The sequence below is a fragment of the Paenibacillus sp. FSL H7-0323 genome (genome assembly GCF_038002725.1).
In the GTDB taxonomy this organism is placed as follows: Bacteria; Bacillota; Bacilli; order Paenibacillales; family Paenibacillaceae; genus Paenibacillus_AQ; species Paenibacillus_AQ odorifer.
On sequence record NZ_JBBODB010000001.1, the window covers coordinates 5593701 to 6055073 of the forward strand.

Here is a 461373-nt window from a genome sequence, read left to right on the forward strand (position 1 = left end):
AATCCACACCCCCAACGGCATCAACCAGCTTGATGAATCCTTGGAAGTCCGTGTAGACATAATATTGAATTGGGATACCGAGCAGATCGCTGACGGTCTGCATCGCAGTATTAGGTCCATAAATAATCGCTGTATTAATACGTTTCTCGCCATGATCTGGAATCGGAACGTACGTATCTCTCAGTATTGAAAATACACTGATTTTCTTCTTCACAGGGTCAAGAGAAGCGACGAGCATTGTATCTGAACGGGGGATTTCCCCTTTCTTCACACCTCGGGCATCTACACCCATTAATAGGATATTAACAGGCTCTGTACCTTCCCACTTAGGAGGCTCAGGGGTATCGACATCAACGGTCTCTGCATTTTGAAAAGGGGAATCTTCAGTATTCGACATGCTACCAAGCTCATTGTAAATGGTTGTAATGTAGAAAATGGCCCCACCGATAATAAGGAGGAGTATAATGGCCAGCGTCCAAAGCAGCGGTTTCTTTTTTGACTTACCAGTCTTTGCGTGCCTTTTCTTTCTAGGTGGCATTTCTCGTTCTTCCTTTCGCATTCACGTTGACTACATTATAATTTCTTTTGGGGATACGTGCAATTTAGGAATAATTCCCCAATCTTAAGAAGGAGTGGATATATCTTGATCGAAGTAGCTATTGGACAAAAAGTACCCAATTTCACCCTTCCCTCTTCCAATGGGCATGAGGTTAGTTTGAGTGATTTCTTGGGCCGAAAGGTCATCTTATATTTTTACCCTAAAAATATGACACCAGCCTGCACGCAGGAGGCCTGCGAATTTCGTGATGCTTTTGATCAAATCACGGCGGTGGGTGCGGTTGTTCTGGGCATTAGTCCGGACTCTTTGGCATCACACGCTAAATTTACAGAGAAGCATAGTTTGCCCTTTCCACTGCTGTCTGATGAGGATCATAAGGTAAGTGAAATGTTCGGCGTATGGCAGCTCAAGAAACTTTACGGCAAAGAATTTATGGGAATTGTGCGATCTACTTTTCTGATTGATGAGCAGGGGATATTAGTGGAAGAATGGCGGAAGGTAAGGGTAAAAGGGCATGTCGCAAACACGATAGCAGGAATAAGCGAATCATAAATTTTACTAATTACTTTTTATAGATGTCTATTACATTTTTAACAGCTTATATAAGGTGTTGTCATGATATAGTTTCCTCATAATTGCTTCAAATTTGGAGCAAGAAGAGGTGGTGGAGTGATAATGCTGCATATTGGGCTTGATATCGGATCAACTACTGCTAAATTAGTTGTCATAGAGCGGGACATCATTGTTTATCAAGACTATGTAAGACATTATAGCGATATTAAAAAAGCGGCCCTCTCTCTTCTGTCTGATGTACGCGACAGATTCCCAGAGAGGGGAGCTAGGCTTACTGTAAGCGGTTCCTCGGGGTTGTCTTTATCCAAATTAGGTGGAGTTCCCTTTATTCAGGAGGTGATTGCCTGTACGAAGGCGATCAGTGCGCTGATCCCGGAATGTGACACGGCGATTGAACTGGGTGGAGAGGACGCTAAGATAATATATCTTCGGGGCGGCATTGAGCAGCGTATGAATACAGCCTGCGCGGGCGGAACGGGAGCGTTCATCGATCAGATGGCAGCGCTGCTGCAGACCGATCCGGCAGGCTTAAATGTTTTGGCGGAGAAGCATGAGCGAATCTATCCCATAGCTTCACGCTGTGGTGTCTTTGCCAAAAGCGATGTACAGCCGCTGCTTAATGAAGGAGCACGCCGGGAGGATGTGGCGGCTTCGATCTTTCAGAGTATCGTTAATCAGACGATTAGCGGTCTTGCTTGTGGACGTCCGATTCGAGGACGGGTGGCTTTTCTTGGCGGCCCGCTGACCTTCCTGCCTGCCTTGCGGCAGCGTTTTGCGGAAACGCTGGAGCTGGCGGAGGAGGATATCCTGTTCCCGGAACGCTCACAGTATTTCGTGGCGATTGGAGCTGCGCTCTCCGAAGCTGATCCAGTCGTATTGCCACTTTCAAGCTGGATCACGCGAATTGCGGCGGTTGATTTTACTGCGGATCGAGCTGCGGATGCTGAATTGCCTCCGCTTTTTGAGAATGCCGCTGAGCTTGCAGAATTTCGGCTTCGTCACGGCAAAGCCTCTGCAGCGAGATCAGATTTAGCCTTATATCGTGGACCTTGTTATCTAGGAATTGATGCCGGCTCAACCACAACTAAACTCGTGTTAACCGGTTCGGCTGACGAAATTCTCTATACCTTTTATGGCAGCAACAAAGGCAACCCGCTGCATTCGGTCAGCGATGCACTGAAGGAGATCTACCGGGTTCTGCCTCAAGGCTGCCATATCGCAGGATCATATGTGACAGGGTACGGTGAGGGGTTAATCAAGGCCGCTCTGCGGACAGATGGCGGAGAAGTAGAGACTGTTGCACACTATAAGGCAGCTTCCAAGTTCATGCCAGAAGTAGATTTCATACTGGATATCGGTGGGCAGGACATGAAGTGCATCAAAATCCGTGGCGGTGCTATCGACAGCCTTATGCTCAATGAAGCTTGTTCAGCCGGTTGTGGCTCTTTTCTGGAGAGCTTTGCCTCTGCCCTCGGACTTGGGATCGAGGAATTTGCCAAAACTGCACTCGAAGCGACTCAGCCTGTTAATTTGGGCTCGCGCTGCACGGTGTTCATGAACTCTAAGGTCAAGCAGGTTCAGAAGGAGGGCGCATCATTAGCGGATTTATCGGCGGGTCTTGCCTACTCTGTGATCAAGAATGCTCTGCAAAAGGTAATTAAAATCCGCAATCCGGAGGACTTAGGGCGAAATATCATCGTTCAGGGAGGTACCTTCTATAATGAAGCTGTATTGCGCGCCTTTGAGTCCTTGACGGGGCGGACGGTGGTTAGACCGGATATAGCTGGCGTAATGGGAGCTTACGGCTGTGCACTGATTGCGCGTGAGCAAGCAGGGGTTAACGGATCCAGTACGCTGCTTGGAGCAGAGGAGCTTGCCAGCTTTAAATATGAGGTCTCCTCAGGCCGCTGTGGCCGCTGTGGGAATAACTGTGCGCTGACGATCAGTCGTTTTCCGGATAAGAGCTTTTATGTGACCGGCAATCGCTGCGAACGCGGCGCAGGAGTCAAAAAAGAGAAAAATGTCCTGCCGAATCTGATGCAGTATAAATATGAACGGTTTTTTGAGTACGAGAGTTTACCGGAAACAGGGGCATGGCGGGGGACCGTCGGGATTCCGCGTACCATGAATATGTTTGAGAATTACCCGTTCTGGCACACTTTTTTCACCAAACTGGGCTATCGGGTGATTCTCTCCCCTAAATCAAGCAAGAAGCTCTTCGAAAGCGGCATGGATACGATTCCTTCAGAATCGATATGTTATCCTGCGAAAATGGCCCATGGACATGTGCAAAGCCTGATCGGTAAAGGTGTCGATTTTATTTTTTATCCAGCGGTGGTGTATGAGAAAAAAGAAGATGAAGCTGCGGATAACCACTTCAATTGTCCAGTAGTCGCCTCTTATCCCGAAGTCATTCGCAACAATATGGATGGGTTAAAGGACAATGGAATCAAGCTTGTCAGTCCATTCCTGACCTTCGATGATATTTCTGCGCTGACCAAAGGGCTGGTGAAGACATTTACCAGCATTCCGCGAGAAGAGATTGCGTCCGCGGTGCAAGCGGGACTTACAGAGGCTGATAACGCCAAAGGTGATGTGCGTACCAAAGGGGAAGAGACCCTTGTGTACCTAGCTGATACTGGAACCAAAGGAATCCTGCTCTGTGGACATCCTTATCATGCCGATCCTGAGATTAATCACGGGATAGCGGATATGATAACCGGGATGGGACTCGCCGTGCTGACAGAAGATTCTGTCTGCCATCTGGACCACAGCGAAGGGGATGTGGCTGTTGTTAATCAGTGGACCTACCATGCCCGGATGTACCGTGCAGCCCGCCTTGCTGCAGTCCGCTCGGATCTGGAGCTTGTTCAATTGACTTCCTTCGGCTGTGGGATCGATGCGATCACTTGTGATGCCGTACAGGATATTATGGAAAGACATAACAAGGTATATACATTGATCAAAATCGATGAGATCAGCAATCTTGGTGCAGCGCGCATTCGGCTTCGTTCATTGCTGGCGGCAATGCGTGAGCGTGAAAAAGGTAAGGTAGTGCCGCAAAAGCCGCCAAAAGTGCAGGCTAATGTGTTATTTACAAAGGAAATGAAAGAGACCTATACCATTCTTGCACCACAGATGTCGCCTATTCATTTTGAATTGTTTGAGCAGGTGTTTCGCGATGCCGGATACCGCCTGAAGATACTTGAGACGACCGGACCCGAAGAGACAGAAGAAGGTCTGAGATACGTTAATAATGATGCGTGTTATCCGGCAATTGTGACGATTGGCCAGATTCTGTCGGCGCTGAAAAGTGGGGAATACGATCCGGATCGTACTGCTGTGATTATGTCACAGACGGGTGGCGGCTGCCGGGCTACGAATTATATTTCTTTGCTGCGCAAAGCCTTAAAGGATTCAGACCTTGAACAAATTCCGGTGATTTCACTCAATGCTTCAGGGATGGAGAATCAGCCGGGTTTCCGTATCAGTCTTAAGCTGGCGAATCGGTTGATAGCTGCCGCTTGTTACGGTGATCTTATGATGCGGATGTTAAATCACTTTAGGCCGCATGAGGTTGTTCCAGGAAGTGCGGAAGTTCTATTCCGCAAAGGGATGGAGCGTTGCAAGGCAAGCTTATCCAACTTTTCATTCCGAGAATACAAACGCCTGATTCGTGAGATTGTTGCAGAGTTCTGCAAGCTGCCCGTTACAGGTATTACTAAACCAAGAGTAGGCATTGTCGGTGAGATCCTGATCAAATTCCATCCGGATGCCAATAACCGCATTATAGAGATGATCGAGGCAGAGGGCGGGGAAGCGGTAATGCCGGACTTCCTGGATTTCATTTTCTATTGTGTATATAATCCGATCTACAAAGCTGAGCAATTCGGCAAAAGCAAACGGCTCGGCTATATCAATCCCATGCTGATCTCTTATCTGGAAATTTACCGTAAGCCGATTAAGGTTGCCCTTGAGGATGCGGGGCTGGCTAAAGGACGGGAGAATATTTATGGTCTTGCCGAGAAGGCCAGCCGACTGGTGTCCGTAGGGAATCAGATGGGTGAGGGCTGGTTTTTAACCGCAGAAATGATGGATTTGATGGATAATGGTGTGAACAACATCGCCTGTATTCAACCGTTCGCGTGCCTGCCCAACCATATCACCGGGCGTGGGATGATTAAAGGCCTTAAGGAATTATATCCGGGTGCAAATATCGTGGCGATTGACTATGATGCTGGAGTTAGCGTAGTCAACCAAGCGAATCGGATTAAGCTGATGATGTCAATTGCCAGCAGCCAGGAAGAGACTAAGCCATCTAATTTAAAACTGCAGGATAAGCCTCAGCAGCAGACTTTACCTGAAAGTTCATACAGCTTAACCTGAGCATTGTTCAGACGAAAAAGCGGGCCAAGGATCTACCTTGGTTCGCTTTTTTTATGCTTTGTGCACTTATGTATGATTTTCATGTTTTTCCTGCAATATAAAATTACCTTTCAGAAAGTTACAGCAAAATATTGACCGAAATTTAGTTAAGGTGTAAAATAGTACGCATGCGAACTATTAGATGGTCTAACTAATTAATTCTTTGGAGGTGAAGATTTGGAAGATAAGGAGCAGCAATTAGATGATATTTTCTCCTCTTTTCGCCGGATTAGCCATGCATTCCAGCAGCTGCTGTGGAAGGATGCCGAAGAGCTGGACATCACACCAACACAGTTGATGGTTCTCCGCAAAATATCTGCAAATCCCGATATTGGCATTACAGATCTTGCCGAGCTATTACATTTGGGGAACAGTGCAGCGAGCGGCGTAGTGGACCGGATGGTGAAAGCCGATTTGATCACAAGACAGCGCTCTGAGGTAGATCGGCGTATATACAACTTGGCGATTACTGAAAAGGGCAGAGAGATCAGGGAAAGAAGTAAGCAATCGCTCAGAAGACACTTACTTCCACTATCCAATATACCTGCCGAGGATGCAGGCGAATTACTTAGGATTCATACCGAAATCATTCAGATCTTAGAGCAGGGGAGAGACAAACAGAATTTATGAGTACAATTACAGGTAACGCTGCAGCGGCAACTAAGGGAATACGTAGAGGACCGATTATTGCAGCGCTCTTAATAGGTGCATTTGTCGCACTTTTGAACCAAACACTTCTTAATGTGGCATTGCCGAGCATAATGGACGATCTAAAAATCGCAACGAATACGGCACAGTGGCTAACAACGGGATTTATGCTCGTGAACGGTGTGCTGATACCGATTAGTGCGTTTCTGGTGGAAAAGTTTACGACCCGCCAGCTATTCATCACCGCGATGTCACTTTTTTCGTTAGGTACACTTGTCTGTGGAATCGGAACAGGCTTTGAAATGATCATGGTCGGCAGAGTCATTCAGGCGGTTGGCGCAGGGATTTTGATGCCGTTAATGAATATTGTGTTTCTTCGCATCTTCCCAATTGAAGAGCGGGGAAAAGCGATGGGGCTAATGGCGGTAGCCATGATTTTTGCTCCAGCTGTAGGTCCAACGTTGTCAGGGTGGGTAGTTCAGAACTATTCTTGGCGCGTATTGTTCTTTATCGTTCTTCCGCTGGCTATTCTTTCTACCTTGCTAGGTATGAAAACAATGCAAAATGTAGGGCAAACAACTTCTCCGAAGCTGGATAAAACGGGTGTTATCCTGTCTACCATTGGTTTTGGGGGATTGTTGTACGGCTTCAGTGATGCTGGAACCGATGGTTGGGGAAGTGCAACAGTCATTACCTGCCTCATTGTGGGTGTGATTGCACTGGCTTTATTCGTATGGAGAGAGCTTAAGGCTGAGACACCACTGCTTGAGTTCCGGATTTTCAGATACAATATGTATTCACTCACGACATTAATCAATATCATCATTACGATGGCTTTATATTCGGGTATGATTTTGCTGCCGATTTATTTGCAGACGATCCGTGGCTTTACGCCAATGGAGTCTGGTCTTATGCTGTTGCCGGGAGCCATTCTAATGGGAATTATGTCTCCAATCACGGGGATTATATTTGATAAAATCGGGGCAAGATGGCTGTCTGTGGTAGGCCTGATTATTACAGTAATTACGACCTGGCAATTCAGCCAGCTTACAGACAGTACGACGTATACGCATATGATTATTACTTACACGGTTCGGATGTTAGGCATGTCGATGTTATCGATGCCGATTGTAACGGCTGGACTTAACCAGCTTCCACAGCGTTTAAGCTCGCATGGTACAGCAATGTCGAATACGTTGCGGACGGTCGGAGGCGCGCTGGGAATGGCGTTGTTCGTCAGTCTAATGACCAATAAGACGAAGAGCACAATCACTGATACGCTTATGAGCGGAACGGTTTCGTTAAACGATAAAGCAGCGATGCTTAAGCTTACGCAAGAGGCTACAATTAGCGGGGTTACGCATGCCTTTAACATTGCTACCTGGATCACTGTAGTTGCTTTGGTATTGGCTTTCTTTATTAAAAAGACTTCACCGCAGCCAGACTTCCTGAAGACGGAAGAAGTGCAGCCACAGCAGGACAATCAATAAAAAACTGGGTTAACAAAGAATGGAAAAAGGAGCGTCCTACGAACTGTTATGGTTCCGTAGGGCGCTTCTTTTGTTGTGATGCTATTAGTTAGCTGGAGACACAGCTGCAGGATCGCTCCAACGTTTCAGATGTGGCAGCTGCTCCGCGAGAAGTTTACGGGCAACATTCTCATCCATTCCTTCTTCGACCATATAGCCTGTACAAATGTCAGCCATTTCTTGCAACGTGATGTTAGGCTGTTTGAATGCGCCATTCTCATAGCAGTACACGCAGTAATCTTCGATCTTGTTGCCATTCTGGTCCGTTCCAAGCAATTCCGCCGTAGGCATTGGCATCCCACAGCTTTGACAAATTTTAAGATCTCCTTGCTCTACATGTTCATGTCCCATATTTAACACTCCTTTAAAGGTATGCAAGCTCTCGAGCGCCCGCTTTAAGTTCAGTATAGAACAATAAACCTGACGACATTCCGTCAGGTTTATTGTTAGGTTGTATATTTTGCTGCTATGCCTGCTGCAAGCTGCCCCAACTTTTGCCGAATATGCGGTGGCTCTAAGATTTCTACATGCATCCCGAAGCTTAGCAGGAAACCATACAGCCATCCATCCTCAGGATAGTTGAGGGTAACCTTGTAACCTCCATTACCGTCGGGCAGTAGCTCGGTAGAATCAAACCGCTCTTCCGCTAGATGTTTGCTTTCAGCTTTAAACTGCAAAACGATGGGTGTTGCTGTTGTTACGGTTGATCTCTGATACTCGTTGCTCCAAGGCAGCTCGCTTGCATCCACATCTTTTGCAATAAAAACTTGGGTATTCTTAACGAGCTCTTTCATGCGCAACAGCTTAAATAGACGGAAATCCTGACGATTGAGACAAAATCCATATAAGTACCATGCTTGCCCCTTTAGCACTAAAGTATAGGGCTCTACCGAACGCTGGCTTGTCTGACCCGCAGCATCCACATAATCAAAGTTTACGGTCACGCTTTCCTCAAGTGCTTCTTTTAGAGTGGCAAGCTTTTCTTCCAGAATACGTTGAAGACCCCATGGGGAGAAGTCGATGATGAGCTGAGTCGTTTTGCTGCGGAAGGCGGCGGATTGGGAGGGCGGGATTACGCTGCTGATTTTTTCCATGAGCAGAGTATGTTCATTTCCTCCATAAGACGAGACGCTCTGCAGAGCCGTGAAAATATCCGCCAGCTCACGATCCGTCAAAACATTGCGGTCCAGCCGGTATCCTTCCATAAGCCCGATCCCACCGTTCGCTCCCTGATAGGTGACGATAGGAATTCCGGCCCCATTAATGCTTTCAATATCACGATAAATGGTGCGCACAGATACCTCGAACATATCGGCTAGCTCCTTCGCCTGAATTAGGCGGCGGTTCATTAGCAGGATAACGATAGACAGCAATCGATCTATTTTCAAAAGACAATTCCTTCTTTCCCGGAGATTTCCGTGAAGTAATGCTGTATTTCATCTTAGCAAATCCTTGAAAATAAAGCATTGTCATAAATTAATGATTCGATTAATATCTAATTAGATATATGTATAAATAGATGAAATGAGGTTTATTTTATGAATAATCACTCAGCTGTTGCGATGTTTAGGAGTCATAAGGGATATTCACGATTGTTCACAGCCGGCTTGATCAATGGAATTGGTGATCGTTTTACTAGCGTTGCAGTACTAGCGCTGGTTCTGCAGTTGACGGGATCAGGCATGGCGGTAGGGATTTCGTTAGGTGTGAGACTGTTTCCTTATTTATTTCTGGCCCCGCTTGGAGGCATACTTAGCAGCAAAATTCCACGCAAATATATCATGATAGCTACAGATATGCTGAGGGTCCCAGTAGCCTTAGCCTTTTTATGGGTGGATGGGGAGGAGAAGCTGTGGTTGTTATATATGGCAAGTTTTTTGCTGGCAGCGGGTGAAGCCATTTACAGCCCTGTTCGTAGGTCCACTATCCCCTTGCTCGTCACCAAAGATTCTCTGCTGACCGTCAACGGACTAGAGCAGTTAATGAGCGGCTGCGTGCTGATCCTTGGAGCGTTCAGTGGAGGGGTGGTGTCGATGTGGTTTGGTCCGGAGGCAGCGTTCATTATGAATGCAGTGTCTTTTTTAATCGCAGCGATGTTAATTTACGGTATCGATTTTCCACAACATTCGGAAATGGCGACGGTGGCTAAGAAGGCTACATATTCTCCTGAGGGGGACTTAGAAAAATCCGATAAAGAAGCACAATACGGTCGGCTGTGTGCTCTGGGAATGGTAATTGGCGGAAGCTTAACGTTGCAGGTCATTTTCGGTTATGAGCTGTTGGTGCCGTTGCTAAATGGTCTGGATAATGTACTGATCAGTGTCTATGCGATACAGGTATTTCACGCGGGGGATATTGGAGTGGGGGCATTTTATGCGGCGCTTGGCATCGGTCTTAGCCTTAGTTTTTTTACCTCACGTTATTTAAAAAAGGGGCTGCTGATTGTAGCCATCGGAGGGCTTTTACTAGAAGGTGTGTTACTCATGGGCATCAGTGTCAGCAATCATTTTGCGGCAGCATTTATGTTATACATCCTGCTGTCATTTGCCGGGGGGACGGGGAATGCCTGTCTGGATACGCTCGTTATGCAGGAAACCCCATCTGCTATGCAGCCCTTTGTGTTTGGACTCCTGTCTGCAGTAGGAAATACGCTGCTGGGATTATCTATGTTGTTCGCCGGGTGGCTATTAGAAGGGGTGGAACCAAGAATGGTAGGGTTTGCTGGGGGAGCGGGATTTGCCATAGTTGCGCTTTTACTCGCAGGATACGCGGGGGTACGCAGCAAGAAAAAACGTACTTAAAAAGGGCGGTGGCTTCACCGTCCCTTGGAAGTTTTTTTAACCTGAGTCTGTAGCTTTATGGCAGCTTTGCGCGGGAACAGGCGGATGCTTATCTTTTTGCGATAGCGATACAGGATTACAAGGGCAGCTATAGCTACACCGCCAGAGATAATCCATAGTGCATATAACTCGAATAAATGGAAAATACCCATCCACTGCGGACCAAATACCCGTCCTATGCCAAGAAACAGCACTACCCAGAATAACGCTCCACTATAAGCGTAGAGGGCGAATTTACGGAAGGGCAGCGCAACTATACCAGCAAAATAGCCGGTAAAGTGACGAACGCCTGGAATAAAATATCCGATGGAAATAAGGATACTGCCGTATTTCTCGAACCATTTTTGCGTTTTATCCAGCTTGGCAGGGGAGAACAGCAACCACTTTCCGTATCGCTGGATGAAGGGCATTCCGGCTTTTAAGCCGACAAAATAGGTGAGGGTCATCCCGGCTGTGGTCCCAGCAAACGCCACTAGAATCAACGTTATGAAATCAAGTCTTCCCGTATAGGAAAGAAAACCTGCAAAAGCCATGGTAGTTTCTCCGGGAAACGGCAAGGCAACGAATTCGAGCAGCAATCCAAAAAACAATACGCTATATCCATATTTGCTGAATAATTCTTGTATAAAGTTCAGCATTTCCATAAGATTCTCACTCTCCAAGGGGCAGTTGCCTTATTCTATTTTGAAGCTTGTCTTCATACAATCTACCAAATGGCTTTTGAGCCAATAGAATGCTGGAGGTAGAGAAGATGAAAGGTAACAAAAACACTCACGGCCGCCGAAACTTGATAAGCGGATTGCTTGTTATGGTTGTAATCGTCATCGTAATGCTGGGATGGAACGCAGGGGAGAGTGTAGATTCTTGGAGGAATCGTTCATTACAGTCCGCAAGTGCGGAGTCTGTCTCTGTTAAGAATAATCTCCCGTTAGTGGCGATGCAAGAATTGCCTCCTAAAGCAGAGTCCATTGTGACTGCTTCTCCAGAAGTTAAATTGAATTCCAGTACGGCACAAGTATCCAAGGTGTCGACAACATATTCAGCAATTACGGCCGCAAAGAAAGCTTCAAAAACGGTCTATATTACATTTGACGACGGACCGAGTGACAATACCTTCAACGTTCTAAAAATTTTACAGCAGCAAGGTGTGAAGGCGACCTTTTTTGTCCTTGGTAATCAAGCGAAAAGCCATCCAGAGCTAATTAATGCCATATGGGAACAAGGACATGCTATTGGCAATCATACCTATAATCATAATTACCATGATTTATATAGTGGATTCACTGAATTTTGGAGCCAGATTAAAAAGACCGAAGAAATTGTTCGGGGCATTACAGGGGTTCGCCCACAACTTATCCGCGCCCCGGGCGGAACCTTTGATCACTTTGATAATACCTACTTCAATTTGTTGAAGCAAGCCGGTTATATCGTTACGGATTGGACGGTGGACAGCGGGGATTCTAAACGCAAAGGGGTACCGGCGTCAGAAATCTTAAAAGAGTCAACTGCAGATCTGAAGTCCTCTCGGGTTATTCTTCTGCTGCATGATGGCGGCGGCCATCAGGAGAGTGTTAAAGCACTGCCTGATATTATTGCGCGTTATAAGGCTGCTGGGTACAGCTTTGGCCTTTTAGATGAGACGGTGGGGCCTGTACAATTCAGAGTCTCCTCAAAAGCAAATAGCTTGGGCAGAGTGAAACCTTCGGAAGCTTGGATCACCTCGAATATCATACCGAATGCAGAGCTGTTTGCGCCCGGCAAACCTTTGGTGCTGGAGGTTGGAAAGCTGGAGACGAAGCTGGCGCCAGGTGAATATGCTCTGCAAAAAGGGAAATATATGGTGCCACTTCGCGCTGTGATCGAACGGCTGGGAGGGCAGATTAATTGGGATGCGGGCAGTCGCAGTGGGAAGATTGCCTGGAACGGCAAAGATATCATCGCGGATGTGGCGAACAAGGAACTCCTGTTAAATCTTCCCGATCATGTTCAAAAGATAAACGGTGCCAGTGTGGAGATGATTGGCGGTTCTATCTGGGTATCGCTGCGTGAGCTGCTGGAGACAGCCGATCATCCTCCTTTAAATATAAGCGTGACGGAAGGTGAGCGCCGGGTAATAGCCTTCTGAGATTTAGCGCTCAGGCAGTTTTTTTAAAAGAAAAAAACAATGTCTGGGCACCCTTTTTCATGGGAAGAATAGATAGTAATAAGTTCCTCAGCTGGGAACAAGTCTAGACCCAAAGGAAGGGTGTTCGTTCCATTGTCCTCTTCAAAAAAAGTAGAACACAAATTAAATAACAAGACTGAAAGAGTTAGAAGCTATCCGCGTAGCCGTAGTGCGTTGGCTGAATGGCTGCGGATGCTGACTGTGGCTGGAATTATAGGTGTTTTATATGCATGGCGCGGAGGCGCATCACTCTTATTTCTGCTGATCGCTGTAGGCGTTATCATGGTTGGCGGACTGATTGTTCAACTTTCAGGTCCACGGGCGATAAAGATTGAACGGACAATCACTCCAGTAAAACCGATAGCTGGAAGTACACTGCTTGTGAAGGTACGGGTGAATTTCTCTGCCCGGCTTCCACTGCCATGGCTGACTATCGCTGATTTTTGGAGGGATAGAGGACATCACAAGCTACTGTTTCCGGGATTCAGACGCTCTTTTGAATACACCTACCTTCTTGAGAATATGCCGCGGGGACATCATCATTTGCAGGGCTGTAGAGTAACTTGGGGAGATTTGCCCGGCTGGTTCACAGGCCGATCTGAGCCTGCTGAAGAGCATAGCGTTAAAGTGCTGCCAGCCCCCCTATATTATGGCGGAGCAGTCCCGGATAGCGGCTTTATTAGCGGTAATTCGCTCTATTCCAGAAGGGGAAGAAGCAGCAATGATGAGACCATGGAATCGCGGGAATATGAGCCCGGTGATCCGCTTAGCCGAATTCATTGGAAGAACAGCGCCCGGCTAGGAAATCTGCAGAGCAAAGTTCCAGAGCGTGAAAAGGCAAGAATGAGCTGTATCGTGTTGGCTAATGATCCCAAAAGCTATGAGATTCCAGCCAATGCACTTACACCTCGTGGCAGTCGGGAGGAGCAGCCTCCGGTATTTGAGAAGGCGGTGTCAACGGCGATGGGGCTGATGCTCTTTGCTGAGCAGTCAGGTGCTTATGTCCAGTTATTTAGCGGAGGCTGGCCGGAAGGAATGGCTAGGCATGAAGGACTGGGTAAAATCCCAGGGAGAGTGCTGGATATTCTAACTGATATTTCTCCGAATGGAACAAGAACCCTGTCCGAGCTGTTGGAGGATGCTTCTAGAGGCTGGATTCCGGGAATGACCGTTGCTATAGTGACCGGAAGATTAGAGGAACAATCCGCTAAGGTTATCGCTAAATTCTTAGTGCAAGGTGTAAAAGTTGAGCTCTATTATGCTTGGGATCAGCCAGCTCCGCTGCCTGCTGAGGTAATGCTGCAGGAGATCCGCCAGCCTGTGCGGGGAACGGTCGGGGATAGTCTGGGTCGTCTGGGAGCACGGATGTTTTGTCTGGATGATGCATTGCCAGCTTACAGGCTCAGGGAGGTAGAGTACCATGAATCATCCGGAAAACCAACGCTACGGTAAGCGGATACCGGGTGACACAAGCTTCTCTATGAATGAGCACAGTGGGAAGGAACCAAAGCAGCTCCATTTGGAAAAACTGGAGAACAGTCATGCCGGTAAACAGAGAAAGATACCTCTGTATTATCGCATGCTGTTCTCTTTGGCTATTTTGGGGCTGTTTTTAGAATGGCTGCTCCCTTTATATAGAACGACTTCATTGGAAGATACTGCTAGATTGCTGCAGATTCTGATGATTTCTGCTGCCGTGCTGTTGATGTGGGGAATCCTTCAGATTCCCGGGTGGCTATTGCTAAGTATCCAATGTTTGATGATCGGCACAGCTTGGCTATATCTATGCAGCGAGAGCGTAGGGACAGGATGGCTGGGCATTTATGCAGTAGAAATTCCAAATGATCTGATTTTGCTCTTTTCCGGGCATGTTTCTCAGCTAAGCGAGATCAGCAGACTTTTGATTTTGATTGTTGGCTGGGGGCTGCTGGTATCTTCGGTGCAGCAGCTTGCACTTTTCAGAGGTAGTACGCTGCTGTTTACAGCGGTGACCCTCATTTATCTATTAGTTCTGGATATTGGCTTTGGCGTTAATACGACAACGGATGTTGTAATATCAGTCGGGCTTATTGTATGGATGCAAGCAATGAGTGGTTTGCTCCGTCTGCGGGAACGGGTGGGCAGCATTCACCTGCCGTATGCCCGATGGGGAGTTTTGGCATTAGCAACTGCTATATTCGTCATGATGACAGCATGGTTTGGTGGGCAGGTATATGAAGTACGACCGCCTAACCAAACTACACTCCAGTCAACCTTTGAAAAGCTGCAGGAATGGGCTTCGGGCCATATGCCGGAAGATAATGAGGCTATACCTGCAGGAACAACAGGGTATAGTACAAATGATGGAGAACTGGGTGCTCCATTATCACGCAATACCGAGCCAGTCTTCACAGCATTGACCAGCCAGCGTACCTATTGGCGCGGGGAGAGCATTGCCTATTATGACGGTCGCCGTTGGATCAGAGGTGGTGAGGAGTTTACTCCGCTTAACTTGTCCAGCCTGCCTCAGATTCCGGCGACGGTAACCACCACTAATGGGGGGCGGACTTTGCAACAGCGGATACAATTTGCCAGCCCCTCTTCCGGCGGAATTCCTGTATTCAATGCGGGCACCCTAACAGATGTTGAGACAGTTCAACTATCCAATGGCAGCCAGCTTGGTTATGTTCTGGCGAATAAGGACAGGGATACCTTTCGTCTGCCAGATTCGGTGGGGTCAACTCGGATCACTGAGTATATAGTTGATTCTATACTTCCCGAGAGTAATCCAGTACTACTGCGCGGTTTGGGTGACGCTGATCCACAAGAAATAAAGAATAAATACTTGCAGCTGCCTGATTTATTACCTGAGCGAGTGAAAGCTCTGGCAGAGAAGCTCACAGCTTCCTCGGGCAACCGATATGACTCCGCAACCGCCATTCGGGATTATTTGCAAAACGGGTATTCTTACACGCTGGATACCATGGTTCCGCCAGCTGGGGCTGATTTTGTGGATCATTTCCTGTTTGAGACCAAACAGGGTTACTGTGTGCATTTTGCCACAGCGATGACCGTATTGCTGCGAAGCACAGGTATTCCAGCGCGGTATGTTCAAGGCTACGGACCTGGAACCCAGCAGGAGGAAGCCATGCCGGCGAAGTATTTAGTCACCCAAGGGGATGCGCATGCTTGGGTAGAGGTTTATTTTGCCGGCGCAGGTTGGGTTCCTTTCGATCCGACGCCCGGGTCCTGCGCTTGCGGCTGGCTTCCCTGCGTAAGCACGGCCTGCGGCCGCAGCAGTCGCGCCGCAAGCAACGCGCAGCGCGGAACTGCCCGCTCTGCCGCTGGCGGGCGGGCCCTTTTCAGCGCCGCTCGCTGCCGCGGCGCTGCTTCCCGCCGCCGCTTGGCGCTGGCGGCGCAGCCTGGCTCTGCTGCTGGCCGCGCGTCGCGGCAGCAGCTTGAGCCGGGAGAGGCAGCTGCGCGCGGCCTCTCTGGCTTGGCACGGGCTGGTGGAGCGGTTTGGACCGCCGCCGCCCGGCGTTACTGGCAGGGAGTATGTGGACTCCCTGCGGATTTACGATGCCGGACTAGATGTAGCCGTCCGGCAGTTTGTCCGCCAGTGGGAGACCCTGGCGTACGCGCCAGCTTCGGCCTCCACAGCCGTGATCTCTGCCCGCGACAATCCCGTAGACTCCGCTCCCGCCCTTGGCGGCGAACCTGCGGCTTCTGATGCGGCCGCGTTTATTCGCGAATGTCTGCTCATTACCTTCCGTTTAACATAAACGGCTAATAACGCTTAGATCCGCTATCTAATTTATGCCATAGCAAGGAAGGTTCTGCATGAAGTTTTATCACTCTCTGATTATGAGAGGCGTGTCCTCCTTTCCTTGACGATGAGAATTAACCATGAGTATAATGAATCCAATAATCAAGGGAGGCACGTAATGAACAAGCCAAATGAAATTATCGTCGTTCTCGATTTTGGGGGACAATACAACCAACTTATCGCGCGCAGAATTCGGGACCTGGGAGTATACAGCGAACTTTTGCCGTACAATACGCCAGTTGACAAGATTAAAGCACTTTCGCCTAAAGGAATTGTCTTCTCCGGCGGACCTAGCAGTGTATACGCTGAAGATGCACCACACGTAGATCCGGCTATTTATGATCTAGGAGTGCCGATCTTCGGTATTTGTTATGGTATGCAGCTGATGGCTCATCAGCTTGATGGTAAAGTAGAACGTTCGGCTAAACGGGAATATGGTAAAGCTGATGTTGACTTTGCAGAAGGAACTGCTTTAGTTGCAGGATTGGAGAACCGCCAGACTGTATGGATGAGCCACGGTGACCATGTAGTTGAGCTTCCAACAGGCTTCAAGCTGGATGCAGGTACAGAAAGTGCTCCAATTGCAGCAATGAGCAACGCGGAGCGCAAACTGTTCGCTGTGCAATTCCACCCAGAAGTACGTCACTCCGTTCAAGGTAACGAGATGATCTCGAACTTCTTATACCAAGTTTGTGGTTGCGACGGCAAATGGACAATGGAATCGTTTATCGATGAAGCCGTTCAAGATATTCGCAATCAAGTCGGAGATAAAAAAGTACTCTGCGCTCTTAGTGGCGGAGTGGATTCTTCCGTTGTGGCTATGCTTATCCACCGTGCAATCGGAGATCAATTGACCTGTATGTTTATTGACCACGGCCTTCTGCGTAAAGGTGAAGCAGAAAGCGTTATGGAGACTTTCGTAGGCAAATTCGATATTCATGTAGTGAAAATCGATGCACGCGATCGCTTCATGAGCAAACTTGCAGGTGTTGAAGACCCTGAGCAAAAACGTAAAATCATTGGTAACGAGTTTATCTACTGCTTCGACGAAGAGTCAGCTAAGCTCGGAGATTTTTCATTCCTTGCACAAGGTACGCTTTATACGGATATCGTTGAGAGTGGAACAGCTACAGCGCAAACCATTAAATCCCACCACAATGTGGGCGGCCTGCCAGAAGATATGAAATTCAGCTTGATCGAGCCGCTAAACACCTTGTTTAAGGACGAAGTTCGTAAACTCGGTGAAGAGCTTGGCATGCCACGTGCGATCGTATGGCGTCAGCCTTTCCCAGGTCCAGGTCTTGCTATTCGTGTCTTGGGTGAAGTAACAGAGGACAAGCTTACCATCGTTCGTGATTCTGACTACATTCTGCAAGAAGAAATTGCTAAAGCGGGATTAGACCGTGAAATTTGGCAATACTTCACTGCCCTGCCTAACATGAAGAGTGTCGGAGTTATGGGTGATGCTCGTACGTATTCCTACACAGTAGGTGTTCGTGCAGTAACTTCCATCGATGGCATGACCGCTGACTGGGCACGTATCCCATGGGATGTTCTTGAGAAAATCTCTGTACGTATTGTCAACGAAGTTGAGAATGTAAACCGGGTAGTGTATGACATTACTTCGAAACCACCTGCAACGATTGAGTGGGAATAGTATATAGCAATAACAAACCTGCAGCTCCTTATTTATTAAGGGACTGCAGGTTTTTTTTATTAACCGTGAAGCTTGTGACGGACCCTATATAGCAACTTTAGAGAATGTGATAAACTGGGAAAAATAAACTTACAGGAGCCATTAGAATGGGATTCTCACTTATTGGAACACTAATAGCTATGGTTATTCTTGCCCCAAGTTTACTGATGATTAAGTTTCCGCCCGATCATGTTCCCAGCGGTTTAAAAGATGCCGGCATCGTCTACACTCTTTTGGAGAGAGTAGGGCAGTTGGGGTGTATAGCCATTCTTGCGATTTCAAAGGATAACTTTGAAAATGTAGAATTCGGGATCTGGGCTGCACTTATCTTTGTGTTTATCACGATTTATTACGGTTTATGGATTCGTTATATGGTTAAGGGACAGCAATTCAGATTATTATGGGCTCCATTATTGTTTCTTCCGATTCCCATGGCAGTTCTCCCTGTTTGTGCATTTGGATTTGCGGCTATATGGGGCAGATCTTTCTGGTTGGGTATTGCAGTGATTTGTTTAGCTATAGGGCATTTTGCTAATTCTTGGCATAGCTATCAGTATTCCAAAGGCCAATAAGCTAGGGAACATCGAAATTGTTTTATAGGGAAAAATACCCATTTGATAAGTCTTTTGATAGTTAATAAGCTGCATGATTTAAAGGATTTTGGGGTTGAAGTTAAAGATAAAAATGTATGAATTACGAACAATAGAAAAAATAAAGTCGAAAATGTTCGCTTTTTTCATTGACAACTTATGTGATGTCCACCTAAAATGATAAAGCACAACAACATAATTCTTTCGTATATTTCCGGGAATAGGCCTGGAAGTTTCTACGAGGTCACCGTAATGACCTGGCTACGATTAAGAAGAGCTGAGCAACCCGTATTGTCCTGAATCTAGGGCTATAGTCATGGGTGCTACTCTTTTTTTCGAGCCGGTGTCGATCAGATACCGGCTTTTTGTTGCTGTCAGCCACAACATACCTTAGGGGGAGAACAATTTGAATCGGTTTTTCAAGTTGAAAGAGAACGGCACTACAGTACGTACAGAGATAATGGCCGGCTTGACTACGTTCATGGCCATGGCTTACATCCTGTCGGTTAATCCGAGCACATTAACAGCATTTGGCCGCATCGATATGGGCTGGTACTCTGTATTTCTAGCGACTGCGCTGGCAGCAGGTATTTTCACCATTGCAATGGGCGTGTTTATAAACTTTCCAGTAGCATTGGCACCAGGTATGGGACTTAATGCATACTTTGCTTCCGTAATTTTGTCTTCTGCAACCTCAGAACATCCATTCACTTGGCAAATGGGTCTGACCGCAGTATTTATTTCCGGTTTGATCTTCATCCTGCTCACGGTTACCCGAGTACGGCAGATCTTACTGACAGCCATTCCTGACAGCTTGAAGCATGCCATTACCGTAGGTATCGGGATGTTCATTACAATCCTTGGGCTTAAGAACAGTGGTTTGATGACGATTGGTGTCGAAGCTGGTAAAGATATTTCCGCCAATACATTCACAGATGTCCTATCCTTTGAAACAATCATTCATATGGGTAGTCTAGAGAACACTGATGTACAGTTGGTAATTATCGGATTGCTTCTTATTTCCATCCTGATGGTACTGCAAGTTAAAGGTGCGATTTTATTCGGTATCTTGGGTACAACCCTCGCGGGTATACTGATGGGTGTAGTTGATTTTGGCTCTTTGTCCAGTCCGACAACCCCTTGGGTGCCTGACCTGACGCAATTGAACTTTTTCGAATTTGACTGGGACGGTATCCTGCACACCGGTATTGTTTCAGCAATCGCAACATTCACTTTTGTAGAATTGTTCGATACATTTGGTACACTTGTAGGTACTGCTCAACGCGCTGGTATTATGGACAACCCTGAAGAAGGTAACAAACGTGTAGGTAATGCAATGTTTGTCGATGCCATCGCTGTAGCTGGTGGTGCGGCATTGGGTACTTCCACTACTACTGCTTTTGTAGAAAGCGCGGCAGGTGTTGCTGAAGGTGGACGTACAGGTCTTACAGCTGTAACAACGGGTGTGTGCTTCTTGCTTGCGTTATTCCTTGCACCAATAGTGGCTCTGATCCCTGGATCTGCTACAGCCGCAGCATTGATTGTCGTAGGTGTGCTCATGGCACAATCGATTCGCGAAATTGATTTTCAAGATATGGTTGTTGCGATTCCAGCGTTCCTTACTCTAGTAATCATGCCTTTCACTTATAATATTGCTAATGGTATTTCCTTTGGTATCGTAACTTATGTAATCCTTGCTTGTGTAGCTAACCTTGCTGGCAAGAAAAAATACGATATTCACTGGATGATGTGGGTACTTGCTATTCTGATTATTCTCCGTTATGTATTTCTTGGTAGTGCGGGCTAACTCATATATAGCATACAGATGTGCATTCAACGGCTCCTTCATAACTGAGGGGGCCCTTTTTTTATATTTTTGTTGGCACTTAACCATTCAGGCTAGTCTATGTTTCTAGCTTTTCATCATCTATGATTTAGATTATATTGTTGAAGAGGTGATGTTCAGGACGAGGCAGCCTTGGCGTTAGAGTCCAATTTGTTCCCTCCTTGATCCTGATCTCTGTTTATTTTGTACTGAAAATACTTCAAACCCCTAGATGGTCCTATGGTCTTACCATTTTGTTAGTTCTCTCGCTTTATGCTGATAGAATGGCCTGTTTTTTTGCTCCGGTATTTGCTTTAGCCACTGCGATTCTTCTATTCTATATAAGAGTCTATATAAGAGCCTTGAAGCTTAGGGCGATCCTATGGAATGGAATATTGTGGATGGAAGGGTCTGCGATCCAGATAAGGTTAACATACCCTATATTTATATGCTCTTTTATGAGAAAATCAATCCAAATGATTTCTTAGCAACGGTGAAATACACTAATTCGGGAGTTGTTTTTCAGAAGGGATATGCTTTTGGCTGGACTAAGATGAATATAGGACGAGGTGAGGTTGGGACGATGATCAAGAGTACACGTGCGGCCGTAATGACTGTATTGATGCTGTTATTGTTTGTGCTTCCTGTAACAAGCATTTATGCAGAGGGGAATCTATTGCAGAACCCTGGCTTTGAGGAGGGGGGAGATGATGCGCCTTCTAACTGGACTAAGGATATGTGGATTTCAGGAGACAACTCAGCTCTACTTTCAATCCAATCGGAGGAAGTTCATTCCGGCAGCAAGGCGGCAGTCATTGAGAATATCGAGCCCAATCATTCGAAATGGGTGCAGACGATTGAGGCTACGCCGAATAGTTATTATAAAATCTCTGGATGGATCAAAGTAGTAAGTACAGCAGGGGAGGGAATGGGCGCCAACATTCTTGCCGTTGGAGTAGGCGGGGGGTATCCCAGCGTAACTGATACGGCAGGTGAATGGCACTATCTTGAATATATCGGCCAGACAGGACCGGAGCAGAAGTCATTTGGTATAGGCGCAAGTTTGGGCGGCTACTCTAGCTTGATTCAAGGTAAGGCTTATTTTGATGATTTTGCTGTAGAAAAATTAGACGCGGCTCCCGAAGGGGCTAACGTTATTTCGCTGGATAGTTCAGCGGTTAGTCCAGATGCCGGCGACAAAAAGGCAGACACTCCACATAAAGTATCTCCAACTAAGATGTTGCTGATTTCAGCGCTGTTTAGCGTGTTTTTTGCAGTGCTTTATACTAAGGCATTCCGTAGTGAGAAGCTTATGAAGCAGCCTGAGAATATTTATTCCAAATGGCTGAGCATTGCCATCGGAATTGCTTTTATCCTGAGGGTGTGGATTGGTCTTACCGCGCAAGGTTATCAGAATGATATGAATACCTTTATTTCTTGGGGACAGCGTATGGTGGATTTAGGTCCTGGCAAATTTTATGAAGAAGGTTATTTTGCCGATTATCCTCCTGGATATTTGTACATATTGTACGTGCTTAGCGCCATTCGTGGCGTTTTAGGATTCACTCAGGGCTCAGGTGGAGAGAATTTGCTCTTCAAGCTCCCTGCGATCCTTTCTGATTTGGTGCTCGGCTACTTCATTTATCAAATGTCACGCAAAAAACTCGGCACAGGAATAGCTTTCGGCTTAATGTTGTTGTTTCTGTTTAACCCAGCGGTACTTATTAATTCAGCGGCTTGGGGACAAGCAGATTCATTCTTTTTGATCTTCCTGCTGCTCAGTATCCATGGCGCTGCGAACAAAAAGTTTGTCCGCTCCGCAATTTTGTTTGCCTTAGCGACGCTAATTAAACCGCAAGCGTTGATATTCACGCCGGTATTGTTGTTTGCTTTTTATCATCACCGCGCTTGGAAGCAGCTTGGATTCGGAGCTTTGTATGGATTAGGGATCTTCGGATTGCTTGCGGCACCGTTTTTCTGGAATAACGGAGGATTGGTAGGGGTTATTGATCTTTACAAGAGTACGTTATCTTCCTATCCGTATTCTTCAGTGAATGCATTTAATCTGTATGCACTGACTGATCCGATGTGGTCATCCCTTGATCTAACCTGGCTTGGCATTCCATACCGTGTATGGGGCTTCATATTTATTTTAGTGGCTGTAGCTGTTGCGGCATTTTATTCCTTTAAAAAGGATCGCTTGGACCTGACCAAATCCTATTTTATCGGGATGGTGCTTATAGTAGTGGTCTTTGTGCTTGGCACCAAAATGCATGAACGTTATATGTTCCCTGCTCTTATTCTTTGTTTGTTTACTTATATAGAAAGTCGGGACCGCCGCTTTTTATCGCTATTTCTCGGATTCAGCTTAACGCAATACATCAATGTGGCGTACACCTTATCCCACCTGAATGCAGATGTTAGCCCGGGTGCAGACGGAATCGTATTAGTGACTGCTATAGCTAATCTAGCATTGCTGCTTTATATGCTGAATATCGGATACGATGTGTATGTCCGCAAGGGAATAAAACCTCTTCCAGCACCAATTACACCGGAAGAACAGTATGAAGAAGATTTGAGAGTTGTCGGGCAAATTAAACCGCATCAGAAGGGAGGGCGATTTAACGATGAAGTTTAAGCGTATAGATTGGATATGCATAATAGCTATCACGGCCGTTTACGCAGCGCTTGCTTTATATAATCTTGGCTCTACTAAATCTCCAGAGACCTTATGGGAGCCTGCTGCCAGTGGTGAAAGCTTCTATGTAGATTTGGGGCAGAGTAAACCATTGGAACGGGTCAATATCTTTGGTGGCGTGGGCACGGGTAAGTTCAAGCTGGAATTCAGCGACAATCCTGAGGTCTGGAGCAGTCCGATGGATGTCAGTGAGGATGTTGGGAATGTCTTCATCTGGAAAAGCCAACCCCTGAACGTTACTGCGAGATATGTGAAGTTTACAGTTACCTCTCCAGGGTTCACTTTGAACGAAATGGCCTTTTATGAGCAGGGGGGAGAAAGAATCCCCCTTCCTATTGCCGGTGTGACACCGGATGCTAACGCTGTACCTAAAAGAGGAGCAGCGGCCAATCTTTTTGACGAGCAGGCGCTCATTCCGGAATATTCTAACTTTATGAATAGTACTTATTTTGACGAGATCTATCATGCGCGAACAGCTTATGAATATACACACGGGATAGTGCCTTACGAGAATACGCATCCACCGCTTGGCAAGCTTTTGATTGCCATAGGTATGGAGCTGTTCGGAGTCAATCCATTCGGCTGGCGTATTATCGGAACCTTGTTCGGAGTTGCCATGTTACCTCTTATATATGTAATGGCGCTGCGTTTGTTTAAGAAAAGCAAATACGCCTCCCTCGCGGCAGGATTGTTTGCACTGGATTTCATGCATTTCACACAGACAAGAATCTCCACGATTGACGTATACGGAGTATTCTTCATTATGTTGATGTTCTATTTTATGCAGCGGTATTACACAATGAATTTCTACAAGCAGCCTTTAAGAAAAACATTAATTCCGTTATTCTGGTCTGGCTTATTCTTCGGAATCGGCGTAGCTTCGAAATGGATTGTGCTCTATGGAGGAGCAGGGCTGGCCATTATGCTGGCTATCTCCCTTTTTGAACGCTACAGAGAATACCAAGCCTCCGGACGCCTGCTGGCAGAGGGGAAGATTAAAGACAAGGAATTGCTGGGCACCTGTCGTGAAGCAGTAGATTCTTTTTGGAAAAAGACTATTATTACGTTGGCTAGTTGTATCGGGTTCTTTGTAATTATTCCAGTAATTATTTATAGCTTATCTTTTGTGCCGGGGTTATCTGCATCAGCAGAGGGCTTCACTATAAAAGGTTTGATTGATTCCCAAAAGAATATGTACAACTACCACAGCCAGCTTGTAGCTACACATCCTTTTGCTTCCTCATGGTGGCAATGGCCGTTTATGAAGAGACCGGTCTGGTTCTTTAGCGGCGGTGAAGGTTTGCCGGAAGGTCAGGTCAGCAGTATAGTGACTATGGGGAATCCGCTTATCTGGTGGACGGGTATTTTTGCGATGTTGGCAACACTGTGGATTACGCTGAAACGTAAAGATAAGAATCTCTACATGATTTGGATTGCCTTCTTCTCGCAATATGTTCCGTGGATGCTTGTCCCAAGAGAAACATTTATTTACCATTATTTTGCTATGGTTCCATTTATGATTCTTGGTATTGTATATATAATGAAGTTGCTGGATAGTAAATTCCCTGAGGCCCGTTACGTACAGTATGTCTATGTAGCCGTTGCTTTGCTGCTCTTTATCGCTTTCTACCCGGTACTGTCAGGGATGCAGGTCAGTGGAGATTACGTGAAAGATATGCTGCGTTGGTTCCCAACTTGGGTTTTCTAGGATTTAATAAAAATCTATAAAATAAGTTTATGCATGCAGCGTTATTATGAAGTGTAGATGGATGTAACGCTCCAAAAAGCTTGTAGGAGGAATAAAGGTGAAAGCCAGATATAGTGTGATTGTACCCATGTTCAATGAGGAGCAAGTAATTAGCCATACTTATGAACGTTTGAAAAAAGTAATGGACGAGTGCGGCGATACTTATGAGCTGGTCTTCGTCAATGACGGCAGTCGTGATCGTTCCGCCCAGATGATTCGGGAGATCTGTGAACGAGACGAGCATGTCAAGCTGATTGACTTCTCGCGTAATTTCGGACATCAGGTAGCGATTACAGCTGGCATGGACTATGCCGAAGGTCAAGCGGTTGTTGTTATTGACGCTGATCTTCAGGATCCTCCGGAGGTCATTCTGCAAATGATCGAGAAGTGGAAAGAGGGCTACGACGTTGTATATGCGAAACGCCTGAAGCGCCACGGAGAAACGATGTTCAAAAAGGTCACCGCGAAGCTTTTTTACCGCCTGCTCAGCAGTATGACAAGTGTAGATATTCCTACGGATACAGGCGATTTCCGTCTTATTGACCGTAAGGTATGTGATGTCCTGCGGGGACTTAAAGAAAAGAACCGCTATGTCAGAGGTTTGGTGAGCTGGGTTGGCTTCAAGCAGACTATGGTGGAATATGAAAGGGAAGAACGTTTTGCTGGAGAAACCAAATATCCGCTGAAGAAAATGATTCGTTTTGCGTTAGATGGCATCACCTCTTTTTCACATAAGCCGCTTAAGATTGCTACGTATATTGGATTCTTTCTTTCATTTTCTAGCTTTCTCTATTTATTTTTCGTCTTGTTCCAAAGGATATTTTTCACCTCCTGGACGGTTCCGGGCTGGGCTTCCATTGTAGGTGTCAATCTGCTCTTTAACGGTATTGTTCTGATGCTGTTGGGTGTGATTGGGGAGTATATCGGACGGATTTATGACGAGTCTAAAGATAGACCGCTATATATTGTTAGTGAGACTAAAGGCTACCAGAACGAAGAACAACTGGACCGCCGGAAGGACCACAATGATGTCAGATAAGAACTTGCGCGCTGCATTCATACAGTTCCTCAAATTTAATGCCGTAGGTTTGCTCAATACGCTTATTGATTTTGTGATTTTTACATTGTTGAATTCACTAGGGATGGTATACGCATTGGCGCAGGTGATCTCCTATAGTGCAGGCACGGCGAATAGCTTTATTTTGAATAAAAAAGTAACCTTTCGTGATCGCAACCGGGGGAATAAAGAAGGCTTCGACCGCGTGCAGCTGGTCAAGTTTATCGTGCTGAATCTGGTAGTGCTCGGAATATCACTGCTGCTAATGCATCTGTTGACAGACAAACTAGGTATTCAAGTCTTGATCTCGAAGGTGCTGGTTACCTTTATCACGGTGATCATCAATTTCTTTGGAAGTCGTAAATGGGTATTTTAAACATTAATTTCAGGCAGAAGGAGTTGCTATGCTTAAAGGCAAGTAGCTGTTTCTGCTTGATTTGTATATAACCATAGAAACAATATACGGAGGTGAATAACATTGCGTAAATTCTCCTATCTACTCATACTGGCTGGGATACTTATTATGTTATATCCGACAGCTAACGAATGGTACAACGACAGGCAGCAGGAGAAGTTATTAGAAACGGCTGAACTAAGCACTGCCGATAGTACTCCCCAGTCAGATCTGAGGAGCAGGTATGCTGAAGTTACTCAGCTGTTAGCAGAGGAATCGGTTCTGGATGCCCAGGCACAGCCCCAACTCCAAGAGACAGAAAAGCCTGAACCGGAGATTGAAGTCGGTGGCAAAGTAATCGCACTAATTGAAATCGATAAGATTGATTTGAAGCTGCCTGTATTAGAAGGGGCTACAAAAGCTAATATGAAACATGCTGCAGCCCATATGAAAGAAACGGCACCCCTTGGAGAGATCGGGAATGCTGCAATCGCGGCGCATCGGGCTCGAACTACGGGTCGTTTGTTTAACAGATTGAATGAGGTTGTTGTGGGGGATGTTATCACGGTAAAGACTAGTGATCAGGTGTTTAACTATGAGGTATACGATATTTCTGTTGTAGATCCGAGTGATGTCTCCGTTCTTGACGGGAATGACAAGGATAAGATTCTTACTCTGATTACATGTGATCCGCTAGTGAATCCAACGCATCGTCTGATTGTTCATGCCAAATTAACAAAAGGAGAATAGTGAATGACAAGAAAACACAAATACCGGGAGATATTTATAAAATAATGGGTAATCTAGTAAATTAGGTCTTGTTCACAATTATAAATATGATAGTATTATACTATGAAAGCTAAACACGATAACGGCAAACCTTCCGAAAGGTAGGGACGCAAAGCTAAAGGGCCTTTTCCCGAAAGGATGGCAGCCAGCTACCGAATGAAGAGGCTTTTTTTGTTTGTTTCAAATGGATTCTATCAATTATATCTAGTAAAGCTAGAACAGATAGAGCTTATACGATAACGGCAAACCTATCGAAAGGTAGGGACGCAAAGCTAAAGGGCCTTCCCGAAAGGATGGCAGCCAGCTACCGAAAGGAGTTTTATCCGTGAAAAAGGTTTATTTTATGCTGGTGGCGTTGTTCGTCCTAATGACTTCAGTTCCGGTAAGTACAGCTCAAGCTGCAAGTGCAGATGCCAGCTGGTTGATTACATCCAAAGTGGCTCAAGGTGTTATTGGTATTAACTATGATATTCCGAAAGATAAAAGAATCAAACTCATGATCACCAAAGATAACAGCAGCTATACATATAACTTGTATGCTTCTGGACAAGCTGAGGACTTCCCTTTGCAACAAGGAAATGGGACTTATAAGGTTTCTGTTCTGGAGAACACAACCGGTAATAAATACAAAGCATTATATTCCGAAGTAGTAGACGTAACCATGAGTGACTCGAATTCCGTATATTTGGGCTCCGTACAGAATGTGAAATGGAGTTCTTCTGATAAAGCGATTGTCAAAGCTAAACAATTAGTACAAGGCAAAACAACAGACGAAGAGAAAGTTAAAGCGATCTATAACTATGTAGTTGCGAATGTACAATATGATTACTCTCTTGCTAATAGTGTAACTACTGATTATATTCCAAGCATCGATAAGACATTGACTACTAAAAAAGGGATTTGCTATGATTACGCTTCTCTTTTTGCCGCAATGCTGCGGAGTGTAGATGTTCCTGCTAAGTTGGTAATGGGGAATACAAGCTACGTTACGCAATATCATGCATGGAACGAAGTGTTGCTTAATGGGAAGTGGGTTACCATTGATACTACAGTGGATGCAGGACTTGCAAAGAGTGATAAGAAAACCGATTTAATTAAAGCCTCAAGCAAATATACTGCGGCAAAATACTATTAAGTTCGTCGCTAGAAACATAACTCTATTAAATAAACAACTAGCTTAATTATTAAGCTAGTTGTTTATTTTTATATTAGGGGTTGCTTTTCTATTAATAGTTGGGGTATTATAGGTAAGCGTTGTTAGACAGCGTACAGGCGATATAGACGAGGCTGATAAAAAGCTTCGAAAAATAAAGCTTGCATTTCTGAAAACAACATGATATATTATAAGAGTTGCTGCTGAGACATTAAACGGCGCCAACGAGAACTTGATCTTTGAAAACTGAACAACGAGTGAGTGGGAAATCACGTAAGTGAAATCCAAAATTAGAGAATTAATTTTCTCGTCAGATGTTTCAAAATGAGCATATCGCTCTTTTCAATACTAATTGGAGAGTTTGATCCTGGCTCAGGACGAACGCTGGCGGCGTGCCTAATACATGCAAGTCGAGCGGAGTTGTTTTGAAAGCTTGCTTTCAAAACAACTTAGCGGCGGACGGGTGAGTAACACGTAGGCAACCTGCCCTTCAGACTGGGATAACTACCGGAAACGGTAGCTAATACCGGATAATTTCTTTTTTCTCCTGAGAGAAGAATGAAAGACGGAGCAATCTGTCACTGAGGGATGGGCCTGCGGCGCATTAGCTAGTTGGTGGGGTAACGGCCCACCAAGGCGACGATGCGTAGCCGACCTGAGAGGGTGAACGGCCACACTGGGACTGAGACACGGCCCAGACTCCTACGGGAGGCAGCAGTAGGGAATCTTCCGCAATGGGCGAAAGCCTGACGGAGCAACGCCGCGTGAGTGATGAAGGTTTTCGGATCGTAAAGCTCTGTTGCCAGGGAAGAACGTCCGGTAGAGTAACTGCTACCGGAGTGACGGTACCTGAGAAGAAAGCCCCGGCTAACTACGTGCCAGCAGCCGCGGTAATACGTAGGGGGCAAGCGTTGTCCGGAATTATTGGGCGTAAAGCGCGCGCAGGCGGCTATTTAAGTCTGGTGTTTAAACCTTGGGCTCAACCTGAGGTCGCACTGGAAACTGGGTGGCTTGAGTACAGAAGAGGAAAGTGGAATTCCACGTGTAGCGGTGAAATGCGTAGATATGTGGAGGAACACCAGTGGCGAAGGCGACTTTCTGGGCTGTAACTGACGCTGAGGCGCGAAAGCGTGGGGAGCAAACAGGATTAGATACCCTGGTAGTCCACGCCGTAAACGATGAGTGCTAGGTGTTAGGGGTTTCGATACCCTTGGTGCCGAAGTTAACACAGTAAGCACTCCGCCTGGGGAGTACGGTCGCAAGACTGAAACTCAAAGGAATTGACGGGGACCCGCACAAGCAGTGGAGTATGTGGTTTAATTCGAAGCAACGCGAAGAACCTTACCAGGTCTTGACATCCCTCTGAATCCATTAGAGATAGTGGCGGCCTTCGGGACAGAGGAGACAGGTGGTGCATGGTTGTCGTCAGCTCGTGTCGTGAGATGTTGGGTTAAGTCCCGCAACGAGCGCAACCCTTAACTTTAGTTGCCAGCAGGTAATGCTGGGCACTCTAGAGTGACTGCTTATGACAAACCGGAGGAAGGTGGGGATGACGTCAAATCATCATGCCCCTTATGACCTGGGCTACACACGTACTACAATGGTAGGTACAACGGGAAGCGAAGCCGCGAGGTGGAGCCAATCCCATCAAAGCCGGTCTCAGTTCGGATTGCAGGCTGCAACTCGCCTGCATGAAGTCGGAATTGCTAGTAATCGCGGATCAGCATGCCGCGGTGAATACGTTCCCGGGTCTTGTACACACCGCCCGTCACACCACGAGAGTTTACAACACCCGAAGTCGGTGGGGTAACCCGCAAGGGAGCCAGCCGCCGAAGGTGGGGTAGATGATTGGGGTGAAGTCGTAACAAGGTAGCCGTATCGGAAGGTGCGGCTGGATCACCTCCTTTCTATGGAGAATCGTTCTCTGCAATGAGAACATTCAAATCGGAAGCTAAGCTTCCAAAACTCAGGTTTAGGCCTGTTACTCACTCGTTGCTCAGTTTTGAGAGTTTAAGCTCTCAAGTAAGACTTGATCCTTGAAAACTGGATACCGAAACGAATTTGCGTTTTAGAACATCTTTTAGCAACTTGTGTAAACAAGTAAATGTTATTAGTGAGATTTTTCTTCGGAAGAATCAAGGTTAAGCTAATAAGAGCACACGGAGGATGCCTAGGCGCCAGGAGCCGACGAAGGACGTGGCGAACAACGAAACTGCCTCGGGGAGCTGTAAGCAAGCTTTGATCCGGGGGTGTCCGAATGGGGAAACCCAGCTGTGGTAATTCGCAGTTACTCATACCTGAATACATAGGGTATGTAGAGGCAGACCAGGGGAACTGAAACATCTAAGTACCCTGAGGAAGAGAAAACAATAGTGATTCCGTCAGTAGCGGCGAGCGAACGCGGAACAGCCTAAACCTAAGAGCTTGCTCTTAGGGGTTGTGGGACGTCTCACATGGAGTTACAAAGGAATATGGTAGGTGAAGAGGTCTGGAAAGGCCCGCGATAGAGGTAAAAGCCCTGTAGCCCAAACTGTGTTCTCTCCGAGACGGATCCCGAGTAGTGCGGGGCACGTGAAACCCCGTATGAATCCAGCAGGACCATCTGCTAAGGCTAAATACTACCTGGCGACCGATAGTGAAACAGTACCGTGAGGGAAAGGTGAAAAGCACCCCGGAAGGGGAGTGAAATAGAACCTGAAACCGTGTGCTTACAAAAAGTCAGAGCCCTATTAATGGGTGATGGCGTGCCTTTTGTAGAATGAACCGGCGAGTTACGTTTAACATGCAAGGTTAAGCCGAGAAGGTGGAGCCGCAGCGAAAGCGAGTCTGAATAGGGCGAATTAGTATGTGGACGTAGACCCGAAACCGTGTGATCTACCCCTGTCCAGGGTGAAGGTGCGGTAACACGCACTGGAGGCCCGAACCCACGTACGTTGAAAAGTGCGGGGATGAGGTGGGGGTAGCGGAGAAATTCCAATCGAACTCGGAGATAGCTGGTTCTCCCCGAAATAGCTTTAGGGCTAGCCTCGGTATAAGAGTAGTGGAGGTAGAGCACTGATTGGGTGCGGGGTCCGCAAGGATTACCAAGCTCAGTCAAACTCCGAATGCCATATACTTATTGCCGGGAGTCAGACAGTGAGTGCTAAGATCCATTGTCAAAAGGGAAACAGCCCAGACCATCAGCTAAGGTCCCCAAGTGTGTGTTAAGTGGGAAAGGATGTGGAGTTGCACAGACAACCAGGATGTTGGCTTAGAAGCAGCCACCATTGAAAGAGTGCGTAATAGCTCACTGGTCGAGTGACTCTGCGCCGAAAATGTAACGGGGCTAAACACACCACCGAAGCTATGGCTAGATACTATGTATCTGGGGTAGGGGAGCGTTGTGTAGGGGTTGAAGGTGTACTGAAAAGAGCGCTGGACACTACACAAGTGAGAATGCCGTATGAGTAACGAAAAGATCAGTGAGAATCTGATCCGCCGAAAGCCCAAGGTTTCCTGAGGAAGGCTCGTCCGCTCAGGGTAAGTCGGGACCTAAGGCGAGGCCGAAAGGCGTAGTCGAAGGACAACAGTTTGAAATTACTGTACCACCGTAATCCGCTATGAGCGATGGGGTGACGCAGGAGGGTAGTGACGCGGACTGATGGATGTCCGTCTAAGCAGTGAGGCTGATGTGTAGGCAAATCCGCACATCGATAAGGCTGGGCTGTGATGGGGAGCGAAAATTGTAGTAGCGAAGGTCATGATCTCACACTGCCAAGAAAAGCCTCTAGCCAGGAGAAGGTGCCCGTACCGCAAACCGACACAGGTAGGCGAGAAGAGAATTCTAAGGCGCGCGGAAGAACTCTCGTTAAGGAACTCGGCAAAATGACCCCGTAACTTCGGGAGAAGGGGTGCCCCGGTAGTGTGAATAGCACGAGGGGGCCGCAGTGAAAAGGCCCAAGCGACTGTTTAGCAAAAACACAGGTCTGTGCGAAGCCGCAAGGCGAAGTATACGGGCTGACGCCTGCCCGGTGCTGGAAGGTTAAGGGGAGTGGTTAGGGGTAACCCGAAGCTATGAACCGAAGCCCCAGTAAACGGCGGCCGTAACTATAACGGTCCTAAGGTAGCGAAATTCCTTGTCAGGTAAATTCTGACCCGCACGAATGGCGTAACGACTTGGGCGCTGTCTCAACGAGAGATCCGGTGAAATTTTAATACCTGTGAAGATGCAGGTTACCCGCGACAAGACGGAAAGACCCCATGGAGCTTTACTGCAGCTTGATATTGAATTTGGGTACGATCTGTACAGGATAGGTGGGAGCCGTAGAAATCGGAGCGCAAGCTTCGGTGGAGGCGCCGTTGGGATACCACCCTGATCGTATCTAGGTTCTAACCTAGTACCCTTACCGGGTACGGGGACCGTGTCAGGCGGGCAGTTTGACTGGGGCGGTCGCCTCCTAAAGAGTAACGGAGGCGTTCCAAGGTTCCCTCAGAATGGTTGGAAATCATTCGCAGAGTGCAAAGGCATAAGGGAGCTTGACTGCGAGACCTACAAGTCGAGCAGGGACGAAAGTCGGACTTAGTGATCCGGTGGTACCGCATGGAAGGGCCATCGCTCAACGGATAAAAGCTACCCTGGGGATAACAGGCTTATCTCCCCCAAGAGTCCACATCGACGGGGAGGTTTGGCACCTCGATGTCGGCTCATCGCATCCTGGGGCTGAAGTAGGTCCCAAGGGTTGGGCTGTTCGCCCATTAAAGCGGTACGCGAGCTGGGTTCAGAACGTCGTGAGACAGTTCGGTCCCTATCTGTCGTGGGCGCAGGAAATTTGAGAGGAGCTGTCCTTAGTACGAGAGGACCGGGATGGACGTACCGCTGGTGCACCAGTTGTTCCGCCAGGAGCATGGCTGGGTAGCTACGTACGGACGGGATAAGCGCTGAAAGCATCTAAGCGTGAAGCCCCCTCAAGATGAGATTTCCCAATTAGTAAGACCCCTTGAAGACGACGAGGTAGATAGGTTGGAGGTGGAAGTGCAGCAATGCATGGAGCTGACCAATACTAATCGGTCGAGGGCTTATCCTATACGTAGAATGCAGATTCGTTTCGGATTCAGTTTTCAGGCATCAAGCCTGAAATACGCTTAGAAATTCATTGTCACTTCTGGTGATGAACTGAATTTCACGCGGCAGCGTCTGTTTCACAGACGCATGTTTGGTGGCGATAGCGGAGGGGTTCCACGCGTACCCATCCCGAACACGACCGTTAAGCCCTCCAGCGCCGATGGTACTTGGACCGAAGGGTCCTGGGAGAGTAGGACGTTGCCAAGCACACGAAGCCATTGTTGATTTATCAACAATGGCTTTTTTGTTCCCTTTATCACTTAATTTAAATAATGTGGATAAGTTATGGGGAATTAACGGAATTATAAAAGTTACTAACATGTGGATGAAATAATAAAATATATTCAAAAATGAAAGTAGTCCCCAATTTATGTGGATAGAGCAGTGGTATATGTGGATACTTCAAGTAAATGCAAGGATATTTTGCATGGCAGGAGGATAAACAATGGACAACAGTAGCAATCTTGTGTGGATAGAAGATTTTTCTGTACATGCGAGCGACACGGATTATCGTTCGCAGGGTAAGTTATCCTTTATTCTGGATATCATGCAATGTGCGGCAGACTTCGCAGTGGGTAATTTGGGGATAAGTGTGGAAGAAATTCTGAATGCAGGAATGGGCTGGATGATGATTACGTTAGATCTTGATTTTAAACGTATTCCCCGCCCGAATGATGTGCTCAGCGTACATACCTGGAGTAAAGGCACTAAAGGGGCACTGTGGCAACGGGATTATCGTATTTTCGATGCAGATCATATAGAAATCGCCACAGCACGATCCATATGGGCTTTAGTAGATATTGAGAAGAGAAAGATACTTAGACCGAATGCCCTTCCAGTACAGGTTAAGCACTATAATGGCGATTCAGTAGGCGATATGCCTGTTAAGGTAACGATCCCTTCTGATATTACTATGGAAGAAGCTTATCGGTATCAGGTAAGATATAGTGGGCTGGACAGCAACGGACATTTGAATAATGCCCGATACGGGGATTTATGTTGTGATGCGCTCACTTTAGCGGAATGGGATAATGCAGAGTTCACACGCTTCCGGATTACTTATCTACAAGAAGCTAAGTTTGGGGATGAACTGACTATTTTACGTTCAGCTGTAACGGATGATGGTATATATGTACGCGGTCAGAATAGTGATACTGTATATTTTGAAGCATGTATAGCGTTAAAAAGTGTCCAATAGTACGAATAAGTAAGTAATTTATAAATATGGAATATTATTATAAAAGCGATTTCTCCGAACATCAATCGGGGCAATCGCTTTTTTTATTGAAAACGGATGATGTTTCTAACATATTTGGAAAATTTTTTTGAGCCTGTCACAATTAAAGGGATCACATTCGTTATATAGTTGTAGTCAATAACAAGGAGGTGATTCTTTGGAACGTCGCAGCCCCGGGGTCCAAGTGAATCAAACAATAATTGAAGAGGCTATCGATCAGGTTCTTGCGGGTAACCGCGAAGCCTATAGAACTATAATACAAGCCTATGAAAGAAAGATTTATACGTATTGCTATTATATTTTGAGAAGTCATGAAGAAGCAGAGGATGCTGTGCAAGATATATTTGTAAAAGTGTATCAGGAACTCAGACGTTATGAGAAACGAGTCTCTTTTAGTGCATGGCTGTATAAAGTGGCCTATCATCATTGTCTGGATCAGGTTCGCAAACGCAAGCGAAGAAACCGTCTGTTGTCGCTATATAAAGAGCAGCAGCCCAAAGCCTATTATAATCCTAACGATGAGGAGCCATTGCAGAAGTTATTTATGGATGACCTGACAGCCGAAGAGAGTAATCTCCTGATTCTTAAGGTGGTTGAGCAGTACAGCTTTGAAGAAATGGGTCAGATTATGGATTGTAATTCAGCTACTTTACGCAAGAAATTTGAACGTCTACGCAAAAAGTTAGTCCGGCAAAGAATGAATGAAGGAGGCAGCCCTCATGGAGAAATGGCAAGATCGAACTGAAAGTCAGAAGATGGAGCACATTCGTCAAACATTCCAAAATCATGAAATGCCGGTAGACAGTTTCAGCGATTCAATTATGAAGCGAATAGGAGACGAGGGAATGGAAAAACGAGCGTCAAGAAAGAATGGAAATAAGTTTCTGAAAAAATCATTGGTGGCTGCCTCGGCAGCAGCAGTGTTGGGTGCGGGGATAATCGGTAGCGGATTTGTATCCCCGGTCATGGCTGAAACATTGAAGCAGATTCCTGTTGTAGGAAGTATTTTTAAGGGGATTGACGATAAAGGTCTAAATGCTGCTGAGGAAAAAGGATTATCTACTGCCCCTAACCAAAGCGTTACCCATGATGGAGTGACCTTAAAGGTTACCGATGCCTATTATGACGGCTCGCGGTTGGCTTTTGCGATTGAACGGGAAGGCATTGATAATGATAAGATGATGGCTGAGATGATTATTGAACCGATTGAGTTCGATCCATCGCTAACAGAACAACATGCGAAAGTGACAATGAACCAGTCCGAAAAAGGGTTGTTGGGTTCAGCAGAAGTGAAATTGCCGAATGGGAAAAAACTGGAGAGCCAAATGTCATCTTTTGGTGATGTTGAGGGAAAAAAGAATGCTATTTTATACGATTACAGAAATCTAAATAATATAGAGGCTTTGGGGGATGAATTTGAATTAAGCATCAGTGTGCCGGTTACACAAATTGCAGAGCCTTTTGTAATCAAGGTGCCGGTGAAAAAAGTAACGGAAGGAATTATCAAGCTTGATCTGAACCAAACAAAAGAGGCAGAAGAATTCAGTTATACGATTACCAAGCTGGAATTAACTCCAGCCACAAGCAGATTACAGCTCAGCGAAGAAGGTAAAGCGCCAACTGTGAAAGAAAAGGATGGATACACAACCTCTGAAATGTTCTATGAAATCGTTGATGAACTAGGTAATGCGTTCTCATCGGGTGGTTCATTTAACTTGCCAGCTATAGTCTATCCTTTGGTAGACAAAGATTTCATACCGTTCGCGCAAACACCAAAGACAATTACAGTTAAGCCGTTTACTTACTCCATTGATGAAAATCATAAAGCATTAAGGGATGAAGAAGGAAAACAAGTTAAACATTATTATCCGGAGCTTGAACAAACGATTCAGGTGGAGCAAAAGTAACTATTAATCCCATAAGCAAAAAGAAGCCCGTGTCTGCATAGCAGATACGGGCTTTTTGTTAAAAAATGAGAATTTATAAGCTGAAAAACTATAATATCTTTATATTTCTAAGAGTAACGGTTGTCATCTATAAAAGACGACAACGTAGTCTCTTCTTGTAAAAATTCTAATGGAATGTAGATTTCACTCACCGAGTTTTCGTTATCTGGTCCAAGGTACAATTAACCATAATATTCCAATTCAAATGGAATGGACATCCTGTATTCTGTTTTCGGCAGCCAGATTCCGTAGATATATTTATAGGTAGAAGGGATATCACAAGAGCGGCCTTTATGGATGAATTTCAGATAACGTATGGGTGGTAAGATCTGAAGGGGGAAAGTCTGATTGTGGTCTGCTTTTATAGGACTAAGTTCGCAGGCACACATGATCGAAAACCCATTACTCTCATAGTCATCTGGCCAGAAGCCAAGCTGATAATATTTTTCAGGCTGTATTCTATCCGATATAGTGGCTACCTTATTGAAAAGCAAAGGCCAAGTATCAGAAATGACGGAGAAATCTAGGTCTACTTTAACTACGGGTCCTTGAAGTATAATTTCTCCGAAATCAACGAGCTGGGGGGAGAGATCACTATCAGAAAGGACTTGAAGTAGATCCTGTTCATATAGTCTAGGGAGCAAAGGGAGTTTCGTTTCAGTAAGTCTTTTTCGAACAAGAGAGGGAGTCGTGTGCAGCATTCTTTTGAAGGCACGGGTAAAGGTCTCATAGTTACTAAAGTTATAGTCTAAGGAGATGTCCTGGAGTGAACGTTCTGGCATTCGATGAATGTCTAAGGCTGCTTCAGTGATTTTGCGTCTGGCTATATAGTCTCCGGGTGCTATCCCAGTGACTGTTTGAAATAGACGGGTGAAATGATAAAGGGAGTATCCCATTTCTTTGGAGAGGACAGCTACAGGAAGAATCGTGGTTAAGCGATCCTCAATGAGATCTAAGGCTTGAATGATTAGTTGGCGATTGTTCAAGAGATGTCCTCCCATAACAGTTAATAGAAATGGTGTCTAGCACGATTACTTCAATGATTTGCTGTCCAGTCGCCCCAAGCAGCAGCCCAATCGGGAACAGTCACTTCCATTACGCGATCTGCACTAGGAAAATAGGCTTTGATGTCGAGAACCGGTGTGCCCGGATAGGCATCAAGCCCGGCCACCTCTACTATTCCAGAGTCTACATCGACAGACAGGATTGCTGCTACACTTAGCCCAATCGGATTAGGGCGAATAGGGGAACGGGAAGCGAATACTCCAGTTAAGGTCGCATCATAAGGAGGCTGAATCTGTGTAGTCTGCCGGAAATGATCCTCTGCAAACTCATGCAGCCACCAAAGTACTTGGCAATGACTAAACTGAGATAAACCTTTAAGCGCTGGTCTGAATTCCGGGTTGATTTCAAGCCGCAAATTATGTGCTGTACCTCTAACCGATCCTATAGATAATATATTATAGCTTTCTTGTTCATTCATTGACTATGACTCCTTTCGGGTATCAGATATGATCTAGTGTATAACAGAGGCATACGGTAAAGCCTGACGATATTTGCTAACATTCATTTAATGCTATAATGAAATTTGATGTGGAAAGGGGAGCATTATGAAGACACTAGTATTGGCGGAGAAGCCGTCTGTTGCACGCGAGATTGCACGGGTCATGGGATGCAATAATAAACAGAAGAGTTATATTGAAGGTCCAAAATATGTGGTTACCTGGGCGCTGGGTCATTTGGTCGGCCTGGCAGAGCCAGAGGATTATAATAAAAAGTTTGCAACTTGGGCCTTGGAGGATCTGCCGATTTTGCCGGAGAAGACCAAGCTGAAGGTGCTGCGGGAGACCAACCAGCAATATAAAGCTGTCCAGCACCTAATGAAGCGTCAGGACATTGAGGAGCTTATTGTTGCTACAGATGCTGCTCGTGAAGGGGAGCTGCTGGCTCGTTGGATTATGAATATGGCAGGGTGGAAAAAGCCATTCCGGCGGTTATGGATATCCTCGCAGACTGATAAGGCAATTAAAGAGGGATTTGCAAAACTCCGTCCGGGCCGGGAATTTGATCGGTTGTATGAATCTGCACGTTGCCGCGCAGAGGCGGATTGGATGATTGGACTGAATGTCACAAGAGCTTTGACCTGTAAGTTCGGTTCGCCGCTCTCAGCAGGACGGGTACAAACGCCGACATTAGGGATGATCATGGATCGTGAACAGGAGATTACGGGTTTCCGTTCCGTCGATTTTGAGACGCTGACTGCTGATTTTGGGGATTTCCAAGCGGCATGGCGGGCCAGTAACGGTGATGGTCGAATATTCGAAAAGGATAAGACAGCCAGCTTAAAGGATAAGCTTACAGGACGCAGCGGCCGTATTATTAAGGTACAGAAGAGTGAGAAAAGTGAACCTCATCCACTGGCTTATGATCTGACTGAACTGCAGCGTGATGCGAACCGGAAGTTCGGCTTCTCCGCGAAGCAGACCTCCAGTGTGCTGCAGCGGTTATATGAGCAGCATAAACTTGTCACATACCCGCGTACGGACAGTCGTTACTTAACTTCAGATATGACGGGCACACTCAAGGAAAGACTGGATAGTGTTGCGGTCGGTCCATATGCAGCGTTAGCACGTCCATTGCTGCGCAAGCAGCTGCCGATTACGAAGCGAATCGTGGATGATAGTAAAGTCAGTGATCACCACGCTATTATTCCTACAGAACAGACCGTATTGTTAAATGGTCTGAGTACTGAGGAACGTAAGTTGTATGATCTGATTGTGCGGCGTTTTATAAGCTTGTTCTATCCGCCAGCTCGTTATGATGCGGTAGCTGTAACCGTCAATGTGGAAGGCGAAAGCTTCCATGTCAAAGGGACGACAGTAAAAGATGCCGGCTGGCGCGAAGTATACGGCGGGGATATGAGTAGTGATGACGAGGAGGAATCTGCGGACGAGCCGGCAGCGGGCAGTGTAAAGCTGCCTGAGCTGCGCGAAGGGGCTGCTGTCACGATTGGCCGCTGTATGGTGCGTGCTGGCCGAACACAGCCACCGAAGCGTTATAATGAAGCTTCGCTGTTGACGCAAATGGAGAAGCACGGCCTCGGAACCCCGGCTACACGCGCGGATATTATTGAGAAGCTGGTAAGCTCCGATACGATTGAGCGGCAAGGTAATCTCCTGCATCCGACAGGAAAAGGTAAGCAGTTAATCGAGCTGGTATCCACTCAGCTACGAACCCCGGATCTAACCGCACGTTGGGAAGCTGAGCTGGAGAAAATAGCGCGTGGTCAAGGCAAACCGGAGCTCTTTTTACAAGGTATCCGCAGTATGGCACAGGAATTGGTAACAGGTGTGAAAACTAGCGGAGCAGAATATAAGCCGCATAATGTCTCTAACAGCCACTGTCCGGAATGCGGTACAAGACTTCTCGAGAAGAAGAGCAAACGAGGGAAGCTGCTGGTGTGTCCTGCAGATAACTGTGGTTACACCCGTGCAGGTGAGAAAAGACTATCGAATCGCCGCTGCCCACAGTGCCATAAGAAAATGGAGCTTAAAGAGGGTAAAGCAGGCATGTTCGTACAATGTCTAGGCTGTGGAATCACAGAGACCTTAGATAAGGATCACAAGCATGTTAATAAACGTGAACAGCAAAAGCTGGTGCAGCAATACAGCAAGCAGGAAAGCATTGGTTCTAACCTTGGGGAACTGCTGAAAGCAGCGCTTGAAGGACAAAAGAAGGATAAGTAGTAGGAATCATCGGATGGTTAGCTTCAATTAAAACGAATGATTAGAATAATGAAGGCTGCTGAGTGTGCTCAGTAGTCTTTTTTTTATCCTAGTAAGTTTATGTGGTCTACGGATAGGCTTTGAATTAGAATGGTAAGCAAATGAGTGGAGCAGGTGATTAGGTGGCAGCTGAGCAGCAGGCGAATCCGTTGAAAGCGGCAGATCGCCCACAGGGGCAAGGAAGCAGCAGGTTTTTCTTTTTGGTTATTGTATTTATGTTTTGGTTCTCTTCTTATATTTATGTGCCGGTGCTTTCACCATATGTTGAGCATTTGGGAGCATCGTATTTTATGGTGGGCATGGTGCTTGGGATATATGGGTTAATGCAGATCCTATTCCGTATACCCATTGGCATCGGTTCAGATTATTTAAATAGGCGGCGGCCGTTTATCTATCTGGGATTGATTGCGAGTGGAGTCAGCTGTTTTCTTTTTATGTGGGGAGCACAGCCGGGTTGGGCGTTGGCAGCACGTGCGGTATCCGGGATAGCAGCATCGGCATGGGTTGTGTACTCTGTGATGTTCGCAGGATATTTTCCAAAAGAGGAAGCTGGAAAAGCGATGGGCATGCTGCAATTCACTACAGTAATCGCCCAATTGACCAGCATGATGATCAGCGGCTATATGGTAGAGCATTGGGGCTGGAATGCCCCCTTCCTGATTGGTGGAATTGTAGCTATTGCGGCACTAATACTTGCGCTTCGGTTACCGGAACAAAAGCAGGAAAAACGGCAAAATGCCATACAGATCAAGGAGCTGGCTGGTGTCGTAAAGGAACCTTTGCTGGTAAAAGTATCACTGTTGTCTGTGCTGGCGCACTGTGTGCTATTTATAACGATGTTCGGATATACTCCGAACCAGGCGCTGAATATCGGAGCAAGCAAAGAAAGCTTGGGCTGGCTTACACTCGCTTTTATGATTCCGCATGCCATCGCAACGCTCTACGGCTCACGTCTGTTTGGAGGGCTGCTGGGTGATAGAGGGAAGCTTATGCTAGGCTTTGCGGGAAGCGCACTGTTTACGCTGCTCATTCCTTCTATGCCGACGTTAGCGGCGCTTTGTCTGACTCAGGTGGGGAATGGTTTTATGCAGGGACTTATTTTTCCGCTGCTGTTGAGTAAATCCGTATCAGAAATAGATCCTTTTAAACGGGCTACAGCTATGGGCTTCTATCAGGCCGTTTATGCGATAGGGATGTCAGCAGGGCCATTCGTAGCAGGTTGGATGAGCTCTGTATATGGCTTGACCGGAGGATTCTGGTTAGGTGGAATTGCGGCGGTGTTGGCTACAATTTTATCCTGGGTATGGATGAAGGATACGAAGCAGAAGCAGCTAAAAGAAACTTAACAGACTTGGCAGAGCGTGTAAGGATGATTGGTTTTTTGTGCAAAAGGGGAATATAATAGAGATAGGAAGCAAGGAGGAGGAGCCCGGGAGAATGGTCAAGGTTGTAATGTTGTGGTTTGTGGTAATTAATATAATCGGGTATGTAGTGATGTCCGAGGACAAGAACAAAGCCCGCAAAAGGCGGGAACGTGTACCTGAGAAAACACTTTTTCTGCTGGCAGCCATGGGCGGCGCACTAGGTGTGCTGATTGCCATGTACCGTAAGCGCCACAAGACGCGTCATACATCCTTCAGGATCGGAATTCCGCTTCTGCTGCTGCTGAATATCTTTTTGTACAGCTATTTTTTAAGATAATAGTCTTTAGGATTACAAACTAGAAAAAGAGGTGGCGTACATGTTATTCTCTAAAATTTTGCTAGCCTATGACGGTTCAAAGGCTTCTAATCAAGCATTGGAGCGCGCAATTGAACTCGCTAAAGTCACACCAGGTTCTATATTGCATGTCGTACACGCATTTGAATTCCCAAGATTTTTTATCGGAGAAGCTCTTGCACCACTACCAGCTTCAGTAAATAAAGAATATTATGATTTGGCGGTGCAGACTACAGAAGAAGTGAAGGGACGTCTTGAGGCTGAAGGCCTGAATGCTGAGGTTGAGCTTTTACAAGGATCTCCTGCGGAAGTGATTTTGAAATATGCTAAGGAAAATGCTATAGACATCATAGTTATCGGCAGCCGCGGGCTTGGCGGTATACGTGAATTTGTTCTGGGCAGTGTCAGCCATAATGTAGTACAAAGCGCTCGTATTCCAGTGCTGGTTGTAAAATAATATAGAGTTCAAAGGGACGCTGATAGCGTTCCTTTTTTTCAATTTAAGGAAGTACAGGTCGTATTCTGGAGCTTAAACATCATAGAGCATTAGAGTTAGGAGTGTACGGAAAGAAGTCTTTCTTCACAAAATATAAGGTTATTGAGAATTCAAATCCGCCCAAAAGCGAACATTTATTATGGTGATTTTACCAATGTTCGTGTTTGAGTTGACATCATGTGTAGGGGATTGTTAAACTGATGTCATGAAGAGCTCGTATAAAACCGGGAATATGGCCCGGAAGTTTCTACCCGGGAACCGTAAATTACCGGACTACGAGGAAATAGGATGCTAGAATGCGATAATGCAGTCCAGATAATGGAGTGATGCATTGTGCAGCTTTCCGCGCTTAATGCCAGTTTGGTGAGAGGCAAGCGGGAGTGTTTTTTCCTAATTCCTTTACTAGTCCGATCCTCCCGCAGCAAAATGCGTCTGGACATCGGGCTTTTTTAATATAAGGAATAAGTTACACGTAATACATCAACCTTATATTATTAAGGAAAACGATAGTCATCCCTGAAGGACGAGAATGTAGTCTCTGCTTGTTCGGATTTACAAGATAAAGATATCTCATACTAGTGATTGGAAGGTAGGTCGAATCATGTCTGTGCAGGTAGCTGTCATCATGGGTAGTAAGTCGGATTGGGATACGATGGAGCACGCTTGTGGGGTGCTGGAAGAGCTGGGTTTGTCTTATGAGAAGAAGGTAGTATCCGCGCACCGTACACCGGACTTGATGTTCCGCTATGCGGAGGAAGCCGCAGGCCGCGGTATTCGCGTGATTATTGCAGGAGCAGGCGGCGCCGCGCATTTGCCGGGTATGGTGGCTGCAAAGACAATCCTGCCAGTGATTGGAGTGCCCGTGCAGTCGAAAGCACTTAATGGGCTGGACTCGCTGCTCTCCATCGTGCAGATGCCTGGAGGCATACCGGTAGCAACGGTAGCTATTGGTAAAGCAGGCGCTGTAAATGCGGGCCTGCTGGCCGCACAGATCATCGGAGCGTTCGACCCTGAAGTGCAGCAGCGTGTGCAGCTGCGTCGGGATGCGATCCGCGATGAAGTATTGGAAAGCAGCGACAGCTTATGAGGCCGGAGGAGCTGAAGCTGCAGGAGGCTGGCGGCGCAGCTTCGCCAGCTGCACAAGCGTCCGGTGCGGACACCGTCCGGACGCTGCTGCCCGGCTCGACCGTCGGCGTGCTCGGCGGTGGGCAGCTCGGGCGCATGATGGCGCTGGCCGGCAGCGCCATGGGGTACCGCTTCGTGGCGCTGGATCCTGCGCCGGATGCGCCTAGCGGTCAAGTTACGCCGCAGATTACGGCGGCGTATAACGACCGGGACGCGGCGCGGGAGCTGGCCCGCCGCGCGGACGTCATCACGTACGAGTTCGAGAACGTCGACGCGGGCGTAGCAGCGCTGCTGGCGGAAGAATCGTACGTGCCGCAGGGCAGCGCGCTGCTGTATACCACGCAGCATCGGCTGCGCGAAAAAGCCGCCATCGAGGCGGCGGGCGTTCCGGTCGCCCCGTACCGGAAGGTGGACAGCCTTGCGGAGCTAAAAGAGGCGGCGGCTGAACTTGGACTACCTTGTGTGCTCAAGACAGCCACAGGCGGTTATGACGGCAAGGGTCAAGCTGTGATTCGTCAGGAAGAAGAGCTGGAAGAAGCTTTCCGGCAGGTTGCACCCGGTGAGGTGATTCCGGAGCTAGTGCTTGAGAAGTTTGTAGCTTTTCAATGCGAAATATCCGTTGTTGCTGCACGTAGTGCATCTGGGGAGGTCAAAAGCTTCCCGCCTTCTGAGAACATTCATGTAAACAATATTTTGCATCTGTCCATTGTGCCTGCAAGAGTGTCAGCGGACATTCAGCGCAGAGCTTGCGAGCTGGCTGAGACTTTAATCGCAGGGCTGAATGCGGTTGGACTGCTTGCCGTGGAAATGTTCGTCACAGCGGACGGTGAATTGTTCGTCAATGAGCTGGCACCAAGACCGCATAATTCCGGCCATTACACCATGGATGCTTGCGTGACCTCACAGTTCGAGCAGCATGTCCGGGCGATTTGTAATCTGCCGCTGGGCGATACAACGCTTTTGACACCTGTAGTTATGGTAAATGTATTAGGTCAGCATTTGGATGGTGCGATTAAAGCGACCTGTACACATGAGGAAAAAGATAATAAGCTGGGTATTGTACCTAAGCTTCATATATATGGCAAGACTGAGAGTAAGACTGGTCGTAAGATGGGTCATATCAATCTGCTGTGCAAGGATACCGGAGACGGCCTATCCTGGGTGGAGCAATCTAAACTTTGGAGGAACTAAAGAATATGATCGAACGTTACAGCAGACCCGAGATGCGGGCCATTTGGACTGAGGAGAATAAATTCAAAGCGTGGCTGGAAGTGGAAATTTGCGCTTGTGAAGCATGGGCGGAGCTGGGAGTCATCCCACATGAAGACGCTGCTAAGCTGCGTAAGGATGCTAAATTCGACATCGCACGTATTGATGAAATCGAACAGGAAACACGTCATGACGTAATCGCCTTTACTCGTGCGGTTTCCGAAAGCCTTGGCGCAGAACGCAAATGGGTACACTACGGCCTTACTTCCACAGATGTGGTGGATACAGCACTGGGTTACTTGTTGCGTCAAGCGAATGAGATTCTAGAGAAGGATATTATTAACTTCATTGAGATCCTTAAAGATAAAGCTATTGCTTATAAAGATACACCGATGATGGGCCGTACACATGGGGTTCATGCTGAGCCAACTACTTTTGGTCTGAAAATGGCATTGTGGTACGAAGAAATGAAACGTAACCTGGAGCGTTTCCGCCATGCTGCGAACGGTGTGCAATTTGGCAAAATCTCCGGAGCCGTTGGTACGTATGCCAACATCGATCCATTCGTAGAAGAATTTGTCTGCCGTAAGCTGGGTACAAGCCCTGCACCGATCTCGACACAAACTCTACAGCGCGACCGTCACGCTGAATATATGGCAGCTCTTGCTCTGGTAGCAACCTCGCTAGACAAATTCGCTACCGAAATCCGCGCTCTGCAAAAGAGTGAGATTCGCGAAGTAGAAGAAGCTTTTGCCAAAGGTCAAAAGGGTTCATCTGCTATGCCGCATAAACGGAATCCTATTGGCTGCGAGAATATTTCCGGTCTGTCCCGCGTGATTCGCGGACATATGGTTACAGCTTACGAGAACGTGCCGCTCTGGCATGAACGCGATATCTCGCACTCTTCAGTGGAGCGTATCATCCTTCCGGATGCAACAATGCTATTGAACTACATGCTGAACCGTTTCGGAAACATCGTGAAGAACCTGACTGTATTCCCAGAGAATATGAAGCGTAATATGAACCGTACCTTCGGCGTTCCTTTCTCTGGCCGGATCTTAACCAAGCTGATTGATAAAGGCTTCAGCCGCGAGCAAGCGTACGATACCGTCCAACCACGTGCGATGCAAGCTTGGGAAGAGCAAAAGCAGTTCCGTGATATCGTGGAAGCTACACCTGAAATCACTAATGTCCTCACCCCAGAAGAGATTGAAGATGCATTTAACCCTTCTTGGCACCTTAAGCATGTGGATACCATCTTCCGCAAGCTAGAACTTATCTAAGAAAAGATAAGTTAGTGGTGAACTAAGGAGCTAGGAATAGTACGAGCGGTTAAGGTTGTGCAGAATTGAAATGCAACTGGTCGATAAGGAACGGAGAGAAATTTTGGAACTGTAGAAGCGTTAGCGTTCGCCTTTATCCTCGGATTTCTACCGCAGCAGCGGTTCAATCAGGAAATCTGAGGATAACAGCGATCGGAAGTCCAAACATTCCTCGGAGTTACGCCTTTGAGACCAGATAGTTATTAGGGAGATCATTAGTTCAAGGGAGGAAAGGTCATGACATCATCGGCCGTATCCACAGCCGTGGAACTCATCAATGCGCCGCTGCTCTACAAAGGGAAGGTTCGTGAGCTATACGATTTAGGGGAAAATGTACTGATCGTAGTTACAGATCGGATATCTGCTTTTGACTATGTGCTGGACCCGGCAGTCCCTGAAAAGGGCAATGTGCTTAACCGTCTGAGCGCGTTCTGGTTCGGACAGACTAAAGAGCTGATGGAGAATCATGTCGTTCATATCGATGTGGATCTGCTCGGCGACGTAGTTAAGGACAAAGAGGCTCTCAGAAACCGTGTCATGGTGGTACGCAAAGCTGAGCGTATTGATATCGAATGCGTAGTGCGTGGATGCATCACTGGCGGCGGCTGGAGACAGTATCAAGAAACCGGCAAGGTAAATGGTATTGAACTTCCTGCTAACCTCCGCAAAAACGCGCTGCTGGCAGAACCGATTTTTACTCCTGCGGCTAAAAATGATGTAGGTCACGATGAGGATATTCCGTTTGAGAAAATGCAGGAATTAATCGGAGCTGATCTGGCGCTTGAGCTGCAGGAAAAGAGCTTAAAGCTGTTCGCTTTTGCTAGAGAGTATTGTGCTGAGCGTGGGATCATTCTTGCGGACTGCAAATTCGAATTCGGCTTGTTGGACGGTAAGGTGATTCTGATCGATGAGATTTTTACACCGGATGCTTCCCGCTTCTGGGCTAAGGATAAATACGCGCTTGATATTGAAATTGATAGTATGGATAAAGAGCCTGTTCGTACGTATCTATCTGCATCTTCCTGGGACAAGAATAGTAAACCTGATCCGCTCCCACTGGAAGTAGTAGAAGAAACTACACGGCGTTATCTGGACATTTATCATCGTCTTACTGGCAAGTCTTTATAGTTCAACATAGTGTGTGCACTCATGGGAATAAATTCAGTATATATTTTTGAAGCTAAATGTACTCATTGTAGAATTTCAGTTTCAGAGGGTATGCTCATTAAAATTTAGGAGGAACTACAAGCATATGTTAAAAGCGACGGTATATGTCACCATAAAGAAAAGCGTTCTTGATCCACAAGGGGTAGCAGTACAAGGAGCACTTCATTCGGTAGGCTTCCAAGAAGTTGAAAGCTTGCGTATCGGGAAATATATGGAGCTGACTTTGGATACGGATAACCGTGCTGAAGCGGAAGTTCGTCTCAAGGAAATGTGCGAAAAGCTACTTGCCAACACGGTGATCGAGGATTACCGCTACGAATTGGAGGACTAAACGACATGAAATTTGCTGTACTTGTCTTCCCAGGCTCCAACTGTGATATTGATTGCTACAAGGCGGTAGAGGACAGTCTCGGCGAACCAGTCGATTATGTGTGGCATACAGCGACGGATTTATCGGCGTATGATTGCATTTTGGTTCCAGGCGGATTCTCATATGGTGATTACTTGCGCTGTGGCGCGATTTCGAGATTTGCTCCTGTTATGGCGGAAGTTGCTAAAGCAGCAGAGCAAGGGAAATATGTGCTAGGCATTTGCAATGGGTTCCAAATTCTTACTGAGGCTGGTTTGCTGCCAGGTGCGCTTCGCCGCAACATGTCGATGAAGTTCCGCTGTCACGATACAGTGCTTAAGGTTGTTAATAATGAAACCCCATTTACTATTGACTATGCTAAAGATGAAGAAATCATCATCCCAATCGCACACGGTGAAGGAAACTACTACTGTGATGACGAGACTTTGGCAGAGCTGAAAGCTAACAATCAGATCGTGTTTACCTATAGCGATAATCCTAACGGCTCCGTAGCCGATATTGCGGGTGTTAGTAACGTACAAGGGAATGTGGTTGGCATGATGCCTCACCCTGAGCGCGCGGCTAATAGTTTACTTGGTTCAGAAGACGGCAAAAGAATGTTTACATCCATACTGAAGACTTGGAGGGATCGTCATGACGCAGCAAGTATCCGTTAAGGAACCGACCGCAGAACAGATTGCGGAGCAGAAAATTTACAGCCAGTTCGGTGTGTCGGACAGCGAATATGAGCTGATCAAGTCTTTTATGGGACGTTTGCCGAACTACACTGAAATCGGCGTATTCAGCGTAATGTGGTCCGAGCACTGTGCCTATAAGAACTCCAAACCCCTCCTGAAACGTTTCCCAATTTCCGGACCACGTGTCCTGATGGGACCTGGCGAGGGTGCAGGGATTGTAGATATCGGTGACAACCAAGCGGTTGTTTTCAAAATCGAAAGTCATAACCACCCTTCAGCGGTAGAACCTTTCCAAGGTGCGGCAACGGGTGTCGGCGGGATTATTCGTGATATTTTCTCCATGGGCTCCAGACCTATCGCAATCCTCAATTCACTACGTTTCGGGAAGCTGGAAAGTGATCGAGTGAAGTATTTGTTCGAACATGTAGTGTCTGGTATTGCTGGTTATGGTAACTGTATCGGGATTCCAACGGTTGGCGGCGAAATCATGTTTGATGATAGCTATGACGGCAATCCGCTAGTTAACGCAATGTGTGTGGGTCTGATCGATCATGACAAAATCCAACGTGGTGTAGCTAAGGGCGTAGGCAACCCTGTCTTCTATGTAGGCCCTCCTACAGGACGTGATGGAATTCATGGTGCTACTTTTGCATCGGTAGAGCTTAGTGAGGAATCAGAAGCTAAACGTACCGCTGTACAAGTCGGCGATCCATTTATGGAAAAGCTCGTTATGGAATCTTGTCTAGAACTGATCGACAGCGGCATCGTTATCGGGATTCAGGATATGGGCGCAGCGGGTCTTACCTGCTCTAGTGCGGAGATGGCAAGTAAAGCAGGCAATGGTCTGGAGCTGTATCTTGATCAGGTGCCACAACGTGAAGAGGGCATGACACCTTACGAAATGATGCTTTCAGAATCACAAGAACGGATGTTGTTCGTCGTTGAGCCGAAGGATGAGGCCCAGGCACAAGAGATTTTTGACCGCTGGGGTGTTATCTGCTGTAAAGTCGGTAAAGTTACGGATGATGGCCGCTTGAAATTGTATCATCACGGCGAGGTTGTTGGTGACATGCCAGTAACGGCGCTCGTGGATGAGTGTCCAGTATATAACAAACCTTCTGAGGTTCCTGCTTATTATATTGCGAATGAAAAGGTAGATACCCTTCGTTATGAGGAAGTTACGGATCTGGGCGGTGCATTGCGTACAGTACTTGGATCACCAACCGTAGCAAGTAAAGCATGGGTATACAATCAATACGATTACATGGTGCGGACGAGCACAGCTGTACGTCCTGGATCTGACGCGGCTGTAGTTACCATTCATGGTACTCGTAAAGGACTTGCGATGACTACAGACTGTAATGGCCGTTATGTTCATCTTGATCCTGAAGTGGGTGGACGTATTGCAGTCAGCGAAGCGGCACGTAACATCGTTTGTTCCGGTGCTGAACCGCTGGCTATTACGGATAATCTGAACTTTGGAAATCCTGAGAAGCCTGATGTGTTCTGGCAAATGGAGCGTGCGGTTGATGGTATGGCTGAAGCATGTCGTGTGCTGGATACTCCGGTGATCGGTGGTAATGTCAGTCTTTATAACGAAAATACTACGGGTTCCATCTATCCAACGCCGGTTGTCGGCATGGTTGGTTTAGTAGCGGACACGGATCATATTACGACTCAAGGGTTCAAGCAAGAAGGAGATTCCATTCTTCTGCTGGGAGTGACCAAGGCTGAGCTGGGCGGCAGTGAATTCCAATATGCTGTTCATGGTGTGACCGAAGGTCGTCCTCCGGCTTTGGATTTGGCTACTGAGAAAAAACTGCTGAATGCAGTCCTTACCTCAATTCGTGGCGGTCTGGTGCGTTCCGCACATGACTTGTCCGAAGGTGGACTTGCCGTAGCGCTTGCAGAGAGCTGTATCAGCGGCGGAATCGGAGCGAACGTTGAGCTTTCAGCTAATGGTCTTAGATCTGATGTAGCATTGTTCAGCGAAAGCCAATCACGCATTGTGCTGACAGCAGCTCCTGAACGTGCCGAAGAGCTGAAAGCAGCGATTGCAGCCAGCGGTGTTCCCGTGGAGATCATCGGAACTGTAGGTGGAGACAGACTGCGCGTAAATCTGGACGGCGTGTCCGCACTAGATGAAGCTGTAGCAGAATTGAAATTCGTTTGGGAGGATGCTATTCCATGTCTTATGAAATAAAGACCGGGAAAGAGCAGGAGACTCCTATCCTGTGGACTGGTGACTTTTACAATGAAGGAACGGGCTCGGGAGATGTTTTTGACACATTAAAAGAAGAATGCGGCGTTTTCGGGGTCTTCGGACACCCGGAAGCGGCGTCCATGTCTTATTACGGCTTACACGCCTTACAACACCGTGGAGAAGAAAGTGCGGGAATCTGCGTAGCAGACGGTCGCGATTTCAACTATCACCGCGGGATGGGGTTAGTAAAAGAAGTATTCGACAAGGACAAAATTGCCTCATTGGTTGGAGACATGTCCATTGGGCATGTACGTTATTCCACTAGTGGAGACAGTCGCTTAACCAATGCGCAGCCACTGGTATTTAAATATCGTGACGGCGATTTGGCAATTGCTACGAACGGCAACATAGTAAATGAACCGTTGATCCGCAAACAACTGGAGCAAAGCGGATCGATCTTTCAAACTACGAGTGATACAGAAGTGCTGGCGCATTTAATTGCCCGTTCGCCAAAGGATTTTGTTGAAGCGGCAAAAGATGCGCTGCAGCAGCTCGTTGGCGGGTTTGCTTTTCTGCTTATGACAAATGATAAGTTAATTGTCGCTTCAGATTCCCATGGCTTGCGTCCGCTAGTGATGGGACGGATTGGTGAAGCTTATATTTTTGCTTCCGAGTCCTGCGCATTAGAGGTCATTGGGGCACAGCTGGTTCGAGATATTGAGCCGGGTGAACTGCTAGTCCTCGACAAAAACGGTCTCTTGGAGGACCGTTTTACCGAACCCAAACGTAAAGCGCTGTGTGCGATGGAGTATATTTACTTCTCACGCCCAGACAGTGATATGAACGGCTCTAACCTGCACTCCGCCCGTAAGCGGATGGGTAGCCGCATGGCACTGGAAGCTTTTGTCGATGCTGATCTTGTAACCGGGGTGCCGGATTCCAGTATTTCAGCAGCCATCGGGTATGCCGAGCAAACGGGAATTCCTTATGAGCTTGGGCTCATTAAGAATAAGTACACTGGACGGACCTTCATCCAGCCGAGCCAAGAACTGCGTGAGCAAGGTGTGAAGATGAAGCTGAGCGCCGTGCGCAGCGTAGTTGATGGCAAACGTGTCGTTATGATCGATGATTCTATCGTTCGTGGCACGACCTCACGCCGAATCGTCAATCTGCTTCGGGAAGCGGGAGCTGTTGAAGTGCATGTGCGGATTACTTCGCCACCGTTCAAGAATCCTTGCTTCTACGGCATTGATACACCAGACCGCCGCGACCTCATCGCGTCCTACAAGACCATTGAGGAAATGTGCGAAGAGATCAACGCCGATTCCTTGGCATTTTTGTCGCCGGAAGGCTTAATCTCTTCCATTGGTGGACACAACAAAGACGACTACAAAGGCGGACTTTGCCTTTCTTGCTTTGATAATGATTACCCGACGCAGGTGGATTTTGGCGGGGCAGAGAAAGATGGCTGCTCGTGTTGACATCCCCCTAAGTCCCCCTTTCAAAGGGGGATTCCGAAGGGCTCTGCCCTCCGGCCACCCGAAAGCTCGGCGGTAGGAGTTGGGTTATAACTTGCTAAGAAGACTTGGGTACGAGTGCTCGCTTTGTCCCTGTGTGCTGCGCACGGACGGGACACGCTTTACGGCGCTCCGCCCCCCCGCTGCATCCGCCGCCGGGACTGGCTCGCCAAGCTTCCCTCTGTTTGCTTCGCAAATACGAGGGCCGCTTGTCTCGCTAAGGTGGCGCTCGGTTGCACCCTAAGCGCCAAGAGCAGCTCCCCAAGCTCGTCCCTGTTTGCTACGCAAATGCGCTACTCGCTTGTTTCGCTAGAAGAGGTTGCATGGCGCAGCTCATGCACCGAGGTCTTGAGGTCCGTGTGCAAGGCGCGCACTGCGGCTTGCAGTAGGGACAAAGCGGTGGTTGGAGGGAGTTATGGAGAGGAAGTTTGGAACTGTAGAAGCGTAGCGTTCGCCCGAAAGCTTTCCGAAGGAAAGCTCGCTTCGTAAGCATACGCTTATGGTTGGATTTCTACCGCGAAGAGCGGTTCGAATCAGGAAATCCAACCATAACAGCGATCGGAAGTCCAAACATTCCTCGCAATAACTCCCCTACAACCACCCAAAAGCCGAATGCGCCCAAACGCGCTCTAAACTATTAAAAGATGAGGTGTCCAATAGTGTCGGAAGCTTATAAAAACGCCGGAGTGGATATTGCGGCTGGTAATGAAGCGGTAGAACGCATGAAAAAGCACGTAAAACGTACTTACCGTCCAGAAGTAATGACGGATCTTGGTGGGTTCGGAGCGCTGTTTGGCCTCAATAAAGATAAATATGAAGAGCCAGTGCTTGTATCGGGAACCGATGGTGTAGGCACAAAGCTCAAAATCGCGTTCGCGGCAGATCGCCATGACACGATTGGCATCGATGCTGTAGCTATGTGCGTGAACGACATTGTAGTGCAAGGCGCAGAGCCACTCTTTTTCCTCGACTATCTGGCTTGCGACAAAGTGGTGCCGGAGAAAATCGAGGCTATCGTAGCCGGAATCGCTGAAGGCTGTCACCAAGCGGGTTGTGCACTGATTGGCGGCGAAACGGCTGAGATGCCGGGTATGTATTCAGCAGGTGAATATGATATTGCTGGATTCACAGTGGGCGTAGCTGACAAAGCGAAGCTGGTAACAGGCGCTAACATCGCTGCTGGAGACACAGTGATTGGTCTGGCTTCCAGTGGTGTGCACAGCAATGGCTTCTCGCTGGTGCGTAAGCTTTTGCTTGAGCAAGAGGGTTATGGCCTGAATGACGTGCTTCCTGAGCTTGGTGCTCCGCTGGCGGATGTACTCCTTGCACCAACTAAGATTTATGTGAAGCCTTTGCTGGCACTGCTGGAGCAGCTTCCGGTAAAAGGTATGGCTCACATTACGGGTGGCGGATTCATCGAGAATATCCCACGCGTATTGCCTGATAATGTAGATGTGGAGATCAATTACGGATCGTGGCCGATTCTGCCAATCTTCGGGTTGATGCAGAACAAAGGTAACGTAAGCAACCGTGATATGTTCACTACTTTTAATATGGGAATTGGTCTTGTTCTGGTAGTTAGCGCTGCTGATGGAGAACGCGCTCTTGAACTGCTTAAAGCTAGCGGAGAAGAGGCGTATATCATTGGTAAAGTAACAGAAGGGGAACGCAAAGTAACCTTTACTGGAGCTGAAGTGTGATGCAATCAAGTCGAATCGCTGTTTTTGCTTCGGGGCAGGGCAGCAATTTTGCAGCACTGATCGAGGCACAGAAAGCAGGTTTGCTTGGAGACGGCAGGATTGAATTACTTGTCTCGGACAAGCCGGAAGCGCCTGTAGCACAACGTGCGGAGGATGCGGGAATTCCCGCCCTCCTGCTACGGCCAAAAGACTTCGCCAGCCGTGAGCTCTACGAAGCAGAGATTGTAGCAGAGCTTCAGCGAAGGGAAATCGGGCTGGTTGTGTTGGCAGGGTATATGCGCCTCATTACACCAGTGCTTTTAACGCCGTATGCGGGTCGGATTATTAACATTCACCCATCGCTGCTGCCTGCTTTTGCTGGAAAGGATGCGATCGGACAAGCGCTGGATTATGGTGTGAAGCTGACGGGAGTCACTGTGCATTTTGTCGATGGAGGTATGGATACCGGGCCAGTTATTGCTCAGCGTAGCGTAGTTGTGTTGGATAACGACACGGCAGATTCATTGGCGGAACGGATTCATAAGGTTGAGTATGAGTTGTATCCTGAAGTGGTTGGCGCTTTTGCCAGCGGGAAAGTGGAACTGAGTGGAAGAAAGACGATTATCCGCGAAAAGTAAGCCACACTGTAGCCATTCGAAGTTTTGGATCGACATTTGGTGACAGGCGGAGAGATTTCAGGGTATTTCTCGGGAAATATTGCATAAGCGGCATTATGTGTCGTGTAGTAGGTAATAGAGTCAGATTCTTTCTTATAGTAATTTCCCAAGCTTTTAGATGTCATCACATTAAATCGCACGTACAACCCGAAGGAGGACTATTCAAAGTGAGTATCAAAAGAGCGCTAGTTAGCGTATCGGATAAACAAGGTATCGTGGATTTTTGCCGCGAGTTGTCTGCATTAGGCGTAGAGATTATTTCCACAGGTGGAACAAGCATGCTTTTGGCTAAGGAAGGTGTTCCAGTCATCGGTATTTCCGATGTTACAGGATTCCCGGAAATCATGGATGGACGTGTCAAAACCTTGCACCCGGCTGTACACAGCGGATTGCTAGCGGTTCGTGACAATGAGGAACACACGCGTCAAATGAAAGAGCTTGGTCTGGACTACATTGATCTGGTAGTAGTAAATTTGTATCCGTTCGCGGAAACCATTGCTAAACCGGATGTATCGTATGAAGAAGCCATCGAGAATATCGATATCGGCGGACCGACGATGCTGCGTTCTGCGGCGAAGAACCATGCTTTTGTAAGTGTAGTGGTAGATGCTAACGACTATGCTACAGTGCTTGAAGAGGTTCGCGCAGGTGGAGATACAACGCTGGAAACACGCAAACGTCTTGCGGCAAAAGTGTTCCGTCATACGGCGGCTTACGATGCCTTAATTTCCGATTATTTGGCTAATGTTACTGGCGAACCGCTTCCTGAGCGCTACACCGTGACTTATGAGAAAATTCAGGATCTGCGCTATGGCGAGAATCCGCATCAAAAAGCGGCTTTCTATCGCAAGCCTTTGGCTGCGGGGGATACTCTTACAGCAGCTGAGCAATTGCATGGCAAAGAATTATCCTACAACAATATCAACGATGCTAACGCAGCGCTGCAAATCGTGAAAGAATTTGAAGAACCTGCTGTCGTAGCCATTAAACATATGAATCCTTGTGGTGTAGGTGTCGGTGAAAGTGTATACGAAGCTTATCAAAAAGCTTACAACGCAGACCCAACCTCTATCTTTGGCGGAATTGTAGCCGCTAACCGGATTATCGACGTGGACACTGCTACTCTGCTAAAAGAGATTTTCCTCGAAATCGTATTGGCGCCAGGCTTTACGGAAGAAGCACTGGAAATCCTTACGAAGAAAAAGAACCTGCGTTTGCTCAAAATCGGCAATCTTAGCACGGCTAGCGCGCGTAAGAGCAGCTTCGTAGTCACCTCTATTGATGGAGGAATGGTTGTACAGGAGAGCGATGTGCATTCTGTGAACCCGGATGATCTACAAGTTGTTACGGACCGTAAGCCAACCGAAGAAGAATTGAAACAGCTGTTGTTCGGCTGGAAGGTAGTTAAGCATGTGAAATCTAATGCGATTGTATTAGCGGCGGATGATATGACAGTTGGCGTAGGTGCAGGGCAAATGAACCGCGTTGGCGCGGCAAAAATTGCGATTGAACAAGCTGGCGAGAAGTCCAAAGGATCAGTCCTTGCCTCTGACGCCTTCTTCCCAATGGGAGATACACTTGAAATGGCAGCTAAAGCAGGCATTACCGCAGTTATTCAGCCAGGCGGCTCCATTAAAGACGAAGAATCGATCAAGGTCGCGAATGAGTATGGAATTGCTATGGTCTTCACAGGCGTCCGTCATTTCAAACACTAGAACGCTGGGAGGATTTTATTCTAATGGATATTTTAGTGGTTGGCGGCGGCGGCCGGGAGCATGCGATTATTTGGAGCCTGTCCCAAAGCCCCAAGGTTGGTAAAATCTATTGCGCACCCGGCAATGCCGGGATCGCGCAGCTAGCAGAATCTGTGCCTATCGGTGTGTTCGAGTTCGATCGTCTGACGGCTTTTGCCAAAGAGAAGGAAGTTGGCCTTGTCGTAATCGGACCGGATGATCCGTTAGCAGGGGGCATTGTGGATGCTTTTGAAGCACAGGCTATTCCTGTGTTTGGTCCACGTAAGAATGCAGCTGAGATCGAAGGCAGCAAAACCTTTATGAAGGATCTTTTGCACAAATATAATATTCCGACAGCAGCCTATGAAAAATTTGATGGCTATGAAGCTGCACTGGCTTACTTACGCGAGCAACCGCTGCCGATCGTAATCAAGGCAGATGGGCTTGCCGCAGGAAAAGGCGTGACCGTTGCCTATTCACGGGAAGAGGCAGAGCAGGCACTAGCTGATATTATGGTAACCAAAGTGTTTGGTGAGGCTGGCGCTCAGGTTGTCATTGAAGAGTTCCTAGCGGGTCAGGAAATGTCGATTTTGGCTTTTGTTGATGGAGAGACAGTTCGTCCGATGGCTGCCGCTCAGGATCATAAGCCCGCTTACGATGGAGATAAAGGCCCTAATACCGGTGGAATGGGTACCTATTCGCCACTGCCGCATATCGACGAGGCGATTATCCAAGAAGCGATTGAGACCATCATTAAGCCAACAGCCAAGGCTATGGTAGCTGAAGGCCGTTCTTTCAGCGGCGTTTTGTTCGCAGGGCTGATGATTTCTCCAGAAGGTAAACCAAAGACCATCGAATTTAATGCCCGGTTTGGGGATCCGGAGACACAGGTCGTGCTGCCTAGATTGAAGAGCGACTTGTTAGAAATCTTTTTGGCAGTAACCGAGGGCAGACTTGCGGATATCGACATTGAATGGAGCGACGAAGCAGCGGTGTGCGTGGTTCTCGCTTCTGGAGGATATCCAGGCTCTTATCCTAAGGGAGTGCCGATCGAAGGGCTTGAGGACAGCCAAGGAGGGCTGATCTTCCATGCCGGTACAGCACGGGGGGCAGATGGCAGCTGGGTAACGAACGGCGGACGGGTCTTAGGCGTGGTAGGCCTGGGTGCTACGATTGCCGAAGCTCGTTCAGCAGCCTATGCTAGGGCTGAAGGAATCTCTTTTTCCGGGAAACAGAATCGCAGCGACATCGCTATGAAGGCTCTGGTATAAGGATAAAGCACTGTATCTAGCAATTTTTTGCGCTTTAAGTCCTAAAAAAGGACTGACAAGTGATAGAAGAAGTGCTATAATACTACACGTACGGGGGAAAATGTGCGGATATATACAGATAAGGGCCTTTCCGATCATGGGAAGGCCCTTTTAAATCGGAGTCCTTCAGACTTTGTGCAGTAACCTTATAAAGGATGCCTCGTGCCTGAAAATGTTGATACTTATAGTGCATACTAGCGATACGCTTATGGCGAATGGCTACTCACAGATTTAAGGGGGAATTCGTTTTGAGTAAGATTGGAAGAAATGATATGTGTCCTTGCGGAAGCGGGAAAAAATATAAGAAATGCTGCCTAGGGAAAGAAACTTCTGCAGTGGAATCCATCATGCGACTGGTAACAACGGAAGAATCCGCTGCTACTGTGGCTGTGGCCGAGAAACCAGAAGCGGCAGCAATTCCTGAAGCTAAGCTTACCCTAACTACGCTCAAAAAAAAGGTGTCACGTGATCTGAAATGGGAGCATCCGGCGCATGAACAATTGGCTCTGCATCTTATTGAGACCATGAGAGACAGCTATGACCGGGAGCTAATCTGGGAAGGTCTGGTTCTATGGAATGGTTATTCCCGTCACATCAAGCCTGCTGTGAAGAAAATGGGCTCCTTCTGTGCAGCTATCGAGTTTATCTTGTCTGAGGAATATGGATTCCTTCAAACTCAAGCTGATCTAGCGATCAAACATGAGGTTACTGCACCTACCATCTCCAGAAAAGTTAAAGAGATGCTTAATTATATCGAACAGTACGGCATGGGCGGGGCAGAGGAAGAATTACTTTTGCTCAACGTTTCAGGTACTCCGAAGGATCAGGAACAGGCTTTGCTGCAAAAAGCAATGGAAACTAAAGCATCCAATCGCCGGATCCAGCTAGCAGAAGCGGCATTGGAAGTTTATTCGGACAGTCCGGACGCCTATCTCATTTTGGCTGAGGAAGCCGAGAATGAAGCAGATGCCCGTGCTTATCTGAAAGCAGGGATGGAAGCGGGTGCGCGTGAGCTTGGAGAAGCCTTTTTCACTGAGAACAAAGGACATTTCTGGGGTCTTTACGAGACACGTTCGTACATTCGAATCTGCAAAAGCTACGCTGACTCCTGCTGGTTTAGCGGAAATGCAGAAGAAGCACAAAAGACGCTGGAGCACATTCTAGAATTGAACCCAGAAGATAACACAGGGGCACGTTACCTTCTAACGGCAACGTACCTTTACACCAATAAGCTTAAGAAGACCGAGAAGGTACTGGAGAAGTTCGGCAAGGATGCAGCAGCAACAGTAGCATATGACCGTATGGTTTTAGAATATAAGAAGAACGGGATTACTTCCCAGCTCAAAATGCTTTACCGCGTGGCGAAGAATGTGAACAAGCATGTGCCAGATTATCTGTTAGGTATCAAAAGATTGCCGCATAACCTGCCTGATTTTGTAGGCGTGGGTGACGCTAACGAGGCTATCGAATATGTTATTGTACATTCACGTTTGTGGACAAGCTTACCAGACCTGGTGAAGTGGATGCTGAAGCAACAGGACTAGTAGGTTTCATAGCGTAGGGATAGCAAATATTAGTAAGAGACTATAGGGTTCCTTTAGTCTCTTTTTCTTTATCACTGATTAGGATGCTTGAAAAAATGTCCTCGGGAGAGTATGTTACAAGAAGTAGAATAACAGATAGATAGTGAGGCGAGAGGGTTATGAGAGAAGAGGAAGACCGAATCGTAGGAATGGAAGATATTGTGCGGGCTCATCACGTACTGCGTGAAGTCATAATCCGGACACCCCTACAACGTGATGCTGTGCTGTCAGCCAAGTATGATTGTGATGTGTATTTGAAGCGCGAGGATTTGCAGATTGTACGTTCTTTCAAAATCCGCGGAGCTTATAATATGATTCGTAGTTTGTCAGCAGAAGATAGAGCAAAAGGGATTGTCTGTGCGAGTGCGGGCAACCATGCACAAGGCGTAGCCTATTCCTGTAAAGCGCTTGGAATTAAAGGCAAGGTCTATATGCCAAGCACTACGCCTAACCAGAAGGTTAAGCAGGTTCGGCGGTTCGGCGGTGAGTTTGTTGAGGTCATTCTGAAGGGCGATACCTTTGATGACGCTTATGATGAAGCACTGCAAGCTTGTATAGATCATGGGATGACGTTGATCCATCCCTTTGATGAGCCACGAATCATTGCGGGCAACGGCACCATTGCAATGGAAGTGATGGAGAGTCTGGACAACCCTGCAGACTTTATGTTCGTAACCATTGGTGGAGGCGGCCTGGCAGCGGGCATAGCCACCTATGTGAAGACAGTTAGTCCTTCTACCAAGTTGATTGGTGTGGAGCCACTCGGAGCAGCTTCTATGACGGAAGCGATCAAGCTGGGAGAAGTGGTGACTCTAAAGGAAATTAACAAGTTCGTGGACGGAGCGGCTGTAAAACGTGTTGGCGGATTGACGTACGATATTTGTTCCCGTCATCTGGATGACATCGTGATGGTGCCTGAAGGTAAAGCTTGTACCACGATTCTGGAACTATATAACGAGAATGCCATAGTGGTTGAGCCAGCAGGTTCGCTGCCTATCGCAGCGCTTGATCAATATCGTGATCAAATCCGCGGCAAAACAGTTGTCTGTATCATAAGCGGCGGCAACAACGATATTGACCGGATGCAGGAGATCAAAGAGCGTTCATTGATTTACGAAGGCTTAAAACACTATTTCATGGTGAACTTCCCGCAACGTGCAGGTGCGCTGCGTGAGTTCTTGGGCGAAATCCTTGGACCTCACGATGATATTACCCGTTTCGAGTATATCAAGAAGCATGATAAAGAAAATGGTCCCGCGCTTGTGGGCATTGAATTATTGTCAACGGATGCCTACGAACCTCTCATCGAACGGATGCAGCAGAAGGGCGTCGATTATGTAGAGATCAATAAGGATTCTAATCTCTTTAACATCCTTATTTAATTCTCGCATCCACTTCATATCACGTTAATGAACATAAATAAGCCCGTCCCTATTCATTTCAGGGACGGGCTTTTGTGATTTCTTTATTAGAGAGGTAACGAAGTCTTACGATATTGCTCGACCTCATCGGTCAATTTATAGCTATTGTCTTTCATTAATTTCATGAAGCTATCCAGCTTTTGTAGAAATGGGCTGTTGTCATTATTTTTGGTCAGAATACTGGAGTAAGCCTTTTGCGCCTCCAAATCCATTTCCAGATTGTCATAATGGAAGAGAGGAGTGTTATTCTGGCCGTAAAACGTATTATTCACATACATAGTATACAAGGCTTTTACAGCAGAAATTCGGTTTGATTTCGGATGATTTTGAATGAATTGCTCTTGAGATAAAGCTCTGGCTGCTACCTCAGTCCAGGCGATAACTAGCCCATTGTCCTTGGAAGAGGGCAGGTCCGATTCGGTGGCCATAATGGTAATATAAGCGCTGATATCATTGGTGACGTATAGCTTGTACTTGCGGTAAGCCCTATAATCGATCACCGGGAAAAAAGTACCCTCTGCTGTCTCCAGCTTATATCCGCTTTCGCTGGCACTTTTCAGCAGTGTACGTAGCTGGAGATCATCAGTAATAGCGGCAAGAGAAGACATGCTGGCGCCTGCTTTATAAATGGCGGTGAGCTTCCGCTGGACAGCATTGGTACTGAATTTACTTTCCCAGGCTTGCAGCGCAGCTTTATGCAGATTCTCAAGCTTCAGCGTCAGCATTGTTGCACGATACGAACCTACCGCATACATATTGGAGTTCAAATATTTTATGGCTTCGGGTAACTTGTCAGAGGTAGATAACAGCGGTAACGCAGCTTTATAGACAGCCTCTGCATGATTATTGCTAGCTGCTTGGGTTATTGCCTTAGCGCCTTCCCCAGGAGGGCTGGTAGCACCTTCGGCGTGAATAGCACTGGGCACTATGCCTAGCCCAAAGGCTATAGCTAGAACGGAGTAGAGAATATAATGCTTCTTAATCATGGAAGTTTCCCCCTATCTATCGGATGGAATAAAGTATTTCAGCCTAGATCTTTATTTTTTGAAAAATATAAACTTCAGTCCCAACCCCCCAATGATGCACAGAATTAAGCTTACCCACGGGGATATTGTAATGACCGGAAATAACCGATCGAGGAACATACCGATAAATACAGCAGCTACTGCGATGCCAATATAGATGCCAAGGCTTTTTATATCAAAAGGTTTGGCACTGGGGGCATCGCTTTCCGACAAGGAAGACATCCATTTCATAATGAGTTCAATTAAGATAATGGAGCCTACTCCCACAGCGAGCAGGGTGAAAAGGCTGATCTGTCCGAACATTCCAGGTGAATCGTCAGTCCATTGGAAGAAGAGTCCACCGATTGCCAATATCCCAAAAAGACAGGTCAGAGCTGCGCAGGGAATCATCAAGTAATAGTTCCATTTACTGCGCACCGGGCGCCCGGGAACACTGTCTATGATTTCTTTAAAATAATCGTGCGGATTCTCGCCGAATACCTGCTTGGCATTTTTCCCTTTACGTTGTTCCTTCAACAGCAGCTTGGCCGCATCCAGCAAAAGTTCTTCTCCGCGCAGGGGTTCAATTCGACTGGCCCGCACCGCAAGAATCATATCTTCTAAATAGGAGCGATTGAAGGGCGTCAACTGCTCACGCAGGGCGTTATTTTCCTTAATCATATCTTTCACTTTCATAATTTGGATGTAAACCTCCAGTGTTGTTAATCGGTATAGTCTTTAACCTAGAGTATACGTTTGCATGACAGGTCTACGCAAGGACAACCATTTCTATGGCGATATGCATAATCCTTTTAGAAGAGTGAACACTGATAATGTTGTTGCTTGATCAATATAGCATTGGGAAAGGTTGGGAGCTTTATGGAACATGATAATAAGAAAGAACAGGGAAGATCCATGGGCAACGGTTTCGAGCCTACGCCCAATAATTCAATGGGGGATTGGGGCGGCTCCGATGGATTCAGCATGTGGGATTCCGCAGAAGATGCTCCCGAGGGCTTGCTTAAGGATTGGGAAGGCAGCCATGAAACCCATGAGATGTTTAACGACAGCTACGATTGATTAACAACCCTGGTCATTCATCTCGAAAAAACAACAGAGCAGCGATCCTCCGATACTGGGATCGCTGCTCTGTTGTTTTTTGGTGGGGTTCTGAAACCCCGGAACCCAAACCCAAACCCAAACCCAAACCCAAACCCAAACCCAAACCCAAACCCAAACCCAAACCTCAAGCACCCCCAGACCCCCGGTTGTCGTAGCATCCATCTTTCGGACTCAGATGACGTTATTAGCCAAATTATCGCCTTTTCAGTACAGTTTCGGACCCCAGTGACGCTATTGCTCGAAAAGTAGCTCTTATTTGCTGTTTTACAGGGTGATAGCGACTATGGGGTCCGATAGAATTCAAAAAGTGTGCTAAATCTGCGAATAGGGTCTTCTGAGTCCGCTGGAGCTACTGAGTCCGCTGGAGCTACTGAGTCCGAAGGAGCTACTGAGTCCGCTGGAGCTACTGAGTCCGCTGGAGCTACTGAGTCCGAAGGAGCTACTGAGTCCGAAGGAGCTACTGAGTCCGATGAAGCTACTGAGTCCGAAGGAGCTACTGAGTCCGATGTAGTTTCTGAGTCCGAAGTAGCCGCTGAGTCCGATGAAGCTACTGAACTAGAGGGAGCTGCTGAATCCCGGATTGGCGGTTTCAATCCACTCGACGTGGGAGCCCTAGAGTCATGTTCATATCTTACGGGACACCCTGATTGTCGCGCAGACTCTAATTCCCAAATACTCCGTGCGTTTATTAAGAATTGTCCCCTTGCTGTTGACAATATGAACGAAATCTTTATAATTAGATTATAATTCATACTAAATTAATCGGAATTCTAATAAATTAAAATAAATTAAATTATAAATATAAATATAATTATAGGAGGATGCGGCAATGGAACGGAATATTGTAATCCGGCATAACGGAGAAGAATTGACGGCGAGCATACATTACCCGATTAAAGAGAAGGGAACCTCTTCGCGTTGCAAGGATAGACTGCCATTAGCCGTGATCTGCCACGGATTTGTGGGGAATCGGATTGGCGTAGACCGGATTTTTGTGAAGGCGGCTCGTGAGCTGGCACAAGAGGGATATATGGTTATTCGTTTTGATTATGTGGGCTGCGGCGAGAGCAGCGGGAATTATGGCGGCGAAGACATGGAATCGATGATCACTCAGACTAGAGCGGTGCTTGATTACGGAATTAGCTCTGCTGATGTGGACCCACAGCGCGTGACGCTGATTGGCCATAGCCTCGGTGGCGCGGTGGCGCTGCTGACAAGTATTCGCGATCGCCGCGTGAAGAATCTCGTGTTATGGGCCTCTGTTGGTTATCCTTTCAATGATATTGTGAAAATTGTAGGGCGGGAGGCGTATGATCGTGCTGTGAAGAATGGATCAGCCGATTATGTGGGCTACTCGTTTACGCCGGTATATTTTAATTCTTTGGCGGCTTTTCAGCCCTTCCAAGAAGCGAGCAAATTTAGCGGCGATGTACTCGTCATTCATGGCACCTCTGATGATGTCATTCCGGTGGATTACGCTTTTCTTTACCAGAAGCTGTTCTGGACACGTCCCGAAGGACGTTGCGATAAAGAGATCATTTTTCAAGGGGATCACACCTTTTCTTCTGGACCGGCGCAGCAGCAGCTGCTTAAGCGGACTATAGAATGGATGAACGAACAAGAGCATCTGCAGACAGAGTGGCAGAATTGGATGATTTAGGAGAAGGTTTTTATTCGCATTAACTTGCAATAAGCGGTAAAATAAAGATGCACACCATATACTGGGTTATGGAGGTTGGCATCCTATGAAATTACCGTCATTTTTTATTGCGCACGGTTCTCCGCTCCTCGCACTGGAGGATAACGAGTATACCCGTTTTCTGGAGCGGCTTGGTCAAGAACTTGAAGCGCCACGCGGTATAGTAGTTTTCTCAGCGCATTGGGATAGCCCTGAACAGCTACTTACCGTTGATGAACTGCACGAGACACAGCATGACTTCTACGGATTCCCTGAAGAAGTTTACACGCTGACCTATCCGGCCCCGGGCGATCCGGCCCTAACAAGACGGATTTCTGAGCTCTTCAAGGATAACAATCTATCACATCAGCCCGTTCTGGGGCGAGGACTCGATCATGGAGTCTGGGTGATACTGAAAAAAATGTTCCCGAACGCCGACATTCCGGTAGTTGCTTTATCCGTCGATTCCCTGCGCTCTCCCAAGGAGCAGTACAATATCGGGCGGATGTTAGCACCGCTTCGTGACGAAGGCATACTGCTGATTGGAAGCGGTGGACTTGTTCACAACTTGCGGATGCTAAGTGAAAGTGAGCAGCCTGAGGATTGGGCACTTGAATTCGATGCCTGGATTGCCAAGGGACTAGAAGCCTGGGATTTGCCTTCACTTTTTGCGTATGAGAAAAAAGCTCCACATGTACGCGATGCGGTTCCTTCTTATGGAAGAGAGCATTTTGCACCTCTCTTTTACGCGATGGGAACAGCGGATGGCAGCAGGAAGGCAGAGCGGATTTTTCAGGCTTATCAGTATGGGACATTAAGTCTTAATTGCTGGAAGCTAGACTAACTGAATGAATAAGAGACCCGCAGGGTGCAGCCCCAATGGCTGTACCCTTTTTTTAATATAAGAATTTATCTATTCCATGCTATAAAATTTCCTTATGCTCGCTATGAAAAAAGGGAGAAGGTGATCAAGACAAATGGGACTGACTGTGATTAAATGGAAGGAATCAGTGAGTTTCATAAAACGTTTAGGAGGAACTACAAGCTTATGAAAGTAAATTGCTCTTCTTCCCGTCTGTTATCTGCCATTGTATTGACCACCCTATTGCTCTCCGCTTGCGGAACACAGAGTGCAAATAATGAGATCACCCCGACACAGCAGCCTACCGCAGAGCCCACGCCTATCGAAACGATTCAACCCTCACCTACTATTGATCCCGCTGCTGAGCTCGTATCCGGATTAACAGGTCTTCCAGTTTCTGAAGACAGTCTTCCACGTCCCTTGGCCGTAATGATAAATAATGCTCCTGCCGCCCGGCCGCAATCGGGGGTTAGTGAAGCAGATATTTTGTATGAGATTCTTGCCGAAGGTGGCATCACACGTTTGATTGGTATTTTTCAGAGCCATACAGGTGTGGTGAAAATCGGACCGATTCGCAGCATCCGCCCCTATCTGCTGGATATTGGCGAGAGCTACGGTGGTGTGACGGTGCATGCCGGAGGGAGTCCGGCGGCTTATGCCATTTTGCAAAAAGAGAAAAAAGAAGATATGGACGAGATCGGCCGTGCCGGAGCTTATTTTTGGCGGGATAAAGCGCGAAAAGCACCACATAACCTGTACAGCAACGCAGCCAAACTGCGGGAAGGTGCCGAGAAGCTTGGGTTTGCGCAAAGTGTGAAGGTGCCCGGGTATCTTTTTAACAATCCAGATTACATACCGGCGGACGGAGAGAAAGCCGCTGAATTTAGCATAAACTATCTGCTCAAAAGTTATAAAGTTGACTATAAATATGATCCTAAACGTCAGACCTATCAGCGTTATGTGAATGACAAACCTCATTTGGATCTAAATAACGATAATCCGGTGGAAGCGGCCAATGTGATGGTTATAGGAGCCGATCACAAAGTGCTTGATGATGTCGGAAGACTTCAGATTGATGTGGAGCTTGGCGGGGAAGCGTTGCTTTTTCAGCGGGGACAGGTCACCAAAGGCAGATGGTCGCGTGAACCAGAGGATGTGATCCGCTTTGTGAGGGATGGAAAAGAAGAGCTGATGTATCAAGGAATTACCCATATTTTGGTGGTCCCTAATGCGCCTTCATTTAGCAGTCATGTGGTATATGGCGGGGCGGATGGTACAACATAAGAAAGTCGGAATATCCAGTGTTATACAGATTTGTGTTCGGAATAATGGGTATGTGTTAATAGAGTGTAAAAAAGTTCATTTCTATAGCTTCTATACCTTGTACGGATATGATAAGATAACAAGGGTTGTCATTCATTTTCATGCTTTTTACATATGAATGGCTCTGTATTCACGGTAATTTTATGTAAAGGGGTTTAAAACAATGAAGTTGAGAAAAAAGGACATATTCTTTGAGACGCTGGAAAATATGGCCGATACTATTGTCCAAGCTGCAGATTATTTTGCTCAGAATATCACTGATCTCCGGAATAATGTCGATAATTTCGCTGCAGAGATGAAAAAGTACGAATCCCAATGTGATACTTACACGCACACCGTCATCAAAGAATTGAACAAGACGTTTATTACGCCGCTTGAACGTGACGACATTATGGACTTGATCACAAGCATGGATGATGTCATCGATGGTCTGGAGGCATCCGCCTCACGTTTCTATATGTACAACCTTCTTGACCCGGATGAATACATTGTACAATTCGCCGAAATCCTTCGTCAGTGTGCTTATGAAATCCAAAAAGCGGTTCATTTGCTCTCCCAGAAGAAATTGTTGGCGATCCGTGAATATACAATCCGTCTGAATGACCTTGAGAATCAAGGGGACGAAGTGCTGCGTATTTGTACTAAGGTCCTGTTCGAAACTGTAAAAGACCCGATTGAGCTGATTAAACGCAAGGAACTGTATGAGCGGCTCGAGACCACTACAGACAAATGTGAAGATGTAGCCAACATGTTGGAATCGATCATCATGCGCAACTCATAAGGGGTACTAGAATATGGAAACATCTATATGGATTCTTGGAATTGTTATATTTCTCGCGCTTGCGTTTGACTTTATCAATGGATTCCATGATACGGCCAACGCAATTGCTACCTCTGTCTCAACACGTGCCTTAAAACCGCGAACAGCAATTATTATGGCAGCACTGATGAACTTTGTTGGGGCCTTGATGTTTACAGGTGTGGCCAAAAAAATCGGCGGAAGTATCACCGACCCGACCTTGCTTGAAAATGGGTTGGATATCATAATAGCCACGCTGATTGCTTCGATTATTTGGAATTTGATTACTTGGTGGCTCGGAATTCCATCCTCATCGTCTCATGCACTGATCGGCGCTTTAGCGGGTGCAGTATACGTGGGGGCAGGCTCAGCACACATCAATTGGGGCGGGTTTGTGGAAATTGTCGAAGGACTGATTTTCTCCCCAATCATTGCGTTTGTTATTGGTTATATTATCATGACCATCCTGAAATGGATCTTTGCTAAGCGTAGTCCACATACGGTCAACAAGGGCTTCCGCTCTATGCAGGTCCTTACGGCAGCGTTACAGTCGTTCACACATGGTACGAATGATGCGCAAAAAGCGATGGGGATCATTACTTTTGCACTCGTTACCTCAGGACGTCAAGAAACTATGGATGTTATCCCTTTGTGGGTTAAGATAGCTGCAGCTACGGCTATGGCGCTCGGTACCTCCATCGGTGGTTGGAAGATTATTAAGACTATGGGTACGAAGATTTTCAAAATCGAACCTATTAACGGTTTCGCGGCTGATATTTCCGCGGCATCTGTTATTTTCTCAGCAACGCTGCTGCATTTGCCAGTAAGCTCAACGCATGCGATCACATCAGCGATCCTTGGGGTAGGCTCTGCCAAACGTTTCTCTGCAGTGAAATGGGGAGTAGCCGGACGTATTGTGGTCACTTGGTTCATCACGATTCCAATCAGTGCGGTATTAGCAGGTCTGATTTTCAAAATCATTTTTTAAACACCCTTTAATAAAGATGTCAGTTAGCCATTGGGCTGCGGACATCTTTTTTTGTTGTTTGGACATGAGGATGGGTGAAGAATGTACGGTATAAATCCCGTAGAAATGACGAAGTTTAGCGCTGGAGGGGGAATGTACGGTATAAATCCCGTAGAAATGACGAAGTTTGGCGCTGGAGGGGGAATGTACGGTACAAATCCCGTAGAAGTGACGAAGTTTGGCGTTGGAGGGGGAATGTACGGTATAAATCCCGTAGAAATGACGAAGTCTGGCGTTGGAGGGGGAATGTACGGTATAAATCCCGTAGAAATGACGAAGTCTGGCTATGGATGGGGATTGTGCGGTATAAATCACGCTGAATTTACGAAATTCGGGGTGGTGACAAAAAGAAGAGCATAATTGCCCTAGAATTAGGGACACTTCGTCGAAGAAGCAGAAATAAGGGCATAAATGCCTTAGAATGACGGAACCTGACTTGTATGAGGTTGGACCAGCCCCGCGTAACACATTTCAAGGGAACCCAGCGCGCCTAAATCCAGTTCATCGTAAAGTAACCTAGATCCAACAAACTCAACGCAGCCCAATTTACCTAATTTCAGCAGAATCCAGCGCACCGAAGTCCAGCCCTGCACAAAGTAACCTAGCCCCAATTAACTCAACGCAGCCCAATTTACCTCATTTCAGCAGAATCGAGCACATCGAAGTCCAGCCCTGCACAAAGTAACCTAACACAAATTAACTCAACAGCCTAACGTAATACATTTCAACGGAATCCAGTGCACCTTAACCCAACCCAACCCAACCCAACCCAACCCAACCCAACCCAACCCAACCCAACCCAACCCAACCCAACCCAACCCAACCCAACCCTTACCTTTCTCCCTGCTTTTCTGCCGTCGAAGAATATCGCCTTATTTCCATTATCCCGCCCGCACTCAACTTGAACTTTACAGTCAAGAATTGCATCCCTATCCCACGGTCACTACCAGCCCAAAGTAAAACATATGTTACTTACGGTAATGAACGAGAGGCGTTGAACTCAAACTTTTGCGAAATCAAGGTCAGTCTGCTTACGATCGAAGGGTTGTTTACCATCCCTAATGAGCACTTTTTCACCAACTAATTAGTAAAAATAGCGATAGTAATTCACGGCTATGAATTCATCTCACTCATAAACCCGATACCGACAGCGGAGAATAAGGATAGCTCGCCCCCCGCACAACCAACCTTACACAAATGAATCGAGCATTAACGAACGACGAAGCACCAAATGTATCTTAGTCTAGCTTGAGGGGTGCTGCTGGCTATGTTTTTTGCTTTTTGGAAGAGTTGTCTTCTTGCTGTACAATAGAGGCGTGGAAGAAGATGAAGCGGAGGAACATTTATGATACGTACACTTGTTGTCACACATAAAGGTGAGGTGCTGACAGAGATCCCTCTGCAAAATATCCGGCTGGAGGATTATGCTTGGATATGGGCAGATTTTGCTACGCCTACGCCAGAAGAAACGCTTTTGCTGGATCAATATTTTCATTTTCACCCCTTAGCGATAGAGGACTGTATGCATGTGTTGCAGCGGCCGAAGCTGGATCATTATGAGAATGTGCAGTTTTTTGTGCTGCATGCGCTGAATGAGCGGACGTTGGATGCTGAGGAGGTTGACCTATTTTTAAGCGCGAACTTTCTTGTCTCCTATCACCATCAGGAAAAAGCAGAGATGAATGAAGCGTGGGAACAGGTGAAGAGCGAAATACATAGTCGAAAAGGCTGGTCGGGTGGGCCGATGGCAGCTGCATATACGGTGATGGACAAGCTGGTGGATAAATATTTTCCATGTCTCTACAGTTTAGAGGACGAGCTTGCGGATCTGGAGAGCAGCGGCAGCAGTGAGTCGGTGGAGGAATTGATGAGCCAGGTGTTTGGCGTGCGCGGAAGACTCCTCAAAATGCGGCGGACGATTGTGCCGATGCGCGACTTGATGTACCGGATCGTGAATTCACAGCATGTCCAGAGCAATGGCGAGGAACGGATTTATTTTGGCGATATTTATGACCATCTGCTAAAACTCTCCGATATGATTGAGGCTGATCGGGAAATGACAGCGGATTTGCGTGACAGCTACATTTCACTCAATTCCAACCGGATGAATTCGATTATGAAAACACTAACGGTAATCACCACCGTATTCATGCCGCTGACGCTTATCGCCGGGATCTACGGGATGAACTTTGTGAAGATGCCTGAACTAGAGTGGAAGTATGGTTATTTTGGTGTGTTGCTGTTTATGCTGGTAGTTGGTTTTGGGATGTTCCGATGGTTTCGACGGAGTGGCTGGTTTAAGTAAAAATAGAGCAGAAGCGCTAACAGCAAATCTCTTTTCTGCGAGAATTGCTGTTTTTCTGATACATAGCTAGAAAACGTCACCGCTATTTGCGGCGACGTTTTCCGGTGGAAGAAGTAGAGCGCCGGCGAGTAGTTGTAGTAGATTTGCGACGGGGTGAGGTGGAGCGCTTTTTTTTGCGGCGATTAGGACTGTACAGGGCGGCATCCTCTTCGGCGGCTAGTGCGCCTGCTGCGCCTTTGTTTTTACCGAAGCTACCCATGAACAGCTTAACCATTGGAGCCATCTGCTGGAAGCCGGACATCACCTTTTGTACTTTACCCATAGAGTTTACGATCCCGTCAATGCCGCCCATACGATCGATGATGCCTTTGATTTGCTCCATATTCCCACCAATTCCGCCACCGCCGCCTAAGCCGCTGAGCAGTCCGGCAAGCCCGCCGCTTGCCTTTGTTGCAGCTTCAGCTGCAGGGAGCGCTAGCGCAGTTTCGGTGGCAGCTTCTGCTCCTAAAGCAGGAAGGATTCCGGTCTCACCTGGGAGAGCTGAGGGCGCATATGAACTGAGGCCGGGGTAGGCAGAGGCATTATACGAATCGCTCAGTGAACGCTGATTCCGGCGGGAATGATTATAGTAATGATCAGGCATAATATCACATTCCTTTGTTAGTGGTCTGCTATACTGTATGTCATGGGCGAACATACGGTATAGACGAATGCCCGGGTAATAGGGATAGGAGCGGAAAAGGGCGTATGCCTATAAACAGGTTAAAGTAGTGAAGAAACCGTGTACGAGCTTGATTTTCGGCGCTTTTGTAGTACTATAGTGTAGGCGATAATTCTTATGTAGAGAAAAATACTTGTATTGGGGTACATAAATGGTGTGCGCGTGGGGTGGACGTTTGTCCATCATTTTCGTTCTTTACAGCGTGAAATCGTTAATGCTTGAAAAATGCGCTCCAGTGCAATATAGTAAAGGCAGGATAGTGACATTAGGTTGATGTTTCCGGAGCTAGTTTTGTACGGAGCTTAATCAGAGAAACTAATGCTGATAGAACTTTTAGGGGATGAAAAATTGATGCAACTTAAGAAGTTAAATGATAAAAGTATAGACCAATTATTTGAAGCCATTTTAACATTAAAGAATATGGAAGAATGTTATGTTTTCTTTGATGATTTGTGCACCGTGAACGAGATTCAATCGCTGTCGCAACGACTGGAAGTAGCACGTATGCTCGGCAAAGGTTCGACCTACAATCAGATCGAAGCAGAGACAGGAGCAAGTACAGCTACTATTTCCCGTGTAAAACGTTGCCTGAACTACGGAAATGATGGTTATAAATTAACGCTGGAACGTTTGGGACGCTAATTTATGGTACCGGGCGTACTTATTATCAGTCACGGCTCCCGCGACGAGGTTTGGGTGTCGATTGTGGAAGAGGCCGTAAGCGAATTATCGCTAGATGAAGAGATGCCAGTGGTGGTCTCTTTTTTAGAGCTGGTAGAGGGCCGTCTGATTCAAGATGGAATAAATGAACTGGAACATGCAGGGGTCACAGATATAATTGTGATCCCATTGTTCGTTTCCTCGGGAAGCACACATGTCGATGAAATAGAATATGCACTTGGGGCTAAACCTGAGCCTGAACGTGAGACCGACTTAGAGCCGTTCCACGTGAAGGCTAAGGTTCACTATGGTTATCCTGTCGACGATGACCCGGACATCGCTGTGATGATCTGGGACAAGCTCCGTAAGCTGTCTACGGAACCTGAACGTGAGACGATTCTGCTAGTGGGTCACGGCAGCATTTATGATGGCTTCCGCCAGCGTTGGCAGCAGGGCATCTCTTCACTGGCAGGACGTGTACGTGAGGTGAGCGGCGTAGCGGCGGCCGATTATGGTCTGCTGAATCCGGACAGTGTAAGAAGCAAAGTGGAGTATTGGCAGGAGCAGGGTCACGAGGTATTGGTGGCGCCGCTTTTTTTGAGTGAAGGTTATTTCACTAAACATGTGGTTCCGAACAGACTTAAAGGGTTAACTTATAAGTATTCTGGCCAGACGCTTTTGCCGCACCCGCTTCTTCCGCATTGGATTGAGAGACAGGTAGAGACACTCCTCGGACAGATTCGAAAAAAGAGTTAAAAAGCTTCCTTTTTAGCCCACTTAATCATGAAAAATAGTGCCCATTTCCGTGGATAATACGGGATTTGCTGCATAGACATATATATAGTTGTTTTTGCCTAATAAGGGGTCGTGAATTGTTGTATAATGGAATATTTACGATAAATGTCCTCTGACATTGATTGTAGTGGTCCGAATTAGGTATAATCAATTAGGTTATTCTATTATAAAAAAACAGGTGGCGTTCCGGTAATGAAAACTGCGAGATTGATTTATAATCCCACTTCTGGACGGGAAGAAATGAAGAAGCGGCTCGCCGACATTTTGGACCGGCTGGATACGGGTGGCATTGAAGCCTCCTGCCATGCAACGACCGGAGAAGGCGATGCTATGTTAGCTGCTGCGGATGCAGTAGAGCGCGGTTATGATCTAATCATAGCAGCCGGTGGGGATGGCACTTTAAATGAGGTTATCAATGGTATGGCGGAGAAACCTAATCTCCCCCCGCTTGGCGTATTGCCACTTGGGACTACCAATGATTTTGCACGTGCGATGGGGATCCCGAAGAATTGGGAAGATTCCGTTGATTTGATCCTTCGTCAAGAGTCGCGTCCGATTGATATCGGTAAAGCCAATGATCGTTATTTCATTAATATAGCAGGCGGTGGCAGTCTAACCGAACTGACCTATGAAGTTCCAAGTAAGCTGAAGACCATGATAGGGCAGCTTGCGTACTATTTAAAAGGTATTGAAAAAATGGTCAGCCTATCTCCTCAGGAACTAATCATTCGTGCCAATGGGCAGGAGGTTATTCATGATGAGTTCATGCTGTTCCTGATTGCAAATACGAATTCTGTTGGCGGCTTTGAAAAGCTTGCTCCCGGCGCTCGAATCGATGACGGTCTGTTAGATGTTATTGCGGTTAAAAAATGCAACCTGGCAGAGTTTGTCCGTTTGGTTAGATTGGCCCTTCGTGGCGAGCATTTGCAGGATAAAAAGGTTGTGTATTTCCGTACGGATGCAATGGATGTAATCTCTCCAGGGCATGTCCAATTGAACTTGGATGGAGAACTTGGCGGAGAGCTGCCGGGTCGTTTTCGGATTTTGCCGCAGCATCTGCGGATTTTTGCTCAGAATAATTAGGGTTGTTTGAAAGTAAGAGTGGGATTATACAGCGATGATAATGAAAGAAGTGAACAATAAATAATGAGTAAACACCGCAGTGGACGCAGCACCAGCCGCCCAGCCGGCAAGGCGCCTGTCGCCGGACTGCCTGTGAATAAAAATGATGAGGTTATGCTCGATATTATCGGCATGACCCATGAAGGTGAAGGGGTAGGCCGCGTAGAAGGCTTTACCCTTTTTGTGCAGGGAGCCCTTCCCGGAGAGAAAGTCCGGGCAAGGGTGCTCAAGACCAAAAAGCAGTATGGCTACGCCAAACTGCTGAATATAGTAGAAGCGAGCAGCGCCCGCATCGCGGCGCCTTGCGAGATCTATGACCAATGCGGCGGCTGCCAGCTGCAGCATATGGACTACACTGCTCAGCTGGCGTGGAAACGGCAGCTGGTGGTGGACAACCTGGAGCGGATTGGGAAGCTTCGGGTGAGTGGTGGCGGGGATAGCGGAAAGAGCAAAGAGAATGAAGCTGTTGAGAGTCAGACGGACAGTGCCAACTATGGCGGCATTGCAGATGGTACGACTGATGGCGCTGGAGTAGCTCATACAGATGGCATCCTTGTCCGCCCGACACTCGGCATGGACGAGCCTTGGCGTTACCGCAACAAGGCTCAGGTACCAATTGGTGTAACCGAAGGCGGTCTTGTAGGAGGCTTCTATGCACGCGGAAGTCACCGTATCATCGATATGGAAACCTGCTTAATCCAGCATGAGGATAATGATGACGTTGTGCGCAAGGTGAAAGACATCGGCAGAGAACTTGGCATCTCTGCTTATAGTGAAGAAACCGGTCGTGGCCTGCTGCGCCATGTCGTCGTGAAGAAAGCTTTCCGTACCGGTGAAATGATGGTTGTCCTCGTAACCAACGGCCGCGACATCCCGCATCTGGACGCCTGGCTCGGCAGCATCCGCGAACAGCTGCCAGATGTAGTCAGCATCTGCCAGAACGTCAACACTCAGCGTACGAATGTCATCTTCGGTGGCGAAACCCGCGTCCTGTGGGGCAGAGACGTCATCTATGACTACATCGGCGATGTACAGTTCGCTATCTCAGCGCGTTCGTTCTATCAAGTGAACCCGGCACAGACTGAGGTGTTGTACGGTAAAACCGTTGAATATGCCGGACTGACTGGCAATGAAACGGTTATCGATGCCTATTGCGGCATCGGTACGATCTCCCTCTTCCTGGCACAGCATGCGGCTAAGGTATACGGTGTCGAGATTGTACCGGAAGCTATTGAGGATGCCCGGGCGAATGCGAAGTTAAATGAGATGAAGAATGTAGTGTTCGAGGTTGGTGCCTCTGAAGATGTCATTCCGAATTGGAAAGAGCAAGGGATTACGGCGGATGTTATCGTTGTCGATCCACCGCGTAAGGGTTGCGATCCGCGGTTGTTAGAGACGATTCTGGCTATGAAGCCGGAGCGTGTGGTGTATGTGTCGTGTAATCCATCGACACTGGCAAGAGACTTGCGGGTGCTCGAAGATGGCGGATACAAGACAGTGGAGGTAACTCCGGTGGACATGTTCCCGCATACGGTGCATGTGGAGTCGGTGGCGGTGTTGGTGAAGAGTGGAACAGTGAGTTAAGATCCTTTTATTTACTTGGATTTTCAATAGGGTACAGATTAAAAACATTGGTGGCACAGATGGTGGAGATCAGACTTGATGTAAAATTGATGTGAAAATCTATCGAATACCAGCCTAAATGAAAAGAAGAAACCAGGTAACTCCTGTTTGTCTTCTTTTTTGTACTTGTTCGGAATCAGATGCAAATATTGATTTAGTGTAGCTGTTCAAAGAATAAAAAGTATTAGGCCGGCTCCAATATAAAAATCAATGGCAGTCTTGAACTGGTAAATAAAGTCCTTGACTGCCGCTGTTTTATTGAGCTAACGTTTCCCATTAGCGGAATTAGCAGGAAAAAAAGTTCAGTTTGGATAATATCCCTTTACAATAATGTACCTAACTAACACTGAACCTGTATCCCTACAGTCGCATCCTACTGTAAAGGTGTAGAACTCTCTTCTGCTCTTGTTTCCGCTTTTAATTCAAAATGTTCTGTATTGGGAGCCTTGATGGTATCCCGTAAAGCCGTGATTAGATACTTTAAATAAACAAGACGATCCCCCTTTTCATTATCGAAGGCTTGAAATGCTTTCTGCTTACTATCATATTCATCTGTAAGAGACTCATACATTAACCCGTGTTTGCAGGCCTTCTCCATTCTAGACCCTAAAGGTTTTGCTATCTTTCTCACAAACTTCATTCGTGCTTTTGCAGCTTGGGCATCTGATTTTTTATTAATGTATTCTTTGTGCAATAATCCATATTCACGTTCTAATTCAGGCAACCACTCTTCATAAACCTTTTTCTTATCGATATGAACATCTAATTCCTTTAATTCCTCTGATACTTTAGGGATCCAATTATTAAAGACTATTCCCTTGTTCATCTGCCCCACAGCTCCTTTACGTGTTGATTGCTAGTATACTCTTAAATCTAGTTGAGTGGATGGAATTACTACCGGGTAAATGTGCTCTGCCTCCATTACTGATGCTAAGGCTACAATATCATACCCCTCAGATAAAATCTGTCACCTTCTGGGGGAAGTAAACAGCTTGGCGGATGAGCTTGGGATCATTCAGGAGTTGCACCAGCAACTCCCCAATGTAAACCACACAGTTATCTAGGCTCTCCTTCTCGACGTCGCCAAGCTCGGGAAGTCAGCCCCAAAATGAATCATCTGAATCCCGTATGCTGATATCATCAACGTCTGTCGAACATAGCCGCATTACGAATAAGAGGGCCACCGTAAACCTACGGGGCCCACATATTGGTCATGATATACGTAAATATCTTGTCCTAGTACAAATGTCTATCTGTCACCATAGCGTTTAAGATACGCTTCCCTCGTTGCAAGTGAGACCACCATGTCCCCATGGCATAATTTGCATCCATCACCATTATAGCCGACAGTTCCTCTCCCGTGACAATGCGGACACTCAACCTCATCCAACTCATCCTGGTTAAACTCCTCATACTCCTGCCGGGTCACAACAGTATCCCCATTACAGTAGGAACATACGCTGTTCCCCCAACCTATAGTCCCATTACCAGCGCACCGCGGGCAGATCACTTGATCCACTAGATCAGGGTCATACCTTTCTACATCTTCGCTGGTTACTAAACAAGACCCGCTGCAATAACCACAGGGGGTGGAGTTATGCCCCAGAGTTCCATTTCCCCCGCAGTGAGGACAATTTTGTTGATCAAATTCATCTTCGTCGTACTCGGCTGCCAACTCTTTGCTAACGCTCTGTGACCCCTTACAATATAAGCAAATATCGCCATTCCAGCCATAGGTTCCTTTTCCGTGACACCTAGGGCATTCGACATCATCAAAATCATTCGGATCGTATTCTTCCGCTTTCTCTTCTGTTACAACACAAGATCCGCCGCAATACCTGCATAGATCTCCGACAAGGCCGGTTTGTCCCTTTCCCTTACAATGAGGGCATTCTACCTCATCGATCAGTCCAGGGTTATACTCGGTCGCTTGTTTTGTGGTTACATAACACGATCCGCGGCAGTACGCACAAAAATCACCGACAAGCCCTGTTAATCCTCTACCATGACAACGCGGACATATTACCTCGTCGATCTCAATAATAATGTCATTCGTTTTTTTCGCAACATTCGCTATCATTTGCGATATCTCACGTTTATCTGTTTTAGCATAAACGCCTTGGATTAGTTTACTGATAGCAGGCATATTATTCAAAATGACTTTATCGATTCCATCAACGGGTTGATCTTTGCGAGCCTGCTCTTGGGCTTTGTCCATAAATTCAGGCAACTTCTTCAGAAAGTTTTCCGCCTCAGTTACCACGATTTCATTTAGTGCCCCAGGATCAGCAGTAACCTTCTCATGGAGTTCCTTTATGATTTTGAGTGTTGCAGCTACGGTTTGGGTCAGGTTTTCTTCTTGCCGCATCATCCGCCGACGATTTTTCCGCTTAAGCATTTTTGCTGCACGGACTTCTTCGAGAGTAACATTATTGCCTATTTTATACCCATAATCATACGCAGAATGATGGTTCGGACAGAGGAGAATTAAGTTTTCTGGGCTGTTGTTATAGGTGTCCGCCACAGCTTCGATATGTGCGACTTCGCCATTCTGGAGATGTCCACAAATCGCACAGGTATAAGAGGATTCCTCTTTGATATCTTTGATAATTGATGTAGGAATATTAGGTCTTCCACCACTAGGAGGCCGCGGCCATGGTTGATTTAAATAGACCCGAAAGTTTTGTAACTCGTCGGTATCAATCAACTCTGCACCGTCAGCCATTATGTGGGTTCTGAGCCTAACGGTCTGTCCTGGTTTCGGACATTTACTTACAAATGATTTCAATAATTCCATGCTGATCCCTATTTTGACTGCAGCTTCGATTTTATGAATAAGGGCCACAAGATCACTCCAATGTGATTGTTTATTTACAATAAGTAATTATATACCAGAAAGATAAAAAAGGCATCGGGCAAGGGAGGGGGAGAACTATGCTTTATTGAACATGACGCAGACACTTCCGTCCGGCCTTCCAGGAATATGGCTCCCTTGAAAAGCATTGGTCGTACACGATCGCTGGGCGAAGTAGAGTGCGACCTTCAGTTGGCCACCAATCAAGATGAATATTTATTGGAATCCCAAAACGAATCTGTATATTGATTGGCATCTCAAGTTTCATAAATAATGCCGGTCGGCATAGAAACCATCGCTTCTTCGTGTCAGTTTAATTTTGCCGGCATTCACAAACTGTAAAATAGCTTAATAAGGCCACCGATTCATCCCGTGGCGGCCTCATGATGCCGTTTAATACGACAATACGGTCACTACGCTACAGAAATATATGTTACTCATGATAATAAAACCGTTTTTCGTATATTTTATTAAAAAATCGGTTTTAATAATAGAATATGCGTGCTATACTAAGAATATGGATTGAAAGGTGGGACTATGATGCAACCAATAATAAGGATTAATCGGGTGCAAATTGATAATATCAAGAATGTTCGTTCTGGCGAATTTACAGGTAATCAAATGTATGATAAAATCGCCAGCCATTTGCCCGAACGAATATCAGAAGATGATTTGAAAGATCAAAATTTCAAAAACTTTTTTGACCTTCAACTTGATCAATACGTGAATGACGATTATACAAATGCAGATATTATGGGGTTCTACGGACAAAATGGATCAGGAAAGACAGCTGTATTTGAATCTATTAGAATTTTGGGATGTTTATTGGGTAGAGAACCCTCATTGCCAAGCAAAACGGAAAATTTGATCCTTGATGGACAACCATCTTGTACATTAACCTTCGAATTTGCAGCAGTTGCTGCTTATAAGACATTTCTCATTAAATATGAAGTAGAACTCGCTTACGGCGATGAAGAGATGAAGGTAGTTCGGGAAAACTTATTATATAAAGAGAATATGCATAAGGTCAGATACAAGAATCTCTTGAATTATCGGGATAAAGATTTATACCGTGGACAAAAAACTTTATTAACAAGCAAAAGTCAGAAAGCCATTGAAAGTAAAATCATAGCTATCCATTCTGAAAAGTCGGTACTCTTTCATAAGGAAATGCAAAAACACTATAGCCAGATACTAAGCTCCGAAGAATATATGATCTTGCGGCTAATAACGGAAAACTTTGCGGAGAAGCTAGTCGTAATCCCTAACATTCAGCACGGCAAATTTAGTTCAAAGTATTTTATGCCTTTCTCAGAGCGCATTGCGGAGTATAACTTTAATGTCCTTCGTCCGTTTCTTGTGCCACTTGATATTCTTGATGAACTGAAGAAGGCTGTAGCATTAAAAAATACCGTGTTTGGTTGCTTGATACCTGGTGCCGAAGTAGTTGTAAACGAATTACATAGCGAGACATTTGATAATGGCGAAGCTGGTAAAAGAATTGAATTGCTGATTAAAAAGGATGGTCGATCGTTACCGCTGCGAGCGGAGTCGGCAGGGACTTTGAAAATCTTTGCTATCACAAGTGCGCTGATTGCATTTAACATTAATCCAAATGCATGTGTCGTTATAGACGAATTTGACTCGGGGGTATTTGAATTCCTACTGGGGGAAATTCTCAGTATCTTTAGCGAGACAGGCAAAGGGCAGCTGATCTTTACGTCCCACAATCTTCGTGCACTCGAAGTGCTACCTGTTCAGAATATTTGGTTCACAACAACAAACTCCGAGAAAAGGTATATTCAGATGAAGTATACTAGTTCAACGAACAACATTCGAAGAAAGTACTATGAGGCGATCCAATTAGGCGGTTTGAGTGAATCTGTGTATACCCAAACCGATAAGTCTACAATCAAGAAAGCTTTCCGGAAGGTGGGGCGATTGTTTGAGTAAGAAGAAAACAAAAGCTCTCGTCCTAATTGTCGAGGGTTCGACTGATGAAACCTTGTTCTCCGCATTATTACAAGATCATTTTGAAGCGAAGGGAATCAAGATTTTTCCGTACCGAACAGACATATTTGTTCCGCAGCGAACGGATGATCCTAATAAAGATATTCGAGAAAAGATACGGGATTTTGTAATAAGGGAATTAGAACGGCAACAGATTAGTCAAACGCATGTTCTCGGTATCATTCATATTGGGGATACGGATGGAACCTTCATACCTGATAACAATATCATCGTGAGCAGCCAGGCTTCGTCTACCAGAAAAACACAGTATTCTGATACGCACATCCACGTTGTTGATGATGGGCAAATGGGGAATATTAGGACGAGAAACCGACAGAAAGCTGAGAATCATCGGAGAATGATCTGCATTGATAAAATCACAATCTCGAGAAAGGAAATCCCTTACATGCATTTCTTCATGTCATGTGATACGGATCATCTTATTTTCAACCTCCGTAATTTGAGCCTGAAGGATAAAGAAGTCCTGATGGACGAATTCACTGATAAAAATGATTCAGATGCAATTAAAACTCTCTTAGAAAAACATATGGATATTTGCCCTAACGGGCTTGACCCGTTCAGATACACTTGGGATCAGATCCAACTCGGGGTTAACTCTTTAGTTAGAAAAACTAATACGCCTTTATTATTCAGTTTTATCGAACGATTGCTGTTGTCTGATGAGCAAACTACCGATGCAATACAAAAGGTATAAGCTGTAGCCGACCATAGATAGGTAAGTCAATGAAGAAGAGAGTGGAGACAGCCATGAAAGCTGTACCACTCCTTTTTTGCTATCCGGAAATTCTCAGAGATAGTAGTTTATGTTGGCCGCTTCAAAAAGTAGATAAGGAACCGGGTAATATGGACTGCTTAAGTCAAAGTCGAAGTATTCAGAAAAAAAGTATTATTTTCTTAAGATTACTCGTTAATCCAGAAAGAAAAGAAGACGCCAGGAAATTTCCTGTGCGTCTTCTTTACTGTCCTTGTGCAGCAGCAGATGTGAAAAACGATTCGAATTTATCAGCTGCAGCTTGGTCAGCAGTACGGAGAGCGTGTCCATAAATATTCATGGTTGTGGCGATGCTCCCATGTCCAAGTTGCTCTGAGATAATCTTAGCATGAACGCCTTGGTTAATCAGAATCGTGGCTGAGGTATGCCGGAGATCATGAAACCGAATGTACCGAAAGCCATTTTTCTTTATGAACTGTCGAAACCAAAGGTAGGGACGCTCATGATGGAAAGGTTGCCCATCGGGATGTGAGAACATAAAAAACCAATCTCCGCTATACCATGAATTGCCAACATCATTTCGTTCTTGCATTCTATAAGCGTAATATTCTTTTAGCTCCTTTAACATGGAGCTTGGTAGTGCTACTTTTCGAATGGATTTTTTTGTTTTAGGAGATTTGACGATGATTTCACCTTTAAGAGCGTGAATCATAGATTGTGAAACATCTAACATCCCGTTGTTGAAATCAAGATGCTTCCATTCCAGTCCGAGTAATTCGCCCCGCCGTAGTCCGGTTGTAAGAGCTAAGGTAATCATGACCCTCCAGTGATACGGCTCACATTGCAACGCTCGAAGCATTTGTTCTACCTCTGCTTCATTGTAAGGGACGTTCTCTTTTGAAGTGACTTTTGGTTTTTGCACATCGATAACTGGATTTCGCTTAATAATTCTCCATTCCACTGCACGTTTGAGTATGTTTTTTAAGATACGGTGCTGAATTTCGATCGTACCAGATGCTAAGCCTCCTGTTTTTTTATCTCCACGGCTACCTTCCTTTTCGAGTTGATTCAGAAAGTTCAAAATGTGAAGTGGTTTGATTTCCTCAAGCCTTAGATGCTGAAAGTACGGAAGAATTCGGGTTTTAAGATTAGAGTCATATGTGTATAACGTCTTGTATCCCAGATGCTTTACAGCATACTTATCTCTCCATTCTTCTACGAACGCCCCAAATGTTAGTTTCTGAGGTGATACATATTCATCCGCTTCAACTTCCATCCTAAATTTAGCATATTCGCTTTCCACTTCTCGTTTTGTTCGGCAATGAACAGTTTTCGTGAAACGAACATATTTTCCTCTAGCGTCTTTACCAGCATTAACTGTTAGGAACCATGAATTATCACCACGTTTTTGGATATTAGCCAACTCAAAACACCTTCTACAATGGATTTTTTATATTAGTTATTATGTCCATTCATGAAGAAGTGAGACCTTACCTTAATGGATTAAATTGATTGATATCATCTTAGGTATCCTCAAGAATCTTAGTTAAATCATTCAGAGGTGGTACATAACGCAACGTTGTTCCTACATTTTTATGGCGCAACTGATGCTGGATATCGATGATGCTCATGCCACCTGTCTGCATCAAATATCCCGCTGTTCGTCTAAGATCATGTGGTCGAATATGCCTGCTAAGGCCTGCATCATGAGTTAAATCTGATAGTATCCGTTTAATCTTATCAACGGTCAGTATTTTTCCTTGTTGATGGAATAGGTATTCATCCCCCTGATTTGCATATTTAAGATATTCAGGATGTTGGATGTAACGTTCAAGATCTACGGTGAGATCCTGAGGGAGGGCGACAGGTCGTTTCTCGGTTTTTTGTGCATCAAAAACGTGGACAATCCGTGTATCCAATTGTACCCGTTTCCGCTTTAGGAAACGGACCTCTGAGAGTCGAAGACCCGTGATCAGCATGAACCAGAGAAACACAAACTCTTGCCGGTAGAACGGGCTTCTATGCAAAGCAGCTTGAAGAAGGGCGAGGCACTCTGCTTTCGACAAGGCAGTGTTTTGAATGGGAGACTCAAATTTTGGCCTAGGATATCCAATTAGGGGGTTCTGTTGAATCAGATCCGCTTCATACAGGAATTCAAAAAAACATCTCATCACGGTAATGGTCGCTGCTAAATTCATGTTTGTCATATGTTCATGTTGTTTTAAGTCTTTAAAAAAACGGTCAAAGACCTGTCGTTGAATGGGGAGAAATCTGCCGGGGTGCTCGCGACTGGCATGAAATCGATCAAAATCAAGTTCTCCTTCAAAACCATTTTGAAGTAAGAAGACTTCGAATTTCTTAAGTGCACTTATATATTTATACTTGGTTGAATTTCTTAACGTGAATTGGTTGCTCCAGATCTGAAAGTAAGCGGACTGAAGTAAAAAAGCCATAAGGATCGCCTCCTGTTCAAAAGAGATCGCTTGCTTTAAGCTGAGCGAGGGGATGCTGGTCGATTGCTTTGACCAGCATACTATCAAACAATTTTAAATAAACCTCTGTGGAACTAAGCCACGAATGCCTCATGAGTTCCTTAATCGTGTATAGATTTACGCCGGATTCAAGTAGATAGAGAGCAAAGGAATGCCGTAAAGAGTGTACGGAAAGCTGATAAGGTTTTTTGTTGGATTCGGGTATAGATGTTGCTTGATCAATCAAGGCAGCAAACATCTTCTGAACCGTGCTTTCGTGTAGAGGGGATTTTCCTCTGTCATCCGAAAAAATATATCGTTCTAGATAATCTTGCGCGTCTTTCACGCCATGGTAGCGAAACTTCACGTATGTACTCAGTATTTCAAGGGATGATTTGGTTATTTTGCTAGGCTGTTTATATCCCTTTTTTCCTTTTCCTCGTACAAGGATCTCCTGCCGGGATGAAACAATATCACCAATCTGTAGATGTAACAATTCGCTCAACCGAATACCCGAACCTAAAAATGTCCATAAAATGGTGAAATTTCGATGTGATTCGCGGCCAAGTCTTACAAGGCATAGTAGCTCATCCAACTGTTCTTTGGCAAACGCACGTGGCTCACGGTTTTGATCTATTTCTATTGAGAGAGTTCGTTTGAGTTTTCGAATATCCTGTTTGAAGAAATGGGCAAAAACCTCTCCTAGAAAACTTCTTAAAAAGGCGGATTTTTTGCTGCGTGTATTCAGTTTTTGAACGGGGGCTAAATATTCATTCAAAAAGGCAGCAGAAGAAATCTCTTTGATGTTTGGGTGGGTTCCTTTTAAGCGTTCGCAATACCGTAAAAACAAGTTCATTTCATAGCGATATGCTTGTTGTGAGTTTTTTGCTAAGCTTTGAAACGCATCACTCTCGTAATAATGGAGAACCGCATCATCCAGCAGAACCATTTCCTTCATTTTTATCACTTCTGCATTGTTTTGGGGAGATAGGCGCTGCAACATGCGTTTAAACGTATCTGGTCCATATTGATCCGCTAGCTGGATTAGGGTTTCTTCAAAAGCAATATCATTAGCTATCGTATCATCAAATATAGGCATACCCTAACTCCTTCTTATTCGTATTTGAGTAGATCAATTTGACTAATCATGTGTTGGTCTCGGTGTGCCATATGCATATACAACCCTACGGTATCCAGCAAGCGTACACGAGCCAATTCTTTTATCGCTTGCGGTAGGACGCCTTTGAATGCAAGACGCGTAATAAAAATATGACGAAAGATATGAACACCGCCAGGAAACAGCCAACCCGTGATCATTGTATAAAGATTGAAATATTCATATAATTCGTGCTTAATCGTAGAGATTTTTTGTCCCATGAGGTAGGTTGTGCTCGGCTGGGTATGAAGCTCTCTTAAAAGGGAATAGAGTTTTCCAACGAGCGGTAAGATGTGACTCTTCTTGCCTTTGCTGTGGATAACAATCGTTCGTGTTCCTAAATTAACATCACTCCATTTGATTTGTGCCACCTCAGATAATCGTAATCCCAGATGGAACATCAATCGGTACCCAATCTCTTCACGGACAGGATTTCTTGCGTACTGCGCCACCACATAAAAGAATGCTTCGATTTGCTGATCCGTTGGAAGTTCACGCGGGCTGTATCGTGGTGCCTTAACGGAACGGAAGCGCTGTAGAGGTGGCTGATAGCCAAATCTTCGATGCAAAAAATGATAGAACGAGCGAATGGAATATATGCTATGTGCAAATGAGATTTGGGTGTTAACTCCGTCACTCACGAGCCTTAATTTGTAGGTACGGTACATCAGCAAATGTTCATTTTGAATTTGAAAGACTGAAATCGTGTCAGGGGTAGTTCTCTTAAACATCTCGACATTTGCACATAGCCAAACAAAGAGCTGCTTTACATGGGTGGCTGTATTCCGAATATGTTTATGAGATAACCCTTTTTCTTCCATGTCCATTTGGAAGCTGAGGATTCTCGGATGCATGTTTTGCTGCTTGTTTGATGCTTTAAAGAACGGGAAGTCTTTATCTAGCGTTCCGTTTTGATTGGATTTTCGCATTAGAAAGTGGAAAAGAGATGGGGTTTTATCCTTAGGTAAATTTTCAAAAACCTGATGAAGAGACTTCGGATCAAGTAAGTGTCTATCCTGTATTTGGGAAGGTTCGATCCCATACAGCTTCGCAATGTGAAGCAGCAGATTTCGAGTGAGTTGAAATTTCTTGAAAAAGATATAAGGTGTATTGTGCATACCACGACTTAAATATTCTCGTAATAAGCTTTGAGATATTTCAGGCTGCACTCTGTTATCCCATATCCATTGATTGATTCCTTTCGCGCCTAGATAGGCGTAGCCCTCAATATGTTGAATTTCAGTTTCAGGTATCAGTTGTTGTGCATACAGCATATTTTCCACCTTCTCACGCGTGATTTTTCTAATATCATGATCGTCACTGAGGGTGGGAAACATACCCTGAACGTCAAGAATCTTTTCGGCAAAAGAAAAATTCTGCCGAAAAGATTCTTGGGTCTCGTCATTTTTCGAATGCTCGTTCTTAGTGATCAAATGGCTGTCGTAATCCATTATTTAAGCCTCCATGTTTTATCTTTACCTTTAGGATGGCCGTGTTTGAGATGGATTTTAAAATTTCTCAGTCTAAATGAGAAAGCCGCCTCCGGATGGAGACGGCTTAGTGGGGCTACCTAAGTGGATAGTGAACTGTAGCATCCCTAAATCCCTTTAATTCTGTAATGATTCCTTTAAAGTCTTGCTCCCGTCCCACTTTTGGCATCATGATCCAAAGGGATCTCATTTTTGATCTAAATGGTACATAGGTTGTTATCACATCGTTAGCAAATGGAAATGCGTTAAGGATACGTCTCTGTAAAGCTTTGTCCATTACGGGCTCATGGTGGAGATGGAACTCAAAGTAATCCATTTCGGGATAAGTGGTAACCCAGCGTCCGGTCACAGGAGGCGTTTCTAGTGGAAATACCTCCTGGGGGTTTAAAATGACAAAACCCGCAATACTTTTTACTAGGGTTTTCTCCTTAGAAAGATCCTTAATGTGTATCTTTTTTGAAACTCCGGGGTCGAAGTACTCTGCTGGTGAAGAATATGAAAATTCCTCTGGGTCATTTTTGTTAACCAATTGCCAAGGATGATTGAGCAAAATGGAAAGTTTGAATGGTCTGGGCCAATGTGGCATGCCGGATGAATTAAATAAGTTATGTGCGGCACCAGCTCTTGTAGCAGAATACCCAAGAGCTTCTGCTACGTCAGGCTCTGAAAGATTAAATAATTTTCTGCAAAGCGTGCGTCTAAAATACAGGTCTGGATCATTCATAAGTAAATGCCAAAGTTCAAAGGAGTTTTGCAACGCCAGCACATCCACATAATCCAATCGACATAACTTGCGTTTTGTTGATTTTAGTTTTGCATGTAGCTGTTTTAAATCACTTGCATTCTTCAGCTTATTCGTTATCGTAAAATATTCATTTACAAGGGAACGAATATGACTTTGATAGACGCCATCATATCTGATGGTAGTGTTCATAGCATCACCACTAACCATATTAATGCATATTGGTGAGTATTATAGAAACTCTCAGTTGAACTGAGAAATTTGAACCAATGTATTGAATGGGGAAAACTGATATTAAGACACCTCCGAGGTACTGTTGTTGAAAAGCTTCTTGATGTTGATTGGAGGAATAATGATTCTGTAGTATATCGGGATTTGCTTGATAATTTACATCTGTAAGTCCCAGGTATAACTTAGGCATGCTGGAGTGAGTTAATAACTGATGCTTAACATTACTGAAACCGCAATTAGATAAACAAAGATGTTAAAACTCCAAAGTAAAGGCATACCGGCAATAATATATCCATACAAAATCATATCAAGTTGGGATTTTGTATTCTTAAAGCTCAAATCAAATGCATCAATCACTGTGATTATCACTTTATGTAAATTGTTGGAATAAACAATGCTATTGGAGGTGAACTTTATGAGCGAATATGAATTATTACGAATTCAATTATTAAAAACACTAGTACAAATGGAAGAAAAGCTACTAGTCTGTGTCGAGAAGGAAAAGTTTCAATCTCACACTACTGTTGAAAGTAGAGACGAGAATTTAATCTTTCGCCAAAATAATCCTCAGCAGCAAGCTGTACTGTCTGTATCGGAGTTATCTGATTATCTTGGTGTTTCAACAGACTGTATCTATACAATGGTACGTGAAAATCAAATTCCCTTTATAAGAGTACGAAGAAGAATATTATTTAACAGAGATTCAATCAATTCATGGATTCACACTAACACCCCATATCCTGAATAACGGTTCTACGTTAATTAGCTAAATTGCTTCATAAAGATATTTAATCAGAAAAAAACCACCACAAACTATCCCATCCGATACGGATGAAATAGACTGTGGTGGTTTATTATTTTAACAGTACAGTAAGATTAACATTCAATACAAGCGGTAAATAATTACTGGTTATATTGTGGTAGCATGGACTGAACGTTGGGTTTGTTCTAGATAATTTATGGTATTCATCGGAGTAATGTTCACCAAATTCATTTTTATCCTCGTCTGACATTCCTTTGGATTGCTGTTCGATCCACTGATTAAATCCATCGAATTGGTGCTGCAACTGCACTTCCATTCTTTCAGAGTAAGTTCTTAAATCATCGAATTCGATTGAAACTAAGACATGATGAATATTGCGTTTACGATAAAGTGGCATATATGATGGCCGCCTTTCTAATTATATAAATTAAGTATTTCAATTATAATCACTTTTGAAATAGCTGTTTCAAAAAGAGACCAATATCTAAATATGTATGAGCTCTTAGAAACTAAGATATTGAAGAGTCTGTAATTATAGAATTCAACACTAACATTATAAAAGCAGCAAATGATTTTTCCTACTTTCGGGCAAATTGCCGACTATACACAAAATGTAATCGCTTGTAATTAGTGAAATAAATCCAATAAAATGATGAGGAAATTGTAGGATTAAAAAGGAAATGAAGGGAATATGAGTATCGTTGTCGAACTATTGAACTATAACTTCTAGACCAAAGGAAGTGAATGAACCATTGTCATCGAATCTAGTAAAGCAGAAAAATGATGATACAAAAACTAAGTTAGGCGACATATATCATTACTATGTTGTTCTTTCGTATTGTCTTGACCTACAAGAGAGTGAAACGATTCTAGTCGAGAAATATGGAGACATATCCATTGTATCAGAAGAAGATTCAAAGAATTTAGAGGTCAAGCGACATCAGGGTGAGCATGTTCTTAATGACCGACATATAGATTTTTGGAAAACTCTGCTCAACTGGGTGAAATATCATCACAATATGCGTGATTTCAAAAAATTGATATTATATACTACCTCTAATTTCAAAGAAAACAGCAAACTAAAATCATGGAATCTAGTTAAAGCACATGAGAGATTAAAAATCATATCAGAGATTGGTCATCAAAAAAACAAAGCTGAAGAAGGCTTTCGTTCCATTTATGAAGCCGTTTTTCATTATGATGTTGAAATAATATTAACAATAATTGAAAAGATTGAGCTATATACCAGCCAAACGGATATTGTTGAAATAGAGAGAAAAATAATGAAGAATAGCTTTTTTAAAAGTGTAAATAAAAGTGACAGGAAATCATTTGTTGATAGCTTAATGGGTCATATCTTAACCTGTCCCGTTGATAAGCCGCATAAATGGGAAATTACATGTGAAGATTTTGAATCGCTTGCTTGCGAAATTCGAAATAGATATACGACTTCAGCTGGTGGATTGCGTTTGCCGCCTGATATAGGAGACACACCGCATGATGAAGAAAGATACAAGGATAAAAGATTTGTTCGAGAGATTAAAGAAATCAAATACGATACAAAAGTTCCAAGTGCGATATTACATTATTGGCAAGCGCAAGAAAGCATCATCTATTCGTCGATGAATAATCCTACGTTTAATGTTGACTTGAAAGAATTTCAAAGGGATATAAGAGGGAATTTAGAGGAATTTAAATCTTCTTTTCAAGATGATTGTGATGAAACGGATCCACAAGATATTATTTTAAAATCAAAACGGCTTTATAATAAAGCGATGGAAATGCCGGTTAATAATTTCTATTCAATAAATCCTAATCGACCTTATTTTCAAAAGGGAATAATCCATAAAGTGGTCGAAGAAAGAGGCTTTTCATGGAATATAATCAAGTCGTAACAGATGAGGAGTACGAAAATGTTGACCATATTGAAAATATAACATTAAACCCATTCTTTATGAGTAGGATTATTCATGCTTTTATTATGGGCTTTGAAAAATCAGTAGTTCCTTTCAATGTTCTATATATCGTCTTGCCAATTATCTACTATCGTCCGTCTAGAAATTTGTTAATAACAGCCCAGAGTAGGAGTTCATTAAGGTCTTTGTTTGTAGATAATGTTGAAAGAGCTGCAGCTTTAGGTGGCCTTCAAGAGAGAGTATTCTATTTTTATTCATTAACAAATCAAGCATTAATCATTGCTACAAATGAAGGAAGAGTACGACTGAATTCAGAAGGAATGATACAACTTTCTCAAAAAATTGATTATAGAGACATCTTGAATAAGAATGTCAAAGATTTTATCAGGGCTGCACATTACTTGGGATTAATATGTTCGAAAATGGAAGTTTCGAATATATATCGTCTGTTGGGGGTAACGCTACGATGAATGTTTTTATCAAATCTATTTTAGCCTTCAATCTGGAAGGCGATAAGAGACATGTAGATTTAACGGATGGTTTGAATATTATTACAGGTGAATCTAAAAGTGGGAAAAGTGCCTTGTTAGAAATAATTGATTATTGTCTTGGAAGTTCAAAATCTACTGTTCCAAAAGGAGAAGTTACAAAATTCGGATATTTGTTTGCGCTTGTTTTAAAGTTTCCGAAATATCATTTGATTGTAGGTAGGAAGCGGTTCGATGATGACGGTAAAAAACAAATGTACTTGTATCGTACCTCCCAAGATATATTACCGAAGGAAATTTCCTTGGAACTGTTTACCGATGAATATATATTGAATTTGGAACAAGCAAAAATTGAATTAGGTAAAGAATTTGGAATCTCAGTAATGAATTCAACTGAGAATGTTGATGCAAATAAAAGTGAACCAAGACCTACCGTCAGAAACATGACTTCCTATATGCTTCAACACCAAAATTTAGTAGCTAGTAAGTTTGCTTTGTTCTACCGTTTTGAGGATTCACAAAAACGTGAACAAACAATTAAACAATTTCCTGTTTTTGCTGGATGGGTAGATCAGCGATATTATAATTATCGCTTAGAATTGGACGAACTTTTAAAACAACAGAAACGGAATGAAAAGATCCAACAATCTTACAGTAAATCAACTGAGAAAATTAGATTGGATTTATTAAATACATTCAAACGTTATTACATGTTAGTAGGGAGAACACTGGATAACGATATCTCATTGAATAGGTTATTGAATTTAAGAAGGAACTTGCCTGACTTCACAAGAGAAAGTTATTTGTCAGAGGAAATGGAACGCCGATATGATGATTTAAAAAAACAGCGCGAAGAACTGAAGCAGCATAGATATGACATGGAAATGAGCATTAATAATCTGGATATGAGTCATGGTCATGGACAAAACTATTCATCCAATTTGAAATCACTTAAAGCCATTTTGAATCATTCGTTAAATCAAAATGACTCTTATGAGTGTCCTTTATGTGGACAAGGTGTTCAATCTTTGTCACAGAGAATGGTGTCTATCAAGGATTCGAAAAAGTGGCTAGTCGAAGAACTGGCAAGTGTCAGGGGGATGGGCAATGAGTTTCATTTACAAATTCATAATTTGAATATGGAAAAAGAAAAACTAAATGAAGAAATACGAAGACTTGGAGGGGAAATTAGTAAAATTGAAGGAATTACAGATAGATGGAGAAATTCAAAAAAATTAGACCATGAGGTAGTTTATGCAAGAGCTGAAATTGATATTGAGTGTAAGCGAGTAGAAGAGCAACTCATAAACCTCAAGAAAAATGATGATGAGATAGATATTAGAATTAATGAACTGAATAAGTTAATTAATGGATACAATTTACATTCTTATTATTCACAAGCGACTACATTCTTCAAAACTAATATCAGTAGAATTATAGAAAAGATGGATTTTGAGGAAGAATTTAGACCGGTAGATATGAATTTTCGCTTAGAAACGTTCGATTTGTATCATCACGATAAAGAAAATAAAACTTGGGTTTATCTGAGCGAGATGGGTAGCGGGGCCAATTGGCTCGCTTGTCATGTAAGTCTTTTTTTAAGTATATTACACTTCTTTGCTGTACAGGAGCATTCAGCAATACCATCGATACTTTTTCTTGACCAGCCAAGCCAAGTTTATTTTCCTGAGAAAATGTATATTGAGGCAAAGGAAAAATCCAATGATGTTCAAAAGGTAGAGCAGATTTACAAGACCATCTTGGAAGAAATAGATCTGATTGAAGAAACAGTTTATTTTAAGCCTCAAGTTATTGTTACTGACCACGTTGGAGAGTTGGATATTGAAGGCTATAACTTTAAAGATTATCTCCGCAAGAACTGGAGAGGCAAAGAAAATAAGTTTATCTAAGGTGGGGAATAATTCTAATTAAAGGGATTATAGGGGCCTCATAGAATGACCGAGATCCGAAATATGATATCCACGAATGGTTGCCAGAGCACGAGAAAATTGAGCGGAAATCGTGATTTATAGCAAGAATTTATTTTATCGGGCAACGGTGGAATGCGGGTTTAAGGGCTATTTTTTAGCAGTAGTTTATTTATACTGAACAGAAAGACTATAGTTGAGATGTACTGGCGGATACAGCAAAGGGTGGGGAGAAATCCTTACTCTTTTTACATATATATGGAAATTAAAGTATGTATTTAATGCTATTATTTTGAGGTATATGGCAAAATATGTCGAGAGAATAGATTGGATATTGTAATTAGCAGCTCATTTATACTGAGGGTTTTTAGAAATCAGCTATTTGTAGTTATTATTCTGGATAGTTGGGACTGAGATTAGAATGATTACTCCTGAAGTGAATGGAAGTACTAAGTAAGATAAGTTTGTTCCGATTACTTTGGACTTAAAGAGATTGGTGATTATTCACTCACAGATTTCATGAACTATCGGTTGGCTCTAGTAACGGTCGGTTTTAATTCGCCTTTATTAAAATAGGAATAATTTTGCACCTCGTTCCATAACTAGTATGGTTTTGAGGTAGGGCATGCTAATTTAGTTATAGTTAATTGGAAGAATGGTCAGACATACTAGTTTGGTTTCAAATTTTTGAATTGATTATATATGATAAAAACAAAAAAATCATAATGCTAATAAGGAATGATTAACTAAATGAGTAATGAACTTTATTATAAATCGGTAAAAGAAATATTATATTTCCATTTTATTGTTCCTTCCTATCAAAGAGGCTACCGCTGGGGGAGTAACCAGGTCGCACAACTTATTGATGATATCTATAAAGAGCAAGGTAAGAAGTATTACCTTCAGCCTCTTGTTATTAGTAATGTTACTAGCTCTGAGCTGGTATGGAATGTTATAGATGGGCAACAGCGTCTAACAACAATATTTATTATAATAGGGGCTTTAAATTATTTGATCTCAAAAGACCCGGATATCACCATTCAGGATTTAAACCTAACGATGACTTTAAGATATGAGAGTCGTACAAGTAGTGCTATATTTCTGAGTTTTTTAACTGATTATAAAAACTTAGCTGATCTGCCAATGGAGGGCTTGAATCAAGAGAGTTTATGGGAAGCGTTTAAACTGTATAAAATAGAAGAAATTGTAGAGAAAAATTTGGATTTCGAATACATGCTCGATGCATTTTGCACATCCGTCAATAAAGTAAATGAATTATTGAAAAAAGATTCTCCCAATCTGAATGATTTAAAACAGCGACTGTTGAATGAGTGTGAATTCATTTGGTACCCAATCAATACAAATGAGAATGATAAGAGAAATTCGGAAATAACACAATTTTCAAAGATTAACATGGGGAAAATAGAACTGACAGACGCAGAGCTTATAAAAGCAGAAATAATGAATCCTACCCGATTTAACAATGAACTTGAAAGAAGCAAGGTCAAAGAAAAGCAGTTTGCCATTTCGGAAGTATGGTATTTTATAGAAAATGAATTGCGAAAACCGGACTTTTGGGCTTTTCTCCCTCATGAAGACCAGTATAGTATTAAAAATCATAGTAGAACTAGAATCGATGTTTTATTTGAGTATTTATTATTGGAAAATGAATTAGAGCTTAGGGGGGAAGTTGATGGTTATATAGAAAAATTAAGTTCATCATATAAATATCCGTTATTTGCAAGAGTGCAGAAGCTTCTAGATAATGATGAAACCTGGGGTGAAATCAGAGATATTTTTGAACAATTGAAAGAGTTGTATGAAAGTGACGGAAGAACTCAAATAGAAGATGATAAAAGTAAGAATAAAACAGGGAAGGGTGCTAGTATATACAATTTACTTAGTTTTATTACCCTTTATCAACAAAAAAAAGGCGAGAACAAAAGCTTTTTTTATCTGAAAAGTTATGAAACATTTTATGAATTATTAAAAAAAGACCGGGATGAACGTATTCCTTATATTAAAAATAAAATTAGAGAAATGATGTACGGAGAAGAAAATATTGAAGATAAGATAAAATCGATCAGATATGGCAAAGGTGACGAATTGCGTGAAATATTGCTGCTATATAATTTGATAATTTTATCTAAATCAACAGGAATTGGTAATCGTTATAATTTTCTTGAGCATAATAATATCAACCGTGAGTGGACTAGAGAGCATATATTTCCTCAAAATACTAGAATTTCCACAAAAAATACACTAAAGGCACAAAAGGATCTTTTACGTCTATTCACCAATAATTTGGATGTAAATAGAAATATTGTATTAAAGAACGAAATGATCTTTAAGTATATCAATTATTTATACGGGAAAGAGAAACATTCCCATTCTCCATTTGAACTTGATAACTCTGGAATAATTAATTGGACTAAAGACAAGGAAGCAATTAAATTATTTTTAAAACAAAAACACGATGAGGACGGATACGAAAAAGAATTTGCCGAAAAAATAAAGCTGATTCAAAAATCCATAGATTTATTATCGAAAATCAGGGTTTTGGAAAAAAACAAAGGATTAATATACCGAGAAAACCAAGAATCCATAATTGAACATATAACAATTAATAAAGATATATTTAAAAAAATTGAGGTGGAGAAGATTATCTCAATATTTGAAAAAGATCGTGAAATTTGCATTAGAGTGTTAAAGGAATTACTACCGAATATACAATTTCCTGATTTTATTACAGGGTACATAGATAAATATATGGATGGATCTTTATTTATATTGAATTCTAAAGTTTATGAGGATGGTCAAGAAGGAACTATTAATTTTAATGGAACATTTAAAAGCATATATGAAGCTATCATCGATAAAATAGAAAACATAAATAATATAGGAACATGTGCACATTATCTTTCTTGGCTGAAGGAAATACTCACCCGAGTAAACCAGTCAATTGAAGCCGAGGTAAGTCGCTTTTTTAAAGATGAGTTTAATGGTTTGATGTCTGATAATTCAATTGGAAATATGGCATTGTTAGATAATATGGTTAATGGAAGTGAAAGTGTCGGCAATAAACCATTTAACGAAAAAAAAGAAGCAATCTTTAAAAAAATGAAGTCGGGAGAATTTATCCCTTTGGCAACTATTTTAGCCTTTACAGATGTATACGCAAAAAAACGATCTACAGATGAATACTGGATGTTTGAGAGTAGATATGAATATGTACTTGATATTATTGCGACAATTAAAGATTTTCTAGACTTTAAAAAGGATGGGAAGGGTAAAAGGAATGTTAATAGAGTATAAAGATGTATTACCCATACCCAAACAAGAATATTCCTTATATAAGTTATTAGAGGAATATAATATATGTATACCTGCCATTCAACGTGATTATGTTCAGGGACTGGATGAGGTAAGTATAAAAAGCAAAAGATTAAGAATGATCCAAGATGTTAAAGAAAGCTTACAGTCGAGAAAAAAACTGAGTCTGAATATTGTATATGGTTTGCATGAAGATGAAGACGAAGGTGCGAATACCATATTTTATCCTATTGATGGTCAACAGAGGCTTACGTTCTTATATTTACTGCATTGGTATTTGGCACTAAACTCAGCAGAGGGAGAATTTGAGCGCTTTTGCGAGCTGAAGTCTTTTTACTATGAGACAAGAAATTATGCGAATGAATTTTTCAGCTTTTTGAGAATTAAGGAAAATAAAGAAATGTGGCTAAATATTTTTAAAAGCCGTGATCGCCATAAACGTACACTGTTAGAGCAAATTAAATTGAAAGCGTGGTTTAAGTCGCAGTGGCTTACAGATACTACGGTAATTTCTATTATCAATGTATTTAGTGATTTTATAGACAATCCTGAAACAAAAATTGATACTTCTAAGGCCGAGGAATATTATGATCAATTAAAAACTAGTACTGTAATTTGTTTTGATTTTCTTTCTGAATTTGCTAGAGATGCGGAAAATACTGCTTCTACCAATTATATTCGATTAAATGCCAGGGGAAAGCAACTGGATGAATTTGAAAATGTAAAAGCAATTTTATCTTTGTTAGAGAACAAATTTGGAGAAGAAATTAAAGAAAATCAAAAATTTGTATACCAATATGATCAGAAGTATATTGATATTTTCTATAAGGAATGCTCAGAAGAGAAAAAATTAGAGGAAAAAACAAAACAAATTAATGATAAGACCCTCAAACTGTTGATGAATACATATATTCTCCTGCGGTCTATTAGAGGTGAAGCCAAGGATGAACATATAACATTTGATGTTTATTATTCCATCATATATTCCGAATCCCAAAAAGATGATATATCGGAATTTTGGAGAGAATATTTTGAGTTTTTAAATATTTTGCTAACAACAATAGCTGGTGATGGTGGAATTCAAAAGCGCATGATATTATTCTGGGAACAAATATATGAGTCTAAGACAAATGATTCTGATAACCTGGTATCTAGCTTGCGGTATGTTTATTATTATTTCAAATCACAACAGCAATATGCCAACATAAATAAGCTTGAACAATTAGATTATGTACTTCTTAATCTGAAATATAAGGAGTGGAAAAAGGCCGGGTTTCAAACAATTGAATTAATGGCTCAGTATAGTGCAGAATATCCAGATGTATTCGAATTCTTTGCTCAAGAAACGCCAGATAAAGTGATTGCAAAGTTGAAAGTGCATAAGGATAATTGTGGGACTACTGATGTAAATGATATAAAAGTCAGATTTAAAGAGCAGTGTATTAAAGCAAGAATTATTATGAGGCTGAATGAAGATTACCAGCTGTTTGCATCATTAGAAGAAAAATCGGGTGAACGGCAAATTCAATATTTATTAAGTATATCTGATATGTGGGTAAATGAAATTACGAAAGAGAAGATAGATGGTTTATTGAGATATATGGAGGTGGCAGATAGATTTCTTTGCAGTAAGTCAAAACAAGAACAGCTACTTTGGAAAAAGCTCTTCGCTGTAGCGAGTTACTGGGATGAAAATAATAATAATTTATTGACCTCCAATATGATAAATCAACAAATAAGTGCCAAGAATGAGTCAGGAAAACGAAATATTCATTATTGGAAAGATAATTATTATTTCATAAATGATGATATGGAAGATAAAAATAAGGAAGGTCATAAGCTAAATGAGGAAAAAAATAAGCTTGTAAAAAGAGCATATGATATTTGGATAGCCAATGGTTTATCAGACGACCAACAGAGAAAAGGTTGGTTAAAGAATCAATTTGCAGATTCGGAATATGAAGCAAGTTGGTTAAAGTATGCAGTTGATAGAAATCGTTCGGAGCTATTGGATAACACTGTTTCGTATGACGAAGTACAGGGAAAAGTTTATATTGATATTAAGCATAACTATAGAAATCCCAAATGGAAATATAATTTCTTCTCAACAGTTTATATGTATGATTTTATAGATAATAATTCAAAATACAAATATGATAGTTATAGTTCCTATGTCTGGGACTATTACGGGAGACCCTTTTCTGCAACAAAATATGAGAATGGTGTTCTATTGGGATCAGATTTAAATATTATTAATCAGTTTGGTTTGCGGTTATTATGGAGTGGAGATGAATTAAAATATTTATCTTACCAATTTGGTGGACAAATAGGACGAGTAAGAGGTGTCTTTGGTTATATGCACGCCATTGATCTTCCATATGAACCTAATTCTAGTATCACGATTACTCATAAGGAAGTGGTAATTACAGAGTTTTCTCATGGGAATCAGTATAAGCAATACAGATATAATCTTAATAATTCCGGTGAAATATCCGATATCGAAGTTAAAATACAGGATTTCGAAACGAAAGTTAACGAATATAAAAATATAGATGATGCCGATTATGCGATCTGGGATAAACGTAGCTACACATACAACTATGAGGATGTATTTAGACATAAATACAAAAATAGTAGTATATCGCAAATTAATAAAGAAAGCTTTGTTGATGATGAAAGGCTCCATTATATTGAATGCAAATATCTTCTCAACTAATTCAAATTAAACCCAGAGTGAGGCATCATCAGATGATGTGAACGGATAACCCGTAGTGATGTCCTGTCAGTGCAAACTAATAAATAGACAACTTTATATTTATAGACACTTAAAAAACATACACCTTTCAAACCAACTACTGGACAGCTTGTCAGTCAGAATCAGGAGAGCATACGCAGTCAAATGGTGGACATTATGGTTTAGTAGTAACATTAGTGTTCATATATTCCGTAGTTAGAGTCCATGACAAAAATAATTTGTAATATGGTCTAATACCGCGGAAAGTCTAGAAGAAGAATATTGATGTAAAACTGATGTAAAACATCAACAAAAACGATTGGAATGAAACCATCCAGAGCGGAGAATGAATGAAAAAAATCCCGTAATATCAAGGTTTCTGTAGGTTGTAACAGATCTCATCCCAGGATAATATGTTCCCGCATACGGTGCATGTGGAGTCGGTGGCTTTGTTGGTGAGGGATGTAACAGAAGAATGTAAATGAAAACAAGGCGAAGTCGAGAGCGCAGCTGCAGCAAGAGTATGCAATGACCAGTCATATTCGCCCGGAAACTTCGGACACTGAAGTATTACGAAACGCCGAGCAGAGGATAATATCATAAAATATATTTGTAAAAATTTTGGCGAGTAACATAGAACGTCTATTTTTTGTGGACGAGCACGGGGAATTAAATTTTATCAGGGATTTCCCTGAATATTAATATCCGATTATATATTGGATTCATTGGTTGGCTATATGCTTTTCCATTATATCTGGCCATTAATTAGAAGCGTTCGCCAACCACATATCTGCATAATAAAGCTCTTACGAAGTAGGTCTATGCCTATTATCCGTGAGGGCTCTTTCTCATTTATTAATGATCCTGCAAAAAGTCAGCCCCATATGGAACCTTCGAGGGTACCATATGGGGCTCTTTTTGTTTCCGCAAATTGCGGAAGCATGGCGCAGGGACAAGTTCCTGCGCTTTTTCACATTCAGTTAAAGGAGAGAAATGCAATGAAAGCAAAAACAGAGTGGAATAATATTTCTTTTTCGGAACGATAAAAGAGCAGCGAGTTAGACGAGCGTAGCCCCTAGGCTCCACCATAAAAAAATCGTGAAGATCATCGTGGTCACACTTTTGATCACAGTGCTTATTTTTTTCATGCCGATGACACGAATACATAGCAAACCGCCCTGTTCGCAATGTTGCGAACAGGGCGGTTTGCTATGTCATAGAGGGCAGCTTGAAAGTTAGAGTCAACCTGCACTTTACAAACTATCTTGTACATTTTTAAGGATAACTTATTAGTAGAGCAGTTACACAAAAAATAAGATTACTCTGCTACAACTTGTTTGCCTGCAATCCGGCCGAATGTGAAGATATCAGCGATGGCATTACCGCCAAGACGGTTTGTACCATGAATGACCCCTGTTACTTCACCTGCAGCGAACAACCCAGGGATGACTTCGCCTTTTTCATTCAAAACGCGAGTCTTCTCGTCGATCACCAAGCCGCCCATTGTATGGTGAACGGAGGGTACAGCTTTTTCGATGTAGTAAGGGCCTTTTTCAAGAGATTTCAATCCACCGCGATGTTTGAAATCAAGGTCTTTACCTGTTTTCGCATAATCATTTACTTTATTAATCGTTTCTTTCAAAGTGTTCACGTCAATTTTAAAGAAATCAGCGGCCTCTTCAATCGTATCGGCTTTAAAGAGCAAGCCTTGTTTAACGAGTTGATCGTATTCGTCTTGATGAACTTCTATCGTTTTACCGATATCCTCAATGCCTTGATTCCATAATTGATACGTATATCCACCCGTTTGGGCAAGAATTGCTTTAGAAATAACGTCACGACGTTCTAATTCCTCAACGAAGCGCTTGCCTTCTTGGTTAATCAGGATCGCACCATCGAAGCGGGAGTCTGCAACCAGAGAAATAACACCTGTCTCAGGATTACAGATTGGATACGTTTGAATACTCTCCATGTTTGTCAGTTTGGCGCCAATCGTTTCTGCCATAACGATACCATCACCTGTAGATCCTGGTGTATCGGTAGTCATATATTTTTCATCCATTGTAGGGTTATACTTCTTACGCATCTCTACATTGGATCCAAAACCACCGGTAGCGATGATGACGCCTTTGTTCGCATGGAATGTGATTTTGTCGCCAGTACCCGAAGTCGCAGTTACACCTGTTACTTTGCCGCTTTCGTCCTTCAGCAAGGTTTCGGCTTTCATATTCGTTTTGATCGTGATTTGATCAGCGTCTGTTTTGGCTTTTAACTTAGTAATCAATTCAACACCTGTATGACCTACAGGAATCAACGCACGTTTTCTGGAATGGCCACCAAATTGGAACAGATGATCAGGTAAGAACTCTACCTTGATATCATCGCGCAGCCATTCGGCAGATGCTAGAGCATTGTCGGCAAGAATACGAACCATCTTTGGATCCCCGAGGTTGTCTCCGCCTTTCATCGTATCATTATAGAACAAGTCAGCCGTGTCATCTGTGATGCCAAGAGCACGTTCAACCCAGTTGTCAGGCGCATTCATCTCACCACCGGAAATCAATGTGTTGCCGCCAACAGCTGGCATTTTCTCGAGCAGAACTACATTAGCTCCAGCGCTCTTCGCTTCGATAGCCGCACTAAAGCCAGCACCCCCGGCACCGATGACGACAACATCATAGGTTTGCTCGGCTTCTTCTTTGTCTTTGCTTCCACTGACTGCAGCGCCAGCGACAAGGGTAAGTCCAGACTTCGTAATGGCATCTTGAATGGCTTCGAGATATCCTTTGCTTGTAACTGTAGATCCGCTAATGGCATCAACTTTTGCGCTGTTAGTTGCCATGACCTCTTGCTTGAGCTGCGTATAAACAGGTTCTGCAAGTACTTCATTTTCCTTATGCTCTGTTACTTTAATGTCAGTGATCTTGTTATCTAATAAGGAGACTTGTACTTTAATATCGCCATGTTTACCTTGCCCAACTCCTTCAAAGACTTGAACTCCGTTTGCATCTGCAGCGGGCTCTGCATCTTTACTGCCGCAAGCAGCAAGCGTGAACATAAGACTGAGGACTAGTAGAATAGATAACAGCTTTTTCGTGTGAGTTCGCATAATATCTCCTTCATTCTGTTGTGGATTGGTTACATACACTAGGGAGAGGAAGATTTGCTGGGCAAATCCTTTATCTCTGGCCTAGACATGAATGTTATTTCATGTGAAAATATGCACAAGACCTATTATAGATTTAGTACAGCATTATGTATTTGCACAGATTAGTGTTTTTTTGTCTTTTTCGGGCATGTAAGAAACGGATATTGTGAAGGGCTATGATTACAATGAAATCAATTCACTTAAAAATTACGTTAATCGCAGGAGGCTGCTTCTTGCTGCTGTTCGTTGCATTGCTTGTAACAATATATTTGGAGATGAACCATACGGTTGTCCCTTTGAATAAGAACTTAACGCAGCAAGTGGTTACTGCACGCAGCGACCAGATTGATTATTGGTTTAATCAGCGCATTGGAGAGATAGACATGCTTGCTTCTCTAGCTTCGGACCATCATTGGACACGAGATGAATTGCTGCAAGAGTTCGATAAGTTCGAGGCGAAGAAGCAAGTAGAGTACGAATCCATACGCGTGGTGGATATTCACGGAAATTCCTGGTCAGCAAGGGATAAGCCTTTTTCGATACTAAACCGACCCTACTATCGAAAACTGCTGAATTCAGATTCCAATTATGTGGTGAGCAATCCGATCGTGTCCAAAGCGAATGCAGCCGAAATCGTCGTTATTCTCTATCGCGTGAATCCATCGGTGAATGATGAGGTAGCTTATATTGCCGCAGCCGTCTCCGTCAAGAAGATGAAGGAGATTGCTCAAGATGTAATGCTATATGACCAGTCAGGCCAGCTTATCGTCGATTGCAGAGAGCTGGGTGAAGGAGATGGAGCAGAGGATGCAGCAGATAAGAAGAACATGAGTGTATTTGAGGCTCCAATTCAAAATGTGGAAGGCTGGAAGTTAGTACTCAAAGTACCGAATTCAAGTCTATCGTTAGCGGTGATCAAAACCCAACGGACTGCATTGCTGGTAGGCATTCTTATCGGTAGTGCGTTTATCGTCTTTCTGCTGCTGCTTGCTTCTTCCATTATTCGTCCAATTCAGTCGCTTCGCCAGGTAATGGAAAATGTGCAGAACGGCAACCAAACCATACGTGCAGATGTTACGCGCTCGGATGAGATCGGCGATCTTGGACGAAGCTTCAATGACATGCTTGTTCAATTATACGCTGTGGAGCAGGACCGAAAGGAGATGGAACTCAGACTGATTCATGAGCAGATCAAGCCGCACTTTTTATACAACACATTGGATACGATCCAGTGGATGGCAACGGAACATGGAGCAGACAATGTGGTGGAGATGGTGGAAGCGCTTAGCGCGTATTTCCGATTAGGGCTTGGAACAGGCAGTCCCTACATTCTGCTTGATCAGGAGTTGTACCATGTCGAGAGTTATCTTCATATTCAAGGTGTGCGATATGAGGAGATTCTGGACTACGAGCTTCGATATGATGAAAAGCTTGCTCAGTGCCAAGTCGTTCGCTTCATGCTGCAGCCTTTGGTGGAAAATGCGATTTATCACGGGATTAAGCCACTTGGGGATCAAAAGTGCAAAATTTCGATTACAGCATATCAACAGGCCGATGATTTGGTCATTAAGGTTGAAAATAATGGGGTTATGATTCCGGAAGAGAAGCTTGAGCAGATAAATCAAGCCCTTCTTGATGATGCATATGATCGTTCTGCCACAGGCTTTGGGCTATACAGTGTAAACCATCGCATTCGACTAGCTTACGGGGTGCCATATGGCCTTGCAGTGAAGAGCGAAGATGGGATTACCGTTATGGTCATTCGAATACCTTTGGACGGGGAGTGGAATGAAGATGTGGAAGATTGTCATCGTCGATGATGAAACGATCATTCGCAAAGGCTTGCGACAATACATTGAGGAGAGTCCGTATCTTTTTGAGGTTGCAGGAGAAGCGAAAAGTGCAAACGAAGCATTGAATATGGTGGAGGAAGCCCCACCACATGTATGTCTTGTGGACATCAACATGCCGAATATGAATGGGCTCGATCTGATGAATATATTGCGCGAACGCTGCCCGTCGGTTCTGGTTGTCATCATCAGCGGGTACGATAACTTTGAATATGCGCGTCAAGCCGTGCAACTGCAAGCATTCGATTATGTATTGAAACCTGTGCCGAAGAGTGATCTGAACAAGCTGCTTCATCGGATCGATGAGCATCTTCAGGTAAAATATCCTTTGCATTCACATGAAGACAGGGTGGATAAGGAGCGGGAGCTTCCCGGGTATACAGGGGATGGAACAGTGCTTATCCAAAAAGTGACCGAGTATATTGACAGTCATTATCAGGATCCGGAGCTGTCTATTACTCGAGTAGCAGCACTATTTCATATCAACCAAACCTATCTTAGTAAGCGTATGAAGCAAGAAATCGGTGCTTCATTCCTTGACTATGTCACCGAGCTTCGGATATCGAAGGCGAAGGAGATTCTGGATGACGTAATGCCGAATATCAAAATCGGGGATCTGGCCGTGAAGGTAGGGTATAAGAGCCAGTACTATTTTAGTCGTGTGTTTAAAAATAGAGTCGGCTCAAGCCCCTTAGAGTACAAAAAGCATCCGTTCGGTTATGGATAGGAGGGCCATTCTCGTCCCTCTGCAGCACGCCATAGATGTTATGCTCGGAGTTGCCTTCTATCAAAACGGTTGGGTTTTAAACATGAGCGAGAAGATGAAGTTAAAGCATCCAATAGTGAAATATTTTTATGAACTAAGGCGTCAAGAGCAGATAAACTGTCTGGAAGTGTCTTAGGGCTCCTCATATAAGTTTGTTCACATTGTCCACCCACGCATGTGGAGAGTGTCGCTCTACTGGTAAGGAAGGATACAGTGCTATGAAATCCTTATATTTATTGGACTTTACGGACAAGTATGAGAAAAAATGTTGTTAAAGAGATGGCATCATTGCCGTCTCTTTTTTGTTTCACTTTTTTAGCATTGCTCTGACTCTGGTTCCCGCTGCCGCATCCTACGATCACAAGCATGAAAGACTGCACGAAAATTAGTGTTGATGCTTATGTTTAACCCCTCTCTGCTCTGCTAGGTGACAGGCATCATAGACGTACCTGCGTGATGTTGCTACGATGTTCCATGGAAATTAAGTGAAAGTGATCACAAGAAATTACAGAAGGAGTCATTTATCGTGAAAAGAATCGTAACCCTAAGCACCCGCAAACTGATGGATACCGCAAAACACGGCGGATGCGGCGCATGCCAGACCTCTTGCCAGTCCGCTTGTAAAACTTCCTGCGGCGTTGCAAACCAGAAGTGTGAAAATGCAATGAACAGATAGGATTCGGAATTTTACCGCCCATTGCTCTGCTGATGGGCGGCTATTTTTAAGAAATGGATACTATCCCTAAAGGATGGCGAAGCCGTTTCTACTTGTGTGCAAAAGGAGCTTGATTAGTAAGTATGATTCATCAATATAAACTAAACGGATACAATATCGTGCTCGATACCTATAGTGGCTCGGTGCATGTTGTTGATGACCTAGCATATGAAATTATAGCGGATTATGAGAAAACTTCTGTCGATCAAATCGTGACAACAATGTTGGATAAATATAAAGATGATTCCAGCATTTCCGAGAGCGACATTCGAGAAACCATCGTGGATATCGAGGCGCTTATAAATGATGGACAGCTTTTTACAAAAGATGAGTATGAGAACCTCTCGCTCGATTTAAAAAAACGAAAAACTTATGTCAAGGCACTCTGCCTCAATGTTGCGCATACCTGTAATTTGTCATGTGACTATTGCTTCGCTAGTCAGGGGAAATACAACGGAGATCGAGCAATCATGAGCTATGAGGTTGGACAAAAAGCTATCGATTATCTGCTTGAAAACTCAGGTCATCATCGAAACCTGGACATTGACTTTTTCGGCGGGGAACCACTTTTAGCCTGGAAAGTGGTTAAACAGATCGTAGCTTATGCAAGAAGCAAAGAACAAGAATACAAAAAGAAGTTCCGCTTCACCTTCACGACGAACGGGATGTTGCTGAACGATGAGGTCACTGAGTTTTTAAATCAGGAAATGTACAATGTCGTATTAAGCCTGGATGGAAGAAAAGAGGTTCATGACCGGCTTCGCCAAACGGTTAACGGAAAAGGCAGCTATGATCATATTCTTCCGAAGTTTCAGGAATTCGTTCGTAAGCGCGGAGACCAAGAGTACTATGTACGAGGAACCTATACGCGTAATAATGTCGATTTCACCAACGATATATTTCATATCGCAGACCTTGGTTTTGACAAGATCTCGATGGAACCAGTCATCTGTGATCCAAAGGAACCTTATGCACTTACCGAGGAGGACCTGCCGGAGATCTACAACCAGTACGAAATTCTCGCCAAGGAAATGATTGGACGTGATGAGCAGGGCAAGGGGGTTACCTTTTATCACTACATGCTTGACCTCTCGGAAGGACCTTGCATCCAGAAGAGAATTACTGGCTGTGGTTCAGGAACCGAATATCTTGCTGTCACCCCCTGGGGAGAGCTTTTTCCTTGTCACCAGTTCGTCGGGGATGAAGAATACAGCATGGGAAACCTCTGGGATGGCATCACAAAACCTGAGCTGCAATGTCAATTCCAAGAGAGCAACTGCTACTCGAAGCCGGAATGCAAGGACTGCTGGGCTAAACTCTACTGCAGCGGTGGTTGTCCTGCCAATGCACTGCACGCGACGGGTTCCCTGGTCGGAACCTATGATTTCAGCTGTGACGTCTTCCGCAAAAGAGTCGAATGTTCCATGATGGTGAAGGTGGATGAATCTATTAGAGCGATGGAAGAGCAATCTAGCTAGTTAACGTAACGGATGAATAAACTATAACCGAGAAATAGACACTTTTAAATAAAGTGCCTTTCTCGGTTTTTGTATGAATTTAGAGAAGGAGGACCGTAAAACAAGAAAGGGATCGGTTTCTGTAAAGGGCAGATCACTAATCGTTTTTTAATCTGAATCTATGGAATAAATTCTGTGCGTTGCTCGATAAATTTGGAAGCAAGGAGCAGGGCGGGGCTAAAGAAGTGAAGAGATTGAGGATCGGATGTATGGAGAAGGGGCAAACCCGGAGCCAACAAGCCTGTCCTCTGTTTTGTTATAGAAAGTGGAATTACATGTCCCAGAGCAAATTGAAGCAATAACTGGAGGGGGTTCTCAGTCATGCGCTAGAGGGAATTGGATAAAATGTGAAAAATATATGCCCAGTTGTAATACTTTCACCATGTTCATTACTCCCAAAATAAGCAAATATAGATACAGAAGCTGATACGATAATGCAGCCGTTTAAAAAATCATCGAGCTGTTCTGATTGTTATTGAAGGAATTATAGGAAGAGGTGTTGTGAACGATGGTTATTTTCTTCGATAGAGCTAAACGGCCGCTTTGGGAGGGCAGGCCCTCCATTTACTCCCATATTCAGGTACAAGGAGAATCCGTGGACGGATCGCTGCCGGATGACGAAGAATTCTGGTCCGGTGATAAACTCAGATGGGTAGCGGGCGGTTTGGATGGAGCTTTTGGACATCATGCCGGACCTGCTAAGATGACGGATGAGGCAAGAGAGCTGGTTCGCCTGCTGGCGAAGCAATCCAGAAAGCCTAAGAATTCAACAAGAAAAGCCCTATATGCTAAGCTTGTGAAGACAGATATAGGAGGAATGATGGATGTCGTTCTGGATGAGGTACGCAAGCAGCCCGGGATACAGCCGGACTCCGTATTCCATGAAGCGAAATGGTTAGCGGAGAATGCGGCGCACCGAAATGTCGTCAAATTCGGGATTGCCTTACTGGGCCTTTTTCAAAACGAGCAAGTTAAGGATTTGCTTCTAACGTTGGGGAGACATGAGGAATTTACGCTTTATGCCGTGGTTGCGATTCATAATGGAATGGAAGACAGCAATCAAGTTCTATTTGAATTGGCTCAACAGGTTCATGGATGGGGGAAAATACATATCGTCGAGAGACTTGACCCTGCTAGTCAGGAGATAAAAGATTGGCTGCTGCGGCAAGGATGCCACAACAACGTCATGAACGAATATTTAGCCTGTATTTGTGCTAGAAATGGTGGCTTGAGGGAGGCACTTTCTGCTGACCAGGTAGATAGTGCATTATTGGATGGGGCAGCCGATATCATTGAAGCGCTATTGAATGGCGGGCCTGCTGAGGACATGGATGATTATGAGCATGCTCCACAGGTGTTATTTGATTACGTGAGGCTCACTGGGAAGATAGGAGGAACTGCAAAGCATCTGTCAGCTATATTTAGCATTTACGATTTCCTGGCTGAGGATGAGGAGAAATGGACCGAACGGATGTCTGCGGGCTGGAGCGAGCAGTTAAGAAGCGATATCAGCGATGCTTGCCAATCGATTATGGCTAACATCAAGTGGATGAGTATCGTTATGGATGCTGTTAACAGCGGTGATTCGCCGGACCGTTACTATGGCGTAGCTTGTGCTGAAAAGCTTGGCATTGATATTTGGGACACTCTCTACAATCAGCTTGCAGCCAACCCGCTACAGGATTTCTATTACTATCAGCTCATGAAATCGAATGATCCAAACCGAATTCATAAGTTCGTTCAATTCGCCATCGAACACCTTCCTTTGCAACAAATCGCAACTGGACCAGGGAATGAGATGGGATTCGGCGAAGAATATGCAGCACATAGGAAATTGGGAGCTATCTTGCAGAGCCTGGACCGGTTCGAGGGGATAGGGGCAGAGTTGATCCTCACTGGCCTGAATAGTCCAGTGACCTCCAACCGGAACATAGCGATTAAGACATTGGAGAGCTGGGACGTTTCATCATGGGGGGAGAAGCTGGTTCACGCAGTCTCTAATTTATCAGTAGTCGAGCCTGACGACTCGGTAAAAGAACGGCTAGACCAACTCCGTGAGGCAAAGGGGTTGTAAGTATGAGGAATATTCATGATGGAGGAGCTGAATGGTTGTATGGCTTATATAAAAAGAACGTACTATTGTATTGAATATTCTGGCTTTGGTGGACAGAAGAGTTGGTGAGAAGCGGTTTTTGAGCATGGCTGAGAAGATAGTGTTGAAGCAACCGGTTGTGTGATGTTTTTATGAGTTGCGGGGTGGGACGTTAAGCAATAAGAGTGAAGTTAAGGACGTGGTATGCTTTCACGCCCTTTTTATTTTAGAGTGAGTATGTTAAACGAAATTGAATAGACGATGTGTTTTTCTTATTTTCGGTAATACAACTTTAACCTACTGTGGAATTCAGATTAAATTAAACACAAGGCGATTATGTCAGCCAATAGATTGTAAATACCCCTTTAGTTCCTCCCATCCCCCGGTTTCATCATTAGATTTGATGCGGATCAACTTGAATTCAGTGTATGAACATAAATCATCTTTCATTTTGTCATTCAAAATTGTTTTTGGATCCCGGCGATGATAACTTCCGTCGTATTCAATAGAGCAGAGCGGCTGCAAAGATTCCCTTTCGTAAATAACAAAGTCCATGTGACTCGAAAAGTAGAAGTTTTTTAAAGAATAGTCTAATGGTAGATTGATTGATAATACATCTTTTATGGGGACTTTAGGAAAGACAAGCAAAGGCATACCGCCAAGGAATATTAGCAGTTTATTATAAATCATCCGCTCACCTTCATGCATGAGCTTAATACGGTTTTCTTGCCGGATAATCTGGTTAAATGCAATGGATAATTCAATTGAGGGGCGATGAAAATTGCTTGCTTCAATTGTATAAATATAACGGCTCAATTTCGTTAAATAACCTTGCCCGTTATCAATTTGTGCAAGATTTCCGACAAGCATGAAATAATCAAGTGCACGGGTAAGGGCTACATTAATTAACCGGTAGCTGTTCTGTACAAAGTTAATCTGAAAAGATGTTGAACCTTGTGAAATCACTGTGCTGAAAATAATAGCCTTACATTCACCGCCTTGAAACGTATGAACAGTTCCTATTTTTATATTAGGTTTTCCGCTGAACATTTTTATGAGATGTTCTTTCTGAGCTGAGAAAGGTGTTACGATACCGATCTGATCAATGCCATTTTGTTCAAGTTTATTCACGATTGTATGGATTTCATTTAATTCATGATGATTGATCGTTCCTGATACAGAACCGTATACATTAGTAGAATATATTCCGGCTGTATAGGGGTGTCTCTCTGGTTCATGACGCATCATCCGTAAGCGGTTATGGTAAAATTGCTGATTGCTGAAGGACGCAATGGATGGAATGCAGCGATAGTGGTAGTTGAGGAGGTGTGTACCCCCTTCGCTTAGTTGGCACGCCTGTTCAGCTCTTTCGAATGCAGAATTATTCAGATAACAATAAGGTTCAGGGTCTATTCCTGGCGCATGTGTTTCAAACAAGTTTCTGCTAAAAGTATCCTCAATCGAAACAATATGACTCAATTGATTGGTATCCCCGAATAAACAGGCCTTACGTGCAGACTGGAGCAAGCAAAAAATACTTGGAATCGAACACTGGGATGATTCATCTATGATAGCAAGATCTAAGGACATTCCGGCTGGAATACAGTTGCGTGCAGATAGACTGCTAACGAGGAGTACAGGGAACAGTTTAAGGAAAGAAGGAAAAGCAGACGAGCTGTTTCTAATATTTCCTTTCTCACGCAGCTCTTGAATAAGCCCTTTGATTTTTTGGAGCTCTTTCATATCTTTGAGAACAGGACTGGCACTGTGAAGCCACTGGTACTGCAAAAGGTGCAGGTCAATTTCATTTTTCTTCTTATATAAATTCTTCAGGTCAACTGAGGCATCCTGTTGTTGTTTCTTTATCGAAGCCAGCTCTTCTACAAGTTGAGAGCAGCGTAATTCAAGGTTGATAACTTTGATAATCTCCTCACAGAAGGCCAGGGATTGAACCGGGGTGCTGCTGTCAATATGCTCCCAGAGCTGTATTGCACCAATGGACCTTAGCTGCTTTTTCATACGGAATTTCAAATAGGTATGTATTCTTCCGGCTATGTATGAACGAAACCTTCTGAATATATCATTGCCGTACAGTTGCAGCGGTTTATCTAACAGTTCACGTAAACGAAACTCTATTTTTTCATTGGCGATTGAAATGGACTTTAAATCATTTTTCATAGGGATCAAGTGATTCAGACGTAATCTGTCATTTAGAACATTAATTAGGTCTTGAAGCTGATTAATTGTGCTGGTCATATCAATAATTTGGTTCTCTATTTGTTCAGCACGAGTTATTTCATCCATTAAGGCTTGGCTCTTATTTTTATAATCTGAGTAAGTCTCTGCAGAAAGCACATTATATTGATTGTTGTTCACTATCTCTATCATACGGTCTAAAGCAGACTGAAGCGGTACTGCAGCTTCTTTGTTTTTTGCAATATTTCCTAAACGGACGTAGCCAAAGAAATACTTGCTTATTCCGTTAGCATCGAGTTTCTCCACAATATTATCTACGGCCTGGTTATTTGTACTTGCAATGACACAAGTTTCTTGATGATTGACCTGATTGGCGATTAAGTTCAGAATAGTCTGTGTTTTGCCGGTGCCTGGAGGTCCTTTAACAATATTAATCGTATGATTTATATCATGCAGAACAGTATTTTGAGGGAGATTACCAGGTACAATATGAATTAGCATTTGATCGTCAGACATATTTGGTACAGCATAGCTATGGTTTAGATAACTCTTTAAAACGGGACTCGGTTCAAACTTATCGTTCAAGATCCCCTGAATCTCTTGTGAGATATGGTAATTACTAAAGTCAGAATTCTTTGCCTGGAATACAGTATAGGCTGTTACGATTCTTGTTTCTTCGAGATCTGCAATCTCAAGCAGTTGTGTAATCATAGTATTGTCATCCAAAAAACAGGTAGGATTTGAGGAGAATTGTTCTTTTAGGTTAGTGAGGATGTTTAGAGACTGCTTATCAGCCAATGATTTATACACTTCCTGATGAAATCCGCATTGATCAGCTTTATAAAGATTATGATCTGATAGGAATGTTGAATTACTCCACAGAATTAATGGGAGATAAATAAAGCCGCCTTTCTTATTTACTCTCAATAGAGGGTAGCCAAACATAATTGTTTGATCGTCTTTTAAATCATGGCTTAGTTTTTCATACCGTTCAACGACAAACTCTATGTTTAATGGATCTATTTGAGCCTGGTTTAGATCGGAAGGTTTGAGTTGGGTTGAATAATAGCTTTCATATTTTAAGCATTCTAAATAATACTGGAGCAGGTTCTTGGTAATCATTTAGTTCTCCTTATGGGAAATAAAGTATGTATATTTATATTATCCTATAAAAGTAATGAATTTGATATGGGGTAATCAACATACAGATTAGGAGTTGCGTGTACTACAGGTGATTTTAGAGATAATTGGCGGGAGTTGCCCAGTACGTTATTCTGATAATCTGATGATACCTGTGCCGATATAAAAAGCTGGTGAGTAGCGGGAACAGGATAGTGGAAATTATTCCGATAAAGACCTTCCTGGATTATATTATAGGTGAGGTGAGCTTAGCTTAGCGTAAGCGATTGAAATACAATAATGGGCGTTACTCCTAAAATGTGCAGTTATCTTTTTTGGTACTTTGATAGTAATACAACAGGTGGAAAAGCTTTATAGAACAGCGTAACTTATTCATGCTGGTTAACGCTGTTCTATTTTGTTATTATAAATATACGAACATTAGTTTTTATTAAGGTTAAAATTTGATTGAGGCAGGGTAACAATAATGAATAAAGCACCAACTATTTTTTCATTTTTTTCGGGAGCGGGATTTTTGGATCTTGGCTTTGAAAAAAGTGGATTTAATGTTGCATTTGTGAACGAATATCATCCGCCATTTATGGAGACATATCAGTATTCCCGTAATCACATGGGGATGTCACAGCCGGAGTACGGGTATCACTTAGGAGATATCACCGAGTTTGAGCGTAATCCTAAAAGTGAGCTCTTGTCAAAATTGATTAACCAAACCAAAAGTGAGGATCGGCTTGTTGGATTCATTGGCGGACCTCCATGCCCCGACTTTTCAGTAGGCGGTAAGAACAAAGGGCATGAAGGGGAGAATGGGAAGCTGTCTGCAACTTATATTGACTTAATTTGTAAACAATCCCCTGACTTTTTTTTATTTGAGAATGTTAAAGGGTTATGGCGTACCAAAAAACATAGGGCTTTCTATGAACTGATGAAAGATAAGCTACATTCCCACGACTATGTTACAACTGAACGGTTAATTAATTCCATTGAATATGGTGCACCTCAACTCAGGGAACGTATTATATTAATCGGCTTTAAGAAAAGCTTGTTGAATAAGCTCGGGATTGAGTTAGAAGCAGGTCAGACACTCACTGATGTGTTCCCATGGGAAGATCATCTTAAGTATCACATTGAAGAAATTAATGCAATGCCATGGCCGGGAATGGAACCGTTCGCTGAGAATGGAAAACGTGAAAGACCAGCCGGCATCAGTGAAGAATTAACCGTTGATTTCTGGTTTGAGAAAAATGATGTCGGGAATCATCCTAATGCCCACCAGCATTTTACCCCACAGGCTGGATTGGCCAGGTTTTTAACCATTCCGGAAGGGGATGATTTGAAGAAGTCTTATAAGCGGCTGCATAGATGGAGACCTTCTCCGACTGTGGCTTACGGTAATAATGAAGTACACCTTCATCCCTATAAAGCCCGCAGATTATCTGTTGCTGAAGCATTGGCACTGCAAAGTTTACCAAAGGAATTTCAATTACCTCAAAACATCACGTTATCCAACGCATTCAAAACAGTAGGTAATGGGGTTCCTTATGAAGCATCTAAAGGAATTGCTGTAACTATTCTGGATTTTTTGAAGGTGGGAGAGTATGGAGAAGCTAACCGCAGCTAATCTTGTACATGAAATTGGTATGTTACCAAGGGATGGTATTTTTAATTATATTAATAGCAAAACACCAACTTTGGTTAAGATCATTAATATTGTAAGACCGCAAGGGCCGATTAAAATTCAAAGAATTAGGCCTAACAAAGGTGAAACTTGGGAAAAGGCGAAAGTTCAGTCTATATCTGTTCCAATGATTTGGAGACTAGCTAATGCCTTAATGCCAGATCATCCGATAAATGTAGACAGGATATTTGGCGGCAGCTACAATACCCGGTCTGCTCTAGAAGCTCTACTGGTGCATACACCGCAATTTTATTATTGTTATCCTGGACGCATAGAGAGTATTAGTTCAAAAAATAAGATCAAACCTGGTCATAAACACTTGATGTGGTGTCCGGATCACCCTCATGCTCCCAATATGCTGGTAAAAGCAGAAGTTGAGATGGTTATCTCGGAGGTACCAAGTACTGAGATTGTTTATGATGCTCTAGTTCTTCCGGATGAATATCATAGTCCCGGACTAGACATAGAACTGAAACGCAGACACTCCCAAATGCAAATTGCACTTATAGAAATCGGGCAGCACCTTGGCTTTAAAACATGGGTTGCCCAGAACGATAAAGGAATAATATATAAAAATCAGAAGCTTGGTGAAATGGAAGGCGTAATTGGATCATTGAGAAGAGAAGAAAATTTGATGTCGTCTTTTAATGAAGCTCAAAAAGCGGCTTTACTTATTGATTGTATCTGGTTTAAAAATGGCAGACTAATGCCAGCGGTAATGGAAGTTGAGCATAGTACAGGCGTGACGAGCGGCTTAACCCGTATGAAGGGGTTACAGGATGCACTTCCGCCGTTTCCTACCCGTTATGTTATCATTGCACCGGACGAGGACAGGGAGAAGGTTTTTAGAGAAGCATCACGCCCGCAGTTCCAGTCACTAAATGCAAGGTTCTTTCCTTACAGCGCAGTTGAAGAGATGTATGCCCTTTTTAAACGGCGTAATATTAAAGGTGTTACAGAAGAATTCCTGGATAGTTACATGGAGCCAATTCTGGTCCAGTTAGCTTGATATTGAACAAGCAATGTAAATACTCAGTAAAGTTTTCCCGGGTTTAAGTTTGGATCCATATCCATCATGATGGAAGTGATATTATGGCTGACAAAATAAGCAAGGAAAAACGAAGTGAAAATATGAGGGCAATCCGCTCTGTGTCAATGCTGGAAAATTTGGTTACAAGAGCAGTTTGGGCAAAAGGGTTACGCTTCAGGAAAAATGTTAAAGGTATGCCTGGGAAACCGGATATTGTTATAAAAAAGTATAAAACAGTTATTTTCATAGACTCGTGTTTTTGGCATAACTGTCCTATACATGGAACGATACCTAAGAGCAATACTGAGTTCTGGATTGAAAAACTTATGAAGAATAAACAAAGGGATATTAATATTAGTAACTATTACACTGGAGAAGGCTGGAGTATTCTTCGTGTGTGGGAACATGAAATCAGATCTGATTTTAACACGGCTATAGAAAAAATTACAGACTTTATAAACTTGGCTAAATCAAAGGAGTCCTTTCTGTAGGGACTCTTTTTTATTTATAAAAGAACATGAATTTTAATGTCGATAGAGAACTTATGTTCCTGTATAATCGAATTATTAATAATATCTATTTCATGTATTTAACATGTATTAATAGTAATTAGAGGGAAAACCCGAAAAAATGTCGAAGAATAAATATGGGATTTATGAAAGGGAGCACAAGAATATGCGGATAGATTTTACAATCATGAAACCGGAAATTCCGGTGTTATCCTTTTTTAGCGGTGCAGGCTTTTTAGACATCGGCTTCATGCAAGCTGGCTTTAAGACTGTCTGGTCTAATGAATATGACCGCAATTTTGTGAAGGGATTCGAATATGGTCTTAGCTCTATGACGGGACAACATCACAGAATAATAAATAATACATCAATTATCGGAATTGGGCCCAATCAAATTATGCGGGAAGCATTTCATAATACTGCAGTTCCTGATATTTTTGGAATAATAGGCGGTCCACCTTGCCCGGATTTTTCAATAGGAGGAAAGAACAAAGGGCGTACCGGAGAGAATGGTGTTCTTTCTAAGATCTATGTTGATAAAATAATGGATCTTCAGCCAACCTTTTTTTTATTTGAAAATGTGAAAGGGCTCTTTAAGACAGCAAGGCACCGTGAATTTTTCGATGATTTGAGAAGGCAGTTTTCGGAACACTATATGACTGATGTACGTATTTTGAATGCTCTGGATTTTGGAGTACCGCAGGACAGGGAACGTGTATTTATGGTGGGGTTAAAAAAGAAATGGTTAAAGAAAAAACTCGGTGTCAGAAATATTCCCAAGGATTATGAGTGGTTTCAATGGCCCGAGGATAAACATTTTGCAGGTGCAAAACAGCGGTTTGCATGGCCGCGGGAAGTGCCGTTTGGAATTACTCCTGAGAAGCCTGCCGATATTCCGGAACAATTAATGGTGGGGCCAATTATATGTGATCTGGATGAAACGGCTCTTTTGCCCAATGGTCTTGAAGGCCTAAGGCCTATGAGCGATAAATATCATGTTATACGTGAAGGTGACGTATCACGGAAAAGTTTTAAACGGCTGCACCGCTGGCGCTATAGCCCCACTGCAGCTTATGGGCATAATGAGGTTCATTTGCATCCGACACAACCGAGAAGGCTGACAGTCCGGGAAGCTCTCCGGATTCAAAGTGTTCCTGATACGTACATATTGCCTGCGGAAATGCCTCTAACATATAAGTTCAAAACAATTAGTAACGGTGTACCTGTAAAACTGGCTCATGCAATGGCGGTTGCGATCAGAAGAATGATAGAGGAGGAACCTAGATGACGCCAACAGTTAAGTTTTTTGATTTTACACCAGATCCCAAAGTGCTGATAGCTCTGACTCATACCCCAATGCTTCCATTAGATGCATTATGCGAATTAATTGATAATGCGATAGATTCGTTTCAGGCTGCCAGACTCACAGGTATAAGGATAGAAAATCCTCTAATTTCCATTGAGCTGCCAAGAAATTCAGATCTTAATAAAAATACCGGAATAATACGTATCCGTGACAACGGACCGGGCATGACGGCTGAAATGGCTGAAAAGTCAATCAGGGCGGGATTCTCAGGTAATAATTCATATGATAGTCTCGGGTTATTTGGTATGGGTTTTAATATTTCTACAGGTAAGTTCGGCAGAGTAACCAGGCTGCTGACAGTCCGGGAAAATGAAGAGCAGGCTATAGAGGTAGTAATTGATCTTGAAAGTATTAATCAGTCTAAAAATTATCAGCTGCCTGTAAATCCCGTTGATAAACCAAGGGGAATTAGTCACGGGACAGTTATTGAAATAAGCCAATGGTGGCCTGAGGGAAATGCAAACAGCCAGTTTGTCAAACGTCTCATTCATTACGGACTTCCAAAAGTGCGTTCTGAGCTCGGCCGGCGCTATGCCACAGTTTTATCCAAGCGGGAAATCAGAATAATGGTAAACGGAGAACCCTGCGAAGCATTTGAGCATTGTGTCTGGGGCTCTAACAGATATGTTGAACGGAAAGGGCATGGACAGATTCATGCCAGATATGACTTCGACCATATTATTGGGGTGCAGAGAAGATGCGGTAATTGTACAGCTTTAATTCCGGATGAAATGATTGAATGTCCATCATGTAAAACTTCAAACATCCGGAGTGTTGAGGAAAAGGTGAAAGGCTGGGTTGGTATCCAAAGATTCGACGACAGCACTGAATACGGAATTGATTTAATCAGGAATGGCAGGGCGATCCGGATAGCTGAAAAAACAGCTTTTTTTGAATTTGTAGATGAATTTAAGAAAACAATTATGGATTATCCTATTGACGGGCCATTCGGAAGAATATCAGGTGAAGTACATCTAAACCATGTCCCGGTAGACTTTCTAAAACAGGATTTTCAGCGCAGCAGCTCTGAATGGCAACGTGCCATCTCTTATTTAAGAGGGGAGAGCTCATTGCAGCCTAGTCAGCCGGGTGCGGATCAAAACAAAAGCTATATCTACAAACTGTATCAGGGGTACCGCAGAGTCAGAAAGCCGGGGAAGGCCGACTTATATATGGGATATTGGGATAGGGATTCCAATGAACCTAAGCGTATATCAAGGGATGTAGAAAAAGAATATTATCAAAAATTCTTAGAGAAATTGCCCGGATACTATGATGATTCAGAATGGTGGAAGCTGGTAGAACAAGCTGATTCCCCGCCGCTTGAAGAATTGGTTGATTGTCCGGAATGCAGCGCGCAGAATCTGAAGGAACATGATACATGCAATGTTTGCGGCTACATATTAATAGGGAAGCCATGTATTAATCCGGATTGTAAACATGAGATCCCCAAGTCAGCGTATTCTTGCCCGGAGTGTGGCATGTCCCAGGTGCCAAAAATTGAAGAACCATGGACCTGCCATGTTTGCGGTACCAAAAACAGGGCTGCTGAAAAGAGCTGTACATCATGCAGTGAGAAGAAAGGCACTGAGAATACTCTTTCAAAGGAATTCCTCTCACAGAATGCCAACAAATCTGATGATTTATCTATACCAGGCTGTTCAATTATGCTGGCTGACGGTGTTTATAGTTCACCTGTGAATGTAAATGTTTTTATTACTCAATTACCGATAAAGTCAAATCAGCAAACTGACGGGATTCCGCTGATTGTTTTTAAGGAAGAAGAAATAGATGTCTACCTGGACAAAACCCACAAATTGTTTAAATCGTTCCAGATCCGGCCTGAACAGATGATAGCTGCTGAAGTTGCACTTTACATTTATGATATGAACCGGAGACTTTCCGGAAAACAATATCACGGAAGACACGCCCTCTCAACAATTGAATGGCAGATTCTAAACAGCCGATGGTCTGATAAACTTGAGGATAGCCCGGACAAAATCCGGGAAGAAGTTTATAGATTCTTTACCCAGTTAAAAGAGAAACTTCCGGAGCTTTTAAAAGAAACAGCCACCGATATATTTGACGAGATGGACGAAGAACAGAAAAGAGCAATGGTTGATAACATGCTTAATCAAAATGCTGATATCAGCCGGCTTGGAGAGATGAAGGAGAACGGTTTATTTCTATTGTATATTGATGAGGCAGTTATTACTGATATTTTTAAAAAGTATTCGCATGTATTTTTCGATGGAGGGATATGGGAAGTTGCATACTCAAGTCCGGCGGAATTAAACGATACAATATTACACAAAGCGCAAATAAGGATCAGGAATATTTATCTTAACTGTTTAAATGATATGGTGAACTATATTAAATATCGTTCAACTGAGACAGGAATCTCTCAAAAAACAAGACTGTCATTGGAGTTTCTCCAGCAAAAGGTGATAAAGTGAGTACTTTCATCAGTGATATAATTTTAAAGTCCGGCACATGGCAGGCATTTGAAAGAGTAGTCTCACGTTTACTGGCACATGAAGGATTTGAAGGCATAAGGCTAGTGGGCCAATCCGGTGACCGCGGGGCTGATGTTCTAGCGCACCGGGCTGGTAAACGGTGGCTGTTCCAAATGAAACACTGGAAAAACAGGGTTGGTGTTGATGTTGCTGACCAGACGCTGGAGGCTATGAGAATTTACAGAGCTCAGGTTCCAGTAATTGTAGCTTTAAACGGATTTGATGAAAGGCTGAAGGAGCATCAAAGAACTCTGATGAGCAGAGGAATTCCGCTACAGCTGTGGGATACAAAGGCGCTTATCACCAGGGCGGAAAAACTTCCGGAAATGCCCGTACTTAACAGAAATCCGCGTGAGTATCAGGAGGAGGCCATTCGATCTGCAATACAAACATTTAACGAAAAGAATAAAAAGGCCCTGATTGTGATGGCTACAGGACTAGGTAAGACTTTTGTTGCATGTGAATCTGTCAGGCGGATTAACGCAATATCTCCACTGAAATTTCTTGTAATAGCCCATACGAATGAGCTTGTTTATCAGATAGAGAAAGCTTTCTGGCCGTTTCTGTCTAAGGAACAGGAAACAACGGTATGGAACGGATATGAGCAGCCTGGCGAAGAGCGTCTTGAAAAAAGTAATGCCGTTTTCGCATGTTTAAATACAGTTGCTGATTATGTCCAGAGAGGGAAAGAACTGCCGTTTTTTGATCTCATTATTATAGATGAATGCCACCATGTTGGGGGACAAATGTATAACGCCGTATTACAAGAGACTCTGGCTGGTACGGATTGCGGACCATTTCTTCTGGGGTTGACAGCAACACCGTGGCGTCCGGATGATGTTGATCTTTCAGAATATTTTGGTGAACCTCTTGTTAGTGTGGATATTGTTACCGGTTTACGTAACGGCTTTTTATCTGATGTCGATTACAGAATGTATACTGACAATATAAACTGGGAATCTCTAGGAGAGTTAAAAGGAAGGAAATTTTCGCCGCGGCATATTAACAGGACTCTGTTTATCACTGAGTGGGACGATGCTGTTGTATTTGAGCTGAAAAGGGTGTGGCAGGAACAAAGTAAACCAAGGGCAATTGTTTTCTGCGGTACGATAGATCATGCAGCTACAATGAGAGACCGTATTAATTCACTCGGTTTCTGTAACGCGTCGGCAATATATTCACAGACTACTGCCGGCCGTTCAATGGATTCTGCAGAACGTAACCGTATACTCTGCGACTTTCAAGACGGTGTAATTGATGTTTTATGTGCAGTTGATATTTTAAACGAGGGTGTTGACGTGCCGGATGTGAACATTATTGTATTTCAGAGAGTGACCCACAGCCGGAGAATATTTATTCAGCAGCTGGGCAGAGGTTTAAGGTTGTCAAAAAATAAGGAGAAAGTTATTGTTCTTGATTTCGTATCTGATATACGCAGATTTGCAGCAGGCATTAATTTGAAAGATGGCCTCGCTGAAGATGGGCCGGCTCCGGGGAATCCGGTAAGAATTAGCCTGCCGCATAAAGTGACATTCAGAAAAGCAGGCGGTGAGGACCCGCAAACGGAGTCCTTTTTAAGACAATGGCTTGAGGATGTGGCTGCGGTAGAAGGAGCGGGCGAGGATACAAGCATACTTAAATTTCCGCCGGAATTACGGGGAGGACGAAAATGACATTTGATGAAGTCATCAATGATATTGAGAAGATGATCGGGTTAGAACTGGAAAGTATTAAGGCTGGTGCTAACATTACGCTTACCGGGATAGACAAAAGAGCTAAGAGGATCGAATTAATGACCTCGGCGGGCAAACTTAAAACAAGGCCCTTTAGTGAACTTGAAAAAATATGGAATAAACTCTGTTCTTCACCAGCTGCTCATGTAGATAGTGTTCTTGGAGGCTCCGGATCAAGCCGAAACCAGCCCGAGACTGTGATAGCTAACCTGCCGTATGTTGAATGGTTTTTTATAGATGGTAAAAAGCATCTGGCTTTAGTAAAGGAGCCGGCGCATGGTTACGGGACGCTTTTAAAGATGGATGAATTAGCTGCAATTGAAATAAAAGATAAATTATTGAACGTAGCAAATACTGCATGCGAAGTGGTTGTTATTACTGAAGACATTAGGGAAACTGCTTATGCTTATGAGAAGGTTACAGGAATACCATTATACCCGGTTTCTCCCGGCGTTTATGAGCAATATAAAGATAAAGTCAGATTTATTATTGTGTCCAAAAGCAATTTGGATAATCAAGTTAAGCCGGGAACTTATATAGTGGTTTCTGGGGGGGACAACATGAGTTCTGTGCCGAAAATACATTTAGACGGGCGGGAATTTCAAGTGTTTTCTGAGAGCGGGATTGAGGTTTTCATTTCATTATAATCATTATAACTAGCATTTAGACGCGAAATACACCCGGATTTAGGGTGTATTTTTATTATGGCTTTAGCCAGTTGAGTGCGTGAAACGCGCGAAACAAAAAACCACCCGCTATGCGGGTGGAGGGAACGAGGGTTTGACCACCAAGACCATTCCGATAGAATTGAGATGTTCAGGCTCAATGAAAAGGAATGGTCAAAGATGGCAAACAAGAGCTATAGTCTAGCTCACACGAAGTGGATGTGCAAATACCATATCGTGTTCACCCCGAAGTATAGACGGAAAGAAATTTATAATCAAGTGAGGAAAGATCTAATCGAAATTTTCATACGTCTATGTAAGTACAAGGGAGTTGAAATTCTAGAGGGCCACATGATGCCCGATCATGTTCACATGCTGGTGCGATCCCACCGAAAATTGCGGTCTCAACATTCATGGGATATTTAAAGGGAAAAAGTTCGCTCATGATATTCGAAAAGCATGCCCAGTTCAAGTATAAATACGGAAATCGGAAATTTTGGGCAGAAGGATACTATGTAAGCACTGTAGGTCTGAATGAGGCCACCGTAGCCTAATATATACGTGAACAAGAAGCACATGACCCATGACCAAGCCATAGATAAGCTGAGTGTAAAAGAGTACGAAGATCCATTTAGCGACAAAAGGAACAAAAAGAAATAAACCCGTTTAACGGGTAAGTGAAATGATAAATTACACTGAGCCTGAACAGAACTGCTGTCAGGCTAGCGTCTTTAGGCGCAGTTTGGCAACAAGGGGTTATACCCCAAGAGCAAACCACCCGTTGGACGGGTGGTCCTGATTTATCGACAAAAAAGGAAGGTATTTGATTTGATTATGTAGAAATAAAGGAGTAATTATCTAAAAGTATGAAGGAAGAGTCTTATGTATCAGGTATCGATAAATGGAGTTCGGCGCCATCGGAATCCTGGTCGGCGATTCCCAAAAGTGGTTCTGCTTGCCCTAGTTCATGAATCTACAAGACGGCGTCCAAACCATTCTGGGCTGGAAAAAGTCCAAATGCGAAGTATAAACACCTTCCCATGTCGTTCAGATGATTGAACAGGGCTTCGAAGCCGCGAAAGGTTTCGGTCAAGCGCTGCTGCTTTTGGATCGATACTTCTTGTCGGTTCCGGCCTTGGAACGGCCGAATGCGTGCCATCTTGCTTCCGAAACCCGCATGCACCTGGTGACCAAAGCCAAATCAACGTGGTTGCCTACGAACGTCCCCCTGCAAAAAAACGAGACGAAACCGACAACTAAAAAAGGAAAGTCAGTCAAATTAAAGGGGATATTCGTGACTCGAGCGGCCGATTCAGTTTCTGTGCATGGATCTGTTTTGGGGCCAGCGCTTGTATCAGGAATTACGTTTCGTGCTGGTGGTACATGAGGGCCACTGCTCCGTTTTGGTCAGTACGGATTTGGGCCTAACAGCTACCGACATATCATCCGATTGTACAGCTATCGCTTCAAAACCGATGTGCGTTTCGGGAAATGAAGCAGGTCACCCATGACTTCGGTTACCGCTTCTGGAGCAAGTCGATGCTGAAGCTGAACCGATATTTGAGAAAAGAGGAAACGCATCCCCTCGAAGCGGTAACGAACGAACAAGACCGTCAGCGCATCCAGAAAACTATTCAAGCTATCGAGGGATTCGTGATGTGCATTGCAATGGAACTCCTACAACTTGTCTCCTTGCAGTTTTCAGGCCGGATGTCGGTGCTGTTTTTCCGTTATCTGCGAACGCCCTCCCATGCCGTGTGCGATTCACTGGTTTCATAACGCTGTAGAACTTCTTACTGTTAATTACAATAATATTCGAATCTACTTTTATTGTGTTTTCCCAGGTGGATTTTAGGAGGAAATAATTTAGTTTTATCGAATATAATCCATTAAATGTAAAAAAAACTACAGAAAGGGCGACGACGATAGGAACTATTAAGCATCTATGAAATCACTCGCTCTTTTGATTATGTATGATAAGTTGTACTCCTCTCTAAGATAATCCAAGGAAATGTGAGAGGTGGAGGGAAATGGAGCTAGAGATGTATTATAAAGAAGATACTGGTGGCTGGTTTCTAATTCCAGATTGGTCTACTTTTTTTATTAATCTTGGGAAAGAACTTGCTTTGAGAAATACGGGTAATAAAAGGTGGACTGCTGCCTTGACATTGCCAGCGAAGGAATATATCGCTTCTTTTATTGGTGTTGGAATTTTGTCTTCAGTATTCATAAAGAGTTCTGCTGATGATTTACTAGAAGATCATTTTCAAAATATATCTTCGCTTGAGAAATATACTCCTGTATGGTACAGGAAAAATAAGCGGATATTAAAAGCGGTTTTTCTAGGTGTTGCTGATTTTCAAGGAGAGCAAAGACTGCTCATACAAACACAATCAACAAAAGCAGGTGGCTTAACGGAGTATATATCAAAGAAAAATGCATTGGAAATACAACTAAATCCGAATGAAAAACAACGTTTACCTAATAACCAAAAGGGACGGTTTATGACTGTAGAATCTCGCTTAACTGATGCTGTTTTTGGAGTGCACTCGCAAGCTTTACTCAAGCAGCCTAAAACCAGAATTTGTTTTGTAGGTGGAAAGGAACAGCTTGAGAGTGAGATTACAACAAGAATGTTTGCAATTTATGAAGATAATCAAATGATTAAAGGTTCATTAAATGATTTACTGCGGGTTAGACAGTTTCAGCACAGCGTTGACCCGTATCAATCACAATTTGTTTCCTCACTTGCGAGAAAAAATGAAACTGACTTAAATCTGACCTCTACTTCTATAGTTATATACTCAGGCTCCAATGGTTTTTTAAATTGGAAAGAAGATTTTCAGTATACGAACTCCATTGTAGTTCTTGACCGTTCCGAGCCTCAATTTGAGTTTGCAGTTGAGGAAATCAACAATAAATATATTCAAAGTAATAGGACCCCCTTTTTAAAATTGGACCTTGAGGCAATGCCCGGCGGTATTGAATTGTTGTATTGGGAGGAGACAAGATGATTACTCTATCCAGAGTGAACAAATTATTTGAGCTGGCAAGTAATTATAACTTGCGATTTCATGAAGTGTCTTCAAAACCGCTTGCTGAATATTCTTTATCGTTAAAAAAGCTTGAGTATAAAATTCTAAATCAGGATGAGGGCGACATTCTTCTGAATGATTTACTAACACATTTTCGTAAATTCAGATTTATACAATCTGCTAGTCCTCTTCCTTTCTCCGCGCACAGCGAATTGATAAATAGTAAGGATTTGAACAGGTTGTCACGACAATGTCAGCTGATGTACCAGGATTTAAAAAAGGATATTGATACCGTGCTGGAGACTTATGAAGCATTACGTAACTCTCCGGAGAAACCTGTATTGGATTTTTTACGTGAAAATTTTAAAGATAAATGTTCCACTGGTTTGGTTTTAAAAACTGCCAGTGACTTGAACGCAATAGAAGAAGTATTAAAGCGTACTTTTTTATGGGACAAGTCTTTTTCAGTGGTTACGCCTTCAAAATTAAAAAAGAGCTTTTTTTTTGACAGACTTATTATTTTGGGGCCAACCTACTGGTATCCAGATTATCTATTTCACTGCCCGCGCTCCTCGAGTATTGAAATTATTCTGTATGACTGGCAGTCATACCACACACCGAGAATGGAATATTTCACAAAATCCCATTCCCCAATTTCATCCTTGCTACAGGGATGCAATATACACATGAGAAATACAAGTGATATTGATTACCGGGAATTAATAGAAATCAGTGATCAAATTATTGATTACAAAAAAATCGAAAAAAGTTTAGCGAACAGGCCTGCCCTTACCGCAACGGAATATGTCGGTGCGAAATTGATTGGTTTGGCAGATGCTAAAGGCATATTTTTTGAGGATCATTCAATAAAAAATATATGGACGATATCAATGCAGTCAAAGGAACCGATATTAAAATGTTCTGTTAATGAATTGGATACAGACAGTTACTTACTTATAAGAACTGGTACTGGGCGTGATTATATACAAATCAAAGCTGATGAATTTATCGGAAACCGTGCTGAAAAAATACGTCACCGTCATTATGTCTGGAAAAAAAGGTTGCGCAAATATACGGCTAAATACCCAGCAGAAAAAATCTGTTTCTACCTCCGGAAGCATGGGGGAACCCGGGTAAATAAGATTAACCTTAGAAACTGGGCTTCAGACGATAATATTAAGCCGAGGGAATATAATGATTTTTTAGCCCTTATGAAACTTGTGAAATTTGAAGAGCATGCAGAAAAGTTGTGGAAGGAAGCAGAAGACTTATTTCGTGCGCATCATAGGGCTGGAATGGTTATACGAAAATTACTGATTCAAGAAATTAAGAAATCGAACCTTGGGAAATTGGAACTTGAACAAAAAATGACGTTTCATTTGCCAGATTCTGAAGATGCAACATTTACGGCATATAAGATTGAATACATAAGTCAAAATGTTTTCCAGGTTGAGCCTCACCAGTTAAGAGCATTAATTGATTTCAACCATTTGGGGGGACAGTAAAGATGAATAAGACTTTACTTGCAAATTTAAAAAATCGTGAGGCACTCTATGACAGTTTGAAAAACGAATTTATCGGTCCTTGCGTATCAGATAAAAGCATAACACTGAATAGCAGTAAAACTGTCTTCTTCGATAAAGCCGATGATTTGTATAAGCCGTATAAAGATCAAAATACAGGAGAAGAAATTTTGCAACAATCACCATCACGCCGTTACGGGACAGCGGTCTTATACCCGCTGAAAACCGAGAAAGAGGACTTTATAGAAGAAAAAGAAAATGATCCTAACCATACTGAACCTCTTATTATTGGAGATGCCTCGAAGGATTTGGAGAGCATTGATAGTCGTAATACGGTTGATGAAGACGATACAGATCTGGATATGGTTTCAGCAAATGCCTACCAGCAAAGCAGCATGGCTGTTAGTTTTAAAGCGGATTTTCCACATGGCAGCGAATTGGTTGTCCATGTAAATGGGGGAAGATATCATCCACTTTCCGTTAAGTTAAAAGGGGGGGATGAAGGAAAGACGCATAGATGGTGGGTGCGTGTTCCGGTCCATTTTGTTGTGAAGATAAAAGCAGAAAAACTATTAGGTCCAGAAGAGATATTGGAACACGGAGAAACTACAAATGTAACTAATATGGAAGGGTTAGATATTCAAGCAAATATACTTTCACGCCCGCTCAAAGATACTGAAAGACTTATTACGGTTAGCCTGATCAACCGGACTGAAGCGTTTGGGCATATTCCTTTAGACAGCAGTTGTCTTTTTCAATCTTCATTTAAAGTTGAAATTATTTCTCCAGACTTTCGCCCGTTAATTTTGCCCTATCCTGAAATGGCGGATCTGGATGCTTTGGATGAAGAAGAGCTTTCCATTACTTTATTGTACCGGAAAACTAAAACATATGCTGTTGGTCATGGATGTTCAGCTGATTGGAGCGAAGTTATAAACGACAAAGCCGCTTTTGTACTAACCAGTTTTTTACCATCTTATGAAACAAAAAGTATGACACCAGATATAACAAGAGATGACGGGACAGATATAGTAGTATCCATGAGAGATTTGGCGGGCATAGATCCGACAAATAATGGCATGAATCAATTGGAGGAAATTGTCCGCCTTTATGAGAAATGGATAAAAAAACGTTGGGAAGAAGCAAAAAAACTAGACTCAACATTGACTCCTGCAGCTGAAAGGAATTTGCAGGAATGTGACAAATGTGTAAAGCGAATGAAACAGGGGCTGGAGTACTTAAAAGATCCAATTGTATTGAGTGCCTTCCGGTTAGCCAATGAAGCAATGCTCTTGCAACAAGTGACAGGGGGAGTGATCCGGGAAGCTGAGTTAGCAGATGAGGCTATTTCTTTCTCCTCTCCTTACAGGACACCAGATTTGACCGTAATCCCGGAGAGTAGAGGTAAATGGCGTGCTTTTCAGATTGCATTTATCCTGATGACAATGGAATCGGCTGCTGAGTCTGATTGCCCAGAGCGTGAAACGGTGGAACTCATTTTCTTTCCCACAGGTGGCGGCAAAACAGAAGCCTATTTGGGGTTGTCCGCATTTTCCATCTTTATGCGAAGGTTAAAGAACAAAACTGATTCAGGTGTACATGTACTGATGCGCTACACATTGCGTTTGCTTACGGCTGATCAATTCCAGAGGGCTTCTAGATTAATTTGTGCTATGGAATCAATTCGGCGTCGGCATCAAGAACAATTAGGCAGTGATGAGTTTTCTATCGGCATTTGGCTTGGCGGTGATACAACACCAAATAACCATGTAATTGCAAAAAAACAATTAATGGAGTTGAGAAGCGGTAAGAGCAATGTCAATCCCTTTTTGGTTAACTCTTGTCCTTGGTGCGGTGCAAAAATGGGGAAACTTCGGTTGAAGGAAATTAAGTCTGTTGCTGCAAAAGGAAAAAAAACAAACACTAAAACTAGATCGCAGCCCAATTTCAGTGTACATGGGTACAGGCTGGCGGATGGCAAGGTGGAGATTCATTGTACGGATAATAAATGCCTGTTTAGTGAAAAGTTACCCGTTTACGTTGTAGATGAAGACATTTATGATAAACGACCTACATTTATTATCGGCACTGTAGATAAGTTTGCTCAACTCGCCTGGAACTCCCGGCCGCGTTCTATTTTTGGAATAGGGGGAGATGGAACTAGGAACAGTTCTCCTCCGGGCTTGATTATACAAGATGAACTGCATCTAATATCGGGTCCTTTGGGTTCTATGTCCGGGATATTTGAAGTTCTGATAGAAGAATTGTGTACCGATTACCGGACAGGCAATGGAGTAAAACCGAAAATTGTTTGTTCAACTGCTACGATACGGAGGTACCGAAAACAGATTCAAGATATTTACGACCGTACGAATGTTGCATTATTCCCGGCATCGGGACTAGATGCAGATGATTCATTCTTTGCAACTTATGCACGCGATAAAGAAGGAAAGTTATTACCTGGACGAAAATATGTAGGATTGAATGCACCCGGTCTTGGTTCTATGCAGACAGTACAGGTACGTTCATTAACATCCCTTCTGCAATCCCCCATGAAAATGGACGAAAAAGAAAGAGATCCATGGTGGACGCTGCTTATCTTTTTTAACAGTTTGAGGGAGCTTGGCACGACAGTATCGTTGCTTCAATCGGACATACCTAACCATTTAAAAGTAATTAAAAACCGAGAAAATCTGGATTTTAAAGAATTAAGGCATTTGAATAAAATTAAGGAGCTTACCTCACGGTTATCTAGTGACGAAGTTGCCTCGGCAATCAATGAACTTAAAATACAAAAAGGTGGAGGGACTGTGACAGACGTTTGCCTAGCCTCAAACATCATTGAGGTTGGTGTTGACATTGACCGTCTTTCATTAATGGCTGTTATAGGCCAACCTAAAACCACAGCTCAATATATCCAAGTTACAGGACGTGTAGGTCGTCGTTGGTATGAAAGGCCGGGGCTGGTCGTAACTTTGTACAGCGCATCAAAACCCAGAGACCGCTCTCACTTTGAGAAATTCCGGAGTTACCATGAAAAATTGTATGCCCAGGTGGAGCCAACGAGCGTCACGCCTTTTTCCCCTACAGTAGTAGACCGGATGCTACACGCTGTTATGGTAGGTTATGTACGTCAGTTTGGCCATTTGAATGAGGTTGATTCTCCTTCTCCAGTGCCAGAAGAACTTTTGTCTCAGCTATGGAAAAGAATCTGTAAACGAGTTAAATCAATTGACCAGGAAGAAATGAATAACGTTCAGAAGGTTTTTGAACGCCGTATATCACAATGGAAAACATTGCGCCCGTCCGAATGGTCCAAAAAGAGTACTTCTGATGAGTATCCGTTGCTTTATTCAGTCGGTTCTTATGTGGACCCAACAACAAAAAGAATATCCTGGGCTACACCGAATTCCATGCGGAACGTGGATTCTTCATGTTTGGGTGAAATCAGCACGTTATACGTTCTTCAAGATATAGAGGAGTTGGAATCATGAAGTATCCGATACGCAGGGCCCAATTAATCTCACCGTTCGGTCCTGGAGCAATGTCAATTTCTAAGAATGGAATCTCTTCTGTATGCAGCGGACTGGATCATTGGTTTAAAGATCGACATGGGAAAATGGATTCTACAGATTTGTCCCAGTATAAAATTAAAGAGTGGCGTTTAGAACGGTTGCTAGGCGTGGATCATTTCCGGCTACCGCCAGACTTTCGGACAAGAAGTAGCGGTGATGAGGATATGAATATGTTCTTAACCGTACCTTTCCTGCGCTTTCCAAAATGGCATTATTGCACTTTTTGCGGTCAAATGCATGAATTTCAATATTATGAAAAAAAGAATGAATTGTGTAAAGGTTGTGAACAGAAAGGGTATAAAAACTACTTGGTACAAGCTCCATTCATTGCTATATGTGAAAGAGGCCATTTGCAAGACTTCCCTTGGAGGGAGTGGGTCCATAAACAAAAGACCCCTTCATGCAAAAAAACAATGTACTTGGTAAGCACGGGAGGAGGGGCGCTCACCTCTATGCAAGTAAGGTGTGAATGCGGAGTTGAGCCTCGAATGCTGTACGGTATAACGTCTGCAAACGACGAAGGTAAAACAGAATTAAGTGAATCATTATGTGAAGATGGAACAGTTTTCTTATGCCAGGGTAAGCGTCCGTGGCTTGGTACTGATGAAGGGGTAGATTGTACCTGCCATCTTAGGGCCTCTTTGAGAAGTGCCTCTAATGTTTATTTTGCACAAGTACGCAGTGCCATTTACATTCCTGGAAACAGCAATAAACAAATATCTGAATTACTATCATATTTTGAACACCACCAGGTTTTAAGTATTATAAATTTAGCCAAACGAGCAAGTTTGAGCTTAGATGAAACAGTCCAACAGTTAAAAGGGCAATTTCTGGTTGAACTAAATGGATATTCTGATTCTGATATCCGCCGGGCATTACTTGTGAGAGAGTCACGAGATGAAGGTCCAGGTAGTGAAGAGGAACTGCCTAATGACATGGAAGCAGTCCTTCGGCAAGAGGAGTATGAAGTATTAAATGGGGAAATAAATCAGGAAGAATTAAAAATTAAACCTGTTCCCGTCGGGTTATACAAAAATAACTTATTCGAGATATCAAAGTATTTTTCGAATATTCACTTAGTAGAAAAATTAAAAGAAACACGCGTTTTAACCGGATTTACCCGAGTTTTCAACGACCAGCAAAATGATATTGAGGATTTAAAATCTATGCTCTGGCGCAAACAACCGGAGGATAAAAATGACGAATGGCTACCGGGCTATGTGGTATTTGGGGAAGGGATTTTCTTTAATTTCAATGAGGAGATTGTAAGGGAATGGGAAGGAAGAATACAAGTATCTGAAAGAACCAAACCCTTAAGTTTACGATATAGGCATTTAGTAGCTAACCGCCGAACCAAGGAGAAAAAAATAACACCGCGCTTCATTATGGCCCATACTTTTGCGCATTTACTTATCAATCAGCTCGTGTTCGAATGTGGATACAGCTCGTCTTCGTTAAGGGAACGACTGTATGTTTCCGACAATGAATCTAATCCGATGTGTGGTGTTCTTATTTATACAGCTGCAGGTGATTCCGATGGAACCATGGGTGGATTGGTACGAATGGGTAAGCCTGGTTATCTGGAAGCAGTTATTCGTAAAGCGTTTAGTAATGCGGGATGGTGCTCTGCCGATCCTGTTTGTACTGAAATCGGCTTGCAAGGGCCAGATTCATGTAATTTAGCCGCTTGCCACAGCTGTTCGTTGATACCAGAAACAGCTTGCGAAGAATTTAATCGCTTTTTAGATAGAGGGTTGATTGTTCCCTTGCAAGGAGTAGATCCGACAACGGCTTTTTTTAATTTAAAATAGCTAAATGCATGAGGGGAAGACCCTTCTTTTTTTTCTTTGGTGGGTGAATAAGCGAATAAATTTTGTTGGAAAGTTGTAGGAAGCTAAATGAATATTCAGCTTATTAACATGCCGTGCTACTACTAATACTATCTCGTAACATTTTAATGTGTTCATTAGTTTATTTTAATTTAATTCGATATTAACATTAAAATAACATTTTCATCGCATACAATTTGGCTATAGGTAATATCGGAATGAAGCACTGAAAAGATTCTCCAAGTTACAAAAATTTTATTAGAGTGCGAGTTTTAGTCATTTGAAAAGACAAGCTAATAAAATAGCTCTGCCAGAAAGGTGAGGATGCAATGCATAATATGAAGAGGAGAAGCGTAAGTTGAATGAACTAGGGCAGCGGTCACTGGAGCAGGGAATTCCATTAAACACTAATGAGGCGGTTACAGATCAAAGTCTTAGAGTAGATGAACTTATTAATCAGATGAATCAAGAAAGGAACAAATTTTCATATGCGTTTAGTTTAAACTTCTGTCTTGGAGGAGATGTGGTGAGTTTTCCCGCATGGTTTATACAAACGATACAAGGTCGCTTGGATGAGGTGAGCGCAGTGATAGAACATCAATCCGAGCCTAGAATAGCTTTTAAGGAAGAGCGCGAAGCTTTTCAAGCGTTGTTTGCCTCCATGGATATTATACGTAAGCCTGAGTTTGAGTATTGGGAGGATAAGCTTTCATTAAAGCAATCCGTTCTACATGAACGTCTATATCTACAAGGGCTCAAGGATGGAATGCAGCTTGCTAATGCGTATGCTGATCCTTCTGTTCTCTCAGATTAAGACGGAATCGAAGGTATACGTTGACTTTAATGTTGGGGCTGTCCATGCGACAGTCCTTTTTTCTTGTGTGTATTTTTGGAGGTAATCCTTCCCATATTGTCGAATTACCATACATATTGTAAATCCAGATGATATGAGGTTTGGCTATGTTTAAAGCTCTAATGTCTCTCTTCAAAAAATCAGACTCCAAGCCGTCACAGGCTATGCATAAGGTAAACACTCCAAAGCTAAAAGTGGCCTCCACACGAATTGGAGAGTTAGGCGAGTATAAAATCAATATCCAACTTGACCAGCTGCCAAAGGAGTGTAAATCGTTAAGCGATCTATTGCTCCCTAATCCGAAATCTAGAACTGGTTACGCTCAGATTGATCATATCGTTATTTCTCCGTATTGCATATTTGTCATTGAAACGAAAAACTACAATGGAGAAATTAAAGGTAAACAGATGGATCAACAATGGTCAGTGAGCAACCGTTACAAGATGTATAATCCGCTGAAGCAAAATTACGGACATATCAAGTCCGTTGAAAGTCTTCTTAAGGGTCTGCCTAAATTGAAATCTGTATCGATTATCTCATTTACTATGAGATGTCGCTTTAGCATAGATCCAGAGCTCCGCCAAATTCAGTCTAACGAGCTAGTCGTTTATGATGTAGAGTTGAGTGGATTTATCTCCAGAAAACTGCTCCGTTTAAAGTTGGAAAATCCTGAACCGTTATTTTCTCAAGTACAAGTTCAATCTATTTATGACCAACTGAGCCAAGCTAATATTACAGACCTAGCGATCCGAAAGCTTCATGTAGAGAAAATTACTTCGAATACTAAAAATCGTTAACGACCTTGGAGGACTCCATGCCATTACCAGATACAATCAAACAGATTTTCAAGCGTAAACAAAAATCATATAAGATGGTCCTAATCCTATCTTTAATCGAAGAGCTACGAGGCTCTCATCGGGAGCATGTATCGTTTGATCGCATTAAGGAACGGTTTCTTAACTATTTCGTCACTGAGCAAGATAGAGGAAACCGGGTAGATCATCCTCCAGGACGGGAAAGCTGGGCAGAGGTTACTCCGAGCCAACTTAAGGATATTATTAGTAGTCCAGTTAATGCGCTATCAAGTATTATTTTCTTTAACACACAAGATAACTCAATGGGTTTTCAAAGCACTATTATTAGTCAGCTAGGTGAAGAAGGATTAGTTGAACTTAAAGAGTTAGCACAACAAGAATTAGAAAACTATAACACAGCATTAAAAGAATTCTCTATAAAGCAATATTTAGACGAAATTATGGATAGGTATGTTCTGGCTAAAAAAGATAGCTCAGCCAGCCATCCTTTAGGTTTCCTGTTACGTCAGGCAATCCCTAATGAGTTGAAAGCCTTGCCGTTCCTATCAGAAGATTATTATATTATTGAAGGTTCTATTGGAAAAGGAAGATGGGCTGCCATCCCTTGGCTAGCAATTTTGGACAAGCGTGTCACGCAAACTATTCAACGCGGAGAATATGTCGTTTATCTTTTTGCAGAAGATATGAGTACTGTGTATTTAACACTCGCTCAAGGAGTGACGGCTCCAATAAGAGAAAAAGGCCGTAAAGAAGCATACGTGTATCTTCGCGCAAAAACGAAAGAAGTTCGAGAGTTCATACCGCTTGAAAACATGAATAAGGATGAAAATATTCATCTAATGGGTCGAGAACTGGGAAACGATTATCAAGCATCGACGATTGCCTATGTGAAGTATGAGCGTGGAAAAGTTCCGTCTGACGAACAATTAGTAAGAGATCTTCAAAATGTAATGGAAAACTACCGTTTGTATGTGGAAAGGCGTGTGCTTAACGAAACGGCAAGCACCTTGGAGGTAGAACCAGTGACAGAGTATATGGAATTGGTACCTGAGCCAATTAACGACGTCGAAATCCCCTCTATCCTCCACCAAATCCAATCCCACATCCGCCGTAAAGGTTTCTTCTTCCCTGAGCACCTTATTGAGAACTTTTACCTCTCGCTAAAGACTAAGCCTTTTGTCATTCTGGCGGGGATATCGGGCACGGGGAAGACTCGGTTGGTAAAGCTGTTTGCAGAAGCTCTTGGTGCAACGGGGATTAACGGTCAGTTTACCTTGATCCCAGTGCGGCCAGATTGGAGTGATCCTGCGGATCTGTTGGGGTACAAGGATCTTTCGGGCAGGTTCAAACCGGGTCCGCTCACGGAAGTATTAGTAGAGGCGCGGAAACCGGAGAATCAGTATAAACCTTATTTTATCTGCATGGATGAGATGAATCTGGCGCGGGTAGAGCATTATTTCAGTGACCTGCTAAGTGTGCTGGAAACACAGGACTGGCAGGAGGGAAAGATCCAGACACAGGATCTCATATCTTCTACCATGCTGGATACGTCTGAGGATCAAGTGAAGTTTGGCAGCCTAGGTGTCCCGGAGAATGTGTTCTTGATCGGGACTGTGAACATGGACGAAACGACACATCCTTTTAGCAAAAAGGTACTGGACCGAGCTAACACACTGGAGTTCAATTACATCAATCTGCAGCAGTACCCGGACATGAGTGAGCAGGAAGAGACGGACCCCGCTGATCTTGCCGAACTGAATCATCTTTTTCTGCGCTCCGATTATTTGCAGCTAGTGGATGCCTATGATGCCAATAAAGAGCTAGTTGTCCGGACGACAGAGAGATTGGTTAAGATCAATGCTCTGCTTGAGGATGTCCATGCTCATGTAGGTTTCCGGGTACGCGATGCGATTTGCTTCTATATGATCTATAACGAACGGTACAAGCTGATGAATGAGGAAGAAGCTTTTGACTGGCAACTGCTGCAAAAGATACTGCCGCGCATTCAAGGGAGCCATTCTTCGGTTCGCCGGGTATTGTTGAACTTGATGAAAGGGGCTCTTGGTACAGGATCTGGTGTGACGGTAAATATTGAAGATCTTATGGACAATGATGCTTCTCCACTCTACCTGAGATGGGCTGCTGGACAAACTCCCCCTACAGCCAAACATCCACAAAGTGCGCGTAAATTGGCTTTTATGCTTAGGAGGCTGGAAGAAGATGGATTCACCTCATACTGGCTCTCTTAATCAGGCGGTAGAATTGCTCCGTGTAGAAACGGAGCTTTTTACGCTTTTTCTTCAAGGAAGGCCATATCATCCTACTGTGGAGACCTTGCAGCTTCATCGTTCTTCTAGTCAGGAGTGGGTAAATGCTCAGTTTGGGATTACATGCTCCGAACGGCTTGGTAATGTTCAGATTAAAGTGTTTTCTCCTGAAGCTCACGGGATGGTGGACTGGCAGCCGGGGGAGTCGGTCTTTCCTTGTTTTTATGAGACACAGTCGTATGAGCTGGTGATTCAGAGGAAGACCGCTGCTAACCTCTCTTTTTATCATGACAATGTGCTGCTTCGGCAGGCAATTAAGCCCCTAGGGGAGTCTATTCTTGCGGGTGTGCTGAACTTTGGGAATGAGGTCGGTTTGACGGAATGGGAGATCCGCAGTTCGGGACAGGCTTTGCTGCGGGTAGAGATGGAGATCTTTCCCTCTAAAATGGATTACAAGCTGGATTACCAGAATATTTTAAATGAAGTGAATGAGCAGATTTATAATTTGGCCTTTGATTTTTTGCGCAAAACCTACCAACTAACAGGCTTGCGGGAGACGCAGCATCAGAGCTTGACGGAGTTTTTTACCATACTTCAGCATGTATTTAGACAGCTTCTGGATGCGGTTGAGCGGATTAACAAGAATCCCCATTACGCTCTGCTTCAGGACTGCCGACTAGTGGATGCCAATCGGGTCAAAAAGGCAGGAAGAGAGAACATCCGCGAGCTCGCGAAGCATCCCGAACGATTAAGAGAAGACATGAACCATGGATTCTTGACCATCGGCAGCCGAAATTACACAGCCACACATTTAATGGAGACACGAAGACGCCTCGCCTATGATACTAATGAGAATAGGTTCATCCGCTGGATGCTGGAACGCATTCATGGAAAGCTGAAAGAGCTCAAGGGTCGCTGGAAGATTAAAAACCGAACCCCAGATCCATTACTTATAAAAAGGTTAGACACCATGCTTACTCAACTAGAGCGGGTGCTCAAGATGGATTTTTTGCGTGAGGTTGGAGTACTGAGGCAGATGTCCGTTACACTGGTGCTGCAGATGGCCCCTGGATACCGCGAGGTCTATCGCTGTTATCTCATGCTGCTCAAAGGCTTGTCGATCCAAGGTGATCTGCTGCGCCTGTCTATGAAGGATGTCGCGCAGCTCTATGAATACTGGTGCTTCCTCAAGTTGAATCAGCTTCTGGGTCAGAAGTATAAGCTGGTGAAGCAGGATATTATTAAGGTGAATCGGAATGGTATTTTTGTTACACTTGACCGCTCGCAGAGCGCTAAGATGGTGTACGAGAATCCAGTTAACGGAGAGCAGTTCATCCTGTATTATAATGCGATTCCTAGCTCGGATAAGGCACCGACGCTCAATCAGCGTCCGGATAATGTGCTGACACTGAAGAAGAAGGATGCTGGCAAAATCAAAGAGTATAAGTATGTTTTTGATGCGAAATACCGATTAAATCCGGCTTATGAAGGGACTTCCTATCACCGCACTTATAGGCAGCCTGGTCCTGAAGAGGATGACATCAACACCATGCACCGTTATCGGGATGCCATTGTGTATCAGGAGAAGGGATCGGAAGAATATGAGCGAAGCATGTTTGGCGCCTATGTGTTATTCCCCTACCCGGATGAGGAGCGGTATAAGACCCACCGATTCTACAAAAGCATCGAGCTATTGAATATTGGTGCTTTGCCATTCCTACCGAATTCTACAAGCCTAGTGGAGCGATTCTTGGATGAGATTATTCAGGATAGTCCGGAAAAAGCTTACGAGCGTTCCACCCGTCCACGCGGCACGAAAGAATACTATACCAACCAACTCGCGGGCAAAAATGTGCTTGTTGGTTCTGTCCGGGGACCCGAACAAGTGGAGGTGGCGCTGGGGAAAGCTTTTTATCATATGCCGTTAAGGAATCTTGCAAATCAGAAGATCCTAACGCAAATTGAATACGTAGCGATGTGCCAATCCCGCAAAAAGTTCATTGATCCTGCAAAAACGGGGATTCACTGGGTAGGGAAAGTAGCGGATTGGAAGGTGCTGCGGCGTAATGAGATTAAAGAGGTTCCTTGTCGCCCGGGTACTGAAGAAGATCTGTATGTACGATTTACGGTTGAGGAATGGAAAGCAATTACGTCTCCTATCATGCTAGGTGGTCAAAGAATACAAACGGTGCTCTATACGAGTAAATATATTCTGGATCGTGCCTTGGAAATCGCGGAGCTTCGCTTAGAAACGGAGGGAGATCTTCGTGAATGGCGTGAGAAACGCCGAAGGGGCAGAGTGAAGGTGAAGTTGGATCATGACCAGTATGTGGACTTGGGAAAGGTTGTTGAAGTTCGGAATATTTAAGGTTAGTGAACATGAAGTAAGGTTTGTTTAGTTAATTCCATAATTATGAATTTATTGTTGACAACCCCAGCGGATTAAAATATAGTAATCCCATCAGATTAATACAAATTATTGATGTTTAAATTTTAGTGATTGTGAGTACGAAACGGAATATGCTGACTGGTTCCACCAGAGGCTCAGGGGACAAACGCTAGTCGTTGTCATCTGAGCCTTTTTGGCGAACAATCACTTTCCCGTAATAATAACTAAAAGAGGTGAAGTCAATGGCTGCTGCTGAAAAAATCAGATTTGAGAGTGTCACCAAAACGTTCAGTGTCCGAGATTCTAAGCAAAAGGAGGGAACGCAGCAATTCACAGCGGTAAAAGAGTTGGACTTTTCCGTAAGAAAAGGTGAATTCATAACGATAGTGGGGCCAAGCGGGTGCGGTAAGTCAACTTTGCTTGATTTGATTAGTGGTTTATCATCCCCCACACAGGGTCGCATTTTAATAGATGGTCACACAATAACTGGTCCAGGCCTTGATCGAGGTATTGTCTTTCAGCAGTATGCTTTATTTCCGTGGAAGACCGCGCGTGGCAATATTGAATTTGGGTTAGAAGCAAAGGGGATTCCGAAGCATGAACGTAGCGAACAGGTTGGGCATTTTCTTTCGTTAGTTGGGCTTAGTGATTTCGGAGACCGTTATCCACATGAGCTTTCCGGGGGGATGAAGCAGCGTGTAGCCATTGCCAGAAGTCTTGCCTTTAACCCAGATGTCTTGTTAATGGATGAGCCTTTTGCCGCACTGGACGCCCAAACACGTGAATCTCTGCAAAGTGAGCTTTTACGGATTTGGCAGAAGACCCAAAAAACCATCATTTTTATTACGCATGGCATTGATGAAGCCGTTTATCTTGGGGAGCGGGTAGTCGTCCTGACACCAGGACCCGGGACGGTGAGGAAGATTGTAGATATTCCGCTAACATCACGATTGGAAGATGCGGATATTCGCTCACATCCTGATTTTGTGAAGGCTCGACATGAGGTATGGGGTTATTTGCATGAACCTGAATACAAAGGTGCATATATTTAATCTATAAAGGGGGGGATTCCCATCGAATCCGTTAAGTCTGTTCATTCAACGTTACAGCTAAAGAAACGAAATCCTATTTCTTTTTCCGGCGTGCTTAAGGTGTTCAAACAGTCCATTGTCTTAGTCTTATTGTTCTTACTATGGGAAGTCGCACCACGGACCGGCTTAGTTGACGCAGCATTTTTCCCGCCTATTTCTGAGGTAATCACCGCCTTATGGAATTTGATAGCTTCAGGTGAGCTATTCACTCATTTCTTAGCGAGTATCATTCGCTCGTTCAGTGGATTTGCATTAGCGTTAGTGATTGCGATCCCGTTAGGTTTATTAATTGGCTGGTATCCCTTAGCTAGGGAGCTATTAAATCCAGTGTTGGAATTGTTCCGAAATACAGCTGCGCTCGCTTTACTTCCGGTATTTATGCTGCTGTTAGGGATTGGTGAAACCTCTAAGATTACAATCGTCTTATTTGCTTGCACATGGCCTATTCTTCTAAACACGATTGCTGCTGTAGGTAACGTCGATCCCTTACTTATTAAAGCGGCTAAATCCATGAATATTAAGTCGTTCAAATTATTTCTGAAGGTCATTTTTCCGGCATCCGTGCCAACTATTTTTACAGGGATTCGAATGGCAGGAACAGGGGCGATATTAGTATTGATTGCGGCAGAAATGGTAGGTGCAAAAGAAGGCTTAGGCTATTTAATCACTTATTCTCAATATAACTTTCAGATCCCTCAAATGTACGCCGGTATATTAACCATTGCTTTGTTGGGTTTGCTAATCAACCAAGGCTTGACCATGCTCGAGCGTAAATTTTCTAAATGGAAGCAACCGGTGAATGAATAGAATGGGGATTATGAAGTGATATTTTTTATGAATAATACCAACTAAACAAATTGAATTAATTGTACTTAAAACAATCTAAAAAGGAAGAGTGGCGGAGGGAAGTTTGGAACTGTAGCTCAGAAAAATACAATTCATTTGGAAAGGGAGAAGCGAGATGAACAAAACAGTAGCACTGCTTATACTTGTAGGCTTGGTTAGTGGTATTTTATCTGGCTGCTCAGAGGGGAAGTCCTCCGCCAAAAGTGGAGAAGATCAGATCCTGCAATATCAGTCTGCACCTGGAAGTGTGTCTTTCCCAGAGCTGGCCGCCGATTTAGGTTACCTAGGAGATTTGAAGTTAGAGTCTATAGGTGACAGCGTGGGTGGTCCGGAAAGTATTCAATTAACCGCGACGAAACAAATTGACTTTGGTGCAGCATTCAATGGAGCCATTATTAAATCCTACGCCAAGAATGTAAAAATAAAGTCCGTCATTGGCTCCTACGGCAGTGATAAAAATACGTATGTAGGTGCATATGCCCTCGAGGGGGGAGCTATAAAGTCGGCTAAAGATTTTATTGGTAAAAAAGTAGGGGTGAATATTCTCGGTGCCCATTCGGAATTCGTCATTAAAGATTATTTACGCCAAGGCAACTTGACCGAAAAGGAAATTGAACAAGTAACCTTAGTGACAGTTCCAAGTTCTAGTGCAGAACAGATTCTGCGAAATCATCAGATCGATGTGGTTATGTTAAGCGGGATTGCCCGGGATCGGGCTTTAACAACAGGTGGGGTCGCAGAAATTTTTAAGGATATTGATGTGTTTGGCACAGAGTTTACTGCGGGTGATTATTTCTTTACAGATCAGTATATCAAGGAGAATCCGAATACCGTCAGGCAATTTGTAGATGGAGTTGCAAAAGCCATTGAATGGGCCCGAACGACACCTAGGGAGGAAGTAATTAAACGATTCGAGGAAATTATTAATAAGCGTGAACGAAAGGAAACCACAGATAATCTTAAGTTTTGGAAGAGTACGGGCATCTCTGAAAAAGGCGGCGTGATTACACCTTCGGAATACGATGTCTGGATTGATTGGCTTGTGGCAAATGGGGAGCTAAAGGAAGGCCAAGTGAAGCCGGAAGAGTTATATACGAACGAATTTAATCCTTTTGCTAAATAATTTTTTATATGAGTTGAATCTACAACAATCTAAAAAGGGAGAGTGGCAGAGGGGAAGTTTGGAACTGTAGGAGCGTGAGCATCCGCCTTTGTGTACGGATTTCCTTAATAGAAAATCAAACAATAGGAGTGGTTAACATGACAAAAAAACAAATGAAATTAGGGGCATTCATTAATCTACCCGGTCATCATGTAGCAAGCTGGCGTCATCCTTCTTCAGGGGCAAGTCGGGCATTTGATTTGGAGTATTTAACGGAGATTGCACAAACGGCTGAGCGCGGCAAGTTCGATATGATATTTTTTGCAGATGTATTAGGTCAAAAGCTGTCCGGAAATGCACAATCATCATTAAAGCTAGATCCCGTTATTATTATCTCCGCACTTGCAGCAGTGACTAAGAATATCGGGCTAACGGCCACGTTGACTACTACCTATAACGATCCATACCATGTAGCGCGTAAATTCGCAGCGATTGATCATTTGTCCAAGGGGCGTGCCGCCTGGAATGTAGTAACATCAGCCAATGAGGGTGAAGCTCTCCTGTTTGGTAAGGATAAACATTTGCAGCATGCGTCCCGCTATGAACGTGCTGAGGAATTTGTGGAGGTTGTCAAACAACTCTGGTTGTCTATTGAGTCTGAGGCGCTGGTCATCGACAAGGAGCAAGGTCGGTATTTAGATGTAGAAAAGGTACATCCTGTTGATCATCAGGGAGCTTGGTTTAAGGTACAGGGTTCACTGGATTCCTCAACTACACCACAAGGGCATCCCGTGATTGTTCAAGCTGGATCATCGGAATCTGGAAAAGAGTTAGCTGCGAAGACCGCAGAAGTTATTTTTACAGCATGGCAGACGCTTGAAGAAGCGCAAACCTTTTATCGTGATGTGAAAGGGCGGTTGGCTAAATATGGACGTAAACCGGAGGACTTGAAGATCATGCCGGGTGTGTTTATTACTGTAGCGAAAACAGAGGAAGAAGCTTTGTTGAAGCAGCAGCAATTAAACAGCTATATTTTACCTGAAGTAGGATTATCGTATTTGTCGTCTTTCACTAACATTGATCTGTCAGGGTATGATGTCGAAGAACCACTTCCGGAATTCAGTTCAATTGAAGATGACACCAATCCGCGGATCCGCTACAACATTATTCGTGATATCGCCAAACGTGAGAATCTGCAATCTATTCGTGCAATCTATGAGCGCATCGCTGGAGCACGCGGACACCGGGAAATCGTTGGAACCCCTGAACAAATCGTAGATCAATTAGAAGAATGGTTCTTAAACGATGGTGCAGATGGATTTAATGTGATGCCTCCCCATTTCCCGGAGGGCTTTAACGATATTGTTGAATTAGTGATTCCTGAATTACAGCGTAGAGGCTTATTCCGTACTGAATATGAGAGTTATACGCTTCGAGGAAATTTAGGGCTATCTGTACCTGTTGTAACAACACTTGAAAAAGCACTAACAAGTGCGAGTATAGGAGGGAATGTGTAATGAGCAAAGCAGTCATTATTAATGGAGGAAATACTAGAAAATCTCGATTAACTGCTATTCATCAGCAGGTTGAAAGATTTCTAACGCAAGAGGGGATTTGGCATCATTCGATCTATGTACATGAGTTACCAGCGGACGATTTGCTTACGGCCAATTTCGCCAGTGAGGCGATTCTGCGGGCCAATGCGCTAGTGGAAGAAGCGGATATTGTCGCCGTATTAACGCCTATCTATAAAGCCTCCTATACGGGAATCTTGAAGACCTATTTAGATCTCCTTCCGCAAAAAGCGCTGGTTGGTAAGCGAATTGTACCTATTGCTATTGGGGGTTCGTTAGGCCATCTTCTAGCGATTGAATATGCATTAAAACCCGTCTTATCTGTACTGGGTGCTACTGAGATTTTAAATACGGTTTATTTCTTGGATCGGCAAATTGAACGTTTAGAAGCTGATGGGTATCGTATTGATGAGGAAGCGGAGCAGCGGCTAACCGTGGAATTACTAAAGCTTGCACCTGCAAAAATAACTAATTAGACTAGGGAGAACAGGAAGTTAGGGGTTAACGTTAACGCAGCCTTTCGGGGTTGCGTTTTTTGTGTTGTGATTGTTAATCTCATGAACCAACGTTGAAAAAGGTCCCTAGTCTCCATTTGGTGAACTATAAGTTGTATGATGGTTTTTTGCCATTCCACGATTACATCAAAACATTTGTTAATGGTTTGGGCGTTTCTCCGTATTAACATATGTAAGTTTCTTCACAACAAATTGCGCAATTTGTTTAGCTTTTCGATGAAGGTGAGGTGGAAGGAGGGTGGAGATGGAGGTTATCCAGGGTAAAGTGGAGCGTTACATGAATACCGAAAGATCACGTGAAGCTATCATGTCCAAAGAGGAATTTACCCGGATGTATGATACGTACTACCAACGTGTTTACAAATATATCTGTTATCGGATTAATAACCACCACGCGGCAGAGGACATATGCAGTCAGGTGTTTGAGACTGTGATGTGTAAGTATTATAGTTTTTCACAAGAAAAATCCAATTTTGAGGTGTGGCTGTTTGCCATTGTAAGAAATGCTGTGACGGATTACTTTCGGGCGCAGAAGAAAAGAAGCTATACCTCACTGGATTCGTTGCTGGAACTTATATTTCCCAAGCCGTCTCCTGAGGAGCTGGCGATCCGTGAGGATAATAATCAAGCACTGTTCAAGGCGCTCTCCAAGCTGCGTGAGAAGGAACGAAATATCATTGCAATGAAATATGGGGCTGGGCTGAAAAATTCCGAAATTGCACAGATCATGGGAGTTAGTGAGTCCAATATCGGTGTCGTAGTATATAGAAGCTTGAAAAAACTGCATATTTCCTTAAAGGCAGGAGGGTTCAAAAATGAATAAGAAAGATGATCTCACCAAATTCAGCAAAACCATAGAACTGCTTGAGAATGCCGAACAGGGCAGCACTACCGCCAAAGAAAGAATCTATAACCGCTTGATATACAAATTGGACCATGGGGCTCTTAGCCCCCAATCAGAGATAAAGGACGGGATAACGATGAAAAAAAGCAGCTGGAGAAATGCAATAGTGATTGGCAGTGCAGTAATTTGTCTGGGTGGAGCATTCTCTGCAACCTCCTATGCACAGGATATGTTCCAATCGATCATGGCAAAGTTTGAAGTGGGAAATCTAGAAATCACGCAATACGATAAGGAAATCCCTTCGGCTGCACAGTCAATGACTCCATCTGAAGATGCCCAAGGTGGGGAGAATGCGGTCATTGAATTGCCGGTTGCAGCTAAGTTGAGCCTAGATGAAGCACGTGCAGCACTTGGCATGAACTTCCCGGCACCCGACTGGATGGGAGACTATGAGTTTGTGAATTGTGTTCTTCAGGGGACCAGCATGGTTGAAGTACAGTATAATTCTGGAGAGAACGCTGTGAATTTTCTAATCTCCAAGGGCGGGGACAATGGGATCAGCACTACGGAAGAAGTGAAGACAGAAGTAATTAACGGGACTAAGGTTTATTATGCAAATGGAATTGTGATATGGGAAGAGGATGGCTATACAGTAGAGTTGTATTCCCAAGTAGATTTTGACCAAGCTACACTAGGGAAAATCATTGATAGTTTTAACATTGGTGCGCCTGTTCAGCCTTTAGAGCAAGGTCAAGTGAAGGAGAACTTGCAAAAGAATGGAGCAGCGGTTGCAGCTCCGGCTCCGGCTGTAGATTCGGAATAAAAGACTTACTCCGGGCAGCAGCAGCCTATAGTTACACACAGAAGACGCGAGGGGATTAGTCCCCTGAGCGTCTTCTTTTTTGAGCACACTTTTATAGAACATTCCCCAACCATTGCCACCCCCCAAAAACAAAAGTATAATTGATAATGATTATCAATTAATGAATGAATAAAGAGTTAAGTGCATTTATATAAGCAGTAAAGAGGTGACAGAATGCAAAAACAATCGCAAAAGACGGATTTAAGCGAGGTTAGAAAATATATAGAAGAGAATTTCACGAAGCACTTGTCTTTAGCACATTTAGCTAATCTTTCTGGACTTAGTTCCAGTTATTTTTCCTCGGCGTTTAAACAGGAATATATACAAAGTCCAATGGAGTTTGTTACCCAGCTGCGGATTCAAAAGGCTAAACAATTATTGCAAAAGGAAGACGTTCGCTTGAAGTTTATAGCAGAAGCGGTTGGATATAGTGATGAGTTTTATTTTAGCCGAGTGTTCAAAAAGGTTGAAGGGATCTCGCCAACGATGTATTCCAGCCAGCAAAAATCACATATCGGTGTTGTAACTGGGAACATGATGGGGTATTTACATGCGGCAGGAGTCATTCCGTTTGCTGCACCCTTAAGTGCAAAGTGGACACCGTACTACTATAATTTGTGGGCGCAAGAAATCGAGCATAAGGTAACCTTGACACAAAACAAAAATTATTGCAGCCCCAATGAGCTATTGCATTTGCCAATTGATCTTCTTATTTCTCCCAAAGATTTGTCGTCAGAGCTGGTAAAACGGATAGAGGATCATTTTCCAATCTATTGGCTGGATGATAAGCAAGATTGTTTAGTAGCCTTAACTGAACTTGCTGCCCGACTAAATAAACAAGAAGAAGCGAAACAGTGGATCACACAGTATAGGGCAAGATTGGAAGACGTTCGGCGCAGGTTAGACTGGACCTCTACACCACCTAAAGTTCTAGTTATACGTATCTATCAGCAGCAAATCTTTGCTTATTGTAATACAGGCATTCAGCATCTTTTATTTCAGGATTTGGGAGCGGAATCTAGTTATGAGCAGCCCGGTCTATATAATACTGAGATTACTTTTGATGAATTAGGTAAATTGAAGGTAGATAAGCTGTTTACTATTATCTGCCCCGATGATGAGTCACGAGCAACATGGCATCATTTGCAGAGAGAGGTTGGGTTCAGACAGTTAGAGGCTATTAAGCAGCAACAAATCTATGTTATTCACTCCGATCCTTGGTTTGAATATTCGCCTGTAGCTTTAAAGCGGATGCTAGAGGAACTTGCAGTAATGATGATACCTTGAAAATGTACATGTCTAATCATAAGATGTTACATGGTCAATGCGTCCTATCTCTTATACACTCAATACTGAGAATGATTATTATTGAGAATATAGGAAAGAGGGAAGGTCTATCATGAAGGGGTTTAATACAAAAACAATAAGTTATGTTGTAATGGTTGGTTTATTATCCATTCTACTGACAGCTTGCGGCGGCAATAATACAGCTGATCAGCAAGCAACAGATACTCCAGTAACAACCAGTGAAGCGAGTGCAACTGCAACGGAGGAACCCGCTGTACAAGAACCGGAAGTAGCGGCTAGAGAAGCGTTTGTAGTAACTGACCAAGTAGGCAATACAGTAAACATTCCGGGGACTGTACAAAAGGTGTATGCCCCTGGTCTAGAGGATTACTTAGTTACCCTTGGTGTAACCCCAGTAGCCCAATGGTCCACGGGTGAAAGACCGCAGCAGTATCTACAGGATACGTTAAGTGGCGTACAAGAAATCAGCTTCGCTAATGGTGTTCCCTCTCCAGAATCTGTAGTAGATTTGGAGCCGGAATTAATTATATTCCCCACTGCTTTTTATGCACAAAATGGTGTTTATGAAAACTACTCGCAAATTGCTCCAACGTACGTGTTTAAGAATGCACTCGGCAATGTAGTGGAGGCCACAGAAACGATTGCGAAATTGCTAGGTTTAGAGGATAAAGCAACAGAAGCTATTGCTGCTTACGATACAAAGCTAGAAGCAACTAAAGCACAGTTAGCCAGCGTTTCTGCCGGTAAAAAAGCAATTTATATTAATGCGAATGCCCGTGCAATCTTTTTAGTGGGTAACTTCCATTACGGGGGTTATGTGCTGAGTGAGCTAGGCTTTGCTCAAAGTGCTCTTGTAGAAGGAGAAATGTCCGCTGATATTTCGCTGGAAATGTTGTCTGATTTAGACGCTGATTATATCTTTATTAACGATAATGATGGTCTGGGAGATGCTTTCCTGGCAGACATTAAAGCTAGTCCTTTATGGAAGGCGCTGCCTGCAGTTCAAGCAGGTAAAGTGTTCGAGGTGGATGGCGATCACTGGAGATCCAGTGGATTAATTGCTTATCAAAAAACGATGGACGATATTGTAGCGTTCCTGCTGCCATGATTATCAAACCGTACGTAAAACCAAACTATGAAACGATGTTGATCACGAGTAAAGCTAATCATAAGGACTATGAAATTTTTATTGCCAAACCTTTGGATGAGCCTGCAAAAGATGGCTACGGTGTCATTTATGTTCTTGACGGCAATGGGCTTTTTGAAACCGCTGCTGAAATCACCCGATTGCTGACGCGTAAGCCTAAAGGCTATCCACCCGCGATTGTTGTTGGCATTGGTTATCCTGGGGGTGAGGCGTTTGATACCGTGCGTCGAACCTATGATTTAACCATGCCAGCCGAGCTCGCGAATTTACCGAAACGTCCCAACGGGGAGCCTTGGCCTGAATTTGGCGGGGCAGATGAGCTGCTAGCTTTTTTTGAAAAAGAGTTAATGCCAGCCATTGCCCAGCGGTTCGTTATCAATAAGCAGAAGCAAGCATTGTTTGGTCATTCCTTTGGCGGATTATTTGTTCTGCATGCGTTGTTTACACAACCCACCTTGTTCTCACATTATATTGCAAGCAGTGCTTCCATCTGGTGGAATGATTACGCACTTTTAAAGGAATATGAGAATTTTAAAGCTGATTTACACAGCAATACGCTAAGTCAGTTACCTAAAACGCTTATGATTGCCGGTGGAGAAGAGCTGGATTATATGGTCAAGGATAGCTTGGATTTATGTAACAGCATGATGGCCTTACACCTTCCAAGCTTCGAAGTAAGCTGGGCATTGCTTGAGCAAGAGGAGCATGTGAGCGTAATCTCGGGTGCGATTAGTCGGTCCGTCAAATTTTTGCTTACCACATCCTCTGACTTAAGTTAGATAGAAATCATATTCGTTTGCATCTGAGCTGGCCCTTGGCTGGCTCTTTTTGTAAAGTGAAGGGAAAGGGTTGGAAACATTGGCCGCAAATGTTCAGAAATCATCACTAGCAGGAGAAAAAAAGTTCTCCTTTTTATTATTGCTAATCTTCATGCTCCTCCTATTAATTGGCGTATTAGTGCTTGCTATGGCCCTTGGCGCGAAAAAAATACCCTTCGCAGATGTATTCATGTCGATCATCGCTTTTGATGATAAGGCGTCTACTCATCAGGTGATCCAGTCGATTCGTTTACCCCGGGTACTTGCCGCTATGGCAACAGGCGCTGGATTTGCAGTAAGTGGAGCGATTATTCAAGGGATTAGTCGCAATCCTTTAGCCGATTCGGGGATTCTTGGATTAAATGCTGGGGCAGGGGTCACGTTAGTTATTGCTATGGTTTTCCTGCCGACGATTTCATTCACAGGTACACTTTGGCTCTGTATTCTAGGTGCGGGATTGGGAGCGGGTTTAGTCTTTAGTGTGGGTTTATTAAGTAAACGAGGCATGACGCCTATTCGGCTTGTATTGGCGGGTGCTGCCATCTCTGCTATGCTAACTGCCCTAAGTGAAGGAATAAGTATCTTTTTTTCAGTGGCTCAGCAGGTGGCTTTTTGGTATGGAGGAGGTTTAAGTGGCATTAGCATGGCCCATCTACAGCAAATGTTGCCGTGGATGCTTCTTGCGCTATTACTTGCCATCGTAATTTCAAAGTCGATTACTATACTTTCTGTAGGGGATGAGACAGCGGAAGGGTTAGGCGTTAATATAAAACTTATCAAAAATCTTTCGCTTTTAGCCGCATTTATGTTAGCTGGGATTTCATGTGCTTTAGCCGGATCTGTAAGCTTTGTGGGCTTAATTGCTCCTCATTTGGTACGTTACATAGTGGGTGTGGATTATCGTTATATTATTCCATTATCCGCAATTCTGGGAGCCACCCTTGTTGTGCTTGCTGATTTAGTGGCACGAATCGTAAATGCCCCTTATGAAATCCCTGTAGGTGCTGTAATTGCGGTTATTGGTGTTCCGTTCTTTCTATATTTGGCTCGTAAAGAAAGGCGGGAGCTATAGTGAAGCTAAGATGGAAGTTTATAATTATAGCAATCATTTTACTGCTAGGCTTTATATATAGTGTATCTACTGGTCAAAGCAGCTTAAGCTTACAAGAGTTATGGCAAAGCGTATTAGGAAATGGAACACCGAGGCAGGAGCTTGTACTTTTTCAGTTCCGTATTCCACGTATGATCTTGGGTTTTCTAGTAGGTGGCGCGTTGGCAATAGCAGGAATGCTGCTGCAAGCCATAAGCCGAAATGCGTTAGCAGACCCGGGTATACTGGGGATAAATGCTGGTGCTGGATTATCCATGATGTTATTTTTACTCTTACAAAATAGCTCAACCGGCTTACATACTTATGTTCAGCCACTGTATGCTTTATTGGGCGGATTTATCGTTGTCGCTCTATTATTTATGCTTTCTTATGATCGCAATCAAGGCATTATTCCCATTCGATTAATTTATACTGGTATTGCTGTTGCGGCTGCGATTAGTGCATTTATGATTGTGTTAACCTTCGTACTAGATCCTTCGCAATATCAGATGATTAAGGTGTGGCTGGCAGGGAACATAGGGAATAGTAATTGGAGTCACGTGTATGCTATGCTGCCTTGGTTACTTCTTATTGTGCCTTTATTAATTCGGAATCATCTTATATTGGATGTACTAAGGCTTAACGATCCTGTAGTCATTAGTTTAGGGGTATCTCTAAATAAGTATCGTGTTTGGTTTTTAGTGTGTAGTGTCTTATTGGCGGCACCAGCGGTTGCTGTCAGTGGGAGCATTGGATTTGTAGGACTAGTAGTTCCACATTTAGTTAGACGACTCTTTCGTGGCCATAAAATAATGATTCCCGCATGCTTATTAATCGGTGGCGGATTAGTTGTTATTGCAGATGCGCTTGGTAAAATGGTAGTAGCCAATACTGAAATACCAGCAGGAGTAATCGTGGCTTTAATCGGTGCTCCATACTTTTTATATTTATTGATTAAAAGTGAATAACTGAAAAAAGCTATTGTGTGATTGGTGCTGGAAATAAAAAAAGAATGCCTTGATTATGCTATAATCCAAGGCATTCTTTTTTATATCGTTTTCGTTTTCAGCTTTTCTAAAAGAACTTTCCACCAATGTATAGATTGCTCAAGTTGAGAAGCGTAGTAGCTTTCCATGAAATCTACACTTTCACGAGTGGAGCTATCTACATCTATTTGCTGGTAGATTTGATTTAATTGATCTTTTTTTATAAGTGACTGTTCAATTTTCTTCTCGATAATCGGGATCACTTTATCAGTCTCTACAAAACGAAGATTCACAAGAGCGACAATCATATCTGAAATAGATTCTGCATCTTCTATTACCTTATAAATTTTGAGCGGGAGCTGCTTGCGCCCTTTATCGGTAATGGAAAACACCTGTTTGTCTGGACGATGTTCTTCTTTGATAATCTCTACCTGTTCAACTAAGCCCTGTTTCGTAAGAGATTCAAAGTGATAATACAGTTTGCTTTCAGATAGATTGAGCAATTTATCAAAAGGAATAGGGGTGGATAGTTCTTTTTTTAATTTATAAGGATAATTATTTTCATCCATTAACTTACTTAAGATATAAATTTGAATTGACATCACAGAACCCACTCCTAATTGTTGGCTAAACTCTATCTTACCAAACCTAGGCGGTTATTTCAGCTGTATTTTTAACTTCAACGGGCAGTATAGTTTCTTTAGTTACAGGTACAGGTTTATGAACAAACCGGACGATTACAATGTTAATCATCATAGCCCCGGCAAATACGCCTGCTAATCCCCATAAGAAGGGGGCTGGACTAATAGAACCAAACATTTGTGCCAAATAAGCTTGCACAGAATAATACATCGGGGTGATGCGGCCGAACCAATCGTATGGTGTATACATCATATCACGAGGCATGGTAGCACCATTGGCGATGGTTTGCATGAGCAGGATTGGAATATTTAAGACCATACCGCCTTCGCCAACTAGGAAGACCATAATCGCACACACGTTAAATGCAGCCATATACATTAGAATTTGCTGAGCAGCAACTGGTAACAGTAAAGATAGGTCTACATCTGCAACAGAGAAGGCAATGGTTAAAGCAACGACTGTTGATAATACAGCGATTAATAAAGCTGTCAATTGAACGAACATAAACAGTTTTGTCTTGCTTGCTTTCCCGCGGTTCGCTTTAAAAGAAGCAACTAATTGCATGGAGGCAATCATTGCCCCAACATAACCAGCCATAGTTAAGAACATAGGTAACATGTTGTTGTGCATGCCGTCCGGAACATCATTGATGACAACATAATTCCCGACATAACTATTTTCAATTTGTGTAGCCATTGCGGTGGCTTGTTCTTCTGGTACGTTAAAGTTCATTAACACACCTTTTGCGGTTTGCTCTGAGAAGTTCGCGCTTAATTGTTTGTTAATTTCTCCTACAACGGAAGACATGGCTGAAGATACCATGGTGGCAGAAGCTTCGTTGACTGTGAAATCAATACTTGCGGATACCTTACCGCTTTGAACGTTAGCTGAAAATTCTTCTGGAATATGGACAACTAGAGCTAACTTATTATGTTCTAATTCATCCATCGCTTTTTTATTCGATACATCGGTTTTTATCGTTTTGAATGGTAAACTCTCCGAGAACTGACTCGAAATCTGAGCCCCATATTGACCTGCATCATCATTGACAATAGCAATTTTTAAATCATCCATGTTCCCTGGAAGTGCTGTATACCCTGGTAAGAAAATACCAAGCATCGCAATGGCATAGAACACACCCATAAAAATAGAACCAATGGCCCCTTTGGACTTCAAAAACTGTGAAAACTTCAACTGTATTCCTTCTTTCTTCTAAATAACACTTTTATTTTAGTACTCCAATTAAAGTACTTTTAACTGAGTGAAATTTATAGTACGATAATTCATTATAAATGTCAAATTTAAGATACAATGGGTAAGTAGTGAATGATTAAAAAAATGAATAACTGAAGGGACTTCGAATATGAACAAGGTTATTGTAATTGGTGCAGGCATATTAGGGGCTTCAGCAGCTTATCAGCTAAGTAAGTTAGGTGCTGAGGTCATCATTATAGATCGTAAGGATGTTGGACAAGCAACGGATGCAGCAGCAGGGATTATTTGTCCATGGTTGTCTCAACGCAGAAACAAAGCATGGTATCGTCTTGCTAAAGCGGGAGCAAGCTTTTATCCGGCACTTATTCAAGAGTTGGAAGAGGCTGGAGAAACCGAGACTGGATACGCAAAAGTTGGAGCGATATGTATCCATGAGGATTTGAAAAAGTTACTCGCGATGAAAGAAAGAGCGGAGCTGCGCAGAGAGGACGCCCCTGAAATAGGGGAACTTACGATGCTGACGGATCTTGAAGCGCAAGAGAAGTTTCCCTTATTGTCGGAAGGTTATCATGCGCTTCATGTATCCGGTGCAGCAAGAGTGAACGGACGTGAATTACGTGATGCTTTGCTAAGGGCTGCTCAGCGTAATGGTGCGCAAATGATTGAGGGCGATGCTATTTTAGAACATGATGAACATGAAATTAAAGGGGTTAGTGTAGGAGAACAGACATTCACAGCGGATGAAGTGATTGTGTGCGCAGGGGCTTGGTCTAACGCTTTGCTTCATCCGCTTGGGATCATGCTTCAGGTGCGTTATCAAAAAGCTCAAATTATGCATTTGAAGCTTGCTCAACAAGCGAGTACAGAGCAATGGCCTGTGGTAATGCCGCCTACAGATCAATATATACTCGCATTTGCGGATCAAAATATCGTGGTAGGTGCTACTCACGAAAATGATGTCGTAGGTTATGATACTGCTGTAACCGTAGGAGGAATGCAAGAAATTTTAAATAAAGGTCTTCAAACGGCCTCCGGTCTTGCAGATTGTAGCCTAAATGAGATAAGAGTAGGCTTCCGTCCATTTACAGCAGATTTTCTTCCCGTGTTAGGCAGGGTTCAAGGATGGAATAAACTAATTGTTGCTAATGGGCTAGGGTCATCGGGATTAACGATGGGCCCCTTTCTTGGTGAGCAGCTAGCCAAGCTAGCCATGGATCAACAGGTAGATATTCCGCTTGAAGACTATGCATTAGAGCATACGATAAGTTTGGAACTGTAGGAACGTAGTGTCCGCCTTTGTCACCGGATTTCAACCATGAAACATGGTAATAATCGAGAAATCTGGTGACAACAGCGGCCGGAAGTCCAAACATTCACCGGAGTCACGACCTTACCTTAATAGAAAAATCTTAAGTTCAACTAGTATAGCGAAGCTTTTTTTTATCCTTTATACTGAAAAGACCAATTAATCTTCCTAGGAGTTGTCTAACGAATCATGATAAAGAAAGAAGTCGCGCATATACGCAAGCAATTTAAGCTGGATCACGATTTAATGAGTATTTACGATATTCTCAACGTGTATATTATGAAGGAAAGCAACGAGATCTATCATTGGGAGCGCCAGCCATTTGGAATGGTGGACAGAGAGAAGCAGGAGCTGTATATGGGCAATTTCAAAAAACTCCTGACCGGTGAACTGGATCAGAAATTGTTCGAGTTGAAGTTTCAAGCGGAAGCGGAGGAGCCAGCGCAGGTGATGCTTCATCAAGCTTTGGTGACAGGGGATCCAGATGAATGGCAGGACCTGATGCTACTGTTGGTGGACAGAATGATGGCGGATACTCATTATGAACGGGATACGGTGATCACTTTCGTTCGAGGACAGTATTTCCGCCCGACTAAAGATAGAAACGATGAAGCCGAGGAAAGTGAGAAAAACGAATTATTCGCGCATCCTTTTATCCTATGCAGCGTGAATTCCACGGAGAAACAACGGAAGGCTCTCTTGTTTGATTACGTGGAGCGGGAGTTCAAGTACAATGTCATTGTAGATCCGATCGTCAAGTTAAGCACACCGGAGCAAGGTTTCTTTTACCCAAGCGTGACGGACAATTATTCCGATGTGAACCGCATTCTGTATTGTACGGGGAAATCGAACTTTCCAGATCCGCATTTTGTCGGAGAGGTCTTGAATGCCGAAAGATCCAATACGGCCCTGGAAGAGAGAGCTATATTCGAAGACATCGTGAAGGAAGTGGCGGGCGAACAGCTTGATGCAACCACTCTCGCACAGGTGTACGAGGAGATCCATCAGGTCATCGAAACCAACGACGATAAGGAAGAACCTCCAAAGCTCGATTATAGAGACCTGGAACGTGTACTAACGGTAAGTGGCGTTGAGAACGTGACAATGGAAAAAGTGGAACGGGCGTTTGAAACGATCGTTGACGATAAGCATTATGAGATGAAGGCGAGCAGCGTAATGCCGAAATTCACTACCAAATCGATTAAGATCGATACAAAGGTAGCTACGATTTCGGTCAGCCCGCAGGATTTAAAATATGTGAAGCAAGTGAATTATCATGGGAGACGCTGCATTTTGATTGAGGTTGACGAAGATGCCGTGATCGAAGGCTTCACCCTTACTACAGAGAATCTTTAGACTGCTTCAACAATGCTATGGGCTATCCTTAAAGTCTTTGAACAAGACTAAGGATAGCCCAATTTGTTTTGTATCAAATACGGTGATTAAAGATATATTCGATATATTCTTTTGCGCTAGTATTAATTTCTTCATCGCTGGCTTGGAATGAAGCTCCAAAAACAGCAAAGTACGGTAGGGCTTCTGCGCCTACATGTTTGGCACTGGCGTTAAAGGGTGCGATCACTTCGTCTACGGTAAAAGAAACAGAGCCCTCTGGTTGATAATTTTCTTTTTTATCACCGATGGACAGGGCCAGCCCTAACTTTTTCCCGTTAAGCTTGTTCCCGTTTGATCCATAAGCCCATCCGTAAGCCAACACATCGTCAAACCATTTTTTCAATAGCGGCGGATAACTGTACCAATACAACGGGAATTGAAAGATCACATGGTCATAAGCTTCCATTAGATTCTGCTCTCTAGAAACATCAATATTCCAGTCAGGATACTCTTTATAAATCTCATGAAGGGTAATATCGTTGGGATATAACAGCAGTTCTTCTTTCCAGCGCTGGTTGACCCTCGAATTCTCAAGGTTCGGATGCGCCAAAATCACTAGTGTTTTCATGATGAATCTCCATTCTCAGGCCTATATTATATATGAATATTATTATTATCTTGCAGGTTGTAAAAAAAGAAAATACACACAATAAAGTAAGATGGTTACTTCGAGGTGTGTACTGGACTCCGAAAAAAATATATGCAACAATGAAGTTTTGAGTAAGCTTAATTTGATCAGCATGAACGAGGTGTTATTCTATGAAACAATATCATTTAGGGATAGAGGCAACACTAGAAATCATCGGCGGAAAGTGGAAAGCTTTGATCATTTGCTTTTTGATGTCCGGTGCCAAAAGAACAAGTGAATTACAGCGTAATATTCAAGGCATCTCACAAAAGGTTCTGATCCAGCAGCTTCGTGAACTTGAGAGGGATGGGCTTGTCAAAAGATTCGTGTACCAGCAGATGCCGCCAAAAGTTGAATACAGCCTCACGGAATATGGCGTTACAGCCAATAAGATCGTGGATGTTATGTGTGCTTGGGGGAAAGAAAATATAAAAATAAGACAAAGACGAGGAGAAGAGATCGTCTTGTTGGAGGATACATGTCCTGGAGCAAATTAAAGCAACAACTGGAGAGTTTTCTCTGTCCCGCGTTATCCGGCAAGGTTGAATATCGCGCAAGCAGCTACCGTTATTTACCTGATAAATCAGGGAGCTGTTATATTTCGGTAGATAAAAAGAACGTACTCAATATGAATGATAGAACTAACTCAATCAGATGGTATCAGACGGAGCAGGAGATTAAGAATGATTCAGAACTCCAAATTCCAATCCACCCTGAAGACATTGAAGCGGTTAGAAAAGATAGTAAAGGGAACATCCCGGAGGATCGTCTAATAGTCATTGCAAGAAGCAGAAAAATATCAGAAGTTGCAAAGGAGCTTTTGTCTGCACAGACAACATTAAGTAAATCGAATTTTATCGTTATAGCTAATAAGTTTCTATCTACTTCTATAGAGGAAAGCATAGAGAGCGATGATATCTTATTGAATATTCTGGCTTTAGTGGATAGACGGGTTGGGAAAAAGCGGATTTTAAACATGAGCGAGAAGATGCAGTTAAAGCATCCGATTGTGCAATATTTTTATGAACTACGGCGTAGTACATTGTGAATATAACTAAACTCTCCCTTGCTCAATGGCACCTGCTTCATCCATTATAAATAGGTAATCATCTCCCCCATAGAGCGTATCTTTACCTGTATCCATAAAGGAGAGAAAATAGGATGGAACTCAAAAAAATAAATGACTCTATTTATTATTTGGAAAGTGTCCGAGAAACAGACAGACCTGTTTTGGGATATGTTGTAGGTGACAGCTTTTCAATTATGATTGATTGTGGTAATTCAAAATCGCATTTAGATGCCTTTATAAAGTGTTTAGATGATAACAATCTGCCACGTCCCAAATATGCTTTGATCACGCACTGGCATTGGGATCATACCTTTGGTATGCATGCTTTTGACGGGGAAACTATAGTCTCTTCAGCAACGAATGAGGCACTAAAGCGCCTGAAAGAATGGGAATGGGATGAAGAAGCTGTTGTAAAACGCTTAGTGACCAAAGAAGAAATAGAATTCGCCTATAACTGTATGAAAAAAGAATATGATACGTTTGATAAGATTAAGGTTAGCACAGGAAATATTATGTTCGAGAATGCTTTAACGCTGGATTTAGGGGGCACCACTTGCCAGATTATAAAGGTAGGAGGGCCACATGAAGACGATTCTTGTGTTGTATATATAAAAGAAGCGGGAGTATTATTCGCAGGCGATGCACATAGCGGGGATTATTATCATGGAGAAGGTAAAATTGATCCGATAAAAATGAAAGAATATATTGAGCTTTTATCGACTCTTTCATTTACTACGTATATCCCGGGGCACGACGCCCCTATGAGCAAGGAACAAATCATTCCCTTGTTAAATAGATTTTGTGAGGTCAAGTAAGGGCTAGCCTTATCACATAACAGCTTATTTTATTAGGTGAATTGTTAGGTATGAATTCGGTAGTGTACCGGACGCATGCCTTTTTGTTGTGCCTGATGGGGCAGTTCATAGAGGGGGCTTATTTGCGTTTATTGGGAAGCAGGGTTACGATTAACCATAAGCAGCCTTGCTTCAGACCCCTTCCGAGCTATTAGAAATCTTAGACGAATTATACATCGATGGCTGGGGACTTGTACAGAAAGGGAAACAGAAATGGATAAGAAAATAAGCGTAGAGAATCTAAAACTGACACCACAAAATGATACTTATTATATTGCTTGGAGTATCGGAGTCGATAAGAAGTATAAAAAGCATATGAAAAAAGAAATAAAGAGCCAACTCACAGACGTTCTAGGATCCATGACTCAAAATAATGCTGTGGAGGATATTTCAGTTTACAGTCATAACAAAACAGCCGAAAAACATGGAGAATTCATTATATGGGATTATCTTATCCTAATGCAGATCAAGGAAAAAGAAGATGCCGAATTCATTTTACCTAACTTAAAAAATGTGAATATACCTTTCGTGCTCGAAACAATCCGTATGGAGTTACTTGTAACCACACCAAACAGCACGTACCCTACACCAGGGGAAGGCGCGCGAAAACGGCATGTAAAGCCATTTTATGCAATTGAATATGTCGATGTTCAGCCTAATCATTTAGATGAATTCCGAGACATAATGATTAACAATAATGGACCGGCAATGAAGTACATAATGGAGGAAGCGAGATGGTGTCATAATTTTTATGCATTAGAAACGCTGACTGTCTTCTATCATCATTCAAGTTATCCTACTTGGAACCAGATTCATGTCATAGGTTTGTATTTGGAATCAATTTTTCTATATAAAAAAGATTTCTCAAAAGGGCTGGCACTGACCCACAGCATTTCATTTGAAGAAAACTTTGCGCAGTTAAAGAAGATAAGAACCATGTTATATAAAACAATCGGGAGAAAGATGATCTAGAATAGATCAATGGATCAATGGATCATACCCACCCCGTAAACTCCAATATAGACGCTTTAGCGGATTGTGCTTCGGATTGTGCGCCTTTACGCCATTGTTTAGGTGACTCACCCATAAGCTTGGAGAAACATCGGTTGAAGCTGGATATGGACTGAAAACCGACTTGCTCAGAGATGGAGAGAATGGAATCATCCGTACTTTTTAACTGCTTGCAGGCCTCTTCAATACGGGTACTGTTTAGGAAGTCGAGAGGTGCGGACCCCATAATCTCATGGAATTTCCTGCGGAAATGAGTGGTACTTAGGTGGCACAGATCAGCTAAAAAATCGATGGTAATCGGCATCATGTAGTTTGTAGTGATGTATTCCAGAACGGGTGAGATGACAAAATCGCCCTTCAGGCTATGCTCTGTGTCTTGATTAACCAAGGGTTCATACCGGGAATGAATTCTTAGGAGTTCTATATAAAGCGATAACAATAAGCCGTAGGCACTTTCTTGATAGTAAGGATTTTTTTGTTTCAATTCCTCCACGACCGATGTCGCAAGGGTATAAACCTTGGGATGTTCCTCTTTATTCAAAATACAGTTTGTTCCCTTTATAGCCCACAGATTCGGCTCAAAGTTGCTGTAAGCGCTCTTGAAGGATTGCTGAAAAAGATCCTCAGGCGAAAAAAAGATATAAGACCACAGACTGGCTTCATTCGGCGAACTATAAGTTGTATGAGGGAGATACCTAGGGATGAAGGTCACATCTCCGGCTTTAAAAGGCACAGATTCTCCTTTGATCTCCATGATGCCGCTATCCGAATGGCAAATGCCAATCTCCAAATGATTATGGAAATGCAGATGTTCACTTTTAATATCAGAAATCTTCCAACGTTCACCACTTAACAGCAAGATAGGAAAGTTTATCGGTAAGCTGTAGTGGCGGTATTCAATGACGGGCTTCTTTTTTCTGGGCATATTCTCAATACTCCCATTCTTATTACGTAGGTTGAGTAGATTATAGGTTAACGTTATATCAAATTCAACTATATAAAGAGAACTTGATATTATACAATTTGGGAAAAAAGTGGCGGAGGAGAAGTTTGGAACTGTAGGAGCGTTAGCGTCCGCCTTTGTCTGCAGATTTCCACCGCGAAGAGCGGTATAAAATCAAGAAATTCTTACGACAACAGCGGCCGGAAGTCCAAATATTCTCTGTAGTCACGGCTAATTCCAAGATATAGCGAACAAAAGTTAATGGTTGAAATTGCACAGTTTAGTTATGAATATGCTTAGAATCAGACCATTTTACTACTTACAATAGAGTTAGTAAAGCGTTTACAATATGGACGGACAGCTCTCAAGCGCCTTTGGGGGCGTGTGCGAAAGAGAGGAGAAACAAGATGCTTCAATTAACTTATGACAGAGAAGAGATTTTAAGGGTCATCGACAAAGTGGTCAGAAAAACAATGGCGATGGATTTAACATGGGACTGGCCTTGTGGTGTGGCTTATTATGGGGTAACCAGAGCTTATGAAACTACAGGAAATAAAGAGTATTTGGATATGCTTGTCCAGTGGGCAGATGAATATATCGAGCTGGGTCTGCCGGATTGGACGGTAAATACCTGTGCCATGGGCCATATGCTGATCACTTTGTATGAGGAAACAGGCAATCAGAAATATTGGGATATTGTGATGAGCAAAGTAGATTATCTGCAGAACAATGCGCTTAGATTCGGAGATCATGTGTTGCAGCATACCGTCTCTATTTCTAATGATTTTCCAGAACAGGCATGGGCGGATACCTTGTTTATGGCGGCATTTTTCCTGCTCCGTGTAGGAAGCAAATTAAAGGATCAGGAAATGATTCAAGATGCCTTGAATCAATATTATTGGCATATCAAATACCTGCAAGATCCTAGCAGCGGGTTTTGGTACCATGGCTACAATAATGTGAAGCAGGATCACATGTCTGGACTATTCTGGGGCAGAGCGAATGCTTGGGGCGCATACACCATGTCGCAAGTTAAAAAGCTTTTGAAAGAATGGTATCTGTATCCGCAGTGTATGGACGTGGAGTGTTCGCTGCGCGATCAGCTGGCCGCACTCAAGCTGGTGCAAACGGAGAACGGCCTGTGGCGGACAGTACTCGATGACGAGGAGTCTTATGAAGAAGTATCCGCGTCTTGCGGTATTGCGGCTGCTATGATCAATAACGGCAATCCGCTGCATACCAAATATGTGCAAAAGGCCCTGAAAGGTATTTTGAACAATATCAGCGAAGATGGACGGGTACTGGGTGTCTCTGGCGGAACAGCGGTTATGAAGGATCGGGAAGGATACCGCAATATTCCAAAAGACTGGATTCAAGGCTGGGGGCAAGGCTTAGCATTAGCTTTTCTATCCGATATGCTTAAATAGGAGGGATCCAAGTTGTCCAAACAAACAACGGGGGCCTTTACACTGCCGGGAGAATCCGGTTATGAGGCATTGACCCTGGAATTAGCTGAACGTTGGGGTGCCGATGTCATCCGTGACAGTGACGGCACACAGTTGTCCGATGAGATTATCAACGCAGGATACGGCATTTATTCTACAATCTGCATCATCAGAGATCATAACGAATGGGCGTCCCAGAATTCAGACAAGCTGCAGCAGAGCTTTTTAATAACAAATCCGAAGGTAGCGGTACAAGATTATTTATCCATCTATCTGATGGAGGATTTTTTTGCTGAACAATTCCGAGTGAATGATTCCAAAGAGGCGTTTAAGTACTGGCAGGTTTTTGACCGAACGACGGGCGAAGAGGTTCCAAGAGAACTGTGGAATTATGAGCGGGAATCGGGAAATGTAGTCATTACTGGAATAACGCCTTGGCATAAATACACAGTCAGCTTCATGGTCTACCGGATTTGGGAAGAGATCTCCATGTACAATCACACCACGAATCACTGGGAAAAAGAGCATCTGATGCAGATTGATCCCATCTATGTAGAAACGCAAAAATATTTACTCCATTGGATTGAAGATTGGTGTCGTAAGCATAAGGAAACAACAGTGGTTCGGTTCACCTCCCTCTTTTATAATTTCGCCTGGATCTGGGGCAGTGATGAGCGCAATCGCCATTTGTTCTCGGACTGGGGTTCATATGATTTTACGGTAAGCTCAAGGGCGCTTGATCTGTTTGCCAAGAAATATGGGTATTCGCTCACGGCCGAGGATTTTGTGAATGGTGGGAAATATCGGGTCAGTCATATCCCGGCGCAGCAGCGGAAGCTGGACTATATGGCATTTATCAATGATTTTGTCATCGAATTTGGTAAGCAATTAATTGATATTGTGCATAAGCACGATAAGCTGGCGTATGTCTTCTATGATGATAGTTGGGTTGGCATGGAGCCTTACAATGACCGTTTTGAGGAGTTTGGTTTTGACGGGATGATTAAATGTGTGTTCTCAGGGTATGAGGCAAGGCTTTGCTCTGGTGTAAAAGTAGATACCCATGAGATTCGGCTGCATCCCTATTTATTTCCGGTTGGATTGGGAGGGCTTCCTACGTTTATGGAGGGAGGTAACCCTACGCTCGATGCCAAAAAGTATTGGATTAATATCCGGCGCGCCTTGCTCAGAGAGCCTATAGATCGGATTGGACTGGGCGGATATTTGCATCTTGTAGAGCCTTATCCGGATTTTTGTGATTATATCGAAAAGATCGCGGATGAATTCAGAGAAATTAAAGAGCTGCATCATAAAGGCAAACCGTATCACATTAAGACGAAGGTAGCCATTTTGCACGCTTGGGGCAAATTGAGATCGTGGACCTTGTCCGGGCATTTCCATGAAACGTATATGCATGATTTGATTCATATCAATGAGGCTTTGTCCGGATTGCCGGTTGAGGTGCAGTTCATTGATTTTGAAGATATCCGTAAGGGAGTATTACATGAGTGTGATGTAGTGATCAATGCCGGCTCGGCAGGTTCAGCATGGAGTGGTGGAGAATACTGGAGTGACCATAAGTGCGTGGACTTACTGACAGAATGGGTTTATGAGGGTGGTACTTTTATAGGTATCAATCAGCCTTCGGCGCTTGATGGTTATGACAGCTTTTTCAGAATGGCACATGTGCTTGGTCTGGATGAGGATACAGGCTCCAAGGTAGCTCATGGAAGATGGACATTTGAGGCTAGAGATGAGCAAGGTTTAGTGCCTGAAGGAGCCAGCATAACACCTAAAAATAACATCTATCTTACGGATGGCTCAGCAGCGGTATTGTGTGAAAAGAGTGGGATGATAACATTGTCCACCCATGCCTTTGGTAAAGGAAAGGGGATCTACCTGCCTTCTTTCACCTTAAGCTTTGAAAATACAAGATTGCTATTAAATGTGATTCGTTATGCCGGGAATGAGTTAAAGGAAACAAAGTACATTACGGATAATTTATATACAGAGTGTGCTTATTATCCAGAAAGTAAAATACTCGTCGTGATTAACAATAGCGACCAGCTTCAAAAAACTACGATTGATACGGAATATGGACAACAAACCCTGGAATTAGATCCGTTTGATACTATTATCCAAACTATTGGCGATTAATCCCATTAAAAAAGCTCAAGCCAGCGGCTAACTTGCCGATGCTTGAGCTTTTTGCTGTGAGGCCTATAGTATCTGTTATCTACTTATTTTGCTTTTATGAATTCAGCAGATTTGATCCCGGCTTGACGACCAAAAATAATGATTTCTGCAACAGAGTTGCCGCCAATCCGGTTTTGTCCGTGTAAGCCGCCTGTAACTTCGCCTGCCGCAAACAGACCAGGGATAGCTTCACCATCTTTATTTAGAACCTCTGTGTTCGTATTGATCTTCACGCCACCCATGGTGTAGTGAATCCCAGGAGCAATTTTAATAGCGTAGAAAGGACCAGTGGACAGGTCATTGTCCATTCCTGTAGTTCTGCCAAATTCGGCATCCTTTTTATTCTTAACGGCGCTGTTCCAAGTATCAAGCGTTGTTGCCAGCTTATCCTCTGGAACACCGATTTCTTTGGCCAAAGCTTCGATGGAATCCGCCTGAATCACGAAGCCCATTTTGTCATATTGTTCAACAGCCTTCACACGGGATTTAACACCGGAATCAAAGACCAGCGTAGCTGCTTTTTCAGGTAGTGTATTGATGGAAGCTGTTACTTTATCACGGGTATCCAATTCATTGGTGAACCGTGTACCTTCACTGGAAACAAGGATAGCGCCTTCCCCACGAACAGCTTCGCCGATGAGGTAGGATTTTTCTTGCTGCACAGTCGGGTGAACTTGGATTTGATCCATATCGACGGTTGTGCCGCCGAGTTTCTCAATCATCTTGATGCCGTCTCCGGTACTGCCGATTTGGTTAGTAGTAACGTAGCCTTCCAAGTCAGGTCTTACTTCGGAGATCAAATCCATATTGGCACCGAATCCGCCAGTGGTTACAACGACAGCATCTGCCGTAATTGTTTTTTCCTCTGTTTGGTTAAAGAGGACCTTGACGCCATTTACTTTGCCATCTTTTTCAGTGATTTCTTTGACATCAGCATTCACGAAAAGTGGGATTTCTTTCTCTTGTACGTTTTTTACTAAACCTTTGACAAGGTATTGACCCACAGCAGAGCCATCTTCAGGACGGTGTGTACGTTTTTCGTTCATGCCGCCTGTAATGGTGATATTGTTCAAGCGGATTCCGATGGAATCCAGCCAATCGATCGCACTCGCGGAATTATCAACGAAGAAACGAAGCATTTCTTTGTCGTTAGTGTCATGGCCACCTTTTAATGATTCTTCATAAAATAAATCATTGCTGTCTTCAATGTTTTGTTCTTTTTGGAATTTCGTTTCAGAAGCGTTCATTCCCGAAGAGGATTTGGTTGTGTTCCCGCCGGCAACCGGCATTTTTTCCAAAATAACAGGGTTCATGCCTTTCTCTTTGGCCTCAAGCGCCGCGGACATTCCCGCACCACCCGCACCGACAATGATGATATCATATTTATCTTTTAATTGATCAAATGGTGTGTAGCTTGCTTCAGATGCCCCGGAGACGGCTTCAACTTCTTTTTTCTCGTTGTTATTACTCTTGCTCTCGTTCACCTTGTCGTTTCCATTACCGCAACCTGCGGTAACGAGCATGACAGAGAGGACGAGACTCAGAGCACCAGCTGCTTTCTTTTTCATTGTTAACCCTCCACTTTTATATTTCTCTATTAAGATGTACCAAAAGAACCCGACAAAAAAGAAAGGAAGTATCAGAGGGAGTTGGAAGTGGAGAAGCGCGCGCGTCGCTGTTATTCTCCTAACTTCAAATCTTCTACGGTTACGTCCACAGTTTCCATCGTTATTCTCTTTAGTTCATCTTCTTATTAAGTATACCATCAATCATGACTATTAGTGAAAGTTTTCACAAATTATACAAGTCGTCTATTCTAACATAGGGTAACGAAATATTGAGCGGATTAGGCGGAAAATGGACCATAAACCATATAACTAGAAGATTTGACGTGAGATTTTCTCACTGTAGAAGTGGTAACTGTCACGGATTAGTAAAGCGGTTTTTGTTCTTCTGGATTTTTAAATGGTAAAATGAGAGTATTGCCTACTAGTCAATCTGGAAAGACTAACATGAGACATAGAAACAAATTCTAATTAATAGGTGAGAATATGGAATTTAATAATGTAATAAAAGAAAAAGTAAAAGAAGATAACTATAAAGTGTTTGCTTTACTAAGCCGCTATTTGAATAATACCCCCGACTTTATTAACAAAGAAGAAATTGAAGAAATCGTAAACTGTGGTGTATCTTATGAATACGCTTTTGGTTTAATGCTGGCTGCTGCTTTTGGGATGGATACGGTTGATAATGTTGATGATAAGGAATTGTTCAACCAATATTTTAGCAATATGCTTCATAAGCTTGATGCAAATGAATATTATGACAATCCATATTATAAAAATATCAAGATACCAACTATAAAGATTAATAATAGTGAATTAAAATATGAAAAATATAAACCTTTTGAAGGTTTTGTTTGCAATGATATCATCCGGACAGAAGAGGGAAGACAAATTCCTCAGGTTGGTTTTTTTCAAACTGAATTCATGTTCCCGGCTGTCTTGGAGAATGAAAGAATATGGATGACGATCACACCAAATGAAATAGAAACAATGAAAGAAGCTGTTGATAAAGCGTTTGGGAATGTTCTTACATTTGGGCTTGGACTTGGCTATTATGCTTATATGGTTTCTGAAAAAGTTAATGTTGAAAGCATAACGGTTGTTGAAAAAAATCAAGATGTCATTGATTTATTTAATAAATATGTACTGCCACAATTCAGTAATGCTCACAAGATCAGGCTTATCCAAGCAGATGCTTTCGAATATGCAGAACAACATATGTCTAAGGAAAAATATGATTTTGTATTTACGGATTTATGGCATGATGTTTCTGATGGAATGGACATGTATTTAAAAATGAAAAAGTTTGAAAAGAAAAGCCCGGATACTGTATTTATGTACTGGATAGAACAATCTATTTTATGTTATTTGTAATTTTGAGTTGCGTTAATCTGTTGTAGCTGACTCCGAAAGGAAGAACCCATTTTTGAAAACTCCTATATCTATCATAAATTGGCTAGAGCACAACGAAATCATAAACGACTTATTAAATCAGGAAGACAGCTTAACTGCGCATACAATGGATCAAGGATTTGAAGCTGAGGTCATGAGGATTAATTCTGATCAAGAGAGCTATGTACTGAAAACATGGAATAAGGAATCCAGACCGGATGTCCAGTTTCAATATCGTTTATTGGATGTTCTATCCGAACGAGGAGTAGCCGTCTCTAAACCAGTGGGCTGGGGAATCAATCCGGAGGGACATAAGGTGTTGTTAACAAGTTTTGACGGAACCCCTATTCATAAAATGAATACCAGGAAAATGAAGGAACTCGCAAGCCTATTAGCAAAAATACATAAAATTCGCGTTGAAGAGATTGGAAATATACAACTGCCAAAATACGATTTCATCGGCTATTTTTTCCCTGAAGCCAAAGAACAATCTGATATTTATAATGTGTTGACTGCTCTTGTTGAGCAAACTCCAATGAAGCAAGACTGTATCATTCATGGGGATTTTCATATCGGAAATATAGTGGAGGATAAAGAGCGATATACCATAATCGATTGGACGAACGGCCAGTTGGGAGACTCTAGATATGATTTTGCCTGGTCACTTATTCTGCTGAAAATATATATCTCTGAGCGTTATGCTGATGTGTTCCGAACTGCTTATCTATTGGAAAATGATATGGATCAGGAAGAACTTGAGATCTTTGAAGCCTGGGCATGTCTACGGTGGATTTTGCTGAATAGAAGAGGTGGCACACCGAAAGGGCCTAATACAACGAAGAGAGTGAAAGGCTTAATCGCTAATAATCGGTTTTTAAAAAAGATGGATAGTAAATTGTTCTGATGTACGCAAGGATGGATGGATTTTCTGGGAGATTGGAAATGTAATGTAACACCGTACATTATTACGTTATTAAATTATTTGTGGTATATTAAAGGTAGAAAAGACGTAAAATGCAAAGAGAGCCGTGCTGTAACACGACTCCCAAGGCAATAGCCGCTTTTAAGGGCGGTAGGCTTCAGCAAATAGGACACGACAGATAGACCGCATGCCTTTGTGAGTGGGCGGTCTATTTGCGTTTATTGGACAGCAGCGCTACGATAAGCGAACCAAAGGTTAGCATAAGCATCATTGCTTCAAACACTGTCACAAGGCATCCCTCCCTTCGGTGAGAGGTAGCCGACCGACCCTTTAAGCCTATTCTATTTGCTCCACCAGTATAGCATAATCGTTTGAAAGAGAATTAAGACTCTTGTCATAATACTCCCTAGGATTGGAGTAGTTTTCCATTTCCTCTCTTTGTCTCCGCAACTCTCTCCATTTTGAAACTTCCGTATCACATTTGCGATTTTTTGATTCCCAATTGTAGGACGTACCTCTCTTTCTAAATCTCTTCTTTGCGAATTCCCAAACATCCGATTTTCATTGGATTTTCAGTTTGGGTGTTTATAATGCTTTTTATGAATCGGGGCAGCGGATTGTAAAGGGCTTTCGATTGCGCAAAGGAGGTTTTCCATGATAAGAGGAATTCAAAAAACATTGTATCTCATACTTGCATTCTTTATCGGTCTTTTTATCGCATCCTCCTTTTTTATTAGGGCGAAATATAATTATTTCGTATATGGGGACACGCCAATTTTGGAGAGACAACAGCTGGGTCTTTTTATTCTAGTGATCGCAGTGGTGCTGGCATTAAGCGTTATTTTGTATAAAATGTGCCTGAAGCTTAATAAGTACAGTTGGAAAATAGTCATTCCAGCCACACTGCTGTTTTCTTTTGCAATCCAGATGGTGATTATCTTTCTGTTTCCACGCTTGCCGACGGATGATTCACAGACAGTCCTTTCATTGGCACTCGACATGCTGTACAGGAATGATTATTCGTCGTTTGACACGAACGGCTATCTGCATATGTTTCCGTTTAATTTTTCGATCGTTTTATATTTAAAGACGTTGTTGTTGATCTTTCCGGATAATTATCTGGTAATCAAAATATTTAATATTCTGTTTACACTCTTAACCTCATTAATGATTTACATGCTGTATAAAGAGCTCAATTATAAGTCCAAGGATAAGGATTATGGCATCCTCGTGTTTGCTGCAACCTATATCCCTTCATTGTTTATGAGTAATTTTATCTATAACGATGTGATCGCTACCGCCTTTCTGACAAGTGCTTTATATTTTGCCATAAGATTTATTAAAAGAAGGTCCATTAAGGATATTCTCTTCGCAGCTCTCTTACTGGCAATAGGTAACTATTTCCGCAGTATCGGTGTTATTTTTCTGATTACCGTGGTGGCGGGTCTTTTATTTAACATACGTTCTATCGGGGTGAAAAAGGTTTTTAGCGCTTTGGTTATCACGGCCATATTGTTTAATGTTCCCGGCTGGACGCAAAATGCTGTGCTGCAGGCGACGAATGTTGTAGATGAACCGATGAACGAAAATTCCGCACCTGTCTACATGTGGCTGAATATGGGGATCAATCTGGAGACGTTTGGGTTCTGGGACAACCGGGAGAGCTACACTATCTATCAGCAGGATGCAAATTATAATAAGGCAGAAAGTACGGAGTTATTTAAAGAAGAAATCAGTAATAAACTCTCCGAGGCGGGCCTAAGTGACTTAGTGAAGATGTATTATAAAAAAATCGTTTGGACCTGGACGGAAGGAACCTACCAGATGGAACGATATGGGCTCGGAAATGACGGGTCATCCAGTAACGGGGGAAGAATGGGCTTTGTCATGGACCGTTATAGCTACACTAATGCTGCTACGGATTTGTTTAAGGCAGACTCCAATTATAGAAGTGGAATGTTGTGGCTGCTGTATGTCCTGAATTTTCTGATGTATGTATTTATACTCGTTCGCTTAATGGGTGGAATAAGAGCCAAAAGATTCGAAGAGACCTCTTTGATTCTTGTGGTGCTGGGCTTTATCGGATTCTATCTTTTATGGGAGATCAAGTCCCGGTATATTTACCCGGTGTATCCGCTGCTAATCGTATTATCCTACATGGGTTTTAAGGACGTATACGATTATATGTTAAAAAGATGTTTTCCACGTTAACTATGTTCGCTCGGAAAGAGGGGATTCAAAGATGCGGACCAAGCGGTATTTCGCTTTGCTCATAGCAGTGCTAAGTTGTTCCATGGTGCTCGTCTCCTGCGATGCTATTACCGCACAGAAGATAACGAGTACTGACTCCGGGTCAAGAGCGAACGGGGGACAGGGCTTCACCGGCGGACGGGGGAAAGATGGGGGCGGATCTCCCGGCATGAATGGTGGGTCAAGGAGAAACGGCAACCCAGATACAGATGGCGGTGGCGCACAAGGTGGGCGGCAGTGAACAAATTTCATGAACTTGCCCCAAGCCTACGAAGATTAAGTGTGATAGGATAAGGTTACATTTAAATTCCCCGCGGGGGTAAGAAAAGGGAGCACCATGAGAATCATTATATCGCCTGCCAAGAAGATGAAGATGGATACGGATTTCTTGGATTGCCGCCAGATGCCGCAATTCATAAGCGAGTCGCAGACTCTTCTGGCCTTATTACAAAAGTTGAATTATGAAGAAGCCAAATCGTTATGGAAATGCAATGATGCCATCGCCACGCTGAATGTGGAGCGGATTCGGGATATGGATGTAACACGGAATCTTACACCGGCTATTTTTTCTTATGAGGGTATCCAGTACCAGTACATGGCACCAGGGGTACTTCAAATGGAGGAGTTGGAATATCTTCAGCAGCATTTACGGATATTGTCCGGATTCTATGGAATCGTCCGGCCATTTGACGGCGTTGTGCCGTACAGGCTGGAGATGCAGGCAAAGCTTAGCGGACCTGGTTTCAAGTCTATCTACGAGTTCTGGAACAGGAAGCTGGCAGATCAGCTGTTTTCGGAGACTGACATCATTCTGAATCTGGCCTCTAAGGAATACAGCAAGTGCATCTCCCCTTACATTGGCGGGAATGTTCGAATGGTTAGTTGTGTATTCGGGCAGGAGATCGGCGGTAAGGTAGTAGAGAGAGCGACCCTGGTCAAGATGGCCAGAGGTGAAATGGTACGCTTCATGGCTGAGCGGCAAATCAGCTGTGTGGAGGATATCAAAGGCTTCGACGGATTTGATTTCAGCTTTGCTGATGAGCTGTCGGATGAGCGTACGTATGTGTTTATTCAGAAAAAGAATGACTAGAGCAAGCAGTACATGATGGGTAATTCTGAAGGGGGTTGAATAACCTGCTTCAGGGTTACCTTTATTTTTTGGTCAACGAAACCAGATGCTGAATTCTAGTTTTTTTAAAGGGGATAGATTAGGGCATAGAGAATAAAGTTCGGGGGGAATAAGAATAGGTTAACGAGGAGGACTTATGATTTTCAAAAGAGATCCATTGGATAAACAGAGCTTACTTAAAGAATTGGATTCGCTAGGTTATTCCGACAGAATCAAGAAAGTAGCAATCCTAGGCCGTGATCATCTCGGATCTGTCCAGTACTCCCAATTACTAGCCTCTTTGCTGGAGGATGGCGTTTATGAAGCACGACTTGCCTTAATCGGTGCCATTGCAACACAAGATGCTGCTATTATTCTATCAGCACTGCGGCATCCCAAGGCAAGTATCAGAAATACGGCTGCGGGTCTTTTGGCAAAGGTGGCTTCGGATGCTGATATTGAACGTGAGCTCCCCCATTTATCCCATGATTGCCGCCGCAAGCTGTTGCATAGTATTTCACAGATTAACCGTCAGGAATTAGCAGAACGCTTATTGCCTGTAGTGTATGCCCGATGGGGAGCGGAGGAAGCCGCGATTATATTGCAGGCCTGTTATTCGGCTACGGTAAGTAAATGGCTTGCTGATATCGGGTATGCCATAAAAGACTGGAAGAAATTATCCAGCCGGCATCTTAACGTAGTAGCAGAATACTTTGCAACAACACTGGAAAGCACACCACTCAGGGAAAAAGGCTATGTCTGGTGGAGATTCTCATCAGCTCTGGAGATCCTATGCAATCTAAAGGCAGACTTGGTGCTGGAGTGTGCGCTGAATCATGGACCTATGGGCATCATACATCCTGCGTTAAAAGAACAGCTTGGCACGCTTGTACGCCAAAATCCTAATAAGGTATATCAGCTGTTAACACGAACGGAGTCGCGGAGCGATCTGATTTCTTATGGTATTCCTGAAGCTGTTCTTAAAAGGAAAAAATATTTATCCATGGATCAATGGATGGAGATAGCGAAACTACTCGCAGATCACCCTATGCACATAGCAAAGCTGCTTCATAATATTGCACCTTCTAACCGCAAAGTCATTTTCGATGCTGTGTATGAAGAAGATAAACGTAATGAACGTATTTTTCCGGAAAGATTACTGTATGTATTACCGCATGTCTTGCGTGACAAGGAAGCCACCCGGATGCTTGGCCTTCGTGAAATCAATGATGACCGGGAGAGAACAATCAGATTTACAGCTTGCCGTTCTATTCTTCATTCAAGAGCGGGACTTGAACAAGCAACACAGGTATCCAGTGCAGACGAACGTGCCACGGCGCTTATGCAGCTGATCAGAAGTACCGTTCTGTCGAGACAGGGTATGAATGAAACTTTGGTGTACCTGGGCCGGATTAAAAATGATCAGGATCCTGTCCGGGGCGCTGTGTTTAAAGAGCTATCGGAAAGTCCTGCGTCTGTGTTCACGGATGCCCATGTACAAGAGCTTACTTTGCTTGTTGATAGTGTTATAGAGGCCAGAGATACTTCATATGGTACAAAATTTTCCGTTCAACAACTGGCGTTTGCTATTCTCCGGCATAACGCATTACATCCTCATGGTGAGCTGTTTAAGTTTTCTTTAAAAACGATTCAGAAATTGGCCAAGCAGAATGGGCAGCTTTCCCTTCCATCCTTGGAGAAGAATTTACCCCGGGGAGTAGAAGAGATTATCTTCGACGAAATTTATACATTAGCTGTACAGGCCAACAAAAGAGAAGACTACAATCTGGTGTTAAGCCTAGCTAGCTCATTCGGTAAAAGAGGTTACGGCATCATAAAACTTCAGAATCTGTTAAAGGAAGCAACGAAGGCAAAGGCGGATTCTACAGCCATACAAGCGGCCAGATACTGGCTTGCGCCTCGTACAACGCGTGATGCCAGAGTTAAGGAATTATTAGTTTTAGATAAATCGTATATTACGATCCATGAAGTGTTCCAGCATCTGCATCTGAAGCGTCAGGAATGGCTCGATCCTTTTATTTCAGGAGCTGTCATTAAGGGCAAGTTCCTATCAGGCAAAACTATCTATCTTGTGCCGGCCGCGGATGGATTCTACAGATGGCTGCCACGTCAGCAACAAGCTTTAAGTGCCTTATTAGAAAAAATTGCATACGATGCCAAACGTAATCTTTGGGAGCGTGCAAGCGTTATTAAGATCATGGCAAGCATGCCTGATCTCGGTTCGGATAGGTTACTTGGGCTTATGCAGGATAAGGAAGTAACTGTAGTAGAAGCTGCACTTCATGCCTTTTCGCTTATGGAAGAACCGGAGAAGGCACTTCCCGTTCTGCTGGAGAATCTGGATGGGGACCGGGCCCGTGTAGCCATGTACTCGATACCCAGATGCATCCGCAGGGTGAATCCGGTGTTACTGGTTACCATGCTGAAAGAGCTTCTGAATCGGGATAAGCTGAAGATCACTGTCAGAAAAGAAGCCATCCGCTTACTGGGCGCTTATAGAAGCGATGACAGCCTTCCGCTATTAATGAATGAGTTCGAGAAACCCAATGCACACAAGGATGTAATCATAGCCATAGGGCATGCTGCGAAACAGCTTTTAGATGATGAACGCGCTTGGGATATGTTAAGTACAATGGCTTCTTCATCAGAAAGTGACATTGCAGGAAGTTTATTATCTCAACAGCCTAATGCTCTTCCGCTAGACTTTAGACCACGTTATCTAGGATTAATCCTTGAAATCGCAAGGCACCAAGATGCGTATATTGGCAGATATGCTTTCATTTCTATGATGCGGTGGACAAATGGAAATGAAGGGATTGTTGCAGCTGCCACCGCTCAGTCTATTACGGATTTGGAAGACAGCACTAGATGGGAAACTGCTATGAACACGCTGGTAGAAACCTGTCGCGATGGTAAGATCAATGAGGTTGTAGTTGGTGTATGTCAGAGACTGGTTAGTGCAGCGATAAGGGATGAATGGAACGCCACTGCCAAAAGAGATTTGCCTCATCGGCAACGTCTACTGAAATTAGTCAACCAGCTGATAGCGTTGCCAAAAATCACCCGGATGCACCTTATCCCTTTGTATACGGACCTGATTGACTGTCTGGCATCTGAGGAGACCTTACAGCAAACTGTGATGAAATTGTATATAGCAGCAATAGACTGGAATAACGTGGAGGAATCCGCCAATTATCTGAATCGGATCGTTACCACTATTTCAAATCAACCCCAGCTATTAAGCGATGTCTATAAGCAGGTCGCGTATAATTTAGAAGTGAGCACGGGATACTGGAGTCCGGAAATTTTATTGGAAATTGTAGATGTTCTAGGGTCTGAGAGCCGTTATGAATCTCAGTATATTGGACTTTCGTTGCTTGAAGTTGCCGGAAGTGCTCTATTGTGGAGTCCAGAGCCTGCAGAGCGTCTGCGGTTGTACAGAAATCACACGAACCTTGCGGTTCGCTCACTTGCGCTAAATATTTGGACGGCGATAGATTAGTTTTTGATATTTTTTTGAAAATATAAAGCATCAAAAAAGCTCAGGCTGCAAATCGGCCTGAGCTCTTTTGGTGTTTATTCAATTAAGCTTCCATCTTCTGTGCTGTGTAGAGGCGGTAGTAAAGGCCCCGTTGTGCGATAAGCTCATCATGTGAGCCGCTTTCCGCGATGCCTTTGTTAGATACGTACATAATACGATCGCAGTTTTTTACAGTGGAGAGGCGATGCGCGATAATGAACGAGGTGCGTCCCTTAAGCAGTTCATTTAGCCCTTTTTGCAATAAGCGCTCAGTCTTCGCATCAATGGAAGAAGTGGCTTCATCCAAGATGAGAATGCGCGGATCTGCCAAAAGTGTTCTTGCGAACGAAATGAGCTGCCGCTGTCCTTGAGACAGCTTGGAGCCACGTTCATTGACCTCTGTCATGTAGCCTTGATCGAATTCACGGATGAATTCGTCGGCGCAAACGGCCTTTGCAGCGGCGATTACTTCTTCTTCGGTTGCATCCAGTCGGCCGTACCGAATATTGTCCAGAATAGTACCGGAGAAGATGAAGCTATCCTGTAACATAATCCCCATCTGGCTGCGAAGAGATTTTAACGTCACCTGTGAGATATCCTGGCCGTCGATCAGAATCTGACCACTGGAAATGTTATAAAAGCGTGAGATCAGATTGACGACGGTTGTTTTGCCCGCACCTGTGGGTCCTACCAGCGCGATGCTTTCTCCCGCTTTGACCTTGAAGGAGATATTCTCCAGAATATTAAGCCCCGGGTCATAGGCGAAAGTTACATCGTCGAAGGTCACATGGCCCTGTACAGATGGCAGTGTTTTGGCATCCGGGATATCACTGACGGTAACCGGTTCATCCAGCGTTTCGAAGATACGCTCAAGATAGGCAACGGCGTTGATGAAGTTATTGTACAGGTTCGAAAGATTCAGAATCGGCTGCCAGAAGCGGGCAGCGTAGCTGCTCATCGCCAGAATGACACCGAGGGTCATGTCTTGAGGACTCAGTGTTAGTAGGCCTACAAGGAAAATCAATGATGTAACGATTGTAGACAAGTTGTCTACAGAGAACGGAATAAGTAAGTTGTAACGTTGAGCCTTCATCCATTCTTTACGGAAATTACCCGCGAGACGTGTGAAGATTCCTTCGTTACGTTGTTCCCGGGAGAACATTTGTGTCACACCAATACCGCTGATGCTCTCTTGCAGATAGGCGTTCAGGTTAGAGCTTTTGTTGGACACTGCTTGCCATGCCCGGCGTTGCCGGGTTTTGATCAGCAGCATGATGCCAAGGAAGACTGGCAGTCCGGCAAGGATGACAAATGAGAGTCGTACATCGACAGCGAACATGAAGGCTGCGATAAAGAGCAAATTCACGATTTCTAGAATAAAGTTGATAATCCCGTTGGACAGCACATCTGAAACGGCGTTGACGTAATTTACGACCCGGATAAGGATCTTGCCCTGTGGGCGGTCGTCATAATATTTGAAAGGCAATTCTTGCAGATGCTTAAACAAATCCGTTCGGATGTCAAAAATAATATCCTGCCCAACACTCGTCATGATGCGCGAGCGTATCGTAGCCAGATAAACGCTGACCACGATGGTCACAAGCATCAGTGCAGCCCAACCCAGCAGTGCAAGCTTCTCTTTTGCCGGAATGGTCACGTCGATGACATGTTGCATGATCAGCGGAGCCGACAGTGAAATGGCTGCTGAAAGTGCACTGAGCACGAACGCAACAATCATTGGCGTTTTCTTTCGTTTAATATATACCATCGCACGCCGGAAGTGTTTTATATTAAACGGCGATTCAAGATTTTCATCGACGTCAAATTTATTCCTTGCCACTTGCGGTCACCTGCCTTCCAATACCCTCGTTCTGCAGTTTAAACACTTCGTAATAGTAACCACGTTTCGCTAGCAGTTCAGTGTGAGTCCCTTCCTCAACTAGCTTCCCGCCATCCAGAATAAGAATACGGTCGGCTTGCGAGGTAGTAGATACACGCTGCGCAATAATAATTTTCGTACAAGGATAGTCCAGTTCACGTAGACTTTTTTGGATATGCTCCTCCGTCTCAAGGTCGACCGCAGAGGTCGTATCATCGAGAATCAGGATAGGACGGTGTACCGCCAAAGCACGCGCTAAGGCAATACGCTGCTTTTGCCCCCCCGATAGTCCGACTCCGCGTTCCCCGACAACGGTATCATAACCTTCAGGCATTTTGGTAATGAAGTCGTGTGCGGCTGCGAGCTCTGCATAACCCATTGCATCTTCTTCCGGAAGATCAGGATCGCCATAGGCGATGTTTCCATCAATGGTATCAGAGAACAAGAGTACATCTTGGGTCGCCATGCCGATATTTCCACGAAGTTCATCAAGCTCCAGCTGCCGAACATCAACACCGTCTACGAGTACGCGCCCTTCAGCTACATCGTAGAAGCGAGGGATGAGGTTGATGATTGTTGTTTTGCCTGATCCTGTCGCGCCCATGATTGCTACAGTTTCACCGGGTTCAACGGTAAAGCTAATATCGTCCAGCACGATAGCGCTATCATATTTGAAGCGGACATGATCGAATTCAATACGGCCTTCATAACGGCGTTTGTCAGTGACAGTATGCTCATTAACAATATTTGGCCGGGCATAATAGATATCTACGATTTTGGACAAGCTCGCAAAAAAGCGCTGAATGTCGTTGATAATGATACCGATGTTGCGCATAGGGTTCGATATAGCCCAAATAAGCGAAGAGAAGGCCATAAACTCACCGAAGGTGATCCGGCCGTTCATAAGGAACAAACCACCAACCAACATAAGGATTACGTTGAAGCCCTGAGCGAAGGATTCCAGATAAGGAAAATAATCAAGCCATACAAGGGCGGCCTTTTTGTTCGCTGTAGAATAGTTGACATTCTTCTCTGTGAATTTTTCGACCTCGAATTCCTCACGGGCAAAAGCCTTGACCACACGGTTGCCTGAGATATTCTCCTGTGTAGTCGTGTTAAGCTGGGACAGCCGTTCACGCAAGTCAATATACATAGGACGGACGCGTTTAGCGAATATGTAAGCCACGATAAAAATGGGCGGTGACAGGATAAGCATCCACAGCGTCAGTTCCGCATCTATGGTGAAAAAATAGATAACGGCGGCAAGGAAGATCGTTAGCGATTCAATGATCGTCTTAAAAATCCAGGCCATAGAGTGACGGACCATGTCCAGATCGCCTGTCATCTTGGTCATGAGATCGCCGGTACGATTATGATCGTAGTATTTTCTGTCCTGTCCCTGAATTTTGTTGTACAAATAAATGCGGACATTGTACATCATATTTTGCGAGGATATCTCGTACTGCATGGTCGTGAAATATGCGAGACCTGTGCGCAGTAGAGAAAATCCGATCATGCCCAGACAGAGCATAATCAATAATTGCCGTTCTTGTGTAAGATTCTGCAGGGCGTTGTCACCAGCTATAAACGTATCGACAATGCGCTGACTGATGTACGGATTCACGATTGTAAGACTTGAGCCCACCACCGAAAGGCAGAGTGCCAGAATATATCGCGTCCGGTTTCCCTCTAGGTTCTGCCATAGCCATTTCAGTTCGAACATCTGATCACCTGTTTCTGATTGTTCTTGTTCTTTCACTCTTGCCTGAAAAGAGTAAATAAAACAAAGTGATTATAACATTATCAAATGACTAAGTATCGTTTACGGTAAAATTTCCTTGTTACATTATTGTTACAAAAAAATGAACTTATTAATGATGTGAATTTCACCTTGTGTAATGAGGGTTTGCCATTCGGGCTTGGGCGTTCTAATTATGATAAACTGAGACAATGTAGAGTAATTAGACTTAGTTCGGATAGGGACAGGAGGAAGAGGAATGAGTTTTGTTGCTGTAAAAGGGGAGTACAAGCGTTACAAGATGGGCGAGAATGTAATTGTCGCGAATGACGGGATTGATTTTGAGATAAAAAAAGGTGAATTTGCCGTGATCGTCGGCCCAAGTGGTGCGGGTAAATCTACGGTGCTTAATATTCTGGGTGGAATGGATTCCGCCGATGAAGGTCAGGTCATTGTGGATGGCATTGATATCGCCAAGTTTAGTGCCAAGGAGCTGACAGGCTACCGCCGAAATGACGTAGGTTTTGTATTTCAGTTCTATAATCTAGTGCCTAATCTGACCACACTTGAAAATGTTGAGCTTGCTTCGCAGATTTCCCCGCGTGCATTAGATGCACGTAAGGTGCTGGAGGATGTGGGTCTGGGCGCGCGGTTAGATAATTTCCCTGCTCAGTTGTCCGGTGGTGAGCAACAACGTGTCGCTATCGCCAGAGCGTTGGCTAAACAACCGAAGTTGCTGCTCTGCGACGAGCCGACAGGGGCGCTTGATTATAACACAGGCAAGCAGGTGCTGAAGCTGCTGCAGGATACTTGTCGTAACACCGGGACAACGGTCATCGTAATTACACATAATCTGGCGATCGCTCCGATGGCTGACAGGGTTATAGAGATTAACAACGCTAAGGTACGGAAGATGGTGATCAATCCTTCGCCGGTATCCGTTGACGATATTGAATGGTAAGGAGAAGGCATCTATGAAAAAGCGAGCATTGTGGAAAGATATTTTTCGTGAAATTGGGCATACCAAAGCCCGGTTTATTTCGATTTTTGCAATTATTATGTTAGGCGTCAGCTTTTTTGCCGGAATCAAGGCCACTGGGCCAGATATGCTGAATACAGCTGGAACCTTTTACAAAGAGCAGCGCTTGATGGATCTGAAGGTGCAGACTAACTACGGCCTGACCGAAGACAACATCGGGTTACTCAGAAATGTACAGGGGATCGATGAGATTCAGCCGAGCTATAGTGCAGATGTATTCATAGGTGATAATGCCTTAATACTTAAAGTCAATTCTTACAACACGGATAAACCACTTAATCAATACCGTATAATTGAAGGCCATCTACCGGAGCATTCCGGTGAAATCGTGCTGGACGATAAGCTAGCGGAAGAATATGCGTTGGGTGACAAGGTATCTTTCAGTGGAAACGGTACGGATGCGGAGCTGTCGAACAGCTTCGAGACACTGGAGTATACCGTAGTTGGCTTTGTTAGAAGTCCACAGTTTATTGAGCAAAGTACCCGGGGCACCAGTGGGATCGGTAAAGGTACGGCGGATGCGTTCGCCGCGATCCCGGAGTCAGATTTCAAGCTTCCGGTGTATACGGAAGCCTTTCTGTCCTTTAAGGATACAGCCGGGGTGAAGGCTTATTCGCCGGAGTATGAAGATCTGATCGAACAGCATACCCATGCTGTAGAGCAGGCGATGTCTGGCGTGCCGGAAGCACGGCTTGCTGAGCTGCGGGCGGAAGGCGAGAAAGAGCTTTCTGGTGGCCGCGCAAAGGTGGCCGCCGCCGAGCAGCAGCTTGCGGATTTGCAGCGCCAGCCGGAGGAAGTGCAGCAGGAACAGGCTGCAAGTATGAAGGCAATTGCTGCCGGACTTGTTTCTGCCAAGGAGGAATTGGCGGCAGGGGAGCAAAAGCTTGCAGAGCTGGAGCAGCTTAAGGTCTACGTTACTGACCGAAGCGCTAATCCGGGATATGCCGAATATAAAGATAACGCTGATCGGTTGTCGGCGATTGCCAGTGCGTTTCCTGTGTTCTTTTTCCTGATTGCTGCGCTGGTCAGCTTGACGACCATGACACGGATGGTTGAGGAGCATCGCCTGCAGATCGGGACACTGAAAGCACTCGGTTATGGCAACCGCGACATTATGGCTAAATTCCTGGTCTACGGTACACTTGCCAGTCTGGCGGCTTCAATTGCGGGTCTTGCGGTTGGTTTTACCCTGTTTCCGGGTATTATCTACGATGCGTATAGTGCAATCTATAATTTACCGGATATCACGAAGAACTTCTATCTTTCGTATTCGATCATATCCGTTATCGTAGCGTTAATATGTACTACGTTGACGGCGTGGATTGCCTCACGGGTAGAACTGCGCAGCAATGCTTCCGTATTGATGCGTCCGAAGGCACCAAAGAGTGGCCAGCGTATTTTACTGGAGCGGATCACTTTTATATGGAAGAGATTGAGCTTTGTCCAAAAGGTTACCGCACGGAATCTATTCCGCTATAAGCAGCGGATGTTCATGACTGTATTCGGCGTGGCTGGCTGTACAGCGCTGATCCTGACGGGATTTGGTCTCAAGGATTCAATTGGCAGCATCGCCGGGTCGCAGTTCGGCACGATTATGAAATATGATGCACTTGTGGCGCTGCATGAAGATGTGTCTGCCGATGTGCTAAAAGCCTACGACCAACTAATCACTGGTGAATCTGCAGTAACTGGGACGCTGAGTGTGGCGCAAGAACGGATGACCGCACATGCTATTGGTGTAAATGACCAAGAGGTTCATCTGTTCGTTCCTACCTCTGTTAACTCTTTATCCGATTTCGTGGAGTTGCGTGATCGAAAAAGTGGAGAAGGGCGGATGCTTACGGATGATGGGGCTATTATCTCAGAGAAGCTGGCTAAGCTGTATGGGCTGGAGTCTGGTGATAAATTGACCGTGGTGGACAAAGATAATGAAACATTCGAGATTGAGGTCGCAGCGATTACAGAGAATTATGTAATGCACTATGTTTATATGACACCGGCATATTATGCTTCTGTGTTCGGAGAAAAACCGCTATTCAACACAGAACTGCTGAACTACACCGCACACGATAAAACATGGGAAGACAAATTTGGTGAGAAGCTGACGGCTAATGAGGGCGTCGCTGCCATCAGCTTTTCCAGCAGTGTAGGCTCCGCCTTCGATGAGACTATGAAGAGTATGGACGTTGTAACCTTGGTGCTCATTGTTTCAGCGGCGGCATTGGCTTTTGTCGTCCTCTACAATTTGACCAATATCAATGTGTCCGAGCGGATCCGGGAGCTGTCAACCATTAAGGTACTGGGCTTCTACGACAAGGAAGTAACCATGTATATTTACCGCGAAAATATGCTGCTTAGCCTACTCGGTATTGTGGCTGGATCGGGTCTCGGCATAGTGCTGCATAGCTTCGTCCTGAAGACGGCCGAGCTGGATGCGACGATGTTCGCTCCGATCATCAAGTGGCCAAGTTATATTTATGCGGCGCTCCTAACCCTATTGTTCTCCGGTATAGTCATGGCGTTCATGCATATTAAGCTCAAACGAATCCATATGATAGAGGCTTTGAAGTCGGTGGAATAGCATCTAAAAATGCCAGAGCTGCGGCTTTTTCTATGGAATAGCTTCACTGGAGTCCGAAACTATGCCTCAAAGGCGGTAAATGAGCAAATAGTGTCCTCTGGGTCCGTAAGCAACAGGGGATGGTTAGGAACCGACGCTATCGTTCGCTATCGTTCGCAATCGTTCGCAATCGATGCCATCCGATGATTTCTGACGATATTGTTTGCTATCTGAATCTATGCCTGACGCTATCGGACGCTATCGGACCCAGATGACCTTAAACGCCGGATTATCCGCCATTTGGGATGTTATCGGACTCCATAGCAGCTATTGGCATAAAAAACGCCAGAAATGCGGCTCTTTCTATAGAATAGCGACACTGGAGTCCGAAACTATGCCTCAAAGGGGGTAAATGAACAAATAGCGTCATCTGGGTCCGGAAGCAACAGGGGATGGTTAAGACCCGAAGATATCAGATGCCATCCGACGGTTTCTGACGATATTGTACGCTATCGGACCCAGATGGCCTTAAACGACGGATTATCCGTCATTTGGAATGTTATCGGACTTCACAGCAGCTATTAGCATAAAAAACGCCAGAAATGCGGCTCTTTCTATGTAATAGCGACACTGGAGTCCGAAACTATGCCTCAAAGGCAATAAATATGCCAATAGTGTCATCTGAGTCCGAAAGCAACAGAGAGCATTGATTTGGCGATGTGCACGAGGGTATATGCGTAGATTTAGAAGTAGTTGCAGAAGTAGAAGTAGAAGTAGAAGTAGAAGTAGAAGTAGAAGTAGAAGTAGAAGTAGAAGTAGAAGTAGAAGTAGAAGTAGAAGTAGAAGTAGAAGTAGAAGTAGAAGTAGAAGTAGAAGTAGAAGTAGAAGTAGAAGTAGAAGTAGAAGTAGAAGTAGAAGTAGAAGTAGAAGTAGAAGTAGAAGTAGAAGTAGAAGTAGAAGTAGAAGTAGAAGTAGAAGTAGAAGTAGAAGTAGAAGTAGAAGTAGAAGTAGAAGTAGAAGTAGAAGTAGAAGTAGAAGTAGAAGTAGAAGTAGAAGTAGAAGTAGAAGTAGAAGTAGAAGTAGAAGCAGAAGCAGAAGCAGAAGTAGAAGTAGGGGTAGAGCTAGAATTAGATGAAGATACAGCTGAACCGAATACTCGGAGCCGTTTCGCCTAGCTCCTCCTATCTACGCCTAGCTCCTCCTATCCGCTCCTAGCTTCGCCAACCTAAACTGCAGACAACTAAACAACAGAGCAGCGTTCTCAAACGAGAGAATCGCTGCTCTGTTGTCTTTTTACAATATTAAAATGCATTGAACTGTCTCCTGCATAGGAAAAAGCTACTTAAGCGACATGTGCAGGATAGGAAAAGGATTACCTTGTTCGTCGAGTGCTGAACGCTCAAAAACCTGAAATCCCATATGCTCATAGAAACCTAAAGCTTGGGGATTTTGCTCATTCACATCCACGAGGTGTACGGCGAGTTTCTGCATGACATAAGCTACTAGCGCTTTTCCAACCCCTTTTCCCATTGCAGCAGGTTCTACGAACAGCATTTCAATCTTTTTATTCTGAACCCCTATGAAGCCAAGCAACTGTTCCTCATCATCTGTAAAAGCAAACAAATCGCTTATGCCCTCAAGCGCCTGCGTGACCAGCGGCCGCAAAGCATCGATCTCCTGCTCGGATAGAAAAAGATGAGTATGCCGCACGGATGATTCCCAAATGTTCAGTAGACGGTTTAACAATTCTTCATTTCTTGTTGTTAAGATTTTTATTGAGTCCATATCTTTCCCTCACGATTCAACCTAATTCGAAGAAGAAGCTGCAGCCGCAGCTGATGCAGCCGCTGCCCCGGCAAGAGCAGCCTGTTGCGCAATTACAATATTGGTAATGTTGGTAGAAAGCATCGAAGTTAATACGCCGTTTTGCACATCCTCCACAGATCTGAAGGCTACCAGTGCAGAAGACAAGAGCAGTAATTCCTGCTTGCCAATAGACCAGTTCCCGAAGCCCTTTTTTGTACGCAAAAATTCGTAAGTCTCCGAGACATCAGTAACGATGTCCTCCTTGTTGCAAGGGAGCAGGGATAACACGCCCAGTGAGGAGAGGGTATATTCCTTGTCTAGCCGGATACCCTGTGCACGAAATGCATCTCTTAATGCCAATACACGGTCCGCTGCTTGAGGGGCTTCTTCCCCAAGAACCAATACCTGGGTCAGGGCTTGCACACTGTTGCCTGACATAAACTCGGGCTTAAGCGTTACATAGAGCTGCTCCATGCGGTCCACGCCACTCTCAACATCGATATCGGAAAGACCAAGCATCGCGGAGAAGATATAATCGTCCTGTCCGGTAAGGAAACGATGTTTTGCCTTCATACTATCGTAAAATAGCTTTGCCCGTTCTACCGTACGCTGATATTGATCCGATGTTGCATTAGCAGCGATTTGATAGGCAGCAACGACGAGATAATCAGAGGCTCTGAATTTGGCTTCCTTCATTAAATCATACACGGCAAGTGTGTTTGCAAGCAGAGTTTCCTTCTCGCCAGAAAGAGAGAGCAGGGCAGCGATGCTGATCACCGAAGTCCCTCTAAATTGAGAGAAAATCCCGGTACTCTCCTTAATTAGCTCATAGCTGGCACGGATGGCTTCGTCATCTGCAACTTTGTCTTCTACAGCATACAATAGTGCCGCTAACCGATTAACCATTGCATTTTGCCATGAGAAAGCTTTTTTGATCCTCTGAGCGTTGTCTGCGAACAATTCAAGCCTAGCTGGATATTGCTCCTTCATTGGATACACCTCTTATCTCTACTTTTAATTCATAACATTACGAAAATCCTGTGTTGTAGATTCATTTTACTATAAAAAATAAATCGGATGCCCACGAAAGCGGCTTACTAATAGGCTAGAGGTTGTTCAGGTGACCCAATGATTGAGTTTACTATGAGGATGTTATAATAATTATAAGATGGATCGGCAGGGGTTTAAATGACAACAAAGGAGAAGAGCGACGATGACTGAGAGAATACCTGAAATCGTATTGAACGATGGAGTGAAGGTGCCTGCGATTGGTTTTGGTACCTACGCGTTAAACGGAACTGAGGGAGCACAAAACATCACTAAGGCGATTGATGTTGGCTATCGTCTGATCGACACTGCGTTTAATTATGAGAACGAAGGTGCTGTGGGCCAGGCTGTTCGGCAAAGTTCTGTGCCTAGGGAAGAGCTACTCATTACTTCCAAACTGCCAGGACGCCATCACTCTTATAAAGAAGCGTTGTCTACTATACAGGAGTCTTTATTCAGAGCGGGATTGGATTACTATGATTTCTATCTCATCCACTGGCCTAACCCTAGAGTGAATTTATATGTTGAGGCCTGGCAGGCGATGATCGAGGCACGTAAGCAAGGTTTGATTCGCTCCATCGGTGTATGTAACTTTTTGCCGGAGCATATTGAACGTTTGATACAAGAAACTGGTGTAGCGCCGAGTATGAATCAGATTGAGCTGCATCCTCATTTTAATCAGGAAGAGCAACGTGCATGGAACAAAGAGCATGGGGGAGTGATTGAATCGTGGAGTCCATTGGGACGGGCTAGCAGTGTACTGGAAAATGAGGAAATAGCGGAAATAGGCAAGGTTCATAATAAATCGATATCTCAGGTTATCTTACGTTGGCATATACAGCTTGGGGCTATTCCCATTCCAAAGGCTTCTTCTCTAGAGCATCAGCGTGATAATCTGAATATTTTTGATTTTGAATTATCGGAAGCGGAGATGACCGTTATTTCCGCATTAACCTCGCCAACAGGTCGCATAGCTAATCAAGATCCCGCATCGTATGAAGAATTTTAATAAATTTAACTAAAACACGCCATTTATTGGCGTGTTTTTTTATATTAGGCTCTTACTAGCGCTTTGGCATACTGTTTGCCAGACGAGAGTAGGTTGTCGCTCAGTTCAGGATCTTTAACCGTCCGTGCAAGAACAAGGGATCCAACCATAGTACTGAACAGTGCACTACCTTTGGACGCGTCAATTCCCGCCAGATTAGAGATAAAAGCAATCATCCGTTCCAGTTCCTGCGTGAATACCTGCCGAACTTCTTCTGAGGAACGGGATATTTCGCTAGAAAGGGCAGGAATAATGCAGCCCATCTCCATTTTGTCGCGGTGATACGGACTTAAATAATAATCAATGACAGCATTGATTTTGGGGTTCTGCTCTTCCTGGTCAGCGACCTTCTGCAGAAGGGCGATGGTATCGCTGATGGCATACCGGCAGGCTTCCGCGACAAGCTGTTCTTTGTTGTCAAAATGGGAATAAAACCCGCCATGAGTTAATCCGGCCCCCTTCATAATGAACGGAACGCTTACATCGTGAATACCGTTGGTGCGAAAAGCCTGAGCAGCACTTTCAACGATTTTATTTCGAACTTTTATTTTATGACCTTTGGGATACGGCATTGTAATCACTCCACAGCTTCATAGTTCTACTTTTAAAATATTATAGGCGTCATAATAAAGCCTGTCAATTTAGCGATTCTGAGAAAGTTAGCTTGTGAAAGGTGAGGCAAGGTTATTGACTGTTTTAAAATATGATGGTAATAATATATTACGATCATCATATTTTAAAAAAGTTCAACAGGAGGTATCAGGAGATGAGTAAGCTTGAAGCCGTAGAAACATTGGTCATTGGATCAGGTCCGGGAGGTTATGTGGCGGCGCTGCGATCTGCACAGCTTGGGATGAAAACAGCGATTGTTGAACGCAACCAGCTTGGCGGAGTCTGCACGCATGTTGGATGTATCCCATCCAAAGCATTAATTGCTGAATCACATCGCTATGATTTGCTCAGTCCTTTTAATTTTGCAGATGCGTCAGCATCTTTTAAAAATGCTCAGGATTTTAAACAAGGAGTTGTGAATAAGCAGGCAGGTGGAGTCAGTTATTTATTAAAGACTGCTGGGGTGAGCATTTTCGAAGGAGAGGCTAGCTTGGTTGATGAACATACAGTTATCATCAGTCAGTCTGGACAGGAGCAAACCTTATCCTTTAAAAACGCTATCCTGGCTACAGGATCTCGTCCGATTGAGCTGCCAGCCTTTCCTGTTGGCGGACGTATTTTGTCTTCCACAGAAGCGCTGTCGCTCCCTGAGATTCCAACTAGCCTAGTAGTTATAGGTGGGGGCTATATTGGTGTCGAGCTGGGGCAGATGTATGCCAAATTCGGAACAAAGGTAACGATTCTGGAAGGGGGAGAACAAGTGCTGCCTGGATTTGAGGCGGAGCTTGTGAGCCCTGTTGGAAAGCAGCTGAAAGCCGATGGCATGAAGATTATTACCGGAGCGACAGCTGTGAACGTAGTGGAGAGTGCAGATACCATTACACTGCATTATTTAAAAAATCAGGAACAGCAGCATGTTACAGCGGAATATGTGTTAGTTACTGTGGGCAGAAAACCAAATACAGACGGCAATTTAGGACTAGATCGCATAGGCTTGCCAGTGACGAATAAGGGATTGATTGCGACGGACGAACAGTGCAGAACGGCTATCCCGCATATTTTTGCAATTGGAGATATTACGGCAGGCCCGACTCTCGCTCATAAGGCATCGTACGAAGCAAAGATTGCGGCAGAGGCCATTGCAGGTCTCTCCTCCGAAGTTGATTATCGAGCCATCCCGCTCGTTGTTTTTTCGCACCCAGAGCTGGCCAGTGTCGGCTTAAGTGAAACAGAAGCAAAGGCAAAAGGCATTTCGCTGGTTATTGGCAAATCCTCCTTTGGGATTAACGGGAGAGCCTTGGCCTTGAGGGAGACGGAAGGTTTCGTCAAGCTTGTAGCGGACCTAAATTCAGGAGTCGTAGTGGGTGCACAAATCGTTGGAGTAGAGGCATCCACACTCGTGTCGGAGCTTGCTCTTGCTATTGAGATGGGAGCCACCGTGGAGGACTTGGCGATGACCATTCACCCTCATCCCACTTTGGGAGAAGTAATTATGGAGGCTGCTGAAAATGCAGTTAAAAAAATGGTGATGAAAGAGAGTGGAAAATGAAGATAAAAGCAGGGCTATATATAGGAATTGCGATTGTGCTGATTGTTGGAGGGGCGCTTCTTGCTGTAAAAGGAAAGGATGCAGTCAGTCAGGCTGAGAGCAGGAAACAAGGGATTCTGGATGCGGAGCAAAAGACAATATTTTATCAGAATAGTCCAGGATCAATTGTCGAGGTCGGTGTGGCTGCAGGTGATTCTATAAAACAGGGAGAGGTGCTGTTTAAGGTTAAATCTGCTGAAGGAGAAACAGATGTAGTTGCGCCGGAGGACGGATCAGTCAACAAGATTATTGTAAAGCCGGGGGATCTAGTCCAGCTAGGAATGCCAATGGCGGTTTTGCAAAAAAACAGCTTTTATACAGATCTCTACATACAAGAAAGTGAAATCCAAAAGCTAGAGGTGAATCAAAGTATTGGCGTTCATTTTCCATATTTGGAGCACCCAACGGAGGTGACAGGTGTAATTACATCTATCGCAGCCGCGTCTCAATTTGCGAGCTTACGTATGTCACGTGAAAAAGGGCAAGCCGATTTAAGCATGTTTCTTGTCCGTGTAACTATGGATGGGAATGCTGATTTGCTTCCGGGGATGACAGCGGAGGTGAAGCTCGATGAAGTCACTGATTGACGAATGGAAGTACGTGGCGGGTAGTAAGTATTTACGCCTGATTTTTATAGGTCCGCTTATTGCGGCCCTGTTTTTTGGCTTAATGTTCTCGAAGAACCAAATCAGCGAATCGCATGTTATTGTCATTGATGAGGATCACAGTTCGTATTCGCGACAGCTGATCTCAAAGATAAATGCCTCTCCATATATGAACGTAACAAATGTGTACTCCAACCGCCTGAACCCAGAGACGTTACTGGCAAATGAGCAGGCTGTAGCGGTCATCATGCTTCCCAAAGAGTTGGGGCAACATCAGCAGCAGGGGATATCAACAAATATTGGCATCTTAATGGATAATACAATGCCATCAGGGTTAACCAGTATCCGGACTGCGATTCAGGAAGTGATCCAGACGGAAAATGTGACTCTTTCTATGACCCGGCTCCTCCAAAAGGGGATGGATGCCGAAACCTCTAAAGGGCTTGCTTCTCCGTTATCTCTCCAGCAGCGGATGTTATTTAACCCGACCACAAGTTATGTGGGTTTTATGGTCGTTGGATTTGTGAATATTGTGGTGCTGATGATTACAACAAGCGCAGCGGGTTCAATTGTCCCTCGGTTGCGACAGGAGGGGAAACTCTTTGCAAACGGGAAGTCTCCTTGGCAGATTTGGGTTCGCAGTGTACCTTACGCTGTTTTGACCACTATTTCGCTGCTCCTATGTTACGGCTTATTAAAGCAGGTGGGGGGAATGCGCTTTGAAGCGGAGCCTTATCTGTTTATTATTCCGCTGTTTGTATATGCCTTTGCCTTGTCGCTTATGGGCCTGTTGATTGGTTATACTGCCAAAGACGTATCCAAAGTTAATTTACGAACCAATTTCGTGTTGTATCCGTCGTTTCTTGCTACTGGAATCCAGCTGAGTCCACTTGCCTTTCCAGAGTTCTTTCAAATTTCCGCATGGGTATTACCTATGAACTGGCTTAATCGCCTCATACGTGGAATGGCTTTTCGGGATGGGGCGCTAACAGCCTACAGTCAGGAGCTGGGGGCGCTGCTGATTATTATCGGCGTTGTATCCTTATTCATTGGATTGCTGGTGCTTAGGGAGATGAAGAAACCAGAGATTCAGTTCTCAGAATCAGTCAGCGCTTGAGTAATTTGATCTAGTCTAGTTTAGTCCAGTCGTGCAAACCGTTGTTCTGTTTTATCAAGATGTTTCACCCGCTCTTCTAAGCTGCGATCTGACATCCCGGCATAATTATACCAACGAAGATTCTTACGTATTCTCATTTTGCGAAAGGTGCCTCTGAATAGAATTTTGGTGATGGGGTTGCCAAAAATCCAGCGATAAAAGAAGTCGGGCGTGTTCATTACGGTCAGCAGGGACACTCCTTTAATATTCGGGAGCAAGCATTTGAAGGGCCGCCCAGGTTTAGTTTCTTCGTAGACAATGCCTTTTGCGAATACCTTATCAAGAAAACCTTTGGTAAGAGCGGGCATGGCTTCCCACCATATAGGGAAAATGAAGACAATATGATCCGCTGCTATAAGACGCTGCTGATAATTGGCGACTAGCGGGTCGGGGGTTCTCTTTTGCCGCCAAGCAGTGAGTTCTTTGTGCGACATGACGGGATCAAATCCATCGGCATGCAGATCGTATTCGCACGGAGTTTCTCCCCGATAATAAAAAAGAAGTGCTTTTTCTTACAACACCTCTAGGGAAAGAAATATTCGATTTGCATTTAGCCCTACATAAGCAGATGAATAAAGGGATAAACCGGTTTCTACAGAGATATAACCCAGATGAATTGTTATTTATAATCCAAGCCTTCGAGGATACTTTGGAAGCGTCATGGGTTCATTCGGAATCGGTTGCTGAAAAAGAACCATTAACTGCCGGAGCATCTCTTGAGCCAGTGGAAAACGATGAAATGAGTCAAATCGTAGACATGCTTAACCAACTGGATACGCGCAACCTCAAAAAGGCTAAGGCAGTTCTCCAAGCTATGTTTTTCACCCCTTTTGCTTAGCTTTATATTTTTTGATAGTGATTTACGAGTTGCTCTAATTTATCTTTGATTATTTGTTTTAAGGCTTCAGGTTTCACGGATGTAACAGCATGACCATATCGCATAAAATAATTAGCCAAGAAATCCTCTTCACCTGGATTATAGAATCCCTTAATGACTGTTTTCGGACCAACTTCTATTTTCATAGAAGGATAATGCTCTTTATAAAAAATATCCTTTGCTTGTTCCGCAATCTCAACTTCAAAGTCAATACTTTTCGCAGACTGATAGATTTCTAATGAACGACTAAGAAGTTCTTCTATAGAATAACGAGCTTTGCTTTCCTCTTCTTCAATGAAGGTTATTCGATCACATCTAAAAACTCTATATGTATTCGTCGTAAGCTCTATTCCAGTGGCATACCATTGACCAAACTTAGCGGAAATCCTAAAGAATTGAACAGGGTAGCTTTTTGTTTGGTTTTCTTTTGTATATGCAATGTTACAGGCACTCTCATTTAGAATACTTGCTAGGATTTTATCTAAAAAACGGCTGACATGCTTATGCTGATACATTTCGAATTGCAGGACCTTTTTCATTTTGTGAATTTGGTTGATTTGTGTACTCGAAAGACAGTGCTCGAACTTTTCGTTTAGCTTGTTAACACTCAGATGAAAGGGTGTAGATTGATAAGATTCTAACGTCAGCATGGCAAAATACAGCGCATAGACTTCATCTATCGTGAAAATAATAGGGGATAACAATCTGTTTTTTAGAATACCATAACGTCCGTGTCTTCCATGTTCTGCGAAAATAGGCATACCTAATTGTTCTAATGAACTAATATCGCGTAGAGCTGTGCTTTTTGAAATAGCGTATTTATCCATGAGATCACTTAAATTAAAGAATTCTCGACTGTTTAAGTACCTCATCATGTCATTTAATCGTTCTGATTTTTTCATATATAAAACTCCTTATAAAGGTGTCATGTTTTGATACCTTTATATAGGATAATAAGTTTAAGGCCAGATATCAAATATATAAAAGGAGAGATTTATACTATGAGTACAACACTAGAAGTAGCTATTTTTTTATCGATGAATGGAAGAGCTAAGGAAGCTATAGAATTTTACAAAGAACATTTTAACGCAGAGGAATTGCTACGTGTCACCTATCAACAACTAGCAGAGCGTGACAGCTCCATACAGCTTACGGATGAAAATAAGGATTATATTACTCACTCTGTCCTGTTAATCGGAAAAACAAAAATAATGATAGCAGAAGATACAATGAATACGAATGAGAAATATACAGTGGGCAATAACACTTCATTATGTATTCAAAGTGCTGACTTAGAGGGGATTGAAGGTTTTTATAAAAGCTTAATCACAGACGAGCGCGTGAAAATTATTGCTCCTTTATCTAGCAATGTGTTTAGCAAAGCCTACGGTATCATTGAAGATCCCTTTGGTATTCAAATCCAACTCATGTTTGATGAAAGATTACATTAAAAAAGCTTCCTGCTTCTAAAACAAACTAAGTTTAATATTCAGCCGACTAAATTTCAGGTGTATTGTCCTGAGTTTGGCCGGCTTTTTTCTTGAGAGACGGGTTGTTCCAACCAAACGATAGAACGCAGATCGCGAGACTGTGCAGATTGTGCTTTTTACGTTCATTTCAAAATTAAGGCGGCACAGCAAATTACCGATAAATATAATAGCTAATGATTATATCTAATGGAGGAAAGACGGATGAAGAGGATTTTTAGTATATTGCTGATGTTATTACTGGTTACACCAGCACTCGGCACTACAACCTTTGCGAGCAATACGGTGAAGGCTAAGGTAACCGAGAGCAGTACATATTTTGATGGAGAACAGCGGAACCTGAATGGGTTCAACATATCGAATAACAATTATTTCAGACTACGCGATTTGGCAGAGTATTTCTCGGGAACGAGCAGCCAGTTTGATATCACTTGGAATAAAGCGAACAATGCGATTGAGATCATAACTGGACAAGCTTATACGCCCGAAAAGAAAACAACAAGTAACTATTATAGCCGCCATAAAAATTATGCTGCTACGCTTTCAAGCTCTAAGGTGCTAGTCAACGGACAGTTACAGTCTATTACGGCGTACAATATTGATGATAACAATTATTTTCAGTTGAGAGATTTGGCGGGTAAAATCCCGTTCGATATTGAATTTGACGTTCAGTCTGACCGCATATCGTTATTTTCCACAATCCCAGATCATGCTTACCGGGTAAAGACGGCGGCTGTAGCTGAGAGTAACGGGGAATCTTCTTATTTTCCTAGATGGAAAAGTACGGCCTCTTCTTATCTTGTGAATAATAAGGATGGGACTGTAAGTGTTATTGAGGCGAACAAAGAGTTTACGATTGAAACGTACAATGAGAAGTACGAACTAACAGGCAATAAGAGCATTCCTTTTGAGCTTCCGGTGTTTGGTGGATTCTTTAGTGGGGAGCAGTATAACTATATTGCTTTTGGCCAAGAGAACCGCGAAGAGAATGATAGCAAGGAAGTCATTCGTATTGTCCGTTATGATAAAAGCTTCAATAGAGTAGACAGTGTCTCCATAAAGGGTGGGGAGAGCTATACCGTTAGCCCTTTTGATTCAGGCTCCGGCAGGATGGCTGAAGCTGGAGATACGCTTGTATTTCACACTTCACGTACAAGATACACGACAGAAGATAAATTAAATCATCAATCCCAGCTTACCATTATTGTAAATACTAAAACCATGACCGTGACCAATGATCTGGGAAGATTCCAGAAGAATCATGTCAGTCACTCTTTTGACCAATATGTATTGTTTGATGGTACTGCGCATGTTCTAGTCGATCATGGCGACGCTTATCCCCGTTCGATTGTTCTGAATAAAGGAGACGGAGCCAGTTATAAAGAAGTGGATTTATTTAATATTCCCGGCAAAATCGGAGCGAACGCGACGGGTGTTTCTATAGGCGGATTTGAGATGTCCCCGGCGAACTATATAGTCGCTATGAATTCGGTAGATCATTCCCTAGTCAAAGAGTATACATCTTTTGAGATGGTGGGTTTAGAAACGGACCAAAGGGATGTCATGCTTAGTGTGTTGCCCAAGTCCAACCTGAGCAGTAATTCGGTGAATCACATTACCTTGGCTAAATATGTAGGCACGAACCTGATCGCGTCCATCCCTAAGCTAGTAAAAATCACAGACGACAAAATGATGGTGCTGTGGCAGGAGTTTGATAAAGAGAATCATCCGGGTGATCTGAAATATGTTCTTATAGATGGAGCGGGAAAAGCTACTAGCGACATCCAAACGATCAAGCATTTTGCCTTATCAGAGTGCAGTCCTATTATTAGTGGAGACAAAATCATTTGGTATACGAACAATAAAGGATCCAGAGTGTTCTATTCGATCCCGTTAAATTAACGGATTCAATTAACAACAAAGTGGGTAAATTAGACTATAAGCTATAAATAGGACCTTCTAAATAGAAGGTCTATTTTTTCACGCAAAAATTACATCATCCCATGGAGGTCGCTATGCATCGCGTAAATCTAAACCAGGAACAATTCAACCAACAGGTGATTAATCACGCCTCCTTTGGGATCGCCCTTTTATCGCCAAATGGTTTGATTCTGACCGTAAACCCGGCCTTTGAGCAGACTTTTGGTTATTCCACTGAAGAGTTTGAGGGTATGCGGTTAGAAGACCTTTCTCACCCCGAGGATTTCGGCAACCTTCATGATTTAAAAGCAGTTTTGGGTGAGGAAACAGAAGTGCAGATGGAAAAGCAGTTTATCACAAAAAATGGAGATTATATTTGGGGACAGCTCACGCTCCACCTATTCAGCGACGAGTCGAACCAGCCAGCATACTTCATTTGCCAAATCGTTAACATTACAAAGCAAAAGGAATCCGAGCAACGCCTTCAGGAGTCTGTTGAACGGTATACGTCGCTTAAAAAATATAACCATGACGCCGTCATTTCTTTTGACCTTGACGGTCGAATCATTAACACCAATAGTATGGCGGAAAAGATAACGGGCTATGCCATCGAGTCCGAGTTGATCGGGATGAAGCTTGCGAGTCTGATTGGAGAAGAGAATGTCCAGCGCATTCTGGAAAGAGCCCTTTACGATAATACAGTTGAGCAGTATATCAATAAGCTTGTCACTAAGGACAGCGAAGTCGTTGAAGTGCTCACCAGTATTGCACCTATTTATGTGAACAATCATAATATCGGATTTTATCTTATATGCAAGGACATTTCCGAGCAAAGGCAATTGTCGCTAGCTAAGGAAGCCGCAGAGTCCACGAATAGAGCTAAAAGTGAGTTCCTGGCTATGATGAGTCATGAAATTCGCACTCCCATGAACGGGGTGATAGGCATGACTGATATTCTGCTTGAAACAGAGCTTAATGAAGAACAACGTGAATATGTAGAAATCATTCGCAAAAGCGGAGGAATCCTGCTCAATATAATCAATGATATTCTTGATCTTTCAAAAATTGAGGCAGGCCGAAGCGAGCTACAAGAGGATACATTCGATCTGCGAACTTGCCTCAAGGACAGCTTTTCTGTTATCGCAATAAAAGCTGAACAAAAACATCTGGAGCTTACCAGCATCATAAATCATGATGTTCCTGACTTTATTTACGGTGACGAGGAACGCTTGAAGCAGGTGTTCTTGAACCTGCTAGGGAATGCTGTGAAATTCACACCCGCGGGCAGCATATCGGTAAAAGTGAGGCTTGTAAAGGATGATCCCTTCCTGCTGGCCTTTACGGTAACCGATACTGGCATTGGAATTGATCCTGATCGACTTACTGATATTTTTGAACCGTTTGAGCAGGTGGATAGCTTTATGATGCGGAGACATGAAGGCACGGGTCTTGGCCTTGCCATCAGCCGCAGAATTGTCGAAATGATGGGTGGTGAGATCTATGCGGAGAGTGACGGCAAGAGCGGTACGTCGGTTACCTTCACAATCAGGCCCAAGAAATCAGTGGTAATTCCTAGCCAAGAGGCTAACATTAACAAGCTTCATACCGCACGTGAGGCAAGAATTTTACTTGCTGAAGACAACTCTATCAATGCGCTAGTGCTGACCAAAATACTCGAAAAAATGGGTCACAGTGTTATCGCCGTCACAAACGGCATAGATGCGGTTGAAGCAGCACGGAAAGAACCCTTTGATCTTATTTTATTGGATCTTCACATGCCCGTTATGAACGGTATAGAGGCTATGAAGATGTTAAGAGATGAGCATCAAGAGAAATGTCCGCCCATCATCGCGGTCACGGCTAATGCTTTGAAGGGTGACCGTGAAAATTGTCTAGCTGCCGGAATGGACGAGTATATCAGCAAGCCTGTAAAGCGTGAAGTCATCATAAAGATGTTAGATCAGTTTGTGATCTAATATAAACAGCATAACCTCTCAGTGATATTATCCCCTTCAGGTGAACAGTAAAAAGCCAGTCCATTACTGTTACACTTGGAGGGGATCGCTCTATCCATTGAATTACATAGCATTGCACGTTATACTTTGATGAGAAATACGGACCCGCTTATCATATAACAGATCCGTCCTTCTATAAGGTATGGATCTTATTTTTTGTATGTATATATTCAGTCAGAGACGGAGGCGCAACATTGCAGCTAATCAATCAATCGGAAGTACAAGATAGGATCGACCTGCTTAAAGATCAGGATCTATATATCCATCTTGAGATGACAACGGGAGCCTACGCTGCCCATTTAGATAGTTCGAAGCATCCAGCCGCTACTTTTATTACCAATGCTGTTATTCGATATTCCCATGGTTCGATTTCCGGCAACGGTCCTTATCGGGTCGGCTTAAAAATGTCGCAGGGCTGGGTTTACTCGGAAGGGCTAACTCACTATGAAGAGAGTGAGACAGGCAGATTGATTATGGCTGGACATGATGCTCAAGGCAAACTGATTGTATCGTTACAATTAAGCCGAGAGCCGTTCTAATGGAAGAGGAGATGAAGAGTTCTGTGGAAAAACATATTCTTGTTATTTTGCCACATCCGGATGATGAGGCCTTCGGTATATCAGGTACCCTTGCCAAACATATACAAAATGGGACCCAAGTTACCTACGCATGCCTAACGCTTGGAGAAATGGGCCGAAATATGGGCATCCCGCCCTTTGCGAATCGGGTAACCCTCCCGGAAATACGTAAGAAGGAGCTGGAGGAATCCTGCGAGGCTATTGGCATACAGGATTTAAGAATGCTTGGTTTTCACGACAAGACGATAGAATTCGAAGATCAAGTCTTGCTCGATGGGCAGATTGATGCGCTCTTGAAAGAGCTTAAACCTTCGTTGATCATCACTTTCTATCCAGGGTACAGCGTTCATCCTGATCACGATGCTACTGGAGCCGCAGTGATCCGAACCGTTGCAAGACTTCCAAAGGAAGAAAGACCTCCTGTTCACTGTATAGCTTTTGCTAATAATATTGTAGAGATTGGGGAGCCAAAGGTTATCAATGATGTGAGAGATTTCCTCAAACACAAGATGGCGTCCATTCAGGCGCATCGTTCCCAATTCCAAGCTGCTGAGTTGTTGGGAAGCAAACCTTTAAATGATAAAGAGATCCAAGCTCGTTTTGGAACAGAACATTTCTGGATTTATCCGTTTGAATGATAATGATCTAGTCAGAATTTTAGCGGTGATCTGTTGTCGGTGCTTAACCGGTGATAGATCGCCGTTTTTGTATGTGAATATTCAACTTTTCAGCGGGGGACGGTGGGAATTTAAGGCGAGGCCTTAAGACACGGGTAATTTGACCTAAAAAATTACTAAGGACTATCCGATATAGAAGATACTAACAATTGAAAGGTGATTAAATGCGAATCGGTCACAACATCACGTCTTTAAATAGTTTGAACAGATTAAATAAAAATAATAAATCTATTACAAGTTCACTAGAGAGGTTATCTTCTGGACTTCGGATAAATATAGCGGCAGATGATGCTGCAGGATTAGCAATTTCTGAGAAAATGAGAGCACAGATTCGTGGATTGTCTCAGGCAGCAAGGAATACACAGGATGGTATTTCACTAATTCAGACTGCTGAGAGTGGACTTGGAACTATACAAGATCCTAATCTGCTAAGACTACGGGAGCTTGCAATACAGGCTTCAAATGATACCTTAACAAATTTTGATCGAACATTGATTCAAAAAGAAGTTGAGCAGATAAAGCTTGGGATAAATGATATTGCTAATAACACTCAATTTAATGGAATTCATTTATTGAATAATGACCTCGAAGTAAACACGAATATTACCCCAGTACAGGGCAATATAAGTACGAACTGGACCGCTAACATACCTGCCAGAGATTTATCTAAGACTTCAGATGGAGGTTACGTCGGAATAAGAATTCCCGGTAATAATCCCTTCAAATTAGATAGTATGGGTAATTTAGTTTGGTCACAAGCAATTCCTAATATGGATGTGTATAGTATTAAGGAATCTAGTGATGGTGGTTATATTTTATTAGGAAATGATTTCTCAGCAGGGGCAATTTCCGATCAAAGGATAAATATAATTAAATGGGATGCGAATTTGAATGAGCAGTGGAGTACAGGGGTATCTGGTGTCTACTCCATTATGGGGAATGAAGTAATTGAGACTAGTGACGGTTCCTTTATTGTGGCAGGGACGGGTTCCGGTATTCAAAATTGGGATGGCCTTATGGCTAAATTTAATAGTAGTGGTGTGCAACAATCCACCTCGATAGTGGGTTCTTCACAATCCAATCCTGTTGGCTATGGAAGCGAAGAATTTAATTCTATTATTGAAACTGCTGACGGCGGTTATTTGGCTATTGGTTCATCAAGTCTCAAACTAAACGGTTCTTATACCGATAAGTCAAGCTGGGTTGTGAAATATGATAGTAACTTAAATCCGTTATGGGACACACGAGTCGGTGCTGCTGGGGATGATGAAGGTTACCGGGCCATCGCAACCAGTGATGGAGGGGCCATAATTGTTGGTTCTTATAACGACTCTACTAAAACTAGTGGATTAATCTATAAACTAGACAGTAGTGGAAACGTATTGTGGGAGAAGAATATCTCAAATGAAACTTCCAACTCCAGTCAACTTACTAGCATTACAGAAATGAAAGATGGGAATTACATCGTTGGAGGAATAGTAGATAATAATTATCGTCTTTCCATCTTTGATCCACAGGGTAATGAATTGGCTAATGTTAATCTAAATGGTGGGGGCTCTACGGATAGACTAAATAACATTATTAGTAATGATGACGGAAGTTACACTTTTTCAACTACAACTGGGATAACCAATTTCAATGTATCTTACGGATCAAACCCTGGTACCACATATGATTACAAAACAGTAAATCTTCAGGTGGGAGCAAACTCTGGGAATAACTTCGCTGTTAAATTAACAGATGCTAGAACTACTGCTCTGGGAATTGCGGATATAGATCTTTCAACTAGACAAGGTGCCGAATTAGCGATTTCGAAAATAGACAAAGCTATAAATACCGTTTCATCCAGGCGTTCAATGTACGGCGCGTATCAAAATGCATTAGAACATATCCATAATAACCTAACCAATTACGAAGTAAACTTAACAGCAGCTGAATCACGAATAAGAGATGCGGATATGGCAAAGGAAATGATGAAGCTTACCAAATACAATGTCTTATCTCAAGCATCGCAAGCGATGTTGGCTCAAGCTAATCAACAGCCTCAAGGCGTGTTAGAGTTGTTAAAATAGGGCTATACATACAGTCTATGCATTTCAGTGCATAGGCTTTTTTTAGAATCTATGATGATCTAAGAAATGATTTACAAAAAAAATTCCAGAGACTATTATATTTCTATGCGTAATATTTTCCTTTTTTAACTAGATTATTGTAAGAATTTATCTTTGGAGGTTCAAATGAAAAAGCACGACAAAATCATTTCCTTCATCTTCATGTTCATTATGATGGTGACGGCTATTTTCTGGGTAAACTCGACCACTAGTTGGTCTATGATGGGTACCCTTGCTTCCGTGGCCTGTTTCGTACTTTTTGTATTATTGGGACTCCGCACTATACCTGTTTTGACAGATTTTGTTCTGACAAATCCAGCACCTGAAGTAACTCTGGAAGATAAAATACGGGACAGAAAGCAGGCTTGGCTATATATTATCGGCTGGGTTGTGGCTAGTAGGGTCTTGCTTATGATTATCGGGTATATATTTTTGATCATACAGAATGGCTATTCCGGTGGTTTGTTTAGCAAAATAGCTGAGACCTGGCATATATCGGGGATCGACGCTTCACATTATTTGGGCATCGCGGAGAATTGGTATGTGACGGAGGGAGATCCGAAATACCATATTGTGTTTTTTCCTTTTTTTCCAAATCTAATTAAAGTAGTTCAGGTATTCGTAGGGAATTATCTCGTCGCTGGATTCTTCGTTTCTAATATTTGCTCGCTTGTCGCTGCCTTGGTCGCCTATGAGCTTGCCGCACTAGACATGCATCGAAAGAGTGCTATGCGAGTAGTAAAGTATATTTTTATATTTCCGGCTGCGTTCTTTTTCTTCATCCCAATGACCGAATCTTTATTTCTGGCCTTATCGCTGTTGTGTTTATATTTTGTGAGAAAAAAAGAATGGCTCATCGGATGTTTATGCGGTGCACTTGCAGCGTATACGCGTTCTCCAGGGGTACTGTTGATTGTACCGGTTGCGATTGAATTTGCACGAGAACTTATCGGGAATTATAAATTACTAGATAAAAAAGCGTTTATACATAAACTGACCACCGCCATTGGCTGTCTTGCTATCATATCGATGGGTTTGCTGGCTTATCTTTACATCAACTACTATGTTACGGGAAATGCTTTTCAGTTCAGTATTTACCAGAGGGAGCATTGGTCACAGAAGTTCTATCTCTTTTTCGATACCGTAAGATATCAGATGGAATATGCGGTGGGCACCTTTAAAAGTGGAGATAGCCGTTCTTTTCTCGGCATGTGGCTGCCTAATTTAATCGCTATATTCTCAGCACTAATTATCATGTTTATGGGAGCAAGAAAACTACGGCCATCCTACACTGCTTATTTTATCGTGTATTTTGCTTTCGTAGTGGGAGCTACTTGGCTGCTGTCAGCCCCGCGTTATTTGCTTGTTGCCTTTCCGCTAGCTTTTGCTGCCGTTGCGCTCACTAATGAAAAGCCGAAGGATGTTGCACTCACTGTTATATCTGTTGTGGGTAGTATACTGTACTTGGCAATGTTTGTAGCGGGATATCCGGTGTATTGAGGAATCGTGTTAAAATAGGAGAACGCCTAGGTGCGTTCTTCTTTTTTATTGCGAATAATCTTATAGAAACGATGGTGGGTATGAAGATTGATTACGACAATCAGGTGATCGAGTTTAATGTTCAATATGGAAACGGGAAAAAAATCTCCATTCATATAGATCCGTCAGGGCGCATAACACTCAAGGTACCTAAGAAAACATCTGAAGAGATGATTAAAAGTGTGGTTGAGCGTAATGGAAAAATGATTGTGGAGAAGCTGCAAAGTCTCGAAGCGGCTCGTGAAACGCCAAAGATGATCAGAGCGTACGAAGATGAAGGAAAGTTCCTGTATCTAGGCAAATATTATTCTCTGCATGAGCTTATAGAGACAGCGGAGCTAAGTGAAGAACAACTTCAGTTAAAGCTGAAAAAGTTCTATTTCTCTAGCTGCAAGAAGCTTATAGGAGAGCGGATCACTAGGTACCAGACGCAGCTTAGAGTAAAACCTAAGAGTATCGAGATTGTAGAGTCCAGGACCAAATGGGGAAGCTGCAGCTCCGATAAAAAGCTAACCTTTAACTATCGTCTGGCCATGGCTCCCGTGGAGGTTATCGATTATGTGATCATCCATGAGTTATGTCATTTGCTGCATATGAACCATGATCGCTCCTTTTGGCGACGGGTTGGAAGCCTAATGCCGGATTATAAGGAGAAGGAAGAATATTTAGCAAGATATGGACGGGCTATGACGTTATGAAAAAGGGTATTCCAGTGCAACTAGAGTAATGGTTGCCGGGAATACCCTTCGTTATTTTAACCCCTTTGCAGCAATCGATAGAGGTTAAGTGCCAGTTGAATCTCGAATAGCTCATCTGAGTTTTTCAGATCTATATTTAGCAAATCTTTGATTTTATCAATCCGGTAAATAAAGGTGTTGCGGTGAATAAACATCGCTTTGGCGGCTTCGGTTACATTCTGATTGTACATAAAATAGTACTCCAAGGTAGACATGAATCTCGTGTTCATCGTCTGGTCATGTTCATGGATGCCTCCCAGAACTTTGTTAAAGAATGTCTCCATTTCCGTAGGCTTAATATTGGAATCCAAAAAATGATAGACAGAATAATCCTCGAAGTGAGCAATGCTCCGGCTGTCTTTATTAAACCGCTGCATGAGCCGCATAGCTTCCTGGGCCTCGAAGAAGCTTCGATGGAGCGAAGCAAGTGTCTTATACTGACTGCCAATGCCGATGAGAAAATGATTTTTAGTCATTTCCTGAGCCAGCAACTGCAGCACCTCTTGAGCAAAGGCTTTCGTATCGCTTACTGAAATTGGTGGTTTATTTTCATTTTTTCCGATCAAGATGATGATTTGCTGATTGCGATAGTAACAGATTAGCTCTCCACCTGCATTACTGGACAAGCCATAGATCAAATTGACACATTTTTTGACCATATGCTCCATTTCGTATTTTCTATAAACCATGTCCGTGTAGTTTTCCAGCTGTGTAGCTTCAATATGGATAACTGTACAGTAATACGCATAGTTAACTTTAAGCCCATGTATAGCAGATAGGGAATGCAGTGTGTCTGTTGAAGTAATATTGCCAGCTAATAAGTCGTCGAAGAAGTCCTGCCTAATTTTATGCTTTACCTCTTCGATTTCCTTGGCTTTGATCCGGTCCAGTGCAAGCATCGTGGATACATGCTCTAACGCGGTGTAGTCAAATTCAACCAGCTTGCGTACCGTTTGCAGAACGACGATATACGCGTAAGCGTTACTGGATACAGAAACCGGCATAATGCAGCACTTGTAAGGCTGTCCCTGAGAATAGTAGGTGCGTTTGATGGATTTTTTGATTTCAGTAATATACTTTGGGAAAGCTACCGTGAACTCTGGTGGAAAAACAGGCCTGTTCTTCACCAGTGGCAGGAATTCCTGAAGTGGAGATGGGTTATCCTTATGATCTGTATAGCAGAGTAGGTTCCAGTCTCTATCTAATATAAGAACAGGGTTATGGATCGTGTCGGACAATTCCGCCGATATTTGCTCAATACCGCCTCCTTCGAGTGCGATTTTGAACAGCGCATTATGAAGGTCGAGCGAGCGTCGGTTCACTGCATCGTAATCCGCGTTGGTCTTTTCGTTAATGATCGCAATGACTCTGGACAAGGTGTATTCAAAAGGGAGCTCCAGTAGCGGGAGTCCATGCTTATCAGCAAGCTCGATCATATTCTGCGGGATAGCATCGAAATATCGCTTCATTTTGATGCAGAGTCCTGCACAGTTATTCTCCACCAGCTCATGAATGAATTTGTTCTGCAGCTCCGTGCTGTCTTTGAAGATATATCCGGTGGATAAAAGCAGCTCGTTCGAGGTCAGCCAGTCAAATACGTCCGGATTCTCGATGATATTAACTACGGAGATTTGATTGTTTAGGCCAGAATGCCCCGCAACGATCTTTATGCCTTCGATGGATTTGATTTGTAAGATATCTTTTATCGTTAGCATCAATTCACACCCCTTATCTTCACCCATTGTGCAATGTGCATAGTGATTACTTGTTGTTTTTAGTGTTCTTGTATGATGACCCCCAGTGTGCGGAGGACTACAATAAGGGTGTCAGGTAACGTTTATCCGTTAAACTGTGATATATTTCACAAAAATATCCTTTTTCACACAGAAAGCAGCTCAATCTTCATCATTCTTAGAATTTTATGAACTGAGTGTAACATCTTCTATCATTCATCATCAACCGTTAAGGTTTTTTTATGAGAACGCTTTCTATATAGGATAACCTGACAGTAAGTGACCAAACCATTATCTACTTCCTTCTCAAGGGGGCGATCAAACGGAGCATTCTCAGAGCAAGTGTACCTCTTATTTAAAAGCTGGGATATCCAGTGATAGCGCGTTCTTTCATCGGATTCGAGAATCAAGATTTTTCGGAAATGTACACAGCATATTTGAGCGGACGATAAATGTAAGGTGCAAGGCAACTGATGAATTATATACCATTGCGAGCAGTAGGATAGATAATGCGCCTAATACTTTGATCACAGAGGTTAGTAGTTTTTCGGATCTTGGACTGGTTGTGGGAGATGAAGTTTTTGCGGAGAATGATCAATTATATATTGGCACTAAGCTTTCAATATCGATCAAGGAACTGACAGTTTGGCAGAGCTCTTTATCTATTTTTCCAATAGAACTAAAGACGCTAAGAGATAATTTGGCTGCGGCAAGGGCTTATATCAATAGCTATGGAAAATCAGGCGGTATGAAGCAGTTTGCGGGTTCTAGCAGCTTTGAGAGAGAAACGATGCGGCTGCTGGAAGAGCGATCTTCAGGTCTTCTCAATACCTTGGCGAATGACAGCATGGAAGAGGCTACTCATTATGCAATTCGACTAATGGGGTTAGGCCCAGGGCTGACTCCGTCGGGAGATGATTTTTTAGTTGGATTGTTTGCTGCGATCCATCTGCCTCAGAGTCCTATTAGTAAATATCAGCCGTGGTGCAGGGAAGTCGTGAACGAAGCAGCTGAATTAACGAATGAAATAAGCTATATGGCTCTGAAAAAAGCGGCTTGGGGTCAGGTGAGAGAGTCAATGGGTCAGATGCTGCATTCGCTCATGTATGAGAGTAAGGAAACTATGCTTCTTGGCTTATCGGCAGTGCTGGATATAGGTTCTTCTTCCGGAACAGATATTGCCTTGGGGATCATTAGCGGTTTGAATCTTAATCTAGAACAACGTTGGAGGTAAGATATGTCGACTAAAATAGTAATTAAAAGAAACACATACTTTGATTCCGTCTCGCTCATGTCGTTGTCGACCAAAGCGAATCAAATAGAGGGTGTCGAACAAGCTTTTATCGCAATGGCTACTCAAATGAATAAAGAGGTATTAGCGAATGTAGGGCTGATAACCCCTGAGCTAGAGGAAGCTAAGAATAGTGACCTGATGATCGTAATCAAAGCAGCATCCCCTGAGCTGGCTGAAGTTGCCTTTGAAGCAATCGAAGAGCTGTTTATTAAAAAAGATAGTGCAGTTGGCGGTACAGCGCTTAAATATCCAACAATTGAGTCGGCAGTGAAGAATATGACAGCAGCTAATCTTGCAGTGATTTCAGTCAACGGAGCGTTTGCAGCCAGAGAAGCAAGAAAAGCGCTGGAGAATAATCTCCATGTCATGATGTTCAGTGACAACGTAAGCGTAGAAGACGAAATTGAATTAAAAAAAATAGCACATGAGCGTGGATTGCTGATGATGGGGCCGGATTGCGGAACCGCGATCATTGGAAATATGGCCTTATGTTTTGCCAATAAGGTTCGTAAAGGCAATATCGGCATCGTGGGTGCATCCGGCACAGGAAGTCAGGAAATCAGCGTGCGGATTCACGATTTTGGCGGAGGCATCTCACAGTTGATTGGCACAGGCGGCAGAGACCTAAGTGAACGTGTCGGCGGAGTAATGATGCTTGATGCGATGAAAGCGCTTAACGAAGACGAAGCCACTAAGGTCATTGTGTTGATTTCCAAGCCACCCGCCAAAAGTGTGGAACAAAAAGTGCTGAATGAAATCAAAAATATGCATAAGCCTGTCGTGGTCTGCTTTATCGGAGGAACGGAGGAAGCTGTTCTGGAAGCAGGTGGACATTTTGCCAAAACAACCAAAGAGGCCGCGCTAAAGGCGGTAATTCTATCCGGCATTGATGAGAGTCAAATTGACAAGCATCCGCTAAACCTTCCGCTGATTGAGGAGATTAAGGTCAAGCTGAAGCCAGAACAGAAGTATATTCGCGGGTTATTCTGCGGCGGTACTTTATGTGATGAAGCAATGTATCTAGCGATGGAGAAATACGACGATGTCTATAGCAACATTCCAAAAGATCCGGAATATCAGCTGGCTGATATCCATATCAGCCAAGCGCATACGTTTATTGACTTTGGGGATGATGGGTTCACCAACGGCAAACCACATCCAATGATTGATCCTTCTTCACGGATTGCCAGATTCAAGCAGGAAGCAAAGGACCCGGCGGTGGGCGTGATCATTATGGATTTTGTATTAGGCTATGGATCGCATGAGGATCCAGTAGGTGTTATGGTGCCTGCAATTATTGAGGCTAAGCAAGCAGCGGAACAAGAAGGCAGACATTTGGAGATTGTCGGCTATGTACTTGGAACCGATCTGGATACACCTTCCGTCCAAGAACAGCTTGATAAGCTGGTATCCGCGGGCGTTACCTATGCAAGCAGTAATACGAATGCAGGACTTCTTGCCAGAGGTTTTGTAGAGAAGGGAGTATAACATGAGCAGAATCAATGAGTTATTTAAGAGTGAACTTCACGTAATCAATGTCGGCCTAGAAATGTTCAAGGATGATATCCTGAAGCAAAAAGGCAACGTAACCCATCTGGAATGGAAGCCACCTGGTGGAGGTAAGCCCGAATTAATTGCCGCACTGGATGCGTTAGAGCAAGAGGGGATTGCTGCAAAGATTGAGGCTGCCAACAAGCTGGCTGTAGAGCGAATCGTGAATTCACAACCGGTATTGGTTGGTTTTGATCAAGCGATCAATGTCGTACCAGGGATGACTAAGACTACGATATTACATGCAGGGCCTCCGATTACCTGGGATAAGATGAGTGGTCCCATGAAAGGTGCAGTTACCGGCGCTTTGGTCTTTGAGGGCTTGGCGAAGGATCTGGATGAAGCTGCCGAACTAGCGGCATCAGGTGAGATTACGTTCTCCCCTTGTCACGAGCATAATTGTGTGGGTTCCATGGCAGGGGTAACCTCAGCCTCTATGTTCATGCACATTGTAGAGAATAAAACGTATGGCAACATCGCTTATACGAACCTTAGTGAGCAACTGTCGAAAATCTTGCGGATGGGTGCAAACGATGAAACGGTCGTTGCCCGTTTGATCTGGATGAGAGATGTGCTTGGACCGATGCTGCGTGAGGCGATGAAGTTCTCTGAGAACGGCATTGATCTGCGGCTCATGTTATCACAGGCGCTCCATATGGGAGATGAATGCCATAACCGCAACAACGCTGGAACGACTCTTTTGATTCAGGCATTAACGCCGCTTATCCTGAGAACGGATTTTACTAATGAGCAGAAAATCGAAGTGTTCGATTTTGTGGCAATGAGTGATTATTTCTCCGGACCAACCTGGATGGCTCTTTGTAAATGTGCGCTTGATGCTGCCCATGGCATTGAGCATAGCACCATCGTAACAACGATGGCCCGCAATGGCGTGGAATTCGGTATTCGTGTCAGTGGAATGCCAGGCAATACCTGGTTTACCGGCCCTGCGCAAAAGGTTGTCGGACCGATGTTTGCAGGGTATAAGCCGGAAGATTCGGGACTCGATATCGGTGACAGTGCGATTACCGAAACGTATGGTATAGGTGGCTTCGCCATGGCAACCGCGCCGGCGATTGTAGCATTAGTTGGGGGAACCGTAGATGATGCCATGAACTATTCTGTGAAAATGAAGGAAATTACTACGACGGAGAATCCAAATGTGACGATTCCTTTGTTGAACTTCCGCGGAATTCCTACTGGAATCGATATTCGTAAAGTGGGTCAAACCAGCATTATGCCAGTGATCAACACGGCTATTGCCCATAAGGATCCAGGCATCGGAATGATTGGAGCCGGAATCACTCATCCTCCAATCGAGTGTTTCGAGCAAGCCATTCTCGCTTTTAGCCAGAGCATGCATTCATAGAACCACCCGCCCTTCAGGCCTATTCAAGGGCCTGAGGGCTTCATAAGCCATTGGTATGTAAGCGCTAACGATCTAGGGGGAGATTTATTATGGATCAAGTATTTATGAAGATGTTCTGGAAAAAGGGAGATTGGGCCGCGTTTTTCGGGCTGCTTGCTAACAATTTAACCAATCTGCTTACGATGATTTCATTGTTAATTTTTGTAGTAGGATTTCCGGAAGGTATGGTTTACGGCAGAGTCGTTCCTGCGTTTGGACTCGCGATTTTTATCGCAAGTATTGCTTATGGCTGGTTTGGGTATCAGCTAGCCAAAAAAACAGGCCGAACGGATATAACCGCATTACCTTCAGGACCTAGTGCTCCATCGATTTTTACGGTAACTTTTCTAGTGTTAATTCCCGTATTTAGAGAAACCAATGATGCATCATTTGCGCTGCAAATTGGTCTCGTATGGTGTCTGTTCGAAGCTTTGATCCTTATTGTCGGCTCATTTCTGGGAGATGTGCTGCGTAAGGTTATTCCAAGAACTGTACTTTTATCTTGTTTATCTGGACTTGGATTGTTATTGCTGGCTATGAACCCGATGCTGCAATCCTTCGAAACACCAGTTGTTGCTTTTGTTGTACTTGTGATCATCTTTATTAACTGGTTTGGCAAATCGCCGATATTCAAAAAAATTCCTACAGGATTCCTGCTGCTGATTGCTGGAACCGCGCTGGCTTGGATATTCGGCTTGCAGTATCCAGAAGCGATCACAACGGCTCTTTCAACACTGGGGTTTAATCCACCTGAGGTGCATATTACCAGCTTAATTCAAGGGATTCCGCATGCCTTGCCATACCTGGCTTCTGCAATTCCATTGGGACTGGCGAATTATATTTTTGACCTTGAAAATATTGAGAGCGCACATGCTGCGGGAGATCCTTATAACACTCGTAACGTTATGCTAACGAACGGGGTTGCTTCAAGTATTGGTGCTTTTACAGGTAATCCGTTCCCGGTAACTGTGTATATTGGTCATGCAGGCTGGAAATCTATTGGGGCTGGACTTGGTTATACCATAGCTTCTGGTTTCTCCATGTTAATTATTTGTCTCTTTGGCATAGGGGCACTGCTGTTGTCTATCATACCTGTTGTGGCGATTGTTCCGATTCTGGTCTATGTCGGGGTCGTTACGGCGAATCAGGTGGTTCGAGAGACACCTAAAAATGAAGTGCCCGTTATCTTTATCACCTTGTTCCCATGGATTGCTAACTGGGCTTTAACGCTTGCGAACAACATTTTTAATGCGGCTGAAACTTCGGCTTCTAAGGTGGGGATTGATCTCTTATTAAGTAAAGGGGTTTATTACAACGGGCTGATGCATTTAGGAAATGGTGCACCGCTTAGCAGCTTGATTTGGGGCTCCATCACTATTTTCTCTATCCTGAATAAACCACTGCGGGCTGCTGTCTTTGCTGTAATCGCGTCTGGCCTATCTTTATTTGGGATCATTCACGCGCCGACTGTTGGATTTGCTCAAGCTTCACTTATGCCGTTCGTATACGCCTATTTGATGGTTGCAGGATTATTTGTTTATAAGCATTTTTCAGACCTTCGTGACCCAGCGAACAAGCTGCAATCCGAATAAATAATTGATAAAAAGAAATAGGAGAGCTAAAGCCATGACTAATCAAACTCTGTCAGAAGATTTAATTCAAGCAGCGGATCGCGGGGATTTAGCTGCCGTAGAACAGCTTTTAGCTCGTGGTGCCGATGTTCATCATAAGGATGCCAGTGGTCGTACTGCGCTGATGGCGGCAACGCAAAAAAATCATATTCCTCTCGCTCAAAAGCTGATTGAAGCAGGCAGTGACGTGAATGCAAGAGATATCACTATGTTATCACCCTACCTGTGTGCCGGTGCCAATGGATTCCATGAGATTCTGTCTTTAACTCTTGCCGCAGGTGCGGATACAACCAGTGTAAATCGTTTTGGGGGAACTACACTGCTTCCTTCCAGCGAGAAGGGGTATCTAAGAACTGTTCAGAAATGCTTGGAAGCAGGCGTTGCAGTTAACCATATGAACAATCTGGGATGGTCTGCCTTGTTGGAGGCAGTAATTCTCGGGAATGGTGGCCGTTTATACTCCGATATTATTCAGTTGTTGGTGGATGCTGGAGCGGATGTTCAATTGCCGGATCGTGACGGCAAATCATCGTTGCAGCATGCAGAAGAGCTGGGACAGGAGAGGGTCATCCGTATTCTCAATAAAGAAAAGCTAACGATTCATCCAAGTATTCAAAGCGCTCAAGAGCTAGCTCGGGCAGAGGATTTCCTGAAAGCAAGTTTGGTTATGGAACATGCAATGCAAGAGGACAGTAATAATTCAGACTTCTATTACTATAAAGGATACTTCTTAGGGGAACTCGGGAGATATGAGGAAGCTCTGGCAGCCTATCAACAGGCACTTACTATCGATCCGGATGACCTTGATTTCTATTTCTACACCGCAAATGCCTACCGAATGATGAAGCGATCCGAGCAAGCGTTAGCAGAGTATGATAAAGCGATAGAACGCGATCCTGGCGAAAGCTTCTTCCGCTATCATAAATCCAATTATTTAAGAGAGTTGGGCAGGCATGAGGAAGCGGTTAAAGTTATGGATCAGCTTCTGGAACAGCAGCCTGAAAGGTATGATTTCTCGTTTCATAAGGCGAACAGCTTGAGATCACTTGGCCGGCATCAAGAGGCAGTTGAGGCGATTGAGAACGCAATTGCTAACGATCCGAGCAATCCTTTATATCATCATCATAAGGCACAGTCACTTGGTTTACTTGGTGATCATGAAATGGCCATTCAAGAAATAGATATTGCTATCAGCTATAATCCTGCCAATCCGGATTTTCACTCCGCGAAGGAACAATTTCAGCTGGCCCTTAAACGCTAATAAATGAGGATCAACTGATCCGTCAGGAGGAATGGAATGAGTAAATTTATAGTTGTAGCCATTGGCGGTAATTCATTGGTGAAAGACAATGGCCGCGATTCTATAGAGGATCAGTCTGAGGCAGTACGTGAAATTGCTGTCAATATCGCTGATCTGGTGCAAGCAGGCAACGATGTGGTGGTTACTCACGGCAACGGTCCACAGGTTGGATTCGAGCTGAGACGAAGCGAGGTGGCTTCGGAAGTCACTGGAATGGATGTTACTCCGCTGGTCAATTGCGTGGCGGGCACGCAAGGGGGCATAGGCTATTTAATTCAGCAGGCCTTAACAAATGAATTCATTCATCGCAGATTAGACAAAAAGGTTGCCACAGTCATTACTCAGGTCGAGGTTAGCAAAAATGATCCGAATTTTCAGTCTCCCTCGAAACCAGTGGGCTCCTTCTTCACGCTTGAGCAAGCAGAGGAGATGAAGCGTGCCAAGCCAGATTGGGTCATCATTGAGGATTCAGGTCGAGGTTACCGCCGTGTTGTTCCATCGCCTAAGCCGATTGATATCGTTGAAAAAGACGTCATTAAATCACTCATTGAGACGGGTTATGTGGTAATCGCTGTTGGCGGAGGCGGGATTCCTGTGATCAAAACCGAAAATAATACCTACGAAGGTATCGATGCGGTCATTGACAAAGACTTTGCTACAAGTCTGCTGGCCGAACAGATCGATGCAGAATCTCTTATCATTACAACAGGAGTTCCTCAGGTATGTGTGAATTTCGGTACGCCTGAGCAGAAGGCTCTTGAAGAAGTTACAGCGGCAGAAATGTTGGTATATGCGGAGCAGGGTCATTTTCCTGCTGGCAGTATGCAGCCTAAAATTGAAGCAAGTCTTAGCTTTTTGAAAAAAGAGGGACGCAGAGTTATCATTACCAATCCGGAAAATATGAAAGCTGCGATGAGCCAACAGGCTGGCACACATATTGTAAATTAATAAGATCTAATTTATCTCATCATTTCATGGAGACCGCCACTGATCTAAATCAGGGCGGTTTTTTGACATATTCATGAATTGTTATCTAACTGTTGCTTTCAGATGGCCATATTCTGGTGAATAAAAGGAAGATAAGAGGTAAAACTATGTCCACTATAGAGAAAAAAATACATTAAAATGCGGGGGTAAAAGATGATATCGAATAAAGGAACAACACAACGTTTTACCAGGGCTACAATTCTTTGTTGTATTTGTGCATGTACGGTATTGCTAAGTGGATGCACTAAAGCAGCGGATGAGACTCAAGTGCCTACTCCAACAGCTCAAGTAGAAACCGCAGCACCTTCTGCAGAAGCTACTACACCTGTACCTACGAATAACGCAACAGAACAACCTCTAACATCTGCGTCACCCGGCTCAAATACTGGGAAACTTCCAGAGGGGGTTAGCGTTCAGAGAGTTATCAAGGAGGTTTCGTTAAAAGATAACTATCATAAAAAGGTTGAGCTGCTAACTGACGGAGGCAAGCGGGTCACCATTACAGATCCGAATCAAAAGATTGTTTTGCAGCAGATTGAATATGACGGAAGGATCACTGCGGTTAAGGGTAAACAGGTTACCGTTCAAGTGGAGGGCGGTAAAGAGCAAACCTTAACGATTCCTGATCATATAGTCATTGAAGATGAAGACAAGCTCGGATTGAATAATGGCGTTGAAATCGAGTGGACGGTAAATGCAGATGGACAAATCGAAAGTGTGGAATTGGACGATTAAAAATTTACCGAGGTGAGCTGGATGAAATTTCTAATCGTACTTGGTAGTATTCTTGTTCCCATTGTTATGCTGATGTTACAGGGGAAATCGATAAAGTGGCGTATGGTTTTTAATGTTGTTTCGGTCTTAAGTGCGATTATCTTTGGAAATATTTCCGCCTTGGCGATTTACGAGATATTAAGAGATCGCGCTGTGTTTATGACCTCGATCCATGCGATATTTTTGAATCCAATGTTTCTTATTACCGGAGCCTATCTTGGCGTATATTTAATTTATCGGTTGATGATAATTTCGTATGATGAGGTTTATATGTGATAGGTAGAATACAAATAGGGATGTTCCCTGATGAACTGCACCCCGTCAAGTAGACAGCAAAAAAAATAAAAGTAGTTTAAGCGGCCTTAGTCCTAAATTCAATGGGACTGAGGCCGTTTAGTTTTGCCTGTAACCGTTCGTTATTGTAAAAATGAATGTAGGTATCAATATCTGTTTGGAGTTCTTCAAAGGTCTGGTAGGAATGTAAGTAGTACTTCTCACATTTCAATGTTCCCCAGAAGGATTCCATCGGCGAATTGTCAATGCAGCAGCCTACTCGGGACATGCTTTGCTTCAGTTCTGCATCGTCCAGCATCTTTTTAAAATGCAGAGAGGTATACTGAAAACCACGGTCGCTATGGAGTAAGGTTCGGTTCTCCGGTGCTGCCTTCAAAGCTAATTCCAGTGTGTTAAAAACTAGCGAATTATTATTGGAATGACCCAGAACGTAAGCAACAATCGACTTGTCATACAGATCTTTTATTGCACTTAAATACGCCTTCTTGCCGTTTCCGTATTTGAATTCCGTTACATCCGTTACCCATTTTTGGTTTGGAGCTTCAGCCTCAAAATTACGGTTCAGCACATTCTCTGCAACCTGCTGAGGCGTGGAGCCTACATACTTCTTTTTCTTTCTGCGGATGACTGACTGGATGCCTTGGCATTTCATCAGCCGGTACACTCGCTTTGCGTTAATAGATTTATCCATTTGTCTGCGCAAATGCAGGGTCAATTGGCGATACCCAAAGGTTCGCTCCACCTTCTCATACAAGAGGAGCATAGCCTCTGTCAGTTTCTCGTTGTCAGCCTCTCGAGAACTGGGTTTGCGATTCAACCATTTGTAATAACTTGACCGTGAAATCCCTGCGATGTCACACAAAAGCCGAATGGAGCAAGACTGTTCCTGCTGAACGGCCTGAATGGCCAGGTAAATGTTCACCTGGCGAATGGTCCTTAACGTCTCCTCCTTTCGAGTTCCTCTAACTTTTTTAGAAAAGCATTCTCCGCACGCAGGCGTGCATTCTCGTATTCCAGTTTTTGCATCGCGAGTTTGTGGCGATCTGCTTCCGTAAGTTCTTCAGGCGCTTTAGTGCGTCCTCTACCGTCTCGTAACGCCTCTTCACCACCAGCTTCGTACTTCTTTACCCAGCTATATACTTGTTGGTAAGACACGTGAAAATGGCTTGCCGTCTTCGCATAGTCTTCTCTGTTCGAAAGGCAGTACAGCACGATATTTATCCGTTCCTGCCAAGTGGTTACGCGTCCTTTGGTCATAGCTTTAGTTCCTCCTGAATGAGCTGTTAAGCTGTTGCTATGACCATTATACTTCCTAATCCAGTTGGCAAGTTGGGTTGAACTTGCAATCTTATACTTGCAGATGATTTGGTTTTGCGACAATCCTCCCTCGAGATAGTCCTTAACGGCATGGAGTTTAAGTTCTGCAGAATATGTACGATTGTAGCTTCGGACTTCCAGCCCTTCGTATCCATACAATTGATAACGTTGCCGCCACTTCACTAATGAGTTTTTGGATATTCCATACTTCCGGGCCGCAGTTTTCAAACCAATGTCGCCCCGTTCAATTTCTTGGAGAATCGTTAACTTTTCCAGTGCTGTAAACTTCTTTTGTTCCATAAAAATGCTCCCCATACAGCGACAGGTTTTTATTATTTCACCTGTCTACTATATGGGGAGCATATCATGAAGGGACACCCCTATTTGTGTTGTTAACAGGACCGATGCTTAAGAGGACTTTCCTACAACGTTTGTTCCGCTCTTCGTGATCTTGTAGGTGATAATATCCCCATTCCAGAAGTGGAACTTCAGGATAACCTCGCCGTCTTTAACATCTTTAAAGAACGCGGGAAGCAGCTTGATTTCTTTAGTGTTATAAGAAGGTGAGAAGGTATTGCCGAATTCCTTAAATGGAGTCCAGTCCTGCGGACCTGCATTGCCACCAGCGGTATATACAGCTTCCATTGTGGCAAGCTGGTTACCATTAAAGGTGGTCGGAATGGCAAAGGATTCAGTCGTGCCTTTTGCATCGCTTAATTTAGCTGTGTCATACACAATGACCTTAAGTCTCCACGCAACACCCTTGTTGAATTTCAGAGTCAGCACGGCATTTTCACCGTATTTTTGGGAAGCTGTGAGCTTTTTGAGTTGGGTGGCTTTGAGGGTGAGCTCCTCACCATTTAAGGTGTAATCTTTACCTTTGGTCAGATACTTTCCGTTGGCACTAATGGTGGTTAGCTTATTGCCGTTCAGGTTTAGCTTAACCTTGGTATCTTTGATTTGTGCACCTTTTTTTAGGTAGACCAAATCGCTTTCGGTGCTGGAGGAACGCTCCTTCAGACCAGACATTAATACATTGTGGAGTTCAGGATCAGACCACTTATAAGTTTTACGGTTGAAATGCTGCCCGTTATCCCAGAGCATGGAAGTCATTTTCTTTTCTTTCAAATAATAAGTCAGATACTCAAAGAATTTAAGCTTCTCGCCCTGTTCAATCACACCCGTGTCTTTATCGAACCCGAGTAAACCAAATTCACCGACGATGACAGGGATGCCTTTAGCTACAAATGTATTGTAAACGTTATCAAAAGTTTGAGTGATATCGTTTTTTGTATCTTTTTCAAATGTGGTGTAGCCGGCAATGTTCACACTAAAAGGCCAGAAGCCATAGAAGTGAACGGTCGCAATAATATTTGGATCGTTCAGAGCCGTAATCGTCTTATAGAGATGATCCATTCTTGTTTGCGTAGGTGAAGACTCTAATGAAGGTAATACAAGTGGGCGGAGGTCGTTTTTCCCACCGGATTTCCGCACGATTTGATAGAAAGAGTTATTAAGTTCAGTAAGCATTTGCTCCATTTTTGCTTCGTCTGTGCTTCCACCATCGGTGAACCGAGGCTCATTTATGCTCTCGAACATCAGCTTATCGGATTTGTCCTTGAAGCGATCGGCAATTTGAGTCCAGGCTGCATTATAACGTGCCAGCGTTTCATCGTGTTTTTCTTCCATATGGCTTACCCATAGCCAGGAATCATGATGGACATTAATCATGACATAAAGCTTGGCGTCCAGTGCCCAGCCGACAACTTCTTCCACACGGTCGAGGTAGGCCTTTTCTAGGGTATAGTCTGGTGCCGCACCCATGTGAGTATCCCAGGTCACAGGAATCCGAATGCTTTTATAGCCTTGAGCGGCGATCTTTTTAATAAGTTCTTGGGTCACACGTGGATTGCCCCAGGAGGTTTCATCCTCACCTGTAGCATCTAAAGTATTGCCGAGGTTCCATCCGGGCTGCATTTCGTCTACATAGGATTGGATCTTACTCTTTGGCGCTGCCTTAGCTTGTTGCTCGTCCTTAGTTGCAGCTGCGGCCATGGATGAGAACAGAGAGAGCAGAAGAGCGGTGACAAGTGTCAATGATAAGAAGGATTTCTGGATTCGCGTAGTCATTGAATTCTCCTTTGTGAGATAAATTTAGGATGCTTGGACCTGGCTTTGACGCTGTACTTGGTGGTTAAATGAACGCAAACACCTCCAGTGTTATTTTTGTAAACGCTTTCTTGATATACCCTAACATAGAATACACTTAGCGAGTACCTTACTAATTTGTGGTAAATTCATATAAGAATTAGTGATTTAAATTAATTTACCCCACAGTTGGATAAAGAAATTATTTGAATAACCCTACTCGTAGAAATTGGTTATTCAATAGGATTATCTCTAGCTGCCCGTTATACAAAAAAGAAATATAACATGACAAAAGCATATATATTAGATATGATGAAGCATGAAAATTTAAAATTAGAAATAGGTGCCAACTATGAATGTTGCGGAAGTACAATCATAGATTGGTTAAATGGAAAGCGGGTGTGAATCCCGCGCGGTCCCGCCGCTGTGAAAGAGGAGTCCTTGCAAAATGCCACTGGGAAACTGGGAAGGCAGCAAGGGTGATGATACTTGAGCCAGAATATCTGCCTTTTTCTGTTACACCATCAAACTCTACGATCGATAGAGAGGTGCTTGAATAGTGTTTGCCAGCTATTACTGTGGTTCACTATCTTAACCTCTTGACGTTTATGTTGAGTGGTTTTTTTGTGGTTATGAGAAAGTTTATTCTGTTTTTTATCATAGGTATGAAGGGAAGGGTTATGGAAAAATGAAGAAAAATAAGTTTTTAGCGTGGTTACTTATTGTAGCTGTATTTATTACGACATTCTCTACAAGTGTAATCCCGGCTCAAGCAGATGGAGCAAGCTCTACCCTTAAAGGGTATGTATCTGTATCCGTAGAGAAATTCACCTTAGGCCAAGGGTATATTAAGGAACCTATTAAAGTTCCGATTTATGAAGGCGATAATGGCGCATCTTTAATAACACGTGCGCTAGGTGATGGGAATTATAGATATTTAGGAAATATAGATAGTGGTTTTTATTTATCAGAAGTTAAAGATAGTGGCAGAAGCGAAGTCAATATTCCACAATATATTTTAGATATGATTTCAGCCGATGGGAATACAGTCAGCACTAAAGCAGACCCCGAGTGGTTAAGTCAGTTTGACTACACCTCCATGTCGGGTTGGATGTATGCAGTAAATAATGTGTTTCCTCCGTTTGGGATGACCGATTATAAGCCTCAAGACGGTGACATCATTCGAACTCAGTTCACCACTTATGGCTATGGTTCTGATCTTGGCGGCTGGGGGGAAATCCCAGTTCAACTTGCCAATAAGGATGCTTTAACTGCGGAAATCGCCGAGATTAACAGTGCCCCTAATAAAGAAACTATTTTGGACAGACCAGTAGTGCAATCGGCAGTTTATGAAGCCTATTCCGTGCTCGAAAACATGGCAAGCTCTCAAATAAGTGTAGATCATGCGCTTGTCGGTCTTAATAATGCATTAGACATAGAACCCCCTGTTATTACAGTAAGTGGCATACAAGATAAACAGGAAGTATCCAATAAAGAAATAAGCTTCAAAGTAGCTGTCACAGACAATGTATATAGTGACATTACTCCAGAAGTGAAGCTGAATGGAGTTACTTTATCACCTGCAAATGGGGAGTATAAAGCTACTCTGAATTCAGGCAGTAATGCAATTACTGTAACGGCTCTTGACGGAGCTGGAAACAAAACAAATGTAACTTATCAGGTTACTTACAAACTGGAAACTTCAGTTGCCGTCAAACAACAGTTAGATAAAAACCTTGCTTATATTTTAAATACTGTAAAGAATCCAACGTTTGGAACAGGCAGCGGAGAATGGTCGATCCTTTCTCTGGCCCGGGCGAACTATACAGTACCTAACGGTTATTACGATCTTTATTACAACAATGTAGCAACGAAAATAGCATCAATCATTAAAGAGGATGGAAAACTCGACGCCAATAAAAGCACAGAGAATTCCAGAGCAATATTAGGACTTACCTCTATCGGAAAAGATATCACAAATGTTGCGGGATATGATCTGAGAAAAGCACTCGCTGATTATCAATATATCCAAAAGCAAGGCAATAATGGTCCGATTTTTGCTCTGATTGCGCTAGATAGCCATAACTATGAGATTCCTGTAGTTGATGGAGTTACAGAACAGACCACAAGAGAAAAACTAGTTCAGTACATTTTAGATAAAGAGGTTAAAAAAGGTACAGCAGAAGCTGGTGGCTGGGCATTAGGCGTAACCAAAGCCGATGTCGATATGACTGCGATGGCGATGCAAGCTCTTGCACCTTATTATGCAACCCGTGATGATGTAAAAGCTGCCGTGGATCGGGCCATCCAATGGCTGTCCGATAACCAAAACAATCAAGGCGGATTTACAAGCTGGGGAAGCACTAGCAGCGAGAGTATCTCGCAGGTAATTGTAGCCTTAACTGGTGTAGGCGTAGATCCGCACACTGACGCTAGATTTGTTAAAAGTGGAAATTCGCTTATTGATGCATTACTTAGCTTTGCTGCACCTGAGGGTGGATTTAAGCATATCCTCACAGGCAAAGTAGACAATATGGCAACGGACCAAGGTACGTATGCACTTGTGTCCTATGATCGTCTGATCAATCATAGCAACCGTCTCTTTGATATGAATGATGTGAAACTGGAACAACCAGAAGAACCGGGGCCTGGGCAACCAGAGGGTCCGAAAGAACTTCCGTTACCTTCTGGGGAGAACCCGAAAGTTGAAATCCCAAATGACGCTAATGATTATATCGTTCCGATCAGCACTGGAGATAGCAACAAAGAAATCACAGTAGCTATTTCGGAAGAAAATCAATCGAAGGTTAGTGTCAATTTACCAAGTAACAGCGACCTTCCTCAGATAGAGGCCATAAAAGGTAACGTATCTGTAGTCATTCCTAAGGGTGCAAAAGTTACAAGTGGGGATGCCTCTGCGATTGAACTGATTTCAGCTTTAACCGGTGCAGAATCTGCACTAAAAGATAGTGTGAATCAGATTATTCCTGGGGACAAGAAGCTTGATAACATTCTTCAAGCATTTTCCATGGGTGGTAGTGCAAGAGTAGAATTCAGTCAATTTATTACGTTAACCTTTAAGGACCTTAAAGGAAAAGAAGCTGCTTATATTCAAAATGGCACCCCTCATGCCATTCAAAAATTTGCAAGTGATGACTTAGGTTTTGCAAGCGGTAAGTCTGAGTATGCCTATGATAGTGGAAATGACTTAATTGTAAAAACCAATCACTTCACTGACTACATTGCGTATGCTTCCAGTGCAGTACAAACACCTGGCGGCGACGGTGGTAATGGTAATGGCGACGGTGGTAGCGGAAATGGTGAAGGAAATGGCGGCAACAATGGTGGCAACAATGGTGGCGAAACCACTCCATCGAAACCATATGTAACCCTGTCCGTGGATAAGCTTACAATTAATAAGGGATATGTTGTTCCATCTGTACAGGTAGAGCTCCAATCTGGTGACACGGTGTGGTCTGTACTAAAAAGAACATTAGATAGCCGCGGTATCGAATATCGAGATTCTTGGAGCGGTAAATATGGAAGTGTGTATGTAGAATCGATCGCAGGCGATGGAGAATTTGACCATGGCAGCGGCAGTGGATGGATGTATAATGTGAATGGAGTCTATCCTGATTATGGTGCATCTTCATATAAACTAAGTGCCGGGGAAAGAATTCAGTGGCGTTATACTACGAATTTGGGTGTGGATCTAAATGCACCGATACCAACTACAAGCCCTACTCCAACCCCAACGCCTAAGCCTGGTGCTACTCCTGCTCCTGGTGGGGGAGCTAATCCGGAAGCCGGCGTTGATCCAAATGTGAGTCCATCTCCAACAGTGACTCCTAAGGATCCTAACCAGACAAATGATATTAAACAACTGTATACAGATGCTGATAAGATCTCTTCCTGGGCTTATTCAGCGATTGAAACAGCTACAGTAAAAGGATATATCCAAGGTAATAATGGTCAGGTGAATCCGAAAGCTTATATCACAAGAGCGGAGTTCACTAAGATTCTGGTTTCTGCATTAGAACTTGATATTAAGAGTGATAAAGGTATTACCTATAAGGATGTCGCTCTAGGTGATTGGTTCTATCCATATGTGAATGCTGCGCATAAGGCAGGTCTAATCACAGGCTTTAATAATGAATTTAAGCCAAATGACAAGATTACTCGTGAGCAGATGGCAGCAATTATCGTCAGAGCATTGGCCATCCCGGCGACGAAGCCAGGAACAGCGATTAAAGATATCAACACCGTATCGGCATGGGCCAAAGCAGATGTAGAGACCGTTGTTGCGACTGGTTTGATGTTAGGTGATGATAATCAATTTAAACCTAAAGAGCTTGTAACTAGAGAAATGGCGGCTGTTGTAGCTACTAGAACCCATGATTATAAGAGTGGGAACAAAGTGGTTAGTCCGACTATTCAGAATAAAGCAGTTAGTTCTTATATTCAGAACACAGCTGCCTTTTTGCAAAAAACAGTAACAAACCCGGTTATCTCCTCGGTTGGCGGGGACTGGACAGTGTTCGGGCTGGCACGTTCAGGCGTGAAGGTTCCAGATAGTTATTACACTAAGTACTACGCGAATGTAGAAGCAACTCTTAAAGAAAAAGCTGGGAAGCTGCATAGCGTAAAATATACGGAATATGATAGAGTTATTTTGGCATTAACTTCAATCAACAAAAATATTGATAAAGTGGCGGGTTATAACCTACTGGAACCGCTCGCGGATTTTGATACTGTAATTAAGCAAGGTATTAATGGACCTGTGTTTGCTCTCATTGCACTGGACAGTAATCATTACGACATTCCAGTGGTTAAGGGTGTAAAGACGCAGACGACTAGAGAGCTGCTCATTGATTATATTTTGGGCAGAGAGATCAGCGGCGGTGGATGGGCACTAGGCAGTAATGCTACAGCGGCTGATCCAGATATCACGGGGATGGTCATTCAAGGCTTAACGCCTTATTACAAAACCAACGCCAAAGTAACAGCTGCTGTGGACCGGGGGATTGCTTGGTTATCCAAAACACAGACTGCAGACGGTGGTTTTGCAAGCTGGGAATCTACAAATTCCGAAAGCATCGCTCAGGTGATTGTAGCTTTAACTGGCCTTGGTATTGACCCGCATAAGGATTCCAGATTTATCAAAAATGGACATTCCGCAGTAGACGCATTGCTTAGTTTTGCTGCACCTGAAGGTGGCTTTTATCACGTGAAGCAGGGTGGAGTAGGCAATGGAGGCGCGCAACCAGGAGAAGTAGATCTTATGGCTACGGATCAGGCGATGTATGCACTGGTTTCCTATGATCGGCTCGTTAATGGCCAGACACGTCTTTATGATATGACAGACGTCAAATAGAATTTTATTTAGAGAGATAAGCAGGGGTAGCGTGTATACCCTTGCTTATTATTTAAGGTGGGACTAGAGAAATGAACAAGAAGAAATGGTTAACCGCGATACTAATCATAGGTGTATTGGCTATTGCCTTCTTTTGGGGCGGGGATTACCAGAAGAGCCCAAACAAGGTCGCAAGTAGTAGCATTGAGACACAGGTTATAGAGCCAGAGAACACTGCTTCCGCAACAAATGATGATGTTGAACCCACTGAGGCCATCGCTACCGAGACAACAGAGATAACACCGTCAGCTACGCCAAGTGAAACAGCTAAGCCCATTGAAACCCTAAAACCAAATGAATCGGCAACACCAACGGAAGCTGTAACACCAACAGGAACTGCAGCACCAACAGAAGTTGTAACACCGGTCGCAACAACAAAACCTGCTGCAACGAAGCAACCGACCGCAACGCCGAAAGCGGCTAAAACGTCCGTGCCGGAAACGAAAGCGACGGCAAAACCCGTAACAAAACCTGATTCAAAAGTAGCGACAACAGAAACCAAGCAGGAACCGAAAAAGGATAAATTTCTTACCGATCCAGTGCCAAGCGGGAAACCTAAACCAGTGGAATGGCAAGATGCAACGGTAGATAAGAAGAAGCAATTAACGGCTACCTTGTCCGTCTCAGCGGCAACAATTTTAGATAACATGGATATTTTTAATCAGGATAAGCTTGAAGTATTGCCGGCAGATGGTATCATTTATAAAGCGCAGAAGGTAACCTTTTATGAAGGTGAGTCTGTGTTTGATGTTTTACTAAGAGAAATGAAAAAGAATAAAATCCATATGGAATTTAGCATGACGCCGATCTATAACAGTAATTATATTGAAGGTATAAATAATCTGTATGAATTCGATGCTGGAGAGCTTAGTGGATGGATGTACAAAGTAAATGGCTGGTTCCCTAACTACGGCAGTAGCCGTTATGTTCTCAAAGATGGAGATGTCATTGATTGGGTATACACTTGTGATCTAGGTCGAGATGTGGGTGGTTATGTAGCCACAGGAGGAGCTCAGAAATAATGAAGGATAGCTTTTCTGCCTTTCATCCGTTTGTGAATTTTCTATATTTTGTTGTTGTATTGCTGTTTAGCATGGTGTTCATGCATCCTATATTTCAAGTGATTGCCCTTATTAGTGCTGTAGCCTACTCAATTATGTTAAAAGGAAAAAAGGGCATCCGATTTAATCTGCTTTACATGATTCCTTTTCTGCTGTTTATGGCAGTGATGAATCCTGTTTTTAATCACCAAGGGGTAACGATCTTGTTCTATTTAAACAACGGGAACCCTATTACGAAAGAATCGATTCTTTATGGCGTGGCAGCGGCGTGTATGTTTGTGACGGTAATTATTTGGTTCTCCTGTTATAACGTCGTGATGACCTCGGATAAGTTTATTTATATATTCGGAAAAATACTGCCGGCACTGTCGTTGATTTTTTCGATGGTGCTTCGTTTTGTTCCTAGATATTTAGCGCAAATCAAGGTGATTTCGAATGCTCAAAAATGTATAGGCCGGGATGTCTCACAGGGAAATCTCCTCGCGCGTGCGCGGAATGGCATTACGATCCTCTCCATTATGACCACCTGGGCTTTGGAAAATGCGATTGAGACAGCGGATTCCATGAGATCGAGAGGGTATGGATTGCCGGGCCGTACAAGCTTTTCTATCTTTCGGTTAGATGCCCGAGACAAAGTAGCCCTCTTGATCATGACAGGCTTAATTGCGCTGGTAGCCGTAGGGGCAGTGATGGGTGAGAACACCATGAGATTCTATCCGTCGATTAAAGCGAGCGCAATTACGCCTTTTAGTATTCTTATATATATCGCTTATTTTGCGTTATGTATGATCCCAGTGCTCATCAATATGGTGGAGGCAATGAAATGGAAATCTATCGAATCGAAGAACTAAGCTTTACTTTTCCTGAACAAGAGCAAGCGGCTCTTTCGAATATTAATCTTACGATTGAAAGTGGAGACTTCATTACTATTTGTGGAAAGTCAGGCTGTGGCAAAAGCACTCTGCTTAGACAACTGAAAACAATTCTAACCCCACATGGCAGTCGCCAAGGGGCAATTTATTATAAGGGTCAACCTGTAGAGGAGATTGATCAAAGAACGCAGGCAGCGGAAATTGGTTATGTACTCCAAAGTCCGGACAATCAAATAGTGACAGATAAAGTATGGCATGAGCTTGCCTTTGGGCTGGAGAGCTTGGGGTATGATCATTCTACTATTCGTCTGCGTGTGGCGGAAATGGCCAGTTTTTTTGGGATCCAGACCTGGTTTCATAAAAGTGTGACTGAGTTATCAGGCGGCCAGAAGCAGCTGCTTAACTTAGCCTCCATAATGGCTATGCATCCCTCGGTTCTAATCCTCGATGAGCCTACCTCCCAGCTAGATCCTATTGCGGCTTCCGATTTTCTGGAGACGGTCAAAAAAATAAATCGTGAGCTGGGAACAACCGTGATCATGACCGAGCATCGTCTAGAGGATGTTCTTCCGCTTACAGATCGGTTGATTGTGCTGAATGAGGGAGTTGTGATCGCCGATGATACCCCGCAAAAGGTGGGCGAGGCTTTAAGTAAGCTGAACCATCCGATGTTTCTGTCCATGCCCTCACCGATGCAGATTGTTGCAGGAGTAGATCATGACTTAGCGTGGCCTGTGACTGTGAAGGAAGGGCGCCAATGGTTGGATGCTTTTCTAAAGGGTAAGACTCCTGCAACGATGGCAGAAACTCAGCCTAGCACGAAAGAGGCCGGCCCTGTAGTCATAAAGTTTAAGGACGTATGGTTTAAATATGATAAAAATGGACCGGATATCATTAAAGATTTGTCGTTTGAAGTGAAGCAAGGGCAATTTTATTGTATTGTTGGCGGGAATGGAACAGGGAAGACATCGACGCTGTCGCTGATGAGCGGGATCCTTCAGCCTTACAGAGGGAAAGTTCTAATCGGCGGGAGCAACCCTGCGAAGATGAATGCCAAAGCGTTGTTTACTAACAATCTGGGCATCCTCCCGCAAAATCCGCAAACCTTATTTGTGAAAAAAACAGTCGAGCTAGATTTATATGAAATGTTATCCCAGCTCTCTTTGACGAAGGAAGAAAAAACCGCCAGAGTTGAAGCTGTGGTAAAGTTCGCAGAACTGGAACATCTCCTCTCCATGCATCCGTATGATCTCAGCGGGGGAGAACAACAGCGTGCAGCGTTGGCGAAGGTGCTTTTGTTAGAACCGAAGATTCTGCTGTTGGATGAACCGACCAAAGGACTGGATGGACCCTTCAAAGAGAAGCTAGCCGTATTCCTGCAAAAGCTCAATGCCGAAGGCGTTACTATTGTAATGGTCTCGCATGATGTTGAATTTTGTGCCAAATACGCTGAGGTCTGCGCCATGTTTTTTGATGGAAGTATCATCACTACGAATGAAGCACAGAAGTTTTTTGCGGGAAACAGCTTCTATACAACGGCCGCCAACCGTATGGCGCGTCATGTATGGAATGAGGGAGTAACGATAGAGGGTGTGATTGATTTATGTCAAAGAAGCAGATAACGGATCGTCGTTTGAGTCATCGAACTTTATTAGCGGCACTACTAATCCTCATAGTCATTCCAGCTACGATTTTATTAGGCATCTTTGTGCTAAATGATCGGAAGTATTATTTTATCAGTCTATTAATTGTTATCTATACGATGATTCCTTTTGCGATGGTATTCGAGAACCGGAAGCCGCAGGCGAGGGAGCTGATCGTTATAGCGGTGTTAGCAGCCATTGCCGTGGCGGGACGCACAGCCTTTTTTATGTTGCCGCAGTTTAAGCCAGTGGTTGCTATTGTCATCATCGCAGGGGTAAGCTTGGGTGCGGAGGCAGGGTTTCTGGTTGGCGCTGTTGCAGGCTTTGTCTCGAATTTCTTCTTTGGGCAGGGGCCTTGGACGCCTTGGCAAATGTTTTGTTTTGGCATCATTGGCTTCCTGGCGGGCATTTTCTTCAAGAAGGGTCTGCTTAAAAAGAATATGCTGTCGCTGTGTATATTCGGAGGCTTAGCGACGTTTTTCGTATACGGAGGCATTATCAATATAGGCTCGCTGATGATGTTCACTTCAGAGTTCTCATGGCCGGCTTTAATGACCACTTATATTTCAGGTTTTTGGTTTGATATGGTGCATGCGATCTCGACGGTGGTGTTTTTGTTTTTTATTGCTAATCCTATGATTGAGAAGTTGGATCGGATAAAAACGAAATATGGGTTGATTGAGCCTTAGGTTCTTGGTGTTAGCTTTTGGACGTTGTGCGCTGTGGGCTTTTTACGCTGGCGGACGCTCCGCTTTTCCACAATCAGTCCGTTCTCTCCGCTGCTATCAGCGCGAATTCCAAAACACCAACACACAAACACAAATACAAACTAAAGGCTCAACGCCTCCCGCTTCGGTTTTTACCGGAAGGGGAAGGGGAACTAGTGGCTACGAATCAAGCCACTGTGACAAACCACTGAAAAGAGAATATACCTAGTAGCGATGCTCTTAGGTGAAGACTTATAAAAACAGGCGATGTTCCGGTATCCGGTATCGCCTGTTTTTGTCGATTCTGTGGAGTATCTCATTCATTATGCCAAACGTCCTAGAAGTTCATATCCCTATTTTTTTATTTAATGTATAATTCAGAGTGGTTTTTAACATTTTCTTACGAAAAATGGAAGTAAACTAGGTAGCTCGCTCATTTAGAAAATTATAGAACCTTTAAATAAATAAATTAAAAATAATGGGGAGATTTATTTGAGCACACATGTTATCAAAACATTCAAGTCTTTAGACCAACAAATTGATTTTTTAAAAGAAAGAAAACTAATTATTAGAGATGAAGAAAAAGCTAAACGACATTTATTAGAAAAGAATTATTTTGACTTGATAAATGGATTTGAAACATTGTTATTAACTGATTCAAAAGCTACTAATAAAGAATACAATGGTCTTTTTTTTGAAGACTTTTTATTGTTGTATGATTTTGATAAAAAATTGAATTTAGAGATTTTGAAAATTTTAGATAAATTTGAAATCCGTTTGAAATCTTCTATGGCATATCGGTTTTGTGAAAAACATTATTTAAATGCTTCTGATTCTGCATGTTACATTGATATTAATAAGTATACGAATCCACGTTCAAATCATTTGAGTTTACCTAAAGATTTAGCTAAGAATATTTCAGGACATAAAATATTTCAGACAAATATTTATTTCAATGGGGCTACGTATAGTAATTTCATTGAGCATTGCAGAGCTAAATATCCTTATATATCTACTTATGATCACCCGCCGTTCTGGGTGACTATTAAAGTCCTTGAGTTTGGTTCTCTCTTTAGTTTATTATTAGGATTTGAAAGAGATGTTTTTGAAAAGGTCATTGAAGATATGGGGATGAAGTACATTGATAAACAAAAGTTTATCAACTCAGTACGAATTTTTATTGAATTAAGAAATACTTGTGCACATTTTCAATTAGTTAATAGATTTCGGACATCGAATCGTTTAAGGATTGATTCGGGTTTGATAAATGATTTAGGTTTAAGAACCAAAATTAATACTGCAGGAATTTCAACTTATTATGAAATAAGACTATATGACACTTTATTAGTACTTTCCCAGTTTGAAAGTCTAAAAGATATAGAAAAGCTATTTAAAGATTTTTATTTTAGACGTTGTAATTCAAAACGTGAAAAAAGCTTAGTGGTAAAGATGTTCGAAAGAATGGGGCGGGGAAAGCATTCAGATTGGTTTAAACTAGGTATTAAATGATTTTTTCTTTATTAATTTTAGAATATATGTTATTATTTATACATAAAATAATCGTGCGTGACGGCGGGTTATCCGAGACAAAGGTTAACTGTATAGTCAAAAAAAGAGATGCTTATAAGCATCTCTTTTTTTTATTCATTTCATCATAAATAATTAAAATGAATTTTTTAAACCTATTACCATCTATCGCTCAGTTACAACACTTTGCGATGAACTTTGCACCACGGGGCGCCGATGAGTGGCTTCAAGTGTGGAGAGGTCACCGTCCAGTGTTTTGAGTCCGGGGAGCAGCAAGGCTACGCTGGCGCAGAGCATTGGAAGCAAGCCGGCGATGACAAAAAGCGCAGGCACACCATAGAGTTCAGCAATCGCGGCGCCGGCAAAAGCACCAAAAGGCTGTAAACCGCCACCGATTAAAAAACGGATGGAGTTGACTCTTCCTTGCAGATTGCTCGGAACCAGACGTCCATGGAGTGAAGAGCTTAAGGAGCCGAAGAAGGGACCTATCGTTCCGGTGGCGAATACGGCGGCGAGAGCAAAAGAAAAACTAGGAAATAACCCCCATAATGTTGTAACTAAACCGATGGTCCCCAGACTTCCGAGCATGACAAACCGCCTCTTTTTAATTTCCCCTATCATGGAAATGACGCTTAGCCCGACTAAGGTTCCAAGTGCGAAAACTGTACTAAGTGTGCCCATCGTCGCCGCATCACGGTGGAGCACTTCGCGTACAAAAGGAACCATCATGGTCCAGACGGCAATGGAGCTTAGATTACTAATAGAGGCCATCATCATTATCGTAAGCATGGCGGGGAATTGTTTATAGAAGGTAAAACCCTCAGCTATTTCGCGAACGTAGATGGCAATGGAGAAACGGCCTGGAGCTGGAGAGGGCTTGGGTAGCTTCTGCAGGCACAGCAAGGTAGTGATGGCCGCAACGTAACATAACATGTTGATGCTAAGGGCTGGCAGCGCGCCACTGGCAGCGGTCAACGCCCCAGCCAGGGCGGGGCCCAGCAAGACTGCTGCACTTTTACTGCCATCGATGATAGCAAAAGCCCGCACCAGCTTCCGGCTATCGGCAACGCCGGGAATAACAGCCATGGCTGTTGGCATGAACAGGGCGGCGCAGGCCCCGCTGAGACCAGCGGCGACAAACAGATGCCACAGCTGCAGTTGGCCAGCCAGACCCATGCCAAGTGGCAATGCTATAGCCAGCAGGCGAATGGCTGCCAAGCAGGCCATAAAGCGTACCCGGTGGAGTCGGTCGGACAGCGGCGAGCCCAGCAAGCGCAGCAGCAGCTCAGGTATGCCGGAGCTGAGCGCGAGTGCTCCCATCGCTAGTTTGGAACCCGTCAGCTCATAGACGAGCCATTCCATAGCCAACAAGCCAAAAGCATCCCCAAAAGCACTTAAAGTTATGGTTGAGAGTAAACCATAATAGCTGCGTTTTATCATAGCCTGTTCGCGCTCCTTTCTTATATTTCTCGCATATACACTTACCGTCCTTATAAGGACGCTTAAGGCGTTTATGCTTGACTCTCTAGATATGACCCAATCTGCTGCGGTAGCCCATTTAAGGCTTCCAATCGCAGGCTGTACGATGTACTTTTAACGTTGGTATGGACAATGACCAGCCCTGCTGCGCGCAGCGCGATCAGATGGTAGTGGATTGTACTTTTAGAAAGTCCGACTTCCCGCACGATTTCCGTGAAATTCAACTGCTTGCCTGTAAGCAAACGAAGGATATACAGCCGCGTTTCATCCGAGAGTGCCCGGGTAAGGCGAAGTAGTGCTGGAGCAGGCCGGCCAGCTTCCGGAGGGAGAACATCACAAGAGTAGCTAGTGAACACGAATTCATCAAACATAGAGGTGGTGACCAGTGGGCGGGCATGATATTGCGGAATGATAATGACCTGCTTCAGACGTTCGGTTGGATAGAGACGCATTCCGTCGGTTGCTGCTTCAAAGACTTCCATATCATTGTTCCCATTCAGTGTCGTTCGTCTTGACTCAGCTTCCTGTTCAAGCCCTTTGAGGATATTAGGGTCGATTCCATTGAAGTAACCCGCGTTCCATTCGCGCAGGATGTCAGAGGCAGTGTCCCTTAGCTCGGAAAGATTAGAGGGGACCGATTGGCCGAAACGTCCAGATATTTCATACAGTTCACCCGAAGTTAACCCATCAAACCAATCCAGAAAGCTGCTAACCGAACGTTCTACTGGACAGCACCAAATGTAGGGAGCCAAACTGAAATCATCAAGTTTCTTAACGACCTCTTGCATTTTACGAAGCAACATCGGGGCAAATCTTGCTTGGACTTCACGTACCCAGAGCTTACCGGAATCCATAGCAGTATGGTTCTGCTTGCTTAGAAAAGCAGTCATACTGTTCACACATTCATACATGGGGGCAAAATCGACTTCTACTTTATATTCCATGAGTTTCTCCATCCTTTGATTAAGTTACAGAAACATTAATTAGTTCTATAATTATAGAACTTTTTATTTGTTTTATTGTAAACGAACAATATTCCATTTTCAATAGCTTTTCGACTGAAAAACAAAAGAAATTTTAATTACGAAAAAAGACAGTTCCGTTGGGCACATTTTGTGCATTAGGAACTGTCTTTTGATGTCTACACAATTTATATACTTTTTAGGAGTTCTGAGTAGATTGCTCAAATATAATCAATTGATTATATAAGTGTTTGGTTATATAATAAATCTGAAACTCAGATGAAGAAGGTGTTTTTAGATTTGAAGGAATTGCAGGGCATGAATGATTTGACTCAGGGTCCTATTATGCCTACCTTAATGAAATTAACGCTTCCCATTATTGCGACGAATTTCATCTCCACAACCTATGGCCTCGTCGATATGATTTGGGTTGGAAGATTGGGAAGTGGTCCTGTTGCCGCGATTGGCACGGCGAGTTTTTTCATTAATCTAGCGATTGCATTGTCGACTATGATTACGATCGGTACAGGGATTAAGGTTGCGTTTTGTATGGGATCTGGCCAGATAGAGAAGGCTAAATCTTATATGAAAAACGGGTTTACGATGTCTATTTTATTAGGACTTCTCTATATGAGTTTAGTTCTGTTGACCAACAATCAGTTGATTGGTTTTTTTGATCTTGGAAGTGATGAAGTTGAACGGATGGCACGACAATTTTTAATGATTTCGATCTTCGGGACGGTATTTTCCATCGTAAATACTTTGTTTGCCACACTCTTAAACTCGATGGGAAATAGTAAACAACCGTTTCAGATCTTCTCTGTTGGTCTTATGGTTAATATCGTCCTTGATCCATTTTTAATTTTTGGCTGGGGCAGTTTTGAAGGTTGGGGAGTAGCGGGGGCAGCCACGGCAACATTGACAGCGAACATCTTAGTTACGGCTCTTTTTATCATAAAGACAAGAAAGTCAGAAATCATTTCGAACACATCAGCATTGGACATTCGTCAAATGAAAGAAGTAATTCGTATGGGACTTCCGATCACAATCCAACGGGTCACCTTTACGCTCATATCGATCGTCATTGCTAAGATCATAGTACGTTTTGGGGCGGATGCGATTGCGGTGCAAAAAGTAGGGATTCAAATTGAATCTATTTCTTATATGACTATTGGAGGACTACAGGGAGCTATTGCTGCCTTTTTTGGACAAAATTATGGAGCACGCCGATTGGACCGTATAGGGCAGGGATATCGTAAGGCTTTGATCTTAACCTCCATCTTTGGCGTGATCATATCGCTTATATTTATTGCGTTCCCGCAGCAGCTATTTTCCTTGTTTTTATCAGATCAGACAAGCCTGGAATTAGGCACTGATTATATGCGCATCATTGGCTACTCTCAATTATTTATGTGTATGGAATTAATGACAGTAGGTGCGTTTAACGGCATTGGCCAAACTCATATCCCGCCGATCTTCAGTATTACATTTACTGCACTGCGAATTCCACTAGCCTTGATTTTATCCGAACCTTTTGGCCTGAATGGGGTGTGGATGTCGATTGCTCTAAGCAGTGTGTTTAAAGGGGTTATTCTTGTGTTCTGGTTTAGAAGATCTTTATTCAAAATGAACAAACAGCAGATAAACTACTAAGCAAAGGATGATCGTTGAAATGGCTTTATTAAATCGTAAACTCATACAGCTTCTGAGGGATAACCATTTGAATAAGGAGCTTTTTCACGGCGAATTTGGATTGGAAAAAGAAAATGTCAGAGTGGATCCAGAGGGAAGGCTTGCGCTGACACCACATCCTAAAGCTTTTGGCAACAAAATGGAGAACCCGTATATTCAAACCGATTTCTCAGAGAGTCAAATTGAAATGGTCACCCCTTCTTTTGATTCTATTGATGAGACTTATAACTTTCTGGAGGCGCTGCAGGATATTGTGTCGCTTGAGCTCAAGGAAGAATATCTGTGGCCAAGTAGTAATCCTCCAAGGCTGCCGAATGATCAGGACATCCCCATTGCCAAGATGGGTAATCCGATTGAGGATGAATACAGACATCAGCTAGCAGACAAATACGGTCGCAAAAGACAACTGCTGAGCGGAATCCATTACAATTTCTCTTTTGATGAACAATTTCTGAGACAGCTTCATGACATAACAGATCCACAGGTGAGCTTTAAAGAATTCAAAGACGCTACCTACTTAAAAATAGCCCGTAACCTATTGCGGTACCGTTGGCTTCTTATCTATTTAACAGGCGCCAGCCCTGTTTTTGATAAGACTTATATGGAACAATGTGTAGCTCGCGGGGAAACAGATGACGACAAAAGCTTTTATTATCAGAATATGAATTCACTGCGGAATAGCGAATGTGGGTATCGAAATGAAAAACCTCTTTATGTATCTTTTGCTTCGTTAAAGGATTATGTTCATGATTTACAAGCTTTGATCGAATCGGAAGAATTATTAAGTGTAAAAGAGTTTTATAGTCCGGTTAGAGTGAAGACAGCAAGAGGCAAACACCCTTTAGAGGAACTGATGCAAGATGGGATAGCTTATTTGGAGCTTCGGTTTATTGATCTGAATCCACTCTACAAAATAGGAATCGGCAAAGAAACGATGATTTTCATTCATCTTTTTATCCTGTATATGCTGCTGAAGGAGGACGAACCGTTCGGAGTAGAGGATCAGAAGATGGCGAATCTTAATCATGATCAACTAATCATGGAAGGAATAAAGGGATGTTTGCATGATTACGGGGATTCATGTACAACGATGGAGCAGCAGGCATTAACTTGTATTCATGAGATGCAGGATATGATCCAACTATTGAACCCGGAGAATGAAGTGTTTTTGAACGTATTGCATGGAGCTAAGAATAAAATTGTAGAGCCAGACCGGAGTTTTGCAGCTATTGTGAAGTCGGAAGTTCAACAATCCTCTTTTGTACAATACCATCTGAATAAAGCTAAACAATATGCTAAGGAAAGTCTTGCGAATGGATACCGTTTTGTGGGATATGAGGATCTGGAGCTATCTACACAGCTTCTTTTGAAGGCAGCGGTTAAACGTGGCATTAAGTTTCAATTGATCGATCGGGAAGAGAACTTTGTAGTTCTTACGCAAGGTGATCATAAAGAATATATTAAGCAAGCTACGAAGACCTCCCTTGATTCTTATAGTACGGTATTAATCATGGAGAATAAGATCGTTACGAAAGAAGTTCTTAAACAGCAAGGCATTCGTGTTCCCGCAGGAGAAGCTTTTCGAAATCTGGAAGAGGCAATGAATGCGCATGGCACTTACCGTAACAAGGCTATTGTGATTAAGCCCAAATCAACCAATTTTGGACTCGGCATTACTATTTTTACAGACGACTTCTCTAAAGAAGATTATCAAAAAGCCTTCGAAATCGCCTTCGAGTTTGATCGAACAGTGCTACTAGAGGAATTCATGACGGGTAAAGAATATCGTTTTCTTGTCATGGGTGATGAAGTAGTCGGAGTATTGCACCGGGTTCCTGCAAATGTGATTGGAGATGGTGTACATACGATTGAACAACTAGTGCACGAGAAGAATAAGGATCCGTTAAGAGGCCGTGGGTACAAGACACCACTTGAGAAAATTCAGATCGGTGAAGCAGAAGCGATGTTCTTGAACAACCACGCTCAGGCTTGGAGTGATATTCCTCCATTAAACGAAGTCATCTATCTTCGGGAGAACTCTAATATTAGCACGGGTGGTGACAGCCTGGATTTTACGGATGAGATCCCAGATAGTTATAAGGCTCTGGCGATTCAAGCGGCTAAAGCTGCGGGCGCCACTTTTTGTGGAGTGGATATGATGATTGATGACATCACGGAAGAAGCCAATGATACGAACTATAGCGTTATTGAGATTAACTTTAATCCAGCGATTCATATTCATTGTTATCCTTATAAAGGGAAGAACCGAAAGGCGGATGAACGGATTCTGAATCTATTATTTGGGGAATAAACAGAAGCTCAACCAGTACCTTTGGTTGAGCTTCTGTTTTTAAAGGGGCAATTCGCTCCCTCACCCACTACATGTTCATGTTAGGAGTTACCCGCAGCTGCAACGCCACTAAAGTTTCTGGCTTGGACATTATTAAAGGGATCTGTTGCAGCTGCATTTGTGAAGATCTCTGCTGTGTACTGAATTTGACCTGTTGCGACAGCCGCTGGTGGTGGAATATCTACTGCTGTAAAACCGAAGGCTTCATTTTCTCTGCTGATCGCAACCCCAAATGTCGTGGTGAAAATGATCGTTCCGTTTCTGCGAACATTAACGGTATTGGTATTGAAAAGAGGATTGTTTTCTACTTTTAGAAATCCGGTCAAAAGTACGCGGACATTGCCTTGATTCTCAGCCGACACGCCTGCGGTCTGAATACCAATATCCCCAAAAACAAGGGGAGTCGCCGCTAGTGGAATAACTGCTGGTGTAGCATCCGAAGCAGCTTGGTTGGATAGTCTTAAATCTACAAACTGAATGGTCATCTTATATTCACCTCCTAGAAATAGAATATGATAGAAGGAGAGTTAACTCTTGGATTTTCTATATAATTCATCAGCTACCTACTTGCATGGCTTGATGATCAAGTGTTAAATGAAAGAAGGGTTAGAAGTTTAAGGAAAGGCGGAGCTATTATCAAATATAGGAATAAGTCTAAAAGGATATTATTGATTTCATTGATGCTGTTGGCAGTAGTTATCATTGGTGCGGTGGTGCTTGGGGAACGCGGAGGAATAATGAGTAAATCCGAGAGCTCTTTCAAAAGTCCTGCTGAACCGTCGCCCCTTATCATTACACATGAGAATAGTACAGATGCTATAGAGAATTATGTCATTCTAAAGACGAGCTGGAATGGAGCGGACTATGATCGGGCTTCCTTTTACTATACGGCTTGGCATAGTGAACCTACGCTTCTAACGGGGCTGCATCGTTTGAAACCAGGGGAGAAACTGCAGGTCGACTTTGGAGATTACGCACCGAGTGAAGTCACAGTAAAGATGGCCTATCTAACTGAGAGCTTTGATGAATCGCAGCTTCCAATTGTAGAAGTTCCTGTAACACTCGTCGAAGGGAAATATGAATTTGTGAACCCTCCAGCATCCACCAGTGATATTCCCACTTCGGGTCGCGTCTTTAGTGTTATAGCTAGATGGGGTGAGAACATCTGCGAATATGTCTTCGCATCAGATGGCAAGTTTGATAACTATGAATATGATTTGTGAGGTTAGTCGAAGATAAGAGATGTTCTAAAGCCGGTCCGGTTTTAGAATATCTCTTTTTTGTCTCGATTTTAGACAAATCTAACGATGTGTCTATTTTTTAGACAATGTACCGTTATTGTCTAGTTGGGGAGGACTGTTAACCTGATTAACCATTTAGGGCTAAGTTTAATTAGATCGAGAGACGGATGAGAGAATACCCGTTTTTAATATTATGAAAACAACTTTAAGACGAGGGAGGAGTGAGCGTCATAGGTACAGAAACGGAAGAACTGAATTATGATGACATTCAAGGAATCGTCTTACAAGAACGGCCTACCCCCTACGTAGGAACCTATGTATTGCTGTCTATCGATCATCAACAGGACGGGAAAGTGATGCTGAAGCGGCTTCTCGACGAAGTGACGTCGGCCGGACAGTGGAATAATCCTCACGAAGGTGCTTGGGTCAACGTTGGTTTTACCTATCAAGGACTCCAGAAGCTGGGGATTCCCAAGGAGTCACTCAACAGCTTCGACCTGGAGTTCCGGGAGGGCATGGCTGCCCGGGCAGCTAAGCTAGGGGATGTAAACGAAAGCAGCCCGGAGCACTGGGAAGACCCGCTGGGTACTGACAAAGTCGATGTGGCGCTTGCTCTGTTCGCGCCCACCAAAGAAGCGCTGCTACAAGCAGAAGAAGCAGCCCGTCGAATCCACTGCGAACTGAATGGTGTATCCGTCGTTTACCAGCTGGATGTCGGAATGAATCCTGACGGACGTACTCATCTGGGCTTCATGGATGGAATCAGCAATCCGAGAATCGAAGGAAACCATATACCCAATGCGGTGGGACAGGAAGCGGAGATTAAAGCCGGTGAATTCCTGTTCGGGCATTTAAATGAATCCGGCACTATAACACAGGGACCACAGCCGGCAGAACTTGGCCACAATGGCAGTTACCTCAGTTTCCGCAAATTGCATATGAGGGTCGCGACTTTCCGTCGTTATTTGCGGGAGCATGCGGATAACCGGGAAGAGGAAGAACTTTTGGCCGCTAAAATGGTAGGAAGATGGCCGAGCGGAGCCCCTTTAAGTCTGGCTCCTGAAGCAGATGACCCGGCACTGGGCGAAGACGTCAGCCGACGGAACGCATTTACGTACGGGGATGATCATAAAGGGTTGAAATGTCCGGTAAGCTCGCATATCCGTCGTGCATTTCCCCGAGACAGCTTGCAGGATTCGGTTGTTAATGTGAACATTCACCGGTTGCTCCGGCGGTCAACGATGTATGGCCCTATACTGCCAAAAGGTGTAATGGAGGATGATGGTCAGGATAGAGGCCTTATTTTTGCAGGTATATGCAGCTCATTGTCCCGCCAATTCGAGTTTATCAAGAGCGATTGGTTAAATGGAGGCAATTTCGCGGGCATGTCAACCGAGAAAGACCCTATTACCGGTAAGAATGAGGGGGAAGGGATGTTTACCATTCCGGACAAACCTATTCGCCACCGGATGAAAGAAATTCCAAGTTTTTCAATCACCAAAGGCGGGGAGTATTTCTTTGTTCCCAGCATGACTGCATTGCGGTGGATGGCAGAGTTGGATCAACATACATCTAAGGAGGAATAAACATGTTAGAAAGACAAGATCAGACTAATCCAATTACAAGCGCTGGACGTGCCGGCCTGCGGGAAGGTGAAATATCTGAGCTTACCATCATTGCGCCGCTTAAAGAAGGTGGGGCGGATCGTCTCCGTGAGAAGCTGAAAAAAAGTGCATCGAGACAAGCCGAAACGATGGCGAAGATCGCGACCGTTCACGACATGCGCTTCGTAATCTTTGATAACGACACGCGGCTGTTGTTCGCGACGGCTTATGATGGAGATTGGGATAGTTATATCGATGATTTTGGAACTGAAATTCCAGAGTTGTTGAATAACATGTTTAATGAAGTGAAGGATTTTCCGGGAATTGAATCTTCGGAAGCGAAAGACTTCATCGCCAACCATCAGATCACTGCATCCGGCTGGTACAGTGCTTATCCCGATGCCACGGTCAGAGATATTTGGCGCGGACAGCGAATTACGAAGGCCTGGAATGACCTGCTCGACGCATCACAAAGCTAAAAAACTAGAAAAGGGGGCTTTGTCCCCTTTTCCTTCCTGATAAATTACAAAGAGGTGAACGAAAATGAACAATAATAAATCAGTGTCGTCTGAACTCGCAGAAGAAGCGGTAAACTCCATTGAGGAGGTAGCAGGCAAATATCCGGGTTATCGACGCGCGCACGCCAAAGGTGTTGTCTACCAGGCGGTGTTCACCCCTAACGGCCAAGCGGGTCCTTTAACAACAGCGCCACATTTGCAAAATCATGAGGTGCAAGCTCTTGTACGCTTCTCCAATAGCTCGACTAATCCGTCCATCCCTGATGTTTTTTCGCCTGCAAAAGGAATGGCGGTTCAGTTTGTATTGCCTGATGGGGGCGTGACAAGTTTGGTGACAATTACATTGCCGATCTTTTTTGCCAAAACACCGCAATCCTTTATTAATATCTTACGTACAATTAAAGAAAATTCGTTTGAGGGAGCGACCATTGCAGACAAATTCAAAGCCGTCATGGAGAAGTATTCGGAAAGCCGGGCTGGGCTTCAAGCCGTGAAAATGCTGCAACCGCCACTCAGTTTTGCAACCAACCTTTATCATTCCATTCATGCCTATTACTTCACCAATGCTGCTGGCGAGCGGCGGGCTATTAAATATGAGTGGGAACCGGAAGCGGGTCTGCACTTTCTGGCCCAGGAAGAGGTGGAGAATCGATCTCCCGATTATTTGGAGGATGAACTAATCGAGAGACTGTCCAAAGGTCCTGTGGCGTTTCAATTGACAGTAATCCTCGGACAGGAGGGAGATCCTACGGATGACCCGACGTCTGCTTGGCCTGAAGACCGGGAACGGATTGTTGTCGGCCATTTGTCGATCACCGGCGTGGCAGACGAGAAGGCTCAAGAGTACGTCTTTGATCCGACAGTTGTACCTGCCGGCATTGAATGCTCTGAAGATCCTATTCTGAACTTTCGTCATGATGCCTATGCGGAGTCACATTCCCGTCGAAGTATTAATCAGTAAGCATTTATTTTATATTCTATGAATATGATCGGGCTGTCCTAGAATGTCTGCCGACATCCTTAGGGCAGTCTTTTTGGGTATGTCTTGTGACACTCTTGTAACAGAGATTGGCTACGATAGGTTACGAGGTGAGAGAATGAAGAAGTTTAAAGGATTTATCGTATTGATTTTGTTGGCAGTCGTAGGATGCAGTGCAGCAACACCACAAGCAAATCTTGAACCGGAGAAGGAGGTAAAGAAAGAGGTCAATGAGAAGATCGCTTTCTGGGATCAACAGCGTAAAGGAACAAATTTCATGAATTCCAAATCTATACCCGAAAATTATGATGCAGCGAAAGAAAATAATATAGAGTTCATTCGACTTGCGCCAGATAAATGGGCAAAAGATAGTGATTTCCTGTTTAACGATCAACCGGATGCCAATCCAGATAAAGACTTTTTAATAGGGAATGCAGATAAATACGAGGGGCTTGTTGAGGATGATTTTACAGCGTTAAAAGCAGACTTGGATGCAGCCGAGGCGCGGGGTTCAAAAGTAGTGCTGACAGTCCTTAGTCTGCCCGGAGATCGGTGGCGACAGTTTAATGATTATACAAATGATGATCGAATCTGGAAGGATTTCAGTTATCATGAACAAGCGGCAACGTTTTGGAAGGATCTTGCGGAAAGATTAAAGGATCATCCTGCGGTGGTCGGCTATAATCTTATTAATGAGCCACATCCTGAACAAGCTACTGGATTTAATGATTTCTGGACAGAGGATTACAACGAATGGTATAGCTCAGTGGAGAATACTCCGGCGGATTTGAATCTTTTATATGAGACTATTGTGACAGCGATTCGAACCGTAGATACGGAAACCCCTATTATCGTCAATTCTGGTCTGTATGCTACACCATGGGCCTTTAAATATTTGAAACCCATCAATGATGCGAATGTATTATATGCTTTTCATATGTACGAACCCTACGAACTCACCAGCCAAAATAAGAAAAAAGGCTTAACCTATGAATATCCTGGAACAGTTAAAGTAGGTGAGGAGAAGACGGAAAAAGCATTCAATAAGAAAGCCTTAAAGGATTTTCTAGAACCTATCGCACAGTGGGCAGAAAAAAATAACATCCCTGCTAATCGTATTGTCGCTGAAGAATTTGGCACGAACCGGCTTGTAAAAGGTGCAGATCAATACTTGGCTGATTTAATCTCGATTTTTGATGATTACGGTTGGCACTGGGCGTTTTATGCATTCCGGGAGGATACTTGGGATGGCATGGATTATGAACTTGGCACTGAGCCACCAACCTGGGAGTATTGGGAAGCGATAGAGAAGGGTGAACAGCCTGATCGAAAGACGGTCGATAACCCGATATGGAACGTACTGACGAAGGGATTAGGTGTAGAGAAGTTGCAATAACGTAGCATGAAAATATATGAAAAGGTGAAACCTGTAAAGGATTTCGCCTTTTTCTTCTGATAATTATAGGAAGGAGAATCTACTTTGAATATTTTAATTGCGGATGATGAGAAACATATGACCACTATATTGAAGACTTATTTTGAAAAAGAAGGCTATAACGTTTGGACAGCAGCGGATGGTGAAGAGGCGCTTGAGCTCTTTTTTTCGAATAGGATCGATCTGGTGGTGCTGGATTGGATGATGCCTAAGCGAAACGGGCTTGAGGTTTGTAATGAAATCAAGAAGGTTAGTTTGGCTAAAGTTGTAATGCTGACCGCAAGGTCTTCCCATGATGATGAATTCAGTGCCTTGGATATAGGGGCAGATGAATATATAAGAAAACCATTCGACCCAAGGATTTTGATGCTTAGAATTAAAAAAATGCTAGGCACTGAAAAAGTGGCTGCGATTAGGGATTTAGAAATCGATTTTGAGCGGAAGAAAGTGTACAAGAATGGGGCCGAACTGGCGTTATATAAAAAAGAATTTGAATTGCTAACCTTCCTGTATGAGCATAAAGGACGTATTTTATCCAGAGATGCCTTATTGTCTGCGGTTTGGGGAATGGATTATCTGGGCGAAGAAAGAACGGTAGATACGCATATTAAGAGGCTGCGCGATAAGATTGGGGCCGACCACGTGATCACGCATAGGGGAATGGGGTACAGCTTCCATGATAAAAATTCATAAAATAAGTACGAAGTTATTGATCATGGTGAGCATTATTTTGCTGAGTGTTTTTGGTATGTCTTATTTCCTGCACAACTATTTCTCAGCAGATTATTACCTATACAAAATGAAAACCAAGATCAACACCATTTATGACGAAGTAAAGGATCTCCGTTTGGATCAACTCATGGAAAATGAAAGCAGGATCGAGAACAATAATAACGTAACGATTGTTAGGGTTGAAAACAGTGGAAGTACAGCAGAAATTAACGAAAATATTCAATTTGCGTTGTTTAAAGATAAGGTGGCACTTAATAAATTTTGGATCACAGATGAGGTATTACAAAAAGTAAAACAAGGCAACACGTTTAATCTTTTATTTAATCAGGGCAAATTGAAATCGAGTCTGTTAACGAAAATATACGAGCAGGATAGCAGTCTAATCCTCATAGGAACTGTGGTTGTGCACAATACAGATGCCTTGACCCTCGTAAATCAATTCAGCTTTTACTCCATTCTACTGGGGATTATTATCAGTTTGCTGTTAGTGGCTTATTTTTCAAAAAAGATCATTACACCGTTAGAGCAATTACAGGATGTCGCGAAGGATATATCCAATCTCGATTTTAAACAAGTGACGATTCAAACGGGGGATGAAATCGAAGAGCTCTCGAAAAGCATCAATCAGATGAGTCAGCGTCTAAAGAGCACCCATGCCAAATTAGAGGAGAAAAATCAAAGTTTAAATACCCTTATCTCAAGCATTTCGCATGAAGTGAAAACACCATTATCCTTAATCCAAGCCTATACGATTGGCATTCAGGACGGTCTGGATGATGGCACGTATACGGATATCATTTTGGAGCAAGTGAAGTATACGTCGGATATGGTGGATTATTTAATTAAATTGTCCAAGATCCAGAAGTCAGAAGTGCATAAAGAGCCTTTTGATCTTAAAGAGCTTCTGCTAAAAGTGATCTCACAATATAATATTACGTTAAAAAATAAAAACATAACCTTAATGAGCGACTTTCATTCGCTTGAATCCTCAATCGTTGAAGAAGATATCAGCCAAATCGAGATAGTATTCAACAACTTAATTAGTAATGCCATTAAATATGGTGAAGAGGATTTTTTTGAAATAAAACTAGGGAGTGACACTACTCGTACATTAAAATTTACGATCTCCAATAAAACCACTCGCCTGAAAACGGAGCATTTAGCGTATATCTGGGACCCATTCTATGTAATTGAAGAGTCTCGAAATAAAGAAATCTCCGGTACTGGACTTGGTCTGTCCATCGTCGCGGAGATTCTTGGCAAAAATGATCTGAAATACGAGTCCAAATTAGAGGACTCGTATATTAGTTTTAGTATTTGGTTTGAAGTTAAGGAGGGGATTTGGGAACTGTAGGAGCGTTAGCGTTCGCCTGAAAGCTTTCCGAAGGAAAGCTCGCATCAGCAGCATAAGCTGTCTCCGGATGTTATCCGCTGATAGCGGTAAAATCAAAAACATCTGGAGACAACAGCGACCGAAAGTCCAACATTCCCGCAGTTACGCACAACACCTATTAAAGATCTTTTCACCGCATCCATCGCAATATCATTAATTTAACTTCAATAGCGCCGCATTATCAATAAAAGTAGCCGTATTAAAAAGCAGCAAGACATCCTTGATATCATTTTGAGCCATATAATCACTGATGTTTCCATTATAATAACGGATATCGATCACATGGATTTCAGGCACATGCTGAGTCAGGAAAGGAATAACGCTATGTGCATAAGAGTCCTTGATGACGAGCAGCTTTTTCTGTTTGACCGTTGTTGGATCAAGCTGGCTGGTGATTTTCATGAGCGCATGTACGCCCCCTAGGAAATAAGAGTACTTATCCTTTTTCACCAGATAACTTAGGTCATACATACTTGTTAAAGTCTCACCGGTATCTTGAATGTACATTTGGGTGGATACCTCATGATTAGGTTTGTACATTTGAATGGAATCAGGTGTGACCCCGATAAATTGCCCCCGGGTATGATAGCTTCCGAGAAATGAATTACTCACAGTCTGAATCTGGTATTCGCTCTGGGACAGAGGCTGCCAGCCCATGCTTTGAGCATAGGCTACATAAGCTAAGTAGGCACCGTAGGTTGTCCAGTGATGGTCGGTCCGATAGTAAATGGGCTCTGCGGCATGTGGGCTAAGAACATCAAATCCATTTATAAAAGTAAGGCTATCTCCTACATCCTTAGCTATTGTTTGATTCACCTCAGCTTGCGAGTAGACAGGAGCTAACCAGGGTAGACGTTCCTTGTACAAGCCAACCGATGTCGGTGCCAATAAGAAAGTGGTGTTTGCATCGGGATTGTTATCGGCAAAGCGTTTCACAGCTGCTGCATATTGCTGAACTTTAGTGTAATCAGGTGCTGCGAATTTTTCGAAAAGATAGCCGTCTTTTCCTTTATAGATTCCGTTATTCTCTTGCTGTAGCCTCATCTGTTCCACCGCCGATTTCACCCATACCCATTTGGCCCGAAATGGAAAATGATCAGTTACAAAGCTTTCGGCCTCTTCCGCATAGGTGTGGGATAATAAATTGTCCCATGTCAGATGGGGGGCCTTTTGCAAATACCGGTTCTCAAGCTCAGAGAAACGCTGAACAGGCAGTAAGAAAAAGAGGATAGCGACCAGAAATAACGTTGCAACAAATCCCCCAGCCAGGATTCGATCCGTCTTCTGCTTCATAAACAATCACCCCCTAATGGTTAGAACCGGAAATATAAAAATGGATTAAAGGTTGCATCTACTAAGTAGGCAACAGATAGGAACAATAACACGCCATACCAAACAAGAGCAGGAACCGATCTAGAATCCATCCGCTTGGAGAGCTTCACAGGTGTAGAGGCAAAGGTTAACACCACGAGTAGAATCGCGTTCGTGTAAGTGAAGTATAAAGTGGTGTTATTCCATAACGGCTGTCCATTAAAGCCAAGCATCGCTTGTAAGTAGCCAATGACCAGAGGAAGTTCTTCAAAAGCGAATAAGACCCATCCGATGAGTATAAGTACTACAGCATATAAATGTCTTGTCCAACGGGGGAGGCGGCTTAATAGCGTTAATCCCCACCATTTTTCAAAGATAAGAATGACCCCGAAGTATAATCCCCAGAGCAGAAAATTCCAGCTTGCCCCGTGCCAGATTCCCGTGAGCAGCCACACGATGAGAATGTTGCGCACTTGAACGCTTAACCCCCGGCGGTTGCCTCCAAGCGGGATGTAGACATAGTCACGAAACCAACTGCTAAGGGAAATATGCCATCTCCGCCAAAAGTCAGTAATACTCTGAGAGATATAAGGTTTGTTGAAGTTCTCGTTAAAGCGGAAGCCGAACATGAGACCGAGACCAATAGCCATATCCGAATACCCGCTGAAGTCAAAATAGATCTGAAAAGCAAACGCAATAATCCCAAGCCAAGCGGTAAAAGCAGGCAGGGAATCTAGATTGGAGCTGGATATGGTGTGCCAGAGCATACCGATGTTGTTGGCGAGCAGTACTTTTTTGGCTAATCCGATTATGAATCTCCGTACACCTTCTGCGAACATGGGGATATCGACCGAACGTTCACGTAGTTGCCCGGCAATGGTGTTATATTGAACAATCGGACCTGCTACTAACTGTGGAAACAGGGCTACAAATGTACCGAAATCAATCCAATTGCGTTGTGCTTTCGTAGTTCCTCTATAGACGTCAATAATGTAGGACATGGACTGAAAAGTATAAAATGAAATCCCAATAGGTAAAGGTAAATCCGTTAAAGGAATATGTGTACCGAGGAGTCCATTTATATTTTGGATGAGAAAATCTGCGTATTTAAAATACGACAATAAGCCTAGATTAATAATGACGGAACTAACCACAATCCACTTGCGCTGCACCGCAGTCAGCTTTGGTCTGCTGAGCAGTAGACCAAAGCTGTAATCTGTAATGGTGGACAGCAACATGATTACAATGTAGACAGGTTCGCCCCAAGCATAAAAAACCAGGCTGCTTAAAAACAATATGAGGTTTTTGATTCGCCAGGGCGAAACATAATAGAGCGCTAGGACAGCCGGCAGGAATAGGAATAGGAAAAGTAGGCTGCTGAATACCATGGTTATTTATTTTTCTGTGAAGTAAGTATCGAAGTCTGCTACGAGTTTATCTTGATCCGCAGGATCAGCAATAACGAACAGGAAATAGTTACCCTTTTTAATAAGTTTATAGTTTTTGGCATTTTCGTATTGATCAGGCAGATAGGTTTCGAATTGTTTTTGAACATCTGTTGCACGCGCTTTGATGGCATCCTCAACAGTAGTCATATCTTTTACATCTTTAACTTTCAGAACGGCGATTTCGTTAGTTTTCACATTCATCATAGGCATTCTAATGCTATAATCTTCAAGCAATTCTGGGTTGAGATGATATAGCTGTTCGACTGTAGCCGCATCAAGCTCCATTAATGATGGCTGCTCTACTTTGCTCAGCATTTGATCGACCATTTCTTTTGCAGTTAGATTCGTTTCAATGGCAGCTCCATTGTTACTGTTGTTGCTGGAACAGGCGCCAAGCACCACACTTAGTACAATGGTTAACGCTAGCATGAAGGTATGCTTTTTCAACTTAGGTCACTCTCCTTGATGTATTGTCTGAATTTCTCTAGTTACTAACGTATATAGTCGATAGAATGTTGCGCTGGGGACTTACTCCGGATACTTTACCCATATTTTTGCGGAAATATGATATTCACATGAATTCATGCAAAGATCTTCCTCTCTTAGCTTGCGCAATGGTTGGTTATACTGTTACTGTAAGATAGATAGTTTTTAATAGAAGGGGATTGAACGGAATGATCGAAGAACTGAACAATGAACTACCGGAGAATTATGAGGAATTAAAGAAAGCTGCCAACCGCTCTGCGGATTGGAGAGCGCGTCTAGAAGCAGTTGAAGAGCTGGGACAGACCAACCACAAACAAATTATCGATATCCTGACGCGTTTAATGGAGAGCGATCCTGTATATACAGTTCAAGAAGCTGCTTACCTTAAGCTGAAGGCTTTTGGTGAAGACGTTAAGGTGCCATCGAAGAACAAGCCTGAACTAGTTAAAGGCGTATCCAAGATCCTGCTGAGAATTAAAAAGAGCCTGCCAAGAGATCATTCTTACGAGGACTTCAAAGAGAAGCTGAAGAAGATGAGAGTTGACGTGTACGACGCTTATGAAGGTGAAAAAGGCGCTGACTTCGATACGTGGCTGATGAAGATGTGGACTTCCGCAAATAAGTAAAGGATGACAATATGCACACCAATAAATTGACAGAACAATTTCAAGAATACCTTAAGCTGTCCGCAGAATTACGCCCTGATTATATTGCCAGCTTGGGCAAGGGTGGTAACGAAGCAAAGATTACGGCTGTTTTGCCGGAGACTCCTGAACTGCTGAAAGCTATTTATAGCACTGTCTCAGGGACAAGCAGTGAGGAAGAGGAACCAAGCCTTATCGAATTTATTCCAGGGTACCGCCTGATTCATATGGATGAATATGAAGAGGAGATGAAGGTATTAGCTGGGATATTGGAGGAAAAAGGTCAACATCCTGATGGAGTTATCTTGCCTATCTTAACGAACTATGGCAGTGATTTCATTTGTTATTATAAGTCTGCTGAGGGTGTGGAACAGGTATGTGACCTGCTCCATGATTTCGGCGATTTAATTGTGATGTATGATTCGCCTGATAAATTCCTGGAGACCTTATGCGAGTTCTACAAGCAGGAGGTTTATTTCCTGGATGAAGAGGGCTACCTCGATTGCGATTTAGTATTAGAAGGCGAAGTTGGTGCGGCGCTGAACCCGGATGCGAAATATTGGTCCGAGTAACGGCCTGATGCCAAATAAACAAGAGCAGCAGTCCATTTATGGACTAGCTGCTCTTTATTTTTTAATAAGGTGAATTTTATGGCTATGTTTATTCCTGCGCAGCTTGGTTCTCTTGCTCACGAAGCTCTACTCGCCGTATTTTACCGGAGGTCGTCTTCGGAAGATCCTGAATAAACTCGATTTTGCGCGGATATTTATAAGGGGCTGTCCACTCTTTAACATGGGATTGCAGCTCTTTTACAAGCTCTGGTGAACCAACAATCTCATCCTTGAGCACGATAAATGCTTTAACAATGTGCCCACGGATCTCGTCTGGACTGGCTACGACCGCACATTCCTTGACGGAGGCATGCTTCATCAATGCTTCTTCTACCTCGAAAGGACCGATAGTGTAACCTGAGCTAATGATGATGTCATCCCCACGACCCTCGAACCAGAAATAACCATCTTCATCTTTTTTTGCCCGGTCGCCGGTTATGAAGAATTCGCCGTGTGTGGAGCTTTCTTTTCTACCGGGATCTTTGTAATAAGTGTGGAACAGGGCTGGCATACTCAAATGTACGGCAATATCACCAACCACTCCAGCAGGCAGTGGCTTGCCGTCTTCGTCCACAACCTCGACTAAGCCGGGAGCGATTGATTTACCCATAGAACCAATGCGTATTGGAGTATCTTTGAGTGTTCCGATAATTAGGGTGCTTTCCGTCTGGCCGTAACCATCACGGATTGTGATATCGAACTCACGCTGAAAGGTGTTAATGACCTCTTGATTTAATGGCTCTCCGGCAGATACTGCACAACGCAGGGTAGACAAGTCGTAACGACCTAAGTCTTCTGTTTTAGCCATTAGACGATATTCCGTTGGGGTGCAGCATAATACTTGAATTTTGTGATCCTGCAATAGCTGCAAATATTTTTTGGGATGAAAGGATCCACTATATACAAAACCTGTAGCTCCGTTGCCAAGAACGGTTAAGAAGGGACTCCAGATCCACTTTTGCCAGCCGGGAGCTGCTGTTGCCCAGACGGTGTCAGATCCTTGAATATCCAGCCATTGAGGTGAGGTGATCCGCAAGTGAGCATAACCCCAGCCGTGACTATGAACGACCGCTTTAGGGTTGCCAGTGGTACCTGAGGTGTAGGCGAGAATAGCCATATCATCCCGGCGGCTTGCGACTGCTGTGAAGGTCTCTGGTTGTCCAACCATAAGACTTTCTAGATCCAGCCAGCCTTCACCGAGTTCGTCTGAGCTGCCAGATACGGAAAGACGGTAATCGAGAGCAGGAAGATCCTCTGAGATTTTATTCACTTCCCCGGTTACTTCGGACCAAGCAATAACGGCTCTGGCTTCAGAATGGCGCAGGCGGTAGGATAAATCTTTGGCACGCAGCATTTCTGAGGATGGAATGATGGCAAGTCCTTGTTTCAGACAAGCTAAATAGATGACATAAGCGATGATGCGGCGTGGAACCATAACAAGAATACGATCCCCTTGTTGCAGCCCAAGCTTCGCAAGTCCTCCGGCCAGCCGGTTAGCTTGTTTGCGTAATTCACCGTAAGTAATTTCCTCATAATCTCCTTGCTCATTTAACCACTTAAGCGCAATCTTCTCAGGAGCATGGCTTTCCATTTCCGAAGTGAGATTGTAGAACTCAGGTGCGATCCATTGCTGATTATCCAATATGAACCTCTCCTATATCAAACAAGATGTGTATAACTGTTCTATTTAGTATATCACGTTATCCTAGTACCAGGTACTAGTACCTTGAGTTCTTAATGAATTTCGGGTTAAGATAATATGTGTAAGGTAAACTTATAATAGACCACAAATCCAGAAAGTGAGAACTTATGTTATGAATCACACAACTTTTGATGAAATATTCGCTATTATGGAAGCCTCATTTCCTACTTCTGAGATCAGAACCTTTGAGGGACAACAGGAGTTATTGGACGTTCCAGATTATCGTCTCATTACCGAGATGAATTCTGAGGGTAAAATTGTTGCTTTTATGGCCTGCTGGGAGTTTCCCGGCTTTCGTTTTGTAGAACATATAGCAGTCGACCCAAGCATCAGAGGTGGAGGAATTGGCAAAAAGCTGATGACTGAATACATCAGTCTATCTAACAAGCCTGTCCTTTTGGAAGTTGAGCGGCCACTGGGTGAAATGGAGCAGCGGAGAATCGGCTTTTATGAGCGGCTGGGCTTTCATTTGAACCCTTACGATTATGTGCAGCCTCCTTTGCGTGAAGGAAATGAAGATTTACCACTCTTAATTATGACTTACCCTAACCCTGTTGATGAAGAAGAATTCCAACTTTATAGAGAAATTTTATATTCAGAAGTGTATAAGGTTACAACTCCGTATCAAGGTTAAAGCCCTCAGCAATCCGTTAAATCCTTATGGGATAAGCGGGTTGCTGTTTTTCTTATACAAACCAGAGCTCCAGATGAATAGTTTCTTTACAAATTGGGTACAAGTTAAATACAACTTAGAGACATATTCCTTTAAAACTTGAGCTAAAGTAAAAACCGAGATTGATCTTCTAAGGAGGCATAACATATGAAAAGTAAAAAGTTCATTATAGCAACGATGGTATTTGGGATGGCAATTACAGGTTCGGCTGGTGTGTACGCAGGAACTAAGCTGCAAAAAATCACCGCATACCTCAATCACAGCATTGGATTTAAAGTGAATGGTGCAGCTTATACGCCTGTTGATAATAAAGGTAACACATTAGCTCCGATTACTTATAACAATACAACCTATCTTCCTGTACGTGCCTTGGCTGATGTGTTGAAGGTGCCAGTGACTTTTGATGCGGCAGCGAATCAGGTCATTCTGGGTACTGGAACTGTGGTGCCGGATAAAGATACATTAACACCAGTACAGTACAGCAACGCTCAAAAAGAACAAATTTCTAAAGCTTTTGCAAATTTCGATGGGTTTAAAACGGTTTATGCACCAGCACAAATGGTGAGTGGAGATGCTTTTCAAAAAGCAGCTAGCTCTGAAGATGGAGTGTACTTTTTGTTCGACCATATGAGGGTGAACGTTTCTCCACGTGACTACTCCTATGATTACAAAGGCGATACCGTAAAGCTTTCCAATGGTACAGAAGCTAAGTGGTACAGCCCTACCAGCGATTCATTGTTTTTGACCTATAAACTGGATGATCGTTTTGTGACGATTAGTTCTCCAGACAAGGCTTTGAGCAAGGCGCAATTAGAGAAGGTAGCCGTGAATGTGGTGAAATGGAGTAAATAACTCCTTTAAAAGCAAAGCTCAATTTACAAAAAGTAAAGCAGCAAGTCACTCCGATCCGGGAGGGCTTGCTGCTTTTTTTGTTTTCGTGTCTGCGTGTTCTATTTACTGTGCTGTTTATTAGGCAGCTTTTGGCTTGGTGTTCCTTTACCGTGATTCTGTTTGTTCTTTTCTGCTTTCTTCTGGGTGTCGTGTACTTTGTCTACAAAAGCCTGAGTATCGTCCATGTTTGTCCTCCTTGATCATAACCTTGCCGTTACTGTAACCACTTTTGCCTGATTAAATACACAAGCCGTTTTTACAAACTAGTGGATCAATCCGTACATTGTGAAAATATTTAGTAGTTACTATGAATGGATGCAAGCATTTCATAATAACAGTAAGGGAGACTGATTATGAACAGGTTATTAAAACAAGCAGTATCCATGACACTAGCCTTCGTTATGGTACTGGGACTTACATTTACAGGAATGCCAGCTTTTGCAGAAGACAGCAATGAGGATGCTGGATTACTGCAATTACAAACGCTAGAGCCAATAACACTACTGGCGGGCAATTCTACATGGAAATATCTAGATAACGGAACGGATCAAGGTTCGGTATGGCGGTCTGTTTACGATGATTCTACATGGGCATCAGGCCAAGCGCCGCTTGGTTATAAAGATTCTGGGGCCGGAGTCAGCAGCAAGCAATTTGGTGCTCTGAATACAAATATAAGCTACGGCACGGATAAAAAGAAGAAATATCGTACTTCCTATTTCCGGACAAATGTAACTGTGAATAAGGAAGAAATTACGAAATCGGATAAAGTATTAGGTAATTTTGCATTTGATGACGGAGTAGTGCTGTATCTGAATGGTGCAGAAATCTACCGCGAGGCTATGCCAGCTGGTGAAATCGACTATCAGACACTTAGTACAACTAATGGCAGTGATCCAAATGAGTATACAAAGGTTGACCTAACGGAAATCGTAAAAGCCAATCTGAAGGATGGAAGTAATGAGCTTTCAGCTGAAGTTCACCAGACGGGCGACACTAGCTCTGACCTTTATTGGGATATGAGCCTGATTGCTTATCCTGTAGTGGAGACAGTAGAACCTGGAGTTGGGAAGCCTGATTCTATCGCAATTACTTTTAATGGCAACCCGCAGACTAGTATGGGATTCAACTGGTATGCACCTGAAAGTGTGACTGGCACCAAACTGGAAGTAGTAGAAGCTTCTAAATTGGAGAATGGCCAGTTTCCTCCGGCAGGCGCTCAATCTTATGAAGGGACATCCGTTACAACTAGTGTGTATATGACAAAAGCGGATAAATCAGCTAAAAAACCAGTTGTGCTAACCAGCCATAAGGTAATAGCGGATCATCTGCAGCCGGGAACGGAATATGCTTACCGTGCTGGGGATGGACAAGCTGATAACTGGAGCGACGTAGGAACTTTTAAGACAGAAGGCTCCAGTAATCAGGCTTATAAATTCTTATATACAACGGATTCCCAAGGAACAACTGAAGAAGATTTTGATATCTGGAATCATACCCTTCAAGAAGGATTAGCTAAATTCCCGGAAAGTGAGTTTATCCTGAATTCTGGTGATTTGGTGGATAACGGTGATATTGAGGAGCAATGGGGATGGTTTTTCAATAAGCCTAAGGATATTTTAGCGAATATTCCGTTGGTTCCTTTGGTAGGCAACCATGAAAGTAAAAATTATAGCAATTATAGCTCTCATTTTAATTTGCCGAACGTATCGAATACAGGTGCGAAACCTGATGGTTCTGTATATTCTTTTGACTACGGTTCAGCACACTTTATGGTAATTAATACAGAATATTATGGTGCAAGCTCAAATCTTGAGAATAACGAAATTTACAATAAACAAGTGGAGTGGCTTCGTAGCGAAGCGGCAAAAAGCAATCAGAAATGGAAGGTTGTGCTTCTGCATAAATCTCCTTATTCCGTTGCCAATCACACCAATGATACAGATGTACTCTTTTACAGAGCGCAATTAACGAAGGTATTTGACGAGCTTGGCATTGACATGGTAATTGGCGGGCATGACCACACCTTTGCTAGAAGCTATCAGATGTACAATAACAAGCCATTGACGGATATTGTTCCGGATTCAAACGGAGTAGTAACTGATCCTAAAGGTACTTTATATCTGATTACAAATGCAGCGGGCAATAAGAAATACAACGTAGCTTCAGGAACATTCCCGTTTGCAGCTAAATACGGACAGCCTGGTAAGGAAATGTTCACGGGGATGACGGTAACGAATGATGAGCTTTCTTACGAAGCCTACACCACAACAACTGGTGGTTCTACAGACTTGTATGATAACTACAGCATTCATAAATCGGAAGTAGCAGTTAAACCTGTGCAAAATGCAAAGGCTACTGCAGCAGATGGTGGTAAAATAACGTTGACTTGGGATGCGCCAGCTTCCGGTGCACCAGTGTCTGGATATCGTATTTATGAGCAAAATGATCTGGTATCGGCAAATTGGACGGTCAGTGTTCCTAATGAAGAAGGTAAAGCTTCTTATATTTACACTGTAGAAAATACTAATCCAAACCAAACCTATCAATTTGTTATCAAAGCTGTAAGTGACAGAACAAATTCAGAAGCTGCTATCGCTTCAACGGATTCGATTAAAAAAGTTACAGTTACCTTTAATGGCGACCCAGTGAGTGCAAAAGGCTTCACTTGGTACACAGCGTTGAAGTCTACTGGAAACGATCTGCAGGTTGTAGAAAATACGGGCGTTACTCCAGACTTTGCTAAGGCTGCTGAGTTTACAGGACGTTCGGCGGTTTCCAGAAATTCAAAGGATGAATTAGTTCATAAAGCGGAAGCTTCTGGCCTGAAAGCTGATACAAAATACTACTTCCGTGTAGGGGATAAAGCACTAGGCCTGTGGAGTGCAGTGGGAACTTTTGAAACTGCCGCTAAGACAGGAGCATTTACTTTTATCGATTTGGCTGATACACAGGCTAAGACCGAAGATGAAGCGATTCTTTCCGGTGAAACGATGGCAAAAGCACTTACGACGTTCCCGAATGCTGAGTTTGTGGCGATTAACGGAGATATCGTGGATACCGGAACTAATGAATCCCAATGGAATTGGTTGCTTGGTCATTCGCAAGACACCCTGCTTAACACGACAATCGTGCCAGTGGCAGGGAATCATGAGGATAAGGCAAATGCCTTCTATGAGCACTACAATATTAAGGAAGCACCGGGCTCCGCCACAGAAACAGGAGCTTATTATTCCTATGATTACAGCAATGCTCACTTTGTAGTCCTGAATACAAATGAGAATTCCGATGAATTTGCTAACTTCAGCCAAGCACAGTTGGATTGGATGAAGGCTGACGTAAAAGCAGCGAAAGCTGCTGGTGCGAAATGGATTATCGTAGCTATGCATAAAGGTCCATACACAACCTCTAACCATGCTACTGACAAAGACATTATGGGTACAAATGGAGAAAGAGCGAAGGTTGCTCCAATGATGGCTGAACTGGGCATTGACTTGGTTCTTCAAGGCCACGACCATATTTATGCCCGGACCAAGCCAATTAAAGCTGATGGAACTGCGGCAGACACAGTGAAGATCAAGGAAAGCTTCAAGGGTCAAACTGTAGAGTACACAGTAAATCCAGATGGAACGATCTATCTGATCCCGGCTACAGCGGGAGCGAAGGTTTACTACAAGAACATGAAACCAGAATTGGGAGATGCGTATTATAATCTCTTCGAAGTAGCAAATGAGAATACAGCAGCTAAATACGGACCGGACCCAAGTGATGCTACGCGTCCCATACGCGGTCAAGTTCAGACCTTTGTAGGTATTACTGTAGATGCTGGCAAATTAACAGCTGTATCTTATGAGATCGATCAGAATATTAATGATGCTAAACCATACGTTCTGGAAGAGTTCGGTATTATTAAGGAAGCAGATCCTGAAGTAAACCCAACACCAGAACCGACAACAACGCCGACAACGGAACCGACAACAGCGCCAACAACGGAACCGACAACGGCGCCAACGGCAGCGCCAACGACAGCACCAACAACAGGATCATCAACAGGACCAGTGGCAACAACAAAACCGACAGCAACGCCAACGCCAACAGTAGCACCAACAGCTACACCAGCACCAACAACGGTGCCTACACCAACCGCAACACCAGTAGTCAAACCATCATTGACGGATACTGGCAGCCATTGGGCAGCAGCGGCTATTGAGAAAGCAGTAGCAGGGGGCTTCGTTAGTGGTTATCCGGATAATACTTTCCGTCCTAATCAGAAAGTAAATCGGGTTGAATTTATCACTATGCTGGCTCGTGCCCTGCAATTGCCAGACAGTGGTAGTACTTCAAGCTTTAAAGATTCAGCGAAGATTCCGGCATGGGCTAAGTCTTTTGTAGCTCAGGCAGTAGCTTTGCAAATTATCAGCGGCTACGATGATGGTACCTTCCGTCCTACGCAGGAGCTTACTCGCACTGAATTAGCAGTTATGGTTGTTAGGGCTCTGGGTATTACAGTAGATCCAAAAGCGACCTTAACCTTCAATGATGCTAAGGATGTACCCGCATGGGCAGTGCCATATATTGCGGCAGCAGCAGAAGCGGGCATTGTGAATGGCATAGGACAAAATCGTTTCGCACCTAACCAGGTAGCGTCCCGGGCCGAAGCAGTAACAATCATTCTGAACCTGCTGGAGAAGCAAGGAAAGTAACTAAATCGGATGGTTTGAAAAAAGATTGCCTCAAGGTCATCGTTGATGACGGAGAGGCAATCTTTTTTTCATAGCTGGGTAGTGTGAGGGAGGAAGCGATACGGTGGTGTGGAGGAAAAGAGAGGCAAAAGTGCCTCAGAAATGAGCGAATGCAGCAGATTGGCGTGAAAGAGAGGCAAAAGTGCCTCTGATCTGAGCGAATGCGGCGATGCGGCGTGAAAGAGAGGCAAAAATGCCTTTGAAATGAGCGAATGCGGCGATTGGCGGACATGAGAGGCAAAAGTGCCTCTGATTGGAGTGAATATGGCGGATGGGCTTGAAAGAGAGGCAAAAGTGCCTCAGAAATGAGCGAATGCAGCGGATTGGCGTGAAAGAGAGGCAAAAGTGCCTCAGAAATGAGCGAATACGGCGGATGGGCGTGAAAGAGAGGCAAAAATGCCTCTGATTGGAGTGAATACGGCGGATGGGCGTGAAAGAGAGGCAAAAGAGCCTCTGATTTGAGCGAATACGGCGGATTGGCGTGAAAGAGAGGCAAAAGAGCCTCAGAAATGAGCGAATCCGGCGATTGGCGGACATGAGAGGCAAAAGAGCCTCTGATTGGAGTGAATATGGCGGATGGGCGTGAAAGAGAGGCAAAAGCGCCCTTGAAATGAGCGAATGCGGAGGAGTGTGCGAAAGAGAGGCAAAAGTGCCTCTGATTGGAGTGAATGAGGCGGAGTGGCGGAGATGAGAGGCAAAAGTGCCTCAGAAATGAGCGAATGCGGTGGATTGGCGTGAAAGAGAGGCAAAAGAGACCACGCTCCTTCATCCTCTTTATATTTTCAACCAACATATGTTTAACGACCCACTAATTTCCAGGATATCGAGCCCTGATAGCACGATAATCTTTAATTTATCCAGCATATCTTTAATTTTGCGGCTATTTGTAAGGAAAGATCTGGGTTAGATTAGGGTGGACTAATCAAAGTAAGGCAGGAGGGGTGCCGACAAAATTGAATGCGCTTGCACGATCGGGGTTGAATACAGAATGTGCTTGCACGAATGTGGTTGGATACAGAATCTGTAGGCAGAAGAGAGTAGAAGTAGAAGAAGAAGAAGAAGAAGAAGAAGAAGAAGAAGAACAAGAAGTAGAAGTAGAAGTAGAAGTAGAAGAAGTAGAAGTAGAAGTAGAAGAGGGTAGGAGCAGCAGAGGGACGGGACAACAGAAGTAATCTACTTGCTGTTCGGCGACATAGTGAGACACATTACGCTTCATGGATGAGAGTAACCGAAACAACTACAGGACGAGGAGAGTGGAAAATGAACCTTCACACCGGTAAAAAGGCGCGTCGTAAGCTGACATCAGCTGTTCTGGCGGCAGCTTTGCTAGTTTCAGGACTTCCCCTAACGGCTTACGCCGGCGATACGTGGCCTTTTACAGGAGACAGTGCGCCGGGTGCCAATCAGCCTAATGTACATGGATATACGAGCAGCCATATTGCGAACTGGAGTCCGGCAACCGATCCGGATGCAGAGCTGTTGAGATCGCGGGTGCCGCTGCAGAAGCGGAATGCCCCATTTGCTGCAACCCAAGCTAACCCAGCGCTTAGCGCAGATACACAGATGATCAACGTTTCTGGCGATTACGGGAATGCTTTTATTGAGAACGCGCCGTATACGAACAAGTTTGCGCAGTATCATTTTAACTTTTGGCAATATATCGATTACTACTCCTACTGGCATGGTACAGCGACTGCGTATACCCCGCCGGAATATTATGATGAATTGGCCCAGAAGGACTGGCAGCAAAAATGGTTCGAATTCGGCATGCTGAACATCCCGAACCCTACCTACACCGATGCAGCGCATAAGAACGGCGTGTTGTCATTGGCAGGAATCTTTTTTTCCAATAATGACCGTGGACAGCAGACGTACAAACAAATGATAGTTAAAGATGAGAATGGTAATTTTCCGGTGGCGGATAAACTGATCGAGATGGCCGGGTATTTCGGGTTTGACGGTTATTTTGTAAATCAGGAAGAGATGAATCCGAATGTAGCGACCCAGGATATCCCCGATTACATCGCGTTTATGAAGGTGCTGCAAGAGGGCGGCCTGTATGTACAGTGGTACGACTCGTTGAACACCAATACCGGTGCTAATACGTTCGCCCGGACGATTAATGATACCAATATCTCCTTTTTAGTGGATAAAAGCACCAAGGAACCCGTCTCCAATTCGTTTTTCTTCGACTACGGGGCTGGCAATACACAGATTACCAACGCGGCTAATTACTTAAGCAATCTGAATGCCAGTCTGGGAACAAGCTACAACTTGTTTGAAGTTGGTTTTGCAGGGCTGGAAGCAGGCCGTGACCGGTTCAAGTCCGTTAACGGAACAGCGTTGATGAACAAGCTGGATAGCAATGGCTTGCCGCGGCTCAGCTTGGCTACACTCGGTGCGGACTTTGTTCATGCCGGTCTGGATGAGGACATGAACCTGTCTTACCCGGTCTCGCACAGATCCGAAAATGACTACCAATGGATGACAAAACTGCGTGAGCAGCTATGGTGGTCAGGCCCGAACGTGGACCCTAAGAATACGGTCAAATCGGCAACCAATACCGTTGCCGATGTTTATGCCGACAACCGTTACTGGCCGGGAATCTCGTCCGTCATTGCGGAGCGTTCGGTGATTAAGGACAAGAACTTTTACACCAATTTTAACACTGGACAGGGCTTGTCCTATTCCGTGAACGGTGAAGTATCGAACCCGGATGAGTGGTCTAATATGAGCCTGCAGGATATTCCAGTGACTTGGCAGTGGTGGCAGGATACTGCTGGCAATAAGCTTACTGTAGATTTTGATTATGGACCGGAGTACAACCTTGCGAGTACAAACCGTTACAACTATGAGCAGATCGGTGCGTATAACGGTGGCAGTTCACTGGTGGTGAACGGCAATCTGAATGCGAAGAACTTCTTGCGTCTGTACAAAACAGAGCTGGAGGTCAATGGCAACTCCAAGCTGTCGATCAGCTTCAACAAGCCATCTGCCACAGATGCTTCGGCGATGGCAGTAGGACTCATCCTGGCTGATGATTCGAATACCGTCGTAGAGGTCGCTGTTCCAAACAGTGGTCAGCACTCGGACGGTTGGTTGACAAAGGAGCTGGACCTCAGTGCATACGCGGGTCATAATATTGCAGCCCTTGGACTGGTCTTCGATCCCGGGCAAGGAACAGCGTCCACCTACCAGATGAACGTCGGACAGCTGCGCGTCTATGACGGGTCTGCCGTAAAGCCCGCAGCTCCTGCGGAATTAGCAGTTGGGGAAGCTTTTACAGATACAGATGAGATGGTTGTGAAGTGGAAGCTAGATCCCGATTACACTAAGATCAAGCAATATAATGTGTACGTGAATGATGTATTTATGGGCGGCAAATACGATGAGGTGTTCTACCTGAAGCATCTCCCGGTGAAATCCGGAACCCTTAAAGTGGTTGCAGTGGGTGCGGATGGAGTGGAGGGTGAAGCGGCAACGCTGGCTTTTGATCTGGATGCGGCGGTTTCCGGAGTGAAGGTGGATTCAAGTCCGGACGGGGAGTTGACTGTGAATTGGACGAACTCCGCCCAAGCTTCCGGTGACATTACCGTTCGAGTGCAGTCTTTGAATTGGATTACGACATCCGAACCGGTGTCACAGCAAGTGGTTGTCCCGGCAGGTGCAAGCACTGCGCTGTTCAAGGGGATGCCGGTAAACGGCGATGATTACATTGTCACCGTTACCGCAGGCAACACCGATCCAGTCTCGGTCAGCGGCCAGTTCATCGACACGGTCGCGGAACCTTACGCGGAAGAATGGTCCTGGACGGACGGTAAGCTGAATCTGCCGATGCCGAATACCAGAGACTGGCGGTATATGTATGTGTATGAGGATGGGAATGCAAAATCTTTTGCCACAACGTATAGCTCTGGCAATAAGCCGATGATTATCCGTGGACGGACAACTAAGGCGAGCTTAAGCTTCACCTCGTCGGCAAAAGTTGTGCATGTGGTGATGGAGGATTATGCAGGCAACCGCTCCAAACCTGTCTATCTGAAAGGAAGCTATCCCGTTCTCTTTGATGCTAATGGGGGTGAACCAGCAAATACTGTGGCCGAGGCTGTGTATGGCACTTTGCTGATGGAGCCTACAGGCATTGCCAGAGAGGGTTATGACCTGGAAGGCTGGTACATTGGAGAAGGAGAAGATGCGCGAAGATGGAATTTTGCCGAAGATCTAATAACCGGTGAGCTGAACTTGCAAGCGAAGTGGGCCTTGCAAGCTCCAAAGGTGCAGATCGTAGGGGAAGGCTCCTTCCGTGAAAATACGTCCGCGACACTAACGGCAGTTGCCATTGGCGCTGGGCAGCTGACTTATGCCTGGTATGCAGACACAGGCAGCGGTTATGGAGATGCGTTGGGAGTGTCCACCTCCTATACTATCCCTGCTTTGACTACCGGGATGGATGGCAATAAGTACAAGGTCATCGTCACCAATGAATCTGGTGACAGCAGTGAAGCAGAGTACACAATTAACTTAACTCCGGCTGAAGCACCTTGGGAAGCGCCTGATTTCATAACCGATCTTCCGTCTGCACTTGATGTCATTACTGGTGAAGAAGTGAAGCTGTTCGTACAGATCCGCGGGGATGTGGAATCGGTTCGCTGGGAGACGAAGGCAGCAACCGCAGAGGAATGGACTGTGGCGGAGAGCGTGACTTCGGCGGTATACGCATTTACTGCTTCTGAAACAGACAGCGGTACGCAGTTCCGTGTGGTTCTGACTGGAAAAGAGGGAACGGAGCCTTCAACAAGAACCGGTAATGAACTTACGGTGACAGTACATCCGGCACCCGATGCGCCAATTATCACCTCTAATAGTGTAGATAAGAATCCGGCAGTTGTAGGTGATAAGGTGTCTTTTGCCGTAGTAGCTTCTGCAGTTTATGGCGAGTTAAGCTACCAATGGTTGAAAGACGGGCAGGCCATTGAAGGTGCTGTGGAGCGTAATTATACGATTCCTTCTGCAAAAGAAACAGACAGCGGCGAGTACACGGCCGTAGTCACCAACACCAAAATACTGAATGGTCACCCTTATACGGCTGTTCAAAAGAGCGGAATTATTAATTTCAAGGTCCACAATACTCCTGTATCTACACCGCAGCCGACATCGGCTCCAGGGACAGGTACGGGAACTGGTGGAACGACTCCGGCAGCGACAGCAACGCCGCTTCCAAGTCCTACTAGCACAACTTTGACAGTTCCAGCAAGTGCACTCATTACATCTACTGAGAACGGCAAAGTGACGGTAAAGGTGCCGGCAGGCGTTACAGCTATCGAGCTGCCTGTAAATGCAGGTGAGTTGCTAGGGATCCGTCAACTTGAATTGTCCGCTTCGGGAACCACACTTGGTATTGCGCCGGAATTGCTGGTGCAATTGAAGGCTCTGCTTAATGAAGCCCAAGCTTCAGGCAGCAAGATTCAGGTGAAGCTCAGCCCGGAGACTTTGAACATGAGCACACTGAAAGCAGAGCGTGGGGTGGTCTTGCGGGGTACGGGTATGACGTTTGATCTGAGCATCATCGCGGGGAATGGCGCATCTAGCCGTCTACCAAGCTTCAGCAAACCAGTAACCTTACAATGGAGTGCAACAAATATGAATTATAATACTAATTTGCTTGGTTTATATGCTATTGCTGAAGGGGGTTCGCTTACCTATCTCGGCGGAGTGTACGCGAATGGCTTCCTGCAAGGGGAGTTTAGCGGAACAGGCAGGCTGGCTGTGCTGGAGTACAATAAATCCTTCGCTGATGTTCCGTCTACTCACTGGGCTGCGGACACTATCCGCCAGCTGGCGGCTAAACATCTGGTACAAGGCACTTCCGAAAATGGATTTGAACCCGCCCGCAGGATTACAAGAGCGGAATTTGTGAAGCTGCTGGCTGGCGTGCTGGGACTGCAAGATCAGGCGGAATTGAAATTTAGTGATGTGCCTTCTGGTGTCTGGTATGAGCAGGACCTGGCGCGTCTGGTCCGGGCAGGTATTGTAGGTGGACGCACTGCTGAGCAGTTCGATCCGAGTGCGAACATCAGCCGCCAGGAGATTGTCACTATGCTAATGCGTGCCTATGTACTGGAGCATGGAGCGCTTCAGTCATCAGCCCCGGCAACATTCACCGATTCCGGTGAGGTAGCAGCCTGGGCGGCAGACAGCGTGAATGCTGCTTCATCACTGGGTCTGGTGAATGGCCGCACGGACGGGAAGTTTGTTCCCGGTGGCTTGGCGACCCGTGCCGAGGCTGCGCAGTTCATCTTGAATTACATCCGGTAGATTATATAGCCTCACCACGGTCTGCCCAAGGAGCCCTTTGCTCCATGGGCAGACTGTCTTTGCTTAGCGGAGGATTGCAAGCTTTTACCAGCCACAGGCAGGAAGCACCTCATGCTATACTTTATTCATAATGACAAGCAGCGAAGCTTAGTCTTCCCCCTGCTGTAGGAGGTTGCTGATGTTTCCGGGGAAATTGTACAGAAAGTATCTGAAGAATAATCTGTTTATGAAAATCATCCTGCTCTTCTCAGTCATTGCCGTGGTCACCATTATCACCTTCTCCTACCTGATGTTCTTGCTCATGTCTCAGGCTGTAGTGCAGCGGCAGATGGAGATTCAGAAACGTACCGTGGAGAGCATCAACAGCTATATTGAGCAGAAATATGACTCTGTACAGTCTATGATGCGGGACGTGTACCGGGACACGGAGCTGACTGCTAATACGTCGTATTTGCTGGAGCATCCGTATGAAGATTACGTGAGGTACCGGCTGGACCGCTATTTCAACGAAAGTAATGCTACGACGGATACCGTGCAGTTTTTTCGCAATCAAGTTGAAGATGATCCTGATATCCGCAGTTTAATGCTCTACAGTGCAGCTGAGCAGCAGCTGTATGTCTATAACGACCAAGGCAAATTTCAGATTATTTCCACTAATGCAGCCCATTCTTTCGTACCGGATGCGCTGTATCTGGAGGAGGAAGGCAGTGTCACCGCTCCAAACACTTGGGTCAGTCAGGCGATCTCATCTCCGGAGGGGCCGATGTTTACGGTCCGTACCCCGGTCAATAACAAGATATCACTGCGCAACATTGGTCAGCTTCTAGTCTATTTTGATGCCAGTGAGGTCTGGGGGAGTATGGGCAATTATAAGGATGACTTCAAGGGAAAGATTCTGGTGCTGGCAGCGGATGGGGATGTGTTATTTGATACCTCGGGCACCTATTATGGAAAGCGCTATCCTTATCCCGAGCAGATGAATTCTGCCTATACAGATGGTGAAGAAGTCGGCGGGATGATCATTACTAAGCAGACTCACACCCAAGGCGGATTTACTGTGTTGAGTGCTGTACCTAAGCAGGAATTAGCCGCCACTTATAGGGGATTGCGGAACATGATCTTCATTATCTGCTTGATCTGCCTGTTGTTTGCGATTATTACACCCACTTTATTTATCAATAATTTTGCCAGACGGACTCATAAAATTATCAAGTTCACCCGCAAAGTGAAAAACGGTGACCTGGATGCCCGGATTACCGATGTCAGAGAAGACGAGCTGGGGCAGATCTCCAAGAGCTTCAACGATATGCTGGATGAGCTGAATCTTCATATAGACCGTGTGTTCAAGGCTGAAATCAAGCAAAAACATACCGAAATCGCCGCGCTTGAAGCCAGGGTAAACCCACATTTTCTCTACAATACCTTGGAGGTGATCCGAATGAGGGCAATCTCTCAAGGAGCTTCAGATGTCGGGGAGATGATCTACAGCTTGTCGGTGTTGTTCAAAAGCTATGTTCACCAGAAACCCAAGCATACGATGAAGGATGAACTAGAGGCCTGCCGTTTATATCTGGAGCTGTTCCGCATCCGTTATAAGGATAAATTCTCTTATACAATGGAATGCGGGAAAGAGCTTACCGGAAGAGTTGTACTCAAAATGTCGCTGCAGCCTATCATTGAAAACTACATTCTACATGGGATGCGCGTGGACAAGAATGATAATCACATCAGTGTGGCTGTGGCCAAGGATGGCCAATATTTGCGTGCGGTAGTTACAGACAATGGGCGGGGGATTGCGCCGGACAGATTGGTCCAGCTCAAAGAAGGTCTTTTGCAGCCAGATGAACAATCGGAATCATTCGGCCTGCGCAGTATTCATGAACGTTTGAAGCTGCTTTATGGCAGTGAGTATGGCATTGAATTACAAAGCGAAGCGGGTACCGGCACAACCGTGACTGTGTATTTTCCCGATCTGGGAGAGGATGATCCAAACCATGTATAAAATTTTCATTGTGGACGACGAGCCTTTTATTATCGAAGGATTATATGACATTGTGGATTGGGCAGCACTGGGGATGGAGATTGTCGGCCACGCCGAGAACGGACAGGAAGCGCTGGAGTCGTTGCGGTTTGTTCCAGCGGATATTCTGATTACGGATATTTCCATGCCGCTGATGAACGGGCTGGATCTGATCCGGGCCGTACGGGAGATTCAGCCGGAGATCAAAGCTGTTATCCTCAGCGGCTATGATGAGTTCGGTTATCTTAAGGAAGGAATGGCGCTCGGCATTGAAAATTATCTGCTCAAGCCTATTAATTTGCAAGAGTTCCGGGCAACATTAGTGACTGCCGCCGAGAAGCTGGGTGTCTCCCGTCAAGAGAGTCAATTCAATGCGCATAGTATTTCCATTCTGCGCGATAATGTGATGTACCGCTGGCTGCGGTGCCAGATTGGGCCTAAGGAATTCAGTGAACGGACTGATTTTCTGGGACTTAGACTAGATAAGCCGCTGGTGCAGGTAGCCCTGCTTCGCCCTGAACAGGATGCTGCCGAGCTATTTCAGGCGGTGGAAGAGGTTGTAGGCGGTAACCCGTCTTTGATTGCATTCCGGGATATGGATGGAGATACCGTGCTGCTGCATCTGCTTAGTGAGTATCAGCAGGGTAAAGAAGCGGTGGAAAGGCTTCATGCGCAGCTGCTGTTATCCCTAACTGGCGGTCCGCCAATGCGTCTGTCCGTAGGAACAGTGGAGGAGATGGAGGAGGCGGCGGCTCAGAGTTATGCCCATGCAAAGATGACTCAGGAATATTTCATGCTGTTTCCAGAGCGGAATTTGCTGCATTATGAGGAAGTTCAGGACAGGCATGAGGTTGCCGTCCAAGGCATGCCGCTGAATTGGGAAGATGATCTCAAGCTGATTATGGCGAAGGATAAGGAAGCGCTGCTGGTGCGGATCCAGGATCATTTTGAGCAGCTGCGGCGGATGGAGGGGATTACACCTGTGCTGCTGCAAGGCATTGCCATGGAATGGTTGATCCGCTTCAAGATGCAGCTGCAGGAGATCCGTCATGTGGAAGAACCGGAGCTTTTCGCAGACGGTTTTGGCCTCATTCGCTCTACAGTTTCCATAAATGAATTGACTCAGATTATTCAGGAAGCCGCTACCATTACGGTAGACGCCTTAGTTCGGGACGTAAAGAGTCCAGTCGTGCAGCAGGTGCTGAATTATATCCATGAGTCCTACAATGAAGATGTGTCGCTGAAGACCCTCGGTGCCCAATACCATATTCACCCGGTGTATTTGGGACAGCTGTTCCATAAAGAGGTGAATGAGTCATTCACCGAATATATCAATAAATACCGGATTGAGAAGGCGAAGGAGCTGCTGCGGAATACCTCACTTAAAGTTCATGAAATCGCTCTCAAAGTAGGCTATTGGGAGACCGGCTATTTTTACAAACAATTTAAGAAGCATGTCGGGATATCTCCTACGGAGTACAAAGGGCTTGTCTAGTGGACCCCCGCTGCAAGCTTTTTCTTTATTTTCTACATGATTTATTTAGTTTAGCTTCTGTTTGAAAATGCTTTCATAAATTACAGTAAAGATAGTCCTTGAAGGAGAAAGCTGCTGGTTTAATTCCGGATTAGGCCAGCGATCTTGAGGTAAACAAAGGGGAGGTTATACAGGAATGGGCAACAACAAAAGAAAAAGGTTTTCCCTGTTACTGACATCACTTATGGCATTCTCGCTTGCGCTCAGCGCATGTGGCGGCGATTCAAACAACGCGGCAACTAACAGTTCAGGAGCGGGCGGCGACGGTGCATCATCCGAGAAACCGGTCGAACTGATCTGGTACACGATCGGCGGACCGCAGAAGGATCTGGACCGTGTCGTGGAAGAAGTCAATAAGTACACTAAAGAGAAGATAAATGTCACCCTGAAGATGAATATGATTGATTTTGGCGATTATACACAAAAAATGCAGGTTAAAGTAGCCGCTGGGGAACCCATGGACATTCTCTTTACATGCTCCTGGGCGTTCGATTATGTGCAAAATGCCCGCAAAGGCGCTTTTATGGAATTGGACAGCCTGCTTAATGAATATGGAAAAGGCATCGTGGACACGATTGATCCGGCGTTCCTGGAAGGCTCCAAGGTAGATGGACATAATTATGCCGTACCTGCCAACAAAGAGCTTCCGGCGCAAGAAGTTTGGCGCTTCAATAAAGAGCTGCTCGACAAATATAACCTCGACATTTCCGGGGTGAACACAATGGAAAGCATTGAACCACTGCTGAAGACGATCAAAGAGAATGAACCGGGCATCACGCCTTACGCTATGGTGAAGGATTTCATGCCAGTGCTGCCGTTCGACTACATCATTGAAAAGATGCCAATGGCTGTTTATATGGACACGAAGGATTACAAGATCGTGAACATTCTGGAAACACCAGAACTCAAAAGCACTCTTGAAACCGTTCGCAAATATTACAAGGCAGGTTATATCTCGCCGGAAGTAGCAACTACAACTTCGGTGGATGATCTCTACAAATCTTCCAACTGGTTCATGGATCGTGCAGCTACCCAGCCGATGGCGGACAATCTGTGGTCGGCAAGCTACGGCTATCCTGTAGTTTCCACGCCAGCTGGCAAACCTTACATCTACAACTGGTCCGTTATGGGTTCGATGCAAGCTATCTCGGCTAACTCCGCATATCCGGAGAAAGCGATGGAGTTCCTGAACCTGCTCAACACCGATCCGGTGCTGCGCAATATGATTGACTCCGGAATCGAAGGCGTGCACTACGAGAAGACTGGTGAGAATTCCATGAAGAACCTGGATGAATCCAAGAACTATGACATGCCAACCTTCTCGCTGGGCAATATCATGATCAACTATTTGAACGAGGGTGACCCTGAGAACAAATGGGAAGAGTTCAAAAAGTTTAATGAATCCGGTGTGAATGCACCGCTGCTTGGTTTTAACTTCGACACTTCCAAGGTGACCACTGAAATCGCTGCGGTTCAGAACGTAAAAGAAGAATACTGGTCACCACTGATGACTGGAACCGTTGATCCTGACGAGTATCTACCGAAAGCTATTGAGAAATTCAAGGCAGCTGGTTTGGACAAAATTATCGCTGAAGCGCAATCGCAAATTGATGCCTGGAAAGCGTCCAACAACAAGTAAAACATCAACGTAAGAGAAGATCGGGGCAGGGGCGTGGCCTCTGGACCCGGTCTTTTTTTGAAATATAAGGACATACAGGAGGGATCTAAGTGTGAAGACAATCAGCGGATTTATAAAAAATATTATGAATAACAAGATTATGCTGCTCATGGTTCTACCAGGTGCGCTTTGGTTTCTCTTTTTCTCTTACCTGCCGATGATAGGGACGATTATTGCATTCAAAGAATACCGCTTTAGCCGCGACGGCTTCTGGGCGAGTATTATCAACAGCAAATGGGTGGGGTTAGACAACTTCAAGTTTTTGTTCACCACCAATGACGCGTACATTATTACCCGCAACACCTTGCTCTACAATGGAGCATTTATCCTGCTTGGCTTGATCTTGTCGGTTCTGATGGCGATTGTGCTGTCCGAGATTGTGAACAAGAAGCTGGCCAAAGTGTATCAGACCGGCATGTTCCTGCCCTACTTCCTGTCATGGGTCGTTGTCGGCTATTTTGCATTTAGTTTCCTGAGCTCCGAACGTGGGATGCTGAACCAGATCATGGGCTTTTTTGGCGCAGAGTCAATTCAGTGGTATTCGGAAAAAGCCTACTGGCCGTTCATCCTGATCCTAGTCTATCTGTGGAAAGCAGTTGGTTACAACAGCGTAGTTTATCTCGCAGCTATTATGGGGATCGACAAGTCGCTGTATGAAGCGGCGATGATCGACGGAGCTAGTAAGTTCCAACAGATTCGCAATATTACACTGCCGTTGCTGAGTCCAATTATCACGATCATGACCCTGCTGGCCATCGGTAAAATCTTCTACGCCGACTTCGGTCTCTTTTACCAGGTGCCTCGTAATTCCGGTACGCTCTACAGTGTCACGAATGTTATTGATACCTATGTCTATCAAGGCCTCAAAACAACGGGTGAGATTGGTATGAGCACTGCCGCAGGTCTGTATCAATCGGTTGTCGGCTTTACGCTAGTGATGACCTCTAACTATATTGTCCGCAAATACAACAAGGATAGCGCTTTGTTCTAGAACCTCATGAAAGGAGTGGACCATATGTCTTCCATTACTAAGACTAAAAAAGAACGTGATTTCCACCATCTCTCGACGCCCTGGAATATCACTTTTAATCTGATAGCCGGCATCTTTGCGTTTCTGTGCGTGTTTCCGTTTCTGTTCGTCGTGATCATCTCCTTCACCGATGAGGTGGCGCTGGCGCGGGATGGCTATAAGCTGATTCCGGCAAAATGGAGTCTCGGCGCATACCGTTATGTGTTTGAATCCGGAGATATGCTGCTGCGTTCTTATGGTGTGACGATTTTTGTAACGGTGATCGGGACGATCATCAGCCTTTTGTTTATCGCTTTTTATGCGTATGCGATTTCCCGGAAAAGCTTCCGTTACCGCAATTTTTTCTCGTTCTTCGCGTTTTTTACCATGCTGTTCAACGGTGGACTTGTGCCGACTTATATTATCGTTACGCAGTTTCTAAGCCTGAAGGATACGATCTGGGCGCTGATTTTGCCGCTGGCGGTGAATGCTTTTTACATTATGATTCTGCGCACCTTCTACAGCACGAGTGTGCCTGATGCCATTATCGAATCCGGCAAAATCGACGGGGCGGGCGAGTTCCGTATCTTCCTGAAATTGGTGTTGCCTTTATCACTGCCCGGTCTGGCTACGATTGCTTTGTTCAGCACCCTCGGCTATTGGAATGACTGGTTCAATGCGCTGCTGTACATCGACAACCCGAATTTAGTCCCGCTGCAATCGATGCTGATGCGGATCGAGACCAGTATGCAGTTTATTTTGCAGAACTCCCAGAACAGTTCGCTAAGTCTGGAAGCTCTTCGCTCCATGCCGCAGGATACATCGCGGATGGCGATGGTCGTGCTGGCGACAGGGCCGATTATTTTTGCCTATCCGTTCTTCCAGCGTTATTTCATTCAAGGTCTTACCGTAGGGGCTGTTAAGGAATGAGTTATACAAACCCGAATTTACCTGCTGAAGAACGGGCGGAGCATCTGCTCGGACTGATGACTTTGGAAGAGAAGGCCGGTCAGCTGATTCAGCCTTTTGGCTGGCAGGCCTATGAACATAGAGACGGTAAGATGACCTTGACAGAAAGCTTCAAGGAGAAGGTTGCCGGGGGCGGCGTTGGTTCGCTTTACGGGATGTTGCGCGCTGACCCGTGGACCGGTGTGACGCTGGCTACTGGCCTGTCTCCGCGTGAAGGTGCGGAAGCGGTGAATACGCTCCAGCGGTATGTGCTGGAGCATTCGCGGCTGGGCATTCCGGTATTGATCGGCGAGGAATGCTCGCATGGCCACATGGCGATCGGGGCCACCGTATTCCCGGTGCCCCTGTCGCTCGGCAGCTCCTGGAATGTAGAGCTGTATCGTGAGGTCTGCCGCGCCGTAGCGCTGGAGACACGCAGTCAGGGCGGCGCGGTTACGTATTCGCCGGTGCTGGATGTGGTGCGCGATCCCCGCTGGGGCCGCACCGAGGAGTGCTTCGGCGAGGACGCTTACCTGATCAGCGAGATGGCGGTTGCGGCTGTTGAAGGTCTGCAGGGGGAATCCTTGCAGAGCGGCAGCAGCGTGGGGGCTACGCTGAAGCATTTTGTGGGATACGGCAGCTCAGAAGGCGGCCGGAATGCCGGACCTGTGCACATGGGCTGGCGTGAACTGCTGGAAGTGGATCTGCTGCCCTTCAAAAAAGCGGTCGAAGCGGGTGCAGTCTCCATTATGCCTGCTTATAACGAAATAGACGGCGTGCCTTGCACGACAAATACAGAGCTACTAGAGGATATACTCCGCGAAGCTTGGGGATTTGAGGGTCTAATCATTACCGACTGCGGAGCTATCGAGATGCTGGCCTCTGGCCATGATGTGGCTGAAGAGGGCATGGATGCAGCTGTGCAGTCACTGGAAGCCGGCATCGACATGGAGATGTCCGGGGAGATGTACGGCAAATACCTGGTGGATGCCGTTCGTGAAGGCAAGCTGGACCCGGCACTGCTGGATCGGGCGGTCCGCCGTGTGCTGACGCTCAAGTTCAGGCTGGGCCTGTTCGAGCAGCCATTCGCTGATCCCGATGCGGCTGAACGCGTCATCGGCAGCAAAGCGCATCAAGAGCTGGCCCGGCAAGTGGCGGGCGAGAGCATCATCCTGCTGAAAAATGAAGCAGGTGTGCTGCCATTGTCCAAGACCGCCGGCACGATCGCCGTCATTGGCCCTAACGCCGATGCCGGGTATAACCAGCTCGGCGATTATACCTCACCGCAGCCTCCGGCTAAGGTAGCGACCGTGCTCAGCGGCATCCGCAGCAAGCTGGCTGCAGAGCCGGAGCGGGTGCTCTATGCACCGGGCTGCCGGATCAAAGGCGATTCGCGCGAAGGTTTTGAAGCCGCGCTCGCTTGTGCAGAGCAGGCCGATACCGTTGTTATGGTCGTCGGCGGCTCCAGTGCACGCGATTTCGGGGAAGGCAGTATTGATCTTAAGACAGGCGCGTCCAAGGTGACGGAGAATGCCTGGAATGATATGGACTGCGGCGAAGGCATTGACCGGGTGTCATTGACCCTGTCGGGAGTGCAGCTGGAACTGATCCAGCAGGTTCATCAGCTCGGCAAACCTGTGATCGTTGTTTATATTAACGGCCGTCCGGTGAGTGAGCCTTGGATTGACGAGCATGTACATGCCATTCTGGAAGCCTGGTATCCAGGCCAAGAAGGCGGGCACGCTGTTGCGGATATCCTGTTCGGCGATGTGAACCCGTCCGGGAAGCTGACTGTATCCGTGCCGAAGCATGTGGGCCAGCTCCCGGTCTATTACAACGGTAAACGTTCCCGTGGCAAAAGATATCTGGAGGCCGATTCCCAGCCTCAATATCCGTTCGGCTTCGGGCTTAGCTACACTGAATTTACGTACTCCGGGTTGAAGGTGGAGCCGGAAGTAATTGCGGCTGGGGAGGCGGCTACAGTTTCCGTGGACGTTCAGAATACAGGAGACCGTGAGGGCGCAGAGGTGGTGCAACTGTACATTTCCGATGTCGCCAGTAAGGTCACCCGTCCCGCCAGGGAATTGAAGGCTTTTGACAAAATCAAGTTGGCTCCGGGTGAGAAGCAAACCGTGTTGTTCACGGTAGGGCCGGAGCAATTGCAATATATCGGACCGGATTTAAGACCTGTTGTAGAGCCAGGAGCGTTTAAAGTGCTGGTGGGTAAGCATGTAAATGATACACTGAGCACCGATTTGACGGTGAGGGGGTAAAGACATGGAACGCATTAAACGCTTCATCCGCGAGCTCTCCGAGCAGCAATGGCTAGAGGTGCAGGAATTGCGCGATTGGGAGATTCTGTCCTCGGTGTATCAATTGCCGGGACAGTATGACAAGCTGCAGCCTTATAAGGACGGCAGCAATTATGATCTGTTCCCGAGTGTGCAAGGAACGACCTATTTCTTCCGCCGTACTTTGGAGATTCCGGCTAACTGGCTGCCGGGCCACATCGGGTTGATTTTTGCTTCAGGTGGGGAAGGGCTGCTGCGGGTGAACGGTGAATCGCGGCAAGGACTCGACCGCAATCATACCTTTGTAACTCTGGCAGGTGATCCATCTGGCCGTCCGTTGGACCTGGAAATCGAACTCTTCGATCCGGTCCCCGAGCCGGTGGACCCATTAAATCAACAGGCGGTGATCCAGCCGCCGATTCGGATGATCCACAGCCAGCTGGTGCTGGTGAATAGACCTGTGCAGAGTCTAATGTACACGGCAGTAGTGATTCGCGATTCGGCAATTCTGCTGCCTGAGCAGGACCAGCGCCGTAACCGGATGCTGGAAGCTTTGTATGTGGCAATGGATGAATTCGTTGGCCTTACCACGCAGGAGATCCGCGAGGGTGGTGAGATTTTGCGAATCGAGCAGAAGCTGCGGGGCAGAGTCGGGGAGATCGGCGGTCATGCCGAAGGAACAATCCACATGGTGGGCCAGTCCCATATCGATATTGCCTGGCTGTGGCCTGCGCGCGAGACCGTGCGCAAGACGAGCCGGACGTTCTCGACGGTGAATGCCCTGATGGACGAATATCCTGACTATCAATATGCGCAGAGCCAGCCGCTGCTGTTCGAATATTTGAAAGACAATGACCCGGTACTCTATGAGAAGGTCAAGGCACGCATCCGTGAAGGACGCTGGGAACTGGTCGGTGGGATGTGGATCGAACCGGATCTGAACATTCCGAGCGGAGAATCGTTGATGCGGCAAATGCTATATGGTCAACGCTTTTATCTCGAAGAGTTCGGGCGCACCTCGCAGATTGAGTGGCTGCCGGATACCTTCGGCTACTGCGCTTCTCTGCCGCAGATTCTGCAGCATGGTGGCATCAAATATTTTATGACCACCAAGCTGGGCTGGAATGACACAAATGTCTTTCCTTACGATCTGTTCCATTGGGTCGGCATTGACGGCACGCCGATGTTGTCTTACCTGAATCATGGGGTCAATGAGAATACGCTGCCCAAAGATGTGCATGAACACTATCAGTCCTTCCGCGAAAAAGATAAACATAATGAGCAGATGCTGCTCTATGGGCATGGTGACGGCGGCGGCGGGGTCACCCGCGAGATGCTGGAATATATCCAGCGTGCCGAGCTAATGGTCGGCCAGCCGGAGAGTAAATACAGTAATGCCGCGGATTTCTTCGCGGGCATTACGCGCAGTCAGCCGCAGCTGCCGCAGTGGCGGGGCGATCTGTATCTGGAGCTGCACCGCGGCACCTACACCACGCACGGCCGCAACAAGCGGAACAACCGCAAGGCGGAAGTGTTGTACCGTGAAGCGGAGCTGTGGCAGACATTAGCTTCGCCGCAGCTGGACACGGAGCAACATGCCGTAGTTGCCGGGCAGCTGCATCAGGGCTGGAAGCTGATTTTGTTGAACCAGTTCCATGATATTATTCCGGGCTCGGCGATTACCGAAGCATACGAGACCTCGGAGAAGGAATACGCAGAGGTGTTTGAGCTTGGCCGTGTTGCGCTTCAGCCGGGGCTTGCGGCATTGGCCGGGAACATTAACACGTCAGGCGAGGGTACACCTTACATTGTTTTTAATGGTTTGGGTTGGACGCGGGATGCCGTGGTCGAACTTGCTCTCAGCGAAGAAGTAGCCGCCAGCGGAAACTTTGCGGTGTATGGCGAGGATAACGTACTGCTGGAAGCAGATGTCCTGACGGAGGAGGCAGCAGTTTCTGGTGTCGCGGTTCTCGTTCCGGAGATTCCGGCCTTTGGCTACAAAACAATCTGGATTCGTGATCTGTCTCAGAACACATCCGATGAAAGTAATGTAGAATCTGCCGCTGCTGAACATAATCAAACTGCTGTAGGAGCTATTCCCTTCGGCGACCGTTGGGAGACGGACTATTATCGTATTACCTTTAACGAGCGGGGAGAAATCACCAGTCTTTTTGATAAAAAAGGAAACCGGGAGATCGTAAAATCCGGTGAGCCGGCGAACCGCTTCCACTTTTTCCATGACCGTCCGACGCTTTGGGATGCCTGGGACATTGACAACCGTTATGAAGCCCAACCCGCCGGGGAGGCTGAGCTTATAGAAAAGGCAGTGGTCCGCACTGGTGCGGTGCAGGATATTTTGCGCTTCCGCTGGAAGCTGGGCCAATCCGAGATTACTCAGGATATGATTCTACATCACCATAATCCCCGGATTGATTTCCAGACGCATGTGAGCTGGAACGAAGCCCATAAGCTGCTTAAGGTAGGGTTTCCGATTGATGTTGTGACGGATAAGGCAACTTACGAGATTCCATTTGGTGCGCTGGAACGTCCGACCCACCGCAACACCAGCTGGGAGCAGGCGCAGTATGAGGTTTGCGGGCATCGTTTTGCGGATGTATCGGAACGTGGATATGGCGTCAGTCTGCTGAATGATTGCAAATACGGCTATGACATCCAAGGCAGTACCATTCGTTTGTCGCTCCTGCGCGCGCCGAAATGGCCGGATGCTACTGCGGATCTCGGCGAGCACGACTTCACCTATTCGCTATATCCGCACCGTGGGGATTGGCGGGAGGCTCATACTGTTCGCCGTGCAGCAGAGCTAAATCATGAGCTGTATACTTTTGCCCCTTCATCAACACAGGGGCAGCTGCTGCCAACAGGCTCATTTATCGGATTCTCCGGTGAGCACGTGGTGCTGGATACGATTAAGCCATCCGAGGACGGGCAGGGGACTGTTCTCCGTTTCTACGAATCCTCGGGAGGCCGCGAGCGGGTTCAGCTCAAATGGCAGTATCCAGTTCAGAGCGTCTACCTGTCCAATGCTCTGGAAGAGCAGCTGGAACTGATCGAACATACGGCTGGCGGTGAATTGGAACTTCACTTTGCCCCTTACGAGATCAAAACAATCTACATCAGAAATTAAATAATCACATCACAGATGCAAAGGAGCATATCTCACTTGGAACAATTCCGATTACCCAAAATAGCAATGCCCCAGCTGCCGCTGCCGCAGGCTGTACAAGAAGTACTTGCCGAAGCAGAGGAGAAGCTGGCACATCGCCCGAAGCTGTTGCAGCTGTTCAAGAACTGTTTTCCGAATACGCTGGAGACGACGACTAAACTGCTGGATGACGGAACCACCTTTGTGATTACCGGCGATATTCCGGCCTCCTGGCTGCGTGATTCAGTGGAGCAGGTAATTCAATACGTGCCTCTGGCCAAAAACGATCCCGATCTCCAGCGCATTATCGGCGGTCTTATCAAACGCCATATTCAATATATTCATATCGATCCTTACGCCAATGCATTTAATGAGTCGGCCAATGACTGGCACTGGAACACTACGGATGTGACCGAGATGTCGCCATGGGTGTGGGAGCGTAAATTTGAGATTGATTCGTTATGTTTTGTTGTGCGCCTCGCTTATACCTACTGGAAAGAGACGGGCCTGACTGATTTCTTCGACGCTGGGTTCAAGTCGGCCATGCGCCAGATTTTCGATTTGTTCAAAAGAGAACAGCGGCATTTCGAGCAGTCTCCGTACCGGTTCAGCCGCAATAACGGCATTCCGGAAGATTCTCTGCGCAATAGCGGTCTCGGCATGCCGGTGAACTATACCGGAATGATCTGGTCGGGCTTCCGGTCGAGCGATGATGCCTGTGATTTCCACTACAACATTCCTGGCAATATGTTCGCTGTTGTCGCGCTGCGCCAGATGCAGGAATTCGCGGAGTGGGTCTTCCGCGATCTAGACTTTCTGGCTGAACTTAAAGAGCTGGAATTTGAAGTGGATCATGGCATCAAGCTCTATGGCATTTATCGCCATCCGGAGTTTGGTCCGATTTATGCTTATGAGACCGACGGCTTCGGCAATTACTGCCTAATGGACGATGCGGGAACGCCCGGACTGATCTCCATTCCGTATCTGGGTTACGCTTCGGCGGATGATCCCATCTACCAGAACACCAGACGTTTCGCATTGAGCAAAGAAAATCCGTTCTATTATGAAGGCACAGCTGCCAAAGGGATCGGCAGCCCGCACACTCCGGAGAACTATATCTGGCATATGGCGTTGTCTATGCAGGGCATTACGGCTCAGACTGCCGAAGAGAAGCTGGAACTGATTGCGATGCTGGAAAGTACGGATGCCGGAACCGGATATATGCATGAAGGCTTCCATGTGGATGATCCTAGTGTATTTACCCGCAGCTGGTTTGCATGGTCGAACAGTTTGTTCTCGCAGCTTGTCTATCGGGCGATGAAGGAAGGTATTCTGTGAGCGGGGGCCGTATCATCCTGTTCGCGGACCCGTCTTTTCCCGGGTATACCGCAGCGGGCGGACTGACAGCGGAACAGGCACAGTCTATAGGAATACATCATACTGACCCTCCTGTTCATGCAGCGCAGCTGGCCGAAACGCTGGACAACGCCAAGGCCGGGGACTGCTTCGTTAGCTTCCATGCTCCGTACTTCCCGAAGGAGGCTTGGCCTTCCATCGTCGCCTATTTGAGCAGAGGCGGCAGCTTGATCAGCATTGGCGGTGCCCCGTTTAAGCATCCAGTCCGCCTAGTCGCTGAAGAGTGGCGGATCGAAGCTGAGCAGACTGCCTATCACCGCCAGCTGCATATCCATGAAGCGCTGCAGGTGAGCAGCGCAGATCGCATACAGCAGCATGTCGCGCTTAGAGACATTCCGCTCTTCGTAGGCGATGAGCAGCTGCTGGCCCTGTCGGATACCTGGAACCTGGTACCGCATGTCACTAAAAGCAGTGACCTGCCGGAGCAGATGGGTTCCAGTGGACCCATGGACACGCGGATCTACCCGCTGCTTAAGGGCATTACCGCCGCCGGAAGGGAAGTTTCAGCTCCAGCTGTGCTGTGGGAGCATATCGGCGGGCCTTTTGCCGGTGGCCGCTGGATCTTTATCGGCCAACCGCTTACGCCTGATTTCTGGAATCAAGGCGGAACGGAAGCATTAACCCGCTGGGCAACCTTTGCCGCTCGGGGAGTAACAGAGCTGTGGCTGAAGCCTAACTATGCTTCTTATGAAAAAGGCGAGCGGCCGCTGCTGTTTTTGCAGGGTCAGCGGCTAAGCCGTAGCCAATCGTCACCGACAGCAGCGCAGTGGACCCTGAACATCACTCTGAGCAAAGACGGGGAGTCTATCCCATGTTTCACTCACGAGTGCAAGCTTGAGGTCAGTCGCGAGCTGAACTTCCTACGTGTACCGCTTGCTATAGAAATTCAACCTGGCCTGTATCATCTTTCTTGCCATGCTGTATCGGAAGAAGGCGAAGTGCGGATGTTGCGTCAAGGCTTTTGGGGATATGACGTGGGCCTGTTATCGCAGGGGGAACCGATTAAGGCTGGAAGAGATTATTTTATCAAAGACGGTCAGCCTTTACCTGTTGTCGGCATGACTTATATGACCTCTGACGTAGCGCGGAAGTTTCTATTCCTGCCAAATGCTGATGTCTGGGATCGGGATATGGCACAGATGCGGAAGGCAGGCATCAACTGGATTCGTACCGGTATCTGGACAGCCTACCGCAATATTATGCAGGTAGACGGTCATGCCTCGGAAGAAGTGCTGCGGGCGATTGATGCTTTTCTACTGACTGCGAAGCGGCATGAGCTGCAGGTTACCTTTACGTTCTTCTCCTTTACGCCGGAGACTTGGGAAGGGACGAATCCTTATCTCGATCCGCGCAGTGTAGAAGCGCAAAAACGGTTCATCCGCTCCATCGTCGCACGGCATCGCACGACAACCCATGTCGATTGGGATTTGATCAATGAACCGTCAATGTTCGATCCGCCGCGGATTTTCTCGGACGGACCGAGCTCGGCGCGTGATAAATATGAACGCGCTGCTTTCTCTGCTTGGCTGGAAGAACGCCATGGTGATATAACTTCGCTTCAAGAGCGCTGGAATATGACGCCGCTGGAATTGCCGGATTTTGCGGCTGCACAACCTCCTGAGCAAGAAGAGATTAACTTTAGTGTGCAGGATATTCATTCCGGGAAGCGCGGCACACGTTGGCTCGACTACTGCCTGTTCTCCATGGACATGCACAACGTATGGGCAGGGGAGCTAAGCGGCACTATCAAGGAACTCTGCCCAGATCATTTAGTGACCGTAGGGCAGGATGAGGCTTTGGGTGCCCAACGGCCGTCGCCGTTCTTTTATGAGCGCGAAGTCGATTACACCACTGTTCACAGCTGGTGGTTGAATGACAATCTGCTCTGGGATGGAATTTTTGCCAAAACCCATCACAAACCGAACCTCATTCAGGAGACCGGCATCATGTACGTAGAGACGCCAGACGGACGGGCTAAACGCAGTGAGGAAGAATTGCGGGCCATGCTGGAGCGCAAATATGCCTATGCGTTTGCTTCTGGAGGTGCCGGGGCTGTGCAATGGATCTGGAACACGAACTTTTATATGGATAATGCCAATGAATCACAGATCGGTGCGCTGCGGGCCGATGGGACTGAGAAGCCGGAAGCGGATGTGTCTTATGATTTTGGGCGGTTCATCGGCGAAGCCGGGGGATTATTTGACGGGCGGAAGCTGGAAGAGATTGCCGTGGTTTTCCCTTACTCTAATGACTTCTCTAACCGGAAGCTCGCCTATGATGCGACTACCCGCCTGACAAGGATCTTATCTTATCAGCTTCATTTGCCTTTCCGCGCCGTATCGGAATACGATCTGGCTCCGCTGGAGGCAGAGCCGGCTAAGTTGATTCTCCTGCCGAGTGTGCACAATCTGGATACTGACGCCCTTCAGCAATTGCTGGACATAGTGGAGCGTACAGGTGCCGTTCTGCTCATTACTGGAGCATTGGGGGTTGATGCGTATTGGCAGCCTTCGGATCGTATGGACGCAATAGTAGGAGCCCGTAAACTTGGCAACATGCGTCGTGAGGAGCAGCTTCTATTGAACGGACGCAAGTTTGCGGTGTCCTATGGACAGAAGCGAATCGCGGAGCTAGTCAAAGAAACGCCAGCAAATGCAGATGTTGATTCGTCTAGTTCAGGTGGTGTGGGTGATCACCTCATCGAACGCCAGCTTGGCACAGGTCGCCTGATCTGGTGCCCGCTACCTTTAGAACTGAATGACCGCGACGAGCCGATCGCCGCGCTCTACCAATATGCTGCACAAGCCGCAGGTATCGAAACCGGGCTGGAATGGATCAGCGGTGGAGACCTGCCAGGTGTGTACGGGCGAAAGCTTGCTTTTGCAGAAGGTTCATTGTATATCTTCGTATCTGAATACGCCTGGGATGCCGAACTTGAAATAAAAGATCCTGCAACTGGAGCTCATTACTCATTTTTACTGGAGAAAGAACGTTCGGTGTTGTTTGCAGCTGATTCAGCGGGCAAGCTGGTAGCTGTCTACAGACCTGAAGAGGTTAACATTACGCTTAATAAATGCTGAAGAACTGAGGTGTACACACAGATGACCCACACAACAACCAAAACAGCCCATATCGTGTCCCATACTCACTGGGACCGTGAATGGTATTTGCCCTATGAGAAACACCACGTCCGTCTGGTTCAGCTGGTGGATGCACTGCTTGCGAAGCTGGACGGAGATTCCGCCTTCCGCAGTTTTTACCTCGATGGGCAAACCATTATTCTGGAGGATTATCTTCAGGTTCGGCCAGAGAACAAAGAGAAGCTGGAGAAGTATATCCGGGATGGGCGAATCTTGATTGGACCTTGGTACATTTTGCAGGATGCGTTCCTGACGAGCGGCGAGGCAAATGTGCGGAATATGCAGATCGGCCATCAGGATGCCGAGAAATACGGCGAGCCTTCCAAAATCGGCTATTTTCCCGATACGTTTGGATTGGTCGGACAGACTCCGCAGCTGATGTTGCAGTCAGGGATTACGAATGCTTTTTTTGGCCGCGGGGTGAAGCCTACGGGATTTAACAACACTGTATCGGATGCAGGTTATGAGTCCTCTTTCTCCGAGCTGATCTGGGAAGGGCCGGATGGATCCAAAATTCTCGGTATCCTATTTGCCAACTGGTATTCTAACGGCAATGAAGTTCCTGTTGAGGAAGGTGCGGCTCGGGAATTCTGGGACCGTAAGCTTGCGGATGCAGAGAAGTATGCTTCAACGGGGGAGTTATTGTTCATGAACGGGTGCGACCACCAGCCTCTGCAATTGGATTTGCCGGAAGCTATCCGCACCGCCGAAAAGCTATACCCTGAAGTGAAGTTCGTGCATTCAAATTTCCCGGACTATCTGCAAGCCTTGGATCAGCAATTATCCTCGGGTCAGCGGGAGCTCTCCACCGTTACAGGGGAACTGCGCAGCCAGCGTACTGACGGATGGGGCACCTTAGTGAACACAGCCTCAGCCCGGGTTTATTTGAAGCAGATGAACCAGCTGGGCCAGACTCTTTTGGAAAAAGTAGCCGAGCCGCTGGCCTCCATCGCCCGCCTGTCCGGACAGGACTACCCGCACCATCTATTCACCTATGCCTGGAAGACGCTGATGCAGAACCATCCGCATGACAGTATCTGTGGTTGTAGTGTGGATGAAGTGCATCGTGAGATGGTAACTCGTTTTGATAAAAGCCGGCATGTTGCTGAGAACATCATAGATGACAGTGCTAAGTTTATCGCAGATCAAGTGGAGACTTCTGGCTTTTCCGCATACGGGGAAGATGCAGTTCCTTTTATAGTGATGAATACCACGGGGTGGAAGCGTACGGGAACGGTAACTATAGAGCTGGATGCTGAACGGTTATATCTGCGCGAGGGTTATCCTTTGGATGAGACCGCCCGCAGAATGCTGGCTGTTGATTTGTCCGGCAGGATTCTCGTCGATCACACAGGGGAGGAATTAGCGTCTACAGTGGAAGATCTGGGTTTAAGCTTTGGTTATGATCTGCCTGATGACCAATTCCGTCAGCCGTATATGTGCCGCAAAGTGAGACTTACTTTTGAAGCACGCAATGTGCCTGCACTTGGGCTTTGTACTTACGCTTGGGTACAATCAACTACGGAATCCGCTCAGGGAAGCTCTTTAATAGAAGGAGAGCGCAGCTTGGAGAATGCATCTCTCAAGGTAGTTGTTGCTGAGGATGGTTCATTTACGTTATTGGATAAGCATAGCGGTACCACTTATCGTGAGTTGGGGATTTACGAGAATACCGGAGACGTAGGCAATGAATACATGTACAAGCAGCCAGAAGGTGAACAAGCGCTGAAGACCAAAGGCCAGCCTGCAGTTATTAAGGTGATTGAAGACTCTCCCTTCCGTGCGGCCATTGAGATCCGAATAGATTGGGAGATTCCGGCTTCGGCGGATGACACCTTGGAGGCGGAACAGCGTGCACTTGTGTATTATCCTGAGCGTAAAGCGCAGCGGAGTGTAAATACGGTGGTTTTGAAGCTTCGTACCGTCGTATCGCTGGAGCGGGAAGGCAAAGGTGTGCATATTGAATCCACAATTAATAACCAAGCCAAGGATCACCGGATACGAATGCTTTTCCCGACCGATCTGTCTACCGATGTGCATCGTGTGGATTCTATGTTTGAAGTGGCTACCCGAGATAATAATCCAGCACCAGAATGGGCAAATCCGAGCAACACTCAACATCAGCAATCCTTTGTGGATGTCAGTAATGGCGATGTAGGACTTACGGTAGCCAATCAGGGATTGAACGAATATGAGGTTCTGCGGGATGGACGCAATACTATTGCCGTCACCTTGTTACGCAGTGTAGGGGAATTGGGGGATTGGGGCTGGTTCCCAACACCGGAAGCTCAGTGCCTGGGCGAATACACAGCACAACTGGAGCTGATTCCTCATTCTGGTGAGGGAAGTGAACAACGGGCATTTACAGAGGCCTATCAATTCCAGACTCCTTGGACGGTATGTCAGACCGGCCTGCATAGCGGGAAGTTGAACTCTGGATACACCCCATTGGTTTGGGAGGGAGACAACATGGCCTTCTCATCCATGAAAATGAACGGAACTTCCGGCGACTTGTTTTTGCGTTGGTACAATATGTCCGCTCAGCAGACACAATTGCAACTGAAAGTGAACAGTCCTCAAGAGTATTTATTTAAAAGCAATATCTTAGAGCAGCCTAACCCTGCTTTACAAGGAGCAACGTCTTCGGTTCACCACTTAGAGGTCGGACCATCTGAGATTGTAACTGTAGGTGCGAAATTAAGCTTATAGGTAAAAAGATGCCCCGGCGCTTCCCTGCCGGGGCATCTTTTGATTTACTTTCTTCTATAAGACTTGTGCCAATCTTGAATGGCCTCTTGGCGGGAGGGGAATCTCATCTGGATCCAATTGTTTGTTTCCCATTCATGAATCGCCTGCTGTTTAGTTTGGTAAAAGCTGTAGTCGCAAATGTTCCAGCTGTTATACAGTTTCTGATACCATTTCCCTTTAGGGATGTCGCCAGGATAGCGGCGGACGGCTTTATTGGCTTGTTTTTTAGCCCATGAGGAACCGTGTTTCTGTTGGTCGCTGCACACGGGTTGCTTTTTCACACTTCTGCTCATTGATTCTCCAACCTCCTTTTAGAGGGAAGCTAGAGATCATGCAAGGTCTTTATATGAATCACCTCTTTGCCAAAAAATAATGGAATTGATACCTATGTATGAAGGGGGCTCTGATGTTAATAGATAGACGCGGAAAAGGGGAATGCGGTTGCGATACAATTGCGGAGAAGTATGTGTATAGTTTTTTTGAAATAAAGCTTGCAATGCATCTCCATACATGATATATTCTAAGTCCGGCCAAGAAGTACACATGCCGAGCTCGAAAAAGAAGTTAAAAAAAGAGCTTGACATTAAATAGCCGAACATGATATAGTATAAGAGTTGCTGCTGAGACATTAAACGGCGCCAACGAGAACTTGATCTTTGAAAACTGAACAACGAGTGAGTGGGAAATCACGTAAGTGAAATCCAAAATTAGAGAATTAATTTTCTCGTCAGATGTTTCAAAATGAGCATATCGCTCTTTTCAATACTAATTGGAGAGTTTGATCCTGGCTCAGGACGAACGCTGGCGGCGTGCCTAATACATGCAAGTCGAGCGGAGTTACTTTGAAAGCTTGCTTTCAAAGTAACTTAGCGGCGGACGGGTGAGTAACACGTAGGCAACCTGCCCTTCAGACTGGGATAACTACCGGAAACGGTAGCTAATACCGGATAATTTCTTTTTTCTCCTGAGAGAAGAATGAAAGACGGAGCAATCTGTCACTGAGGGATGGGCCTGCGGCGCATTAGCTAGTTGGTGGGGTAACGGCCCACCAAGGCGACGATGCGTAGCCGACCTGAGAGGGTGAACGGCCACACTGGGACTGAGACACGGCCCAGACTCCTACGGGAGGCAGCAGTAGGGAATCTTCCGCAATGGGCGAAAGCCTGACGGAGCAACGCCGCGTGAGTGATGAAGGTTTTCGGATCGTAAAGCTCTGTTGCCAGGGAAGAACGTCCGGTAGAGTAACTGCTACCGGAGTGACGGTACCTGAGAAGAAAGCCCCGGCTAACTACGTGCCAGCAGCCGCGGTAATACGTAGGGGGCAAGCGTTGTCCGGAATTATTGGGCGTAAAGCGCGCGCAGGCGGCTATTTAAGTCTGGTGTTTAAACCTTGGGCTCAACCTGAGGTCGCACTGGAAACTGGGTGGCTTGAGTACAGAAGAGGAAAGTGGAATTCCACGTGTAGCGGTGAAATGCGTAGATATGTGGAGGAACACCAGTGGCGAAGGCGACTTTCTGGGCTGTAACTGACGCTGAGGCGCGAAAGCGTGGGGAGCAAACAGGATTAGATACCCTGGTAGTCCACGCCGTAAACGATGAGTGCTAGGTGTTAGGGGTTTCGATACCCTTGGTGCCGAAGTTAACACAGTAAGCACTCCGCCTGGGGAGTACGGTCGCAAGACTGAAACTCAAAGGAATTGACGGGGACCCGCACAAGCAGTGGAGTATGTGGTTTAATTCGAAGCAACGCGAAGAACCTTACCAGGTCTTGACATCCCTCTGAATCTGCTAGAGATAGCAGCGGCCTTCGGGACAGAGGAGACAGGTGGTGCATGGTTGTCGTCAGCTCGTGTCGTGAGATGTTGGGTTAAGTCCCGCAACGAGCGCAACCCTTAACTTTAGTTGCCAGCAGGTAATGCTGGGCACTCTAGAGTGACTGCCGGTGACAAACCGGAGGAAGGTGGGGATGACGTCAAATCATCATGCCCCTTATGACCTGGGCTACACACGTACTACAATGGCCGGTACAACGGGAAGCGAAGCCGCGAGGTGGAGCCAATCCCATCAAAGCCGGTCTCAGTTCGGATTGCAGGCTGCAACTCGCCTGCATGAAGTCGGAATTGCTAGTAATCGCGGATCAGCATGCCGCGGTGAATACGTTCCCGGGTCTTGTACACACCGCCCGTCACACCACGAGAGTTTACAACACCCGAAGTCGGTGGGGTAACCCGCAAGGGAGCCAGCCGCCGAAGGTGGGGTAGATGATTGGGGTGAAGTCGTAACAAGGTAGCCGTATCGGAAGGTGCGGCTGGATCACCTCCTTTCTATGGAGAATCGTTCTCTGCAATGAGAACATTCAAATCGGAAGCTCAGCTTCCAAAACTCAGGTTTAGGCCTGTTACTCACTCGTTGCTCAGTTTTGAGAGTTTAAGCTCTCAAGTAAGACTTGATCCTTGAAAACTGGATACCGAAACGAATTTGCGTTTTAGAACATCTTTTAGCAACTTGTGCAAACAAGTAAATGTTATTAGTGAGATTTTTCTTTGGAAGAATCAAGGTTAAGCTAATAAGAGCACACGGAGGATGCCTAGGCGCCAGGAGCCGACGAAGGACGTGGCGAACAACGAAACTGCCTCGGGGAGCTGTAAGCAAGCTTTGATCCGGGGGTGTCCGAATGGGGAAACCCAGCTGTGGTAATTCGCAGTTACTCATTTCTGAATACATAGGAAATGTAGAGGCAGACCAGGGGAACTGAAACATCTAAGTACCCTGAGGAAGAGAAAACAATAGTGATTCCGTCAGTAGCGGCGAGCGAACGCGGAACAGCCTAAACCTAAGAGCTTGCTCTTAGGGGTTGTGGGACGTCTCACATGGAGTTACAAAGGAATATGGTAGGTGAAGAGGTCTGGAAAGGCCCGCGATAGAGGTAAAAGCCCTGTAACCTAAACTGTGTTCTCTCCGAGACGGATCCCGAGTAGTGCGGGGCACGTGAAACCCCGTATGAATCCAGCAGGACCATCTGCTAAGGCTAAATACTACCTGGCGACCGATAGTGAAACAGTACCGTGAGGGAAAGGTGAAAAGCACCCCGGAAGGGGAGTGAAATAGAACCTGAAACCGTGTGCTTACAAAAAGTCAGAGCCCTATTAATGGGTGATGGCGTGCCTTTTGTAGAATGAACCGGCGAGTTACGTTTAACATGCAAGGTTAAGCCGAGAAGGTGGAGCCGCAGCGAAAGCGAGTCTGAATAGGGCGAATTAGTATGTGGACGTAGACCCGAAACCGTGTGATCTACCCCTGTCCAGGGTGAAGGTGCGGTAACACGCACTGGAGGCCCGAACCCACGTACGTTGAAAAGTGCGGGGATGAGGTGGGGGTAGCGGAGAAATTCCAATCGAACTCGGAGATAGCTGGTTCTCCCCGAAATAGCTTTAGGGCTAGCCTCGGTATAAGAGTAGTGGAGGTAGAGCACTGATTGGGTGCGGGGTCCGCAAGGATTACCAAGCTCAGTCAAACTCCGAATGCCATATACTTATTGCCGGGAGTCAGACAGTGAGTGCTAAGATCCATTGTCAAAAGGGAAACAGCCCAGACCATCAGCTAAGGTCCCCAAGTGTGTGTTAAGTGGGAAAGGATGTGGAGTTGCACAGACAACCAGGATGTTGGCTTAGAAGCAGCCACCATTGAAAGAGTGCGTAATAGCTCACTGGTCGAGTGACTCTGCGCCGAAAATGTAACGGGGCTAAACACACCACCGAAGCTATGGCTAGATACTATGTATCTGGGGTAGGGGAGCGTTGTGTAGGGGTTGAAGGTGTACTGAAAAGAGCGCTGGACACTACACAAGTGAGAATGCCGGTATGAGTAACGAAAAGATCAGTGAGAATCTGATCCGCCGAAAGCCCAAGGTTTCCTGAGGAAGGCTCGTCCGCTCAGGGTAAGTCGGGACCTAAGGCGAGGCCGAAAGGCGTAGTCGAAGGACAACAGTTTGAAATTACTGTACCACCGTAATCCGCTATGAGCGATGGGGTGACGCAGGAGGGTAGTGACGCGGACTGATGGATGTCCGTCTAAGCAGTGAGGCTGATGTGTAGGCAAATCCGCACATCGATAAGGCTGGGCTGTGATGGGGAGCGAAAATTGTAGTAGCGAAGGTCATGATCTCACACTGCCAAGAAAAGCCTCTAGCCAGGAGAAGGTGCCCGTACCGCAAACCGACACAGGTAGGCGAGAAGAGAATTCTAAGGCGCGCGGAAGAACTCTCGTTAAGGAACTCGGCAAAATGACCCCGTAACTTCGGGAGAAGGGGTGCCCCGGTAGTGTGAATAGCACGAGGGGGCCGCAGTGAAAAGGCCCAAGCGACTGTTTAGCAAAAACACAGGTCTGTGCGAAGCCGCAAGGCGAAGTATACGGGCTGACGCCTGCCCGGTGCTGGAAGGTTAAGGGGAGTGGTTAGGGGTAACCCGAAGCTATGAACCGAAGCCCCAGTAAACGGCGGCCGTAACTATAACGGTCCTAAGGTAGCGAAATTCCTTGTCAGGTAAATTCTGACCCGCACGAATGGCGTAACGACTTGGGCGCTGTCTCAACGAGAGATCCGGTGAAATTTTAATACCTGTGAAGATGCAGGTTACCCGCGACAAGACGGAAAGACCCCATGGAGCTTTACTGCAGCTTGATATTGAATTTGGGTACGATCTGTACAGGATAGGTGGGAGCCGTAGAAATCGGAGCGCAAGCTTCGGTGGAGGCGCCGTTGGGATACCACCCTGATCGTATCTAGGTTCTAACCTAGTACCCTTACCGGGTACGGGGACCGTGTCAGGCGGGCAGTTTGACTGGGGCGGTCGCCTCCTAAAGAGTAACGGAGGCGTTCCAAGGTTCCCTCAGAATGGTTGGAAATCATTCGCAGAGTGCAAAGGCATAAGGGAGCTTGACTGCGAGACCTACAAGTCGAGCAGGGACGAAAGTCGGACTTAGTGATCCGGTGGTACCGCATGGAAGGGCCATCGCTCAACGGATAAAAGCTACCCTGGGGATAACAGGCTTATCTCCCCCAAGAGTCCACATCGACGGGGAGGTTTGGCACCTCGATGTCGGCTCATCGCATCCTGGGGCTGAAGTAGGTCCCAAGGGTTGGGCTGTTCGCCCATTAAAGCGGTACGCGAGCTGGGTTCAGAACGTCGTGAGACAGTTCGGTCCCTATCTGTCGTGGGCGCAGGAAATTTGAGAGGAGCTGTCCTTAGTACGAGAGGACCGGGATGGACGTACCGCTGGTGCACCAGTTGTTCCGCCAGGAGCATGGCTGGGTAGCTACGTACGGACGGGATAAGCGCTGAAAGCATCTAAGCGTGAAGCCCCCCTCAAGATGAGATTTCCCAATTAGTAAGACCCCTTGAAGACGACGAGGTAGATAGGTTGGAGGTGGAAGTGCAGCAATGCATGGAGCTGACCAATACTAATCGGTCGAGGGCTTATCCTAAAAATACCCCAAAAAGTGAAGAAGAAGCTGCGAAGCTAATTCCGAATACTTTCCGGGGGCCCCGTAAGAAGGGCAAACGCAAATTCGTTTCGGATTCAGTTTTCAGGCGATTAAGCCTGAGCATTTACGCTGTAAATGCCCGTTTGGTGGCGATAGCGGAGGGGTTCCACACGTACCCATCCCGAACACGACCGTTAAGCCCTCCAGCGCCGATGGTACTTGGACCGAAGGGTCCTGGGAGAGTAGGACGCCGCCAAGCGGACAACCACATTACCCGTGGTATTTTTTTTGCCCTTAATATTAATATGTCTTAGAAGGGCCTTTAGCTCAGCTGGTTAGAGCGCACCCCTGATAAGGGTGAGGTCGGTGGTTCGAGTCCACTAAGGCCCACCATATTCCCTGATAGCTCAGTTGGTAGAGCACTCGACTGTTAATCGAGTTGTCACAGGTTCGAGTCCTGTTCGGGGAGCCATTTATGGAGAGGTGTCCGAGTTTGGCCGAAGGAGCACGATTGGAAATCGTGTAGGCGCCACAAGCGTCTCGAGGGTTCGAATCCCTCTCTCTCCGCCATAAAAATTATTAGCATGGCCCGTTGGTCAAGGGGTTAAGACACCTCCCTTTCACGGAGGTAACATGGGTTCGAATCCCATACGGGTCATATCATGGAGGCTTAGCTCAGCTGGGAGAGCATCTGCCTTACAAGCAGAGGGTCGGGGGTTCGATCCCCTCAGCCTCCACCATATTATTTTCACTGACGCGGGGTGGAGCAGCCCGGTAGCTCGTCGGGCTCATAACCCGAAGGTCGCAGGTTCAAGTCCTGCCCCCGCAACCAATTTACTCTTATACATTATGTTTAGGGATAAGCTGGTATGGTGAAAATGAATAGTATATACTAATTAATGACGCGGGGTGGAGCAGCCCGGTAGCTCGTCGGGCTCATAACCCGAAGGCCGCAGGTTCAAATCCTGCCCCCGCAACCAATTTACACTTATGCATTATGTCTATGGAACCGTGGTGTAGTTGGCCTAACATGCCTGCCTGTCACGCAGGAGATCGCGGGTTCGAATCCCGTCGGTTCCGCCATTTAGTTAATTATTATTGGGGATTAGCCAAGCGGTAAGGCAACGGACTTTGACTCCGTCATGCATAGGTTCAAATCCTATATCCCCAGCCATTTATGAGAGCCATTAGCTCAGTTGGTAGAGCACCTGACTTTTAATCAGGGTGTCGAAGGTTCGAGTCCTTCATGGCTCACCATTTTCTTTAAAGTGTGCGCGTGTGGCGGAATTGGCAGACGCACCAGACTTAGGATCTGGCGTTTCACGACGTGGGGGTTCGAGTCCCTTCACGCGCACCATGTTTTTGCGGACGTGGCTCAGCGGTAGAGCATCGCCTTGCCAAGGCGAGGGTCGCGGGTTCGATTCCCGTCGTCCGCTCCATATAGATTTTGCGCCCTTAGCTCAGCTGGATAGAGCGTTTGACTACGAATCAAAAGGCCGGGAGTTCGAATCTCTCAGGGCGCGCCATTTTTATTACTAAGCAGTTATAGTATTGTTAACGGGATGTAGCTCAGCTTGGTAGAGCACCTGGTTTGGGACCAGGGGGTCGCATGTTCAAATCGTGTCATCCCGATTTTATACCTTTGCGGGTGTAGTTCAATGGTAGAACTTCAGCCTTCCAAGCTGATAGCGTGGGTTCGATTCCCATCACCCGCTTATAAAGAGAAACACTTGCCGGTATTAGGCGGGTGTTTTTTTGTATAGTTAAGCACGTATGGATACAATAGGAACTAGAGATTTTATTTGAGGAGGGGCCAATGTTTGAATTTGAAGCAAGGTTAGTCAGACCAGATACGAATGGGAGTTGGACATATCTTACGGTTCCTTTTGACGCTGAACAAATATATGAAACTAAATCAAGGATACAAGTTAAAGGAAGCCTGAATGACATTCCCTATAGAGGAACACTCATGCCGCATGGTAATGGGAAACATTTTATGGTCGTGAAAAAAGAACTGCGAGACTTAGCCCATGCTCAACCTGGAGATATAGTTCGGGTGACAATGGAACAAGATCATCAATTGCGAGAGATAGAAGCTCCAGAAGATTTTCTGGACGCACTAAGCAGCAATGAGCAGGCAGAGGTATATTATAACAGCTTGGCTTATTCCTATCGGAAGGAATATGTGAGCTGGATCGAAGGGGCGAAAAGACCGGAAACCAGAGCAGCAAGGATCCAGAAGTCAGTTAATAAGCTGGAAGAAGGTTTGAGGCTTAAATAATAGAACAGCGTCCTCCTCCTTAATATCTGGAAAGGGACGCTGCTGTAGCGGGTATATAAGGAATCGTCCTTATATAAGAACGCCTACTTCACCATTATTCACGAACTTAATGCTTTCGATCTTCACCTCTAGTTGACCTGAAGGAATCGCTAGCTGACAAGTACTGCCGAGCTCAGCCAGCAGCAGCTGCATGCCTATAGGTGACAACATAGAAATCTTGTTATCGTTAGGTTCTGCTTGGTTAGGAAATACGATGGTATAGATATCTGTAGTATTATCGTCCAAGTAACGAAGCTGCAGCTGACTTCCGATAAAGACCTGTGAATTTAAATCTTCACCATTGAACTCAGTTAGTAATTGTTCCAGCTCGGAGCAATAACGGGATAACAGCGTTTCAGCGTTGCTTCTATCCTTGCTCCGTACCGGAAAGTATTGATTTAAAAATGCGATTTTTTCCTCATCAAAATAGATAAGCTGCTGAAGCAGCTGTGTCCGTGAGCCTTCATAGATAAGACTATGGTTCATAGTAGATTTCACCCCCTCTAAGTAGCACATTCCTTGTAAACCTGTTATGGTGTGTTGCCATCTTAAAATCCCTCCTATACAAATAGAGGTCCCCCAATGGAGACCTTCTGATCAGTATACCAGCTTCTATTTGTAAATCCAATCCATTTTAAAAGGGGAATTAAAACCTTCTAAATATTGTAATGAAAACCTTTGACTATTACATACTTGGGTGCTATGATAGGCTGATGCATAGGCATTTCGTAGAAAACTGCGAAATGCCTATACTGTATTTTGAAGATATTTTTACATTAATTGTTACCTGGGGAGTGATACGCCATGTACATTTCGTTGAGTTCACATATAGATTCCAGAACTATAAAATAACTACTTAATTTATTAAAGGAGGAGATCAGGATGATTCAAGTTAAAGAGTTTGTAGATGCTGACAATTCTTATGCAGAGAATAAAGCTAATGAGTTCCTGGCAGGACTACGGGAGGAACAGATTGTGAATATCTGTTACGGTTCGGTAGTTAAATCATCACGTGATGGGGCAGAGCACCAAAGAACCACTATACTGGTCGTGTATAAGACAAATGAAAGGCAATAACTGGAACACGTTTTTTTCATGTCTATCCATTGTCTCCACGCTGGGCGTTGTGATTGTCATCATTTATTATGTTTTCAGCTAATTAGCAAAAAGAGGACCTTTCCCATCTACGGGCAAAGGTCCTCTTTAGTTTATAAGTGCATTTACAATCTTACATTCCGTCTGGTACAGATAAACCCAAACCGGATGCGATACGCTGTCCCAAGTCTGGATCAGCTTTAAAGAAATGCTCAATCTGGAGACGTTTGATATCGTTACTTTCAACAGGAGTCATAGCGCCAACGATATTTTGAACTAGACGGGTACGTTCTTCTTCAGACATTAGACGGTACAAGTCACCTGGTTGTGTATAGTGATCGTCACTATTGTAGGAGACACTATCCGCATAACCAGAGACTTCGAACGGCGATGTTTTATGCTGCGGTGATTCTTTAGGTCCTCCTAAGCTGTTAGGCTCGTAATAGGCACCGGAACCGCCATTGTTGCCCAAGGCCATACCACCATCACGTTGATAGTTCTTCACTTCTACTTTTGGACGGTTGATAGGTAAACTGTTATGGTTGGGACCAACCCGGTGACGGTGTGCATCACCATAAGCGAACAGACGGCCTTGTAGCAATTTATCAGGCGAAGCTTCAATACCAGGAACGAAAGAGCCGGGGGAGAATGTAACTTGTTCTACTTCAGCAAAGTAGTTCTCCGGATTGCGATCCAATACCATACGTCCAACCTCGATTAACGGATAATCTTTTTGCGACCAGACCTTTGTTACATCAAATGGATCAAAACGGTAAGTCTTCGCATCCTCGATTGGCATAATTTGCACGTAGAGCTTCCAAGCAGGGAAATCTCCTTTATCAATAGCATTAAACAAGTCCTCTGTATGATAATCCGGGTTTTCCCCAGCGATTTTGGCAGCAAGGTCTGCATCTAGATTCTTAATGCCTTGTTCTGTTTTGAAATGGTATTTCACCCAGACTGCATTGCCCTCGGCATTTACCCACTTGAAGGTATGGCTACCGAACCCATGCATATGTCTCAGCGTAGCTGGAATTCCGCGATCCGACATCAAAATCGTTACCTGATGCAGAGATTCAGGCGATAAAGACCAGAAGTCCCATACAGCATTCGGGTTCTTCAGATGTGTCTGTGGATCACGTTTCTGTGTATGAATAAAGTCCGGGAATTTAATCGCATCACGAACGAAGAATACAGGCGTATTGTTACCTACGAGATCATAGTTTCCTTCTTCAGTATAGAACTTCACGGCAAATCCACGAGGGTCGCGTACGGTATCAGCAGAACCTAATTCACCAGCTACAGTAGAAAAACGAATGAACAACGGTGTACGTTTGCCTACTTCAGACAAAAAGTTAGCTTTTGTGTATTGGGTTAGATCTTTTGTAACTTCAAAATACCCGTGAGCGCCAGCACCTTTAGCATGAACGACACGTTCAGGAACACGTTCTCTGTTAAAGTGGGCTAATTTCTCAAGCAAATGGACATCTTGCAGTAAAGTGGGACCGCGGTCACCGGCTGTCATTGAATTCTGATTGTCGCCTACTGGAGCACCCCAGCTGGTTGTAAGATTATTATTATTGGAGCTCATTAATAGAATCACCTCATGAGATTTGATTTTAGATTTAGTATAAGTTCTATATTAATGTTTTTTAGAGAAATTGCAACACTTTTTAAATAATTGACTCATTACAATATGTGGTAATCGTCAATACATCGTTGGCACATTCAGATATATATGATAGACAAAGTGATTAATTGCTTAGCAGAATTAAAAAAGAAACAGCGCATCCCTACCATCACTGAAGGGGTGCGCTGCATTTTTTGATATAGAAGATATTCGGTTCTTGTACTTAGGCTTTAATGTACATTCTGTTGTAATATTCATCTAACATTCTTTTGGTGGCAAACTCCGTACGGGTGGTTTCGATACTCTTTTTCATCATTTGTACCCACTGTTCACGATTCTCGTAAAAGGTTGGGAGCACACGTTTCAATAAGGTGTTGTACAGTGCATCACTATCATGCTTATCCAGAACCTCAAAGTCTGTAGTTTCGAAGCCGTCTCCAATCTGCCAGCCATTCTCGCCATCGATGCAGGCTTCCGGCCACCAGCCATCCAGAATAGAACAGTTCAATACACCGTTCATAGCTGCTTTCATCCCGGAGGTGCCGCTGGCTTCCAATGGTCTGCGTGGATTGTTGAGCCAAATATCAGCACCGCGCGTCAGCTGGGCACCAATCGTCATATCGTAATTCTCGAGGAACACAACACTCTTTGGATACTTTTTCATCATCGCTACTAGGTTACTGACGATTTTTTTACCGTTATCATCGAGTGGGTGCGCTTTGCCGGAGAATACAATTTGTATCTTTCCAGACTCCAGATAAGGTTCGATAATTTCTGGCTGCGAGAAGATCAGGTCGCTTCGTTTATATGGAGCTGCTCTGCGTGAGAAGCCGATGAGTAAATTGTCAGCATTTAAGCTAATGCCGGAACGTTCTTTGATGAACTGGATCAGTTCGCCCTTGATCTCTTTATGCACTGCCCATAAGTCTCCATCCTGTTCGTAGGCTTGCGTCATTCTATCATCTACCCAGGTAGGAGTATGGATGGCATTAGTAATGCCTATAATTTCTGATCTTCCGGCTACTTCCTTCCACATTTTATTAGCCGTATCGGCGTGTAGCTGGGCTACTGCGTTGGAAATACGTGATAGTCTTAGACCTGCAACCGTCATATTAAATGGCTCGCCGCCGATCCGCTCCATCTGGTCACGGGTTAAGCCGTTGAACGCACTCATATACTCAAGTCGGTCGAGAGGATGGGTTTCGTTGCCTTCTTTGATTGGTGTGTGGGTAGTGAATACGACTTCTTCGCGAGTGGCTTTCCACGCTTCTTCGAAGGTATGGCCTCCGGACATTTTTTCACGGATTAGCTCGATAGCCGCTAGAGCCGCATGACCCTCATTGAAGTGATAGACATCAATAGGGATTTGCAACGCACGCATAGCTTTGACTCCACCAATCCCAAGCACGATCTCTTGTGCGATCCGTTCTTCGCCGAACCAGCCGTACAATTGGCCTGTGATCCAGGCATCATTATTCTCGGGAATATCCGTATCCAGTAAATACAATGTGCTGTTGCCAAAATAATCAGTTTTCCATACTTTGCATACCACATCGGTTTTTCGGACTTTAACAGTTACCTTAACCCCTGTATCTTCAAGAAACTCATAAACATAATTGTGATAGGAGTCGTACGGATTGCCATTGGCATCAATCTTTTGGTCCGTGTAACCTTGTTTCCACTTCAGCCCAATAGGGATGATAGGGGCGTTGATATCTTTTGCACCCTTGATGTAGTCTCCGGCAAGAATGCCCAGACCTCCGGCATACATTTTGAAATCGGAATGCAGCCCGTACTCCATACTAAAATAAGCGACTGACGGTAATTTTTGTTCGTTCACTTGATAAGCCTCCTAATCACGGATTAGATTAAATTGCAGTGAAGCTGCGGGCATTATCTTAGGTGCAAACGTTTGCTCAAAATAGTGCAGGCAATCATTGTGGAAGCGATTGCACCACTATTCTAGCACACTCGATGAATAAAAGCATAACGTCAATTTGGTGAAAACAACCATTTTGAATCCAATTGAGCGGAATTGATTGATAAAGTGGACAGAAGCCCCTAAGATAAAGAGATTGAAGAAATAATTAATGGTGGTGTCTAAGTTGGATATAGTTGTGATTGGAAGCTTGAATATGGATATGGTGGTACGTACAAACCGGTCACCAAATGCAGGAGAAACCCTGATTGGACAAGCCTTTGCTCTATCTCCTGGCGGAAAAGGGGCAAATCAGGCCGTTGCCGCAGCACGTCTGGGTGCAGAGGTTAGTATGATCGGAAGAGTTGGAAAAGATACCTTTGGTAGCGAAATGCTGGAGATTATCAGGAATGAAGGCATTCATATAGAGCATATTTCTGTAAGTGAACATGAGGCAACAGGAGTCGCCTCAATCGTTATTGAAGAAGATGGAGAAAATCGGATTATCGTGGTACCTGGAGCGAATATTGAGCTTACGGTAGAGGATATTCAGGCATTGGAGGCTGTGATTAGCCAGGCTAAGATCATTGTGCTGCAGCTTGAAATGGATCTGGCGATGAGTGAGCAGGCGATTGCGATTGCCCATCGTAAGGGGATTCCGGTCATCCTTAATCCTGCACCAGCTAGAGTGCTAAAGGATGAGATGCTGGCTCAGGTATCTTACCTGACACCTAATGAGACGGAAGCCGGGATTTTGTCCGGAATGACTGTGGATAGCGCAGAGACTGCTGAGCAGGCAGCCCGTATTTTGCTGCAAAAAGGAGTACAGAACGTAATTGTAACCTTGGGTTCAAAAGGTGCCCTGATTGTGAATACTGAAGGTGCCAAGGCTGTTCCAGGCTTCCCGGTAAAGGCGGTAGATACAGTTGCTGCCGGTGACTCATTTAATGGCGCATTAGCCCAGCAGCTGGTCATAGGGAAGACCTTGGAGGAAGCCGTGAGCTTCGCTAATGCTGTAGGTGCATTGGCTGTAGGGAAAGAAGGGGCGATCCCTTCATTGCCGCAGTTGTCCGAGGTCGAGCAATTTCTAAAACTTAAATCGCTGTAGAATAGACAGTACAGGATATTCAAGATCTATACTAGATGAGATAGGATAAGGAGCTTAAATAATGAGCAGAACAGTAACCGTTAAAAATGTGATCATCGGCGAAGGAATCCCTAAGATATGTGTTCCGCTAATTGGAGCGACCTTGTCTGAGCTGAAGCAGGAAGCGGAAGCGCTGAAAGTACTGCAACCTGATTTGGTGGAGTGGCGGACGGATTTTTTTGCTGAAGTGGAAGACGTTGCAGCTGTAAAGAACGCACTAAGCGAAATCTGTTCTGTGATTCCAGATCTGCCGCTGATTTTTACTTTTCGGAGTGCAAAAGAAGGCGGAGAGAAGCAAGTCAGCACGGAATATTACACAGCACTGAATAAAGCTGCTGCCGAGAGCGGTCTAGTAGATATAATAGATGTTGAACTATTTAATGATGAGCAGGATGTAAAGCTACTGGTCGAAGCTGCTCATGCTCATAACGTGTCTGTCATTATTTCAAATCATGATTTTCAGGGTACACCTCCTAAAGAGGAGATCATCTCACGGTTATGCAAGGCGCAGGAGCTTGGCGGGGATTTGCCCAAAATTGCCGTTATGCCCCAAGATGCAGGCGATGTGCTAACTTTGCTGGAAGCTACACACATCATGAAGGAAAAATATGCAGACCGTCCGATTATAACGATGTCTATGGCGGGAGCCGGGGTGATCAGCCGTTTGGCAGGTGAAGTTTTTGGTTCAGCGCTTACCTTCGGAGCTGCACATAAACCTTCTGCACCTGGCCAGGTAGCTGTCGCTGAGCTTCGGAATACATTGTCGCTGCTGCACCGCAGTCTGTGATTTCTGCTGATTGCTATTGCCTCAAAAAAAAGGCATCCGGAGTATCCGGATGCCTTTTTCTATTTTAAAATATTGTTCGTGCGCTTACGCATTTTTTCCCGTATATACATGTACGGCATCTCTTAGAAACGCAGCGAGTCCAGGGCGGCGTTTGTCATAGTATTCGGTAAAACGTTCATCATCAACATACAATTGTGCAACACCAGCATGAGCTTCTTTGGAATAGGAATTCCAGTAGAAGGAGAGCCACTCACGGTGTAGGTCTGCACTTTTTTGTGCTAATACACTGGCAGGATCTCCATGCTCCATTGCTTGCAAGAGTGTTTCGAACATCTCTTCCTCAAGCTGTTGTATAGCGGCATATTGATCTTCTGTCATTCCTTTAAGCTTTTGGTTGGATTGATTAATGGTGTCATCTCCGTATTTCTCCCTTATTTCTTGGCCATATTTCTTTTCGTTGTCATCTACCAGCTTTTGTTTAAAGCCTTCGAATTTTTCAGTATCACTCATGGTAATTCTCCCTTCTTTTTGAGCCAGCGTCTTTTCGACGTTAGCGATTAATAGATCTAATTGCTGTCTTTTTTCCAGTAGCTTGTCATGATGCTCCCGCAGCGCTTTGGCTCCGTCGAATGAGGGCTCTGTCATAATAGCCTTGATACGTTCCAGACTTAAGCCAAGCTCCCGATAAAATAAAATTTGCTGTAGTAGATCTACTTCGGTACGGCCATAGATACGATACCCCGAAGAGTTGATTCTCGCCGGCTTAAGAATGCCAAACTCATCGTAGTAGCGCAGGGTCCGTGTGCTGATTCCAGCTAACTCTGCGAGCTTCTGCACTGTGTATTCCGTAGTATCACCTCCTACAAATCAAATGTACACCTTTACGTAACGTGAAGGTCAAATGGTTTTTTTAGCATATCCAAAACAGCGGCAGCTACCCTCTGAATGATCATGGGGAAGTCTGCCGCTGCTATGAATAAGTCTATAATGTTGAGCTATGTTGAGCTTTGCTGCTGCTTGAATTTATTTATGACCCATTTGTGCTGTGAAATAATTGTGCAATTCCTCCAGCTTACGAGGGTCCGCAAGGGTTGCTTTGTCTGAGAAGTAGTGTTCAACGACAAGGTCCCAGGTAGGTACAATTTTTTGTGAGGTCATAGCCTTTATGGCTACCTTAACTGTTTTGCGTTCTTTGGCATTGGAGAAGGTATCTACGTAATGCTGTGAACGCTCAAAATCCAGATCCTTAAACACGGCGCGGAAGATCTCTGACGTCATCCGTGCATCATCCAGCGCCCGGTGTGCAGATCCAGTAGGCTCAAGCTCAAACAATGCCATCGCGCTTTCCACGCTGACATCATTGCTAAGACCACGCGCACGAAGAACTCCTTTGAGCAAATCGAAATACGTAGCGGACATCCAGTAGGATTCGTCCATCTTGTGCATGCGCACATCCTGAATGATTCGCTTCATGTCTTCGCCACCCCAGGTAAGCAGCAGAACTCCGTCTGTACTTAGATCAAGCCACTCTCTAAAAGCAGTGATGACTTTGGGGAAGCGGGCGGCAATATCGATTTCCTCTTGAGGGATACCCGTTTTTTTCTTAATAAAGGAATTTAGGGTGGAGAAATATATAGGTTTGATCAAGGAAGAAAATTCATCCTTATACTGCAGTGAAGAGTCTAACCGGACGGCTCCAATCTCAATGACCTCCATAGGGTGCTCGCTGGCAAACTTACGGCCGTTGAATTCGATGTCCAGAATAATATAATCCACAGGTACTTGCCTCCGTTTCCATGACTGACGCTGTAGTGCTTAATACGTCGACTTCTCTATTTTAACAAAAAAAGTGATGTAATGGGGAATATGGAGACAAGCTAATATTTGCACAAAAAAATGAACCAGCGTAACATCTGCGCACTGGTTCATTTAATCACTATTAAAATTTAATCCTATAAAAGATTAATGTCCTGAATCGGCAGCAGGTTCAGGCATATGAATCGGCTGTTCATTTATAACGGATCCGTCATCAAGACGAAGCCAGGTATTGAAGTCTTGAGTGCCTTTGACCAGTTCGATGACGCGTGCTCCCCGCATAAAGCCTTCTTTTCCATAAGTATTGTAGCCGGTAGCACGGCCATAAGAAAGACGTATGCCATACAGGCTGCCGCTAAAATCGTTGATATGGTCATGTCCGCAGAAGGTGCCAAGCACATCACCCATTTCCAGCAAAGCCGAGAATAAGCCCGAGTTCACCTCAGGTGAGCATACACGCTCAAACTTATGCCCATGACAGACTTGTGTAGACCAGACATCCCGATATTCGGGAATTGGAATATGGAAGAAAGCCAAGGCAGGCAGCCTGTTCTCAGCAGTCTTCGGATTCAGCCGCGCAGATTCAGCCGTCAGCCAGTTGATCTGATTCCGCCCAACCCAATTGTAGCCCGGGATATCCTCATATTCGGAGTAGCCGCCAGAGTCCAGAAAATACAAAATAGCAGCCGAGTGGTCTTCCTGATCTTTAATTTCAAGAGTGTAATTGCCCGAGCCTTCCAGCTCTTCTGGACCGGCTTCGGTCAGGCAGTGGGGATGTTCCAGGGCAATTTGCATCAGTTCACTCTTTGAAATCAGAGTTTCTGTGTCATGGTTGCCAAATACAAAGGTCCAAGGGATGCCGGATCTCTCCACGGCAGCGACAGCCTCACGAAAAGCTTGTGCGGGGTGCTCGCATGCCTTGTTTCCCGGTGATACAGGACCCGTGTAAATAAGATCTCCCGTGAAAACCACAAGATCAGGTTGTTCCGCATCCAGAATGCGTTCCATCAGTGCCTCGGTAAGCTGATCCTCAGCTCTTCCATCCATCCAGTGCAGATCTGTAAATTGTACGATTTTAAAAGTGCCATCTTGCTGAAATGATAAACTGTGTCTCATTAGAATAATCTCCCTTACTATCGAATATTGAATAGCAAGCTGTGGAGGCGCCAACCACTCATTGCGCCAAGAGGGCGTTGAGGGATGACGTCGTTAGAAGCATAGCTATACGCAGGTCAGCCGATCCAGATCCGCTGAGTGCAATGATCTCCAGAGTTTCTACCGATCATAATATCATATTCCCCAGGCTCGAAGACCAACTGATCGTCTTTTCCGTAGAACATTAACATTTCTCTGGTGATTTCGAAGGAAACCACCTGTTTCTCATGCGGTGCGAGTGTAATCTGCTGGAAGCCTTTCAGTTCCTTGACCGGGCGCACGACACTTGCGCTGACGTCGTGGATGTAGAGCTGAACGGTTTCCTTGCCGGCGATGTCCGAAGTATTCTCAACTTCAATGGAGGCAACCACCCGATCCGCAGCTTCAACATTGAAGCTGTTGTAAGCAAACTTGGAATAGCTCAGGCCATAACCAAAACAGAACAGCGGGTCATTCGGGCAGTCCAGATAACGGGTCACATAACGCACATTAGGATACATAGGATCATAAGGACGTCCCGTTTGATAAGCATTGTAGTAGACAGGAATTTGCCCAACCGAGTAGGGGAAGCTCATCGATAAACGTCCGGAAGGATTATAATCTCCGAACAGCACATCGGCCAGCGAATTTCCTGACTCTGTACCCAGAAACCAAGCCTGCAGCAGAGCGTCGCTGGCATCAAGAACGGGTTTCAGCTCCAGTGGTCTGCCGCTGAATACAATGGTGACGACCTTTTTTCCGGTATCCTTCAGACGCCAGATCAGCTTCTCCTGATTGGCTGATAGGCGGAGATTGGATTTGCTTCCGCCTTCCCCGGTATCCTGCTGGTTCTCACCGACAGCGGCGAGAATTACATCACAATCCTTCAGCGCCTGGTAGGCGTCTTCAATTTCATCCTCCACATCAAAAACACCCTCAAGCATGCTTCCGAGCTCACCAGTCATGGCCGTAAAAATATTTTCGGCAGATGTTTTTTGCGAAAGGCCGGTGTAGAGTGATACAGCCGGATCTTTTTCTGTCCCGGCCCAACCGCCCAGCACATGAATGGAGGTGGCGAAAGGACCAGCCAGACCAATCTTCATGCCACGTTTAAGGGGCAAAGCATCATTGTCGTTTTTGAGCAGTACAACTGAGCTAGCTCCAAGCTCCCGTGCGGCCTGCAGATGCTCCGCGCTAGGTTTCGGAGCCTCATCCACCAGCGGATCTGCATCCTTAAATGGATTATCGAACAAGCCAAGCGCGTCCTTGAGCTCAAGCACCCGGATAACAGCTTCATCGATCAAGGCGATATCAAGCTTTCCTTCCTCGACCAGAGCAGCGCCGTGGTTTAGATAGTGAGTGGACATCATCTCAATATCCAGCCCAGCAGCCAGACTTTTCTCGGCTGCCTCACGGCCATCTATCGCGGCGCCATGGGGAATCAGCTCATTAACGGAATTGAAATCGGCGATGGTAACGCCGTTGAAGCCCCATTCTTCCCGTAAAATCCCGCGAAGAAGCTCGGAATTACCACTTGCCGGGATACGGTCAATGGTATTAAATGCGGCCATCACCATGGCCACACCAGCATCTACGGCAGCCTTATAGGCTGGCAGGTAGAACTCACGCAATACGCCGGAAGACATATCCACCGTGTTGTATTCCCGTCCGCCTTCGGGAGCACCGTAACCAGCGAAATGCTTCACACAGGCAGCGATGCGTCCTTTTTCTTTTAGGTCCTTGCCCTGATAACCCCGCACCATACTTTCGGTGACACGGGCATTCAGATAGGGATCCTCACCAGATGTCTCCATGACGCGTCCCCAGCGCGGGTCGCGTACGAGATCAGTCATGGGCGAGAAGGTGACGTGAATGCCGGCAGCCGCACTCTCCTTGGCGGCGATTTCAGCAAACCTTTCACAGGCTTCAAGGTCAAAGCTGCTGCCCATGGCCAGCGGAATCGGGAGGATGGTCCGGTAGCCGTGAATGACATCCGCCATGAAGAGCAGAGGAATCTTTTGTCGGCTGGTTTGCAAATGTCGGGTCTGTTGCTCGATTACATTCCGGGCTCCAATACCATTCAGAACACTTCCGATGCTCTCCATTACCTGCGGCTTAATATTCAGTTCCTTAAATGGTCCGGTTAAATCCACGGTATCGTCCAAACCCCAATAGTGAGGACCTAGCTGGGTTAATTGGGCCAGCTTTTCGTCCAGGGTCATATCGTTCACAAGATCTTGGATAAACGTTTTAGTCATGGTTAACTCCTTCCTCGTGAGCGCATTGAAAGTTAGTTTGTTAAATAGATGTGTAGTTCCCCGCCGGGCAGCGTAAGCATGATTTTATTAGCAAAACTTACGTTAGATAGGCGACTAAGGATGGGAGTGAACCGTTTACTCTCCTGGCACACAGCTCCGAGATGCGGAATGGGCCTGAGCTATAATCAGGTTCATTTGTTGTGAAAATCATAGCATTTCTCTCTTCGGATACAGGGCTGAGGCATAAATTAAATCAGAAGAGGATTGCATCATTAAGATGTTACATATGGAGACTGACATGTCTATGAATGAAAAGTATAAAAACGTTTCCACAAACGATACACCTCGATATTAGTCTGAACACCAAAAAAAGTCAATCGCCTTTGGAAAAACAGCTAATTTATATTTTTTTACGTGAAATATGTAACTTTAGTACTTGTAATTCAAAAATAAAATGAATTGACAGCGCATACATTTTGGGAGTATGCTTCTCACACAGAGAGTTTTACAGAAACACTGGAAACGTTTCTACAACACTCGATACACTTTTTTATGAAGGTTGGGCAAACTGTTTTTATTCTGGCTGCTGGACAAGAAAGGAAGGTAATTTATGCATGTGACTGAATGCATCTTTCAAATTGGAGGTGGGCACTTTGGCGAGACTGAAGCTTGTGGGTGGAAACATTGTTCGGGAAGTCATTAAGAACAAAGTTCTTTTTCTAATGTTGCTGCCTGTAATCGTATATTTCGTTATCTTTCACTATGCTGTAATGCCTGGAGCTTACGTCGCATTTGTAGATTACAAGCTCAATAAGGGGATTTTTGGAAGTAACTTTATCGGCCTTAAGAACTTTGAGTTTCTGGTTCAAAATGGGGATCTATGGAATATTACCAAGAATACGCTGCTCTATAATATCGTCTTTCTAGCTTTAGGTAATATCATTCAAATAGTATTTGCCATTATGTTGTCTGAGATCTCAGGCAAGTGGTTCAAAAAAATATCACAATCCGTTATCCTGTTACCGAATTTCATCTCCATGGTTATCGTCGGTGTGTTTGCCTACAATATATTCAATTTCAATTCCGGGTTTATCAATACGATGTTAACTGGAATGGGGCTAGACCGTTACGAGTTCTATTCCGATCCGGGCATCTGGAAATATATTATTGTGGCTTTCAAGATCTGGGCGGGTACCGGATATGGAATGATTGTTTATCTGGCAACGATCACAGGGATTAATCATGATCTGTACGAGGCTGCTTATATGGATGGAGCGACTACCTGGCAGCGAATCCGTTATATGACCTTGCCGATTCTGAAGCCAACCTTTATTCTGCTTCTACTGTTCGGTATGGGTGGAATTCTCAAGGGATCCTTTGACCTTTTCTATAATCTGATCGGTACGAACTCTGTACTGTATCCGCAGACAGATATCATCGATACCTATGTCTTCCGTTCACTGGTGGGACAATTCAACTTCTCTATGGGTGCCGCAGTGGGCTTCTACCAATCCTTATTCGGTCTGATCCTGGTGCTTGTAGTTAACTTTATTGTACGCAAGGTAGAACCGGACAGCGCTTTGTTCTAAGACTAGACACGAAACAGGGGTGATAAATATGGAAAAGAGTACAATCAAACAGGATTCCGGAAGCATTCTCATAAAAGCAGTCAGTTATATCTGTATCGCTATCTTTGCGCTATTCTGTTTATTTCCCTTCGCGTTGATGATCTCCTCATCGTTCATGAACGAGCAGGAAATTGTTCGTGAAGGCTACAAGCTGCTGCCGAAGGCATTTTCCTTTAAGGCTTACGAGATGCTATTCAACAACTCTACTCAGCTGGTGAATGCTTATCAGGTAACTATCTTCATCACCGTAGTGGGTACGGTACTCGGACTGTTTATGATGTCGATGGCCGGATTCGTGCTCAACCGTAAGGATTTCAAGTACCGCAACTTCTTTTCCTTCTTGATTTACTTTACAACACTATTCAGTGGCGGCTTGATTCCAACATACATCCTGATGGTTAAGCACCTGCATATGAAGGACAGCTTATTCGCCATGATTCTTCCGGGTGTAGTTGGTGCATGGTCCATTTTCCTGATGCGTAATTTCATGAAGGCGATTCCGGATTCCTTATATGAATCCGCTACCATTGACGGTGCTGGCGACTTTCGCATCTATTGGCGGATATTTATTCCGCTGGCGGTTCCATCCTTGGCTACTATTGGGCTTTTCTCAGCACTAGGCTTTTGGAATGAGTGGTATAACGGGATGTTGTATATTGACAGTCCGACGAAATATCCGCTCCAATACTTTTTGCAGCGAATGGTCAATCAGACGAACTTAGGAGCGCTAATCAACTCGGGAGCGGTCATCAATACTGCTGATCTTCCGACGCAATCCATCAAGATGGCTACAGCTGTGCTGGCCACTGGACCGATTATTCTTCTGTATCCATTTGTACAGCGTTATTTCGTAACAGGCCTCACCATCGGGGCTGTAAAGGGTTAATGGACGCAATCTTCTTTTCGAAGAGCGTTTATTATAAATGAAAGTTTCATAAATAGAAGAGAAAAGGGAGGCTTACCTAAATGAAAGGTAAAAAGATCGCGTCTTCTTTAATTGCTGTCCTCATGCTTACTGGAGCACTGACAGCCTGCACATCCAAGAACAACAATGAGCCGAGTAATGATCCGGCAGCCACGAAAGCTCCAGAGGCTTCAGCCAATGCAGGCGGAGTGGATACTTCCAAGGAAGCTAAGCTGGTGTACTACCTGTGGGGCAGCGAAGGAGTTAAAAATAAAGAAATCCTCGCTGAGATTAACAAGAAGCTCAAGGCTGATCTAAACGCTACGATTGAAGTGAAGTATATTGACTGGCCGGATATCGCTACTAAGTACCCGCTGCTATTTGCTTCAGGCGAAGAATTTGATATGTCGCATGCATCTCCCGGAGCTCCGGTGTCTTATTTCACATTGGCTAGTGAAGGCGCTCTAGTGGACCTTACAGATATGCTGGATAAAGTTGCTCCTAAGCTAAAAGCGGAAATCCCGGAAAGTGTGTGGGAGAATACAAAATACAAAGGCAAAATTTATGGTGTACCAAGTCTTTATAGCGAATACACACCTGCCGGTTATGCCTATCGTTCTGACTTGCTGAAGAAATATGGAATGGACAAAATCACTTCCATTGATGATATGGTTAAATACATGGATAATGTGGTTGCTAATGAGTCCTTCCCACCAATTAACGGCAAGGCAGAAGATGCAGCCAATATGTTCAGAATGCTCGTAGATACTACAGGGATGTGGCTTAACGCTCCTGGTATATCTTTGAATGAGCTGAATCTTGTGACCAAAAGTCCAGAGGACTACAAGACCGTCTTCCATCCAGCCTTCACTCAGGAATTTGAAGATTGGGCTGTGAAGATGCGTGAATGGGCGGATAAGGGTTACTGGAGTAAAGATGTGCTGTCTGCGACCCTAGGCAGCAAGGATAACTTCAGAGCAGCTAACTCCGCAGGTTATTTGACTCATGCTCAGGACTGGATCGGCCAATACGGTGCGGATTTGAAGGCGCAACCGGAATCAGATCCTTACTTCTTTACTTTTGCGGAAGCTAATAAGAAGATCAAACGTAAGATGGGCGTTGACAACTCGACTGTAATCAGCACGAACTCAGCTAATCCAGAGCGCGCTCTGATGGTGATCGAGAAGTTCATGACCGATGAAAGCTACTACAACCTCATCCAAAACGGTATTGAAGGCAAACAATATGTGATGGAAAATGGTGTTAAAAAGCAGCCTGCAGGCTTCAACGATAAAACGGACGGCGGAGGTTTCGCTGCTTGGTCACTTCGTAATGACAAATTCGTAGTTCCTACGGATACAGAAAACCCAATCCGTAACTCCTTATTCGCAGAATGGGATAAAGTGGCTATCGATGATCCTTACAATGGCTTCAGCTTTGATCCAACAAATGTTACAACTGAAATTGCTTCGATTTCCAACGTGAATTCACAGCTTGGTATTCAATTGATGCTTGGTAAAACAAGCAAAGATCCAAAAGCAGCTGTTGCAGAGTACCGCGATCAGCTGAAAAAAGCAGGAGTTGACAAGGTCATTGCCGAAGTAGAGAAGCAATTGGCTGCGTTTGTTCCTGTCAACTAAAGAAAGTTAAGGGGTGTAAGGGAGCTATAATTCGATATAGCTCCTTTACCCATAAATGGGGGAGTAAAGTGGATGTAAATATCAAGGATATCGCGCGGATTTCCGGTGTGGGCATCTCGACGGTCTCCAGGGTAATCAATAACAAGGGACCGGTGAGCAAGTCTACACGTGAGAAAGTGATGAGTGTGGTTAAGGAATACAATTATATTCCCAATTCCAACGCGCGGAATTTGAAAACTACACAATCTAAGAACATTGCACTTATGGTCAAGGGGATTACCAATCCTTTTTTCTCTAATATGATCAGAGAAATTGAACGGCAGGTCAATCTGCGGGGCTACCCGTTTCTTATCCAGCAGGTAGAGGATGGGACCGATGAAATCAATGCTGCAATTCAACTGGTGAAGGAGAAGAATCTGTGCGGGATTATCTTCATGGGTGGAACCTATGATCATTCTGAAGAGAAGTTCAAACAACTGACGGTTCCGTTTGTGCTGACAACGATCACCTCAACGCAGGAGGTGAACCCGCTTATTTTTTCCAGCGTTATTATCAATGAAACGAAGGAAGCCTATAAGGCTACCAATTATTTGATCTCATTAGGTCATACGAATATCGGCTTTTTAGCCAAGTCTCCATTATTGGATGAAACCACGGGCAACCGGCGGTATTTAGGCTACAAAAAAGCACTCGAAGAGCAGGGTCTGCCCTATGATTCAGGGTTGGTTGAGGATTGTGAATACAGTCCCAGCTCGGGATTTAATGCTGCGCGGAGACTGCTCAACAAGAACAAGGGAATTACAGCTATATTTGCCGCTTCCGACACGATTGCCATCGGTGCTGCCAAAGCGGTGCTTACCGCGGGGTTATCTATCCCTGATGACATTTCGATCATTGGCTTTGACGGGATCGAGATGGCTGAATATTATCATCCTTCTCTTGATACAATCAGCCAGCCGGGTACGGAAATGGCCTTATCCAGTGTAGGTGTTCTGTTCGACCTCATTTCCGGACGGTCAAACCATCAGCATATTGTCTATGATGCGGTATTGCTCAAGCGTGGTTCCTGCAAGATGATTAAACCTCGTTAAGATCACACTATAAACCTTTATTGGAGTGGAACCCAAATGCAAGATACACTGAGAATAGGTACGATTGTTCGTGGTGGAGAAGCCGTTAAGGTCATTCCACAAATTGTGGGGCATGGATTTGAATCATTTAATCTGAATTTTTGGCAGACCACCGGCGAAACCGATTTGATAGAAACGGCTGCACGACTGAGGGAGTTAGCTGCTGAACATGATTTTGTCATCTCTTCTGTGGGCATCTATGGCAATCCGCTGAATGGCAGCGGCGACAATGCCGACACATTGGCAAGCTGGGAGCGGCTGATTGATCATGCACATTTGTTTGGCACAGATATTATAGGCGGGTTCACTGGGCGATTGCCAGGTTTGTCCATTGATGAGTCCATCCCGAAGTTTACAGAGGTGTTCGGAGAACTGGCGAAGAGAGCGGCAGATCGTGGCCTGCGGATTGCTTTTGAGAATTGCGCTATGGGCGGAAACTGGCAGAGCGGAGAGTGGAACATCGCTCACAATCCTTCGGCCTGGGAGAAGATGTTCAATGCTGTTCCGGCAGATAATCTGGGATTGGAATGGGAGCCTTGCCACCAGATGATTGCATTGATTGATCCGCTTCCGCAGCTGCGCAAATGGATGGATAAAGTATTCCATGTGCATGGCAAGGATGCGACCATCGCTTGGGACATCGTCAAGGAATACGGTATTCATGGCCCCAAACCTTATGTATGGGACCGGACCCCTGGCTTCGGGGATACCAATTGGGTAGATGTAATCACCATCCTGCGCCAAGCGGGTTATAAAGGTACGATTGATATCGAAGGCTGGCATGATCCAGTGTATCGTGATGAGCTGGAAATGACCGGCCAGGTGCATGCATTGAATTACTTGAAATATTGCCGTGGTGGCAGCTTTGTGCCTAATCCGCTTTAAATGGTGCCGTATGAAAACAACCCAAAAATGACCTCGAAATCCACAGTGAAGTGGAGGATGAGGTCATTTTTTATAGTTAATCCTGATTTAATCCTGAATCAGATATCCTTGTCCCAGCTGTATTTCTTTGAAGCCAGCCAAATGGCGGGCTTGAAAGCGGATAGGGGTGCTGCCGCCAACCATAATGATATTTTGGATATCGGCGGCCCCTTCTGAAGGCAGGGAAAAGGCTTTGATATAGGCGTACTCTACGGCAAGCGTTGTATAAATCGCGTTGATCAGCGGGTCATGTTCACCTTTTCCCATTAGATTCATGAGAATATATCCGCTTGTGTTCAACTTCGAACGGGTAATACTGAAAAATTCACGGGAGATCAAATGCCTTGGTGTACCAGCGGCAGTAAAGGCATCCAAAATGATGTAATCATATACCTGCGGGTCTTCGCCTTCAAGGATCTGACGTCCGTCACCGATCACTACGTTATCTTGACTATATCCAAAGCAGCGGCGGCTTAATTCGACTACTTGTTTGTCTAGCTCGGCTACTTTAAATCTTTTGTCCGGAAAATGTCCGGCAATTGTTCCAATTCCATGCCCAATAAGAAAAACATCCTCAAAAGAAGGGAGGTTGAACTCCATGAAGTGAATGATGGCCCGCGGATATTCAAAGAGAATTCGTTGCGGGTCATTAAGATCCATCGCACCTTGAGTGGCATGATTCGAGAACTGCATAACACGGAAGGAGCCTTTTTCACCATATAGTTCTGTTGTGTCGTAGACGGTTATTTCATGATTTTCGCTATTTCTTTGAAGCTCTGAATGCAAGTGATCGATCTCCTTATACAATACTAATTCGTTTATATTCATTGGGTGTAACCCCGACAACACGTTTAAAAAGCTTGTTGAAGTAGGCAGGATCGCCATATCCAACCTCTGCCCCAATCTCGTGAACCTTCAGGTCCGGAGCATTCTTGAGTAGATGTTTGGCTTTGCGCAGCCGAATTTCCGTGATGTAGTCCGTCAGTGTAAGTCCGGTCTCTTGCTTGAACAGCTTGCTTAAATAGCTTGGAGTCAAAAAAACCATATTTGCCAAAGTGTTCAGATCCGCATGCTGATTATAGTTAGCGGATATCCAGCGTTTTATGGTTTCTATGGCTGTGCCGGACATCTCCAGACGATGGGTTCTGATTTCGGTCAGAATGTTTGTGAAATGAGCGGTAAACATCTCCTCAATGTCGCAAAAGCTCATGCTGGACGCAATTCTGTCATCCAACCTGAGGTCGGGAGCACTTTTATTGCGGGCCTCGAATTCTTGCAGTTCCTTTTGTGCAGTTTCTTCAACCCATCGACAGACCCGGAGAATTTGGTCAGGACCGGCTTGTTGTGCTTTCAGCACTGAGAACAGGTCATGAATCCATTCTAAGACGCCTGTCACATTCAGAATCTGCAGGTTATGGATCAGCGGTTCTCTAATTGTATTAAAGTGATCCAGGAGGTTCATCTCCGGCTGTTGAATATTCTGAATATTCGCGTAATGTACAGGCTCCGGATTATATATGCCCATGTTGCAGGCTTGTTTAGCATCTAGGTATGCCTGTCTAAGCTTGGATACCTCATTATAACAACCGCTGGTACCTACATGTAGGATCTTTCCGTGTGCAGATATCCGCATAATGTCACCGATATCTTTTAAATCGTTGTCTGACAGCGGCTCAGCAGAATATACAATCCAGACGTAGAGTCCTTTTTGAATCTCCAAGCTGTCGAAGCTCAACGCCTTCTCTTGCCGCAGACTGTCTGCGCAGGAGCAGACGGTTTCTCTGGCGCTCCCTTTGAGGACAAAGACCGAGAAATAAGGCTGGGGCAAGGTAAGGCTGGATAATAGGAGAGGGGAAGAGGGCTCTTCGATATGTAAGACTGTCAATAAAAGCCCGGAACGGTGGCGTTCTTCCTTGTCGCGCGCGAGCTGCCGTTCTTTGTCTAGCCGATAAAGCAGCTCGAACAGCTGCTCTTTATTAATTGGTTTTAATAAATAGTCTACAGCTGAGCTGCGGATGGCTTCTCGGGCATAATTAAATTCAACAAATCCACTCATTAGAATAGAGTAGATCTGCGGATGGGTGGCTTTTAACTGTTTAATCAGCTCCAAGCCATTGATTTGCGGCATACGAATATCTGTAATCACAACATCAAGTTGAAGTGTGCTTAACTTATCTAATAGATGTTTTCCGTCGGAGTAGGTGCCGATGACCAGAAATTCGGCGCTTTCTTTACTGATCATTCGGGCCAGTCCTTCGCGGATTAAGATCTCATCATCCACAATCGCAATACGCAGCAATCTGAGCAGCCCCTCTCCTAAATAAATTCATCTTCACTGTATTTAGCGTTAATATCCGCAATGCGCAGGGTAACACGAGTGCCGATTCCAAGCTCACTCTCAACAAGCAGACCAAACGAACTGCCGTAATGCAGGCGAATTCTTTCATTTACATTTCGTAGTCCAATCCCGAACCTTTCATTGTCCGTTCCAGTCTGCAGACTATTGTTTAAGGAACGAAGGGTGGCTTCATCCATACCGATCCCATCATCTTCTACACAGAATACGGCATCTCCATGCTCGCTCCATGCGGTGATGCTCAAGGTGCCCAGTCCTACCTTTTGATCCAAACCGTGAAAGACAGCATTTTCTACGATCGGTTGAAAGACAAGCTTAATAACAGAAAGATGAAGGAATTCGTCCGGCACGTCGATGTTAAGTCTGAACTTGTCTGGGAATCGGATTTCCAGCAGCTGATAATAATTTCTCACATGATCCAGCTCTTGTCTAATTGTAACAGCCTCTTCGTTTCGGACAATGCTGTAACGCATTTGAAGCCCAAGTAAATAGGTTAGCTTCGCCACACGTGGATCATCATTGCTCTCTGCAAGCATGCGGATGGATTCCAGCGTATTATAAATAAAATGGGGATTAATCTGGTTTTGAAGCGCCCGCATATCAGCCTTTTGCTTCCGTTTCTCCGTGATAGACACTTCTTGTAACAGATCTTTGATCCTTATGATCATCCGATTAAAATGACTGCCCAGCATCCCAATCTCATCATTATATTTGGAATGCTGCCAGACATCCAGATTACCATGCTGCACCCGTTTCATTAAGCGGACCAAGGATTTAAGGGGTTTGGTCAGGGCATGGGAAATTATAGTCGCAACAAAAAGTGCAAAAGCAATGATAATCAGTGTGGTCAAGATAAGCGTATTACGATTCTTTTGTACAGGGGACAGGATACGTGTTAAAGGAATCGTAACCATAGTGGTCCACCCGGTCTGTTTCGAGACGGTATACACTGCAAGATAAGACTGGCCATTCAAGTCTATTTGAAAATGATCCTGCTGCTGATTTACTCGCTGCAGCAACAGCTTTGTATTCAGAGTTTGTGTATCGGCAGCCAGATTCGGAACCGCGGAATCTTCACTGGCATAAATCAGATCTCCATTGTTATCTACAATGAACGTGTTTCCTTGCGTAACTGCATTTACGGGATCGATAATGCCCTTAAACAGATTGATGTCTACATCGAAAACGAGAATTCCTATATTCTGCAATGTGCTTACAGAGTTAATCGTACGCAGAACACTAAAGACCTCTTTATGGACATTCGAGTTGGTGCGGATCGTATGTCTGCCCTGAATGACAGGCGCTGCTCCGGCATCTTCACTCATGGTTCTCCATTTGGCTAATCGTTCCTCTGGATACAGTTCATTAATTCCAGCGTCTTTATCATAAAAGACAGAACCGTACTGATCCACCAAATACACGGCAATGATCTCTTCCTTAGTATGATTCAAATAGCTAAGGAACATCGCCATGCCCGTATTTTTTTCCCAGTCGGTATTTTGCTGTGTCAGGTAGACTTGCACATCGGTGTTATACAGCGGCAGGGCTGTATATCTTTTGAGGTCGGCAATATATCGGTCGATGGTATCTGAAGCATTCGATGTCATTTGACCCGCACCGTCAGTCGCATTCACAAGAACCGAGTTGAACATGGAGCGGGACGATAGATAACTTACATAAGTGATCGGCAGAGAGATCAGAAAGACAAAGATAACGATCAGCTTGCGCTCCATCGGTAGATTGGCAAGGAACAACCACATTTTGCGTAAAGTTAACCGGATGTATGATAGCATTTGCGTTGTTCCTTTCCTGTAATAAGCTACCTACCTTATTTGACCGCTCCACTGGTTACGCCTTCAAAGATGTAACGCTGCAGGAAGAAATATAGAATTACTGTTGGCAGCAGGATAAGCAGAATAGCCGCACAGATTAAATTCCATTCCCCCGAATTGACCCCTTGAAAACGCATTAGGATCGTCGTAACTACACCAAGGCTTTGTTTCGGCATGTAGAGGTAAGGGATGTACATGTCATTGTAAATGCTAATGGTTTTCAGAATAATCAAAGTAGCCGTAGCTGGCGTAAGTAAAGGGAAAATAATCGACCGATAGATTCTGAACAGAGAGGCACCTTCTACCATCGCACTTTCATCGAGATCCACGGGAATATTACGGATAAATTGCAGATATAAAATAATTTGAATTACATCCGCTCCAATATAAAGCACGATCGGGGCGCCAAGTGTATTGTAAAGCCCCATGCTTTTGATGATACCAAAAGTCGCCACTTGTGTCGTGATACTAGGAATAATGGTGGCTACTAGATATGCACCGAAGACAACGGGTTTCAATTTGAAAGAGAAGCGTCCCAATACAAATGCTACCATAGTGCCGAACAGAATGTTCAGAATTAAAGTAATAGCTATAATGATTAACACATTACCAAATCCGTTAAGTAGACCCCCACGCTGGAAGACGGCAGTGAAATTATCGAAATTCAAAAAGCTTTTTGGCAGTGCCATGGAGCTGCTGCTGTTAAATTCGTCAGTGGATTTAAAGGCATTGACGATGACCACATACGGAGGAAAGAGTACAACAAATACGCCGATAAGCAGCGAGAAGTATTTAATAACATCTGTGAAGCGAAATTTGGAGTATGTCATATCTATTTGTCCCCTCCCCGGCTTAGAACTAGTTGCTGTACCAACAGTACGATGACGACAAAGAAAAGCAAGATAATACTCATGGCAGAAGCGAGGCCATAATTATTGTAAGCAAATGCTGTATCTACAACTTTTTGTACGTATGTTTCGCTGGCGCCTGCGGGGCCGCCCTTGGTCAACACGAAGGGGAGATCGAATACTTCCAGTGCCCCTGTGACGGTAAGAAATAAGTTAAGCTGGATGACTGGCTTCATATTCGGTAAAGTAATTCTCCAAAGTGTTTGAAAAGGTCCGGCACCATCGATCTTTGAGGCCTCATAGATATCGTTTGGAATGGCCTGCAAGGAGGCGATGTAAATTACCATGTTATAACCCATGAAACGCCAAAATCCTGTGGACGCCAGAGAATAGTTAACCAGTCCTTCTGTTCCAAGCCAACTGGTCTGTCCTAGTCCGGTAAGACCGATGCTATTCAGGAACATATTCAGAGAGCCATTGGTGGTGTCAAAGACATAACCAAACATAAAGGCGACGGCGACACCGTTCATAATGTAAGGGAGGAACAATAAGATTCGAAATGCATTTTTTCCTTTCAACTTACTATTGAGCACAATCGCAAAATAAATAGCGACGATATTCTGGAGAATTCCCATCGCGAAATAAGCAAAGTTATGGGTAAATACCTTGAAAATATCGGGGTTGGAGAAGACTTCGCGGTAATTATCGAGACCGACCCAAGGCTTCTCAGGGCTATAGCCATCCCAGTTCGTAAAGCTGTAATAAATCAGCTTGAGTGCCGGATAATACGTGAATGTTGCGAGCAGCAACAAAGGAATCGTGAGGAAGGATACAATGATAATCGTCTTCTGTTTGTTATAGGAAAGTGTTCCGAACATCGCTAGCCCTTCTTTCATAAAAACGTGGTATGGAAAGGCAAAATGGATTATCCGTAAAAGCAATAATCCATTTTGCTCCGTAGTGTACTTCGAATCAAAAGCTCAAATTAATAACCGAGGTCCTTCTTGGCTTTAGCCCAAGCTTTATTCCACTTGTCTAATACGGTTTGTGGATCTTTGGCAAGTACAAATTCCTGTACAACAGCAGGGAGATCCAGCTGTGCCTTGTTGCCGATTTCTGTAACCTTTGCATCGTCAACAGTTCCTTCTACCAGTTCTACTCCGGTAGCTTGGAATTCTTTCAGCTGAGTCAGATTGGATTCCTTGCCTTTTAATGGAGAGATAAAGCCGGCGAAATCCTCATAACCTGAATCTTCAATCATCCATTTTACGAAGGCTTTAGCTGCCTCTAAATTTTTGCTGTTTTTGGCAACGGCATAGAAGAAGTCAGGGCTAAGGGTAGCAGATGGTTTACCCGAATTGTCATAAGGGAATGGGAAGAAGCCCACATTGTCTGAAGAAGCGCCTGCTCCGATAACTTGGTTAATAACCCAGTTGCCAAGATAGTACATAGCGAATTTGCCGGAAGCGATGTCCTTTTTCGATTGCTCCCAGTTGGTGGAGTTGATGTCTTTTTCCAGATAGCCTTTTTCATTGAGCTCTCTAAGTAGGCTGAAGGCTTTGCCATAACCGTTGTCCATAGTGAATGGTGTTTCAGAGTTCAGCTTAGCATTTGGAAAATCAGGATTGCCTTCAATTAAGCGTGGTGTGTCATAAGCCCAAGTACCAAGTGGCCATTTGTCTTTAAAGTTAGAGGACATTGGAATAACACCTTTTGCTTTCAGCTTCTCGCAGGCAGCCAGGAATTCATCCCAAGTCTTAGGCGTTTCGGTGATGCCGGCATCAGTGAATGCTGTTTTGTTATAAACAATACCGGAAGTAGAGTTCCCTGTAGTAATTCCGTAAAGCTTACCATCAAAGGATTTGAAGTCTTTAAAGGTGATCTGATCGTTCAAGCCGAGATCATCCAGTGAAGCAAAATATTTTGGCAGGTCCGAGTTAGGGATAGAAGGAATAAACATAACGTCTGGAAGCTCGCCGCTGGCCATTCTGACTTTAGCCTGTTGGTTATAGTCGGTTTGGGAAGCTTCGAATTCGACTTTAATGTTCGGGTATTTTTCATTAAAGCGCTTTAAATATTCGTCATATTCTTTGCCGATCATGTCTGTTCTGTTAGTTAGGAAGGTGATTTTGCCGCTGATATCAGCTCCTGCTGCAGGTTCGGCAGTTGCATTCGTGTCACCGCCGGTATTCTCTGCGTTAGTTGCTGCGGGCTTTTCAGTTGCGGCAGCACCGTTATTCGTGGTGTTGTCATTATTCGAACCACAGCCAGCAAGTGTTGAAGATAAGACCATAATCATAACAAAGGATAACGAAAATAACTTATTTCTCATAGCTTAATCCCCTTTTCGTTTTTATTGTTAGCGTTTACATGAACATTATAGCTTTATCGAAGCCGTTAATAAATGTATTGTATTATTATTTATTGTCTTTATTTGTTTTGTTTCTGCGTTTATAATTAGCATGTACCTAACAATCAGATAACAAAATACAAATAATATCAAAAGGGTTCAATGAATTAATTGAAGTCTTATGCTATTTTTGAGAAGTCTATGCTTACAAAACTTTAGGCATCTGCTTTCGAAGCGAGTTTTGCGCGAAGTCATTCAGAGAAGTCTATGCTTACAAAACTTTTAGGAGGTATTATGAAACATTTGCATATGAATCTTGCGAAGTGGGAATTTAGAGGCTGTGGTGATGAGGAGTGGCTTCCGGCGACTGTGCCAGGTACAGTCCATACGGATTTACTAAAGAACGGGAAGATTTCAGACCCCTTTTATGGAACAAATGAACATGATCTACAGTGGATCGATAAGAAGGACTGGGAATATCAAACCTCGTTGCAGTTGGGGGAAGAGTGGCAGGAGCTTGCTTGTACGGAGCTAGTTTTTGAGGGACTGGATACTTATGCAGATGTGTACGTGAATAATGTACATGTGCTCGCTGCTGATAATATGTTTCTGGCATGGAAAGTGGATGTCAAAGATCAGTTAAAGACTGGAGAAAATAATATACGGGTGAAGTTCCGCTCTGTGGTTAAGGAAGATTTACCGAAATTAGCGAAGCTGGGTTACGCGCTGCCTGCCTCGAATGATCAATCCGAGCTTGGGGGATTAGATGAACAACGGATTAGTATTTTTGCGCGCAAAGCACCTTATCATTACGGCTGGGATTGGGGCCCGCGTTTCTTGACCAGTGGAATATGGCGTGCGGCAGCTCTGGTGGGACGTGACACCGTTCAAATTACAGACCTCTATATCCGTCAAAATGTGATTGCTAAGGAAGAAGCTCGCCTGACCGCAATTGTTGAAGTGGATGCTCCTGCTGCTTGGCGGGGAATGCTGCGAATAAGTGCCGATGGTTTGGAGTGGATGCAAGCGGTTACTTTAGAAGAAGGCATGCAGCAATTAGAGATGAATATTGTTATATCCGAGCCACAGCTCTGGTGGTGCAGAGGGCTCGGAGAGCCTCATTTATATACATTCCAGGCAGAATTGGTACAAAATGCGGAAGTAGAGGTTAGCAAAAGTGTGCGGACTGGGCTTCGCAGTATTGAATTGATACGGGAGCGTGATGCCAAAGGAGCTTCGTTTTCTTTTGCACTGAATGGAGTTTCCGTCTTCGTCAAAGGTGCCAATCATATTCCAAATGACAGCTTCACCACAGAAGTAACCGAGGAGCGGTATCGGCATGAAATTGCCACGGCAGTAGAATCGAATATGAATATGCTGCGCGTTTGGGGCGGCGGTATATATGAAGAAGATATTTTTTATCAGCTCTGTGATGAATACGGATTGCTGGTCTGGCAGGACTTTATGTTCGCTTGCAGTATGTATCCCGGGGACGAGGCGTTCCTAGAAAATGTGAAAAAAGAAGCCGAATATAACGTCAAAAGATTGCGCAATCATCCCTGCATCGCCTTATGGTGTGGCAACAACGAGATTGATTCGGCCTGGTCACAGTTCGAGGAAAATATGGGCTGGGGCTGGAAAGAAAAACTCGGCGCTGAGCAAAGAACGACAATGTGGGCCGATTATATTAAAATCTTCCACCGTATTCTGCCGGAGGCTGTAGCCGCGTTCCATCCGGGAGTGGACTATTGGCCGTCTTCGCCGCTGCGGGAGCTGACTGGCGATATTAATCAGCATGCGACACGGATTGTGGGCGAAGGGGATGTGCATTACTGGGGCGTGTGGCACGGAATCGAGCCTTTTGAGAACTATAATACAAAGGTTGGCCGCTTCATGAGTGAATATGGCTTCCAGTCGTTCCCGGAACTAAAAACGGTAATGAGCTATGCAGAAGAGCAGGATTTGGAGCTTACCTCAGAGGTGATGCTGGCGCATCAGAAGAATGGTCGCGGTAATCTGCTGATCAAAGAATATATGGATATGTATCTGCCGCAGCCAAAGGACTTCAAAGCCTTTTTATATATGAGTCAAATCCTGCAGGCCGAAGCGATCCGAATCGCGATTGAAAGCCACAGAAGAAATAAACCTTATTGTATGGGCACTTTATACTGGCAGATGAATGATTGCTGGCCGGTGGCTTCTTGGGCGGGCATGGATTATAACGGGCGTTGGAAAGCCCTGCAATATACCGTGCGTTCAAGCTTCCAAGATGTTCTGTTGTCTATCGACGGTACAGACCGTGAGAAGGTAGACGTTCATGTCGTATCTGATTTAAGAACAGCAGTGAGCGCTGAGTTGGTGCTTACTTTGTATCAGTTTAACGGTTCGGTGCTGCGAGAGTGGACACATCCCGTTGAGCTGGGAGCTGATTCTGCTGCTATCGTATTCTCGTCTCCTGTGGCAGACCTGCTAGAAGGTCAAGGGGTGGGTGATGTATTGCTTGGAATTTGCTTGCAGGCGGATGGCCAGGTGATAGATCACAAGCTGCATTATTTTACTCCGGAAAAAGAAATTCCATTGCAGCGCTCAGTAATTACTGTGCTGGAAACTCCAGAGAGCGGTGGATTAAGCTTCACCGTGACCAGTGATGTATTGGCTAGAGGTGTATACCTGACTTCGGAAGAGGAAGGAATATTCTCTGACAATTATTTTGACCTTCTCCCAGGTCAGACCAAGACGATAGAGTTCTCACAACGCGGGAACGATGGAAGAGACTGGATTCCTGCCGCACCTAAAGGGCTAAAGGTTCAATCGATGGTTGATTTTGTGAGCGAAGATTTGCTGTAAATCCTAAGGAGAGAAGGACTGGCACATGGGGATTTTAGTTCAGGAAGATAAGGGATTATTCCATTTACAGAGCGCAGGGATGAGTTATATTCTTCAGCTTGTTAATGATTATCCGGCACATGTGTATTGGGGTAAAAAGCTGCGTAGTGGCAGCAATTTGGAAGGGCTGTTGAATCTGGGAGGAAATACGGGTCTCGACCGGCTCCCGCAGGAATATCCCCAATACGGCACGGGAGATTTCAGAACACCTGCTTATCAAGTTAGGCTCGAAGACGGCACTCGTATTACAGAGCTGAAATACAGCGGGTACCGGGTAGTTGAGGGTAAACCCTCACTGCCAGGTCTGCCATCTGTATATGTTGAGTCTGCGCAAGAAGCACAGACGTTGGAGCTTACACTTAAGGATGATTACGCCAAGCTGAGTGTTATTTTGCGCTATACGGTTTTTGAACATACCAACGTAATTACACGCTCTGTGGAGTTTACCAATGCGGGGGAAACGCAGCTGCAATTGCAGCGTGCACTGAGTGCTAGTGTCGATTTCTCGTCTGGCGATATGGATATGATCTATTTGGCAGGAGCTTGGTCAAGGGAAGGTAATCTGACCCGTAGACGTCTGGTGCAAGGGGGTACGACCATTGGGAGCCGCAGAGGGATGAGCAGCCACCAGTTAAATCCATTTGCAGCGCTGGTGAAACCTGAAACGGATGAAAATCATGGAGAGGCCTACGGCTTCAGTCTTGTATATAGTGGAGGCTTTGAAGCTGAGGCAGAGGTCGACTCCTTCGGGATGACCCGGTTTACGATGGGGCTGAATTCATTTGATTTCTCCTGGCTGCTGGAGCCGGGCGAACAATTCCAGACCCCAGAAGTAGTGATGGTGTATTCTTCCGAGGGGATCGGGGAAATGTCGAGAACCTATCATCGCCTGTACCGGACCCGTTTATGCAGAGGGTTATATAGAGATAAGGAACGGCCCATTCTGGTCAACAATTGGGAAGCCACCTATTTCAACTTCGATGCGGATAAATTGGAGTCGATTGCGGCGGAAGGAGCGAAACTCGGAATAGAGCTATTCGTGCTGGACGACGGCTGGTTTGGCAAAAGAGACGCAGATAACTCCTCTCTCGGAGACTGGGTAGAGGATCTGCGCAAGCTTCCAGGCGGATTGTCTGATGTGGCGCAGCGTGTGAACAATCTAGGCTTGCAGTTTGGCCTCTGGTTCGAGCCGGAGATGATCTCGCCAGACAGCGAGCTCTATCGTAAGCATCCCGACTGGTGTCTGCATGTGCCGGGACGCCGCCGTAGCGAAGCCCGCTGGCAATTGGTGCTGGACTATACTCGGGAGGATGTACGTCAGTACATTTATGAGTCACTGTCCCGGATTTTCTCGACCGTACCCATTAGTTATGTGAAATGGGATATGAACCGTTGTTTAACGGAGATTGGCTCTGCAGAGTTACCTTCTGAACGCCAAGGGGAAACCGCACATCGTTATGTGCTTGGTCTGTATGAGCTATTGGAGCGAATAACTTCAGAGTTTCCGCATATCCTGTTCGAGAGCTGCTGTAGTGGTGGTGGCCGCTTCGACCCAGGCATGCTGCATTACATGCCGCAGACCTGGACCAGTGACGATACCGATGCTGTGGAACGACTGAAGATTCAGTATGGAACAAGTCTGGTGTATCCGGTTAGTTCGATAGGCGCGCATGTGTCTGCCGTGCCGAATCATCAGGTAGGACGGATCACCCCGTTGTCTTTTCGTGGAGATGTAGCTATGTCCGGTAATTTCGGTTATGAGCTGGATCTTACGAAGTTTACAGACGAAGAGAAGGAACTTGTGAAGGAACAGGTTGCGAACTATAAACAAATCCGCAGTCTTGTGCAGCAAGGGAATCTGTACCGGCTGCAAAGCCCATTTGAGGGCAATGAGACAGCATGGATGTTCGTGTCCGATGATCAGCGTGAGGCATTAGTTTATTACTTCCGGGTAATGGCTGTGCCGCACCCGCCCCGCCGTAGCCTGAAGCTGAATGGTTTAAATCCGGAGCTGGATTACATTCTGGAGGCAAGTGGTGAGGTTTACGGTGGTGATCGGCTAATGCAGGCTGGACTGGCTCTGCCGGATATCCAGCAGGATTTTGTTAGCGGATGTTATAAATTGAAGGTGCAGGAATAGAGTTTATTGCAAGTCATCAGCAAGCCATGAGCCTAGCTCGTGGTTTGCTTTTTTTGTTCAAAGATGAATTTGAATCAGCTGAAGCTGCGGATGGCAAGGCAGCCTTGATCGTATCCACCTCCACACATATATTCCTCCTGTTATGGCATCCTGTGCAGCTACCCTTGTGCATGACGCTATAGCTTTTTTTGCATGTTCATATTCCGTTCATATTGAGGTCATAGAGAGTACATCTTCATTGGTTAATCTTAGCTTAGCAGTTAGTTATGGTAGTCCAAAACACAGCTGATGACAGGAGAAGATACGAGTGGAAATAAAAGAAAGAATGAAAATGAAGGCGGGCACGAGAACAAGTAAAATACTAAACATACTACTTAAAGTAGTAGGAGCAATAATCATCGCAATCGTGCTTTTTCTCGCTATTGTCTATACAGTTAATTTGATCAGCAATAAATCGGAACAAAATAAAATAGAACCCTATGGTCAGTTAGTACCCGTAGATGGGAAAAACATGAATGTTTATATTCAAGGAAAAGGTGAAGAAACAGTCGTGCTACTACCGGGTTATGGCACAGCAGCGCCAGCTCTTGATTTTAAAGCATTAATAGATGAACTGTCGCCGTTTTACAAAGTTGTCATGATTGAGCCTTTTGGGTATGGATTAAGTGATCTGACCAAAAAGGAGCGCAGCACGGAGAATATTGTAAGTGAAATTCATGAAGCTTTACAGGCTCTTAATATTGACCGTTATATTCTAATGGGCCACTCTATTTCAGGCATATATGGACTAGATTATGTTAACAAGTATGAAAATGAAGTGAGTGCATTTGTCGGGCTTGATAGTAGTGTCCCATCGATAAGCGAGAGGAAGATCGAAGCTTCGGAATTAAGAACTATAAATCTGCTCAAAAAATCAGGTTTAATCAGATTGCAAATGAAATTTAGTGCTGACCCAATTGCTGAACTACCATTTGATGATAAAACAAAAGAACAAATGAGACTGATCAATCGCAAAAACATATTTAATCCCACCCAATTAAATGAAGCTGAAATGATGTATTCTAATTTTAAATCAGCTGAAAGCTTAAGATTTCCTAAAAATCTTCCTCTTATTTTCTTTATACAAGCGAATCAACCAGCAACGGATAGATGGATACCAGAGCATGAAAAGCAAATCAAGGACTCTGTGCATGGAAAAATAGTGAAGTTTGAAGAGGGACATTATTTATATCGCACTAAAGCAAAAGAAATCGTAAAAGACTTTCAGGCATTTATGAAAGAAATAAAATAAGTGCTGCCGTCGAGCCGACCGGATTTCAGGATTTCCTCTGATTTTCGTTCGGTTTTTTATTAGTCCGTAAGATATGGGGGAGTGCCACCAGTAACGATGGTCTAATCTTTAGGTTTGGTCTGGGATAAGAATGAGAAGGCGTCGGCTACATATGATGGAGAGTTCCCTTGGTTGCTGCTAGGTTCCTAGGTACCCTGCTTCGGATCGGACTCAGGAGTCCTTATTTGCTAGAAAAGAGGCAATTGAGGTTACTTTCGGACCCCAGCGACGCTATTGGCTAATTATCGCGACCATATGGGGTGTTTTGGAGTAAATAGCTGCACCTGAGTCCGATACCATCTCAAATATGCGTTTTTTTCGCGAATAGAGGCTATACGGTCCGTAAGTAAATAGGGAGTAGGGGTGGTATGAGAGAGTATGAGAAAGTATGAGAAAGTATGAGAAAGTATGAGAAAGTATGAGGAAGTATGAGAAAGTATGAGGAAGTATGAGGAAGTATGAGGGAGTATGAGGTAGTATGAGGTAGTATGATGGGGTTCCACCAGTTAACGATGCTCCAATCATTATGGTCTGGTCTGGGATAAGAATGAGAAGGCGCCTTCTACATATGATGGAGAGTTCCCTTGGTTGCTGCTAGGTTCCTAGGTACCCTGCTTCGGATCGGACTCAGGAGTCCTTATTTGCTAGAAAAGAGGCAATTGAGGCTACTTTCGGACCCCAGCGACGTTATTGGCTAATTATCGCGACCATATGGGGTGTTTTGGAGTAAATAGCTGCACCTGAGTCCGATAGCATCTCAAATATGCGTTTTTTTCGCGAATAGAGGCTATACGGTCCGTAAGTAAATAGGGAGTAGGGGTGGTATGAGAGAGTATGAGAAAGTATGAGAAAGTATGAGAAAGTATGAGGGAGTATGAGGGGGTTCCACCAGTTAACGATGGTCTAATCTTTAGGGTTTGGTCGGTGATAAGAATGAGAAGGGGCTGACTGCATATGATGGAGAGTTCCCTTGGTTGCTGCTAGGTTCCTAGGTACCCTGCTTCGGATCGGACTCAGAAGTCCTTATTTGCTAGAAAAGAGGCAATTGAGGCTACTTTCGGACCACAGCGACGTTATTGGCTAATTATCGCGACCATATGGGGTGTTTTGGAGTAAATAGCTGCACCTGAGTCCGATACCATCTCAAATATGCGTTTTTTTCGCAAATAGTGGCTATACGGTCCGTAAGTAAATGGGTGAGTACGACCCGTGGAGCGTGACCAACTAATCGAATGGGTGAGTACGACCCGTGGAGCGTGACCAACTAATCGAATGGGTGAGTACGACCCGTGGAGCGTGATCAACTAATCGAATGGGTGAGTACGACCAGTAGCGCGTGACCAACTAAGTGAATGGGTGAGTGCGACCAGTGGAGCGGAACCAACTAATCGAATGGGTAAGTACGACCAGTGGCGAGTGATCAACTCATCGAATGGTGATTCCAATGATCGCCGGCTGACTCACTAATTATCCGTAGTTTCCAGTAATCTATGGTGAGCCCTATCTTTCCACAACCTCCATAAATCCCACCAATGAGCCCCACGGTAGCCTTTTTTAAGCAAGAGCATGTCCTATTTCCCTATAATCCACATTGACTTGGGTTTGTCACACCCCTATGATGATTATTAATATAAAAATATATGACACGAAGAGGAGCGAAACATCATGGCTTTGGAGATCGAACGCAAGTTTCTGCTGCCGGAATTTCCGGAGCAGCTGATTCAAAAGGGAGAGTTGAAGATTGTTACCCGTCATAATATCGATCAGACATATCTGGCGATAGATGGTGGTCAAGAGCTTCGTGTGCGTAAAATTACGGATCTGGACTCAGGTGAGGTAACCTACACGCATACGTTTAAGGATGGCAAAGGGATCAAACGCGAAGAGATCGAATATTTTATCTCAGAGGGTTTATATAATCAGATGATCGAAGCGGTAAATGCGGTAGCTTTGGTCAAAGAGCGAATTACAGCGGTGTGGAATGGCATAACGGTTGAGATCGACGTATATTCCCAGCTGAAATTGTCCGTATTGGAGGTTGAATTTGAATCTCTGGAGGAAGCGGAAAGCTTTAAAGAGCCGGAATGGTTCGGTAAGGATGTTAGTACAGAACGGCAGTACAGCAACAAAACGGTCTGGAGAGAGCTGCAAAATAAGACAAAGAATTAACGGACTTTAGCGCGTAAACGTGGTAGTATATAGGGAAAACAAGCAGAAATAGCTTTATCATCCCTAACTAGCTTAAGGATAACGTTTAGGGTGAAACTTATAGTTAATTATAAGAATTTATAAGTGGTGCAACTATAATAGCCTTATATTTCTGCGAGAAACAGTTGTCTTCTATATAGGACGACAACGTTGTTTCTTCTTATCATATATTCTTGTCATATATTAACGAGGGGTTCAGGAGGATGAGCATGAAGTTTATAAGCACAAGAGGTAATGTGGAACCTAAAGGTTTTATTGATACGGTGTTGATGGGACTTGCGGACGACGGTGGGCTGATGGTTCCATCCGAGATTCCAGTGGTTTCAGCAGCAACGTTGGAAGAGTGGAGAAGTCTCAGCTATCAGGAGTTGTTCCTGAAGATTGTTGCCTATTACACCAATGATGAGATTCCTTACGAGGATTTGCAGGAAATGGTCAACACCAGTTATGCTAATTTCCGCACACCTGAAGTAACACCTATACACCAAGTGGATGATTCTTTATATGTCCTTGAATTGTTCCATGGGCCTACTTTTGCTTTCAAGGATGTAGCGCTGCAGTTTATGGGTGAGCTGTATTCATATATTTCCAAAAAACAAAACAAAATCATCCACATCCTCGGTGCAACCTCTGGGGATACTGGAGCGGCGGCCATTCAAGGTGTACGCGGCAAAGAAGGCATCAAGATCTGTATTCTCCATCCACATGGCAAGGTAAGTAAAGTGCAGGAGCTGCAGATGACTACGGTGGACGACAGCAATGTACTGAATCTGTCTGTTCATGGTAACTTTGATGATTGCCAGAAGGTGATTAAGGATCTGTTCGCAGATCTGGACTTTAAAGGTCGGTATCATCTGCGTGCAATTAATTCCATTAACTTTGTGCGGATTCTGGCGCAGACTGTTTATTATTTCTATGCATATCTGCATGTCGATGGCAGCAACGAGAAGAAGATTAATATCAGCGTGCCTTCCGGTAACTTCGGTAATATTTTCTCGGGTTATTTGGCTAAGCAAATGGGGCTTCCTATGAACAAGCTGATCATTGCTACGAATGAAAATAATATTTTGGAGCGTTTCGTGAATACTGGCGAATACAAACCAGGTAATTTCACAAGCACTTACAGCCCTTCGATGGACATCCAAGTGGCAAGTAATTTCGAACGGTATCTGTATTATCTGGTAGGCGAGGATTCTGAGAAGTTATCCGCGTATATGTCCAAGCTGCAAACCGAAGGCAAGATTACGGTTGAAGGCGAGGCGCTTCAGCAGGTGCAGAAGGATTTTGCAGCGCTGGGTGTGAAGAATGATCAATGCTTGAATACGATCGCTAAGTATCAAAAAGAACACGGCTACCTGCTTGATCCACATACAGCATGTGGAATCGCGGCTTACGAAGCTTTTAATGGCCCGGATGAGATTGGCATTACCTTTGCGACTGCACATCCAGCTAAGTTCGATGAGGCAATTACTTTGATTGATATTAAGCAGGAATTCCCGGCACAGATTAAAGCATTGTTCGAGATGCCACAACATCAAACCGTAGTGGATCATGACAAGGATGAAATCGTGCGTCAGCTGCAAGCTTTTTACGGATTGTAATATCATATACAGTCCTACTTCACAGCACAGCCCCCGTTCTTGGGATAAGGACGGGGGCTGTGCTGTGCGTTTATAGTAGCTTCTAACATTAACGTTGCGGCGTACGGGTCTGCTCCCTAGCTTTTTCACAAAAAGCAGCGACCTTATAAGAGACATAGTACGCCAGCATTTTTTCAGAATCGGTAAAGTCGGTGTCCAGCAGTCTGCTGATAAGATCGAGCTTATATCTGAGTGTATTCCGGTGAATGTACAGCTCGTCTGAGGTAATCTGCATGTTCCGGTTATTTTTGAGATAAACGTAAAAGGTATGATACAGATTGGACTGGTGCACAGTATCGTATTCTTGAAGCTTGAGCAGCTCTGGATGGTAGTAGTTATTATCCTCGTTAAACACAACATCAGCAGAGAGCATCTCATAGAGCTGGATATCTGAATAGTAAGTCAGCTGCTGCTGCGGGCTGAGAATGGTACCGATCCGAATAGCGTTTCGGGAGTGAAGATAGTGTCTCCTACATTGCGTAAGATTAGTGAACATATTGCTGATGCCAAGCGAGATGCCGGTTTGGGCTAGAAATTCTTGCAGCTGCTTATTTACAAGCTCTTTGGAGAGATTTCCATCATGGATCATTACAATCTGCCCGTCATAATAGGTGGAAGGACTGCCCGGAAAAAGCTGTTGCAAACGTTCTCTTAAATAATCATCATAACGGCCTGAACCTTCATACCAGGTAAGATCGAACAGCAGCACAAGCAGCTGATTCCCGAACTTTAGTCCTGCACTCCGCATTCTGTCCTGAATAATCCGGTTGTCCTGAAGCTGTTCCTCTAGCAATGCGCAGATAAAATCTTCAACTTTTATATTTTTGGCGTTGCGATAGTAGCTATTTTTGCCCATCTCTTCGGCAAGTATGGTAGCGGTGATGGACAGCAGCTCGTTATCTCTGGCGCGAAAAGGATTTGTGCATCCTAGAAGCAATACATTGCCGATTTGTTTGCCGGCTACTTTTATTTTGGAGATCAGTTTGGAGTTTGATGTTTCCTCGCAGGTTACCTCATAAGATTCATCGCTTTGTTTCCCACGCTGGACACTGTTCATTTTGCTCACAGCCGCAATGAAGTCGTAAGAGCAATAACCTTTGCGGATATTATCACTCCATATGTAATCGTCGATATCGGAAAGGTCAGAGTGAGCTACAATTTTAAAGCTGCAATCAAATACAATGACGGGATTCTGCAGTAGCTCGGCAGCTGTCTGTACGATAGCTGAAAGGCCTGCACCTGAAATGTATGCAGTAAACAAAGATGCGGTATAATGCTCCATTTCGATTTTACCTGATATTTGCTCATTTAAGGAAACATCCATTCATATCGCCCCCTGGTTCAATAATAGTGCAATATGCACTATAAAGAAGTGATTTTTGGTGCTTGTAAATATATTCACAAAGTATTGGACGCCTTAAACTAAAGGTGGAGGTGCTAAGCAGATGAAATATGAAAAACTGTTTGCAGCAGGTAAAATTGGACGCCTTGAACTTAAGAATAGAATTGTATTGCCGGCTATGGGAACGTCACTGGCTGCGGCCAGTGGTGAAGCATCGGATGAAATGATTGCTTTTTATGAGGAACGTGCCGCAGGTGGCTGTGGTCTAATCATTACGGAAATTACGCGTGTGGATAATGAGACCGGAGTAGGTACACCGAACCAGCTGAATGCAAGTGACTTGCTGTTTGTGCCACGTCTGGAGAAACTGGCAAGAGCTGTGCATCGTCATGACAGCAAAATATTCCTTCAGCTCCAGCATCCGGGCCGGCAAAATCACGGACGGCTTATTGGAGGCAAACAAATTGTTGCTCCTAGCGCAGTGATGTCTTCAGCGATTGGGGAAATGCCCCGGGAGCTGTCTACTGAAGAGGTAGAAGAGTTAGTTCGTAAATTTGTGTTCGGAGCTTATATAGCTAAAACAGCAGGTATTGATGGTGTGGAGATCCATGGTGCCCACGGCTATCTCGTAGGACAGTTTCTGAGCCCACTTACCAATCTGAGAACTGATAAATATGGCGGTTCACTGGAAGGTAGAATGTCATTCCTGAACGAAATTGTGCTTGGCATCAAAAAGACCTGTGGCGCAGGATTCCCTGTATCGGTGCGAATCGACGGCGATGAATTTGTCTCAGGCGGGATTACACTGGATGAGGCTATCCAGACTGCGAAACATCTGGAAAGCATCGGAGTGGATTGCATAAATGTAAGCTCCGGCACTTATGAATCATCCAATACGATCATTGAGCCGATATCCTACCCGCAAGGCTGGAAAAAACATCTCTCCGCAGCCATTAAGCAAGCGGTGCAAATTCCAGTGATTGCTTGTGATGTGATCCGTAAGCCTGAATTTGCTGAGAGTCTGCTACAGGAAGGAAATACGGATTTTGTAGCCCTTGGAAGAGCCCAACTGGCCGATCCGGAGTGGGGTAACAAAGCGGCAGCAGGCAAAGAAGCAGAGATCAGAACCTGTATCTCTTGCCTGTACTGTATTCAGGAAGTAATGGAGTGCAAGGTAATCAAGTGTGCTGTCAATGCCAGAGTGGGCCGTGAGCTTGAATTTGCAGAACCAACAAAAGATGGCGCTGGCAAAGTAGTAGCTGTGATCGGCGGGGGTCCAGCAGGTATGGAAGCAGCACGGATTCTGGCGCTCAGAGATTTTAAACCTGTATTGTTCGAAGCCAGAGATGTGCTAGGCGGCAGCGTGGAGCTGGGAAGCCGGCCACCATTGAAGGAGAAGCTGAACTGGTTTATTGATAATATGCAGCATCAGTTAGAGGATCTGGATGTTGATGTCCGTCTCTCTACGAAACCTACGCTGGAACAACTGAAGCAACTGAACCCTTATGCGGTATTTGTTGCTGCTGGGGCACAGCCTATAGTGCCTGTTATTCCGGGAGTAAAGAAGGCAGCGGTCTGCACCGTTGTTGACGTACTTAGTGGGTCAGTTGTGATTAAGAACAAGCAGGCTGTGGTCATCGGCTCCGGCATGACAGGGCTGGAAACGGCTGAATATTTAGCCGATATGGGAAATCAGGTCACGGTGGTGGAAATGCAGCCGCGGGTTGGTCCAGATGCCTATCTGCCAAATCTGATCGACATTGTGACTAGACTGAAAAAGAACGGCGTGGAGCTCTTAGCATCAACCAAGCTGGTAGAAGTGCAGGATGGCGCGATTGTGCTTGAGAATACGTCCACGGGGGAAACTTCGCTGAAAAAGACGGATGCTGTTGTATTATCCATTGGTGTTACACCCGATCGCTCATTTGTTGATGAGTTGAAGCAGGTACTGCCTAATGTGAAGGTGATCGGCGATGCAGGCAAGCCAGGCCGAATCGGACAGGCCATTCATTCTGGATTCGAAACGGCTTTTGTGCTGAACTAAAGGGTTACTAATCTAAGGAGGGTTCATTCATGGTGAGTTTTGTGAAAAGTTTCGCAGATATGCAGAAATACGGAGGCAAGCCAACCACCTTTTATGATGCAGAGATGCTGACGGTGTATTGGGAGACCAAACCAGAGATTATCGAGCGTTTGTTGCCGAAGCCACTGAAGCCAACAAGCCGGCCGCTGGTAAATGCTTTTATCGCCAATTACCCAGCTACGAACTTTTGTCCACCTTATCGTGAAGCTGGATTGTTCGTTCTAGCGGACTATAACGGACAATTAGGCAACTACTGCCTGTCGATGCCTATTACAAGCGATATCGGGATGGCTATGGGCCGGGAAGTATGTGGGCTGCCTAAGAAAATGGCCGATGTGCGTATGAACACCTCAGAAGATGGCATTGATGGGGCAATCGGCCGGCATGGCATTGACTTTTTCAACGTAAAAGCCACTATGGATGGACACTTCAATGACAATGGAGCCGAGAAGATTCTGGAGGAATATTACGGCAAAGATATCCCTTTGTATAACATCAAATATGCCAATGCAATTGACGGAAACGGCTTCGATCTGATGCCATCCTTGGTCACACAGCGTTTAGTAAGTGAGGTTAAAGTCTATAAAGCGGCTGAAGCCTCTATCACCTTCCAAGACTCCCCGCATGATCCTTGGAGTGAGCTTGAAGTTGTGAATATGCTGGGCGCGGTTTACACCGTCAGTACAAATGTGCTTGAAAAAGGTAAAATTCTGGAGCCTCTGAATCCAATGGAGTATCTTCCATACTGCTATCTCCGCTGGGACTGGTGGGAGAACAATTTGCAACCTGTTTCCTCAGTATAAGCCTACGTGTTTGAAGTGAGTTTGTGCGAAATGAAACCGAAGAAGGATCGGCTAACCAAACATTAGGAGGAATTAGAATGACTAACCTTTTTGATTTGACGGGTAAGACAGCTATTATCGCAGGAGCATCCAGTGGGATCGGGGTACAATTCGCAGAGATGCTTGCTGAGCAAGGAGCAGACATTGCTATTTTGGCCAGAAGATATGACAAGCTTGTAGCAGTAGCCGAGGATATCCGGGCTAAATACCCTGAACGCAGAATAATTCCTATCGAGTGTGATGTAAGAAAAGAGGATCAGATTATTGTGGCTGTTCAAAAGGTTATGGAAGCCTTTGGCAAAATTGATATTCTGCTGAATAATGCTGGTGTGGTGGATGCGGTTCCGATTGAGGCGCTGGAAGAAGAAGCTTGGGATCGGGTACTGGATACGGATTTAAAAGGTGTTTTCCTGATGTCGAAACATGTGATCCGGCATATGAAGGAACGGAATTACGGCAAAATCGTCAATACAGCCTCAATGCTAGGTCTTACAGCTTCAGCTTCGGTTCCTACGCATTCTTACAATGCTGCTAAAGGTGGAGTGATCCATCTGACAAGAGGGGTGGCGGCAACTTATGCTAAGCATGGTATCACTGTTAATGCGATTGGACCAAGCTTGTTCAAAACTGAAATGACTGAGAATACGTTATTTGCAGAAAAAGCGCTAAAAATGTACAACGCAGTGTGTCCGATGGGGCGCCCTGGTAATCCGGGAGAACTAAACGGCGCCGTGCTCTACTTTGCTTCAGATGCTTCCAGCTACACTACAGGTCAGACTTTGTTTGTAGATGGCGGCTGGACGATTATATAGAGCTCATCTGGTTCTGTAAGCTCGGGGAATGATTGTAACTCCAAAAAAAGGGTATCTCAAAAGCCATGAAAGGGTGGCTGGGATACGCCTTTTTTTGCGTTGTACGATGAGCGGTGCTCCGCCAGTAACAAGAGAATTGCTGAATTTATCAGAAATTGTCGTTAATTTGCCTTAAAAAGTAGACATGACTACCTATGAGTGAGAAAATAGCATGTAGAGTTAGTAATAACTAAAAAGGACGGGATAACATCATGACAATTCGTTTCGGGGTCATTGGAACAAACTTTATTACAGACCGCTTCGTGCAAGCCGGCTTGGAGAATGAGGAGTTTATCCTGACAGCCGTGTACTCTCGCACAATGGAGAAAGGTCAGGCCTTTGCTGCTAAATATGCGGGAGCTACAATTTATACGAATTTGGAAGATATGGTGAAAAGCAAAGATGTAGATGCTATATATATTGCCAGCCCAAATTCTATGCATGCAGAACAAGCGATTATGTGCTTAAATCACGGCAAGCATGTGCTCTGCGAGAAACCGGCTGCATCCAACAGTACGGAGCTTAAAGCTATGATTGAAGCTGCGCGCACAAATGATGTGCTGCTGGTAGAGGCGATGAAATCGACCTTTATGCCGAACTTTGGAGTGATTCGTGATAATTTGTATAAACTCGGCCAAGTTCGCCGTTATTTTGCAAGTTACTGTAAGTACTCCTCCAGATATGATGCCTACCGGCAGGGGACTGTGTTAAATGCGTTTAATCCCGCTTTTTCCAATGGCTCGTTAATGGATCTTGGAGTGTACTGTTTGTATCCAATGGTAGTGCTCTTTGGCAAGCCTCAATCAGTACAGGCAGTGGGTGTCATGCTCTCGTCAGGTGTGGATGGTGAAGGAAGTCTCATTATGAAGTATGACGATATGGATGCGGTAGTTATGCACTCCAAGATTTCCGACTCCTATCTGCCAGCTGAGATTCATGGAGAGAACGGTACGATGGTGATCGACAAAATCAATGAGCCTTATCAGGTGAAAATTTACTATCGTGATGGTACAGTTGAGGAGCTTACGTTGCCTCAGGTGTTTGAACCTATGTATTATGAGGTGGAAGAATTCATCAACTTGATTAAGAATGGTGAACGGGAGAGCAGAATTAATACTCATGAGAACTCCATGGCCGCAGCAGAGATTATGGAGGAAGCCAGAGCACAGATCGGTCTCCGCTATGCCTCAGATTTATAATAAATAGAATGGGGAGCAGGACTTGAAGACTTTTAAAAAGGTTTATATTGAGATAACAAGCGTCTGCAACCTCGCCTGCAGCTTTTGTCCACAAACCGCCCGGACGAAAAATTTCATGAAGCTTGATACGTTTAATACGATATTGGATGAAATTAAACCACACAGCAATCATATTTATCTTCACGTCAAAGGGGAGCCGTTGCTGCATCCCAAGATCGGTGAACTGTTGGATGCTGCTCATGCCAAAGGGTTCAAGGTTAATATTACAACCAATGGCACGTTAATTCATAAAGCCGGACCTAAAATTCTTGGTAAGCCCGCACTGCGTCAGATGAACTTTTCTCTGCACAGCTTTGATGGGCATGAAGGGTCAGAGAACCGTGAAGGCTATCTTTCAGAGATAATTTCTTTTGTACGGGAAGCCTCAGCGCAAGGGGTTATTATTTCTTTCCGCTTGTGGAATTTGACGGAGGATAATCTGACGAATCTGGAGAGAAACCGTAACCGTGAAACCCTTGCCCTGCTGGAGGAAGCCTTCAACTTGGATTTCAAGATCGAAGAAAAGGTTGTGCCTGGCAGTGGTGTCAAGATTGCCCCACGCATCTACCTTAATCAGGATCATGAGTTCCGTTGGCCAGCGCTGAATGAGCCGGAAGATGACGGAAAAGGGTTCTGTCATGCCCTGCGGAGCCAAGCGGCAATCCTTGTGGATGGCACGGTTGTGCCATGCTGTCTGGATGGTGAAGGAGTAATTAACCTAGGCAACATCCATGAAACTCCGTTCTCAGAGATTGTAGAGGGGGAGCGGGCGAACAATTTATTCTATGGCTTCTCACGTAGAGAAGCGGTGGAGGAGCTGTGCCGCAAATGTGGGTATCGGCAGCGGTTCGGAACCTAATGATTGGAATGCAAACAGAACCGGGACATGGCTATTTCATGAGTCCTGGTTCTGTTTTTTAATTAACGGGATTGTATATATATAATAATAGGTCTTTATAGTCTCTACTTTGGAGCGAAGGAGGAGCATATGCTGAAATCACTGGAAGCCATCGCCTTATACCGTGAAGGTGTGCAAGATCATTTGGAGGATCACCTCTGGCTGAAGCTTATTGTCCAAGCGGAGGAGCAGATTGTAAATTTGGAACGTGTGGAATCTCTGGAGGAGCTGGATCGCAGGAATCCCGTACTGGACTATGTGGAACGTAGCTTGCAGATTCTGGACCAACTTCCCCGGTCTATTTGGATAAAAGAGCTGGTGGAAGAAACGTTAATTTGGTCAGAAACGGCTAAGGGAGGTACAGCAAAGGAGCGGCTGGTTTGGCAGGAGGAAGGGATCAATTGTTTTGTACATAATTTAGGTTCCGCACAGTTATATGAGAGATATTTAGGGAAGGCTGTCTCCGAGAAAGGTACGATGATTCAGCGGCTTATTGAGACTCATGGACTTATAGGACAGCAAATTCGCGGAGAAGTGCCGCCGGAAGTCAATAAGCCACTCCATGATATAGTGGAAGATCAGCTGCTGACCGCGGAGGAACTGGAACGCCTTCTGACCGTGCTCAATCATTGCATCATCGGAGCTGTGTCTCCCGAGTTATGGCAGAATGTGCAGCATGAAGTGAAGCAGCTTATTGAGCTGATTTCTTCAGGCAATCTTGCTAGTCCTATGCCGATGAAGGAACGACTGCGCAGAATGCGGCTGGGTCCGATCTCTAGAGGAGAGGATTTCACTACGGAATGGGCTAAGCTGACGCAGGAAGGTTTCCATACTGAACGGTTGGTGTCATTAAGTAAGATTACCTTCTGGTATGTAGAATCTGCACTACAGACCTTTTCGCTGGAGCAATTTCTGAAGGTGATGGTGCTTGCTGCCCAGAGGGCGCAGAATGAATCCTTAAGCCATATCAGCTTCGAGCATGTCATGAACAGCATTTACTACGATTACAAGGGTGTTAAGAAGACCAATGTTTATAAGAAGCGGATTATCGAAAAATATTTAGCGGAGCTTACATGGAAGGATATCGAGCAAGGGACTTTGCCTGCTGAGAACCCTCACCTACTCTTGCGGCAATATTCTAAGGAACATCTGCCAGACACGGTATTTTTTCAATTCCAATTCTCGGCAGCGGCAGAGAAGCTGATCGAATTTTGTATGGAAGCTGAAAAATCACCCTTGTATGAACGTGCTGTATTGCTGTTATTCGATCTATTCGAGCTGCGCAGGGATGCTTTTGACCGTTTTCATAATGAAGATACCTACTTAAGCCAAATGAATAATACAGCAGATTATAAAGCTGTAATTCTAGATCATGTCACTGGACAAAAAGTGCTGGATATCGGTCCGGGCGGCGGTGTGCTGCTGGATTTACTGGAAGAGCGTATGCCCGAGGTTACTCCAATCGGCATTGATATATCAAGCAATGTAGTGGAAGCCTTGCGACAACGCAAGCAGCGGGAAGGTCGCCACTGGGAGGTGCTGCAGGGAGATGCGTTGAACCTTAAAGATTTCGTGGAGGCCGGAACGGTGGACACGGTAATTTTCTCTTCGATTTTGCATGAGTTATATTCTTATGTGCCGCTAAATGGTAATAAGTTCAATCACGACACCGTCTCCGCAGCTCTGCGAAGTGCCTTTGCTGTATTGTCAGCTGGCGGGGTTATCATTATCCGCGATGGGATCATGACTGAACCTGCATCATTGCTGCGGAGAGTTCGCTTTCTGGAAGAGGACGGTCTGGTGTGGCTGGAGCGTTATACGAAGGATTTTGCTGGACGTCAGATTCAGTTTCAGAGATTAGGGGAACAAGAAGTGCTCATGCCCGTTAATGATGCCATGGAATTTTTATATACTTATACCTGGGGCGAAGAGGCTTATATTCACGAAGTTCAAGAACAGTTTGGTTATTTCACCCCTACGGAGTTTGCCTCATTTATTGAACAGATTTTAGGAGAGCAGGCAAAGATTGAGGTCTTCCGGCATTACTTGCAAGAAGGTTATACCGAAGCTTTGCGTGATAGAGTAAGGTTCATGGATGAGAGCGGACAGGAAGTGGCGCTGCCGGACAGCACCTGCTTTATTGTGATTCGGAAGGAATAGCCGAAAAGTAACATCAGCTGCATCTAAAAAAGCAATCGGCAGACCCTCTGATGCGGAGGAGATCCGATTGCTTTTTTAGATAGGGAATCTTGCCCTTGTTAGAGTAGTATTTCTAGCTGCGACTTATCAGATTCTTCGGCTAAACGTTGAATTTCTTGATAGGTAGCTAATTGTTCTGTCCGCTCATTGGTGTTCTCTTCAGAAGGTTTAATTTCTGTTGAACCTGCTTTATCGATCTGATCTTTAATTTTATCTCCCGTGTCTTTCATGGCATCGCCTAACGTTTCGTTCATTTCCGAGAGTTTAGTTTCGATTTTGGATAACTGCTCCCGTTTGGCTGTTGCGGAATGAGTAGAACGAGCCTCGTCCAGCTCTATTTCCTTGGTCAGAACTTTTGCCTCGCCACGCATCTTAGTGTGGGTAGAAGAAACTACCTCCATTTGGCTAACATCTTGGCTTACTGAAACAATCGTATTCAATCTTTCGTTCTGTATCTCTTGCTCGGTTTTAGGTTCATCCTTTGGATTAGCTTTTTGAGCATCTTCTAAGTTCTTTTGTTGCTCTTCGAAGCTGTATTTTGCAATTTGTTGGTCAATCGTTTGGAGCTGCTTGTCGAACTCCTTAAGTTGATCTTGAATAGATTCGAGATTATGTGAACTTTTGGTAGTTCTTTCAATCAGACTGTTCTTACTGTCGATGATATTTTGTTTTTGTTTAAGCAGGGAGTTAACCATTCCGTCCATTTTGGATTGATTTTGAAAAGCAGCCTTTGCAGATTTACTTATTGATAATTTATCTCCATTACCATTACCACTAGTATTGCTGTTTGATTTCATAGTTTTATCATTAGTTTGGTGACTAACAGATACATTAAACCTCGTTCCCATAGATGAGGTCATATTCGTTATGTGCATGGTTCATTATCCTCCTACGACGATAAGATCTATCTATAATATATCGGCAAATCAGCAGTAATATTTAATAAAGAGCGCTGTTAGCCGCAGCGTTGTTTGATGGACGCTTAACAGCTTTTTTGTCCAAACTATCCCGGAAGAGGAAGATATTTACCATTTCAGGCTTTGTAATGTCTATTTGCCGGTGAATTTTTGTCGAAAGTTAGAGGGAGAAATGCCTTCTTTCTTGGAGAAGCAGGAAGAGTAGTAAGTAATATGATGGAAGCCAACCTCTTCAGCGATGCGGGCAATGGACCAGGAAGTTTGAATTAACAGCCGTTTGGATTGTTCTAGACGATAGGACAGGAGATAGGCCATAGGGGTCACACCGTATATTTTTAGCATGTTTTTGGCGAGATAGTTGGGATGATAGTTAAGTTCTTTTTGAAGTAAGGAGTTAGAGACATCACGAGTATAATTTTGCCGAATGAACAATTCAATCTTCTCGGCAAGATGAATGGCGGTTGCATCGGATGCCTCGGCCAGATCGCGGTCCAAGAATTGCAGGAACTGTTGAAAGGAGGCTTGGCGCTTCCAGTTGCGCATCGACTGGGGTTCTTGTTCCAGATGGAAAAAGAACTCTAATACCTCCATTGCTTTCTCTGATATTTCCGTATACTTGGGAATAAAGATCGAGCATACATCGCAGTGATTTAAATAAGCTTTTTGTTTATGGCTTTCGATGAGCTCGCTCTGATTCTCCAGACATTCGTTCATATCCTGACACTCGATCCAGCTGCCGAAGGTCTGGAAATGAATCCAGATGATTTCTGTTTCGATAGGACAAGGGGCAAAACCATAGTGATGGGCATCTGGACGAAGGATGAGGAATTCTCCTTCCTTTAGCTCCCAGTGCACCTCGTTCTCGGCGATGGGCAACATCCCCTTTTTAACAATGATTAGATCAAATACGCCGATGCAATTACGACTGATATGATAGTCTCCAGCATTGTAGTGAGCACGACCACAGTCTATGAAATAAGGAATAGGCGGTGTGATAAAGCTAAGAATCGGTGAGTTCATCGCGAGCCTCCAATTGGAATCCATCGTTTTTTTATGATGTAGATGAAACTAGCCTGCACCTTTCCTGAACTCCGAAGGCGAGCATTTCATCGCTTTACGGAAAACCTTTATGAAATAGCTTACATTATCAAATCCGACCTCGAATGCGATGTCGGATATTTTTCTTTCACTTTGTTGCAGCAGATCGGCAGCCTGGCGAATCCGGTATGAGTTGATGTAATCGACTGGCGTTTTACGAGTCATCATTTTGAAGAAGCGGCAGAATTGCCCCTCGCTCATGGGAATAAGCTCTGATAGATCACGGGTACGTATCGGTTCCTGATAGTTATCTTGGATATAAAGGATCACCTTTTTAAGGCGGTTAATTTTGGTGGTATCAGCATCATCCGATTGGCTGCGGTTCTCAAATCGGCCCTCTGCGGTAATCTTGGAAAGCATGATTAGCAAAGTTCCTTTCATAAAGGTCTCAAATCCGGGCATTTTATTAGCGTATGCCTCCATCATTTGCTCCAGATGATGAAGCAGCTCCTGCTGCCAAGGGACATCTGGTGTAATATGTCTCGGAAAGCTCTGGCGCTTCTCTTGCAGTGGCAAAATCGCGTTTTGCTGGATCGTATCGTACTGGGCGCTAGCCAAAAGATCAGGCAGAAATACAAGCGCACAGAATTTGCAGGGGGTGTCTTCGTTCAGCACATAGGCGGCGTGTATATCGCCAGATTCGATAAATACCGCTTCGCCCGCGCGGAGTGGAAAATATTCTGTGTCTACTTGGAACAGAATTTCTCCTTCTAGCAGCATAAAGAACTCCGCTTCTTCATGCCAATGTGTATCGAGTACATGCGTTCCGGATGGAAGTTCTATCCAATAAGCTGCGAGTGGAAACATACTATCTCCATGAACTCTGTTTTCTTTTAGCAAACTCTGAGTTGTACGGTCCATATAAAGGCCTCTTTTCTTAGAAAAACATCAAAATAGTGTTATAAATGAGCTATATAGTATTAGTTTTGTTCATTTTTTATCGGTATAATGCAACTATAAACACCAAATTGAAAGGTGGCAAGTACACAATGAAATTTACTGATGGTCTCTGGCTGGTTCGTGAAGGTATCACGATTAACGGCGCAGTTCAAAATTATGTTGTAGAAAAGACTCCCGAAGGATTAACAGCAATTACACAAACGACTCCAATCACAGGGCGCGCAGCAACGCTGAATTCAACCCTGCTTACTGTAAAATTCCATTCTCCGCTTCCAGGCGTGGTAGGCATTAAAATTATTCATCATGATGGTGTACAGGAACGTGGTCCGGTTTTCGAACTGACTAAAGGTACTGGCGATCATGTGAAGATTGAAGAAACGGATCTCGAAACCGTGCTGATCAGCGGCGGACTTCGTGTAGTGATTCGCAAAGGCGAACAATGGGCGGTGGATTTCTATCGCGGCGAAGAACGTATTACAGGCAGTGGCTTTAAATCCATGGCTTACATCACCGACCAAGACGGTAACACGTACATGCGTGATGAGCTGGATCTCGGCGTAGGCGAATTCGTATATGGTCTGGGCGAACGTTTTACCGCTTTCGTGAAAAATGGACAAACCGTTGATATCTGGAACAAAGACGGCGGCACTAGCTCTGAGCAAGCTTACAAAAACATTCCTTTCTACGTATCAAGCAAAGGTTATGGCGTATTCGTGAATCATCCGGAATTGGTTTCCTATGAAATCGCTTCAGAAAAAGTGAAAAAAGCCCAATTCAGCGTAGCTGGAGAAAGCTTGGAATACTTTGTGATTGATGGACCTACCATTAAAGACGTTATTAGCAACTATACTGCTCTTACTGGTAAACCAGCGCTTCCACCAGCATGGACTTTTGGCTTGTGGCTGACAACTTCGTTCACTACCAACTATGATGAAGAGACTGTAAATTCCTTCGTAGAAGGTATGGCAGAACGTGATCTGCCGCTGCATGTATTCCACTTTGACTGCTTCTGGATGCGTGAGTATCAATGGACTGATTTTGAATGGGATAAACGTGTATTCCCAGATCCAGAGGGCATGCTGAAACGCCTGAAGGAAAAAGGTCTGAAGATCTGCGTATGGATCAACTCTTATATTGGTCAACGTTCACGCTTGTTTGAAGAAGGCAAGAAAAACGGCTACCTGATCAAAAAGCCTAACGGCGATGTTTATCAATGTGACCTGTGGCAAGCGGGTATGGGACTGGTGGATTTCACTAACCCTGCGGCTTGTGAATGGTATGCCGGCTACCTGCGTGATTTGGTAGATATGGGCGTAGACAGCTTCAAGACAGACTTCGGTGAGCGGATTCCTACAGATGTAGTTTATTTCGACGGATCTGATCCGATGAAAATGCACAACTACTACACTCAACTGTACAACAAAGTTGTATTTGAAGTATTGGAAGAGAAGCTTGGTAAGAATGAGGCAGCATTGTTCGCACGTTCTGCAACTGCTGGCGGCCAACAATTCCCAGTTCACTGGGGCGGAGATTGCTACGCAGATTATGAATCCATGGCAGAAAGCCTTCGCGGCGGTTTGTCTCTGGGCTTGTCCGGTTTCGGTTTCTGGAGTCACGATATCGGTGGTTTCGAGAACACTGCTCCGGCACATGTATTTAAACGCTGGTTAGCTTTTGGACTGTTGTCCAGCCACAGCCGTCTGCACGGCAGCACTTCGTACCGTGTGCCTTGGGCGTACGATGATGAAGCTTGTGATGTTACCCGCTTCTTCACGAAGCTTAAATGCAGCTTGATGCCTTACCTGTATGATGTGGCTGGGCAGGCTGCAGAGCATGGCTGGGCTTCTATGCGGGCGATGGTTATGGAATTCCCGGAAGATCCAACATGCGAAGTGCTCGATCGCCAATACATGCTGGGTGATTCCTTGCTCGTAGCGCCTATTTTCCAAGAAAACGGCGAAGTGAAATACTATCTGCCAGCAGGTCGCTGGACTCACCTGTTATCTGGTGAAACTGTACAAGGCGGATCATGGCGCAAAGAGAAATATGATTTCTTCAGCCTGCCACTGTTCGTTCGTCAGAACTCCTTGCTGGCAATCGGCAGCATCGACAACAAACCGGATTATGACTTTGCGGATGGCGTGAAATTTGGCCTGTATTCACTTGAAGAAGGTACTACTACTTCTGCAACCGTACGTGATCTTAAAGGTGCTCCTGAATTGACTGTGAAGGCTGCCCGCAAAGGCAACAGCGTAACAGTTACTGCAGAAGGCAGCGGTAAAGAATTTTCGCTTTCCCTTAAAGATCTGGGAGCTATCGCTTCCGTAGAAGGTGCAGAGCAAGTGGATGAGACTACAGTGAAAGTAAACGCAGGTGCAAAATCTGTATCGTTTACCATTACACTGAAATAAGATGATTTCTTAAAGCATATTGATATAGCCATAACCTCTCTTGTAGACTGGGTGAACGATCCGTTCCCTGGTTTATAGGAGAGGTTTTAGTGTTACAATCTTAACTAATAACGGGGGAAACGTTATGAATACTAATTTAATTAAGGGAAGTGGAGTTTTGAATCAGACGGACTATACCTCTGCTACGGTTCTTTCAACCGCCGCTAATTTTATTATGAATAGGCAAGAACCTTTTACACATACCTTTCGGACTTATATTCGTTTACGGGAAAACGGCCCGGTGCAGCTGAAATTTTGGCATAGCAATGCGGTGGATTCCACCTGGGACCAAGGGCTTGAAGCTTCGGGCAGTGAACCTGGGGGCAGTTGGGTGATTGAATCGGCTTTTATCGCGGATGGAGGCACTGAGCCAAACGGAGCTATTATTGAGCATACACAACATGCTGTCACTTTTGAAGGCAATGTCTCCAAGTCAGTTGCGGCCGGTGAATGCTTCTGGAGTGATGAGACAAGCATCAATCTACCTGATGGCCATTACTTAGCGTTTACATGGACGATTAAGACAACTACTGCGGGCAAATCCATTCCTTTCAACGTAGAAGGGATGCTGGCAACCGCTTATGATGCGCCCGGAAATCTGGCTGCACAGGAATCAGCCGATGGGTTTACAGAATCTGACAATCTTTTGGTACTGCCAAGCTATATCGGATATAAGAAAGCTGTGAATAAGAAGCTAGTATTTTTGGGAGATTCGATTACTCAAGGTGTGCGGACATTAAAGGACGGATACGAATATTGGGCAGCGAGAATTGCGGATGGTCTTGGTGCAGAGATTGGTGTATGGAATCTCGGCTCAGGCTGGGCTAGAGCGTATGATGTAGCTGCGGATGGCCCTTGGCTTCACAAAGCTAAACAGAGTGATGAACTGATGATTGTCCTCGGCGTAAATGATATTGATATTGGCTGCCGCTCTGCAGATGAGTTACTTGGTGATCTGACAACTATTATTGCTAAGATCAAAACAGCAAATGCTGATGCTAGTATTATTCTAAGTACGGTGCCGCCGTTTAATTTTCAGGAGGCAAGAGAAGAGACTTGGCGTAGAGTGAATCATGAAATCCTGACTAACCCACCCGCTGGAGTAGACCGTGTGTTTGATATAGCAAGCCTATTATCGTTGCCTGCACCAGACGATCACCGGATCAGACCGGAATATATGAGTGGACAAGACGACCCGCATCCGAACGGCATAGCCGGTAAGACGGTTGCGGACGCCTTTTTAAACTGGTATTGATTAACTCTTAAATGTGTCCCGGTAGTCCTTAGGTGAAGATCCAACCTGCTTCTTAAACACTTTGCTGAAATATTTAACATCATGAAAACCGACCATTTCGGAGATTTGGGCCAGCTTCAGACGAGGATTCTGCAATAGTAGTTTAGCTTTATCTATTCGGATATTAACAATAAAGTCGGAGAAGTTAATCCCGTATTCCTGTTTGAATCGGCGGGAAATATATTCACGGCTAACAAAAAACTTTCCGGCCACTTCCTGTAAGGACAGGTCGGAAGCGTAATTAAGCTCGATGTATTTGACGATATCATGCATCGGATTACGTTCTTTAGCTTGTTTCAGGGCGATTACTTCGGCCAGCTCCTGCATTAGGGTATACGACCAGTCACGCCAAGCGAATAAGGAGAACGAGTAACCGTTCGTATAAGGAGCTGGGTGAAGCTGGTCGGCCTGTTCAAGCTCGGCCAGTGCGCCTTCAGCTTCAGGGCCTAACATTTCCCGTACCAGCTGGGAACGAAATAGTAGAGCATCATTTTTCCATGAGTTTAGGATTTCTGGTGTCACAACTCCTCCTCGGCTAAGCTCATCTACCCAGTGCTGCGCAGCTGTTGATAATATCTCTGGACTTCCGCTGATGACTGCCATTTTCCAATCTTCCTTGACGTCAGCAAAGTTCGTTGTTGATACATTACCGCGAACCTCTGCTTTGGCGATCTCTTTACGATCTCTGAATTCTTCGGAGGAAGAGGAGAAATGGCAGTAATCCTCATGAATTAATAAGTTTCGGCGTTGTAAGGCCTCTGCCACCTCTGCACGCTGATAAGGTAACTGCTTAGGTAAGTTGCCGATGCTGCTGATTCCAAAATGCATTCGGACCTGCAAGGTAGAGTAGATGCCATGATTGATTCTGCCTATTAGCTCGACCACAGAGGGTTGAATATCCCACAGAATAATCGCAATCTCCGGAGGACCTCCCCAATAACGAAAAGCAACACCCTTAAGCGGACTGTGCAAAAATTCATTACAAATATTGACGATAGCGTAGTTCATTAGCTCGGTGTCTCCGCCAAAACGTTTAATCAACGGATTGTTACCCGCATCTGTCTGCACCAATATTAACCGAGCGGAATGGATGTTTTCCGGAATGATACCATCACTGCATAACCTCCGCAAAGATAAATCAGAATTGATCGGATCATCAATTAGTGCAGATAATAGCTTTTCCCCATAAATGGGCTTGAACTCATTAAGCTGAATACTCTGTTTCTGCCGTTCGCTTCGGTCGTCTTCTTCTGAGCGCCAGGCTGCAACTGCTTTAGCTACCGCTACATTGATTGCCTCGGCTTCGATAGGTTTCAGGATATAATCAATACCCCCATGCCGCACAGTCTGCCGTACGAACTCAAAATCATTATGTCCGCTGACTACAATAAACTTAGTGTTGCCGGCGAATTCGTTCACCCAGGTCATTAACTCTATCCCATTACCTGATTCCATCATCATATCCATAATGACTAATGCTGGTTTAGCCTGCCGGATGATCTCGATGGCTTCATTTCCATTTCCGGCTTCCAGAATTTCATCTATTTGATGGGCGTCCCAGTCGACAAGCAGTCTGACTGCCTTTCTAACTCTTGCCTCGTCATCAACAATCAACGCCTTCATATCTTTTCACGCTCCGCTATAATTTCAATTTCCAATTTCACTACTACTCCGCCTGCTCTAAGGTTATCCACAGTTAAAGTGGCACTATCTCCGCACACAAACTTGAGTCGAGCCAGAACGTTCGGCAGACCAATACCTGATCCTGTAGCTTCCTTGGTTTGCTCTGTATTTCTTAATAAATCTATATCTGTTCTAGTAGGATGCTGTAGCTTCTGCTTTAAAAGATCTAACTTCGCTGAAGGGATCGCATTTCCGTTATTTTGGATACAGATTTCCATCCGGTTGTCATCCACTCTTGCTGCGGTGATTTCAATGAATCCGTCACTGCGGGAAAGATTAAAGCCGTGTTTGAAATAATTTTCTACAATAGGCTGTAAAATCATTTTCGGCATAAACGTCTCTAAAAGTGATTCCTCCATATCGTAGCGGAAACTGAACTTATTTTCAAAACGTTCCTTTTGCAGTTCAATGTAGGCTTTGACATGATCCAGCTCATCCTTAACAGTTACGATCTTCTCCTCATTGTACATGCTGTAGCGCATCATTTTGGCTAGAGCTGAAAGAAGTGAGTAAATTTGGGGCACTTTAAGCTCTAAGGCCAGCGTGCCAATGATCTGTAACGTGTTATTCAGAAAATGCGGGTTGATTTGTGCCTGCAGTGCCCGCAGTTCATTGGTCTTATTGGACAATTCCAGCTTGTACTCTCTTAAAATCAGGTTGTTGATCGTGTCCATCATACTGCGGAATCGCTCGGTAACCACGCCAATCTCATCTTTGCCCATAGGTTGAATTTCAACATCAAGATTACCGGTCTGCACCTGATTCATGTAACGAGTCAACTGCTTGATAGGAGCCGTGATTCGAAAAGAGATCAGGGTCGTTAACGTGGCAATTGTAATCAAAAGTAGAACAAGGAGGAATATATTAATCGCTGCCGCCTCATTGGCTTCCCGGAAAAGATAGGACGTAGGAATCTGCTTCACGAGGGTCCAATTTAAACCTTGGGTTTCGATTCTTTGGTAAATAAACACAGCATCTTCCTCTTCAAAATACCCTTGCGAGCTTTGATTCGTGGCGATTTGCTTGTTATACCAAGAAGCGTGTAGGCGCTTGCCGTATTCCTCACTGTTGCTTCCGTATACAATCCTGCCATCGCCATCCAGCAGCCAAATGTTCTCCTGCTTCTGATCATATAACTGGCTGACGATGTCGGTAAGAGCCGTTAGCTTAACATCGATCGACAGGAAGCCGAGTGGGGTGGTAGTGGGAATCCTTTCAATTCGTCTATGCAATGTGAACACAGGCTCCGGTATGAGTTGCGGGATAGGTGAAGTTAGGCCATAGCTGTGACTTATATGTGTACTTTGTATAAACACAGGAGAACTGCTAGTGATCTCTGAGTCGGCATAAGGGGGGATACCCTGCCAACGTTTGGGTGTATTTTGGGTGAGCAAAGTGGCTTTTCTATCCTTGACACCGTAAAGATACACCTGGGATATATCTGGCATGGATGAAGAAATGTAATTTAGAGAAGAATAAATTCGTGTATTTGCTGCCATATCCTCGTATCCCGCTTCGAGCAATCTGTAGAAATCTGAATCTGAATAGACGATAAGGGAGAGACGATTGATCTCCTGAATCAGACTTTCGATGTTTCTATTGCCTTGAAAGAGGAGGTTCGTATTCTCATCTACTGCCCTTGTTCTTAGGGATTGAGTGCTATAGTGATAGCTAATAAACATGGTGGCCATAATACAGATTAACGTTGGCAGTAGGATAAAAACGATCAATTTTGTGCGAATCGTGTTCCATTTCATCGAAATTTGTCACATCCGATCAATATTTTACACCTGAAAGATCACTTTAGTAGGTGTGAGGTACCCTGAAAAAAACAGATAATATGTGTATAAAGCATAAACAAGTAAGTGAGCAAAAGAAAGGGGGGGGCAATAAATGCGCGGCACTAAGTTGTCCCAGTTAGGTCAACAGCTTTTTTTCGTTGGTCCGGCAGTTTTGTTTTTTACCTTAATAACGATTATCCCATTTTTGATGGGGATGTATTACTCTTTCACAGATTGGAACGGTGTATCCGGTAATGTAAGTTGGGTCGGATTTCAAAACTTTTCCACTATTTTCTCAAATGACCCTGACTTCTGGTCTTCCTTTTGGTTCACGGTAAGATTTACGGTGTTAGGTGTGATTTTGACTAACGTGGTAGGCTTCTTCTTAGCTTATCTGTTAACTAAACCTTTAAAGACACGTAACATGCTTCGGACTATTTTCTTTATGCCGAACGTTATCGGGGGATTGTTGCTTGGTTTCATCTGGCAATTTATCTTCATTAAAGGGTTCGCCACTATGGGTGACCTGACAGGATGGTCCTTCTTTAATCTTCCTTGGCTCGGTGATGCCACAACAGGATTCTGGGCGATTGTAATGGTCTTTGTTTGGCAGTCTTCCGGTTATCTAATGGTTATCTACATTGCCTCGTTGAGTAACGTATCTAAAGAAGTACTAGAAGCGGCTGATATTGATGGTGCTTCCCGTTGGCAGGTGCTACGCAATATCGTAGTTCCGCTAATTATGCCTGCTGTAACTATCGGATTATTCTTGGCCATTTCCTGGTCATTCAAAATGTTTGACCTTAACTTGTCCTTGACGAAGGGCGGACCGTTCAAATCGACGGAATCCGTTGCTATGAATATTTACAATGAAGCTTTCCTGAACAATCGTTACGGGCTGGGTACTGCAAAAGCGCTGCTGTTCTTTGTAATTGTAGCCATCATTACTCTGATTCAGGTCCGTATCACGAAGAGCAAGGAGGTTGAAGCGTAATGAAACCTACGGAAAAAAAGAGATGGAATATTGGTACGGAAGTGATAATGATCCTTCTGGCGCTGCTCTTTCTCTCTCCATTCTATTTCTTGCTCGCAAACTCGGTGAAATCCTTCGGTGAAATTCTGAGTGATGCGGCAAGCTGGCCAAAACTATTTATGTGGTCGAACTATTCAACCGCTTGGAAATTAGCCCGTTTCGGTGAAGCATTCCGAAACTCGGTTATTATCACAGTGATCAGTGTTATTCTAATCTCTCTGTTCAGTGCGATGGCATCCTATCGTATGGTTCGGGCGAATACGAAATTCAATCAGTTCTTGCTGCTTATCTTTGTAGCAGCAATGGTAGTTCCGTTCCAAACGATTATGATTCCTATTCTGAAGGTCGTAAATGTTATTGGAGTAAACAACTCTTTCCTTGGTTTGATTATCACGAATCTAGGAATCAGTGTTCCGATGGCGATCTTCCTGTTCCACGGCTTTATCAAGTCCGTTCCTCTTGAAATTGAAGAGGCGGCTACAGTAGATGGATGTAATCCTATTACCGTGTTCTTCCGTATTGTGCTTCCTTTGCTGAAGCCAATGGTGATGACAACAATCGTGCTAAACGCACTTGGAATATGGAATGACTATCTGTTGCCATCCTTGATTCTTCAGGCACCAGAGCTTCGGACCATTCCACTAGCGACTTTCTCCTTCTTTGGTCAATATACCAAACAATGGGATATGGCACTTCCGGCTCTCGTAATCGGGGTCGCACCAATTATCATTTTCTACCTGTTTATGCAACGTTACATTGTTGAGGGAATAGCGGCTGGCTCGGTGAAAGGTTAACACCGAGCCCTCCGTTCCAAATATTTTTTAAGCAGTCCACTATTTTAAGGGGGAATATATAATGAAGAAGAAACACTCCGCAGTTGCTCTATCAGCAGTAATGGCAATGAGTTTAGCTCTAACGGCATGTGGTGGTAATAATAACGCTTCTAGTAACTCACAAAATGGAAGCGCTGGCACAAATTCAGGTGAAGTGAAGACCGTTAAGATCTTCCAATTCAAAACTGAAATCGTAGAAGGCCTCAATGAGCTTAAGGTAGAATTCGAAAAAGAATACCCTAACATCAAGCTGGATATCCAAACAGTTGGTGGTGGTGCGGACTACGCAGCAGCATTGAAAACTAAATTCGCTTCCGGCGATGCGCCTGATATTTTCTCCAATGGTGGATATGCAGAAATGGAACTTTGGGGAGACAAGATGGAAGATCTGTCCGACCAACCTTGGGTAAAAGATCTGATTCCTATGGCTGCAGAGCCTATGACTAAAGATGGCAAAGTATACGGTATGGCAATGAACCTTGAGGGTATCGGTATTGTGTATAACAAGGACTTGTTCGCTAAAGCGGGAATCACTGAAACTCCAAAAACATTGTCACAGCTTGAAGAAGCGGCTAAAAAGCTGCAAGCTATCGACGTAACTCCTTTTGGTAATGCATATCAGGAATGGTGGCTGCTAGGTAACCAAGGGATCAGCGTAGCCTTTGCACAACAAGATAATGTAGATGAATTCATCAAAGGTTTGAATGAAGGAACTGGTACAATTGTAGGCAATAAAACGTTTGAAGAGTGGAGCAAGTATCTCAAACTGACTTTACAATACGGACAAAAGAATCCTTTGACCACAGATGCTAACACTCACCTGGCAATGTTCGCAAAAGGCGAAACTGCAATGATGCAAGAAGGTAACTGGGCACAAACTCTTGTTGATAACATCACTCCTGATATGAACATTGGTATGTTCCCTATGCCAATCAATGAAGATGCTGAGAAGAATGACAAAATGACTGTTGGTATCCCTGCGAACCTTGTAGTCAACAAAGAATCCGGTTCTAAAGAAGAAGCAAAAACGTTCTTGAACTGGTTGGTAACTTCCGATATGGGTAAAGAGTACATCGTTAAAAAATGGAAATTCATCCCTGCTTTGTCCACAATCGAAGCAACACCTGAAGACATCGGTATGCTTGGAGCAGACGTATGGAACTATGTAAAAGAAAACAAAGTTTATGGCCTGCAATCCTCAAAATTCCCTGATGGTGTAACGCAAGAATTTGCCAGCGTGATCCAACAGTTCATCGCTGACAAGGTTGACGTTAACGGCTGGATGACTGGTATGCAAGCTGCATGGGACAAGCTAAAAAAATAAGTAAAGCACATTATAGAGAAGATTTAATGGATATTAGTGGTTAACAGAAGCGCTCTCCGTATACCTCATCAATTTGAGACGGGGAGCGCTTTTTTTGGGAAACAGGGCTGAATATCAAGGGATGGGGAGAAGCGCCAATGAAACGATATGATCATGTTCAGATGGGTGTGGACTATTACCCGGAGCATTGGGATGAATCCATGTGGGAACCAGATATCAAGTTGATGAAAGAAACAGGTGTTAAAGTAGTCCGGGTTGCTGAGTTCGCATGGAGCCGACTGGAGCCAACTGAGGGGAATTACCAGTTTGAGTGGCTGGACCGTGCGCTGGACCTTTTTCATCAATATGATCTGCAGGTTGTGATGGGTACGCCAACAGCTACACCGCCAAGATGGTTAACGACGAAATTTCCGGATGTGCTTCCGGTGTTTGCTAATGGAGAGATTTTTCACCCGGGGGTACGTGGACACCGCTGCTATAACAGCACATCGCTGCGTGAGTATGGCAGCCGTATTATTCTGCGTCTTGCCGAACGTTACAGTGAACACCCGGCCGTCATAGGCTGGCAGACTGATAATGAATTTGGCATGTTGGATTGTCATTGTGACGCTTGTAATACTGCTTTTCGAGCATGGGTACAAGCTAAATACGGAACACTGGCTGAGGTCAATGCAGAATGGGGAACCGTTGTTTGGAGCGGGGAGTACAGCGATTGGAATGAGCTTACCGTGCCGTTGGGCGGATCACCTCATCAGAATCCATCTTTTCTGCTGGACTTTCAGCGGTTTCAGTGGGATTCGGTGGTAGCGTTTCAGACAGCGCAGATCAATATTTTGCGTATGATTTGTCCAGAGCATTTCATAACCCATAACTTTCACAGCTATCCGCAGCGTCTCGATATGTACGCAGTGGGTGCAGATCTGGACGTGGCTGCGTTTGATTATTATCCGAATACTTCGCCAACCAAACAAGAGACAACGCCTTATAGCGGAGCACTTTCATTGGACGTAACCCGTGGCATCAAACGCCAAAACTTCTGGATCATGGAGCAGCTGAGTGGATCTCCGGGTTGTTGGATGCCGATGTGGCGAACCCCTTATCCGGGACTGATTCGTGCCTATGCATGGCAGGCGATTGCTAGAGGTGCGGATACTGTTGTTCATTTTCGCTGGAGAAGTGCAACTTCAGGAGCAGAACAATTCTGGCACGGGCTGATTGATCACAGCAATGTTCCCGGACGCAGATTAGCGGAGTTCACGCAGCTATGTCATGAGGTTAATGGGCTGAGCGGCAAGCTCCAAGGAACGATGCTGAAAAACGAAGTGGCTATCCTCCATTCTCATGAAGAGAAGGCTGCGCTGGATATTCAGCCGCAGGCAGAGGGCTTTGATTATTATGAGAACATTAAGCAGATTCACCGGGCGGTGACCAAGCTTGGCATGGGCTGCGATGTTATCGACCTCAGACAACCGCTTGATGGATACAAAGTAGTAATCGCTCCAAATTTATATTTGCTGGATGAGGAGATCGTACGTAATCTGGAGGATTTTGCCCTCGCTGGCGGGACCTTACTGATCACCAACCGTAGTGGCGTCAAAAATATAAACAACATCGCAGTCATGCAACCGCTGCCTGGGCAGCTTAGCTATTGTACCGGCGTTGAAGTGCTGGAGTATGATCCGATTGGCGTTGAAACACATGTCATCGTGGATGCGGAGGGTAATCCATATGAATGTACGCAGTGGTGCGACATCCTCCGACCTGTAGTGGCTCAGCCAATTGCCTGGTATGGTGATGATTTCTATCGCGGCACACCCGCTATAACTGTTAATTCCTTCGGCAAAGGTCAGGTTTATTACTTTGGAACCCATGCGGAAGAGCAATACTGGTCAGTTCTATTGGAGAACCTGGCTAAGGAAAAAGGGTTGTTATGCTTTGAAGGATTGCCAAACGGAGTACATGCCTCCGTGCGGACTGGAGATCAGGGAAGCTTCTTGTTCCTGCTTAATCTGAGCCGCGAGTCGGTGATCGTTCCGTTGCCACGAGAATACAGCAGCCTGCTGGATAATAAGATTCGATCGGGAGAGCTTCAGCTCGAGCCGTATGGTGTAGAGGTGCTGGAGATTTGAGTGGTTTTGAGTAAAGAGATTTTGGAGTGGGTTTGGGAGTGTGGCAGGAGAGGGGAAAGTGTGGAGTAGGGTGAAGTGAAGGTTGGTGAAGATGGAGTGGGGGATGTGTGGAGTAGGGTGAAGTGAGGGTGGTGAAGATGGAGTGGGGAATGTGTGGAGTAGGGTGAAGTGAAGGTTGGTGAAGATGGAGTGAGGGATGTGTGGAGTAGGGTGAAGTGAGGTTGGTGAAGATGGAGTGAGGGATGTGTGGAGTAGGGTAAAGTGAGGTTGGTGAAGATGGAGTGAGGGATGTGTGGAGTAAGGGATGTGTGGAGTAAGGGAAGAGCGGTGTAGGGGAATGTGTGGGGTAGGAATAGTGAAGTAAGTGGAAGTGGGGAGTAAAAAATGAGTGGAGTAGGGCATGTAGAAACTTCAACAGAAGCACAACAGAAAATAGTTGCACTTCGTACACTTATTTGAAGCATTGGAGTACTTAATTGGTTTTAGTTGCACTTTGTGCAGCTAAAAATTGGCTAATCCCGCTGTAAGGCCATATTCCGAGAATATAGTTGCACAGAATACACTTATATGGATAATTTCTGCCGTGCAGGCTATTTTAAGTGTACAAAGTGCAATTATTTCGTCTGACTTACTCATACTGACTGAAGAGAGCTGCACAATGGAGTCCCCAACATGAGCAGATTTCCACGTGGAGTCCACCATAGCAGATTTCCACATGGAGTCCACCATGAGCAGATTCCCACATGGAGTCCAAAGCGGGCAGATTTCCACATGGAGTCCCAACATGAGCAGATTTCCACATGGAGTCCACCATGAGCAGATTTTCAAAAGGACTCCACCATGTGAAGATCTACACGATCCATCTCAGAGCTGCCGTACACTCGCAGCCAAATGCACCCAGTCAACGGACCGTACCGCACCGACTTCACCGTACCATCCAATTCTACACAATAGTAGCGCATACCATACTCTTACTACGTTCTAGCCGCATATTCCCAGCGAGCAATTTTTCCACAGTAGGCGGGGCATGTTTAATGCAGGCGTCTAAATTGCTCCGGCGTAGTCCCGGATTGCTTGCGAAATGTGGCTACATAATGGCTGACATCGCGGAAGCCGACTAGCTGGGAGATAGCTTTTACCGTAAGATCGGGTTGGCTTACGAGCATTTCTTTGCTTTTCCGGATGCGTAACCGTACGAAATAGGCATAAGGCGAGAGTCCGAAAGTTTGGACGAATAGGTTGTTAAGATAGCGCCCAGATACGCCTAGTTCATCGGCTAGATCGTTCAGTCCAAGATCAGGATCGCCATAATGGCTGTCCATCCATTTTAGCAGTGGCTGCAGCTTATCTACATTGCGGGAAATCGCCGTATTATTTTGAAGCTGGCCATATTTACTCAAAGTAAGCAAAAAACGATAAGCATCTGTGGAGGCCCCGAGACCAAACATATCCTGATAGGCATCATGACGATCCAGCATTTCCTTCAGCAAATTGGGGAGAGGCGCTTCATTTTCCCAACGGTAAAAAGAATTACTATTCATCCCAAGGGTCTCCAAAATAGAGTGTGCCGAATCGCCACCAAACGTTAGATAATAGGTACCCCAGTTTTTAGTGGAAGCCTCATAACGATGGGGTGTATAAGGAAGTAGTAATACGCCGCTGCCTTCGGGCAGGGAAAAGGTTTTATTGTCAAAATGGATGATCCCTTCACCTTCTGAGGTTTGAAGCCAATGATACGTGTCATAACCATCGGGGCGGGATACTTTTTCCTGATCATGATTGTGCCCCATACTGTCTAAAGTGATTGGCAAGTGCTGTCCACCTTCATGGACGAATACGATCCTGCGATGCATGATTTCGAACAATGTTATCCTCTCCTGTTAGTTCTATATTCTTATATGTATGAGATATTATTTTATATTTAAAGGGCAACCTTAACCATTTAGAATAGATATATAATTATACTATAAAGGGTGTGCGAAGTGTGATTAACGATAAATTACCTAAAATTTGGTACGGTGGAGACTACAATCCGGAGCAATGGGATGCGCCAGTATGGGCTGAGGATGAACGGATGTTCAAGCTGGCGGGAATTGATGTTGCCACAATTAATGTGTTTTCCTGGGCTTTAATCCAACCTTCCGAAGATACTTATGATTTCTCCTCATTGGATGAATTAATGGATAGACTATATAAAAATGGAACTTATGTATGTCTAGCTACAGGAACAGGAGCACATCCAGCTTGGATGGCTCATCGTTATCCTGAAGTGACCCGTGTCGATGTGCAGGGCAGAAAACGTAAGTTCGGCGGACGTCATAACTCCAATCCGAACAGTTCAGTTTACCGCAAGTATGCAGCGAAGCTGGCTGGTAAGCTGGCAGAACGCTACAAGGATCATCCGGCACTGGTAGCTTGGCATATTTCTAATGAATATGGTGGCTATGATTATTCCGAACAGTCCGCTGCTGCCTTCCGTGTCTGGTTGAAGGAGCGTTATGGTTCGCTGGATGCTTTGAACAAGGCTTGGAATACACGCTTTTGGGGACATACGTTTTATGATTGGGAAGAAATTGTGGTGCCAAATGAGCTGAGTGAAGAATGGAACGGTAACCGTACTAACTTCCAAGGAATCTCGTTGGACTATCGCCGTTTTATGTCTTATAGCTTGCTCGAATGTTACAAAATCGAATACGAAGCGATCAAAGAACACAGCGCCAACGTTCCTGTTACAACGAACCTGATGGGCTTTTATCCGGAGCTGGATTATTTTGAGTGGGCCAAGCATATGGATGTAATTTCTTGGGACAACTATCCTTCACTGGACACACCGGTCAGCTTTACAGCAATGACACATGACCTTATGCGTGGATTAAAAAATGGCCAACCATTCATGCTGATGGAGCAAACACCGAGCCAGCAGAACTGGCAACCGTACAACTCTTTGAAACGTCCAGGCGTTATGCGTCTATGGAGTTACCAGGCTGTGGCGCGTGGTGCAGATACTGTGTTGTTCTTCCAACTGCGTCGTTCGATAGGGGCTTGTGAAAAGTATCATGGAGCGGTAATTGAGCATGTGGGTCATGAACACACACGGGTATTCCGTGAATGTGCTGAGCTGGGTAAAGAGCTGGAGCAGCTTGGAGATCAACTACTGGATGCGCGCAGTGCAGCTAAAGTAGGGATCATCTACGATTGGGAAAATCGTTGGGCGCTGGATCTCTCAAGCGGACCGTCGGTTGCCTTGGATTACGTGAATGAAGTCCACAAATATTATGATGCGCTGTATCAGCAAAATATCGAAGCCGACATGATCGGGGTCGAAGAGAACCTGTCCAAGTATGAAATTGTTATCGCACCTGTAATGTACATGGTCAAGCCAGGTTTTGCAGAAAAGGTTGAAGCCTTTGTAAAAGCGGGCGGCACATTCATTACAACTTATTTCAGCGGTATTGTTAATGAGAACGACCTCGTGACGGTTGGAGGTTATCCAGGCGAGTTGCGTAAAGTGCTTGGAATTTGGGCAGAGGAAATCGATGCATTACTGCCAGGTATGAGCAATGAGCTCGTGCTGGATAAAACGTGGGGTAGCTTGAGTGGTTCTTATAAATGTGATCTGCTCTGCGATCTGATCCATGCCGAAGGGGCAGAAGTTTTGGCAGAGTACGGTTCTGATTTCTATAAAGGAATGCCTGCGTTGACTGTGAATAAATTTGGTGAAGGTAAAGCTTATTATGTGGCGACAAGTCCAGAAGCAGGATTCCTACAAGGATTCCTAGCGAATCTATGTGCCGAAAAGAACATTCAGCCGCTGGTAACTGCACCGGAAGGTATCGAATCTGTTCAACGTGTGAAGGATGGCGTATCTTACTTGTTCTTACTGAACCACACTGCCGGGGATTTAAGCGCGGATATTGGGGCAGCTGAGCGTACTGATCTACTGACAGGTAATGTAATCAGTGGTTCAGCAGTTGTACCGGGTCGTGGAGTATTGATTTTGTCGGACAAAAAATAGTTTATAGTATACGATTTTTAAAAAACTTTCCGGGCATAGCTTGTCCCCGGAAAGTTTTTTTGTTGTGAAGAAACTGATTAGCTGCTGCTGCCCGTGCTACCGTCTGGAGCGGATCCGCCGGGGTTTCCGCTGCTTAAGGTAATGCTCTCCGCCACAGTGGAATCTGATTTAAGCGTATATTGGATAATGTCATCAGCTTTCAGGTCAGCTAAGCTGATCGTGTTCTCCTGACGCGTGCCATTGTCGAAGGTAACCGTTACAATTTTGGTATCAGCATCAATTGTAATATCTGTGGTTTCCTCGGAGAAGGTTTGCTGCATCCCGCCGCCCTGTGGTCCACCACCTTGTCCACCGCCGTCAGGGGCTCCGCCTTCCGGTATTCCCCCCTCTGGAGGTGTACCGTTTTCTGAGCCTTGATCACCTTCGGGTCTTTCCGGTGGAGTACCAGCCTGGCCGTTCTGCATATCGGCTCCAGCCGTATCTCCAGTGCCTTGTGCGGGCGGGGAAGGCATTTCTGACGTATAGATTGTAATTGTGTTGTCGCTAATACTCTTAATCTTGCCGAAATTCATGGACATGTCGGGTCTGCCGTTTTGTTGATTGCCGTTTCCTTGAGATTGCTGTGCCTCAGCGTTATCTGCGGGTGCCGTGTTCGCTTGGTTATTAGTAACAGCTGTTCCTTCGGACTCCGAATTGGTGCTGCAGCCAGCCAATAGTAGAGAAGCGAGTAGACTTCCTGAGATCATAATCGGTATTAATTTCTTCATTTATTTTCTCTCCTTAATAGTTTTAGATTGATTAGGAGAAATATATCAGACGGTTCTGAAAGGTTGCTTAAGATCAGCTGAAAGTTTGCCTAAAGAAATAGATCATGTAAATGCTATATAATAATCATATAAGTGGGATAAAACTCTACAAAGGTAAGTCATGGTAAGAGATAACCAACGTTCAGGAAAGAGGCAGTACATGAAGAATTTACTCGTAACAGGCTACCGTGCGCATGAGCTCGGTATTTTTGATAATAAGCATCCGGGAATTCCTTATATCAAAAAGGCGCTGTCTAACAGATTAAAGCCGCTAATTGAAGAAGGCGTCGAATGGATTATTACCCCTGGCCAGTATGGTGTCGATCTTTGGGCTTGTGAGGTGGTAAGTGAACTCAAGACTCAATATCCTGAATTGAAATTGGGGATCATTACGGCGCATACTGGACAGGAAGAGAAGTGGAAGGAAGAGAAGCAGGAGGAATACCGACGTATTATTGCGGGTGCGGACTTTTGCAGGGCGGTCAGTAATGCCCCTTATGACGGCAGCTGGCAGTTCAGGGCCAGAGATGACTTGTTGTTCCGCAAAAGTGACGGGATATTGCTCTTTTATGATGAGGATGCGGCGGAAGGCAGCCCGAAGTTTTTTAAAGAACGAGCGCTGAAGCTGCATGCAGAGGGGGACTACGAGCTGTTTCTTATTCATTCTGATGAGATTCAAAATATTGCCGATGAAGAAAATCAGCGAGATTATGAATAAAGCTACGAACGAAGATATCGCGAAATAAAAAAGCCCGAATCGGCATTGGGAAATCACCGTTACGGGCTTTAGTTTCTATTTGAACGAGAGGCGGAGAATAGGATGAGTGAGGTCAATCAAGCAGATATTTGTTATGTTATTTTGCTTAGCCCGACGAATCAAGACCGTAGAGACATGGAGATTATTCGTGGTCATGTTAAGCATTTACAAGAGCTGGACCGTAAAGGACAATTAGTGCTGTGTGGTCCCTTTAGTGATTGTCCTGGCGGTATGGTTATTGTAAGAGCGAACTCACGCGAAGAAGCCGTTCTCCTTGCCGAAAAAGATCCTTACGTGCTGTCTGGCATTCGTAGCTATGAAGTGCGTACATGGAGTCTGTCCCATGAGGGGAACAGGCATTTAGGTATTGTTCCACTTCAGGAATAGGTTTAATCAAATGAAGCTTTTTAGCGAAGGTGCTTTTCGCACCTTGTAATGCTGCTCATAGGCATAGGCTAGCTTGATAAGCGTAGGCTCCTGATAAGCTTTTGCTGAGAAGGTTACACCAAAGGGAGCGCCGGCCGAAGTGTATCCAGAAGGAACGACGATGGACGGATATCCTGCTCTGGAAGTAATTCTGGCGCCAAAATCGGCAGGGAACAGCAGGGCATCCAGATTGTATTCTTTCATAGTGGCATCGATCCCTTCTTCCTTGCACAGCTTCAGGTCAGTCGCACGATGGCGTAAATATTGAGCTTCACTTTGTGTGCCGGAGGAGGTATATTCCGCATCTATTAATGTAGCTTGACCAAATCTCAAAGTCTCCACAGGGTGTGCATGATTAAAATCAATAATATCCTTCAAGGTTCGCATAGGTGCTCCGGGGCCCAAATGAGATAAATAAGCATTCAGTGCTGTTTTGAATTCGTTTAATACCACCGAAGAGTAACTAATTTCCCGGGCGGTCTTAATATCTGCAGGATCAATGATGGTCGCTCCAAGCTCTCTCATCCTGTCGACGGAAGCGTTGAACAAAGCAAGCTGCTCATCTGTGAGCTCCTCAAAATAATAATCACGTGGTATCCCAATTCGAGCGCCCTGCAAACCATTCGGATCAAGGAATACAGTATAATCCTCGTGGATTCTACCTGTATTTGTTCCCATAGCTGCATCGCGTTGATCCTTGCCCAGCATGGCGTTTAGCAGTAACACGGCATCATGAACGGTTCTAGCCATAGGGCCTGCGGTGTCTTGTGTATTGGAGAGCGGCAGGATTCCTGAACGGCTGAGCAGCCCCACGGTTGGCTTAATGCCGATGATGGAGCCCAAATTACCGGGATTAAGAATCGATCCCGAAGTTTCTGTGCCAACAGAGACCGTACAGAAATTACAAGCGACAGCTACTGCTGAACCCGCACTAGAGCCGCCGGTTGGCGTAGAAATATTGTAGGGGTTAAGGACTTGCCCGCCGCGGGAGCTGTAACCGGAGGGCATGCCGTTCGTCATAAAATTGGCGAATTCGGTCATATTGGCTTTACCCATAATAATGGCGCCGGCTTCACGCAGCTTGGTAACTATAAACGCATCTTCCCCGGCAAAAGAATTCGCCAAAGCCAGCGAACCCGCACTTGTATGCATTTTGTCCCCAGTATTGATATTATCTTTCAATAACACAGGTATCCCGTGCAGGGGGCCGCGTGGGCCATTAATTGCCCGTTCCACATCCAGAGATTCTGCGATAAACAACGCATCAGGATTAATCTCCAGTACAGAGTTAATCGTCAGGCCGTTTTTGTCGTGATCAGCAATGCGTTCATAATACATGAGAACTAGTTGTTTTGACGTAATTTCTCCGGCTTCTAATGCGGCTTGGATGTCCGGTATGGTGGCCTCTACGATTTCAAAACTCATATGCGTTCACGCTTCTTTCCCTCTAGGATATGGCTTCTCCTTCATCTAACCATAATTTGGGTGTCGTTGGTAGTTTTCTTTTTAGACTTACATTTTGATTGGCCATTTGATATATTCAGGTCTGCATTGTAATTTTTTTATTTTTCTAGATTAGGAGCTAAATTAAGAACATGAAAAACCACAACTTTGCTTCAAAAATTATCACTTTTTTTGTGGTGATGATAAGTTTTGCTGTTTTATCTTCAAGTCAAGCCTTTGCGGAAGACAGTGATCTCAAATGTTATTTGGACGGTAAGCAATTACATTTTAATGTAAGTCCTATACTGAAAGATGGAGTTACATACGTACCTATGCGGGCGATCTTTGAAGCTTTAGGCGCAACTATTAAATGGGATAATCATGCGAAGTCGGTCTCAGCGGTTAAAGGGGATATTAACATTTTTTATCTGGTCAAGGAAGGAAGAGTAATTGTAAACGCCAAAGAGCATGAGCAAGTCTTAAAAGGTATCAATTTTCAAAATAATACACTAGTCCCTTTAAGATTTATTAGCGAAGTGTTGGGTAGTAGTGTCACTTGGGATGAAGGTACAAAATCTATTTACATAACCTCACCAGTTGCCGAGGAGAAGCTTATTGCCCCGGTCAACAGAACAATTTCAGTAGGAAGCCAAGAGCAATCAAAATCGTTATCAGATGAGAGAAACAGGTTTGTTATAATCGTAAAGCACTACGGAATTAAAAATAATCAGCTGTATAGCTTGCTCGAATTTTCTAACATGGATAATAAAGACATCTCAATAAATTTTAAGTCTGGTGATCAAAAAATCATAAAGACATTCTCAAAGGAAAAGGACCCCATGCCGACTCTGAAAATTGAAAATTGTACGGAAGTAACCCATAAAGTAGTTATCGATAATATTGGCGGGAATATATATAAAATCCCGGAATTTTCAGTTAATCAGGCGTGTGTCAGTTCCAACCAATCCCAACAAGATGCGCTTGATGTATGGCGGAACAACAATTCCGGCCTCTCGGAATTAGGCAGTAACCTCGTGTCTGTCCGTAAATATATTCAAGATCAGACGGGTGGGCTGCAAAACTTTGTGATCCCAGCCAATAAAGCTGAACAGCTGATCCTGGTCGCCCCAGTTGGAGGGAAGGATAGGTTGGTTGTGGAGGGCAGTTATTTTGTAGGAGGTCTATCAAATAAGACTATAGAGTTCCAACTAGATTATGAAGTGGTTTCTGAGCTCGATTTGGGTATTTATAGTTACATATATACGGAACCTGTATATTAAGGATCGTTTTATTAGAAAAGAGGTGTCCGAACGGCCAAAATAAATGGCTGCTCAGACACCTCTTTTGTTGTGAGTGTGTAGATTAAAGTCTGACAATTACTCCTGCGCTGCTGTAAATCCCTCTTCCGCTAAATATTCTTTAGCTTCCTCAAGCGTTTCAAACGCCATCTCCAGATTGAGGTCGGCATAGACATACCATAAATCATCCTCAAGCTTTAGGGTTAGGGTTTGGCCCTCATCATTAGTCCAGAGTGTATCGGCAGTTGCCGCAGCCTTTTTCTTTCTTTTGCTGGCTACAGGAGCATCAGGAATGTAAATAGACAGTGAGGTGATGGAGGCATCCAGCAAACTACGCAGCTCGGATTCCGAGTAGTCGCGAATATTCACGAAGCCCTTATCATCTGTCTCGTAGCCCCGCAGTAAGCCTGCGAACACATAGCCATTACCATTTGGATGCAGGTGAAAAGCCACGGTTTTCTTATCATGCTGGCTTTCCTCGTAGTGATAGTTCACGCGCCCAAGGGATACATTTTTGCGTTCCAGCTGGGGGTAAGAGTCGAGAATCGCTAATTTTTGTTCAAAAGTAAGCATATACAGCCTCCGGTTTTCGGTGTGATTGTGCACATGATTATACCATGTCGATGGATCGTAGACTATTTTTTAATCATCAAGCGGCAGAGACAGCACGAAGGTGCAGCCTTTGTCTGAGTGCTCCTCAAGCACGAGGCTTCCGTTCATAGATTCGGCCAGCAGACGGCTGAAGGTTAGGCCGAGTCCTAGACCACGCAGTGTGCTCTGCTTATCGCTGCCCCGGAAGAAGGCTTCGAAGACATGCTCACTATGATTGGATGAGATGCCAAGCCCGTTATCTTGAACACGGATTTCGGCAAAGCCATGACCTTGCTGCTCCAGCAGGTCTATCGTAAGCTGCACCTTTCGATCCGGAGCTTTGGCTTGTACGCTGTTATTAAGTAGATTGACGATAATCTGCTGGATACGAAGGGAGTCCCCACGCAAAAATAAGGGATTGATCGGCATATGGAGCACGGGTTCAGCAACATCTTCCGCCTGTGTCAGTTTCCATTGATATACGATTTCTGATAGTAGTGGTACGGCATCGAGTCGGTCGTGACGAACGGAAACCATTCCTGCAGTCAGGGCATTGTAATCCAGAAGGTCGGCTACCATTCGCTGCAACCGCCCAGCCTCCAGCAGGGCAATATCCAGAAATTCCACAGCTTCATCACCTTCAACGACCCCTTCGCGGACGGCATGCACCAGGCCTTTAATAGAGGTTACGGGTGTTTTCAACTCATGGGAGACTCCGGCCAGCATTACGGCTCGAGACTGCTCAAATTGCTGTAACTTGCCTGCCATCTCTTCAAAAGACATCATCAGCTCATGAATTTCCCGCTCTTTAGCATCCTTATCTAGAACGATATCATAACGGCCATGGCTGATTTGAGCCGCAGCCTCGACTACCTTCTGAATGGGTTTTGCCAGTTTACGAGATAAGAGGTAAATGGTTAGCCAACTTAAGATGATTAGAAACAGCAGCAGTATGGAGAAAAATATGATCTCCTCCTGTGGAATATGCCGCAGCGATTTTTTGGATTGCAGGACAATAACCTGTCCCAGTGTTTTGTCATCCGAATTTATGGGAGCCACAGCAGCCTTAAACTCAGGACTGCGGGAGTCGTTCAGGCTATCATTTAGCTTATATCTCATTTCCTTGTCAGTTAGAGGTGGCAGGGAGAATAGCATTTGACCTTGTTGATCAGTAATGATCACGCACATCTCTATGGTTAACTTGAAAAACCGCTTCCGGTCTTCGATCAGCTTTTCGAGATTTTGGCTGATTTCAATGGAGCCTTCCATATTTAAGCTGCGATCTGCAATCTCCTGTGCCAAAAGCCCCGCAGTCTGCAGACGATTGCTCATAGCCTCCTGACGGATCCACCATAATGTAGCTAAAGCTGTGAGGAGCAGGCCTACACTAATAATGAGCAGATAACGTATCGTCCAGTAAGAAAGGATAGAGGTACGTTTGGCGTTGTTTCTCTTTAAGTTGTCCATAATTGATATCCCGTCCCCCTTAGGGTACGGATTTCCCCCTCACTAGTAGGCCAGTGCGACAACGCTTGGCGTAGTCTTTTGATCGACAAATCTACCGCCCGGTCGCTTCCTTCATAATCCATTTCCCATACAAATTCTATTAATTGCTCACGCGTACAAATCTGATTAGGTCTTTCAGCGAGAAATAACAGCACTGACATATCCCGAGGACTAAGACTCAGCTCAGCCCCATTTAAAAAGACAGCACGTGCTGTGAAGTCGATAAACAAACTGCCATAATGCCGTTTACGGCTGCCATCAGACCACTGCGAGGGACGGCGTAAGACAGCGTTCACGCGTGCTACCACCTCCTCGGGAATAAAAGGTTTAGACATATAATCATCCGCACCACCGTCGAGGCCGGCTAGCCGGTCATTGATCCCATCTCTTGCCGTCAGCATGATCACAGGGCAGCTGCTTTTTTCACGGATGAGCTTAAGCAGTTCAAAGCCGTCCATGTTTGGCAGCATGATGTCTAGTAATACTAATGAAGGAGGAGATATAGCAAAAGACTCCAGCGCAGCGCGTCCATCAGCTACACGGGTGACTTGAAAGCCTGCTTTTTTCAGATAAGCACTGAGGACCCTAGAGATGGCTTCTTCATCTTCTACAACAAGAATGGATTTCGTCAAATTGGAGTACCTCCAGTCCATAAAATTTACGACAAGTTTAACACATCATAGCCCGTTCTGCTCTGACTTCTTCCCGACATATTGCTTTGTTAGAATGAGGGACGAGCTTGAAAGCATACAGAAATTATGAATATTGGAGGGAACAGGATGAAGAGAAAAAGAATAGCCTTGATCGCTGCAGGAGTTATTATCGTAGGAGTAGTCACAGGTTATACATTACTGGATAAATCGCTGGGCAATAATGTAGAGATCGAGTCCGTGATTCCAAATCAAGCAACCACAGCAGATGCTGGAGAGACAACAAATAACACTGGAGCATCAGCAGGGGTGGCGGTCACAGCCGAACAATTAAACGGGGATTGGACCCTTGGGGAAACCTCTAAAGTCTATTGGTCAGTGACGACCTCTAAAGAAACAGTAAACTTCGTAGACAACAAAGTTCAGGGTACCTGGAAGGTAAATATAGAGGATTCTACTTCGATGGCCGGGGAAGGGACAGTGGATATGAGCGCTCTGGATTCTGGCAATAGCCAACGGGACGAGCATGTAAAAGGAGAGGATTTTCTATCCGTAACGGAATTTCCACAATCCACGTTTGTAGTGAAGTCATTTTCGGAGCTGCCGGCAGAATGGACTGAAGGAGCAACTGTGCCTGTTGAAATGCAGGGGACGCTTACCGTAAAAGGAGTAGAAAAGGACGTCACCTTTCAGTCGCAAGCGGCGTATAGCGGGGGACAGTTGATGCTGTCGGGAACGACAACAGTGGCCTTTTCTGACTTTGGTCTAAGCAATCCCCACACCGTTGTGCTGGATACAGAAAATAATCTTGAGGTTCGCTTGGAGCTTGTGCTGACAAAATAGTAGCTCTTTCGTAAGGATAACGCTGCTGTGAAATTTATAGAGAGACTGTACTGAAGAGATTTTCCCAGGCCGTGTTGGCTTTTGGGAGAGTCTCTTTGGTTTGGAATGAATTGTATGTTTTAATAGTAGTATCTGTCGAATAACTAGCAATAGTGGAGGTGTTCTTTGTGATCAAGGTGGCGGCAGCAATTATACATAATGAAGAAGGGCAGATTCTTATTGCCCGGCGGCGGCAAGGTAAATCGCAGGCAGGTCTGTGGGAATTTCCTGGTGGCAAAATAGAGCAGGATGAGAGCATCGCAGAGTGTCTGCAAAGAGAGCTTCAGGAAGAGATGGGGATCACAATCCTTCCCTATGAGAGCTTTGGCATGAACGAGCATAACTATGGAGAGATAAAGATCCAATTGATTGCTTGGAAAGCGCGGTATCAGGGAGGTGTAATTGATCTGGTCGATCACGACGAACATAGGTGGGTGCTTCCGGCTGAACTGGATCAGTTCATGTTTGCTCCGGCAGATCTTCCTTTTGTAGAACGTCTAGTGATGGAATCAAAGCCGGATTGAAGGGAGATATAATATAATATAGAAGAAAGGAAGAGCTTAAATGCCTGTATATGAAAAGCTAGTGCGTGACGGCATCCCCGATTTGATAGCTTCTCAAGGTAAAGATTTTAACACAAGGATATTAGAGTCCAAAGAATACATAACTGAACTACGTAAAAAATTGCAAGAAGAGTCGAAGGAATATTTTCAGGCAGCAAGTGATGAAGAAGCTCTGGAGGAGCTTGCCGATATGATGGAAGTGATTCAGGCTCTGGCGGAGACACACGGGAGCAATAGCGTGGAGCTGGAGAAGCAACGTGCAGAGAAAGCTAAACGTCGCGGTGGATTTAAGAAGGGGATATATCTGATTGAAGTGGAAGGAGAATAACAGGGAGATTATTTTTCCGCACAAGGAGGGTAAAACGTTGTTCAAAACCAAACTGACGATGATCTTAAGCAGTGTGGTGGCCTTGATTCCTGTAGCTATTTATTTATTCCTTTATTCCAAAATGCCGGATACCGTGCCGATTCATTATGATGGGAACATGGCTGATCGATTTGTAAGTAAAGCTAGTCTGGAGGTTATTTTGCAAAGCGGGCTGGGTTGTTTGGGATTCATAATCATGAAGCTTTTACAGTTCCTTTTGCAAAAAGCGTTTATTCAAAGCTCTAACGAGCACTCAGCGGCCTTGAGCAAGATCTGGAATATTGCTATTTTGGTGGTGACGGTGGTGTTTGCTGGCATCAGTTCCTATACATTCATTAGAATGGTCTGATAGAATTAAAGAGACTTAGCAGAAGGATTAGGAGGAACATGCAAATGAAAATGGACAACGCTTACAAGGTGAGATGGGGAATTATTAGCACAGGCTGGATTGCTCATCAATTTGTTACTGATTTGGCGCATGCCAGTAATGGTGTGGCTTATGCCGTTGGGTCAAGATCTCAGGAAAGTGCCGATGAATTTGCTAAAAATCATGGGATTCCGCATGCCTATGCAACCTATGAGGAATTGCTGAATGACCCAAATGTAGACGCGGTATATATTGGAACGCCGCATCCTTTTCACAAAGAAAATGCTTTAATGGCGCTGCGTGCAGGCAAAGCTGTCCTGTGTGAGAAACCTTTTACCGTAAACAGCGGTGAATTGGAAGAAGTTGTGGCCTATGCTAGAGCACATAAGTTATTCCTGATGGAGGCAATGTGGAGTCGCTACATCCCGGCGATTGTGAAGGTTAGAGAATGGATTGCTGAGGGTAGAATCGGTGATGTTCGTTTGGTGAAGGCAGACCTAGGGTTTCGTACCGACTGGAACCCGGAAGGCAGATTGCTGAATCCGAAGCTGGGCGGGGGGGCGCTGCTGGATGTGGGGATTTATCCGGTTTCTTTTGCCTCCATGGTGTTTGGACCTCATCCTGAGTCTATTTCCAGCACAGTGCACATAGGTGAGACTGGAGTGGACGAGCATTTCTCGATGCTGTTGTCATATGGTAACGGGAAAACCGCTTCGTTGAACGGTGGTATTCGTCTTAACATGTTGGAGGAAGCGCATGTGTTTGGCACAGAAGGCCGTATTATTGTAGAGGGTACATTAGTGAACCCGAAATCGGCTGCGCTTTATATAGGAGATGAGAAGATAGAGAGCTTTGCAGATGACCGAGCTTCTATTGGATATTGTTTTGAAGCGGAGGAAGTAGGACGTTGTCTTCAGGTAGGGCTTACAGAGAGTCCGGTGATGACATTGGATGAATCGTTAGCGATTCTGAAACTGCTGGATCAAGTGCGTGCACAGTGGGGGCTTAAATACCCTGGAGAGTAATTAAAATATAAATTAAACACCCCTCGGCGCAGTGCTACACAAGTAGCTCCGAGGGGTGTTGTTATATTAACTAAGCTGCGCTAGTTCTGATTATTGGCGTTTTTGCCTGCCTGGACCCAGCCGGCCACTTCAACGGTACGCTTCGCTTGATGAAAAACAGCGTCACGGATCCGATCCTGATCTTCGATCATTTTACCGTCTCCATCTACACTGACACTTGTTCCGTAAGGGTTGCCTCCCGCACCAAATGTGACTGGATCGGTATAACCGGGTGCTGCAACAATGGCTCCCCAGTGATACATCGACGTATAGAGTGCCAAAATCGTAGCTTCTTGTCCACCATGCGGGTTCTGTGCTGAGCTCATGGCGCTGACGACTTTGTTTACTGTTAGTCCTTTGCCCCAAATGCCACCGGTTGTATCAATGAACTGCTTCATCTGGGAAGCAATGTTACCGTAACGGGTTGGGGAACTGAAAATAATCGCATCCGCTTCGACTATATCGTCGGGTGTGGCGACTGGGATATCTTTTGTTTTTTCAGCTAGGGCTTTCATGGCTGGATTTGCTTGAATTTTGTCCTCGGGGACCAGTTCCTGCACCTTCAGCAGTTTTACCTCAGCTCCTGCTTTTTCTGCGCTTTCCGCGGCCCATTGTGCTAGCTGGTAGTTAGTTCCTGTGGCACTGTAGTAGATGACAGCTAATTTGATTTTTGACATGCTGTAGTCATTCCCTTCGAGTGTAGTTCCATACTATTAATTACCCTAATGGTGTCTTTATAACCCAGAATGAAATCAATCTATTCGAACTGGACAGACAGATGTCCACTTTGCCTGTGTATACTAAGTTCAATCACAGGAAATGAGGGAGAATGGATGAATACTTATTTTGTAGAGAAAGCAAAAATGACCTTGGCGGGGGTTAGCATACGCACAACTAATGAAGCAGAAATGGGACCTGATGGAGGTTTGTCGCAGCTGTGGGAAACTTATTTTCAGAGTAATGTTGCGGGGCAGATAGCTACGGTAAATCCTGAGTATATCTATGCTTTGTATACGGATTATGAGAGTGATGCGAGCGGAGCGTATACCGTTGTGATCGGGCATGAAGTAGCTGAGGAGAGACATATAGAGGAAAGGCAGCTAGAGGAAGGCGAGCTAGAGGAAAGCCAACTAGAGGAAAGCGAACTAGAGGAAAGCGAGCTAGAGGAAAGCCAACTAGTGGAAAACCAGTTCACCTATGCGGCTGTACCGGAGAGCAAATACATGGTTTTTAAGACGAAAAAAGGTCCGGTATTTGAAGTAGTCGCGCAAGCGTGGGGGGAGATTTGGGCGTACTTTAAGGAGTCTGGGGAGGTAAGAACTTACACGGGGGATTTTGAGATTTATGATTCACGGAATTTTGACCCTGCTGACACGCAGGTTGAGATTTATATTGCGATTGAATAGATAGGGGAAAAATGGCTTTAAGTGCTTAGTGGGTTAAGTGCTTAAGCGGGAGATTTTTTAGGGAAAAGTGTTATAGGAAAGTGTTTAAAGGGAAGTATTTTATAGGGAAAAAGGGATTTAAGGGAGTTGCTTCTGATAGTAGTATCAAGCAGCTTGCGAGAGAAAGGGGGGCTGCCGAGAGGGAGTCCCTATTTTTGCTGACGGCCAGGTACCGGGGAGAAGGGTTACTTGACGGTGGAAGAGAATATGACAACTTAAAATTCTCGGGATGTGTTGTTAATCTTTGCTGAGGCTTGCATTTAGGCAGACGGGGGGAGACATAAGAAAAGCCCTAGAGTATATATACTTAACTAATATGTCTGCGGAAAAATATACGGTAAAAATCCCGTAGATTTGCTGGATTGGGCAGAAATGGCGGGGATGTACGGTAAAAATCCCGTAGATTTGCTGGATTGGGCAGAAGTGGCGAGAATGAACGGTAAAAATCCCGTAGATTTGCTGGATTGGGCAGAAGTGGCGGGGATGTACGGTGAAAATCCCGTAGAATAGTTGGATTGAGCCAAAGTGGGGAAATGTACGGTAAAAATACTCTACATCAGCTGCATAGCGTCGAATTAGTCAGAAATAAGAGCAAAAGTGCCCTACATTAGCGGTATCGAGCCAAAGTAGCAAGAAAGAGAGGCAAAAGTGCTCTACATTAGCCGCCCCAAGCCAAAGTAGCAAGAAAAAGAGGCAAAAATGCCTTACATTAGCCGCACCAAGCCAAAGTAGTAAGAAAGAGAGACAAAAATGCCTTACATTAGCCGTCCCGAGCCAAAGTAGCAAGAAAGAGAGGCAAAAGTGCCCTACATTAGCCGCCCCGAGCTAAAATAGCAGGAAAGAGAGTCAAAAATGCTCTACATTAGGCGCCCCGAGCCAAAGTAGCAGGAAAGAGAGTCAAAAATGCCCTACATTAGCGGCAAACGCCGCTTGGACCTAGTCAAAGTTAGTTTGATGGAGGAGCTAGTGGAACTGTTATTGTTAGTGGAGTTAATGCGCTTAAGGAACTGATTCAGTTGGTGAAACTAACGGAGTTGATAGAGCTAATGTAACTGTAGAAGTTAATGTAGTCGGCAAAGCTAGTTAGTTAAGCAAATGTGGTTGATGGAACTGAGGTGATTAGTGAAGCTGCTGTAGTTCATGTAGTTCATGTAGTTCATGTAGTTCATGTAGTTCATGGAACTCATTGAGTCGGCTGATCCGATAGAGTTGAGTAGAGATGACCAATTAGCCAACACACAAATATACAGAAATGGAGAATGCCAAATGGGAAAACAATTTACCGCTATACTACCTGTACATGAAGCGTTTATTCTTCGGCAGCACCTATTTTTCGTAGGGTCAGCGCCGCTTTCAGAAGATGGGCATGTTAACCTTTCGCCGAAAGGACATGATTGTTTTCGGATATTGTCTCCTAATCAGGTGGCCTATCTAGACATGACCGGCAGCGGTAATGAGACGAGCGCGCATCTGCTGGAAAATGGAAGAGTGACGGTTATGTTTTGTGCGTTTGAGGGGCCGCCTAATATTTTAAGACTGTATGGAACAGGGGCTGTGATTTTGCCTGAATCAGCAGAATGGGAAACACTATACCCTATGTTTACATCTCTGCCTGGAGCTAGACAGATCATTTTGATAGATGTTCATAAAGTACAGACTTCCTGCGGATTTTCGATCCCATTCATGAGTTATGCGGGTGAGCGGGATACGTTGCAGCGTTGGTCTATCCAAAAGGGCGAGGCAGGCCTGAAGGAATATAGACAAGAGAAAAACACTAAGAGTATAGACGGGCTACCCACACCTCTTGGACAAAAAAACTGACCAGAGAGGGAGAGGATCTCCCAAACTTATGGTCAGTAGAAGGAAGGCACAAACCATAGGGTTGCTTACTTAAGTCATTAAAAGTTGTCTACTTCGAATAGGGATGTACATCCAAGTCGTTCAAAGTTGTCTGCTTCGTATATGTACACCCAAGTCGCTATAGTTGCTTGACTACCATTATAAATGTTCACTAGGTGGATACAGTGTATGCTATAAACCATTACATTCGATCTCATTAGGCAAAGTATTAAGCTAATTGAACGCGACAAGTAATTCCTTAATCCGTAATCCTGTAATCCCGTAATCAAAAAAATGAAGGACATAAGGGTGACGATTCATTTGGCATCCCATTGGAGGGTTTTTTAGAGTGTCTTACCCTATTTAATAGTCTATTAAACTTATTGCTTTTACTGTTATTTCTATCATCGCATGCTCGTTTATTTAAACTTATAATGAAGGCGATGGGATGGGCTGCTTTTCCATCAATCATCGTTTACATTCTCATGTAGAAGTTATTTTACGTAGATTAATAAACGGACAAAGGAGATACAGCATGCTGCCATCACTCGCATTTCTTAAACGTCAATTAGAGGGGATTTTACGCAATAAATTTGCACAGGGGCATCAAACCTCGGGTTATTTAGCCAAGCTGGAACAGCTTCCCGCAAGCTATGATGCCTATCTGGAATTCGCTCATAGCTTGGTGGCCATTCCAATGAGGGACAATTGGCCTTACTATGAACCAAACGATTTACAAGAGATATGGCAGGAATGCGATCCGGCACGACCTTTAGGCCAGGTCGGCATCTTGAATCTTAAGGATAGCTCCAAGCGTGTGGAGGCGGGATTCCTCGCTTCAGTCTGTGGTTCAATGCTAGGCAAACCGATTGAGGTAAACCCCAGCTTGTCGGAATTGCGTAAAGCTTTAACTTCTGTAGGGGAATGGCCACTGAATGATTACATTTCTGATGAAGTTCTCCATGCTTTGGATCGTCGACATTGGTCTTGGTTTGAGACGACGCGGGGGCGAATTCGTTATGTGGCACCTGATGATGATATCAATTACACATTAATGGGAATGATGGCGTTAGAACAATTTGGCGATGGTTTTACGAAAAGAAATTTAAGAGATTTATGGATAAATCATCTTCCGATAAGTACTACTTGGGGGCCGGAGAGGACCATCTTGCTTCGATCGGGGATTAGCTATTTGGAGCATGATAGAGAACTATTCAATCATTCTGAAATAGAGGCTTGGCCCGACTTCATGGTGCAAGATACAGAACTATGCGGAGCAGCGATTCGCGCAGATGCTTACGGTTATGCCTGCCCCGGTCAACCCGCTCTTGCCGCTGAGCTAGCTTGGCGTGATGCAAGTTTTACACATCGCCGGACGGGGATCTACGCCACGATGTTCATCGCCGCTGCGATTGCAGTTGCGCAAGTGCTGCGCGATCCTATTAAAATAATAAGTACTGCACTGCAATTCGTACCTGGAAGGAGCCGATTCTATGAGATTACTCAGGATTGCCTGCAGAGGGTAGCGAATGCAGATAACTGGCTGGAAGCTTATCAGAGCATTAACCATAAGTATGCAAATTATAGTCACTGTCAGGTTTATCAGGAAATAGGTACCTTAATTAATACATTTCGATTTGCAGACAATGTCGGTGACGGGATATGCAAGCAGGTGATGCAAGGCAACGATACGGATAGTTTTGGAGCAACAGCAGGCTCTCTGCTCGGGGTTTATTTCGGTTCTGACAGCCTGGAAACAAGATGGCTTGAGCCTTTCCAAGACCGGATTCATACGGGATTATCTAATTTTCATGAGCAAAAGCTATCCCGTTTGGCTGAGCGGATGGGGCGTTTGCCAGAGCTGTTGCATACTCACCAACATCGAATTGAACCCAGCGAGCTCTATGTAAACGAGAACACCGATTTAAACCTTTGAATTTGATTTCATCAAAAAAATGGTTAAGATATCTGTTACTACGGTTCACAATTTTATTTCCTTGGAGTGTTTGTGGGACCTATATAGAAGTGCTTTAGAAATTAAAAGTGCCAATTGAGTAGCTGAGTAAAAGTCACCGTGCTTAATGCAATACGACATTATCCCGTAACAGGTTACTTTTTGATTTTTTTCATCTATCCATAGACTGCTAGTACATGGACAAAAAGACACCAACCCCCGGTTAGTGTCTTTTTGTCTAGCAACAGGTACTGCTAACAATGGCAAATTTGCTTGAAGATGTTACATCAAACGTAGATCACATAAGGGATGATGCGTAACCAATGGTGTGAAAGCGTCTAGAGCAGATTACTTGAAAGTTCAATGGTTTGTTAAAAACATCCACAATAGGTAAATTAACGAGACTTAGACTACAGGATAATTACGAATGATTAACGAGCTATGTGATCTTCATGGCATTACGTACCTATTAACCATCGAAGCGCTGTCCAACGCTAGTTGCTATAAGTGGTGGAGCTTACAGGATCGTCGAGCCGACACAAAGACAAGGTTATCCCGTATGCCGTATCCCGTATCCTGTATCCCAAATCCCTACCGCCCAAAGCTCATGCTACCCACGGATTCCACTATAAACACAGGCACATATTGCTCGCCCATGTCTGTTCCAACGAGCTCATATCCATTCTGATATTGGCCACTAACTAACGCGTTACCTGTAACGGAACCCACTTCTCCTTGGAGCAAAATATAAATCCCATCCGAGTAAGCAAGACTATTGCCGAAGTTATTTACGATGATCTCACAATGAAAAGAGACCTTTTCAAAAGGATGAGTGGTAAGATCCGCAGCTGAGATTACAGCATACTCCTGAACAATCTCTGCGAATTGATAGCTGCCGTCTACTTTACGGTAAAGTGCCGTTTGCCCGTCAACACCGTCTCCAAGATCCGCATTAGGCACGAGAATAGAGTCATCGGACTGCAGTTCATAACTATCGCCAGCTATTGAAAATAACTGCGAAATACCATTTGATTTCATCTCATACGCTGTGAAAAGGGTGCGTCCACCTTCAACCTCAGATTGGGCTAAAACCACAGGTACACCTGAAGAGGTTGCCAACTGTTCATTAAAAGTAAGACTGCGCAGACTCTCGAAGCGTGGCAAGCTGTTTCCGGTTAATGTGACCACATTGTCGTCGTTATTCATCGTGGCATAATAGAGCACGCCACTGTTATCCGTCCCGGCGACGATCACTTTTGTACCTAATAGTCCTTTGCGGGAGATGACGTTGTCGTATTTGTCTTGCTCTTCACCGCCAGGAAGGAGGCGAACAGGCTCTGCAATATTCCAGGCCAGCCTAGCAGCGGCAATGTTTGTCGAAGTATCTTCTAGCGGAGCAAGCTCTCCGTATAATTGTATCGCTTCAGCATATTGACCTTTAGTAGTCAGACGTTTGGCGTTTTTTAGTAGCTTAGCCTTACTAGTATCGATCAAAGTCAGCACCTTGGATGACGTGATGCCTGCCGATCCTGCAAAATTACGATAAGCTACAGCATGCCCAGCAAAAGCTGTGATATTGTCACCTTCAAGATCTTTGTTCAGGATGATCTTCCCGCTGCTTTCTGCTTGTTGAAGTACCCAAGGAGCTTCGTAATTATGCTGGCTATAAGCACTCATCAGGGACAGGGTGCTTTCCAGCATGCCGGTAAAGTTTCCTGCTCCTGCTAAGGATTTTAATATAGCTGTGTCATGGCTTTTAAACTTTGAGGCTAGTAAATCCTCTTTGGAAGCTGCACTTCCATAATAAGCATCAGGAATCTGCAAAAGATTCCATTTGAAGTTCTCTTCATTACTCACCCCTCCGCTCTGGTTCTGGGCAAGATCGGCAAGGAACTGCTCCTTAAACTGACGGAAATAAGAGGTGAACTGGTCTGAAATGCCTGAGGCCGACGATAACTGGCGATAATAGGATTCATAGGGACCGCCTGGCTTCATATATGTAGCTTTTAAACTGAGCAGAGCTTGATAGCTTTTCATAAATCCGGCAAAATCCTTAGTCTCTGCTTCCTCCTTAGTAGAGGCTACCAAATCATTCAGAACTTTGCGGATGTCTGTGATTGGAGCTAATTCATCCAGACGTTTTGCGACTCTTTCTTCCTGGTAATCAATGGAATAGTTGGCCGATGCTTGACGGTACTGATCCTCTGCATTAATCAGATCCCCGGCAGCGTAGAGACGGTCGGCTTCTTTGGTGATTTGTATTTTATCTGCGATGAGAAAAACCTTCTGTCCAAGCAGCACAAGCATGCATATACACAAAATGATCATAAAGTTTCGCAGGGTTATTAATTGTTTGAACGTCATATAGAGTAGCCTCTTTTTTCAAAATATAAGAAAGCCTAAGAAAGTATAAGTTTTACGGTATACATCATCCTTATATTTCTTTGAGAAACGGTTGGTTGTCATCAATAAGGATGTTTGCTTTATATTGGTTCATCTTAGCTTTCAGGTCTATTGGACCTCCGGGTCCCAGCGATATTTGGCTTCACGAATGTCAGCTACCCTGAGGTCTAAGCCGTTCCAAGGTTCATGGGGATTCGCAGCAATGAGTTTGGACAACCGCAAGAAACGGTCCTTGGGCAGATCTTGCACGTATCGGCCAATCATATTGGAGTAGAGCAGGGCATAACGCTTCATTCTTACCGCCGCTCCTGCAACGCTCGTAAGGATGGTTAAGCCGTTAGCCATCTGGCGAATCTCCACTTCATAGTTCTTCACGTAGCGTAGTGTACGATCCTTAATGAGATCGGGACGGACTTTAGCGATCTCGCCGATATATTCGGCTAGCAGTGGTTCGAAGTCTTTTAGAAGAAGCTGCTCCAGTTCTAGATCCATATCCTTGCGGAGTAAAAATCCATGCAGCAAAGCCACTCGCTGCCGCGCGATCCGGTCGCCGCGAAGCAGGATGGAGAGCTCCCGCAGCTTCTCATAGGCAAGAACATCATCCTCACGGAGTACGGAGACAGCTTCCTGACGGTTGACCTCCAGCCCTTCCTTGATGATGCCGATCCCACGACCAAGCAGCTCATTGAGAGAACGAAGATTCTCGTTCTGCCTTACTTTTCGCTGCGTATAGTACAATAGTCCAGCAAGCACAAGACCCCCGGCACCACACAATATCATTTGTTGGATGCTATTTCCAAAATAGACAGAGGCTAGTGTGAGCAGTAAGATGAATAGTAGGCGGGTATGCATCTTCCGTCTGGCTAGTGATGCTGCGTGCTGCTCTACAGCAATAAGTGAGGCTCTGCCACATTTGCTACAGCGGTCTTCGCCAAGAGCGGTATACCGCCCGCATTGGCGACAGATGCGCAGCTTGTCATAAGCGTAACGCGGGGCCTTGAAAGGCCGGAAGGTAACGGGTCTTTTCTTATTCACGGCCTTTATCGCCTCCGTTCAAAGCGGCTAGCAGTCGATCGTTAATATCATCACGTGTCAGTGGTTTGCGCTGATGTGCGGCATAAATGGAAATCTGAATTACGGCAATTAGGAACGTAATCCCAAGAATGACGTATGAAATCATGGAACAATCCTTTCTCATGGACGCTCTGCAGTCCAGATGGCTTTTAGAATGATAATCTTCTATGCATCAATGCACTGGGTCCGGCGGTCCTAAAGTTGAAGTTTACAAGGTTTAATTATATCATAATGGCATGCTATTTACAGATTTTAGCGATAGTGCTGAACCTGTCATATGTGCCTAATATAACACAAGAGGAGCCCTATTTATGCTTCGTAAATATCAAAGTATTAGAACAACCAAGACTCTCTTTCTACGTATCTTTCCGGCATTGCTCCTGACTCTTTGTCTAGCTGCCTCGCCTTTTGCAGCTGTTAAGGCCTATGCGGCAACGTCGGCGCAATCTCACATTGACGCTGTGCTTCTTATTGATGTCAGCAACTCCATGAAGACTAGTGACAAGAACAAAATCGCCAACGAAGCGATGAAAATGTTCATAGATATGTTATCCACCCAAGGTGATAAAGTAGGTATTGTTGCCTATACCGACAAGGTGCAACGGGAAAAGGCCCTGCTGCAAATTAGCTCGGAGAGCGATAAGCAGGATTTGAAGGATTTTATTGATGGTTTGGACCGAGGAGCTTACACCGATATCGCTATTGGCGTAGAGGAAGCTGTAAAGGTTCTGCAGAATGGAAGTGACCCTTCCCATGAGCCTATCATTGTAATGCTCGCTGACGGCAATAACGATTTCAACAAAGCGACAGGCCGGACGCAAAGTGAATCAGATAAAGAGCTGAAGGCGGCCGTAGAGGTTGCCAAAAAGAATGGCTATCCCATCTATACCATTGGACTTAATGCAGATGGCAAGCTGAATAAACAAAGCCTCGCCGACCTGTCCAACGAGACGGGTGGTAAAGCATTTTCGACGGACTCAGCAGACGATCTGCCGCAAATCCTGAGTGAGATTTTTGCCAGCCATTTGAAGCTGAAGGTAGTGCCTGTGCAGTCGATTACTGCAAATGGCGATTATCAGGACGTGACCGTCAACGTGCCTAACGGCAGTGTTTTGGAAGCCAATATCTCAATTATGTCTTCACAGCCTGTGACAGCGAAATTAACGGACCCGTCAGGGAAAGAAGTTGCGATCCCCTCAAACAATGTCCTGCTGTCCAAGTCTTCTACTTATAGCTTGATTAAGCTACTGTCACCGCAGGAAGGAGATTGGAAACTTCAGGTTAAAGGTGTGCCAAAGGATAAGATTGATATTAATCTAGTCTTTAACTATGACCTGGAGCTTAAGATCGATGCGCTGCCATCAGCAACCTATAAAAAGGGTGATAAAATCGACATCACCTCGCATCTGTTCAGCAACGGTACTCAGGTAACACTCAGTAATTTGTATCAAGATATGAAGGCGGTACTGCTTGCTACAGATATTGATACAGGTGATGTGCAAGAAATCGAACTGGATAACTCCGGAGCTGTCTTCAAGGGTACCTTTGAGGTAAAAGAAAGCCATAACTACGAGTTGAAGGTGCGGGCAGAGGAAAGCAGCTTTTATCGGGAAAGTGCACCTGTCCAGATCAGCGCGAAGACAGGCGGAGCAGCAACAACAGCACCTTCTACAGGGACTGGCAACGAAGAACCCCTGAAGGAAGCCTCATCCAAAACCCTGTATTACATTATAGGGGGCATTCTTTTAGTGCTGGCAGCGGGTGCAGCATGGTATGTGCTGAATAAGAAATCGGCACGTGGTTTTGTTGGACAGCTGGTAGTAGAGGTTAAAGACAGCAATACGGGTGAGAAGACCTACCCACAATATAAGAAGCTTGCAGGCTTCAAGGGCAAGTTCACCCTTCATCAGCTGCTGCAATTGGCGCCTGAACTGAAGGAGAGCGAAACTGTTATTTTCACACCGGCTAAGAATGACCGATTGCTGTTACGCAGCGGAGAAGGTGTTACTGTGGAGAGATCCGGACGTGCTGCGGATGCTTCGCGTGGTCTTGAACTGAAGAGTGGGGACCGCGTTTCAGTATCTCTACAGACGGTAGATAAGACGATTTATCTGGAATATTTAGTATAGTAGGCAATGGCAATGTATGCCGCAGAAACAGTTTTGCTGCAAGATATCTGAAGTACAGCTTCCGCAAAACTTTTAGGAGGATAAGCATATGAAACCAGTAGTAAGAGAGCATATACAGCAATTGGATGTATCACTAGGCGGCGGGATTGTCAGCGATAAGATCAGGGTGGATACGATTGATAATCCGATCCTGATCATTGGACTAGGCGGCACGGGCATTGATGCTCTGCTGCGTCTTAAATATCAGATTAACCGCCGCTTTAAGCTGCCGGAGGATCCGATATCCAAGAAGAAACGGGACAAGCCGGATAATGTGGAATTTCTAGCTTTTGAGACGAATGAACAGGATCGTGGAAAAAAATACAAAGGCATTGGGCTGGACCCGCAAAATGAATTTGTACTGTTGGCGAATGCCGAAATCGGCGGATTGTTGCAGAACCGCAGTATCCTCGATTCCTATATTACGGATTGGCTGTCACCTGAGCTGAGTATTACAGATGGTATGAATGGTGCTGCTGGTGTGCGGCAGGCTGGACGTCTGCTTTTGTTCACCAAGATTAATCAGGTTGTAGGCGCGATTGATAAGAAGATCAAGACCTTATCTGTAGGCACGAACAAAAAGCTGATGGTCTTCCTTTTGACAGGTCTGTCGGGCGGTACAGGCAGTGGGGCTTTCTTGGATATTGCCTATATCGTGCGCGGTATTATTGAACGTGACTATGGATCAGCTGGTATTGACCGTGTGAACACACTGGGGTACCTCTTTACACCTGACGTGAATTTGTCTAATAAAAGTCTAAGCGAGCACACGCGTGAATATATTCGCAAGAACGGTTATGCAGCGCTAAAAGAGCTGGATTACTGGATGAATGTGGACAGTCGTGGTGAGCGGTTCCAGCAGCAATACGGTAATATTTTGACGGTAAATTCACCGCTGCCTCCATTTAATCTATGTCATTTGATCTCTGCAACGAATACCGAGGGTAAGCTGCTGGAGAATGCGTACGATTACTGTATGAACGTAACGGCGGAGAACATCACGAACTTTATGGCGAGTGAAGAAAAACAGTCTGGTGAAGAATTCGCCATCCATGATTATATCAGCAATATCCGCACCAACATTGCGCAGATGAACAAGACCTACCCAGCTAACTATGAATACAACATTATCGGTGCCTCGTCCGCTGTGCTTCCGATTGAGGAAATGACGACTTACCTGGCTTTCCGCTTGTTTGATAAAATGGAAAAAATGTTCCAGCAGGCGCCAGGTCAAGAGGATGTAGAGAAATTCGCACGTAAGCTTGGGATTGATCTCGACAGTATGATTAAGACGTTTGAATCCCGTGTGCCTGAGCCGTTGCCAGGCTACGAGAACAGCGAACGCTTGAGCCATGCCAATGTTGTTAAGAATCAAGTGGTAAGCATGGATACAGAGCTGGAGCAGAACTTCCTGGCTCGTGCCCGTGAAGAATATATCAAATCGAAAAAGCAGCTGCCTGGCGAAATTGTGGGACGTTTCAGTGAAGAACTGGAGCGCATCTTCCTGCATCCAGAGCAAGGGCCGTTCTACGTTTCCCGCTTGCTGTATACCGAGAAGGGCTTCTGTATTTTGAAGCTGATTCAGTCTTATATTGAGGCTTTACGTGAAAGCTTGTTGCGTTTGCCACGTGATATTGAGACGGCGCAGGACAGTGCGGATGAGAAGCTGAGCGATGCCCGCAGTGCTTTTGTCTCCAAAGAGAAGAAGAAAAATGCCTATATTGAGGCTAAAATCAATGAGTATTGGCTGCACGCCGATGTAGAACGCACTGAACAAATGATTCAATTTTACGAGGACTTATATGAGCTATTAAACGATGAGAACAGCCGGATTTACGGTGTGTTTACAGAGATTCTTAGTGCGCTTAGCTCGATTTTTGCCAAGAATGGGGACATCCTTATCAATGGCGAAGAGCAGGCAGACTATAAAGGAAACAAAACTTATTATTGGAACATTGTGAACGTGCCGGATATTTCAGCGACCATCTCCAAGATCATGGATCAGAAGGACGGCGACGACCTGATTCGTGACTTCACCCGTGAAATGCTGAAGCATTCCGGACGTTGGGTCAAAGAGCAGGAGATTGATATCGTTCGCTCAATTTCGGAATTCCTTAGCGATAAGTTTGGCGATCTGATTACCCGTTCGATGGAGGATTTCCTTGTGATGAAATTCGGCCATGAAGAGCCGCTGGATAAATTCGTTGAGCGGATTATTGCCGGTAAATTGGACGAAGAGGCTGTGCCTACCTTCCACCTTAGCAATAGCTCAGGCAGCTTACATTTCCCATCATGGGGTTTCGTTTCCGTGCCTGTAAAAGCGCCGGGTATCCTAAAAGGGATTCGTAATTATCAGAATAATGCGCTTGGCAAATCGCAATTTACGATCAAGGAGAGCCAAGTGAAAAACCGTATTTTCTGGCTTAATACACGTAATGGTGTGCCACTTTTCGTATACACGCCACTGCGGGTGTTTGAAGAAAACTATGAGCGGACCATTCTCGACAAGGAAGGGATCGGCCGCCATCTCGTGATGACGGATAAGAACAACTGGACGTATCTACCTTCTCCGATTCCGGAAAAATCATGGGGCGACACTTACGTCAATTCTCGTGTACGTGATTATAACGCTAGAGTGCGTGCAGACTTTGCAAAAGCGCTGGCAAGTAGAGTCATTATTGAAAAAGGTGTAGATGAGAACACAAGTAACAGATATTCTGTTGTGTTCACCAAACCTTTTGATCTGGACGCCATTTTGAACGGTTTCGATATGCAGCTGCAATCTACACGCCCAAATCTCGGTGAAGTGAAGAAGGCGGTTGATGAGCTGAAGAGCCTGCGTGAGAAGGGCTTGGAGCGGGAAGGTATTAAAGATATCTTTGGCAGCATCAACAAGGACATGGCGCAGGAGAATCTCATTCGTTCACCGCAGCTGATTTCACGTGTTCGTGTGGAGCTGGCTAAATATGCTGAACTGACTGCCAAAGCCGCTGAGCTTGAAGGTGTGCTTCATCAATATCTGGACGAAGATAAGTGGATGGATCAGTTCATTGAAGCTTTGTATACGGACAGCATTATCAAAAAAGGCGCACTCTACGTTTATGACCGTGATGAAGAAGAGGACGCTTGGGAGCCGTTTGCTAATTTGATGAAAGAGCGCAGCTACGTAGAGTATGCCGTGTATCGGCACTTCCGGGAGCTGGATGAGAAGAGCCGCAGCGTACTGCTGCGTAAGGCAGCACGTCGTGCAGGTGAAATGACTGCCGCTGAAGACGTTACCCCGCTGCTCTATAAGCTGGAAGGACTGTATGTATCATTCCTGGAAGCACGCGACAGCTTGGAGTACGAACGGGTAGAGTATGAGAGCGGCGATGAGATGTACGGATTCTACAAGAGCATGACTAGCAAGCTCGGCAGTATCCGCAGAAAGTTGAAATAGGCCTATGATCAAAACACAGGCATTATCTTATGGTGAACAATATGCGGTACAGGAAGAGGCACAGCGCAGCAAAGGGGATGGACGCAGCAGCATCCATTACCCTGCCCTGTTTCTGTTCGTAGGCGACAAGGTTGCTCCGGCCATCGGTCCGGTGCTGGATAGCTGCGAACGAAAATGGGATAACGCCGGCGGTGTTATGGCATTACATGCTGTGTCAGGTGCAGCAAAAGAGGGAATAGACGGAAGTATAAGTGGATCTGTTGCGGGAGGAAAAGACCGGGTGCTGGCCATGGCCTTGCCGGAAACGGCAGGGTCAGATCCACGCACTGTGCGTCATGAACTTTACCGCAAGTTTCATGAGGATACACGTTATCTTGCTGAAATGAATAAAGTTATCCGGCGTCTGAGCAACAGTATAGCGGATTATGGACGTCTATATTCATCTTTTGACGTCATCCATCTCTCTATCATTACGCGGGTTGATGATCCGCTTAATGTATTGCTGCCGGAAATTACACTGCTGGCTCGTGCTGTACTCGGCCAGTCCTTTAAGTCCGTACAGACAGATCTCTACGCTCTGATCAATGAGCGGGAGCAAGGGGATAATTTTGGATATTCCAGCTCAGTAGGGCTGGCTTTTCTGCGTGAATTGGACAGAATGCAAGCTACGGACTATAAGTTTAATGCGCCGTTACTTGTGACGGAAGACGGTCTGTCGATTCCAGTTGCCCATGGTCCTTCCGCATTATTTGACCTTGTGTATCTGCTCTCCGATAAGAATGAGCGCGGTATGATGTCTGCACACGGTATGGATGACAACTACGAGATTATTTCTCATATTAGTCTGCTCAAAAATCGGGTCCGCCCGGCTTCTGATCAGGCTACTGGTCATGGCGGATATAACAATATGACCTTCAAAAGCGGCATCAGGGGCAGCACTGGAAGACAAGGCTACGCCTCTGCTGGCTTTTCCGGGGTAAGAAGACCTAATGTTCAAATTGCTTTGGCGGTGCTGTATCATGCGTTCCGGCGGCTTGTCTCCGATATGCGTGAGGGCAGTTCGTGGACTATACGTGAACGGCAGGCGTTGTTAGGGCTGGACCCTGACAGCTTGCGGGAACACGCGGTACACCTACTTCCGGAGAAAGACGGCCTGAATGAAATGACGGGGTTAATGAGTCACGGACGCCCTACCTATAATGAACTGAAGCAGCTGTCACTTCGTGAAGCTGAACGGCAGTTGTTCGGTGACGGGGGCGAAGCTTATTTCCGCAATAACTTTGTGGCAGAGTCAAACCGGAGAGTAGAGGGAATGAATCCATTACGCCAATGGCGCACTATGCTGGCGGCACAGGAAACATCTACGCCAGCGGTAAGCTTTTATCAGCTTGCGGAGTGGACGGCAGATCGTGATGAAGCCGGAAGTGTGCTCCATCTTTTACGTCAGCATATGGCAGGCCTGCGTTCCGCGATTCTCTCCATGCAGGAGGAGCTTGAGGACCTTTACGCAGAAAGCGTGGAGCGCCAGCCGTTCCAGCGTGTGCCGCTTTTTGATAAAAGAACAGTACGTAACTTCATTCATTATTTATTCTCAGCCGTATATGGCAAAAAATATGAACTATTGGGCCTAGAAAGTGAGCTTGCCCTATGCAGTCGTTTGGAATCTGCACTTGAGCAGCTTCATATGGAAAGTATGGCCCGTGTGAAAGCTATGGAGACTTTGGAGGAAGAATTGCGTATTACTGTTATGGACAGCATTGGGCGAACAAACGAAACAACGGGCCAGAACGTAATGGAATACTACCGCGTAGTCACAGAAGAAGTGATGAAGGATATCGAAACCCGGCGTGGACCTGGAATATTCTTCAGTGAGAAGTACATGGGCAGTATCTCCAAGCTCTTAGAACAAGGGAAAGAAGCTGTGATTGAGCGTTTGATTGATATTTGCCGCCGGGAGCTGCTGACAGCAGAACCTTTCAATTTATCTTTTGAGGAAGAGCTTCTGCGGCGTGCAAATGTTGCGGCAGCCTATGAGAATCGTCAGGTTCTATCGAGGGAAGAGCTGTTCAAGCGCTTGTATCATAATTTGGAAGAGGGCGCGGCCATTAATGTTCGGCTATTCGAATACACGCAAGAGCATCGTCATGAGGAGAAATATTTCTTCGGAGACAGCTCATCAGAATTCCTACGCTACGCCTTTGGAGTGGATGAGACAACCCGGATTTACCGGTTAGGATTCGTGCATGAGCAGCGGAGGAGCGGAGTGGAGAAGCTAAACCTGATGGGCGGCTTTCATTTAGAAGACCTGCTCTATTATCGCAACGGTAAGGTCTATTATGAGACTTATGCTCAGAATGGCTATCAGCTCCATGGGCTGAGTGAAGATCAGCTTCCTGAGATGCGCTGATGGCGTAATAGATAGGTACCCTCACTTTGAGTCCCTTTATTGCCTTGGTGCAATAGAGTCATCGGATATAACGCTTAATTAGAGTTCCGGGATAGGGACATTTCTCCTTATTTCCACTGCACACTATGCAATAGAATAGAAATAGATGTTTCTCCTATTCCATTCTATTACACAAAGTGCAATCTGGGGGATGATAACACATCCGGGTAGCCCGTTTATCAGGCAGCATAACCCCCGGAATGTTTAAAGGATAAGAGTACAATTCAGATTTTACCCGGAAAGGAAGTATAACGATGCAGAGAAAAATCAATCTACTGCTGCTCTTCTTCAGTCTGATCGGCGGCGGGGTCGCCTTTCTTTTTGGCGAATGGCTGCTAAGCTGGTATAACGATCTGCCTTCCATCCTGCTTGTGGGTATTTATTTTGCCATTGTGGCGCTGGGAGTCGGTGTAGGCTGCCTGCTTGCAGAGATGATCTCGCCACGACTGAACGGAGCTTCATGGAAGCAGCGCTATCTGGGGTTATCGTGGAAGCTGCTGCCTCTGATGATTGTTCTTGCACTTGGTGTTGGAGCCTTAACGGAGTTTGTTTATGAGCTGAATTTTGGCGGAGCCAGACCAGTTAAGAATGTAGTAATGGCTATCGATGACTCAGGCAGTATGACACAGAGTGATCCCGATAATAGCCGGTATTCCGCAGCAAAAGCGTTAATTACAAAAATGGACACTGACAATAAGGTAGCCGTGGTGACCTTTAACAACGAAGCTGTAGTTGTCCAACCTTTAACGCCACTTTCAAATTCGGAGAATCGTGAGAAGGTGCTGACTGCAATCGATAATCTGCAGCCAACCGAAGGCGGTACGAATATTAGCGGTGCGGTCTCGGAGGCACTCAAGGAGATTGACAGTGACGGCAAAAAAGACCAAGGAGCCATGGTCATCTTGTTGTCTGACGGAGTGAGTAATTTCGATACCACAAGAGAGTTGCAGGCTTATGTAGAGCGCGGCATTGCCGTGAATACCATTGGTCTGGGCTTGAATGATCCAGCAGGCACTCAGCTGTTGCAGGATATTGCGAGAGTGACAGGCGGACACTATTATGATGTCAAGGATTCAGCCCTACTGGGCGATGTGTTCCAGCAGATCTATGACCGTCTGGGAGATCGGACGCTGCTAACTGAGCGCAGTGATTCAACGGCAGACAGTCCTTATTATGCTGCGGTTCGTATTTTGTCACTGATGTTGATGGGAGCTGCGCTTGGATTAGGTCTGGGAATTATGTTTGATAACCGTCATTTGGCTAAAAGCTTTGGGATTGGCGGCGTAATATCAGGCTTGTTCGCAGGACTGATTCTGGAATTTGGACTTAGCGGTGACTCCTTTACAGATAGTCTTATTCGTCTTCTGGCTGTTCTTATATTAGCTGCTATTATTGCATTATTTACAGGCGTCATTCCGGTAGGAGAAGGACGTATTTATCGAAATAGAAGAAACAATAACGCAGCGCCTGCACCAGCATCGGATAACTTTCCGGGTCGGCGCAGAAGCCGGAACAGCAAAGGATTCTAGTGTAGCGGAAAGGGGTTTACAGTAATGAGGTACGCCGAGGTTAATGCTTCCGCTCCGGGAATAACGGATGTGACATCCCAAGTGGATGACCGATTCTGTACGCTGAGATGGCGCTGGCCGGACGGCGTGCAGGCGGTGTACATCCACAAAACCTCCGCAGAAGCGGCTGACATGGGAACCGGAGATGATCCGCCGATCGGGATGAAGCTCTACACTCGTGAGGAATACAAATCTAACAATGGTTATCGTGATCGATTGGATGAGATCGGATTGATATCCTATACGATATTTGCTCGTCTTGCTGAGAACGGTGAGACTGCCCTGGTGAGGCAAAATGATGGTGTGAACCGGGTGATGGTCAGTGCAGGCAAAGCCCGGATCTATTATTCCATTCAACAAAAAAAGGCCTTATTCGGAAAACAAAAGACCGTACATATGGCGATTACGGCAGAAGTGCCCGTGGCACGGGATGTCCTCTGTTATGTCAAGAAACGTGGAGGGCATCCGGCAGGGAAAGAGGATGGTATTCTCTTTCCCTTCGTCCAGGATTTCGCTCCTGGACGCAATGTACTTCCGCCGATTGAAATCGGTAAGGATGATTTTGTACGCATCTTTTTCACCGATGGCAAGAAATATGGGCTTTATTACGAATTGGTACCGGAGTGAGACTCGGTCTACACGTACAAGCGGGTAATGAGCAGTGGCGTTCATAGCAAGTACGTAGATACAACTTTTGGGAGGATGAGTAGATGTCTTTTTTTAGCCGTTTTATGAAAAAGAATCAGCCGGAGCCGCGGCCGCTTTTTTACGATATAGTGTGTCCGTATTGCTTCACCAAGTTCTCTCCGGAGGATGTCGTCTTTCGGGCTATGCACAGCCGGGAGGACGATGAAAATTACGCATTGGGTGAGGATGACGCCTTGAACAAATACCGTGAGCGCTTTGGGCTTGATACGGTAGATGACATAGAAGCGATTATCAACCCGGCGGATATTCCGGAAGAATATCATCATTACACGGATCATGTGTTAACTGGGCTTACGGATCGTTACGGTGTGCTTACGCGCAGACGGCTTTGCCCGTCCTGCCATAATGAGCTGCCGGTGACTGCCGGGAAGGTGCCAAGTAACATCATCTCGATTATCGGGGCATCCCAAGTCGGGAAATCGGTGTATATGACCTCGCTGATCCACACATTGCAGCATACTACAGCAGGTCATTTTGATGCCGCTTGTATGCCGCTTAATGCAGAGATTAGCCGTAAGTTCCGTACATTGTATGAGGAACCGCTTTTTGAGCGTGGGGATCTGCTGGCTTCTACACAGAAGGAAAAAATGCAGGAGCCTTTTATCTTTCAATTTGTCTTTAAGGATGAAAATAAACCGCCACTGACACTTGTATTCTTTGATGTAGCAGGTGAGGGTATGGTGGATCAGGATTATCTTGGACTTCATGGTCAGCATATCAAGAACTCTGCGGGTATTTTGTTTATGGTCGATCCGCTGCAAATCCGTTCTATCCGTGAAAAGATTCATATTAACATCGGTGACCGCCCGGGAGAATGGGTCTCACAATATGACGAGCCGCGCGATGTGGTGCTGACGATGTTCGGTGATTTTATTGCCTATCAGGAAAAGAGTAAGACAGACATTCCAACAGCGGTTGTGCTTGCCAAAAGTGATATGCTGCATTCGCTGAAGGATGAGGATGGCGATTACATCAAGTCCAACAGCAATGTGTTCAATAACTATGTTCACCGCAAAACATTAAACATGGACGAGTTCCATAATATCGACGGGGAAATTCGCAGATTTATTGGTAAGGTGGACAGACCCTTTAAAGATACGATGGATGTTTATTTCGCGAATACGGGTTATTTTGCAGTATCTGCGTTGGGCAGCAATCCTGTGAATCAAAAGATTGAGGGTGTAGTAAGCCCGATTCGTGTAGACGAGCCTTTTATTTGGCTGCTGCATAAGCTGAAGTATATTGAGGGGAGCGACGGCCCGTGAATGTTTTCTCAGGGTCAACAATCGCCCAACAGATGTACACCCGCGAACGTCGCGGAGTGTTTCGTTCCACAGAAGGCTTCGATACGGTAGCGAAATCAGATAGTTTAGACAATAATTTTGTGAAAAAAATCCTTCATCCCTTCTGCCTCTACGATGCTCCTGCGGAGTTAACCGCACGTGGAGAGAAGGATGAGGCTGCATATCCTGGTGCGCTGCACCTATTTCATGCTGAGAACGGGGATACAGTTATTGGCCTTAGTCGTTATCAAGCGGCCGATTTCACAGGCCAACGAAGCGCTTTTTTTGCACATAACTATGTAGTTCCTGCTTCACGTTCCGAAGAAATTGTGCAGAGCTATGGAGACTGGCTGCATGCTGATTTTGCAGAGCGTTATACGGGAGAGCTTGGTGGAACCTTGCCGGAGCTGCCCTCTATTCCAGTTGTTCGCACAGACCGCAGCCCGGATCCAATCGCAGGCTTACGTCTATTAGGGATTGATGAAGGGATATTCAAGGCATTATTGCAAGCCGTAATGCTCTCTGTTGCAGGTAAGAAAAAAATCTACGTGGCTCTAAACGTACCTATCACCGAGTTGTCCGCGCGGGCGGTGGAGCTTACAGAAATTCTGTATAGCGTGCTGCCGTATGAATTCCGCCGTAGATTAGGCGTGATTACGTATGCGAATGAACCGCAAAGCCGTAAATATATACATCTTAGCTTTGTGGAAAAAGGTTCACTTCGTCCCGGTGACCGCAGTATTGAGAAGGATTATACCTTTGATTTGGCTTCCGGACGGATGGGAAATGTCGATTTTGGCGAGACCCGCCAGCCTTATGCTGATTTGGTATGGAAGCTGTTACTGCTGAATCCAGGAGATATTAACGACTTCGTAAGCTTCGCCGATCAGATTCTGCGTGGAGAGAGTCCTGAGCACAAGCTATCCCTTTCTTTCTATAATGAGCTGGCTATATTTTATGAGATTGAGCAAGGGAACGAGCATTTATATACGGAAAACAAGAGTGCGGTGCTAAGTGGTTTGCTTTCTTACCTTAAACCAGACGGTGCAATTCATTCTAGAATCCGCTTGAATGATATTTTCTTAGAACGGTTTGACCGGGAATTTGATCTGATTCGGCAAAGAAATGTGCCAGATCCGGCGATTATGGAATGCTTTAAAGAGTATTTTGTACTTAAGGATCACAATTACAGGGTCAGAATCGTGGATTATTTCATCAATGGGATGCTTCATAGTGTGGAAGCGGGCCGCAAGGATATTTTGAGTGCTGCTTACGGGATCATTGAGAGTAATGATGAGTTAAGTGCAGCTTACTTCCAGCGCGTGATGTCTGAAACTTATTTCCGTAAGCAGCTACTTGAGCCTTATATGGAATCAAGACTAGCTGCGGCGTCCAGATCTGCGGATATTCTGAGCTTTGTGCTCCATTGGGGGCGGTTCCTGCCAGTGGCGTTAGAGCAGTCTTTTGCTCAAAATGCTGTGAAGGATTATTTGCTAGAAAAGCTCCAGCTGGAGCATGATCCAGTGGCTTCTGTGGCGGAAATTCATGAAATTGTAGATAAGGCAGAAAAAGATCGCCGCAAAGGAACAGGAGTTGCTCCTAAGGCACTCTCCCTAATGCAGGATCTTGCTGCTTCAGCAGATAGATTCTTACTGAACCGCTTATCGCTTTCTGATATGACGCAGGAGGAGCTTCTGGAGGTAGTTTTTTTACGGTATGGTAATGTTGTCGATTGGCAGCCGCCACTGGATAGGATTAGCAAGCAGAAAGAGAATGCGCTGCGTGCCGCTTACCGCTGGTTTGGTGAAGAGAAGCCGAATGAGGAGATTTTTACAGGATTGTCTCCGCAGGAACTAGACGATGTGCAGCTACTGGGTCGTCGTTTGCTAAAAGAGGCGCGTGTTCTGGAACCCTTTGAACGGCTTCCGCTAGCCTTTTACTATACAACTCAGCGTGAAGGGGGTCCGCTGGATTACGATGCGCTTCTGGAGCTGTTAAAGCGTAAAGCCGGTTCCGACAAAGAAATCATCTATCGGTTTTTTGCTTGGTCGCAAGGCAATCCTTTATTTACGGTTTCGAATAAAAAGCTGCAACCGGGTTACCGTAAGGCGATTCTGAAGTATTTCCTGAGCAGTGATCGTGAAGCGTTCAAGAATCGGGAATTCCGAAAGAACTATGTCGCGGCAGCTCGGCCTGCTCTGCAAAATGTGTACAATGAAGCCCGCTCCCAACTGGCTTCCCCGCTGGCGCGCTGGATCAGCCGCAGCCGATTTCGACTCTTAATCTCCGGCTCCATTACGGGTATTCTGGTGATTATTGCAATTATCGTATTCAGTATGCTGCGTCCGGATGATACGAAGACGGCTCTGCCGGGGACAAGCCCTGAGCCGACCCCTGTTCAGAGTGCAGGCAATATGCTGCCTCCAGCTTCAGTATACTTGAAGGATCAGAGCGTCGAAGGAGATAAGGGGAGCAGCATATTGGTGTTCACCTTCGCAAGTGCAGATGACTGTGTGCAGTTTCAACCGACTGAGATTAGTTTAATGTCTTCGTCTACAGAGATAGATAAAAGCTTTAAGGTCGCTGCTACAAATGGGACTTGTCCAGTGCCGTCAACGGATGGGACGGATGAGGGAAACGCTGCTGACGAGTCAGATGCCGCTGGCACTACTGGAGGAACAGCAGAAGGTGCAGATGCTACTAATGCTGTAGCTGATGCATCTCCGTCTCCTACGCCTTCCTCTAATACTGAGGACAGCACTGGGTTGCCTTCCGCAACAGCTGTGACTGAAGGTGAACAACCTTCCTATCAGGTTGAGGTTACATTGGAGCCTGGAGCGACAATTCTAGAGAAAAGTATGATCAAAGCCGGAAGATTTACATTGATCGTAGATCCCGACCCTAATATTCCACCAGCTTCTGATTCAAGTGCTGAACCCTCCCCGACTGCAAGTCCGGATGGAACAGTCGAATAACAAGCTTTCTGAACAGCAATAACTACCGGAAGGTGGCGTATTGCTGTTCATTTTTTTGCTGCCCATACTAAGCTTTTCTATAGACATGCTATGTATTAATAGATATGATTATGGATGTCAAAATAAGATACTACATACTGGAAAAGGTGCAGACTCTATCAATCTAGTCGTCTGCTTAAAAGGGAAGTCCGGTGCAAGAGTCCGGCGCGGTCCCGCCACTGTATGTGCGGAGCGTTTCTTCTATAAGCCACTGCCCCGAAGGTAGGGTGGGAAGGTGAAGAACAGCGATGAAGCATTAGCCAGGAGACCTGCCTTTTTCGTGAGCGTTTCTATTCTTCGTGGGGTAAGAATGTGGAACATATACAGATGGACTGTTGGCAGGAAGCAAGCGCCGCAGCCTCAATTTGTAATCTTCCCTGACCGCCCTCCAAAGGGGCGGTCTTTATGTTATGCGTCTTATTCCCGGCAGTACCCATTCTTATACAGAAAGAGGTTAAACAATGAAGAAAATCATGTCTTCCAAGTTTGTAGCACTTGGGCTGGCCTTATTCATGGTCATTTCAATTCTAGGAACATCTCTTGCTCCGGCGGGACAAATATTTGCAGAAGCGAGCGCTGGCGCCGGTCTGGAGGCAACTGCTGCGGAGCGGATTAATGTTGCGGATGCGACTTATGCGGCTGCAGAATATCTCTTGAAAGGTGGCGTGCAATCGGATTGGCAAGCCATTGGATTAGCGCAAGCAGGGTACAAGCTGCCGGCTAGTTACCTTTCAGAGCTTGAGAAAAAAGTAAAGGATGCAGCTGGCGATTTCACCAATGTAACCGATTATGCTCGAATCGTGCTCGCAGTGAGAGCGATTGGTGCAGATCCTACTAGCTTTGCTGGTAACGGAACGACTCCTGGCTATAATCTGATTGAGAAAATTTATAATAATAGCAAGCTCAGTGAACAGACGCTTAATAATCCGGTATATGCTTTACTTGCGCTGGATTCTGGTAAATATAATATCCCAAGTGACGCGAAATGGACGGCGGATAAGCTCCTTACGGAGATTCTCTCCAAACAGAATCCGGATGGGGGCTTTGCACTAACCTCAGGTGCAAGTGAGCCTGATATGACAGCGATAACCTTGACGGCTCTGGCGGCACATAAAAATAATCCCGAAGCCTACTTAGCAGGGCTACAAGCCGTAGCTTGGTTATCTACAGCTCAAGATAGCCATGGGGGTTACGGTGACAGTGCTGAAAGTAGCGCACAAGCAATCCTTGGACTCACCTCCTTCGGAGTTGATCCTAGTGGATTAGAATACACCAAAAACAAAGTGGATCTAATGGAGAACCTGCTTAGCTATCGTCTAGCTGATGGTAGCTTCACCCATAGCCGTGGTGGAAGCAGTAATATTCTGGCGACAGAGCAAGGTCTTCAGGCGCTGGTTGCCTATAATTTGCTATATAAAGGAAGCAACAGTAAGCTATACGATTTTTCCAAATCCTCCATTCAGAGCTCACTCATCTACGCTCCAGTAACGATTGAGGGACCACAGGCCACGTTGGCACAAGGGTACGCCTATGCTGGCAACGCACTTGGAGCGTTAGAGAAGCTGGCGCTTCAAACGAACTTGCCGATCACAAATCCTTCGGGCAGTTATGTGACTGGCATCGGAAGTATTGCTGCTGGAAGCTTTGGTGGTTATGACGGATGGATGTATGTTGTATCACGTGACGGAAAATGGATTAATCCCGATGTAGGCATGAGTGATTTTGTACTTAAAGATTCAGATCAGGTACTGGTTTATTATGCCGGAGATGACACTAAGCTTGTGGATTCCGTTACGCTTTCCAAAGCAAATCTTAAAGAGGGCGATTCCTTTACCGTCACTGTAACTAGTAAGACGTGGAAATGGGACGCTGCTACGAACACTTCCTCTCCTGTAACTGCAAAAGCTGCGGGTGTTCAGGTCCAAATTGGAGCTCAGACGGTAACGACGAATGCTAAAGGTGAGGCCGTATTCTCAGGAAATATGCCCGCAGGTGACTATACACTGACTGTAACTGGCTACCGTGAAGGCAAAGCCCCAACGATTGCTAAATATACAAAAGCTCTAAAAGTGATTTCTAAGAATGTAACAGCTTCGCTAACCGTTGAAGGCCCGGAAGGGTTGATTAGTGAGGGGACTTTGAAAGCCTCCAATGCCCTTGAAGCGTTGCAACAACTAGGGTCTACCGATGATTTTAAAGTAGATATCACCAAATCGTCTTATGGCAACTTTGTATCAGGTATCCATGGAGTTTCGCAAGGTACTTACGACGGATGGTGGAGCTTCGTGGTATCACGCGGCGGGGAGTGGATATATCCAAGTGTGGGTATGGATGCGTTCGAACTACAGGAATCCGATCGTGTGCTTGTCTATTATGCAGGAGAAAATACACAGGTTGTAGATGCTGTGGTGCTTTCCCCATCACAGCCAAAAGCTAATGAAGCTTTTACTGTAAAGGTTTCACAGAAAAAGTGGGTGTGGAATCAGGAAAGCTTCACTTCTGATCCGGTTATCTCACCGGCTGCAGGTGTGCAGGTTTCGGTTGGTGATAAGAAGGTAATCACGAATGAACAAGGTATGGCTGTTGTTGATGGGGGTCTCCCAGCAAATAGCTATACAATAACTGTTACCGGTTATGCTAAAGATAGCGTACCGAGCGTAGCGCGTTATACTCAGTCTCTGACTGTCGGATCGTCTGTTATTGCTCCAGCAAAAGCTACCGCTACCCTCTCAGTGATTGGAGATAGCCGGAAAGGAACCATCCTAGCCAGTACAACAGTAGCTCTAAAAGAGGGCGAAACGGCTTATAGCTTACTAGTCAGTCAATTAGGGACTAAGGTAGTATCATCCGGCAACGCTGGAAGCATCTACGTGAAATCTATTGACGGGTTGGCTGAATTTGATGGAGGTCCAAGCAGCGGATGGAAGTATAAAACGAACCGGGATGCGGATCCAAGCATCAGTGCAGACAGTTATATTTTGCAGAACGGTGATACTTTGTACTGGTACTATACCTCGGGAGAATAAGGAAGAGGAAGTTTGATTAGGCGGGCACACATGGATTCGGAGTAATAGCGGATCGGGTGCCCGCCCTTTTTTATTTGAGGAAAGTCGTTTTATGACAATATATACTTTTATTCGACACAATATTTTAAAAATCATCAAACTCTTAGCCCTTCCGACCGATAAAAATAGATAGATCATAAGATAATGTGAAGGCGGAGTGTAGATGAAAAATTTGAAAGTGAAATACAAAATAGGGCTGCTTTTGGTATTCGCAGTAATTATGGTGAATGCTGTAGGGGGCATAGGCATCATCACAATGAACAAAATGGCCGAAAAGACAAATGAGACATATAATGAAAATTTATTGCCTGTTTCTTACGTAGGGCAGATGCGTACGAATAATAGGGCTATTGAATCCTATCTTTTGGAGCGTTTGATTAGCGTTGATGCCAGCAAAAACAAAGAACTTTCTGAGAGTATCCAAGTGAAGGTTCAAGATAATAATGAACTTATGAACAAGGTGAAAGCGATTCAGTATAATGATCCTGCTATTGTAAGTAAAATCAAAGAGTATGAGTCCTTTTTGCCAGATTATCGTGCACAGCGGGATAACATTATAAAGATTGCTGATAGTAATCATAATCAAGAGGCCTATAAAGTATTTTCAGGCGAATTTAACGAATCCCGTGAAAAAATGATCAACCTGCTTAAAGGAATTAGTGATTCTTTGCTTAAAGATGCTGATGAACACAATTCAGGTTCCATGGCAACCGCTAAAAGCATGCGGGTAAACAATACCTTAATGATTACGTTCGCTTGGGTGATTTGTATCGTGATTAGTATTGCAATCATTCGACTGATAACAAAACCGCTTAAAGAACTGCAAGGACTAATGAAGCGGGCAGAAGATGGAGATTTGACCGTGGTAGCAACGTACACCGCCAAGGATGAGATCGGCCAAATTAACAGTTCATTTAACAATATGCTGCAGGGCTTGCGGAAGATGATGCAAGGCATTGCAGAGAGTGCAGAACTGCTGTCAGCTTCATCGGAAGAGATGAGCGCTAGTGCTGAGCAGACCTCATTGGCTTCACAAATGATCGCTGTATCTTCTGGAGAGATTGCTGCGGGATTTGATGAGCAGACAGAGAGCATTAACAATACAACACGTTCTATAAAAGCAATGACCAATGATATTGCAGCCGTAGAGGGCAGCAGCTATGAAATGTCGGATCTAATGGGAGTAGTTTCCGGTTCATCGGATCGTGGAGTAGAGGCTGTAGACCAAATCATTGTGCAGATGAAGGAAATTGACCTCAGTGTAACTCAGAGTCAGGAGATTGTTTCTAATCTAGGGACATTGTCACAAGAGATTAATACAATTATTACAACGATTAACGGTATTGCTACACAGACGAATCTGCTTGCGCTCAATGCTTCTATAGAAGCAGCACGGGCTGGTGAGCATGGACGGGGATTTGCTGTAGTTGCTGGAGAAATTCGTAATCTGGCGGAAGCAACTAGAAATAGTTCTTTGCGGGTTACAGATATTATTACACATATCCAAAAGCAAACCGAAAGCGCAGTAGAATCCATGGCTTTGGGTACTGAGCTAGTCACCAATGGCGTAGTTCAAAGTCATCTGGTATCTCAAGCTTTTCATGAGATTCAGACTTCCATTAAAGAAGCTACCTTACAGACAGCGGAGATTAGAGAAGCGGTTGCTCATGTCGCCATGGAATCACAAGGTGTGGCAGCAGCTATGGAACAGGTCAACGTTATATCTAGTAAAGGTGCAGAAGGTGTTCAGGACACAAGTGCAGCGAGTCAGGAGCAACTATCCGCAATGGAGGAAATGTCGGCTTCAGCTCAGTATTTAGCGGTGCTCGCAGAAGATCTGCAAAAGACATTGTCCAGCTTCAAACTATAGGCTTCATAATATTGTTAAAACCAGCAGAGCAGCGGTTCTCCAGTAACGGAGATCGCTGCTCTGCTGTTTGTGGTTATAGTAGATTGGGACAAGTACGAGCCAGCCGATCTCAGTTGGTCAAGGGGGAGGGATGTAAGCTGGTCTCAGTAGGTCAGGAGCGTATAGACGTAGGCTGGTTTCAGCAGGTCAGGGGGGAGAGATGTAAGTTGATCTCAGCAGGTTGCGGGCAAACATATGCTATGTGATCTCCAGCGACACTAGTGGAAAGACGGAGGCGTGGAAACAATAAAAACCTTGGAGATGATCGGTATGCTCGTACCCTGTGCCTCGTAACCTGTACCTCGTAACCCGTAACCCGTAACCCGTAACCCGTAACCCGTAACCCGTAACCCGTAACCCGTAACCCGTAACCCGTAACCCATAACCCGTAACCCGTAACCCGTAACCCGTACCCCTAGTGTTCCCGGCTGATCTCTAGTTTTTCAAACACACTGTCTACTTGATATTCCCCAGTTTAAGGTCATCTGCGTCCGATAGCGTGGGCTCATACTCATCCCCATATGCTATCGGACTCAGTAGCCGCTATTTGCCCATTTATCGCCTTTGTAGCAAAGTTTCGGACTCCAGTGCAACTATTGGTGTGGAAAACACTGGTAACTGGTGGTTATTGCACCAATAGCGGCTATGAGGTCCGATAGCATCCGAAATATAGCTAGATCCAGCAATTAAGGTCATCTGGATCCGATAGCGTGGGCTCATACTCATTCTAACTGGTTTGGCGGACACAGCAGACGCCATTCGCTCATTTAGTGGCTTGGGAGTGGAGTTTAGGACTCAGTAGCCGCTATTTGCCCATTTATCGCCATAGGAGCAAAGTTTCGGACTCCAATGCAGCTATTGGTGTGGAAAACACTGATAACTGGTGTTTTTTGCACCAATAGCGGCTATGAGGTCCGCTAGCATCTGAAATATAGCTAAATCCAGCAATTAAGGTCATCTGCGTCCGATAGCGCGGGCCCATACTCATCCCCACAGGCTATCGGACACAGCAGACGCCATTCGCTCATTTAGTGGCTTGGGAGTGGAGTTTCGGACTACACAGTAGCCGCTATTCGCATATTTGTCGCCATTGGAGCGAAGTTTAGGACACAGCAGCCGCTATTTGCCCATTTATCGCCCTTGGAGCAAAGTTTCGGACTCCAGTGCAGCTGGTGTGGAAAACACTGATAACTGGTGTTTTTTGCACCAATAGCGGCTATGTGGTCCGATAGCACCCGAAATAGAGGCAAATCCAGCAATTAAGGTCATCTGGGTCCGATAGAAAAACTCGGGAGCATGAATGTGATCGGATTAAACAAAAATTAGTGTTTAGTTCAAGACCTGAAAAAAGAGGGAATCCCAACAGCTAGTTCACAGCTGTTGGGATTCCCTCTTGATTTTTTCAAAAAAACTCAGCGTGTATCCTTCCAGAAATTCAGAGGTTTCAGATCTGAGCTAATGACGTGGAATGTATAGCCTTCTTTTTTCAATGACTCTAAGATACGCGGAAGTACTTTAAGTGTAGCTTTTTGATCATGCATCAGAATCACTGGATTGGTCTGCGATTTCTGCAGCTTATGAACCTGATTCATTACCGAATTATAGATCGTCGTACTAGCATCCTTGTATTTCCAATCCTCTGAGTCCACGTTCCAATCCCACAGATGATAACCTTGAGCCAAGACTTTATCTCTAAAGGCCTTTGTGAAATAAGGCTTGCTTCCATAAGGAGGACGAATCAGTGTAGTGCTTTGACCTGTAATCTTTTTCAAAATGGCATTATCGTTATCCATCTCTCCCAGCGCAGCCGCAGGTGAAGCATAAAACTTCTCTTTCCGGTGCGTCATTCCATGCAATGCGAGACCATGCCCTTCATTCGCAATCCGTTTCACTTGCGCAGTATGCTGGTTCATATTCGGTCCGATCATGAAAAAAGTTGCCTTCGCATCATATTTTGCCAAAATATCAAGCAATGTAGAAGTTGTAGCCGTTGGCCCATCATCAAAGGTGAGGTATACGCTCTTACCTTGCTTCCCAACAGTTGGCGTAGAAGTTCCAGGAGTTGCGCTTGGCTTCAATTCCTTTTTAAACTTACTTACAAATGTTGCATCATCTAATGTAGCCGAGCCGTCTTTTACACGCAATAAATATTGATCTGCTTTAAAGGAAATTCCAAAACCAAGATAAGAGGTCAATTTCAGTGGAACCATTGTTTTTCCGTTTTTCAAAAATGTACTCATGGATATGGTCTTTCCATCGCCTAGAGTAGCTGTTGCATGATCATTCAGCAGTTTGATTGATCTGTTCTGACCTGTAACTTTTATCCCATCGCTCACTCCAGTTAGCGTTAACTTAAGTTCCTGTGATAGATCACGTAGAGGAACGTAATAGGTATCTTTTACCGAAACTGCTTCAATAGTTGTTAACTTATCGTTCACACCTAACCTAAGGGAGCCTGCACCTGCTGCATTCACTGAATCTATCGCTCGTATTGATCCGGAACCAATGAATAATACGATTAATAATAGCCATACTTTCTTTAAAGACATCGTCAAAAATCTCCTATCTATGTATATTTGTCTATTACCTTATCATACATTGATAGAATGAAATTTGAGAGATTGTAACCCCCAGCAGAATAATTTGTTACCTTTTAGAAGTTAACTGTGATTTCAACCACAATCATAAAAAGCACGCGACTCCGGCTAAATACTGGCGCATCAACAAAAAATGGTTAAAATCACCCTGTTTTGCGCAGAATAGATGTGTCTAAATTAGCAACTTTAGTAAACTATTGAACAAAGTTTGAACGGAATTTTTCAACCCATAAACAGCGCCGTTACAGTGATCTTTATCATACTATTAGAAACTTGTAACAAATTGATCACACATATTTAACTTGTTCGCCATTATTAAGGTCTTTTTTAGGCTAAATGGAAAAATAAGTCTTTTGCTTTCTTCCCCATAAATTCTTACTATATATTAAGGTTAATGTTGAGGGTTAATAAAAGAAGTATTGAAGGAAGGAGCTTAAGCATGAACAAAAAGGGACCGTTATACGCTTTATTTCTCAGCCTAATTTTACTCTTGCCAGGATGCAGTTCAATCGCTGTTCTGAATCCGAAGGGGCCGGCTGCAAGAACTTTATCTGACACGATCATTCTCTCCATTGTTATGATGCTCGGCGTTCTGGCAGTTGTCTACATCTTATATGTCTTTGTGCTTTTGAAATACCGTGCTAAAAAAAGCAACGAAGATTATATTCCTCCTCACGAGGAAGGAAACAAATGGCTGGAGGCTATCTGGATTACCATTCCGATTATTATCGTGGCATTCCTCTCCGTAGTCACCGTCAAAACAACAGTAGATGTAGAAAATGTTGCAGCGGATTATAAAGATCAGAAACCGCTTGTAATTTATGCTTCCTCCTCTAACTGGAAATGGCATTTCAGCTACCCAGAAGAAGGTATCGAAACAGTAAACTACGTTAACATTCCAGTTCACCGCGCTGTAGAGTTCAGATTGTATTCTTTCGGTACGATCTCAAGTCTTTGGATCCCACAATTGGGAGGACAAAAATACGCGATGAGCGACATGATCACAACCTTGCATCTTTCAGCTGATACTGTAGGTTCTTATGTCGGAAGAAATGCGAACTTTAATGGTAAGGGTTTTGCCCACATGGAGTTTGAAACACTTGCGATGACAGATAAGGACTATCAGGAATGGGTGAAAGACGTTAAAGAAACGGCGGGTCCACTGACGGAAGATGAATTTAAAGGTCTTTTGGAAATGGAACATGTCGGACGTAAAACGTATACGAATACTCACTTATCCTTCAGCCCGCCTCCGGGAAGCCATGGTGACCATATGAGTAATGGTGGCACTGAAATGGATACGGATAACGGAAGTATGGAGCATCAGGATAATAAAGAAATTCACCCGACTCCAGCACCATCCAGCGAGACGGAATTCAACACCGAGCCTAATCCAGAACTGGATGAGCCGACACCTAGTTCTCCATTAGAAGAGAGCACAACACATGACGGACACTAGTCAATGTTAATTGAACAACTTGAAAGGAGCGATTCCTAATGGATTGGGATAAATTTAAGGTCCACGGCGAACCCCTGATATACGGAGCTATGGCAAGTATTGTTCTGGCTACAATCGGGATTATCGTCGGCCTGACCTATTTTAAAAAATGGGGATATTTATGGCGCGAATGGTTGACTACTGTTGACCACAAACGTATTGGGATTATGTATATCCTCGCTGCATTGCTTATGCTTTTCCGCGGCGGCGTTGACGCTATTATGATGAAGCTGCAAACAGCAGCCCCGGACATGAAATTTCTTGACGCACAGCATTACAACGAGGTATTTACAACACACGGCTTGATTATGATCCTTTTTATGGCCATGCCGTTTATTATCGGTCTGATGAATGTTATCGTTCCGCTGCAAATCGGTGCTAGAGACGTTGCCTTCCCGCGTCTGAATGCTGTCAGCTTCTGGCTCTTCTTCTTTGGAGCTATGCTGCTTAACATTTCGTTTGTTATCGGGGGATCGCCAGATGCTGGTTGGTCCGCATATTTCCCGCTAGCAAGTTTAGAGTTCAGTCCAACGGTGGGTAATAACTATTACTCGCTCGCACTACAAATTTCAGGTATTGGTACGCTCCTCACAGGCGTTAACTTTATTGTAACGATTCTGAAAATGCGTGCACCAGGCATGAAGTTGATGAAAATGCCGATGTTTACTTGGTCCGTATTGATCACCAACGTAATTATCGTATTCGCATTCCCTGTGCTTACGGTTGCACTCGCGTTGATGATGTTCGACCGGTTGTTCGGCTCTCAATTCTTTACGATGGCCAATGGCGGTATGGATATGTTATGGGCCAACCTGTTCTGGGTATGGGGTCACCCTGAAGTATATATCGTTGTCTTACCGGCATTCGGTATTTATAGTGAAATTATCGCCACCTTCTCTAAAAAGAACCTGTATGGATATACATCCATGGTATTCAGTATGTTGATCATTTCCCTCTTGTCCTTCCTAGTATGGGCTCACCATTTCTATACAATGGGTCAAGGTGCTATGGTTAACAGCTTCTTCTCGATTACAACCATGGCCATTGCCGTACCAACAGGTGTGAAAATATTTAACTGGCTATTCACCTTACGAAAAGGGCGAATAACCTTTACGACACCTATGCTATACACCCTGGCCTTTATTCCGATCTTTACGATTGGTGGGGTAACAGGTGTCATGCTGGCTATGGCCAGTGCCGATTACCAGTACCATAATACGATGTTCCTGGTTGCCCATTTCCACTACGTTCTTATTCCAGGTGCGGTCTTCGCCGTTATCGCAGGGTTCCATTACTGGTTCCCTAAAGTATTCGGTTTCCGTCTGAATGAACGTCTTGGCAAGCATGCCTTCTGGTGGATTATCATTTCCTTTAACGTATCGTTCTTCCCGCTGTTTATTCTCGGACTTAAGGGTATGACCCGCCGACAATACACCTATTCTGCGGATACCGGATTTGGCCCGCTGAGTATGGTCTCATTCGTAGGTGCGATCGGTCTCGCTATTGGATTTGTAATCCTGGTTTATAACATTTACTGGAGTACTCGTTACGAACCAAGAGATACTGATGGAGATCCGTGGGATGCACGTACTTTGGAATGGGCAACGAAAAGCCCGATTCCAGCGTACAACTTCGCAGTGGTTCCAAATGTAAAAACACGCGATGCTTACTGGTCTGCTAAACAAGATAAAGTACCGCTTTTTGAAGATAAGATTACTAAGATTCATATGCCTAGCAACACAGGAAAACCATTTGTTCTGGGTGTTATCTTCTTCATTGCAGGGTTCTCTCTGGTCTTCAGTCTTTGGATTCCAGCGATCCTCTCTGGAGTAGGTATCCTCATTGTTCTAGCTGCTATGTCCTTTGATCGGGATCACGGATTCTACATCCCAGCAGAAGAAGTTATTGCTACTGAAAAGAAATTGCGGGGTGAGACAGTATGAAAATAGATGCGTCTAAGCCGCTTGAATACTCAACAGAAGAGAATAGTAATAAAATCTTTGGCTTCTGGGTTTTTCTAGGAGCGGAGATTGCACTGTTCGCTACATTGTTCACTGTTTACTTTGTAATGGTAGACCGTTTTGCCAGCGGCCCTAGCGGGCCGGATCTTTTCGAAATTGGTCCAGTAATGATCGAAACATTGCTGCTGCTGACAAGTTCGTTCACGATTGGTCTTGCAGTTCATGCCATGCGGCATGGTTACCAAAAAGCCATGATGGTCTTTTTCGGACTAACCCTTCTAATGGGTCTCGGCTTCCTTGGTATTGAAATTACGGAGTTTGTCACTTATGTTCACGAAGGGGCTACACTTCAAACCAGTGGTTTCCTATCCAGTCTCTTTGTACTGCTGGGAACACACGGAGCTCACGTATCGTTCGGGTTCCTGTGGGGTGCGGCTATTCTAATCCAGTTGAAGCGTCAAGGTATTAATCCGGCTACGGCCAATAAATCCTTTATCTTCTCGCTGTACTGGCATTTCTTGGACGTTGTCTGGATCTTTATTTTCAGCTTCGTCTATCTGAAAGGACTGATGTAGCATGATGAAGCAATTGTTTCCAATTCGCCATGTGATGGGTTTCTTAGCCTCTCTTGTCCTTTCTGTGGCTGCACTTGCTGTAATCTACCTTGATCTATCCAACACTGCGAACATGGCTATCCTGCTTGTTACAGCCCTCATTCAGGCTTCCTTGCAGCTCTTCCTGTTCATGCATATTGGTGAATCAGCAGATACCAAGAAAGAACTTTACATCAATATCGCCTATGCCTTATTCGTTGGTCTAGTTACGATATTCGGTACGCTCTTCATCTTCGTATGGGGCTGGTATGCTTAATTACAGTCACTAATACTCAAAGGGACGTCTCTAAAGCCAAAATGGCTTAGGGGCGTCTCTTTTTTTGCGTTTATTTAGGAGGTTTGTTGTAGCGGATGCCCGGAAATGTGCGCCTTTCTAGGCAATAGCTGCACTGGAGTCCGGAACTTCGCTCAATAGGCGAAAAATGTGCGAATAGCGTCATCTGGGTCCGAAAGCTACGGGGGATGAGGATGGCACGGCGCTGTCGGACTCAGATGACCTTAAAAGCGGGAAACAGCGGCGTTTGGAGTGGTAACGGAACCCAAAGCCGCTATTGGTGTGAAAAACGCCCAAAATGAGCGCCTTTCTAGGCAATAGCTGCACTGGAGTCCGAAACTTCGCCCAAAAGGCGGATAATGTACGAATAGCGGCATTTGAGTCCGAAAGCTACGGGGGATGAGGTTGGCTCGGTGCGACGGACTCAGATGAGCTTAAAAGCAGGAAACAGCGGCGTTTGGAGTGGTAACGGACCCCAAAGTCGCTATTGGTGTAAAAAGCGCCCGAAATGAGCGTCTTTTTGGGCAATAGCTGCAGTGGAGTCCGAAACTTCGCTCAAAAGGCGGAAAATGTGCGAATAGCGTCATCTGGGTCCGAAAGCTAGCGGGGATAAGGGGACTTGGCGTAATCGGACGCAGATGACCTTAAAAGCGGGAAACAGCGTCATTTGGAATTCTAAGGGACCCCATAGCCGCTATTGGTGTGAAAAATGCGCAAAATGAGCACCTTTCTAGGCAATAGCTGCATAGGAGTCCGAAACTTCGCTCAAAAGGCGGAAAATGTGCGAATAGTGGCATCTGGGTCCGAAAGCTACGGGGGATGAGGATGGCACGGCGCTGTCGGACTCAGGTGACCTTAAAAGCTGGAATCAACGGTATCTGGAATTCTAAGGGACCCCATAGCCGCTATTGGCATGAAAAACTCCCCCAAATGAGCGTCTCTCTAGGCAATAGTTGCACTGGAGTCCGAAACTTCGCTCAAAAGGCGGATAATGTACGAATAGCGTCATCTGAGTCCGAAAGCCACGGGGGATGAGGTTGGCTCGGAGCTGTCGGACTCAGATGAGCTTAAAAGCTGGAATCAGCGTCATCAGGGTACTAAAACTATTGTGGACGAGATTGGCTCGGCGCGATTGGACGTAATTTTGATTAATAGCAAGGAATAGATAAATCCCAAAGGATAATCTTGGGGATTTTTTTGTTGACATATAAATCAAACTGTATTAATAATAGTAGTACAGTTAATACACACCATAATGGATTTAATGCAAGATAGTGGAAGGAGGAAGGTTATGTTCGAACTGGACGTTCGTAGTCGGAAGCCGATTTATGAGCAGCTGACCGATAAGGTCAAGGAGATGATTCTGCATGGTATTTTGCAGACGGATGAACAGCTACCTTCTGTAAGGACGTTATCCCAGCAGCTAACCGTGAATCCCAATACGATTCAGAAGGCTTACCGTGAATTGGAACGTGAGGGGTATATCTATTCATTACAGGGGAAAGGAAGTTTTGTAGCCCCGATGAAAAAAGAACAAAATGCGATCAAAAAAGCGGAAGTCCGGAACGAGTTGCTGAGGCTGATGGCGGAGGCGGTATACCTTGGGTTCACCGCAGCTGAGATTAGTTCTTTGTACCAACAAGTGGAGAAGCAAAGAGAAGGAGGGAAGAGTGATGATTGAGATTCGGGGAGTCAGCAAATTATTTCAAGGCGAGAAGGCAGTCGACGATATCTCTTTAACGGTACATAAAGGAACAATTTATGGGCTGCTCGGCTCTAATGGCGCAGGCAAAACAACGCTGCTCAAAACATTGGCGGGCATCTACTCTCCAGATAAGGGGACCGTGCGGGTGGATGGTGAAGCGGTATTCGAACACCCGACGACTAAGCAACGGGTTATTTTTATGCCGGATGCTCCTTACTTTTTCCCACAATCCACCATGCTGCAAATGGCGGCCTTCTATCGCTCGATTTATCCGAGCTGGAATCAGAAGCGTTTTGAAGATTTGGGAACCGTATTTCAGCTCGATAAAAAACGCAAACTCAGTCGTTTCTCCAAAGGGATGCAGCGGCAAGCGTCATTTTGGTTATGTTTAAGCTGTATGCCGGATGTGCTGATTATGGATGAACCGATTGACGGATTAGATCCGGTGATGCGGCGTCAGATCAAAAACCTGCTATTTCAGGAGGTTGCTGAACGCGAGCTGACGGTAATCATATCTTCCCATAACCTTCGTGAGATTGAAGATCTGTGCGATCATGTTGGGATTATGCATGGTGGGAAGATGTTGATTGAGAAGGATCTGGATGATCTTAAGGCGGATACACATAAGATTCAAGTGGCGTTTCGGGATGAACGGCATGAGATTCCGTTAGCTGCCAAGCTACAAGTTCTGCATCAAGAGCGCCGGGGAAGTGTGAACCTATATATTGTAAAAGGGGATCGTGAACGGATCAAAGCGGCTTTTCAGGTGTACGAGCCATACGTATTCGATTTGCTTCCATTAACGTTAGAAGAGATCTTTATTTATGAAATGGGGGATGTCGGATATGACGCGCAGCCATTACTACTTTAATAGCAGTATTTTTCGCCAGAACTTCCGCCAGCATGGCTGGATAGGGATTATATATGCACTCGGCTTATTATTTGCACTTCCATTACAGCTCTTCATGAGCAGCAATCCGGATGCAAAACCGCAGGAAGTTGATCATTTATTTCGCATAGCTGGTAGTGTGCAAGCCTTGTTTATCATTACGATCCCAGTTGCCGCAGGACTATTCTTATTCCGATACCTTCAGGCAAAATCACCCGCAGATCTTTGGCATAGCCTGCCTTTACGCAGAGAGCATTTATTTACAGCTCATCTGACGAGTGGACTTACCTTACTATTGCTGCCTGTTTGGTTAACTGCTGGGGTGGTTGCCGTTGTTAAGCCGTGGAGTGGTAATTTTTATATTTTTCAAGGCGCAGATATTTGGCAATGGTGTATTACAGTTAGTATTCTGACTTTGTTCCTCTTTTGCTTTAGTGTTTTTGTGGGAATATGTACGGGCCAATCTATTCTTCAGGGAATTATCATTTATATTTTGCTTATTCTTCCTGCTGTACTGATCTCATTAATCCACAGCCATTTAGCTATGTATCTTTATGGATATGCAAATGCAAACTCTAACTTGCGTGATTCTATTTCGCAGATATGGTCTCCTTTTGTTCATATCGTGTATTATTTTACCGGCAAACCCTTCACCAATACAGAATTATGGATTTATGGGGTATTGGCACTTCTATTTATCGGGTTGTCGTACCTGTTATACCGTAAACGTAATACGGAAAAAGCGGGTCAGGCTATTGCCTTTGGATATTTCAACCCACTGTTTAAAGCAGGGGTTATGTTATGTGCCATGCTTATTGCCGGTAATTATTTTGCGCAAATGAAGCAACAGCAAATGGGCTGGGTGATTGGTGGATATGCCATCGGAGCCATTATTGGTTATGTTGCCGCAGAAATGATTGTTCGGAAAACATGGCAGATTATGACGCGTAAAATGGTAGCTGAGTTTGCAGTTTATGCGGTAATGATAGGGTTACTTCTGTATATCCCGGTATCAAGTGTTACGGGGTATGAAGCCAGAGTGCCTTCCGGTGATAAGATTAGCGGTGTATATATGGGAGCTAACTACCGGTTGTATACCCCAACGGATGATTTGTACACTACACCCTACATGGGGCAGAACCCTTTTTCCGATGATAAAGATTATATAGAAGCTGTCCGTAAACTCCATCAAGCGGTAGTTGCAGTACGTCCAGAACTTACCTCACGACAATACGTTTATGAATATTTTACTCTGGCTTATCAATTGGAGAACGGCGATAAGCTAGTGAGGGAATACTGGATCCCTAATAAGGGGTTTGAATCAGAGCTCGAGGCGGTTAAGGATACCGAAGCTTACAAGTATGAAAAGTATGATTTAGCTCTCTTAGACAAAGACCTGGATTTTATGTGGGTTACTAACAGGAATAAAAAAGTAGCCATTTCTGATCCCGGGGAAATTTCAGAGCTAAAGGAGATTATCAAACGCGAAATTTCGAATATGTCCTACGAAGTACAAATAGATAAGGACGGAAAACCTGATGTGGCTAATATCCAAGTAGAGGTGAAGACAAAAGAGAACAGTAATCAAGTTATTACAGATTATGGTTATTATTATCCGTGGAAATCTTCTTTCCATGAGCTTGAAAAGTGGATGAACGAAAAAGGTTATGCCGATAAAATACAAATAACAGCTGAAGATATCCAATCGGCAGAGATTATAAAAGATGATTATATGGACGAGCAAACACCTAAGAACCCTACTAGTCCTGAACAAAGAGTAGCGCTTGCACGCGAAAAGAATCGTACGGCTGTTACGAAGGATAAGACATTATTAACAGATATTTTGGACCATCATTTCCATTATGGTGTTGAGAATGGCAACTACATTGTGAAGTTGATGTACAAAGAGGGTTACAGCGATTTCGTAATGTTAAAAGAATCGGATATGACGCCTGAATTGAAAGCATTGCTGAAATAAGTTAAGAATAAGTTAAGAATAAGGTAAGTAAAAGATTACAGATAAAAGACTACTGGTTGACATAAACTGGATAGTTGGATTATGCTTTTGGAGATAGGAGAAGGATGAAATGGAACTTTCAGGTCAGCCTCTGAACCAGTATATTCGTTCCGGTAAAATAACATCGCTGTATTAACTGGTAAGGAGTTTTGTATTTAGGTGAAGCCCGACCATGGACGATAGAGTCCATGGTCTTTTTTGCATAGTAAGAGGTAATACATGGATGTGTGATTGCTGTAATGCCTCTGGAATCTGCTTCGAAGAGATCCTTTACTGTAGAATAATATAAATAGGAAAAATTGAGGTGAAAATATAATGTTAAGCAATACAGCGGAAGTGTCGTTAAGTAAATTTATGACTAAGCTGCTTCGGCATACCCCGGAGCAATATGGTCTTATTTTGGATCCAGAGGATGGTTCCTGTAGGTTGGATGATTTACTGTCTGTTATTGTAAGCACTCCTAGATGGTCAGAGGTGACTGTGGGAGATATTCGGCAAGTGGTCGCAGGTTGCGACAAGCAACGATTGGAAATCATTGACGACCGGATCAAAGCCCGGTACGGGCATAGCCATACAAAAATCACTTATGGGCCGGGGACTCCGCCTGCTATACTTTTTCACGGAACCCATTCTGGTGTGCTTTCTGTGATTTTGGAGGAGGGGCTCCAATCGATGGAACGGCAGTATGTTCATTTGTCTGAGGGGACTCATTTTGCCAGTTTAGCCGGAAGTCGCAGAGGGAAATTGATATTGTTAACCGTTGATACGATTAGAGCGGGTCAAATGGGTGTAACCTTTTATAATGCGGGTAATAAGGTATGGTTGGCAGGTCATATACCGCCGTCCTGTCTTAAGGTGTATACCCCGTAAGTTGAACTAGATCGACGTTTGGTTAGGAGGCATAATAACATGGATGAAATTCCAGATCACTTAGATCACGGATTACAGATTGTATTTATTGGGTTCAATCCTAGTATCCGTTCTGGCGAGGTAGGACATCATTACGCGAATCCGCGGAATAATTTCTGGAGAATATTACATCAGTCTGGACTTACTCCCCGGTTGTATGATGCGTCTGAGGATGGGGACTTGCTTAAGCTGGGCTATGGGTTTACAAATATTGTTGCCCGTCCCACACGGGGAATCGACGATATTACTCGTGAAGAATACCAGGAGGGCCGGGAAATGCTTCGCTCCAAGCTGGAGAAATATCGGCCTCAAGTCGCCTGTTTTGTAGGTAAGGGTGTGTATACAGAGTTTAGCCGCAGAACAAAAGCTAACTGGGGATTTCAAGGGGACGTGCCTCCAAAGGTAGATGGCGTTCGTGAATTTGTTGCACCCTCTTCTAGCGGATTAGTTAGAATGCCGATGGAAGAGATCGTTGGGATTTATCGCAGATTAGCTGAGTTTACGCAAGAGAACGATGGGTGATTGATGTATTCGGAGGTAGGGTGCTAAAGGACACAGGAGTCGTTAAAAGTAACAAATCACTCTAATTTGCGTGCTATCGGACTCCGATGCAGCTATTGGGTGGAAATAGACTGAATATGAGTCCATTTTGGGTAGATAGCGTCTCTGGAGTCCGAAAACACGACTAAATGGCCGAAAATCCACGAATAACGGCGCCTGAGTCCGTAAGGATAAAGGCTGGAGAGTTCGCTGTGAATCACTGTGGATCGCTGTGGATCTCTGTAGATCCCGCAGATCCCGCAGATCCCGTAGATTGCAACTGTTTTAACCAGCGGCAGAGTGTAGGTTAGAAAGACTGAGCAGTAATACTGCAAATGGAGCTAAAGGACACAGGAGTCGCTAAAAGTAACAAATCACTCTAATTTGTGCGCTATCGGACTCCGATGCAGCTATTGGGTGGAAATAGACTGAATATGAGTCCATTTTGGGTAGATAGCGTCTCTGGAGTCCGAAAACACGACTAAATGGCCGAAAATCCACGAATAACGGCGCCTGAGTCCGTAAGAGTAAAAGCTGGGGAATTGGCCATGGATCTCCGTAAATCCGTAAATCCGTAGACCCCGCAGATCCCGTAGATCCCGCAGATCGTAACTCTTCCCACTAGCAGCAGAGTGTAGGTTAGAAAGACTGAGCAGTAATACTGCAAATGGAGCTAAAGGACACAGGAGTCGCTAAAAGTAACAAATCACTCTAATTTGTGCGCTATCGGACACCAATGCAGCTATTGGGTGGAAATAGACTGAATATGAGTCCATTTTGAGTAGATAGCGTCTCTTGAGTCCGAAAACACCACTAAATGGCCGAAAATCCACAAATAACGGCGCCTGAGTCCGTAAGGATAAAGGCTGGAGAGTTCGCTGTGAATCACTGTGGATCGCTGTGGATCTCTGTAGATCCCGCAGATCCTGCAGATCCCGCAGATCCCGCAGATCCCGCAGATCCCGCAGACCCCGCAGATCCCGCAGATCCCGTAGATCCCGCAGATCCCGCAGATCCCGTAGATCCCGCAGATCCCGCAGATCCCGTAGATCCCGCAGATCCCGTAAGCTCTGGCAAACTCTCGCATCTTAGCTATCTCTCGCTACTCTAGAATACCCTCAAACATAAAAGGAGCAAGATTCCATATCGGAATCTTGCTCCTTTTATAACTTCAAAGGGCAGTCTCAGTATATGAGACATGCCCTTAGTCCCTAATACATTAGGTCTCAATCAGCAGCAGAATGATAGAGGATAAGGATAGGCAAACACTAATCAGGCAAAGCACGGCAACGACCTGCTTCTGGTTCAGGCCTGCCCGAAGCAGGCGGTAATGAGCCTGGGTGGCATCGGCTTGATAAATGGACTTGCCTTGGATGAAACGTTTGACTACGACAAAAATGTTGTCGAAGATCGGTACGCCCAGCGCCAGAATCGGGATGAACAGCGACAGGACGGTGGCTTGCTTGAACGCGCCGTCGAGTGCAATGACCGCAAGGATGAAGCCGAGAAAGGTTGCCCCGGCGTCGCCCATAAAGATTTTGGCGGGCGGCTTATTGTAGCGCAGATAAGCAAGCGTAACGCCAATCAGTGAAATTGCCATAATGGCAGATGAGGATTGCCCCTTTGCCAGTGCGACAACAAATAACGTAATCGCCGAAATGGCCGTCAAGGCACCAGCCAGACCGTCCATGCCATCCGAGAAATTAATAACTGTGGTTACACCGAAGATCCAGATAATCGTCAGCAGAAACGATAGAATGACAGGCAAAACGATATAATCGCCTGAGAATGGATTGTAGAATCCGGTAAAGGCGTTGCCAGAAACATAAACCAGGATCGCTGCGCTAACTTGTACAATTAACTTGGGCAGAGCTGGGAAATCTTTGCCTTTCGTTTTGTACCAATCATCCACCGTGCCTATGGTCAGCAATAGTACGCCACCTACAAATAATGCGACAGTCTCCATGGAGAAATCACGCGCGAACACCAGATAAGTGATAAAAAATCCGATGAATATGGCGTAGCTGGCCGTTAGCGGAATGGGCTCTCTATGAATTTTACGCTCAACGTCCTGCCGAGGCTTGTCCACAAAATCAAGCCGAAAAGCAAGCTTGCCGAGCGGCGGAATTAGAAAGTAGACGATAAGAAATGACATTAGAAATGATAAAACGTATAAAATGACGCTCACCACCGTTTTCTTTTTAAAATACCACAGATCGATTAAATCTACCTTAAAAAAGTAAAATTTTGTCGTGAGGGGTGTGAAGTTGACTTGCCAGCAACGCTGTAGTACCTTGTTGAGAAAAGCCTTTGGGGGATATTTATGAAATACGATGTTATTTTATTTGATGCCGACGATACGTTGTTTGATTATGGAATGGCAGAAAGTCACGCGTTGTCTAATGCCTTTCTACACTTTGGGATGCCCACAGGTGCAGCAGATTATGCTGCCAGTTATCAAGAGATTAACCACGCATTGTGGAGGGATCTAGAACAAGGAAGGATTTCATCTGCGGCGTTGCGGGTAGAGCGGTTTAATCGGTTGTTTGCTGCACATGCGCTTGAGCTTGATCCTGAAACATTCAGTGAGGCCTATCTACGTTTCTTAGGCGAAGGAACCTTTCTGATGCAGGGAGCAATCGAGCTATGCGGAGAGCTTGCAGATTGCCGCCTGGCGATTATCACGAATGGAATCAAGGATGTGCAAACTTCCAGAATCCAAGGCTCGCTGCTGAGTGATACATTTGAGCAGATCATTATCTCAGAGGAGGCAGGATGTCAGAAGCCAGAGACGGGGATTTTTGATTATGCTTTTGCCAAATTGGGGATTGAGGATAAGGAAAAAGTATTGATTGTGGGTGACTCCTTAACCTCTGATATTCAAGGCGGAATTAATTATGGGATTGATACCTGCTGGTTTAACCCGCTAGGGAAGATTAATGAGTCCGGCGTTCAGCCAAAATACGAAATCCGAAACCTGTCGGAGCTACTAGATATTGTAGGGAAAGCTACTAACCTTCAATAAAAAAATAAGGTGTGAGCGCATAAGCGGCTCACACCTTTTATTTAGTAACCTGAAGAGGTTTATTGCCGAGTATCCAGCGGCTTCAGATAAGCCTCGATTTGCTGGCGTTTCGATTCCAGAAATGGCGGCAGCGCAAGGGATTCACCTAAACTTTCCATAGGCTCATCTGTAGCAAAGCCTGGTCCGTCTGTAGCCAACTCAAAAAGGATGCCGTTAGGCTCGCGGAAATAGAGGGAACGGAAGTAGAAGCGGTCGACGAAACCGGAATTAGGAAGCTGTGCCTGGCGGATGTGTTCGATCCATTGCTTCAATTCGTCTTCATTATCTACGCGGAATGCGACGTGATGTACCCCGCCACGTCCCAAATGCTCTTGCTCCAGATCATTGCGTTCCTCCAGATGAACCTCAGCACCTGATCCGCCTTCACCAGTCTCGAATACGAGCACATCTGGCTGACCGGCAACTGTTGAAGGGTAGGTTCCTATACGGCGGAAGCCGAGCAACTGCTCCAGCACTACCGCTGTATGTTCTGCACTTTCTACTGTGAGATGTGCGGGTCCTAAGCCTACAATGCCATATTGGGCAGGTACTGGGCTTTTAGCCCAAGGAGTACCGCCGGCAACACCGTTATCATTTTCGTCGGATACGAGAATGAAACGTTGGCTCTCGTGATCGCGGAAGGATAAAGTCTGGCGTCCACCAAGTTCCTGTATCGTCCCATGCTCCACGTTAAGCTCGGTGAAGCGTTGCTCCCAGTAGGTAAGTGCGGCATCGCTTGGCACTCGAAGGGAGAGCGCGGAGATGCTGTTATTGCCCTCACGGTTGCGGCCTGCCATCGGAAGCTCGAAAAAGGTTAATTCGGTTCCGGGATTACCCTTCTCATCTCCATAGAATAAATGGTACACTGAAATATCATCCTGATTTACTGTTTTTTTAATGAGACGCAGTCCGAGTACCTCTGTATAGAACTTAAAGTTCTCCTGTGCTTTGCCTGTAATAGCTGAGACATGGTGAAGTCCTTTTAACGTTAAACTCATGGTAGTTACCTCCTTGTAAATGCTTTGGGTTTGTGGATTATTTTAATTTATTTTTAATATATCGATAGAATCTTTGGTGAATATTATTAAGTTACTATAATTTTAATAGTAATAAGAAACTTTTGCAAGTGGATATTAATGTTTCATGAAATTTAATTCATACATAAGGAGAGAGTATAGTGCACACAACAACAAGCTTGATGAAACAATTACAGGAGTTAGGGATTGATCCACGGGGGACCATTCTAGTTCATTCCTCGTTAAAAAGTGTTGGCGAAGTAGAAGGAGGCGCGAACACGGTGCTGGATGCACTCAGTGAATATATGAAGGATGGGCTGCTTGTTTTGCCAACGCATACATGGGCTTATATTAATGCGGATAATCCGCGCTTCTTTGTTCAAGATTCCCCATCTTGTGTAGGGATATTACCGGAGCTGTTCAGAAAACGTCCAAGTGTTGTCCGCTCTTGGCATCCGACTCACTCTGTAGCGGCTTTGGGTGTTGATGCTGAGGCGTTTACTGCAGGGGATGAACGTTGGGATACGCCATGCGCCCGTGGTTCAGTGTGGGGCAAGCTGCTTGATCGGAAGGCGGAAATAGTACTGCTGGGCGTCGATCTGCGGCGGAATACGTTCATTCACGGTATTGAAGAGTGGGTGGATATTCCGGGCAGAATGACGGATAGTCATGAGGAATTATATACGGTGACGCCGGGTGGCGATGAAATCATGGTGCCTTCTCGCAGACATTGTGGTCTCTCTTGGTCGGAGCATTTTTGGAAAGTGGAACGCGAGCTTGAGGAAGGCGGTGCCATGCATAAGGGAAACTTCGGGGATGCACTAGTTAGAGTGTGTGGAACAGTAGAAACGACGGATATTTTAAGCCTGATGCTAAAAGAGAATCCTGATCTTTTCTCCGATAATGAACCGCTGCATGGTGAGTCCAAACCAGATCCGCTTCCAAAGACCAGACGTGAACAACCGTAGGTGGGAGAGGCTAAACCATTTTTTCAGCACGCACAATCTGGAAGCCGCTATCAATGTATGGTATATTAATCTCACTAAAACATAGTAAGGAGATTGGAAATGGAAAAAACATTGGTCTTTGGACACAAAAATCCGGACACGGATACTATTTGTTCGGCAATTGCTTATGCAGCACTCAAAAAAGAATTAGGCTGGGATGCTGAGCCAGTTCGTCTGGGAGACGTTAGTGGTGAAACGCAATTTGCGCTTGATCATTTCGGAGTAGAGGCTCCTCGTCTGGTAGAGAACGTAGCTGGAGAAGCTAATCAGGTTATTCTTGTTGACCATAATGAACGCCAACAAAGTGCGAATGACATTGATCGAGTGCGTGTAATTGAAGTTATCGACCATCACCGGATCGCTAATTTTGAGACTGCACATCCGTTATACTACCGTGCTGAGCCAGTAGGCTGTACTGCTACTATTCTTAACAAAATGTATAAAGAAAACGGTGTAGCTATCCCTAAAGACATCGCCGGATTGATGTTGTCTGCAATCATTTCTGATTCCTTGCTGTTTAAATCTCCAACCTGCACCGCTGAAGATGTAGCTGCAGCACGCGAATTGGCTGAAATCGCTGGTGTAAATGCAGAAAGCTACGGCCTTGATATGCTGAAGGCTGGTGCTGACCTTAGCGACAAGAGTATCGCTCAACTGATCTCCTTGGATGCTAAGGAATTCAAAATGGGTGAATACAAAGTAGAAATCGCCCAAGTGAACGCGGTTGACGTTAATGATGTACTCTCCAAGCAGGCTGAACTGGAAACTGCACTGACTTCCATTATTGCTGAAAAAGAATTGGATCTGTTCCTGTTCGTAGTTACAGATATCCTCAACAACGATTCGGTGGGTCTGGCTCTGGGCCGTGTTGCAGGTGCAGTAGAACAGGCGTACAACGTGAAGCTTGATGACAATAAAGCGCTTCTTAAGGGTGTAGTATCCCGTAAATCGCAAATCGTACCGGTACTTACAGAGACAATTGCTAAACTGTAAAGCATTTTGACAGTTGCGTTGTATTTTGTACAATAGAAATCCTGTCTATGAGAGTAGATTGGATAAAAAGAGCTCATGCCCCATCAGTAGTTAAGATGGTGACATGAGTTCTTTTTGTTTTACGGCGTATTCTGCTACAATATTTTGGGAGGGGATCCAACTGATCCTCTTCCAATTGCATGAACTTTGAACCAGCATGAGGAATATGACAAAGGGATAGGGGATATTGGAAATGGAATTGTTTGCAGCATTGGAACGGGACGACTACGAGGAATTATTATTTTGTCAGGATAAGGCATCGGGATTAAAGGCGATCATCGCGATTCATGACACGACACTAGGACCAGCACTGGGTGGAACACGGATGTGGACCTATGCTACGGAAGAGGAAGCTATTGTTGATGCGCTTCGATTAGCAAAAGGGATGACCTATAAAAATGCAGTGTCCGGCCTGAATTTGGGTGGTGGGAAAACAGTAATCATTGGAGATCCCAAGAAGGATAAAAATGAAGCCATGTTCCGTGCTTTCGGAAGATACATACAAGGTTTAAATGGACGGTACATAACTGCTGAAGATGTAGGGACTACGGAAGAGGACATGAACATTATTTATCAAGAGACAGATTATGTTACTGGCACCTCACCTACGTACGGTTCTTCGGGCAATCCGTCACCAGCAACGGCTTACGGTGTTTACCAAGGAATGAAGGCAGCCGCTAAAGCCGCCTTTGGCAGTGATTCGCTCGAAGGGAAGACAGTAGCTGTTCAAGGTGTGGGGAACGTGGCCTTTACACTGTGCAAACATCTTCATGAAGAAGGAGCACAGCTTATCGTAACGGACATCCATAAACCAGCCGTTCAACGTGCAGTAGAGGCCTATGGCGCCAAGGCTGTAGATCCAGGCGATATCATCAGTGTAGATTGTGATATTTATGCTCCTTGCGCTCTTGGAGCGACAATTAACGATGAATCCTTACGGGTAATCAAGGCGAAAGTGATTGCAGGAGCTGCTAATAATCAGCTGAAGGATTCCTCGCATGGTGATGCACTTCATGAGATGGGGATTGTATATGCTCCAGATTACGTGATTAATGCAGGTGGCGTCATTAATATTGCGGACGAGCTGAACGGCTATAATAAGGAACGTGCCTTTAAGCAGGTGGCGAAGATTTACGACAATATTACCCGCGTAATGGAAATTTCCCGTTTGAACGGAATACCTACTTATGCCGCTGCGAACCAGCTTGCAGAGGACCGGATAGCGCTATTAAGAAATAGCCGCAGCACCTTCCTGCGTAATGGTCAACATGCACTTAGCAGAAGATCGCTGCGGGGATAAGCTGTAAAAAAACTCGGCAAGCTCCATCCGATTACAACTTCGGAGGGACTGCCGAGTTTTTTATGTTCTTTTATTTCTACAAGAAACGTTTATTCTCTTTCGAGGACGGTAACGTGGTTTCTGCTTATTCCTAATTACTGAACCTTTTGCGGTTCTGGGTAAGTGACGCCGAAGGTGTCGACCGTCACCTTTTTCATGACTGGTGGCTCATCTGGACGATCAGAACCGTCACGAGGCAGGCTCACAATTCTTTTTACAGCTTCGATACCTTCAGTTACTTTACCAAAAGCTGCGTAGCTTCCATCTAGACTAGGGTAAGCTGCATCCATAATAAAGAACTGGGAACCGGCAGAGTCAGGAGCCTGTGATCTTGCCATGGATAGAACACCTTCTGTATGCAGAAGGTTATTGGTGAACCCGTTGCCAGAGAATTCTCCGGCGATACTGTAACCCGGGCCTCCCATACCTGTACCATCAGGGTCGCCGCCTTGAATCATGAAGTCAGGAATTACTCTATGGAATATAGTGTTATCATAAAATCCTTTTTGAATAAGTGAGATGAAATTGTTTACGGTGTTAGGGGCAACCTCAGGGTATAGCTCAGCTTGGATGATATCCCCGTCTTCCATTTCAATGGTTACTAAGGGATGACTTGCCGTAGCTGAAGGAACGCCTTCAGTTGGGGCTGCACCTTCCCTAGGTGCTGATCCGCTGCTTCCATTATTACTGCTTGCATTGTTATTGTTTGGCTTGTTACCGCAACCTGCCGCAATAACCATGGCCAGGCATAACATGATCAGAAGAATAGCGGATTTTGTTGATGTAGACTTCACTAAATAATCTCTCCTTTTTATTGAATAATCTCGTAGGTACTTCCCATAATACCTCCTTTGTCCTATTACATGCAAAGGTCAGTTATGACTTCTGGGATTGGCACATCTTAAAAAGAAGTTTACAATGGTAGGATGTTTCCAAAGAGAACATCGAGAAAGGATGTGCATAGGATGCTCTTTTCGTGGAAGCGGAATTTGATCGTGCTTTGGGTAGGGGTTTTCTTTTGTAGTACAGCTTATTCGATCTCGATTCCCTTCCTTTCCATTTTTTTGAGCGACGAACTTGGGGTTTCAAATCATTTGGAGATTTGGTCAGGGGTTAGTTTTGGAATAACCTTTCTTGCCAGCGCTTTAATCTCTCCCTATTGGGGTTCGCTAGCCGACAAGTATGGTCGGAAACCGATGCTTATTCGCTCGGGTTTTAGTCTGGCAGCTTTATACCTTATTAATTATTTTGTACATGATCCTTATGTTTTTTTGATTGTGCGTGTGCTGCAAGGACTGCTTGCCGGTTTTGTTCCAGCAGCTATTGCAATGGTAGCCACCAATACACCTGAGCATAAGACGGGGTACGCTTTAAGTATTATGTCTACAGCCGGAGCGACAGGTAGTATTATTGGGCCATTAATTGGCGGTGTAGTGAGCTATTATACCAGCAACCGGATTGCTTTTTTATTCTCAGCGGGTATTGTACTTATCTCAGCGCTCATTGCTACTTTTTTTGCAAAAGAGGAGAACTTCGACCGTTCGGCTCCAAGGTCACATGTAAGTGATGATATCAGGGAAGCGAGAAGTAACCGAGCTTTTATTACTTTGCTCTCGCTGGCGGGAATCAGTACCTTCTCCGTTATGATTCTGGAACCGTTAATCCCAATTTATCTACTGGACATGGGGATCTCCAAAAATAGTGCCTCGCTAAGCTCGGGAATCGTATTCTCCGCTGTGGGGATTGCTACGGTGCTGATGGCTCCGCAGTGGGGCAGACTCGGCAGCCGAAAAGGCTTTGGGATGATCTTATTTATTGGTCTGATCGGGGGCGGCATCGGTAATATTCTACAGTTTTTTGTTTCGGGCTATGTAGAGTTCGCTATCCTTCGCTTTGCATACGGCTTGTTCTATGCAGGTGTGCTGCCGTCAGTCAATGCCATGATTGTACAAGTAATTGAGCCGGGATTCCGTGGACGGGCCTTTGGCCTGAATCAGGCGGCATCTCAGCTTGCGACGATGGCTGGACCGATTATCGGCGGCTTATTGGGCGCGTTTATTCCAATTCGTTGGGTGTTTGTAATCAATGGAGTGATGCTGCTGGTAGCAGCGATATTGGTTAAGACCCGCAAGCTGGAAGCACAAATCGCCGCTGCTCGTCCCGCAGAACAGCCAACAACGATGCAGGGCTAACTGCTACCTCAATGAGCATGTCGTTATTTAGAAATAACATAAAGCCGCCGGGCTCACAGCCCGGCGGCTTTATTCATATTAAGCTGCTATTCTCCCTGCGAACCGTTCAAAACGTCTGTTCCCGGCATAACATCCACTGGCGGGGAGGCAGGGTCAATAATGGAATTTGGATATACATCGTCCGCATCTGGAACATCCTCCAGCGGCTGATCTTCTTCTTCCATCTCCAAGAGTTCCTCATCCTTAGTATAATCCGTATCATCTAGGGTTAATCCTGCGGTTTCAGCGGCTAGATATGCATCGGATTCCACCAGCTCATCTCTTTCGATTACATCCTTAGGTGAGTTTAAACCAATATCTGCTGCCAAGTATTTATCGCCAACCAAGACAGGATCTGCGTCATCATCAACAATATCCTCTTCGTCCATATCAGCTTGTATATAACGTTCATATTCAAAGTCAGCTTCAGTTTTATTTGGTGAACTATCCATAGCCGTTCACTCCTTTTTTATGATAAAATTTGAACTTCCTATGTTTATCTTTACCCGTTTGACCATGATCGAATCGCTGATCCAATAAATGGGTATGTCTATATTGGATTAGTAAAAAATGGGTGAAAGCAAAAGCTGATGAAAAACGTTCTTTTTCGAGAAAATTTACAAGAATAGGCAGGGATAGTGCGAAGCTTGTCGAAATTAAGAAGCATATATGAACGTTTAAACAACTAATGAATTACTGAGGTGCTACGATGAAGTTGCCAAAGCTCAATATAGCGGCTGCTTTTTTATTAATTCTACTGCTGACCGCTATGGTTCCTTTTGGTACGGCGATAGTGAGTGCTGAATCATCAGACTCTACGCTGCCCAATTGGGAGATTAAATTTGAACGTATAGAAATAGATCATATTGAAGAAGCTGTGGCAGCTCTTGATGAAGAATGGACTCGTGTTATGCCTCATGGGAAAAGCCCAGAGACTCCAAGTGGAGCAACCTCAGCCTGGCTGCGGTTTACTTTACCACAAATTAGTGATAAATCTGCGTTATTCATAGATAAAGTATATGGAAATAATGTTAAGGCTTATTTAAATAACGAATTAATATATGATTCCGGAAAAGATTTTAATTTCAATGGCAGTAAGGTTTTCATTCCTCTGTCCAAAAGTGTTGGAGGACAACAGCTATATTTATGGACCCATGGTGGCAGCAAAGACTTAGGGATTCACGGCGAAATAAGAGTAGGCCAATACGATGAGCTGTTATCTGTTTATGTAAAGCAGGGCTTAATGGATCTGATCATTGGAACGACGCTTATTTTTATTGCGATTGTACTGCTGATCTGCTCGCTATTCATGAGAAAAGGCTATTTTTCAGGCGGATATCTATTGGTGCTGATTATTTTATCCATTGGCGTCTTAGTGGTAACGTATTCATCGTTCCTGCCGACAATCCTCGGCGATTATGGAGAGATCGTACTTGTTTTCTTTGATGTAGCTTTATATACGCTTTTGCCATCCTTTACATTTTATTTTGAGAAAATATTTGGTCCAGGGAAAAAGAGAATCGTTACACGTTTCCGTAAGTTTCAAATTGTCTATTCTGTATTTTGTTTTTCCCTAATGGTTATTAATATTCTTCTGTCCTATCAGGTGGATGACTTTTATCGATTGATGACTACGAGTGTGCTAGGTATCCTTATGATTGTACAAATTATACTTTTGATCAGCTTAGCGTTTATACACGCGAACCGTGGCAATGTAGATGCTGTTATTTTTACTTCAGGGTTCTCAATATTTGCTTTCATGTCTCTTAGTGAACTGGTCATGTTCTACGCATCGGGGCAATCCTATCAATTATATTGGTGGAAATGGGGAATGGTGATTTTCGTAATTGCCTTAATCGTCATTCTGGGAAGAAGGTTTACTCGAAACCATGAACAGCTTATTGAATATTCCCATCAGCTTGAGAAGTTCAATAATGATTTGCAGCGCTCGGAGAAGATGGAGATTATTAGTGAGCTGGCAGCTTCGGTTGCCCATGAAGTACGGAATCCATTGCAGGTTACCCGGGGGTTTCTGCAGATTCTTGGGGAGCGTTCAGATCAAAAGGAGCGGGAATATCTGCAAATGGCAGTGACAGAACTGGATCGGGCTACGCTCATTATTACAGACTTCCTAACCTTCGCTAAACCAGGACTTGAAACCGTAGAGCAGCTTGATGTGTCTGAAGAGTTGAGGCATGTGACGGGTATTCTTTCTCCGTTAGCGAATCTGCAAGGGGGCGTCATTGAACTTAATCTGCAGCCAGGACTTTACGTTACTGGATCATCTGCCAAGTTCAAGCAAGCGTTTATCAACATTCTCAAAAATAGCATCGAAGCTTTAAAGGACAATGGGCTGATTAAAGTCACAGCCTGGAAGTCTGGAAAACATATAATAATCAGTGTTCATGATAATGGGGAAGGGATGAACCGGAATGAGCTGGCTCGGTTAGGGGAACCTTATTACTCCAATAAGACCAAAGGAACGGGGCTTGGACTGATGGTAACCTTTCGGATTATTGAGGCGATGGAGGGATGCACTGAGTTTCGCAGTGAGAAAGGGGAAGGGACTGAAATTATAGTAAAAATACCAGAACTTAGAATAATTTAGAAGTAATTTATGATAATTCCGTTTTTTAGAAGGAAAGAGCGAGGGGCTGAGCGAAGTAGTACAGACAGAATATTGTTTCTGATACTTATTTCTGAGGTGCATATATGCGCTTGATGATTAAAGTCCTACATATAGCAATAGCCCTTACTCTCCTTCTGATAGGATATAGTTCAATTGTTGTATCAGCAGCGACCCCATATCCATCCCAAGAAATTACCAGTTGGCAGATGAGATGGGGTGATGGAACCGAAAACAGCGGCATAGAGGTTCCACAGAATAATGACCAGCAGTATTGGATAAATGTGAATGCTACGAAGGAAATCCCACATCTGCCATCAGGCGTATCCACTTCTTGGACTCGTATTTCCATACCTAACTTTAGTTATATCTCCCCTTCAATCTACATTGATACTCTATATGCTCTTCATGTGAAGGTGTATGTGAACGACCGTTTGATCTTCGAGGAAGATCGTAATTATATTAAGGATAACTATTCTTTGTTGTTGCCTTTGAGTCAAAGCGATAGTGGGAAAACATTATACATTTGGACTGAAACGCTGCAGGATAGAATCGGAATTAAAAATGAAGTAGTGATCGGTGAACACAACCTGTTAATCAATGATTATATTAAAAATGGACTCAGCGATGTGATTTTGGGCTGTGCTTTTTTTCTTGTGGCTATCGTTCTATTTATAAGCTCTCTCTACATTAATAGGGACTATTTTTCCAGTGTGGCTTCACTAGCCGTTGTAATAGGTTCAACCGGAATTCTCTCGATAACCTATTCTCCTTTTATTTATACCTTTTACAGCGATTTAGGCGCGATTAGTAATGTATTTCTTGATTTGGCTTTATTCTCACTTTTACCGGCGCTTACTCTTTTATTTGAAAAAATATTTGGCAGTGGAAAATATGCGATCGTTCGTCGTTTTCGTCAATTTCAAGTCATTTACTCCTCATTTTGTTTGCTATGTCTTTTGATCAATTTTCTATCGAATAATAGCTATATTGAGTTTTATTATTTTGTATCCACCACTATTATCGGGTTCATCCTCATCCTTCAGTTCATCTTGCTGATCGTATGTGTGATTATATTTTCGCTTAAAGGGAATAGGGACGCTATCATTTTTGCCATTGGCTTTGGAACGGCTGCATTTACTGTAGTGTCAGAGTTACTGTGGTATTACATTCATAAGGGGAACTATGATTTATTCTTGTGGAAGTGGGGCATTGTTGCCTTCATAATCTCCTTGATCGTAATTCTGGAGCGAAGACTAGCCTATAGCCATCAACAGGTTGTTAACTATTCTAAAGAATTAGAGCGTTTTAACAACGAATTGCAGCGTTCAGAAAAAATGGAAATTATTAGCGAGCTTGCTGCATCTGTTGCTCATGAAGTGCGGAATCCACTCCAGGTAACTAGGGGGTTCCTTCAGCTGCTTAGCGAGAAATCCGTTGGTGAAGAGGAAATATTTATGTCGATGGCCCTTAGTGAGCTGGATCGTGCTTCCGGGATCATTACGGATTTCTTAACCTTCGCAAAACCGGAATTTGAGACGATTTCCAGTCTGAATTTGTATAATGAATTTAAGCATATTGAGAGTATTATGCAGCCGCTTTGTCATTTAAATGGAGGAAAAATGATTCTCGATGTATCGGGCGAATTATGGGTGAAGGGGAATTCCTCAAAGTTTAAGCAAGCCTTCATCAACATTATCAAAAATAGCATTGAATCTTTCCGTGACGAAGGGTTTATCTATATGTCGGTGTATGCGGAAGAGGAGAACGTAATCATTCATATCAAAGACAACGGGGAAGGGATGGACGCGGATGTCCTGCACCGATTGGGAGAGCCTTATTTCACTAAAAAGAATAAAGGGACAGGTCTTGGATTAATGGTCACTTTCCGTATCATCGAAGCTATGCAAGGTAAAGTGAAATTTACAAGCAAAAAAGGAGTGGGAACCGAATCCATCACCATACTGCCATTGGCAGAAGCTCCGGATGATTCTCACTCCTTAGGGGGTTAATCTTGTTGTCTTACCACGAACCGCGTGGTGCTGCGGTTGCCTTCAATACATCGGAAGTAGGACTTGGTGGAATTACAAGATAGAATTCGTTGGAGCCTTCTTCAACGGCTTTCAAGGTAACGCTGTCGGGAATGATTACGCCTAGTGCTTCTTGGAGAGCCGCTTTTGGGTCTGAGAGTAGTCTTTTCTTGAAACTTGGATCTTCCCATGCCTTTTGAATGACTTGATTTCTAAGAATTGCTTCTGACATAATAATCACCCTTCCCAAATTGTATATATTTACCTTTAATAATATAACATAGCAAAACTACTAATACTATTCTTTTTATTACAAAATAATAGAATTAATGGACATTTTTTGACAACCAATGATATAATCCTCCGTTTAGCAAGAGCTGCTTGTCCGCTTCGATGGAATCAGAGATCTGCTGTAAGTTACTTACTAGCATGGAATGGAACGCAATAAGATGAGGGGCATCAAGGTCGGAAGCTGTAACTTTGTTATGTGTGTCGTGTGCTAATTGCGTATAGGTATGTAGACCATTTGCAGTGAATAGATAAAATTCGACCTCTTGCGAAGTCAGTTTAGCTGCACTGCTGTTTGGCAGATGTTTGCGAGTTAGGGAGAGAAGACAATTATAGTTGCCCGCGGATAAATCTTCTTTCCAGTCCTCATAGTCATCCAGCATTTGCAGTGTAAGCAAAACCGAATGGATAAGCTCTTCAGCTTGCGGCACTAAATCACTCTTTCCAGACATCAGAAGGGCAGCAGTGCTGGATAGCTTGAGCGGACTGGCTTTATAGGCAATTTTGACCCGATCATTAAGAAAATAGTCACTGGTATTTTCGTTGCTAACACTATCTGCCCACTCCATGATATAACGATTAAATAAGATCCAGAAAGCGGATGGCTCCGGAAATAGTATCCGGTAGATATTTAAAAATTCGACATAAAGCAAATTTGCCAAGGGCAATTTTTCGTATGCGGAGGATTCTTGGCTGTCCATCAGGTCATCCTGTATGAAGAAATACAACATAAAAAAGACGTTGCCCATCGACATCTGGCGAGTAACCTCTGCAGAGATTCCGCATCCCTTCTGCAGCCAAAAGGGTAAAAGATAACATATGTAGTTTTTGTGGCTTTCAGCGTTAAATACGTTAAAATGCTCAAGATAGGACATACCTTGTTGATTTAGAGGTTCTGGAAATTTGGAAATAATCCGTCTGCTTTCTTGGAATACCAAGCGTAGTTCATCTTCGTAGTCATTTAGCCAATCCATAACAACCCTCCTATAAAATTTTTACGAAAATGGTTCTTTTGCCCTGATTATAGCTTTCTCTTTATTCCATTACAACTAAAATTTAGGAGGTATTAGCAAATATGGAATGGTATACTTTCGGCCAAATGCTTATGGCGATTCGAATGGGTCAAAAGGCGGAAACACCGGATGGCCGCATGGTTATGCGTACCTCCACAGGACTTTTTTGGATAAACGGAATCCTGCAGGGAAAAGTGGTAGAAATCAAAGACTATCTGTTCTCTGACCTATGGCGAATCTATGAGGATGAGGAAAGCCAGCAGGAGGGAATTGGCAGGGAACAACACGAGCAACGTGAGCGGGAGATGCTTGAGAATCAATATGAAGAGCTGCGCTGGGCGAACCGAAAACGTTAGTTCAACGTTCGATTACCCAACAGCAGCTATATAGAGAATCTTAATAAGAGGGATTAGGAACTTACGGATGCGGAGAGCTCTGATTTTAATGCTTCATATTGACTACGCAGGCGTTGAAGTTTCGAGATACTTTGCTCCAAGCCGCCGAGCCGGTTGCGTTCCGTCCACAAGAGACGATATTGGTGAAGGAGTACATCAAGATCATTGATTTGCTTCGTAATCAGCGCAGGATCAAGCGAATCTGGTGCTGATGTCAACTGTAGCTTGATTCTGCCAAGCTGCACAGCATGCTTCACGAAATGGATGCCATTACTCAATTCTTTCAGCACAAGAGCAGCATCCTCGCATTGAAGATCTAGCCCCGATAGCCGCGCCTCAATGGAGAGCAGATATTCTTCGAGATGATTGAAGTGTTCCTCAGTAAGCTTCTCTATGATTAGGAAATTGTCCAGATGGGTACGCAGCAGCAGGGACATTTCTGCATCATTCGAACGGTTGATACTGGATTCAAGCTGATAGTAATTACCGAGATCCAGGAGCAGCTGGCCAATTCCCTCAGAACGATCTGCAAAAATAAATCTATTTAAATACTGTGCAGTATCTGCTTCCAGATTATGATCTACACTCCAGGATAGGGCTGCGCCGTAGGCGAAGCCGGCATAGCTGACCGGCAGATGCTGCCAGTGTCCAAAATCTCCCCAATCGGTAATGAGATAACCGATAGCGCCGTTGTTTTTGCCATGAATAGCTGCACTGCGCAGATTGGCTAACATATTGTCCGTGCGTCCTGTAATGGAGTTCCATGAGCTGGTGCCTGGGCAGACATAAAAAGGAATACCTGCTTCACGGAATTTGAGCGTATCGGACTCGAAGGGATGCTCCGCGCTATAACCCCATTCCATAGCAATAATATCCTTAGGAAGCTGAGGAATCAGTTCGGGATGCTGGATAATGATATCGCCCCAGAATTGCATCGTTTTGCCACGTTTTGTAACCAATTCATAAATTTTTTGCAGGAATGATAAATAGAGTTGACCTTTGCCTTGTGTTTCAGCCAGAACTTTGTTTTTACCAAGGCCGAGTTCATAGGTCTCATCGCAGCCTACATTAAACTGATTGGAGCTAAAGTAGGGCAGCAGATCGTCAAACATTTTGTCTAGCAGAGGTAGTACAGCAGGATCTTCGGTATCAAAAGTACCAGGGTGCATAAATAAGCCTTCTGGATAAACGTCCTGCGCATACAAATTCTTCGGAAGCATAAAGCCTTCGGGAATTTCAGCTAAAGCGTTGAATTCTGGACGAGAAAGCCAGCCCTCCATATGCCCAAAGCTATTCTGATTGGGAACAAGCTCTATATAACGTGCTTTGCAATAGGCATCCAGAAGCAGGATTTCCTCTCCGGTAATTGGGGTTTCAAGCTCCCAGACTTGAGGGAAGGATTCATAAGCGAACGGAGCACCTTCTATATATAGCTGAAGTTCATTCATCTTCAAATCAGCCATAAGGTCAATGATCCGGTACAAGGTTTCTTGCTTCGGGATTTTATTGCGGCTGATATCTATGAGCAGGCCTCTGGCTCCAAAATCAGGTTCATCGCGAATATGCAACTGAGGTATAGATTTTCCACTTTGTTCTATGATTTGTTTCAGGGTTGCTGCTGCGTAGAAAGCGCCTACAGGAGAGCTATAGGAGACAACGATACCCTTCTGTTCGACAACAATCTCATAGGCCTGTGCAGATAATAATGGCATATAGTTAAAGTTACAGACAGATACAACGGTTGGACGTAAGCCAATGGATAAAGTCAGCTGCAGATTCAATGCTTGTGCAATCACTTCCTGTAGTTTTCGTGCAGCTGGCATGGCAGATTGTTCTTCCATATTAGGAAGCACGATGCTTCCGCTTGTTGGGAAATGGAAGGAGCCTTGTGACAATGTGATTTCACGCGGATTAGGGAAAAGCAGTAGTGTAGAATGATTAAGCATAGCGTGGACACCTCTTATTCATGTAGAATATGATCATCTTCACAATAACCTTATCACTACTAAACAAGGGGAGGAATGCCTATAATGTCCAAGCACATGGATTATATGATCAGTCCATATCCAATAAGAATTATTGATCCCAAGGTTGAATCCTCCAAGCTGAAGCTCAAGAATATAAGGGTGGGACAGGCAGGACATCTGCCAGGAAGAACGTTATTCCGTTCAGGTGTAGTTTTTGAGCACTGGGCCATTGTTTACATAGTGTCAGGTAGTGGCTCCTACATGGAGATTGGGGGAAAAGAGCAGCAGGTGCGTGAAGGCAGCTTATACTTTTTCCGCCCAGGTTACAGTTATAACTTTGGTCCACCACCGGGAGGCAGCTGGGATGAGTATTATATTAACTTTAATGGCACGCGTGTATCGGAATGGCTGGAATCGGGCCTCATAGCCGGGGGAAATGTTTTTCAAGCCCAATCTATAGTAGGTCTTACTACCTTATTTGAAGAAGTGCTGGAACGGATGGAGAGCGGAGAACCTGTAGATGCGGATCGGGCAGCATTATTGCTCGAAAGAATGCTGCTGGAGTGTTCTTTTATAATAGAAGAAAAAAGTTGGAATTCTCAGGCTGATTATATGCGTCAGATTCGGGAAGACCTGAACTTATGCATTTATGGTGAAATGGACCTAGAACAAATAGCGGCAAAACATCATGTTTCGATGTCTACGCTTCGTCGTCTTGTTCGGCGCAGCAGTGGATACCCGCTTCATGAATATATTCACCGTCTAAAAATGGCAGAAGCCAAAAAGTTGCTTTTCAACACCTCATTACAAATTAAGGAAATTTCTAGTATGCTTCATTATAATGATCCGTTCTATTTTTCTCGTTTATTTAAAAAATATATGGGGATCGCACCCCAGCTTTGCCGGAATAACATTTAAATCGACATCATCCTACTAGAGTCCCAACAGCAATTGTTATAATTTGTATAATTGTTGTCGTTTTATAAGATATGTTGAAAATTATGGATTAATATTACATAAATACGTTAGTTCTTATTAACTATAGTGGATAAAATTCCAAATTTTAGTGATAAAACCTACTAAAAAAATAATAAATTTTTTGTAACTATTTTTCAAATGGAAGCGCAAACATGGGAAATGTCAACTTGTTATTGTGATTTTTCTCATGTATGATGCTTTTATCGAGCACAGTACAATCTTACATTTTCCAAAAAACTGGAGAATAGGGTGGTGGGATGAAAATCAAACCAACTGCAGAAGACAAACTGATTGCGTATTACAGGTATTTTTCATTGTCCCTCACATCACTCATGTATCTTCTAGATCAGACGGGACCTTCCATAATTTATAAATCACTTATTATTGCTATACTTGTTATGTTTGCACAAACGTTCTCATTTTGTTATCGAAGGCTACGCAGCAGGCCGAAGACTCTCGTCCTGGCTGTTAGTATAGAGATGGTGGGAATTATCGCATTGACCTTGTTTACGGGTGGGTACGAAAGCTCTTTTAGGCTTTATGTGCTAAATCCTGTATTGATTGCTGCAGGCTCATTGTCCATTTATTTTGGATGGTCGTTGCTCTTAAGCTACATCAGTATTTTTGCGGTGCTCTGTTATTTTTTTATCAATTCTGCGAACAGAAATTTTCTGGAAATTGTATTTATAAATGGCAATCTGTTTCTAACACTGGTACTTACGGTTATAATAATGCAGATCGTTAATCGGATGAAGCGGCAACGTGAAGAATCGAATGCTCGCACGAAAGAGACGATGGAGCATATCAAATCCCTGTACCATATCGTGGAAACCTCAAGCCAACATGATTTCATGAATATCGGTCAAGTGATCACCGATTATGTTGTTAAGCTAACGAAGCTGGATAAGGCTTTGTTTTGGTTCGCAAAGAAAAGCGGAGAACCAGCTCCGCAGAGCAGGCAGACCGGCTGGCAGCAGGAAGAGGAACAGTTCCTATTCTCAGAACTGGGAAAACATGAGCATGAATGGAGATTGCAGCGAGAGCCTATTTTTAGAAATCTGCCGGGATTAGGAGATTTCCTGCTGATGCCTGTACGGATGAGCACCCGTTTTGTAGGGATGATTGGACTCAAGCTGGAGTCTACAGAGGGGCTGGAAGGCCGCAGATGGTATATTCAACAATTGATATTCTTATCTGAGCTAAGTGCGAATATTCTTGAAAGACATGAGCTTGGTGTGATCGAGAACCGGTTGATCATCACGAACGAACAGAACCGGATTGCGGATGAAATGCACGACAGTGTATCGCAGAGCCTTTTTGGTATTGTGTATGCGACGCATTCGCTGAAGGAATCGTGGAAGAGAATGTCAGATCATGAGCTAGAAGAACAAATTGAGCTTATTCATGATTCTGCTACAAAGGTTGCTAAAGAACTGCGGATCACGATCTACAGTCTTAGCTCCAAGAAGAGTGGCGGTCCTACTTGGTTGGGCATGGTAAGATCACATTTGAAGAGCTTATCCAGGTTAAATGATGTTGATATTGATTTAAAAATAACGGGCGATGATTTCAGTCTCCCTTATCCTTACCACAAAGCGCTTTTTCGGATTATCTCCGAAGCCACTGGTAATGCCATCAGGCATGGTGCTGCCAGTCGAGTGGATGTAGAACTGTCTCTGAAGCCGACTTGGATTCGATTATTGATTTGTGATAATGGTGTTGGTTTTGATACTGATTTGTTATGGATTGAATCTGAAGATAGTGTAAGCGGACTTGGCATGAAGAATATGCAATATTTGACCCAGTCGCTCGGCGGCGACTTTCAGTTGTCCAGTAATGAGAGCACAGGAACAAGAATTATGATTTCGATTCCTGTCGGTGTAGCTGAATTAAAGAATGCATAAACTTTAGGCGGGAGGTCGTTTCTGTGAAAATCGTCATTGTAGATGATCATCCTTTAGTTAGAAGAGGACTGGCATCTGTCATTTCAATGCAGCCGAATGTGCAGTTTGCAGGTGAGGCAACGAATGGCCAAGAAGCGCTTCTTGTGATTGAGGAGACGCAGCCTGATCTCGTATTGATTGATCTTAAGCTAGCAGATGAATCGGGATTGGATGTCATTAAGACAGCACGTGCTCGTGGTATCGTTAGTAAGTTCATTTTGTTGACGTCATCTGCGAGCAGAGAGGATTTCCTGAAGGCTGAAGAAGTACTGGTAGATGGATATGTACTGAAAGAGGCGTTGCCTGAGGAGTTACTATTTGCTATCCAATTGGTGCACAAGGGAAGAAAGTATTACGATCCTGGTCTGATGGAAGATAAAATGCGCATGAGTGGAAGCAGCCCAACGGATGAATTGACACCCAAAGAAAAGGAAGTCCTGATCGAGCTGGGGCAGGGCGCATGCAACAGAGAAATTGCTTCACGTCTTTTCATTAGCGAATTTACGGTGAAAAAGCATGTCAGTCAGATTTTAGCTAAATTACAGGTGGCTGATCGTACACAGGCAGCGCTTTATGCAAATGCTGTCGGATTAACCAAATATGAAATGTCATACGAGTGAAAATTGAAATAATTCGTAAGCATTGTACATGAACACGGACAGGTTGTCCGTGTTTTTTTGTGCGTTAAAACTTAAATTAGCCCTATATATGGCACTAAAGTATACCTAATCCCCCTCTTAAGAGGTATAACGTCTTACTCCAAAGTGAAGAGGAAAGTGATGGTATGAGCCATGTGGCGAATGGTGTGGATTGATAGAATTAAAGCAACAACTGAAACTTTCATGAATGCTTTCAGAATGTAATTTTAGCGGAAGGAGGGTTACTGTGGAAAAGACGATTCTGGATTACATTAACCTGATTAAAAAAAGGTTTTGGCTCATCATGGTGTTCGTTTTGATCTCCTGTGCTACGACTTACTATGTTAGCAAAAACTTCGTTGAACCCGTCTATTCCGCTTCCGGACAGCTGCTTGTCAACAACATTGCCAAAGCTCCCGAGAGCAACAATCTTAACGATTTGAGCTTTAGCCTGAATTTAATTGAGAGTTACAAGGAAATTATGAAGTCACCAACCATCATGAAAAGCGTAATAGAAAATCACCCGGAGTTTGGTCTCACGGCCGATGAACTAAGTCAGAAGCTTGAGATTAAAACTTCAGAGAAGAGTCAGGTGATCAACCTCAATGTTCAGGATGAAAGCTACACCAAAGCTGCCGGGATCGTAAATGCGGTATCGCAGACATTCATTCGTGAATTGCCGTCGCTGATGAGGGTAGACAATGTTACCTTGCTGACACCGGCCGATCCGACTGATGTTCCAGGGCCCTCGAACGGCGGGTTTGCGATGAATCTCATCATTAGCTTTGTTGTATCCCTTATGGCTGCCTTAGGAATTATTTTGCTGATGGAAACACTTAACGGCACATTAAGGTCTGAAAAGGAAGCGGAATATGACCTTGGTCTACCGGTAATTGCTTCGATCGCAACCATTCGCAAACGTGATTTGGGCAAGGCGGCAGGCGACACCAGAGTGAAGGAGGGTGCTTATGTTGCGGCTAAATAAGAGTCTGGTTACAGACGTTAATCCATCCTCGCATATCTCCGAATCGTTCCGATCACTGCGCACATATATACGTCAGCTTGAACTAGCGCAGGGCGGCGGAGGAAAAGTGCTGCTCTTTACATCAGCAGAAGCTGGGGCAGGCAAGACGACAATCTTGTCGAATCTCGCGGTTTCTTTCGTCCAGGACGGCAAGAAGGTAGCGGTGGTTGACTGCAATCTGAGACATCCCGGTCTTCATACCGTGTTTGAAGTAGAGGGGAGTGACGGGCTTGCGGCTTATTTAAGTGGGCAAGAGGAAGCAGATAACATCGCAGTCCTCGGAAACTTAGCCAATCTTTCAGTCATCCCGGCAGGAAAAACTCATGTTAGTCCGCCGGATTTGCTGGGGAACCCCAAAATGACCGCTTTGCTTGAGGAACTAAAAGAAAACTACGATCTGATCCTGCTGGATTCTCCTTCGGCAGTCGATTTCAGTGATGCTCGTATATTGGCACCTCAAGCGGACGGCGTGATTCTGGTGGCCAGATACGGAAAGTCCAAACGGGAATCGATTCGCAAAGCGAAGACGCTGCTTGAACAGACCGGCTCTAATCTAATCGGAATTGCCATGAACCAGGCGAAGTAACTGTTTATGATTTCGAAGTAAGTTTTGCTCGAAGTCAAATCATTGAAGCTAATGCTCACAAAACTTAAGTTTATGCTTTCGAAGTGAGTTTTGTACGAAGTCAAATCATTGAAGCTAATGCTCACAAAACTTTTAGGAGGTAAAGTGCGATGAAAAAGGTAAAAAAAGTAATCATACCCGCGGCAGGACTAGGTACGCGCTTTCTTCCTGCAACGAAAGCCATGCCTAAAGAAATGCTTCCGATTATCAATAAACCAACCATTCAATACATTGTTGAGGAGGCTATTGCTTCCGGTATTGAAGATATCATCATTGTTACTGGTAAAGGTAAAAGAGCCATTGAGGATCATTTTGACAATGCGTTTGAGCTCGAGTCTAGGCTTCTGGAAGATGGAAAGCTGGATCTGCTTAAAGAGGTTCAACGTTCAGCTAAGGTAGAAATTCACTATATCCGCCAGAAAGAACCGAAGGGTCTGGGGCATGCCGTATGGTGTGCAAGACGGTTTATCGGAGATGAGCCATTTGGTGTCATGTTAGGCGATGATATCGTCACAGGAGCCGTACCTTGCCTTAAGCAGCTGATCGATCAATATGAAGAAACACAAAACTCGGTTATCGGAGTTCAAGAGATTCCTGATGAATTCACGAATCGTTACGGTATTATTGAACCGGATTTGCAGGACGGTAAATTGTATCGGGTTAACAATTTTGTAGAGAAGCCGCCACTAGGTACGGCACCTTCCAATCTTGCGATCATGGGCCGGTATGTGTTTACGCCGAAGATCTTTAAGTATCTCGATTTGATGGAAGAAGGCGCTGGCGGAGAGATCCAGTTGACAGATGCCATTCAGAAGCTGAATCAGAGCGAACGGGTATATGCCTATAATTTTGACGGAACAAGATATGATGTCGGCGAGCGGCTTGGATATATTTTGACAACACTTGAATTTGCACTGCAAAGCGAAGATTTGCGCTATCCGGTGATGGATGCAATGGCGGAATGGCTGAATAAAATGGGACAAACCAGCTTGAGTAGTTAAGTTGAGTTCGCAAAATTTTAGATGAGGAGGATGAGCATGCAAAAACTGCCGGAAGACTACGAGGCGGTCCTGCCGAAACTTTACATGCTGCATACCGATGAGAGAAGGAAAGAAGCAGAGTCCTATTTGATAATGAAACGGATGATCGATATCTTTTTTTCCGCTCTTGGTCTTCTCGTGTTAATGCCATTATTTGTTGTCGTGGCGATTCTGATCAAGCTGGAGGATCCGAAAGGAAAGGTGTTCTTTCGGCAAAACCGGGTTGGGAAGAATGAAAAGCAATTCCCGATGTATAAGTTCAGATCCATGGTCAGTAACGCTGAGGAGTTAAAAGAAAACCTGATGGCCTATAACGAAGTGAGCGGTGCCATGTTCAAGATTAAGAACGATCCGCGGATCACACAAATAGGGAGATTCCTGCGCAAGACGAGCATCGATGAGCTACCTCAGCTGTGGAATGTGCTGATAGGTCAAATGAGTCTGGTCGGTCCTCGTCCTCCGCTGCCAGAAGAGGTGGCTCAGTATACGGATTATGACAAACAGCGTTTGACGGTTACTCCAGGTTGTACCGGATATTGGCAAGTAAATGCCCGAAACAGTGTCGGCTTCGACGAAATGGTACAGCTGGACTTAACCTACATCCATATTCGGAGCACCATGCTGGATCTAAAAATCATTGCTAAAACCGGACTGATGTTACTCGGTTCAAAAGATGCTTATTAATAATGTGGAAATTAGGTGAATGCCGATGCGTGAATACGGAGACGTTCCTAAGCTTTCCATTATCATCTGTACCTACAACAGAGCACCTTTATTGATCAAGACGCTTCAGTCACTTTTAAAGCTGGATCACTTAGAGCAGGCGGAGATCATTGTTGTGGATAATTGTTCCAAGGATGATACTGAAGCTTGCGTCAAAAAGTTTATAGGAAAGCATGGAGCTGATGTGGATATCCGCTACATGATGGAGCCGATGCAGGGGCTTTCAGCGGCTAGAAATACAGGAATTCTGGCTTCCAAATCGCCGCTGATTGCCTTTCTCGATGATGATGCGATACCTTGCCAGCGTTGGATAACAACGATTGTCAGTACTTTCGAGAGTAAACCGGAGGTCATGGCTATGGGAGGCAAAATCGCTCCGATATTTGAAAGTAAACGTCCGGACTGGTTGATTAAACCCTTTGAGCTTCCGTACACGATTGTTGATTTAGGTAGCCGGATTAAGGAATATCCCAAGCAACTTCATCCTTGTGGGGCCAATATGGCGATGCGGAAGCTCGTATTCGACATCAGTCTTTTTCCCCTAGATCTCGGAAGAAAGGGTGATTCTCTGCTCTCTGGTGAAGAGACCTGGTTATTCGGACAGATTCAAAAAGAAGGGCATTCCATCCTCTACCATCCGGAAATGGCGGTTGACCATTTCGTGCCGGCGGCCCGTTTGACGGAAGACTGGATTATGAGGCGCTATTATAGCCAAGGCATCTCTAACGCTATGAAAAGCGAAGGACTAAAAGGCAAGCTGCTTCTAGTGGGAAAGACAGCCGCTAAGCTCGTGTATATCCTGGCTGATTCTATCCTCTCAAGAAGTAAAGGAAGAAGGCTTTTGAATAAATGCAGGCTGGAGAGTATTCGTGGAACGCTTCATATGATTCTCAATCGGGAGAGGCATTCCGCAGCGGGGTGAGGGATTAACATGACAAATTTTGAGTGGGGCTCCAAATTAAATGTTTTGCCATACGGGATGCTCTATCTCATGTCGGCCCTGTTCTTTGGAACGGCGGTCATCTACCAGCCGATGATTGCGATAGCTGCCGTGCTTCTGATTATTTTGCTGGGAATCTCGATTTCACGGCCTGAACTGATCAGTTATTTCGTTCTAATCACGACGGCAATATCGATTAACTTTTTATATGATGGCAGCATGTTCGGAATGGAGATACTGTCCCTTTATAAATTGGTTATCGTGATGCTGCTTGTTCCTTGTATTCTGGTCAATGGCTTGCGGTTTCGTCTGAGTCACCCCTTGTGGGCAATGGTAGCGCTGCTGGTGATTACCTTTGGGTCTTCGATCTGGCTGCCGGAAATGACCTCATCCATTGCAGTTAAAGCTTTTATCGGTCTATCCATTCCATTCGTATTTTTATTAATCAACTGGAAAAAGAATGTAGCCGAGCTGCAAATCAAAATTATCTGTATGCTTCCCCTTGTTAGTGTAGTGGTTGGTTTGTTGCTGCAGCTTGCGCATGTTCATAATTTTCTCAACATCGAGTATACAGGCGCTGTACGGATTCAGGGGGCTAATATTCCTGCGCATTTAGCGATGCTGGCCTTTATGGGAGTAGCGATTCCATTTATAGAGGTGAAGCGGAATCCGCAGCAAGCACGCTTTTTCTATATCATGTTAGTTCTAAATTTCTTTATCTTGATTGGAACAGGAACAAGAGGGCCTATATTGGCACTTGGACTTACCGTTCTCTATTACTTCTATGATATTCTCCGCCAATATTTGAAGGGCAGAACCTATCTGCTAATTCCGTTGATGGGTGCATTTTTCCTGATTATGGTCGCCGTTTTCTGGCAGCTCGATAATTTTGAGAAACGTTCCTTTGAGAGACAGACAGATACGGCTGTTGATTTATCAGGAAGGTCAGAGGCATGGGAGTATTTCTTAAACAAGGCTGCGGACTCTCCTTGGTCTGGTAGAGGGCTTGGAGCAGTGACGGTAGCAAATGATGGAACATTGTATAAGGGTTTTGTAGTTCCGCACAACGAGTATATCCGCTTTTACTTCGATGGGGGATATATTGGCGCTATTCTGTTGATGTTCTCTTTATTGGCTGTATTTATTCTGGTGTACAGAGCATTGGCTCCGCCGATCAAACCTTATTATCTGTTATTTATTGCAGCGTTTTTAATCTACTCATTCTCCGATAACACGCTGTCGACGGTCCAATTTATTATTCCGTTCTGTTGGTACCTGAACTGCCTGTATCGATCTTCACAGCCAACCGATTCCCCACAAAAAGAAGTGATACGATGAGTCAAGTGAATATGTTCGATGTCAATTTTGATAACTATGATTTCATGGATTTGCTTGATTACATTGATAAAACCATTCAGGAGAGGAATCAGTCTTATATCCTCACTTGCAATGTAGATCATGTGATCAAGCTTCGTAAGGATAAAGAATTTCAAACGGTATATTCGAAGGCAGGCGCAGTTGTTGCTGACGGAATGCCACTGATCTGGGCATCCAAAATGCTAGGCAAGCCGCTTAAGCAGAAGGTATCCGGCGCGGATCTATTTAATCGATTGGGCAACGCCTTTGAGCAAAGGAAGTACCGGCTGTTCTTCTTAGGCTCAGCTGAAGGCGTGGCGGAACGGGCAGCGATGAATTTGAAAACAGCACATCCCGGAATAAATGTGGTTGGCTGTTATTCTCCATCCTATGGATTCGAGCACAATGAGGAGGAGAATGAACGCATTATAGAAATGCTGACAGAGTGCCAGCCAGATATCGTGTTTGTTGGTGTAGGAGCACCTAAGCAGGAAAAGTGGATTTACCGCCACTATACCTCTTATCAAGCTCCGATATCGATCGGAGTGGGAGCGACCTTTGATTTTCTGTCAGGCTCAGTGAAACGAGCGCCTAGCTTCATGCAAAAAACAGGGTTCGAATGGTTCTGGCGGCTTAGCCAGGAGCCGGGCCGGCTCTGGAAAAGATATCTTGTGGACGATGCACAATTTCTACTTTTATTACTTAAGGAACTGCGTAAGCGGGATAAGGTGAAGGAAGGAGGCTTGGAATGAGTGTATTTACGCCCCCATCACTTAGGTTCATCAAGACAGTTGGATTAATAGGGGGGACTGCTGCTGTAGGTGTCTCTCTTCCGCTGATCATCGGCTTCTCCAGTGCGATGCTGAGTTCATCGAACAGTCTGCAGGGAGCCATTCTCTCAGCCATCCTATTCCCAGCTTTCTTGTTAGCCATACTTAGACCGAAAATGCTGGTTGCTTATACCTTGCTAATCTGGGCCGTAGCTCCAGAGCTGCGCCGCATTGCTGACTGGTCAGAAGGAGTGTATCACTCTGTATCCTTGCTGAGCTTAGCTCCCTTGTTAACCGGTGTAACCTTGATCATTCCGCTGCTGAAGGAGATTCATAATATTCAAAAAGCCTCCACGCGGATCATGTTAATGTTCGCAGTTGCGCTGGGTTATGGTGCTTTAATCGGTTTGGCTAAGAATGGCATGGGCTCAGTTTATGACTTAGCGAATTATATTGTGCCACTGCTGTTATTGCCGTACTTTGCCGTCACGAAGTTCAAGCCGAAGGATATCGATCGACTGCTTACCGCTTTTGCCAATATTGCAGTCCTAGTTGCCATTTACGGGATTGTTCAGTATTTGACGGTGCCACCTTGGGATGTGTTCTGGATGAAACATGCGGATATGATGTCCATCGGAAATCCATATCCATTGGAAATCCGAGTGTTCTCTACGCTGAATTCGCCCGGACCGGCTGCAACCTTCTTAGCGTTTGCTTTAGTTCCGATGATACTGGAGAAAAAATGGCGGGGAACATTGCGCTGGATCGGCGTTCTGCTAGTTGTAATCTGCCTGCTGACTACTTTGGTACGTGCGGCATGGCTGATACTCCTGGTGATGCTGCTCATGTATATTGGAACCTCTCCTTCTAAGGGAAAGTGGAAAACCTTGATCCAATTAGTTTTTGTGGCTGCTGCGTTGTTCTGGGTTGTGCCGAAGTTGCCTGGTGCCGAAGGACTGGTTGCTCGGGTAGAGACACTTTCTTCTGTTCAAGAAGATCACTCTTATAATGAACGGCTAAGCTTATGGCAAAACATGCTGCCGATGGTTGCCGCCAATCCAGTAGGTCAGGGAATTGGTAGTGTAGGCCAAGGGACTAAGCTTGGTAATGACGGCGAGCTTGGAGAGTACGGAATTATGGATAACGGAGTTATCGCTTTACTGCTTACCTTTGGTGTTCTGGGTGCTGTTTTCTTCTTCGGAGCTTTAGGCGCAGTTGTCAAACAGATATTCGCTAGAGTAATCAGCAGGGACCAATTGCAGCCCTACGCCCGACTTGCGTTAGCTACTTGGACCGGTGCGATTGTCAGTCTAGTTTCAGATAATGGGTTTCCCGGACTCAAGGGATACTTAATCTGGATGCTGATCGGTCTTGGCCTCAGCGCAAGGGAGATTACTCAAAGTAGAAGGAAGGGAACACCGTATGCAGCAGTTGAATGCAAAATCTCTCCCCGCTAGAACAATCTGGTCATCTTTTAGACTGTTCGCCAAGAGCAAGGACAACAGCTCGGCAGCCGTAAAAACTATGTTTGTCAGTGTCATGATCCTATTGATTAACATGTTAACTGGTGTACTGACCGCACGTTATCTTGGACCGACAGGTCGTGGGGAACAGACGGCAATGATTAACTGGTCACAGTTTCTGGCGTTTAGCATGAGCTTTGGCATTCCTTCAGCTCTCATCTATAACGCTAAGAAAAATCCGGAGGATGCCGGAGTGCTTTATCGTATGGCATTGCTGCTCGGTACCATTTTTGGAGTCATAGCGATGATTATAGGTATCGTGGTCTTGCCTTATTGGCTGAAATCCTTCAGTCCGGAGGTCGTGACCTTTGCTCAGTGGTCTATGATTCTGTGTCCGATTATAGTGATCTCTCAAATTAACAATGCAGCTTTTCAATTCAGAGGCGAATACAAGAGGTTTAATTGGATTCGCTATCTAGTGCCGTTGCTTACACTGACGATGATCGGGATATTGATCGCGCTGGATCAGATGAATCCATTTACAACTGCAGTTGCCTATCTTCTTCCGGGAGCGCCGCTGTTTATCGGAATGACGATTTCCTTGCTTCGTACCTATAAGGTGAAGATGAGAGGGGCCTATCAGAATTTAAAAAGATTGTTTACTTACGGGCTTGGTTCCTACGGCAATGACTTGCTTGGCAATTTCTCTACCTATATCGATCAGATCGTAATTGCCGGTTTGTTAAGACCTGCTGATTTGGGGCTGTATGTAGTGGCTGTGAGTCTATCACGAATGGTTAATTTTTTCTCAAGCTCAATTACGATCGTGTTGTTTCCTAAGGCTTCTGAGCTGTCCAAAGAACAGGCAGTTGAGTTAACATTCAAAGCCTTCCGAATAAGTACGACCTTCACCATGCTTGGCGGAGTATTCCTGATGCTCTTAGCCCCTTTAGTAATTCCGTTGATGTACGGCAAAGACTTCAATGCGGCATTAACCGTGTTTCGCTTATTGCTCCTTGAAGTGACCATTAGCGGAGGGACGATCATTCTGGCGCAGGCATTTATGGCGTTAGGCAAGCCAAAAGTGGTTTCGATGCTTCAAGGTTTCGGCTTACTTTTGGTTATCCCAATGTTGTTCCTGCTCATCCCTAAATTTGGCTTACTCGGAGCAGGGATAGCGATGTTGTCATCAGCAATCCTGCGATTTTTCTTCATTGTTCTCAATATAAAGTACACCTTAAAAGTTAAACTTCCGCGGCTGCTCATTACCCGGGAGGACATTCAGTGGATGAAGACGACGATGAATTCTTACATTCGCAAGAAACCTATGGATATGAATGGATAATGCGAAAGATAAAGGAGGAAACCTTCATGGATTCAGTAAAAAGCGTGGTAGGCGGCCAAGGCAATTATCCAATATCGGCTGTCATCATCGCTCAGGATGACGAAGTTCGAATATCTAAGGCCATACAATCCTGCAGGTTATTCGCCGACGAGGTGGTTGTGATTGACGGAGGCAGCAAAGACGGGACAGTACAGCTTTCTGAAAGCTTGAATTGTCGTGTATACGTCAACCCTTGGCCCGGATATGCGAAACAGAGGGAGTTCGGAGTAGAACGCGCGGTTCATGATTGGGTCTTCCTTATTGATACTGACGAAGTGGTCAGCGACGAGTTGGCCGCGAGTATTCTTGAACTGAAACCGGGGCTTATGGATCAATCGGTTGCCTATTCTATCTACCGGATCGGTGATTTTATGGGCAGATGGCTGGATCGTGGCGAATATCTAGTGCGCCTTTACAACCGCAAAGCGTATGGCATTCGAAATAGCTTGGTGCACGAGATGCCCGAGGTCTCTGAAGAGCGAACCATACGTTTGACAGGAACCCTCTGGCATTATGGTTACCGCAGTATTAACGATCATGTGGCACGTTTCAATAAGTACACTGACTTGGAAGCTGAAAGTGCGTATGCCAAGGGCAAACGATTTCGGGTCAGTCATCTGCTGTTAAGACCACCAGCCCGTTTCCTGCAAAAGTATTTCTTACACGGGTTGTTCAAGAAGGGAATGTCAGGTTTCGGAGTATCCGTATTCTGGGTCATGTATGAATTCATGGTCGGCTTCAAGCATTACGAATTAATTAGATCGGGAAAGCTGACTCAGCACAATGCGAAGACGAGTCAGACCGAGAAGGAGAATAAAGGAGAGAGAAGCTATGCCGTACAGTGACGGATTGAACATTATGACGACAGGCCTTAGCTGGCCGTCGCTACAGCCGGGTGGGCTTAACACGTATTTCAAATCCGTTTGCGAGCAACTCTCCTCACGTAATCGGGTGCATGCGCTGATTTGCAGTCAAGAGACGCCTGCTACCCCTGAGGAATTGATTATTCACAATGCCGGAGATCCAAAAGATGGGATCTGGAAACGTAAGGATGCTTTCCAGCGTAAGGCGGCCGATCTGATGGGAGAGGGCAGTGGCCGTATAGATATTTTATACACTCACTTTGCTCCTTATGGTATTGGTCCAGCCCTGGAAGCAAAGAAACGTGGGATTCCTGTAGTGATGACTTTTCATGGCCCATGGAATGAAGAAATGAAAATCGAAGGCCAAGGCATTAAGCACCGGGTCAAAACAACCATCGCCAAATCCATTGAACATAGAGCCTATAAGCTTGCGGATAAGTTCATCGTGCTTAGTGAGACGTTCCGCGATATTCTCCATAAGCTGCACGGAGTGCCACTACACAAAATTATTGTGATTCCAGGCGCAGCTAATGTGGAACGTTTTATCCCCGCTACGAATCGATTGGCGATTCGCCGAACCTTGAATTTACCTGAGGGAGCAACAACCGTGCTGACTGTCCGGCGGTTGGTCAATCGGATGGGACTACTCCAGCTGCTTGAAGCCTGGAAGCAAGTTGCGGAGCGATTCCCGAATGCAATTCTGCTGATTGGTGGTAAAGGGCCGTTGCGGGGGGAACTGGAAGAAAAGATCGCCGACTATGGCTTAAGCAACAAGGTAAGGCTGCTAGGCTACATTCCTGATCATGAACTGGCCTCTTATTATCAGGCAGCGGACATGTTCGTGGTTCCCTCACAGGCATTGGAGGGCTTTGGTTTGATTACCGTTGAAGCCTTATCTTCAGGATTGCCAGTGATGGCTACACCGATTGGCGGCAATAAGGAAATTTTGCAAGGCTTCCGGCCGGAGCTGCTATTTAAGAGTTCAAGTAGCGACCACATGGCTGAAGGCATGATCCATATGCTTAGCAATCGAAAGCTGCTTCCGAGCCGGGATGAATGTAGGGAGCATGTACTGGAGAGATACACCTGGGAGCATGTTACGGATCAAGTAGAATCCGTGTTCCTACAAGCCTTAGGAGAGGAGGTGACCACGTAATGCTTAGAGTGGCCTATATAGATCACACTGCTAAATGGAGTGGTGGAGAAGTTGCCCTGTTTAACATCCTTACCCATATTGGAGAACAGATCGATCCCCTGGTAATCCTGGCTGAGGATGGTGCCCTGGCTGAACGGCTACGTGAAAAAGGAATGGATGTCCGTATTATTCCGCTGGATGAGAGCATCAGAAGTCGTGGTAGAAATGCAGTCAACTTGGGAGCACCTGCTGCAGCCTTCAAGCTGTTGGCTTATGGCCGCAAGCTTGCGCCGCTTTTAAAAGCGGAGAAGGTAGATTGTGTGCACACCAATTCCCTGAAATCTGCATTATACGGAGCCATCGCTGCAAAAATAGCGGGCGTTCCATTGATCTGGCACATCCGGGATCATATTGGAGCTCCTTATTTAAAGCCTATCGTTGCCAAAGGCATTCGTTTGCTGTCGCGTCTGCTGCCCAATGGAGTCATCGCAAATTCACATTCTACGCTGAATGCTTTGGAGCTGCCGCGTTCCAAAAAAACGCTGGTCGTATACTCCGCTTTCGCTAAAGCGATTGGTAATGGGATCGGTATGCGGGACCAGAAGGATTTTAACGTACTGCTAGTTGGTCGATTGGCGCATTGGAAAGGTCAGCATATTGTGCTGGAAGCCGCAAAAAGCTTTAAGAATGAACCTCGTGTGAAATTCTGGCTGGCCGGAGACGCTCTGTTTGGAGAAGAGGCCTATAAGCAGGAATTGCTGCAAAAGATAAAAAACGACGAGCTTACTAATGTAAGCATGCTAGGGCATGTGGATGATATCCAAGGCCTTATGAATACTGCTGATTTACTGATTCACACTTCGGTAACTCCTGAGCCTTTTGGCCAAGTTATCGTTGAAGGAATGGCAGCGGGATTGCCGGTGATCGCCTCCAATGAAGGCGGGCCGGTAGAAATTGTAGTTCAAGGTGAGACAGGGCTACTGATAGAGCCTGGTGACGCGGCGATACTGGCAGACTCCATTAAATGGATGCTGGATCACCCAGAGGAAAGACGGCGGATGGCGGACAATGGGATGAAACGAGTGAAAGAGCATTTTGTTATCGAGAATACGGTCAAGGACATCGTTGACTACTATAAAGGTTTGTTGGCGGGCACCTGACAGATGAGATGACGCGGTAATTCTGAAGATGATGCTCCATAAAACTTTGAGGATGATTCACATGAAAATTGCGATAGCGCACGATTACTTAATCCAAATGGGCGGCGCGGAAAGAGTGGTGGAAGTCTTTCATCACATGTATCCCGAGGCTCCAATCTACACAACGGTTTTTAACGGAAGCCGCCTTACTGACAATCTCAAAGATGCGGATATCCGTGCCTCCTGGCTGCAAAAGATTCCGGGGGTAAAGACCAATTTTAAAGGGGTGCTGCCACTTTATCCAATGGCCATCCGTGATTTGGACTTTCGCGGTTTCGATATCGTCCTGAGTTCCAGCAGTGCTTTTATGAAAAGTATTCAAGTTCCTAAACATACGTTTCATCTTTGTTACTGCCATACGCCTATGCGCTTCGCATGGGATTATGACACCTACATGGAACGTCAGTCGAATTCCGGGCTGTTCAAAAAAATGCTTAAGGTATACATGCAGCAGCTCAAAACGTGGGACCAACGGACTTCCAAAAATGTGAATCAGTTCGTAGCCAATTCTTCAGTAGTGAAGACGAGAATTCAGAATTATTATCACAGGGATGCAGATGTCATATTTCCACCGATTAATACAGCCCGGTTTACAAGCTCTTCTACCATTGGTGACTACTATTTAATTGTCTCCCGGCTTGTTTCCTACAAGCGGATTGATCTGGCAGTAGAGGCTTTCAATCGTAACGGTCTTAAGCTTTATATCGTAGGGGATGGACCGGATCGCAAGCGTCTCGAAGGCATGGCTAAGGATAATGTATCGTTTCTGGGCCGGCTAGAAGATGAACAAGTAACTGGAATGATGGCACAGTGTAGAGCATTTATTTTTCCAGGAGAAGAGGACTTTGGAATTACACCGCTGGAAGCGAACGCTGCAGGAAGACCGGTAATTGCTTATCAAGCAGGTGGGGCACTAGATACTATTATTCCTTATGTAAATGGTGTGTTCTTTCAGCATCAAGAAGTGGAGGATCTACTTAAGGCTATTTATGAGGTAGAGTCCTACGCTTGGGATATCGATCAAATTATGGAGCATGCACGTAAATTCGATGAGCAGGCGTTTATGGTTAAGTTCAAGCAGTATGTTGAGCAGGCGTACGTCAATTTTCTAAAAGGAGGATGATTATATGAAGCTGACAGTAATCGGTACTGGGTATGTGGGTCTTGTATCTGGCGTGTGCTTTGCACTGGGCGGACATCATGTCATCTGTGTGGATAAGGACGAGGAAAAGATTAAGAAGCTGAAACAGATGGAATCGCCCATCTATGAGCCGGGAATCGAGGAACTGATTGAACTGAATCTTCGTGAGGAACGGTTATCTTTTTCTGCAGATCTCCAAGCGTCGGTGCGCCGTTCAGATATTATCATTCTTGCTGTAGGTACGCCATCATTGCCTAACGGTGAAGCAGACTTAACCTACATTGAGGGTGCAGCCGCTGAAATCGCCAAAGCGATGGAAGGGCACAAAATTATAATGACTAAATCTACAGTTCCAGTAGGAACAAATGAAAAAATCTCTCAAATGATCTCTAAGTATACCCAACATTCTTTTGATATCGTGTCTGCACCTGAGTTTTTACGTGAAGGGTCAGCGATTCGCGATACCCTCCATCCTGATAGAATTATCATTGGCCTTGATAATCCAGAGCTGGAACCAACCATGCGCGAGCTTCATAAGGGTTTCACAGAAAATGTATTTGTAACAGATATACGCAGTGCTGAAATGATCAAATATGCTTCGAATGCATTTTTGGCCACGAAGATTTCCTTTATTAATGAGATCGCCAATATTTGTGAAAAAGTGGGAGCTGATGTAACCGAGGTAGCACAAGGAATGGGTATGGACCAAAGAATCGGGTCATCCTTCCTGCAGGCTGGTATCGGTTATGGAGGCTCCTGTTTCCCGAAAGACACTAATGCGCTCATTCAAATTGCGGGCAACGTCGATTACGAATTCAAATTATTGAAATCTGTAGTCGAAGTGAACAAGGGACAACGGTTTATGATCATCTCCAAGCTGCATGAATCACTTGGCAGCCTGCGCGGTTCGACGATTGGGATATGGGGGCTTGCCTTTAAGCCTAATACTGATGATGTCCGCGAAGCTCCCGCCAGAGAGATTGTTGAGGCACTGGTGGCTGAAGGGGCAACAGTCAAACTATATGATCCAATCGCAGCTACAAATTTCAGGCAGCAATATGATCATCCGCAGCTTCGCTGGTGCAATCTGCCTGAGGAAGCGGCTGAGGGCAGCGATGCCGTATGCCTCTTGACCGATTGGAGCCTACTCAAGGATATTGATCTGCATCAGCTGGCGAAAAGCATGCGCAATGGGGTGCTGATCGATGGACGCAATGTGTATTCCAAGGAGCAAATCGAGGGTACCGGCCTCGTTTATCATTCTGTCGGCCGCCCGCAGATGGGTGGATTGAGCGGTTATTCTGCTAGTGTGGCTGGAGCGGTTTAATCTAAGTTATATTGATTGAACTTGTGATTTTTCTATTTAGGGATGAGCCGTGACTCCAGAGAATGTTTGGACTTCCAGCCTCTGTTGTCTGCAGATTTCCTGATTTTACCGCTGATAGCGGTAGAAATCCGCAGACAAAGGCGGACGCTATCGCTCTTACAGTTCCAAAATTCCCCTCCGTCACTCCATTCCCTTATCTTAAGTTTCTAAGCAATTTATAAAGTTAGGTACTCTGATTATATACTCAGTAGCAGTAGCATTTGTAGTTGTCATTGTCTCTGTGGTGGCAACTAGTCTTGCTCTTGTAGTTGCAGTTGTTCTTACAGTTATTGCAGTTGCAGCTGCCTCCCCCAGAGCAGAAACAAATCTTTAGAAAAACGTGCTTGCTTCCGGCTGGTACAGCCCGGTACGCACGGATCAAGTATTAAGAAGAAGTTGGTTAGGTTAAGAACGGAAAGGGAATTTGGAACTGTAGAAACGGAGTGTTCGCCCGAAAGATTTCCGTAGGAAAGCTAGCTTCGAAAGCATATGCTATCCTCGGATTTCTACCGCGAGAAGCGGTTCAATCAGGAAATCTGAGGATAACAGCGATCGGAAGTCCAAAATCCCTTGGAGTGGTTTCTACCTAACAAATTTTTTTAGTGCATCCGCTCGAAATAAGGCTAAGTGGAAGCTGACGTTTTGATAACAATTCAAATATGCTCGATTTCCATAATTCAAGGAGGGTTCATTCTATGAAAATGGTACTTCTATCAGGCGGTTCAGGTAAACGGTTATGGCCGTTGTCCAACGACTCACGTTCAAAGCAATTTCTAAAGGTACTTGAAAGCCCTCAAGGTGAACCAGAATCCATGGTACAACGTGTCTGGAGACAGCTGGAGGAAGCAGGGATGGCAGAATCATCTTATCTGGCCACCGGCCGTGGCCAAGTAGAAATGATACAAAGCCAACTGGGAAGTCATGTGCCGATTATCGTTGAACCGGAGCGTCGGGATACTTTTCCGGCTATCGCCTTAACAGCTACCTATCTTTATTCAGTGGCAGGTGTTTCTCCAGCGGAGACGGTAGCAATATTGCCTGTTGACCCTTATGTAGAAGCATCTTTTTTCGATACCATAGCTATGCTTGAGGGGACCATGCTGGAAAGTGGAGCAAATCTGGCTCTAATGGGTGTTGTTCCTGAACATGCCTCAGAGAAATACGGATATATTATTCCTACCACCGAAGAGGCGGGGGAAAATGGTTTTATGAAGGTGAGTCACTTTCAAGAGAAACCTGACCGCATACAAGCAGAACAGCTCATCGAGCAAAATGCCTTGTGGAATTGCGGAGTGTTTGCCTTCCGCTTAGGGTACTTGTTAGATATTTTGCAGCGTAAAGGGTTGCCTTTAGGATATGAAGAATTGCAGAAGCAGTATAAGCTATTGTCTTCCATCAGTTTTGATTATGAAGTGGTGGAGAAAGAAGAACATATTGTGGTGCAGCCGTATGATGGATTCTGGAAGGATCTTGGAACGTGGAATACGCTGACAGAGGAAATGAGCAGCAAGCATGTAGGAAAAGGTTTTGTGACGGCGGATTCTGAGGGGACTTGCTTGATTAATGAGCTGGACATTCCGATTACGGTAATTGGTGCGAAGGATCTGATCATTGCGGCTAGCCCGGACGGGATTCTAGTTACCCATAAAGCTGAGAGCCCACGGATTAAAGAAGTGCTGAAGACCTTTGAACAAAGACCGATGTACGAGGAACGCCGTTGGGGTCATTACAAAGTTATTGATTATGTGAAATATGATGAAGGCAATGAAGTGCTGACCAAACGGATTTTTATATCCGAGGGGAATAATATCAGCTATCAATTACATCGCAAGCGTAGTGAAATTTGGACAATCGTCAGCGGCGAAGCAAGTATTGTGCTGAATGAGAAAAAACATAATGTGAAGGCTGGGGACGTGGTACGTATACCGGAAGGAACGAAGCACGCGATCCTTGCTTTGACGGATGTTGAGTTTATAGAGGTACAGACGGGGTCTGAATTAGTAGAAGAAGATAACATACGTATTACTTTAGACTGGAATGATATAGAACTACAACAATTCATTTCATAGGTCTAACCTATCTATTTAACCAATTCAAAATTTCTTGAAACAGGTAAATTGACTCAATTATCAAAAAAAGTCATAAAAACACTAAATATATCATTAATTGTCGTCGATACTTACGGTAAGAGAGATTATTTCTCTTAAATTGAAAAGGCAAACCTATCGAAAGGTAGGGACGCAAAGCTATAGGGCCTTCGAAAGAGTGGCAGCCTGGCTACCGAAAGGGAGATTATTTTGAAAGCTTACCGTACGTATCGATTGTTTGGTGCATTTCTGTCACTCGTCCTGTTTCTGACTGCACTTCCGCTTGCTGTTGGAATTTCGCCGTCTGTTGTCATAGCTGCTTCAAATTCTGGAACGCCAGTTACCCCAGGTGCCTCACCTGAAGCAGTAAAGCTGCTTAACTATTTTTACTCGATCTCAGGAAAAGGTATTATTGCCGGTCAACATGACTATTTAGAAAGTCCAGATGAAATTAACAATATGCTGAAGGGAACCAGCGGACAATATGCGGCTCTTCACGGTTATGAAATGGGTGCGATCAGTGGCCAGTCCGAAGCAACGATGGCTTGGCAACGTCAAAATGTGGTGAACAGCGCCATCAACTGGAATAAAGCGGGCGGGATCGTAGCTATGACTTTTCATGCTAACCTGCCGGGCACCTCTTATGACTGGGATAATGTGAAAAAAACACTTAGCCAGAGTGAGTTCGATAGTTACGTTACACCGGGTACCAAGCAATATAACAATCTGATCGCTGAGCTTGATAAGGTGGCCGTCTCTTTAAAAAGCTTGCGCGATGCCAACGTTCCGGTGCTTTGGAGACCCTATCATGAAATGAACGGGAACTGGTTCTGGTGGGGGAAGAAAAATAACTTTTCTAAACTATGGAATATTATGTATGACCGTTTTGTTAACGTTCATAAATTAAATAATTTGTTATGGGTATGGAGTCCGAATGCTCCCAATGTTTGGTCAGATCCTTATGCGCTAACTTATCCAGGTGCTGATAAAGTAGATATTCTGGCAGCAGATATATACGAAAATGATTACCAGCAAAAATACTATGACAGCTTATTGAGTCTAGCCGCAGGCAAACCGATTGCGATCGGGGAAAATGGTGAAATGCCTAATCTGGAGAAGCTTCAGCAATCGCAAAGTAAATGGACGTATATGATGAGCTGGGGAAAAATGCTTTACGAGAATAACAGTGCAGACACAATCAAAACATTTATGAATAGCAACTATACCCTGACCAGAGATAAATTAAATACTGGTCTGGCACCGACACCTAGCGCCGCACCAGCGCCGGCACCTTCTAAAGAAGAGGGGGAGGCAGCAATTCCTCTCGCGAAGGGGCTTGCAGGAGAGTATTACAACAACATGCAATTGTCGGGAGCAGCAGCTCTTAACAGAACTGATGCAATAATCGATTTCAATTGGCGGCAAGGCTCCCCGGATGCCGCTCTCGGGATTGATCGGTTCTCCATACGTTGGAGCGGTAAAATTAAGCCATTATATAATGAGCAATATACATTTTACACTACCTCAGATGATGGTATCCGTGTCTGGGTGAATGGGGAATCCGTGATTGATAGTTGGACTAAGCAAAGTGGTACTGAGCGTAAGGGCACTATAACGCTGAAGGCTGGCCAGCTATATGATATCAAGGTGGAGTATTACGAGAATGAAGGCGATGCGAGAGTCCGCTTGATGTGGGAAAGTGCTAGTCAAGCTAAAGAGACAGTTCCAGCAAGTGCACTTTTTCTTCCGGATGTCTCCTGATTGATGAAAATTAAAGGTCGATCCTTAGTGGCTCTGCGTTATTGCAGAGCTACTAAGCTATAGTCCTCATTAGGTCAGAAGACGATTGTCCGATAACAGGTATGTTTTTAACACCTGTGGAGGCAGTACAGCTACCGAAAGGAGGATTTATTTGCGTAAATATTATAAGAAAAACAGATTGTTGTTTACTATGTTACCGGTCTTTATTATTTTTTCCTTGCTGCCTTGGGGAGAGGTTAAAAGTCTTCCGAAGGCTATGAGTGTATCTTCCTCCCTACCTCCGGCTATACCAAGTAATCCTTCGGCTTCTGAAGAAGCCAAGCAACTGCTAAGTAATTTGGTAAATCTACGTGGCAAAGGGATCTTGTCCGGCCAGCATGATTATCTAGAAAGTCCAGATGAACTGGTTCATAAGCTGAAGAATACTTCGGGACAAAATGCTGTTCTACATGGTTATGAATTAGGGGCGATTAATAATCAATCCGAAGAGACGATCGCAGAACAGCGGCAAGCTGTTATAGACAGTGCAATTGAATGGCATCAAGAGGGTGGCATTGTAGCGATGACCTTCCATCAGAGCTTACCGGGAACCTCTCCAGAGTGGTCCAATGTAAACAGAAGTCTCAGTCAAGAGAAATTTAATGCTTATGTTACACCTGGGACAGCTCAGTATAAGAGGCTAATCTCAGATCTAGACGAGGTTGCTGGATATTTGGGTCAGCTGCGTGATGCCGGAGTTCCGGTCTTATGGCGACCTTACCATGAAATGAATGGTGGTTGGTTTTGGTGGGGGAAAAAGGACAATTTTTCAGAGCTGTGGAGTATTGTCTATGATCGTTTTGTAAACACACACAAGCTAAATAATCTACTGTGGGTGTGGAATCCGAATGCGCCGAATGAATGGTCAGATCCATATGCTGCATATTATCCCGGTGGGGATAAACTCGATGTTCTGGCTGCGGATATCTACAATAACGATTATAAACAGTCCTACTATGAGGATCTGCTCGCATTGGCCGAGGGTAAACCTATCGGAATCGGGGAGAGTGGGCAACTGCCGAACCCGGATGTATTAACTGAGAAACAAAATAAATGGGTCTATATGATGACCTGGGGAAAATTACTGACAGAAAATAATACGCTACAGTCAATTAAAAGCTTTATGAAAGACTCGTTTATAGTATCAAGAGAGGACTATGTTTTCACAACAGGAGATCCTTCGATAGCACCCGTAACTCCGGTAACCCTAACGGGTTTAACTGGAGAATACTATAACAATACTGATTTAGAGGGAGAAGCGGTACTTATCCGCAATGACCGTAAGATTGATTTTAATTGGCATGGCGGGTCTCCTGCCTCAGAGATAAATGAAGATCACTTTTCTGTACGCTGGAAAGGGAAACTCAAACCCAAATTCAGTGAAAAATATACGATTTCGGCATCCTCTGATGATGGAGTCCGTGTCTGGATTGACGGAAAGCTGATCATCGACAATTGGAAAAATCAAAGTGCAACCCTTCATAAAGGAAGTATCCCACTCACAGCCGGAACGCTTTATGATATCCAAATTGAATATTATGAGAATGAAGGAGATGCCAATCTTCGTTTGCTATGGGAGAGTTCCAGCCAGAAGCAGCAGGTAATTCCACAAGGGGCATTGTTCCTTCCTTAATCTAATGAAACGATAGGGTAAGACATTCCGGAAGAAAGAGAGGACCTATGGATGGGAATAACGAGGAGAATATCTAATAGAAAAAATAAGATATCTGCAAACAAACCATTACTGTTATTACTAAAATTCGCCGCATTAACCGTCTTGTTTCTGTTGTCTGTCTCTGTCTTCGGAACGAATAGGACAAACGATTATAAGGTAGGTGCCAATATACCGAGACTATCTGCAGGAACTGATGCTGCAGCAGAAATACCGGATGGTACTGTGATCTGGAATCTGGGACAACATGATGGCTCAGCAGCTGAATTCGCTGCGAGTGGCACTTCTGGCAGCAAGAAGGAATTTAATGTTACTTCTTCGGTGCTCAAATCATCGGCTCTTCAGAGCTTGCCTGCAGGCTTGAATGGAAAGACCCAGCCGGAATTAACGATCACCTATCAGCTAAATAAGATCCCGGAGAATGGGGTCTTATTTAGCGTAGGTATTCTGGATGCTTATAAATCCGTGCCGCAAATGAGTGTGTTCTCCAATCATCAATTGTCGGGGATCATTCAAATTGCGGGCGTTGCTGGCACAGAAAGCGAATATAACTTTCAAAAGACCTATGAATTATATATTCCCAAGGAGCAATTGAAGATAGGAACGAATGAATTGAAGCTGCAAACGGTTCGCTGTTTATATTGCAGTGACAAAGAAGACGAATATTCCTGGTGGACTTGGGATAATCTCCGTTTAGAATCTCTTAACGCTCCAATTTCTGAGCCTATCCATGGCAGCTATACACTGACGGGAACAGTAGTGAATAATAAACAATTTTATTTCGATGAAGGTGCAGTTACGCACTTGCCTTATGTTATCAAATGGCTAGGGATGGCTTATAGCGGGAATGTGATGCGTACTAGCTGTGCCAGTGATGTCGGGAGATCCTGCTCGGATATGATGGAATATTACAAGGTATTGCAGGATTACAACATGCAGGCGGTTGCTTTGTATTTGCATACTGGTGATATTAAGCTTAAGGCAGATGGATCGTTGCCTGCTGACGCGGAGAAAAAGCTGACAGATTATTTTGAGCAATATAGCCCCTATTTTCAATATTATGAGGTAGATAATGAGCCGGGATTATTCAATCGTTCTAAGGCAGTGAACCTGGCGATTGCGGACTGGCTAAATAAAAAGGGCAAGCAAATCGCGCCCCATTTACAAACTGTTGCTCCGGGCTGGGCATATTGGCCGAGCTACAGTGAGGATTCTTGCGGTAATCAGAAGGGAACTGGGAAGGAATGTGGAGATCCGGATGGCTGGGAACGTGATCCAGAGCAACGTATGGAGCTGGAGAAGGTTACGGATTTGACCAATGGACATTCCTACGGCGACTCTTATATTTTTAGTAATGGAGGAAGCTTTACTGAGAATTTGAAGACCTTCACTGGCGCAGACAATGGACTCGGCAAAAAAATGCTGACCACTGAATTTGGTACCTCGGACAGTCATGTGGATGCCTATCAATACGGGGCAACGGAGCGGACAGCGGCTGTATTCGACCGGATCATGCGTGCACATATTGGTTATGCGGATATGTTTGTGCAGCATGCTGCTTTTTTTAAGGATTTCAGTTTATTCAAATACGGGTTTAATTTAGAAGAGCATGATCCGGCGACCACAGAGATTTATTATACAAAAGAAAATGAGGATTCACGTGTCAGCATCATGAGAAGGCTCAGTCTTGCCTATGCTACACATGGAGCTCCGCTAACTTATCAAATTGCCAACAAAGATGTGTTAGCCGACAAGCTGGTATATGTTCGGGCCGTGGATACTTCTACATTGAAGCCTCTTGCGGGAAGCGGAGCGACCTCAAATAAGGTGCTGGTTAATTTCGTTAACTTTGAATCTACTCCACAAACTGTGAGTGTAAATGTGACTATGCCGAAAAACGGGGTGTATGAAGGGGAACGTTTTGGAAACGGGGATACGTATGAAAAAGCAAGAAGTTATGTAACAGGTAAAAAGGCTACTCCTACGTTAACCTTTACGGAGACCCTTGCTCCAGGAGAGGCTGTGCAGTATATTTTGCAGCCTTCCTCTGAAGTAAAGCCGTCGGCACCTAAAGGATTCAAAGCCGCAGCAACAAAAGGTTTAGCTGTAAAATTAAATTGGTTGGAGGCACCAGGAGCAAGCTATGAGCTGCTTCGCGCTGAAGGTAGCGGCGGGGAAATGAAGGTGGTGGCCACCGATGTGAAGCTTACAGAATATACGGATCATAATTTACGTGAAGGGACGTTATATACCTACGCGGTAAGGGTATCCGGCTCTAATTTACTGTCCGATAAAGTTCAGATTACAGCCACTGGACTGGTTCCTCTGGATCGTACTAAATGGAAGGTATCCTCAAATGTGAATACGGCAGCATCAGCTCCTAGTCTGGCTATCGATGGGGATCGGCGCACGCGCTGGGATACGGGAAAACATCAGGTATCCGGAGAGTATTTTCAGATTGATCTGGGTGAAGCACATGAAATTGAAAGAATAGATTTGGATAGCACGTTATCACCGTTTGATTATCCAAGAGACTATGTAGTCTATATTTCTGACGATGCTCAAAACTGGAAAAAACTCACGTCTGGAAAAGGTACGAAAGAGCTTACTAAGATATCCTTTTCTAAAGTGAAGACGAGGTATGTCAAAATTGTACAGAACGGAGCCGGCGGGAATTATTGGTCTATTCAAGAGCTACAGGTGTACTCCAGAGAATAAGCAATTATTTGAATTTATATAACTGTTAATAGAGCATACTAAATAACCTCAGCGGGATCATTCTCCCGCTGAGGTTATTTTTGTGCTTTAAATAAAATGGAGGCCTGACATATAAGGTAAAGGGATTGCCTCTGATTCCCCCAAGGAATCAGAGGTGCGAAGCGGGCTCGCTGGATCAAACAGCAGCGAGATCAGCTCCTTGTCGTCCACAGACGACAAGTCGAGGCTACGCTTGCGGCATACTTCCGTCTGCCGCAAAAGCGCTTCCCGGTCTGCGATGCAGACCGTCCCGCTGTTCGCGCCGGCGCTTAAGGAGGCGCCGGCGTCCCGCAGAAGCGCGAGCAGGCTGCGCTCCTGCCACGGCACAGGCACTTGCAGCGTGCCAACGCCGCTGCACAGAGCCGCCTTGGCCAGCAACGCCGCTACCGCTTGCGGCTGGCCGGCCCATTCCACCGCCGTCGCTGGGCTCGGCGCCGGCACATCCGCCGCAGGCACAGCCATCGCGGCGAACCCCTCGATGCTGCCGTCCCGCACGGCTACGAGTGTGCGCTGGGACAAGCCCAGCACACCCGCGTAAGCCTCGGCACCCAGCAGCAGCGCCAGCTCACCCGGACTGTACACCTGTCCGGCTTCGCGTTCATTCAGCAGCCGGTTGACGGCGAAGAAGTCGCCCGGCTGCATGGGCCGCAGCGTCCATTCTTCCCCTGCTGCGGCAGCAAGTGCGTGAGCCGAGCTTGCGTTCAGCTCGGCCAATTGCGTACCGCCGAACGGTACGCATCCCGCTCGGGTATACAGCGAGCGGTCACCCGAGACAAAGATAAGCGATGCGCCGGCATTCGCAGCATGGGTCTGGCATAGCTGTAGAAGCTGACCGGCTAGTCCCTGGCCGCGATAAGCAGGATCTGTGCAAACCGCGCCGATGGAGAACACGTTCAGGAGAGCTTCTCCAGTGCAGATCGTGGAGGGCACCAATCCCATAAAAGCAGCGATGTTACCGTCCTCGGCAACGGCTGCATAAGAGTGAGTGTAACCAGGGCTAAAAATCAGCGGAAACAGCTCTTTCATAGAAGTGTCGCCAGCTTTACGAAAGATGGAATGGGCTAGAAGAGCGGCTTGCTCCAGCTCCGCAGGTTTAATTAATCTCAATTGCATATACAGTCAGCCTCCTTATATGTAAATACGAGTAGGGTAGAAAGGAATTATTTTAAGTATAAGCCCCAGCGGATGAAATCTTCAATCCTGCTTATATTATTCAATGTCTCAAAAGGAGGTGGATAAGGGTAATAACGTACATAAATAAGGAAGCTTATATTTTAAGCTAGAAGCGAAAGGGAAGTGAATAAACGGTGACCCAACTTGCAGATAATATCATATTATTGCTGGCAGCTCTCTTACTTGTAGGTGTGTTTTCCACCAAATTCTCCACTAAATTTGGAATGCCAGCTCTAGTGCTTTTCCTTGCTGCGGGGATGGTACTGAGTCAATTTATCTTTTTTAACAATGCTTCCTTAACACAAATGGCCGGGATTTTTGCGCTGGTTGTTATCTTGTTCGAAGGTGGGATGCAGACCAGTATTAAGGATATCAAGCCTATTATTCGGCCGGCATTATCCTTATCCACGGTAGGCGTATTGTTAACGACAGCTATCGTTGGGGTGTTTGCTAAGCTGATTCTTGAGGTGTCATGGGCAGAAAGTTTTCTGTTCGGAGCTATCGTGGGTTCGACTGATGCAGCTGCGGTCTTTTCGGTATTAGGCGGTAAGAATATTGACAAACGACTGACCTCGACACTCGAGGCGGAATCAGGCAGCAACGATCCTATGGCGGTATTTTTGACAGTATCGCTGATCGAATGGATTCAGCATCCGGATATGGCGATATGGGGACTTGTGCTGTCCTTTATATGGGAGATGGCAGTTGGTTTGGTGATAGGGATTGTACTTGGTAAAGTCGCAGTATATCTTATCAATCGAATTAACCTGGATTCTACGGGACTTTACCCGGTATTGGCAATTGGATTTGCTGTCCTAACCTACGGCTTATCTGCACTCGTTCATAGCAGCGGCTTGCTGGCTGTCTATGTAATGGGTCTTACCCTTGGCAATTCCGAGCTGATGTATCATCGAACCATTATGAATTTTAGTCATGGCTTTGCTTGGATGATGCAAATATTTATGTTTATATTGCTGGGTCTACTGGTATTTCCACAGGAGCTGGCAGAGGTGGCTTGGCAAGGTATATTGCTGTCCGTCATTCTGATGGTTGTGGCAAGGCCAATAGGAGTGTTTATAAGCTTGCTCTTTTCCAGATTCTCTATTCGTGAAAAAACACTAATTTCTTGGGCCGGCCTGCGCGGAGCCGTTCCAATTGTGCTGGCAACCTATCCGCTGCTAGCTAATCTTCCCCACGGGCGACTGTTCTTTAATGTAGTATTCTTCGTCGTGCTGACCTCAGCAGTGATTCAAGGAACAAGCATTTCACCGCTGGCTTCCCGGTTGAAGCTGGTGGGGCAAGAGGATTCAGCACAGCCATCCCTGATGGAGCTGGTCGCCCTTGGCAAGACGGATTCCGAGTTCAACCACATAGGAATTGAACCTTACATGCCCATTGCCGGGCAGAAAATCTCCGATATCGGACTGCCAGATGATATCTTATTTACTGCTATTATCCGGAATAAAAGCATTGTCACCCCCCATGGCAGTACCGTCATTGAGCCAGGGGATACTGTATATGTCTTAAGTCCAAAGAGCAAACGCGATGAGATGAGGGCTTTTTTCCGGAGTCAGAAAGGGAAGACGGCGGAGGAAAATATATCTTTGATTTAAGTCTAGAAAGAGGACGTTATCCAGAGTGTGACAGAGATAATAGGCGTTATAACAAAAGTTATGCTAGAATCGGCAACATGCAAATCTTCAGAGTGGTTGCAAAAAGCAAAAGGATGTGTTAAATTGTATATAGATTTAGAACGAGTCTAAATACAATATAATAAATTAACCATAGGAGGTTTTATTAATGACTACACAACTAAAGAGCCAAACTGAACTGCACGCTGCTTTGAACCGCCAGACCGCGAACTGGTTCCTGCTTGGGGTAAAGCTTCATCATTATCACTGGTATGTTAGCGGATCCCAATTCTTCACGCTGCATGAGAAGTTTGAAGAACTCTACAATGAAGCTGCTGGTTATGCAGATGATTTGGCTGAGCGCCTGCTTGCTATTGGTGGACAACCTGCCTCCTCTATGAAACAATATCTGGAGCTTTCCGATTTACAGGAAGCTCGTGGCGGCGAAGATGCCAAGGGTATGGTAATGGAGCTGGTTAGAGACTTTACAACTGTTTCTAAAGAACTGCAGGCTGCGATTGCTACTGCAGAAGAACTGGCTGATCAACCCACTGCGGATCTGCTGATTGGTATTAGAAGCAGCATTGAGAAACATGCTTGGATGTTGAATGCTTTTATCGCCTAAGACAACATTCTTATAAAGGATAGAACCACAAAGAGCGCCTGCGTATAGGATACGCATGGCGCTCTTTGTTTTGTTGTTTTACTACTGAACACAACTATTTAATAAACACACCCCCGAAGGGAACTACCTCGCGTAGAAATCGTTTAACAATTCCATCATCGTTGTTATCTCTTTCGAATCGGCGGTTCTGACGTCCTGCCTGAAACAGCACAGGCCCGTGACCTGTCATCTTCCAGTGATAGCTCATATGCTGGCTAGCCAAATGGTTGCCGTAAACGGTGAGCTCCAGCTTGGCATTCTCAGGGTAGGCAATAATGCTGCCTGCATCGACATAAAGGGGGTTGGTCGGGTGCAGTACAGCTTCACAGACCGTACCCTCCGTCAGTATGCCAATCATGCCATTGCCCGAGAATTTCACTTTTACAATGTCCCGTGTAACGAGCACATTCTTCATGCTTAGCACTCGGGTCTCCAGTGTAATACCTATACTGTAGAAGAAGAGATGCTTAAAGTCGTACAGCAGATCGCTTTTGCCATCGAGCTGCAGGATTTTTATGCGATAGCCTGGTGGAAGGGCGGCGACGAAATGGCAAGGACCTGCCATATCGGAACGAATCAACTTTCGCTTGCGGTATATGCCCTTCACATCCATAAATCTGTCCGCTCGTCCTGAGGAAGGACCTTGATAAGCGATAATTTGTTGTGGATGGAGTACATGAACCTCTTCCTTCTCCTCAAGGGAGAAGGCTACGGCTTGTCCGCTTCCACTGTCGCTTTCATCTTGGATATCGATGTTCATAGTTCATCTCCCTCATGCTGTGACTGTGATCTTCAATGAATACATAAGACTAACGCAGACGGTCGCCTTTTCGCGAACGGTAAAGCATGCTGAAACGAATAAAACGGATCAGTATAAAATAACCTAGGATTAGTCCAATCCCTGTAAAAATAGTCACTTTGATTTTATGATAATATTCTTCGCGTGCCGTCCGGTCATTTTTTAATTCATCAACCATCTGCGTTAGTTGGCGATTCTGCTCTTGTAGGCTTTCGTTCTGTATCCGGTAAGCTTCTATCTCCTGCGTGGTATTTGCGAGCTTATCCTTTGCCTGCTGAAGCTCTTCAGCGGTTTGCTGAAAACCTTCCTTTAATTCATTCACTTCGTTTGGCAGCTCGGAGAAATTTTTAACTCCATTATAGATATCACTGAATATATTAGCTTTTGCTACAGGAGCTGGCAGGCATACAGTAAGCGTCAGCAAGAACAGGAGCGAATATAACAGCTGTAGATATGCTCGGGATTTATGTTGCTTCATCTATATAATCACCACCCAAATTAGGCTTGTAGTTCTTTTATTTTAACACAGCTTGACAGCTTCTGACAGCGTACGCCATGGGACTGGTAATGCTTATAATGAAAGTAATTTTTACCTCCTTAAGGTTTTCGTTTACTCTTTATTAAACACGATCAGTCCGTGATTATCTCGATTGAGAAGAGGTACTATTTATCGTATACTTTGGACGAAAGGGGCTGCTGTCGATTGAACAAATGGATTAAAACAATATTGCTTCTGATCGGATCTGCTTTTTTGACTAGATTGATCCCATTTTCATCTTTGTTTCGGAATTTAGACACGATGATTCATGAATTTGGTCATGCTCTGATGACCTTACTACTGTCGGGTAGTGTGCTGAGGATTGAATTATACGCAGATCATAGCGGTGTAACCTATTCAGCTATTCAAGAAGGGGGCAAGGCAATATTAGTTTCCCTCTCGGGTTATTTGCTAGCCTCCTTATTTGCACTTCTGCTCTTCTATTTATACAGTAAGGGACGCCATGATTGGGGCCTTATCTTAGCTACGGGTGTGGCGTTGATTATGCTCCTGCTATACGTGCGAGGAAGCTTTGGCATGATGTGGTTGGGCGGATTTATTGCGCTAAATATTCTAATGCTGGTGGTTTGGAAGAAGGCCAGCAAATATTATTATTTGTTATTGGCCTTTTTAACCTTGGAGGAGTCTGTAATGGGAAGTTTATTTCTGGTATACGCGGCTGCTGTATCACCGTCCCGTGCAGGAGATGCCAGCAATCTGGCAAGAATGACTCCCATACCCGCTATATTTTGGGCTACACTGTTTTTTATATTTTCTCTGTTGTGTGCCAAATGGGCACTGGGACTATTTTTCAAGCGAGAGCGAATGCAGACTAAATTAGGGAGTCGATGAGAAAAAAACATAAAATTTTCGTCATAAATAGACAAAAGGAGTTGTTTTTACAAGAGTCAGTCTACTAAGCATGTAGAATGACTCTTTTTTTGTCGATAATATAGAACCGAACATACATTCCATGACATGGAGTTGTCCGCCATTATTGGTACATTAATAGAAGACCCAAAAAAAGAAAGAGGTGGAAATAATGATAGAAAGTATTCATCCCGTATTCACATGGAGTCAAAATCGTATTTTTGCAGGCGGCAATCGTAATGTTATTTTGCTTGTCGAATGGAAAGGGAGTATACCTGCAGAGCACAGCCGACCCAGCAGTTATAAAGTGGTTGCGCGTGAAATTGAGCTGCGGGTTTGGCTTGAACCCCATGTAACTTTTAAGCGTTCGTATGGGTGTGAGTTTGAAGTCGGTGAAGGCAGATCGCTACTTCTTAAGCTTGGCAAAATAAAAACGGGGCAACGAAAGTTTATTGCTTTGGAATTCAATATCTCTACTACTATTGCAGGTAGATATGAAGCTCTTTCCTTACAGTGGAAATATAAAAAGCCAACCGTAGAGCGTGTTCAAGAGCTTCCAGTAAAGGTTCTTGAGCTAGAATACACGCATCATACTCAGGTTCTGAGTGAAACCTGCTGCTTTCACGTAGAGAAACATCTGGAATTGTTAAAAACAGCTGAAACGATTGAGGAGGCAACCACGTTGCAAAATGAAGGACAACATAGTCAAGCTCATGAAAAGCTTTGCCGTCACGCAGATAAATTACTATTACTAGCCGTGCGTTCTGGAGATCCTTTACTACTTAAAGAGGCCGAAATGTTGTATAAACAGATTGGATTCGAGTATCAGAAGCGGGGGAAAACTGCTACTGGAAATTGATATAGGACATACAACTAGAAGATGCATATTGACGAAAAAAGACCTATACATAAATTTGTTTTGTCAGCGGGTTCGGCGGAAAATAATCAGAAGAATTGTAATATAAAATGTGGTAACATAGTAAAAAAGTTCTATCACACTATTACTTTTTTTCATAAAATAATGGGTCTATTTAACCATAAATCAAGGGGAACTGAATATGACAGACCGATTAATCCGACTGATGCGCATTATTACACTTGTTCAAGCCAAGCCAGGGATATTAGCCCGTGAATTGGCGGAACGCTGCGGCAACAGCGAGAGAACGATATACCGGGATATGGACGCGCTTAGCGCCATGCATATTCCTATAACCCACCTTGGACATGGAAAAGGCTATGCTTTTATTGGCAATTTTGCACTTTATCCTTTGGATTGGTCGGAAGAAGAGGCGTCTGCGTTTTCGCAACTACGCTATATTATGGAAGATATTAAACCCGTTCTGCCTATCGATTTTGAAGGCGCTTATGAAAAAGTAGTTGCAGCTGAATACAAGCGAAAGGCGGAGCGGGAAGAAACGATAGAACGTGCAAGAAGAGAAGCAGGTACAAGCTGGTTGGAAAGAAGCGGTGCACAGATGGAGCATCAATCTTTTTTAACACCTATATTGGAGGCTTTATTAAAGCAGAGGAGTATTCAAGCGAATTATTGTGAGAATGCAGTGGAGGAGAAAGAAATAACCATCGATCCTTATTGTTTAGTCCCACTGGAAAATCGTTATCATCTCATTGGATTTTGCCATCATCAGGGTGTTATTCGTACATATCATATCAACGATTTTTCAAACGTGAAGCCACTAAACCGCTGCTTCTCAAAGGAATCATTTGATTTGCAAGCTTTTATGAAGCAAAAATGGTCACTTGACCGCGACAGTTTGCAGGTAGAGTTTAAAGTGAAATTTTCGGAGCGAATCATGGAAGGGCTTAAGAGAGAGGATCTGCCCTATAAGCCGAATAAAGTAGACCGTCAAGCTCGGTGTTGTTATTTTAAAGTCGCGTTGGAACAAGATATTGCGTTTGTCCGCTGGATTAAGAGATTCGAAGAGGATGCTGAAATCATAGAGCCGTTATATTATCGTGAAGTGCTCAGGCAGCAGTTGGAGAAATGGATATCACAATATAAATAAGATGGATTCTCACCTTCAAATGAAATATTCGTTTACATATATTGTTACAAATCAAAAATTATAGAATATTTCTCTTGTTTGGTGAGTCTTTTTATAATATCATCATACATTAAATAACATAATTATAATTTATAGGGTTATTTTTATCCTCGAATTTGACCTTTGTTCAATTTTATATAGAAGAAAAGTATTCTTAAGATTCATTTGATTCTTAAAAATGAATATATTAATCCGGGTGAGGTTTCTGGGGGAGTGGATTATCCATTATGTTGAATGTACTGGGCTTTAACGTGAAGAATTAATATCATTCGTGTTAGGTGTCTTTGCAGCCCTATTTAGGGGTGTCAGAGGCATCTTTTTTGTGTGCAAAAAGCCAAAATCATCGTTGTATATTGTCTAATTATAACAATATATAACTAAACATATCCAAACACAACTGTAGTTGTAGAAAAACGAAAAACTGTATGCTAGAATAGCATCTAAATATATACATACGAAATTGGGAGGAATGGAAATGTTTAAGAAATGGACACTCTCCGTGATGGGGATATTGGCAATCCTTCTGGTTGTGAATTTATCTGCAGGTTCAGGTGTAGAGGTGCAAGCAGCCACCAAGAAGACCGAAATTATTGTTTCCGCAGCGGCTAGTTTGCAAGACAGCCTGGATAAGATTGCTCTCCTTTATGAAAAGAAACATCCCGATATTGATTTGGTTTTTAATTATGCAGCATCCGGCACTCTGCAAAAGCAGATTGAGCAAGGGGCCCCGGCGGACCTGTTCTTCTCTGCAGGTGATAAACAGATGAATGCACTGGTGGAAGGTGGACTTATCTCCGATCATAAGGTTCTGCTTAAGAATCAATTGGTTGTAGTTGTACCCTCAGATTCAAAGGTCAAATTAACTACGATTACTCAGCTTACGGATAAAGCTTTTAAGAAGGTGGCAGTGGGACAGCCTGAATCTGTGCCGGCGGGTCAATATGCTCAGCAATCGCTGGCAGCGAAAAAGGTATGGGATCCGCTGCAAAGTAAACTCGTATTCGCCAAGGATGTACGTCAGGTTCTCTCTTATGTAGAAACAGGAAATGCCGATGCCGGTTTTGTCTATAAGACAGATGCGCTTACTTCAAAGAAAACTAAAATCGCTTTGACGGTCGGTCCACATGTACACAAAGCCATTAATTATCCGGCAGGCATCGTGAAGAGCTCGAAGAATCAAAAGGCAGCTAAGGAGTTGTATAGTTACCTTCAGAGCAAGGAAGCTAATGATATCTTTGTAAGTTATGGCTTCCTGCTTCCTTAAATAGAAATTACGAGTAGAAGCGGGTGGAATAAGGTTGGAAATAAACTGGACTGATTTCTTCGCCCCGGTATGGCTTTCCGTAAAAATATCTGTGATTACCAGCATTATTGTATTCATTTTGGCCACAGCTGCTGCGAAGGCCATGGCAGGCCGGAAGTTTCCCGGCCACAGCTTGGTAGAGACTATAATGCTGCTTCCGCTCGTTTTGCCGCCGACGGTCGTAGGATTTGTGCTTTTAGTTATTTTAGGCCGACGAAGCTGGATCGGCAGATGGTATGAACAGATGACGGAGCAGACGATCCTGTTCACATGGGGGGCAGCTGTTATCGCTGCTGTAGTTGTAGCTTTTCCACTCGTATATCGCACAGTGAAGGCGGGTTTCGAAGGGATAGAAGCAGATCTTGAAGATGCAGCGCGGGCACAAGGGGCAAGTGAACTGCAGGTACTGCGCTATGTCACGCTGCCGCTTGCGGGCCGGTCGCTGGCAGCCGGTTATGTTCTTGGCTTTGCCCGCGGTCTTGGGGAGTTTGGCGCTACCATCATGGTAGCTGGCAATATTCCGGGCCGTACGCAAACCTTACCCACAGCGATCTATGTTGCGGTAGATGGAGGCAATATGACGCTCGCGTGGATGTGGGTATGCTCAATTATTGTTATTTCAGCCGCTATGCTGATGTTTGTGAATCGGCGTTCTTAAAAAACACCAGACAGCGATTCTCCGGTTATGGGAGAGTTGCTGTCTGGTGTTTTGGGTTTGAAGCGGGCGGTTGAGCAGATGCTGAGCAAGTGGAAACCCGGCGACTTTGATGCAGCTTTTAGCGCCGCCAAATTTTGATGGAGTCTGTGAGTTAACTGCATTCTATACAGTTATTCGGTCTGCATAAGGGAACGTTCTAACTTTAATTGTATTCTATACAACTAAAACGCGAAAAATCACCTATGAGGTAGTAAATCAAAAGAAATAGGTGTACCAAATACAGTTATATCTAATTTGCTAGTTGTTCGAAGTAATATAGTTGTACGAAATACAGTTAAACGCTTCTGCAGATTGCTTCCTTCTTCTGTCTGCGACCATTAAGTCTCATAAATAATCGTCCCAGTTTCCGTGAGATCATATCCGTGAATGGATCCAAGCTCACTCTGGAAGGCTGGTGAACGCAAAATATCAATCACGGCAGCGATCCATTGCTCATGCTCCGGTTTTTTTATCATCACCAGGTCGTAGCACTCCTGAATCATAGGAATAAAATCAACGCCGTCGACAATCTTGGCGGCTTTCTCGGTGCCGATGGCTACATCAGCTTCTCTCCGGGCCACTTTACCGGCAACTGCCAAATGGCTGTTCTCCTCGTTCATATAGCCTGATAGGCTGGCTGCTGGAATGCCATGCAATCGAAGCTGTTCATCCAATAATACGCGTGCACCTGAGCCTCGTTCTCTATTGATCAGCGTGAGTCCATCCTGCTCTAAGTGAGACCATTCCTGAATACCTCTGGGATTCCCTTTTTGTACGTATAAACCAGCACTTCGGGTTAGCAGGCGAACTACAACATAAGAACATCCGACGAGTATTTTACGGATATAGGGTAGGTTGTATTCTCCAGTATCCCCGTCGAGTAAATGTGTGCTGACAATGTCCGATTCCCCTTTATACATGGCAATCAGGCTGTCTAGACTTCCGGCATAAGAACGAAGAGGACGTTCAGTAGGCAGAGCCCGTTCTAAATAGGTAGCTAGAATATCCAGTGACATATCCTGACCTGTAATCACCAAGCTGTGTCCTACAGCTTTAAGGTGAGGAGATTGTGCTGGCATTTGAGCTGGATTTGTACCGGAAAAGGCCAAGGGGATTGCTGGTGGAGTCTGGCCCATTATAGTAGTAGGGTTAGCGGTAGACACCCCACTCCGTGTATTTTGTTTGTAGGCTTCTAAATCGGATTGATCCACGCGCATTTGTTTTCCTACACGGTAGGAGGGGAGCTCCCCTTTTTTAATTAGATCATATACTTTTAATTTTGATATTTTTAATAAGCGGGCAATTTCCTCTGTCGTATAGGATGTATTATCGGACATCACAAAAGCCTCCAGAACTTCATATTAGGACAAGACTACCCTATTTTGAAGTCCTGTGCAATTAGGCTATTGTTGTTTCCCAGCCTGCTGTGTACTGGATAATTTGATCAACTCAGAGACAGTGACAAATCGAAAGCCTTTTTTTTCTAATTCGGGCAAAATAATTTTAAGCGCTTCTCTAGTTTGTGACTGCCCGTGCACATGATCATGAAACAGAACGATGTCTCCATTACGTGCATTTCGAATGACCTTGTTCGAAATACTGTATACCCCTGGGCGATTCCAGTCACGTGTATCTTGATGCCAGGACCATAATATTGGCTTCAAGCCCATATTGTTAGACAGATCTACTAAGGTCTCGTCATACATGCCGCCTGGTGGTCTGAACAGTGAACTATGTTTACCGGAGACTTTTATAATCTCTTCTTCGGTCAATTTTAGCTCCTGCTCAAATTGGGCTTCATTAATAGGTCTTTTAAAATAAACGTGATTGTAGGTATGGTTAGCTAATTCATGCCCCTCAGCAATCACTCGTTTCGCTACCTCTGGATAGGCTGCAATTCTTTTTCCTATCGCAAAAAAGGTGCATTTCGCATGGTATTGATTCAATACCTTTAAGATTTGATCGGTTTCAGTAGGGTCAGGACCGTCATCGAACGTCAATGCAATCACTTTTTGGTTAGTATGTACTTCCCAAATCATGTCTCCTCTTTTTTCGTAGTAGTCGCGGTTTTTGCTTGGACTGCCTAGAGCAGAGTTCGTGAAGCATAAAAAGAGTGTAAGGGTGATCATCATAATTTTGCTGCGAGTTTTCATCATTTCACCTGTTTTTTTTATTTTAGAGTGCTCCTTTTGGGGGTCGGTATATTCATAGTTTAAGTTTTGTATAGACAACCAGTCTTTTTTTGTGCTCTTTCTTCTTTCTACTATCCTTCATGTACAGGTTATGAGATTCCTTTTGGCTTCTGATGATTACATAGTTATCGACATGCCCGTTTATAATTAAATTAGCTTTTGTATTTTGATGTGAAAATAGTTATGAAAATGCCTTATAATGAAGTACTATATACAGACATTTGGTTAGGGGTGGGAATATGACACTTATTGAAAAAAGAGAACACCGGCAATATCCGGAGATTACCCGCCTTGAAACGTCGAGAGCTGCTTATGAGCGTGATTATTCACGCCTGATTCATTCGCCTACTTTCCGTAGGCTACAAGGTAAATCACAAGTATTCGGAGCAGGGACGGGTGATTATTACCGTACGCGTCTGACTCACTCACTTGAAGTTGCGCAGATTGCCCGTGAGGCGGCGAAAAGTCTGCTGCGATCGTATCCAGAAGTGGAAACCACTAAGGCGGAGAATCCGGGTCTTGTTATCGATCCAGAGGTAGTGGAATGCGCAGCTATCGCTCATGATTTTGGCCATCCTCCCTTTGGACATAAAGGGGAAGAAGTGCTGGATAATATTTTGGAACAGCTTATTGAAAAGAAAACTAACGAAGCTGCGCTGCAATCAGGCGCAACGGGTGTGGATCGGCTGCTGATCCATGAGCAGATGAAGCAACGTTATGAGCATTTCGAAGGCAATGCCCACAATTATCGGCTGATTATGTTTCTGGAGAAGCGTGAAAATATTGATGGCCTAAATCTGTCGGATGCTGTGCTGCTAGGC

The 461373-nt window shown here is 44.7% G+C and carries 343 protein-coding genes, 15 tRNA genes, 6 rRNA genes, 2 pseudogenes and 7 riboswitches (2 of these 373 running past the window's edge); of the genes and pseudogenes, 280 read left to right on the plus strand and 86 right to left on the minus strand.

Features of this window, described 5'->3' with window-relative positions; translation table 11 throughout:
• Nucleotides 1-538, minus strand: partial view of an LCP family protein gene (locus MHH89_RS25170; protein ID WP_076307387.1) — the 5' portion only. It extends 509 nt beyond the left edge of the window; 538 of the gene's 1047 nt are visible here — the first part of the coding sequence; the start codon lies at nt 536-538; the stop codon falls past the left edge of the window.
• 105 nt (nt 539-643) lie between these two features.
• On the opposite strand from MHH89_RS25170, the gene bcp reads away from it, so the two are divergent.
• From bcp to MHH89_RS25190, 4 genes are all read left to right on the plus strand, one after another.
• On the plus strand, nt 644-1111 hold the full coding sequence (bcp, locus tag MHH89_RS25175) for a thioredoxin-dependent thiol peroxidase (RefSeq protein WP_076186308.1): 468 nt from the start codon (nt 644-646) through the stop codon (nt 1109-1111).
• 123 nt (nt 1112-1234) lie between these two features.
• Entirely contained in the window at nt 1235-5518 is a 4284-nt protein-coding gene (locus MHH89_RS25180) for an acyl-CoA dehydratase activase-related protein (RefSeq protein WP_341088825.1), read from the plus strand.
• A gap of 216 nt (nt 5519-5734) precedes the next feature.
• Nucleotides 5735-6187: a MarR family winged helix-turn-helix transcriptional regulator gene (locus MHH89_RS25185; protein WP_076130529.1), complete on the plus strand. Its 453-nt coding sequence runs from the start codon at nt 5735-5737 to the stop codon at nt 6185-6187.
• Nucleotides 6184-7695: a DHA2 family efflux MFS transporter permease subunit gene (locus tag MHH89_RS25190; protein WP_076106051.1), complete on the plus strand. Its 1512-nt coding sequence runs from the start codon at nt 6184-6186 to the stop codon at nt 7693-7695. The genes MHH89_RS25185 and MHH89_RS25190 overlap by 4 nt, the downstream gene beginning before the upstream one ends.
• Before the next feature lie 84 nt (nt 7696-7779).
• Here MHH89_RS25190 and MHH89_RS25195 read toward each other — a convergent pair whose 3' ends face one another.
• Both MHH89_RS25195 and MHH89_RS25200 read right to left on the minus strand, forming a co-directional pair.
• A complete protein-coding gene (locus tag MHH89_RS25195) occupies nt 7780-8085 on the minus strand; it encodes a zinc ribbon domain-containing protein (protein WP_052096752.1) in 306 nt (101 codons plus the stop codon).
• Nucleotides 8086-8180: 95 nt separating this feature from the next.
• Nucleotides 8181-9122 carry a helix-turn-helix transcriptional regulator gene (locus MHH89_RS25200; RefSeq protein WP_076280425.1) on the minus strand — a complete coding sequence of 314 codons (942 nt, stop codon included), beginning with the start codon at nt 9120-9122 and terminating at the stop codon, nt 8181-8183.
• A 150-nt stretch (nt 9123-9272) separates the two neighbouring features.
• On the opposite strand from MHH89_RS25200, the gene MHH89_RS25205 reads away from it, so the two are divergent.
• On the plus strand, nt 9273-10535 hold the full coding sequence (locus tag MHH89_RS25205; RefSeq protein WP_076282482.1) for an MFS transporter: 1263 nt from the start codon (nt 9273-9275) through the stop codon (nt 10533-10535).
• A gap of 14 nt (nt 10536-10549) precedes the next feature.
• Here MHH89_RS25205 and MHH89_RS25210 read toward each other — a convergent pair whose 3' ends face one another.
• Complete coding sequence (locus tag MHH89_RS25210) at nt 10550-11218, minus strand: DedA family protein (protein ID WP_076106058.1); 669 nt, start codon at nt 11216-11218, stop codon at nt 10550-10552.
• Nucleotides 11219-11325: 107 nt separating this feature from the next.
• Between MHH89_RS25210 and MHH89_RS25215 the strand changes: the two genes are divergently transcribed.
• The 18 genes from MHH89_RS25215 to MHH89_RS25300 all read left to right on the plus strand — a co-directional run bounded on the left by MHH89_RS25215 (nt 11326) and on the right by MHH89_RS25300 (nt 36737).
• Nucleotides 11326-12699 (plus strand): polysaccharide deacetylase, encoded by a 1374-nt coding sequence (locus MHH89_RS25215; RefSeq protein WP_341088410.1) that lies wholly within the window; start codon nt 11326-11328, stop codon nt 12697-12699.
• A 132-nt stretch (nt 12700-12831) separates the two neighbouring features.
• Nucleotides 12832-14190, plus strand: coding sequence for a DUF58 domain-containing protein (locus MHH89_RS25220; protein WP_312151174.1), 1359 nt, complete (start codon nt 12832-12834; stop codon nt 14188-14190).
• Nucleotides 14159-16447 carry a transglutaminase family protein gene (locus tag MHH89_RS25225; RefSeq protein WP_341088411.1) on the plus strand — a complete coding sequence of 763 codons (2289 nt, stop codon included), beginning with the start codon at nt 14159-14161 and terminating at the stop codon, nt 16445-16447. The genes MHH89_RS25220 and MHH89_RS25225 overlap by 32 nt, the downstream gene beginning before the upstream one ends.
• A 214-nt stretch (nt 16448-16661) precedes the next feature.
• A complete protein-coding gene (gene guaA / locus MHH89_RS25230; RefSeq protein WP_036679874.1) occupies nt 16662-18200 on the plus strand; it encodes a glutamine-hydrolyzing GMP synthase in 1539 nt (512 codons plus the stop codon).
• Between the two features lie 146 nt (nt 18201-18346).
• A complete protein-coding gene (locus MHH89_RS25235; protein ID WP_076106071.1) occupies nt 18347-18811 on the plus strand; it encodes a hypothetical protein in 465 nt (154 codons plus the stop codon).
• A 202-nt stretch (nt 18812-19013) separates the two neighbouring features.
• Nucleotides 19014-19113: riboswitch (purine riboswitch) on the plus strand.
• A gap of 122 nt (nt 19114-19235) precedes the next feature.
• On the plus strand, nt 19236-20636 hold the full coding sequence (locus tag MHH89_RS25240; RefSeq protein WP_036679893.1) for an NCS2 family permease: 1401 nt from the start codon (nt 19236-19238) through the stop codon (nt 20634-20636).
• A 400-nt stretch (nt 20637-21036) separates the two neighbouring features.
• Nucleotides 21037-23292 (plus strand): glycosyltransferase 87 family protein, encoded by a 2256-nt coding sequence (locus MHH89_RS25245; RefSeq protein ID WP_076130536.1) that lies wholly within the window; start codon nt 21037-21039, stop codon nt 23290-23292.
• Nucleotides 23282-25060 carry a phospholipid carrier-dependent glycosyltransferase gene (locus MHH89_RS25250; protein ID WP_076307898.1) on the plus strand — a complete coding sequence of 593 codons (1779 nt, stop codon included), beginning with the start codon at nt 23282-23284 and terminating at the stop codon, nt 25058-25060. The genes MHH89_RS25245 and MHH89_RS25250 overlap by 11 nt, the downstream gene beginning before the upstream one ends.
• A gap of 97 nt (nt 25061-25157) precedes the next feature.
• Nucleotides 25158-26138: a glycosyltransferase family 2 protein gene (locus MHH89_RS25255; protein WP_036679898.1), complete on the plus strand. Its 981-nt coding sequence runs from the start codon at nt 25158-25160 to the stop codon at nt 26136-26138.
• Nucleotides 26125-26532, plus strand: coding sequence for a GtrA family protein (locus MHH89_RS25260; RefSeq protein WP_076130538.1), 408 nt, complete (start codon nt 26125-26127; stop codon nt 26530-26532). The genes MHH89_RS25255 and MHH89_RS25260 overlap by 14 nt, the downstream gene beginning before the upstream one ends.
• A gap of 102 nt (nt 26533-26634) precedes the next feature.
• Nucleotides 26635-27300 (plus strand): class D sortase, encoded by a 666-nt coding sequence (locus tag MHH89_RS25265; protein ID WP_256715867.1) that lies wholly within the window; start codon nt 26635-26637, stop codon nt 27298-27300.
• Between the two features lie 113 nt (nt 27301-27413).
• Nucleotides 27414-27496: riboswitch (cyclic di-GMP riboswitch) on the plus strand.
• Between the two features lie 74 nt (nt 27497-27570).
• A riboswitch (cyclic di-GMP riboswitch) is annotated at nt 27571-27651 on the plus strand.
• A gap of 13 nt (nt 27652-27664) precedes the next feature.
• The gene (locus tag MHH89_RS25270) at nt 27665-28474 is read left to right on the plus strand and encodes a transglutaminase-like domain-containing protein (protein ID WP_038568647.1); all 810 of its coding nucleotides are present in this window, start codon (nt 27665-27667) and stop codon (nt 28472-28474) included.
• A 367-nt stretch (nt 28475-28841) separates the two neighbouring features.
• A 16S ribosomal RNA gene (locus MHH89_RS25275) occupies nt 28842-30399 on the plus strand.
• 232 nt (nt 30400-30631) lie between these two features.
• Nucleotides 30632-33555, plus strand: a 23S ribosomal RNA gene (locus MHH89_RS25280).
• A 128-nt stretch (nt 33556-33683) separates the two neighbouring features.
• Nucleotides 33684-33800: ribosomal RNA gene (rrf, locus tag MHH89_RS25285) — 5S ribosomal RNA — on the plus strand.
• Together the 16S, 23S and 5S rRNA genes form the textbook arrangement of a ribosomal RNA operon.
• A gap of 238 nt (nt 33801-34038) precedes the next feature.
• On the plus strand, nt 34039-34791 hold the full coding sequence (locus MHH89_RS25290; protein WP_076219763.1) for an acyl-[acyl-carrier-protein] thioesterase: 753 nt from the start codon (nt 34039-34041) through the stop codon (nt 34789-34791).
• 196 nt (nt 34792-34987) lie between these two features.
• A complete protein-coding gene (locus MHH89_RS25295; RefSeq protein WP_076128449.1) occupies nt 34988-35575 on the plus strand; it encodes an RNA polymerase sigma factor in 588 nt (195 codons plus the stop codon).
• On the plus strand, nt 35550-36737 hold the full coding sequence (locus tag MHH89_RS25300; RefSeq protein ID WP_076128451.1) for a DUF4179 domain-containing protein: 1188 nt from the start codon (nt 35550-35552) through the stop codon (nt 36735-36737). The genes MHH89_RS25295 and MHH89_RS25300 overlap by 26 nt, the downstream gene beginning before the upstream one ends.
• Before the next feature lie 221 nt (nt 36738-36958).
• On the opposite strand, the gene MHH89_RS25305 is transcribed toward MHH89_RS25300, so the two are convergent.
• Together MHH89_RS25305 and tsaA are read right to left on the minus strand one after the other, a co-directional pair.
• Entirely contained in the window at nt 36959-37762 is an 804-nt protein-coding gene (locus MHH89_RS25305) for an AraC family transcriptional regulator (protein ID WP_076282752.1), read from the minus strand.
• A 50-nt stretch (nt 37763-37812) separates the two neighbouring features.
• Entirely contained in the window at nt 37813-38259 is a 447-nt protein-coding gene (tsaA, locus tag MHH89_RS25310) for a tRNA (N6-threonylcarbamoyladenosine(37)-N6)-methyltransferase TrmO (RefSeq protein ID WP_076128454.1), read from the minus strand.
• 127 nt (nt 38260-38386) lie between these two features.
• Here tsaA and MHH89_RS25315 point away from each other — a divergent pair, with 127 nt between their 5' ends.
• From MHH89_RS25315 to ilvA, 18 genes are all read left to right on the plus strand, one after another.
• On the plus strand, nt 38387-40522 hold the full coding sequence (locus MHH89_RS25315; protein WP_076282751.1) for a DNA topoisomerase III: 2136 nt from the start codon (nt 38387-38389) through the stop codon (nt 40520-40522).
• 161 nt (nt 40523-40683) lie between these two features.
• The gene (locus MHH89_RS25320; RefSeq protein WP_081383421.1) at nt 40684-41907 is read left to right on the plus strand and encodes an MFS transporter; all 1224 of its coding nucleotides are present in this window, start codon (nt 40684-40686) and stop codon (nt 41905-41907) included.
• Between the two features lie 91 nt (nt 41908-41998).
• The gene (locus MHH89_RS25325) at nt 41999-42262 is read left to right on the plus strand and encodes a DUF1294 domain-containing protein (RefSeq protein ID WP_036680925.1); all 264 of its coding nucleotides are present in this window, start codon (nt 41999-42001) and stop codon (nt 42260-42262) included.
• 40 nt (nt 42263-42302) lie between these two features.
• A complete protein-coding gene (locus MHH89_RS25330; RefSeq protein WP_036680923.1) occupies nt 42303-42737 on the plus strand; it encodes a universal stress protein in 435 nt (144 codons plus the stop codon).
• A gap of 233 nt (nt 42738-42970) precedes the next feature.
• A riboswitch (purine riboswitch) is annotated at nt 42971-43072 on the plus strand.
• 305 nt (nt 43073-43377) lie between these two features.
• The gene (purE, locus tag MHH89_RS25335; RefSeq protein ID WP_036680920.1) at nt 43378-43863 is read left to right on the plus strand and encodes a 5-(carboxyamino)imidazole ribonucleotide mutase; all 486 of its coding nucleotides are present in this window, start codon (nt 43378-43380) and stop codon (nt 43861-43863) included.
• Entirely contained in the window at nt 43860-45092 is a 1233-nt protein-coding gene (purK, locus tag MHH89_RS25340) for a 5-(carboxyamino)imidazole ribonucleotide synthase (RefSeq protein WP_076136917.1), read from the plus strand. Before purE ends, purK begins: the two co-directional genes overlap by 4 nt.
• Before the next feature lie 5 nt (nt 45093-45097).
• Nucleotides 45098-46393 carry an adenylosuccinate lyase gene (gene purB, locus MHH89_RS25345; RefSeq protein ID WP_036680917.1) on the plus strand — a complete coding sequence of 432 codons (1296 nt, stop codon included), beginning with the start codon at nt 45098-45100 and terminating at the stop codon, nt 46391-46393.
• A gap of 276 nt (nt 46394-46669) precedes the next feature.
• Entirely contained in the window at nt 46670-47560 is an 891-nt protein-coding gene (locus tag MHH89_RS25350; protein WP_076279486.1) for a phosphoribosylaminoimidazolesuccinocarboxamide synthase, read from the plus strand.
• Nucleotides 47561-47684: 124 nt separating this feature from the next.
• Complete coding sequence (purS, locus tag MHH89_RS25355; RefSeq protein WP_036680912.1) at nt 47685-47930, plus strand: phosphoribosylformylglycinamidine synthase subunit PurS; 246 nt, start codon at nt 47685-47687, stop codon at nt 47928-47930.
• Nucleotides 47931-47935: 5 nt separating this feature from the next.
• Complete coding sequence (purQ, locus tag MHH89_RS25360) at nt 47936-48625, plus strand: phosphoribosylformylglycinamidine synthase subunit PurQ (protein WP_036680909.1); 690 nt, start codon at nt 47936-47938, stop codon at nt 48623-48625.
• Nucleotides 48603-50849 carry a phosphoribosylformylglycinamidine synthase subunit PurL gene (gene purL, locus MHH89_RS25365; protein WP_038568661.1) on the plus strand — a complete coding sequence of 749 codons (2247 nt, stop codon included), beginning with the start codon at nt 48603-48605 and terminating at the stop codon, nt 50847-50849. The genes purQ and purL overlap by 23 nt, the downstream gene beginning before the upstream one ends.
• Nucleotides 50834-52330, plus strand: coding sequence for an amidophosphoribosyltransferase (gene purF, locus MHH89_RS25370; protein ID WP_341088415.1), 1497 nt, complete (start codon nt 50834-50836; stop codon nt 52328-52330). The genes purL and purF overlap by 16 nt, the downstream gene beginning before the upstream one ends.
• A gap of 695 nt (nt 52331-53025) precedes the next feature.
• A complete protein-coding gene (gene purM / locus MHH89_RS25375) occupies nt 53026-54066 on the plus strand; it encodes a phosphoribosylformylglycinamidine cyclo-ligase (protein ID WP_076128465.1) in 1041 nt (346 codons plus the stop codon).
• Complete coding sequence (gene purN, locus MHH89_RS25380) at nt 54066-54683, plus strand: phosphoribosylglycinamide formyltransferase (RefSeq protein ID WP_076128467.1); 618 nt, start codon at nt 54066-54068, stop codon at nt 54681-54683. The genes purM and purN overlap by 1 nt, the downstream gene beginning before the upstream one ends.
• Nucleotides 54684-54889: 206 nt before the next feature.
• On the plus strand, nt 54890-56437 hold the full coding sequence (gene purH, locus MHH89_RS25385; RefSeq protein ID WP_341088417.1) for a bifunctional phosphoribosylaminoimidazolecarboxamide formyltransferase/IMP cyclohydrolase: 1548 nt from the start codon (nt 54890-54892) through the stop codon (nt 56435-56437).
• A 23-nt stretch (nt 56438-56460) separates the two neighbouring features.
• Complete coding sequence (purD, locus tag MHH89_RS25390) at nt 56461-57726, plus strand: phosphoribosylamine--glycine ligase (protein ID WP_076128471.1); 1266 nt, start codon at nt 56461-56463, stop codon at nt 57724-57726.
• 287 nt (nt 57727-58013) lie between these two features.
• Nucleotides 58014-59309, plus strand: coding sequence for an SEC-C metal-binding domain-containing protein (locus MHH89_RS25395; protein WP_341088419.1), 1296 nt, complete (start codon nt 58014-58016; stop codon nt 59307-59309).
• A gap of 158 nt (nt 59310-59467) precedes the next feature.
• Nucleotides 59468-60730 (plus strand): threonine ammonia-lyase IlvA, encoded by a 1263-nt coding sequence (gene ilvA / locus MHH89_RS25400; protein ID WP_076104158.1) that lies wholly within the window; start codon nt 59468-59470, stop codon nt 60728-60730.
• A gap of 86 nt (nt 60731-60816) precedes the next feature.
• Here ilvA and MHH89_RS25405 read toward each other — a convergent pair whose 3' ends face one another.
• Nucleotides 60817-61755: a hypothetical protein gene (locus MHH89_RS25405; protein WP_341088421.1), complete on the minus strand. Its 939-nt coding sequence runs from the start codon at nt 61753-61755 to the stop codon at nt 60817-60819.
• A gap of 51 nt (nt 61756-61806) precedes the next feature.
• Nucleotides 61807-62469, minus strand: coding sequence for a DUF1129 family protein (locus MHH89_RS25410; protein ID WP_076187230.1), 663 nt, complete (start codon nt 62467-62469; stop codon nt 61807-61809).
• Nucleotides 62470-62652: 183 nt separating this feature from the next.
• Between MHH89_RS25410 and MHH89_RS25415 the strand changes: the two genes are divergently transcribed.
• The 9 genes from MHH89_RS25415 (at nt 62653) to corA (ending at nt 70889) form a co-directional block, all read left to right on the plus strand.
• Nucleotides 62653-62853: a hypothetical protein gene (locus tag MHH89_RS25415; protein ID WP_341088423.1), complete on the plus strand. Its 201-nt coding sequence runs from the start codon at nt 62653-62655 to the stop codon at nt 62851-62853.
• Between the two features lie 351 nt (nt 62854-63204).
• Nucleotides 63205-63642 (plus strand): hypothetical protein, encoded by a 438-nt coding sequence (locus tag MHH89_RS25420; protein ID WP_341088425.1) that lies wholly within the window; start codon nt 63205-63207, stop codon nt 63640-63642.
• A gap of 82 nt (nt 63643-63724) precedes the next feature.
• Nucleotides 63725-64555, plus strand: a complete 831-nt coding sequence (locus MHH89_RS25425; RefSeq protein WP_341088428.1) for an alpha/beta hydrolase family protein — start codon at nt 63725-63727, stop codon at nt 64553-64555.
• Nucleotides 64556-64640: 85 nt separating this feature from the next.
• Nucleotides 64641-65417 carry a DODA-type extradiol aromatic ring-opening family dioxygenase gene (locus MHH89_RS25430; RefSeq protein ID WP_038568677.1) on the plus strand — a complete coding sequence of 259 codons (777 nt, stop codon included), beginning with the start codon at nt 64641-64643 and terminating at the stop codon, nt 65415-65417.
• A gap of 204 nt (nt 65418-65621) precedes the next feature.
• Nucleotides 65622-66719, plus strand: a complete 1098-nt coding sequence (locus MHH89_RS25435) for a DUF3048 domain-containing protein (RefSeq protein ID WP_076305709.1) — start codon at nt 65622-65624, stop codon at nt 66717-66719.
• Nucleotides 66720-66921: 202 nt separating this feature from the next.
• Nucleotides 66922-67539: a DUF47 domain-containing protein gene (locus MHH89_RS25440; protein WP_036686871.1), complete on the plus strand. Its 618-nt coding sequence runs from the start codon at nt 66922-66924 to the stop codon at nt 67537-67539.
• A 13-nt stretch (nt 67540-67552) separates the two neighbouring features.
• Nucleotides 67553-68545, plus strand: coding sequence for an inorganic phosphate transporter (locus tag MHH89_RS25445; RefSeq protein ID WP_036686873.1), 993 nt, complete (start codon nt 67553-67555; stop codon nt 68543-68545).
• An 81-nt stretch (nt 68546-68626) separates the two neighbouring features.
• Nucleotides 68627-68944: a hypothetical protein gene (locus tag MHH89_RS25450; RefSeq protein ID WP_341088430.1), complete on the plus strand. Its 318-nt coding sequence runs from the start codon at nt 68627-68629 to the stop codon at nt 68942-68944.
• Between the two features lie 985 nt (nt 68945-69929).
• Nucleotides 69930-70889, plus strand: a complete 960-nt coding sequence (gene corA / locus MHH89_RS25455; protein ID WP_076136897.1) for a magnesium/cobalt transporter CorA — start codon at nt 69930-69932, stop codon at nt 70887-70889.
• A gap of 82 nt (nt 70890-70971) precedes the next feature.
• On the opposite strand, the gene MHH89_RS25460 is transcribed toward corA, so the two are convergent.
• Nucleotides 70972-71532 (minus strand): hypothetical protein, encoded by a 561-nt coding sequence (locus MHH89_RS25460; RefSeq protein WP_038568686.1) that lies wholly within the window; start codon nt 71530-71532, stop codon nt 70972-70974.
• 429 nt (nt 71533-71961) lie between these two features.
• On the opposite strand from MHH89_RS25460, the gene MHH89_RS25465 reads away from it, so the two are divergent.
• The 4 genes from MHH89_RS25465 to rlmD all read left to right on the plus strand — a co-directional run bounded on the left by MHH89_RS25465 (nt 71962) and on the right by rlmD (nt 75771).
• A complete protein-coding gene (locus MHH89_RS25465) occupies nt 71962-72252 on the plus strand; it encodes a YerC/YecD family TrpR-related protein (RefSeq protein ID WP_019913624.1) in 291 nt (96 codons plus the stop codon).
• Nucleotides 72253-72255: 3 nt separating this feature from the next.
• Nucleotides 72256-73026 carry a sirohydrochlorin chelatase gene (locus MHH89_RS25470; RefSeq protein ID WP_341088431.1) on the plus strand — a complete coding sequence of 257 codons (771 nt, stop codon included), beginning with the start codon at nt 72256-72258 and terminating at the stop codon, nt 73024-73026.
• 231 nt (nt 73027-73257) lie between these two features.
• On the plus strand, nt 73258-74148 hold the full coding sequence (locus MHH89_RS25475) for a diacylglycerol kinase (RefSeq protein ID WP_036680719.1): 891 nt from the start codon (nt 73258-73260) through the stop codon (nt 74146-74148).
• A gap of 63 nt (nt 74149-74211) precedes the next feature.
• Nucleotides 74212-75771 (plus strand): 23S rRNA (uracil(1939)-C(5))-methyltransferase RlmD, encoded by a 1560-nt coding sequence (rlmD, locus tag MHH89_RS25480; protein ID WP_341088433.1) that lies wholly within the window; start codon nt 74212-74214, stop codon nt 75769-75771.
• Between the two features lie 412 nt (nt 75772-76183).
• On the opposite strand, the gene MHH89_RS25485 is transcribed toward rlmD, so the two are convergent.
• Nucleotides 76184-76636 (minus strand): hypothetical protein, encoded by a 453-nt coding sequence (locus MHH89_RS25485; RefSeq protein ID WP_341088435.1) that lies wholly within the window; start codon nt 76634-76636, stop codon nt 76184-76186.
• Nucleotides 76637-77059: 423 nt separating this feature from the next.
• A complete protein-coding gene (locus MHH89_RS25490; RefSeq protein ID WP_341088437.1) occupies nt 77060-78655 on the minus strand; it encodes an HNH endonuclease in 1596 nt (531 codons plus the stop codon).
• 546 nt (nt 78656-79201) lie between these two features.
• On the opposite strand from MHH89_RS25490, the gene MHH89_RS25495 reads away from it, so the two are divergent.
• Both MHH89_RS25495 and MHH89_RS25500 read left to right on the plus strand, forming a co-directional pair.
• Complete coding sequence (locus MHH89_RS25495) at nt 79202-80617, plus strand: ATP-binding protein (protein WP_341088439.1); 1416 nt, start codon at nt 79202-79204, stop codon at nt 80615-80617.
• The gene (locus MHH89_RS25500; RefSeq protein ID WP_341088440.1) at nt 80610-81389 is read left to right on the plus strand and encodes a hypothetical protein; all 780 of its coding nucleotides are present in this window, start codon (nt 80610-80612) and stop codon (nt 81387-81389) included. The genes MHH89_RS25495 and MHH89_RS25500 overlap by 8 nt, the downstream gene beginning before the upstream one ends.
• A gap of 262 nt (nt 81390-81651) precedes the next feature.
• On the opposite strand, the gene MHH89_RS25505 is transcribed toward MHH89_RS25500, so the two are convergent.
• The 5 genes from MHH89_RS25505 to MHH89_RS25525 all read right to left on the minus strand — a co-directional run bounded on the left by MHH89_RS25505 (nt 81652) and on the right by MHH89_RS25525 (nt 87458).
• On the minus strand, nt 81652-82830 hold the full coding sequence (locus MHH89_RS25505) for a tyrosine-type recombinase/integrase (protein ID WP_341088441.1): 1179 nt from the start codon (nt 82828-82830) through the stop codon (nt 81652-81654).
• 100 nt (nt 82831-82930) lie between these two features.
• Nucleotides 82931-83860 (minus strand): tyrosine-type recombinase/integrase, encoded by a 930-nt coding sequence (locus MHH89_RS25510; RefSeq protein ID WP_341088443.1) that lies wholly within the window; start codon nt 83858-83860, stop codon nt 82931-82933.
• 16 nt (nt 83861-83876) lie between these two features.
• Nucleotides 83877-84977: a tyrosine-type recombinase/integrase gene (locus MHH89_RS25515; protein WP_341088444.1), complete on the minus strand. Its 1101-nt coding sequence runs from the start codon at nt 84975-84977 to the stop codon at nt 83877-83879.
• Between the two features lie 14 nt (nt 84978-84991).
• A complete protein-coding gene (locus MHH89_RS25520) occupies nt 84992-86485 on the minus strand; it encodes a tyrosine-type recombinase/integrase (protein ID WP_341088445.1) in 1494 nt (497 codons plus the stop codon).
• A gap of 115 nt (nt 86486-86600) precedes the next feature.
• Nucleotides 86601-87458 (minus strand): hypothetical protein, encoded by an 858-nt coding sequence (locus tag MHH89_RS25525; protein WP_341088446.1) that lies wholly within the window; start codon nt 87456-87458, stop codon nt 86601-86603.
• 454 nt (nt 87459-87912) lie between these two features.
• Between MHH89_RS25525 and MHH89_RS25530 the strand changes: the two genes are divergently transcribed.
• The gene (locus MHH89_RS25530) at nt 87913-88245 is read left to right on the plus strand and encodes a helix-turn-helix domain-containing protein (RefSeq protein WP_341088447.1); all 333 of its coding nucleotides are present in this window, start codon (nt 87913-87915) and stop codon (nt 88243-88245) included.
• A 106-nt stretch (nt 88246-88351) separates the two neighbouring features.
• On the opposite strand, the gene MHH89_RS25535 is transcribed toward MHH89_RS25530, so the two are convergent.
• Nucleotides 88352-88657, minus strand: a complete 306-nt coding sequence (locus MHH89_RS25535) for a hypothetical protein (protein WP_340397730.1) — start codon at nt 88655-88657, stop codon at nt 88352-88354.
• A 355-nt stretch (nt 88658-89012) separates the two neighbouring features.
• On the opposite strand from MHH89_RS25535, the gene MHH89_RS25540 reads away from it, so the two are divergent.
• From MHH89_RS25540 to MHH89_RS25560, 5 genes are all read left to right on the plus strand, one after another.
• The gene (locus MHH89_RS25540) at nt 89013-90155 is read left to right on the plus strand and encodes a hypothetical protein (protein WP_341088449.1); all 1143 of its coding nucleotides are present in this window, start codon (nt 89013-89015) and stop codon (nt 90153-90155) included.
• Nucleotides 90134-90646, plus strand: coding sequence for a three component ABC system middle component (locus MHH89_RS25545; protein ID WP_340397732.1), 513 nt, complete (start codon nt 90134-90136; stop codon nt 90644-90646). The genes MHH89_RS25540 and MHH89_RS25545 overlap by 22 nt, the downstream gene beginning before the upstream one ends.
• Entirely contained in the window at nt 90643-92574 is a 1932-nt protein-coding gene (locus MHH89_RS25550; RefSeq protein WP_340397733.1) for a DUF3732 domain-containing protein, read from the plus strand. Before MHH89_RS25545 ends, MHH89_RS25550 begins: the two co-directional genes overlap by 4 nt.
• Before the next feature lie 768 nt (nt 92575-93342).
• Nucleotides 93343-95907 carry a DUF262 domain-containing protein gene (locus tag MHH89_RS25555; protein WP_340397734.1) on the plus strand — a complete coding sequence of 855 codons (2565 nt, stop codon included), beginning with the start codon at nt 93343-93345 and terminating at the stop codon, nt 95905-95907.
• Entirely contained in the window at nt 95891-98641 is a 2751-nt protein-coding gene (locus tag MHH89_RS25560; RefSeq protein ID WP_341088451.1) for a DUF262 domain-containing protein, read from the plus strand. The genes MHH89_RS25555 and MHH89_RS25560 overlap by 17 nt, the downstream gene beginning before the upstream one ends.
• A gap of 1336 nt (nt 98642-99977) precedes the next feature.
• Here MHH89_RS25560 and MHH89_RS25565 read toward each other — a convergent pair.
• The gene (locus tag MHH89_RS25565) at nt 99978-101768 is read right to left on the minus strand and encodes a flavocytochrome c (RefSeq protein ID WP_341088453.1); all 1791 of its coding nucleotides are present in this window, start codon (nt 101766-101768) and stop codon (nt 99978-99980) included.
• A 272-nt stretch (nt 101769-102040) separates the two neighbouring features.
• On the opposite strand from MHH89_RS25565, the gene MHH89_RS25570 reads away from it, so the two are divergent.
• From MHH89_RS25570 to MHH89_RS31385, 6 genes and pseudogenes are all read left to right on the plus strand, one after another.
• Nucleotides 102041-103627 (plus strand): histidine kinase, encoded by a 1587-nt coding sequence (locus MHH89_RS25570; RefSeq protein ID WP_341088454.1) that lies wholly within the window; start codon nt 102041-102043, stop codon nt 103625-103627.
• Nucleotides 103602-104384, plus strand: a complete 783-nt coding sequence (locus MHH89_RS25575) for a response regulator transcription factor (RefSeq protein ID WP_076128491.1) — start codon at nt 103602-103604, stop codon at nt 104382-104384. Before MHH89_RS25570 ends, MHH89_RS25575 begins: the two co-directional genes overlap by 26 nt.
• 565 nt (nt 104385-104949) lie before the next feature.
• On the plus strand, nt 104950-105099 hold the full coding sequence (gene scfA, locus MHH89_RS25580; protein ID WP_076098734.1) for a six-cysteine ranthipeptide SCIFF: 150 nt from the start codon (nt 104950-104952) through the stop codon (nt 105097-105099).
• 122 nt (nt 105100-105221) lie between these two features.
• Nucleotides 105222-106616, plus strand: coding sequence for a thioether cross-link-forming SCIFF peptide maturase (scfB, locus tag MHH89_RS25585; protein ID WP_341088455.1), 1395 nt, complete (start codon nt 105222-105224; stop codon nt 106614-106616).
• 547 nt (nt 106617-107163) lie between these two features.
• On the plus strand, nt 107164-108729 hold the full coding sequence (locus MHH89_RS25590; protein WP_341088457.1) for a limonene hydroxylase: 1566 nt from the start codon (nt 107164-107166) through the stop codon (nt 108727-108729).
• A 64-nt stretch (nt 108730-108793) separates the two neighbouring features.
• Nucleotides 108794-108892: pseudogene (locus MHH89_RS31385) on the plus strand (SF0329 family protein); the annotation flags it as partial.
• 194 nt (nt 108893-109086) lie between these two features.
• Here MHH89_RS31385 and MHH89_RS25595 read toward each other — a convergent pair.
• On the minus strand, nt 109087-112065 hold the full coding sequence (locus MHH89_RS25595; RefSeq protein ID WP_341088458.1) for an AAA domain-containing protein: 2979 nt from the start codon (nt 112063-112065) through the stop codon (nt 109087-109089).
• A gap of 484 nt (nt 112066-112549) precedes the next feature.
• On the opposite strand from MHH89_RS25595, the gene MHH89_RS25600 reads away from it, so the two are divergent.
• From MHH89_RS25600 to MHH89_RS25740, 29 genes and pseudogenes are all read left to right on the plus strand, one after another.
• Nucleotides 112550-113701 carry a DNA cytosine methyltransferase gene (locus MHH89_RS25600; RefSeq protein ID WP_341088459.1) on the plus strand — a complete coding sequence of 384 codons (1152 nt, stop codon included), beginning with the start codon at nt 112550-112552 and terminating at the stop codon, nt 113699-113701.
• Complete coding sequence (locus tag MHH89_RS25605) at nt 113679-114767, plus strand: hypothetical protein (protein ID WP_060626948.1); 1089 nt, start codon at nt 113679-113681, stop codon at nt 114765-114767. The genes MHH89_RS25600 and MHH89_RS25605 overlap by 23 nt, the downstream gene beginning before the upstream one ends.
• Nucleotides 114768-114850: 83 nt before the next feature.
• Complete coding sequence (locus MHH89_RS25610; RefSeq protein ID WP_060626949.1) at nt 114851-115279, plus strand: very short patch repair endonuclease; 429 nt, start codon at nt 114851-114853, stop codon at nt 115277-115279.
• A 205-nt stretch (nt 115280-115484) separates the two neighbouring features.
• Entirely contained in the window at nt 115485-116585 is a 1101-nt protein-coding gene (locus tag MHH89_RS25615; protein WP_340033942.1) for a DNA cytosine methyltransferase, read from the plus strand.
• Nucleotides 116582-119119, plus strand: a complete 2538-nt coding sequence (locus MHH89_RS25620) for an ATP-binding protein (protein WP_341088460.1) — start codon at nt 116582-116584, stop codon at nt 119117-119119. The genes MHH89_RS25615 and MHH89_RS25620 overlap by 4 nt, the downstream gene beginning before the upstream one ends.
• Nucleotides 119116-120852: a DEAD/DEAH box helicase family protein gene (locus tag MHH89_RS25625; protein ID WP_341088461.1), complete on the plus strand. Its 1737-nt coding sequence runs from the start codon at nt 119116-119118 to the stop codon at nt 120850-120852. Before MHH89_RS25620 ends, MHH89_RS25625 begins: the two co-directional genes overlap by 4 nt.
• Nucleotides 120849-121559 (plus strand): hypothetical protein, encoded by a 711-nt coding sequence (locus tag MHH89_RS25630; protein WP_341088462.1) that lies wholly within the window; start codon nt 120849-120851, stop codon nt 121557-121559. Before MHH89_RS25625 ends, MHH89_RS25630 begins: the two co-directional genes overlap by 4 nt.
• Before the next feature lie 198 nt (nt 121560-121757).
• Nucleotides 121758-122237, plus strand: a pseudogene (tnpA, locus tag MHH89_RS25635) (IS200/IS605 family transposase).
• A gap of 831 nt (nt 122238-123068) precedes the next feature.
• Complete coding sequence (locus MHH89_RS25640) at nt 123069-123356, plus strand: hypothetical protein (RefSeq protein ID WP_341088463.1); 288 nt, start codon at nt 123069-123071, stop codon at nt 123354-123356.
• Between the two features lie 251 nt (nt 123357-123607).
• Nucleotides 123608-124591: a hypothetical protein gene (locus MHH89_RS25645; RefSeq protein WP_341088464.1), complete on the plus strand. Its 984-nt coding sequence runs from the start codon at nt 123608-123610 to the stop codon at nt 124589-124591.
• On the plus strand, nt 124588-126117 hold the full coding sequence (locus MHH89_RS25650; RefSeq protein ID WP_341088465.1) for a hypothetical protein: 1530 nt from the start codon (nt 124588-124590) through the stop codon (nt 126115-126117). Before MHH89_RS25645 ends, MHH89_RS25650 begins: the two co-directional genes overlap by 4 nt.
• Nucleotides 126118-126119: 2 nt before the next feature.
• Nucleotides 126120-129629: a helicase-related protein gene (locus MHH89_RS25655; protein ID WP_341088466.1), complete on the plus strand. Its 3510-nt coding sequence runs from the start codon at nt 126120-126122 to the stop codon at nt 129627-129629.
• Entirely contained in the window at nt 129626-131521 is a 1896-nt protein-coding gene (locus MHH89_RS25660; RefSeq protein WP_341088468.1) for a DUF1998 domain-containing protein, read from the plus strand. The genes MHH89_RS25655 and MHH89_RS25660 overlap by 4 nt, the downstream gene beginning before the upstream one ends.
• Before the next feature lie 376 nt (nt 131522-131897).
• Complete coding sequence (locus tag MHH89_RS25665; RefSeq protein ID WP_341088469.1) at nt 131898-132353, plus strand: hypothetical protein; 456 nt, start codon at nt 131898-131900, stop codon at nt 132351-132353.
• Between the two features lie 146 nt (nt 132354-132499).
• Entirely contained in the window at nt 132500-133189 is a 690-nt protein-coding gene (locus MHH89_RS25670) for a nuclease-related domain-containing protein (protein ID WP_340033951.1), read from the plus strand.
• 17 nt (nt 133190-133206) lie between these two features.
• Complete coding sequence (locus MHH89_RS25675) at nt 133207-135456, plus strand: MrcB family domain-containing protein (protein WP_341088470.1); 2250 nt, start codon at nt 133207-133209, stop codon at nt 135454-135456.
• Entirely contained in the window at nt 135428-137842 is a 2415-nt protein-coding gene (locus MHH89_RS25680; RefSeq protein ID WP_341088471.1) for a restriction endonuclease-like protein, read from the plus strand. The genes MHH89_RS25675 and MHH89_RS25680 overlap by 29 nt, the downstream gene beginning before the upstream one ends.
• A 263-nt stretch (nt 137843-138105) precedes the next feature.
• Nucleotides 138106-138915, plus strand: a complete 810-nt coding sequence (locus MHH89_RS25685; RefSeq protein ID WP_081391952.1) for an ABC transporter ATP-binding protein — start codon at nt 138106-138108, stop codon at nt 138913-138915.
• 75 nt (nt 138916-138990) lie between these two features.
• Entirely contained in the window at nt 138991-139761 is a 771-nt protein-coding gene (locus tag MHH89_RS25690; RefSeq protein WP_341088826.1) for an ABC transporter permease, read from the plus strand.
• A gap of 154 nt (nt 139762-139915) precedes the next feature.
• A complete protein-coding gene (locus MHH89_RS25695) occupies nt 139916-140923 on the plus strand; it encodes an ABC transporter substrate-binding protein (protein ID WP_076305265.1) in 1008 nt (335 codons plus the stop codon).
• A 137-nt stretch (nt 140924-141060) separates the two neighbouring features.
• The gene (locus tag MHH89_RS25700; RefSeq protein ID WP_076219502.1) at nt 141061-142419 is read left to right on the plus strand and encodes an LLM class flavin-dependent oxidoreductase; all 1359 of its coding nucleotides are present in this window, start codon (nt 141061-141063) and stop codon (nt 142417-142419) included.
• The gene (gene ssuE / locus MHH89_RS25705) at nt 142419-142952 is read left to right on the plus strand and encodes an NADPH-dependent FMN reductase (RefSeq protein WP_076185145.1); all 534 of its coding nucleotides are present in this window, start codon (nt 142419-142421) and stop codon (nt 142950-142952) included. Before MHH89_RS25700 ends, ssuE begins: the two co-directional genes overlap by 1 nt.
• 283 nt (nt 142953-143235) lie before the next feature.
• Nucleotides 143236-143814 (plus strand): sigma-70 family RNA polymerase sigma factor, encoded by a 579-nt coding sequence (locus MHH89_RS25710; protein WP_081383426.1) that lies wholly within the window; start codon nt 143236-143238, stop codon nt 143812-143814.
• Nucleotides 143807-144658, plus strand: coding sequence for a hypothetical protein (locus MHH89_RS25715; RefSeq protein ID WP_341088472.1), 852 nt, complete (start codon nt 143807-143809; stop codon nt 144656-144658). The genes MHH89_RS25710 and MHH89_RS25715 overlap by 8 nt, the downstream gene beginning before the upstream one ends.
• Nucleotides 144659-144871: 213 nt before the next feature.
• Nucleotides 144872-145984, plus strand: a complete 1113-nt coding sequence (locus tag MHH89_RS25720) for a helix-turn-helix domain-containing protein (protein WP_341088474.1) — start codon at nt 144872-144874, stop codon at nt 145982-145984.
• Nucleotides 145985-146096: 112 nt separating this feature from the next.
• Nucleotides 146097-147113, plus strand: coding sequence for an ABC transporter substrate-binding protein (locus MHH89_RS25725; RefSeq protein WP_341088475.1), 1017 nt, complete (start codon nt 146097-146099; stop codon nt 147111-147113).
• Nucleotides 147110-147931, plus strand: a complete 822-nt coding sequence (locus MHH89_RS25730) for an alpha/beta hydrolase (RefSeq protein ID WP_339246399.1) — start codon at nt 147110-147112, stop codon at nt 147929-147931. The genes MHH89_RS25725 and MHH89_RS25730 overlap by 4 nt, the downstream gene beginning before the upstream one ends.
• 70 nt (nt 147932-148001) lie before the next feature.
• Complete coding sequence (locus MHH89_RS25735) at nt 148002-149042, plus strand: FecCD family ABC transporter permease (protein ID WP_341032244.1); 1041 nt, start codon at nt 148002-148004, stop codon at nt 149040-149042.
• Nucleotides 149042-150028, plus strand: coding sequence for a FecCD family ABC transporter permease (locus MHH89_RS25740; RefSeq protein WP_341088476.1), 987 nt, complete (start codon nt 149042-149044; stop codon nt 150026-150028). Before MHH89_RS25735 ends, MHH89_RS25740 begins: the two co-directional genes overlap by 1 nt.
• 80 nt (nt 150029-150108) lie before the next feature.
• Here MHH89_RS25740 and MHH89_RS25745 read toward each other — a convergent pair whose 3' ends face one another.
• Nucleotides 150109-150648: a PadR family transcriptional regulator gene (locus MHH89_RS25745; RefSeq protein WP_076128531.1), complete on the minus strand. Its 540-nt coding sequence runs from the start codon at nt 150646-150648 to the stop codon at nt 150109-150111.
• A 46-nt stretch (nt 150649-150694) separates the two neighbouring features.
• A complete protein-coding gene (locus MHH89_RS25750; protein WP_076276961.1) occupies nt 150695-151882 on the minus strand; it encodes a YhgE/Pip domain-containing protein in 1188 nt (395 codons plus the stop codon).
• Between the two features lie 169 nt (nt 151883-152051).
• On the opposite strand from MHH89_RS25750, the gene MHH89_RS25755 reads away from it, so the two are divergent.
• Both MHH89_RS25755 and MHH89_RS25760 read left to right on the plus strand, forming a co-directional pair.
• Complete coding sequence (locus tag MHH89_RS25755; RefSeq protein ID WP_076310537.1) at nt 152052-153182, plus strand: NAD(P)/FAD-dependent oxidoreductase; 1131 nt, start codon at nt 152052-152054, stop codon at nt 153180-153182.
• A gap of 216 nt (nt 153183-153398) precedes the next feature.
• Entirely contained in the window at nt 153399-154565 is a 1167-nt protein-coding gene (locus tag MHH89_RS25760; protein ID WP_076128541.1) for a DUF4317 domain-containing protein, read from the plus strand.
• Nucleotides 154566-154638: 73 nt separating this feature from the next.
• Here MHH89_RS25760 and MHH89_RS25765 read toward each other — a convergent pair whose 3' ends face one another.
• Nucleotides 154639-155172 (minus strand): NAD(P)H-dependent oxidoreductase, encoded by a 534-nt coding sequence (locus MHH89_RS25765; protein ID WP_076128543.1) that lies wholly within the window; start codon nt 155170-155172, stop codon nt 154639-154641.
• A gap of 191 nt (nt 155173-155363) precedes the next feature.
• Here MHH89_RS25765 and MHH89_RS25770 point away from each other — a divergent pair, with 191 nt between their 5' ends.
• From MHH89_RS25770 to MHH89_RS25785, 4 genes are all read left to right on the plus strand, one after another.
• On the plus strand, nt 155364-155729 hold the full coding sequence (locus MHH89_RS25770) for a winged helix-turn-helix transcriptional regulator (protein ID WP_076282561.1): 366 nt from the start codon (nt 155364-155366) through the stop codon (nt 155727-155729).
• Nucleotides 155711-156280: an SF0329 family protein gene (locus tag MHH89_RS25775; protein WP_076308484.1), complete on the plus strand. Its 570-nt coding sequence runs from the start codon at nt 155711-155713 to the stop codon at nt 156278-156280. The genes MHH89_RS25770 and MHH89_RS25775 overlap by 19 nt, the downstream gene beginning before the upstream one ends.
• 113 nt (nt 156281-156393) lie before the next feature.
• On the plus strand, nt 156394-157116 hold the full coding sequence (locus MHH89_RS25780; RefSeq protein WP_341088478.1) for an MBL fold metallo-hydrolase: 723 nt from the start codon (nt 156394-156396) through the stop codon (nt 157114-157116).
• A gap of 252 nt (nt 157117-157368) precedes the next feature.
• A complete protein-coding gene (locus MHH89_RS25785) occupies nt 157369-158127 on the plus strand; it encodes a hypothetical protein (protein WP_076305253.1) in 759 nt (252 codons plus the stop codon).
• A 22-nt stretch (nt 158128-158149) separates the two neighbouring features.
• Here MHH89_RS25785 and MHH89_RS25790 read toward each other — a convergent pair whose 3' ends face one another.
• Nucleotides 158150-159091 (minus strand): AraC family transcriptional regulator, encoded by a 942-nt coding sequence (locus MHH89_RS25790; protein WP_341088480.1) that lies wholly within the window; start codon nt 159089-159091, stop codon nt 158150-158152.
• A 425-nt stretch (nt 159092-159516) separates the two neighbouring features.
• Between MHH89_RS25790 and MHH89_RS25795 the strand changes: the two genes are divergently transcribed.
• Together MHH89_RS25795 and gnpA are read left to right on the plus strand one after the other, a co-directional pair.
• The gene (locus MHH89_RS25795) at nt 159517-160536 is read left to right on the plus strand and encodes a glycoside hydrolase family 88/105 protein (protein ID WP_076128555.1); all 1020 of its coding nucleotides are present in this window, start codon (nt 159517-159519) and stop codon (nt 160534-160536) included.
• A gap of 12 nt (nt 160537-160548) precedes the next feature.
• Complete coding sequence (gnpA, locus tag MHH89_RS25800; RefSeq protein ID WP_341088482.1) at nt 160549-162711, plus strand: 1,3-beta-galactosyl-N-acetylhexosamine phosphorylase; 2163 nt, start codon at nt 160549-160551, stop codon at nt 162709-162711.
• A gap of 83 nt (nt 162712-162794) precedes the next feature.
• Here gnpA and MHH89_RS25805 read toward each other — a convergent pair whose 3' ends face one another.
• Nucleotides 162795-164318 (minus strand): flavocytochrome c, encoded by a 1524-nt coding sequence (locus MHH89_RS25805; RefSeq protein WP_076190098.1) that lies wholly within the window; start codon nt 164316-164318, stop codon nt 162795-162797.
• A gap of 483 nt (nt 164319-164801) precedes the next feature.
• Here MHH89_RS25805 and MHH89_RS25810 point away from each other — a divergent pair, with 483 nt between their 5' ends.
• Nucleotides 164802-165689, plus strand: a complete 888-nt coding sequence (locus MHH89_RS25810) for a spermine/spermidine synthase domain-containing protein (protein ID WP_254857080.1) — start codon at nt 164802-164804, stop codon at nt 165687-165689.
• A 52-nt stretch (nt 165690-165741) separates the two neighbouring features.
• Nucleotides 165742-166611: an aminoglycoside phosphotransferase family protein gene (locus tag MHH89_RS25815; protein ID WP_341088484.1), complete on the plus strand. Its 870-nt coding sequence runs from the start codon at nt 165742-165744 to the stop codon at nt 166609-166611.
• A 226-nt stretch (nt 166612-166837) separates the two neighbouring features.
• On the opposite strand, the gene MHH89_RS31390 is transcribed toward MHH89_RS25815, so the two are convergent.
• Nucleotides 166838-166918: a putative holin-like toxin gene (locus MHH89_RS31390; RefSeq protein WP_367946913.1), complete on the minus strand. Its 81-nt coding sequence runs from the start codon at nt 166916-166918 to the stop codon at nt 166838-166840.
• Between the two features lie 365 nt (nt 166919-167283).
• On the opposite strand from MHH89_RS31390, the gene MHH89_RS25820 reads away from it, so the two are divergent.
• From MHH89_RS25820 to MHH89_RS25835, 4 genes are all read left to right on the plus strand, one after another.
• The gene (locus MHH89_RS25820; protein WP_341088485.1) at nt 167284-168840 is read left to right on the plus strand and encodes a glycosyltransferase family 39 protein; all 1557 of its coding nucleotides are present in this window, start codon (nt 167284-167286) and stop codon (nt 168838-168840) included.
• A 31-nt stretch (nt 168841-168871) separates the two neighbouring features.
• Entirely contained in the window at nt 168872-169120 is a 249-nt protein-coding gene (locus MHH89_RS25825; protein WP_341088486.1) for a hypothetical protein, read from the plus strand.
• 96 nt (nt 169121-169216) lie between these two features.
• Nucleotides 169217-169969 carry a peroxide stress protein YaaA gene (yaaA, locus tag MHH89_RS25830; RefSeq protein WP_076279447.1) on the plus strand — a complete coding sequence of 251 codons (753 nt, stop codon included), beginning with the start codon at nt 169217-169219 and terminating at the stop codon, nt 169967-169969.
• Nucleotides 169970-170144: 175 nt separating this feature from the next.
• Nucleotides 170145-173510, plus strand: coding sequence for a HEAT repeat domain-containing protein (locus MHH89_RS25835; RefSeq protein ID WP_341088488.1), 3366 nt, complete (start codon nt 170145-170147; stop codon nt 173508-173510).
• Between the two features lie 82 nt (nt 173511-173592).
• On the opposite strand, the gene MHH89_RS25840 is transcribed toward MHH89_RS25835, so the two are convergent.
• Both MHH89_RS25840 and MHH89_RS25845 read right to left on the minus strand, forming a co-directional pair.
• A complete protein-coding gene (locus tag MHH89_RS25840) occupies nt 173593-175368 on the minus strand; it encodes an ABC transporter ATP-binding protein (RefSeq protein WP_036684845.1) in 1776 nt (591 codons plus the stop codon).
• Nucleotides 175355-177130 (minus strand): ABC transporter ATP-binding protein, encoded by a 1776-nt coding sequence (locus MHH89_RS25845; RefSeq protein ID WP_076098706.1) that lies wholly within the window; start codon nt 177128-177130, stop codon nt 175355-175357. Before MHH89_RS25845 ends, MHH89_RS25840 begins: the two co-directional genes overlap by 14 nt.
• Before the next feature lie 274 nt (nt 177131-177404).
• Between MHH89_RS25845 and MHH89_RS25850 the strand changes: the two genes are divergently transcribed.
• From MHH89_RS25850 to MHH89_RS25860, 3 genes are all read left to right on the plus strand, one after another.
• Nucleotides 177405-178106, plus strand: a complete 702-nt coding sequence (locus tag MHH89_RS25850) for an ABC transporter ATP-binding protein (RefSeq protein ID WP_036684849.1) — start codon at nt 177405-177407, stop codon at nt 178104-178106.
• A 13-nt stretch (nt 178107-178119) separates the two neighbouring features.
• On the plus strand, nt 178120-180765 hold the full coding sequence (locus MHH89_RS25855) for an FtsX-like permease family protein (RefSeq protein ID WP_341088490.1): 2646 nt from the start codon (nt 178120-178122) through the stop codon (nt 180763-180765).
• Between the two features lie 698 nt (nt 180766-181463).
• A complete protein-coding gene (locus MHH89_RS25860; RefSeq protein WP_341088491.1) occupies nt 181464-181919 on the plus strand; it encodes a hypothetical protein in 456 nt (151 codons plus the stop codon).
• Between the two features lie 163 nt (nt 181920-182082).
• On the opposite strand, the gene MHH89_RS25865 is transcribed toward MHH89_RS25860, so the two are convergent.
• Nucleotides 182083-182529 (minus strand): GNAT family N-acetyltransferase, encoded by a 447-nt coding sequence (locus MHH89_RS25865; RefSeq protein ID WP_341088493.1) that lies wholly within the window; start codon nt 182527-182529, stop codon nt 182083-182085.
• Nucleotides 182530-182550: 21 nt separating this feature from the next.
• Nucleotides 182551-183540, minus strand: coding sequence for a DUF4003 family protein (locus MHH89_RS25870; RefSeq protein ID WP_076220581.1), 990 nt, complete (start codon nt 183538-183540; stop codon nt 182551-182553).
• A 223-nt stretch (nt 183541-183763) separates the two neighbouring features.
• On the opposite strand from MHH89_RS25870, the gene MHH89_RS25875 reads away from it, so the two are divergent.
• Complete coding sequence (locus MHH89_RS25875; RefSeq protein WP_341088494.1) at nt 183764-184606, plus strand: aldo/keto reductase; 843 nt, start codon at nt 183764-183766, stop codon at nt 184604-184606.
• Nucleotides 184607-184650: 44 nt separating this feature from the next.
• Here MHH89_RS25875 and MHH89_RS25880 read toward each other — a convergent pair whose 3' ends face one another.
• Nucleotides 184651-185217 (minus strand): TetR/AcrR family transcriptional regulator, encoded by a 567-nt coding sequence (locus tag MHH89_RS25880; RefSeq protein WP_076128582.1) that lies wholly within the window; start codon nt 185215-185217, stop codon nt 184651-184653.
• 194 nt (nt 185218-185411) lie between these two features.
• Between MHH89_RS25880 and lpdA the strand changes: the two genes are divergently transcribed.
• Genes lpdA through MHH89_RS25895 form a run of 3 tightly spaced genes read left to right on the plus strand, consistent with a single transcriptional unit; the run spans nt 185412 to nt 188567 of the window.
• On the plus strand, nt 185412-186806 hold the full coding sequence (lpdA, locus tag MHH89_RS25885) for a dihydrolipoyl dehydrogenase (protein WP_341088495.1): 1395 nt from the start codon (nt 185412-185414) through the stop codon (nt 186804-186806).
• Nucleotides 186803-187432, plus strand: a complete 630-nt coding sequence (locus MHH89_RS25890) for an HlyD family efflux transporter periplasmic adaptor subunit (protein WP_341088498.1) — start codon at nt 186803-186805, stop codon at nt 187430-187432. The genes lpdA and MHH89_RS25890 overlap by 4 nt, the downstream gene beginning before the upstream one ends.
• Nucleotides 187416-188567, plus strand: a complete 1152-nt coding sequence (locus MHH89_RS25895) for an ABC transporter permease (protein ID WP_341088500.1) — start codon at nt 187416-187418, stop codon at nt 188565-188567. The genes MHH89_RS25890 and MHH89_RS25895 overlap by 17 nt, the downstream gene beginning before the upstream one ends.
• 20 nt (nt 188568-188587) lie before the next feature.
• Here the strand turns inward: MHH89_RS25895 and MHH89_RS25900 are convergent, their stop codons facing one another.
• The gene (locus MHH89_RS25900; protein ID WP_445254887.1) at nt 188588-189040 is read right to left on the minus strand and encodes an NAD(P)H-dependent oxidoreductase; all 453 of its coding nucleotides are present in this window, start codon (nt 189038-189040) and stop codon (nt 188588-188590) included.
• Nucleotides 189041-189150: 110 nt separating this feature from the next.
• Here MHH89_RS25900 and MHH89_RS25905 point away from each other — a divergent pair, with 110 nt between their 5' ends.
• Nucleotides 189151-189444 (plus strand): hypothetical protein, encoded by a 294-nt coding sequence (locus MHH89_RS25905; protein ID WP_143763932.1) that lies wholly within the window; start codon nt 189151-189153, stop codon nt 189442-189444.
• A gap of 2 nt (nt 189445-189446) precedes the next feature.
• Here MHH89_RS25905 and MHH89_RS25910 read toward each other — a convergent pair whose 3' ends face one another.
• On the minus strand, nt 189447-190385 hold the full coding sequence (locus MHH89_RS25910) for a helix-turn-helix transcriptional regulator (protein ID WP_076220760.1): 939 nt from the start codon (nt 190383-190385) through the stop codon (nt 189447-189449).
• A 99-nt stretch (nt 190386-190484) separates the two neighbouring features.
• Between MHH89_RS25910 and MHH89_RS25915 the strand changes: the two genes are divergently transcribed.
• The 8 genes from MHH89_RS25915 to MHH89_RS25950 all read left to right on the plus strand — a co-directional run bounded on the left by MHH89_RS25915 (nt 190485) and on the right by MHH89_RS25950 (nt 200508).
• On the plus strand, nt 190485-190934 hold the full coding sequence (locus MHH89_RS25915) for a VOC family protein (protein WP_076128596.1): 450 nt from the start codon (nt 190485-190487) through the stop codon (nt 190932-190934).
• Between the two features lie 240 nt (nt 190935-191174).
• The gene (locus MHH89_RS25920) at nt 191175-192872 is read left to right on the plus strand and encodes a hypothetical protein (protein ID WP_341088503.1); all 1698 of its coding nucleotides are present in this window, start codon (nt 191175-191177) and stop codon (nt 192870-192872) included.
• Between the two features lie 113 nt (nt 192873-192985).
• A complete protein-coding gene (locus MHH89_RS25925; RefSeq protein ID WP_076220374.1) occupies nt 192986-194866 on the plus strand; it encodes a PAS domain S-box protein in 1881 nt (626 codons plus the stop codon).
• A gap of 233 nt (nt 194867-195099) precedes the next feature.
• On the plus strand, nt 195100-195444 hold the full coding sequence (locus MHH89_RS25930; protein ID WP_076128602.1) for a YojF family protein: 345 nt from the start codon (nt 195100-195102) through the stop codon (nt 195442-195444).
• Nucleotides 195445-195467: 23 nt separating this feature from the next.
• Nucleotides 195468-196121, plus strand: a complete 654-nt coding sequence (bshB2, locus tag MHH89_RS25935) for a bacillithiol biosynthesis deacetylase BshB2 (protein WP_038574105.1) — start codon at nt 195468-195470, stop codon at nt 196119-196121.
• 203 nt (nt 196122-196324) lie between these two features.
• Complete coding sequence (locus tag MHH89_RS25940) at nt 196325-198232, plus strand: flagellin N-terminal helical domain-containing protein (RefSeq protein ID WP_076220375.1); 1908 nt, start codon at nt 196325-196327, stop codon at nt 198230-198232.
• A 165-nt stretch (nt 198233-198397) separates the two neighbouring features.
• Complete coding sequence (locus tag MHH89_RS25945) at nt 198398-199771, plus strand: hypothetical protein (protein ID WP_341088506.1); 1374 nt, start codon at nt 198398-198400, stop codon at nt 199769-199771.
• An 80-nt stretch (nt 199772-199851) separates the two neighbouring features.
• Nucleotides 199852-200508, plus strand: a complete 657-nt coding sequence (locus tag MHH89_RS25950) for a M48 family metallopeptidase (RefSeq protein WP_341088827.1) — start codon at nt 199852-199854, stop codon at nt 200506-200508.
• A 56-nt stretch (nt 200509-200564) separates the two neighbouring features.
• Here the strand turns inward: MHH89_RS25950 and MHH89_RS25955 are convergent, their stop codons facing one another.
• Nucleotides 200565-202262: a PucR family transcriptional regulator gene (locus tag MHH89_RS25955; protein WP_341088508.1), complete on the minus strand. Its 1698-nt coding sequence runs from the start codon at nt 202260-202262 to the stop codon at nt 200565-200567.
• Between the two features lie 541 nt (nt 202263-202803).
• Between MHH89_RS25955 and MHH89_RS25960 the strand changes: the two genes are divergently transcribed.
• The 8 genes from MHH89_RS25960 (at nt 202804) to MHH89_RS25995 (ending at nt 211501) form a co-directional block, all read left to right on the plus strand.
• Complete coding sequence (locus MHH89_RS25960; RefSeq protein ID WP_341088509.1) at nt 202804-203514, plus strand: DUF2877 domain-containing protein; 711 nt, start codon at nt 202804-202806, stop codon at nt 203512-203514.
• 3 nt (nt 203515-203517) lie between these two features.
• Entirely contained in the window at nt 203518-205062 is a 1545-nt protein-coding gene (gene fdrA / locus MHH89_RS25965; RefSeq protein WP_341088510.1) for an acyl-CoA synthetase FdrA, read from the plus strand.
• A gap of 1 nt (nt 205063) precedes the next feature.
• On the plus strand, nt 205064-206494 hold the full coding sequence (locus tag MHH89_RS25970) for a YlbE family protein (protein WP_076098692.1): 1431 nt from the start codon (nt 205064-205066) through the stop codon (nt 206492-206494).
• Nucleotides 206495-206583: 89 nt separating this feature from the next.
• Nucleotides 206584-208125 (plus strand): xanthine permease, encoded by a 1542-nt coding sequence (locus tag MHH89_RS25975; RefSeq protein WP_341088511.1) that lies wholly within the window; start codon nt 206584-206586, stop codon nt 208123-208125.
• Nucleotides 208126-208159: 34 nt separating this feature from the next.
• Nucleotides 208160-209425, plus strand: coding sequence for a tetratricopeptide repeat protein (locus tag MHH89_RS25980; RefSeq protein ID WP_076279430.1), 1266 nt, complete (start codon nt 208160-208162; stop codon nt 209423-209425).
• A 36-nt stretch (nt 209426-209461) separates the two neighbouring features.
• A complete protein-coding gene (arcC, locus tag MHH89_RS25985) occupies nt 209462-210412 on the plus strand; it encodes a carbamate kinase (RefSeq protein ID WP_076105343.1) in 951 nt (316 codons plus the stop codon).
• A gap of 192 nt (nt 210413-210604) precedes the next feature.
• On the plus strand, nt 210605-211186 hold the full coding sequence (locus MHH89_RS25990; protein WP_076128618.1) for a hypothetical protein: 582 nt from the start codon (nt 210605-210607) through the stop codon (nt 211184-211186).
• Between the two features lie 21 nt (nt 211187-211207).
• Nucleotides 211208-211501, plus strand: coding sequence for a transposase (locus MHH89_RS25995; protein ID WP_076128620.1), 294 nt, complete (start codon nt 211208-211210; stop codon nt 211499-211501).
• Nucleotides 211502-211577: 76 nt separating this feature from the next.
• Here the strand turns inward: MHH89_RS25995 and MHH89_RS26000 are convergent.
• Nucleotides 211578-213136, minus strand: a protein-coding gene (locus MHH89_RS26000; RefSeq protein WP_341088512.1) for an IS3 family transposase whose coding sequence is annotated in 2 segments (ribosomal slippage) — nt 211578-212503 and nt 212503-213136 — 1560 coding nt in all. Because the reading frame shifts where the segments join, the coding sequence is not laid out codon by codon here.
• A gap of 108 nt (nt 213137-213244) precedes the next feature.
• Nucleotides 213245-214966: a cellulase family glycosylhydrolase gene (locus MHH89_RS26005; protein ID WP_339189601.1), complete on the minus strand. Its 1722-nt coding sequence runs from the start codon at nt 214964-214966 to the stop codon at nt 213245-213247.
• A gap of 342 nt (nt 214967-215308) precedes the next feature.
• Nucleotides 215309-215509, plus strand: a riboswitch (cobalamin riboswitch).
• 163 nt (nt 215510-215672) lie between these two features.
• On the opposite strand from MHH89_RS26005, the gene MHH89_RS26010 reads away from it, so the two are divergent.
• From MHH89_RS26010 to MHH89_RS26035, 6 genes are all read left to right on the plus strand, one after another.
• Nucleotides 215673-220358, plus strand: a complete 4686-nt coding sequence (locus MHH89_RS26010; protein WP_341088515.1) for an S-layer homology domain-containing protein — start codon at nt 215673-215675, stop codon at nt 220356-220358.
• Nucleotides 220359-220429: 71 nt separating this feature from the next.
• Complete coding sequence (locus MHH89_RS26015) at nt 220430-221419, plus strand: DUF4430 domain-containing protein (RefSeq protein ID WP_248549446.1); 990 nt, start codon at nt 220430-220432, stop codon at nt 221417-221419.
• On the plus strand, nt 221419-222309 hold the full coding sequence (locus MHH89_RS26020; RefSeq protein ID WP_081387201.1) for an energy-coupling factor transporter transmembrane component T: 891 nt from the start codon (nt 221419-221421) through the stop codon (nt 222307-222309). Before MHH89_RS26015 ends, MHH89_RS26020 begins: the two co-directional genes overlap by 1 nt.
• Nucleotides 222282-223952, plus strand: a complete 1671-nt coding sequence (locus MHH89_RS26025; protein WP_248549447.1) for an ABC transporter ATP-binding protein — start codon at nt 222282-222284, stop codon at nt 223950-223952. The genes MHH89_RS26020 and MHH89_RS26025 overlap by 28 nt, the downstream gene beginning before the upstream one ends.
• Nucleotides 223934-224662 carry an ECF transporter S component gene (locus tag MHH89_RS26030; RefSeq protein WP_341088516.1) on the plus strand — a complete coding sequence of 243 codons (729 nt, stop codon included), beginning with the start codon at nt 223934-223936 and terminating at the stop codon, nt 224660-224662. The genes MHH89_RS26025 and MHH89_RS26030 overlap by 19 nt, the downstream gene beginning before the upstream one ends.
• 510 nt (nt 224663-225172) lie before the next feature.
• Complete coding sequence (locus MHH89_RS26035) at nt 225173-226189, plus strand: Abi family protein (protein ID WP_341088517.1); 1017 nt, start codon at nt 225173-225175, stop codon at nt 226187-226189.
• Between the two features lie 183 nt (nt 226190-226372).
• Here the strand turns inward: MHH89_RS26035 and MHH89_RS26040 are convergent, their stop codons facing one another.
• On the minus strand, nt 226373-227647 hold the full coding sequence (locus MHH89_RS26040; RefSeq protein ID WP_076308509.1) for an MFS transporter: 1275 nt from the start codon (nt 227645-227647) through the stop codon (nt 226373-226375).
• A 71-nt stretch (nt 227648-227718) separates the two neighbouring features.
• Nucleotides 227719-228630, minus strand: coding sequence for an ArsR/SmtB family transcription factor (locus MHH89_RS26045; protein WP_076130090.1), 912 nt, complete (start codon nt 228628-228630; stop codon nt 227719-227721).
• Between the two features lie 318 nt (nt 228631-228948).
• On the opposite strand from MHH89_RS26045, the gene MHH89_RS26050 reads away from it, so the two are divergent.
• Both MHH89_RS26050 and gshAB read left to right on the plus strand, forming a co-directional pair.
• Nucleotides 228949-230301: an MATE family efflux transporter gene (locus MHH89_RS26050; protein ID WP_341088520.1), complete on the plus strand. Its 1353-nt coding sequence runs from the start codon at nt 228949-228951 to the stop codon at nt 230299-230301.
• A gap of 19 nt (nt 230302-230320) precedes the next feature.
• Nucleotides 230321-232651, plus strand: coding sequence for a bifunctional glutamate--cysteine ligase GshA/glutathione synthetase GshB (gene gshAB, locus MHH89_RS26055; RefSeq protein ID WP_341088522.1), 2331 nt, complete (start codon nt 230321-230323; stop codon nt 232649-232651).
• An 80-nt stretch (nt 232652-232731) separates the two neighbouring features.
• Here gshAB and MHH89_RS26060 read toward each other — a convergent pair whose 3' ends face one another.
• Complete coding sequence (locus tag MHH89_RS26060; protein ID WP_036684901.1) at nt 232732-233175, minus strand: hypothetical protein; 444 nt, start codon at nt 233173-233175, stop codon at nt 232732-232734.
• 183 nt (nt 233176-233358) lie between these two features.
• Between MHH89_RS26060 and MHH89_RS26065 the strand changes: the two genes are divergently transcribed.
• From MHH89_RS26065 to MHH89_RS26095, 7 genes are all read left to right on the plus strand, one after another.
• Entirely contained in the window at nt 233359-233913 is a 555-nt protein-coding gene (locus MHH89_RS26065; RefSeq protein ID WP_076179117.1) for a hypothetical protein, read from the plus strand.
• A 239-nt stretch (nt 233914-234152) separates the two neighbouring features.
• Nucleotides 234153-235517 (plus strand): Dyp-type peroxidase, encoded by a 1365-nt coding sequence (locus MHH89_RS26070; protein ID WP_081383601.1) that lies wholly within the window; start codon nt 234153-234155, stop codon nt 235515-235517.
• A 2-nt stretch (nt 235518-235519) separates the two neighbouring features.
• Complete coding sequence (locus MHH89_RS26075) at nt 235520-236014, plus strand: hypothetical protein (protein ID WP_076179118.1); 495 nt, start codon at nt 235520-235522, stop codon at nt 236012-236014.
• A gap of 64 nt (nt 236015-236078) precedes the next feature.
• Nucleotides 236079-237014 (plus strand): catalase family peroxidase, encoded by a 936-nt coding sequence (locus MHH89_RS26080; protein ID WP_076282591.1) that lies wholly within the window; start codon nt 236079-236081, stop codon nt 237012-237014.
• Nucleotides 237015-237150: 136 nt separating this feature from the next.
• The gene (locus MHH89_RS26085; protein ID WP_341088524.1) at nt 237151-238428 is read left to right on the plus strand and encodes a glycoside hydrolase family 5 protein; all 1278 of its coding nucleotides are present in this window, start codon (nt 237151-237153) and stop codon (nt 238426-238428) included.
• An 84-nt stretch (nt 238429-238512) separates the two neighbouring features.
• The gene (locus MHH89_RS26090) at nt 238513-239160 is read left to right on the plus strand and encodes a response regulator transcription factor (RefSeq protein WP_076130096.1); all 648 of its coding nucleotides are present in this window, start codon (nt 238513-238515) and stop codon (nt 239158-239160) included.
• A complete protein-coding gene (locus MHH89_RS26095) occupies nt 239144-240553 on the plus strand; it encodes a sensor histidine kinase (RefSeq protein ID WP_341088527.1) in 1410 nt (469 codons plus the stop codon). The genes MHH89_RS26090 and MHH89_RS26095 overlap by 17 nt, the downstream gene beginning before the upstream one ends.
• 192 nt (nt 240554-240745) lie before the next feature.
• Here MHH89_RS26095 and MHH89_RS26100 read toward each other — a convergent pair whose 3' ends face one another.
• From MHH89_RS26100 to MHH89_RS26110, 3 genes are read right to left on the minus strand one after another with little or no spacing between them, the layout of a single operon-like run.
• Complete coding sequence (locus MHH89_RS26100) at nt 240746-241885, minus strand: DHHW family protein (RefSeq protein WP_076308512.1); 1140 nt, start codon at nt 241883-241885, stop codon at nt 240746-240748.
• Between the two features lie 20 nt (nt 241886-241905).
• Nucleotides 241906-243291, minus strand: coding sequence for an MBOAT family O-acyltransferase (locus tag MHH89_RS26105; protein ID WP_076279420.1), 1386 nt, complete (start codon nt 243289-243291; stop codon nt 241906-241908).
• A 6-nt stretch (nt 243292-243297) separates the two neighbouring features.
• On the minus strand, nt 243298-243798 hold the full coding sequence (locus tag MHH89_RS26110; protein ID WP_036684911.1) for a DUF4358 domain-containing protein: 501 nt from the start codon (nt 243796-243798) through the stop codon (nt 243298-243300).
• Between the two features lie 227 nt (nt 243799-244025).
• Here MHH89_RS26110 and MHH89_RS26115 point away from each other — a divergent pair, with 227 nt between their 5' ends.
• Entirely contained in the window at nt 244026-244463 is a 438-nt protein-coding gene (locus MHH89_RS26115; RefSeq protein WP_036684913.1) for a HEAT repeat domain-containing protein, read from the plus strand.
• An 11-nt stretch (nt 244464-244474) separates the two neighbouring features.
• Complete coding sequence (locus tag MHH89_RS26120; RefSeq protein ID WP_076190140.1) at nt 244475-245053, plus strand: SMI1/KNR4 family protein; 579 nt, start codon at nt 244475-244477, stop codon at nt 245051-245053.
• A gap of 88 nt (nt 245054-245141) precedes the next feature.
• Here the strand turns inward: MHH89_RS26120 and mbcS are convergent, their stop codons facing one another.
• Nucleotides 245142-246737, minus strand: a complete 1596-nt coding sequence (gene mbcS / locus MHH89_RS26125; RefSeq protein WP_076282593.1) for an acyl-CoA synthetase MbcS — start codon at nt 246735-246737, stop codon at nt 245142-245144.
• Between the two features lie 169 nt (nt 246738-246906).
• Here mbcS and MHH89_RS26130 point away from each other — a divergent pair, with 169 nt between their 5' ends.
• Entirely contained in the window at nt 246907-247428 is a 522-nt protein-coding gene (locus MHH89_RS26130; protein WP_036684918.1) for a GNAT family N-acetyltransferase, read from the plus strand.
• A gap of 186 nt (nt 247429-247614) precedes the next feature.
• Nucleotides 247615-248319: a hypothetical protein gene (locus MHH89_RS26135; RefSeq protein ID WP_076130101.1), complete on the plus strand. Its 705-nt coding sequence runs from the start codon at nt 247615-247617 to the stop codon at nt 248317-248319.
• Between the two features lie 98 nt (nt 248320-248417).
• On the opposite strand, the gene MHH89_RS26140 is transcribed toward MHH89_RS26135, so the two are convergent.
• A complete protein-coding gene (locus MHH89_RS26140; protein WP_051491363.1) occupies nt 248418-248543 on the minus strand; it encodes a DUF4023 domain-containing protein in 126 nt (41 codons plus the stop codon).
• 168 nt (nt 248544-248711) lie between these two features.
• Between MHH89_RS26140 and MHH89_RS26145 the strand changes: the two genes are divergently transcribed.
• The 13 genes from MHH89_RS26145 (at nt 248712) to MHH89_RS26205 (ending at nt 279320) form a co-directional block, all read left to right on the plus strand.
• Nucleotides 248712-253058, plus strand: a complete 4347-nt coding sequence (locus MHH89_RS26145; RefSeq protein ID WP_341088528.1) for an S-layer homology domain-containing protein — start codon at nt 248712-248714, stop codon at nt 253056-253058.
• A gap of 992 nt (nt 253059-254050) precedes the next feature.
• Nucleotides 254051-254269, plus strand: coding sequence for a hypothetical protein (locus MHH89_RS26150; RefSeq protein WP_341088529.1), 219 nt, complete (start codon nt 254051-254053; stop codon nt 254267-254269).
• An 88-nt stretch (nt 254270-254357) separates the two neighbouring features.
• A complete protein-coding gene (locus MHH89_RS26155) occupies nt 254358-259412 on the plus strand; it encodes an endo-beta-N-acetylglucosaminidase (protein ID WP_341088530.1) in 5055 nt (1684 codons plus the stop codon).
• 178 nt (nt 259413-259590) lie between these two features.
• On the plus strand, nt 259591-261414 hold the full coding sequence (locus MHH89_RS26160; RefSeq protein ID WP_076208103.1) for a cache domain-containing sensor histidine kinase: 1824 nt from the start codon (nt 259591-259593) through the stop codon (nt 261412-261414).
• Nucleotides 261407-262927, plus strand: coding sequence for a response regulator transcription factor (locus MHH89_RS26165; RefSeq protein WP_076282595.1), 1521 nt, complete (start codon nt 261407-261409; stop codon nt 262925-262927). The genes MHH89_RS26160 and MHH89_RS26165 overlap by 8 nt, the downstream gene beginning before the upstream one ends.
• Nucleotides 262928-263102: 175 nt before the next feature.
• Nucleotides 263103-264605 carry an ABC transporter substrate-binding protein gene (locus MHH89_RS26170; protein ID WP_076130103.1) on the plus strand — a complete coding sequence of 501 codons (1503 nt, stop codon included), beginning with the start codon at nt 263103-263105 and terminating at the stop codon, nt 264603-264605.
• A 124-nt stretch (nt 264606-264729) separates the two neighbouring features.
• Nucleotides 264730-265635 carry an ABC transporter permease gene (locus MHH89_RS26175; protein WP_282579979.1) on the plus strand — a complete coding sequence of 302 codons (906 nt, stop codon included), beginning with the start codon at nt 264730-264732 and terminating at the stop codon, nt 265633-265635.
• A gap of 24 nt (nt 265636-265659) precedes the next feature.
• Nucleotides 265660-266583 (plus strand): carbohydrate ABC transporter permease, encoded by a 924-nt coding sequence (locus MHH89_RS26180; protein ID WP_036684927.1) that lies wholly within the window; start codon nt 265660-265662, stop codon nt 266581-266583.
• Nucleotides 266580-268874 carry a glycoside hydrolase family 3 N-terminal domain-containing protein gene (locus MHH89_RS26185; protein ID WP_076282596.1) on the plus strand — a complete coding sequence of 765 codons (2295 nt, stop codon included), beginning with the start codon at nt 266580-266582 and terminating at the stop codon, nt 268872-268874. Before MHH89_RS26180 ends, MHH89_RS26185 begins: the two co-directional genes overlap by 4 nt.
• A gap of 4 nt (nt 268875-268878) precedes the next feature.
• Complete coding sequence (locus tag MHH89_RS26190; protein ID WP_076282597.1) at nt 268879-272037, plus strand: alpha-mannosidase; 3159 nt, start codon at nt 268879-268881, stop codon at nt 272035-272037.
• A 36-nt stretch (nt 272038-272073) separates the two neighbouring features.
• On the plus strand, nt 272074-273393 hold the full coding sequence (locus MHH89_RS26195) for a glycoside hydrolase family 125 protein (RefSeq protein WP_076098666.1): 1320 nt from the start codon (nt 272074-272076) through the stop codon (nt 273391-273393).
• On the plus strand, nt 273390-276551 hold the full coding sequence (locus MHH89_RS26200) for a beta-galactosidase (protein ID WP_438269382.1): 3162 nt from the start codon (nt 273390-273392) through the stop codon (nt 276549-276551). Before MHH89_RS26195 ends, MHH89_RS26200 begins: the two co-directional genes overlap by 4 nt.
• Nucleotides 276552-276572: 21 nt before the next feature.
• Nucleotides 276573-279320, plus strand: coding sequence for an alpha-mannosidase (locus tag MHH89_RS26205; protein ID WP_341088533.1), 2748 nt, complete (start codon nt 276573-276575; stop codon nt 279318-279320).
• 44 nt (nt 279321-279364) lie between these two features.
• On the opposite strand, the gene MHH89_RS26210 is transcribed toward MHH89_RS26205, so the two are convergent.
• Nucleotides 279365-279652: a hypothetical protein gene (locus MHH89_RS26210; RefSeq protein WP_076280521.1), complete on the minus strand. Its 288-nt coding sequence runs from the start codon at nt 279650-279652 to the stop codon at nt 279365-279367.
• 473 nt (nt 279653-280125) lie between these two features.
• Between MHH89_RS26210 and MHH89_RS26215 the strand changes: the two genes are divergently transcribed.
• The 19 genes from MHH89_RS26215 to MHH89_RS26305 all read left to right on the plus strand — a co-directional run bounded on the left by MHH89_RS26215 (nt 280126) and on the right by MHH89_RS26305 (nt 287122).
• Nucleotides 280126-281683: ribosomal RNA gene (locus MHH89_RS26215) — 16S ribosomal RNA — on the plus strand.
• A 232-nt stretch (nt 281684-281915) separates the two neighbouring features.
• A 23S ribosomal RNA gene (locus tag MHH89_RS26220) occupies nt 281916-284841 on the plus strand.
• A gap of 142 nt (nt 284842-284983) precedes the next feature.
• Nucleotides 284984-285100: ribosomal RNA gene (rrf, locus tag MHH89_RS26225) — 5S ribosomal RNA — on the plus strand.
• Nucleotides 285101-285157: 57 nt separating this feature from the next.
• Nucleotides 285158-285234, plus strand: a tRNA-Ile gene (locus tag MHH89_RS26230).
• 3 nt (nt 285235-285237) lie between these two features.
• Nucleotides 285238-285313, plus strand: a tRNA-Asn gene (locus tag MHH89_RS26235).
• A 5-nt stretch (nt 285314-285318) separates the two neighbouring features.
• Nucleotides 285319-285411, plus strand: a tRNA-Ser gene (locus MHH89_RS26240).
• Nucleotides 285412-285427: 16 nt separating this feature from the next.
• Nucleotides 285428-285499, plus strand: a tRNA-Glu gene (locus tag MHH89_RS26245).
• A 6-nt stretch (nt 285500-285505) separates the two neighbouring features.
• Nucleotides 285506-285581: transfer RNA gene (locus MHH89_RS26250), tRNA-Val, on the plus strand.
• A gap of 15 nt (nt 285582-285596) precedes the next feature.
• Nucleotides 285597-285673, plus strand: a tRNA-Met gene (locus MHH89_RS26255).
• A 71-nt stretch (nt 285674-285744) separates the two neighbouring features.
• A tRNA-Met gene (locus MHH89_RS26260) sits at nt 285745-285821 on the plus strand.
• Between the two features lie 25 nt (nt 285822-285846).
• A tRNA-Asp gene (locus MHH89_RS26265) sits at nt 285847-285924 on the plus strand.
• A 16-nt stretch (nt 285925-285940) separates the two neighbouring features.
• A tRNA-Gln gene (locus MHH89_RS26270) sits at nt 285941-286015 on the plus strand.
• Between the two features lie 7 nt (nt 286016-286022).
• Nucleotides 286023-286098, plus strand: a tRNA-Lys gene (locus MHH89_RS26275).
• 15 nt (nt 286099-286113) lie between these two features.
• A tRNA-Leu gene (locus MHH89_RS26280) sits at nt 286114-286198 on the plus strand.
• 7 nt (nt 286199-286205) lie between these two features.
• A tRNA-Gly gene (locus tag MHH89_RS26285) sits at nt 286206-286280 on the plus strand.
• Between the two features lie 10 nt (nt 286281-286290).
• Nucleotides 286291-286367, plus strand: a tRNA-Arg gene (locus MHH89_RS26290).
• A gap of 32 nt (nt 286368-286399) precedes the next feature.
• Nucleotides 286400-286473 (plus strand) — tRNA-Pro (locus tag MHH89_RS26295).
• A gap of 12 nt (nt 286474-286485) precedes the next feature.
• Nucleotides 286486-286556, plus strand: a tRNA-Gly gene (locus tag MHH89_RS26300).
• Nucleotides 286557-286657: 101 nt separating this feature from the next.
• Nucleotides 286658-287122, plus strand: coding sequence for a YdeI/OmpD-associated family protein (locus MHH89_RS26305; protein ID WP_076279888.1), 465 nt, complete (start codon nt 286658-286660; stop codon nt 287120-287122).
• A 69-nt stretch (nt 287123-287191) separates the two neighbouring features.
• Here the strand turns inward: MHH89_RS26305 and MHH89_RS26310 are convergent, their stop codons facing one another.
• Entirely contained in the window at nt 287192-287647 is a 456-nt protein-coding gene (locus tag MHH89_RS26310; RefSeq protein ID WP_036686880.1) for a GreA/GreB family elongation factor, read from the minus strand.
• A gap of 396 nt (nt 287648-288043) precedes the next feature.
• Between MHH89_RS26310 and MHH89_RS26315 the strand changes: the two genes are divergently transcribed.
• A complete protein-coding gene (locus MHH89_RS26315) occupies nt 288044-288238 on the plus strand; it encodes a sporulation protein Cse60 (protein ID WP_036686883.1) in 195 nt (64 codons plus the stop codon).
• A gap of 151 nt (nt 288239-288389) precedes the next feature.
• Here the strand turns inward: MHH89_RS26315 and katA are convergent, their stop codons facing one another.
• A complete protein-coding gene (katA, locus tag MHH89_RS26320) occupies nt 288390-289847 on the minus strand; it encodes a catalase KatA (protein WP_076187446.1) in 1458 nt (485 codons plus the stop codon).
• Between the two features lie 262 nt (nt 289848-290109).
• Nucleotides 290110-291726 carry an alpha-glucan family phosphorylase gene (glgP, locus tag MHH89_RS26325; RefSeq protein WP_076219778.1) on the minus strand — a complete coding sequence of 539 codons (1617 nt, stop codon included), beginning with the start codon at nt 291724-291726 and terminating at the stop codon, nt 290110-290112.
• A 256-nt stretch (nt 291727-291982) separates the two neighbouring features.
• Here glgP and rbsK point away from each other — a divergent pair, with 256 nt between their 5' ends.
• Together rbsK and aroD are read left to right on the plus strand one after the other, a co-directional pair.
• Nucleotides 291983-292912, plus strand: a complete 930-nt coding sequence (gene rbsK, locus MHH89_RS26330; protein WP_341088828.1) for a ribokinase — start codon at nt 291983-291985, stop codon at nt 292910-292912.
• Between the two features lie 61 nt (nt 292913-292973).
• Nucleotides 292974-293738, plus strand: a complete 765-nt coding sequence (aroD, locus tag MHH89_RS26335; protein ID WP_076130672.1) for a type I 3-dehydroquinate dehydratase — start codon at nt 292974-292976, stop codon at nt 293736-293738.
• Nucleotides 293739-293822: 84 nt separating this feature from the next.
• Here aroD and MHH89_RS26340 read toward each other — a convergent pair whose 3' ends face one another.
• From MHH89_RS26340 to bglX, 4 genes are all read right to left on the minus strand, one after another.
• Nucleotides 293823-294575, minus strand: coding sequence for a MerR family transcriptional regulator (locus MHH89_RS26340; protein WP_076187440.1), 753 nt, complete (start codon nt 294573-294575; stop codon nt 293823-293825).
• 186 nt (nt 294576-294761) lie between these two features.
• Nucleotides 294762-295514 (minus strand): 3'-5' exonuclease, encoded by a 753-nt coding sequence (locus MHH89_RS26345; protein WP_036686897.1) that lies wholly within the window; start codon nt 295512-295514, stop codon nt 294762-294764.
• A 186-nt stretch (nt 295515-295700) separates the two neighbouring features.
• The gene (locus MHH89_RS26350; RefSeq protein WP_341088537.1) at nt 295701-296669 is read right to left on the minus strand and encodes a metallophosphoesterase family protein; all 969 of its coding nucleotides are present in this window, start codon (nt 296667-296669) and stop codon (nt 295701-295703) included.
• Nucleotides 296670-296785: 116 nt separating this feature from the next.
• Nucleotides 296786-298945: a beta-glucosidase BglX gene (bglX, locus tag MHH89_RS26355; RefSeq protein WP_076276802.1), complete on the minus strand. Its 2160-nt coding sequence runs from the start codon at nt 298943-298945 to the stop codon at nt 296786-296788.
• Between the two features lie 644 nt (nt 298946-299589).
• Between bglX and MHH89_RS26360 the strand changes: the two genes are divergently transcribed.
• The 5 genes from MHH89_RS26360 to MHH89_RS26380 all read left to right on the plus strand — a co-directional run bounded on the left by MHH89_RS26360 (nt 299590) and on the right by MHH89_RS26380 (nt 305132).
• Nucleotides 299590-300534 (plus strand): ABC transporter permease, encoded by a 945-nt coding sequence (locus tag MHH89_RS26360; protein WP_305953532.1) that lies wholly within the window; start codon nt 299590-299592, stop codon nt 300532-300534.
• 28 nt (nt 300535-300562) lie between these two features.
• A complete protein-coding gene (locus MHH89_RS26365) occupies nt 300563-301459 on the plus strand; it encodes a carbohydrate ABC transporter permease (RefSeq protein WP_076105429.1) in 897 nt (298 codons plus the stop codon).
• Nucleotides 301460-301539: 80 nt separating this feature from the next.
• A complete protein-coding gene (locus MHH89_RS26370) occupies nt 301540-303117 on the plus strand; it encodes a DUF3502 domain-containing protein (protein WP_076105428.1) in 1578 nt (525 codons plus the stop codon).
• Between the two features lie 68 nt (nt 303118-303185).
• Entirely contained in the window at nt 303186-304208 is a 1023-nt protein-coding gene (locus MHH89_RS26375; protein ID WP_036686912.1) for a LacI family DNA-binding transcriptional regulator, read from the plus strand.
• Between the two features lie 36 nt (nt 304209-304244).
• Nucleotides 304245-305132 (plus strand): sugar phosphate isomerase/epimerase family protein, encoded by an 888-nt coding sequence (locus tag MHH89_RS26380; RefSeq protein WP_076282125.1) that lies wholly within the window; start codon nt 304245-304247, stop codon nt 305130-305132.
• Between the two features lie 87 nt (nt 305133-305219).
• Here MHH89_RS26380 and MHH89_RS26385 read toward each other — a convergent pair whose 3' ends face one another.
• The 6 genes from MHH89_RS26385 to MHH89_RS26410 all read right to left on the minus strand — a co-directional run bounded on the left by MHH89_RS26385 (nt 305220) and on the right by MHH89_RS26410 (nt 312539).
• Nucleotides 305220-305999, minus strand: a complete 780-nt coding sequence (locus MHH89_RS26385; RefSeq protein WP_081392565.1) for a spermidine synthase — start codon at nt 305997-305999, stop codon at nt 305220-305222.
• Nucleotides 305971-307470, minus strand: a complete 1500-nt coding sequence (locus tag MHH89_RS26390; protein ID WP_076220070.1) for a response regulator transcription factor — start codon at nt 307468-307470, stop codon at nt 305971-305973. The genes MHH89_RS26385 and MHH89_RS26390 overlap by 29 nt, the downstream gene beginning before the upstream one ends.
• Before the next feature lie 17 nt (nt 307471-307487).
• Complete coding sequence (locus tag MHH89_RS26395; protein ID WP_341088540.1) at nt 307488-309320, minus strand: cache domain-containing sensor histidine kinase; 1833 nt, start codon at nt 309318-309320, stop codon at nt 307488-307490.
• Nucleotides 309321-309355: 35 nt separating this feature from the next.
• Nucleotides 309356-310189, minus strand: a complete 834-nt coding sequence (locus MHH89_RS26400; protein WP_076130664.1) for a carbohydrate ABC transporter permease — start codon at nt 310187-310189, stop codon at nt 309356-309358.
• A 2-nt stretch (nt 310190-310191) separates the two neighbouring features.
• Complete coding sequence (locus tag MHH89_RS26405; protein ID WP_076105422.1) at nt 310192-311085, minus strand: carbohydrate ABC transporter permease; 894 nt, start codon at nt 311083-311085, stop codon at nt 310192-310194.
• 107 nt (nt 311086-311192) lie between these two features.
• Nucleotides 311193-312539, minus strand: coding sequence for an ABC transporter substrate-binding protein (locus tag MHH89_RS26410; protein WP_076130663.1), 1347 nt, complete (start codon nt 312537-312539; stop codon nt 311193-311195).
• A gap of 312 nt (nt 312540-312851) precedes the next feature.
• On the opposite strand from MHH89_RS26410, the gene MHH89_RS26415 reads away from it, so the two are divergent.
• The 5 genes from MHH89_RS26415 to thrC all read left to right on the plus strand — a co-directional run bounded on the left by MHH89_RS26415 (nt 312852) and on the right by thrC (nt 322722).
• Complete coding sequence (locus MHH89_RS26415) at nt 312852-315404, plus strand: beta-mannosidase (RefSeq protein ID WP_341088541.1); 2553 nt, start codon at nt 312852-312854, stop codon at nt 315402-315404.
• 25 nt (nt 315405-315429) lie between these two features.
• On the plus strand, nt 315430-317583 hold the full coding sequence (locus MHH89_RS26420) for an alpha-galactosidase (RefSeq protein WP_341088542.1): 2154 nt from the start codon (nt 315430-315432) through the stop codon (nt 317581-317583).
• A 325-nt stretch (nt 317584-317908) separates the two neighbouring features.
• On the plus strand, nt 317909-318874 hold the full coding sequence (locus MHH89_RS26425; RefSeq protein WP_076282136.1) for an alpha/beta hydrolase: 966 nt from the start codon (nt 317909-317911) through the stop codon (nt 318872-318874).
• 1704 nt (nt 318875-320578) lie between these two features.
• On the plus strand, nt 320579-321082 hold the full coding sequence (locus MHH89_RS26430) for a CYTH domain-containing protein (protein WP_076302808.1): 504 nt from the start codon (nt 320579-320581) through the stop codon (nt 321080-321082).
• Nucleotides 321083-321330: 248 nt separating this feature from the next.
• A complete protein-coding gene (gene thrC / locus MHH89_RS26435; RefSeq protein WP_341088543.1) occupies nt 321331-322722 on the plus strand; it encodes a threonine synthase in 1392 nt (463 codons plus the stop codon).
• A gap of 88 nt (nt 322723-322810) precedes the next feature.
• Here thrC and MHH89_RS26440 read toward each other — a convergent pair whose 3' ends face one another.
• Nucleotides 322811-324085: a PucR family transcriptional regulator gene (locus tag MHH89_RS26440; RefSeq protein WP_341088544.1), complete on the minus strand. Its 1275-nt coding sequence runs from the start codon at nt 324083-324085 to the stop codon at nt 322811-322813.
• Nucleotides 324086-324206: 121 nt separating this feature from the next.
• On the opposite strand from MHH89_RS26440, the gene MHH89_RS26445 reads away from it, so the two are divergent.
• The 6 genes from MHH89_RS26445 to MHH89_RS26470 all read left to right on the plus strand — a co-directional run bounded on the left by MHH89_RS26445 (nt 324207) and on the right by MHH89_RS26470 (nt 332175).
• On the plus strand, nt 324207-326147 hold the full coding sequence (locus tag MHH89_RS26445) for an NAD(P)/FAD-dependent oxidoreductase (protein WP_341088546.1): 1941 nt from the start codon (nt 324207-324209) through the stop codon (nt 326145-326147).
• A 29-nt stretch (nt 326148-326176) separates the two neighbouring features.
• Nucleotides 326177-326989, plus strand: a complete 813-nt coding sequence (locus tag MHH89_RS26450; RefSeq protein WP_081383412.1) for an acetoacetate decarboxylase family protein — start codon at nt 326177-326179, stop codon at nt 326987-326989.
• A gap of 77 nt (nt 326990-327066) precedes the next feature.
• On the plus strand, nt 327067-327840 hold the full coding sequence (locus MHH89_RS26455) for an SDR family NAD(P)-dependent oxidoreductase (protein ID WP_036680744.1): 774 nt from the start codon (nt 327067-327069) through the stop codon (nt 327838-327840).
• Between the two features lie 251 nt (nt 327841-328091).
• The gene (locus MHH89_RS26460; RefSeq protein ID WP_038568824.1) at nt 328092-329078 is read left to right on the plus strand and encodes a Gfo/Idh/MocA family protein; all 987 of its coding nucleotides are present in this window, start codon (nt 328092-328094) and stop codon (nt 329076-329078) included.
• Between the two features lie 22 nt (nt 329079-329100).
• A complete protein-coding gene (locus MHH89_RS26465; RefSeq protein ID WP_076282120.1) occupies nt 329101-329976 on the plus strand; it encodes a radical SAM/SPASM domain-containing protein in 876 nt (291 codons plus the stop codon).
• Between the two features lie 129 nt (nt 329977-330105).
• The gene (locus MHH89_RS26470; RefSeq protein WP_341088547.1) at nt 330106-332175 is read left to right on the plus strand and encodes a class I SAM-dependent methyltransferase; all 2070 of its coding nucleotides are present in this window, start codon (nt 330106-330108) and stop codon (nt 332173-332175) included.
• Nucleotides 332176-332273: 98 nt separating this feature from the next.
• On the opposite strand, the gene MHH89_RS26475 is transcribed toward MHH89_RS26470, so the two are convergent.
• The 3 genes from MHH89_RS26475 to MHH89_RS26485 all read right to left on the minus strand — a co-directional run bounded on the left by MHH89_RS26475 (nt 332274) and on the right by MHH89_RS26485 (nt 335090).
• Complete coding sequence (locus MHH89_RS26475; RefSeq protein ID WP_076282118.1) at nt 332274-333089, minus strand: hypothetical protein; 816 nt, start codon at nt 333087-333089, stop codon at nt 332274-332276.
• Between the two features lie 174 nt (nt 333090-333263).
• Entirely contained in the window at nt 333264-334151 is an 888-nt protein-coding gene (locus MHH89_RS26480; RefSeq protein WP_076129612.1) for a helix-turn-helix transcriptional regulator, read from the minus strand.
• 48 nt (nt 334152-334199) lie between these two features.
• A complete protein-coding gene (locus tag MHH89_RS26485) occupies nt 334200-335090 on the minus strand; it encodes an AraC family transcriptional regulator (protein WP_076129611.1) in 891 nt (296 codons plus the stop codon).
• 128 nt (nt 335091-335218) lie between these two features.
• Between MHH89_RS26485 and yicI the strand changes: the two genes are divergently transcribed.
• Nucleotides 335219-337540 carry an alpha-xylosidase gene (gene yicI / locus MHH89_RS26490; RefSeq protein WP_076129610.1) on the plus strand — a complete coding sequence of 774 codons (2322 nt, stop codon included), beginning with the start codon at nt 335219-335221 and terminating at the stop codon, nt 337538-337540.
• A gap of 124 nt (nt 337541-337664) precedes the next feature.
• Nucleotides 337665-338834 carry an SGNH/GDSL hydrolase family protein gene (locus MHH89_RS26495; RefSeq protein ID WP_076307168.1) on the plus strand — a complete coding sequence of 390 codons (1170 nt, stop codon included), beginning with the start codon at nt 337665-337667 and terminating at the stop codon, nt 338832-338834.
• Here MHH89_RS26495 and MHH89_RS26500 read toward each other — a convergent pair whose 3' ends face one another.
• Complete coding sequence (locus MHH89_RS26500) at nt 338835-340496, minus strand: response regulator transcription factor (RefSeq protein WP_076194392.1); 1662 nt, start codon at nt 340494-340496, stop codon at nt 338835-338837.
• Nucleotides 340493-342313: a cache domain-containing sensor histidine kinase gene (locus tag MHH89_RS26505; RefSeq protein ID WP_076194393.1), complete on the minus strand. Its 1821-nt coding sequence runs from the start codon at nt 342311-342313 to the stop codon at nt 340493-340495. Before MHH89_RS26505 ends, MHH89_RS26500 begins: the two co-directional genes overlap by 4 nt.
• 136 nt (nt 342314-342449) lie before the next feature.
• Between MHH89_RS26505 and MHH89_RS26510 the strand changes: the two genes are divergently transcribed.
• The 4 genes from MHH89_RS26510 to MHH89_RS26525 all read left to right on the plus strand — a co-directional run bounded on the left by MHH89_RS26510 (nt 342450) and on the right by MHH89_RS26525 (nt 347656).
• On the plus strand, nt 342450-343331 hold the full coding sequence (locus tag MHH89_RS26510; protein ID WP_036680772.1) for a carbohydrate ABC transporter permease: 882 nt from the start codon (nt 342450-342452) through the stop codon (nt 343329-343331).
• The gene (locus MHH89_RS26515; RefSeq protein ID WP_076307170.1) at nt 343331-344164 is read left to right on the plus strand and encodes a carbohydrate ABC transporter permease; all 834 of its coding nucleotides are present in this window, start codon (nt 343331-343333) and stop codon (nt 344162-344164) included. Before MHH89_RS26510 ends, MHH89_RS26515 begins: the two co-directional genes overlap by 1 nt.
• 61 nt (nt 344165-344225) lie before the next feature.
• Nucleotides 344226-345527: an ABC transporter substrate-binding protein gene (locus MHH89_RS26520; protein ID WP_094902687.1), complete on the plus strand. Its 1302-nt coding sequence runs from the start codon at nt 344226-344228 to the stop codon at nt 345525-345527.
• Between the two features lie 137 nt (nt 345528-345664).
• Entirely contained in the window at nt 345665-347656 is a 1992-nt protein-coding gene (locus MHH89_RS26525; protein WP_076310571.1) for a beta-galactosidase, read from the plus strand.
• A gap of 1031 nt (nt 347657-348687) precedes the next feature.
• Here MHH89_RS26525 and MHH89_RS26530 read toward each other — a convergent pair.
• A complete protein-coding gene (locus MHH89_RS26530; RefSeq protein ID WP_256717561.1) occupies nt 348688-349521 on the minus strand; it encodes an AraC family transcriptional regulator in 834 nt (277 codons plus the stop codon).
• Nucleotides 349522-349640: 119 nt separating this feature from the next.
• On the opposite strand from MHH89_RS26530, the gene MHH89_RS26535 reads away from it, so the two are divergent.
• A complete protein-coding gene (locus tag MHH89_RS26535) occupies nt 349641-351671 on the plus strand; it encodes a beta-galactosidase (protein ID WP_341088551.1) in 2031 nt (676 codons plus the stop codon).
• A 77-nt stretch (nt 351672-351748) separates the two neighbouring features.
• Here the strand turns inward: MHH89_RS26535 and MHH89_RS26540 are convergent, their stop codons facing one another.
• The gene (locus MHH89_RS26540) at nt 351749-352438 is read right to left on the minus strand and encodes a hypothetical protein (protein WP_341088553.1); all 690 of its coding nucleotides are present in this window, start codon (nt 352436-352438) and stop codon (nt 351749-351751) included.
• 199 nt (nt 352439-352637) lie between these two features.
• On the opposite strand from MHH89_RS26540, the gene MHH89_RS26545 reads away from it, so the two are divergent.
• The gene (locus tag MHH89_RS26545) at nt 352638-353195 is read left to right on the plus strand and encodes a DUF1273 domain-containing protein (RefSeq protein WP_038568847.1); all 558 of its coding nucleotides are present in this window, start codon (nt 352638-352640) and stop codon (nt 353193-353195) included.
• Between the two features lie 102 nt (nt 353196-353297).
• The gene (locus MHH89_RS26550; RefSeq protein ID WP_051491142.1) at nt 353298-353621 is read left to right on the plus strand and encodes a YciI family protein; all 324 of its coding nucleotides are present in this window, start codon (nt 353298-353300) and stop codon (nt 353619-353621) included.
• A 6-nt stretch (nt 353622-353627) separates the two neighbouring features.
• Here the strand turns inward: MHH89_RS26550 and MHH89_RS26555 are convergent, their stop codons facing one another.
• On the minus strand, nt 353628-355085 hold the full coding sequence (locus MHH89_RS26555) for an amidase family protein (RefSeq protein ID WP_076129603.1): 1458 nt from the start codon (nt 355083-355085) through the stop codon (nt 353628-353630).
• A gap of 170 nt (nt 355086-355255) precedes the next feature.
• On the opposite strand from MHH89_RS26555, the gene MHH89_RS26560 reads away from it, so the two are divergent.
• Complete coding sequence (locus MHH89_RS26560; protein WP_341088556.1) at nt 355256-356383, plus strand: copper amine oxidase N-terminal domain-containing protein; 1128 nt, start codon at nt 355256-355258, stop codon at nt 356381-356383.
• Between the two features lie 96 nt (nt 356384-356479).
• Here MHH89_RS26560 and MHH89_RS26565 read toward each other — a convergent pair whose 3' ends face one another.
• From MHH89_RS26565 to MHH89_RS26575, 3 genes are all read right to left on the minus strand, one after another.
• Nucleotides 356480-356974 carry a hypothetical protein gene (locus MHH89_RS26565; RefSeq protein WP_076099543.1) on the minus strand — a complete coding sequence of 165 codons (495 nt, stop codon included), beginning with the start codon at nt 356972-356974 and terminating at the stop codon, nt 356480-356482.
• A 69-nt stretch (nt 356975-357043) separates the two neighbouring features.
• A complete protein-coding gene (locus MHH89_RS26570) occupies nt 357044-358459 on the minus strand; it encodes a HAMP domain-containing sensor histidine kinase (RefSeq protein WP_076129601.1) in 1416 nt (471 codons plus the stop codon).
• Nucleotides 358447-359130, minus strand: a complete 684-nt coding sequence (locus MHH89_RS26575) for a response regulator transcription factor (RefSeq protein ID WP_232061150.1) — start codon at nt 359128-359130, stop codon at nt 358447-358449. The genes MHH89_RS26570 and MHH89_RS26575 overlap by 13 nt, the downstream gene beginning before the upstream one ends.
• A gap of 147 nt (nt 359131-359277) precedes the next feature.
• Between MHH89_RS26575 and MHH89_RS26580 the strand changes: the two genes are divergently transcribed.
• The 5 genes from MHH89_RS26580 to MHH89_RS26600 all read left to right on the plus strand — a co-directional run bounded on the left by MHH89_RS26580 (nt 359278) and on the right by MHH89_RS26600 (nt 362352).
• The gene (locus tag MHH89_RS26580; RefSeq protein WP_076194409.1) at nt 359278-359991 is read left to right on the plus strand and encodes a YceI family protein; all 714 of its coding nucleotides are present in this window, start codon (nt 359278-359280) and stop codon (nt 359989-359991) included.
• 167 nt (nt 359992-360158) lie between these two features.
• The gene (gene mutT / locus MHH89_RS26585) at nt 360159-360554 is read left to right on the plus strand and encodes an 8-oxo-dGTP diphosphatase MutT (protein ID WP_076185009.1); all 396 of its coding nucleotides are present in this window, start codon (nt 360159-360161) and stop codon (nt 360552-360554) included.
• A gap of 40 nt (nt 360555-360594) precedes the next feature.
• Entirely contained in the window at nt 360595-360921 is a 327-nt protein-coding gene (locus tag MHH89_RS26590) for a nucleoside triphosphate pyrophosphohydrolase (protein ID WP_076194412.1), read from the plus strand.
• Nucleotides 360922-360958: 37 nt separating this feature from the next.
• Complete coding sequence (locus tag MHH89_RS26595; protein ID WP_081387265.1) at nt 360959-361309, plus strand: DUF1648 domain-containing protein; 351 nt, start codon at nt 360959-360961, stop codon at nt 361307-361309.
• Nucleotides 361310-361353: 44 nt separating this feature from the next.
• Complete coding sequence (locus tag MHH89_RS26600; RefSeq protein WP_445739132.1) at nt 361354-362352, plus strand: Gfo/Idh/MocA family protein; 999 nt, start codon at nt 361354-361356, stop codon at nt 362350-362352.
• An 80-nt stretch (nt 362353-362432) separates the two neighbouring features.
• Here the strand turns inward: MHH89_RS26600 and wrbA are convergent, their stop codons facing one another.
• Complete coding sequence (gene wrbA / locus MHH89_RS26605; RefSeq protein WP_076138996.1) at nt 362433-363068, minus strand: NAD(P)H:quinone oxidoreductase type IV; 636 nt, start codon at nt 363066-363068, stop codon at nt 362433-362435.
• A gap of 156 nt (nt 363069-363224) precedes the next feature.
• Between wrbA and MHH89_RS26610 the strand changes: the two genes are divergently transcribed.
• The 4 genes from MHH89_RS26610 (at nt 363225) to MHH89_RS26625 (ending at nt 367611) form a co-directional block, all read left to right on the plus strand.
• On the plus strand, nt 363225-363797 hold the full coding sequence (locus MHH89_RS26610; protein ID WP_341088557.1) for a GyrI-like domain-containing protein: 573 nt from the start codon (nt 363225-363227) through the stop codon (nt 363795-363797).
• 411 nt (nt 363798-364208) lie between these two features.
• Entirely contained in the window at nt 364209-364346 is a 138-nt protein-coding gene (locus MHH89_RS26615) for a hypothetical protein (RefSeq protein ID WP_341088558.1), read from the plus strand.
• Between the two features lie 756 nt (nt 364347-365102).
• On the plus strand, nt 365103-365657 hold the full coding sequence (locus MHH89_RS26620) for a pyridoxamine 5'-phosphate oxidase family protein (protein ID WP_076305099.1): 555 nt from the start codon (nt 365103-365105) through the stop codon (nt 365655-365657).
• A 553-nt stretch (nt 365658-366210) separates the two neighbouring features.
• Nucleotides 366211-367611 (plus strand): ADP-ribosylglycohydrolase family protein, encoded by a 1401-nt coding sequence (locus MHH89_RS26625; RefSeq protein ID WP_076308980.1) that lies wholly within the window; start codon nt 366211-366213, stop codon nt 367609-367611.
• A 609-nt stretch (nt 367612-368220) separates the two neighbouring features.
• On the opposite strand, the gene MHH89_RS26630 is transcribed toward MHH89_RS26625, so the two are convergent.
• The 3 genes from MHH89_RS26630 to MHH89_RS26640 all read right to left on the minus strand — a co-directional run bounded on the left by MHH89_RS26630 (nt 368221) and on the right by MHH89_RS26640 (nt 371212).
• Entirely contained in the window at nt 368221-369993 is a 1773-nt protein-coding gene (locus MHH89_RS26630) for a hypothetical protein (protein ID WP_341088559.1), read from the minus strand.
• Nucleotides 369994-370140: 147 nt separating this feature from the next.
• Nucleotides 370141-371067: a hypothetical protein gene (locus MHH89_RS26635; protein WP_076194438.1), complete on the minus strand. Its 927-nt coding sequence runs from the start codon at nt 371065-371067 to the stop codon at nt 370141-370143.
• Nucleotides 371060-371212 (minus strand): hypothetical protein, encoded by a 153-nt coding sequence (locus MHH89_RS26640; protein ID WP_155986556.1) that lies wholly within the window; start codon nt 371210-371212, stop codon nt 371060-371062. Before MHH89_RS26640 ends, MHH89_RS26635 begins: the two co-directional genes overlap by 8 nt.
• 205 nt (nt 371213-371417) lie before the next feature.
• On the opposite strand from MHH89_RS26640, the gene MHH89_RS26645 reads away from it, so the two are divergent.
• The 9 genes from MHH89_RS26645 to MHH89_RS26685 all read left to right on the plus strand — a co-directional run bounded on the left by MHH89_RS26645 (nt 371418) and on the right by MHH89_RS26685 (nt 390667).
• On the plus strand, nt 371418-373235 hold the full coding sequence (locus MHH89_RS26645; RefSeq protein WP_312151118.1) for a vWA domain-containing protein: 1818 nt from the start codon (nt 371418-371420) through the stop codon (nt 373233-373235).
• A gap of 88 nt (nt 373236-373323) precedes the next feature.
• Entirely contained in the window at nt 373324-376713 is a 3390-nt protein-coding gene (locus MHH89_RS26650) for a tubulin-like doman-containing protein (RefSeq protein ID WP_341088561.1), read from the plus strand.
• 4 nt (nt 376714-376717) lie between these two features.
• Nucleotides 376718-379120, plus strand: coding sequence for a transcription initiation factor TFIID (locus tag MHH89_RS26655; RefSeq protein WP_081383413.1), 2403 nt, complete (start codon nt 376718-376720; stop codon nt 379118-379120).
• A gap of 293 nt (nt 379121-379413) precedes the next feature.
• Complete coding sequence (locus tag MHH89_RS26660; RefSeq protein ID WP_076129588.1) at nt 379414-380688, plus strand: vWA domain-containing protein; 1275 nt, start codon at nt 379414-379416, stop codon at nt 380686-380688.
• Nucleotides 380689-380712: 24 nt separating this feature from the next.
• Nucleotides 380713-381354 (plus strand): beta-mannanase, encoded by a 642-nt coding sequence (locus tag MHH89_RS26665; protein WP_076099551.1) that lies wholly within the window; start codon nt 380713-380715, stop codon nt 381352-381354.
• 83 nt (nt 381355-381437) lie between these two features.
• Nucleotides 381438-382700 carry a hypothetical protein gene (locus tag MHH89_RS26670; protein WP_076129587.1) on the plus strand — a complete coding sequence of 421 codons (1263 nt, stop codon included), beginning with the start codon at nt 381438-381440 and terminating at the stop codon, nt 382698-382700.
• Entirely contained in the window at nt 382697-385693 is a 2997-nt protein-coding gene (locus MHH89_RS26675; RefSeq protein ID WP_076309542.1) for a GAP1-N2 domain-containing protein, read from the plus strand. The genes MHH89_RS26670 and MHH89_RS26675 overlap by 4 nt, the downstream gene beginning before the upstream one ends.
• A gap of 127 nt (nt 385694-385820) precedes the next feature.
• Nucleotides 385821-386023: riboswitch (cobalamin riboswitch) on the plus strand.
• 170 nt (nt 386024-386193) lie between these two features.
• Complete coding sequence (locus tag MHH89_RS26680; RefSeq protein WP_076309543.1) at nt 386194-388758, plus strand: DUF4430 domain-containing protein; 2565 nt, start codon at nt 386194-386196, stop codon at nt 388756-388758.
• Nucleotides 388759-388960: 202 nt separating this feature from the next.
• Entirely contained in the window at nt 388961-390667 is a 1707-nt protein-coding gene (locus MHH89_RS26685; protein WP_076220303.1) for a methyl-accepting chemotaxis protein, read from the plus strand.
• 1451 nt (nt 390668-392118) lie between these two features.
• Here the strand turns inward: MHH89_RS26685 and MHH89_RS26690 are convergent.
• Entirely contained in the window at nt 392119-393255 is a 1137-nt protein-coding gene (locus tag MHH89_RS26690; protein WP_076309544.1) for a polysaccharide deacetylase, read from the minus strand.
• 487 nt (nt 393256-393742) lie between these two features.
• Between MHH89_RS26690 and qoxA the strand changes: the two genes are divergently transcribed.
• The 10 genes from qoxA (at nt 393743) to MHH89_RS26740 (ending at nt 404821) form a co-directional block, all read left to right on the plus strand.
• Nucleotides 393743-394762 (plus strand): cytochrome aa3 quinol oxidase subunit II, encoded by a 1020-nt coding sequence (gene qoxA, locus MHH89_RS26695; protein WP_036680822.1) that lies wholly within the window; start codon nt 393743-393745, stop codon nt 394760-394762.
• A 38-nt stretch (nt 394763-394800) separates the two neighbouring features.
• On the plus strand, nt 394801-396744 hold the full coding sequence (gene qoxB, locus MHH89_RS26700) for a cytochrome aa3 quinol oxidase subunit I (RefSeq protein ID WP_076129582.1): 1944 nt from the start codon (nt 394801-394803) through the stop codon (nt 396742-396744).
• A complete protein-coding gene (gene qoxC, locus MHH89_RS26705; protein ID WP_042124373.1) occupies nt 396741-397337 on the plus strand; it encodes a cytochrome aa3 quinol oxidase subunit III in 597 nt (198 codons plus the stop codon). Before qoxB ends, qoxC begins: the two co-directional genes overlap by 4 nt.
• Nucleotides 397338-397341: 4 nt before the next feature.
• A complete protein-coding gene (gene qoxD, locus MHH89_RS26710; protein WP_036680878.1) occupies nt 397342-397632 on the plus strand; it encodes a cytochrome aa3 quinol oxidase subunit IV in 291 nt (96 codons plus the stop codon).
• A gap of 1309 nt (nt 397633-398941) precedes the next feature.
• Entirely contained in the window at nt 398942-399331 is a 390-nt protein-coding gene (locus MHH89_RS26715) for a GntR family transcriptional regulator (protein WP_036680827.1), read from the plus strand.
• The gene (locus tag MHH89_RS26720; protein WP_036680830.1) at nt 399324-400226 is read left to right on the plus strand and encodes an ABC transporter ATP-binding protein; all 903 of its coding nucleotides are present in this window, start codon (nt 399324-399326) and stop codon (nt 400224-400226) included. Before MHH89_RS26715 ends, MHH89_RS26720 begins: the two co-directional genes overlap by 8 nt.
• The gene (locus MHH89_RS26725) at nt 400201-402222 is read left to right on the plus strand and encodes a hypothetical protein (RefSeq protein WP_076309545.1); all 2022 of its coding nucleotides are present in this window, start codon (nt 400201-400203) and stop codon (nt 402220-402222) included. The genes MHH89_RS26720 and MHH89_RS26725 overlap by 26 nt, the downstream gene beginning before the upstream one ends.
• 354 nt (nt 402223-402576) lie before the next feature.
• Nucleotides 402577-403131, plus strand: coding sequence for an RNA 2'-phosphotransferase (locus tag MHH89_RS26730; protein WP_076220336.1), 555 nt, complete (start codon nt 402577-402579; stop codon nt 403129-403131).
• A gap of 39 nt (nt 403132-403170) precedes the next feature.
• On the plus strand, nt 403171-403692 hold the full coding sequence (locus tag MHH89_RS26735; protein ID WP_076129577.1) for a mismatch-specific DNA-glycosylase: 522 nt from the start codon (nt 403171-403173) through the stop codon (nt 403690-403692).
• Between the two features lie 898 nt (nt 403693-404590).
• A complete protein-coding gene (locus MHH89_RS26740) occupies nt 404591-404821 on the plus strand; it encodes a hypothetical protein (RefSeq protein ID WP_341088564.1) in 231 nt (76 codons plus the stop codon).
• Nucleotides 404822-404929: 108 nt separating this feature from the next.
• On the opposite strand, the gene MHH89_RS26745 is transcribed toward MHH89_RS26740, so the two are convergent.
• Entirely contained in the window at nt 404930-405865 is a 936-nt protein-coding gene (locus tag MHH89_RS26745; RefSeq protein ID WP_076129282.1) for an MraY family glycosyltransferase, read from the minus strand.
• 168 nt (nt 405866-406033) lie between these two features.
• Here MHH89_RS26745 and MHH89_RS26750 point away from each other — a divergent pair, with 168 nt between their 5' ends.
• A complete protein-coding gene (locus MHH89_RS26750) occupies nt 406034-406735 on the plus strand; it encodes a YjjG family noncanonical pyrimidine nucleotidase (RefSeq protein WP_076194170.1) in 702 nt (233 codons plus the stop codon).
• Nucleotides 406736-406794: 59 nt separating this feature from the next.
• Here MHH89_RS26750 and MHH89_RS26755 read toward each other — a convergent pair whose 3' ends face one another.
• Nucleotides 406795-407772, minus strand: a complete 978-nt coding sequence (locus MHH89_RS26755; protein WP_076129280.1) for a ring-cleaving dioxygenase — start codon at nt 407770-407772, stop codon at nt 406795-406797.
• A 179-nt stretch (nt 407773-407951) separates the two neighbouring features.
• On the opposite strand from MHH89_RS26755, the gene MHH89_RS26760 reads away from it, so the two are divergent.
• The 3 genes from MHH89_RS26760 (at nt 407952) to MHH89_RS26770 (ending at nt 411129) form a co-directional block, all read left to right on the plus strand.
• Nucleotides 407952-408758 (plus strand): AAC(3) family N-acetyltransferase, encoded by an 807-nt coding sequence (locus tag MHH89_RS26760; RefSeq protein WP_076302833.1) that lies wholly within the window; start codon nt 407952-407954, stop codon nt 408756-408758.
• A 99-nt stretch (nt 408759-408857) separates the two neighbouring features.
• Nucleotides 408858-409790 (plus strand): manganese-dependent inorganic pyrophosphatase, encoded by a 933-nt coding sequence (locus MHH89_RS26765; RefSeq protein WP_076129278.1) that lies wholly within the window; start codon nt 408858-408860, stop codon nt 409788-409790.
• Nucleotides 409791-410022: 232 nt separating this feature from the next.
• Complete coding sequence (locus MHH89_RS26770; RefSeq protein WP_076129277.1) at nt 410023-411129, plus strand: Glu/Leu/Phe/Val family dehydrogenase; 1107 nt, start codon at nt 410023-410025, stop codon at nt 411127-411129.
• 134 nt (nt 411130-411263) lie between these two features.
• Here MHH89_RS26770 and MHH89_RS26775 read toward each other — a convergent pair whose 3' ends face one another.
• Nucleotides 411264-411923, minus strand: a complete 660-nt coding sequence (locus tag MHH89_RS26775; RefSeq protein WP_341088830.1) for a peptidylprolyl isomerase — start codon at nt 411921-411923, stop codon at nt 411264-411266.
• A gap of 210 nt (nt 411924-412133) precedes the next feature.
• On the opposite strand from MHH89_RS26775, the gene MHH89_RS26780 reads away from it, so the two are divergent.
• Nucleotides 412134-413360: an MFS transporter gene (locus MHH89_RS26780; RefSeq protein WP_076194175.1), complete on the plus strand. Its 1227-nt coding sequence runs from the start codon at nt 412134-412136 to the stop codon at nt 413358-413360.
• Nucleotides 413361-413446: 86 nt separating this feature from the next.
• On the opposite strand, the gene MHH89_RS26785 is transcribed toward MHH89_RS26780, so the two are convergent.
• Nucleotides 413447-413851 (minus strand): hypothetical protein, encoded by a 405-nt coding sequence (locus MHH89_RS26785; RefSeq protein ID WP_051490926.1) that lies wholly within the window; start codon nt 413849-413851, stop codon nt 413447-413449.
• Between the two features lie 257 nt (nt 413852-414108).
• On the opposite strand from MHH89_RS26785, the gene MHH89_RS26790 reads away from it, so the two are divergent.
• Both MHH89_RS26790 and MHH89_RS26795 read left to right on the plus strand, forming a co-directional pair.
• Entirely contained in the window at nt 414109-416007 is a 1899-nt protein-coding gene (locus MHH89_RS26790) for an ATP-binding protein (RefSeq protein ID WP_341088567.1), read from the plus strand.
• A 113-nt stretch (nt 416008-416120) separates the two neighbouring features.
• Complete coding sequence (locus MHH89_RS26795) at nt 416121-418037, plus strand: sensor histidine kinase (RefSeq protein WP_256717070.1); 1917 nt, start codon at nt 416121-416123, stop codon at nt 418035-418037.
• 10 nt (nt 418038-418047) lie between these two features.
• Here the strand turns inward: MHH89_RS26795 and MHH89_RS26800 are convergent, their stop codons facing one another.
• Together MHH89_RS26800 and MHH89_RS26805 are read right to left on the minus strand one after the other, a co-directional pair.
• On the minus strand, nt 418048-418287 hold the full coding sequence (locus MHH89_RS26800; protein ID WP_170914256.1) for an NHLP leader peptide family RiPP precursor: 240 nt from the start codon (nt 418285-418287) through the stop codon (nt 418048-418050).
• Between the two features lie 94 nt (nt 418288-418381).
• Nucleotides 418382-419317 (minus strand): hypothetical protein, encoded by a 936-nt coding sequence (locus tag MHH89_RS26805; RefSeq protein ID WP_340393404.1) that lies wholly within the window; start codon nt 419315-419317, stop codon nt 418382-418384.
• 101 nt (nt 419318-419418) lie between these two features.
• On the opposite strand from MHH89_RS26805, the gene MHH89_RS26810 reads away from it, so the two are divergent.
• Entirely contained in the window at nt 419419-419712 is a 294-nt protein-coding gene (locus MHH89_RS26810) for a hypothetical protein (RefSeq protein WP_076137149.1), read from the plus strand.
• Nucleotides 419713-419765: 53 nt separating this feature from the next.
• On the opposite strand, the gene MHH89_RS26815 is transcribed toward MHH89_RS26810, so the two are convergent.
• Nucleotides 419766-421697 carry a glycoside hydrolase family 20 zincin-like fold domain-containing protein gene (locus tag MHH89_RS26815; protein WP_341088568.1) on the minus strand — a complete coding sequence of 644 codons (1932 nt, stop codon included), beginning with the start codon at nt 421695-421697 and terminating at the stop codon, nt 419766-419768.
• An 84-nt stretch (nt 421698-421781) separates the two neighbouring features.
• Between MHH89_RS26815 and MHH89_RS26820 the strand changes: the two genes are divergently transcribed.
• The 21 genes from MHH89_RS26820 (at nt 421782) to MHH89_RS26920 (ending at nt 448583) form a co-directional block, all read left to right on the plus strand.
• Complete coding sequence (locus tag MHH89_RS26820) at nt 421782-422636, plus strand: helix-turn-helix transcriptional regulator (RefSeq protein WP_038568894.1); 855 nt, start codon at nt 421782-421784, stop codon at nt 422634-422636.
• Nucleotides 422637-422953: 317 nt separating this feature from the next.
• Entirely contained in the window at nt 422954-424600 is a 1647-nt protein-coding gene (locus MHH89_RS26825) for a sensor histidine kinase (RefSeq protein WP_076137153.1), read from the plus strand.
• Between the two features lie 23 nt (nt 424601-424623).
• Nucleotides 424624-425259 carry a response regulator gene (locus MHH89_RS26830; RefSeq protein ID WP_036676623.1) on the plus strand — a complete coding sequence of 212 codons (636 nt, stop codon included), beginning with the start codon at nt 424624-424626 and terminating at the stop codon, nt 425257-425259.
• Nucleotides 425260-425524: 265 nt separating this feature from the next.
• Nucleotides 425525-426262 (plus strand): YveK family protein, encoded by a 738-nt coding sequence (locus tag MHH89_RS26835; protein ID WP_076129269.1) that lies wholly within the window; start codon nt 425525-425527, stop codon nt 426260-426262.
• A complete protein-coding gene (locus tag MHH89_RS26840; protein WP_076129268.1) occupies nt 426246-426887 on the plus strand; it encodes a CpsD/CapB family tyrosine-protein kinase in 642 nt (213 codons plus the stop codon). Before MHH89_RS26835 ends, MHH89_RS26840 begins: the two co-directional genes overlap by 17 nt.
• A gap of 149 nt (nt 426888-427036) precedes the next feature.
• The gene (galU, locus tag MHH89_RS26845; protein WP_042185171.1) at nt 427037-427927 is read left to right on the plus strand and encodes a UTP--glucose-1-phosphate uridylyltransferase GalU; all 891 of its coding nucleotides are present in this window, start codon (nt 427037-427039) and stop codon (nt 427925-427927) included.
• A 30-nt stretch (nt 427928-427957) separates the two neighbouring features.
• On the plus strand, nt 427958-428650 hold the full coding sequence (locus MHH89_RS26850) for a sugar transferase (protein ID WP_076129267.1): 693 nt from the start codon (nt 427958-427960) through the stop codon (nt 428648-428650).
• 25 nt (nt 428651-428675) lie between these two features.
• Nucleotides 428676-429611 carry a glycosyltransferase gene (locus tag MHH89_RS26855; RefSeq protein ID WP_036676610.1) on the plus strand — a complete coding sequence of 312 codons (936 nt, stop codon included), beginning with the start codon at nt 428676-428678 and terminating at the stop codon, nt 429609-429611.
• A gap of 9 nt (nt 429612-429620) precedes the next feature.
• Nucleotides 429621-430967: an O-antigen ligase family protein gene (locus tag MHH89_RS26860; RefSeq protein ID WP_036676609.1), complete on the plus strand. Its 1347-nt coding sequence runs from the start codon at nt 429621-429623 to the stop codon at nt 430965-430967.
• On the plus strand, nt 430964-431737 hold the full coding sequence (locus tag MHH89_RS26865) for a WecB/TagA/CpsF family glycosyltransferase (protein ID WP_036676606.1): 774 nt from the start codon (nt 430964-430966) through the stop codon (nt 431735-431737). Before MHH89_RS26860 ends, MHH89_RS26865 begins: the two co-directional genes overlap by 4 nt.
• Entirely contained in the window at nt 431734-433212 is a 1479-nt protein-coding gene (locus MHH89_RS26870) for an O-antigen ligase family protein (RefSeq protein ID WP_076129265.1), read from the plus strand. The genes MHH89_RS26865 and MHH89_RS26870 overlap by 4 nt, the downstream gene beginning before the upstream one ends.
• Nucleotides 433178-434563 carry an oligosaccharide flippase family protein gene (locus tag MHH89_RS26875; RefSeq protein WP_076129264.1) on the plus strand — a complete coding sequence of 462 codons (1386 nt, stop codon included), beginning with the start codon at nt 433178-433180 and terminating at the stop codon, nt 434561-434563. Before MHH89_RS26870 ends, MHH89_RS26875 begins: the two co-directional genes overlap by 35 nt.
• A gap of 26 nt (nt 434564-434589) precedes the next feature.
• Nucleotides 434590-435447, plus strand: coding sequence for a glycosyltransferase family 2 protein (locus tag MHH89_RS26880; protein WP_038568901.1), 858 nt, complete (start codon nt 434590-434592; stop codon nt 435445-435447).
• A complete protein-coding gene (locus MHH89_RS26885) occupies nt 435434-436621 on the plus strand; it encodes a glycosyltransferase family 4 protein (RefSeq protein ID WP_036676596.1) in 1188 nt (395 codons plus the stop codon). The genes MHH89_RS26880 and MHH89_RS26885 overlap by 14 nt, the downstream gene beginning before the upstream one ends.
• Nucleotides 436621-437760, plus strand: a complete 1140-nt coding sequence (locus MHH89_RS26890) for a glycosyltransferase family 4 protein (RefSeq protein WP_036676593.1) — start codon at nt 436621-436623, stop codon at nt 437758-437760. Before MHH89_RS26885 ends, MHH89_RS26890 begins: the two co-directional genes overlap by 1 nt.
• Before the next feature lie 61 nt (nt 437761-437821).
• Nucleotides 437822-438922, plus strand: coding sequence for a glycosyltransferase (locus tag MHH89_RS26895; protein WP_036676592.1), 1101 nt, complete (start codon nt 437822-437824; stop codon nt 438920-438922).
• A gap of 4 nt (nt 438923-438926) precedes the next feature.
• Nucleotides 438927-440267, plus strand: a complete 1341-nt coding sequence (locus tag MHH89_RS26900; RefSeq protein ID WP_076129263.1) for a UDP-glucose dehydrogenase family protein — start codon at nt 438927-438929, stop codon at nt 440265-440267.
• A 734-nt stretch (nt 440268-441001) separates the two neighbouring features.
• Nucleotides 441002-442375: a sugar phosphate nucleotidyltransferase gene (locus MHH89_RS26905; RefSeq protein WP_076129262.1), complete on the plus strand. Its 1374-nt coding sequence runs from the start codon at nt 441002-441004 to the stop codon at nt 442373-442375.
• Nucleotides 442376-442511: 136 nt separating this feature from the next.
• Nucleotides 442512-442591, plus strand: a riboswitch (cyclic di-GMP riboswitch).
• 12 nt (nt 442592-442603) lie between these two features.
• A complete protein-coding gene (locus MHH89_RS26910) occupies nt 442604-444154 on the plus strand; it encodes a glycosyl hydrolase (RefSeq protein WP_341088569.1) in 1551 nt (516 codons plus the stop codon).
• A gap of 151 nt (nt 444155-444305) precedes the next feature.
• On the plus strand, nt 444306-445826 hold the full coding sequence (locus tag MHH89_RS26915; protein ID WP_341088570.1) for a glycosyl hydrolase: 1521 nt from the start codon (nt 444306-444308) through the stop codon (nt 445824-445826).
• 51 nt (nt 445827-445877) lie between these two features.
• Nucleotides 445878-448583: a discoidin domain-containing protein gene (locus MHH89_RS26920; protein ID WP_081383792.1), complete on the plus strand. Its 2706-nt coding sequence runs from the start codon at nt 445878-445880 to the stop codon at nt 448581-448583.
• A gap of 87 nt (nt 448584-448670) precedes the next feature.
• On the opposite strand, the gene MHH89_RS26925 is transcribed toward MHH89_RS26920, so the two are convergent.
• Nucleotides 448671-449735 carry a GNAT family N-acetyltransferase gene (locus MHH89_RS26925; RefSeq protein ID WP_341088571.1) on the minus strand — a complete coding sequence of 355 codons (1065 nt, stop codon included), beginning with the start codon at nt 449733-449735 and terminating at the stop codon, nt 448671-448673.
• A 194-nt stretch (nt 449736-449929) separates the two neighbouring features.
• Here MHH89_RS26925 and MHH89_RS26930 point away from each other — a divergent pair, with 194 nt between their 5' ends.
• Nucleotides 449930-451408: a potassium/proton antiporter gene (locus MHH89_RS26930; RefSeq protein ID WP_076137164.1), complete on the plus strand. Its 1479-nt coding sequence runs from the start codon at nt 449930-449932 to the stop codon at nt 451406-451408.
• Between the two features lie 187 nt (nt 451409-451595).
• Nucleotides 451596-452051: a Dps family protein gene (locus MHH89_RS26935; protein WP_076129259.1), complete on the plus strand. Its 456-nt coding sequence runs from the start codon at nt 451596-451598 to the stop codon at nt 452049-452051.
• Nucleotides 452052-452145: 94 nt separating this feature from the next.
• Here MHH89_RS26935 and MHH89_RS26940 read toward each other — a convergent pair whose 3' ends face one another.
• Nucleotides 452146-452850 (minus strand): AIM24 family protein, encoded by a 705-nt coding sequence (locus MHH89_RS26940; protein ID WP_339171692.1) that lies wholly within the window; start codon nt 452848-452850, stop codon nt 452146-452148.
• 49 nt (nt 452851-452899) lie between these two features.
• The gene (locus MHH89_RS26945; RefSeq protein WP_076129257.1) at nt 452900-453367 is read right to left on the minus strand and encodes a hypothetical protein; all 468 of its coding nucleotides are present in this window, start codon (nt 453365-453367) and stop codon (nt 452900-452902) included.
• 225 nt (nt 453368-453592) lie between these two features.
• On the opposite strand from MHH89_RS26945, the gene MHH89_RS26950 reads away from it, so the two are divergent.
• The 5 genes from MHH89_RS26950 to modB all read left to right on the plus strand — a co-directional run bounded on the left by MHH89_RS26950 (nt 453593) and on the right by modB (nt 458321).
• Nucleotides 453593-454279 (plus strand): M50 family metallopeptidase, encoded by a 687-nt coding sequence (locus MHH89_RS26950; RefSeq protein WP_341088572.1) that lies wholly within the window; start codon nt 453593-453595, stop codon nt 454277-454279.
• 190 nt (nt 454280-454469) lie between these two features.
• Nucleotides 454470-455156 carry a hypothetical protein gene (locus MHH89_RS26955; protein WP_341088573.1) on the plus strand — a complete coding sequence of 229 codons (687 nt, stop codon included), beginning with the start codon at nt 454470-454472 and terminating at the stop codon, nt 455154-455156.
• A gap of 199 nt (nt 455157-455355) precedes the next feature.
• Nucleotides 455356-456321, plus strand: coding sequence for a helix-turn-helix transcriptional regulator (locus tag MHH89_RS26960; protein WP_076129254.1), 966 nt, complete (start codon nt 455356-455358; stop codon nt 456319-456321).
• A 508-nt stretch (nt 456322-456829) separates the two neighbouring features.
• On the plus strand, nt 456830-457624 hold the full coding sequence (gene modA, locus MHH89_RS26965) for a molybdate ABC transporter substrate-binding protein (protein WP_445739133.1): 795 nt from the start codon (nt 456830-456832) through the stop codon (nt 457622-457624).
• A 40-nt stretch (nt 457625-457664) separates the two neighbouring features.
• Nucleotides 457665-458321: a molybdate ABC transporter permease subunit gene (modB, locus tag MHH89_RS26970; RefSeq protein WP_172628881.1), complete on the plus strand. Its 657-nt coding sequence runs from the start codon at nt 457665-457667 to the stop codon at nt 458319-458321.
• A gap of 377 nt (nt 458322-458698) precedes the next feature.
• On the opposite strand, the gene MHH89_RS26975 is transcribed toward modB, so the two are convergent.
• Entirely contained in the window at nt 458699-459697 is a 999-nt protein-coding gene (locus MHH89_RS26975) for a substrate-binding domain-containing protein (protein ID WP_076279905.1), read from the minus strand.
• Between the two features lie 66 nt (nt 459698-459763).
• Nucleotides 459764-460399 carry a polysaccharide deacetylase family protein gene (locus MHH89_RS26980; RefSeq protein ID WP_341088575.1) on the minus strand — a complete coding sequence of 212 codons (636 nt, stop codon included), beginning with the start codon at nt 460397-460399 and terminating at the stop codon, nt 459764-459766.
• 392 nt (nt 460400-460791) lie between these two features.
• Here MHH89_RS26980 and MHH89_RS26985 point away from each other — a divergent pair, with 392 nt between their 5' ends.
• On the plus strand, nt 460792-461373 hold the start of the coding sequence (locus MHH89_RS26985) for a deoxyguanosinetriphosphate triphosphohydrolase family protein (RefSeq protein WP_341088576.1). Its footprint extends 828 nt past the window's final position; 582 of the gene's 1410 nt are visible here — the first part of the coding sequence; the start codon lies at nt 460792-460794; its stop codon lies beyond the right edge, outside the window.

What these genes read in the sequence shown, in the direction of transcription:
- MHH89_RS25180 (WP_341088825.1), top strand. Translation starts at nt 1,235, where the DNA reads ATGCTGCATATTGGGCTTGATATCGGATCAACTACTGCTAAATTAGTT.
- MHH89_RS25190 (WP_076106051.1), top strand. Translation starts at nt 6,184, where the DNA reads ATGAGTACAATTACAGGTAACGCTGCAGCGGCAACTAAGGGAATACGT.
- MHH89_RS25195 (WP_052096752.1), bottom strand. Translation starts at nt 8,085, where the DNA reads ATGGGACATGAACATGTAGAGCAAGGAGATCTTAAAATTTGTCAAAGC.
- MHH89_RS25205 (WP_076282482.1), top strand. Translation starts at nt 9,273, where the DNA reads ATGAATAATCACTCAGCTGTTGCGATGTTTAGGAGTCATAAGGGATAT.
- MHH89_RS25210 (WP_076106058.1), bottom strand. Translation starts at nt 11,218, where the DNA reads ATGGAAATGCTGAACTTTATACAAGAATTATTCAGCAAATATGGATAT.
- MHH89_RS25215 (WP_341088410.1), top strand. Translation starts at nt 11,326, where the DNA reads ATGAAAGGTAACAAAAACACTCACGGCCGCCGAAACTTGATAAGCGGA.
- MHH89_RS25225 (WP_341088411.1), top strand. Translation starts at nt 14,159, where the DNA reads ATGAATCATCCGGAAAACCAACGCTACGGTAAGCGGATACCGGGTGAC.
- guaA (WP_036679874.1), top strand. Translation starts at nt 16,662, where the DNA reads ATGAACAAGCCAAATGAAATTATCGTCGTTCTCGATTTTGGGGGACAA.
- MHH89_RS25235 (WP_076106071.1), top strand. Translation starts at nt 18,347, where the DNA reads ATGGGATTCTCACTTATTGGAACACTAATAGCTATGGTTATTCTTGCC.
- MHH89_RS25245 (WP_076130536.1), top strand. Translation starts at nt 21,037, where the DNA reads ATGGAATGGAATATTGTGGATGGAAGGGTCTGCGATCCAGATAAGGTT.
- MHH89_RS25250 (WP_076307898.1), top strand. Translation starts at nt 23,282, where the DNA reads ATGAAGTTTAAGCGTATAGATTGGATATGCATAATAGCTATCACGGCC.
- MHH89_RS25260 (WP_076130538.1), top strand. Translation starts at nt 26,125, where the DNA reads ATGATGTCAGATAAGAACTTGCGCGCTGCATTCATACAGTTCCTCAAA.
- MHH89_RS25290 (WP_076219763.1), top strand. Translation starts at nt 34,039, where the DNA reads ATGGACAACAGTAGCAATCTTGTGTGGATAGAAGATTTTTCTGTACAT.
- MHH89_RS25300 (WP_076128451.1), top strand. Translation starts at nt 35,550, where the DNA reads ATGGAGAAATGGCAAGATCGAACTGAAAGTCAGAAGATGGAGCACATT.
- tsaA (WP_076128454.1), bottom strand. Translation starts at nt 38,259, where the DNA reads ATGAATGAACAAGAAAGCTATAATATATTATCTATAGGATCGGTTAGA.
- MHH89_RS25315 (WP_076282751.1), top strand. Translation starts at nt 38,387, where the DNA reads ATGAAGACACTAGTATTGGCGGAGAAGCCGTCTGTTGCACGCGAGATT.
- MHH89_RS25325 (WP_036680925.1), top strand. Translation starts at nt 41,999, where the DNA reads ATGGTCAAGGTTGTAATGTTGTGGTTTGTGGTAATTAATATAATCGGG.
- MHH89_RS25330 (WP_036680923.1), top strand. Translation starts at nt 42,303, where the DNA reads ATGTTATTCTCTAAAATTTTGCTAGCCTATGACGGTTCAAAGGCTTCT.
- purE (WP_036680920.1), top strand. Translation starts at nt 43,378, where the DNA reads ATGTCTGTGCAGGTAGCTGTCATCATGGGTAGTAAGTCGGATTGGGAT.
- purK (WP_076136917.1), top strand. Translation starts at nt 43,860, where the DNA reads ATGAGGCCGGAGGAGCTGAAGCTGCAGGAGGCTGGCGGCGCAGCTTCG.
- purB (WP_036680917.1), top strand. Translation starts at nt 45,098, where the DNA reads ATGATCGAACGTTACAGCAGACCCGAGATGCGGGCCATTTGGACTGAG.
- MHH89_RS25350 (WP_076279486.1), top strand. Translation starts at nt 46,670, where the DNA reads ATGACATCATCGGCCGTATCCACAGCCGTGGAACTCATCAATGCGCCG.
- purS (WP_036680912.1), top strand. Translation starts at nt 47,685, where the DNA reads ATGTTAAAAGCGACGGTATATGTCACCATAAAGAAAAGCGTTCTTGAT.
- purQ (WP_036680909.1), top strand. Translation starts at nt 47,936, where the DNA reads ATGAAATTTGCTGTACTTGTCTTCCCAGGCTCCAACTGTGATATTGAT.
- purL (WP_038568661.1), top strand. Translation starts at nt 48,603, where the DNA reads ATGACGCAGCAAGTATCCGTTAAGGAACCGACCGCAGAACAGATTGCG.
- purF (WP_341088415.1), top strand. Translation starts at nt 50,834, where the DNA reads ATGTCTTATGAAATAAAGACCGGGAAAGAGCAGGAGACTCCTATCCTG.
- purN (WP_076128467.1), top strand. Translation starts at nt 54,066, where the DNA reads ATGCAATCAAGTCGAATCGCTGTTTTTGCTTCGGGGCAGGGCAGCAAT.
- purD (WP_076128471.1), top strand. Translation starts at nt 56,461, where the DNA reads ATGGATATTTTAGTGGTTGGCGGCGGCGGCCGGGAGCATGCGATTATT.
- ilvA (WP_076104158.1), top strand. Translation starts at nt 59,468, where the DNA reads ATGAGAGAAGAGGAAGACCGAATCGTAGGAATGGAAGATATTGTGCGG.
- MHH89_RS25405 (WP_341088421.1), bottom strand. Translation starts at nt 61,755, where the DNA reads ATGATTAAGAAGCATTATATTCTCTACTCCGTTCTAGCTATAGCCTTT.
- MHH89_RS25410 (WP_076187230.1), bottom strand. Translation starts at nt 62,469, where the DNA reads ATGAAAGTGAAAGATATGATTAAGGAAAATAACGCCCTGCGTGAGCAG.
- MHH89_RS25415 (WP_341088423.1), top strand. Translation starts at nt 62,653, where the DNA reads ATGGAACATGATAATAAGAAAGAACAGGGAAGATCCATGGGCAACGGT.
- MHH89_RS25425 (WP_341088428.1), top strand. Translation starts at nt 63,725, where the DNA reads ATGGAACGGAATATTGTAATCCGGCATAACGGAGAAGAATTGACGGCG.
- MHH89_RS25430 (WP_038568677.1), top strand. Translation starts at nt 64,641, where the DNA reads ATGAAATTACCGTCATTTTTTATTGCGCACGGTTCTCCGCTCCTCGCA.
- MHH89_RS25435 (WP_076305709.1), top strand. Translation starts at nt 65,622, where the DNA reads ATGAAAGTAAATTGCTCTTCTTCCCGTCTGTTATCTGCCATTGTATTG.
- MHH89_RS25440 (WP_036686871.1), top strand. Translation starts at nt 66,922, where the DNA reads ATGAAGTTGAGAAAAAAGGACATATTCTTTGAGACGCTGGAAAATATG.
- MHH89_RS25445 (WP_036686873.1), top strand. Translation starts at nt 67,553, where the DNA reads ATGGAAACATCTATATGGATTCTTGGAATTGTTATATTTCTCGCGCTT.
- MHH89_RS25450 (WP_341088430.1), top strand. Translation starts at nt 68,627, where the DNA reads ATGTACGGTATAAATCCCGTAGAAATGACGAAGTTTAGCGCTGGAGGG.
- corA (WP_076136897.1), top strand. Translation starts at nt 69,930, where the DNA reads ATGATACGTACACTTGTTGTCACACATAAAGGTGAGGTGCTGACAGAG.
- MHH89_RS25460 (WP_038568686.1), bottom strand. Translation starts at nt 71,532, where the DNA reads ATGCCTGATCATTACTATAATCATTCCCGCCGGAATCAGCGTTCACTG.
- MHH89_RS25465 (WP_019913624.1), top strand. Translation starts at nt 71,962, where the DNA reads ATGCAACTTAAGAAGTTAAATGATAAAAGTATAGACCAATTATTTGAA.
- MHH89_RS25470 (WP_341088431.1), top strand. Translation starts at nt 72,256, where the DNA reads ATGGTACCGGGCGTACTTATTATCAGTCACGGCTCCCGCGACGAGGTT.
- MHH89_RS25475 (WP_036680719.1), top strand. Translation starts at nt 73,258, where the DNA reads ATGAAAACTGCGAGATTGATTTATAATCCCACTTCTGGACGGGAAGAA.
- rlmD (WP_341088433.1), top strand. Translation starts at nt 74,212, where the DNA reads ATGAGTAAACACCGCAGTGGACGCAGCACCAGCCGCCCAGCCGGCAAG.
- MHH89_RS25485 (WP_341088435.1), bottom strand. Translation starts at nt 76,636, where the DNA reads ATGAACAAGGGAATAGTCTTTAATAATTGGATCCCTAAAGTATCAGAG.
- MHH89_RS25495 (WP_341088439.1), top strand. Translation starts at nt 79,202, where the DNA reads ATGATGCAACCAATAATAAGGATTAATCGGGTGCAAATTGATAATATC.
- MHH89_RS25510 (WP_341088443.1), bottom strand. Translation starts at nt 83,860, where the DNA reads ATGGCTTTTTTACTTCAGTCCGCTTACTTTCAGATCTGGAGCAACCAA.
- MHH89_RS25515 (WP_341088444.1), bottom strand. Translation starts at nt 84,977, where the DNA reads ATGCCTATATTTGATGATACGATAGCTAATGATATTGCTTTTGAAGAA.
- MHH89_RS25520 (WP_341088445.1), bottom strand. Translation starts at nt 86,485, where the DNA reads ATGGATTACGACAGCCATTTGATCACTAAGAACGAGCATTCGAAAAAT.
- MHH89_RS25525 (WP_341088446.1), bottom strand. Translation starts at nt 87,458, where the DNA reads ATGAACACTACCATCAGATATGATGGCGTCTATCAAAGTCATATTCGT.
- MHH89_RS25530 (WP_341088447.1), top strand. Translation starts at nt 87,913, where the DNA reads ATGAGCGAATATGAATTATTACGAATTCAATTATTAAAAACACTAGTA.
- MHH89_RS25535 (WP_340397730.1), bottom strand. Translation starts at nt 88,657, where the DNA reads ATGCCACTTTATCGTAAACGCAATATTCATCATGTCTTAGTTTCAATC.
- MHH89_RS25545 (WP_340397732.1), top strand. Translation starts at nt 90,134, where the DNA reads ATGGAATATAATCAAGTCGTAACAGATGAGGAGTACGAAAATGTTGAC.
- MHH89_RS25550 (WP_340397733.1), top strand. Translation starts at nt 90,643, where the DNA reads ATGAATGTTTTTATCAAATCTATTTTAGCCTTCAATCTGGAAGGCGAT.
- MHH89_RS25555 (WP_340397734.1), top strand. Translation starts at nt 93,343, where the DNA reads ATGAGTAATGAACTTTATTATAAATCGGTAAAAGAAATATTATATTTC.
- MHH89_RS25560 (WP_341088451.1), top strand. Translation starts at nt 95,891, where the DNA reads ATGTTAATAGAGTATAAAGATGTATTACCCATACCCAAACAAGAATAT.
- MHH89_RS25565 (WP_341088453.1), bottom strand. Translation starts at nt 101,768, where the DNA reads ATGCGAACTCACACGAAAAAGCTGTTATCTATTCTACTAGTCCTCAGT.
- MHH89_RS25575 (WP_076128491.1), top strand. Translation starts at nt 103,602, where the DNA reads ATGTGGAAGATTGTCATCGTCGATGATGAAACGATCATTCGCAAAGGC.
- scfB (WP_341088455.1), top strand. Translation starts at nt 105,222, where the DNA reads ATGATTCATCAATATAAACTAAACGGATACAATATCGTGCTCGATACC.
- MHH89_RS25590 (WP_341088457.1), top strand. Translation starts at nt 107,164, where the DNA reads ATGGTTATTTTCTTCGATAGAGCTAAACGGCCGCTTTGGGAGGGCAGG.
- MHH89_RS25595 (WP_341088458.1), bottom strand. Translation starts at nt 112,065, where the DNA reads ATGATTACCAAGAACCTGCTCCAGTATTATTTAGAATGCTTAAAATAT.
- MHH89_RS25600 (WP_341088459.1), top strand. Translation starts at nt 112,550, where the DNA reads ATGAATAAAGCACCAACTATTTTTTCATTTTTTTCGGGAGCGGGATTT.
- MHH89_RS25605 (WP_060626948.1), top strand. Translation starts at nt 113,679, where the DNA reads ATGGAGAAGCTAACCGCAGCTAATCTTGTACATGAAATTGGTATGTTA.
- MHH89_RS25610 (WP_060626949.1), top strand. Translation starts at nt 114,851, where the DNA reads ATGGCTGACAAAATAAGCAAGGAAAAACGAAGTGAAAATATGAGGGCA.
- MHH89_RS25615 (WP_340033942.1), top strand. Translation starts at nt 115,485, where the DNA reads ATGAAACCGGAAATTCCGGTGTTATCCTTTTTTAGCGGTGCAGGCTTT.
- MHH89_RS25620 (WP_341088460.1), top strand. Translation starts at nt 116,582, where the DNA reads ATGACGCCAACAGTTAAGTTTTTTGATTTTACACCAGATCCCAAAGTG.
- MHH89_RS25630 (WP_341088462.1), top strand. Translation starts at nt 120,849, where the DNA reads ATGACATTTGATGAAGTCATCAATGATATTGAGAAGATGATCGGGTTA.
- MHH89_RS25640 (WP_341088463.1), top strand. Translation starts at nt 123,069, where the DNA reads ATGAAGCAGGTCACCCATGACTTCGGTTACCGCTTCTGGAGCAAGTCG.
- MHH89_RS25645 (WP_341088464.1), top strand. Translation starts at nt 123,608, where the DNA reads ATGGAGCTAGAGATGTATTATAAAGAAGATACTGGTGGCTGGTTTCTA.
- MHH89_RS25650 (WP_341088465.1), top strand. Translation starts at nt 124,588, where the DNA reads ATGATTACTCTATCCAGAGTGAACAAATTATTTGAGCTGGCAAGTAAT.
- MHH89_RS25655 (WP_341088466.1), top strand. Translation starts at nt 126,120, where the DNA reads ATGAATAAGACTTTACTTGCAAATTTAAAAAATCGTGAGGCACTCTAT.
- MHH89_RS25660 (WP_341088468.1), top strand. Translation starts at nt 129,626, where the DNA reads ATGAAGTATCCGATACGCAGGGCCCAATTAATCTCACCGTTCGGTCCT.
- MHH89_RS25670 (WP_340033951.1), top strand. Translation starts at nt 132,500, where the DNA reads ATGTTTAAAGCTCTAATGTCTCTCTTCAAAAAATCAGACTCCAAGCCG.
- MHH89_RS25675 (WP_341088470.1), top strand. Translation starts at nt 133,207, where the DNA reads ATGCCATTACCAGATACAATCAAACAGATTTTCAAGCGTAAACAAAAA.
- MHH89_RS25680 (WP_341088471.1), top strand. Translation starts at nt 135,428, where the DNA reads ATGGATTCACCTCATACTGGCTCTCTTAATCAGGCGGTAGAATTGCTC.
- MHH89_RS25685 (WP_081391952.1), top strand. Translation starts at nt 138,106, where the DNA reads ATGGCTGCTGCTGAAAAAATCAGATTTGAGAGTGTCACCAAAACGTTC.
- MHH89_RS25695 (WP_076305265.1), top strand. Translation starts at nt 139,916, where the DNA reads ATGAACAAAACAGTAGCACTGCTTATACTTGTAGGCTTGGTTAGTGGT.
- MHH89_RS25700 (WP_076219502.1), top strand. Translation starts at nt 141,061, where the DNA reads ATGACAAAAAAACAAATGAAATTAGGGGCATTCATTAATCTACCCGGT.
- ssuE (WP_076185145.1), top strand. Translation starts at nt 142,419, where the DNA reads ATGAGCAAAGCAGTCATTATTAATGGAGGAAATACTAGAAAATCTCGA.
- MHH89_RS25710 (WP_081383426.1), top strand. Translation starts at nt 143,236, where the DNA reads ATGGAGGTTATCCAGGGTAAAGTGGAGCGTTACATGAATACCGAAAGA.
- MHH89_RS25715 (WP_341088472.1), top strand. Translation starts at nt 143,807, where the DNA reads ATGAATAAGAAAGATGATCTCACCAAATTCAGCAAAACCATAGAACTG.
- MHH89_RS25720 (WP_341088474.1), top strand. Translation starts at nt 144,872, where the DNA reads ATGCAAAAACAATCGCAAAAGACGGATTTAAGCGAGGTTAGAAAATAT.
- MHH89_RS25725 (WP_341088475.1), top strand. Translation starts at nt 146,097, where the DNA reads ATGAAGGGGTTTAATACAAAAACAATAAGTTATGTTGTAATGGTTGGT.
- MHH89_RS25730 (WP_339246399.1), top strand. Translation starts at nt 147,110, where the DNA reads ATGATTATCAAACCGTACGTAAAACCAAACTATGAAACGATGTTGATC.
- MHH89_RS25745 (WP_076128531.1), bottom strand. Translation starts at nt 150,648, where the DNA reads ATGTCAATTCAAATTTATATCTTAAGTAAGTTAATGGATGAAAATAAT.
- MHH89_RS25755 (WP_076310537.1), top strand. Translation starts at nt 152,052, where the DNA reads ATGAACAAGGTTATTGTAATTGGTGCAGGCATATTAGGGGCTTCAGCA.
- MHH89_RS25760 (WP_076128541.1), top strand. Translation starts at nt 153,399, where the DNA reads ATGATAAAGAAAGAAGTCGCGCATATACGCAAGCAATTTAAGCTGGAT.
- MHH89_RS25765 (WP_076128543.1), bottom strand. Translation starts at nt 155,172, where the DNA reads ATGAAAACACTAGTGATTTTGGCGCATCCGAACCTTGAGAATTCGAGG.
- MHH89_RS25770 (WP_076282561.1), top strand. Translation starts at nt 155,364, where the DNA reads ATGAAACAATATCATTTAGGGATAGAGGCAACACTAGAAATCATCGGC.
- MHH89_RS25775 (WP_076308484.1), top strand. Translation starts at nt 155,711, where the DNA reads ATGTCCTGGAGCAAATTAAAGCAACAACTGGAGAGTTTTCTCTGTCCC.
- MHH89_RS25780 (WP_341088478.1), top strand. Translation starts at nt 156,394, where the DNA reads ATGGAACTCAAAAAAATAAATGACTCTATTTATTATTTGGAAAGTGTC.
- MHH89_RS25785 (WP_076305253.1), top strand. Translation starts at nt 157,369, where the DNA reads ATGGATAAGAAAATAAGCGTAGAGAATCTAAAACTGACACCACAAAAT.
- MHH89_RS25790 (WP_341088480.1), bottom strand. Translation starts at nt 159,091, where the DNA reads ATGCCCAGAAAAAAGAAGCCCGTCATTGAATACCGCCACTACAGCTTA.
- MHH89_RS25795 (WP_076128555.1), top strand. Translation starts at nt 159,517, where the DNA reads ATGCTTCAATTAACTTATGACAGAGAAGAGATTTTAAGGGTCATCGAC.
- MHH89_RS25805 (WP_076190098.1), bottom strand. Translation starts at nt 164,318, where the DNA reads ATGAAAAAGAAAGCAGCTGGTGCTCTGAGTCTCGTCCTCTCTGTCATG.
- MHH89_RS25810 (WP_254857080.1), top strand. Translation starts at nt 164,802, where the DNA reads ATGGAATTTAATAATGTAATAAAAGAAAAAGTAAAAGAAGATAACTAT.
- MHH89_RS25820 (WP_341088485.1), top strand. Translation starts at nt 167,284, where the DNA reads ATGATAAGAGGAATTCAAAAAACATTGTATCTCATACTTGCATTCTTT.
- MHH89_RS25825 (WP_341088486.1), top strand. Translation starts at nt 168,872, where the DNA reads ATGCGGACCAAGCGGTATTTCGCTTTGCTCATAGCAGTGCTAAGTTGT.
- yaaA (WP_076279447.1), top strand. Translation starts at nt 169,217, where the DNA reads ATGAGAATCATTATATCGCCTGCCAAGAAGATGAAGATGGATACGGAT.
- MHH89_RS25835 (WP_341088488.1), top strand. Translation starts at nt 170,145, where the DNA reads ATGATTTTCAAAAGAGATCCATTGGATAAACAGAGCTTACTTAAAGAA.
- MHH89_RS25845 (WP_076098706.1), bottom strand. Translation starts at nt 177,130, where the DNA reads ATGTTCGAACTGAAATGGCTATGGCAGAACCTAGAGGGAAACCGGACG.
- MHH89_RS25850 (WP_036684849.1), top strand. Translation starts at nt 177,405, where the DNA reads ATGAGTTTTGTTGCTGTAAAAGGGGAGTACAAGCGTTACAAGATGGGC.
- MHH89_RS25855 (WP_341088490.1), top strand. Translation starts at nt 178,120, where the DNA reads ATGAAAAAGCGAGCATTGTGGAAAGATATTTTTCGTGAAATTGGGCAT.
- MHH89_RS25865 (WP_341088493.1), bottom strand. Translation starts at nt 182,529, where the DNA reads ATGGACTCAATAAAAATCTTAACAACAAGAAATGAAGAATTGTTAAAC.
- MHH89_RS25870 (WP_076220581.1), bottom strand. Translation starts at nt 183,540, where the DNA reads ATGAAGGAGCAATATCCAGCTAGGCTTGAATTGTTCGCAGACAACGCT.
- MHH89_RS25875 (WP_341088494.1), top strand. Translation starts at nt 183,764, where the DNA reads ATGACTGAGAGAATACCTGAAATCGTATTGAACGATGGAGTGAAGGTG.
- MHH89_RS25880 (WP_076128582.1), bottom strand. Translation starts at nt 185,217, where the DNA reads ATGCCGTATCCCAAAGGTCATAAAATAAAAGTTCGAAATAAAATCGTT.
- lpdA (WP_341088495.1), top strand. Translation starts at nt 185,412, where the DNA reads ATGAGTAAGCTTGAAGCCGTAGAAACATTGGTCATTGGATCAGGTCCG.
- MHH89_RS25890 (WP_341088498.1), top strand. Translation starts at nt 186,803, where the DNA reads ATGAAGATAAAAGCAGGGCTATATATAGGAATTGCGATTGTGCTGATT.
- MHH89_RS25895 (WP_341088500.1), top strand. Translation starts at nt 187,416, where the DNA reads ATGAAGTCACTGATTGACGAATGGAAGTACGTGGCGGGTAGTAAGTAT.
- MHH89_RS25900 (WP_445254887.1), bottom strand. Translation starts at nt 189,040, where the DNA reads ATGTCGCACAAAGAACTCACTGCTTGGCGGCAAAAGAGAACCCCCGAC.
- MHH89_RS25910 (WP_076220760.1), bottom strand. Translation starts at nt 190,385, where the DNA reads ATGAAAAAATCAGAACGATTAAATGACATGATGAGGTACTTAAACAGT.
- MHH89_RS25915 (WP_076128596.1), top strand. Translation starts at nt 190,485, where the DNA reads ATGAGTACAACACTAGAAGTAGCTATTTTTTTATCGATGAATGGAAGA.
- MHH89_RS25920 (WP_341088503.1), top strand. Translation starts at nt 191,175, where the DNA reads ATGAAGAGGATTTTTAGTATATTGCTGATGTTATTACTGGTTACACCA.
- MHH89_RS25925 (WP_076220374.1), top strand. Translation starts at nt 192,986, where the DNA reads ATGCATCGCGTAAATCTAAACCAGGAACAATTCAACCAACAGGTGATT.
- MHH89_RS25940 (WP_076220375.1), top strand. Translation starts at nt 196,325, where the DNA reads ATGCGAATCGGTCACAACATCACGTCTTTAAATAGTTTGAACAGATTA.
- MHH89_RS25945 (WP_341088506.1), top strand. Translation starts at nt 198,398, where the DNA reads ATGAAAAAGCACGACAAAATCATTTCCTTCATCTTCATGTTCATTATG.
- MHH89_RS25950 (WP_341088827.1), top strand. Translation starts at nt 199,852, where the DNA reads ATGAAGATTGATTACGACAATCAGGTGATCGAGTTTAATGTTCAATAT.
- MHH89_RS25955 (WP_341088508.1), bottom strand. Translation starts at nt 202,262, where the DNA reads ATGCTAACGATAAAAGATATCTTACAAATCAAATCCATCGAAGGCATA.
- fdrA (WP_341088510.1), top strand. Translation starts at nt 203,518, where the DNA reads ATGTCGACTAAAATAGTAATTAAAAGAAACACATACTTTGATTCCGTC.
- MHH89_RS25970 (WP_076098692.1), top strand. Translation starts at nt 205,064, where the DNA reads ATGAGCAGAATCAATGAGTTATTTAAGAGTGAACTTCACGTAATCAAT.
- MHH89_RS25975 (WP_341088511.1), top strand. Translation starts at nt 206,584, where the DNA reads ATGGATCAAGTATTTATGAAGATGTTCTGGAAAAAGGGAGATTGGGCC.
- MHH89_RS25980 (WP_076279430.1), top strand. Translation starts at nt 208,160, where the DNA reads ATGACTAATCAAACTCTGTCAGAAGATTTAATTCAAGCAGCGGATCGC.
- arcC (WP_076105343.1), top strand. Translation starts at nt 209,462, where the DNA reads ATGAGTAAATTTATAGTTGTAGCCATTGGCGGTAATTCATTGGTGAAA.
- MHH89_RS25990 (WP_076128618.1), top strand. Translation starts at nt 210,605, where the DNA reads ATGATATCGAATAAAGGAACAACACAACGTTTTACCAGGGCTACAATT.
- MHH89_RS25995 (WP_076128620.1), top strand. Translation starts at nt 211,208, where the DNA reads ATGAAATTTCTAATCGTACTTGGTAGTATTCTTGTTCCCATTGTTATG.
- MHH89_RS26005 (WP_339189601.1), bottom strand. Translation starts at nt 214,966, where the DNA reads ATGACTACGCGAATCCAGAAATCCTTCTTATCATTGACACTTGTCACC.
- MHH89_RS26010 (WP_341088515.1), top strand. Translation starts at nt 215,673, where the DNA reads ATGAAGAAAAATAAGTTTTTAGCGTGGTTACTTATTGTAGCTGTATTT.
- MHH89_RS26015 (WP_248549446.1), top strand. Translation starts at nt 220,430, where the DNA reads ATGAACAAGAAGAAATGGTTAACCGCGATACTAATCATAGGTGTATTG.
- MHH89_RS26020 (WP_081387201.1), top strand. Translation starts at nt 221,419, where the DNA reads ATGAAGGATAGCTTTTCTGCCTTTCATCCGTTTGTGAATTTTCTATAT.
- MHH89_RS26025 (WP_248549447.1), top strand. Translation starts at nt 222,282, where the DNA reads ATGGAAATCTATCGAATCGAAGAACTAAGCTTTACTTTTCCTGAACAA.
- MHH89_RS26030 (WP_341088516.1), top strand. Translation starts at nt 223,934, where the DNA reads ATGTCAAAGAAGCAGATAACGGATCGTCGTTTGAGTCATCGAACTTTA.
- MHH89_RS26040 (WP_076308509.1), bottom strand. Translation starts at nt 227,647, where the DNA reads ATGATAAAACGCAGCTATTATGGTTTACTCTCAACCATAACTTTAAGT.
- MHH89_RS26045 (WP_076130090.1), bottom strand. Translation starts at nt 228,630, where the DNA reads ATGGAATATAAAGTAGAAGTCGATTTTGCCCCCATGTATGAATGTGTG.
- gshAB (WP_341088522.1), top strand. Translation starts at nt 230,321, where the DNA reads ATGGCTTTATTAAATCGTAAACTCATACAGCTTCTGAGGGATAACCAT.
- MHH89_RS26060 (WP_036684901.1), bottom strand. Translation starts at nt 233,175, where the DNA reads ATGACCATTCAGTTTGTAGATTTAAGACTATCCAACCAAGCTGCTTCG.
- MHH89_RS26075 (WP_076179118.1), top strand. Translation starts at nt 235,520, where the DNA reads ATGTTAGAAAGACAAGATCAGACTAATCCAATTACAAGCGCTGGACGT.
- MHH89_RS26080 (WP_076282591.1), top strand. Translation starts at nt 236,079, where the DNA reads ATGAACAATAATAAATCAGTGTCGTCTGAACTCGCAGAAGAAGCGGTA.
- MHH89_RS26085 (WP_341088524.1), top strand. Translation starts at nt 237,151, where the DNA reads ATGAAGAAGTTTAAAGGATTTATCGTATTGATTTTGTTGGCAGTCGTA.
- MHH89_RS26095 (WP_341088527.1), top strand. Translation starts at nt 239,144, where the DNA reads ATGATAAAAATTCATAAAATAAGTACGAAGTTATTGATCATGGTGAGC.
- MHH89_RS26100 (WP_076308512.1), bottom strand. Translation starts at nt 241,885, where the DNA reads ATGAAGCAGAAGACGGATCGAATCCTGGCTGGGGGATTTGTTGCAACG.
- MHH89_RS26105 (WP_076279420.1), bottom strand. Translation starts at nt 243,291, where the DNA reads ATGGTATTCAGCAGCCTACTTTTCCTATTCCTATTCCTGCCGGCTGTC.
- MHH89_RS26115 (WP_036684913.1), top strand. Translation starts at nt 244,026, where the DNA reads ATGATCGAAGAACTGAACAATGAACTACCGGAGAATTATGAGGAATTA.
- MHH89_RS26120 (WP_076190140.1), top strand. Translation starts at nt 244,475, where the DNA reads ATGCACACCAATAAATTGACAGAACAATTTCAAGAATACCTTAAGCTG.
- MHH89_RS26130 (WP_036684918.1), top strand. Translation starts at nt 246,907, where the DNA reads ATGAATCACACAACTTTTGATGAAATATTCGCTATTATGGAAGCCTCA.
- MHH89_RS26135 (WP_076130101.1), top strand. Translation starts at nt 247,615, where the DNA reads ATGAAAAGTAAAAAGTTCATTATAGCAACGATGGTATTTGGGATGGCA.
- MHH89_RS26140 (WP_051491363.1), bottom strand. Translation starts at nt 248,543, where the DNA reads ATGGACGATACTCAGGCTTTTGTAGACAAAGTACACGACACCCAGAAG.
- MHH89_RS26145 (WP_341088528.1), top strand. Translation starts at nt 248,712, where the DNA reads ATGAACAGGTTATTAAAACAAGCAGTATCCATGACACTAGCCTTCGTT.
- MHH89_RS26155 (WP_341088530.1), top strand. Translation starts at nt 254,358, where the DNA reads ATGAACCTTCACACCGGTAAAAAGGCGCGTCGTAAGCTGACATCAGCT.
- MHH89_RS26160 (WP_076208103.1), top strand. Translation starts at nt 259,591, where the DNA reads ATGTTTCCGGGGAAATTGTACAGAAAGTATCTGAAGAATAATCTGTTT.
- MHH89_RS26165 (WP_076282595.1), top strand. Translation starts at nt 261,407, where the DNA reads ATGTATAAAATTTTCATTGTGGACGACGAGCCTTTTATTATCGAAGGA.
- MHH89_RS26170 (WP_076130103.1), top strand. Translation starts at nt 263,103, where the DNA reads ATGGGCAACAACAAAAGAAAAAGGTTTTCCCTGTTACTGACATCACTT.
- MHH89_RS26175 (WP_282579979.1), top strand. Translation starts at nt 264,730, where the DNA reads ATGAATAACAAGATTATGCTGCTCATGGTTCTACCAGGTGCGCTTTGG.
- MHH89_RS26180 (WP_036684927.1), top strand. Translation starts at nt 265,660, where the DNA reads ATGTCTTCCATTACTAAGACTAAAAAAGAACGTGATTTCCACCATCTC.
- MHH89_RS26185 (WP_076282596.1), top strand. Translation starts at nt 266,580, where the DNA reads ATGAGTTATACAAACCCGAATTTACCTGCTGAAGAACGGGCGGAGCAT.
- MHH89_RS26190 (WP_076282597.1), top strand. Translation starts at nt 268,879, where the DNA reads ATGGAACGCATTAAACGCTTCATCCGCGAGCTCTCCGAGCAGCAATGG.
- MHH89_RS26205 (WP_341088533.1), top strand. Translation starts at nt 276,573, where the DNA reads ATGACCCACACAACAACCAAAACAGCCCATATCGTGTCCCATACTCAC.
- MHH89_RS26210 (WP_076280521.1), bottom strand. Translation starts at nt 279,652, where the DNA reads ATGAGCAGAAGTGTGAAAAAGCAACCCGTGTGCAGCGACCAACAGAAA.
- MHH89_RS26305 (WP_076279888.1), top strand. Translation starts at nt 286,658, where the DNA reads ATGTTTGAATTTGAAGCAAGGTTAGTCAGACCAGATACGAATGGGAGT.
- MHH89_RS26310 (WP_036686880.1), bottom strand. Translation starts at nt 287,647, where the DNA reads ATGAACCATAGTCTTATCTATGAAGGCTCACGGACACAGCTGCTTCAG.
- MHH89_RS26315 (WP_036686883.1), top strand. Translation starts at nt 288,044, where the DNA reads ATGATTCAAGTTAAAGAGTTTGTAGATGCTGACAATTCTTATGCAGAG.
- katA (WP_076187446.1), bottom strand. Translation starts at nt 289,847, where the DNA reads ATGAGCTCCAATAATAATAATCTTACAACCAGCTGGGGTGCTCCAGTA.
- aroD (WP_076130672.1), top strand. Translation starts at nt 292,974, where the DNA reads ATGAGCAGAACAGTAACCGTTAAAAATGTGATCATCGGCGAAGGAATC.
- MHH89_RS26350 (WP_341088537.1), bottom strand. Translation starts at nt 296,669, where the DNA reads ATGAGACACAGTTTATCATTTCAGCAAGATGGCACTTTTAAAATCGTA.
- bglX (WP_076276802.1), bottom strand. Translation starts at nt 298,945, where the DNA reads ATGACTAAAACGTTTATCCAAGATCTTGTGAACGATATGACCCTGGAC.
- MHH89_RS26365 (WP_076105429.1), top strand. Translation starts at nt 300,563, where the DNA reads ATGGAAAAGAGTACAATCAAACAGGATTCCGGAAGCATTCTCATAAAA.
- MHH89_RS26370 (WP_076105428.1), top strand. Translation starts at nt 301,540, where the DNA reads ATGAAAGGTAAAAAGATCGCGTCTTCTTTAATTGCTGTCCTCATGCTT.
- MHH89_RS26380 (WP_076282125.1), top strand. Translation starts at nt 304,245, where the DNA reads ATGCAAGATACACTGAGAATAGGTACGATTGTTCGTGGTGGAGAAGCC.
- MHH89_RS26385 (WP_081392565.1), bottom strand. Translation starts at nt 305,999, where the DNA reads ATGAATATAAACGAATTAGTATTGTATAAGGAGATCGATCACTTGCAT.
- MHH89_RS26395 (WP_341088540.1), bottom strand. Translation starts at nt 309,320, where the DNA reads ATGCTATCATACATCCGGTTAACTTTACGCAAAATGTGGTTGTTCCTT.
- MHH89_RS26400 (WP_076130664.1), bottom strand. Translation starts at nt 310,189, where the DNA reads ATGACATACTCCAAATTTCGCTTCACAGATGTTATTAAATACTTCTCG.
- MHH89_RS26405 (WP_076105422.1), bottom strand. Translation starts at nt 311,085, where the DNA reads ATGTTCGGAACACTTTCCTATAACAAACAGAAGACGATTATCATTGTA.
- MHH89_RS26410 (WP_076130663.1), bottom strand. Translation starts at nt 312,539, where the DNA reads ATGAGAAATAAGTTATTTTCGTTATCCTTTGTTATGATTATGGTCTTA.
- MHH89_RS26415 (WP_341088541.1), top strand. Translation starts at nt 312,852, where the DNA reads ATGAAACATTTGCATATGAATCTTGCGAAGTGGGAATTTAGAGGCTGT.
- MHH89_RS26420 (WP_341088542.1), top strand. Translation starts at nt 315,430, where the DNA reads ATGGGGATTTTAGTTCAGGAAGATAAGGGATTATTCCATTTACAGAGC.
- MHH89_RS26425 (WP_076282136.1), top strand. Translation starts at nt 317,909, where the DNA reads ATGAAAATGAAGGCGGGCACGAGAACAAGTAAAATACTAAACATACTA.
- MHH89_RS26430 (WP_076302808.1), top strand. Translation starts at nt 320,579, where the DNA reads ATGGCTTTGGAGATCGAACGCAAGTTTCTGCTGCCGGAATTTCCGGAG.
- thrC (WP_341088543.1), top strand. Translation starts at nt 321,331, where the DNA reads ATGAAGTTTATAAGCACAAGAGGTAATGTGGAACCTAAAGGTTTTATT.
- MHH89_RS26440 (WP_341088544.1), bottom strand. Translation starts at nt 324,085, where the DNA reads ATGGATGTTTCCTTAAATGAGCAAATATCAGGTAAAATCGAAATGGAG.
- MHH89_RS26445 (WP_341088546.1), top strand. Translation starts at nt 324,207, where the DNA reads ATGAAATATGAAAAACTGTTTGCAGCAGGTAAAATTGGACGCCTTGAA.
- MHH89_RS26450 (WP_081383412.1), top strand. Translation starts at nt 326,177, where the DNA reads ATGGTGAGTTTTGTGAAAAGTTTCGCAGATATGCAGAAATACGGAGGC.
- MHH89_RS26455 (WP_036680744.1), top strand. Translation starts at nt 327,067, where the DNA reads ATGACTAACCTTTTTGATTTGACGGGTAAGACAGCTATTATCGCAGGA.
- MHH89_RS26460 (WP_038568824.1), top strand. Translation starts at nt 328,092, where the DNA reads ATGACAATTCGTTTCGGGGTCATTGGAACAAACTTTATTACAGACCGC.
- MHH89_RS26470 (WP_341088547.1), top strand. Translation starts at nt 330,106, where the DNA reads ATGCTGAAATCACTGGAAGCCATCGCCTTATACCGTGAAGGTGTGCAA.
- MHH89_RS26475 (WP_076282118.1), bottom strand. Translation starts at nt 333,089, where the DNA reads ATGCACATAACGAATATGACCTCATCTATGGGAACGAGGTTTAATGTA.
- MHH89_RS26480 (WP_076129612.1), bottom strand. Translation starts at nt 334,151, where the DNA reads ATGAACTCACCGATTCTTAGCTTTATCACACCGCCTATTCCTTATTTC.
- MHH89_RS26485 (WP_076129611.1), bottom strand. Translation starts at nt 335,090, where the DNA reads ATGGACCGTACAACTCAGAGTTTGCTAAAAGAAAACAGAGTTCATGGA.
- yicI (WP_076129610.1), top strand. Translation starts at nt 335,219, where the DNA reads ATGAAATTTACTGATGGTCTCTGGCTGGTTCGTGAAGGTATCACGATT.
- MHH89_RS26495 (WP_076307168.1), top strand. Translation starts at nt 337,665, where the DNA reads ATGAATACTAATTTAATTAAGGGAAGTGGAGTTTTGAATCAGACGGAC.
- MHH89_RS26500 (WP_076194392.1), bottom strand. Translation starts at nt 340,496, where the DNA reads ATGAAGGCGTTGATTGTTGATGACGAGGCAAGAGTTAGAAAGGCAGTC.
- MHH89_RS26505 (WP_076194393.1), bottom strand. Translation starts at nt 342,313, where the DNA reads ATGAAATGGAACACGATTCGCACAAAATTGATCGTTTTTATCCTACTG.
- MHH89_RS26510 (WP_036680772.1), top strand. Translation starts at nt 342,450, where the DNA reads ATGCGCGGCACTAAGTTGTCCCAGTTAGGTCAACAGCTTTTTTTCGTT.
- MHH89_RS26515 (WP_076307170.1), top strand. Translation starts at nt 343,331, where the DNA reads ATGAAACCTACGGAAAAAAAGAGATGGAATATTGGTACGGAAGTGATA.
- MHH89_RS26520 (WP_094902687.1), top strand. Translation starts at nt 344,226, where the DNA reads ATGAAGAAGAAACACTCCGCAGTTGCTCTATCAGCAGTAATGGCAATG.
- MHH89_RS26525 (WP_076310571.1), top strand. Translation starts at nt 345,665, where the DNA reads ATGAAACGATATGATCATGTTCAGATGGGTGTGGACTATTACCCGGAG.
- MHH89_RS26540 (WP_341088553.1), bottom strand. Translation starts at nt 352,438, where the DNA reads ATGAAGAAATTAATACCGATTATGATCTCAGGAAGTCTACTCGCTTCT.
- MHH89_RS26545 (WP_038568847.1), top strand. Translation starts at nt 352,638, where the DNA reads ATGAAGAATTTACTCGTAACAGGCTACCGTGCGCATGAGCTCGGTATT.
- MHH89_RS26550 (WP_051491142.1), top strand. Translation starts at nt 353,298, where the DNA reads ATGAGTGAGGTCAATCAAGCAGATATTTGTTATGTTATTTTGCTTAGC.
- MHH89_RS26555 (WP_076129603.1), bottom strand. Translation starts at nt 355,085, where the DNA reads ATGAGTTTTGAAATCGTAGAGGCCACCATACCGGACATCCAAGCCGCA.
- MHH89_RS26560 (WP_341088556.1), top strand. Translation starts at nt 355,256, where the DNA reads ATGAAAAACCACAACTTTGCTTCAAAAATTATCACTTTTTTTGTGGTG.
- MHH89_RS26565 (WP_076099543.1), bottom strand. Translation starts at nt 356,974, where the DNA reads ATGCTTACTTTTGAACAAAAATTAGCGATTCTCGACTCTTACCCCCAG.
- MHH89_RS26570 (WP_076129601.1), bottom strand. Translation starts at nt 358,459, where the DNA reads ATGGACAACTTAAAGAGAAACAACGCCAAACGTACCTCTATCCTTTCT.
- MHH89_RS26580 (WP_076194409.1), top strand. Translation starts at nt 359,278, where the DNA reads ATGAAGAGAAAAAGAATAGCCTTGATCGCTGCAGGAGTTATTATCGTA.
- MHH89_RS26590 (WP_076194412.1), top strand. Translation starts at nt 360,595, where the DNA reads ATGCCTGTATATGAAAAGCTAGTGCGTGACGGCATCCCCGATTTGATA.
- MHH89_RS26600 (WP_445739132.1), top strand. Translation starts at nt 361,354, where the DNA reads ATGAAAATGGACAACGCTTACAAGGTGAGATGGGGAATTATTAGCACA.
- wrbA (WP_076138996.1), bottom strand. Translation starts at nt 363,068, where the DNA reads ATGTCAAAAATCAAATTAGCTGTCATCTACTACAGTGCCACAGGAACT.
- MHH89_RS26610 (WP_341088557.1), top strand. Translation starts at nt 363,225, where the DNA reads ATGAATACTTATTTTGTAGAGAAAGCAAAAATGACCTTGGCGGGGGTT.
- MHH89_RS26615 (WP_341088558.1), top strand. Translation starts at nt 364,209, where the DNA reads ATGGCGGGGATGTACGGTAAAAATCCCGTAGATTTGCTGGATTGGGCA.
- MHH89_RS26620 (WP_076305099.1), top strand. Translation starts at nt 365,103, where the DNA reads ATGGGAAAACAATTTACCGCTATACTACCTGTACATGAAGCGTTTATT.
- MHH89_RS26625 (WP_076308980.1), top strand. Translation starts at nt 366,211, where the DNA reads ATGCTGCCATCACTCGCATTTCTTAAACGTCAATTAGAGGGGATTTTA.
- MHH89_RS26630 (WP_341088559.1), bottom strand. Translation starts at nt 369,993, where the DNA reads ATGACGTTCAAACAATTAATAACCCTGCGAAACTTTATGATCATTTTG.
- MHH89_RS26640 (WP_155986556.1), bottom strand. Translation starts at nt 371,212, where the DNA reads ATGATTTCATACGTCATTCTTGGGATTACGTTCCTAATTGCCGTAATT.
- MHH89_RS26645 (WP_312151118.1), top strand. Translation starts at nt 371,418, where the DNA reads ATGCTTCGTAAATATCAAAGTATTAGAACAACCAAGACTCTCTTTCTA.
- MHH89_RS26650 (WP_341088561.1), top strand. Translation starts at nt 373,324, where the DNA reads ATGAAACCAGTAGTAAGAGAGCATATACAGCAATTGGATGTATCACTA.
- MHH89_RS26655 (WP_081383413.1), top strand. Translation starts at nt 376,718, where the DNA reads ATGATCAAAACACAGGCATTATCTTATGGTGAACAATATGCGGTACAG.
- MHH89_RS26660 (WP_076129588.1), top strand. Translation starts at nt 379,414, where the DNA reads ATGCAGAGAAAAATCAATCTACTGCTGCTCTTCTTCAGTCTGATCGGC.
- MHH89_RS26665 (WP_076099551.1), top strand. Translation starts at nt 380,713, where the DNA reads ATGAGGTACGCCGAGGTTAATGCTTCCGCTCCGGGAATAACGGATGTG.
- MHH89_RS26670 (WP_076129587.1), top strand. Translation starts at nt 381,438, where the DNA reads ATGTCTTTTTTTAGCCGTTTTATGAAAAAGAATCAGCCGGAGCCGCGG.
- MHH89_RS26680 (WP_076309543.1), top strand. Translation starts at nt 386,194, where the DNA reads ATGAAGAAAATCATGTCTTCCAAGTTTGTAGCACTTGGGCTGGCCTTA.
- MHH89_RS26685 (WP_076220303.1), top strand. Translation starts at nt 388,961, where the DNA reads ATGAAAAATTTGAAAGTGAAATACAAAATAGGGCTGCTTTTGGTATTC.
- MHH89_RS26690 (WP_076309544.1), bottom strand. Translation starts at nt 393,255, where the DNA reads ATGTCTTTAAAGAAAGTATGGCTATTATTAATCGTATTATTCATTGGT.
- qoxA (WP_036680822.1), top strand. Translation starts at nt 393,743, where the DNA reads ATGAACAAAAAGGGACCGTTATACGCTTTATTTCTCAGCCTAATTTTA.
- qoxB (WP_076129582.1), top strand. Translation starts at nt 394,801, where the DNA reads ATGGATTGGGATAAATTTAAGGTCCACGGCGAACCCCTGATATACGGA.
- qoxC (WP_042124373.1), top strand. Translation starts at nt 396,741, where the DNA reads ATGAAAATAGATGCGTCTAAGCCGCTTGAATACTCAACAGAAGAGAAT.
- qoxD (WP_036680878.1), top strand. Translation starts at nt 397,342, where the DNA reads ATGAAGCAATTGTTTCCAATTCGCCATGTGATGGGTTTCTTAGCCTCT.
- MHH89_RS26715 (WP_036680827.1), top strand. Translation starts at nt 398,942, where the DNA reads ATGTTCGAACTGGACGTTCGTAGTCGGAAGCCGATTTATGAGCAGCTG.
- MHH89_RS26720 (WP_036680830.1), top strand. Translation starts at nt 399,324, where the DNA reads ATGATTGAGATTCGGGGAGTCAGCAAATTATTTCAAGGCGAGAAGGCA.
- MHH89_RS26725 (WP_076309545.1), top strand. Translation starts at nt 400,201, where the DNA reads ATGACGCGCAGCCATTACTACTTTAATAGCAGTATTTTTCGCCAGAAC.
- MHH89_RS26730 (WP_076220336.1), top strand. Translation starts at nt 402,577, where the DNA reads ATGTTAAGCAATACAGCGGAAGTGTCGTTAAGTAAATTTATGACTAAG.
- MHH89_RS26735 (WP_076129577.1), top strand. Translation starts at nt 403,171, where the DNA reads ATGGATGAAATTCCAGATCACTTAGATCACGGATTACAGATTGTATTT.
- MHH89_RS26745 (WP_076129282.1), bottom strand. Translation starts at nt 405,865, where the DNA reads ATGTCATTTCTTATCGTCTACTTTCTAATTCCGCCGCTCGGCAAGCTT.
- MHH89_RS26750 (WP_076194170.1), top strand. Translation starts at nt 406,034, where the DNA reads ATGAAATACGATGTTATTTTATTTGATGCCGACGATACGTTGTTTGAT.
- MHH89_RS26755 (WP_076129280.1), bottom strand. Translation starts at nt 407,772, where the DNA reads ATGAGTTTAACGTTAAAAGGACTTCACCATGTCTCAGCTATTACAGGC.
- MHH89_RS26765 (WP_076129278.1), top strand. Translation starts at nt 408,858, where the DNA reads ATGGAAAAAACATTGGTCTTTGGACACAAAAATCCGGACACGGATACT.
- MHH89_RS26770 (WP_076129277.1), top strand. Translation starts at nt 410,023, where the DNA reads ATGGAATTGTTTGCAGCATTGGAACGGGACGACTACGAGGAATTATTA.
- MHH89_RS26775 (WP_341088830.1), bottom strand. Translation starts at nt 411,923, where the DNA reads ATGTTATGCCTGGCCATGGTTATTGCGGCAGGTTGCGGTAACAAGCCA.
- MHH89_RS26780 (WP_076194175.1), top strand. Translation starts at nt 412,134, where the DNA reads ATGCTCTTTTCGTGGAAGCGGAATTTGATCGTGCTTTGGGTAGGGGTT.
- MHH89_RS26785 (WP_051490926.1), bottom strand. Translation starts at nt 413,851, where the DNA reads ATGGATAGTTCACCAAATAAAACTGAAGCTGACTTTGAATATGAACGT.
- MHH89_RS26790 (WP_341088567.1), top strand. Translation starts at nt 414,109, where the DNA reads ATGAAGTTGCCAAAGCTCAATATAGCGGCTGCTTTTTTATTAATTCTA.
- MHH89_RS26795 (WP_256717070.1), top strand. Translation starts at nt 416,121, where the DNA reads ATGATTAAAGTCCTACATATAGCAATAGCCCTTACTCTCCTTCTGATA.
- MHH89_RS26800 (WP_170914256.1), bottom strand. Translation starts at nt 418,287, where the DNA reads ATGTCAGAAGCAATTCTTAGAAATCAAGTCATTCAAAAGGCATGGGAA.
- MHH89_RS26805 (WP_340393404.1), bottom strand. Translation starts at nt 419,317, where the DNA reads ATGGATTGGCTAAATGACTACGAAGATGAACTACGCTTGGTATTCCAA.
- MHH89_RS26810 (WP_076137149.1), top strand. Translation starts at nt 419,419, where the DNA reads ATGGAATGGTATACTTTCGGCCAAATGCTTATGGCGATTCGAATGGGT.
- MHH89_RS26815 (WP_341088568.1), bottom strand. Translation starts at nt 421,697, where the DNA reads ATGCTTAATCATTCTACACTACTGCTTTTCCCTAATCCGCGTGAAATC.
- MHH89_RS26820 (WP_038568894.1), top strand. Translation starts at nt 421,782, where the DNA reads ATGTCCAAGCACATGGATTATATGATCAGTCCATATCCAATAAGAATT.
- MHH89_RS26825 (WP_076137153.1), top strand. Translation starts at nt 422,954, where the DNA reads ATGAAAATCAAACCAACTGCAGAAGACAAACTGATTGCGTATTACAGG.
- MHH89_RS26840 (WP_076129268.1), top strand. Translation starts at nt 426,246, where the DNA reads ATGTTGCGGCTAAATAAGAGTCTGGTTACAGACGTTAATCCATCCTCG.
- galU (WP_042185171.1), top strand. Translation starts at nt 427,037, where the DNA reads ATGAAAAAGGTAAAAAAAGTAATCATACCCGCGGCAGGACTAGGTACG.
- MHH89_RS26850 (WP_076129267.1), top strand. Translation starts at nt 427,958, where the DNA reads ATGAGCATGCAAAAACTGCCGGAAGACTACGAGGCGGTCCTGCCGAAA.
- MHH89_RS26855 (WP_036676610.1), top strand. Translation starts at nt 428,676, where the DNA reads ATGCGTGAATACGGAGACGTTCCTAAGCTTTCCATTATCATCTGTACC.
- MHH89_RS26860 (WP_036676609.1), top strand. Translation starts at nt 429,621, where the DNA reads ATGACAAATTTTGAGTGGGGCTCCAAATTAAATGTTTTGCCATACGGG.
- MHH89_RS26865 (WP_036676606.1), top strand. Translation starts at nt 430,964, where the DNA reads ATGAGTCAAGTGAATATGTTCGATGTCAATTTTGATAACTATGATTTC.
- MHH89_RS26870 (WP_076129265.1), top strand. Translation starts at nt 431,734, where the DNA reads ATGAGTGTATTTACGCCCCCATCACTTAGGTTCATCAAGACAGTTGGA.
- MHH89_RS26875 (WP_076129264.1), top strand. Translation starts at nt 433,178, where the DNA reads ATGCAGCAGTTGAATGCAAAATCTCTCCCCGCTAGAACAATCTGGTCA.
- MHH89_RS26880 (WP_038568901.1), top strand. Translation starts at nt 434,590, where the DNA reads ATGGATTCAGTAAAAAGCGTGGTAGGCGGCCAAGGCAATTATCCAATA.
- MHH89_RS26885 (WP_036676596.1), top strand. Translation starts at nt 435,434, where the DNA reads ATGCCGTACAGTGACGGATTGAACATTATGACGACAGGCCTTAGCTGG.
- MHH89_RS26890 (WP_036676593.1), top strand. Translation starts at nt 436,621, where the DNA reads ATGCTTAGAGTGGCCTATATAGATCACACTGCTAAATGGAGTGGTGGA.
- MHH89_RS26895 (WP_036676592.1), top strand. Translation starts at nt 437,822, where the DNA reads ATGAAAATTGCGATAGCGCACGATTACTTAATCCAAATGGGCGGCGCG.
- MHH89_RS26900 (WP_076129263.1), top strand. Translation starts at nt 438,927, where the DNA reads ATGAAGCTGACAGTAATCGGTACTGGGTATGTGGGTCTTGTATCTGGC.
- MHH89_RS26905 (WP_076129262.1), top strand. Translation starts at nt 441,002, where the DNA reads ATGAAAATGGTACTTCTATCAGGCGGTTCAGGTAAACGGTTATGGCCG.
- MHH89_RS26920 (WP_081383792.1), top strand. Translation starts at nt 445,878, where the DNA reads ATGGGAATAACGAGGAGAATATCTAATAGAAAAAATAAGATATCTGCA.
- MHH89_RS26925 (WP_341088571.1), bottom strand. Translation starts at nt 449,735, where the DNA reads ATGCAATTGAGATTAATTAAACCTGCGGAGCTGGAGCAAGCCGCTCTT.
- MHH89_RS26935 (WP_076129259.1), top strand. Translation starts at nt 451,596, where the DNA reads ATGACTACACAACTAAAGAGCCAAACTGAACTGCACGCTGCTTTGAAC.
- MHH89_RS26940 (WP_339171692.1), bottom strand. Translation starts at nt 452,850, where the DNA reads ATGAACATCGATATCCAAGATGAAAGCGACAGTGGAAGCGGACAAGCC.
- MHH89_RS26945 (WP_076129257.1), bottom strand. Translation starts at nt 453,367, where the DNA reads ATGAAGCAACATAAATCCCGAGCATATCTACAGCTGTTATATTCGCTC.
- MHH89_RS26955 (WP_341088573.1), top strand. Translation starts at nt 454,470, where the DNA reads ATGATAGAAAGTATTCATCCCGTATTCACATGGAGTCAAAATCGTATT.
- MHH89_RS26960 (WP_076129254.1), top strand. Translation starts at nt 455,356, where the DNA reads ATGACAGACCGATTAATCCGACTGATGCGCATTATTACACTTGTTCAA.
- modA (WP_445739133.1), top strand. Translation starts at nt 456,830, where the DNA reads ATGGAAATGTTTAAGAAATGGACACTCTCCGTGATGGGGATATTGGCA.
- MHH89_RS26975 (WP_076279905.1), bottom strand. Translation starts at nt 459,697, where the DNA reads ATGTCCGATAATACATCCTATACGACAGAGGAAATTGCCCGCTTATTA.
- MHH89_RS26980 (WP_341088575.1), bottom strand. Translation starts at nt 460,399, where the DNA reads ATGATTTGGGAAGTACATACTAACCAAAAAGTGATTGCATTGACGTTC.